At 71.9% G+C, this 461373-nt stretch carries 353 protein-coding genes, 2 tRNA genes, 3 rRNA genes, 4 pseudogenes and 1 riboswitch (2 of these 363 running past the window's edge); of the genes and pseudogenes, 139 read left to right on the top strand and 223 right to left on the bottom strand.

Translation table 11 applies throughout. From position 1 onward, the window contains the following. Window positions 1-762: the 5' portion of an ATP-binding cassette domain-containing protein gene (locus NRK68_RS26765; RefSeq protein ID WP_183068546.1), read on the bottom strand. 54 nt of this gene lie to the left of the window's left edge; 762 of the gene's 816 nt are visible here — the first part of the coding sequence; the start codon lies at window positions 760-762; its stop codon lies off the left edge, out of view. After that, the gene (locus NRK68_RS26760) at window positions 759-1433 is read right to left on the bottom strand and encodes an AIM24 family protein (RefSeq protein WP_030960459.1); all 675 of its coding nucleotides are present in this window, start codon (window positions 1431-1433) and stop codon (window positions 759-761) included. The genes NRK68_RS26765 and NRK68_RS26760 overlap by 4 nt, the downstream gene beginning before the upstream one ends. A gap of 71 nt (window positions 1434-1504) precedes the next feature. On the opposite strand from NRK68_RS26760, the gene NRK68_RS26755 reads away from it, so the two are divergent. The 4 genes from NRK68_RS26755 (at window position 1505) to NRK68_RS26740 (ending at window position 6823) form a co-directional block, all read left to right on the top strand. Continuing rightward, window positions 1505-2257, top strand: coding sequence for an aminoacyl-tRNA hydrolase (locus tag NRK68_RS26755; RefSeq protein ID WP_183068426.1), 753 nt, complete (start codon window positions 1505-1507; stop codon window positions 2255-2257). 165 nt (window positions 2258-2422) lie between these two features. Continuing rightward, window positions 2423-3919: an MbnB/TglH/ChrH family RiPP precursor modification enzyme gene (locus NRK68_RS26750; protein ID WP_257856979.1), complete on the top strand. Its 1497-nt coding sequence runs from the start codon at window positions 2423-2425 to the stop codon at window positions 3917-3919. Then, entirely contained in the window at window positions 3916-4980 is a 1065-nt protein-coding gene (locus NRK68_RS26745) for a TIGR04222 domain-containing membrane protein (protein WP_257856978.1), read from the top strand. The genes NRK68_RS26750 and NRK68_RS26745 overlap by 4 nt, the downstream gene beginning before the upstream one ends. A 103-nt stretch (window positions 4981-5083) precedes the next feature. Beyond that, window positions 5084-6823, top strand: coding sequence for an alpha/beta hydrolase (locus tag NRK68_RS26740; protein ID WP_257856977.1), 1740 nt, complete (start codon window positions 5084-5086; stop codon window positions 6821-6823). Window positions 6824-6936: 113 nt separating this feature from the next. On the opposite strand, the gene hemQ is transcribed toward NRK68_RS26740, so the two are convergent. After that, on the bottom strand, window positions 6937-7650 hold the full coding sequence (hemQ, locus tag NRK68_RS26735) for a hydrogen peroxide-dependent heme synthase (protein WP_030032685.1): 714 nt from the start codon (window positions 7648-7650) through the stop codon (window positions 6937-6939). Window positions 7651-7654: 4 nt separating this feature from the next. Beyond that, on the bottom strand, window positions 7655-9154 hold the full coding sequence (gene hemG, locus NRK68_RS26730) for a protoporphyrinogen oxidase (RefSeq protein ID WP_220819374.1): 1500 nt from the start codon (window positions 9152-9154) through the stop codon (window positions 7655-7657). Between the two features lie 138 nt (window positions 9155-9292). Here hemG and NRK68_RS26725 point away from each other — a divergent pair, with 138 nt between their 5' ends. Both NRK68_RS26725 and NRK68_RS26720 read left to right on the top strand, forming a co-directional pair. Then, entirely contained in the window at window positions 9293-10297 is a 1005-nt protein-coding gene (locus NRK68_RS26725) for a DUF4349 domain-containing protein (protein WP_257856976.1), read from the top strand. Between the two features lie 59 nt (window positions 10298-10356). Further along, complete coding sequence (locus tag NRK68_RS26720; RefSeq protein ID WP_183068420.1) at window positions 10357-11739, top strand: FAD-dependent oxidoreductase; 1383 nt, start codon at window positions 10357-10359, stop codon at window positions 11737-11739. A 64-nt stretch (window positions 11740-11803) separates the two neighbouring features. Here NRK68_RS26720 and hemE read toward each other — a convergent pair whose 3' ends face one another. Beyond that, window positions 11804-12868 (bottom strand): uroporphyrinogen decarboxylase, encoded by a 1065-nt coding sequence (gene hemE, locus NRK68_RS26715; protein ID WP_183068419.1) that lies wholly within the window; start codon window positions 12866-12868, stop codon window positions 11804-11806. A 91-nt stretch (window positions 12869-12959) separates the two neighbouring features. On the opposite strand from hemE, the gene NRK68_RS26710 reads away from it, so the two are divergent. The 3 genes from NRK68_RS26710 to NRK68_RS26700 all read left to right on the top strand — a co-directional run bounded on the left by NRK68_RS26710 (window position 12960) and on the right by NRK68_RS26700 (window position 16077). Next, complete coding sequence (locus tag NRK68_RS26710) at window positions 12960-13616, top strand: DUF3000 domain-containing protein (protein WP_183068418.1); 657 nt, start codon at window positions 12960-12962, stop codon at window positions 13614-13616. A 264-nt stretch (window positions 13617-13880) separates the two neighbouring features. Then, window positions 13881-14543 carry a helix-turn-helix transcriptional regulator gene (locus NRK68_RS26705; RefSeq protein WP_007267191.1) on the top strand — a complete coding sequence of 221 codons (663 nt, stop codon included), beginning with the start codon at window positions 13881-13883 and terminating at the stop codon, window positions 14541-14543. 250 nt (window positions 14544-14793) lie between these two features. After that, a complete protein-coding gene (locus tag NRK68_RS26700) occupies window positions 14794-16077 on the top strand; it encodes an HRDC domain-containing protein (RefSeq protein ID WP_183068417.1) in 1284 nt (427 codons plus the stop codon). Window positions 16078-16116: 39 nt separating this feature from the next. Here NRK68_RS26700 and NRK68_RS26695 read toward each other — a convergent pair whose 3' ends face one another. Beyond that, the gene (locus NRK68_RS26695; RefSeq protein ID WP_183068416.1) at window positions 16117-17310 is read right to left on the bottom strand and encodes an alpha/beta hydrolase; all 1194 of its coding nucleotides are present in this window, start codon (window positions 17308-17310) and stop codon (window positions 16117-16119) included. A gap of 331 nt (window positions 17311-17641) precedes the next feature. On the opposite strand from NRK68_RS26695, the gene NRK68_RS26690 reads away from it, so the two are divergent. The 3 genes from NRK68_RS26690 to NRK68_RS26680 all read left to right on the top strand — a co-directional run bounded on the left by NRK68_RS26690 (window position 17642) and on the right by NRK68_RS26680 (window position 22157). Then, window positions 17642-18868, top strand: a complete 1227-nt coding sequence (locus tag NRK68_RS26690) for a thiolase family protein (protein WP_183068415.1) — start codon at window positions 17642-17644, stop codon at window positions 18866-18868. Then, window positions 18865-20994 (top strand): 3-hydroxyacyl-CoA dehydrogenase NAD-binding domain-containing protein, encoded by a 2130-nt coding sequence (locus NRK68_RS26685; protein WP_183068414.1) that lies wholly within the window; start codon window positions 18865-18867, stop codon window positions 20992-20994. Before NRK68_RS26690 ends, NRK68_RS26685 begins: the two co-directional genes overlap by 4 nt. A gap of 92 nt (window positions 20995-21086) precedes the next feature. Next, window positions 21087-22157, top strand: a complete 1071-nt coding sequence (locus NRK68_RS26680) for an LCP family protein (RefSeq protein ID WP_183068413.1) — start codon at window positions 21087-21089, stop codon at window positions 22155-22157. 79 nt (window positions 22158-22236) lie between these two features. On the opposite strand, the gene NRK68_RS26675 is transcribed toward NRK68_RS26680, so the two are convergent. The 6 genes from NRK68_RS26675 to NRK68_RS26650 all read right to left on the bottom strand — a co-directional run bounded on the left by NRK68_RS26675 (window position 22237) and on the right by NRK68_RS26650 (window position 30738). After that, a complete protein-coding gene (locus NRK68_RS26675; RefSeq protein WP_183068545.1) occupies window positions 22237-23724 on the bottom strand; it encodes an amino acid permease in 1488 nt (495 codons plus the stop codon). Between the two features lie 130 nt (window positions 23725-23854). Further along, window positions 23855-25771, bottom strand: coding sequence for a 1-deoxy-D-xylulose-5-phosphate synthase (gene dxs, locus NRK68_RS26670; protein WP_183068412.1), 1917 nt, complete (start codon window positions 25769-25771; stop codon window positions 23855-23857). Window positions 25772-26034: 263 nt separating this feature from the next. After that, window positions 26035-27291: a sugar ABC transporter permease gene (locus NRK68_RS26665; protein ID WP_257857934.1), complete on the bottom strand. Its 1257-nt coding sequence runs from the start codon at window positions 27289-27291 to the stop codon at window positions 26035-26037. Between the two features lie 53 nt (window positions 27292-27344). After that, window positions 27345-28133 (bottom strand): ATP-binding cassette domain-containing protein, encoded by a 789-nt coding sequence (locus tag NRK68_RS26660; protein WP_030036503.1) that lies wholly within the window; start codon window positions 28131-28133, stop codon window positions 27345-27347. 160 nt (window positions 28134-28293) lie between these two features. Continuing rightward, entirely contained in the window at window positions 28294-29406 is a 1113-nt protein-coding gene (locus NRK68_RS26655) for a sugar ABC transporter substrate-binding protein (RefSeq protein WP_183068411.1), read from the bottom strand. A gap of 117 nt (window positions 29407-29523) precedes the next feature. Continuing rightward, on the bottom strand, window positions 29524-30738 hold the full coding sequence (locus tag NRK68_RS26650) for an ROK family transcriptional regulator (RefSeq protein ID WP_183068410.1): 1215 nt from the start codon (window positions 30736-30738) through the stop codon (window positions 29524-29526). 641 nt (window positions 30739-31379) lie between these two features. On the opposite strand from NRK68_RS26650, the gene mgtA reads away from it, so the two are divergent. Both mgtA and NRK68_RS26640 read left to right on the top strand, forming a co-directional pair. Then, window positions 31380-34154, top strand: coding sequence for a magnesium-translocating P-type ATPase (gene mgtA, locus NRK68_RS26645; protein ID WP_257856974.1), 2775 nt, complete (start codon window positions 31380-31382; stop codon window positions 34152-34154). A 109-nt stretch (window positions 34155-34263) separates the two neighbouring features. Beyond that, entirely contained in the window at window positions 34264-35127 is an 864-nt protein-coding gene (locus tag NRK68_RS26640) for a hypothetical protein (protein ID WP_257856973.1), read from the top strand. Between the two features lie 5 nt (window positions 35128-35132). Here NRK68_RS26640 and NRK68_RS26635 read toward each other — a convergent pair whose 3' ends face one another. The 4 genes from NRK68_RS26635 to acnA form a co-directional block, all read right to left on the bottom strand. Next, complete coding sequence (locus NRK68_RS26635; RefSeq protein WP_183068407.1) at window positions 35133-36059, bottom strand: carbohydrate ABC transporter permease; 927 nt, start codon at window positions 36057-36059, stop codon at window positions 35133-35135. Between the two features lie 13 nt (window positions 36060-36072). Then, window positions 36073-37017 (bottom strand): carbohydrate ABC transporter permease, encoded by a 945-nt coding sequence (locus tag NRK68_RS26630; protein ID WP_183068406.1) that lies wholly within the window; start codon window positions 37015-37017, stop codon window positions 36073-36075. A gap of 41 nt (window positions 37018-37058) precedes the next feature. Then, a complete protein-coding gene (gene ngcE / locus NRK68_RS26625; protein WP_373023710.1) occupies window positions 37059-38483 on the bottom strand; it encodes an N-acetylglucosamine/diacetylchitobiose ABC transporter substrate-binding protein in 1425 nt (474 codons plus the stop codon). Window positions 38484-38808: 325 nt separating this feature from the next. Next, window positions 38809-41526 carry an aconitate hydratase AcnA gene (gene acnA / locus NRK68_RS26620; RefSeq protein ID WP_308296294.1) on the bottom strand — a complete coding sequence of 906 codons (2718 nt, stop codon included), beginning with the start codon at window positions 41524-41526 and terminating at the stop codon, window positions 38809-38811. A gap of 373 nt (window positions 41527-41899) precedes the next feature. Here acnA and NRK68_RS26615 point away from each other — a divergent pair, with 373 nt between their 5' ends. Beyond that, entirely contained in the window at window positions 41900-42721 is an 822-nt protein-coding gene (locus tag NRK68_RS26615; RefSeq protein WP_257856971.1) for a transglutaminase domain-containing protein, read from the top strand. A gap of 118 nt (window positions 42722-42839) precedes the next feature. Here NRK68_RS26615 and NRK68_RS26610 read toward each other — a convergent pair whose 3' ends face one another. Further along, complete coding sequence (locus NRK68_RS26610; protein WP_257856970.1) at window positions 42840-43703, bottom strand: haloalkane dehalogenase; 864 nt, start codon at window positions 43701-43703, stop codon at window positions 42840-42842. A 97-nt stretch (window positions 43704-43800) separates the two neighbouring features. Between NRK68_RS26610 and NRK68_RS26605 the strand changes: the two genes are divergently transcribed. The 3 genes from NRK68_RS26605 to NRK68_RS26595 all read left to right on the top strand — a co-directional run bounded on the left by NRK68_RS26605 (window position 43801) and on the right by NRK68_RS26595 (window position 46090). Continuing rightward, the gene (locus tag NRK68_RS26605) at window positions 43801-44289 is read left to right on the top strand and encodes a MarR family winged helix-turn-helix transcriptional regulator (protein ID WP_183068401.1); all 489 of its coding nucleotides are present in this window, start codon (window positions 43801-43803) and stop codon (window positions 44287-44289) included. A gap of 102 nt (window positions 44290-44391) precedes the next feature. Continuing rightward, on the top strand, window positions 44392-45921 hold the full coding sequence (locus tag NRK68_RS26600) for a helix-turn-helix domain-containing protein (protein ID WP_257856968.1): 1530 nt from the start codon (window positions 44392-44394) through the stop codon (window positions 45919-45921). A 13-nt stretch (window positions 45922-45934) separates the two neighbouring features. Further along, the gene (locus NRK68_RS26595) at window positions 45935-46090 is read left to right on the top strand and encodes a DUF397 domain-containing protein (protein WP_257856967.1); all 156 of its coding nucleotides are present in this window, start codon (window positions 45935-45937) and stop codon (window positions 46088-46090) included. Between the two features lie 146 nt (window positions 46091-46236). Here the strand turns inward: NRK68_RS26595 and NRK68_RS26590 are convergent, their stop codons facing one another. Then, window positions 46237-46524, bottom strand: coding sequence for a ScoMcrA-related endonuclease (locus tag NRK68_RS26590; RefSeq protein WP_257856966.1), 288 nt, complete (start codon window positions 46522-46524; stop codon window positions 46237-46239). 285 nt (window positions 46525-46809) lie between these two features. On the opposite strand from NRK68_RS26590, the gene NRK68_RS26585 reads away from it, so the two are divergent. The 4 genes from NRK68_RS26585 (at window position 46810) to NRK68_RS26570 (ending at window position 49601) form a co-directional block, all read left to right on the top strand. Beyond that, window positions 46810-47769, top strand: a complete 960-nt coding sequence (locus tag NRK68_RS26585; RefSeq protein WP_257856965.1) for a hypothetical protein — start codon at window positions 46810-46812, stop codon at window positions 47767-47769. Beyond that, window positions 47762-48187 carry a hypothetical protein gene (locus NRK68_RS26580; RefSeq protein WP_183068397.1) on the top strand — a complete coding sequence of 142 codons (426 nt, stop codon included), beginning with the start codon at window positions 47762-47764 and terminating at the stop codon, window positions 48185-48187. The genes NRK68_RS26585 and NRK68_RS26580 overlap by 8 nt, the downstream gene beginning before the upstream one ends. A 409-nt stretch (window positions 48188-48596) precedes the next feature. Further along, a complete protein-coding gene (locus tag NRK68_RS26575) occupies window positions 48597-49274 on the top strand; it encodes a hypothetical protein (RefSeq protein ID WP_183068396.1) in 678 nt (225 codons plus the stop codon). Between the two features lie 165 nt (window positions 49275-49439). Then, entirely contained in the window at window positions 49440-49601 is a 162-nt protein-coding gene (locus NRK68_RS26570) for a hypothetical protein (RefSeq protein ID WP_183068395.1), read from the top strand. Between the two features lie 26 nt (window positions 49602-49627). Here the strand turns inward: NRK68_RS26570 and NRK68_RS26565 are convergent, their stop codons facing one another. The 3 genes from NRK68_RS26565 to NRK68_RS26555 all read right to left on the bottom strand — a co-directional run bounded on the left by NRK68_RS26565 (window position 49628) and on the right by NRK68_RS26555 (window position 53128). After that, entirely contained in the window at window positions 49628-50758 is a 1131-nt protein-coding gene (locus tag NRK68_RS26565) for a hypothetical protein (RefSeq protein WP_183068394.1), read from the bottom strand. Window positions 50759-51206: 448 nt separating this feature from the next. Further along, the gene (locus tag NRK68_RS26560; protein WP_183068393.1) at window positions 51207-51887 is read right to left on the bottom strand and encodes a hypothetical protein; all 681 of its coding nucleotides are present in this window, start codon (window positions 51885-51887) and stop codon (window positions 51207-51209) included. Window positions 51888-52078: 191 nt separating this feature from the next. After that, window positions 52079-53128, bottom strand: coding sequence for an IS630 family transposase (locus NRK68_RS26555; RefSeq protein ID WP_257856964.1), 1050 nt, complete (start codon window positions 53126-53128; stop codon window positions 52079-52081). Window positions 53129-53300: 172 nt separating this feature from the next. Between NRK68_RS26555 and NRK68_RS26550 the strand changes: the two genes are divergently transcribed. From NRK68_RS26550 to NRK68_RS26535, 4 genes are all read left to right on the top strand, one after another. Further along, the gene (locus NRK68_RS26550) at window positions 53301-53540 is read left to right on the top strand and encodes a hypothetical protein (protein ID WP_257856963.1); all 240 of its coding nucleotides are present in this window, start codon (window positions 53301-53303) and stop codon (window positions 53538-53540) included. 71 nt (window positions 53541-53611) lie between these two features. After that, a complete protein-coding gene (locus NRK68_RS26545) occupies window positions 53612-54481 on the top strand; it encodes an AraC family transcriptional regulator (protein WP_257856962.1) in 870 nt (289 codons plus the stop codon). Window positions 54482-54544: 63 nt separating this feature from the next. After that, window positions 54545-55066: a GNAT family N-acetyltransferase gene (locus NRK68_RS26540; RefSeq protein ID WP_257856961.1), complete on the top strand. Its 522-nt coding sequence runs from the start codon at window positions 54545-54547 to the stop codon at window positions 55064-55066. A 4-nt stretch (window positions 55067-55070) separates the two neighbouring features. Then, window positions 55071-55475, top strand: a complete 405-nt coding sequence (locus tag NRK68_RS26535) for an Imm7 family immunity protein (protein WP_257856960.1) — start codon at window positions 55071-55073, stop codon at window positions 55473-55475. A gap of 124 nt (window positions 55476-55599) precedes the next feature. On the opposite strand, the pseudogene NRK68_RS26530 reads toward NRK68_RS26535, so the two are convergent. Beyond that, window positions 55600-55920 (bottom strand): annotated as a pseudogene (locus NRK68_RS26530) (glycosyltransferase family 2 protein); the annotation flags it as partial. 92 nt (window positions 55921-56012) lie between these two features. Here NRK68_RS26530 and NRK68_RS26525 point away from each other — a divergent pair. Together NRK68_RS26525 and NRK68_RS26520 are read left to right on the top strand one after the other, a co-directional pair. Next, on the top strand, window positions 56013-57452 hold the full coding sequence (locus NRK68_RS26525; RefSeq protein WP_257856959.1) for a cytochrome P450: 1440 nt from the start codon (window positions 56013-56015) through the stop codon (window positions 57450-57452). A gap of 70 nt (window positions 57453-57522) precedes the next feature. Next, window positions 57523-58035 carry an FBP domain-containing protein gene (locus tag NRK68_RS26520; RefSeq protein ID WP_257856958.1) on the top strand — a complete coding sequence of 171 codons (513 nt, stop codon included), beginning with the start codon at window positions 57523-57525 and terminating at the stop codon, window positions 58033-58035. 26 nt (window positions 58036-58061) lie between these two features. On the opposite strand, the gene NRK68_RS26515 is transcribed toward NRK68_RS26520, so the two are convergent. Then, complete coding sequence (locus NRK68_RS26515; protein WP_183068386.1) at window positions 58062-59621, bottom strand: MFS transporter; 1560 nt, start codon at window positions 59619-59621, stop codon at window positions 58062-58064. An 83-nt stretch (window positions 59622-59704) separates the two neighbouring features. Here NRK68_RS26515 and NRK68_RS26510 point away from each other — a divergent pair, with 83 nt between their 5' ends. Next, window positions 59705-61768 (top strand): S9 family peptidase, encoded by a 2064-nt coding sequence (locus NRK68_RS26510; RefSeq protein ID WP_257856956.1) that lies wholly within the window; start codon window positions 59705-59707, stop codon window positions 61766-61768. A 43-nt stretch (window positions 61769-61811) separates the two neighbouring features. On the opposite strand, the gene NRK68_RS26505 is transcribed toward NRK68_RS26510, so the two are convergent. From NRK68_RS26505 to NRK68_RS26425, 17 genes are all read right to left on the bottom strand, one after another. Next, a complete protein-coding gene (locus NRK68_RS26505) occupies window positions 61812-62093 on the bottom strand; it encodes a hypothetical protein (protein ID WP_183068384.1) in 282 nt (93 codons plus the stop codon). A 43-nt stretch (window positions 62094-62136) separates the two neighbouring features. Beyond that, window positions 62137-63519: a hypothetical protein gene (locus tag NRK68_RS26500; RefSeq protein WP_257856955.1), complete on the bottom strand. Its 1383-nt coding sequence runs from the start codon at window positions 63517-63519 to the stop codon at window positions 62137-62139. 5 nt (window positions 63520-63524) lie between these two features. Continuing rightward, window positions 63525-63866, bottom strand: coding sequence for a hypothetical protein (locus NRK68_RS26495; protein WP_257856954.1), 342 nt, complete (start codon window positions 63864-63866; stop codon window positions 63525-63527). A 120-nt stretch (window positions 63867-63986) separates the two neighbouring features. Next, the gene (locus tag NRK68_RS26490; RefSeq protein ID WP_257856953.1) at window positions 63987-65015 is read right to left on the bottom strand and encodes an ABC transporter ATP-binding protein; all 1029 of its coding nucleotides are present in this window, start codon (window positions 65013-65015) and stop codon (window positions 63987-63989) included. Next, entirely contained in the window at window positions 65012-66019 is a 1008-nt protein-coding gene (locus tag NRK68_RS26485) for an ABC transporter ATP-binding protein (protein WP_257856952.1), read from the bottom strand. The genes NRK68_RS26490 and NRK68_RS26485 overlap by 4 nt, the downstream gene beginning before the upstream one ends. After that, a complete protein-coding gene (locus tag NRK68_RS26480) occupies window positions 66019-67005 on the bottom strand; it encodes an ABC transporter permease (RefSeq protein WP_257856951.1) in 987 nt (328 codons plus the stop codon). The genes NRK68_RS26485 and NRK68_RS26480 overlap by 1 nt, the downstream gene beginning before the upstream one ends. Further along, window positions 67002-68009: an ABC transporter permease gene (locus tag NRK68_RS26475; protein WP_257856950.1), complete on the bottom strand. Its 1008-nt coding sequence runs from the start codon at window positions 68007-68009 to the stop codon at window positions 67002-67004. The genes NRK68_RS26480 and NRK68_RS26475 overlap by 4 nt, the downstream gene beginning before the upstream one ends. Window positions 68010-68031: 22 nt before the next feature. Beyond that, on the bottom strand, window positions 68032-69774 hold the full coding sequence (locus tag NRK68_RS26470) for an ABC transporter substrate-binding protein (RefSeq protein ID WP_257856949.1): 1743 nt from the start codon (window positions 69772-69774) through the stop codon (window positions 68032-68034). Window positions 69775-70046: 272 nt separating this feature from the next. Continuing rightward, window positions 70047-70757, bottom strand: coding sequence for a GntR family transcriptional regulator (locus NRK68_RS26465; RefSeq protein WP_183068377.1), 711 nt, complete (start codon window positions 70755-70757; stop codon window positions 70047-70049). 70 nt (window positions 70758-70827) lie between these two features. Further along, complete coding sequence (locus NRK68_RS26460) at window positions 70828-71760, bottom strand: ornithine cyclodeaminase family protein (protein ID WP_183068541.1); 933 nt, start codon at window positions 71758-71760, stop codon at window positions 70828-70830. 5 nt (window positions 71761-71765) lie between these two features. Further along, complete coding sequence (locus tag NRK68_RS26455) at window positions 71766-72785, bottom strand: proline racemase family protein (protein ID WP_257856948.1); 1020 nt, start codon at window positions 72783-72785, stop codon at window positions 71766-71768. Further along, window positions 72782-73786 (bottom strand): proline racemase family protein, encoded by a 1005-nt coding sequence (locus NRK68_RS26450; protein WP_257856947.1) that lies wholly within the window; start codon window positions 73784-73786, stop codon window positions 72782-72784. Before NRK68_RS26450 ends, NRK68_RS26455 begins: the two co-directional genes overlap by 4 nt. Window positions 73787-73806: 20 nt before the next feature. Continuing rightward, window positions 73807-74721: a dihydrodipicolinate synthase family protein gene (locus NRK68_RS26445; protein WP_046779550.1), complete on the bottom strand. Its 915-nt coding sequence runs from the start codon at window positions 74719-74721 to the stop codon at window positions 73807-73809. A gap of 74 nt (window positions 74722-74795) precedes the next feature. Beyond that, a complete protein-coding gene (locus tag NRK68_RS26440) occupies window positions 74796-76346 on the bottom strand; it encodes an FAD/NAD(P)-dependent oxidoreductase (protein ID WP_257857933.1) in 1551 nt (516 codons plus the stop codon). A 274-nt stretch (window positions 76347-76620) separates the two neighbouring features. After that, the gene (locus NRK68_RS26435) at window positions 76621-76932 is read right to left on the bottom strand and encodes a (2Fe-2S)-binding protein (RefSeq protein ID WP_183068375.1); all 312 of its coding nucleotides are present in this window, start codon (window positions 76930-76932) and stop codon (window positions 76621-76623) included. An 82-nt stretch (window positions 76933-77014) separates the two neighbouring features. Then, a complete protein-coding gene (locus tag NRK68_RS26430; RefSeq protein ID WP_183068374.1) occupies window positions 77015-78184 on the bottom strand; it encodes an NAD(P)/FAD-dependent oxidoreductase in 1170 nt (389 codons plus the stop codon). 82 nt (window positions 78185-78266) lie between these two features. Beyond that, a complete protein-coding gene (locus NRK68_RS26425) occupies window positions 78267-80651 on the bottom strand; it encodes a collagenase (protein WP_257856945.1) in 2385 nt (794 codons plus the stop codon). A 186-nt stretch (window positions 80652-80837) separates the two neighbouring features. Between NRK68_RS26425 and NRK68_RS26420 the strand changes: the two genes are divergently transcribed. Genes NRK68_RS26420 through NRK68_RS26405 form a run of 4 tightly spaced genes read left to right on the top strand, consistent with a single transcriptional unit; the run spans window position 80838 to window position 84082 of the window. After that, window positions 80838-82214 carry an aminopeptidase P family protein gene (locus NRK68_RS26420; protein WP_183068372.1) on the top strand — a complete coding sequence of 459 codons (1377 nt, stop codon included), beginning with the start codon at window positions 80838-80840 and terminating at the stop codon, window positions 82212-82214. A 54-nt stretch (window positions 82215-82268) separates the two neighbouring features. Continuing rightward, window positions 82269-82880 (top strand): TetR/AcrR family transcriptional regulator, encoded by a 612-nt coding sequence (locus NRK68_RS26415; protein WP_257856943.1) that lies wholly within the window; start codon window positions 82269-82271, stop codon window positions 82878-82880. Then, window positions 82870-83487, top strand: a complete 618-nt coding sequence (locus tag NRK68_RS26410) for a hypothetical protein (RefSeq protein WP_257856942.1) — start codon at window positions 82870-82872, stop codon at window positions 83485-83487. The genes NRK68_RS26415 and NRK68_RS26410 overlap by 11 nt, the downstream gene beginning before the upstream one ends. Beyond that, the gene (locus tag NRK68_RS26405) at window positions 83480-84082 is read left to right on the top strand and encodes a GNAT family N-acetyltransferase (RefSeq protein WP_257856941.1); all 603 of its coding nucleotides are present in this window, start codon (window positions 83480-83482) and stop codon (window positions 84080-84082) included. Before NRK68_RS26410 ends, NRK68_RS26405 begins: the two co-directional genes overlap by 8 nt. A gap of 602 nt (window positions 84083-84684) precedes the next feature. Here the strand turns inward: NRK68_RS26405 and NRK68_RS26400 are convergent. The 3 genes from NRK68_RS26400 to NRK68_RS26390 all read right to left on the bottom strand — a co-directional run bounded on the left by NRK68_RS26400 (window position 84685) and on the right by NRK68_RS26390 (window position 87198). Next, entirely contained in the window at window positions 84685-85368 is a 684-nt protein-coding gene (locus NRK68_RS26400) for an alpha/beta fold hydrolase (protein WP_183069837.1), read from the bottom strand. 193 nt (window positions 85369-85561) lie between these two features. Next, a complete protein-coding gene (locus NRK68_RS26395; RefSeq protein ID WP_257856940.1) occupies window positions 85562-85960 on the bottom strand; it encodes a RidA family protein in 399 nt (132 codons plus the stop codon). Continuing rightward, the gene (locus tag NRK68_RS26390; RefSeq protein WP_257856939.1) at window positions 85957-87198 is read right to left on the bottom strand and encodes an acyl-CoA dehydrogenase family protein; all 1242 of its coding nucleotides are present in this window, start codon (window positions 87196-87198) and stop codon (window positions 85957-85959) included. Before NRK68_RS26390 ends, NRK68_RS26395 begins: the two co-directional genes overlap by 4 nt. A gap of 148 nt (window positions 87199-87346) precedes the next feature. Here NRK68_RS26390 and NRK68_RS26385 point away from each other — a divergent pair, with 148 nt between their 5' ends. Next, window positions 87347-89017, top strand: coding sequence for an AMP-binding protein (locus tag NRK68_RS26385; RefSeq protein WP_257856938.1), 1671 nt, complete (start codon window positions 87347-87349; stop codon window positions 89015-89017). 4 nt (window positions 89018-89021) lie between these two features. After that, a complete protein-coding gene (locus NRK68_RS26380) occupies window positions 89022-89822 on the top strand; it encodes a PaaX family transcriptional regulator (protein ID WP_046779562.1) in 801 nt (266 codons plus the stop codon). 617 nt (window positions 89823-90439) lie between these two features. Here NRK68_RS26380 and NRK68_RS26375 read toward each other — a convergent pair. Further along, on the bottom strand, window positions 90440-92695 hold the full coding sequence (locus tag NRK68_RS26375; protein ID WP_183068350.1) for a bifunctional salicylyl-CoA 5-hydroxylase/oxidoreductase: 2256 nt from the start codon (window positions 92693-92695) through the stop codon (window positions 90440-90442). A 4-nt stretch (window positions 92696-92699) separates the two neighbouring features. Next, complete coding sequence (locus NRK68_RS26370; protein WP_183068349.1) at window positions 92700-93527, bottom strand: enoyl-CoA hydratase family protein; 828 nt, start codon at window positions 93525-93527, stop codon at window positions 92700-92702. A gap of 87 nt (window positions 93528-93614) precedes the next feature. On the opposite strand from NRK68_RS26370, the gene NRK68_RS26365 reads away from it, so the two are divergent. Beyond that, on the top strand, window positions 93615-93809 hold the full coding sequence (locus tag NRK68_RS26365; RefSeq protein WP_373023689.1) for an ATP-binding protein: 195 nt from the start codon (window positions 93615-93617) through the stop codon (window positions 93807-93809). A 356-nt stretch (window positions 93810-94165) separates the two neighbouring features. On the opposite strand, the gene NRK68_RS26360 is transcribed toward NRK68_RS26365, so the two are convergent. The 3 genes from NRK68_RS26360 to NRK68_RS26350 form a co-directional block, all read right to left on the bottom strand. Continuing rightward, window positions 94166-98974, bottom strand: a complete 4809-nt coding sequence (locus NRK68_RS26360) for a tetratricopeptide repeat protein (RefSeq protein WP_183068347.1) — start codon at window positions 98972-98974, stop codon at window positions 94166-94168. Between the two features lies 1 nt (window position 98975). Further along, on the bottom strand, window positions 98976-99446 hold the full coding sequence (locus NRK68_RS26355) for a trypco2 family protein (RefSeq protein WP_183068346.1): 471 nt from the start codon (window positions 99444-99446) through the stop codon (window positions 98976-98978). Between the two features lie 275 nt (window positions 99447-99721). Continuing rightward, window positions 99722-99988 (bottom strand): hypothetical protein, encoded by a 267-nt coding sequence (locus NRK68_RS26350; protein WP_183068345.1) that lies wholly within the window; start codon window positions 99986-99988, stop codon window positions 99722-99724. A 137-nt stretch (window positions 99989-100125) separates the two neighbouring features. Between NRK68_RS26350 and NRK68_RS26345 the strand changes: the two genes are divergently transcribed. Next, window positions 100126-100452 carry a hypothetical protein gene (locus NRK68_RS26345; RefSeq protein WP_183068344.1) on the top strand — a complete coding sequence of 109 codons (327 nt, stop codon included), beginning with the start codon at window positions 100126-100128 and terminating at the stop codon, window positions 100450-100452. Window positions 100453-101611: 1159 nt separating this feature from the next. On the opposite strand, the gene argF is transcribed toward NRK68_RS26345, so the two are convergent. From argF to NRK68_RS26290, 11 genes are all read right to left on the bottom strand, one after another. Beyond that, window positions 101612-102631 (bottom strand): ornithine carbamoyltransferase, encoded by a 1020-nt coding sequence (argF, locus tag NRK68_RS26340; protein WP_183068343.1) that lies wholly within the window; start codon window positions 102629-102631, stop codon window positions 101612-101614. Window positions 102632-102744: 113 nt separating this feature from the next. Then, on the bottom strand, window positions 102745-103971 hold the full coding sequence (locus NRK68_RS26335) for an arginine deiminase (protein ID WP_183068342.1): 1227 nt from the start codon (window positions 103969-103971) through the stop codon (window positions 102745-102747). A 46-nt stretch (window positions 103972-104017) separates the two neighbouring features. Further along, complete coding sequence (locus NRK68_RS26330) at window positions 104018-104485, bottom strand: hypothetical protein (protein WP_257856937.1); 468 nt, start codon at window positions 104483-104485, stop codon at window positions 104018-104020. 220 nt (window positions 104486-104705) lie between these two features. Next, a complete protein-coding gene (locus tag NRK68_RS26325; RefSeq protein ID WP_257856936.1) occupies window positions 104706-107264 on the bottom strand; it encodes a polynucleotide kinase-phosphatase in 2559 nt (852 codons plus the stop codon). Beyond that, window positions 107261-108796, bottom strand: coding sequence for a 3' terminal RNA ribose 2'-O-methyltransferase Hen1 (locus NRK68_RS26320; protein ID WP_257856935.1), 1536 nt, complete (start codon window positions 108794-108796; stop codon window positions 107261-107263). The genes NRK68_RS26325 and NRK68_RS26320 overlap by 4 nt, the downstream gene beginning before the upstream one ends. Before the next feature lie 142 nt (window positions 108797-108938). Beyond that, the gene (gene mmuM, locus NRK68_RS26315; protein ID WP_257856934.1) at window positions 108939-109853 is read right to left on the bottom strand and encodes a homocysteine S-methyltransferase; all 915 of its coding nucleotides are present in this window, start codon (window positions 109851-109853) and stop codon (window positions 108939-108941) included. A 15-nt stretch (window positions 109854-109868) separates the two neighbouring features. Beyond that, entirely contained in the window at window positions 109869-110792 is a 924-nt protein-coding gene (locus NRK68_RS26310; RefSeq protein ID WP_257856933.1) for an LLM class F420-dependent oxidoreductase, read from the bottom strand. A 230-nt stretch (window positions 110793-111022) separates the two neighbouring features. Beyond that, window positions 111023-111508, bottom strand: a complete 486-nt coding sequence (locus tag NRK68_RS26305; protein ID WP_183068336.1) for a DUF6099 family protein — start codon at window positions 111506-111508, stop codon at window positions 111023-111025. A 123-nt stretch (window positions 111509-111631) separates the two neighbouring features. Beyond that, on the bottom strand, window positions 111632-111973 hold the full coding sequence (locus NRK68_RS26300; protein WP_257857932.1) for a nucleotide pyrophosphohydrolase: 342 nt from the start codon (window positions 111971-111973) through the stop codon (window positions 111632-111634). Between the two features lie 107 nt (window positions 111974-112080). Beyond that, window positions 112081-113511 carry an AAA family ATPase gene (locus NRK68_RS26295; protein ID WP_257856932.1) on the bottom strand — a complete coding sequence of 477 codons (1431 nt, stop codon included), beginning with the start codon at window positions 113509-113511 and terminating at the stop codon, window positions 112081-112083. A 67-nt stretch (window positions 113512-113578) separates the two neighbouring features. Then, entirely contained in the window at window positions 113579-113974 is a 396-nt protein-coding gene (locus NRK68_RS26290; protein ID WP_030651331.1) for a cell division protein SepF, read from the bottom strand. A 155-nt stretch (window positions 113975-114129) separates the two neighbouring features. On the opposite strand from NRK68_RS26290, the gene NRK68_RS26285 reads away from it, so the two are divergent. Then, window positions 114130-114861: a DUF2470 domain-containing protein gene (locus NRK68_RS26285; protein WP_183068334.1), complete on the top strand. Its 732-nt coding sequence runs from the start codon at window positions 114130-114132 to the stop codon at window positions 114859-114861. Between the two features lie 42 nt (window positions 114862-114903). Continuing rightward, window positions 114904-115824 (top strand): NADP-dependent oxidoreductase, encoded by a 921-nt coding sequence (locus tag NRK68_RS26280; RefSeq protein ID WP_183068333.1) that lies wholly within the window; start codon window positions 114904-114906, stop codon window positions 115822-115824. Window positions 115825-115967: 143 nt separating this feature from the next. On the opposite strand, the gene NRK68_RS26275 is transcribed toward NRK68_RS26280, so the two are convergent. The 6 genes from NRK68_RS26275 to NRK68_RS26250 form a co-directional block, all read right to left on the bottom strand. Continuing rightward, complete coding sequence (locus NRK68_RS26275) at window positions 115968-117311, bottom strand: LLM class flavin-dependent oxidoreductase (RefSeq protein WP_183068332.1); 1344 nt, start codon at window positions 117309-117311, stop codon at window positions 115968-115970. 236 nt (window positions 117312-117547) lie between these two features. Next, window positions 117548-118465 carry an ABC transporter permease gene (locus tag NRK68_RS26270; protein ID WP_257856931.1) on the bottom strand — a complete coding sequence of 306 codons (918 nt, stop codon included), beginning with the start codon at window positions 118463-118465 and terminating at the stop codon, window positions 117548-117550. Then, window positions 118462-119298 carry an ABC transporter ATP-binding protein gene (locus NRK68_RS26265; protein WP_183068331.1) on the bottom strand — a complete coding sequence of 279 codons (837 nt, stop codon included), beginning with the start codon at window positions 119296-119298 and terminating at the stop codon, window positions 118462-118464. The genes NRK68_RS26270 and NRK68_RS26265 overlap by 4 nt, the downstream gene beginning before the upstream one ends. Before the next feature lie 8 nt (window positions 119299-119306). Then, on the bottom strand, window positions 119307-120350 hold the full coding sequence (locus NRK68_RS26260) for an ABC transporter substrate-binding protein (RefSeq protein ID WP_257856930.1): 1044 nt from the start codon (window positions 120348-120350) through the stop codon (window positions 119307-119309). 46 nt (window positions 120351-120396) lie between these two features. Continuing rightward, on the bottom strand, window positions 120397-121017 hold the full coding sequence (gene ssuE, locus NRK68_RS26255) for an NADPH-dependent FMN reductase (protein WP_257856929.1): 621 nt from the start codon (window positions 121015-121017) through the stop codon (window positions 120397-120399). A 41-nt stretch (window positions 121018-121058) separates the two neighbouring features. Then, complete coding sequence (locus NRK68_RS26250) at window positions 121059-122021, bottom strand: TauD/TfdA dioxygenase family protein (RefSeq protein WP_183068329.1); 963 nt, start codon at window positions 122019-122021, stop codon at window positions 121059-121061. 1769 nt (window positions 122022-123790) lie between these two features. On the opposite strand from NRK68_RS26250, the gene mutA reads away from it, so the two are divergent. Genes mutA through meaB form a run of 3 tightly spaced genes read left to right on the top strand, consistent with a single transcriptional unit; the run spans window position 123791 to window position 128833 of the window. Beyond that, a complete protein-coding gene (gene mutA / locus NRK68_RS26245; protein ID WP_257856928.1) occupies window positions 123791-125656 on the top strand; it encodes a methylmalonyl-CoA mutase small subunit in 1866 nt (621 codons plus the stop codon). Then, window positions 125653-127839, top strand: coding sequence for a methylmalonyl-CoA mutase (scpA, locus tag NRK68_RS26240; protein ID WP_183068327.1), 2187 nt, complete (start codon window positions 125653-125655; stop codon window positions 127837-127839). Before mutA ends, scpA begins: the two co-directional genes overlap by 4 nt. 10 nt (window positions 127840-127849) lie before the next feature. After that, window positions 127850-128833 (top strand): methylmalonyl Co-A mutase-associated GTPase MeaB, encoded by a 984-nt coding sequence (meaB, locus tag NRK68_RS26235; protein ID WP_183068326.1) that lies wholly within the window; start codon window positions 127850-127852, stop codon window positions 128831-128833. Between the two features lie 202 nt (window positions 128834-129035). Here the strand turns inward: meaB and NRK68_RS26230 are convergent, their stop codons facing one another. Beyond that, window positions 129036-130037 carry an asparaginase gene (locus NRK68_RS26230; RefSeq protein ID WP_183068325.1) on the bottom strand — a complete coding sequence of 334 codons (1002 nt, stop codon included), beginning with the start codon at window positions 130035-130037 and terminating at the stop codon, window positions 129036-129038. A 122-nt stretch (window positions 130038-130159) separates the two neighbouring features. Between NRK68_RS26230 and NRK68_RS26225 the strand changes: the two genes are divergently transcribed. Further along, the gene (locus NRK68_RS26225; RefSeq protein WP_183068324.1) at window positions 130160-130615 is read left to right on the top strand and encodes an Lrp/AsnC family transcriptional regulator; all 456 of its coding nucleotides are present in this window, start codon (window positions 130160-130162) and stop codon (window positions 130613-130615) included. A gap of 155 nt (window positions 130616-130770) precedes the next feature. Here the strand turns inward: NRK68_RS26225 and ddaH are convergent, their stop codons facing one another. The 4 genes from ddaH to NRK68_RS26205 all read right to left on the bottom strand — a co-directional run bounded on the left by ddaH (window position 130771) and on the right by NRK68_RS26205 (window position 133559). Next, window positions 130771-131658: a dimethylargininase gene (gene ddaH, locus NRK68_RS26220; protein ID WP_183068323.1), complete on the bottom strand. Its 888-nt coding sequence runs from the start codon at window positions 131656-131658 to the stop codon at window positions 130771-130773. A gap of 120 nt (window positions 131659-131778) precedes the next feature. After that, window positions 131779-132279, bottom strand: coding sequence for a hypothetical protein (locus NRK68_RS26215; RefSeq protein ID WP_183068322.1), 501 nt, complete (start codon window positions 132277-132279; stop codon window positions 131779-131781). A 45-nt stretch (window positions 132280-132324) separates the two neighbouring features. Further along, window positions 132325-132828 (bottom strand): nuclear transport factor 2 family protein, encoded by a 504-nt coding sequence (locus NRK68_RS26210; protein ID WP_257856927.1) that lies wholly within the window; start codon window positions 132826-132828, stop codon window positions 132325-132327. Beyond that, the gene (locus NRK68_RS26205; RefSeq protein ID WP_257856926.1) at window positions 132825-133559 is read right to left on the bottom strand and encodes an SDR family oxidoreductase; all 735 of its coding nucleotides are present in this window, start codon (window positions 133557-133559) and stop codon (window positions 132825-132827) included. The genes NRK68_RS26210 and NRK68_RS26205 overlap by 4 nt, the downstream gene beginning before the upstream one ends. Before the next feature lie 135 nt (window positions 133560-133694). On the opposite strand from NRK68_RS26205, the gene NRK68_RS26195 reads away from it, so the two are divergent. After that, entirely contained in the window at window positions 133695-134570 is an 876-nt protein-coding gene (locus NRK68_RS26195) for a helix-turn-helix transcriptional regulator (protein WP_257856925.1), read from the top strand. Between the two features lie 21 nt (window positions 134571-134591). Here the strand turns inward: NRK68_RS26195 and NRK68_RS26190 are convergent, their stop codons facing one another. Both NRK68_RS26190 and NRK68_RS26185 read right to left on the bottom strand, forming a co-directional pair. After that, a complete protein-coding gene (locus NRK68_RS26190; protein ID WP_257856924.1) occupies window positions 134592-136169 on the bottom strand; it encodes an SPFH domain-containing protein in 1578 nt (525 codons plus the stop codon). Between the two features lie 288 nt (window positions 136170-136457). Further along, window positions 136458-136961 (bottom strand): NfeD C-terminal domain-containing protein, encoded by a 504-nt coding sequence (locus tag NRK68_RS26185; RefSeq protein WP_183068320.1) that lies wholly within the window; start codon window positions 136959-136961, stop codon window positions 136458-136460. Window positions 136962-137151: 190 nt separating this feature from the next. On the opposite strand from NRK68_RS26185, the gene NRK68_RS26180 reads away from it, so the two are divergent. Further along, a complete protein-coding gene (locus NRK68_RS26180; protein WP_183068319.1) occupies window positions 137152-137415 on the top strand; it encodes a hypothetical protein in 264 nt (87 codons plus the stop codon). Window positions 137416-137441: 26 nt separating this feature from the next. On the opposite strand, the gene NRK68_RS26175 is transcribed toward NRK68_RS26180, so the two are convergent. From NRK68_RS26175 to NRK68_RS26135, 8 genes and pseudogenes are all read right to left on the bottom strand, one after another. Next, window positions 137442-138458 carry a PucR family transcriptional regulator gene (locus NRK68_RS26175; RefSeq protein WP_257857931.1) on the bottom strand — a complete coding sequence of 339 codons (1017 nt, stop codon included), beginning with the start codon at window positions 138456-138458 and terminating at the stop codon, window positions 137442-137444. 160 nt (window positions 138459-138618) lie between these two features. Beyond that, on the bottom strand, window positions 138619-140598 hold the full coding sequence (locus NRK68_RS26170) for a UvrD-helicase domain-containing protein (protein ID WP_257856923.1): 1980 nt from the start codon (window positions 140596-140598) through the stop codon (window positions 138619-138621). A gap of 207 nt (window positions 140599-140805) precedes the next feature. Further along, window positions 140806-142623, bottom strand: coding sequence for a galactose oxidase early set domain-containing protein (locus NRK68_RS26165; RefSeq protein WP_183068317.1), 1818 nt, complete (start codon window positions 142621-142623; stop codon window positions 140806-140808). Window positions 142624-142885: 262 nt separating this feature from the next. Then, the gene (locus NRK68_RS26160; RefSeq protein WP_257856922.1) at window positions 142886-144175 is read right to left on the bottom strand and encodes a TIGR02679 family protein; all 1290 of its coding nucleotides are present in this window, start codon (window positions 144173-144175) and stop codon (window positions 142886-142888) included. Between the two features lie 11 nt (window positions 144176-144186). Continuing rightward, window positions 144187-148293, bottom strand: a complete 4107-nt coding sequence (locus NRK68_RS26155; protein WP_257856921.1) for a TIGR02680 family protein — start codon at window positions 148291-148293, stop codon at window positions 144187-144189. Continuing rightward, window positions 148290-149534 carry a TIGR02678 family protein gene (locus NRK68_RS26150; RefSeq protein ID WP_183068365.1) on the bottom strand — a complete coding sequence of 415 codons (1245 nt, stop codon included), beginning with the start codon at window positions 149532-149534 and terminating at the stop codon, window positions 148290-148292. The genes NRK68_RS26155 and NRK68_RS26150 overlap by 4 nt, the downstream gene beginning before the upstream one ends. Further along, a complete protein-coding gene (locus tag NRK68_RS26145) occupies window positions 149534-151102 on the bottom strand; it encodes a TIGR02677 family protein (RefSeq protein ID WP_183068314.1) in 1569 nt (522 codons plus the stop codon). The genes NRK68_RS26150 and NRK68_RS26145 overlap by 1 nt, the downstream gene beginning before the upstream one ends. Window positions 151103-151617: 515 nt before the next feature. Next, window positions 151618-151966: pseudogene (locus tag NRK68_RS26135) on the bottom strand (leucine zipper domain-containing protein); the annotation flags it as partial. A gap of 532 nt (window positions 151967-152498) precedes the next feature. On the opposite strand from NRK68_RS26135, the pseudogene NRK68_RS26130 reads away from it, so the two are divergent. From NRK68_RS26130 to NRK68_RS26120, 3 genes and pseudogenes are all read left to right on the top strand, one after another. Beyond that, window positions 152499-154271: pseudogene (locus tag NRK68_RS26130) on the top strand (DNRLRE domain-containing protein); the annotation flags it as partial. A gap of 150 nt (window positions 154272-154421) precedes the next feature. Continuing rightward, window positions 154422-156449 (top strand): amidase domain-containing protein, encoded by a 2028-nt coding sequence (locus NRK68_RS26125; RefSeq protein WP_308296343.1) that lies wholly within the window; start codon window positions 154422-154424, stop codon window positions 156447-156449. Then, window positions 156449-156979, top strand: coding sequence for a hypothetical protein (locus tag NRK68_RS26120; RefSeq protein WP_257856920.1), 531 nt, complete (start codon window positions 156449-156451; stop codon window positions 156977-156979). Before NRK68_RS26125 ends, NRK68_RS26120 begins: the two co-directional genes overlap by 1 nt. Before the next feature lie 15 nt (window positions 156980-156994). On the opposite strand, the gene NRK68_RS36960 is transcribed toward NRK68_RS26120, so the two are convergent. After that, window positions 156995-157255 carry a transposase domain-containing protein gene (locus NRK68_RS36960; RefSeq protein WP_373024527.1) on the bottom strand — a complete coding sequence of 87 codons (261 nt, stop codon included), beginning with the start codon at window positions 157253-157255 and terminating at the stop codon, window positions 156995-156997. 527 nt (window positions 157256-157782) lie between these two features. Here NRK68_RS36960 and NRK68_RS37095 point away from each other — a divergent pair. Next, complete coding sequence (locus NRK68_RS37095; RefSeq protein WP_494487897.1) at window positions 157783-158121, top strand: DUF8243 domain-containing protein; 339 nt, start codon at window positions 157783-157785, stop codon at window positions 158119-158121. A gap of 353 nt (window positions 158122-158474) precedes the next feature. Here the strand turns inward: NRK68_RS37095 and NRK68_RS26110 are convergent, their stop codons facing one another. Then, window positions 158475-159563 carry a hypothetical protein gene (locus NRK68_RS26110; RefSeq protein ID WP_257856919.1) on the bottom strand — a complete coding sequence of 363 codons (1089 nt, stop codon included), beginning with the start codon at window positions 159561-159563 and terminating at the stop codon, window positions 158475-158477. A 342-nt stretch (window positions 159564-159905) separates the two neighbouring features. On the opposite strand from NRK68_RS26110, the gene NRK68_RS26105 reads away from it, so the two are divergent. From NRK68_RS26105 to NRK68_RS26080, 6 genes are all read left to right on the top strand, one after another. Further along, window positions 159906-160832: an ABC transporter substrate-binding protein gene (locus tag NRK68_RS26105; protein ID WP_257856918.1), complete on the top strand. Its 927-nt coding sequence runs from the start codon at window positions 159906-159908 to the stop codon at window positions 160830-160832. Between the two features lie 2 nt (window positions 160833-160834). Further along, on the top strand, window positions 160835-161797 hold the full coding sequence (locus tag NRK68_RS26100) for an amino acid ABC transporter permease (protein ID WP_257856916.1): 963 nt from the start codon (window positions 160835-160837) through the stop codon (window positions 161795-161797). A gap of 8 nt (window positions 161798-161805) precedes the next feature. Beyond that, window positions 161806-162558: an amino acid ABC transporter ATP-binding protein gene (locus NRK68_RS26095; protein WP_183068363.1), complete on the top strand. Its 753-nt coding sequence runs from the start codon at window positions 161806-161808 to the stop codon at window positions 162556-162558. Then, the gene (locus NRK68_RS26090; protein WP_257856915.1) at window positions 162555-163769 is read left to right on the top strand and encodes a M20/M25/M40 family metallo-hydrolase; all 1215 of its coding nucleotides are present in this window, start codon (window positions 162555-162557) and stop codon (window positions 163767-163769) included. Before NRK68_RS26095 ends, NRK68_RS26090 begins: the two co-directional genes overlap by 4 nt. Window positions 163770-163941: 172 nt before the next feature. After that, the gene (locus NRK68_RS26085; protein WP_257856914.1) at window positions 163942-165234 is read left to right on the top strand and encodes a cyanophycinase; all 1293 of its coding nucleotides are present in this window, start codon (window positions 163942-163944) and stop codon (window positions 165232-165234) included. A 163-nt stretch (window positions 165235-165397) separates the two neighbouring features. Next, a complete protein-coding gene (locus NRK68_RS26080; protein ID WP_183068310.1) occupies window positions 165398-166270 on the top strand; it encodes a MurR/RpiR family transcriptional regulator in 873 nt (290 codons plus the stop codon). A gap of 246 nt (window positions 166271-166516) precedes the next feature. Here the strand turns inward: NRK68_RS26080 and NRK68_RS26075 are convergent, their stop codons facing one another. The 3 genes from NRK68_RS26075 to NRK68_RS26065 form a co-directional block, all read right to left on the bottom strand. Next, complete coding sequence (locus NRK68_RS26075) at window positions 166517-169141, bottom strand: RICIN domain-containing protein (protein ID WP_257856913.1); 2625 nt, start codon at window positions 169139-169141, stop codon at window positions 166517-166519. A gap of 37 nt (window positions 169142-169178) precedes the next feature. Continuing rightward, window positions 169179-171548 (bottom strand): non-reducing end alpha-L-arabinofuranosidase family hydrolase, encoded by a 2370-nt coding sequence (locus NRK68_RS26070; RefSeq protein WP_257856912.1) that lies wholly within the window; start codon window positions 171546-171548, stop codon window positions 169179-169181. 400 nt (window positions 171549-171948) lie between these two features. After that, window positions 171949-173529 (bottom strand): sigma-70 family RNA polymerase sigma factor, encoded by a 1581-nt coding sequence (locus NRK68_RS26065; RefSeq protein ID WP_257856911.1) that lies wholly within the window; start codon window positions 173527-173529, stop codon window positions 171949-171951. A gap of 704 nt (window positions 173530-174233) precedes the next feature. Between NRK68_RS26065 and NRK68_RS26060 the strand changes: the two genes are divergently transcribed. Beyond that, window positions 174234-175796, top strand: coding sequence for a DUF8426 domain-containing protein (locus NRK68_RS26060; protein WP_257856910.1), 1563 nt, complete (start codon window positions 174234-174236; stop codon window positions 175794-175796). Window positions 175797-176078: 282 nt separating this feature from the next. Here NRK68_RS26060 and NRK68_RS26055 read toward each other — a convergent pair whose 3' ends face one another. The 6 genes from NRK68_RS26055 to NRK68_RS26030 all read right to left on the bottom strand — a co-directional run bounded on the left by NRK68_RS26055 (window position 176079) and on the right by NRK68_RS26030 (window position 189342). Then, the gene (locus NRK68_RS26055; RefSeq protein WP_257856909.1) at window positions 176079-178373 is read right to left on the bottom strand and encodes a UvrD-helicase domain-containing protein; all 2295 of its coding nucleotides are present in this window, start codon (window positions 178371-178373) and stop codon (window positions 176079-176081) included. Next, entirely contained in the window at window positions 178370-185158 is a 6789-nt protein-coding gene (locus NRK68_RS26050; protein WP_257856908.1) for a DEAD/DEAH box helicase, read from the bottom strand. The genes NRK68_RS26055 and NRK68_RS26050 overlap by 4 nt, the downstream gene beginning before the upstream one ends. Before the next feature lie 98 nt (window positions 185159-185256). Next, window positions 185257-186210: a hypothetical protein gene (locus NRK68_RS26045; RefSeq protein WP_257856907.1), complete on the bottom strand. Its 954-nt coding sequence runs from the start codon at window positions 186208-186210 to the stop codon at window positions 185257-185259. A 53-nt stretch (window positions 186211-186263) separates the two neighbouring features. Continuing rightward, a complete protein-coding gene (locus tag NRK68_RS26040; protein ID WP_257856906.1) occupies window positions 186264-187442 on the bottom strand; it encodes an AAA family ATPase in 1179 nt (392 codons plus the stop codon). 8 nt (window positions 187443-187450) lie between these two features. After that, the gene (locus NRK68_RS26035; RefSeq protein ID WP_257856904.1) at window positions 187451-188749 is read right to left on the bottom strand and encodes a DUF262 domain-containing protein; all 1299 of its coding nucleotides are present in this window, start codon (window positions 188747-188749) and stop codon (window positions 187451-187453) included. Between the two features lie 134 nt (window positions 188750-188883). Beyond that, entirely contained in the window at window positions 188884-189342 is a 459-nt protein-coding gene (locus NRK68_RS26030) for an ATP-binding protein (RefSeq protein ID WP_257856903.1), read from the bottom strand. A 159-nt stretch (window positions 189343-189501) separates the two neighbouring features. On the opposite strand from NRK68_RS26030, the gene NRK68_RS26025 reads away from it, so the two are divergent. After that, window positions 189502-190359 carry a helix-turn-helix domain-containing protein gene (locus tag NRK68_RS26025; protein ID WP_257856902.1) on the top strand — a complete coding sequence of 286 codons (858 nt, stop codon included), beginning with the start codon at window positions 189502-189504 and terminating at the stop codon, window positions 190357-190359. After that, window positions 190356-190544 (top strand): DUF397 domain-containing protein, encoded by a 189-nt coding sequence (locus NRK68_RS26020; RefSeq protein WP_257856901.1) that lies wholly within the window; start codon window positions 190356-190358, stop codon window positions 190542-190544. Before NRK68_RS26025 ends, NRK68_RS26020 begins: the two co-directional genes overlap by 4 nt. Before the next feature lie 51 nt (window positions 190545-190595). On the opposite strand, the gene NRK68_RS26015 is transcribed toward NRK68_RS26020, so the two are convergent. The 4 genes from NRK68_RS26015 to NRK68_RS26000 form a co-directional block, all read right to left on the bottom strand. Then, window positions 190596-196169 (bottom strand): DNA methyltransferase family protein, encoded by a 5574-nt coding sequence (locus tag NRK68_RS26015; RefSeq protein WP_257856900.1) that lies wholly within the window; start codon window positions 196167-196169, stop codon window positions 190596-190598. A gap of 1 nt (window position 196170) precedes the next feature. Further along, the gene (locus NRK68_RS26010; RefSeq protein WP_257856899.1) at window positions 196171-199188 is read right to left on the bottom strand and encodes an SNF2-related protein; all 3018 of its coding nucleotides are present in this window, start codon (window positions 199186-199188) and stop codon (window positions 196171-196173) included. Window positions 199189-199289: 101 nt separating this feature from the next. Further along, window positions 199290-200492 (bottom strand): serine/threonine-protein kinase, encoded by a 1203-nt coding sequence (locus NRK68_RS26005; protein ID WP_257856898.1) that lies wholly within the window; start codon window positions 200490-200492, stop codon window positions 199290-199292. Window positions 200493-200631: 139 nt separating this feature from the next. Further along, on the bottom strand, window positions 200632-202311 hold the full coding sequence (locus tag NRK68_RS26000) for an SWIM zinc finger family protein (RefSeq protein WP_257856897.1): 1680 nt from the start codon (window positions 202309-202311) through the stop codon (window positions 200632-200634). 431 nt (window positions 202312-202742) lie between these two features. Between NRK68_RS26000 and NRK68_RS25995 the strand changes: the two genes are divergently transcribed. Further along, on the top strand, window positions 202743-203249 hold the full coding sequence (locus NRK68_RS25995; protein WP_257856896.1) for a hypothetical protein: 507 nt from the start codon (window positions 202743-202745) through the stop codon (window positions 203247-203249). A gap of 837 nt (window positions 203250-204086) precedes the next feature. On the opposite strand, the gene NRK68_RS25990 is transcribed toward NRK68_RS25995, so the two are convergent. Together NRK68_RS25990 and NRK68_RS25985 are read right to left on the bottom strand one after the other, a co-directional pair. Further along, window positions 204087-205418: a class I SAM-dependent RNA methyltransferase gene (locus NRK68_RS25990; protein ID WP_183068306.1), complete on the bottom strand. Its 1332-nt coding sequence runs from the start codon at window positions 205416-205418 to the stop codon at window positions 204087-204089. A gap of 113 nt (window positions 205419-205531) precedes the next feature. Continuing rightward, the gene (locus NRK68_RS25985; protein WP_183068305.1) at window positions 205532-207586 is read right to left on the bottom strand and encodes an APC family permease; all 2055 of its coding nucleotides are present in this window, start codon (window positions 207584-207586) and stop codon (window positions 205532-205534) included. A gap of 305 nt (window positions 207587-207891) precedes the next feature. Between NRK68_RS25985 and NRK68_RS25980 the strand changes: the two genes are divergently transcribed. Continuing rightward, a complete protein-coding gene (locus NRK68_RS25980; RefSeq protein WP_030838372.1) occupies window positions 207892-208560 on the top strand; it encodes a potassium channel family protein in 669 nt (222 codons plus the stop codon). Then, window positions 208557-209219: a potassium channel family protein gene (locus NRK68_RS25975; RefSeq protein ID WP_053625987.1), complete on the top strand. Its 663-nt coding sequence runs from the start codon at window positions 208557-208559 to the stop codon at window positions 209217-209219. Before NRK68_RS25980 ends, NRK68_RS25975 begins: the two co-directional genes overlap by 4 nt. 758 nt (window positions 209220-209977) lie before the next feature. Here NRK68_RS25975 and NRK68_RS25970 read toward each other — a convergent pair. From NRK68_RS25970 to NRK68_RS25940, 7 genes are all read right to left on the bottom strand, one after another. After that, the gene (locus NRK68_RS25970) at window positions 209978-210754 is read right to left on the bottom strand and encodes a DUF3159 domain-containing protein (protein WP_257856894.1); all 777 of its coding nucleotides are present in this window, start codon (window positions 210752-210754) and stop codon (window positions 209978-209980) included. A 6-nt stretch (window positions 210755-210760) separates the two neighbouring features. Next, window positions 210761-211180 carry an OB-fold nucleic acid binding domain-containing protein gene (locus NRK68_RS25965; protein WP_183068304.1) on the bottom strand — a complete coding sequence of 140 codons (420 nt, stop codon included), beginning with the start codon at window positions 211178-211180 and terminating at the stop codon, window positions 210761-210763. Between the two features lie 25 nt (window positions 211181-211205). Further along, window positions 211206-211892 (bottom strand): response regulator, encoded by a 687-nt coding sequence (locus NRK68_RS25960; RefSeq protein ID WP_183068303.1) that lies wholly within the window; start codon window positions 211890-211892, stop codon window positions 211206-211208. Next, on the bottom strand, window positions 211889-214522 hold the full coding sequence (locus tag NRK68_RS25955; protein WP_183068302.1) for a DUF4118 domain-containing protein: 2634 nt from the start codon (window positions 214520-214522) through the stop codon (window positions 211889-211891). Before NRK68_RS25955 ends, NRK68_RS25960 begins: the two co-directional genes overlap by 4 nt. A gap of 213 nt (window positions 214523-214735) precedes the next feature. Further along, window positions 214736-215521 carry a DUF3710 domain-containing protein gene (locus NRK68_RS25950; RefSeq protein ID WP_183068301.1) on the bottom strand — a complete coding sequence of 262 codons (786 nt, stop codon included), beginning with the start codon at window positions 215519-215521 and terminating at the stop codon, window positions 214736-214738. A gap of 1 nt (window position 215522) precedes the next feature. Next, complete coding sequence (dut, locus tag NRK68_RS25945; protein WP_046779605.1) at window positions 215523-216068, bottom strand: dUTP diphosphatase; 546 nt, start codon at window positions 216066-216068, stop codon at window positions 215523-215525. Then, window positions 216068-216652, bottom strand: a complete 585-nt coding sequence (locus NRK68_RS25940; RefSeq protein ID WP_183068300.1) for a PaaI family thioesterase — start codon at window positions 216650-216652, stop codon at window positions 216068-216070. The genes dut and NRK68_RS25940 overlap by 1 nt, the downstream gene beginning before the upstream one ends. A 58-nt stretch (window positions 216653-216710) precedes the next feature. Here NRK68_RS25940 and NRK68_RS25935 point away from each other — a divergent pair, with 58 nt between their 5' ends. Next, on the top strand, window positions 216711-217169 hold the full coding sequence (locus NRK68_RS25935) for a DUF3093 domain-containing protein (protein ID WP_257856893.1): 459 nt from the start codon (window positions 216711-216713) through the stop codon (window positions 217167-217169). A gap of 46 nt (window positions 217170-217215) precedes the next feature. Here the strand turns inward: NRK68_RS25935 and NRK68_RS25930 are convergent, their stop codons facing one another. From NRK68_RS25930 to NRK68_RS25915, 4 genes are all read right to left on the bottom strand, one after another. After that, entirely contained in the window at window positions 217216-218142 is a 927-nt protein-coding gene (locus tag NRK68_RS25930; RefSeq protein ID WP_257856891.1) for an EcsC family protein, read from the bottom strand. A 12-nt stretch (window positions 218143-218154) separates the two neighbouring features. After that, window positions 218155-218451 (bottom strand): DUF4193 domain-containing protein, encoded by a 297-nt coding sequence (locus NRK68_RS25925; RefSeq protein ID WP_030036261.1) that lies wholly within the window; start codon window positions 218449-218451, stop codon window positions 218155-218157. Window positions 218452-218834: 383 nt separating this feature from the next. Beyond that, window positions 218835-220079, bottom strand: coding sequence for a sensor histidine kinase (locus NRK68_RS25920; RefSeq protein ID WP_183068297.1), 1245 nt, complete (start codon window positions 220077-220079; stop codon window positions 218835-218837). A 4-nt stretch (window positions 220080-220083) separates the two neighbouring features. Beyond that, the gene (locus NRK68_RS25915; protein WP_030036265.1) at window positions 220084-220737 is read right to left on the bottom strand and encodes a response regulator transcription factor; all 654 of its coding nucleotides are present in this window, start codon (window positions 220735-220737) and stop codon (window positions 220084-220086) included. Between the two features lie 246 nt (window positions 220738-220983). On the opposite strand from NRK68_RS25915, the gene NRK68_RS25910 reads away from it, so the two are divergent. Next, a complete protein-coding gene (locus NRK68_RS25910) occupies window positions 220984-221163 on the top strand; it encodes a hypothetical protein (protein ID WP_183068296.1) in 180 nt (59 codons plus the stop codon). A gap of 97 nt (window positions 221164-221260) precedes the next feature. Here NRK68_RS25910 and NRK68_RS25905 read toward each other — a convergent pair whose 3' ends face one another. Continuing rightward, entirely contained in the window at window positions 221261-222022 is a 762-nt protein-coding gene (locus tag NRK68_RS25905) for an inositol monophosphatase family protein (RefSeq protein WP_220819365.1), read from the bottom strand. A 58-nt stretch (window positions 222023-222080) separates the two neighbouring features. Continuing rightward, on the bottom strand, window positions 222081-223235 hold the full coding sequence (locus NRK68_RS25900) for a ferrochelatase (protein WP_183068295.1): 1155 nt from the start codon (window positions 223233-223235) through the stop codon (window positions 222081-222083). Between the two features lie 172 nt (window positions 223236-223407). Here NRK68_RS25900 and NRK68_RS25895 point away from each other — a divergent pair, with 172 nt between their 5' ends. From NRK68_RS25895 to sepH, 3 genes are all read left to right on the top strand, one after another. Continuing rightward, window positions 223408-224661, top strand: coding sequence for an MFS transporter (locus tag NRK68_RS25895; protein WP_183068294.1), 1254 nt, complete (start codon window positions 223408-223410; stop codon window positions 224659-224661). Continuing rightward, a complete protein-coding gene (locus tag NRK68_RS25890) occupies window positions 224612-225940 on the top strand; it encodes a D-arabinono-1,4-lactone oxidase (protein WP_183068293.1) in 1329 nt (442 codons plus the stop codon). The genes NRK68_RS25895 and NRK68_RS25890 overlap by 50 nt, the downstream gene beginning before the upstream one ends. A 713-nt stretch (window positions 225941-226653) precedes the next feature. Then, entirely contained in the window at window positions 226654-227679 is a 1026-nt protein-coding gene (gene sepH / locus NRK68_RS25885; protein WP_183068292.1) for a septation protein SepH, read from the top strand. Window positions 227680-227712: 33 nt separating this feature from the next. Here the strand turns inward: sepH and NRK68_RS25880 are convergent, their stop codons facing one another. Next, window positions 227713-228558, bottom strand: coding sequence for a sulfurtransferase (locus tag NRK68_RS25880; RefSeq protein WP_257856890.1), 846 nt, complete (start codon window positions 228556-228558; stop codon window positions 227713-227715). A gap of 174 nt (window positions 228559-228732) precedes the next feature. On the opposite strand from NRK68_RS25880, the gene NRK68_RS25875 reads away from it, so the two are divergent. Beyond that, entirely contained in the window at window positions 228733-229524 is a 792-nt protein-coding gene (locus tag NRK68_RS25875; RefSeq protein WP_183068290.1) for a VOC family protein, read from the top strand. Here NRK68_RS25875 and NRK68_RS25870 read toward each other — a convergent pair. Further along, complete coding sequence (locus tag NRK68_RS25870) at window positions 229518-230828, bottom strand: MFS transporter (protein WP_257856889.1); 1311 nt, start codon at window positions 230826-230828, stop codon at window positions 229518-229520. The genes NRK68_RS25875 and NRK68_RS25870 overlap by 7 nt on opposite strands. Before the next feature lie 112 nt (window positions 230829-230940). Here NRK68_RS25870 and NRK68_RS25865 point away from each other — a divergent pair, with 112 nt between their 5' ends. From NRK68_RS25865 to NRK68_RS25840, 6 genes are read left to right on the top strand one after another with little or no spacing between them, the layout of a single operon-like run. Next, window positions 230941-231978 carry an ABC transporter substrate-binding protein gene (locus tag NRK68_RS25865; RefSeq protein ID WP_257856888.1) on the top strand — a complete coding sequence of 346 codons (1038 nt, stop codon included), beginning with the start codon at window positions 230941-230943 and terminating at the stop codon, window positions 231976-231978. Next, the gene (locus NRK68_RS25860; protein ID WP_373024523.1) at window positions 231959-233143 is read left to right on the top strand and encodes a FecCD family ABC transporter permease; all 1185 of its coding nucleotides are present in this window, start codon (window positions 231959-231961) and stop codon (window positions 233141-233143) included. The genes NRK68_RS25865 and NRK68_RS25860 overlap by 20 nt, the downstream gene beginning before the upstream one ends. Then, entirely contained in the window at window positions 233140-233955 is an 816-nt protein-coding gene (locus NRK68_RS25855) for an ABC transporter ATP-binding protein (protein WP_257856885.1), read from the top strand. The genes NRK68_RS25860 and NRK68_RS25855 overlap by 4 nt, the downstream gene beginning before the upstream one ends. 46 nt (window positions 233956-234001) lie before the next feature. Then, window positions 234002-234844 (top strand): Rossmann-like domain-containing protein, encoded by an 843-nt coding sequence (locus NRK68_RS25850; protein ID WP_183068285.1) that lies wholly within the window; start codon window positions 234002-234004, stop codon window positions 234842-234844. Beyond that, window positions 234841-235878 (top strand): GHMP family kinase ATP-binding protein, encoded by a 1038-nt coding sequence (locus NRK68_RS25845; protein ID WP_257856881.1) that lies wholly within the window; start codon window positions 234841-234843, stop codon window positions 235876-235878. The genes NRK68_RS25850 and NRK68_RS25845 overlap by 4 nt, the downstream gene beginning before the upstream one ends. Continuing rightward, window positions 235799-236797 (top strand): pyridoxal-phosphate dependent enzyme, encoded by a 999-nt coding sequence (locus NRK68_RS25840; protein ID WP_183068284.1) that lies wholly within the window; start codon window positions 235799-235801, stop codon window positions 236795-236797. Before NRK68_RS25845 ends, NRK68_RS25840 begins: the two co-directional genes overlap by 80 nt. Here NRK68_RS25840 and NRK68_RS25835 read toward each other — a convergent pair. Continuing rightward, a tRNA-Cys gene (locus tag NRK68_RS25835) sits at window positions 236798-236869 on the bottom strand. 237 nt (window positions 236870-237106) lie between these two features. Between NRK68_RS25835 and NRK68_RS25830 the strand changes: the two genes are divergently transcribed. The 12 genes from NRK68_RS25830 (at window position 237107) to NRK68_RS25770 (ending at window position 250975) form a co-directional block, all read left to right on the top strand. Next, the gene (locus tag NRK68_RS25830) at window positions 237107-237553 is read left to right on the top strand and encodes a DUF6325 family protein (RefSeq protein ID WP_183068283.1); all 447 of its coding nucleotides are present in this window, start codon (window positions 237107-237109) and stop codon (window positions 237551-237553) included. Window positions 237554-237676: 123 nt separating this feature from the next. Continuing rightward, entirely contained in the window at window positions 237677-237967 is a 291-nt protein-coding gene (locus tag NRK68_RS25825; protein WP_183068282.1) for an SHOCT domain-containing protein, read from the top strand. A 39-nt stretch (window positions 237968-238006) separates the two neighbouring features. After that, window positions 238007-239374 carry a chloride channel protein gene (locus NRK68_RS25820; protein WP_183068281.1) on the top strand — a complete coding sequence of 456 codons (1368 nt, stop codon included), beginning with the start codon at window positions 238007-238009 and terminating at the stop codon, window positions 239372-239374. Window positions 239375-239388: 14 nt separating this feature from the next. Next, on the top strand, window positions 239389-239829 hold the full coding sequence (locus NRK68_RS25815) for a DUF7144 family membrane protein (protein WP_183068280.1): 441 nt from the start codon (window positions 239389-239391) through the stop codon (window positions 239827-239829). Window positions 239830-239835: 6 nt separating this feature from the next. Beyond that, window positions 239836-241350, top strand: coding sequence for a gluconokinase, GntK/IdnK-type (locus NRK68_RS36790; protein WP_183068279.1), 1515 nt, complete (start codon window positions 239836-239838; stop codon window positions 241348-241350). A 41-nt stretch (window positions 241351-241391) separates the two neighbouring features. Continuing rightward, entirely contained in the window at window positions 241392-242309 is a 918-nt protein-coding gene (locus NRK68_RS25800; protein ID WP_183068278.1) for a cyclase family protein, read from the top strand. Between the two features lie 155 nt (window positions 242310-242464). Beyond that, window positions 242465-244054 carry a GMC oxidoreductase gene (locus NRK68_RS25795; RefSeq protein WP_373023650.1) on the top strand — a complete coding sequence of 530 codons (1590 nt, stop codon included), beginning with the start codon at window positions 242465-242467 and terminating at the stop codon, window positions 244052-244054. A 244-nt stretch (window positions 244055-244298) separates the two neighbouring features. Beyond that, window positions 244299-245093, top strand: coding sequence for an SDR family oxidoreductase (locus NRK68_RS25790; RefSeq protein ID WP_183068359.1), 795 nt, complete (start codon window positions 244299-244301; stop codon window positions 245091-245093). Window positions 245094-245132: 39 nt separating this feature from the next. Beyond that, window positions 245133-246584 carry a cytochrome ubiquinol oxidase subunit I gene (locus NRK68_RS25785; RefSeq protein WP_183068276.1) on the top strand — a complete coding sequence of 484 codons (1452 nt, stop codon included), beginning with the start codon at window positions 245133-245135 and terminating at the stop codon, window positions 246582-246584. Beyond that, window positions 246581-247642, top strand: a complete 1062-nt coding sequence (locus tag NRK68_RS25780; RefSeq protein WP_183068275.1) for a cytochrome d ubiquinol oxidase subunit II — start codon at window positions 246581-246583, stop codon at window positions 247640-247642. The genes NRK68_RS25785 and NRK68_RS25780 overlap by 4 nt, the downstream gene beginning before the upstream one ends. Before the next feature lie 63 nt (window positions 247643-247705). Beyond that, window positions 247706-249472 (top strand): cation:proton antiporter, encoded by a 1767-nt coding sequence (locus tag NRK68_RS25775; RefSeq protein ID WP_257856872.1) that lies wholly within the window; start codon window positions 247706-247708, stop codon window positions 249470-249472. Between the two features lie 201 nt (window positions 249473-249673). Continuing rightward, window positions 249674-250975, top strand: coding sequence for a DUF2254 domain-containing protein (locus tag NRK68_RS25770; RefSeq protein WP_183068273.1), 1302 nt, complete (start codon window positions 249674-249676; stop codon window positions 250973-250975). A gap of 4 nt (window positions 250976-250979) precedes the next feature. On the opposite strand, the gene NRK68_RS25765 is transcribed toward NRK68_RS25770, so the two are convergent. The 4 genes from NRK68_RS25765 to NRK68_RS25750 all read right to left on the bottom strand — a co-directional run bounded on the left by NRK68_RS25765 (window position 250980) and on the right by NRK68_RS25750 (window position 256335). Beyond that, window positions 250980-251630 carry a thymidine kinase gene (locus tag NRK68_RS25765; RefSeq protein ID WP_257856871.1) on the bottom strand — a complete coding sequence of 217 codons (651 nt, stop codon included), beginning with the start codon at window positions 251628-251630 and terminating at the stop codon, window positions 250980-250982. 63 nt (window positions 251631-251693) lie between these two features. Beyond that, complete coding sequence (locus NRK68_RS25760) at window positions 251694-252896, bottom strand: alkaline phosphatase family protein (protein WP_183068265.1); 1203 nt, start codon at window positions 252894-252896, stop codon at window positions 251694-251696. Next, window positions 252896-253495, bottom strand: a complete 600-nt coding sequence (locus NRK68_RS25755) for a DUF5998 family protein (protein ID WP_046779630.1) — start codon at window positions 253493-253495, stop codon at window positions 252896-252898. The genes NRK68_RS25760 and NRK68_RS25755 overlap by 1 nt, the downstream gene beginning before the upstream one ends. Window positions 253496-253545: 50 nt before the next feature. Continuing rightward, window positions 253546-256335: a bifunctional acetate--CoA ligase family protein/GNAT family N-acetyltransferase gene (locus NRK68_RS25750; RefSeq protein WP_373023649.1), complete on the bottom strand. Its 2790-nt coding sequence runs from the start codon at window positions 256333-256335 to the stop codon at window positions 253546-253548. A 178-nt stretch (window positions 256336-256513) separates the two neighbouring features. Here NRK68_RS25750 and NRK68_RS25745 point away from each other — a divergent pair, with 178 nt between their 5' ends. After that, window positions 256514-256795, top strand: coding sequence for an HPr family phosphocarrier protein (locus tag NRK68_RS25745; RefSeq protein WP_030026990.1), 282 nt, complete (start codon window positions 256514-256516; stop codon window positions 256793-256795). A gap of 204 nt (window positions 256796-256999) precedes the next feature. Here NRK68_RS25745 and NRK68_RS25740 read toward each other — a convergent pair whose 3' ends face one another. The 4 genes from NRK68_RS25740 to NRK68_RS25725 form a co-directional block, all read right to left on the bottom strand. Further along, window positions 257000-257677, bottom strand: a complete 678-nt coding sequence (locus NRK68_RS25740) for a GntR family transcriptional regulator (protein ID WP_183068263.1) — start codon at window positions 257675-257677, stop codon at window positions 257000-257002. 225 nt (window positions 257678-257902) lie between these two features. After that, entirely contained in the window at window positions 257903-258703 is an 801-nt protein-coding gene (locus tag NRK68_RS25735) for a M23 family metallopeptidase (protein WP_183068262.1), read from the bottom strand. 12 nt (window positions 258704-258715) lie between these two features. After that, window positions 258716-258875: riboswitch (cyclic di-AMP (ydaO/yuaA leader) on the bottom strand. A gap of 236 nt (window positions 258876-259111) precedes the next feature. Next, entirely contained in the window at window positions 259112-260479 is a 1368-nt protein-coding gene (locus NRK68_RS25730) for a M16 family metallopeptidase (protein WP_183068358.1), read from the bottom strand. Between the two features lie 20 nt (window positions 260480-260499). Further along, window positions 260500-261867 carry a M16 family metallopeptidase gene (locus NRK68_RS25725; RefSeq protein WP_183068261.1) on the bottom strand — a complete coding sequence of 456 codons (1368 nt, stop codon included), beginning with the start codon at window positions 261865-261867 and terminating at the stop codon, window positions 260500-260502. A gap of 240 nt (window positions 261868-262107) precedes the next feature. On the opposite strand from NRK68_RS25725, the gene NRK68_RS25720 reads away from it, so the two are divergent. Together NRK68_RS25720 and NRK68_RS25715 are read left to right on the top strand one after the other, a co-directional pair. Beyond that, window positions 262108-264564, top strand: coding sequence for a DNA gyrase/topoisomerase IV subunit A (locus NRK68_RS25720; RefSeq protein ID WP_257856866.1), 2457 nt, complete (start codon window positions 262108-262110; stop codon window positions 264562-264564). Between the two features lie 107 nt (window positions 264565-264671). Further along, on the top strand, window positions 264672-266762 hold the full coding sequence (locus tag NRK68_RS25715; RefSeq protein ID WP_257856864.1) for a restriction endonuclease: 2091 nt from the start codon (window positions 264672-264674) through the stop codon (window positions 266760-266762). Here the strand turns inward: NRK68_RS25715 and NRK68_RS25710 are convergent. Then, complete coding sequence (locus NRK68_RS25710) at window positions 266759-267880, bottom strand: CobW family GTP-binding protein (RefSeq protein ID WP_257856862.1); 1122 nt, start codon at window positions 267878-267880, stop codon at window positions 266759-266761. The two genes, NRK68_RS25715 and NRK68_RS25710, sit on opposite strands and share 4 nt — an antisense overlap. A 31-nt stretch (window positions 267881-267911) precedes the next feature. Then, window positions 267912-269072: a citrate synthase gene (locus tag NRK68_RS25705; protein ID WP_257856860.1), complete on the bottom strand. Its 1161-nt coding sequence runs from the start codon at window positions 269070-269072 to the stop codon at window positions 267912-267914. 81 nt (window positions 269073-269153) lie between these two features. Between NRK68_RS25705 and NRK68_RS25700 the strand changes: the two genes are divergently transcribed. The 3 genes from NRK68_RS25700 (at window position 269154) to NRK68_RS25690 (ending at window position 272822) form a co-directional block, all read left to right on the top strand. Beyond that, window positions 269154-270389 (top strand): citrate synthase, encoded by a 1236-nt coding sequence (locus NRK68_RS25700; protein WP_257856858.1) that lies wholly within the window; start codon window positions 269154-269156, stop codon window positions 270387-270389. Between the two features lie 133 nt (window positions 270390-270522). Then, window positions 270523-272124: a sensor histidine kinase gene (locus NRK68_RS25695; RefSeq protein ID WP_257856856.1), complete on the top strand. Its 1602-nt coding sequence runs from the start codon at window positions 270523-270525 to the stop codon at window positions 272122-272124. Next, window positions 272121-272822 carry a DUF7342 family protein gene (locus NRK68_RS25690; protein WP_183068254.1) on the top strand — a complete coding sequence of 234 codons (702 nt, stop codon included), beginning with the start codon at window positions 272121-272123 and terminating at the stop codon, window positions 272820-272822. The genes NRK68_RS25695 and NRK68_RS25690 overlap by 4 nt, the downstream gene beginning before the upstream one ends. A 65-nt stretch (window positions 272823-272887) precedes the next feature. Here NRK68_RS25690 and NRK68_RS25685 read toward each other — a convergent pair whose 3' ends face one another. From NRK68_RS25685 to NRK68_RS25675, 3 genes are all read right to left on the bottom strand, one after another. Beyond that, a complete protein-coding gene (locus tag NRK68_RS25685; RefSeq protein ID WP_183068253.1) occupies window positions 272888-274480 on the bottom strand; it encodes a monocarboxylic acid transporter in 1593 nt (530 codons plus the stop codon). Beyond that, the gene (locus NRK68_RS25680) at window positions 274477-274962 is read right to left on the bottom strand and encodes a DUF485 domain-containing protein (RefSeq protein ID WP_183068252.1); all 486 of its coding nucleotides are present in this window, start codon (window positions 274960-274962) and stop codon (window positions 274477-274479) included. The genes NRK68_RS25685 and NRK68_RS25680 overlap by 4 nt, the downstream gene beginning before the upstream one ends. 176 nt (window positions 274963-275138) lie before the next feature. Further along, on the bottom strand, window positions 275139-277259 hold the full coding sequence (locus NRK68_RS25675; RefSeq protein ID WP_183068251.1) for a DNA gyrase/topoisomerase IV subunit B: 2121 nt from the start codon (window positions 277257-277259) through the stop codon (window positions 275139-275141). A 447-nt stretch (window positions 277260-277706) separates the two neighbouring features. Here NRK68_RS25675 and NRK68_RS25670 point away from each other — a divergent pair, with 447 nt between their 5' ends. Further along, entirely contained in the window at window positions 277707-277940 is a 234-nt protein-coding gene (locus tag NRK68_RS25670) for a DUF7455 domain-containing protein (RefSeq protein WP_030028922.1), read from the top strand. Window positions 277941-278052: 112 nt separating this feature from the next. On the opposite strand, the gene NRK68_RS25665 is transcribed toward NRK68_RS25670, so the two are convergent. From NRK68_RS25665 to NRK68_RS25635, 7 genes are all read right to left on the bottom strand, one after another. Further along, window positions 278053-278979, bottom strand: coding sequence for a S1 family peptidase (locus tag NRK68_RS25665; protein ID WP_257856852.1), 927 nt, complete (start codon window positions 278977-278979; stop codon window positions 278053-278055). A gap of 132 nt (window positions 278980-279111) precedes the next feature. Beyond that, window positions 279112-280695 (bottom strand): RNA polymerase sigma factor, encoded by a 1584-nt coding sequence (locus tag NRK68_RS25660; RefSeq protein WP_257856850.1) that lies wholly within the window; start codon window positions 280693-280695, stop codon window positions 279112-279114. Window positions 280696-281075: 380 nt separating this feature from the next. Beyond that, on the bottom strand, window positions 281076-282017 hold the full coding sequence (locus tag NRK68_RS25655) for a FadR/GntR family transcriptional regulator (RefSeq protein ID WP_308296282.1): 942 nt from the start codon (window positions 282015-282017) through the stop codon (window positions 281076-281078). A gap of 137 nt (window positions 282018-282154) precedes the next feature. After that, window positions 282155-283945: an ATP-binding cassette domain-containing protein gene (locus NRK68_RS25650; protein WP_183068248.1), complete on the bottom strand. Its 1791-nt coding sequence runs from the start codon at window positions 283943-283945 to the stop codon at window positions 282155-282157. A 224-nt stretch (window positions 283946-284169) separates the two neighbouring features. After that, on the bottom strand, window positions 284170-284916 hold the full coding sequence (locus tag NRK68_RS25645; protein ID WP_046779647.1) for an NUDIX hydrolase: 747 nt from the start codon (window positions 284914-284916) through the stop codon (window positions 284170-284172). A 168-nt stretch (window positions 284917-285084) separates the two neighbouring features. After that, window positions 285085-287073: an amylo-alpha-1,6-glucosidase gene (locus NRK68_RS25640; protein ID WP_257856847.1), complete on the bottom strand. Its 1989-nt coding sequence runs from the start codon at window positions 287071-287073 to the stop codon at window positions 285085-285087. A 210-nt stretch (window positions 287074-287283) separates the two neighbouring features. Then, entirely contained in the window at window positions 287284-288549 is a 1266-nt protein-coding gene (locus tag NRK68_RS25635) for a DUF4192 domain-containing protein (RefSeq protein WP_257856845.1), read from the bottom strand. A gap of 122 nt (window positions 288550-288671) precedes the next feature. On the opposite strand from NRK68_RS25635, the gene NRK68_RS25630 reads away from it, so the two are divergent. Then, window positions 288672-290831: a RecQ family ATP-dependent DNA helicase gene (locus NRK68_RS25630; protein WP_257856843.1), complete on the top strand. Its 2160-nt coding sequence runs from the start codon at window positions 288672-288674 to the stop codon at window positions 290829-290831. A 215-nt stretch (window positions 290832-291046) separates the two neighbouring features. Beyond that, window positions 291047-291673: a hypothetical protein gene (locus tag NRK68_RS25625; protein WP_183068244.1), complete on the top strand. Its 627-nt coding sequence runs from the start codon at window positions 291047-291049 to the stop codon at window positions 291671-291673. A 251-nt stretch (window positions 291674-291924) separates the two neighbouring features. Here the strand turns inward: NRK68_RS25625 and NRK68_RS25620 are convergent, their stop codons facing one another. The 3 genes from NRK68_RS25620 to NRK68_RS25610 form a co-directional block, all read right to left on the bottom strand. After that, a complete protein-coding gene (locus tag NRK68_RS25620) occupies window positions 291925-292554 on the bottom strand; it encodes a hypothetical protein (RefSeq protein WP_257856842.1) in 630 nt (209 codons plus the stop codon). A 59-nt stretch (window positions 292555-292613) separates the two neighbouring features. Further along, the gene (rnhB, locus tag NRK68_RS25615) at window positions 292614-293324 is read right to left on the bottom strand and encodes a ribonuclease HII (RefSeq protein ID WP_257856835.1); all 711 of its coding nucleotides are present in this window, start codon (window positions 293322-293324) and stop codon (window positions 292614-292616) included. A 114-nt stretch (window positions 293325-293438) separates the two neighbouring features. Next, entirely contained in the window at window positions 293439-294041 is a 603-nt protein-coding gene (locus NRK68_RS25610) for a TetR/AcrR family transcriptional regulator (protein WP_183068241.1), read from the bottom strand. A gap of 142 nt (window positions 294042-294183) precedes the next feature. On the opposite strand from NRK68_RS25610, the gene NRK68_RS25605 reads away from it, so the two are divergent. Then, window positions 294184-295737 (top strand): MFS transporter, encoded by a 1554-nt coding sequence (locus NRK68_RS25605; protein WP_183068240.1) that lies wholly within the window; start codon window positions 294184-294186, stop codon window positions 295735-295737. A gap of 73 nt (window positions 295738-295810) precedes the next feature. Here NRK68_RS25605 and NRK68_RS25600 read toward each other — a convergent pair whose 3' ends face one another. The 5 genes from NRK68_RS25600 to NRK68_RS25580 form a co-directional block, all read right to left on the bottom strand. Next, the gene (locus NRK68_RS25600) at window positions 295811-297520 is read right to left on the bottom strand and encodes a DUF4153 domain-containing protein (protein ID WP_257856834.1); all 1710 of its coding nucleotides are present in this window, start codon (window positions 297518-297520) and stop codon (window positions 295811-295813) included. A 183-nt stretch (window positions 297521-297703) separates the two neighbouring features. Continuing rightward, entirely contained in the window at window positions 297704-298618 is a 915-nt protein-coding gene (locus tag NRK68_RS25595) for an ADP-ribosylglycohydrolase family protein (protein ID WP_183068238.1), read from the bottom strand. Between the two features lie 11 nt (window positions 298619-298629). Next, window positions 298630-299289, bottom strand: a complete 660-nt coding sequence (locus tag NRK68_RS25590; protein ID WP_183068237.1) for a histidine phosphatase family protein — start codon at window positions 299287-299289, stop codon at window positions 298630-298632. Between the two features lie 72 nt (window positions 299290-299361). Next, window positions 299362-299967 (bottom strand): YdbC family protein, encoded by a 606-nt coding sequence (locus tag NRK68_RS25585; protein ID WP_063838155.1) that lies wholly within the window; start codon window positions 299965-299967, stop codon window positions 299362-299364. Between the two features lie 32 nt (window positions 299968-299999). Then, window positions 300000-300848 (bottom strand): arylamine N-acetyltransferase family protein, encoded by an 849-nt coding sequence (locus NRK68_RS25580; protein WP_308296281.1) that lies wholly within the window; start codon window positions 300846-300848, stop codon window positions 300000-300002. Window positions 300849-300935: 87 nt separating this feature from the next. Here NRK68_RS25580 and NRK68_RS25575 point away from each other — a divergent pair, with 87 nt between their 5' ends. Further along, a complete protein-coding gene (locus NRK68_RS25575) occupies window positions 300936-301895 on the top strand; it encodes a DUF1152 domain-containing protein (RefSeq protein WP_257856831.1) in 960 nt (319 codons plus the stop codon). Window positions 301896-301982: 87 nt separating this feature from the next. On the opposite strand, the gene NRK68_RS25570 is transcribed toward NRK68_RS25575, so the two are convergent. Together NRK68_RS25570 and nrdR are read right to left on the bottom strand one after the other, a co-directional pair. Beyond that, window positions 301983-304868: a vitamin B12-dependent ribonucleotide reductase gene (locus NRK68_RS25570; RefSeq protein ID WP_183068235.1), complete on the bottom strand. Its 2886-nt coding sequence runs from the start codon at window positions 304866-304868 to the stop codon at window positions 301983-301985. Between the two features lie 145 nt (window positions 304869-305013). After that, window positions 305014-305526 (bottom strand): transcriptional regulator NrdR, encoded by a 513-nt coding sequence (gene nrdR / locus NRK68_RS25565; RefSeq protein ID WP_030961943.1) that lies wholly within the window; start codon window positions 305524-305526, stop codon window positions 305014-305016. 469 nt (window positions 305527-305995) lie between these two features. On the opposite strand from nrdR, the gene lexA reads away from it, so the two are divergent. Continuing rightward, window positions 305996-306793 (top strand): transcriptional repressor LexA, encoded by a 798-nt coding sequence (gene lexA, locus NRK68_RS25560; protein WP_030961945.1) that lies wholly within the window; start codon window positions 305996-305998, stop codon window positions 306791-306793. Between the two features lie 131 nt (window positions 306794-306924). On the opposite strand, the gene NRK68_RS25555 is transcribed toward lexA, so the two are convergent. From NRK68_RS25555 to NRK68_RS25535, 5 genes are all read right to left on the bottom strand, one after another. After that, on the bottom strand, window positions 306925-308895 hold the full coding sequence (locus tag NRK68_RS25555; protein ID WP_257856827.1) for an ATP-dependent DNA helicase: 1971 nt from the start codon (window positions 308893-308895) through the stop codon (window positions 306925-306927). 54 nt (window positions 308896-308949) lie between these two features. Continuing rightward, entirely contained in the window at window positions 308950-310845 is a 1896-nt protein-coding gene (locus NRK68_RS25550; protein ID WP_373023648.1) for an IucA/IucC family protein, read from the bottom strand. Between the two features lie 99 nt (window positions 310846-310944). Beyond that, window positions 310945-311661: a GNAT family N-acetyltransferase gene (locus NRK68_RS25545; protein ID WP_257856825.1), complete on the bottom strand. Its 717-nt coding sequence runs from the start codon at window positions 311659-311661 to the stop codon at window positions 310945-310947. A 33-nt stretch (window positions 311662-311694) separates the two neighbouring features. Further along, complete coding sequence (locus NRK68_RS25540; RefSeq protein ID WP_257856824.1) at window positions 311695-314073, bottom strand: IucA/IucC family protein; 2379 nt, start codon at window positions 314071-314073, stop codon at window positions 311695-311697. Between the two features lie 21 nt (window positions 314074-314094). Then, window positions 314095-315480, bottom strand: a complete 1386-nt coding sequence (locus NRK68_RS25535; RefSeq protein WP_373023647.1) for a diaminobutyrate--2-oxoglutarate transaminase family protein — start codon at window positions 315478-315480, stop codon at window positions 314095-314097. A 239-nt stretch (window positions 315481-315719) separates the two neighbouring features. On the opposite strand from NRK68_RS25535, the gene NRK68_RS25530 reads away from it, so the two are divergent. Then, a complete protein-coding gene (locus NRK68_RS25530; protein WP_183068230.1) occupies window positions 315720-316889 on the top strand; it encodes a trypsin-like serine peptidase in 1170 nt (389 codons plus the stop codon). Window positions 316890-317067: 178 nt separating this feature from the next. Here NRK68_RS25530 and hflX read toward each other — a convergent pair whose 3' ends face one another. The 6 genes from hflX to miaA form a co-directional block, all read right to left on the bottom strand. Next, on the bottom strand, window positions 317068-318573 hold the full coding sequence (gene hflX, locus NRK68_RS25525; RefSeq protein ID WP_046779664.1) for a GTPase HflX: 1506 nt from the start codon (window positions 318571-318573) through the stop codon (window positions 317068-317070). 133 nt (window positions 318574-318706) lie between these two features. Continuing rightward, window positions 318707-320176 (bottom strand): M1 family metallopeptidase, encoded by a 1470-nt coding sequence (locus tag NRK68_RS25520; RefSeq protein ID WP_183068229.1) that lies wholly within the window; start codon window positions 320174-320176, stop codon window positions 318707-318709. A gap of 85 nt (window positions 320177-320261) precedes the next feature. Then, window positions 320262-322343: a RelA/SpoT family protein gene (locus NRK68_RS25515; RefSeq protein WP_257856823.1), complete on the bottom strand. Its 2082-nt coding sequence runs from the start codon at window positions 322341-322343 to the stop codon at window positions 320262-320264. A gap of 140 nt (window positions 322344-322483) precedes the next feature. Then, on the bottom strand, window positions 322484-323359 hold the full coding sequence (gene dapF / locus NRK68_RS25510) for a diaminopimelate epimerase (protein WP_257856822.1): 876 nt from the start codon (window positions 323357-323359) through the stop codon (window positions 322484-322486). Between the two features lie 111 nt (window positions 323360-323470). Continuing rightward, a complete protein-coding gene (locus NRK68_RS25505; RefSeq protein WP_183068356.1) occupies window positions 323471-323983 on the bottom strand; it encodes a hypothetical protein in 513 nt (170 codons plus the stop codon). A gap of 132 nt (window positions 323984-324115) precedes the next feature. Further along, on the bottom strand, window positions 324116-325054 hold the full coding sequence (gene miaA / locus NRK68_RS25500) for a tRNA (adenosine(37)-N6)-dimethylallyltransferase MiaA (RefSeq protein WP_183068226.1): 939 nt from the start codon (window positions 325052-325054) through the stop codon (window positions 324116-324118). A gap of 227 nt (window positions 325055-325281) precedes the next feature. On the opposite strand from miaA, the gene NRK68_RS25495 reads away from it, so the two are divergent. Next, the gene (locus tag NRK68_RS25495; protein WP_257856821.1) at window positions 325282-325449 is read left to right on the top strand and encodes a gliding motility protein; all 168 of its coding nucleotides are present in this window, start codon (window positions 325282-325284) and stop codon (window positions 325447-325449) included. 23 nt (window positions 325450-325472) lie between these two features. Further along, window positions 325473-325718 carry an antitoxin gene (locus NRK68_RS25490; protein ID WP_257856820.1) on the top strand — a complete coding sequence of 82 codons (246 nt, stop codon included), beginning with the start codon at window positions 325473-325475 and terminating at the stop codon, window positions 325716-325718. Between the two features lie 116 nt (window positions 325719-325834). Here the strand turns inward: NRK68_RS25490 and NRK68_RS25485 are convergent, their stop codons facing one another. Together NRK68_RS25485 and miaB are read right to left on the bottom strand one after the other, a co-directional pair. Further along, window positions 325835-326557 carry a class III extradiol ring-cleavage dioxygenase family protein gene (locus NRK68_RS25485; RefSeq protein ID WP_257856819.1) on the bottom strand — a complete coding sequence of 241 codons (723 nt, stop codon included), beginning with the start codon at window positions 326555-326557 and terminating at the stop codon, window positions 325835-325837. 208 nt (window positions 326558-326765) lie between these two features. After that, window positions 326766-328289 (bottom strand): tRNA (N6-isopentenyl adenosine(37)-C2)-methylthiotransferase MiaB, encoded by a 1524-nt coding sequence (miaB, locus tag NRK68_RS25480; RefSeq protein WP_183068222.1) that lies wholly within the window; start codon window positions 328287-328289, stop codon window positions 326766-326768. 176 nt (window positions 328290-328465) lie between these two features. Here miaB and NRK68_RS25475 point away from each other — a divergent pair, with 176 nt between their 5' ends. Further along, window positions 328466-329461 carry a TAXI family TRAP transporter solute-binding subunit gene (locus NRK68_RS25475; RefSeq protein ID WP_183068221.1) on the top strand — a complete coding sequence of 332 codons (996 nt, stop codon included), beginning with the start codon at window positions 328466-328468 and terminating at the stop codon, window positions 329459-329461. A gap of 3 nt (window positions 329462-329464) precedes the next feature. Here the strand turns inward: NRK68_RS25475 and NRK68_RS25470 are convergent, their stop codons facing one another. Further along, window positions 329465-330505 (bottom strand): ROK family protein, encoded by a 1041-nt coding sequence (locus tag NRK68_RS25470; protein WP_183068355.1) that lies wholly within the window; start codon window positions 330503-330505, stop codon window positions 329465-329467. A gap of 83 nt (window positions 330506-330588) precedes the next feature. Next, on the bottom strand, window positions 330589-331707 hold the full coding sequence (locus NRK68_RS25465; protein WP_183068220.1) for a LacI family DNA-binding transcriptional regulator: 1119 nt from the start codon (window positions 331705-331707) through the stop codon (window positions 330589-330591). A gap of 426 nt (window positions 331708-332133) precedes the next feature. On the opposite strand from NRK68_RS25465, the gene NRK68_RS25460 reads away from it, so the two are divergent. Next, window positions 332134-333387, top strand: a complete 1254-nt coding sequence (locus NRK68_RS25460; RefSeq protein ID WP_183068219.1) for a glycoside hydrolase 5 family protein — start codon at window positions 332134-332136, stop codon at window positions 333385-333387. Window positions 333388-333438: 51 nt separating this feature from the next. Continuing rightward, the gene (locus NRK68_RS25455) at window positions 333439-335586 is read left to right on the top strand and encodes an endo-beta-N-acetylglucosaminidase (protein WP_257856817.1); all 2148 of its coding nucleotides are present in this window, start codon (window positions 333439-333441) and stop codon (window positions 335584-335586) included. A gap of 15 nt (window positions 335587-335601) precedes the next feature. On the opposite strand, the gene NRK68_RS25450 is transcribed toward NRK68_RS25455, so the two are convergent. Both NRK68_RS25450 and NRK68_RS25445 read right to left on the bottom strand, forming a co-directional pair. Then, the gene (locus NRK68_RS25450) at window positions 335602-337014 is read right to left on the bottom strand and encodes a sensor histidine kinase (RefSeq protein WP_183068217.1); all 1413 of its coding nucleotides are present in this window, start codon (window positions 337012-337014) and stop codon (window positions 335602-335604) included. A gap of 12 nt (window positions 337015-337026) precedes the next feature. Further along, on the bottom strand, window positions 337027-337725 hold the full coding sequence (locus NRK68_RS25445) for a response regulator transcription factor (protein ID WP_183068216.1): 699 nt from the start codon (window positions 337723-337725) through the stop codon (window positions 337027-337029). Window positions 337726-338076: 351 nt separating this feature from the next. Between NRK68_RS25445 and NRK68_RS25440 the strand changes: the two genes are divergently transcribed. From NRK68_RS25440 to NRK68_RS25410, 8 genes are all read left to right on the top strand, one after another. Beyond that, a complete protein-coding gene (locus NRK68_RS25440) occupies window positions 338077-338862 on the top strand; it encodes an amino acid ABC transporter ATP-binding protein (RefSeq protein ID WP_183068215.1) in 786 nt (261 codons plus the stop codon). Window positions 338863-338980: 118 nt separating this feature from the next. Continuing rightward, window positions 338981-339835 (top strand): glutamate ABC transporter substrate-binding protein, encoded by an 855-nt coding sequence (locus tag NRK68_RS25435; protein WP_183068214.1) that lies wholly within the window; start codon window positions 338981-338983, stop codon window positions 339833-339835. An 83-nt stretch (window positions 339836-339918) separates the two neighbouring features. Continuing rightward, entirely contained in the window at window positions 339919-340593 is a 675-nt protein-coding gene (locus tag NRK68_RS25430; protein ID WP_183068213.1) for an amino acid ABC transporter permease, read from the top strand. Further along, a complete protein-coding gene (locus NRK68_RS25425) occupies window positions 340590-341483 on the top strand; it encodes an amino acid ABC transporter permease (RefSeq protein WP_183068212.1) in 894 nt (297 codons plus the stop codon). The genes NRK68_RS25430 and NRK68_RS25425 overlap by 4 nt, the downstream gene beginning before the upstream one ends. Before the next feature lie 1560 nt (window positions 341484-343043). Continuing rightward, complete coding sequence (locus NRK68_RS25420; protein WP_257856813.1) at window positions 343044-344624, top strand: FAD-dependent monooxygenase; 1581 nt, start codon at window positions 343044-343046, stop codon at window positions 344622-344624. A gap of 32 nt (window positions 344625-344656) precedes the next feature. Further along, a complete protein-coding gene (locus NRK68_RS36955; protein WP_311318651.1) occupies window positions 344657-344743 on the top strand; it encodes a putative leader peptide in 87 nt (28 codons plus the stop codon). A 79-nt stretch (window positions 344744-344822) separates the two neighbouring features. Next, entirely contained in the window at window positions 344823-345362 is a 540-nt protein-coding gene (locus tag NRK68_RS25415) for a cupin domain-containing protein (protein WP_183068210.1), read from the top strand. Continuing rightward, window positions 345359-345796 (top strand): rhodanese-like domain-containing protein, encoded by a 438-nt coding sequence (locus NRK68_RS25410; RefSeq protein ID WP_257856812.1) that lies wholly within the window; start codon window positions 345359-345361, stop codon window positions 345794-345796. Before NRK68_RS25415 ends, NRK68_RS25410 begins: the two co-directional genes overlap by 4 nt. A 42-nt stretch (window positions 345797-345838) precedes the next feature. Here the strand turns inward: NRK68_RS25410 and NRK68_RS25405 are convergent, their stop codons facing one another. The 3 genes from NRK68_RS25405 to recA all read right to left on the bottom strand — a co-directional run bounded on the left by NRK68_RS25405 (window position 345839) and on the right by recA (window position 350164). Further along, window positions 345839-348388 carry an FtsX-like permease family protein gene (locus NRK68_RS25405; RefSeq protein ID WP_257856811.1) on the bottom strand — a complete coding sequence of 850 codons (2550 nt, stop codon included), beginning with the start codon at window positions 348386-348388 and terminating at the stop codon, window positions 345839-345841. A gap of 90 nt (window positions 348389-348478) precedes the next feature. Further along, window positions 348479-349045, bottom strand: coding sequence for a recombination regulator RecX (gene recX / locus NRK68_RS25400; protein WP_046776419.1), 567 nt, complete (start codon window positions 349043-349045; stop codon window positions 348479-348481). A 3-nt stretch (window positions 349046-349048) separates the two neighbouring features. Continuing rightward, window positions 349049-350164 carry a recombinase RecA gene (recA, locus tag NRK68_RS25395; RefSeq protein WP_183068208.1) on the bottom strand — a complete coding sequence of 372 codons (1116 nt, stop codon included), beginning with the start codon at window positions 350162-350164 and terminating at the stop codon, window positions 349049-349051. A 236-nt stretch (window positions 350165-350400) separates the two neighbouring features. Between recA and NRK68_RS25390 the strand changes: the two genes are divergently transcribed. Together NRK68_RS25390 and NRK68_RS25385 are read left to right on the top strand one after the other, a co-directional pair. Continuing rightward, window positions 350401-351462 (top strand): PP2C family protein-serine/threonine phosphatase, encoded by a 1062-nt coding sequence (locus tag NRK68_RS25390; protein WP_257856809.1) that lies wholly within the window; start codon window positions 350401-350403, stop codon window positions 351460-351462. A 31-nt stretch (window positions 351463-351493) separates the two neighbouring features. Beyond that, entirely contained in the window at window positions 351494-352537 is a 1044-nt protein-coding gene (locus tag NRK68_RS25385; RefSeq protein WP_183068206.1) for a S66 family peptidase, read from the top strand. Here NRK68_RS25385 and NRK68_RS25380 read toward each other — a convergent pair. Beyond that, window positions 352527-353177: a class I SAM-dependent methyltransferase gene (locus tag NRK68_RS25380; RefSeq protein WP_257856807.1), complete on the bottom strand. Its 651-nt coding sequence runs from the start codon at window positions 353175-353177 to the stop codon at window positions 352527-352529. The genes NRK68_RS25385 and NRK68_RS25380 overlap by 11 nt on opposite strands. Before the next feature lie 120 nt (window positions 353178-353297). On the opposite strand from NRK68_RS25380, the gene NRK68_RS25375 reads away from it, so the two are divergent. After that, window positions 353298-354053, top strand: a complete 756-nt coding sequence (locus tag NRK68_RS25375; protein WP_183068204.1) for a Clp protease N-terminal domain-containing protein — start codon at window positions 353298-353300, stop codon at window positions 354051-354053. On the opposite strand, the gene NRK68_RS25370 is transcribed toward NRK68_RS25375, so the two are convergent. Both NRK68_RS25370 and NRK68_RS25365 read right to left on the bottom strand, forming a co-directional pair. Next, window positions 354007-355095, bottom strand: a complete 1089-nt coding sequence (locus NRK68_RS25370; RefSeq protein ID WP_183068352.1) for an AI-2E family transporter — start codon at window positions 355093-355095, stop codon at window positions 354007-354009. The two genes, NRK68_RS25375 and NRK68_RS25370, sit on opposite strands and share 47 nt — an antisense overlap. A 290-nt stretch (window positions 355096-355385) precedes the next feature. Further along, window positions 355386-355580 (bottom strand): DUF3046 domain-containing protein, encoded by a 195-nt coding sequence (locus tag NRK68_RS25365; protein ID WP_046776413.1) that lies wholly within the window; start codon window positions 355578-355580, stop codon window positions 355386-355388. Window positions 355581-355662: 82 nt separating this feature from the next. On the opposite strand from NRK68_RS25365, the gene NRK68_RS25360 reads away from it, so the two are divergent. After that, entirely contained in the window at window positions 355663-356673 is a 1011-nt protein-coding gene (locus tag NRK68_RS25360; protein ID WP_257856805.1) for a hypothetical protein, read from the top strand. On the opposite strand, the gene NRK68_RS25355 is transcribed toward NRK68_RS25360, so the two are convergent. From NRK68_RS25355 to NRK68_RS25345, 3 genes are read right to left on the bottom strand one after another with little or no spacing between them, the layout of a single operon-like run. Next, window positions 356642-356950 carry an AzlD domain-containing protein gene (locus NRK68_RS25355; protein WP_183068202.1) on the bottom strand — a complete coding sequence of 103 codons (309 nt, stop codon included), beginning with the start codon at window positions 356948-356950 and terminating at the stop codon, window positions 356642-356644. The two genes, NRK68_RS25360 and NRK68_RS25355, sit on opposite strands and share 32 nt — an antisense overlap. Then, window positions 356947-357654 (bottom strand): AzlC family ABC transporter permease, encoded by a 708-nt coding sequence (locus NRK68_RS25350; RefSeq protein ID WP_257857926.1) that lies wholly within the window; start codon window positions 357652-357654, stop codon window positions 356947-356949. Before NRK68_RS25350 ends, NRK68_RS25355 begins: the two co-directional genes overlap by 4 nt. A 24-nt stretch (window positions 357655-357678) precedes the next feature. Next, on the bottom strand, window positions 357679-358563 hold the full coding sequence (locus NRK68_RS25345; protein WP_183068201.1) for an AraC family transcriptional regulator: 885 nt from the start codon (window positions 358561-358563) through the stop codon (window positions 357679-357681). Window positions 358564-358643: 80 nt separating this feature from the next. On the opposite strand from NRK68_RS25345, the pseudogene NRK68_RS25340 reads away from it, so the two are divergent. From NRK68_RS25340 to NRK68_RS25325, 4 genes and pseudogenes are all read left to right on the top strand, one after another. Then, window positions 358644-363235 (top strand): annotated as a pseudogene (locus tag NRK68_RS25340) (ATP-dependent helicase). A 169-nt stretch (window positions 363236-363404) separates the two neighbouring features. Continuing rightward, window positions 363405-364091, top strand: a complete 687-nt coding sequence (locus tag NRK68_RS25335; protein ID WP_183068199.1) for a PDZ domain-containing protein — start codon at window positions 363405-363407, stop codon at window positions 364089-364091. A gap of 219 nt (window positions 364092-364310) precedes the next feature. Continuing rightward, entirely contained in the window at window positions 364311-365105 is a 795-nt protein-coding gene (locus tag NRK68_RS25330; RefSeq protein WP_257856804.1) for an Fpg/Nei family DNA glycosylase, read from the top strand. Window positions 365106-365169: 64 nt separating this feature from the next. Next, window positions 365170-365952, top strand: a complete 783-nt coding sequence (locus tag NRK68_RS25325; RefSeq protein WP_183068197.1) for an SDR family NAD(P)-dependent oxidoreductase — start codon at window positions 365170-365172, stop codon at window positions 365950-365952. On the opposite strand, the gene NRK68_RS25320 is transcribed toward NRK68_RS25325, so the two are convergent. The 9 genes from NRK68_RS25320 to NRK68_RS25280 all read right to left on the bottom strand — a co-directional run bounded on the left by NRK68_RS25320 (window position 365900) and on the right by NRK68_RS25280 (window position 380286). Then, on the bottom strand, window positions 365900-366280 hold the full coding sequence (locus NRK68_RS25320) for a hypothetical protein (RefSeq protein ID WP_257856803.1): 381 nt from the start codon (window positions 366278-366280) through the stop codon (window positions 365900-365902). The two genes, NRK68_RS25325 and NRK68_RS25320, sit on opposite strands and share 53 nt — an antisense overlap. 142 nt (window positions 366281-366422) lie before the next feature. Continuing rightward, window positions 366423-366800 (bottom strand): helix-turn-helix domain-containing protein, encoded by a 378-nt coding sequence (locus tag NRK68_RS25315; RefSeq protein WP_046776407.1) that lies wholly within the window; start codon window positions 366798-366800, stop codon window positions 366423-366425. Window positions 366801-366909: 109 nt separating this feature from the next. Beyond that, window positions 366910-367389: a CinA family protein gene (locus tag NRK68_RS25310; RefSeq protein WP_257857925.1), complete on the bottom strand. Its 480-nt coding sequence runs from the start codon at window positions 367387-367389 to the stop codon at window positions 366910-366912. Between the two features lie 83 nt (window positions 367390-367472). Beyond that, window positions 367473-368129, bottom strand: a complete 657-nt coding sequence (pgsA, locus tag NRK68_RS25305; protein WP_030962010.1) for a CDP-diacylglycerol--glycerol-3-phosphate 3-phosphatidyltransferase — start codon at window positions 368127-368129, stop codon at window positions 367473-367475. Further along, window positions 368126-369631 (bottom strand): 30S ribosomal protein S12 methylthiotransferase RimO, encoded by a 1506-nt coding sequence (gene rimO, locus NRK68_RS25300; protein WP_183068194.1) that lies wholly within the window; start codon window positions 369629-369631, stop codon window positions 368126-368128. The genes pgsA and rimO overlap by 4 nt, the downstream gene beginning before the upstream one ends. A gap of 126 nt (window positions 369632-369757) precedes the next feature. Continuing rightward, entirely contained in the window at window positions 369758-370657 is a 900-nt protein-coding gene (locus NRK68_RS25295; RefSeq protein WP_257856800.1) for a helix-turn-helix domain-containing protein, read from the bottom strand. 220 nt (window positions 370658-370877) lie between these two features. Further along, window positions 370878-373685: an FtsK/SpoIIIE family DNA translocase gene (locus tag NRK68_RS25290; RefSeq protein ID WP_257856799.1), complete on the bottom strand. Its 2808-nt coding sequence runs from the start codon at window positions 373683-373685 to the stop codon at window positions 370878-370880. A 115-nt stretch (window positions 373686-373800) separates the two neighbouring features. Next, a complete protein-coding gene (locus NRK68_RS25285) occupies window positions 373801-374484 on the bottom strand; it encodes a response regulator (protein WP_183068191.1) in 684 nt (227 codons plus the stop codon). 276 nt (window positions 374485-374760) lie between these two features. After that, window positions 374761-380286 (bottom strand): HAMP domain-containing hybrid sensor histidine kinase/response regulator, encoded by a 5526-nt coding sequence (locus NRK68_RS25280; RefSeq protein WP_183068190.1) that lies wholly within the window; start codon window positions 380284-380286, stop codon window positions 374761-374763. A 168-nt stretch (window positions 380287-380454) separates the two neighbouring features. Here NRK68_RS25280 and NRK68_RS25275 point away from each other — a divergent pair, with 168 nt between their 5' ends. Together NRK68_RS25275 and NRK68_RS25270 are read left to right on the top strand one after the other, a co-directional pair. Then, on the top strand, window positions 380455-383040 hold the full coding sequence (locus tag NRK68_RS25275; RefSeq protein WP_257856798.1) for a SpoIIE family protein phosphatase: 2586 nt from the start codon (window positions 380455-380457) through the stop codon (window positions 383038-383040). A 42-nt stretch (window positions 383041-383082) separates the two neighbouring features. Then, window positions 383083-383595, top strand: a complete 513-nt coding sequence (locus NRK68_RS25270) for a DinB family protein (RefSeq protein ID WP_183068189.1) — start codon at window positions 383083-383085, stop codon at window positions 383593-383595. Window positions 383596-383641: 46 nt separating this feature from the next. Here the strand turns inward: NRK68_RS25270 and NRK68_RS25265 are convergent. The 7 genes from NRK68_RS25265 to thyX form a co-directional block, all read right to left on the bottom strand. After that, window positions 383642-383717: transfer RNA gene (locus NRK68_RS25265), tRNA-Thr, on the bottom strand. Between the two features lie 5 nt (window positions 383718-383722). Then, window positions 383723-383839, bottom strand: a 5S ribosomal RNA gene (gene rrf, locus NRK68_RS25260). 77 nt (window positions 383840-383916) lie between these two features. Beyond that, window positions 383917-387036: ribosomal RNA gene (locus NRK68_RS25255) — 23S ribosomal RNA — on the bottom strand. A gap of 282 nt (window positions 387037-387318) precedes the next feature. Continuing rightward, window positions 387319-388842 (bottom strand): 16S ribosomal RNA (locus tag NRK68_RS25250). Together the 16S, 23S and 5S rRNA genes with 1 tRNA gene alongside form the textbook arrangement of a ribosomal RNA operon. A gap of 616 nt (window positions 388843-389458) precedes the next feature. Continuing rightward, window positions 389459-391144 carry a ribonuclease J gene (locus NRK68_RS25245; protein ID WP_257856797.1) on the bottom strand — a complete coding sequence of 562 codons (1686 nt, stop codon included), beginning with the start codon at window positions 391142-391144 and terminating at the stop codon, window positions 389459-389461. Window positions 391145-391267: 123 nt separating this feature from the next. Beyond that, window positions 391268-392167, bottom strand: a complete 900-nt coding sequence (gene dapA, locus NRK68_RS25240) for a 4-hydroxy-tetrahydrodipicolinate synthase (protein ID WP_183068692.1) — start codon at window positions 392165-392167, stop codon at window positions 391268-391270. A 226-nt stretch (window positions 392168-392393) separates the two neighbouring features. Then, window positions 392394-393134 carry an FAD-dependent thymidylate synthase gene (gene thyX / locus NRK68_RS25235; RefSeq protein ID WP_183068691.1) on the bottom strand — a complete coding sequence of 247 codons (741 nt, stop codon included), beginning with the start codon at window positions 393132-393134 and terminating at the stop codon, window positions 392394-392396. A 213-nt stretch (window positions 393135-393347) separates the two neighbouring features. On the opposite strand from thyX, the gene NRK68_RS25230 reads away from it, so the two are divergent. Both NRK68_RS25230 and NRK68_RS25225 read left to right on the top strand, forming a co-directional pair. After that, a complete protein-coding gene (locus NRK68_RS25230; RefSeq protein ID WP_030958676.1) occupies window positions 393348-393587 on the top strand; it encodes a hypothetical protein in 240 nt (79 codons plus the stop codon). A 48-nt stretch (window positions 393588-393635) separates the two neighbouring features. Further along, complete coding sequence (locus NRK68_RS25225; RefSeq protein ID WP_183068690.1) at window positions 393636-394199, top strand: SCO5741 family PH domain-containing membrane protein; 564 nt, start codon at window positions 393636-393638, stop codon at window positions 394197-394199. Between the two features lie 51 nt (window positions 394200-394250). On the opposite strand, the gene NRK68_RS25220 is transcribed toward NRK68_RS25225, so the two are convergent. The 6 genes from NRK68_RS25220 to eccD form a co-directional block, all read right to left on the bottom strand. Further along, window positions 394251-394703 carry a tetratricopeptide repeat protein gene (locus NRK68_RS25220; protein WP_030651215.1) on the bottom strand — a complete coding sequence of 151 codons (453 nt, stop codon included), beginning with the start codon at window positions 394701-394703 and terminating at the stop codon, window positions 394251-394253. 15 nt (window positions 394704-394718) lie between these two features. Next, window positions 394719-395471, bottom strand: coding sequence for a 4-hydroxy-tetrahydrodipicolinate reductase (gene dapB, locus NRK68_RS25215; RefSeq protein WP_183068689.1), 753 nt, complete (start codon window positions 395469-395471; stop codon window positions 394719-394721). A 31-nt stretch (window positions 395472-395502) separates the two neighbouring features. Beyond that, window positions 395503-396882, bottom strand: a complete 1380-nt coding sequence (locus NRK68_RS25210) for a M16 family metallopeptidase (RefSeq protein WP_183068688.1) — start codon at window positions 396880-396882, stop codon at window positions 395503-395505. Further along, window positions 396879-399101, bottom strand: a complete 2223-nt coding sequence (locus tag NRK68_RS25205; RefSeq protein ID WP_046776395.1) for a polyribonucleotide nucleotidyltransferase — start codon at window positions 399099-399101, stop codon at window positions 396879-396881. Before NRK68_RS25205 ends, NRK68_RS25210 begins: the two co-directional genes overlap by 4 nt. Window positions 399102-399407: 306 nt before the next feature. Beyond that, on the bottom strand, window positions 399408-399695 hold the full coding sequence (rpsO, locus tag NRK68_RS25200; protein ID WP_030011220.1) for a 30S ribosomal protein S15: 288 nt from the start codon (window positions 399693-399695) through the stop codon (window positions 399408-399410). A 182-nt stretch (window positions 399696-399877) separates the two neighbouring features. Further along, window positions 399878-401380, bottom strand: a complete 1503-nt coding sequence (gene eccD, locus NRK68_RS25195; protein WP_257856792.1) for a type VII secretion integral membrane protein EccD — start codon at window positions 401378-401380, stop codon at window positions 399878-399880. A gap of 196 nt (window positions 401381-401576) precedes the next feature. Between eccD and eccCa the strand changes: the two genes are divergently transcribed. Together eccCa and NRK68_RS25185 are read left to right on the top strand one after the other, a co-directional pair. After that, a complete protein-coding gene (gene eccCa, locus NRK68_RS25190; protein ID WP_183068686.1) occupies window positions 401577-405533 on the top strand; it encodes a type VII secretion protein EccCa in 3957 nt (1318 codons plus the stop codon). A 143-nt stretch (window positions 405534-405676) separates the two neighbouring features. Next, complete coding sequence (locus tag NRK68_RS25185; protein WP_030844357.1) at window positions 405677-405922, top strand: DUF397 domain-containing protein; 246 nt, start codon at window positions 405677-405679, stop codon at window positions 405920-405922. Between the two features lie 87 nt (window positions 405923-406009). On the opposite strand, the gene NRK68_RS25180 is transcribed toward NRK68_RS25185, so the two are convergent. The 4 genes from NRK68_RS25180 to eccB form a co-directional block, all read right to left on the bottom strand. Beyond that, window positions 406010-406315 (bottom strand): WXG100 family type VII secretion target, encoded by a 306-nt coding sequence (locus NRK68_RS25180; RefSeq protein WP_030767308.1) that lies wholly within the window; start codon window positions 406313-406315, stop codon window positions 406010-406012. A 44-nt stretch (window positions 406316-406359) separates the two neighbouring features. Further along, a complete protein-coding gene (locus NRK68_RS25175) occupies window positions 406360-406707 on the bottom strand; it encodes a WXG100 family type VII secretion target (protein ID WP_183068685.1) in 348 nt (115 codons plus the stop codon). Window positions 406708-406920: 213 nt separating this feature from the next. Then, window positions 406921-408222, bottom strand: a complete 1302-nt coding sequence (mycP, locus tag NRK68_RS25170) for a type VII secretion-associated serine protease mycosin (RefSeq protein WP_373023646.1) — start codon at window positions 408220-408222, stop codon at window positions 406921-406923. A gap of 11 nt (window positions 408223-408233) precedes the next feature. Continuing rightward, window positions 408234-409811 (bottom strand): type VII secretion protein EccB, encoded by a 1578-nt coding sequence (gene eccB, locus NRK68_RS25165; protein ID WP_183068684.1) that lies wholly within the window; start codon window positions 409809-409811, stop codon window positions 408234-408236. A 258-nt stretch (window positions 409812-410069) separates the two neighbouring features. Here eccB and eccE point away from each other — a divergent pair, with 258 nt between their 5' ends. From eccE to NRK68_RS25150, 3 genes are all read left to right on the top strand, one after another. Then, window positions 410070-411344 carry a type VII secretion protein EccE gene (gene eccE, locus NRK68_RS25160; protein ID WP_220819434.1) on the top strand — a complete coding sequence of 425 codons (1275 nt, stop codon included), beginning with the start codon at window positions 410070-410072 and terminating at the stop codon, window positions 411342-411344. Beyond that, entirely contained in the window at window positions 411341-412039 is a 699-nt protein-coding gene (locus NRK68_RS25155; protein ID WP_183068682.1) for a hypothetical protein, read from the top strand. Before eccE ends, NRK68_RS25155 begins: the two co-directional genes overlap by 4 nt. A gap of 144 nt (window positions 412040-412183) precedes the next feature. After that, the gene (locus NRK68_RS25150; RefSeq protein ID WP_257856791.1) at window positions 412184-414748 is read left to right on the top strand and encodes an SCO5717 family growth-regulating ATPase; all 2565 of its coding nucleotides are present in this window, start codon (window positions 412184-412186) and stop codon (window positions 414746-414748) included. Between the two features lie 93 nt (window positions 414749-414841). On the opposite strand, the gene NRK68_RS25145 is transcribed toward NRK68_RS25150, so the two are convergent. The 8 genes from NRK68_RS25145 to rimP all read right to left on the bottom strand — a co-directional run bounded on the left by NRK68_RS25145 (window position 414842) and on the right by rimP (window position 423702). Next, window positions 414842-415798 (bottom strand): bifunctional riboflavin kinase/FAD synthetase, encoded by a 957-nt coding sequence (locus NRK68_RS25145; RefSeq protein ID WP_257856790.1) that lies wholly within the window; start codon window positions 415796-415798, stop codon window positions 414842-414844. An 822-nt stretch (window positions 415799-416620) separates the two neighbouring features. After that, window positions 416621-417529 (bottom strand): tRNA pseudouridine(55) synthase TruB, encoded by a 909-nt coding sequence (truB, locus tag NRK68_RS25140; RefSeq protein WP_257856789.1) that lies wholly within the window; start codon window positions 417527-417529, stop codon window positions 416621-416623. Then, the gene (gene rbfA, locus NRK68_RS25135; RefSeq protein WP_030030356.1) at window positions 417526-417975 is read right to left on the bottom strand and encodes a 30S ribosome-binding factor RbfA; all 450 of its coding nucleotides are present in this window, start codon (window positions 417973-417975) and stop codon (window positions 417526-417528) included. The genes truB and rbfA overlap by 4 nt, the downstream gene beginning before the upstream one ends. A gap of 34 nt (window positions 417976-418009) precedes the next feature. Continuing rightward, a complete protein-coding gene (locus NRK68_RS25130; RefSeq protein WP_030651158.1) occupies window positions 418010-418303 on the bottom strand; it encodes a DUF503 domain-containing protein in 294 nt (97 codons plus the stop codon). Window positions 418304-418500: 197 nt separating this feature from the next. Beyond that, window positions 418501-421593, bottom strand: a complete 3093-nt coding sequence (gene infB, locus NRK68_RS25125; RefSeq protein WP_257856787.1) for a translation initiation factor IF-2 — start codon at window positions 421591-421593, stop codon at window positions 418501-418503. 149 nt (window positions 421594-421742) lie between these two features. Beyond that, a complete protein-coding gene (locus tag NRK68_RS25120; protein WP_183068677.1) occupies window positions 421743-422030 on the bottom strand; it encodes a YlxR family protein in 288 nt (95 codons plus the stop codon). Between the two features lie 146 nt (window positions 422031-422176). Beyond that, window positions 422177-423187 (bottom strand): transcription termination factor NusA, encoded by a 1011-nt coding sequence (gene nusA / locus NRK68_RS25115; RefSeq protein WP_046776383.1) that lies wholly within the window; start codon window positions 423185-423187, stop codon window positions 422177-422179. A 2-nt stretch (window positions 423188-423189) separates the two neighbouring features. Next, entirely contained in the window at window positions 423190-423702 is a 513-nt protein-coding gene (gene rimP / locus NRK68_RS25110; RefSeq protein WP_030031619.1) for a ribosome maturation factor RimP, read from the bottom strand. A gap of 250 nt (window positions 423703-423952) precedes the next feature. On the opposite strand from rimP, the gene NRK68_RS25105 reads away from it, so the two are divergent. The 4 genes from NRK68_RS25105 to NRK68_RS25090 all read left to right on the top strand — a co-directional run bounded on the left by NRK68_RS25105 (window position 423953) and on the right by NRK68_RS25090 (window position 426829). Further along, window positions 423953-424435 (top strand): hypothetical protein, encoded by a 483-nt coding sequence (locus NRK68_RS25105; protein WP_257856786.1) that lies wholly within the window; start codon window positions 423953-423955, stop codon window positions 424433-424435. Continuing rightward, entirely contained in the window at window positions 424432-424890 is a 459-nt protein-coding gene (locus NRK68_RS25100; RefSeq protein WP_257856785.1) for a ferritin-like domain-containing protein, read from the top strand. Before NRK68_RS25105 ends, NRK68_RS25100 begins: the two co-directional genes overlap by 4 nt. A 16-nt stretch (window positions 424891-424906) precedes the next feature. After that, complete coding sequence (locus tag NRK68_RS25095; RefSeq protein ID WP_257856784.1) at window positions 424907-425809, top strand: aminoglycoside phosphotransferase family protein; 903 nt, start codon at window positions 424907-424909, stop codon at window positions 425807-425809. A 78-nt stretch (window positions 425810-425887) separates the two neighbouring features. Further along, window positions 425888-426829, top strand: a complete 942-nt coding sequence (locus NRK68_RS25090; RefSeq protein WP_257856783.1) for a slipin family protein — start codon at window positions 425888-425890, stop codon at window positions 426827-426829. 169 nt (window positions 426830-426998) lie between these two features. On the opposite strand, the gene NRK68_RS25085 is transcribed toward NRK68_RS25090, so the two are convergent. The 11 genes from NRK68_RS25085 to NRK68_RS25035 form a co-directional block, all read right to left on the bottom strand. Then, on the bottom strand, window positions 426999-428711 hold the full coding sequence (locus NRK68_RS25085) for a proline--tRNA ligase (protein WP_257856782.1): 1713 nt from the start codon (window positions 428709-428711) through the stop codon (window positions 426999-427001). A gap of 43 nt (window positions 428712-428754) precedes the next feature. Further along, window positions 428755-429297, bottom strand: coding sequence for a GNAT family N-acetyltransferase (locus tag NRK68_RS25080; protein WP_030958636.1), 543 nt, complete (start codon window positions 429295-429297; stop codon window positions 428755-428757). Between the two features lie 62 nt (window positions 429298-429359). Next, window positions 429360-430205, bottom strand: coding sequence for a GNAT family N-acetyltransferase (locus tag NRK68_RS25075; protein ID WP_183068673.1), 846 nt, complete (start codon window positions 430203-430205; stop codon window positions 429360-429362). Window positions 430206-430353: 148 nt separating this feature from the next. After that, complete coding sequence (gene ispG / locus NRK68_RS25070) at window positions 430354-431511, bottom strand: flavodoxin-dependent (E)-4-hydroxy-3-methylbut-2-enyl-diphosphate synthase (RefSeq protein WP_046776377.1); 1158 nt, start codon at window positions 431509-431511, stop codon at window positions 430354-430356. Window positions 431512-431686: 175 nt separating this feature from the next. Then, a complete protein-coding gene (locus tag NRK68_RS25065; RefSeq protein ID WP_183068672.1) occupies window positions 431687-432988 on the bottom strand; it encodes a M50 family metallopeptidase in 1302 nt (433 codons plus the stop codon). After that, on the bottom strand, window positions 432985-434238 hold the full coding sequence (gene dxr, locus NRK68_RS25060) for a 1-deoxy-D-xylulose-5-phosphate reductoisomerase (protein ID WP_183068671.1): 1254 nt from the start codon (window positions 434236-434238) through the stop codon (window positions 432985-432987). Before dxr ends, NRK68_RS25065 begins: the two co-directional genes overlap by 4 nt. A 20-nt stretch (window positions 434239-434258) precedes the next feature. Further along, the gene (locus NRK68_RS25055; RefSeq protein WP_257856781.1) at window positions 434259-435587 is read right to left on the bottom strand and encodes a hypothetical protein; all 1329 of its coding nucleotides are present in this window, start codon (window positions 435585-435587) and stop codon (window positions 434259-434261) included. A 97-nt stretch (window positions 435588-435684) separates the two neighbouring features. Then, on the bottom strand, window positions 435685-437643 hold the full coding sequence (locus tag NRK68_RS25050) for an acyl-CoA dehydrogenase family protein (RefSeq protein WP_257856780.1): 1959 nt from the start codon (window positions 437641-437643) through the stop codon (window positions 435685-435687). A gap of 234 nt (window positions 437644-437877) precedes the next feature. Further along, the gene (locus NRK68_RS25045) at window positions 437878-439323 is read right to left on the bottom strand and encodes an aldehyde dehydrogenase family protein (protein ID WP_183068668.1); all 1446 of its coding nucleotides are present in this window, start codon (window positions 439321-439323) and stop codon (window positions 437878-437880) included. A 227-nt stretch (window positions 439324-439550) separates the two neighbouring features. After that, window positions 439551-441134, bottom strand: a complete 1584-nt coding sequence (locus NRK68_RS25040; protein WP_183068667.1) for a PucR family transcriptional regulator — start codon at window positions 441132-441134, stop codon at window positions 439551-439553. Between the two features lie 139 nt (window positions 441135-441273). Beyond that, complete coding sequence (locus NRK68_RS25035) at window positions 441274-443655, bottom strand: ATP/GTP-binding protein (protein WP_257856779.1); 2382 nt, start codon at window positions 443653-443655, stop codon at window positions 441274-441276. Between the two features lie 248 nt (window positions 443656-443903). Here NRK68_RS25035 and gabT point away from each other — a divergent pair, with 248 nt between their 5' ends. After that, on the top strand, window positions 443904-445250 hold the full coding sequence (gene gabT, locus NRK68_RS25030) for a 4-aminobutyrate--2-oxoglutarate transaminase (RefSeq protein WP_183068665.1): 1347 nt from the start codon (window positions 443904-443906) through the stop codon (window positions 445248-445250). A 168-nt stretch (window positions 445251-445418) separates the two neighbouring features. Then, a complete protein-coding gene (locus tag NRK68_RS25025) occupies window positions 445419-446216 on the top strand; it encodes a phosphatase PAP2 family protein (RefSeq protein WP_257856778.1) in 798 nt (265 codons plus the stop codon). On the opposite strand, the gene NRK68_RS25020 is transcribed toward NRK68_RS25025, so the two are convergent. The 8 genes from NRK68_RS25020 to NRK68_RS24985 all read right to left on the bottom strand — a co-directional run bounded on the left by NRK68_RS25020 (window position 446176) and on the right by NRK68_RS24985 (window position 455910). Continuing rightward, window positions 446176-447990 (bottom strand): chitinase, encoded by a 1815-nt coding sequence (locus NRK68_RS25020; RefSeq protein WP_257856777.1) that lies wholly within the window; start codon window positions 447988-447990, stop codon window positions 446176-446178. The two genes, NRK68_RS25025 and NRK68_RS25020, sit on opposite strands and share 41 nt — an antisense overlap. A gap of 85 nt (window positions 447991-448075) precedes the next feature. After that, window positions 448076-448540 carry a hypothetical protein gene (locus NRK68_RS25015; protein WP_257856776.1) on the bottom strand — a complete coding sequence of 155 codons (465 nt, stop codon included), beginning with the start codon at window positions 448538-448540 and terminating at the stop codon, window positions 448076-448078. 147 nt (window positions 448541-448687) lie between these two features. Beyond that, window positions 448688-450106 (bottom strand): NAD(P)/FAD-dependent oxidoreductase, encoded by a 1419-nt coding sequence (locus NRK68_RS25010; RefSeq protein ID WP_183068661.1) that lies wholly within the window; start codon window positions 450104-450106, stop codon window positions 448688-448690. 30 nt (window positions 450107-450136) lie between these two features. Then, a complete protein-coding gene (locus tag NRK68_RS25005) occupies window positions 450137-450943 on the bottom strand; it encodes an ABC transporter permease (RefSeq protein WP_183068660.1) in 807 nt (268 codons plus the stop codon). Next, window positions 450943-451872: an ABC transporter permease gene (locus NRK68_RS25000; protein ID WP_183068659.1), complete on the bottom strand. Its 930-nt coding sequence runs from the start codon at window positions 451870-451872 to the stop codon at window positions 450943-450945. Before NRK68_RS25000 ends, NRK68_RS25005 begins: the two co-directional genes overlap by 1 nt. After that, entirely contained in the window at window positions 451869-453017 is a 1149-nt protein-coding gene (locus tag NRK68_RS24995) for an ABC transporter ATP-binding protein (protein ID WP_183068658.1), read from the bottom strand. Before NRK68_RS24995 ends, NRK68_RS25000 begins: the two co-directional genes overlap by 4 nt. 80 nt (window positions 453018-453097) lie before the next feature. Further along, entirely contained in the window at window positions 453098-454348 is a 1251-nt protein-coding gene (locus tag NRK68_RS24990) for a polyamine ABC transporter substrate-binding protein (RefSeq protein WP_183068657.1), read from the bottom strand. Between the two features lie 47 nt (window positions 454349-454395). Continuing rightward, window positions 454396-455910, bottom strand: coding sequence for a gamma-aminobutyraldehyde dehydrogenase (locus tag NRK68_RS24985; RefSeq protein ID WP_257857923.1), 1515 nt, complete (start codon window positions 455908-455910; stop codon window positions 454396-454398). A 194-nt stretch (window positions 455911-456104) separates the two neighbouring features. Between NRK68_RS24985 and ybiA the strand changes: the two genes are divergently transcribed. Further along, a complete protein-coding gene (gene ybiA / locus NRK68_RS24980) occupies window positions 456105-456692 on the top strand; it encodes a riboflavin biosynthesis intermediates N-glycosidase (protein ID WP_183068656.1) in 588 nt (195 codons plus the stop codon). A 456-nt stretch (window positions 456693-457148) separates the two neighbouring features. Then, window positions 457149-458750, top strand: coding sequence for a TROVE domain-containing protein (locus tag NRK68_RS24975; RefSeq protein WP_257856771.1), 1602 nt, complete (start codon window positions 457149-457151; stop codon window positions 458748-458750). On the opposite strand, the gene NRK68_RS24970 is transcribed toward NRK68_RS24975, so the two are convergent. Then, window positions 458735-459433: a DUF4190 domain-containing protein gene (locus NRK68_RS24970; RefSeq protein WP_183068654.1), complete on the bottom strand. Its 699-nt coding sequence runs from the start codon at window positions 459431-459433 to the stop codon at window positions 458735-458737. The genes NRK68_RS24975 and NRK68_RS24970 overlap by 16 nt on opposite strands. 107 nt (window positions 459434-459540) lie before the next feature. Here NRK68_RS24970 and NRK68_RS24965 point away from each other — a divergent pair, with 107 nt between their 5' ends. The 3 genes in view from NRK68_RS24965 to NRK68_RS24955 are tightly spaced (at most 21 nt apart) and all read left to right on the top strand, a layout consistent with a single transcriptional unit that may run on beyond the window. Then, window positions 459541-460566, top strand: a complete 1026-nt coding sequence (locus tag NRK68_RS24965; protein ID WP_183068653.1) for an adenosine deaminase — start codon at window positions 459541-459543, stop codon at window positions 460564-460566. Between the two features lie 21 nt (window positions 460567-460587). Next, on the top strand, window positions 460588-461277 hold the full coding sequence (locus NRK68_RS24960) for a glycerophosphodiester phosphodiesterase (RefSeq protein ID WP_183068652.1): 690 nt from the start codon (window positions 460588-460590) through the stop codon (window positions 461275-461277). Next, a protein-coding gene (locus tag NRK68_RS24955; protein WP_373023645.1) for a sensor histidine kinase crosses the window boundary here: on the top strand, window positions 461274-461373 show its start. Its footprint extends 1112 nt past the window's final position; only the first 100 of its 1212 coding nucleotides appear in the window; the start codon lies at window positions 461274-461276; its stop codon lies off the right edge, out of view. The genes NRK68_RS24960 and NRK68_RS24955 overlap by 4 nt, the downstream gene beginning before the upstream one ends.

Genomic DNA, 461373 nt, shown 5'->3' with positions numbered 1-461373 from the left:
GATCCGCAGCACCTCGTCGGAGCGGGCGGCGTCCACGGTCAGCACCACGACGCCGTCGGGGCCCGGACGGCCGGGCAGGCCGGGCGGCAGGACGCCCCCGGGCGCCGCGGCGGCCCGGATCCGTACCCGGGGTCCCGCCGGGCCCGAGGACGCCGCCGGTACGAGTGAGGTTCCTTCGAGCCGGTGGTGTGCGTCGGGCACGCCCGCGAGCCGCGCCGGGTCGTGGTCCACGAACACCACGGAGGCCCCGGCGGCGGTGCGTTCGGCCACGGCGAGGTCCAGCTCGCGCCGGGCCGCGGCGTCCAGTCCGGTCCAGGCCTCATCGAGGACGAGCAGCTCGGGACCGGCGAGCAGGGCCTGGGCCACGGCCACCTTCTGGCTCGTGCCCTTGGAGAGTTCGGCCATGGGGGTACGGGCGTGCCCGGCGGCCCCGAAGCGCTCCAGCCAGTGCGTCGCCCGGCGGACCGCCTCGGCCCGCCCGAGCCCGTGCACCCGTCCCAGGTGGGTCAGGTAGGACAGGGCCGTCAGCGGCAGCGCCACCGGGAAGCGCTCGGGTACGTAGGCGGTGCGCTTCGGCCGTCCCCCGACTCGTCCCTCGGTCGGCGCGTCGATCCCGGCGACGATCCGCAGGAGGGTGGACTTCCCGCCGCCGTTGCCGCCTTCGACCCGGACGAGAACGCCGGGCGGAAGCTCCAGGGACACTCCGCGCAGCACCCAGGGCCGGCGGCGGCCGTAGCGGCGGCCCACGCCGGTGAGGTTCAGTGCGCGGCCGCCGTCTCGGTGACCTCGCTCGGGCGGACGATGACGAAGCCCTCGCCTCGCAGCATCAGCTGGACGGCCTCGCCGGAGCCGCCGCGGATCATCGAGCCGACCGACTGGGAGCGGTGCAGCCCTGTCTCCAGCTGGGCGCTCCAGCCGACCACCGCGTCCGTGTCGACGTAGACGGGGGCCTGGGCGGTGACCGGGATGATGATGGGGTGTCCGTCGCAGACGACGGCGAGCTTGCCGGTGCCGGTGAAGACGCTGTTGAAGAGACCGCCGCCGGTCATGCCGGCGCCCTTCACCATCTTGATCTCGTAGGACAGCGTCGGGTCGAAGCACAGCACGTTGCGCCCGTTGACGGTGAGGGCGTCGCCGTGCTCGATGTCGATGATGAAGCAGTTGCCCGCCTGGTGGGCGAACCAGGCCTCGCCCCGGCCGCGTACGGACATCAGCGCCAGGCCCTCGCCGGTGACGGCGCGCTTGAGCATGCTGCCTATGCCCTGCCCCTTGCGCTCGAACTGCAGGTCGCCGCGGAAGGCGACCATCGACCCCTGACGGGCCAGCATCTCCCCGTTGACGTTGTACTTCACGGACTTGGCGTTCTGCAGGCTCATGCCGGGGGTCTCGGCGGCCCGCGCCAGGTTCTCGGACGCGAAAAGATCACTCTTCATGGCTCCGATCCTCGCCCGGGGCCGGCACCCGGGACATCCTCCTCAAGGCGGAGCCTGGCATCCTTGGCGGGATGAGCAGCCAGCACACGAACGACACCTCCGGCGTACCCGCGGTCGGGGCCGACAGTGCCTTCCGGCGGGAGCACGTACTGCGCGACGAGGCCCCGCAGTTCGTCCTGCCGCTGGTGGTGCGCATCGAGAAGGCGGAACCGCCCGCCCGCACCGACGCCCTGGAGACCGCGGCCCGGGCTGTGCTGGTGCTGCTCACCGACGAGCGGGCGCGGGGCGAGGGCGAGTGGGCGCAGGCCGTGCGGGACTGGCAGGACGCGCGGATCCGCAAGGTGGTCCGGCGGGCGCGCGGCGCGGAGTGGCGCAAGGCGGAGGCCCTGCCCGGCATCACCGTCCACGGTGACGCCGCGCAGGTCCGGGTCTTCCCCCCGGTGCCCCTCGACGGCTGGCCCAAGGAGCTGGCCAAGCTCCAGGTGTCGGGCACCGACCTCGACGACCCGGAGCCGGTCCCCGCGGCCGACGGCTCCGCCCTGCCGGTGCTGTGGCTCAACCCGGACCTCGGCATGTCGGCCGGCAAGGCGATGGCCCAGGCCGGGCACGCGGCGCAGCTGGCGTGGTGGGAGCTGACGCGTGCGGAGCGGGCAGCCTGGCAGGAGACGGGCTTCCGCCTGGCCGTACGGACCGCCGCGCGCGAGCGGTGGGCGGAGCTCGGCGGGAGCGGGCTGCCGGTGGTCCGCGACGCCGGGTTCACCGAGATCGCGCCCGGCAGCGCGACCGTCGTCGCCGACCATCCGGCGCTGCGGGCCCGGCTCTGACGGCCTCTCCGACAGCCGCTCCGACGGCCTCCCGGCGGCCGGGGCGGGCCCGCGCCGGGAGCCGGGAACCTCAAATGTTGCTCTGAACGTCCCCTCGTGCGGATTGGCGCTACTGCGTCGGGGCCATGACATCCGCACACGGCAGGAAGAGAGGGGGCGGGGGACATGAAGCCCATGGCACACCTGGGGGTGGGCATCGGCTGGCGGCCGGAGATCGCGGACGCGGTCGAGCGGCTGGACGGCCTGGACTGGGTCGAGGTGGTGGCCGAGAACATCTGCCCGGGCCACCTGCCCGAGGCGCTCGGGCGGCTGCGCGAGCGCGGCACGCGCATCGTGCCGCACGGGGTCTCGCTCGGCCTCGGCGGCGCCGACCGTCCGGATCCGGAGAAGCTGGCGGCGCTCGGGGAGCGGGCGGTGGCGCTGGGGGCGCCGCTCGTCACCGAGCACATCGCCTTCGTACGGACGTCATCGCCGCTGCTGGAGGCCGGGCACCTGCTGCCGGTGCCGCGCACCCGCGACGCGCTGGACGTGCTGTGCGAGAACGTGCGGATCGCGCAGGACGCGCTGCCGGTGCCGTTGGCGCTGGAGAACATCGCCGCGCTGTTCTCGTGGCCCGGCGAGGAGATGACGGAGGGGCAGTTCCTCACGGAGCTGGTCGAGCGGACCGGGGTCCGGCTGCTCATCGACGTGGCCAACCTGCACACCAACCGGGTCAACCGGGGCGAGGACCCGGCCGGCGTCCTGGACGCGATCCCGCTGGAGGCGCTGGCGTACGTGCACGTGGCGGGCGGTGTCGAACGTGGCGGCGTCTGGCACGACACCCACGCGCACCCCGTGCCGCCGGTGGTGCTCGACCTGCTGGCCGAACTGCGTTCCCGGGTGGCACCGGCGGGTGTCCTGCTGGAGCGGGACGACGACTTCCCGCCCGAGGCGGAACTCGCGGGCGAACTGACCGCGATCCGCGAGGTTCTGACGGCGACGGCACGTGACCTGCCGCAGGCGGCCGCGCCGGACATCGCGCGAGAAGCGGCGAGGAACCCGGCGGCCGGCGCAGAGCCCGAGGCCGGGGCGGAGACGGTACGCGGGCCGGAGCACGGAGCCGGGGCGGAGCACGGGGCCGGGAAGACCGGGCAGGTCGCGGCGCAGACCGCGGCCGGGGCGCCCGAGCCGGTGAGCGGCCCAGGGCCGGGATCCGCAGCGAAGCCCGAGGCCGGGGCGGAGCCGGTGCGCGGGCCGGAGCACGGGGCCGGGGAGGCGGCGCGGACTCGGGTGGGGCTCGCGCAGGCCGCCCTGCTCTCCGCGCTCGTGGCCGGGACGCCCGTGCCCGAGGGCTTCGACCGCGCGCGGATCCGGGTGCAGGTGCGGGCGCTGGCCGCCAAGCGGGCCGACGTCGTCGCCAAGGTGGCTCCGGAGCTGTCCGGGATCCTCGGCGGCCGTGCACCGTACCGGGAGGCCTTCCTCGCCTACGCGAAGGGCCGCCCGATGACCGCCGGATACCGCAGGGACGCGCTGGACTTCGCCGAGCACCTGCTGATCCAGGACCTCCCGGCCGACCCGGCGGCACGGCGCCGGCTCACCGCCTGGTGGCGGGAGCGGGCGGGTGCCAGGCCACCGCGCCGCATCGTGCGCTGGGCCCGGGCGCTCGCGGGGAGGGCGGCATGAACGTCCTCGCCGTAGCGATCTGGATCGCCGTCGTCGTCTCCTCCGTCCTGCTCGTACGCGGGCTGCGCCGGGCCCGGCCCGCCCCCGCGGCCCCGGCGGCCGGCCTCCACGACCTGTCCGAGGCCGCGTTCCTGGTGGGCGGCCCCGGCACCGTCGTGGACACCGCGCTCGTCTCGATGCTCGGGGACGGCCGACTGCTCGTCGGCGGTCCCGGCATCGTCCAGGTACGCCCCGGCGCGTGGGCCGGCGACCCCACCGAGCGCGCCGTGCTCCAGGCCCACGCCGGCGCTCCCTCGGGCTGGCTCTACCAGGTGCGGTACGCCGCCATGTGCGACCCGGCCGTCCAGGAGATCGGGGACGCCCTGGCCGCCCGCGGGCTGGTCGCCCCGCCCGGCACCGGCCGGGCCCCGCGCCGCTGGGGGCTGGTCCAGGCCGTCGTGTGCGGGGTGTGGCTGGTGGCTTCGGTCCCGCTGACCGTCGTGGAGTTCGCCCTCGATGCCGACCCCGGCGTGCCGTTCGTCGTGACGGTGGCGCCCGCACTGTTCGCGGGCCTCGTCCTCGGCCTGTTCTGCAGGGCCCGGGCCGGGAACCGGGTCACCCCGGCCGGGCTGCGTGCCCTGCTGGCCCTGCGGTCCGCGTACGGGCACGACCACAGCCCGCATGTGCAGACGGCGCTGTTCGGGCTGCGCGGCCTGCGCGACCCGTTCCTGCGCCGGCAGCTGGTGCCCGCCGTGCGCGGCACCCGGCTGGCGGCGGCCCAGTCGGGGGCACGCCCCCACCGCCGGCCCTCGTCGTCCTCCGACTCCTCGGCCGAGCTGCTGCCGGTGCTGTGGTGCGCGACGAGCGACGGGGGCGGCGGGAGCGGCGATTCGGGCTGCGGGTCCGGTTCCGGCTGCGGATCCTCGGGCTCGGGCTGTGGCTCCTCCGGCAGCGGCTGCGGGGGCGGCAGCGGTTCGAGCTGCGGCAGCAGCTCCTCCGGTTCCAGCTGTTCGAGTTCGAGCGGCTCCAGCTGTTCGAGTTCGAGCAGTTCCAGTTGCTCCAGCAGTTCCAGCAGTTCCTGATACGGCAATTCGGGGTCACGGCCGCCGACACCGGCCGGTGATCCTTTACAAGTGCGGCGCCCGGGCCTCTCATCGGTTCATCCGATGAGAGGCAGGGGCCGCCATGCCCACGAGAACCGCACGCCACGGGGCCGCCGTGGCCGCCCTCCTCCTCACGCTGGGCGCGCCCGACGTCGCCGCCGCACCGGCCCCACCGCCCCCGGAAGCCCCGACCACCGCCGGCACCGCCCGCACCCCCCGCACCGCCCGCACCCCCGACACCGGCGACGCCCCCGGCGCCCCCGACACCGCCGACGCCGAGAGCGCAGGGGCCGCGCTCGTCGCCCGCCGTGCCGCCCTCGCGGCCGCCTCCCGGGGCGGCGGCGCCGCCGGTCTCGACTTCCGCGCCTGTCCCGCCGTCGAGGACCTGCCCTCCCACCTCCGGTGCGCCACCCTGCGCGTACCCCTCGACTACGCCCGCCCCGACGGCCCGCAGATCTCCCTCACCGTCAGCCGGGCCATCGCCACCGGGGCCCGCGGCGCCGCCCGCCAGGGCGCGCTCGTCCAGAACCCCGGCGGCCCCGGGGCCTCCGGGATGTCCTTCCCGCTCGTCGCCGCTCTCCCCGGCTGGGAGCGGATCGCCGCCGCCTACGACCTCGTCGGCTACGCCCCGCGCGGTGTCGGGCGCTCGGCCCCGCTGTCCTGCCAGGACCCGGCGGCCCGCGCGAAGGGCCCCGTACAGGAGCCCGTCCGCCCCTCGCCCGCGTACAAGGCGGAACGACGCGCGCAGGCCCGGGAGTACGCGAACGGCTGCGCGCGCCGGGCCGGCGTGGCCCTGCCGTACTACACCACCGCGAACAACGCCCGTGACCTGCACGTGCTGCGCGCCGCGCTCGGCGAGGACAAGCTGACCTTCATGGGTGCCTCGTACGGCACGTACCTCGGTGCCGTCTACGCCACCCTGTACCCGCGCCACGTCCGCCGGATGGTCCTCGACTCACCGGTCGATCCCGATCCGCGCCGCGTCTGGTACCGCAACAACCTCGACCAGGCACGCGGGTTCGAGGGACGCTGGCGCGACTTCCGCGCCTGGGTGGCCCGCCACCACGCCGTGTACGGGCTCGGCACCACCCCGGAGGCCGTGCAGGCCGGCTACGAGCGGGTCCGGGACGCGGTGGCCCGCACCCCCGCGGGCGGGACCGTCGGGACCGGCGAGTTGCGGGCCGCCTACCTGCAGGCCGCGTACTACGACGACGTCTGGCCGGACCGGGCGGCGGCCCTGGCCGCGTTCCTGCGCGGCGATCCCTCGGTGCTGGCCGCCCAGGCCGCCCCCGACCCGGCGGTGGCGGCCGAGGCCGAGAACGCCACGGCCGTGTACACGACGGTGCTCTGCAACGACGCCCCCTGGCCCGCGGACTGGGGGACCTGGGACCGCGACCACACCGAACTGGCCCGCACCGCCCCCTTCGAGACCTGGGCCAACGCCTTCCTCAACCTGCCGTGCGCCTCCTGGCCGGTCCGCGCGGAGCGGTCGCCGGTGGCGGTCGGGGCCCAGCCCGAGCGGCTGCCGCGGACGCTGGTGGTCGCGGCGGAGCGGGACGGCGCGACCCCGTACGCGGGTGCGCCGGAGCTCCAGCGGCGGCTCGGCGCCGGGGCTTCGCTGGTGACGGAAACGGGGGCCGGCTCCCACGGTGTGGCCGGCGGGCGCAACGGCTGCGTGGACCGGCACGTGGAGCGGTATCTGCTGACGGGCGCCACCCCGGGGTGGCGCGTACGCTGCGCGCCGCATCCGGAGCCCGCACCGGTGTCGCTGGACGACCGGGCGGCGGGTGCCCGCAGGGCACTGGTGCCGCCTGTCGTCTGAACTTCCGGGCGGGATCTCCGGCTGCGTCGTTTCGGGGGCTGTGCCTCCCGATCCACCGGAGGCACTCACCTGACGGTGTGGTCGTCCTCCGGTCCTTCCCCCCAGGGGAGGTATCAGGCGAGCCCGGCCACCAGATCGGCGACGGACTTGCGGCGCCCGGTGTAGAAGGGCACCTCTTCACGGACGTGCATGCGGGCCTCGGAGGCACGCAGGTGACGCATGAGGTCGACGATGCGGTACAGCTCGTCCGCCTCGAAGGCCAGCAGCCACTCGTAGTCGCCGAGGGAGAAGGAGGCGACGGTGTTGGCGCGCACGTCCGGGTAGCCGCGGGCCATCTTGCCGTGGTCGGCGAGCATGCGGCGGCGGTCCTCGTCGGGCAGCAGGTACCAGTCGTAGCTGCGGACGAAGGGGTACACGCTGACGTAGTCGCGGGCGACCTCGTCGGCCAGGAAGGCCGGGATGTGCGACTTGTTGAACTCGGCCGGGCGGTGCAGGGCCATGTTCGACCACACCGGCTCCATCGCGCGGCCCAGCTTGGTACGGCGGAACAGGTTGTACGCGGTCTGCAGCTCGTCCGCGGTCTCCGCGTGCCACCAGATCATGATGTCGGCATCGGCACGCAGGCCGGAGACGTCATAGGTGCCGCGGACGGTGATGTCCTTGGCGGCCAGCTGGTCGAACAGCTCCTGGACCTCGTCGGCGAAACCGGCGCGGTCCTCCGGCAGGACGTCCTTCAGCTTGAAGACGGACCACAGGGTGTAGCGGATGACCTCGTTGAGGTCCTTCGCCTTCTTCCCCGCGTTGGGAATCTTCTCTGGTGCAGTCATGTGCCTATTGTCCCGTGTGCTGATCAGTGGTCGGAGCCAGGGGTGCCGTACGCGTACCGAGCGCGGCGATCACCGTGTCAGCGGCCCGGCCGGCGCTCGCGATGCAGGCCGGAATGCCCACTCCGTCGTAGAGCGCACCGCACACGGCGAGGCCGGGCAGGGCCTCGACGGCGCCGCGGATGCGGGCGACCCGGCCGAGGTGGCCGACGGGGTACTGGGGCAGTCCGCCGTCCCAGCGGGTGACGGTGGAGGCGACGGGACGGGCCGTCAGGCCCACGGCCTCGCCGAGGTCGGCGAGGGACACCTCGACGAGGTCGCCGTCCTCGCGCTGCAGGTCGCGCTCGTCGGCGTAGCGGCCCACCGAGGTGCGCAGGAGGAAGAGGCCGGGGTCGGTGCCGGCCCAGGCCCACTTGTTGCTGGAGAAGGTGGACGCCTTGATCGTCCGGCCGTCGACGGGCGGGACGAGGAAGCCGCTGGCGTCGCCGCCGGAGATGGCCGCGGGCAGGTCGCCGCGCCGGAAGGCCAGGGTGACCAGCGCCATCGAGGCGTACTCGACCTGGTCCAGCTCGGCCGCGGCGGCGGGCACGAGGGTGGCCAGCAGACGGGCGGCGGGCCCGGCCGGGACGGCCAGGACGACGCCGTCGGCCTCGACGGTCTCCGCGGCGGCCACGACCCGCCAGCCTTCAGCCGTACGAAGGACCTCGCGCACGGGGGCGCCGGTGACGATCCGCGCGCCTGCCGCACGGCAGGCCTCGGCCACGGCGAGCGGGAGGCGTCCGATGCCGCCGTCGATGCCGGCGAACACCGGGCCGGCCTGCTGGGGCCCGCTCTGCGCCCTGCGCTGCAGTTCCCGTACGCCGTCGCTCAGCAGGGCGTGCGTGCGGGCGGCCTCGAACAGCTGGGGCACCGCGGCCCGCATCGAGATGCGGTAGGCGTCGCCCGCGTAGACCCCGCCGAGGAGTGGTTCCACCAGCCGGTCGACGACCTCGCGGCCGAGGCGGGCGGCCACGTACTCCCCGACGGCGACGTCCTCGCCGATCTCGGTGGGCGGCAGGGTCCGCTCGGCCTCGATACGGGCCAGGCCCTCGGCGGAGAGGACCCCGGAGGCGGCGAGCGGCCCGAGGTCTCCGGGGACGCCCATGACGTGGCCGCGCGGCATCGGCCGCAGCGCGCCCCGGGTCCACAGGTGGGCGGTGGCGGTGGCGGGCGGCTGTACGGCGTCGGCCAGGCCCACGGCCTGGGCGAGGGCCACGGCCTCGGGGCGGCGGGCGAGCATGGACTCGGCGCCGAGGTCGACGGGGGCTCCGGCGAGTTCGCCCGAGTACAGCTTGCCGCCTAGCCTCGGTCCGGCCTCCAGCAGCGTGACGCGGGCGCCCTCGGCGAGCAGCCGGTGGGCCGCCGCGAGGCCCGCGATGCCGCCGCCGATGACGACGACGTGGCCCGGGGAGCCGTCGGGCCGGGTGGGGCTGTCCGGCCGGTCCGTACGCATGTCCGCTTCCTGCATGGACACATCGTCTCAGACCGATCACCGAGGCCGGACCGTGACCGCATCGGAACCGGCCCGGGACCTCGTGTGCGAAACCCGCGACGGGACCCTGTACGTCGAAACGGCAACACCAGCCGATCACCGGGGGTTCACAGCGTGCGCAGCATCAGCAGACACCGTTCCAGGGCGGCCCTGGCCGCCCTCTCCCTCACCGGGGTACTCGCGCTCACCGGCTGCGGGGCGGACGGGCAGGGTTCCGCGGGCGACAAGGCGGCGGTCGCGCCGCCGGCGGCCGACGGGAAGGCCCGGGAGGGCGCGGCGGGCGCCGCGGCGGCCCCGGCCCCGGCGGGGTCGGCGGGGTCGGCGGGGTCGTCCGCCGCGAAGGACGGGGCGCCGGTCGCGGTCCGGCCGAACGTCATCCGTACGGCGACGCTCGGCATCGAGACGACGGACGTCCAGAAGACCCTGGCGGCGGCACGCACCGCGGCCGACGGCGCGGGCGGCTACGTCGGCAACGAGTCGACCAAGCGCGGCGAGAACGGCCGGATGACCTCGACGGTGACCCTGCGGGTGCCCGGCGAGCGCTACGACTCCGTGCTCGCCGCCATGGAGGGCAGCGGGAAGCTGCTGCACCGCAAGGTCGACGCGCAGGACGTCACCGAGAAGGTCGCCGACATAGGCAGCCGCGTCTCCTCGCAGCAGGCCAGCGTGGCGCGGGTGCGGGAGATGATGGGGAAGGCCTCGGCGCTGAGCGAGGTGGTGATGCTGGAGGGCGAGCTGAGCCGGCGCCAGTCCGACCTGGAGTCGCTGCTGGCGCAGCAGACGGCGCTGAAGGACCAGACGTCGATGGGCACGATCACGCTGGAGGTCTCCGAGCCGGCCCCGGCGGAGGCGGAGGAGAAGGAGAAGGAGAAGGAGCCCACCTTCCTCGGTGCGCTGAGCAGTGGCTGGGAGGTCTTCACGAAGATCCTGCGCTACCTGATGGTGGCGGTGGGCGCGCTGCTGCCGTTCCTGCTGACGGCCTCGGTGGTGGCGCTGCTGGTCCGGGCGTACCGGCGGTGGCGGCCGGCGCGGCCGAAGACGGGGCTGACCCCGAAGCGGGTGGCGGTCCCCGCGCAGCGGGCGGTGGCTGCGGACACCGAGGCCGACGTGCAGGACTGAACGCGCGTTCGCACGTAGCGTGTTCACCATTCGGCGTCGGTGAAGGGGCGGTACGGGCGATGGCGACGGAACGACTGGTGGTGGTCGGGGGCGACGCGGCGGGGATGTCCGCCGCGTCGCAGGCCCGCAGGCTGAGGGGGCCGCAGGAGCTGGAGATCGTCGCCTTCGAGCGCGGCCGGTTCACCTCCTACTCGGCGTGCGGCATCCCGTACTGGGTGGGCGGTCTGGTCGCCGGGCGCGACGAGCTGATCGCCCGCACCCCCGAGGAGCACCGGGCGCGGGACATCGACCTGCGCACCCGCACGGAGGTGGTGGAGCTCGATCTGGCCGGGTCCCGGGTCCGCGCCCGCGATCTGGACGGCGGGTCCGAGGCCTGGACGCACTACGACAAGCTGGTCCTGGCCACGGGCGCCCGGCCGGTGCGTCCGCGCCTGCCCGGCATCGGGGCGCACGGGGTGCACGGCATCCAGACCCTGGACGACGGCCAGCGCCTCATGGACGCGCTGGAGCGGACGCGGGGCCGGCGGGCGGTCGTGGTCGGAGCGGGCTACATCGGCGTGGAGATGGCCGAGGCCCTGGTGCTGCGGGGCTTCGAGGTGACCGTCCTGCACCGGGGCGAGCAGCCGATGTCCACGCTGGATCCCGACATGGGCGGTCTGGTGCACCGTGCGATGAACCGGATGGGGATCGTCACGGTCTCGCGCGCCGAGGTGACGAAGATCCTCACCGACGAGGAGGGCCGGGCCCGCGCGGTGGCCACGGCGAGCGGCGAGGAGTACCCGGCGGACGTGGTCGTGCTCGGCATCGGTGTGGAGCCGCGCACGGCACTGGCCCGCGCCGCCGGCCTTCCGCTCGGCCCCTCGGGCGGGATCCTCACGGACCTGTCGATGCGGGTGCGGGGCCAGGGGAACGTCTGGGCGGGCGGCGACTGCGTGGAGGTCCTCGACCTGGTCGCGGGCCGGACCCGGCACATCCCGCTGGGCACCCACGCCAACAAGCACGGGCAGGTCATCGGCTCGGGCGTGGGCGGCGGCTACGCGACCTTCCCGGGGGTGGTCGGCACGGCGGTCAGCAAGGTCTGCGACCTGGAGATCGCCCGTACGGGGCTGCGCGAGCGCGACGCGCTGGAGGCGGGCCTGCGCTTCGTGACGGCCACCATCACCTCCACCAACACGGCGGGCTACTACCCGGGTGCGGTGGAGATGACGGTGAAGATGCTGGCGGAACGCCGTACGGGCCGGCTCCTCGGCGTACAGATCGTCGGCGGCGGAGGTTCCGCGAAGCGGGTGGACATCGCGGCGGTGGCCCTCACGGCGGGGATGACGGTGGAGCAGGTGGTCTCGCTCGACCTCGGCTACGCCCCGCCGTTCTCCCCGGTCTGGGACCCGGTCCTGGTAGCGGCCCGCAAAGCGGTCTCCGCAGTCCGCGCGGCAGGCGCCTGACCGCTGTTCCGCGCCGTGCGGTGCACGGCGCGGAGCCGGCGGTCGCGGTCCGGTACCCGGGGCCTCAGCGGGCCGTCTTGGTGTGGACGTAGTCCACCAGGCGGGTCAGGGCCTCGGGGTCGGTCGTCGGGAGGACGCCGTGGCCGAGGTTGAAGACGTGGCCCTCCAGGCCGGCGGCCGCCGCGAGGACCTCGTCCGTCCTGGCCTCGACCGCCTCCGTGGTGGAGAAGAGCACGGCCGGGTCCAGGTTGCCCTGGAGCGCCTTGCCGGGGCCGACCCGGCGGGCCGCCTCGTCGAGCGCGACGCGGTAGTCGACGCCCACGACGTCGGCGCCGGCCTCGCCCATCAGGCCGAGGAGCTCGCCCGTGCCCACGCCGAAGTGGATGCGGGGGACCCCGTAGGAGGCGACGGACTGCAGGACCTTGGCCGAGGCGGGCATGACGGAGCGGCGGTAGTCCGCCGGGGCGAGCGCGCCGACCCAGGAGTCGAAGAGCTGCACGGCGGAGGCGCCGGCTTCGATCTGGACCTTCAGGAAGGCGGAGGTGATCTCCGCGAGGCGGTCGAGCAGGTCGGCCCAGAGCTGCGGGTCCCCGTACATGAGGGCCTTGGTGTGCTCGTGGTTCTTCGACGGGCCGCCCTCGACGAGGTAGCTCGCGAGGGTGAAAGGCGCACCGGCGAAGCCGATCAACGGCGTGGAGCCCAGTTCACTCGTGAGCATGCCGATCGCCTCGGTGACGTACGAGACGTCCTCAGGGGTGAGGTCGCGCAGCTGTGCGAGGTCCTCGCGGCGGCGGATCGGCTGGGCGACGACCGGGCCCACGCCCGGCTTGATGTCCAGGTCGACGCCGATGGCCTTGAGCGGGACCACGATGTCGGAGAAGAAGATCGCCGCGTCGACGTTGTGGCGCCGCACCGGCTGCATGGTGATCTCGGTGACCAGGTCGGGCCGCATGCAGGACTCCAGCATCGCGGTGCCCTCGCGGACCTTGCGGTACTCGGGGAGGGAGCGCCCGGCCTGCCGCATGAACCACACCGGCGTGTGCGGTACCGGCTCGCGCCGGCACGCCTTCAGGAAGGCGGAATCGTACGTCTGGCTCGGCTGGCCCTTGGGGCGGTCGTTGGCGCTCACGACCCAAATCTTCGCACGTATGAAGAAGTGCCCGGCCCGGCGCGGGTGTCCCTGCGCCGTACGGCCGCACATACCGCCTAGTCTTCCCCGCATGGCTGCGGCTCAGGGACGATTTTCAGATGGCGCCGACGGTACGGACAGCGCGAAGGAGAGCTCGGTCCCCCTCCCGTTCCGCCGGGCGGTCGAAGGCTTGAAGAAGGCCCGGCTGCGTCCGGGGGTCGAGATCGATCCGACGAAGCCGCCCCAGCGGCTGGCCCCGTACGCCTACGCGCTGGAGGCCGCGGTGGTGGACGGGGAGGACGACCTGGCCGACGGCCGGCTCATCCTGCTCCACGATCCGGCCGGGCACGACGCCTGGCACGGGACCTTCCGTCTGGTGACGCTCGTACGGGCGGAACTGGAGCCCGAGATGGCCGCGGATCCGCTGCTGCCGGAGGTGTGCTGGTCCTGGCTGACGGGGGCCCTGGAGGCGCGCGGGCTGGCCTACGGCGAGGCGAGCGGGACGGTGACCATGGCGAGCTCGCACTACTTCGGCGGGCTCGCGGAGCGGCGGCCGGCGACGCAGATCGAGATCAGGGCCTCGTGGACGCCGCGCGAGGGTGTGGGCGGGGTCCCGGACACCTCCGCGCACCTGTCGGCGTGGTGCGAACTGATCTGCCAGATCGCGGGGCTGCCGCCGGTGGGTCCGACGGACACGGCGACGGGTGTGGTCTCCCTGCCACAGCGCCGCGGTCCGCACCACCCGTAGGCCCGGGGCCGTACGGCGGCCCCGTGAGGGGCATCTCCCGGTGGCAGCCGGGGGCGGAGTGTCACAACGCGGCCTCCGTTGTGGGCTTCTGATCACCCGATGATCGATCGTGCGTCCGAATTGCCCCAATTGTTACTCACCAAATCGTGATCATTCCCTAAAGCCGGGCGGGTGACGTGCCGAAGGAGTCAGTGACCATCCGCACGGTTCGCACCGGCTTCCTTCCCCGAGCCGGCCGTCCCGCCACTCCCCCAGGAGGCCTAGGTGTCCGTTCTTCTCGAGCAGCCCGCAAGCCTGGTCGCCTACCGCCCGAACAAGCCGACGGCCATGGTCGTCGTGGCCGACCCGCGCGTCCGTTCCACCGTGACCCGCCATCTGTGGGCCCTCGGAGTCCGCGACGTGATCGAGGCGTCGTCCATCGCGGAGGCCCGCCCCCGCGTCGGCAGCCCGCGCGACATCTGCGTGGCCGACGTACACCTGCCCGACGGTTCCGGTCTCACCCTGCTCTCCGAGACCCGTGCCGCGGGCTGGCCGAACGGCCTGGCCCTGTCCGCCGCCGACGACATCGGCGCCGTCCGCAACGCCCTCGCGGGCGGGGTGAAGGGCTACGTCGTCACCGGTACGCGCACCAACATCGGGCTCCCCACCCGGCCCGGCGCCGCCCCCATCGGTGCCGCCGCCGCCCGTATGCACCGCCGCCCCCCGGGTGCCCCGAGCCACCCGGGCGGCTACCGCGAGCTCTCCGGCCGCGAGGTCGAGGTCCTGCGCCTCGTCGCGGAGGGCCAGTCCAACAAGGCCATCGGCGTCTCGATGGGCCTGTCCGCCCTGACCGTCAAGTCCCACCTGGCCCGTATCGCCCGCAAGCTGGGCACCGGTGACCGCGCGGGAATGGTCGCCGTGGCGCTGCGCACCGGGATCATCCACTGAGCGCGGGCCGAAGCGCCCGGATAGACATCCGGAGCGCCCGGGCAGCCGCCCGCAACGCCCGGCCGGACACCGGGCCGGACCCCGGGCCGGACACCGGGCCGGACACCGGGCCGGACACCGGGCCGGACACCGGGCCGGACACCCGGACGAACGTCCGGGGCACCCCCGGAAAACACCCCGCGTACTGATCGCGCCCGTCGACGGAACGTTCCGGCGACGGGCGCGTCGTATACACGGATACCCTTGACCGGTGACCGACGCCCAAGAGACCGCAGCAGACCTGCGCACCACCACCGGGGGCGGCCCCCCGGACGACGTCGTTGTTCCGCCCGGTGGGCTGCCGATCCCCCTGCTGGAGCCCCGTGAGGGGATCCCTCCGGTGGTCGCCGACGCGGACGCCCTCGCCGAAGTGGTCGCGGCCTTCGCCGCGGGCACCGGCCCCGTGGCCGTCGACGCCGAACGCGCCTCCGGATACCGCTACGGCCAGCGCGCCTACCTCGTGCAGCTGCGCCGCGAGGGTGCCGGGTCCGCACTGATCGACCCGGTGGGCTGCCCCGACCTGTCCGCGCTGGGCGAGGCCCTCTCCGGCACCGAGTGGATCCTGCACGCCGCCACCCAGGACCTGCCGTGCCTGCGCGAAATAGGCATGGTCCCCACCTCGCTGTTCGACACCGAGCTCGCGGGCCGGCTCGCCGGCTTCCCCCGGGTCGGACTCGGCGCGATGGTCGAGAGCGTTCTCGGCTACGCGCTGGAGAAGGGCCACTCCGCCGTCGACTGGTCCACCCGCCCGCTTCCCGAGCCGTGGCTGCGCTACGCCGCCCTGGACGTGGAGCTGCTGGTGGACCTGCGGGACGCGCTGGAGAAGGAGCTGGACCGGCAGGGCAAGCTGGAGTGGGCCCGGCAGGAGTTCGACGCGATCGCCTCCGCGCCGCCGGCCCCGCCGCGCAAGGACCCGTGGCGCCGTACGTCCGGCATGCACAAGGTGCGCCGCCGCCGGCAGATGGCCGTCGTACGGGAGCTGTGGGAGTCCCGGGACCGGATCGCACAGCGGCGTGACGTGTCGCCGGGCAAGGTGCTGGGCGACGCCGCGATCGTCGAGGCCGCCCTGGCCCTGCCCACGAACGTGCACACCCTCTCGGCGCTGCCCGGCTACGGGCAGCGGATGGGCCGTCGCCAGCTCGACCAGTGGATGGCCGCGGTGGACCGCGCGAAGGCGCTGCCCGAGAGCGAGCTGCCGCAGCCGGGGGCGACCCCGTCCGGCCCGCCCCCGCCGCGTTCCTGGGCCGACAAGGACCCGGCTGCCGCGGCCCGGCTGGCCGCCGCCCGCACCGCCGTCTCGGCGCTGGCGGAGCAGCTGAACCTGCCCCAGGAGAACCTGATCACCCCGGACACCGTGCGCCGCCTGTGCTGGGAGCCCCCGCAGCGGCTCGACCCGGACGCGGTGGCCGGGACCCTGGCGCTGCACGGCGCCCGGCCCTGGCAGATCGAGCAGGTGACCCCGGTCCTGGTCACGGCCCTGGCCGCGACGGCCTGACCGGGCCGCGGCCGACGCCGAGCCGGACCGGCGGGGTCCTCACTCCTGCGAAGTGAGGACCCCGTCCTCGTCCCGGTAGAAGCTCCCGCCCTTCTCGCCGAACACCTTGCCGTTCTTGAGCCATTGCTCCGACATGGCGTGGAGGTGGGTCGCCGCCCGCTCCCAGACGATCTGGTGACCCGCGCAGGCGAGCCGGAACATCAGCTTCTTCTTCCCTGGGATCAACCGGTACAGCTCGGGCACCGAGAAGTACAGCAGCCCCAGGTCCGGCGCCGTGTTCACGATGGAGTCGTGCTCCCCGTACACGAGGCAGACGGGCACCGTCTGGCCGAGGACGTTGTGCAGCGGCACGGTCGTGGAGTTCCACCCCCACCAGTACGAGTTCCGCACCCTGACGAACCCTGTCGGTGCTCCGGGCGTCGGACCGCCCCACGTGGCACCGAGCGCGTCGACGTCCTGGATCGCCTTCCACACCTCGTCGAGCACACCGTTCTCACGCTGGTCCGGACACTTCAGGTCCCTGGCCCACGACGCCGCGAGCCCGTTCTTCGAGGTGACGGACATCGGGTAGCCGAAGGCCGCCGCCGGGGTGCCCACCGGCATGTCCACCGGCGCGCCGAAGTCGGTGTTCTCCTTGCTGGCCCTTCCGTTGGGCGGGAAGATCGGCGCCGCCAGAAAGAGGCTCTTGACCTTGTCGGCGTGCTGGATCGTGTACGGCCCGAGCTGCTGCGCGGCCGCGGACCAGCCGATCAGGTCGATCTTGGCCGTGGGCTCGCCGATCTCCTTGCGGATGTACTCGACGACCGTGTCGACCTCGTCCCAGTCGCTCTGGGAGTTGTTCAGCTGGTGGGGGTACTTCGCGGGGGTGTCCGGGGTCGGCAGGTCGGCCGGGGGGATCGGGTTGGGCGAGAGCAGCGGGCGCTGCACGGGGCTGACGTTGAGCGGTTCGTCCATCACCGCCGGATGGGCCGACAGGCCGGACCCCTGGAGCTCCATCACGAAGACGTCGTAGCCCGCCCTGGCGAGTTGCTCGGCCCAGCTGTAGTTCTTGTTCGGGGGGTCGAAGCCCGCCACGGCCGGGACGCTGCGGCCGTGCAGCATCAGGACGGGCTTGCGCGGGCCGGTCACGGGCCTGCGCTCCCGTACGAAGAGCTTGACGATCTGCCCGTCGTTGACCGGGATGCTGGACCTGTGGTCGACGTAATGGTCCTTGGAGGTTGTCTGGAACGCCATCGATGGCTCCGTTTTCGCCGGTGGGTCCCGGGCGGGCGCCCGGGCCGCCCCAGCGTTCGCCCGGGCCCGGGCCCGATGCCACCGACGTGACCGGGCCGGCGCGTCCGGCGACCCGTACGAGTGCGCCCCGCATGCCGATCGGCCGGGCGCACTACGGGGGCGCGAGGGGCTCACGGCATCGTCCGGCGGTGTGACCTTCGCCGCTCCTCGGGGAGGGGGTGTGCACATTGGTTACCCGCAAGTAGCATGGTCGGGTGAGCGGGCGCTCAGCAACGTATGCCGAATGCGCCCCCGCGCAGCAGTGCCATCCCGCACCTGGAGGAGAGCCAACGTGCCTCGTACCGTCAGGGACGTCGTCTTCGTCGACGGCGTCCGCACCCCGTTCGGCAAGGCGGGCCCGAAGGGCATCTACAACGAGACCCGCGCCGACGATCTCGTCGTGAAGGCGATCCGGGAGCTGCTGCGCCGCAACCCGGACCTGGACCCCAAGAAGATCGACGAGGTCGCCATCGCCGCGACCACGCAGATCGGCGACCAGGGCCTGACGCTGGGCCGCACGGCCGGCATTCTCGCGGGCCTCCCGCAGTCCGTCCCGGGCTACTCCATCGACCGCATGTGCGCCGGCGCGCTGACCGCCGTGACCGCCGTCGCGGGCGGTGTGGCCTTCGGTGCGTACGACGTCGCCCTCGCCGGCGGTGTCGAGCACATGGGCCGTCACCCCATGGGCGAGGGCGTGGACCCGAACCCGCGCTTCGTCTCCGAGAAGCTGGTCGACGAGTCCGCCCTGTTCATGGGCATGACCGCCGAGAACCTGCACGACCGGTACCCGACGATCACCAAGCTCCGCGCCGACGAGTACGCCGTGCGCTCGCAGGAGAAGGCCGCCAAGGCGTACGCCGACGGCAAGATCCAGCAGGACCTGGTCCCGATCTCGGTGCGCAACACCAACGAGGCCGCGGGCGAGACGGGCTGGGGCCTGGTCACCACCGACGAGCCGATGCGCCCGGGCACCACGCTGGAGAACCTGGCGAACCTGAAGACCCCGTTCCGTACGCACGGCCGGGTCACCGCGGGCAACGCCGCCGGTCTCAACGACGGTGCCACCGCCGCGATCATCGCGTCCGAGGACTTCGCCCGCGAGAACAACCTCCCGGTCAAGATGCGCCTCGTCTCGTACTCCTTCGCGGGTGTCGAGCCGGAGGTCATGGGCTACGGCCCGATCCCGGCCACCGAGAAGGCCCTGGCCCAGGCCGGTCTGACGATCGAGGACATCGGTCTCTTCGAGATCAACGAGGCCTTCGCGGTCCAGGTGCTCGCCTTCCTGGAGCACTACGGCATCGCCGACGACGACGCCCGGGTGAACCAGTACGGCGGCGCCATCGCCTTCGGTCACCCGCTGGCCTCCTCCGGCGTGCGTCTGATGACGCAGCTGGCCCGCCAGTTCGAGGAGCAGCCGCACGTCCGCTACGGCCTGACGACCATGTGCGTCGGTTTCGGCATGGGCGCCACGGTCATCTGGGAGAACCCGAACTTCAACGCCGAGGGAGACTCCAAGTGAGCACCACCGCTGAGCTCCTGAAGGGTGCGGCCGAGCTGTTCCCGGACGAGGTCGTCACGTCCGCGCACGTCCGCCACCTGGACCTGCCGTTCGGCGCCGGGCGCTTCGCGCTCATCACGCTGGACAACGGCTTCGACCACACCAAGCCGACCACCTTCGGCCCGCAGTCCCTCGCCAACCTGAACGCGGCGATCGACCAGGTCGAGCAGGAGGCCGCCGCCGGCACCATCGTCGGTGCGGGCATCACCGGCAAGCCGTTCATCTTCGCGGTCGGCGCCGACCTCAAGGGCGTCGAGCTGCTCAAGAAGCACGACGAGGCGCTCGCCATCGGCAAGGGCGGCCACGACGTCTTCAAGCGCCTGTCCGCGCTGGCCGTCCCCACCTTCGCGTACTACAACGGCGCGGCGATGGGCGGCGGCGTCGAGGTCGGTCTGCACTGCAGCTACCGCACCGTCTCGAAGGCCATCCCGGCCTTCTCGCTGCCCGAGGTCTTCCTCGGCCTGGTCCCCGGCTGGGGCGGCTGCGCCATCCTGCCGAACCTGATCGGCGCCGAGCGCGCGGTCTCGGTCATCATCGAGAACTCGCTGAACCAGAACCGGCAGCTGAAGGGCAAGCAGGTCTTCGAGCTCGGCATCGCCGACGCGATCTTCGAGGGCGCGGACTTCCTGGAGCAGTCGCTCCTGTGGACCGCGAACGTCCTGAACGGCACCACCGAGGTCGTCCGTCCGGAGATCGACCGCGGCGAGGCCTGGGACGCGGCCGTCGCCAAGGGCCGCTTCATCGCGGACTCCAAGGTGCACGGCGCCGCTCCGGCCGCCTACCGCGCGCTGGACATCATCGCCGCGGCCAAGGACGGCGACCTGCAGGCGGGCTTCGACGCCGAGGACACGGCCCTGGCCGACCTCATCATGGGCGGCGAACTGCGCTCCGGCATCTATGCCTTCAACCTGGTCCAGAAGCGCGCCAAGCGCCCGGCCGGGGCCCCGGACAAGTCCCTGGCCCGTCCGGTCACCAAGGTCGGCGTCGTCGGCGCGGGCCTGATGGCCTCGCAGCTGGCGCTGCTGTTCCTGCGCCGCCTGGAGGTGCCGGTGGTCCTCACCGACATCGACCAGGAGCGCGTGGACAAGGGTGTGGGCTACGTCCACGCCGAGATCCAGAAGCTGCTCGGCAAGGGCCGGATCAACCAGGACAAGGCCAACCGCCTGACCGCCCTGGTGACCGGTGTCCTGGACAAGGCCGAGGGCTTCGCGGACGCGGACTTCATCATCGAGGCCGTGTTCGAGGAGATGTCCGTCAAGCAGAAGGTGTTCGCGGAGGTCGAGGCGGTCGCCCCGGCGCACGCGATCCTCGCCACCAACACCTCCTCGCTGTCGGTGTCGGAGATGGCCTCCAAGCTCCAGCACCCGGAGCGCGTGGTCGGCTTCCACTTCTTCAACCCGGTCGCGATCCTCCCGCTGCTGGAGATCGTCCGCGGTGAGCAGACCGACGACGCCTCGCTGGCCACGGCCTTCGGTGTCGCCAAGAAGCTGAAGAAGACCGCGGTCCTCACCAAGGACGCCCCGGCGTTCGTCGTGAACCGCATCCTGACCCGCTTCATGGGCGAGATCCAGAACGTCATCGACGAGGGCACCCCGGTCGTCACGGCGGAGAAGGCCATCGAGCCGCTCGGCCTGCCGATGTCCCCGCTGGTGCTGCTGGAACTCGTGGGCCCGGCGATCGGCCTGCACGTCTCCGAGACCCTGAACCGCTCCTTCCCGGAGCGCTTCACCGTCTCCCCGAACCTCAAGCGCGTGGTCGAGGCGGGCAAGCGCGGCTTCTACGTCTATGACTCCGGCAAGCCGGAGCTGGACCCTGAGGTCGCCGCGCTGCTGGTCCAGGGCGACTCCGTCCTGACCGAGGAGCAGGTCCGGCTGCGCGTCCTGGACGCGGTGGCGCAGGAGATCGGTCTGATGCTGGAGGAGGGTGTCGTGGCCGAGGCCCAGGACATCGACCTCTGCCTCATCACCGGTGCCGGCTGGCCCTTCCACCTGGGCGGCATCACGCCGTACCTGGACCGTGAGGGCGTCTCGGAGCGAGTGAACGGCAAGAAGTTCCTCGCCCCCGGCATCGCGAGCGTCCCGGCCTAGATCCGGGTCGCCGACGGCTGTTCGAAGGCCGGGCCCGCCTCCCACGGGGGGCGGGCTTCGGCCGTTCGAATACCTGTCTAAGATTCACCCCCATGACGGAAACGCACGCGCCGGAAACGCACGCGACGGACACGCACGCGCGGCCCAGGCGCCGCCGACGCCGCATTCTGCGGATCACCCTGCTGCTGGTCGCCGTGCTGATCCTGGGCGCCGCCGGAGCCGGCTGGTGGACGTACAGCCACCTCAACGGCAACATCGACAGCGTCGACCTGGACCAGGCGATCGGTGACAACCGGCCGGCCAAGGTGGTCGCGAACGCGCAGAACATCCTGGTGCTCGGCTCCGACTCGCGGGCGGGGGCCAACGGCGACCTCGACCACGGCTCCGTCAGCGGCGCCCGCTCGGACACCGCGATGCTGGTGCACATACCCGAGGGCCGGGCCAGGGCCACCGCGGTGAGCATCCCCCGCGACACCCTGATCACCCGGCCCGAGTGCAAGGACCGCGACGGCAAGGCCGTGCCGTCCGCGAAGCGGGTCATGTTCAACTCCGTCTACTCGCTGGCCGGTCCGGCCTGCGTCGTCAACACGGTCGAGCAGATGTCCGGTGTCCGCGTGGACCACTTCGTCGAGGTGGATTTCGCGGGCTTCAAGGGCCTGGTGGACGCCCTGGGCGGGGTCACCGTCACTCTGGACAAGCCGATGAGCGGCGCCAAGGGCGGCCTGAAGCTCGACGCGGGCACGCACCGGCTCAACGGCGCCGACTCGCTCAAGTTCGTCCGTACCCGGTACGGCTACGGAGACGGCAGCGACCTCGGACGCATCGGCCTGCAGCAGCAGTTCATGCTGGCCATGCTGGCGGAGATCAAGAAGCAGGACGTCCTCGGCAACCCGGCGCGGCTCTACAAGCTCGCCGACGCCGGCACCAAGTCACTGACCACGGACTCCGATCTGGCCTCGCTCACCGCGCTGTCCGACTTCGCGCAGAGCATGAAGGGCGTGAACCCGGAGACGATGGAGACCATCATGCTGCCGGTCGCCTACGACAAGGTGGACCCGAACCGCGTGGTCGTGGCCGAGCCGCAGGCCACCCAGCTGTGGGACGCCCTGCGCAAGGACGAGAAGGTCCCCGCCTCCGCGAAGGACTCCCCCGCCAAGGGCTGACGGGGCACCGCGCACACGGAGCCGGCCGTACGGGTGTCCCCGTACGGCCGGCTCCGGCGTTCGCGCGGCCGGGGTCTTCTCAGTACTTGGCGTCCGCGCCGACCTGGCCGAGACGGCTGTTGCGGCGTCCGTAGACGAAGTAGACGATGACGCCGATGACCATCCAGATGCCGAAGCGCAGCCAGGTCTCGGCCGGCAGGTTGAGCATCAGCCAGAACGAGGCGGCGATCGACAGGATCGGGACGAACGGCACCCACGGGGTGCGGAAGGCCCGGTGCAGGTCGGGGCGGGTCTTGCGGAGGATGATGACACCGAGGGCGACCACCACGAAGGCGAACAGGGTGCCGATGTTGACCAGTTCCGCGAGGCTCTCCAGGCTGGTGAAGCCCGCGACGACCGCGATGATGACGCCGAGCAGGATCGTCGCCCGGTAGGGGGTGCGGTACTTCGGGTGGGTCACGGAGAACACCCGGGGCAGCAGTCCGTCGCGGCTCATGGCGAAGAACACGCGGGTCTGGCCGAGCAGCAGGATCATGCAGACGGTGATCAGGCCCACGGACGCGCCGAGGCTGATGGCGCCCGAGAAGAACGGCTGGTTCACCGATTTGAAGGCCTCGGCGAGGGGCGCGGTGGCCGACATCTCCGAGTACTTCTGCATGCCTGTGACCACGAGGGTCACCGCGACGTAGAGCACGGTGCAGATGAGCAGCGAGCCCAGGATGCCGCGCGGCATGTCCCGCTGGGGGTTCTTGGTCTCCTCGGCCGCCGTCGCCACGACGTCGAAGCCGATGAAGGCGAAGAAGATGAGCGAGGCCGCCGTGAAGATGCCCATCACACCGAAGTTGGTGGGCTCGTAGCCGAAGAGCACTTGCACCAGGGGCGAGTGCCAGCCGCTGACGCCCGCGGCCTGTGGCTCGGCCGGCGGGATGAACGGCGAGTAGTTGTCGGCCTTGATGAAGAACAGGCCCGCGATGATGACCAGCAGCACGACGGTCACCTTGATGGCGACGACGACCGCGGTGATCCGCGCGGAGAGCTTCGTCCCGACGACCAGGATCCACGTCAGCGCCAGGACCAGCAGGAAGGCCAGCAGGTCGAAGTGGCCGCCGGCATCGGGGCCGGACAGGGACGTCGGCAGGGTCCAGCCGAGGTTGGTGTCCATGAGGTGGCGCACGTAGCCGGACCAGCCGACCGCGACCACCGCGGTGCCGAGCGCGAACTCGAGCACCAGGTCCCAGCCGATGATCCAGGCGGGCAGCTCGCCGATGGAGGCGTAACTGAAGGTGTACGCCGATCCGGCCACCGGCACGGTGGACGCGAACTCGGCGTAGCAGAGCGCCGCGAGGGCGCAGACGATGCCCGCGGCCACGAAGGCGAGGGCGGTGGCGGGTCCGGCGTTGTTCCGGGCCGCGATGCCCGTGAGGACGAAGATGCCGGTGCCGATGATGACACCGACACCGAACACCGTCAGGTCCCAGGCGGAGAGCGACTTCCGGAGCGCGTGTTCCGGCTCCTCCGTGTCGCGGATGGACTGCTCCACCGTCTTGGTGCGGAAGGGGCTGTTCATATCCCTACTCACCGACGCACCTCCGAACAGGTGTCGACGCACGCGAACGGGCCGGGAGGCCCACTCCTCAAGAGTGATCTCCCGGCCCGTGACGTGCAACCGCGCGGCGATCTAGTACCCGCCGTCCGTGTCAGTCGACGGTGGCCGCCGGCTCGCTGTCGTAGCGGCCGTCCAGTTTGGCCACCAGGCCCGTGACCTGCCGGGCGATGTCCGGAGCGGTCAGCCCGATCTCGGCCATGACCTCCTTGCGGGAGGCGTGGTCGAGGAAGCGCTGCGGGATGCCGAAGTCGCGCAGGGGTACGTCCACCCCCGCGTCCCGCAGAGCCTGCGAGACGGCGGAGCCCACGCCGCCGGCGCGGCCGTTGTCCTCGACGGTGACGACCACGCGGTGCCGGTCCGCGAGCGGGGCCAGGGCCTCGTCCACGGGCTTGACCCAGCGCGGGTCGACGACGGTCGTGGAGATGCCCTGCTTGTCGAGCAGGTCGGCGATCTCCAGGCACATCGGGGCGAGCGCACCGACCGAGACGAGCAGGACGTCCGGCCGGGTGACCTCGGCGCCCGGGGCGCGCAGGACGTCCATGCCGCCGATCCGGCCGACGGCCGGGACGGCCGGGCCGACGACGCCCTTGGAGAAGCGGACCACGGTCGGGGCGTCCTTGACCTCGACGGCCTCGCGCAGCTGGGAGCGCAGCTGCTCGGCGTCGCGCGGTGCGGCGAGGCGCAGGCCCGGGACGACCTGGAGGATGGACATGTCCCACATGCCGTTGTGGGAGGCGCCGTCGTCTCCGGTGACACCGGCGCGGTCCAGGACGAAGGTGACCCCGCACTTGTGGAGGGCCACGTCCATCAGGACCTGGTCGAAGGCGCGGTTGAGGAAGGTCGCGTACACCGCGAAGACGGGGTGGACGCCGCCGGTGGCCAGGCCCGCCGCGGAGGTGGCGCCGTGCTGCTCGGCGATGCCCACGTCGTAGATGCGGTCCGGGAAGGCCTCGGCGAACTTGTTGAGGCCGACCGGGTGGAGCATGGCCGCGGTGATGCCGACGATGTCCTCGCGCTCGTGGCCGATCTTGACCATCTCGTCGGCGAAGACGGAGGTCCAGCTGGCGGCGGCGGTCTTGACCGGCAGGCCGGTGTCGGGGTGGATCACGCCGACCGCGTGGAAGCGGTCCGCCTCGTGCTCCAGGGCCGGGGTGTAGCCGCGGCCCTTCTGGGTGAGGCAGTGCACGATGACGGGCCCGCTGAAGCGCTTGGCGCGCTGCAGGGCGGACTCCAGTGCCTCGATGTCGTGGCCGTCGATGGGCCCGATGTACTTGAGCCCGAGGTCCTCGAACATGCCCTGCGGGGCGATGAAGTCCTTGAGGCCCTTCTTGGCGCCGTGCAGGGTCTCGAAGAGCGGCTTGCCGACGACCGGGGTGCGCTCCAGGATCTCCTTGCCGCGGGCGAGGAAGCGCTCGTAGCCGTCGGTGGTGCGCAGGGTGGCCAGGTGGTTGGCGAGGCCTCCGATGGTGGGGCCGTAGGAGCGCTCGTTGTCGTTGACGACGATGACCAGCGGGCGGTCCTTGGCGGCGGCGATGTTGTTCAGCGCCTCCCAGGCCATGCCGCCGGTCAGCGCGCCGTCGCCGATGACGGCGGCGACGTGGTGGTCCTCGCGGCCCAGCACCTCGTTGGCCTTGGCGAGGCCGTCGGCCCAGCCGAGCACGGTGGAGGCGTGCGAGTTCTCGATCACGTCGTGCTCGGACTCGGCGCGCGAGGGGTAGCCGGACAGGCCGGTCCTGGTGCGCAGCCCGGCGAAGTCCTGGCGGCCCGTGAGCAGCTTGTGGACGTAGGCCTGGTGGCCGGTGTCGAAGAGGACCTTGTCCTTGGGCGAGTCGAAGACCCGGTGCAGGGCGATCGTCAGTTCGACCACCCCGAGGTTGGGGCCGAGGTGCCCGCCGGTCTTGGAGACGGCGTCGACGAGGAAGGACCTGATCTCGGCCGCGAGCTGTTCGAGCTCCTCCTGGCTGAGCCGGTCCAGATCGCGCGGTCCCTTGATGCGGGGCAGCAGCACCCGTGCCTCCTTGCAGTTGCTTGCTGGTCTGTCGAGTCTAATGTTCCGTCTCCGCGCGCGGTCATCGGGCCGTCCCGGAGCGGTCACACCTTTGTCATACATGTACGCCCGACCGGGCGGCCACACCTCGCATACGGGCGTATACCCGCACACGAGTACCCCGCACATGGACGCACCGATGCCCGGCACCACGGAAAGTGGCGCCGGGCACTGTGACCGGTGTTACCGCCGGAGGCGGCTCCGGCGGGCCGTCGGACGCGCGGTCAGGCGCGTCCGGCCGACTTCTGGGTCTTGCGGGTGACCGAGTCGATCACCACGGTGGCCAGCAGCACCGCGCCGGTGATCATGTACTGGATCGGCGTCGCGATGCCTTCCAGGGCCAGACCGTACTGGATCGAGACGATGACCATGACGCCGAGGAGGGCGTTCCAGGTCCGGCCCCGGCCGCCGAAGAGGCTGGTGCCGCCGATGACGGCCGCCGCGATCACGTTCATCAGCAGGTCGCCGGCACCGGCGCTCTGGTTGGCCGCCGCGATCTTGGAGGCCCAGAACAGGCCGCCGATGGCGGCGAAGGTGCTGGAGATCGCGAAGACCGTGACCCGGATCCGGGTGACGTTGATGCCCGCACGGCGGGAGGCCTCGACGCTGCCACCCAGTGCGAAAACGTTTCGCCCGAAGGTCGTGCGGCGCAGCAGGAAGTCCGTGACGACCAGGGCCAACAGGAAGAGCACCACCGCGAGCGGCAGGCCCTTGTACTGGTTGAACAGCACGGCCGGGCCGAAGGTGCACAGGGCGAGCAGGCCGGTGCGCAGCAGGATCTCGGCGAGCGGCCGGGAGGGCATCCCGGCGGCCTCGCGGCGCCTCGCGTCGAAGAAGGCCGAGAGGAAGTAGCCGGCCACCGCGACCGCGGCCAGCCCGTAGGCGACGGCCACGTCCGAGAAGAAGTACGTGGTCAGCTGGCCGACCACGCCGTCGGAGTCGATGTTGATCGTGCCGTTGCTGCCGAGGATCTGCAGCATCGCGCCGAGCCAGAAGAGCAGGCCGGACAGGGTGACGGCGAAGGCCGGGGCGCCCACCTTGGCGAAGAAGAAGCCGTGGATGGAGCCGATCAGGGCGCCTCCGACGACGGCCGCGAGGATGGCCAGCCATTCGTTCACGCCGTGGGTGACGGCGAGGACGGCGACGATGGCGCCCGAGACACCGCTGACCGAGCCGACCGAGAGGTCGATCTCGCCGAGCAGCAGCACGAAGATGATGCCGATGGCGATCATGCCCGTGCCGGTCATGGTGATCGCGATGTTGGTGAGGTTCTCCGGGGTGAGGAAGTTCGAGTTCAGCCCCTGGAAGATGGACCAGATGACGATCAGGCCGATGACGACCGGGAGGGAGCCCAGATCGCCGGCCTTCATCTTGCGCTTGAACTCGCCCACGTAACCGGCGAGGCCCTCTTCCCTGACGAGCAGGCGGGGGTCCACGGCCGGGATCGCGTCGTGCGCGGCCGCCGGGTTGACCGGGTCGATGTGCTCCTGCTGGTCGACGGTGCCCTTGGGACCGGTGGCAGGGTTCGGGGTGCTCACTTGCCGGCCTCCGAGGTGCGGGCCGCCCGGCGGGTCACGGCGTTGTCCGTGGCACCGGTGATGGCGGAGATGATCTCTTCCTGCGAGGTGTCGGCGACGTTGAAGACACCGTTGTTGCGGCCCAGCCGCAGGACCGCCACCTTGTCGGCGACGGCCTTCACATCGGCCATGTTGTGGCTGATGAGGATGACGGCGTGGCCGCGCTCGCGCAGCCGCTCCACCAGGTCGAGCACCTGAGCGGTCTGCTCGACGCCGAGGGCGGCGGTGGGCTCGTCGAGGATGACGAGCTGGGGCTCGCCCAGCATGGAACGGGCGATCGCCACGGTCTGACGCTGACCGCCCGACAGCGAGGCGATGGGGATCCGGACACTGGGGATCCGGATGGACAGCGTGGTCAGGAGCTCGCGGGCGCGCCGCTCCATCTCCACCTCGTCGAGGACACCGAACTTCTTGAGCTCGCGGCCGAGGAACAGGTTGCCGACGACATCGATGTTGTCGCACAGCGCCAGGTCCTGGTAGACCGTCGCGATGCCCAGGTTCTGGGCGTCGTGGGGCTTGCCGATGGAAACCGGGCGCCCCTCCCACTCGATGACTCCGTCATCGATGGGGTGCACGCCGGCGATCGTCTTGACCAGCGTGGACTTGCCGGCACCGTTGTCGCCGACCAGGGCGACCACTTCACCGGAGTGGATCTCGAGTTCTACGTCGGTCAGAGCCTGAACGGCGCCGAACCGCTTCGAGACCCCTCGCAACGCCAGCACGGGCGCAGCGGACACATGAACCATCTCCTTCGCCGCCTGACCGGCGGGGATGTCGTGCAGAAGAGCAGGAGCGGGGCGAATGGGGGAACGTTTCTGCCCGGCGCCCCGCCGGGTGGCGGGGAGAGGAGGGGCGGGGCGCCGGTCAGGTACGTGGGGCCGCCTCGTGGGGAGGCGGCAGGGGCCGCTACTTCAGGCCGATGGCGGCGCAGGCGGCCGCGTACTTCTCGGTGCAGATCTCGTCGACCGTGTAGACGCCGTCCTTGACGACGGTGTCCTTGATGTTGGCCTTGGTCAGCGAGACGACCGGGATCAGGACGGCCGCGACGCCCTTGGTGGTGGGGCTGTCGACCGTGGAGGTGCTGCCTTCGGCCTTCCCGCCCTTGGCGAGGGCGACGGCCATCTTGGCGGCGGCCTCGGCCTCGGGGGCGTACGGCTTGTAGACGCTCATGAACTGCTCGCCCGCGACGATCCGCTGCACACCGGCGAGTTCGGCGTCCTGGCCGGTGACCGGCGGCAGGGGGGAGACGCCGGCGGCCTTGAGGGCGGTGATGATGCCGCCGGCCATGCCGTCGTTGGCGGAGTAGACGCCGATGACCTTGTCCTTGCCGAGCGCGGAGAGCGCGGCCGCCATGTTGGTGTTGGCGTTCTCCGGCTTCCACTCGACGGTGTCGTACTCCTTGCCGACGTTCACCTTGCCGTCGAGCTCGGAGTGCGCGCCGGACTTGAAGAGCTTGGCGTTCGGGTCGGTGACCGAACCGTTCATCATGACGATCTGGCCGTCCTTGGCCTTGTCGCCCAGCGCCTCCAGCAGCGCCTTGCCCTGGACCTTGCCGACCTCTTCGTTGTCGAAGGAGGTGTAGGCGTCGATCGGGCCCTCGGCCAGACGGTCGTAGGCCACGACCGGGATGCCGGCGTCCTTGGCCTTCTTGACCGAGCCGGCGATGGCCTTGGAGTCCACCGCGTCGATGATCAGGACGTCCACCTTGTTGGTGATCATCGTGTCGACCTGGGAGTTCTGCGTGGTCGCGTCCTGCTTGGCGTTGGCGTAGACGACCTCGCCCTTGCCGCCGGTGAGCTCGGCGACCTTCTTCTCGATGAGCGGCTTGTCGAACTTCTCGTAACGCGCGGTCTGGTTCTCCGGCAGGAGCAGACCGACCTTGATCGCGTCACCCTTGGCCGCGCCGGACGACTCCTTCGTCTTGTCGCCGGCCTCCTTGGCACTGCCACAGGCGGCGAGGGAAACGGCCATGGCGCCGGCGGCAACGGCTACGGCGGCTCTGCGCATACGCGTGTTCATTACTTGAACCTCCCTGACGAGGCCGCTACGCCGCGGCCGAGGTGGATGTGAGTCAACCCCGGCCGCGTTTTGCCGTCAAGGAGTGAATTCTTAACGAGATGACAACGGTGCCATTCGTTATCTACCTGAAGGCAAGACGGCTGGAGCTCGCACTCCACCTCCATGATCTGACAAAAGCGTCGAATCGCCCATCTCGCTCAGCACGAGCGCCAGTGCGCCCAGCACCTCGGCCCGTCCGCCCAGGGACCCCGTGAGCACCGACAACTGCCGGGCCGCGCTGGGGATCGCGTACCTCCCCACTGATTCACGGATGGGCGCCAGGACGAGTTCACCGGCCTCCGCCAGCGAGCCGCCCAGCACCACCCGGCTCGGGTTCAGCAGGTTGCACAGGCTGGCCACTCCGCTGCCGATGTGACGGCCGACGTCGGTGATCACCCGACGGCAGCCGGGGTCCCCGTCGCGGGCCAGTTCGACCACCCGCTCCATCGTCAACTCCGGCCCGTGCGTGCCCTGGAGCAGTGGCAGGACGTACCGGGCCGCGGCGAAGGTCTCCAGGCAGCCGCGGTTCCCGCAGCGGCAGACCGGGCCCGATTCGTCGAGCGTGATGTGCCCGATCTCGCCCGCCGTGCCGCCCGGGCCGCGGTAGATCTGGCCGTTGATCACCAGGCCGGCGCCGACGCCGCTGGCCACCTTGATGTAGGCCAGGTCCTTCACTCCCCGGCCACTCCCCCAAACGAGTTCACCGAGGGCGCCGAGGTTCGCGTCGTTGTCCACGTAGACGGGCACGCCGAGGCGCTGGGAGAGTTCCTGGCGCGGATTGATCCCCGCCCAGCCCGGCAGGATCGCGGTCGAGCCCAGGGTCCCGGACTCCACGTCGATCGGGCCGGGGACGCCGAGACCGACGCCGATCACCTTGTCCAGGCCGACTCCTATGCCCTCGATCAGGCGTCCGACCAGGGCTTCCGCCCGGTCGAAGCCGTCCGCCCAGGAGGCGTCGACGTCCAGCGGTTCGGTCTCCTCGGCGAGGACCTGGTGGGCGAGGTTGCCGACGGCCACCCGCAGGTGGGTGTGGCCGAAGTCGACGCCGATCACGATGCCCGCGTCACCGCTGAGCGACACGCTCCGCGCCCGCCGGCCGCCGGCCGAGGTGTCGGTGACCTCGACGGTCCCGCTTTCCTTCAGCTCCCGGACGATGTTGGAGACCGTGGCCGCCGACAGTCCGGTGGTACGGGCGATCTCCGCCTGGGTCAGCGACCCCGCGAGCCGCACCGCCCGTACGACCCGTTCGAGATTCGCGCGGTGCAGTGACGACTGCGATCCGGGAGTCTGCACGACTCATCCACTCCTGCCCATAAGCGACGGCCAGCCGTCGCCCCCCGGCCGGGACACCTCGCGGCTACGCGCTCCGAGACCCCGGCGTCTCTCCAACTTGTGAACCTTAAGTCGAGCCTTTGCGCATCCGCACGTCAAGAGGCTGACACGACACGAAACGGGCCTACCGGCCGAAAGGGGGAGGGAGCGGCCCAGTGGATCGTGTTACGGTCGCTGAGGCGCCGGTCCTCTGCGGCCCTTCCGGCCGGACCGGGCGCCTGCCATGTCAGCGCGACGCGAGGAGGTGTTCGGGATGAGTCCCGATCGAAGTCTTCGCAGCGCTCTCTCCGGCTGATCCGCCGAACGGCTGACCCGCCGACCTCTGCATGAGTGCGCACGGCAGCGGTCCGCCGCACGCCCGTGCGCGGCTGCGCTCCTTTCGCGTGCCTTGCGCGTGCGTTGCGCGTTCCTCTCGCGCTCCTCTCGCGTCTTCTCTCACCTTCCCTCCCTGCCGCATGACCGGGCGGCTCCGTCCGGCGTGCGTCATCCCTGTCCGTCGGCGTACGCGACGGCCCGCGCGGCCGCCGCACGCCGTCCCCCGATCACTCCGCGTGACCGTGCGGCTCCGTGCTGCCCGGGAACCGCGGAGGGAGGTATGTGCCATGACCATGCTCACCCCCCGTACCCCGGCCGAGCTCGCGCCGCCGGGCCGCTCCCGCCGCGAGCGCAGGGCCGCCGGGCTGGAGTCCCGTACCCGGCTCGTGGGCGAGCGCCTCGCCGGGCTCAGCGCCGCCCCGGGCGTCCGGGCGCTGCAGTCCGTGGACGCGTCCCCGGGCGGCCTCACCCGCGCCGAGGCCGCGCTGCGCCTGGAGCGCCACGGCCCGAACGCCGTCGCCCAGGAGCGTGCCCCGCGCTGGTACGTCCAGCTCGCGAAGGCCTTCCGGAATCCCTTCATCGCCGTCCTGGTCCTCCTGGCCGCCGTCATGTACTGGCAGGACCCCGCCGACCCCGGTGTGGTCATCCTCTCCGTGATGGTCGGGATCAGCGGGCTGCTGCGCTTCTGGCAGGAGTTCCGCTCGGGCCGCGCCGCCGACGCGCTGGCCCAGCTCGTCACCACGACCTGCGCGGTCCAGCGCCGGGCGGGCAGCGGTTCCCTTCCCACCACCCTCGAGGTGCCCATGGACCAGGTGGTCCCCGGCGACGTGGTCAAGCTGGCCGCCGGCGACCTGATCCCGGCCGACCTGCGGCTGCTCACGGCGAAGGACCTGATGATCAGCCAGGCCGCGCTCACCGGCGAGTCGCTGCCGGTGGCCAAGGCCGACACCCGTGTTCAGGACCTGGGCCAGCAGGTCACCACGGACCCGGTCGAGGCCGACAACCTGGCCCTGATGGGCACCTCGGTCACCTCCGGCACCGCCACCGGGGTCGTCGTCGCCACCGGCTCCGACACCTGGTTCGGCTCGATGGCCGGCGCCCTGGTCGGCGAGCGCCCGCAGACCAGCTTCGACGCCGGTGTGCGCAAGGTCAGCTTCCTGCTGATCCGCTTCATGCTGGTCATGGTCCCCGTCGTCTTCATGATCAACGGGCTGACCAAGGGCGACTGGGACGAGGCCTTCCTCTTCGGCATCGCCGTGGCCGTGGGCCTGACCCCCGAGATGCTCCCGATGGTGGTCTCGGCCAACCTCGCCCGCGGCGCGGTCGCCATGGCCAGGCGCAAGGTGGTCGTCAAGCGGCTGGACGCGATCCAGAACCTGGGCGCGATGGACGTTCTCTGCACGGACAAGACCGGCACCCTCACCGAGGACCGGATCGTCCTGGACCGCTACCTGGACGTGCACGGCAACGAGGACGGCGAGGTCCTGGAGTACGGCTACCTCAACGCCCACTTCCAGACCGGCCTGCGGAACCTGATGGACCGGGCGGTCATCGACCGCGTGGGCGAGGCCGAGGAGGTTGTCGTCGACACACGGTTCTCCATGGTCGACGAGATCCCCTTCGACTTCGCCCGGCGCCGGATGTCCGTGGTCCTGGCCCGCAACCCGCTCGTGGGCGGCTCCGGGGACGCCGGGCCCGTCGAACAGGCCGAACACGTCGAACACGTCGAACACAGCGAACACGTCGAACACGTCATGATCACCAAGGGTGCGGTGGAGGAGGTCCTGGCTCTCTGCACGCACATGACCGACCGCGGCGAGAGGGTGGAGCTGACCGAGCAGCTGCGGTGGCACGTCACCCGGATCGCCGAGGACAACAACCGGCGGGGTCTGCGGGTGCTCGCCGTCGCCACCCGCACGATCACCGACCCCCGCGACACCTACGGCGTCGCCGACGAGGACCGGCTGACCCTGGTCGGCTTCCTCGCCTTCCTCGACCCGCCGAAGGCCGACGCCGCCCGGGCCCTGGAGGCGCTCGCCGACAAGGGCATCACGGTGAAGGTCGTCACCGGTGACAACGAGCTCGTCGCCGCCCGGGTCTGCGCGGACGTCGGCATCGACGTGGGCACCGTGGTCCTCGGCCCCGCGACCGACGCCCTCGACGACGCAGAACTGCGCGCGCTGGCCGCCCGTACGACGGTCTTCGCCAAGGTCAACCCGGTCCAGAAGGCCAGGATCGTCCGGGCGCTGCGGGCCGACGGGCACACCGTCGGCTTCCTCGGCGACGGCATCAACGACGCGGCCGCGCTGCGCGACGCGGACGTCGGCATCTCCGTGGACACCGCCGTCGACATCGCAAGGGAGTCCGCTGACATCATCCTGCTGGAGAAGGACCTCACCGTCCTGGAGCAGGGCGTCCTCCAGGGCCGGACCACCTTCGGCAACACGATCAAGTACATCAAGATGACGGCGTCGTCGAACTTCGGCAACGTCTTCTCGGTGCTGGTCGCGAGCGCCTTCATCCCCTTCCAGCCGATGCTCGCGATCATGCTGCTGGTCCAGAACCTGGTCTACGACATCGCGCAGCTGGCGACCCCGTGGGACCGGATGGACGAGGAGTACCTGCGCAAGCCCCGCAACTGGGACGCCAAGGGCATCGGCCGCTTCATGGTCACCGTCGGCCCGATCAGCTCGATCTTCGACATCGCGATGTTCCTGATCATGTGGCACGTGTTCGCGGCCGACAGCACGGCGGACCAGTCCCTCTTCCAGTCCGGCTGGTTCGTCGAGGGCCTGCTCTCGCAGACCCTGATCGTCCACATGATCCGCACCCGGAAGATCCCCTTCCTCCAGTCCCGCGCCTCCTGGCCGGTGATGGTGACGACCGTCCTCGCGGTGCTGACCGGGCTCTGGCTGCCCTTCTCGCCGCTGGCCTCCTCGCTGGGCTTCGTCGCCCTGCCGGCGGGCTACTTCCCGTGGCTGATCGGCGTGCTGCTCGCCTACTGCACGCTCACCCAGCTCGTGAAGACCTGGTACATCCGCCGCTTCGGTACGTGGCTGTAGCCGGAGGCAGAATGAATTGAACACGTTCAGCCCGGCTGGCACTATGGATCCGTGACATCGCCGGCCGGGCGGACGTGTCCGTCCGCCCTGCCATCAAGGGGGGTTGAGCATGCGTCAGAAACGGTCGTACGGCCGCGTGCTGGTGGTCTCGACGCTGGTGGGATGTCTGGAGGTCGCGCTGACGGCGGTGGTGGTCCTCGTGTACGTGCGGACGCAGCCGCCGCCGGACACGCCCCCCGACTGGGCCGCCATCGGGGGGAGCCTGATCGCCCTCACGCCGCTCGTCGGCTTCGTCTCGTTCCTGCTGACGCTGGTCTTCGTGCTGCCGGCGGTCGCGCTCGTCGACCTCCTCTCCCGGGGGCTCGGCGGGCGTACGGCCTGGTGGGCGGCGCCGCCGGCGGTGGCGGCCCTGCTGGCGGCGCCCGTCCTGGTCTTCGCGACGTACAACGACGCCCGGACGGGGGACACGCTGGTCTTCTGGGCGTCTGCCACGGCCTCCCTCTCCCTCGGCGTGGTGTCCGCCCTCCCCCGGGGCGACGGGCTGCTGCGGCGGGTGGCGCTGTGGGGCACGGCGGTGGTGGCGGGGACGGGCGTGCTCGGCGCGCTCGGGCTCGCCGTCGGCCTGCTGCCCGCGTACGAGCCGCCGCGGATCGGGCCCGAGACCATGACCGGCAGCTGGTTCGACCACACGGGCAACACCCTGGTCTTCACCCCGGACGGCCGGGTCACCGCCTCCGGCGTCGGCGGGCGCAGCGCCGTCGATTATCCCGGCAATGCGGCGCCGAGCTGTTCGGGCTCCGGGACCTGGGTCTACGAGGGCGGCCGGGACGTCTGGACGCAGAAGGTCCACGTAGACATCCCGGGGTGCGCCTGGCCCGCCTGGAACGTCGGCGGCACCGCCGGGGAGCCCCGGCTCCAGCAGGAGATCGGCGGCCCCGGCTCCGGGCGGCTGTACAAGCTGAGGAAGGCCTAAGGGGGCTACTTCAGTGTCGCCGAGGTCAGGCCCGCCTGGATCTGGCGCTGGAAGGACAGGTAGACCACCAGCATGGGGATCATCGCGATGGTCACGCCGGCGAAGAGCACGGGCAGGTCGGTCTCGTAGCCCTGCTGCTGCTGGAGCTGGATCAGACCCTGGGTGAGCAGATAGCGCTCGGGGTCCGATCCGGTCTGGGGCTGCATCAGCACGGAGGGCAGGATGTACTGGTTCCACTGGCCCAGGACGTTGAAGATCCCGACGCTGATCAGGCCGGGCTTGGCCATCGGCACCATCACCTGGAAGAAGATCCGGGTGTCGGAGGCGCCGTCGATCACCGCCGCCTCGTGCACCGCCGTCGGCAGCGTGCGGAAGAACGAGTGCATGAAGAAGACGGTGAACGGCATCGAGTACGCCACGTACACGAGGATCAGCCCCTGGTACGTGTTCAGCATGTCGAACCGCTTGACCATGAAGAACAGCGGGACGAGCGCGAGGAACACGGGGAACATCGCCCCGCTGACGAAGAAGTAGTAGATGAAGCGGTTGCCCGGGAAGGGGTAGCGGGCCAGGACGTACGCCGCCATCGAGCCGAACAGCATCGTCAGCGGAACGGAGAACACCATCACGACGAGGGTGTTGGCGAAGTAGTCGCCGATGCCCTTGTCCCACGCCCGCCCGAACGCGTCGAAGTTCCAGTTGGCGGGCCAGCTGAGGGCCGAGCCGCCGATCTGCGCGTCGGTCTTGAAGGAGCCGAGCGCCAGCCAGATCAGCGGCAGCACGATCATCACGGCCCAGACGACGAGGAAGCCGTGGGAGAAGACGTTGAGGACCATGCCCTCGGAGCGTCCGCCGCTGCGCTGCCCGCCGGGTCCGGTTCCGCCGGAGCGCTCCGCCGCGGATTCGCCCGGAGCCTTGATCACTGTGGTCATGACGGTCTCCCGCTCAGAACTCGATGCGCTCGCGGCGGGTGGCGCGCAGCGTGATGACGGAAAGGATCATGGTGAGGACGAGCATGACCACGCCCATGGCGCAGGCGTAGCCGCTCTTGCCGAAGTAGAGGAAGTTCCGCATCAGGACCGTGGCCATGACCTCGCTGTGGTGGTCGGGGCCGCCGCCGAACTGGCCGGAGGTCATCGTCGACACCAGGACGAACATGTCCATCGCGGCGATGCCCAGATAGACCGCGGACGTCTGTACGGAGTCCCAGAGCAGGGGCAGGGTGACCCTGAAGAAGGTCTGCGCGCGTCCCGCCCCGTCGAGGAGGGCCGCCTCGTAGATGTCCTTGGGGATGGACTGCATGGCCGCGGAGAAGAGGACGAGGTAGAAGCCCACGCCGTGCCAGACCACCACGAGGAGCAGGCACCACAGGACGAGCCTCGGCTCGTTCAGCCATTCGATCGGATGCAGCCGGTCGACGACGCCGAGGCGGATGAGGACGCCGTTGAGCAGGCCGCCCTCGTCGGTGCGGTACACGGCGCCGAAGAGGACCGCGAGGATGGCGAGGGAGAGGACCTGCGGGAAGAAGTAGACGACCTTGTAGAGGCGTGAGCCCGCCACGCCCTGTACGCCGCCGGCCCCGCCCCGCCCGCCCGCGTTCACCATGAAGGCGAAGAAGAGGGCGAGCAGGATGGTGACCACCGGGACGAACACCAGGAGCAGCAGGTTGTTCCAGAGGGCTCCGCGGAAGACCTCGTCCTTCAGCAGGGCGGAGTAGTTGTCCATGCCGACGAAGTCGAACGTGGGCGACTGACCCGACCAGTTGGTGAAGGAGTAGCCGAACGTCTGTACGTACGGCCAGATGACGAAGGTCAGGTACAGCGCGAGGGGTGCGAGGAGGAAGCCGGCGATGAAGCCGGCCCGTCCCCGGCCCTGGACTACTTGGCTCATGGTGTCCGTCCCTGTGTGCCGGTGACCGGTGGGGCGTGCTGTCAGCTGCGACGGTTGTTCTTGGCGTTGGGATCCTGCGCCGCCTTGTTCACCGCCGCCTGGGCCCGCCTGATCCACTCCTTCGGCTGAATCCGCTTGGCCATCAGCTCGTTGGACGCGTCCTGGATCGCCGTGTCCATCTCGCTGTACCAGTCGGGATAAAGGTAGTTGAAGGTGTTCGATCCCGCCGCCTTGAGAGCGGCCACCGCCGACTGGGTGCCGGGACGCAGTTTCACGCCCGGGTCCACGCCGTCCTTGACCACGGTGAGTGAGTTGGCCTGCTGGGCGAAGATGGTCGACCATTCGCGGGACAGCATCGAACGGATGAACTCCAGACCGCCGGGCTTGTTGGCGGCCTTCTCCGGGACGATGAAGGGCTCGCCCGCGCCGGCCCGGATGGCCTCGAAGGGCAGCTTGCTGTCGGCGAGCACCGGGACCGGCAGGAACTGCATGTCGAAGTCGTCCGGCGTCTGCTTGAGCTGCTCGTTCTCCAGCCAGGAGCCGGACGGGATGAAGGCGGCCTTGTACTGGTTCCAGGAGGTCTGGGACTCGGTGTGGGTCAGGCCGTTCGTGCCGGGCAGCAGCAGGTCCTTCTCGACCACCTCGTAGACCGCCTCGACGGCGGCGAGGGCGGCCGCGCTGCCCTCGAAGGCGTTCGGCTCCAGGTTGTCGATGGCCTTCATGGCCTCCAGACCGCCCTTCTTGGCGATCAGGTCCATGATGACGACGTTGATGTAGTACGGGTACTTGCCCTGGTGGGCGAGGCCGCCGAGGCCGGCCTCCTTGGCCTTGGCGCAGACCGCGAGGAACTCGTCCCAGGTCTTGGGCGGCGTCCAGCCCTTCTCCTTGAAGAGCTTCCCGGAGTACCAGAAGCCGTAGACGGTGTAGACGTAGTTCAGCGAGACGAACTTGCCGCCCTGCGTACCCTGTTCGATGGTGCCCGCGATGAGCGTGTCGCGGACCTTCTTGGTCGGGTCGTCGAGGGAGGGCGCGTCCAGCACGGGGGTGAGGTCGGCGAGCTGGTTGCTCTTGAAGAGCACGTCCAGCTTGATCTTCTGGGCACCGGAGTTGTCGACGACGTCCGGCGGGTTGCCGCCGTTGAAGCGGGTCTGGAGCTTGCCGGTGATCTCCTGGGTGCCGAGGTGGGAGCTGGTGGTGCCCCACTTCTTGTCGAAGGCGGCCTCCCAGGCCTTCGCGTAGTCGTCGCCGAAGCCGCCCTTGAAGACGACGACGTCCATCTTGCCCCCCTTCGAGACGCCGAAGGGGTTCTCCTTGGAGACGGCCGCCTTGTCGGGGCCCTTCGTCGTGTCCCCACCGCCGGAGGCACAGGCGGACAGGAAGCTCATCGTCGGCACGCTGATCAGCCCGAGCGCTGCGGAACGCTTGATCAGATCACGGCGGCCGAGGCCCTCACCAGTGGATCCCATGCTCATGTCCTCGCCTTCGTCAGAAGTGTGAAGGAGGCCGGAAATCGCGGCAGTTACCGTGCATGCGGGCATCACCGCAGGTCCCCCGGCATCCCCCGGCCCGGGGCCGCTCGTCACACAGTGGCGGCCCGGACGGGCACAGGTATAGTCCACTTCCGCTCGACTGAGCAAGATCGTGCACAAGGATCGTTCCCGGCTTTTCCGAGTTGAGACCTGTCCGTCATCCGGGACCGCCGCCGCGGAAAGCGACAAGGGCCGCACCCCCTCGTCGGGGGTACGGCCCTATGGTGCCGACAGACGGCGGATCGCTCCGCCTGGCGCGCCCTTAGCCGCGGATGAGGTTCCGCAGGACGTACTGCATGATGCCGCCGTTGCGGTAGTAGTCGGCCTCACCCGGCGTGTCGATGCGGACGACCGCGTCGAACTCCACACCGGTGTCGGTGCTGACCTTGACGGTGCGCGGGGTGGTGCCGTTGTTCAGCTCCTCCACACCGGTGAAGGAGAAGGTCTCCTCGCCGGTGAGGCCCAGCGAGGCCGCGGTGGCGCCCTCGGGGAACTGCAGGGGCAGGACGCCCATGCCGATCAGGTTGGAGCGGTGGATGCGCTCGTAGGACTCGGCGATGACGGCCTTGACGCCGAGCAGCGCGGTGCCCTTGGCCGCCCAGTCGCGGGACGAGCCGGAGCCGTACTCCTTGCCGGCCAGGATGACCAGCGGAATGCCGGCGGCCTGGTAGTTCTGCGAGGCGTCGTAGATGAAGGAGACCGGGCCGCCCTCGACGGTGAAGTCGCGGGTGAAGCCGCCCTCGGTGCCCGGCGCGATCTGGTTGCGCAGACGGATGTTGGCGAAGGTACCGCGGATCATGACCTCGTGGTTGCCGCGGCGGGAACCGTAGGAGTTGAAGTCGCGGCGCTCGACGCCGTGCTCGGTGAGGTACTTGCCGGCCGGGGTGTCGGCCTTGATCGCACCGGCCGGGGAGATGTGGTCGGTGGTGACCGAGTCGCCCAGCTTCGCCAGCACGCGGGCGCCGGCGATGTCGGAGACCGGGGTGGTCTCCATGGTCATGCCCTCGAAGTAAGGGGGCTTGCGGACGTAGGTGGACTGCGGGTCCCACTCGAAGGTGTTGCCGGTCGGGATCGACAGCGCCTGCCACTGGGCGTCGCCCGCGAAGACGTCGCTGTAGGACTTGCTGAACATGTCCTCGCCGATGGCGTTCGCCACGACGTCGTTGACCTCGGCCTCGGAAGGCCAGATGTCCTTCAGGAAGACCGGGTTGCCCTCGGTGTCGGTGCCGATGGCGTCCTGGGTGATGTCCACCTTCATGGAGCCCGCGATGGCGTACGCGACGACCAGCGGCGGGGAGGCCAGGTAGTTCATCTTGACGTCGGGGTTGATCCGGCCCTCGAAGTTGCGGTTGCCGGAGAGCACCGAGGTGACCGCGAGGTCGTGCTCGTTGATCGCCTTCGAGATCTCCTCGTCCAGCGGACCGGAGTTGCCGATGCAGGTGGTGCATCCGTACCCGACGAGGTTGAAGCCCATCTTGTCGAGGTACGGGGTCAGGCCGGCCTTGTCGAAGTAGTCGGTGACGACCTTCGAGCCCGGGGCCAGGGTGGTCTTGACCCACGGCTTGCGGGTCAGGCCCTTCTCGACCGCCTTCTTCGCCACGAGCGCCGCGGCGACCATGACGTAGGGGTTCGAGGTGTTGGTGCAGGAGGTGATCGCGGCGACGGTGACGGCGCCGTGGTCGATCTCGAAGGAGGAGCCGTCGGCCAGGGTGACCAGGGTGGGCTTCGAGGGGCTGCCGTTCGGGTGGTTCGCCGGGGCGTCGGAGGCCGGGAAGGACTCCTTGCCCGCCTCGTCGACCTCGTCGACGTAGTTGCGGACGTCCTGGGCGAACTGCTCAGCGGCGTTCGCCAGGACGATACGGTCCTGCGGGCGCTTCGGGCCGGCGATGGAGGGGACGACCGTGGAGAGGTCGAGCTCCAGCTTCTCGGAGAAGTCCGGCTCGGCGGCCGGGTCCAGCCACAGGCCCTGCTCCTTGGCGTACGCCTCGACGAGCGCGACCTGCTGCTCGGAGCGGCCGGTGAGACGGAGGTACTTCAGCGTCTCGCCGTCGATCGGGAAGGTCGCGGCGGTGGAGCCGAACTCCGGCGACATGTTGCCGATGGTGGCGCGGTTCGCGAGGGAGGTGGCGGCGACGCCCTCACCGTAGAACTCGACGAACTTGCCGACGACACCGTGCTTGCGCAGCATCTCGGTGATGGTCAGCACCAGGTCGGTGGCGGTGGTGCCGGTGGGCAGCTCGCCGGTCAGCTTGAAGCCGACGACGCGCGGGATCAGCATGGAGACCGGCTGGCCGAGCATCGCGGCCTCGGCCTCGATGCCACCGACGCCCCAGCCCAGCACACCGAGGCCGTTGACCATGGTGGTGTGCGAGTCGGTGCCGACGAGGGTGTCGGGGTAGGCCTGGCCACCCCGGACCATGACCGTGCGGGCCAGGTGCTCGATGTTGACCTGGTGGACGATGCCGGTGCCCGGGGGGACGACCTTGAAGTCGTCGAAGGCGGTCTGGCCCCAGCGCAGGAACTGGTAGCGCTCCTTGTTGCGGCCGTACTCCAGCTCGACGTTCTGCGCGAAGGCGTCCTTCGTGCCGAACTTGTCGGCGATGACCGAGTGGTCGATGACCATCTCGGCGGGCGAGAGCGGGTTGATCTTCGCCGGGTCGCCGCCGAGGGCCTTCACGGCCTCACGCATCGTGGCGAGGTCCACGACGCAGGGGACGCCGGTGAAGTCCTGCATGATCACGCGGGCCGGCGTGAACTGGATCTCCTGGCTGGGCTGGGCCTGGGAGTCCCAGCCGCCGAGCGCCCGGATGTGGTCGGCGGTGATGTTCGCGCCGTCCTCGGTGCGGAGCAGGTTCTCCAGCAGCACCTTCAGGCTGTAGGGCAGGCGGGCGGAGCCCTCGACCTTGTCCAGCCGGAAGATCTCGTACGACTCGTCGCCCACCTGCAGCGTGCTGCGGGCGTCGAAGCTGTTCGCCGACACGACAGTCTCCTTCATGCATGAATTCGCGCGTTTACCGCATCCTGCCGCCACGCCCCTTGGCCAATCCGCTAAGGTAAGGCTAAGTTAGGTAGCCCTTACCAGCGGGGGCGGCTGCGGTACGCCTTCGGCAGATATCTCGATGTCGAGATAACTCTAGTACATGTCCGGCCGCGACGACGAGGCGCGCACCCGCGCCCGGAGGGGCGGCGGGCCGGGAGGGCGCTTCCGCATGCCCTGAACGCGCCGGCGGGAGCCCGCGGCCAGGGGGGTGCCGTGCGGCGCGGCGGGCGACGGCCAAGCGTTGAACGTGTTCAGATTTTCTGTCAGGATACGTCCGGCCCTCGGGGGGAGGGCTCGACGAAGGGACGCCTCCATGACGAGTTCACTGCTGTCCGGTGTGGCGTTCGGCGAGTCGTCCGGCGCATCGCCGGGGGAGTCGTCCGGCGGGGCGGTGCCGGAGGGGAGCACCGCCCCCACCCGGATCCTGGACTGGCGGGACCCGCGGGTCACCGCACTCGTGCGGGAGCTGGGCGCGGCGCCGGCCGCCGGGGATCCGGCGGACCCGGTGGGCCGGGTGGGCCCCGCGCGGCGGATCGAGGCCCTGCACCGGGCCCACACCTGGATCTCGGCGGCCGTCCGGCCGGTCTACTCCGTCCAGGACGGGCGGCCCGTGTCGGAGGTGCTGCGCCGCGGGCGGGGGTCGTGCAGTCAGCGGATGGCCGTGCTGGAGGCGGTGGCACGGGCGTACGGGGTGCCCACGCGGGTGCGCGGCCTGCTGGTGGACGGCACGTTCTGGTACCCGCGGTTCCCCCGGCTGCGCCGGATCGTCCCGGACCGGGTGCTGTTGGCCTGGCCGGAGTTCCGGATCGGGACCCCGGCCTCCTGGCTGACGGTGTCGGAACTCCTCGGCGGGCTGCGGCCCGTGGCCGCGGAGCGGGGCGGGGGTTTCACCAATGCCGGACCGGAGACCCTCTTCGAGGCGCTGTCCCGGACGGCGATCGACTGGGACGCGGCGCCGGCAGCCTGCCCGAGCGGCGGCGGAGCGGGCGCCGCGTGCGACCTGTCGGCGTACGTCGTGGCCGACCTCGGCCACTACACCTCGCGCGACGACCTCTTCGCCCGGCACGGCCAGACCCTGTGCGCACCGGCCAGGCTGATCGCGGACCCGGTCCTGGGCCGACGCGGCGCGGCGTAGGCGCGGGGCGGCGTAGGCGCGGGGGCGGCGTAGGCGCGGGGGCGGCGTAGGCGCGGGGGCGGCGTAGGCGCGGGCGCGGGCGCGGGCGGCACGGAACCCGGGGCTGCGTCGGCGCGGCTCACCCGGCGAGCGCGTGGCGGGCGGCCCAGGCGTTGACGGCGGCGGCGATCTCCTCGGGCCGGTCCTCCGGACAGAGGTGTGCCGCGGCCCCGCAGTACTCGCTCTCCAGCGCCGAAATGTTCCGCTCGCACCAGGCGGCCGCCTCCGCGCCGACCATCAGGGCGGGCGAGCCGTCGAAGGTGAGCAGGAGTTTGGGCACCTCGGGGCTGTCGGCCAGCCAGGCGTCGTACCGCTCGACGACGGCGACGACGTCGGCCGGCTCTCCTCCGATCGGCAGCGAGCGGGCCCACTGCAGCATGGGCAGGCGGCTCTCGCGGGTCGGGTACGGGGCGCCGTAGACCGCGCGGTCCTCCTCGGCCATCGGGGTGAGCACGGTCTGCAGGATGCTGTCCTCGATGAAGATGTTCCGGTCGAGGACCATCCCCTCCCCGACTCCGGGGGTGCGTATCGCCTCGAACCGGGCACGCGCGGCGGGCGGGTACTCCTCCCACCCCATCGGGCGCACGATCGTCTCCATGAAGGCGATCCCGCGCACCCGCCCGGGGTGGCGGGCGGCCCGGTCGAAGGCGAGCGCGCCGCCCCAGTCCTGACCGACCAGCACCACCTCGTCGAGCCCGAGTGCGTCGAACCACGCGTCCAGGTAGCGGGCGTGGTCGGCGAAGGTGTACTCCCCGCCCGGCTTGCCGGATCGGCCCATGCCGATGAGGTCGGGGGCCAGGACCCGTACCGGGCCCTCGATCCGGGGCAGCACGTGCCGCCAGAGATGGGAGGAGGTGGGATTGCCGTGCAGGAAGACGAAGGGCGTGCCCTCGCCCCGGTCCTCGTAGTACATCGTCGAGTCGAGTACGTCGATCGTGGCCATGGGAGACCCCTTCCATAATCGTTCGCGTGACTAACGTTGGTGGCGCGAACGAAGCTATATCGTTAGTGACACCAACGCAAGCACGTAACATCACCCCATGACCACGGGAGAGAACGGGGGCGCGGCCGTCCCCGCGCGGCTGCGTGAACTGCCCAGTCGGCTACTGGGACAGGCGTCCACCCACGCACAGCGCCTGGTGACCGAGGCCCTGGGCCGGGCAGATGCCCATAAATGGCACTATGCGGTTCTGGTCGCCCTGGAGGAGTCCGGTCCGGCGAGCCAGGCCGCACTGAGCGACCGCACCGGCATCCACCGCAGCGACCTGGTCGCCGTCATCAACGAACTCGCCGGGCGCGAACTGGTCGAGCGCGCCCCCGATCCCGAGGACCGCCGGCGCAACGTCATCACCCTCACCCCGCTCGGCCGGCGGCGGCTGCGGCGACTGGAGCAGCTCCTCGACGCGGCCCAGGGTGAACTCCTGACCCCCCTGTCGGCGGCGGAGCGCGAGCAGCTCACCCGCCTGCTGGGGCGGATCGTCGAGCATCACGCACACGGCGGCCCCGCCATGGGATCTGACGGTCAGTAACCCTCCAGGCGGCACCGGCCCACCCGCCCGACATGCCGGGCGACACACCCGTCTGCCACACCCGACGCGGGAGTCATCTCATATGTGAGATACGGTGCCCCCATGGCAGACGACTACCTCGTACGCATCGGCAAGCTCATCCGTGACGCCCGGCAACACCGGGGCTGGACACAGAGTCAGCTCGCCGAAGCCCTCGGCACCAGCCAGAGCGCAGTGAACCGGATCGAGCGCGGCAACCAGAACATCAGCCTTGAGATGATCGCCCGAATCGGTGAAGCTCTCGACAGCGAGATCGTCTCCCTCGGCTACGCCGGCCCGATGCACCTGCGCGTAGTCGGCGGCCGACGCCTTTCCGGCGCCATCGACGTCAAGACGAGCAAGAACGCGTGCGTCGCCCTGCTCTGCGCCTCGCTGCTCAACAAGGGCCGTACCGTGCTGCGCCGGGTGGCCCGCATCGAGGAGGTCTACCGTCTCCTGGAGGTCCTGAACTCCATCGGCGTCCGCAGCCGCTGGATCAACGACGGCGTGGACCTGGAGCTGGTCCCGCCGGCCCGCCTCGACATGGAGGCCATGGACGCGGACGCGGCCCGCCGGACCCGGAGCATCATCATGTTCCTGGGCCCCCTGCTGCACCGGATGGAGACCTTCCGTCTGCCGTACGCCGGCGGCTGCGACCTCGGCACCCGCACCATCGAGCCGCACATGATCGCCCTGCGCCGCTTCGGCCTGGACATCACCGCGACCGAGGGCATCTACCACGCGAAGGTCGCGACCGGGGTCTCCCCCGACCGCCCGATCGTGCTGACCGAGCGCGGGGACACCGTCACCGAAAACGCGCTGCTGGCGGCCGCCCGGCACGACGGCGTGACCGTCATCCGCAACGCCTCCTCCAACTACATGGTCCAGGACCTGTGCTTCTTCCTGGAGGCGCTGGGCGTCAAGGTCGAGGGCGTCGGCACCACCACGCTCACCGTCCACGGCGTCCCGAACATCGACATGGACGTCGACTACTCCCCCTCCGAGGACCCGGTCGAGGCCATGAGCCTGCTCGCCGCCGCGGTCGTCACGGAGTCGGAGCTGACGATCCGCCGGGTGCCGATCGAGTTCATGGAGATCGAGCTCGCGGTGCTGGAGGAGATGGGCCTCGACCACGACCGCTCGGCGGAGTACACGGCGGACAACGGCCGCACCCGGCTCGTCGACCTCACGGTCCGCCCCTCGAAGCTCGAGGCGCCGATCGACAAGATCCACCCGATGCCCTTCCCGGGGCTGAACATCGACAACGTCCCCTTCTTCGCGGCCATCGCCGCCGTCGCCCAGGGCCAGACCCTCATCCACGACTGGGTGTACGACAACCGCGCCATCTACCTGACGGACCTGAACCGCCTGGGCGGCCGCCTCCAGCTGCTGGACCCCCACCGCGTCCTGGTCGAGGGCCCCACCCGCTGGCGCGCGGCGGAGATGATGTGCCCGCCGGCCCTCCGCCCGGCGGTGGTCGTCCTCCTGGCGATGATGGCGGCCGAGGGCACCTCGGTGCTGCGCAACGTCTACGTCATCAACCGCGGCTACGAGGAACTGGCCGAGCGCCTCAACTCGGTGGGCGCCCAGATCGAGATCTTCCGGGACATCTGATCGGCGGGGTGTCGTGCCCTTTGGCGGCACGGGGCACGACACCTCAACATGCCGGCACCAGATCGCGATCCGCGACAGCAAGGCCCCGCAGGGAGCGGCGCTGCTCATCGCGCCGAGCTCGTTCGCGGTGATCGTCGAGGGCGTGCGCAGTGGACAGCTCGGCTCGTGAGACGGCGCATACCGGTTATGCAGGACCAGGTCTGAGCAGCTCATGACGCACATGGCTCTCCTCCCGTCCGGAGAGCCATGTGCGTCGTTCCCTCGTACTCCGTACTCGGTGGCCGACACCGACCCCCGGTGTCGGGCACCGGGACGTCAGACCGCGTCGCGAGCCACGACTTCGAAACCGAGGTCGCCCAACAGCTTGGCGGCGTGGTTCTTGCCGCCGGAGAACTCGTCACTCCCCAAAGGCTCGAGGCCGGGGAGGTGGCCGTGCGCCGCCCCCACGATGGCCTTGGAGTCGTACTCCTTGCCATCGATCATGAGCACGTAGCGGCGAGCGGGGCCGAACCGGTACTTCTCCAGGAACGCGTCCCGGCCCCGCCGGTCGTACTCCTCGACAGCCTGCAGAACCGCGGATCGGGTGATGTCATTCAGCGCCATGTCGCGCAATCTAGGCGAAGCCTCCGACAGTCGCCAGACACCGCCGCCCGGCGCCCTCAGCGGGGACGTCGCGGGTCGTGCTTCCGGTGAGCACGGCGAGCTCGGACTCGTGGTGCAGGGCGCCCGCAGGTGCGCCGGGCCTGGTCGGCCATGAGGCCTCCAGGCGGGGCATCCTTTCCGTTCTCCCGCAGGCCCGGCCCGATGACACTACGATTCGAGGGTTGCGAGCACCGTGATCCGATGGGGAGAAGTTCGATGGTCCTTCCTCTGGTTCCGCTTGTCCTGATGGGCGTCGGGGTCGTCAGCGGTGCGAGCGGTGCGGCCCTTGGACTCAAGGGTGGCTATGACATCAAGCAGGCCAACAGCCGTATCCGGAAGGCCGGAGAGCGCTACGATGCGGAACGTCACAAGCTCGAGGCGCACGAGCTGGTCACGAACGAGAAGCTGAAGGCCCTCGGCACCCGCCAGGAGCACGCCTTCCACGTGGTCGTCGAGCGCATGGCCGACTTCCTGCGGCGCCACGAGAAGCAGGTGTCGGAGAGCGAGAAGCTCTTGGTGGACGGACTCGACTCGACGACCGGACAGGTCAAGCTCGATCGGAGTCTTGGGCAGGACGCCGTCTCCTGGATGCGCGGGATCGTACGGGCGGCGGTGACGGGGGTCGGGATCAACACCGGGGTCACCGCCGCGGTCACCACGCTCGCCACCGCGAGTACCGGTACCGCCATCTCGAGCCTGTCCGGAGTGGCCATGACGAACGCGACTCTGGCTGCACTCGGTGGTGGCAGCCTTGCGTCGGGCGGCGGCGGAATGGCGGTCGGAGCCGCTGCCCTCAACTTCGTCACGGTAGGGCCCGCGATCCTCGTGAGCGGCCTCGTGGTCGCCGGGCAGGGCGAGAAGGCGAAGACCAAAGCTCGCGAGAACGAGGCCGAGGTCAGCGTCGCCATCGCCGAGATGCAGGCGACGAAGGTGAAGTTCGACGCGATCACCGTACGGGCCGAGGAACTGGAGATGGTGCTCGACCAGCTTGTCGTGCGAGCGACATCCGCCCTCGACCTGCTCGAGTCCGAGCCGTTCGACCCCGCGAACCACGCGGCTCCGTTCCGGCAGGCGCTGACGCTGACCATGGCCGTTCGCGACGTTGCGTCGACCCAAGTCGTCGACGAATCCGGAGACCTGAACCAGGAGACGGCCGGCTTCAAGATGAGGTACCGAACCCTGATCAAGGAGGCCGTGGATGTCTGACACGGTGCACACCGGCAAGGTCCTGCGATCGAAGTCCTCACCGATTCCCACCGCTGATGCGTTCGCCGCCCTCAACGAGATCGTGGCGGCCGCCCGCGAGTACGGCAGGATTCGGCAGCAGGAGCAGACGAAGCGCGCTGCCATCGCCGCGGCGGAGCATGTCCAGGTCGATCGCATCCACGCGGCCGAGAAGAGCTTGAAGCTCTACTTCAAGCGGGTCTTCGCGGAGCGCGCGCACACCAGTGAAGAGATGTTCATCCGCCTTGACCAGGCGATGGACTCAGGGGACCCGCAGATGGTTCACGCCGTTGTCCGAGGCATCGTCGATCTCGCCCAGTCTTCACCGCTCGCCGGCCTTGACGATTTCGGCAAGTTCTGGGCCGAACTCGGTACGGACGACAGCCCGGTCGAACTCTGACGCCTTGGGAGAGACATTTCGCTGCGGCGGGGTTGCCTGAGAGGGCTCCGAGCAGGAGTTCCACCCTGATGACGAGCACCAGTCCGTCCGCAGTCGACCCGGCGCCCATGCCGAAGCGCCGCACGTTCAGCCCGAGTACAAGCTGCAGATCGTCGCGGAGTACGAGGGCGAGAAGGGTGCGATCCTGCGCCGTGAGCGATGCCGCTGCCCGACCAGGCATGCCCCCGCACCGCTGCCCCCGCACCGACTACGGTGTGGGGGCTCTCCCGTCCCCGCAGCCGCGGAGCCCGGGCAGAGCCTTCCTCTGGGAAGAAATGCACAGAAACGCCGGATTCCGGCCAACCGGCATGGCTCGCCTATGGTTCCGAAGTCGATCATCAGACGGTGCGAGCAGCGAGGGGGCGCGGACGTGCGCGGTTGGAAGGGCGCGGTGGGGGCCGCCGGGCTGGTACTGCTGCTGGCGGGGTGCGGTGGTAACGCTTCGGATCCGAAGGCGGAGCCGAGGGTGGAGCCGAAGGCGGAGCCGAAGGCTGAGACGGAGCTGCTCGGCAAGGACACCGGGGTCCGGTACGAGAAGTCCCGGGTGCCGTCGGTCCGGAACATGACCTGCGACCGCAAGCGCGGCTCGACCCGGTACGGGCTCAGCGCCCGCGCGGACGATTCCCTGCCCGCGCACAAGGGAGAGAAGAACTCCGAGGACTACGTCTGCTACGGGCCGGACCGGATCAGCCTCGCCGTCGGCGGGCGGACGGTGGCGGCGCCGCACATCGCCGCCGAGTACGACCTCTACGGGGCCGTTCCCGACCCGCTCAAGACCGTCAGGACCGTGTACAGCACGTCCTTGGCGGAGGAGGACGAACGTACCCTGGTCGGCGAGCCGGAGACGGTCACCACCACGACGGCCGCGATCACCTGCCAGAAGAACGTCTTCGAGACCTTCCCCATGACCACCTGCCTGTGGGCGAACCACGGCGCGGTCGGCGCGGTCGACTTCTACCCGCCTGCGGGCCGGCACCCCGAGATAGCGGAAGCAGTCACCCGCACCAAGGAACTCATCGCGACCGGCCTGGTCGAATCCCCACGCTGACCCGAGCCGGGGACCGCACTCCACCCCCGCACCGTCCGAGCCGCCCGCTGCCTCGCGGGCCCCGGCGGTTCGCCGGGGCCCGACCGCTCCGCCACCTTGCCGTCCCGGCCGCCACCGCACCGCCCGCCATGAGCCGGCCGGAGAACAGCCGGTAGGGTCACCGGCATGGGGGACTTCGCAAGCAGGGGCCGTACGGTGCTGTGCAAATGGTGCAACCAGCCGATTCCGCAGGAACGGCGCTGGTTCCCGCGCCAGTACTGCAACCGCCGCCACAAGTGGCGGCACCGGATCACGGAAACGGTCGGGAGCATCCTCGACAGCTACTGAGGCTCGCCTTCCAAGGGAGCCTGAACCTATTTACGCAGCTCGGCAAAGACGCGGGAGAGCGCGAACACACCAGGTGCGAGCGCCAGGAGTGGCTTGAGACGACTTCTCAGCGGGTAACTCTGGGGAGCGAGGTGAAGATGCGTGCCGTAGGCCATCCAGTAAGCGGCGGATTCCACCTCCGTAGGGTCGGAAGCGTTCTCCAGTACACGCATCTTCTCCCGGTCGATGACACCCCTGTGGTTTTTCACCATGAATTTGATCAACATGCCCAGCGCAACCGCGCTGAAGAGTAGGGCCAGCACCCCGAGGACGAGAATCGCAAATTCGGGCCAGTTACCTCCGCGCTCACTTCCCATGACGTAGAACAGCACGGCGGAAGCGAATGCGAAGTTGACGAATCCGACGTACACGATGTTGATGATTTCGCCGACCGGCGCCCATCCGAAGTTTTCGTCCCGCAGCGCCGGAACGTACTGGAACTCCCAGTCGGTTTTCCGAATCTCTCTGACCAGATACAGGTAGAGCGCGCCCTGCTTCACCGCGTAATAGCCGCCGATCGCTCCGAGGAGGAGCCAGGCCGACGTGATGTAGCGGTGGTTTTCGAAGTTCATCCACCACGTGTTCTCGAAACTCTCCGCAGAGGTGTGACCGGACGTCTGCCGGGAAAGGCCGACGAACACCTGACTTCTGTCGTGCGTACGAATGTAGAAGAAGACCGAACCGAGGAGACAGACGAGCAGCAGGACGATCCGGAGGACCGGATGGCATTTCCATCGTAGAAGATGCCCTTCGAGCTCACTGCGCAGTTCACTCGTATCCACCACGAGTCCGGATGCGGTGAGTTTCTCACCGAGTCGCTGAAGTCTGGCGACAAGCACGAAGTGGACTGCGATGGAGAGGGCCGCGGTGATGGTCAGCGTGATGCTCGCCAGATCTCCCCAGAACGGCAGAGATTCACACTTACTGCCCTGTTCACCGATCTGCGGGATGGCGAGCTGAAGCATGGTCAAGGGGTCGCAATTCTTGGCGAATGCGGTTCCCGCACTCCAGCAGGCCAGGAAGAAGCCCGCCGTGACGACGATCGGAAAAATAATCATCACCGCGTCCTGGCGCGATTTGGACGCATTTCGCAAGAACTGCAACGGGGAACCGATCACCACTCCTCCAGGGAATCGGGTGAATCCAGGGAAGCCTTCCCGATTCACTTGCCCGCCGTGCAGCCGGACGGCAGATTCACCAGATTTCAGCAATCGACGGCCCGTCAAACCCACCTCGGACGGCCCTCTTCAGGTCGCCCGAGAAGGAACACAAGCGCATACTGACCGCTCGCAGGATTCGAGATGCGCTCTCGATCCGCCCGCCCGCCGGCAGACGGGGGCACTATTGATCAGAAACTCATGGGGTTCCCGTCGAGGACGTAGTGGACGTGGGGGCCGCTGTCGGCGGCCAGACCCGGCTGGGCCTCAGTGCGCGGTGGCACACGCCCTCTCGCCTTCGGGGTGAACGCTGTCTCCTGGGCTGCGACCGGTCCAGAAGGCGCGGGGATGCGAAAGAGGCCTTGGACGGACCGCCGGGTCCCTCCAGGGCCTGCGAATGGGGCGGGTGTCACTCCACGCGGTGGCGGTGGGCTTCGACCACGTACGGTCCGTGCCCGAAGGCCGTGCTCACGCGTTCGAGCCGACTGTAGACCTCAGCGGACACCGGGCAGTCGAACCGCGCGAGGGCATGCAGCAGGAACCGGAAGGCCAGCTCCGGACAGACCTCCCTTGCACACCGTTCAATGGCCGCGCGTGTGGCCACGAACGACTCGCCTTCCCTTGCGGCACGCGCCCCGTCCAGCAGACTCGTCAGGTCGAGAACCTCGGTCATCAGGCGTTGATGTCCGACTGCTGCCGGTCCTGTTCCGTCGGGCATGCACACAGTCAGCGCGGCCCACTGCGATTCCGAAGCACCCCGGGACAGGGCGAGCGGTGCAAGCGCTGCCAGCAGTTGGTCCAGCCAGGCCCGTTGGGCTCCGCCGAACGTGGGAGAGCCACCGAGCGGGTCCCCCGGAGCTTCCCACAGCAGGTCCAGTTCCGCAGGGGTGAGAGGGGAGCGATCCAGCCGTACAAGGTCCTCAAGGACCAGGATCAAGCCGGTGGGATCGCCGTCCGGGCCCCAGTACGCCAGGGCATGCTCAACCGGCCCCGGGGCGTCCAGCGGCCAATCATTGTGGTAAGAACCGCAAAGTCCCGTCACCCCGAAGTCGAAGGCCAGCCACTCGTGCTGGGCTTCTGGGTCGTGCATAGATGTCTCCTGATATGGGGTAGGCGTTATTGATCCGGAAGCCGGCGGGCTTGTACGACTTGTCGGCCACCAGGGTCACCTTGAGTTTGCTGCTGGTTGTCGCAGAGCAGCTCCCGTGGCGGTCGGCGCTGTCGCCCAGGGAGCCGGAGCCATACATACCACCAAACATACGTTCCTTCTTGATCAGAAACTTATGTGGTCTGGTCGAGGACGTAGCGGAGGTGGGGGCCGCCGAAGTAGCCGCGGACAATGTGTGGCTGACGCTGGCGTCTCCGAAAGAAGCGACGGGTCTCGGCGGCGAGTTCGGCCTGGTTACGGGCCCGGTTCTGCTTGGGCAGGCTGTACTGGAGATCGGCGTTGACCAGCTCGTCAGGGTTCAGCTCGGGCGAGTACGGGGGCAGAAAGTGCAGCTCGACGTCGTCGGGGTGGGCAGCGAGCCAGTCGCGGACCTTCTTGGAGCGGTGGGCGGAGTGCCCGTCGACCACGAGATGGACCTTGCGGTCGAAGTGGCCGGCGAGCCGGTCCAGGAAGCGGCACATCACCTCGGCGGTGAAGCTCTCGGCGAAGACCATGAAGTGCATCCGGCCCTTGGTGCTGATCGCCGACATCGCGTTCACCGAGAACCGGTTGCCAGTCCGCCGCACCACGGGGGTCCTGCCCTTCTCGCCCCAGGTGCGGCCGGTGACCTGGTCGGAGCGGATGCCGACCTGGTCGGCGAACAGGACCTCGCCGCCGTCCTTCTTCGTCTTTGCCTGGATCGCCGGCCAGGTCTCCTCGTGCCAGCGGCGCACGGCCTGCGGGTCCTGCTCCACGGCCCGCTTGTCCGGACGCTGGAAGGACAGCCCCCACCGCCTCAGGTACTTGCCCACCCCGGGCTCGGTCAGCCGCACCCGATACAACTTCGCGATCAGCTCGCCCACCAGCCGCCGCGTCCACAACTGCCCGCTCAGGCCCACGTCGCAGGGCCGGTGATCGAGGACCGCCTGCCGCACGGCTGCCTGCTCTACCCCGAGCACCTGGTGCACCCCGACCGGCTTGCCCCGCGGCTGCATGACGAGCGCCTCCCGGCCGCCGGCCTGCCACTTCGCCCACCAGCTGTCGACCGCCTTCAGCGACACCCCGAAGACCGCCGCTACGTCCTCAGGGTCCCGCCCCGCCACCAACGCGGCCACCGCCCGCAGCCGCAGGGCCTCCTGCGCCGACGGCGACAGATGCCGCGCGTCCCCCACCAGATCGCTCACACCCCTCCAACAAGCCAGAACCCAAACCGTTTCTGATCAATATGATTCGGACGATCAAGGTCACCTGACCGCAGGATCGAGACCTCTTCTCCCCTCCTCGTCGGCTGGCACACCGGCCGGCTCGCCGGGATCGGATGGGGCCTCCTCGGCTGCCTGTTCACCGCGGCGGAAGATGAGCGTGCACGCGGGCGTGTCCGCCGGGGGCGTCGCCGTCCTCGCCATGACCCACGGGCCCTGGGTGCTCCTCGCCTGTCCCGTGGTCGCCGTCGTCGGCTGGTCCCGCGTGGTGCTGCGCGACCACGCCCTCGCGCAGGTCCTGGCGGGCGCGTCGGGCGCGGTCGTGGCAGCCGCCACTTCGCGTCGCCGGCCCGCCGGGCGCTGTCGGCCGGTGCCCGTCACCCGGCCGACCTGATCGGATCGGTTCGCGGCGGTCGGGTGCGGTGGGGGCGGCCGCTGCGAGGGTTGCAGTCGAAAGGAGGCCCCGTGATCTCTGCGCTCAACCAGCTGGTCGATCTCGTCGAGGAGCACCTCGCCGAGGAGCCCGACGTCCAGGGACTGGCCGGGTCGCTCGGCACCACCGAGTACCACCTGCGCCGGATGTTCTCGTCCCTGGCCGGCATGCCGCTGTCCGAGTACGTGCGCCGGCGGCGCATGACCGTTGCCGCCGCCGACGTCGTCCGTGGCGAGACGGATCTGCTGAGCATCGCGGTCCGGCACGGATACGGCTCGAGCGAGGCGTTCGGACGCGCCTTCCGGGCGGTCCACGGAGCCGGGCCCGGTGACGTACGCCGGACCGGTGGCCCCTTGCGTACACAACCGCAGCTCAGGTTCCGCCTGACCGTCGAAGGGAGCGTCCCCATGGACACCCGCCTCGTCAACCGCCCCGCGTTCCGGCTCGTCGGACACGCCGCCCGGGTCCCGCTCGTCCACCAGGGCGTCAACCCGCACATCCAGGAGCACATCACCGCACTGCCGCCGGAGGAACACCTGCGGCTGAAGGCCCTGAGCGACACCGAACCGGGCGGCCTGCTGCAGGTCTCCGACGACCTCGACCCCGACGCCACGGAGGGCAGCGAACTGACCTACCTGCACGGAGTCGCCCTGGGCGGGGACACCCCGGCCCCGGACGGCCTCGACACCATCGAGGTGCCGGGCGGGATGTGGGCGGTCTTCCGTACCAGCGGACCGCATCCGCAGGCCCTGCAGACGACCTGGGCGGCGACCGCGACCGACTGGTTCCCCTCCAACCCGTGGCGCCTGCGGCCGGGTCCCTCGATCGTCGCCACCCTCGACCGCGCGGCGGACTTCAGCACCGCGACCTGCGAGCTGTGGCTGCCCGTCGAACCGGCGTAGCCCGTCTCAACCCCCGTCCGGTAATCGGTGGTTCGGCGCGCCGGGCGCGGTTACCTTGGCGCGATGGTGCATGTGCGCGTGCGTGAGATGGACGAGGCCGACATCGAGGCCGTCTCGGCGATCCGGGTCCGGGGCTGGCAGGCGGCGTACGCCGGCATCGTTCCCCGGTCCTACCTGGACGCGATGACGGTCGAGGAGGATGCCGACCGCCGCAGGCAGTGGTTCTCCCGCCCCGGGCGCGAGTCCAGGGACCTCGTGGCGGTCGGTGACCGCGGCCCGGTGGGGTGGGTCTGCTTCGGACCGCCCCGGAGTGGGATCCCCGGCGACGGCCGGGCGGGCGAGGTCTACGCCCTGTACGTGGCGCCGGACCTCATCGGCACCGGCGTCGGCCGCGGACTCCTCGACGAGGCCCACGCCGCGATGAAGGGCCAGGACTTCGAGACGTCGGCATTGTGGGTCCTCCAGGACAACCGACGGGCCCGGCGCTTCTACGAACGGGCCGGCTACCGGGCCGACGGCGGCACGCAGGACGACGTCTACGACGACGTCACCCTCTCCGAGCTCCGCTACCGGCGGGTGCTCTGACGACGTGTTCGAGTACCACGGCTGGATCAACGTCCAGGAGAGCGCCGACGAAGACAGCGAGGGCGGACTCGGCAACGACGGCCTCCGGCGGATCGCCGGGGCCGTCGCCGCCCGGATCGAGGAGGTCGCCGGTCCCGGTCTGCTCGACCTGAGGTGGATGAACGGGGAGCTGTTCGTCCACCTCGGCGGCTTCCGCAATCACCGTGACCCGGAGGTCCTGGCGTTCTTCGGCGAGGTCGGCCGCCTGGCGCCCGGTTCGTACGGGGTGATGCACGTGCGTGACGACGAGGACCCCGGTCGCGAGAACGAGGTCCGTGTCCTGCGGATGGTCCGGGGGCGGGTGCACGAGGACGTCGAGGCGGCGCTGTCGCCGTGCATCCCCGTACTGGAAGACCCCTACCGCGGATAGGGCGGGGCCCTCGCAGACCTCGTCGAAACGCGTCCTGGAGGAGGTCGAACCCGGCGTGGTCGGCCCGTAGGCAGGTCGGGCCCGATCAGGCCCGGCCGGGCCGGGCGCCTTTGCCGACACCCCCCTACACGACCGGCGGTCTGCCCAGGCCCGTCATGCGGGCGACCGTGCGCCAGCGCATCGGTCTGCGGGGGCCCGCATTCGTCCGCAGGCCTTCGGCGAAGCCGCCGAACCAGGCCCGCAGCCCGGACGCCGACCGCGTCCGGGCGACCGTCAGCACCGTCCAGACTCCGAGGTGGACGGGAACGAGCGGCGCCGGCAGGTGGCGCCTGGCGAGCCAGACCCTGTTGCGGGCAGTCATCCGGTAGTGGACGGCGTGCCGGGCGGGAGAGGTCCTCGGGTGCTGCAGCACGAGCTGCGGCTCGTAGCGGATGTCCCAGCCCGCCGCATCGGGTCCGCCGCGAGCGGGGTCTCGCCAGGACGTGGTCGCGGGCGGCAGAATCGGGCTCCGGCAGGGACGAGGGGACGGGCATCGGCATGGCATTGGGCAGGAACGCAGGCGTCGTCGACACGGGTTCGGAGGTTCCCCTGTTTCCCGGGGCGCCGCTCCTGGGGTCCCTCCAGGACCTGAAGTCGGACTCGCTCGGCACCTATCTGCGGGCGCAGCAGCAGCGCGGGGACGTCGTACGGGTCTCGGCCGGGCCGCCCGGGATGCGGGCCGAGCTGTACTGCGTGTTCTCCCCCGAGGGCGCGCAGCAGGTGCTCGCCTCCGAGGCGGCCAACTTCCGCAAGGACAACTCCTTCTACCAGGAGGTCCGGAACTCCATCGGCAACGGCCTGCTGACCAGTCAGGACGAGGACTACCTGCGCCAGCGCCGGCTCGTCCAGCCGCTGTTCACCCGGCGGCGGGTGGACGGGTACGCGGGGGCGGTCGCAGCCGAGACCGCGTCCGTCATCGCGGCCTGGGAGGAGGCCCTGGACGGCGTCGTCGACGTCTCCGACGAGATGACGCACCTCGCCCTGCGCGCCGTCACCCGGATCCTGTTCGGGACCGACGTGGAGGCCGCCGCCGATGTCGTGGCCCGCTGCTTCCCGGTCATCACGGAGTACGTGCTGCGCCGCGGGTACTCGCCCGCCAGCATCCCGCGCCACTGGCCCACCCCGGGCAACCGGCGGGCCGCCGCCGCGATCGACGAGCTGTACGAGGTCTGCGACCGGATCGTCGCACAGCGTCGGCGGCAGGCCGGCGCGAGCGGCCCCGCTGCCGGCGGCCCCGCTGGCGACGGCCCCGCTGGCGACGGCACCGGCGAGGACCTGCTGACGCTGCTGGCCGCCGCCCGGAGCGCGGACGACGGGGAGTTCGACGCCGACGAACTCCGCGACCAGGTGCTGGTCTTCCTGCTCGCCGGGCACGAGACGACCGCCACCTCCCTCTGCTTCGCCCTGCACCTGCTGGCCCGCCACCCCGAGCAGCAGGACCGGGTCCGCGAGGAGATCACCACCGTCCTGGGCGACCGCCCGCCGCAGGCCGGCGACCTGGACCGGCTCCCGTACCTCTCGCGGGTGGTCAAGGAGGCCATGCGGCTGTACCCGGCCGCGCCGGTCATCGGCCGCAAGGCCGTCGCCGCGACCCGGATCGGGGGGCGCACGATCCCCGCGGGCGCCGACGTGATCGTGGCCCCCTGGGTGACGCACCGCCACCCGGAGCACTGGCCGGACCCGGACCGCTTCGACCCGGACCGCTTCACACCGGAGGCGGAGGCCGGGCGGCCGCGCTACGCGTGGTTCCCCTTCGGCGGCGGCCCGCGCGCCTGCATCGGGCAGCACTTCTCGATGCTGGAGTCGGTGATCGCGCTGGCGATGATCCTGCGGACCTGTTCGTTCGAGGCGCTGGACGCGGAGGTCCCGGTCAGCGCCGGGATCACCCTGCGGACGACGGGACCGGCGCGCTGCCGGGTCCGTCGCCTGGACCGGTAGCGACCGCCCGGCAGCCCGCGCCCGATATTGGGGTGCGGGCCGGCCGGGGTGCGTCATAGGGTCGACGCCCGTGGAACCACTCAGCGAGAAACAGATCCGTGCGTCCTTCGTGAACTGCACCAAGGGCGAGGCGGCCCGCATGCGGCTGCCGCTCGACTTCGCCGACGCGCCCTGGGCGGACCTGGACTTCCTGGGCTGGGTGGACCCGGGTGCCCCGCTGCGGGCCCATCTCGTGCTGCCCCGGGCCGAGGGGCCGGTGGGGATCTCCCTGCGCGTGCCGCCCGTGGGCCGCACCAGCGCGGTGAAGTCCAGCCTGTGCCAGATCTGCCTGACGGGCCACGCCTCCTCCGGCGTCACCCTGCTCGCCGCGCCGCTGGCGGGCGCCCGCGGCCGCGAGGGCAACACGGTCGGCACGTACATCTGCGCGGACCTGGCCTGCTCCCTCTACGTACGCGGCAAGCGGCAGCCGAAGCTGCGCGCCGGCCGTCAGGAGGAGTCGCTGACCGTGGACGAGCGCCTCGCCCGCATGGAGGGGAATCTGAACGGCTTCGTGTCCCGTGTCACCGGGGTCCCGGTGGTCTGAGCCCGCACCCGCCGGCGGTCGGCGGCTCAGATGCGGTCGGCCGCCGGTTTGTGGTTGCCCTGGAGGCGTTCGAGGTCGGAGGGGCGGACCTGGATGGCGAAGAGCGCGATCACCGCCCCGACGAGGGTGAACAGGGCCGCCACGACGAAGGCGGTGCTGATGCCCGAGGTCAGCACCTGGTCGCCCCACGGCTTGGGAAGCTGTCCGGTGCGTTCGAAGAAGGCCCTCTGCACGGGGCCCGCCGTGGCGAGGAAGTCGGGCACCTGCTCCTTGGCCTCGTTGCGGCTGGCCGTGCCGTAGACGGTCACCAGGATCGACAGGCCGAGCGAGCCGCCCACCTGCTGCATGGTGTTGAGCAGCCCGGATGCCGCTCCCGACTCGCGGTCGGGGACGTTGGACAGGGCCATCAGCGTCAGCGAGACGAACTGCAGGCCCATGCCGAGGGCGAAGAACAGCATCGGGCCCAGGATGCTGCCGAGGTACGTGGAATGGACGTCGATCTGCGTCAGCCAGGCCAGGCCGACCGCCGAGGACAGCGCGCCGCACACCATGAACGGTTTCGGCCCGAACTTCGGCAGCAGTTTCGCCGTGAGGCCCGCGCCCACCGCGATCACCGCGCTGACCGGCAGGAAGGCGAGCCCGGCCTGGATCGGGCTGAAGCCGAGCACGATCTGCACGAAGAGGGTCAGGAAGAAGAACATGCCGAAGATCGCGCAGGCGAGCATCAGCATGATCCCGTACGTCCCGGCCCGGTTGCGGTCGGCGAACATGTGCAGCGGGGTGATGGGCTGCGGCGATCGCCGCTCGTTGAGGATGAACAGCGTCAGCAGGACCACGGCGGCGCCGAAGGAGCCGAGCGTCACCGGGTCGCGCCAGCCCTCCTGGGAGGCCCGGATGAATCCGTAGACGAGCGCGACCATGCCCAGGGTGGACAGCAGCGCACCGGCGAAGTCGAAGTGGCCGGGGTGGCGTTCGGACTCGCGCAGGACCTTCCGGGCCAGCACGGCGATCACCAGCGCGATGGGGACGTTGACGAAGAGGACCCAGCGCCAGTCGAGCCACTCGACGAGGATGCCGCCCGCGAGGAGCCCGATCGCGCCGCCGGCCGCCGAGACCCCGGCGAACACGCCGAACGCCCGGTTACGGGCCGGGCCTTCGCGGAAGGTGGTGGTGATCAGCGCGAGGGAGGTCGGTGAGGCGATGGCGCCGCCGACGCCCTGGAGGGCCCGGGCCGCCATCAACTGGCCCTCGTTCTGGGCGAGTCCGCCGAGGAGCGAGGCCAGGCCGAAGAGCAGGACGCCGAAGATGAAGACGCGTTTGCGGCCGAGGATGTCGCCGGTGCGGCCGCCGAGGAGCAGCAGGCCGCCGAAGGCGAGGGTGTAGGCGTTGACGACCCAGGAGAGGCTCTCGGTGGAGAAGTCCAGTGCGGTCTGGATGTGCGGCAGCGCGATGTTCACGATCGTGATGTCGAGAACCACCATGAGTTGGCAGGACGCGATCACGAACAGGGCGAGTCCGTTGCCGCTTCCTCGGACCGTGCCGTCGTTGCCGTCGGTCCGTCTGCTCGGCGTAGCGTTCGGGTCCACCCTCCCGACGCTAAGCCCGCGCCCTGGGGGTCACCACTCGAACGGCCTAGTGGCAGTGACATTTCACATGTCACACTACGGGCATGGATGACTTCCTCAGGCTCTCCGCGAGCACGGCCCGCTTCACCCACGGAGCCTCGCGGGCACTGTCCTTCGGGGACGACGGCCGGCTGCTCTGGTTCCTCCGGTCGACCGGACCCGCCGATGCCTTCGACAGCCTCTGGGTGCTCGATACCACCACCGGCGCAGAGATCCGGCTTGCCGATCCCCGCGAGCTGTGCCCCGAGCCCGGCCCCCTCCCCACCGCCGAGCGCCGGCTGCGCGAACGGACCCGGCTCGTGGCCTCCGGGATCGGCTCGTACGCCCTCTCCGGTGACGGGCGGCGCGCCGCCTTCGCGCTGTACGGACGGCTCTACGAGGTCACCGCCGGCGGCGCCGGAACCCTCCGGGAGATCCCCGCCGCCGGCCCCGCGTTCGACCCGCGGCCCAGCGCCGACGGCTCGCGCACCGCCTACGTCGCCGACGACGTCCTCTACGTCGCCCCGGGCGGCCGGGTCAGCCCCGACGACGGGGCCCGCTGGGGCCTGGCCGAATTCGCCGCCGCCGAGGAGCTCGGGCGCTCCCGCGGCCACTGGTGGTCCCCCGACGGAGTCACGCTGCTCGCCGCCCGCGTCGACGAATCCGCCCTCCAGCGCCGGTGGTCCGCCGACCCCGCCCACCCCGAGCTGCCGGCCGAGGACTTCGCCTACCCGGAGGCCGGCGGACCCAACGCCGACGTCCAGCTGTGGGTGCTCGGCCCTGACGGGACCCGGACCCGGATCGGCTGGGACGCCGAGGCCTTCCCCTACGTCTCCGACGCGGGCTGGGAGTCGGCCGGGGAGATCCTGCTCACCGTCCAGGACCGGCTCCAGCAGACCGTGTTGCTGCTCTCCGCCGACCCGGCCACCGGCCGCACCCGGGAGCTCTCCCGCACCACGCACCCGCAGTGGGTGGACCCCCTGGTCCCCGGCACCCCGGCCCGCCTGCCCGACGGGCGGATGCTGACCGCGGCCGACACCTCCGACGGGACCGCCCGCGGCCTCGCCGTGGACGGGGTCCCGCTCACCGGGACCGGCGTCCAGGTCCGCCGGGTGGCCGGGATCCACGAGGGCCGGCTGCTGATCGAGGCCGGACTGCGCGACCCGGCCGAGCAGCAGGTGCTGCTGCTGGACACCGCCACCGGGGAGACGACCCCGCTCGCGGACGGGCCGGGCGTCCACGGCGTGACCGCCTCGGCCGGCTTCCTGCTGCTGACCTCCGCCGACGCCGACGGCGTCCGGCGCACCGTACACACCCCCGACGGGCGGGAGTTGAGCCCCGCCGACCTGTCCCAGCCGCTGCCCTACCGGGTGACCCCGGTCCTGGAGCGGGTCACCGAGCACGCGGTCCCCACCGCGCTCGTACTGCCCCGCGGACACGTCCCCGGGCGGAAGCTGCCCGTCCTGATGGACAGCTACGGCGGCCCCGGCGCGCAGGACATCACCGCCGACCCGCGCCGCTGGCAGCACCGCCAGTGGTGGGCCGACCAGGGCTTCGCGGTGGTGACCGTCGACAACCGCGGCACCGCGTACGTCTCCCCCGCCCACACCCACGCCATGTACCGCGGTTTCTCCGAGGTCACCCTCGACGACCAGGTCGCGGCGCTGCACGCGCTGGCCGCCCGCCACGGCGACCTCGACCTGGGCCGGGTCGGCGTCCGCGGCTGGTCGTACGGCGGCTATCTGTCGGCGATGGCGGTGCTGCGCCGCCCCGACGTCTTCCACGCCGCGGCCGCCGGGGCCGCGCCCACCGACTTCCGGCACTACGACACCGCGTACACCGAGCGGTACCTGGGCCTGCCGCAGGAGCACCCGGAGGTCTACGAGCGGGACTCGCTGCTGCCCGACGCCCCGAAGCTGTCCCGGCCGCTGCTGCTGGTCACCGGCCTGGCCGACGACAACGTCCACCCCTCGCACAGCCTGCGGCTGTCGCAGGCCCTGACGGACGCGGGCCGCCCGCACCAGCTGCTGGCCCTGCCGGGTGTCACCCACATGACCCCGGGCGGCACCCGCGAGAAGATCATGGCGCTGGAGCTGGAGTTCTTCCGCCGCGAACTCGGCCTGGGCTAGCAGGCCTTTCGCCCGCCGTCCCTGACCGTCCGCCGGCGGGCGGTCAGGGCCGCGGGGCGAACACCATGCGCACCAGGGCGATGACCACCAGCGCCGCGACCGGCGCGTACCACCAGCGCCGCAGCCGACCCGTGTTGACACCGGCCGCCGTCCCCGCGAAGGCCATCAGCTCCACCGCCAGCCCGAGCCCCGCCATCAGTCGCGCGGTGCCCGTCACCGTGCTGTCCCAGGGCCCTTCGGACTCGGTGAGCAGCGCGCTCAGCACGAAGAACCCCGCCAGCACGTGCAGTCCCACCAGCACGGTCGCCCACGCGCCCGTGACCACGTGAGCGAGCGTGGCTGCCGGCCGTCCCGCCGCTGTCCGCCGCTCAGTCATTCAGGGCCCGCCTCGCGTTGTCGATGTTCGCTCCGAAGCCACGACCGTAGGCCTGTGCCTCGTCCGTGCGCCAGCCCGGTCCTCCGTTGTACCGGGCGGCGAGTTCCTGGTACTGGGCAGGGGTCATCTGCTCGGCGGGCACGTTCGCGAACGGACTCTCCGCCTTGAGCTGGGCCAGGTACTCGGCAGCGATGTAGATGTTGGTCGAAGGGTTCTGCGTCGCCCTCTGGATCTCGTCCCGCTGGTCCCGCGTGAGGTTCTCCGGGTCGTAGCCGAGCACCTCCGCGGAGCGGCGGAGCTGGATGGCGATCGGCCCCATCGACGTCTGGTCCGCCTCGCCCGACAGGCCGGCCTTGTCGGCCACCCACTGGAACTCCGGCCAGACCTCGTACTGGCTGCGCCGGTAGTTCACCGCGATGTTGTCGGCCCACTTCGGGTCGCCCTGCACCTCCTTCCAGGCGATTCCCGCGAGCATGTCGGCCGGCAGGCCCGTGTACGCGGCCGCGTCCCGGATGTGCGCGCGGTTGGCGCGGATCCACTCGCGCCGGTCCTCGTCCGAGTCCGACGGCAGCCACTCGTTCTGGTCCATGGCGGGCGGGAGTCCGGCCAGCCGGGACCGGATCTCCCGCAGCTTGGGGGACACCGTCTCGCCGCCCGGGTTCGCGGCGATGCCGTCGACGCGGGGGCCGCCGCCGGGCAGCACGGCGTTGGGGTCGTGCGCCGCCTCCCCCACCTCCTGTCGCAGGGCGGGCATCCCGGCGAGGAGCACCGACGGGTGGGGCAGGTCGCCGCGGAAGTCGGGCAGGTCCTTGCGGGCCTTGCCGAGTGCGGTCACGCACGTGGTGCGTGCCGCGCTTTCGATGCGGTCGGCGTCGCCGAAGGCGTTCTTCGCACTGTTGTAGTGCTGCTCCGCCTCCTCGCGGATCTCGTCGACGTCGACGGTGATCTCCGCCAGCCAGTCGAGGACTCCGGTGCGCTTGCGGAGGTCCTCCCACTGCCGCATCGGCTCGGCCCGCTGGGCGGTCTCGGTCACCGGGCTGGCCACCCGCGCCATGACCCGGGAGAGGGCGCGCTCGCTCGCCAGGCCGCTCTCGAAGCGTTCCTTCGCCCGGCCGACGGCCTCGGCGTAGTCGACGAGCGCCGCGTGGACGGTGCGGAAGGCGCCCGACAGGGCGGTGGCCAGCTTCTCCGCCTCGCCCAGCCGTTTGACGTAGAGCTCCTCGGCCTCGCTCACCCACTGGGTGCGCGTCGCCTTCAGGAAGGCGGGGTCCGCCGAGTCCAGGAGCAGGTGGAGCCTGCGGTACTCGTGGGCGGTGCGTTCGATCAGGGGAGGGCTGCACAGTTCGAGGAACTCGACCTCGGTGCGGTAGGTCATGCCGGTCACCTGTCCCCGGCCGGTATGAACCGGCCGTTGTCGAGCACCGAGCGGAAGGTCCCCTCCGTGGCCTGGTCGGTCTGCGCGTAGTCGCCGCCCGCCACCTTGAGCTTGGTGGCCAGCGCCGCCAGCAGCGAAACCGTGTCCAGGTACTGGTCGTTGCCGAACCGTGCGAAGGAGTCCAGGGCCGTGGACACCTCCTGGTGCGAACGGGGCACCCGGGCCATGACGGTCAGCTCGCCGTCCGGCCGCCCCGCGTACAGCAGGCCCGCGAGTTCCACGAGGAGATGGGAACTTCCGTTGATGGACGCGGCATTCGCCGTGAATCCACCACTACTCGATGTCATGTCCGCCCCTAGATCTTTTGTGGTGCGTGATGCTACGGGACACCAGGGGGAACATCCGGTAGCGCGAGGACCCGGGGCCGATCGTGTCGGCCCCGGGTCCCCTTCTTCCCGTGATCCCCGTCAGTCACCCGGGAAGTGACAGGCCACCTCGCGCGAGGCGGCAAGCCGCAGCAGCGGCCGCTCCGTTCGGCAGATCTCCTGCGCCTTGGGGCAGCGCGGATGGAAGGTGCAGCCCGGAGGTGGGGCGGCCGGGCTCGGCGGGTCACCGAGCAGCACGATCCGCTCCCGCCGCCGCTCCGCCGCCGGGTCGGGCAGCGGTACGGCGGACAACAGCGCCCGGGTGTAGGGGTGCTGGGGGTTCGCGTAGAGGGCCGCCTTGTCCCCGATCTCGACGATCCGGCCGAGGTACATCACGGCGACCCGGTCGCTGACCCGTTTGACCACCGACAGGTCGTGCGCGATGAAGACGTAGGCGAGGCCGAGTTCGGCGCGCAGCCGCTCCATCAGGTTGACGATCTGAGCCTGGACGGAGACGTCGAGGGCGGAGACCGGCTCGTCGGCGACGATCAGCCGGGGGCCGGTGGCCAGCGCGCGGGCGATGCCGATGCGCTGGGCCTGGCCGCCGGAGAACTCGTGCGGGTAGCGGTCGATGTGTTCCGGGATCAGACCGACGAGTTCCATGAGCTCGGCGGCCCGGCGGCGGGCGTCCCCCGCGCTGCGGCCCTGCACCAGCAGCGGTTCGGAGATGATCCGGGCCACCGTCTGGCGGGGGTTCAGCGAGGAGTGCGGGTCCTGGAAGACCATCTGGATGCTCCCCCGCAGCGGGCGCAGGGCGCCTTGGGAGAGCCGGCTGATGTCCTCGCCGTCGAGGACGACCCGGCCGGAGGTGGGCTGCAGCAGCCGTACGATCATCCGTCCGGTGGTGGACTTGCCGCAGCCCGACTCTCCGACCAGGCCGAGGGTGCGTCCGGCCGCCAGGTCGAAGGAGACCCCGTCGACGGCGCGCACGGGCGCCCCCCGGCGCCCGGTCGCGGATCGCCGGCCGGGGAAGGTCATGGTCAGGTCCCGTACGGACAGCAGCGGTGCGGGGGTGCCGGGCGCGGCCTCGGCGGTGGCCGCGGTGGTGGCCGGGGTGGTGGTCTCGGTCATCGGGCCGCCTCCTGGGCGGTGCGGGCCCCGGCGAAGTGGCAGGCCACGGTGCGGCCGGCGCGGTCCCCGTACGCCGCGAGGCCGGGCCGTACGTCGGTGCAGCGGTCGGCGGCCAGCGGGCAGCGCGGCGCGAAGGCGCAGCCCGGGGCGGGTGCGAGGAGGGACGGCGGGGAGCCGGGGATGAAGGGGAGCGGTTCGTCGTCGGCGGTGTCGAGGCGGGGCAGCGAGTCGAGCAGACCCCGGGTGTAGGGGTGGGCGGGGTCGGCGAACAGCTCGTCGACCGGGGCCTGTTCGGCGGCCCGGCCGCCGTACATGACCAGGACCTCGTGGGCGACGCGGGCGACCACGCCCAGGTCGTGGGTGATCATCACGACGCCGAGTCCGCGTTCCTGCTGGAGCCTCGCGATCAGTTCCAGGATCTGGGCCTGCACGGTGACGTCCAGGGCGGTGGTCGGCTCGTCGGCGATCAGCAGGTCGGGTTCGCACGCCAGGGCCATGGCGATCATCGCGCGCTGGCGCATGCCGCCGGAGAACTGGTGCGGGTACTCCCCCGCCCGGCGGGCCGGTTCGGGGATGCCGACCTCGCCGAGCATGTCGACGGCGCGTCTGCGGGCGGCTGCGCGGCCGGCCTTGAAGTGGACGCGGAAGTGCTCGGCGATCTGCTCGCCGACGGTGTAGTAGGGGTGCAGGCTGGAGAGCGGGTCCTGGAAGATCATGGCCATCCGGCGGCCGCGGACCTTACCCAGCTCGCGCTCGGTCAGGCCCGTCAGCTCCTGTCCGGCGAGCGCGACGGAGCCGGTGACCTCGACCGGGCCGCGGTGCAGGCCCATGACGGCGAGCGAGGTGACGGACTTGCCGGAGCCGGATTCACCGACGATGCCCAGGGTGCGGCCGGACTCGACGGTGAAGCCGACGGAGTCGACGGCCCGGACGGTCCCGCGGGGGGTGGTGAAGGTGACGCGCAGGTCGCGTACGTCGAGGAGCGGGGCGGTGGTGGTCGTCATCAGTACCTCACTCTCGGGTCGATGACGGCGTACAGGAGGTCGACGACGAGGTTGGCGACGACGATGAAGAAGGCCGCGAGGAGGGTGACGCCGAGGACCACGGGCTGGTCGGAGTTGACCAGGGCGCCGTAGAAGAGCCTGCCGATGCCGGGGAGGCCGAAGATCGACTCGGTGATGACGGCGCCTGCGAGGAGCCCGCCGAGGTCGATGCCGAAGATGGTCAGGATCGGCGTCATCCCGGAGCGCAGGCCGTGTTTGACGACGACGGTCCGCTCGGGCATGCCCTTGGCGCGGGCGGTGCGGATGTAGGGCTCGGCCATCGCCTCGATCATCGAGCCGCGGCTCTGGCGGGCGTACATGGCGGCGTAGAGCAGGGCGAGCGCGGTCCAGGGCAGCAGCAGGTTGGAGGCCCAGCCGAGCGGGTTGTCGGTGAAGGCCTGGTAGGTGGGGTAGGGCAGCAGTCCGGCGACGCGGATGATGCCGTAGATGAGCATGACCGAGGTGAAGTACACGGGCAGCGAGGCGGCGGCGACGGCGCCGACCATCAGGGCCTTGTCGGTGGCGGTGTCCTTGCGCAGGGCGGCGGTGACGCCGGCGCCGAGGCCGAGGAGCAGCCACAGCACGGCGGCGCCGAGGGCGAGGGAGGCGGAGACCGGGAGCCGGTCCATGAGCAGGTCCCACACGGGCAGGGAGCTCTCGTAGGAGTAGCCCAGGCAGGGGAAGTCGCAGGAGACGGCGTACTGGCCGGCGCCGAGGGTGCGGCCGGTGAAGATGCCGGTCAGGAAGTCGGCGAACTGCTTCCACAGGGGCTGGTCGAGGCCCAGGTGGACGCGTACGTCGGCCAGCCGTTCGGCGCTGCAGGTCTTGCCGCAGGCGGCCGCGGCCGGGTCGGCGGGCAGGACGTAGAAGATGAGGAAGGTGACGGCGGCGATGGCGAGGAGCACGCCGGCGAGGGCGAGCAGCCGGCGGGCGAGGTAGGCGATCATGTGCGGCCGCCCCTCGGGTCGAGGATGTCGCGCAGTGCGTCGCCGAGCAGGGTGAAGGCGAGCACGGCGAGGAAGAGGAAGACGCTGGGGATGACGAAGTACATGGGGTCGGTCTCGTAGTAGGCGACGGACTCGGCGATCATCTGGCCCCAGGAGGGGGTGGGCGGGCGGACGCCGACGCCGAGGTAGCTGAGGGCGGCCTCGGTGCTGATCATTCCGGGGATGAGCAGGGTGGTGTAGGCGATGACCGGGCCCGCGACGCCCGGGAGGATCTCGCGGGTCAGGATCCGCCAGGGGCCGGCGCCGCCCACGCGGGCGGCGTCGACGTACTCGCGGTGCTTGAGGGAGAGGGTCTGGCCGCGGACCACGCGGGCGATGCCGGGCCAGCCGAAGATCCCGATGACGGCGGTCATGAGGACGATCCGGTTGACGTCCTTGGCCACGGACAGCAGCGCGATCATGAAGATGAGGGAGGGGAAGGACATGGTCAGGTCCATCAGCCGGGACAGGACCGTGTCGGTGCGGCCGCCGAAGTAGCCGGCGGCGATCCCGGCGGCGGTGCCGGCGAGGACCACGATGGCGGTGGCCGCGAAAGCGATCAGGAGGGAGACCTGGGCGCCGTGGACGACACGGGCGTACAGGTCGCGGCCGGTGACGGGTTCGACGCCGAGCCAGTGCTCGGGGCTGATCCCGCCGAGGGCGCCGAGCGGCTGGCCCCCGAGGTACGGGTCCACGGCGCTCTTGTCGAACTCGTGCGGGGACCAGCCGCCGAGGGCGCCCAGCCAGGGGGCGCCGACGGCCATCAGGACGAAGAGCAGGACGATGCAGAGGCTGACGCGGACGGCGGGGCGGCGGCGCAGTTCGCGCCGGGCGAGCTGCCAGGGGCTGCTGCCGGGGGCCGCCGCGGACCGGTCCGCGACGGTGTCGGCGGCGGTGTCGGCGTCGGGATCGGCGTCGGGATCGGCGGCTGCGGCCGTGCCGGAGGCCGGTGCGGTGGAGGTCATGGTGTCGAGGGCTCCGGGTTCCTCAGCCCTGGCTCTTGGAGGGGTCCTTGAGGCCGACCGTCGCGTAGTCGATGGTGCCGGTCCACACGGGGTGGCCGAAGGCGCCCGCGATGTTGGTGCCGACGAGGAGCGGCTTGCGCTCCAGCAGGAGCGGGACGTTCGGGGACTTGGCCATCAGGGCCGCGTCGAGGTCGATCCAGGCCTGGTTGGCCTGCTTGGCGTCGGCCATGGCGTTGATCTCGTCGATCCGCTTCATGACCTCCTCGTCACGGAACTGGCTGTAGTTGCCCTGGTTGCCCTTCTCCTTGATGGTCCGTCCGTCGAAGACGAAGGGGATCCAGGTGGAGCCGGAGGGGTAGTCGGGGCACCAGCCGCTGAGGGTCATGTCGGGGGTGGTGGACAGGTCGCCGATCACGTCGTAGTAGGCGCCCGGGTCGACGGTGTCGATGACGACCTCGATGCCCGCGCGGGACAGGCCCTGCTGGATGGCCTCGGCCTTGCCCTTGTCGCCGGTGGAGACGGAGAGGGACACCTTCAGGGTCTCCTTGCCGGCGGCCTTGAGGAGTTCCTTGGCCTTGGCCGGGTCGCCCGCCGGGGGGATCTTCAGGGTGTCGGCCTGCTTGCCGCCGGAGAGGGCCGGGGGCAGGTAGGCGGTGGCGACCTCGTTGAGGGCCGGTCCGCCGCCCGCGGTGACGATGGCCTCCTTGTCGACGGCGTACTGCATGGCCTGGCGGACCTTGGGGTCGTTGAAGGGGGCGCGTGAGTTGTTCAGGTGGAGCATCTCCGTGCAGCCCTGGGACTCGGCGAGCAGCCGGGCCTTGACCTCGGGCTTGGGCAGCACCTTGGGGGCGCTCTCGGGGCGCATGTCGGAGTACTGGACGGTGGAGGCGTCGGCGCCCTCGCCGGCGATGATCCGGTCGTCGATCTGGCCGCCCTTGAGGCCCATGACGACCACGAACTTGTCGGGGTAGGCCTTGCGGACGGTGTCGGTGCCCGGGTCCCAGTGCTCGTTGCGGACGAGGACGAGCTTCTTGTCGCGGTCGTACGACTCGATCTTGTAGGGGCCGGAGGAGAACGGGCGTGCGTCGTACTGGGTGCCCTTCTCCTGGGACTGGGGCACCGGGGCGAAGGTGGGCAGGGTCGCGGTGGCGGAGAACTCGGCGACGGGGCGCCGCAGTTCGAAGACGATCGTGCGGTCGTCCGGGGTCTTCACGGAGTCGAGGTGCTGCCCCTGGAGCGGCCCCTTGTAGCCCTCGGTGCCGGCCAGGTACTGGGCGGCGTAGTCAGGGCCGCCGGTGAGGTCGGGGGCGAAGGAGCGCTCGACGTTGTACTTGACGTCCTGGGCCCTGACCGGGCTGCCGTCCTCGTACTTGACGCCTTCCTTGAGGGTGAAGGTCCAGGTGCGGCCGCCGTTGGAGGGGGTGCCGAGGTCGGTGGCGAGGTCGGGGACCAGCTCGCTGCCGGCCTTGCCGGGCTCGGCCTTGAAGGTGACGAGCGTGCGGTAGAGCAGCCGGGTGCCGAAGTCCATGGTCGGCATGGTCCAGTTGCGCGCGGGGTCGAGGTGCGCGAAGTCCTGGTTGGACAGGACGGTGAGGGTGCCGCCCTTGACCGGGGTACCGCCGAGGATCTTGCCGTCGTTGGCGGCGGCCGGGTTCGCGCCGCCGGCACCGTTCGAACCCTTCGTGGTGCCGGAGCAGCCCGAGGCACCGAGTGCGAGAGCGGCCACCAGGGCGGTGGCGAGGGCGAGTTGGGTGCGCTTGGTCATGGGTCACTCCAGGAAGGGGCACGCTCTACGGCCTGCGACTCTGCGATGTGACCGGTAACATAGTAATGTGAAATTGCACTGACAAGGGGTTGCGCTGCCCGTTACCCAGCCGTGTCCAAATCCCCTCGCCCTGGGCCCGGTTGAAACTCCCGGTCGGTTCGGCCGGGGCCACTCTGCGCCACGCACGGCGCCAGGTGATGCCGGGGCCACCTGGCGCCATGCCACGACGAAACGGCCGGGAGCGGCAGCGCTCCCGGCCGTGGTTCAGCCGCTCAGACCCCGGACCCCAGGCGGCCCGGGGTACGGCCGACCGGTTCGTCGCGGCCCTGGGCCCAGAGGGAGCGGACGTGGCCGAGGTGGCGCTGCATACAGGCCTCCGCGGCCTTGGCGTCGCCGCTGATCATCAGGTCCAGCAGCTCCAGGTGCTCCTCGGCGGACGAGACGAGCTTGCCCGCCTCGTCCAGCCCGGTCAGACCGTACAGGCGGGAGCGCTTGCGGAGGTCACCGACCGTCTCCACGAGCCGTTCGTTGCCCGCGAGGCCCAGCAGCGTGAGGTGGAAGCGGCGGTCGGCCTCCAGGTAGCCGATGAGGTTGTGCTCCCGGGCGCTGGTGACGATCTCCTGCGCGATGGGGCGCAGTTCCTCCAGCTGCTCGGCCGTGGCAGTCTTGGTGATCCGGCCGATGGTCGGCACCTCGATCATGGTGCGCAGCTCGGTGTACTGGTCGAGGTCGCGCTCGCTGACCTCGGTGATCCGGAAGCCCTTGTTGCGCACCGGCTCGACCAGGCCCTCCCGCGCGAGGTCGAGCATGGCCTCGCGCACCGGGGTGGCCGACACGCCGAGTTCGGCCGCGAGGCCGGGCGCGGAGTAGACGCTGCCGGGGCGCAGCTCACCCGCTATCAGGGCGGCTCGGAGGGCGTGCCCGACCTGGTCGCGGAGTCGTTCCTGGGCCTTGATGAGGCTGTGCTGCTTCAGGTCACCCATTGCGTTTCCTCCGAGACCCCTACGCCTGCCGATGAGCAGAGGACCAGCGTACAATGTCACGTTGCGCTGCTCACACTGCAGCGGCCTCGTACAGCGCGACCGCCACGGCAAGATCTTCCCAGGCCATGCCCACACTCTTGAAGAGCTGTGGACAACCCCGTTCGGCTCCCCCCGGCAGGCGTCCGGCGACCAGGTCCGCGAGCGTGCCCGTGATGTGGCCCGGCCCGATGGCCCCCTCCGCCTCCGGGACGAGCAGATCACCGGCCTCCCGCAGCGCCGCCGCCCGCGACTCCACGTACACCGCCGCGCGTCGCACGAGGGCGGTGTCGGTCTCGCGGGCGGTCGGCTCGTGCGATCCGACGGCCACGACCACCGCGCCCGGCCGCACCAGCCGCCCGTCGAAGAGCGGCTCGCGGGCCGTGGTGCAGCAGACGACCAGATCGGCGTCGGCCACGTCCTGCGGGGTGCCGGTCCGGGCGGGCAGCCGCAGGGCGCGGGCGTGCGCGACGAGGCGCTCGGCCCTCTCCCGGTGGCGGGCGACCACCACGACCTGCTCCAGCTCCCTTTCGGCGAGGATCGCCTCCAGGTGCCCGTACGCCTGCGGTCCGGAGCCGAAGAGCACCAGCCGCAGCGGCCGGCCGGCCGGCGCCAGATGGCGCAGCGCGAGGGCCGAGACGGCCGGGGTGCGCAGGGAGGTCAGGGCCGCACCGTCGAGCAGGGCCAGCGGGCGCAGGGTGGGCCCGTCCAGCAGGAGGTAGGAGCCGGTGATACGGGGCAGCCCGCGGGCCGGGTTGCCGGGCGCGACCCCGGCGATCTTCACCCCGGCGTACGCCCCCGACGCGGCCGGCATCAGCAGCACTTCCCCGCCGCCGGGCACGCCGATCGCCGAGCGCGGCGGGCAGCCCTCGGGGTCGAGGCCGCCGCGCAGGGCGGCGGCCAGGGCGTCGGCGGCCGCGGCCGGGCCGAGAGCCCGGGCCATCGCCTCGGCGCCGAGCCGGGCCATCCCCGTCACAGCAGGAATCCGGCGCCGAGGGCGTCGTACGGGTCCACGGCGAAGGCGTGTTCACCGGTGCGGTAGGCGGTGCCGGTGACCTCGGTGACCCCGCCCTCCAGCATCCGGCCGGTGAACACGGTGCCGGTGACGGACTCGTGCAGCAGGTCCTCGCCCGGGCCGAGCCGGCCGTCCTCGGCGAGCAGCGCGAGCCGCGCCGAGGTGCCGGAGCCGCAGGGTGAGCGGTCGATCTGCCCGTCGGCGAAGACGGTGACGTTGCGCTGGTGCGGCCCGAACGGGGTGTCGGGCAGCTCCTCGTGGAGGATCACCCCGTAGACCCCGGACAGGAGCGGGCCGTCGGGGTGCCAGGTGGCGGGATGGGTGGCGAGGGCGGCACGGATCTCCTGCCCGGCGCGCACCAGGTCGGGCAGTGCGGCGCGCGAGACCTCCAGGCCCAGGTCGCGGGCGCGGACGGAGGCGTAGCAGGCGCCGGCGTGCGCGATGTCGGCCTCGGCCAGCCCGAGCGAGGTGGCGACGGGGACCTTGCGGGCGCTCACCCGGGCCGGCACGTTGCGGAAGGTGACCCCGGTGGTGCGGCCGCCGCCGCGGTGGACGGTGGCGGTGACCCGCCCGGACGGTACGTCGATCCGCACCGGGACGTCCCCGTCGTCCGGGGCGGGGACCCGGCCGCTGTCCACGGCCCAGACCCCGAGGGCCATGGTGCCGTGCCCGCAGGCCGTGGAGTAGCCGTCCTTGTGCCAGAACAGCACCCCGAGATGGGCCCCGTCGTCGTCGGGCTCCACCACGAACCCGCCGTACATACCGGCGTGTCCGCGCGGCTCCTGCACGAGCGTCCGCCGTACGTCGTCCAGCGGGCCGCGGCGCGGCGCGGTCCCCGATCCGCCCGGGCCGATGGCGGTGGCACAGCGCTCGGCGACGGTGTCGCCGGGGACGGGCGGCATGCCCGCGGCGCCGGTGTCGACGATCCGGAAGGGCTCGCCGGCGGTGTGGTAGTCCACCGTTCGGACGGTGTTCACAGCAGGAAGCCTCCGGGGAAGGGGTCGGACGGGTCGAGGAAGTACTGCGCGGTGCCGGTGATCCAGGCCCGCCCGGTGACGGTGGGGACCACGGCGGGCAGTCCGCCGACGGTGGTCTCGGCGACCAGCCGGCCGGTGAACCCGGTCCCGATGAACGACTCGTTGACGAAGTCGGTGTCGAGGCCGAGGAGGCCGCGGGCGTGCAGTTGGGCCATCCGCGCGCTGGTCCCCGTACCGCAGGGCGAGCGGTCGAACCAGCCGGGGTGGATGGCCATGGCGTGCCGGGAGCGGCGGGCGTCGGAGCCGGGCGCGGCCAGGTAGACGTGCTTGAGTCCGGCGATGGAGGGCTTCTCGGGGTGGACCGGCCGGTCCGGTCCGGCGTTGACCGCGTCCATGATCGCCAGCCCGGCGGCGAGCAGGTCGTCCTTGCGGGCGCGGTCGAAGGGCAGCCCGAGGGCGTCGAGTTCGACGAAGGCGTAGAAGTTGCCGCCGTAGGCCAGGTCGTAGGCGACGGTGCCGAATCCGGGGACTTCGGTCTTGAGGCCGAGGCCGACGCTGAAGGAGGGGACGTTGGTGAGGGTGACGGCGGTGGCCGCCCCGTCCTCCACCCGCACGTCGACGCTCACGAGCCCTGCCGGGGTGTCGAGCCGGACGGTGGTGACCGGCTCGACGACGGGCACCATGCCGGTCTCGACCAGGACGGTGGCCACCCCGATCGTGCCGTGCCCGCACATGGGCAGCAGGCCCGACACCTCGATGTACAGCACGCCGTAGTCGGCGTCGGGGCGGGTCGGGGGCTGCAGGACGGCACCGCTCATCGCGGAGTGCCCGCGCGGCTCGTACATGAGCAGGGTCCGGACGTGGTCCATGTGCTCGATGAAATGGAGCCGCTTCTCGGCCATGGTGGCACCGGGGATCACCCCGACTCCCCCGGTGACGACCCGGGTCGGCATGCCCTCGGTGTGCGAGTCCACCGCGTGGTAGACGTGGCGCGTGCGCATCAGGCGTCCCCTCCAGCTGGTTAGTTGAGGCCCTCGGCCAGGGCCTTCTCGGTGGCGGCGCGGACGGCCGCCTCGGTCTCGCCGGTGAGCGGGAAGCGCGGCGGGCGGGTGGCGCCGCCGGGACGGCCCGCCAGGTCCATGGAGAGCTTGATGGCCTGGACGAACTCGGTCTTGGAGTCCCAGCGCAGCAGCGAGTGCAGGGACTTGTAGAGCGGCAGGGCGGTGTCGAGGTCACCGGCGACGGCGGCCCGGTAGAGGGTGGCGCAGGAGCGCGGCAGGGCGTTGGGGTACCCGGCGATCCAGCCGACGGCCCCGGCGAGGGCGAGTTCGAGGAGGACGTCGTCGGCGCCGATGAGCAGGTCGAGGCCGGGGGCGAGCTCGGCGATCTCGTAGGCGCGGCGCACGTCGCCGCTGAACTCCTTGACGGCGACGATGGATCCGTCTGCGTGCAGCCGGGCGAGCAGGGACGGGACCAGGTCCACCTTGGTGTCGATGGGGTTGTTGTACGCGACGACGGGCAGCCCGGCGCGGGCGACCTCGGCGTAGTGGGCGCGCACGGTCTCCTCGTCCGCGCGGAAGGCGTTGGGCGGCAGCAGGAGCACGGAGCCCGCGCCGGCCTCGGCGGCCTGGTCGGCCCAGCGGCGGGCCTCGGCGCTGCCGTAGGCGGCGACGCCGGGCATGACGCGGGCACCGTCCCCGGCGGCCTCGACGGCGGTACGCACGACGCGCGCCCGCTCCTCGTCGGTGAGGGTCTGGTACTCCCCGAGGGAGCCGTTGGGGACCACGCCGTCGCAGCCGTTGGCGATCAGCCAGGCCACGTGCTCGGCGTAGGCGTCGTGGTCGACGGTGAGGTCCTCGCGCAGGGGGAGCGCGGTGGCGACCATGATTCCGTGCCAGGGGCGGGTGCGGGGCGCGGGGATGTGCGCGTTGGTCATGTGAGGCTCCCTAGTGTGGTGTGTGACATTTTACTAGTGGGTGAGGTGCGGCCACAAGGGCCGGGCACCCCTGATCAGCGGTCGGTGGCGGGAAGTTCGGCGAGATGGCCCAGCGGGACCGGACAGGAGAAGGGCCGGCGGTCCACCGCGGGCTCCGCCCCGGACTCGGCCCCGGACTCGGCCCCGGATTCGGCCCCGGCGAGCGCGGCGACGGCCGGGCCGCACATCCGGCCCTGGCACCAGCCCATGCCGGCCCGGGTGAGCAGCTTGACGGTACGGGCGTCCCGCGCCCCGAGGTTCCGCGCCGCCTCGCGGATCCGGCCGGCCGGGACCTCCTCGCAGCGGCACACGACGGCGTCGTCCCGCAGCCAGCCGGTCCAGCCCTCGCCGGGGCGGTGGGCGGCGGCCATGGCGTCGGCGAAGGCGCGCAGCCGGGCGCGGCGGCGGGCGAGCCGTTCGGGGCGGCCGGCGCGGGGAGCGGCCGCCGCGGGCCGCAGCGCGGCCGCGACGGAGTACGCGGCCAGCTCGCCCTCCGTCAGCGCCAGTTGGGCCCCGCCGATGCCGCCGGTCTCCCCCGCGGACCAGACGCCGGGGACCGAGGTCCGCTGTTCGGCGTCCACCTCCAGGGCGACGGTGCCGTCGGGGGACGGCCGGGTGGCACAGCCGAGTCCGGTGGCGAGTTCGAGCTGGGGCACGAGCCCGTGGCCGACGGCGAGCGCGTCGCAGGGGATCCGGCGGGCGGTACCGGGCAGCGGACGCCAGTCGCGGTCGAGCCGGGCCACGGTCACGGCCTCGATCCGGCCGGTGCCGTGGGCCTCGGTGACGGCGTGCCGGGTGAGCAGCCGGACGTGGTGCCGGGCCAGCGCCCCGCCGTAGCCGGCGGCCTCGACGAGCTTGCCGGGGTTGCGCAGCAGGGTGGGCACCCGGCCCGCGTACGCGGTGTAGGCGGCGGCCTCCACCACGGCGGGCACGGTGGCTCCGGCGGCGGCGAGCGACCCGGCGACCGCGAGCAGCAGCGGACCGCTCCCGGCGACCACCACGCGTTTGCCGGGCAGCACCAGGCCGCCCTTGAGCATGGCCTGCGCGCCGCCGGCCCCGATCACTCCGGGCAGGGTCCAGCCGGGGAAGGGCAGTTGCCGCTCGTAGGCGCCGGTGGCGATGAGCACGGCGCGGGCGGCGACGGTCGCGGCCCGCTCGGCGGGGGCGTGGCCGGCGACGGCGTGCAGGGTCCACTCCGGGGCGGGCTCGGCGACACCCGTGCGGCCGGGCGCGGCGTGCCCGGCTCCTGCCCCGGCCGCCCCGGCCGGGACGACCGTCCACACGTGGTGGAGCGGGAGGTACGTGATCCGGCCGGCCGACTCGTGGGCGCGCAGGGCGGCTTCGCGGGTCGCGAACTCGGCCCAGCCGTGGTGCAGGGCCTCGGGGCGGTCCGCGCCCAGGCCCGGCGCGGGGTGGCGGTAGAACTGCCCGCCGGGGCGGTCGCCCGCGTCGAGGACGGCGACCCGCAGCCCGAGCCCGGCGGCGGTGACGGCCGCGGCCAGCCCGGCCGGCCCGGCCCCGACAACGGCAAGGTCGACCGGTCCCGCCGCACCGCCCGCAGCCGCCGCGGCCCGCCCGGCGGGCACGGCCCGTTCCGCAGGCACAGACGGCGCGTCCGCCCCCGGCTTCCCGACGGGCGCGTCCCGCTCGGCGGGCGCGGCCCGCCCTGCGGGCGCGGCCTCGACGGGCTCGGCCGGGTCGGCGGCAGCGGACTGCCCGGCCGGGTCGGCGAAGCCGGACCGCCCGGAGGGGCGGTCCGGCTCTGCACCCCGGCCCCGCACGGCGGGTACGGCCGGGGCGCCGTGGGCAAGCGGCGCAGCCGGTACGCCTGACACCGCCGGGGCGGCGGCGTCAGCCGGGTCAGACGGCGAGGTCGGCACGGCCGGTTCCCTCCTGGGTGGTGACGGCGTCCCCCGGCCGGGCCGGGACCAGGCAGGCGCGCTGGTTCGGCAGGCCGTTGACGGTGACGAGGCAGTCGTAGCAGCTGCCGATCCCGCAGAACGCACCGCGCGGCGCGCCGCCCTCGCGGGTGGTCCGCCAGGCGAGGATCCCGGCGGCCCAGAGCGCGGCGGCGATGCTCTGGCCCTCCAGGGCGGGCAGTTCCCGGCCGTCGAAGTCGACCGTGAAGCGGGCTTGCGGGCTGCCGCCCACCAGGGCGCGGGGGCTGCGCATCAGTTGCTCCTCCTCGGGTGGGTTGCTCCGCACCGCGGGCGATGGCGTGCAGGCCGGGCGGCGCGCCGGGCGGGCCCGGGCCTCATGCCGGCCCGCCTTCGGGGCCCGCCGGCCCGGCGCCGAAGCGGTCCGGGCGGAAGGGGTGCAGCGGGAGCGCCGGGGCCGCTCCGGTCAGGGCGGCGGCGATCAGCAGGCCCGTTGCGGGGGCCAGGCCGATGCCCGCGCCCTCGTGGCCGCAGGCGTGCAGCAGTCCGGGGCGGCGCGGGTCCGGGCCGATGGCCGGGAGATGGTCGGGCAGGTAGGGGCGGAAGCCGTGGTAGGTGCGCAGGACCCGTACGCCCCCCAGTACGGGGAAGAGGGCCGCGGCCTGGGAGGCCAGCCGGCGCAGGGCCTCCGTCGACAGGCTCCGGTCGAAGCCGACCCGCTCGCGGGTGGCGCCGATCAGGACCGGTCCGGCGGGGGTGCCCTCGACCACGGCCGAGGACTGCAGGGCGGCGGAGCCACTGGCCACGTCCGCGATGTAGTCGGCGGCGTAGACCTTGTGCCGGACCACGCTCGGCAGGGGTTCGGTGACCAGGACGAAGCCGCGGCGCGGCAGGACGGGCAGCTCGGTACCGGCCAGCCGGGCGATGTGACCGCCCCAGGTACCGGCCGCGTTCACCACGGCGGGGGCCAGGAGTTCGCGGCGCGGGGTGCGGATCCCCCGTACGGCGCCCCGGTCCCGCAGCACCTCCGTCACCTCCTCGCCGAGGTAGGTCTCCGCGCCCGAGGCGGCGAGCAGCCGGGCGGCCGCCTGGGCCGGCTGGACCTGGGCGTCCTGCGGGTAGTGGAATCCCCCCGCGAGGCCCGGGGCCAGGTGCGGCTCCAGGTCGTGCAGGGCGTGCGCCGGCACCTCGACCGCGTCGACCCCGGCGGCGCGCTGTCCCTCGGCGAAGGCGTGCAGGGCCTTCACGGTGGCCTCGTCCGGGGCGACGACGAGCCCGCCCTTGGGCTCGTACTCGATCTCCGGCGGGAGGACTTCGGCCAGTTCGGTCCACAGTCGGGTGGAGAGCAGGGCGAGGTCGAGCTCGGGGCCCGCCTCCTTGTCGGAGACGAGCAGGTTGCCTTCGCCGGCGCCGGTGGTGCCGCCCGCGACGGCGCCGCGGTCCACCACGGCCACGGAGAGTCCGGCGCGGGCCGCGTAGTAGGCGCAGGCCGCTCCGACGACGCCGGCGCCGATGATCACGGCGTCCAGGGAGTGTCTCTTGAGCACGGCAGTAATATGTCACATTCTTTAGTGCCTGCCCAGACCGGCCCCGCGCTCCTCCTCGGGCGCGGGACCGGTCCGGAGCCCGTCAGCTGCGCAGCGGCCCTTCACAGCTGTAACCCGAGGTCGCCGCGACCTTGTTGCTCCAGATCTCCAGCGGACCGAAGGAGCAGTTCATGTCGGCGAGGTTGTTGGAGGCGACGCCCGCCCGGTCGAGGATGAAGTAGTCGACCGTCTCCGACATGTCCTTGAAGTTCTGGTCGTCGTTGCGCCAGTTCTTCAGGTTCGCGGTGATCCGGCCCGTACAGGTGAAGCGGCGCTTGCCGGGGTCGCCGTTCTCCACGCAGTCCGGGGTGTTGTAGGTGGCGGCGGCGAAGGCCGACTTCACCGAGGCGAGCGCCGAGTCGCGCAGCTGGTCGTTGGGGGTGAAGGCGGTGTTCGGCACGAAGAGCTGGTCGACCTTGGCGATCTGCGCGTCCAGGAAACGGTCGTAGTCGCGCTGGAGGTAGGTGTCGGAGCCCAGCCGGTTGCGCCAGGCGTCGTAGGCCGCGACATCGTTGGCCCGCAGGTGGGTGTACATCTCGCGCAGCAGGGTGGGCTTCTCGGTCCACAGGAACTCGAAGAAGGTGCCGGCGTAGCTGTAGAAGCGGAATCCGTCGCCGTCGTAGGTGGCGTTCAGCAGCTGCTCGACGGTCATGCGCGGGCCGCCGCCGGCCGTGTCGCTGATGATGCTCTTCACGAGGGACTTGCGGACGGCTATGCCGTTGTCGCGGGTCGCGCCGTCGAAGAACTCGGCCGTGCCCTCGTCCATGGCGGTGGTGCGGTCGCCCTCGTACCAGGGGCCCTGGCCGAAGAAGCCGGGGACGGCGAAGCGGCCGTTGAGGTAGTGCGTGTACTCGTGGCGGAAGAGCTCCTCGAGGGTGAGGGAGGAGTCCTGCGGGACGCGGCGCTGGTAGGTGTAGAAGGTGGCGCCGTTCTCGATGTAGATGCCGCCGTTGTTGGTGTCGTAGCCGGTCAGGATGGGGTGGTAGTTCACATAGTCGGCGCGGGAGCCGTAGAGCACGATGTTCAGCGTGTCGTTCGGGTCGCCGGCGAGCGGCCGGTCGGTCCCGAGGACGCGGTGGTACTGGGCCTTGACCTGCTTGCTCGCGTAGTAGAGCTGGTCGACGGTGGCGCGGTCGAGGCCGGTACGGACCTTGATGGCGCCGTTGTCGTAGGTGTAGGTGTAGGGGAAGATCTGCTTCTCGATGTCCTCCTTGCACACCCCGTACGGCTTGCAGGCCTCGTAGAAGTTGAGCCAGGAGACGACCTTGGCCCACGGCTCGCTGCCGTCGCCGAAACCGGCCCGGACGGGGCCGAGCATCGCGCCGAGGTCGGCGACGACCTGGTCGCGCAGGCCCTGGACCTGGCCGAAGCGGGCGTACTCGCTGAGCGCGTCGCGCACCACCCAGGCGTTGGCCGTGCCCTTGAGGTGCGTGTAGCCGGCGAAGGCCTTGAAGGCGGCGCGGTAGGCGGGGTCCGCGGCCACGGCGGCGTGGAAGGCGGTGTCCTGGTTGCCCGGGTAGACGCCGAGGTAGTTGGTGGAGAGCGCGGCGAGCACGGCGCCCGCCCAGGCGGGGTCGAGGTGGGTGGCCGGGTGGGCCTGGTCCATGGTGGCCAGGACCTTCTTCACCAGGCCGAGCTGGTGCTGGCGCAGGCCGGGACCGGCGGCGTAGAGGGCCTCGCGCAGGGTGCGGGCGTTGGTGGGGGTGACGTCGAAGGTCCGGGCGGCGTTGCCGTAGTCGTCGATGGCCTTGCGTATCGCTGCGGTGGTCGGGGCGTCGGTGACGTCGATCTCGTCGCGTGAGAAGTCGTGGTAGGCGACGGCGTGCAGGTACGTGAACATCTCCTCCAGGTGCGAGGAGTTGCGGCCGTCGTGGGCCGCGGCCAGGGCGGATATCCGGCGGGACACGGCCTGGACGTGCGCGTCCGACATCACGGGGGCCAGCCGGGCGTCCCAGGTCCAGATCAGACCGCGCAGGCAGCCGTCGGCCAGTACGGCCTGGTCGGCGAGGAAGTCCGCGAACTGCTCGGGGGTGAGCCTCGTGATCCCGTCGAGGGTGCAGGGGACGCCCGCGGCGACGCTCTTCGCGGTGGGGGCCGACTTGGCCGCCCTGCCCCGCTTCTCCAGGTCCTGGGCGGGCGCACTGGCCGGGGCCGCGCCGGGGACCTGGCCGGAGATGTTCAGGCCGCCCGGGGCCGGGGCGGGCGCCGGGGCACTGTCCTTCGCGTCGGCGAAGCGGTCGACCTCGTCGAACGGGTTCCCTGTCGGGCCGTGGGCCGCGGTGGCGGGGGCGGCGGCCGGGGCGCCGGTGAACGCGGCGGGGGCCGCGGACTCGGCGGCCTGCGTGGTGCCCTGTGCCGCGGTGGCGAGAAGGGTCACCGCTACGGCGGAGGCGAGGAGGGAAGAGCGCACAGCTCTGTGCTTGAGCACCGAGAACTCCTGTTCGGAGAGTGTGAGGTGGGGGGTGGTGCGTGAACTGCCCTGCGTCACGCGGCGTTTGACGGGGATTAACGTGCCGCGGTGTGAGCTGTAACATAGTAATGTGAAATTGCACTGACAAGACCTGTGCACCCATCAGTTCGCGTTCTTTCGTGTCCTCCCGTGAAGGAGCCCCCCGTGACCGACACCCCCGCCCGCCTCAACACGGGCAGTCACGACCGTCCGGTGTCACCGGAGTTGTCCCGGTTCATGGCGGGTGGCTGGGCCGCCTCCCCGCTGCCCGCCTCCGCACGGGTCGCGGCCCACGACGTCACCCCGGCCCGCCGGGCACGGCTCTCGGCCCGCTTCCCGGGCGAGCGGCTGATCATCCCGGCCGGCGAGCTGAAGGTCCGTTCCAACGACTGCGACCACCGGTTCCGCCCGCACAGCGCGTACGCCTGGCTGACCGGCCTCACCGGCGAGGACCAGGCCGGCCATGTCCTGGTCCTGGAGCCGTCGGGCCCGCACGCGCACGAGGCCGTGCTGTACCTGAGGCCCCGCTCGCCGCGCGCGGACGGGGACGGGGAGTTCTACCGGGACCGCCGCTACGGAGAGTTCTGGGTGGGCCGCCGCCCGGACCTGGCGGAGGCGGAGCGCCTCACCGGCATCCGCTGCGCCCACCTGGACACCCTCGGCTCCCCGGCGGGCCGCGACGCCGCCGCCGACGCGGAACTCTCCGCGGCCCTCTCCGAGCTGCGCCTGGTGAAGGACGCCTGGGAGGTCGAGCAGCTCCAGCTGGCCGTCGACCACACGACCGCGGGCTTCGAGGACGTCGTACGGGCCCTGCCGCGCGCCCTGGCGCACCCGCGCGGGGAGCGCTGGATCGAGGGCGTCTTCGGCCTGCGCGCCCGGGCCGAGGGGAACGGCACCGGCTACGAGACGATCGCCGCGTCGGGCGCCCACGCCTGCACCCTGCACTGGATCCGCAACGACGGCCGGCTGAACGGCGACGAACTGCTCCTCCTGGACGCGGGCGTGGAGACGGACACCCTCTACACCGCGGACATCACCCGCACCCTCCCGCTGTCGGGCCGCTTCTCGCCCGTCCAGCGGCAGGTGTACGAACTGGTCCTGGCCGCCCAGGAGGCGGGCATCGCGGCCCTGCGTCCCGGAGCGAGCTTCGGGGACTTCCACCGTGCCGGTATGCGGGTGATCGCGGAGGGCCTGGCCGAGTGGGGCGTCCTGAAGGACGCGGAGGGCGACCTGCACCGCCGGTACACGCTGTGCAGCAGCGGGCACATGCTGGGGCTCGACGTGCACGACTGCGCGAAGGCGCGGGCGGAGACCTACCTGGACGGGGTCCTGGAGGAGGGCCAGGTCCTGACGGTGGAGCCCGGTCTGTACCTCCAGCCCGACGACGAGACCCTCCCGGCCGAACTGCGCGGCATCGGCGTCCGCATCGAGGACGACCTGGTCATCACGGCGGACGGCGCCCGCCTGATGTCGGGCGCACTGCCGCGGACGGTCGCGGGGATCGAGGACTGGATGGGCCGCCTCCTGGAGGCAGGCCACTGATGGGACCAGCGGGGTGTACTAGCGGTACACCCCGCTGGTGCGTACGATAGGTCCATGCCTCTTCCCCGTTTCGACCGGCTGCCCGCCGAACGCCGGGATCACATCCTGGGAGTCGCGCGCCGGCACTTCGCCGAACACGGCGCCGAGGGCGCCTCCTACAACAAGATCATCGAGGCGGCGGGGGTCTCCAAGACCGCCGCCTACCACTACTTCGACGGCCGGGAGGACCTGCTCACCGCCGTCCTCGACGGAGTCCAGGGCCGGCTGCTCGACGCCCTCGGGCCCTGGGAGCCGGCCCGCGACGCCGACGACTTCGGCGCCCGGTTCGCCGCCGGCTCCGCCGCCCTCGCCACCCATCTGGGCGGCCACCCCGAGGACCTGGCCCTCGCCGACGCCGCCATCGGCCGTACCCCCGGCGGGCCGTGGCTCGGCTGGTTCGGCGCCCTGGTCACCGACGGCCGGCGGATCGGGCTGATCCGCGACGACGTGGACCACGCACTGATGGTGTCCGCGACCGCGGCGGTCGTCCGTGCCGCCGACACCTGGGCCCTGGCCCTCCTGACGACCGCCCCCGGCACGGGCGATCCGGGGGCGCAGCTGTGGACCCTGCTGCGCGGCCTGTGGGGCGCGCCGGCCGCCGGACAGGAGCCGAACGATGCGCACTGACCTGCGGATCTCCTGGGACATACCGGCCACCCCACCCGGCCTCGCCGGCCGTCTGGAACGGTTCATGGGCCCGGGCAAGTCCCGTTCCGAGTCCGTGGTGGAAAACGTCGGCCTCCTCGGCTGCGCGGCGCTGCTGGCCGCCGGGGTGTGGCACTCGGGGGTGGCCCGCGACTGGTCCACCGCCCAACTCGTCGTGGTGGCCCTGGCCGGACTCGACCTGATCGGCGGGGTGCTGACCAACGCCACCAACGCCGCCAAGCGCTGGTACCACCGGGCCGACCCCGCGGCCCGGCGCGCCCGGCTGCTGTTCGTCTCCGCGCACCTGGTCCACCTCGCCGCTATGGGACTGTTCGTCCTCTCCGGCGACCTGGCATGGACCCTGGCCAACGCCGCGCTGCTGCTCGGCGGGGCGGTCACGGTGGAGTTCGCACCGGTCCACCTCCGACGGCCCGTGGCGATGGCCGCACTGATGGCGGCCGTCCTGATCAACTTCTTCTGGCTGCCGCTACCCCTGGCACTCGCCTGGTTCGCGCCACTGTTCTTCCTCAAGCTGCTCGTCTGCCACCTCGTACCCGAGGCTCCGCTGGCGGCAGGGCGCGATGACTGAGGCCCCGTGGCGGATCGAGACCGACCCCGATCGGGTCGCCTGCGCCGACCTGCTGGCCGCCGCGTTCGCCCGGGAGCCCGCCGTCACCTGGATCTGCGGCGGCTCGGCCTCCGCACGCACCCACTGGTTCCGCAACACCCTGCGCACCCATGCCGGCCTGGCCGGAGCCCGCCGCACCGCGCTCGTGGACGCCGACGGCCGCCTCCTGGCAGCAGCCGTCCTCACGCCGCCGGGCGCGACCCCGACCGCCGGCGCCCGCGCGCTCTGGGCGGCCCGCACCCTGCTGCGCCCGGGGCCGCGCGCCCTCGGCCGGACGCTGCGCTACCTGGACACCACCGAGGGCTGCGCGCCGACGGGCGCCTGGACCCTGGAGTTCATCGGGGTGAGCCCGGCCCGCACAGGCCGCGGCGTGGGCCGCGCCCTGCTGGACCACGTCCTCTCGGCTGTCCCCGCCGGGACGGGGACCTACCTGACGACGGCGGACCCGTCGAACGTCCCCCTGTACCACCACTTCGGCTTCACCACGCTGCACGAAGCCCGCCTGGGCCCCCTGCCGGTAACAGCCATGACCCGCGCCCCGACCCCCCTGCGGTAAGCCGCCCCCAGAAACCGGACCACAGCCGCCGGTGGAGCGGCGGCCGGCCGGGCCGGATTCCCGCCGACGGCCAGACCGGCGGGCCGAGCCACCGGGCGGGGATCCCAGCCGACGGCCAGACCGGCGGGCCGAAGTACGGGGACGGGATCGCGGCCGACGGCCGGGCCGGTCGGCGATCCACCGGAACGGAAGCCGCAGCGACGGGCCGACCGTGGGGTCCCTCCGGGAGGTCTCCTCGGCTCGCGCCAGACGACCGCGGTCCCGCCATACGGCCCCGGTTGCGCGCTCGTCCTGCGGGGACCTCCCTGCACGCCCCCACTCCCGATCCGGCAAGGCAGCGGCCGTCCGGGCAGGACACCACCGCAGGGGCGGGGACACGGCGGAGTGTCCCCGCAGGACGAGCGCGCAACCAGGCCCGCCTCAGCACGACAAACCCGCACGCGCCGAGCCGAGGAGACACTCCGCCGGGGCACCGCCCCACCACACACCCCCGCCCAGCAGACCAAACCGCACACACCGCCGGACCACCGCACACCCCCGCCCAGCCGGGCAAGCCGCACACGCCCGCCGAGCAACCCTGCAGGGGACCCGCAGGGGACCGGCTACAGCGATGCCGCCGCCGTGCGGATCAGGTCCAGGACTGCCTCCGGGCGGGACAGCATCGGGACGTGGGCCGAGGGGACCTCGACGGACGTGGCGCCCATGCGCTGGGCGGCGAACCGCTGGAGGTCCGGATTCACCGCCCGGTCCTGCGTGGTGACGAGGAACCAGCTCGGCTTCGACTTCCAGGCCGGGTCCTCGACCGTGGAGCCCAGCACCTCCGCGCGCGGAGCGCCCTGCGTCGCCCACACCACCCGCTGCTCCGCCTCCGGCAGGTCACCGACGAAGTCGGAGATGCCGTCACGTGAGATCCAGATGCGGCCCTCCTCGTTGTCGAGGTGGGAGAAGAGCGGCGGAGGCTCGAACTTGCCGATCAGGTCCTGTGGGGTCTCCCCCGCGTCCGGGGCGAGCGCGGCGATGTAGACGAGGCCGGCGACGCGCTCGTCGGTGCCGGCCGCGGTGATGACGTAGCCGCCCCAGGAGTGGCCGACGAGGAGCGTCGGTCCGCCGACCCGGCCGAGCGCGTGGTGGACCGCTTCGACGTCCCCGGCGAGCGAGTCGAGGGGGTTCTGCGCCGACACCACCTCGTGGCCCTCGCTCTGCAGGACCGGGATCAGCTTGCTGTAGCAGGACCCGTCGGCCCACAGGCCATGGGCGAAGACGATGCTCGGCTTGCTCGGCGACATCGGTACGTTCCTCCACTCGACAGCGCGGATCCGGTCACCGGACCCGCTCGGCCCTCCGAGTCCACACCAGCCCCCGCCGCCTCGCATCTCGTACCCCCGCCCCGCCGGCCTTCGAGGCGCGGGGTCCGGAGCGGAGGGCGGACGGCGGAGGGCGGAGGGCGGAGAGCGGAGCCAGGGCAACGAGCGGCCGGGGCTACGGGAGGACCGCCAGGCCGTCGAGTTCCACCAGGGCCTGGTCGTCCCAGAGGCGGACCACGCCGATGACGGCCATCGCCGGGTAGTCGCGGCCCGCCGCCCGCCGCCAGATCCGGCCCAGTTCGGCCGCATGCGTCCGGTACGCGGCCACGCCGACCGCGTAGACCGTCACCCGGGCCAGGTCCGCCGGCACGCCGCCCGCCGCGGCCAGGGCCGACAGGAGGTTCGCCAGGGCCGTCTCGAACTGCTCCGGCAGGGTCTCTCCCACCACCTTGCCCGCGCCGTCCAGCGCGGTCTGTCCCGCCAGGAACACCATCCGCGAGCCCGTGGCCACCACCGCGTGCGAGAAACCCGTCGCCGGGGACAGCTCCGCCGGGTTGATCCGGTCGAGGCTCATCGGCCCGTCACCTCCCCGACCGGGCAGGGCGCCGACACCGGCATCGACCCCGAGCCCGAGCCCGACCCCGACTCCGGCTCCGGCTCCGGCACCGGCACCGCGCCCGCCGCCGCGCCCAGCGCCCCGTACAGCTCCCTCGCGATGATCGTGCGCTGCACCTCACTCGCCCCCTCGTAGATCCGCGGCGCCCGCACCTCCCGGTAGAGGTGTTCCAGCAGGTGCCCGCGCCGCAGCGCGACCGCTCCGTGCAGCTGGACCGCGTGGTCCACCACGTACTGCGCGGTCTCCGTCGCCAGCAGCTTCGCCATCGCCGCCCGCCGCGGCACGTCCGTCGCGCCCCGGTCGTACGCCCCCGCCGCCGCGTATACCAGCAGCCGGGCCGCCTCCGTGCGGGTGGCCATCTCGGCCACCCGGTGCGCCACCGCCTGGAGGTCGCTCAGCGTGCCGCCGAACGCGGACCGCCCGGCCGTGTGAGCGAGTGTCGCGTCGAGCGCGGCCCGGGCCATGCCCACCGCGAACGCGCCGACGCTGGGCCGGAAGAGGTTCAGGGTGTCCATGGCGACGCGGAAGCCCCGCCCGGGCTCGCCGAGCAGGTCCTGCGGGCCGACCGGGACCCCGTCGAAGCGGAGCGAGCCGATGGGGTGCGGGGAGAGCATGTCCAGCGGCTCACCGGTGAGCCCGGTGCGGTCCGCGGGGACCAGGAAGGCCGACACCCCCTTCGCGCCCGGCCCTTCACCCGTCCGGGCGAACACGGTGTAGAAATCCGCCTCGGGTGCGTTGGAGATCCAGCACTTCTCCCCGCTGAGCCGCCAGCCGCCCCCGCCCGCCGGATCGGGGTCCGCGGCCAGTGCCAGCGCCGCCGCGTCCGAGCCCGCCCCCGGCTCGCTCAGCGCGAAGGCGGCCACCGCCCGCCCGGCCCTCACCTGCGGCAGCCACCGCTCCCGCTGCGCCTCGCTCCCCGCCCGCAGGACCGGGTACGCTCCCAGCCCCTGCAGGGCCAGCGCGGTCTCGGCCTCCGTGCACCCGTAGGCGAGGGACTCCCGCAGCAGACACAGTTCGAGCGCGCCCGATGCGAACACCCGTTCCAGCAGGCCCAGCTCGCCCAGGGCCGCGAGCAGCGGCCGGTTGACCCTGCCCGGCTCCCCCTTCTCCGCCAGCGGCCTCAGCCGCTGCGCCGCCAGTGCGCGCAACCGCCCGCACCACTCCTCCTGGTCCACCCCGAGCGCGAATCCGGTCATCCGAACATCCCCGCATCTATCGCGTCCTGTTGACTGCCGTCACCATCACGATACGCTCCAGTGAGTACCTCCCGGCGGTCGCCGGGAGAAACGACCGCACGGCCGGCTCCACCCCACTCCGGACCGCTGCAAGGGGGGCGAACCCGCCTTGGACCTCAAGCCTTCCGCTCACGTCGACACCTTCGCCCGCGACCACCTGCCACCCGCGGACGCCTGGCCGGAACTGCTCTTCGAGCTGCCCGAACTGGCCTATCCGGACCGGCTGAACTGCGGTGCCGAGCTGCTCGACGCCACCATCGCCCGGTTCGGCCCCGACGGCGCCGGCCGCCCGGCCTTCCGCGACGGCTCCGGCACGGTGTGGACGTACGGCGGTCTGCGCGACCGCGTGGATCGCCTCGCCCACGTACTCACCGCCGACCTCGGCGTCGTCCCCGGCAACCGGGTGCTCCTGCGCGGCCCCACCGGCCCCTGGCTCGCCGCCTGCTGGCTCGCCGTCATGAAGGCGGGCGCGGTGGCCGTCACCGTGCTGCCACAGCAACGCGCCCAGGAACTGGCGACGGTGTGCGCGATGGCCCGCGTGCAGCACGCCCTGTGCCATGCGGACGTGCTGGACGACCTGGTGAAGGCGGAGGTGCCGGGGCTGCGCATCACCCCGTACGGCGGAGGCACCCCCGACGACCTGCTCCGGCTTGCGGAAAAACACGCCGGGCGGCCCTTCGCGGCCGTCCCGACCTCCGCCGACGACGTCGCCCTGATCGCCTTCACCTCCGGGACCACCGGGCGGCCCAAAGGCTGCATGCACTTCCACCGCGACCTGCTCGCCGTCGCCGACACCTTCTCCCGCCACGTGCTGCGGCCCCGGCCCGACGACGTCTTCGCGGGCAGTCCGCCCCTCGGCTTCACCTTCGGCCTGGGCGGGCTCGTCGTCTTCCCGCTGCGCGCCGGCGCGTCCGCGCTGCTGCTGGAGGACGCGGTGCCGCGCCGGCTGCTGCCCGCGCTCGCGCAGCACCGGGCAACGGTGCTCTTCACCGCGCCGACCGCCTACCGGACGATGCTGGACGCCCTCGGCCCGTACGACGTGGGCATGTACGACCTGTCCGCGCTGCGCCGCTGCGTCTCGGCCGGGGAGAACCTGCCCGCCGCGACCTGGCGGGCCTGGTACGAGCGCACCGGCCTGCGCATCGTCAACGGCATCGGGGCGACCGAACTGCTGCACATCTTCATCTCCGCCGCCGACGAGGACATCCGGCCCGGTACCACCGGCCGGGTGGTCCCGGGCTGGGAGGCCCGTGTCGTGGACCGGGCCGGCCGGGCGGTCGCCGACGGCGAACCGGGGCTGCTGGCCGTGCGCGGCCCGGTGGGCTGCCGCTACCTGGCCGATCCCCGCCAGGCGGAGTACGTGCGAGACGGCTGGAACCTGACCGGCGACACCTACGTACGCGACGGCGAAGGCTACTTCCGCTACGTCGCCCGGGCCGACGACATGATCGTCTCGGCGGGCTACAACATCGCGGGCCCGGAGGTGGAGGAGGCCCTGTTGCGCCACCCGGACGTGATGGAGGCCGCGGTGGTGGGCCGCCCGGACGAGCGACGCGGGCAGATCGTCGTGGCGTACACCGTCCCCCGGGAGGGGGTGGTGCTGACGGAGGACGCCCTGCGCGCCTTCATGCGGGCGGAACTGGCCCCGCACAAGTGCCCGCGTTCGTTCGTCTTCCTGCCGGCGCTCCCGCGGACGGCCACGGGCAAGCTCCAGCGTTTCCGGCTCCGCGATCACGGAGCGGGGCCCGTCGGGCCCGGCGGGCCCGACGGCCTAGAGTGAAACCGTGGTCGAGCAGCACACTCCGCGATCCCTGATCGTCACGTTCTACGGAGCCTACGGGCGGGCCTTCGAGGGCCCGGTCCCGGTGTCCGCGCTGGTCCGCCTGCTGGGCGCGGCCGGCGTCGACGCGCCGTCGGTCCGCTCGTCGGTGTCCCGGCTGAAGCGGCGCGGCTTCCTGCTGCCGGCGCGCGCCGCGGACGGCTCGGCGGCGTACGAGCTCTCCGGCGAGGCGCGCCGGCTCCTGGACGACGGCGACCGCCGCATCTACGGCAGCCCCGAGCCGTCGGACGAATGGCTGGTGGCGGTGTTCTCCGTACCGGAGCAGGAACGGCACAAGAGGCACCTGCTGCGCTCGCGGCTGGCCGGGCTCGGCTTCGGATCGGTGGCGCCGGGCGTGTGGATCGCCCCGGCCCGGCTGGCCGAGGAGACGGCGCACACGCTGGAGCGGCTGCACCTGACGCCGTACGTGGAGCTGTTCCGCGGCGGACACCTGGGCTTCGCCCCGACCGCGGAGGCGGTGTCGCGGTGGTGGGACCTGGCCGCGCTGGCCAAGCAGCACGAGGAGTTCCTCGACCTGCACGAGCCGGCCCTGCGCGCGCTCCAGTCGGGCCCGCGGCCCACCCCGGAGGAGGCCTACCGCGGCTACCTCCTGGCGCTGGACAGCTGGCGCCGCCTGCCGTACGCCGACCCGGGCCTGCCGCGCGAACTGCTCCCGGCGGACTGGCCGGGCGACCGCGCGGCGGCCGTCTTCACCGAACTCCACACCCGCCTACGGGACACCGGGGCCGAGTTCGTGGACCTGTAACGGGTCCCCTGCGTGTCCCCTGCGGGGTTGCTCGGCGGAGTGTGCGGTTTGGACTGCTGGGCGGGGCTGTGCGGTGGTCCGGCGGTGTGGTCGGCTTGCCCGGCCGGGCGGTGGTGTGCGGTAGCTCGGCGGGTGTGTGCGGTTTGGACTGCTGGGCGGGGGTGTGCGGTGGTCCGGCGGTGTGTGCGGCTGGCCCGGCCGGGCGGGGGTGTGCGGTAGCTCGGCGGGTGTGTGCGGTTTGGACTGCTGGGCGGGGGTGTGTGGTGGGGCGGTGCCCCGGCGGAGTGTCTCCTCGGCTCGGCGCGTGCGGGTTTGTCGTGCTGAGGCGGGCCTGGTTGCGCGCTCGTCCTGCGGGGACACTCCGCCGTGTCCCCGCCCCTGCGGTGGTGTCCCGCCCGGAAGGCCGCCGCGTGGCCGGACCGGGAGTGGGGGCGTGCAGGGAGGTCCCCGCAGGACGAGCGCGCAACCGGGGCCGTACGGCAGGACCGCGGCTGTCCGGCGCGAGCCGAGGAGACCTCCCGGAGGGGCCCCACGGTCGGGCCCGTCGCTGCGGCTCCCGTTCCGGTGGATCGCCGACCGGCCTCGGTCGCGATCACGTTCCGGTACTCGCCGCCGGGTCAGGCTCGGCCTGTGGGGGGTTTGCGGCTGCCTGCGCGGTAGGGGGCGGGCCAGGGGGCGGCCGGGCCTTCGTAGGACTGGTCGGCGGCTGCGTGCAGGGTCCAGTGGGGGTCGTAGAGGTGGGGGCGGCCGAGGGCGCACAGGTCGGCGCGGCCGGCCAGCAGCAGGGAGTTGACGTCGTCCCAGGAGGAGATGGCCCCGACGGCGATGACGGGGACGCCGAGCGCGCTCCGGATCCGGTCGGCGTACGGGGTCTGGTACGAGCGCCCGTACTCGGGGGCCTCGTCCGCGACGACCTGGCCGGTGGAGACGTCGATGGCGTCCGCGCCGTGGGCGGCGAACGCGGCGGCGATCTCCACCGCCTCCTCGGGTGTGGTGCCGCCGGGCGCCCAGTCGGTGGCCGAGAGGCGGACCGTCATGGGGCGGTCCTCGGGCCAGACCGCGCGGACGGCGTCGAAGACCTCCAGCGGGAAGCGCAGCCGGTTCTCCAGGGAGCCGCCGTAGGCGTCGGTGCGGTGGTTGGTCAGCGGCGAGAGGAAGCCGGAGAGCAGGTAGCCGTGGGCGCAGTGCAGTTCGAGCAGGTCGAAACCGCTGTCGGCGGCGCGGACGGCGGCCGCCGCGAAGTCGGAGCGCAGTGCGGTGAGGTCCGCCGGGTCCAGGGCGCGCGGGAGGGCGGAGACGCCCGGCCGGTAGGGCAGGGCGGAGGCGGCCACCAGCGGCCAGTTGCCTTCGGGGAGCGGGTCGTCCATGCCCTCCCACATCAGCCGGGTCGAGCCCTTGCGGCCGGAGTGACCGAGCTGGACGCCGAGTGCGGTACCGGGCGCCGAGGTGTGGACGAAGTCGGTGATCCGCCGCCAGGCGTCGGCCTGTTCCTGCGTGTAGAGGCCGGTGCAGCCGGGGGTGATGCGCCCTTCGGGGCTGACGCAGACCATCTCCGTCATGACCAGTGCGGCGCCGCCCAGCGCCCGCGCGCCGAGATGGACGAGGTGGAAGTCGCCGGGCATGCCGTCCTGGGCCGAGTACATGTCCATGGGTGAGACGACAACCCGGTTGCGCAGGGTGAGGCCGCGCAGGGTGAGCGGGGTGAACATGGGCGGGGTGGTCTCGTCGGGGCAGCCGAAGTCGCGTTCCACGGCGCGGGTGAAGCGTTCGTCGCGCAGCCGCAGGTTGTCGTGGGTGACGCGGCGGCTGCGGGTGAGGAGGTTGAAGGCGAACTGCCGGGCGGGCTGGTCGAGGTATCCGGCGAGGTTCTCGAACCAGCGGCTGCTGGCGGCCGCGGCCCGCTGGGTGCTGGCGACCGCCGGGCGGCGGGCCGCCTCGTACGCGGTGAGGGCGGCCGGTACGTCCCCGTCGGTCGCGTCCAGGGCCTCGGCGAGGGCGAGGGCGTCTTCGACCGCCAGCTTGGTGCCGGAGCCGATGGAGAAGTGCGCGGTGTGCGCGGCGTCGCCGACGAGTGCCACGTTGCCGTGCGACCAGTGCTCGTTGACGACGGTACGGAACCGCGTCCAGGCGGAGCGGTTGCCGTGCAGGGGCCGTCCGCGCAGGGCCTCGCTGAAAATCTTGGCGCAGCGGGCCGCCGATTCGTCCTCGTCGCAGAGGTCGAGGCCGGCCGCCCGCCAGACCTCCTCGCGCATCTCGACGATGACGGTGGAGGCGTCTGCGGCGTACGGGTAGGCGTGCAGCTGCATGACGCCGTGCTCGGTCTCGGCGATCTCGAAGCGGAAGGCCTCGAAGGCGAAGTCGGCGGCGAGCCAGATGTAGCGGCAGCGGCCGGGGGTGAGGGTGGGCCGGTAGTGGGCGGCGTCCGCCTCGCGGATCGCGCTGTGCACGCCGTCGGCCGCGACGACCAGGTCGTGGGAGGCGCGCAGCTCGGTGAGGTCCGGGGCCTCGGTGCGGAAGCGGAGCCGGACGCCGAGGCCGGCGCAGCGCTCGTGCAGGATCTCCAGGAGCCGGCGTCGTCCGATGGCGGCGAAGCCGTGGCCGCCGGAGGTGAGCAGTCTTCCGCGGTGCACGATGTCGACGTCGTCCCAGCGGACGAATTCGGCGCTGAGGGCGGCGTGGACGACGGTGTCGGCGCGTTCGATGCCGCCGAGGGTCTCGTCGGAGAGGACGACGCCGAAGCCGAAGGTGTCGTCCGGGGCGTTGCGTTCCCACACCTCCACGGTGTGGCCGCGGCGGGCCAGCAGCGCGGCGGCGTACAGTCCTCCCGGTCCGCCGCCGACGACGGCGACCCGCAATGCGCTGCCGTGCGGCATGGCGCTACCTGCCCTTCCACTCCGGCGGCCGCTTCCCGGTGAAGGCGGCGTGGAACTCCGCGTAGTCCTGGCCGTTCATGAGCAGGGCCTGGGTGGCCGCGTCGAGCTCGACCGATGCGGCGAGCGGCATGTCGAGTTCGGCGGTGAGCAGCGCCTTGGTCTGTGCGTATGCGAGGGAGGGGCCGGCGGCGAGGCGGGCGGCGAGTTCGGCGGCCCGTACGTGGGCCTTGCCCTCCTCGGTGACCTCGCTGAGCAGGCCGATCCGTTCGGCCTCGGGGGCGTGGACGGGCTCGCCGAGCATCAGCAGGCGGGTGGCGTGGCCGAGGCCGACGACGCGGGGCAGCAGGTAGGCGGCGCCCATGTCGCCGCCGGAGAGGCCGACGCGGGTGAAGAGGAAGGCGAAGCGTGCGGTGGGGTCGGCGATGCGGAAGTCGGCGGCGAGCGCGAGGACGGCGCCGGCACCGGCGGCCACCCCGTGCACGGCGGCGATCACGGGGAAGGGGCACTCGCGGATCGCGCGGACCACCTGGCCGGTCATCCGGTTGAAGTCCAGGAGCTGGGCGGTGTCCATGGCGAGGGTGGCGCCGATGATCTCGTCGACGTCTCCGCCGGAGCAGAAGCCGCGGCCCTCGCCGCCGAGGACGAGGGCGCGTACGGAACGCTCGCGGGACAGTTCGGCGAGCAGATCGCGCAGGTCGGCGTAGGCGCCGAAGGTGAGCGCGTTGATCTTCTCGGGGCGGTCGAAGGTGACGGTGGCGACGCCGTCCTGCCGGGTGATCCGGAGGTGGTGCCACCGTTCGGTCGCTGGTGTGGAACCGGTGAAGGGGCTCACACGATCGACGTTATCACCAGATCGTGACCACCGTCAGAGAAACGCTACACAGCCGCCCGGAGCGGGCCGTTCCGGGGCCGGGGTTCGGTGACCGCGGAACCGGTCGTCAACGCCGTGCAGCACAGCCCGCCCTGCGCCCCGGTCGAGCGGGTCGTGGAACTCCTGGCCAGCGGCTGCCCGGTCGAGGTCCACGACGGCGGCCCGCAGCCGCCCGGGGGCCTCACGGCCCGGCCCGCTGGCGCCCATACCCCTGGCAGGGGCACGGCCGCGGCCTGCCGCTGATCCGGACCGTGAGCCCGGCCTGCGGTCACCACCGCACGCCGAATGCCAAGGACCCCAAGTACTGAAAGTTCTGGGAAACGGCCTCGGTGGAGAGTCCAGGCCGAACGCTGGCGGTGGCTATATATCGTCAGGCCGGGGGCCCTCCTTGGATCCGCGCACAGCTCGGACTTCCCAGCCACGAAAACGCAGACCTCTCGTCCGGGTAGCCTCCGGCAGTCAACGTAGGGCCAACTTCCTTCTGGCTCATCCCGGACGTGCCGTTCGAGTGCCCGGCTGGACGGCGAGCGGATAGCAGCGCCCCGGGCCCCTGGATGTCAGGCGCCCGGGGCGGCGTGCCGTCGTGGGTTGGTGGGCCGTCAGGCTTCGTCTGTGCCGGAGGGCCTCCGGGGACGCCCCCGTTCGCCCAGTACCGCTGCCAGTTCCACCCGTGCCATGGCGGTGTCCGGGTGTGCTGCCCCCAGAATGCGGGTCCGGTCCTCCACGACGGACGTCAACAGCCTGACGGCCGCGTCTGCGCGTCCTGCCTGCCGGTACGAGGAGCCGAGGTGGTGACGGGCGGTGAGGGTCTGGGGATGGTCGGAGCCCAGGGCCCGGTCACAGGCGGCCAGAGACTCCTCTCCGACGGTGATGGCCTCCTCGATGCGCCCGACGAGTCGGTAGGATACTCCGAGGCCGCCCAAGGCGGTGAGGGTCTGGGGGTGGTGGTTGCCCAGGATCCGGCGGCGCGCGGCCAGGACCTGCTCTCCGACGCTGACGGCCTCCTTGAGACGCCCCGCGAAGCGGTAGAAGGCAGCGAGATTTCCGTGGGAGACCAGCGTGTCCGGGTGGTCGTGGCCCAGGATCCGGCGGCGTGCAGCCAGGACCTGCTCTCCGATAGTGATGGCCTCGTCGTTGCGATCCGTGCTGTGACAAAGGAGGGAGAGGTTACTGAGGGAGGCCAGGGTGTCCGGATGATCCGGGCCCAGGATCCGTACTTTGTCGACAAGGACCCGATTTTCTACGATGACGGCTTCGTCTAAGCGCCCTGCGGCCCAATAACAGTTGACGAGGCTGCTGTGGGCCATGAGAGTGCTGGGGTGGTCGGGACCCAGGAGCCGCGCGCTGTCGGCCGCCACCTGTTCCAGCAGGACGGTGGCCTCGGCGATGCGCCCAGCCTGTTGGTAGGTCGTGGCCAGGTTGCCGCGGACGGTGAGGGTATCGGGGTGCTCGGGGCCCAGGACACGCGTTTTGTCGGCGAGGACCTCCTCCTGGATGGTGACGGCCTTTGCATTGTCCCCGGTTTGGTAGTAGACGGCGGCGAGGTTGCCACGGGTGGTGAGGGTGCTGGGGTGATCGGGACCCAGAAGCCGTATCTTGTCGGCGAAGATTTCTTCCATGAGGTCCACGGCATTGTCGAGACGTCCGGCCTGTTGGTAGGTCGTGGCGAGGTTGCTGCGGACGGTGAGGGTATCGGGGTGCTCGGGGCCCAGGACACGCGTGCTGTCGGCAAGGACGCGCTCGTACAGGCCGACGGCGCGGCCCAGGTCACCGGCGGCCGCGTAGGCGCCGGCGAGGTTGCCGCGGGTGGTGAGGGTGTCGGGGTGGTCGGAGCCCAGAAACCGTACACGGTCGGCGAGGGCCTCCTCCCCGAGGTCGATGGCCTCGGTGGTGCGTCCGACGCTCTCGTAGAGCGCGGCGAGGTTGCTACGTGCCGCAAGGGTGTCGAGGTGGTGCGCTCCCAGGACACGCGCGCTGTCGGCTGCCACCCGTTTCAACAGGACGGTGGCCTCAGCGATGCGCCCGGCCTCTTGGTAGGCGGCGGCAAGGTTGCTGTGGGTGGTGAGGGTGTCGGGGTGGTCGGCACCGAGAACGCGCGTATTGTCGGCCGCCACCTGTTCCAGCAGTAGGACGGCCTGGGCAATGTGCCCGCTGCGCAGATGGCAGATGGCGAGCTCACCATGCATGCTGACGGTTTCGGGGTGATCGGGACCCAGGGCGTGGGTGCTGTCCGTGGCGAGCCGCTCGAACAAGGCAAGGGCCTCCCCGATCCTTCCAGCGTGACGGTGGCAGGAAGCGAGGATGCCTTGCGCGGCGAGCGAGTCGGGGGCGTGGGCCAGCACTTGCCCCAGCAGGGAAGCGGCTTCGTCCGTGCGGCCCATGCGTACGAGCAGGGCTGCGAGATCGGTGCGGGCAGTCAGAGCCCTGGGATGGTCAGGGCCCAGGGCACTGACGTGGTCGGCAGCCACCGCGGTCAGGAGGTCGACGGCTTCGTCGCCTCGTCCGACCTGCCGGTAGGACCGGGCCAGGTTGCTGCGTGCGGTGAAGGTGTCCAGGTGGTTGGGGCCCAGGACGCGCGCGCTGTCGGCCACCAGCTCCTCTTCGAGACGGATGGCTTCATCCGTTCTCCCCGCCCGGAAGTACGAGAGGGCGAGGCCAGCCCGGGTTGTGAGGCTGTAGGGGTGGTCGAGGCCCAAGAGTCGTACGAGGTCGGCGAGAAGCTGCTCCTTGACGGCGGTGGACTGCTCGTTCAGTCCGGCCTCGTGGTACGTGCGCGCAAGGTTGCCGAGGGCGCTGAGAGTGTTGGGGTGGTCGGGACCGAGGATTCGCCGACAGTCGGCCACCACCTGTTCGAGCAGGTCAATGGCGTGGGCGGCGCGCCCGGCCTCCTGGCGGGCGACGGCAAGGTTGCCGCGCGCCGCGAGGGCCGTGGGGTGGTCCGGGCCGAGGATCCGCGTATTGTCGGCCGCTGCTCGTTCCAGCAGCGGCATGGCATGGGTGGTACGGCCAGCCCGCTGGTAGCAGAGCGCCAGGATGCCCAGCGCCGTAAGGGTGCTGGGATGGTCGGGGGTCAGAATGCGCTCGTAGCCCGCGAGGACCTGCTCCGCTGCGGCCACGGCGTCATCGTGACGTCCGGCCTCTTGGTACGCGAGGGCCAGATTGCCAAGAGTGGCCAAGGTATGAGGGTGGTCGGGGCCCAGGAGTCGATCGAGATCCGAAAGGGTCCGCTCCCCGGTGGATACCGCGTCGTCGGAACGTCCAGCCTGCCTGTACGCGATAGCGAGGTGGGCGCGGGAGTGAAGCGTGTCGGGGTGGTCGGGGCCGAGAAGGCGCTCGCCGTCGATGGCCAGTTGCTTCCAGTGCGCGGTGGCGGTCGTAACCGGGCCCGCGTCGATGAGGCTGTTGCCGTAGCGGAAGAGCAGGGGGTGGGCCCGGGGGTCGGAAGGGTCGGGATGCCAGAGAAATTCGCCGGAGCTTCCTTGCAAAGCTTCGGTGTTGGCCCTCAGGACGACGGCAAGGTCGCGATCCTCGTGCTCCTCCCCAGGCCACAGGGTGAGGAGTGCGTCGGCGGCCGTGTAGTGCGGGCGCTCGCCGGCGGGGGTGGTGTCGAGGGTGGCGCGGGCGGTGAGCGCGTGGATGGTGACCTGCCGGTTCGGTTCCTCGGTGAGGGCGAGGAGGCTGTAGTTGTGCAGGACGGCCAGGGCGTCGAGCGCTTCCTCCTCCCGCACCTGTAGCACGGCACTGCGCCCGTCCTCGACCGCGGCGCGCTCGCCTCCCACCGCTCCGGTACGGGCGCGGGCGAGCTGCTCCCGAACCGGCACGGTGGCCCACAGGGCCTCGGGATGGCCGGCAGGGTCGAGGAGCGAGGCCAGGACCAGCGCGTGCACGGTGAGCGGATCCTCCTGCCGAACGGCGTCGAGGGACAGCAGAAGGGCCACTGCGACGGACAGGTGATAGCCGTCGACGCCGTCGCGCCCCGGTAGGACCTCCTCCAAGGACCGGCCGCGCTCACGGAATGACTGGAGGTACTGGCTGCTGGTGCGCCGCCGCTGGATCATGTAGGCGGCCGCGTAGGCGAGCGCCAGGGGCAGGTGCCCGAGCGCCTCGGCGAGGTCGGCGCTCCCGGCATCCAGCAGGTGGGAGTAACGGGCGGCTTCGAGGCGCTCACGCAGGTAGGCGGCGGACTCGGAAGCCGAGTAGACGCCGACGTCCACGAGTGCGCGCCCGGCGTCGCTGGCCGTGGCCCCCCGCAGCCGACTGGTGGCGATCACCCGTCCGCGCCCGCCGCGGCTGGTGGCGGGCCACAGGTCGCCGAGGGCCTGGTCGGTGATGTTGTCGAGGACGACCAGCCAGGATTTCTCGGTGGTGGCGAGCCAGGCCAGGAACGCGGCCGCGTCCTGCTCGACGGTCTCCGGCTGTCCGCCGACCCCGGGCACCCGCACCTTCACCGCGGTGCGGGCGTACGCCTCCAGCACAGCGGCAGGCCGCGTGGCGTCCACCCACATCACCAGGTCGGTGCCCTCATTGATGGCCCGGCGGGCGTAGTGCGCCGCGAGCTGGGTCTTGCCGACCCCGCCCTGGCCGGCCAGCACCTGGGACAGGACGACGGTACCGGACCTCTCCCGCGCTTCGTCGATGACCTCGCACACCGCGGTCCGCGGTTGGAAAGCACTGGGCTCGGGCGGAAGCCTGCCCTCCAGGACCGGCCATTGAACCGGGCCCTTCCTGGCTTCGACCGACTCCAGGTCGGGCATGATCCGGCGATCCCCGTGCCGTGACAGGAGGTCGGCGAACCGCGGGATCCCGAACAAGGAGTGGACCGGCTGGGCGTGCAGGCGGCGCTGCCCGAGTGCCGGGTCGGCTTCGGTGACGACACCGACCAGCCGTCCCTCGCAGAAGACCGCGCTACCCGAAACCCCCGCCCACGGCGACGAGCCGTTGCGGCCCCTCCGGTGCTCGGGCCAGATCGGGGTGTCCAGGACCCACCCCCCGCCGATCCTGGAGGTGCCGGCCGGGGGCAGGTCGCCCCGCAGGTGCTCCACCTGCGGTTCACCGCCGTCGTCGGCGAACAACGGGAAGCCCAGGCCCTCGTACGACAACAACGCGGCCCCGGCCGGCCGGCCCCACCGTACGGGCGCGGAACCGCCCACATCGACCGGCTCGTCCAGCCACAGCAGCGCCACGTCCACCGTACCGGGAACGCGGTCGCGGGGGGTCGGCCAGCACACGCGAGCGCCGCGCCGGTACGGCTCCGGGCCCAGGACCGGATGCCCTACGCGCACGCTCAACCGCTGCCTGGGGTCGCGCACGACGTGAAGGCTCGTCAGGACCAGCTGGGGCCCGATCAGGTAGCCGGTGCCGTTCGGTGCGCCCCCAACGCGGATCAGTACCAGTCTCGTCGGATCCACTTCACTCGTCCCAGGGCTCGGGCTGCGGCGAATCGGACGGCTGAGCGCCATGGGCGGGGTCCGGCGCCTCGGTGTATGCACCGCCAGCCGAGGCACCGCGCTCGACCTGGAAGCGTCGACCAGGGCCGAGGGCCTCGTCCAGGACGTTCAAGGTGAGGGTGAGCCGTTCCCTCCGGACTGCCCCGCGCACCCCTCCGGCCTCGGCTTCACCCTTCGCGCCGAGCGCGCCGACGGACACCTTCACCTTGCCGTTGCCGTCCCGCCGGAACTCGACCTCCAGCTCCAGTTCCGCCTTCTCTACTTCGAACCTCAACTGCTGCCCCGCGCCGTCGGTCTGCGCCTGGTACAACTCCGACCGCAACTGCCACAACGCTTCGCTGAGACTGATCTGGTCCATCTGTGCCGTCCCCACCCATACGTGCCCGCCCCACACCATGGTGATCGCGGCGCACAATCGATCCAGCCCGCCCACGACGGGCTCAACAGGTCGATCCCTGATGGGAGACGAGCCCGCCGGTCCGTCGGTGCGTACCAGTCTGCTGGCGGACGGGGGTGCTCGTCCCGGGAATGGCCAACTGGCCACCCCCGCCGGTCCGGCGGCGCCGCCCTTGGTGCACCAAGGAGAAGCACAGCGCTCCCGCCTCCTTCCGCCGCAGTGAACTTTCCGTGCGGGCGGCGCGTCCTGGCCTGAGATGGCAGGGCGCTGCCGCGACGCTCTTCACCTTCACTGACTTCACCGGAAAGGGCTCACTCGGGGGCTCTCTGGGGCTTGTGCTGCTCGGAGGCGGCTGCTGACAGGCGCGGGCGGAGCCAGAGTGTTTCGCGGCCGAGTTGGAGGCCCAGGACTCCGGGTTCGTCGGGGTGGATGTGGACCTGGGCGGGGGTGAGGTCGACGATGCGGTCGGTGCTCTGGCCGTATTGCAGGACGAGGCAGCCGGCGACGCGGTCCGCGAGTGGCAGGCTCTCGTCGGTTTCAAGCCTGAGCGCGGGGAGCACTCGGTCGGTGTCGTTCATGATGGCGCGTTCGCCGTGCTTGCTGAAGGTGGCGATGGCGACGTCAGTGGGTGCGAGGCCGCAGGTCGCGGCCCAGAGGAGGAACGGCCGGGCGTAGTGCCGGAGGGTCGGGTTGACGATGAGCCACCGGGGATGAGGTGCTGGGTGATGCTGTCGAGCGTGCGGCCGCGGCTGTGGAGGTGGTCGAGGAGGAGTCGGGCGGCGTTCAGCTGACGACGGAGGTGCTCGCGTTGGAAGCGGGTGAAGCCGCTGCGGTTGACGTGCTGGTGCGCGAGGGGCATCAGGTGCCGGCGTGCGTATCGTGCGAGGAGCACCCGGCCCGTGAGGCTCTTGGAGCCGCTGCTGAGCGCGGTGTAGATCGCGGTGGTCGCGGCGTGCGAGTGACCGACCTGGTCGGTGACGAACCGGCCGTCGTAGCCAGCCTCGTCACGTACGTGTGCCGCATGCAGTGCGGGCCGAGCTGAGCGGGCAGTTTGCCCAGCTCACGCCAGTGCTGGAACCGCTGGTTCACCGCGCGTTCCGAGATCATCTCGTTCCGCTCGGTGGGGAACATGACGCCGTCGTCCCGGGCGGTCGCTGTAGAACAGCGGGCGCACGTTCTCCATGTACAGCTGCACGGTGCGAACCGCCCACGGCCATCCGAGACCACCCTCCGGCGCTTGGGAGGCTGTCCGGCCTTCCCCCATCGGACCGCCAGCCCCGCGTAGTCCCCGAACTCGGGCAGCTTCGCCTGACGCCGCCAGTGGGTTTCCAGCCGGGCCGTCTCCCTGCGGCGCAGGCCCCAGCCGTACATCGTCCTGAACATCGCCAGGTCCCGGGCCGCGGCGAGCGCTCCCTTGTGGCCCTGCTCGCGAAGCCGCTTGATCTCCGGGTCCATCTGCCCGAAGAAGGTCTTCACCTCTGCCCTGCTCAACGGCCGGTTGCCACTGGGCTGGCCGATGTACTCCTGCGCGTGCCGGACCGCGTTCAGGTCCCGCAGCGCGAAGCCGGTGAACATCCCGAACGCTCAGGCACACCTGCGGCCACTCGTAGGCCGGATCGCTCAGATAACTCAGGTAGAGCGCAAGGTCGTTCTGATACTTGCGCATCGTCGACGTTGCGACGGTGTCCGCGAGCATCGCCGACCACCGGTCGAACAGCCGCCTGTCCCAGCCGGTTCCCACGGATACCCGCCGGCCATCGCCTGGACCTGGCGCGCGATACGAGCTTCGGTGTTGACCGTGTCCCAGGACAGCCGGCGGGCCCGGTGGTGGTCTACGAAGCCCGACAGCGTCTTCTCGAAGACGGCCTCCTCGGGGCGGAGTATCGCCACACCCGACAGCACGTGCAGCGTCGCGACGCCCGGAACAGCTACCGAGCCCCCTGTGGAACTTCGGCCCATTCGTCACCCTCCTGTCCGGTGTAGGGCCCCATTTTCCACGCGGTGATGCGTAGCCCCCGCGTAGAACTGACGGATCGTGATACAACTCGACCCAGCCGGGCAACGCACGTTCTGCTGGCCGGGGGTAACACCGCCAGCCTCGTGGTGCGCTTGCCGCAACATTGCTCGAAGCACCCTGCCCGCGCGGCGGCTCCGTCCGGCCGACACCCGATCACGCCGGCCCTGAAGGGTTCCGCGTATGACTATGCGTCACCCGGGCCAGGTCGGCCGAGCGTGGCGACGAGTACGGCCTTGATGGTGTGCAGCCGGTTCTCGGCCTCGTCGAAGACGATGGAGTGCTCCGACTCGAACACCTCGTCCGTCACCTCCAGTGAGTCGAGCCCGTGCCGCTCGTGGATCTCCCGGGCCACCTTGGTGCCCAGGTCGTGGAAGGCCGGCAGGCAGTGCATGAACTTCACGTCCGGGTTTCCGGTGGCCCGCAGCACGTCCATGGTGACGGCGTACGGGGCCAGGGCCGCGATCCGCTCGTCCCAGACGTCCTTGGGTTCCCCCATGGACACCCAGACGTCGGTCACGACGAAGTCGGCCTGCGCGACCCCCTCCGCGACCTCCTCGGTCAGGGTGATCCGCGCGCCGCTGTCCGCCGCGAGCCGGCGCGCCTCGGCCACCACCTGGTCGGCGGGCCAGTACTCCTTGGGCGCGACGATCCGTACGTCCATGCCCAGCAGCGCACCGGTCACGAGGTACGAGTTGCCCATGTTGAAGCGGGCGTCGCCGAGGTAGGCGAAGGCGATACGGTTCAGCGGCTTGGTGTTGTGCTCGGTCATCGTGAGGACGTCGGCGAGCATCTGGGTGGGGTGCCAGTCGTCGGTCAGGCCGTTGAAGACGGGGACACCGGAGTGGGCGGCGAGTTCCTCGACGGCCTCCTGGCTGTCGCCGCGGTACTCGATCCCGTCGAACATGCGGCCCAGCACCCGGGCGGTGTCCCGGACCGACTCCTTGTGCCCCATCTGGGAGCCGGCCGGGTCGAGGTAGACGGTGTGGGCGCCCTGGTCGGCGGCGGCGACCTCGAAGGCGCAGCGGGTGCGCGTCGAGGTCTTCTCGAAGATCAGCGCGATGTTCCTGCCCCGGAGCAGCCGCTGCTCGACCCCGGCCCGCTTGGCCGCCTTCAGGTCGGCGGCGAGCTCGACCAGGCCGCGGAACTCGGCGGCCGTGAAGTCCAGCTCCTTGAGAAAACTGCGGCCTTTGAGGTCGGGGGCCATGGGGTCGCTCCAGCGTCACGGTGACAGGGGATGCTGGAAGTCTATACGACACACCGTATTGATATACAGAGCCGGTGGTGTGACCTCTCCCGCGCCCACCGCGAACCGCCGGCTCAGACGGCGTCCCGCTCCACCGGACAGCTCATGCAGCGCGGTCCGCCCCGGCCGCGCCCCAGCTCGCTGCCCGGGATCTCGATCACCTCGATGCCCTGCTTGCGCAGGTGCGTGTTGGTCGTCACGTTCCGTTCGTAGGCGACGACCACGCCCGGCTCGACGGCGAGCACGTTGCAGCCGTCGTCCCACTGCTCGCGCTGCGCCGAGTGCACGTCCTGGGTCGCGGTCAGCACCCGGATCGAGTCGAGCGAGAGCGCCGCCGCGATGGCCCGGTGCATGTGCTCCGCCGGGTGGTCGGTCACCTTCAGCTCGTTGGCCCCGTCGCCCGGCTCGATCGTGTAGGAGGGGAGCATGCCGAGCCCCGCGTACTGAGTGAACGTATCTCCGTCGACCATCGTCATCACCGTGTCCAGGTGCATGAAGGCCCGGTGCTTGGGCATGTCGAGGGCCACGATGGAGGTCGCGGAGCCCGCGGCGAACAGGCCCCGCGCCAGCATCTCCACCGCCTGCGGCGTGGTCCGCTCGCTCATTCCGATCAGCACAGCGCCGTTGCCGATGACGAGGACGTCACCGCCCTCGATCGTCGAGGGGTAGTCCACCTGGCCCTGCGACCAGTAGTGGAAGGCCCCGGAGGCGGTGAAGAGCGGGTGGTACCGGTAGATCGCCTCGAAGTGGACGGTCTCGCGCTGCCGGGCGGGCCAGCGCATCGCGTTGATGGACACCCCGTCGTAGATCCACGCGGAGGTGTCGCGGGTGAAGAGGTGGTTGGGCAGCGGCCCCAGCAGGAAGTCGTCGAGGTCCAGGGCGTGGAAGCGTACGGACACGGGCTCGGCGTGCCGCTCCAGGAACTCGCGCTTGGTCATGCCGCCGACCAGCGCCTGCGCCAGCGCCGCCGGGGTCAGCCCGTCGAAGACGGCCCGCAGATGGTCCGTGGCGAGCGGCCCGTACTCCTTCTCGTCGAAGACCCGGTCCAGGACGAGGCGCCTGGCCTCCGGCACCTCCAGGACCTCGCACAGCAGGTCCCCGAAGAGATGGACCTCCACGCCCCGGTCCCGCAGCACGTCCGCGAAGCCGTCGTGCTCCTGGCGCGCCCTGCGCACCCACAGCACGTCGTCGAAGAGGAGCGCGTCCTTGTTGCCCGGTGTGAGCCGCTTCAGCTCCAGGTCGGGCCGGTGGAGGATGACGCGGCGCAGCCGCCCGGTCTCGGAGTCGACGTGGAATCCCATGTCGTACACGTTCGCAGACCGGGCGGCCTTTTGAAGTGGGGTCGGCTCAGCGGGGCAGGCCGACACCGAGGAGCGCTTCCGGCGCACCCGTGATCTCGGGCGCGAGGAGACCCAGCTTGGGCGTGGTCAGGTTCGGCAGCCCGGAGTTGGACCCGTCAGGCATCGTGAGCGGGGAGCCGACGACCGCGCCCGGGGTGCGGGTGCGGACGGTGGTGGCGGGCGACTCCACGGAGCCCTCGCCGTCCGTCTCCGGGCGGCCCAGCAGGTTCGGCAGCGGGGAGGTGACCAGGGTGTCGCCGAGCTCGGTGGCGATCGGGACCGCCGGGAGCAGTGGCGTGGGAAGCATGTCCCCCTTGTGCATGCGGGGGGCCTCGGGTGCCCCGACGACCGGCAGCGGCACCGCGGTGGCGATCCGCGGCACGGCCAGGCCGGTCGTGGTCTCCACACCTTCGAGCGGGACGCCCACCGGCACCCCGTCGGCCACGGCCGGGGTGGCCACACCGGCCGCTGCCATACAGGTCAAGAGCGCCGCAATGCTTCCGCGCGCGGTCATCTTCATAGGTGGTGTTCCGTCCTTCCAGGGCTACGGTCGTTCCGCTGCCCTGGATGAACGATCCCGCCGGTGGTTTCCCCGGCGTTCTCCGCGAAAGTTCCCCCATACGACCTAATTCGGGGCCGTACGGGGGCTCCGCCTTTACGCCGCGGCCACGGCCGCGCGGCCGTGGCCGCCGCCGTCACAGCCGCGGGTCGACCGGCTCCGACTCCAGCGCGAGGACCGCGAAGACCGGCTCGTGGACCCGCCACAGCGGCTCCTCGGCCGCCAGCCGGTCCAGCGCCTCCAGGCCCAGCGCGTACTCCCGCAGGGCGAGCGAGCGCTTGTGCCCGAGGAACCGCTCGCGCAGTCGCTCCAGCTGGTCCGGACGCGTGTACTCCGGCCCGTAGATGATCCGCAGGTACTCCCGTCCGCGCACCTTGACCCCGGGCTGGACCAGCCGCCCCTTGCCGTCGCGGGCGTAGGCCCGGAGCGGCTTGACGACCATGCCCTCGCCGCCGGCGGCCGTCAGCTCCAGCCACCAGTCGGTGCCGGCCCGTACGGACGCCTCGTCCCCGGTGTCCACCAGGATCCGGGCGGTGCGGCGCAGCAGTCCGGTGCCGCCCGGGGTGCCCGGGTCGTCGGCCGCGACCAGCCGGTCGAGCCAGGCCAGCTGCTCGTCGTGGGGTACGGCGGCCAGCGACCGCCCGGCCGCGGCCAGCAGCTGGAACGGCGCGAACCGTACGCCGTCCAGCCCGTCGGTGGTCCAGCAGTAGCGGCGGTAGGCCTCGGTGAAGGCCGTCGCGTCCGCGGCCCGGGCACGCTGGCGCTCCAGCAGGGCGCCGGTGTCGACGCCGCGGGCGACCGCCGCCTCCAGGGCGGCGACGGCACCGGGGAAGACGGTCCTCGCCGCGGCGCCGACGGCGGCGTACTGGTTGCGCAGGAGGCCGCCCGACTTCAGGGACCAGGGCAGGAGTTCCCCGTCGAGCAGCAGCCAGTCCGTGCCCAGCTCCTCCCACAGCCCGGCGCCGGTGACCGCGGCGCGCAGCCGTGCCAGGATCTCCTCGGTGACCTCGGCGTCGTGGAAGAAGGGCCGTCCGGTGCGCGTGTACACGGATCCGGTCGGGCCGTCCACGCCGAACCGGTCGCGGGCGGCGACGGCGTCCTTGCAGAGCAGGACGGTGGCGCGGGAGCCCATGTGCTTCTCCTCGCACACCACCCGGTCGACGCCGTCGTGGCGGTACTGGGCGAAGGCCTCGGCCGGGTGCTCCAGGTAGCCGTCCTCGCGGGAGGTGGCGGTCGGCGCCATGGTCGGCGGCAGGTACGGGACCAGCCGCGGGTCCACGGCGAAGCGGCTCATGACTTCCAGGGCGGCGGCCGCGTTCTCCTCGCGGACGCCCACGTTCCCCAGGTGCCGGGTCTCCACGACCCGGCGCCCGTGCACGTCGGCCAGGTCGAGCGGCCTGCCGTCGTGCCCGCCCGGCACCTCGGTGACGAGCGGCTTGACCGGCTCGTACCAGACCTTCTCGGCCGGTACGTCGACCAGTTCGCGCTCGGGCCAGCGCAGGGCGGTCATCCGGCCGCCGAAGACGGCGCCGGTGTCGAGGCAGATGGTGTTGTTGATCCAGGCGGTGTTCGGGACGGGGGTGTGGCCGTAGACGACGGCGGCCTTGCCGCGGTAGTCCTCGGCCCACGGGTAGCGCACGGGCAGGCCGAACTCGTCGGTCTCGCCGGTGGTCTCCCCGTACAGGGCGTGCGAGCGGACCCGGCCGGAGGTGCGGCCGTGGTACTTCTCGGGCAGCCCGGCGTGGCAGACCACCAGCTTCCCGCCGTCGAGGACGTAGTGGCTGACGAGGCCGCGGATGAACTCCCGCACCTCCTCGACGAACTCCGGCGGCTCGTGGGAGAGCTGCTCGATCGTCTCGGCGAGGCCGTGGGTCTGCCGGACCTTGGATCCCTTGAGGTAACGGCCGAGCTTGTTCTCGTGGTTCCCGGGCACGCACAGGGCGTTGCCGGACTTGACCATGCCCATCACACGGCGCAGGACGCCCGGGCTGTCGGGGCCGCGGTCGACCAGGTCGCCGACGAAGACGGCCGTGCGGCCCTCGGGGTGGACGCCGTCCTCGTAGCCGAGCCGGGCGAGCAGGGTCTCCAGCTCGGAGGAACAGCCGTGGATGTCACCGACGATGTCGAAGGGGCCGGTGAGGTGGGTGAGGTCGTTGAAGCGCTTCTCCAGGACGACCTCGGCGGCCTCGGCCTCCTCGACGGAGCGCAGCACGTGCACCTTGCGGAAGCCCTCGCGCTCCAGGCCGCGCAGGGAGCGGCGCAGGTCGCGGCGGTGCCGCTGGATGACCGCGCGGGGCAGACCGGCCCGGTCGGGGCGGGCCGCGTTGCGCTCGGCGCAGACCTGCTCGGGCATGTCCAGGACGATGGCGATGGGCAGGACGTCGTGCTCGCGGGCGAGCGCGACGAGCTGGCGGCGGGCATCGGGCTGGACGCTGGTCGCGTCGACGACGGTCAGGCGGCCGGCGGCGAGGCGCTTGCCGGCGATGTAGTGCAGGACGTCGAAGGCGTCGCGGCTCGCGCTCTGGTCGTTCTCGTCGTCGCGGACCAGGCCGCGGCAGTAGTCGGAGGAGATGACCTCGGTGGGCTTGAAGTGCTTGCGGGCGAAGGTGGACTTGCCCGATCCGGTGGCCCCGATCAGGACGACGAGGGACAGGTCGGTGACGGGAAGTGTGCGCTTGTTCTCGGTGGTGGTCATGCTGCCTCGCCCTCCTTCGGGGAGTCGGTGGTGGTGCCTGTGGTGGCGTCGGCGGTGGTGCCGCCGGTGCCGGGCGGGGTGCCGGGGTGGGCGTCGTCCTGGGTGAAGACGGCCATCTGGGTCGGCGGCCCGACCTCGGGGTCGTCGTCGCCGACGGGGACGTACGCGACCGTGTAGCCGAAACGGTCGGCGACCTGGCCGGCCCAGGCGCGGAACTCCTCGCGGGTCCACTCGAAGCGGTGGTCGCCGTGCCGGACGTGCCCGGCCGGCAGGGTCTCCCAGCGGACGTTGTACTCGACGTTGGGGGTGGTGACGAGGACCGTGCGGGGGCGGGCCGACCCGAACACGGCGTACTCCAGCGCGGGCAGCCGCTCGAGGTCCAGGTGCTCGATGACCTCGCTGAGCACGGCCGCGTCGTAGCCGGCCAGCCGCTTGTCGGTGTAGGCGAGCGAGCCCTGGAGGAGGGTGACGCGCGAGCGCTGGCGCTCGCCCATCCGCTCCAGCCGCAGCCGCCGGGCGGCGATGGTCAGGGCCCGCACGGAGACGTCCATGCCCACGATCTCGGTGTACGCGGGATCCCCCAGCAGCGCCTGCACCAACTGGCCCTGTCCGCAGCCGAGGTCCAGCACACGCTGGGCACCGGCGGCGCGCAGGGCGGTGAGGATCGCCTCGCGCCGCCGCGCGGCGAGCGGTACGGGCCGCTCCTGCGTGTCGCGCGTCTCGTCGACGGCGTTGTCGAGTTCCTCGACCTCGCTGCCGTCGGACTCGGCGAGGCGGACCAGTTCCAGCCGCTCGATGGCGTCCTGGGTCAGCCGCTTGTGGCGGGCCAGGTAGCGGGAGCTGATCAGCGCGTTCTCGGGGTGCGCGGCGAGCCAGCCGTCCCCGGCGCGCAGCAGCTTGTCGACCTCGTCGGGGGCGATCCAGTAGTGCTTGGCGTCGTCGAGGACGGGCAGGAGCACGTAGAGCTGCCGCAGGGCGTCGGCGAGGCGCAGCTCGCCCTCCAGCACGAGGCGTACGTAGCGGGAGTCCCCCCACTCGGGGAACTGTTCGTCGAGCGGAACGGCCTCGGCCTGTACGAGGTCCCAGCCGAGCGGGTCGAAGAGCCGGTGCACCATCGCGGCGCCGCCGCGTGCGGGGAGCACGGGGATCTCGACGCGCAGCGGGCGCGCCCGGGCCGGGAGTTCGGGGCGCAGGACGCAACTGCCCTTCAGCGCGGTGCGGAACACCCCGCTGAGCGCGACGGCCAGCAGCGAGGAGGCGGCGTACGGACGGTCGTTGACGTACTGGGCGAGCGCGGCGTCGGGCGCTCCGCCCCGGCCCTTGCCCTTCCCGCGTCGGACGAGCGCGACGGGGTCGACCTCCAGCAGCAGGGCCGCCGTGCACCGCTCGGCCGTGGCCTCGGGGTAGAACACGTGGGCGGTGCCGTGGGACTGGTTCTCCACGCGTACCCGGTCCGGGTGCTTGTGCAGGAGAAATCCCAGGTCAGTCGCCGGATTGTCGGCGGTCCCGGTGGTGGTGATCGTAAGGAACATGCGGTTCAGCATGACGGCCGGATCATCCTTGGGCCAACGGATTTCGAGCGAAAACAAGTACGATCTTCAACCTTCTGGATAGGCTCGCGCGCTCCGCACCGTGTTCGGCCCCAGGAGCGCCACGCACCCTCCTGCCGCAACGTCACATGATCGGCCCGCCGTGCTCCCGGGCCAGTTCCGCGATCCGGTCCGGGCCGATGCGGCAGCAGCCGCCGACGAGGCGGGCTCCGGTGCGGTACCAGGCGTCCGTGGGCCAGGAGGGCAGCGAGCCGGGTGCCCGCCAGGTGCCGGTGGCGGGCTCCCAGACGGACCCGTCGTTGGGGTAGGCCAGCAGGGGCTTGGCGGTGACGGAAGCCGCCGCTTCCAGGGCCGGGAGGACGTCCGCGGGGTCGCAGCAGTTGACCCCGACCGCGATGACCTGGGGGGCTTGCGCGGCGAGCGCGAAAGCCCCGGGCAGCGGGTGTCCGGACCGGGTGCGGCCGCCGGCCACGGTGTAGCTCAGCCAGGCCGGGGCGTCCGTCTCGGCGAGGACGGTGAGCACCGCCTCGGCCTCGTCCGGATCGGGCAGGGTCTCCACGGCCAGTACGTCGGGCCCGGCGGCGAGCAGGGCCTCGATGCGCGGGCGGTGGAACGCGGCGAGTTCGCGCACGCTCAGGCCGTACCGGCCGCGGTACTCAGAGCCGTCCGCCAGCACCGCTCCGTACGGTCCGACCGAGGCGGCCACCCACACCTCGTGGTCGCAGGCCTCGGCGGCCCGGGCGGCGAGCGCGACGCTGCGGTGCAGCAGAGCGGTGGTCGCGTCGCGGTCGCGGCCGCGGGCGGCGAAGGCCTCGTAGCCGACCTGGTAGGCGGCGGTGATCAGAACCTCGGCGCCGGCCCGCGCGTACGCGGTGTGGGCGGCCTCGACCTGGACCGGCCGCTCGTCGAGCACACGGGCGGTCCAGAGGCCGCCGGTGAGGTCGCAGCCCTGGGCGGCGAGCTGGTTGCTGAGTCCGCCGTCCAGGACGACGGTCCGGTGGGCCAGGGCTTCGGCGAGCGGGCCCGTCGCGCGAGGCATCGCTTCTCCTCTCCACTAACGCAGCTGGGAGAGCACCTGGGCGGAGATCAGCTCCAGGTGGTCCAGGTCGTCGAGGTCGAGCAGCTGGAGGTAGACGCGGGAGGATCCGGCGGCGCCGTAGGCGCCGATCTTCTCCACGACCTCGGCCGGCGAGCCGGCCAGGCCGTTCGCCTTGAGCTCGTCCACGTCCCGGCCGATGGCGGCGGCCCGGCGGGCCACCTCGGCGTCGTCCTTGCCCACGCACACCACCAGGGCGTTGGAGTAGACGAGGTCGTCGGGCCTCCGGCCGGCGTGTTCGGCGGCCTCCCGGACCCGGCCGAACTGCCGCTTGCTGTCGGTGATCGACGCGAACGGCATGTTGAACTCGTCCGCGTACCGCGCGGCGAGGCGCGGTGTCCGCTTGGCCCCGTGGCCGCCGACGAGAACCGGGATTCTGGCCTGGACGGGCTTGGGGAGCGCGGGCGAGTTCTCCACGCGGTAGTGGTCGCCCGCGTAGTCGAAGGTGGCGCCGGGCGCGGTGGCCCACAGACCGGTGACGACGGCCAGCTGTTCCTCCAGCCGGGACATCCGGTCCGCGGGGAAGGGGATCCCGTAGGCCTTGTGCTCGTCCTCGAACCAGCCCGCGCCCAGGCCCAGCTCGATACGGCCCCCGGACATCTGGTCGACCTGGGCCACCTGGATGGCGAGGACTCCGGGCAGCCGGAAGGTGCCGGCCGTCATCAGGGTGCCGAGGCGGATCCGCCTGGTCTCGCGGGCCAGGCCCGCGAGGGTGATCCAGGCGTCGGTCGGGCCGGGCAGGCCGTCGGCCGCTCCCATCCGCAGATAGTGATCGGAGCGAAAAAACGCATCGAAGCCGAGGTCCTCGGTGGCCCTGGCGACGGTCAGGAGGGTGTCGTAGCTCGCCCCCTGCTGGGGCTCGGTGAAAATGCGAAGATCCATGCCTTCCATCCTGCCCCGCCCGGCCCCGCGCCGGCGGCTTCGCGCCGGTGCGTCCACCGCGCCCTTCCCCCGCGGGAAAGGGTCCGCGGACCGCACCGCCGGGAGGGAGCGCCCGGCCCACCGGTCCGCGTGACCGTGCGGGTCCCGTCGCCGCGGCGGCCCTGGCCGCCGCGCACGACGAAACCCGGCCCGTGCCGCTCTCCGCGCCGCCCGTACCGGGCGGGCCCGGCTCAGGCAACGCCCGAGGCGGACCCCCGTTCACGCACCGTCATGCGGCGCAGGAGTGCCCGTACCCGGTCGCTCGACTCGTCAGCCGCGTCGATCGACTCTATGCACTGCCAGTACAGGGTCTCGTCGTCCGTGCCGCAGGCCACCCCGACCAGGGCTATGCCCACTTCTCCCAGGAGCGCCTGGAGTCCGAGCAGTGCCTGCCGGAGATCCGCCACCCCGCTCAGCTGTGCGGCTCGCGGCGGGTACTCGGGCGCGCTGCCCTCGCCGCGCAGGGCCGCCCGGTCCAGTACCCCGCATCCTCTGCCTCCCGCTTCCCCCAGTCCCCGTGCCTCCGGTCTCAGCTCCGGCGGCCCGGTGACCGCCAGCCAGCTCCCTATCCCCTGCGCGAGCGCCTGGGCCTGCCAGGCCTCGCCCACGATTCCCCACGCAGCCCCGCTCTGTGCCAGCGCGTGCCGGCCGGCCGCGATGAGCCGTACCGCATCCATATGCCGTCCCCCGTCCGCACGACATCCCGCCGTCCTCACCACTACCCAGAGTGAGGGCAACGGGCCATTAAAGCCAGGGGTATTCGGAAAATGTGGACAGAAACGTGATTGTGGAGGAGTCCATCACTCCGAAGAGTGACGATTCGGTGTCGGACCACCCGTTACGGGGAAGCGCAGTTCATTCCGCTCGATCTTCGCGGCCAGCGCATCCAGCACATCCACCCCGAGAACCTCACAGAACTGCAGGAGATACGCGAGCACGTCGGCGACCTCATCGGCCACGCGGTGGGCGGATTCCGGTTCCTCCATGACCTTCGCCGACTGTTCCGGCGTCAGCCACTGGAAGATCTCCACCAGTTCGGCCGCCTCCACGCTCAGCGCCACGGCCAGGTTCTTGGGGGTGTGGTACGGCTCCCAGCCGCGCGCCGCCGCGAACTGCGCGAGCCTGCGCTGCAGCACGTCCAGCCGTTCCTCGGGCCGTCCGTCGGGCCGTCCGTCGGGCCGCACGTCCAGCCGCCGGTCGGGCCGTTCGTCGGACCGCCGCTCGGACGGCCGGGGCTCCTGCGTCTCGTTCATACCGACAGGTCTACCACCGACACGCCGTCCAGACGGCGGGCGGCGGCCGCGGTCCCCTCCCCCACGGCCGCCACCAGCCGGACGTGGCCGCGGCCGCAGGACAGCAGCGCCAGCCGCAGCAGCTCGGCGGCCTGGTTCCCGTCCAGTCCGCGGTCGAGGCCGTCGGCCAGCACCGTCAGCGCCTGCCGTGCGGAGAGCAGTTCGGCGGCGGGGTCCATGTCCAGCACCCCCGGCCCGGTGAGCAGGACCAGCGCCAGCGCGAGGAAACGCAGCTCGCCCGAACCGAGCCGGGCCAGTTCCGTGGCGGGGCGGCCGGGTCCGCGGTCCAGCACCGCGGCGACGCCGCCGCCCGCGGCGGCGCGTACGTCCAGCCCGGCGACGGGCCCCGCACAGCCGGTCCGCGCGGCCTCGGCCAGCAGCGCGTGGCGGGTCCCGCATTCGTGGCGGGTCCGGCGCAGGACGTCGGCGAGGTTGGCGCAGTCGGCCAGCAGCCGGCCCTCGCCCGGCGGGACGGCTGCGCGCATCCGGTCCGGACGGGGGTCGCAGGCGAACACCGAGCGCAGGGCCACGACCGCCTGCTCGGCGGCGGCGAGCACCTGCCGCTGGCCGGCCGTGGATCCGGCGACCCGCAGCGGGAGCAGCGCGGTGCCGAGCCGGTTGTCGGGCAGCGGGGCCCGGGTGACGCCGACAGCGCCGCCGGTCAGCCAGGAGGCCTGCACCGAGCGCCGGCCCGGGTCGCGCAGGGCGGTGGCGAACAGGATCTGCCCGTCCTGGGAGAGCCGTTCGCCGACGATCCGCAGGGCCGGCTCGGCCTGGACGGCGAGTTCGAGCCGGACGGGTCCGGCGGGGCCGTCGACCGTACAGCCGAGCCGGAAGCCGCGCCGCCGCTGGGTGTCGGGGAGGGCGCCGTCGGGGATGCGGGCGCCGGGGTCCGGGAAGACCGTTTCGAGGGTGGCGCCCGAGCCCAGCCCGGCCAGGGCCTCGTAGGCGGCCAGGACCTGGGACTTGCCGCTGCCGCTCGGTCCGGCGAAGAGGGTGACCGGCCCCAGCGGGAAGGCCGCGGACCGGTGCTGCCCGAAGGCGGACAGCCGTAACTCGGTGATCACGGGCCGCGCGTACGGCTGCCGCCGCGCGGGCTCGACGGGCCGGCCGGTGCCACGCCGGGCCCCCTGCGCCGGCACGACGGGATCCGCGCCCGCACCGGCTGCCGGTGCGGGAGATACGGACGGGCCCGGGACGCCGGCCGCAGCCGTGGCGGTGGGAGCGGCGGGCGCCGCCGCCGTGGCGACGGGCGCTGCCGGGCCGGCGGCGGGAGGGACGTGCCGGGCCGGCGGCGGCGGTTGGGCCGGGGAGGGCTCGCCGGACGGTCCGGCCTCGGGGGAATCGGTGCGGGTGTCGTCGCCCGGCGCGACGGCGGTGGCGTCCATGCGCCGGACGGTACGGGCCGCCGGGCCCCCCGCGGCCCCGGCGAACCGTTCCTTCGTACGGACCTTCCTACGATCGGGGGACGGCCGCGGCCGCGATCCCCTCGACCTCGGTCCCGACGGGCGCCAGCAGGAAGACGTTCCGGTCCACCCGGTGCATTCCGCTGCCCAGCCCGAAGACCACCCCGCTGCTGAAGTCCAGGATCCTCTTGGCCACTTCGCTGTCCGCGCCGGTGAGGTCGAGCAGCACCGGGATCTGCGCGATCAGGTACTCGGCCACCTCCCGCGCGTCCGCGAAGATCTGGACTCTGATCACCACGAAGCGCCGCTGCTCCGCCGCCGTCGCCCCGGGCGACTTGGGAATCGTGCGGTGGTCCACCCGGGAGGGCCATTCGTTGCGACTGCGCAGGGGTACCACCTGCGCGAGCCCCTCCCACTGTTCGTCGGTGACGTCGTACCTGCTCACCGGGCCGCCTCGGCCGCGTGCTTCATGTGCATCCCCCCATCCTCTCGTGTTTCACCCGTTCAGCCCAACAACGACACGAGCGGTGCCGGGTACTCTCAGGAACCAAGATGAGTTAGGTTAGGCATACCTAACTTACGAAGGATGGAGAGATCCGCATGCGCCTGTTCGGTGACCCCGCGCCCTCGGCCGCCCTGCCCACCGCCGCCGAGCGGATCCGGTCGGTCCTGGCCGCCGCCCACTCCATGACGGTGGTCACCGACGGCCTGCGCTCCGAAGTCCGCCACCTCGACGGCGGCGACCCCATGGGCCGGCTGCACCTGCACCCCGCCGAGCCCGGCGGACACGCGGAGCACCGGCCCGCGATCCGCCTGGAGTTCACCGACGTCGCTCCCACCCCCGTACGCGACCGGGTGCGCGCCCGCGTCACCGTGCTGGGCCGGCTGCTCACCCCCTACTCCGACCTGTCCGCCGGGTCCGGGGCCGGGTCCGGGGCCGAGTCCACCTGCATGGAGTTCGAGCGCGCCGAGCTCGAGACCGCCGAGGGCGTCGCGTACGTCGGACTGGAGGAGCTGGACGAGGCCGCCCCCGACCCGCTCGCCGCGTACGAGGCGGGCATGCTCACGCACCTCCTCGACGAGCACCACGATCTCGTCACACTGCTGCTGCGCCTGGTCCAGCCGCAGCCCACGGCCGCGGTCGTGCGCGCCCTGCCGCTCGCCATGGACCGCTACGGGATCACCCTGCGGCTGGAGGAGCGGCGCGGCCACCGCGACGTACGGCTGGCCTTCCCCTCGCCCCTCGACGACGTCGAGCAGTCGGGAGCGCAGATCCAGGCGCTCTTCAGCGCGGCGCGCAGGCGCTCCCACCGCAACACCCTGCCGGCCTGACGGTCCCGGAATAGCCTCAGCGCAGCCCGCGTTGGGGCGATCATGAAGGCCATCACATACAGCGAATACGGAACTCCCGCCTCTCTCACGGTCGTTGACGTCCCGAAGCCCAAGGTGGGGCCGGGTGAGGTGCTCGTCCGCGTCAAGGCCGCCGGGGTCAATCCGGTGGACTGGAAGCTCGCCGCCGGGTATCTCGACCCGATCCTCGAAGTCCGCCACCCGGTGATACCCGGCTGGGACGTGGCCGGTGTCGTCGAGGCGGTCGGCCCGGACACCTCCGACTTCGCCGTGGGCGACGAGGTGTACGGCTACGTCCGCAAGGAGTGGGTGGAGCTGGGTACCTATGCCGAGCTGGTCGCCGCCCCCGTCCGCACGCTCGCCCGCAAGCCGCGCGGGCTGACCTTCGAACAGGCCGCGGGCGTACCCCTGGCCGGCCTCACCGCGTACCAGTCGCTGACCCGCGTCGGTGTCCGGGCCGGCGAGAGCGTCCTCATCCACTCCGCGGCCGGTGGTACGGGCTCCTTCGGCGTGCAGATCGCGGTGGCCCTGGGCCTGCGGGTCATCGGCACCGCCGGCGCGCACAACCACGACTACCTGCGCTCGCTCGGCGCGGAGCCCGTGCTGTACGGGGAGGGGCTGGCGGACCGGGTCCGCGAGCTCGCGCCCGGCGGCGTGGACGCCGCTCTCGATTTCTACGGGGACGACGTCATCGAGACGCTCCAGTCACTGGTCGGACAGCGCGACCGGGTGGTGTCGATCGCCGACCAGGAGGCGGCGGCGAAGGGCGCCCACCAGCTGTGGGTGCGCCCGGACGCCGCCGACCTGGCCTTCCTCGCGGAGCTGGCGGACGCGGGGAAGCTCACGGTGAACGTGGAACACGCGCTGCCGCTGGCGGAGGCGGCCAAGGCCTGGGAACTGAGTGCGGCGGGCCGTACGCGCGGCAAGATCGTCCTGACGGTCTGACGCAATCACCCCGACGGGCGGGCGGTAGGCGGTCCGGTACGGCGGTACGGCGGTACGGCCCGCACCCGGGCGGGTGCGGGGCGCGTGCGGGCGGGTTGCCCGGCGGAGCGCCCCGGCCGCGACGGGCACCCGCCCGCTCCCGGTCAGGCGGAGACCGCCCGGGCGGCGGCCGTGTGGCGGTTGGCCGGGCGGGGCAGGCCGTAGTGCTCGCGCAGGGTGCGGCCGGTGTACTCGGTGCGGAAGAGTCCACGGCGCTGGAGGATCGGTACGACCTGGTCGACGAAGTCGGTCAGGCCGGTCGGCAGCACGGGCGCCATGATGTTGAAGCCGTCGGCGGCGCCCTGGGTGAACCACTGCTCCAGCTGGTCGGCGATCTGCTCGGGGGTGCCGGCGAAGACCCGGTGACCGCGGCCGGCGCCGAGGCGGGCGATCAGCTCGCGCAGGGTGAGGCCGTCGCGGCGGGCGAGTTCGGCGACGAGCGTGAAACGGCTCTTGTTGCCGTTGATGTCCCGCTCCTCCGGCAGGTCGGGCAGCGGGCCGTCGAGGGGCAGGCCGGTGAGGTCCACGCCCAGCATCCCGGAGAGCTGGGCGAGACCGTACTCCGGCACCTGGAGGTCGGTGAGCTCCTGTTCCAGGGCCTTCGCCTCGGCCTCGGTGGAGCCGATGACGGGGGCGATGCCGGGCAGCACGAGCAGGTCGTCCTCGGCGCGGCCGAACCGGGCGAGGCGGGACTTGAGGTCCTTGTAGAAGGTCTGGCCGTCGGCGAGGGTCTGCTGCGCGGTGAAGACGGCCTCGGCGTACTGCGCGGCGAACTCCTTCCCGGACTCGGAGGAGCCCGCCTGCACGAGCAGCGGGTAACCCTGCGGGGAGCGGGGCACGTTGAGCGGTCCGGCGACGCCGAAGTACTCCCCGCGGTGCGCGGCCGGGTGCAGCTTGTCGGTGTCGGCGTAGATGCCGGCCTCCTTGTCGAGGACGATCGCGTCGTCCTCCCAGCTGTCCCAGAGTTTGGTGGCGACGTCGAGGAACTCACGGGCCCGGTCGTAGCGCAGGCCGTGCTCCAGGTGCTCGTCCCGGTTGAAGTTGCGCGCCTCGTCGAGGGTGCCGGAGGTGACGATGTTCCAGCCGGCCCGGCCGCCGCTGATGTGGTCGAGGGAGGCGAACTTGCGGGCGAGGTTGAAGGGTTCGTTGAAGGTGGTGGAGACGGTGGCGATGAGCCCGATGTGCTCGGTGACGGCGGCGATGGCCGAGAGCAGGGTGAGCGGCTCGAATCCGCCGAGGGCGTTGTAGCGGGCCTTGCCCCACAGGGCGAGCCCGTCGGCGAAGAAGATCGAGTCGAGCCGGCCGCGTTCGGCGGTGCGGGCCAGTTCCTGGAAGTACGTCAGGTCGGTGACACGTTCGGGCGCGCCGGCGGGGTGCCGCCAGGCGGCGTCGTGGTGCCCGGCGTTCATGAGGAAGGCGTTGAGGTGCAGGGTCCGGGGAGCGGTCATGGCGGGTCCTCGTGGTTCTGGTGGTGGCGTGCGTGGCATGGGGCGGGCAGGCGCGTCCTCGGGCGGGGCAGGGAGGCGCCCCGGGCGGGGCGGGGAGGCGCCCCGGGCGGGGCGGGAAGGCCGGGCAGGGCGGGGCGGGGAGGCCGGGCAGGGCGGGGCGGGGAGGCCGGGCAGGGCGGGGCGGGGAGGCCGGGCAGGGCAGGGCCCTGGCGGGGCGGGCCTGACGGGGCCGGGTGTCAGGAGGGGACGCGCCAGGTGCTGAGGCGGCGTTCGATCGTGACCAGGAGCTGGTTGAAGGCCACGCCGATGGCGGAGATCGTGACGATGCCCGCGTACATCTGCGGGATCGCGAAGTTGAACTGCGAGGCGTTGATCAGGTAGCCCAGACCCGCCTTCGCGCCGATCATCTCGGCGGCCACGAGGACGAGGATGGAGACGGCTCCGGCGAGCCGGATCCCGGTGAACACGGCCGGTACGGAGGCCGGCAGGATCACCTTCTGGAAGAGCCTCGGGGTGGACAGGTCCATGGAGCGGGCGAGCCGGACGAGCGTGGGATCGGCGTTCCCGACGGCACTGATGGTGTTCAGCAGGATCGGCCAGACGCACGCGTAGACGACGATGGACACTTTCGAGGTCTCGCCGATGCCGAGCAGGAGCACGAAGACCGGCAGCAGGGCCAGCGCGGCCGTGTTGCGGAACACCTCCAGCAGCGGGCCGAGCAGGGCGGCGACCGGCCGGTACCAGCCGATCAGCAGACCCAGCGGGACGGCCACGAGGACGGCGATGCCGAAGCCGCCGAAGGAGCGGATCAGGCTGGCCCAGGTGTGCCGGCCGAGCTGGCCGTTGCCGAGGAGCTCCCACCAGGCGGCGGCCACCTCGCTGACCGGCGGCAGGAAGGTCGGATCGGCCAGTCCCAGGCGGGGTGCGGTCTCCCAGACGGCGAGGAGCGCCAGGATCGCCGCCGAGCGCACGGACAGGGCCCGAAGCCGGCGTCCCACTGCGCGCAGCGGCTGCCGGGCCGGTCGGCGTCCGGCGGTCCCGGCCCCGGGTGCCGCCGGACGCGGCGGGGGCGCGGATTCCCGTACCTCCACGGCGGGAACCGGGGCGGCGACGGGCAGTACGGCAGGGGCAGCGGTGTCGGTTCCGGTGGTCATACGGAGGCCTCCTCCTTCTCCAGTTGCTGGGCGCGGGCCACCTCGTCGTGGAGCAGGGTCCAGATCTCGTGGCGGCGGCGGGCGAACTCCGGGCTGGAGCGGAGTTCCTCGCCCTGCGGGCCCGTCGCGAGGGCGCTGCCGGTCGTGCCGGGGGCGGCGGTGCCGGGGCGTTCACCGAAGGCGACGGGGACGATCTCCTTGATCCGCCCGGGGCGGGAGGTCATGACGGCCACCCTCTGGCCGAGGTACACCGCCTCCTCGATGCCGTGCGTGATGAAGACGACGGTCTTCCCGGTGCGCTGCCAGATGCGGCGCAGCTCGTCCTGGAGGGACTCGCGGGTCTGCGCGTCGAGCGCGGCGAACGGCTCGTCCATCAGCAGCACGTCCGGGTCGTAGGCCAGCGAGCGGGCGATCGCCACGCGCTGGCGCATGCCGCCGGAGAGCTGGTGCGGATGGCGGTCCTCGAAGCCGGTCAGGCCGACGAGGTCCAGGAACTCCCGGGCCCGTTGCTTGCGTTCGCGGCGCGGTACGCCCGTCGCCTCCAGACCGAACTCGACGTTGCCGAGGGCCGTCCGCCAGGGCAGCAGCGCGTACTGCTGGAAGACGATGCCCCGGTCCAGGCCCGGCCCGGTGACCGGCTTGCCGTCGAGCAGGATCCGGCCGGCCGTCGGGGCGGACAGTCCGCCGAGGAGGTCCAGGAGGGTGGACTTGCCGCAGCCGCTGGGGCCGACGACCACGAGGAATTCGCCGCTGCGGATCTCCAGGTCGATGCCGTCGAGGGCCGTGAAGTCCCCGAAGGTCTTGCGGACCCCCTCGAACACGATCTTCGCCATGTCCGTCGTCACCCCTTCCTGTGTCCGTTGAACTCGTTGGTGTAGAGGTCGGTCGCCTTCAGCTGGCCCTTCTTGATGTCGCCGCGCTCGGCGAGCCAGTCCAGCCAGACCTGGAACTCCTTGTCGGAGATCCGGCCGCCGGTCTCGGCGACGCCGTACGAGCGCCAGTACTTGAGGGTGGCGGTGTCCTCGTTGCGGCCGCGCTTGGTGACGATGTCCGTCATCCGGGCGATGACCTGCTCGTGCGGGGTGGTGCGGGACCACTCGATGGCCTTGGCCACTCCGGTGACGAAGGTCCGTACGGTGTCGGGGTTCTCCTTGACGAAGCGCTTCGTCATCACGTAGCTGCCCGCGCTGAACGGGCCGAGCAGTTCGAAGTCGGTGAAGAGGGGGCGGATCCCGCCGGCGGCGAGGGCCTTGTCGCGCAGCACCCCGCCGAGCACGGCGACCTCGATCTGCTTCTGTCTGAGCACCTGTTCGGTGTTGACCGGGGGGACCACCAGGGACTCGACCTTGGCCGCGTCCGCCTTCGACACCCCGTTGCGCCCCAGGTAGATCTCCAGCATGGCCTGGGCGTGCGCGCCCAGGGTGTTCATGCCGACCTTCTTGCCGATCAGGTCGCGGGCGGTCCGGATGGGGCTGTCCTCCAGCACGTAGTAGCCGCTGTAGGAGTGCTGGTCGGAGCCGTAGTAGGAGATGACCGAGGTGATCGGGGCCTTGCTGCTGGCCAGTTTGACGATGGCGCCGTTGAAGGCGCCGCCGAAGTGGATCTGGCCGGTGGCGGCGGACTGGATGTCCTGCGGGCCGCTGATGGTGTTGCCGATCCACTCCAGCTTCACGTCGCCGAGGTAGCCGAGGTCGGCGGCGAGTTCGGGGAGCGTGACGCCTCCCACGCTGCCCTGGTACTTCAGGGTGGTGACCTGGCCGCCTGAACCGGAGCCGGAGCCGGATCCGGCGGTGGCCGTCCCGCAGCTCACCGCGGCCGCCGAGATGCCGAGCAGGGTGAGGAACTGGCGCCGGGAGGTGGTGGTCGAGGTGAGTGCTGCGGGCATGACGGTTCCTTGTCGTACGGGTGGTGGGCGAGGGGCGGGGACGGCCCTACGGGGCGGTGGCTATGGCGGTGGCGGTGGCGGTGGCGGTGAGCAGCGAGGGGGCGGCGGTCGGCACGGGTGCGGTCGGCACGGAGGCGGCACGCAGGGCGTCCGCGAACTCGTCGACGGCCTGGAGGAGGTCGAGTTCCGCCTCGGGCCGCAGCCGGTCGGGGCCGGAGCCGCGCTCGACGGTGGAGTCCAGGACGAACCGGCCGGCGGTGACGTGCCGGGCTCCGAGGGCGGTCAGCACGGGGCGCAGGGCGTAGTCGATGGTCAGGACGTGCGCGAGGCTGCCGCCGGTGGCGAGTGGCAGCACCGTCTTGCCGGCGAGGCCGTCCTGCGGGAGCAGGTCGAGGAAGGCCTTGAGCAGGCCGGTGTACGAGGCCTTGTAGACGGGGGTCGCGATGATCAGGCCGTCGGCCTCGGCGACGGCCTCGAGAGCGCGGCGGATCTCGGGCTCGCCGCGGCGGGCGGCCAGCAGGTCCGCGGCGGGGAGCTCGCGTACGGCCAGGGTGGCGGTCTCGAAGCCGACGTGGGCGTGCGTGAGGTGGCGCAGCGCGTGGTCGGCGACGACCGCGGTACGGGAGTGGGCGGAGGGGCTGCCGGTGAGGGCGAGCAGCTTGGGCACGGTGGCTCCTTGAGCGGCGTACGGACTCTGACGACGACAGGTCAGGCGGCGGAACCGGTGGAGGCGGAACCGGTGGAGGCGCCGGACGGGATCCCGAAGGAGGGGTCCGGGACGGTCTCCGGGCTGATCAAGCGGGACGGGACCCCGTCGGGGCCGACCGGGACGTCGCCGTCGACGGTGACGCGGCGCAGCGTGCGCTCGTGGTCGTCGGAGTCGTCCACGCCGTAGTGCTGGGTGGCTCGGTTGTCCCAGATCGCGACGTCACCGGCCTGCCACTGCCAGCGGACGGTGTTCTCGGGGCTCTCGATGTGGGCCTGGAAGAGGTCGAGCAGCGCGCGGCTGTCCCGGCCGGTCAGGCCCTGGATCCGCTGGACGAAGTTGCCGAGCAGCAGGGTGCGCTCGCCGGTCTCGGGGTGGACGCGGACCACGGGGTGCTCGGTGAGGAACGTGGTGGAGGTGAACACCTCGCGGTACTGGGCCAGGGCCTCGGGAAGGGCGTCGGGCCGCAGGGCGGCGTAGTCGTACTCGTTGGAGTGCACCGCGCGCAGGCCGTCGGCGAGGGCGCGGAGCGGCTCGGGGAGGCCGGCGTAGGCGGTGGCCGTGTTGGCCCAGAGCGTGTCACCGCCGTACGGGGGGATGGTGACGGCCCGGAGGATGGAGAAGGCGGGGTAGGCGGGGACGAAGGTGACGTCGGTGTGCCACTGGTTGGCGCGGGCACCGTGGTGGGAGTCGATGCCGAGGGCGTAACGGCCGTCCGCGGAGGGCACGGTGGGGTGCGCGACGGGCGCACCGAGCAGCTCGGCGAAGGCTTCGTGGGCGGCCTCGTCGAGGTGCCCCTGGCCGCGGAAGAAGACGACCTTGTGGGCGAGCAGGGCGGCCCGGATCCCGGCGACGTCGTCGTCGCTCAGACCCCCGCCGAGCCGGACCCCGCCGATCTCGGCGCCGATGCGCCCGCCGATCTTCGTGACGCTGAGGGCGGTGGCGGTGTGGGTGGCAGTGGCCATGATGACTCCTCGGTGAGGCTGCGGGGGCTGCTTCCGCAGCGGAAGAAACAGAGCGGGGTGCGGGGCTGTACGGATACGGCTCCGGAAGCCGTGCCGGCGTGGTGCGGGCCCGGTTCGATACGGGTGCGGCCACGACGGCGGGGCGCGGGTCCGGTACGGGTGCAGGTTCGGCGCGAGTGCGGCCACCGGGTCGGGGCCGGCCGACGCGGTGGTGGGGTGTGTGAGGGTGCGAGGGGGTGCCGCCGCGGGCTCGGTGCCCTGCGCCACGGACTGCGAGGGCAGGTTCGGTGCCGGGCGGGTTCGAAGCGGGCGCGGTGGGGGCAGTGCGGTACGGGTGATGCGTACGGGGCGGGGCCCGAAGGCGTCGGACCGAGGTCGCGGAGGGCCCTCCCTCCGACGAACGGGAGGGCCGCCGCCTCGGGCGGATCCGCCCGTCGGCCGGCGAGGCTCGCAGACCGCCGGGCTCGTGACCCGGCCGACCTGTCGGCCGTGAACGGCCGGACCACCGGCCTGCCGGCCGTCGGTCCGCCGAGATCGGCAGTTCGACCGGCCGACGCCCGCCGGTCATTCGACCCGGGGAGCTGGTGATCCCGGACCGGCCGTCCACCCAGGCGAACCCGCTGACCGCACCGGCCGGCCGCCGACTCTCCGATTCGCCCGGGCCCGCGGTGAGCGAACCGTCGGGACGGCCGGCCCGCCGGGCGGAAGCCTGGTCAGGATGTGGAACGCGGGGCTGCGGAAGCCCGGCGGTCCGTCCGGGTGGATCGCGGCCGCCGCGGCTGCGGAGATGTCAGGGGCGACAGGGGGCCGGACAGCGGCCCGGACACTGGCCCGGCGCGGTGCGAGGGCCGGGGGTGCGGAGCCGCGGGGCGAGGTGTTCGTTCGCGGTCATGTCCCGGAGCGTGTCAGTGCCCCGGACCCGGGTCAACCCACGTCCCCAGCCACCCCGCGCCTGCCTCGCCGGCCCCCGCGTCCACCTCGTACACCTGGCCCGACCTGGCCTTTCCCCCGTACGACGCCCCACTCGGCACCCCGCCCCGGCGGCCGAAAACCGTGGCCGGATTTCACGGTGCCGCAATGCGGCCGCCACGCGTTCGCCGGGATCGACACCTGCCGCCCGGCGCAGGGGCCGCCTACCGGACGAACCCGGCCCGGTACTGGCCCTCGCGGGTCCCACCCCCGAGCCACACACGCGCGGTCACATCGCCGGGCGGAACAGGCTCGGCCCGGCGGCCGTGTCGCGGCGGGCGACCGGGCTGCCGCGCGAGCTGCCCGGGCTCGGCGGCGGGGCCTGGATGCCTGCCGGCGACGGCCTCCGGCACAGGCTCGGCGCGGGGGCCGGGCACCGGGGCCGGGCCGGGGCGGCTCCGGCGCGGCAGCGGGCCGGGCACCTGCGCGGCAGCGGGCCGGGCGCATGCGTCCCGCCGCCCGTGACCCGCGCGCCGGTCGGCAGCTGTGCGAGCGGCGCCGGGCGGCGTCCGTTCTGTCGGATGTCTGCAATCCGGCGGGCTTGGTGGTGACCGGGTCGGCGGGCGTCCTGCGCGAGGGGCGCGCGGAGGGGATCCGGGGTGCCGCGCTGGAGCTCGTGCGCGTCCGCGACGGCCCCGCACGGATCGCGGTCCCGCGCGCGGGCGCGGCCGGGCTGCCGGGGGCCGCCGCAACCGTGCTGCTCAGCCGGGTGTTCCAGGACCCCGTCGGCACGCTCCGAGAGGGGGAGATCACACCCGCCGGTATGGTGCCACCTGAGCGCGCTCCCCTACATTCGAGCCATGACGGTCCTGCCTGACGACGGGCTCTCCCTGGCCGCCGAGTTCCCTGACGCGACGCATGAGCAGTGGCAGCGCCTTGTAGAAGGCGTACTGCGCAAGTCGGGCAAGGAAGCATCCGGCGAGGCCGCAGAAGATGCGCTGTCCACCCGACTCGAGGACGGGCTCACCACCCGCCCGCTGTACACCGCGCCGTCCGACGGGACGGTGCCCGACACCGGTTTTCCCGGCTTCGCCCCCTTCGTCCGCGGAGGCAGGCCGGAAGGCACCACCGCGAACGGCTGGGACGTGCGCCAGCGCCTCGCTGGCACCGATCCGCAGCGCCTGAACGAGGCGGCGCTCGCGGACCTGGAGAACGGGGTCACCTCCCTCTGGCTCACCGTGGGCCGCGGCGGCATCCCGGCCGACGGTCTCGCCCGGGCCCTGGACGGGGTCTACCTGGACCTCGCCCCGATCGCCCTGGACGCCGGAGCCGACTACGCGGGGGCAGCCCGCGCGCTGCTGGATCTGTTCGCCGAGCGTTCGGTGGCTCCGGAGGCCGTGCGGGCCTTTCTGGGTGCCGACCCGCTGGGCCACGAGGCCCGGACCGGCGAGGTACTGGACCCGGCCGCCGCAGTCGAGCTGGCCCGGGAGGCCGCCGCCGGCCTGCCGGGCGTGCGCGCCCTGGCCGTGGACGCCCTGCCGTACCACGAGGCCGGCGGCAGCGCCGCCGAGGAGCTGGGGCTCTCGCTGGCCACCGGCGTGGCCTACCTGCGCGCCCTCTCCGCAGGTGGGCTGAGCGTCGATGCCGCGCTCGGTCAGCTGGAGTTCCGCTACGCCGCGACCGCGGACCAGTTCCTCACCATCGCCAAGTTCCGTGCCGCTCGCCGGCTGTGGGCCCGGATCGCCGAGGCCTCGGGGGCCCCGGAGGCGGGTGCCCAGCGCCAGCACGCCGTGACCTCGCCGGTGATGATGACCCGCCGCGACCCGTGGGTGAACATGCTGCGCACCACCGTGGCCTGCATGGCCGCGGGCGTCGGCGGGGCCGACTCGGTCACCGTGCTCCCCTTCGACAGTGAACTGGGCCTGCCGGACGCCTTCGCGCGCCGCATCGCCCGCAACACCTCCACGATCCTGCTGGAGGAGTCGCACCTGGCCCGGGTGATCGACCCGGCCGGCGGTTCGTACTACGTCGAGCGCCTCACCGACGAACTCGCCCACGCCGCCTGGGAGTTCTTCCGGACGGTGGAGAAGGCCGGCGGCATGGCCGCCGCCCTGCGTTCCGGGCTGGTCGCCGAACGGCTCGCCGCCACCTGGGCGGAGCGTTCGAGGAAGCTGGCCAGGCGACGCGAACCGATCACCGGCGTCAGCGAGTTCCCGCTGCTGTCGGAGAAGCCGGTCGTCCGCGAGCCCGCGCCCGCGGCTCCCACGGGCGGCCTGCCGCGCGTACGGCGCGACGAGGCGTACGAGGCCCTGCGGGCCCGCAGCGACGCGCATCTGGCGGCGACCGGCGCCCGGCCGAGGATCTTCCTCGCCGCGCTGGGCCCGGCGGCCGCGCACACCGCGCGCGCCACCTTCGCCTCGAACCTGTTCCAGGCGGGCGGCGTCGAGTCCGTGCACGACCCGGTGTCGGTGGACGCGGAGACGGTGGGCGCCGCCTACGCCGCGAGCGGCGCCGACGGCATGGCCGTGCTCTGCTCCAGCGACGCGCTGTACGAGGAGCAGGCCGCGGCGGTGGCTGACGCCCTGCGTGCGGCGGGCGCCACGACCGTCTTCCTCGCCGGCCGGCCGGGCACCGCAGAGGCTTCCGTGGACGAGTACGTCTTCGCCGGCTGTGACGCCGTCGCCGTGCTGTCCTCCGTACTCGACCGGATGGGAGTGCCCGCATGAGCATCCCCGATTTCTCCGAGCTGGCGCTCGGTCCCACCGCCTCCGCCGGGGTCTCGGAGGAGCAGTGGCGCTCCTCGGTGAAGGAGTCCACCGGCACCGCTGCCGCCGACCTGCTGTGGGAGACGCCCGAGGGCATCGGCGTCAAGCCGCTCTACACCGGGCGGGACGTGGAGGGTCTGGACTTCCTGCACACGTACCCGGGCGTGGCCCCGTACCTGCGCGGCCCGTACCCGACGATGTACGTCAACCAGCCCTGGACGATCCGGCAGTACGCCGGCTTCTCCACGGCCGAGGAGTCGAACGCCTTCTACCGCCGCAACCTGGCGTCCGGTCAGAAGGGCCTGTCGGTCGCCTTCGACCTGCCCACGCACCGCGGCTACGACAGCGACCACCCGCGCGTGACCGGTGACGTCGGCATGGCGGGCGTGGCCATCGACTCGATCTACGACATGCGGCAGCTGTTCGACGGGATCCCGCTGGACAGGATGTCGGTGTCGATGACGATGAACGGCGCGGTGCTGCCCGTCCTCGCGCTGTACATCGTGGCGGCGGAGGAGCAGGGCGTCTCCCCCGACAAGCTCGCCGGGACCATCCAGAACGACATCCTCAAGGAGTTCATGGTCCGCAACACCTACATCTACCCGCCGAAGCCCTCGATGCGGATCATCTCCGACATCTTCGCGTTCACCTCGCAGAAGATGCCGCGGTACAACTCGATCTCCATCTCCGGCTACCACATCCAGGAGGCCGGTGCCACGGCCGACCTGGAGCTGGCGTACACCCTCGCGGACGGCGTGGAGTACCTGCGGGCCGGGCAGGCGGTGGGCCTGGACGTGGACGCGTTCGCGCCGCGCCTGTCCTTCTTCTGGGCGATCGGCATGAACTTCTTCATGGAGGTCGCGAAGCTGCGCGCGGCCCGCCTGCTCTGGGCGAAGCTGGTGAAGCAGTTCGACCCGAAGAACGCCAAGTCGCTGTCGCTGCGCACGCATTCGCAGACGTCCGGGTGGTCGCTGACGGCGCAGGACGTCTTCAACAACGTGACGCGCACGTGCATCGAGGCGATGGCGGCGACCCAGGGCCACACCCAGTCGCTGCACACCAACGCCCTCGACGAGGCGCTCGCGCTGCCGACGGACTTCTCGGCGCGCATCGCCCGCAACACCCAGCTGCTGCTCCAGCAGGAGTCGGGGACCTGCCGGTCGATCGACCCGTGGGGCGGCAGCGCGTACGTGGAGAAGCTGACGTACGACCTGGCGCGGCGGGCCTGGCAGCACATCGAGGAGGTGGAGGCGGCCGGCGGCATGGCGCAGGCCATCGACGCGGGCATCCCGAAGCTGCGGGTGGAGGAGGCCGCGGCGCGTACGCAGGCCCGGATCGACTCGGGCCGGCAGCCGGTGATCGGCGTCAACAAGTACCGCGTGGAGAACGACGAGGCGATCGACGTCCTCAAGGTCGACAACTCATCGGTGCGCGCCCAGCAGATCGCCAAGCTGCGGCGGCTGCGGGAGGAGCGCGACGAGGCGGTCACGCAGGACACGCTGCGGGCGCTGACGAACGCCGCCGAGCGCGGCGACGGCAACCTCCTCGCGCTGGCCGTGGACGCGGCGCGGGCCAAGGCGACCGTGGGTGAGATCTCGGACGCACTGGAGAAGGTGTACGGGCGGCACGCGAGCCAGATCCGTACGATCGCGGGCGTGTACCGCAACGAAGCAGGCGAGTCCCCGTCGGTGGAGCGCACCCGTGCGCTGGTGGACCGGTTCGAGGAGGCGGAGGGACGCCGTCCGCGCATCCTGGTGGCCAAGATGGGCCAGGACGGGCACGACCGCGGCCAGAAGGTGATCGCGACCGCCTTCGCCGACCTGGGCTTCGACGTGGACGTCGGCCCGCTGTTCCAGACCCCGGCGGAGGTGGCCCGCCAGGCCGTCGAGGCGGACGTCCACGTGGTGGGTGTGTCGTCACTGGCGGCCGGTCACCTGACCCTCGTACCGGCCCTGCGCGAGCAGCTGGCGGAGGAGGGCCGCGAGGACATCATGATCGTCGTGGGCGGGGTGATCCCGCCCGCCGATGTCCCGACGCTGCTGGAGATGGGCGCGACCGCGGTGTTCCCGCCCGGAACGGTCATCCCGGACGCGGCCCACGACCTGGTGACGCGGCTGGCCGCGGACCTGGGCCACGAGCTGTAGGCGGGCGCCGGTGCCGAGGATCGACATCGAGGCGTACGCGAAGGGGGTGCTCGACGGGAAGCGCGCGTTCATCGCGCGGGCGATCACCCTCGTCGAGTCCACCCTGCCCGCTCACCGGGCGCTCGCGCAGAGCCTGTTGACGGAGCTGCTGCCGCACGCGGGGCGGGCCCGCCGGATCGGCATCAGCGGGGTGCCGGGGGTGGGCAAGTCCACCTTCATCGACGCCTTCGGCACGATGCTGACGGGGCTCGGCCACCGGGTCGCGGTGCTCGCGGTGGACCCGTCGTCGACGCGTACGGGCGGCTCCATCCTGGGTGACAAGACCCGGATGGAGCGGCTGTCGGTGGACCCGGCGGCGTTCGTGCGGCCGTCGCCGTCGGCGGGCACGCTGGGCGGGGTCGCGAAGGCCACGCGCGAGTCGATGATCGTGATGGAGGCGGCGGGCTACGACGTGGTCCTCGTCGAGACGGTCGGCGTGGGCCAGTCGGAGACCACGGTCGCCGGCATGGTCGACTCCTTCCTGCTGCTGTCCCTGGCCCGTACGGGCGACCAGCTGCAGGGCATCAAGAAGGGTGTCCTGGAGCTGGCGGACGTGCTGGCGGTGAACAAGGCGGACGGCCCGCACGAGCGCGACGCGAAGGCCGCCGCCCGCGAACTGTCGGGCGCGCTGCGGCTGATGCACCCGGTGGACGCGGCCTGGACGCCGCCGGTCCTGACGTGCAGCGCCCGGGAGTCGACGGGCCTGGACGAGGTGTGGAACCGGCTGGAGCAGCACCGGACCCTGCTGGAGGCGGGCGGGCGGCTGGCGGCGAAGCGGGCGGCGCAGCAGGTGGAGTGGACCTGGTCGATGGTGCGCGACGAGCTGCTGGAGCGGCTGCGCGCGGACCCGGCCGTACGGGAACTCGCGCCGGACCTGGAGGCGGCGGTACGGGCCGGCTCGGTCACCCCGACCTCGGCGGCGGACCGCATCCTGTCGGCGTTCGGAGGCGCCTGAGCGCGGGCCGCGCGCCGACGGTGGGCGGCAGGAAGTCCATGGGGCCGTGCCCCTGGTCCCGGAGCGTTCCGGGACCAGGGGCACGGCCGTGTGTGCCGAGGCTCGGCGGGCCGGGCATGATCGGCCACCCGGCCTCAGGCCGCCAGGCCTCGAAGCCTCAGGCCGCCAGGCCTCAAAGCCTCGGCCGGCAGGCCTCCAGGCCTCAGGCCTCGACGAGTACCGGGCCGGCCGGGGTCAGGGACTCGCGGAGGATGCGGGCCTGCTCCGCCGTGTCGTCGGTGGCGAGGAGGGCGGAGAGGACCGCGATACGAGCCTGGCCGGCGCGGAGGGTGCCCGTGGGGACGGCGCCGGCCGCGACGAGGTCCACCGCGCCGCCGTGGGTGTAGATCTCGGTGACCGGTCCGGCCATGACGCGGGTGGTCAGGGCGACCAGCACCCCGCGGGCGACGGCCGCGCGGACCGCTTCCACGATCTCGGGGGTGGCGTTGCCCGCGCCGGTCCCGATGAGGACGATGCCGCGGGCGCCGGCCTCGACGGCGGCGTTCAGGAGCACCGGGTCGGCGTCGGCGTGGTGCATCACCACGTCGACGCGGGGCGGGAGTTCGGGCATCGCGGGAAGCGGAAGCGCGGCGGGGCGCCGGGGGCTGCGCAGGAGGGTGACCTTGCCGAAGCCGACCTTGCCGAGCAGTTCCCTGGACGGGTCCGCGAACGCGTCCAGGTCCACGGCCTGCGTCTTCACGGTGCCGCGGGCGGCGTGGACGCGTCCGGCGAAGGCGATCAGGACGCCGAGGCCGCGGGTGGTGGCGGCGGTGAGCAGTGCGTCGTAGAGGTTGCCCGGTCCGTCGCCGTCGGCGGTGCCCATGGGCCGCTGCGAGCCGGTGAAGACCACGGGGCGGGGGTCGTGGTGGTGGAGGTCGACAAGGAACGCCGACTCCTCCAGGGTGTCGGTGCCGTGGGTGACGACGATGCCGTCGACGCCGGGGTCGGCGAGCACCTCGTGCACGGTGCGCAGGAGGGTGAGCTGGTGGGCCGTGGTGAGCCGGGGGCTGTTCACGCTGAACAGGTCGACGACCTCGACGGTCATGTCCTCCGGCAGCGGCGCCGTGGCGATGACCTCGTTCCCGTCGGCGTCCGCGGCGAAGCCGGAGCCCTGCCAGCGGCTGGCTATCGTGCCGCCGGTGCTGATGACGACGATCCGTCCCATGCTGCGTGGCCGCCCTTCACTCGTACATATGCACTCAAAGCAGCAATGATAGAGCGATCTGTGCGCAATATGCTTGCGCCTTCCGCCCGGGCGACGGGGGAAGCGTGGGTGATAATTGCGCCATGGACGCCATTGACCGCGATATCTTGCGCGAGCTCCAGGCCGACGGGCGGCTGAGCAACCAGGAGCTGGCCCAGCGGGTGGGGCTGACGCCGTCGCCCTGTATGCGCCGGGTGCGCCAGCTGGAGCAGGACGGCGTGATCCAGGGCTACCGCGCCGTGATCGACCCGGAGGCCGTCGAGCGCGGCTTCGAGGTGCTGGTCTCGGTCGAGGTGCGCCGTGACCGGGACGCGGTCGAGGCCTTCGAGGCCGCCCTCCAGGACATCCCGGACGTGATCGAGGCGTACCGGCTCTTCGGGAGCCCGGGCTGCCTGCTGCGGATCGCCGTCGCGGACCTGCGTGCGTACGAGCGGCTGTGGATCGAGAAGCTGACCGCCCTCACCGGTATCACCGAGGTCAACTCACAGATCATCATGAAGCGCATCAAGGAGCCGACCGGCCTGCCGGTGAACCGCTGACCCGTACGGGGCGAAATGGGCGGCGGGAATTCAAAAACATCCGAGTGAACGCATAAGAATTCACATCCGTTGTGCGCGGCCCGCGATAAGGCTGTGGTGCGGCCCCCGTCGACCGGGACCGCACCACAGCCGTTTCACGCCTTACCCGAGGCCGATTACCGGGCGGACGCCGAATCGGAAAGCGGGCCCGGGCCGCCGACACGGCGGGAGGGTCGGACGGCCGGCGCCGGACGCAGTTCCAGCGTGCAGCACTTGGCGCTGCCGCCGGCCTTGAGCAGCTCGGACAGATCGACACCGATCGGCTCGAACCCGCGTTCCGCGAGCCGGCCGGCCAGCCCCCGCGCCTGCTCGGGCAGGACCACGTGCAGGCCGTCGGAGACGGCGTTCAGCCCGAACGCCACCGCGTCGGCCTCCTCGGCCAGGACCGCGCCCGGGAACCGGTCCGCGAGCACCTCACGGCTCTCCGGGGAGAACGCCGCCGGGTAGTACATGATCTCGTCGCGGTCGAGGACCGCCAGCGCGGTGTCGAGGTGGTAGAACCGCGGGTCGACCAGCGTCAGCCCGAGGACCGACCGCCCGAAGAACTCCTCCGCCTCCCGCTGCGCGCGCGGGTCGCTGCGGAACCCGCTGCCCGCCAGGAGCGTGTCGCCGGCGAGCAGGAAGTCACCCTCGCCCTCGTTGACGTACTCCGCCTGCCGGACCTCGCCCCAGCCCCGCTCCGCGAACCAGTCCAGGTAGGCCGGGGACTCCCCCGCCCGGTAGTCGTGCCGGAAGCGGGCGACGAGCACCCGCCCGTCCAGCACGGTCGCCCCGTTGGCCGCGAAGACCATGTCCGGCAGGTCGGGCACCGGCTCGATGAGGTCGATCCGGTGCCCGAGCTCGACGAACACGTCATGCAGCCGCTTCCACTGGGAAAGGCCGGTTTCCGTCACCGTGGGCTGCGTGGGGTCCATCCACGGATTGATCGAATACCGTACGTCGAAGTAATGCGGACGGCACATCAGATAATGCCGCGGCCTTGCCGTTCGCCCAGATCTGCTCATGGTTTCCCTCGATGCGGAGATGGTTCACGGATACCTCGCGCCACGATATCCAGGCCGTCGCCACACTCGACAGGAGCAGGTGAACAGGTGGCCAATTTCCGCTTTCAGGCACGACTTCTTTCAGGGCATGGCGTCCAGCACGGCGTCCAGAGTGAGCTTCCACATCGGCTCGGCTCCGGTCCCGAAGGCCGCGGCGAGCGCGTATCCGACGGCCGCGTCGTACGCCTCCGGCCGCCCGCCCTCCCACTCGGCGCTCACCCGCCCGTCCCCGGTCGACACGAACATCCCGAGTTCCACGCCGTCGCGGGACAGCCGGCTGCCGTCGAGCGAGACGGGCACGAACCGCAGGCTTCCGACGTCGACCCGGTAGGACGTACGGGTCAGGAACCCCTTGGCGGGCCGCAACTGCGTCTCCACGCCCCCGACGTGCATCACCAGGTGTCCGGGGTCCCTGGTCCCGATCGGCACCTGGCTGTCCACCTCCGCCCCGTCGGTGCGCCGCACCTCGACCCGCGGCACCCCGTCCCCGTCCACGACGAGGGTCCCCGCCTCGTGGTCGAGTTCGACGGTGACCGTCCCGAACTGGGGGTCCTCTGCGGGCGGGTACGCGTACGACTCCATCGGCTGATCCTTGCTCTCCTGTGCTGGGAAGACCATTGTCGGGGATCATCCGAGCCACAAGATCAACATCTCTCGGCGGAAGGCCTCCGGACCGGTGTCCTCCCCCGTGGTCCACCGGACGCCGAGCCGCTGGCGGGCCAGGCGCCAGCCGCCGTCCGCCGCCCTGCGGAACTCCCAGTCGTACGGGCCTCCCATCGCGTACGGGGTGCGGTCTGCCCCCTCGCCCGTGACGGCGACGAACCACATGTAGCCGATGCCGGTCGCCCGGTCCCCGTCCACCTCGAAGTGCGTGTTCAGAAGGTGGTGCTGCATGCTCGGGAAGGGCGCCTCGACCTCCTCCACCTTCGTCAGGATCGCCTCCCTGCCGTGTATCTCCCCCCACGGCCCGAACTCCAGCACCGCGTCCTCGGCCCAGCACTCGATCCAGGTCCGCCAGTCCTTGCGGTCCAGCGCCCGCCACCCCCGGACCAGCAGGCCGCGCAGCGCCTCCTTGTCCTCCAGCAGCCGCAGCCGGCGGGCCAGGCCGTCGCGGCCGTCCGGGGCGCTCACTGCGCGCTCGCGGCCGGACGGACGACGATCTCGTTGACGTCGACCTCCGGCGGCCGGGACACGGCGTAGGCGATGGCGTCCGCCACCGCCGCGGCCGGCAGCGCCACGGCCCGGTAGGCCCTCATCGCCTCCCGCGCCACGGGATCGCCGATGTGGTCGGCGAGTTCGGACTCGGTCACCCCCGGGGAGACGAGGGTGACCCGGATCCGGCCGTCGGACTCCTGCCGCAGCCCCTCGGAGATCGCCCGTACGGCGAACTTGGTGGCGCAGTACACCGCGGCCGTGGGCGAGACCTCGTAGGCGCCGACGGAGGCGATGTTCACGATGTGCCCGGCGCCCCGGGCCCGCATCACGGGCAGGGCGGCGGCGATCCCGTACAGCACGCCCCGGACGTTCACGTCGATCATCCGGTCCCACTCCTCGACCTCCAGCGCGGCCAGCGGCGAAAGGGGCATCACCCCAGCGTTGTTGACCAGCACGTCCACCCGCCCGTACCGCTCGTCCGCCGCGGCCACGAAGCCCCGTACGTCCCCGGCGTCCGTGACGTCGAGCCGCCGGAACGCCGCCGTCCCGCCCGCGGCACCGATCTCCGTGCTCAGGGCCTCCAACCGCCCGGTGCGCCGTGCGCCGAGGAAGACGCGGTGCCCGTCGGCGGCGAGCCGCCTCGCGGTGGCCTCCCCGATCCCGCTGCTCGCTCCGGTGATCGCCACGACCTTGGATTCGTCGCTCATGTCCGTCCGCCTGCCTCGTTCCTCGACCCTGCGCGCAGGTCCCTCCTGCCCGGCCGAGTCTTCGCGAGGCGCGTACGGTCAACCAGGACGCGGCACACCCAGGCAGGGCCCGGCCCCTCGGCCTAGCCTGTGGCCATGACCATGACCACGGCCGTGACCGCCTCCGACCGGGCCCTGGGCGAGTTCCTGCGGGCGCGCAGGGCGGCCCTGCGGCCACAGGACGTCGGCATCGCGAGCCACGGCGTGCGCCGGGTCGCGGGGCTGCGCCGCGAGGAGGTCGCCGTCCTGGCCGACATGAACGTCGACTACTACGCCCGCCTGGAACAGGGCCGCGAGCGCCACCCCTCGGCGCAGGTCCTCGAAGCGCTCGCGCGCGCCCTGCGCCTGCGTCCCGACGCCCAGGCCCACCTGCACCGCCTGGCCGGCTCGGCGCCCGTCGACCGCCCGGCCGACCGCCCGGCCACCGAGCTGGTCGGCCCTGCCCTGCGGGGTCTCCTCGACGGCTTCCCGGACCGTCCGGCATTCGTCGTCAGCACGGCGCTGGACATCCTGGCGGCCAACGCCTGCGCCCGGGCCCTGCACGCGCCGTTCTCGCCGGCGGACAACCTGGCCCGCATGGTCTTCCTCGACCCGGCGGGCCGCCGCTTCTACACGGACTGGGCCTCCACGTCCCGGGCCACGGCCGGCCACCTCCGCGAGGCCTGCGGCATCGCCCCCGACGACCCCCGCCTGCGCGACCTAGTCCGTACGCTCACCACCCGCAGCCCGGACTTCGCCCGCCTGTGGACCACGCACGACGTCCTGGCCAAGACCCAGGACGCCAAGCACCTCCACCACCCCGTGGCCGGGCCCCTGACCCTGACCTACCAGTCTTTCGACGTCCGTGCCGCCCCGGGCCAGCAGCTCATCGTCTACCAGGCCGCACCCGGCGGCCCAGGCGCCCGCGCCCTGTCCCTGCTCGGCGGCACCGCGCCCGGTGCGGAGCCTTCCCGCACCGGGCCCTGGGCGTGATCGCAGATCGCCGTACGGCGGTCAGTCCGTGATGGGAATCGCACCGTTCACCGGGAGCGGGGCCGGTACCGCACTCGCTTCGCCGGCCCTGTCGCCCGCCTGCCCGCCCGGCTGCCCGGCCGCCTTCCCGGCCCGGTCCGCGGCCAGAGCGCGGAGCCACTCGGCGAGGTCGATGCCGGTGGCGGAGCCCAGCAGTTCCACTCCCTGTGCCACGTTGTCCGTCACCGTGCGCGAGAGTTTGGAAGCGCCGTCGGTGGAGATGACCGTCATCCGGTCGATGGCGCCCAGCGGTTCGGCCGCCTTCGCGACGACCTGCGGCAGGGCCTCCACCATCATCTGCAGCACGGCCGCGTCCCCGTAGCGCTCGAAGGCGTCGGCCCGCTTCTGCATGGCCTCGGCCTCCGCCGCGCCCTTGGCGGCGATGGCGGCGGCCTCGGCGTCGCCCTCCAGCCGGACGGCCTCGGCGATGGCGGCGCGGCGCGCCCGCTCCGCCTCGCCCCGCTTGGCGCCCTCGATGGCTTCCGCCTCCGCGAGGGCCTGGCGGCGCTGCTTCTCGCCCTCACCGGTCAGGCGGGCTCGTTCGGCCTCCGCCTCGGCGGCCGCGATCCCGGCCTGCCGCTCGCCCTCCGCCTGCTTGACCCGGGCGATGCGCTGGGCCTCCGCCTGCTGTTCGGCCTCGTACCGCTTGGCGTCGGCGGGCTTGCGTACCTGCGTGTCCAGCTGACGGTCGGTCAGTGCGGCCTGCCGTTCGGCCACCTTCTCCTGCTCGGTGAGGATCTGCTGCTGCCGGTCGGCGTCGGCCAGCGGACCGGCCGCGCTCGCCCGGGCGGCCGCCGCGTCGGTCTCGGCCTTGATCTCCGCCTGGCGCAGGTAGAGCGTGCGCTGCGCGAGCGCGATCTCCTCCTCCGCCTTGAGCCGTGCCTGCTCCGCGGCCCGCCGGGCGTTGGCCTCCGCGATGTCGGCCTCCTGCCGGGCCCGGGCGGCCTCCGGCCGGCCCAGGTCCTCCAGGTAGGAGCCTTCGGTGGTGATGTCCTGGATCTGGAAGGCGTCCAGGACCAGGCCCTGCCCGGAGAGGCTGGCCTCCGCCTCCTCCGCGACCTGCCCGGCGAAGGCGGCCCGGTCGCGGATGACGTCCTCCACCGACATCCGGCCGACGATCGCCCGCAGCGCACCGGAGAGCACCTCCTGGGTGAAGCCGACGATCCCGTCCTGCTGCTGCAGGAACCGCTGGGCGGCGGCCCTGATGGCGTCCTCGGTGCCGCCGACCTTGACGATGGCCACCCCTTCGAGGTTGGCCTTGATACCGCGCAGGGTGACCGCGCCCCGCACCGCGACGGGGATGTGCCGGCTGGACAGGTCCAGGCTGTACCGCTGCTGGACGAACGGGACGACGAACACGCCGCCGCCGACCACGACCTTCTGGCCGCTGTTGTCGGTGAAGACCTGCCCGGTGGCCGGATCGGTGGCCTGTTTCCCGCGGCGGCCCGTGATGATGAACGCCTCGCTGGGGCCGGCCACCTTGTACCGGGTGACGACGACGAGGCCCAGCAGCACCAGGAGTACGACGACCCCGATGGCTGCGACCGCGACTGGACTCATGAGGATTCCCCCTGCCTCCCCGAAGGGGCAGATCGTTGATGGACATGAAGCGGACGGAGCGGACGGAGCGGCCGGAGACCCCCTGGGCCCTGTCGTCGAAGTCCCGCCCGGCCCGCGGTACCCGGCACCGCGGGCCGGGCACCGCGCCGCGTTGCCGGGCCGCCCGCGTACGTCCAGTACTTGTCGCGCCCCTCCGCCGTGCGACGCTTCCCCTCGGCCCTCCGGGCCCGGGCAGACCCCACGGCACCGGACACCGCGGGCTGACCGGGCCTGCGTCGACGACAGAACCTAGACGGCGCGGACGGCGACCGAGGTGTCCGACGGGGTCGCCGTCACCCAGATCTCGGCCCCGCGCTCCAGCGGGGCATCGGCGGTGGCGGCGTACTTGACCGGCTGACCCGCCGGCGACAGCAGCACCTCCCCGTAGCCGCCGTGCGGGATGGCGGTGACCACGCGTCCGGCGACGCCGACCAGGTCCGCGCGCTGCGGGGCGCGCCCGCTGCCGTCGCGGAGCAGGGCCCGGCCCAGGCGGTACGTCGCCCAGCCCGCCGCCGCTCCGGCCACGGCCCCCGCGGCGGCCGCCGCTCCGGGCCCGAGCCCCGTGGACCCGAGCACGATCGCCCCCGTGAAACCGAGCATCGAGACGAAGCCCGCGACCACCGGAAACGACAGCCACACGTCGAACAGTCCGCCCAGCGCGCCGTGGAACACGCCCTCCAGCACCCCGTCGAACACCAGCGCGGCGGCCAGCGCCACGATCCCCCCGATGCCGAGCCCCAGAAACCAGCCCATCGGACACCTCCCCCGTATGACCGCCGTTCCCGCCGGACACCGACAGAATGCCCGGGGGCCGCACCGGGGCACATTGCCTGCCGTCGGCAATCTTTACGCTTCTTTGACGCAGGCCGCTTCCACGGCCTGTACTGCTGGTAGGGCTTGTGCCGGCGGGCGCGGCCCGGCCGGAGACCGACAGGAGGACCGGGTGGAACCGACACTGCTCCTCGCCACCGTCGTCCTCGCCGCCCTGGTGATCCGGGCGGCGGTCGAAGAGCTGAGGGAACCGGGCCGGGGCCGGGCCCGGTGGGCGTTCCTCAAGGACCGGCGGGCCCTGGCGGCCGGTGCGGTCGTCACGGTCGCGCTCGGCTCCCTGGGCTGGCTGCTCGGCGGCGGCCAGGGCCTGGTCTGGGCCTGCCTGGCCGGCGTCCTGGCCGCGTACGCCACGAACTCGCGCGGGGGCGACACGTAGCGGGCGTCGTGCCGGTCAGGCCGGGCTCAGCCGGAGGAGCCCGCGGGCCAGCCGATCAGACGGGCCCCGATCGCCGCGGTCTGCAGGGTGTAGCGGTGCCGCGGGTCGGCCGGGTCGTGCCGGGTGAGGGTGTGGATGCGCTGGAGCCGGTACGTCAGCGCGCGCACGCTGAGCGACAGCAGCCGGGCGGCCTCGGTGGCCACGCAGCCGGTGTCGAAGTAGGCGTGGAGGGTGTCGAGCAGCGGTCCCGGCCCGCCGCGGGCCTGGCGCAGCGGGCCCAGCGTGCTCTCCACCAGGTCCTCCATGGCCTGCCGGTCGCGGCCCAGGACCGGGTAGACCAGCAGGTCCACCGCGTGCAGCACGGGGCCGTCCAGCGCCATCCGCCCGGCGAGTTCGAGGGCGCCCAGCGCCTCCTCGTAGCTGTGGACCACCCCGCCCGGTCCGGGATGGGGCCGGCCTATGCCGACCCGGCCGCCGTCGGTCGCCGCGTACGCCCGCTTCGCGAAGTAGGTCAGCACCTCCGGCTGGTCGCCGGACGCCACGCAGACCAGCCGGCCCTCCTTGGTGGCCACCAGGATGTGCCGGTTTCCGAAGCGTGCGAGCACCGCCTCCTCGATGCCCCGGGCGACCGGATACCCGTCGCCGTAGGGCTCCCGCCCCTCGGCCACGGCGACCGCGTGCGCCTGGGAAAGCCGCAGCCCGAAGCGTGCGGCGCGCTCGGCCAGCTTGCCGAGATCGCTGCGCCCGTACAGCAGGTCGTCGATGAACTCCCGCCGTGCGGCCTCCTCCTGGCGTACGGCGTTGCTCTGGGCCCGCTCGTAGCCCTCGACGAAGGCGTCCACCGCCCGTTCCACGACGGCGAACATGTGCGCGGCGACGGACGGGGGCGACTGCGTCTGCGTCTCGTGCGCCGCGGCGAGATGGGCCCGTATCAGCAGACGCAGCCGGACACCGGCCGCGGCCGCCCGCTCGCCCTCCCGGCGGCGGTCCTCCAGTTCGTCGCGCGTGAGACGACGGCCCGTCGTACAGGCGTCGGCGAGCATCCGCCGGTAGTCCGCCACGAACTCCTCGGCAGCCCGCAGGTCCGGCACCGTCCTCGTCCTCCCCCATCGTCTCCCCCGTTGCGTCGACAGGGCCAAGGGTGTCACGACCCGCAGGTCCTTCACGTCATGGGGCGACCGGGCAGGGGGTCCGGTCCCGGCCTCACCTCCGGGGGGCCGGCGGGCCGGTGACGCTGCCCAGCCACAGCAGGTCGCGGGCCCGGGTCATGGCCACGAAGAGCCGGCTGCGCATGAGTTCCGCGCGCTCCCGCGCCGTGTCGGTCTCCGGCGCCGTGTCCGTGAGCGCGGTGTCGTACCGGGGCAGGAAGACGTTCTTGAACTCCAGCCCCTTCGCCCGGGGATAGGTGCCCAGCTTGACGGCGTCGACGGGGTTGCCGTCGTACTGCTCCAGCGGGCGCGCCGGGATCTCGGCCCGTGCGAGCAGGCGCTGGTAGTGGCCGAGGGCCCGTTTGGAGGGGCACAGCAGGGCGGTGTCGGCGAGCGCGCCGTCGGGCAGCGCCCGCAGGGCGCCCACCAGCTCCCGGTCGTGGGCGTCGGCCGTGGGCTCGGCGACGCGTACGACGTCCCCGTCGTGGTAGGTGAGATCGACGTCGCGGCGGCCCGGCGTGGGTACCCCGTCGATGTCCTCGAACACGTCGTCGGCCACGACGGCGAGGGCCGCGTCCAGGATCTGCCTGCTGTTGCGGTAGTTGGTGCGCAGCACCTGCCCGCGGTCGCCGCGGATGTCGATGCCGGCGTCGGTGAGGCGGAAGCCGCCCGGGTACACGGTCTGCTGGCCGTCGCCGACGAGCAGCAGACCGTTGGGGGCGTCGCCGACGAGCGCGTGCAGGAGCCGCACCCCGACCAGCGTCAGGTCCTGGACCTCGTCCACGACGACGGCGGCGTACGGCACCGGGCCGCCCTCCTGCGACGCCTGCGCGAGGGCCATGGACAGCACGTCGTTGAAATCGTGCACGCCGCGCTCATGGCGCCGCGCCTCGTACTCCTCGTACAGCTCCCACACGGCCTGCCGCTGCGTACGGTGCAGGCCCGCCCTCCGCCGCCGCCTCGGGACGACCGCGTAGTCCTCGAACCGCGTCAGGCCGCGCCCCTTGATGACGTGGTCGATCTCCTCGTGCCAGTACCCCGGCCCCGGGTCGATCCGGGCCAGCAGGCTCTCCCGCCCGACGTGCGTCCAGGCGCGGCTGAAGGCGGTTTCGGCCTTGTCCCCGTTCAACCGCACCGGTACGCCCCGCTCCTGCAGGAACTCCTGGGCCCAGGAGTGCAGGCTGCGGAAGTCCACCCGGTCGGCGACGGCGGGGGCCATGGTCCGCAGGAAGGTGCTCTGCACGCGGGGCAGGTTGTTGGCGAAGGTGACGTACAGGATGCGGCCCGTGGTCCGCCTGGCCAGATGGGCCGCGCGGTGCAGCGCGACGACGGTCTTGCCGGTGCCCGCCGGACCGCTGATGCGTGCCGGTCCGGACCAGTTGCGGCGTACGAGCGCCACCTGGTCCGGGTGCAGAAACGTCATCCACTGCTCGATCGGCGCCCGCCGCGCCCCTTCCAGGGCCGCGTCCCGCAGCCCGTCCAGATCGAACAGCCCGTCGTGATCCCGCTGGTCCGGCGGCCGGGTCCGCTCCTCCAGCGCGACCGCCTCGCGGCCCGGCAGCGCCCGCTCCAGATGGTCGGCGATCGCCCGTACGGACTCCGCCCGCAGCCGGCGCGGCTGCGCCAGCAGCACCCGCCCGGCCTCCTGTTCGCCGAGCACCCGTATCCGCCCGTGCCCGTGGTCGAGGCCCTGGCCGGCCGCCACCATGACGGGCTGCACCGCCACCGGCGACATCCCGAGCGCCGCGACGGCACTCTCGGTGACCCTGGTCGCGGCGAGCAGACCGGCCGCGCCCCCGCCCCCGTCCCCCACCCCGACGACGAACACCCCGCCGGGCCCGACCAGCACCACGTCCCCGCGGCCGACGAGCAACCGCCACCCGCGGGCGGTCAGCACCAGCAACTGCGCGAGGACCCGCCGCTCCCCCTCCCCGGCCGTCCCTCGCCGCTCCCGCACCTGCCGCCGGGCGGCCTCCCACTGCTCGCGCAGCAACCGCTCCTGCCGTCGCGCCTCCTGCGACAACCCAGCCCCCATGCCAAGCCCCCCTCACACAAGGAGTGACGATCATAAAACGCAAAGCCACCACTCCGGCAGACCGCGTACCCACCCGCCCGGCGCCTCGGTACACGCCTCTCGGCGAGGCGTCGGCGCCTCGCGCCGCGCGACGGCCCGGCCTGGACTCCCGGGGAGCCGGAATCCAGAGCCGGGCCGTCGCTTCGGCTTCGCTGCCGTTCGGTTGGTTCAGCGCAGGGAGACGAACTTGGCCGTGCTCGGCACCCCCTTCTCGTCCAGCAGGAAGAGCATGTAGTGGCCGGGCGGGGCGTCGTTGGCGGAAGGCGGGGCCTGGAGCGCGAGCGTGTTGCCCTGCCGGTGGACGATCCGCAGTTCCAGATGACGCTGGCTGGTGTTGACGGCGTGGGTGGCGGTGGTCGGCGCCAGCAGGACGGCCTTCTTGACCTGCCCGGGGGTCGAGGTCGACACCTTGAACCGGGAGTCGAAGCCGATGGGGCCGCCGGGCACCTGGTCGAGCCTGGGCCTGGCGCCCTGGTGGAGGTAGGCGGGTTCGAAGATCTCGATGCTGCCGTTCATCTCGTCGTCGATCTTCGGGTCGTTGGCGAGCTGCTGGAGTTCGTCACCGGTGACCAGGACGCGGCCGTCGGGCAGGACGACCGAGTTGGCGTGGTAGCCGCGCGGCAGTCGCTGCACGGGCCCGAGCCGCCATTCCCCGAGCGCGTTGCGGGTCTCGATCTGGCGGTACTTGAGATCGGACTTGGGGTTGTAGTCGCCGTTTCCGTAGTCCCGGATCCCGTAGGCGCCGTTGACCGTCAGCAGGCTCGCGTCCGGGAGGAGGAGGGTGTTGTCCTGGGTCCGGCCGAAGGCGCGCGGGTGCTCCTTCTCCCAGCCCCCGCCCGAGAGCTTGTAGGTGTTGGGGTCGTCGCGGTCACCGCCGAGGATCAGTACGGAGTCCGGGCCCCGGAAGCCGGCGGGCAGCGGTACCGCCGAGCCGTAGCCGCGGTGGAGGCCGTCCGGGCGCGCGGGCAGGTCCGTGCGGGTCTCCGCGACCGGGTCGAAGGCCCACTGGCGCGCGGCGTGGCGGCCCAGGCCGTACACCTTGCCGTCGCGCAGCGTGAACAGGTGCGGGTAGTCGCTGTCCTCGCCGAACGGCGCGTCCACGCGAAGGGTGTCGGTGGGAAAGTCCCGCGGGGTCAGGGTCTTCTCGAACGGCACCGGGTGGCTCATGGCAGGGAACCGCTCGACGACCGAGGTGGAGGTGCCCCAGCCCTGTTCGGTGTGGCCGGACATGATGAGCAGGCGCCCGTCGGGAGCGGTGGCGACGGACGGGTACCAACGGCCCACCGTCATGTCCTTGTTGACCGCCCACGACTCGGTCCACGGGTCGAAGACGAGGGACAGCTTCGCTCCGGCACCTCCGCTGTGGCCCAGGTTCCCGCCGAAGACGCCGAGCATGCCGTTGGGCAGGAAGGCGTGCCCGGCGCAGAAGAACGGCGCCGGGCGTTTCACGTCCGTGCCGTCCGGCACCACCAGCTCGGGCGGGGTGACCTTGGTGAACGCGTCCGGTCCCGTCCCCTTCCCCGGATCCCACAGGAAGGCACGGCCGGCGTTCTCCGGCCCGAGCGTGTTGGTCGGCGCGGGCTCCTCCGTCGGGTCGGTCTCCACCCGCTCGAAGGAGAACAGCAGCACCTTGCCGGTGGGCAGCATGGCGATGTGGGCGGCGAAGTCGGGCGACTGGAAGTACTCCGCGAACTGCCCGTACGCCTTGGGGTGGAACTTCGAGTTCGCCAGCTCCTGGGACCTCGTCAGATCGTTGAGGCTCTCGATCCGCGCGAGCTGGGAGTACCCGCCCAGAGCCTGGGCCGCCGCGCGGATCTTGGCATGCTCCTGAGCATGCCCGGCCCCCAGAGTCGCAGCTTCGGCTGCTTCGTCGGGATGGCTTGCCCCGTCATGGGCGGCGGCCGGAACGGCGGCGACGAGCAGGGCGGTGGCCGCGAGCGCGGAGAGCGACGCCGCGATCCTTTGGGGACGGTGCCTGCGTGACATGTGAACCCTCACCTGTGAGCACGTGTGGACAGGCGGGCCGCCTGCCGTGGGTGACGATCACCCACAGCGACAGATGTATGACGTTATGCACGCATCCCGCTCGCCGGAGCCGAGCCCTCGACACAGGGCCGTCAGTGTCACGGACCAGCAGCGACCCGCCCGAACACCCCCGCCGAGCCACAGCCCGGTCCCCCGCACGGCCGTCACTCTTCGTAGACGAACACGCCGGGCAACGAACCTCCGGCCGACGCCGCCCGACCGTCTACGGATTCTCCGTACGGGCTGGTGCCGCCTTGAGCGTCGGACCGGCGTCACGACCGGGCGCATCTGCTCCCTGCCCAAGGTCCGCCAGCAGCAGATCGAGCACCGCCTCCTCCTCGATGCGCGTCCCGTGTTCGGCCAGAGCCGCTGCCAGATCCGGGTCCCACGGCGACGGAGCCGGATTCCCGGAGAGGGGTCGGGCAGCGGCCGAACCCGCGGCCACCCCTTCCCGGTAGTCGACTGCCGTGTAGCGCCAGGGCCGCCACGGCACGTGCCGCATCAGTGTCGCGGCGATGCGCAGACCGCCCCAGTCGAAGTCGCCGTGGTAGCGGAACGCCGCACCCGTCGCGCGCAGATGCTTCAACAGCGTGAGAGCAGCGGCCGACGGTTGGCCCTGGACACAGACCAGCGGTCGGCCATCCGGCCCGTGGACGTCCGCCGCGGCCGAAAGCACCGCAGGGTTCTCACAGATGTGCAGCACGGGCGGTGCCGTACACGGTGGACGGCGGGCGAGCTGCCGGAGGGTGAGGACGCACGGCTCGCCCGCATCGGCCATCCAGTCCAAGGCCGGATTCCCGCGGAGGTTGAGCGTCAGTACCGTCGAGGACACGTCATCCCGGAGCAGGCCTGCCGAAGCCCACGCAGCCCGCCGCCAGGCCGCTCCCGCTCCCTCGGGGTGGCCGGTCAGAGCGCGGGCGCCGGAAAGGGCGAGGGTGGCCACCGGCGTGCCGTCGTCGAGTGCGTGGGCACTGCCCAGCACATCAGCGGCGAACACCGACAGCGACCGTGCCGGCTCGACGGGCAGTTCCCGCAGCACTCGGACGGTCTGCTCCAGCAGCGGACGGGCTGCGGTGGGTGTGCGGGCGAGACGGCGCACGAGGCCGTCGTGACGGACACGAGCGGCCCAAGCCGCGTACCGGGGGAGGTCTTCGGCCAGCAAGGCGAGAGAGGCGTACACCTCCTCCCAAGCGTGCTCCTCGCTCCGGCGGACTTCGTCGAGTGGAACGACCCGACCGGTGAGCGCGGTCACCGCCGCCTCCAGGCCTTCCGGACTGACACCTGATCTGACCAGTACGGCGTCCACGGCATCGAGCCGGACCGTCAGCGCCCGGCCGGCACCCGGTGTCCGGCCCAGTAGTCTCTCGGCCGCCGCCCGCTCGGCCGGACTCGGCGCGGCCAGCGAGACCGCCCCGGTGAGTGACTGCCCTCGCTCCAGCCGCCGCCGTGCCCGCTCCACCAGCCAGGCCAGGTCGGTGCCGCCGAGCAGGCGGCGTAGGCGCGCTTCGTCCACCGAGAAACCCCTCACGCCCACAGAGCCTCCGGTTGTGCCGGACGCACGGGGTCCTCGCGGCGTGTGCGGGCTGTGCCGTCCCACTCCCAGCGGGTGACCAGGACGGCGGCCACCTCGTCGACGCGCGCGAGCTGGGCGATGGCGATGCCCGGCACCTGCGGGTAGCAGGCCCACTCCCGCTCGCTGGTCATGACCACATCCAGGTCGAAAGCGCGCAGAAGACCCAGGCACTTGGCGCGCGAATCGTCGTCGACCCCCGCGAATGCCTCGTCCAGGGTCACGAGGCGCGGCGCGTACGGGCTGCCCGCGCTCGCGTAGTGCGAGGAGGCGGCGGCGAACAGGGGAACGGACACGGCCAGGACGCGTTCGCCTCCGGAAGCGGGTCCCGTGGCGGGTACCCAGCGGCCGTGCTGCCGGCGTTCGACGGCGAACTCGTGCCAGGAGCGGTAGTCGAGGGCGGCGGTGAGGTGTTCCAGCCAGCTGCCCGCCGCGTCCTCGGTCTGCTGGCGGGCGATCTGCGTCTGCAGGAACTCGCCGACCGCGGCCCGGTCCTCGGCCGTCCAGGCGTCAGCGGTCTGGAGCAGGCGGCCGCGGGCCTGGGCCAGGCCGGCCGGGGCCTTGCGGGAGGGCCGCCACACCAGGCGCAGCCTCATGCCGGTGGACGTGGGCCGTTCCTCCAGCTCGGCGTTCATGGCCCGAACCTGCCGTTCGGCGGCCGCGATCAGTTCCTGGAGGGTGCCTGCCACCTCGGTGATGAGGTGGGTTTCGAGGATCTCACGCTCGTGTGCGGAAAGGATGCGGGTGAGTTCGCCGACCTCGACCGCCAGCGCCTCGGCGAGTTCGGGTACGGCTCGCTCACGGCCCTGGTAGACGATGTCCACGATCATCCCGTCCTCGACCATACGGGCCGAGGCGGTGTTGCCGTGCCGTGACAGTGCGTCCTGGAGGGCTTTGAACTCCTCGCCCAGACGCCGCTGTACGCGTTCCCATGCGCCGTCCGAGTCGTCCGTCGTCGACAGTTCCGATTCGAGGGCGCGGGCCAGGGCGATGGCCGGGGTGGGCGCCCACGGGCCGTCGTCCGCGGCCGGTACGGCGAGGTCGGGAAGCGCGACCGCGATCAGCCCTGTGGCAGTGAAGCGCTGGAGCGCGGCGATGGCCTCGGAACGCGCCGCGGCGGCTTCGGTGACGGCCTTCTCCAGCTCTTCGATGCGCCCCTCGGCCCGGCTGGCCCGCCGGTCTGCCGCAGTGTGCTGCTCCTGGGTGCGTTGCTGGTCGGCCGCACAGCCGCGCAGGGCCTCCGCGGTCTCGGCCAGCATCCGCTCCAGCTCTGCGACGGCGGCGCCGACGGTCGAACGCAGTGTGGCCAGTCGCTCGTCCGCCGCTGCCGCCTCACGGGCGGCTTCCTCCGCACGAACGGCCAGCTCGGCGGTGCGCTCCCCGGCCCGAACCGCCTCTTCACGTTCGTCGTCCGCCTGCCGGGACGCCTCGCTCCGCTCGCGGAGTGCGGGCCAGAGTCCGGCCAGGACGACGTCGAGTTCGGCGAGGGCCTGCCGTACGGCGGCCAGCGCCGGCCGGTCCGGGGGCAGCCTCAGATCGGCTGCCGTCTCCTTGAGGTCGGCCGTGGCCGACTCGGCCCGCTCGGCCGCATCCGCCGCCTCTGCGGCCCGCTCGTCGCGCCGGGTCCGGGCCCGGCGCACGGTGTCCGCGGCGGCTGCGGCGTCGGCATGGGCCCGGATCAGGGGCGCATCGTCGGGCACGGCGGCCAGCTCGATGTCGAGCCTGCGACGACGGGCCGCCACAGCCTGCGCCTGCGTGTGCACGGCGGCCGACTCCTTCTGGAGGCGGAGGAGTTCAGCCCGCAGGGCTGCGATCCGGGTCCGCCTCGCGGCTTCCCGGGCGCCCTCTCCGATGTACTCGGCCCCTGGTTTGGTCCAACGGCCGGTGAGGACGCCGACCCGGTGGCGTCCGTCCAGCGCGACCCAGGTGCCGTCCGTGACCCCGGAGTTCGCGCCCAGGCCGATCGCTTCCAGCAGCCTGGCCACCGCTTCCACGCCGACCTGCGCGGCGTGCGCGCCGCCGTGGTCCACGGCCGGGCGCAGCACGTCGGCGAGCGAGGCCCCCTCGACCGGTCCGGTGTTCGGGGCGAGAATCACGTCATGACCGTCTGCGGCGAGGGCCACTCCGTCGGGTCGCACCCACGCGTCCAGCAGCCCGGACGCTTCCAGGGCCGCCTCCAGCCCGGCGCGGTCGTGGGCCGTGACCTCTTCCCTGAAGTCGATCAGCCGCCACAGAGGGGCACCGGGCGCCTGCTCCCGCAGGCCGGGGGTCCGGGTGTACGGGGCCTGCGGCCCGCGCCGGCCGCCGGACTCGAGCCCGGCCAGTTCCTGCTCGGTTTCGCGGGTCCGGGCGGCCAGGCCGGCCTGGTGGTGGGCTGATTGTGCCGCCTGGTCGGCAAGTACCGCTGCGGTGGCGCTGTGCGCTTCCGTGGCCAGGCGGCGCGCCGGGTAGGGGCCGTCCTGGTGCCGGGTCCACTCCTGGAGCTCGTCCAGAAGTCCGGCCGGGTCGGCGTACGTCAGTTCCCCGCACCGGTCCGCGTACGCGCGAACGGCATCGACCAGCGCCCGTCCGGAAGCCTGCGCCGCGTCCTGGGCCGTGTCCAGCGCCTCGGCGGCGTGCGCCAGCTCCGTCTCCGTCTCGTCGAGCCGGAGTACGGCAGCCCGGCGCGCAGCCGCCGCCACCTCGGCCCGGTCGGCGAGCGCCTCCACATGCGTAAGGGTGCGGCGCCTGCGGTCGGTGGCTTCGGCCACCGCGGCCCGCAGGTCGGCAGGTTCCTGTCCTTCGTCGCCGGGGAGGTTCAGCCAGGCTGCCGCAGCGGCCTCCTGGGCCCTGAGCAGCGTGTCCCCGGACAGCTCCCGGGCGGCCCTGAGCCGGTTCTCCGCGGCACCGAGGCGGCCGAGCGCCTTGGTGTGCTGCAGTGAGGCCCTCTCCCGGTCGTCGCGTGTGCGAGCACGGTCGTTCTCCGCCCGGTCCAACGCCTGCGCGGCCCGCTCCAGTTCGTGGGCGCTGCGCATCTCCGGGCCCTCGCGCAAGGCTGCGTCGGCCGCCTCCAGTCTCGCCCGGGTCTCGACGAGAGTGGCGACGCGTTCCTCCGCAGCCGCCCGGTCCTGCTCCGCCGCGGCCTTGCCGGCCTGTGCCTCGGCGAGGTCGCGCAGCAACTGCTCGTACTTCGAGTGCTCGCTGCGCGGGAGGCGTGCGCGGCGGCGGGAGGCCGTGCGGGCGTAGCGCCGGTAGTGGTCGAGGAACACGGAGGCCGCGCGTTCGGCCGCCCCGGCTGCCCGCAGCTCCTCCTTCTCCTCGTCCAGCGAGCGGAACGCCTCGGCCACGTCCGTGATGACGGCCTGGTCCATCGGCGGAAGGGCCTCGGTGAGGGCGCGGGAGAGGGCGGCCTCGTTGGGACGCTTGGACAGCTGGGGCTGGCGCAGCTGGATGAGCAGGTCCACGAGGGCCGCGTAGCGCTGCTCCCCGAGGCCGAACAGCGCCTCGTCGACAGCCCGGCGGTAGGCCTTGGCCTGGTCGTGGACCATCCCCCGTCCGGCGACCGCCTCGACGAGCCGGTCCCGCGACAGGACGGTGCCGGTGGCGTCGAGCAGGCTCAGTGACCCGTCCGCGCGCACGTCGGCGGGGCCGTGGTCGATCCGCTGTCCGGTCACCGCCCACCAGTGGCGGGCGATACCGCGCCCGCTGACGGCCTTGAGTCCGCACAGGAGCGTGCGGAAGTGTTCCTCGCCGCTCACCTCGTCGCGACGGCCGAACTCCACCCAGGTGTAGCCGAGGCGTTCGGCGTGCGGGTGCTCACCGCCGAGCAGGAGATTCCACTCCATCCGCTTGCCGGCGTCCCCGTCCGGTTCCACCCTGCGGGCGCTGAGGTCCCCGTCCAGGAGGAAGGGCAGGGTCAGGGCCAGTACCTTGGACTTGCCGGTGCCGTTGTTCCCCCGCAGCAGCAGCCGGCCGTCTCGGAAGTGGAACTCCTCCACGTCGTAGTGGAAGAGGTCTACGAGCCCGATCCGCAGGGGCTGCCAGCGGGGGCGCGCGGGGGCGGGGGGTGCGGAACGGGTCAAGGCAGGTACGCCTTTCGCTGCGCCGGAACCTGCGTACCGGCTGTACGGGGTTCGAGGAGGACGGTCTCGCCGACCGCGTAGCGGGCGAGCGCCGGGCGCGGCACGACCCCGGCGGTGGTACGGGCGACCAGGCCGAGAGCGGCCAGCCGGGCGACGGCCTGTTCCGCCAGGTCACCCTCGGCACCCGGCTCGCGGGCCGATCTGGACCAGAATCCGCTGTGCTCGGCCGCCAGTTCGACGACGCGGCGCTCGAGGTCGGCCATGGGGACGACCGGACTCCCTACCGCTGTGAGGTACTCCGCGAGCAGGAGGGTGACGTGGCCGCGGGTCCCTGATTCCGGCATGCGGACGTCGGTGAGATCGTCCTCGGGGTCGACCATGGCGATGCCTTCGGCGCGCACTTCGGCGACCAGCCCGGTCAGTTCGTTGATGCGGGCGGTGAGGAAGCCGCGCTGGCGCGTGAGGTACCCGAGTTCGGCGTCGGTCAGCTCGTCGTAGTAGACGACGGGATCGTCGAGCAGCCGCCGGGTCAGCGAGCGGCGCATGGCGCGGAAGCGCAGTTCGTCGCTGTCCAGGGCCGTTTCCGCGGAGAGCTCGGCGAGCCGGGCATCCAGCGTTTCGGCCCGGACGGTGGAGGGGCCGCGGCGGGTGGAGAGGAGACCTGCGAGGACCCGCCGTTCGACGTCGTAGAGGACGTCGCCGGCTCCACTGACGTACGCGTCCTCGTCGCCGGCGACGCGCCGTAGGACTCCGAGGTGGAGCAGAAGCCGTACGACGGCGGCCAGGTCGAGCCGCTCGTCTCGGCGGTCCAGGGTGAACCGGATACCCGTCGCGGCCAGCTGGGGGTCCTTGGCGTCCAGCATGATCTGGCCGGCGAGGCGGCCCAGCGCGATCTGGGCCTCGCCGCGTTCGAGGGCGGCGAGAGCGAGGCAGAGCAGGACGTACCGGCGGCGGGTGAAGGGGGCGCCGCTGCGGGTGACCTCTCGCGCGGGGTGCGTGGCGTCGTCCGGAACGCCGGGGATCTTGCCCAGCCGGGCGGTCTCGGCGTCGACCTGGAGGGACCAGCCGGTGTTGCGGTCGAACCACTCGCGCAGCTCGGAGGCGTGCCGCCGAACGAGGCGGAACTCGTCGGCGTGGGCGCCGTGCGCGAGCAGCAGGGGCTGCTTGAGCAGGGCACGGGCGGCCTTGCGTCGCTCGGCGGCGTGCTGCCCCTCGAGTACTTCGGCGAGCGGGGTCGTCATCACGCTCCGCCCCTTCCTCGTGTTTCGGTGAGATCGACGATCTCGATGGTGTGGTCCGGGCCGCGGAAGATTCCGTCCGGTGTGCGGACCTGGGCCGTGGACCCGTCGGTCGGTGCGGTGAGCCGGATCTCCATGGAGCCGTCGCCGCTGGTGGCCGCGGTGTGCGTCATGCCGGGCCGCCAGGTGGCGAGCGCGTCGCCGAGGAGCTGGAGGAAGAGCCGGAAGCTGAGGGGGTCGAGCTCGCCGAGCCCGGACAGCCTCGTGCTCCCGTGCGTGACGAGCCGCGCCCGGGCCGCTGCGGTCTCGGCGGCCTGCTTCGCGGCTGTCTCGGCGAGCACGCGGCGCGCCTGCTGCCGGTCCTCGACCCTGCGGGGTTTGCCGCGCCGCTCGTAGCTTCCCGTGCGGCGCAGCTGCGGGCTGATCCGCAGTGGTGCGGCATCGGCCCACGCGGTCGCCGCGGGCTCGGGACGGGCGTGGCGGGCGGCCAGCGTCTCCGCGTCCACGGTGAGGTGCCGGGCCGGGTACAGCCCGAAGGCGGTGCGCCACAGCCGGTGTCGGGCGTCGTCGTCGGACGCTTCGGCGAACCAGCGCGCAAGGGTGCGGAAGTCGGCGGAGCGGTCCGAGCGCCCGGCCCGCCGCTCGTTCAGCGACCGTACGACGGCCAGCAGCTGGGGGATCGCGCCCAGTGCCCGGCCGCGCAGCAGCCGGGCCTGCGACTCCCGGCCGTCCCGGCTGAGGAACCAGGCCGCCAGCCCTGCCCACCGGCCGGCCCATCGCTCGTACGCGGCCTGCGCCGCGTACGCCGCCTCCTGCGGGGTGGCGTCCGCCGCTTCGCGGGAGGCCGCGGCCCGCAACAGCCGCTCGATGCTCCCGCCCTCCTCCAGCTCCAGGATCAGCCGGGCGATGCGCCCACCGAGGGTGATCAGGTCCTGGATGAACCGTTCCAGGTACTGGATGAGCTGGTCCTTGTAGGCGAGGAAGACCTCCTCCCCCACGTCGTGCAGGTCGATGGTCCGCTGGAGGGAGCCCATGAAGGCCCGCGCGTTGTCGGCGAGCGCACCGAATCGGCTCGCGAGCCCGTCCAACGCGAGATGCGTTTTGGCCGGATCGGGCTCCTCCTCGGCCGCCAGCACGAGCAGGGCCCTCAACTGCGTCACGATGTCGTGCAGAGCGACGGCCTGCAGCGCGCCCCGCCGCCCGAGCGCCTCGTCGTACGCGGACAGAGCCTCCTCCGCCGCCTCGCCCTCCCGGGTGAGCTGGTAGATGAACCGCTTCCGGTAGAAGTCCTCGACGGCGGTGACCCGACCGGTGTCCGGGTCGGCCCGCAGATTCCCCCACCCCACCAGGCTGTCGAGTGCCTTGACCACGGCGTCCAGCTCGGTCGGCCGGGCGCCGGAGGCCAGCCCCGCGTACACGTCCTCGGGCCGCAGATGCACGGCGAACCGCTCCTTGGCGACGAGGAAGGCCCTCATCACTGCGCGGTAGAGCAGCACGTTCGGGGCGGTGAGATGCGCGAAGGGCCCGTATCCGTCGGGCGGGTCCTCCGCCTGCGGAGAAGTCGTGTCCATCACCCGCCATCCTCCTGGAGCGCCATCCGTGATCGGCAGGGACTTGAGTACTTGGCTGATTCACATCGGTCCTGACCGAGTTGGCGCTGGTGGTCAGAAGCGTCTTCCGGTCGGCCACGGCCAGCTTCGCATGCGTCTCGCCCCCCGGGCTCCGTCCGCTGGCCCGGGGGCCAATACCACAGCCTCCCCAGTCGGCCGGGTAGGCCGCGAGGCGCAAGCAGGCGCCACCTCCGGCATCATCAATGCCACCGGCCGGCTCGCTGCCGCGCTCGGCGTGGCGGTCATCGGCAGCCTCTTCTTCGCGGCGCTCGCCGGCAACGCCGGGCCGCAGGCCGAACAGGTCGCCCCCACCGTGCAGTCGGTGTCGCCCCAGCAGGCCGCGGGCGGGACCGAGGCACTCGGCCAGGACGACCTGGCCAAGGTTCCGGCCACGTGCTCCAACCTGGTACAGGGCGCCGACGGCGATGCCCGGGAAACGATCAATAGCGCGCTCGGCAAGACCGGACGAAGACGTTCCAAGCGAGACGGTGCAGGCCGTGCCGGGTCAGGATCCGGTGCACGGTCGAGTCCGGCAGGCCCACGACGGGGCCGATCCGGGCGGGTCCGAGCTTGCGGGCCCGCCGCAGGTCACACACCCGGGCCTCGACCCGCGGCAGTTGTCTTGCGCGGGATCGTGTGTGTGCGGCTGGAGCGGTCGGCCAGGCCGGCCTCGCCCTCGGTCCGCCACCGGCGGACCCATTTGTGGGCGGTGGCCCGCGAGACACCCATCTCGGCGGCCACGTGGGCGACCGGGCCGCCCGATGCGACACGGTCGACCAGCAACCGCCTACCGAAGACGGTCAGGCGGGCATTACGGTGGGACACGAAGACCTCCGTGCGGTGAGTTCCTAGACAGCTCCCACCACACCGGAGGTCTTCGCCATGTTCAAGACCTGCCGAGTGTCAACAACGCTCGTGATCAATCCACCTAGCCCCATGGCGCTACCGACCGCGGGCGGGTCCGGCAGCCGTCACACGGCACCCTCGCCGGCCCGGTCGAGGATGCCGAAACGCGGCAGGTCCGGTGCAGCACGGCGAGGCCTACGGCACCTCACCGCCGACCAGGCTTCCCACCCCAGGACGGCTACGCGGTCCTGAGGACGCGCCGAGGCCGAGCCGAGTCCGCCGGCAATGACACATCACAAATGCGTCACTGTGGCGCGAATCATGCCCCCCATGCCCCTTTTCCGGAACGAACTGCCTGGTCAGGGCGTTACGTTGCTCCCCTCGTACCTAGATCATCGGGTACTCGCAGAAAGACCGAGGAAGTATGGCTACTCGCTTCTCCGCGGCAAGACGCCGCGGAAGAGGGCCCTGGGGGACCACCCACTGGATAGCGGGCGGAGCGGCACTCGTCGTGACCGCCACCCTGATCCAGAGCTCACACCCGGCCGACGCCGCTGCGGCTCCGGCCGCCACGGCCAAGTCCGCCACCGTGACCGAAGAACTCAACCTCGCGCGCGCCCGGGTGGCCGCGCGGACGGCGGGACACCGCGTGGAGGCGGTCTCGGAGCGGTCCGAGACGTCCACGACATGGGTGAATCCGAACGGCACCCTCACGACCGAGGTGGCAGCCGGACCGATCCGCTTCTACGACCAGCAGGCACGCGCCTGGCGCGGGGTCGACGTGACCCTGGGTCACGCCCCGGACGGGTCCGTGGCGTCCAAGGCCCACCCGCAGGGCCTGAAGCTGGCCGCGGGCAGCCTCCCCCGGATGGCAAAGGCCTCGCCCCAGGCCACACCCTCGGTCAACTACATCAGCACCGATCTCGTCACTCTGGGCGAGGGCGACCAGCAGATCACCCTGAAGTGGAAGGGCGCCCTGCCGTCTCCCAGGCTCGACGGGCCCCGCGCCGAGTACACCAACGCCGTCCCCGGCGGTGACGTCGTCATCGAGGCCACGCGCAGCGGCTTCGAGCAGTTCGTCGAACTGAAGCAGCGCCCTGCCGCAGGGACCTACTCGTACACCCTGCCGCTGGTGGCCAAGGGCCTGAAGGTGGAGCAGCAGGCCGACGGAAGCGTGCAGTTCACCGACCGCAAGAGCAAGAAGACCGCGGTCATGCCGGCGCCGGTGATGTGGGACTCCACCGTCGATCCTGTCTCCGGCGAGCACACCCGCAAGGTGCCCGTGGCGATGAAGGTCGTCCAGGGCAGGGGAACGGTCGACCTGGTCGTCACTCCGGACGCGAAGTTCCTCGCCGACCCGGCCACCAAGTACCCGGTGACCGTGGACCCCTCAACGTCCGCGCTGGGCAACGTGTTCGACACCTACGTACAGCAGGGCGAGACCGTCGACTGGTCCAACGACACCGAACTCGACCTCGGCAACCCGGGCACCAAGAACGCGAACGGCACCTTCCGCACCGCGCGTTCGTTCATCACGTGGAACACGGCGCCGATCGCGGACGCACTGGTCTCCGACGCCAAGCTGTCCCTGTGGAACTTCCACTCGGGCAACACCGACTGCGTCGCGCAGCCGTGGGAGGTGTGGGACTCGGGCACCCCGAGCACCGCATCGCGCTGGACGAACCAGCCCGCCATGGGCACCAAGTACGCCACCTCCAGCGAGACCCGCGGCAACCCCGGCTGCGGCTCGGCACCGGACGGCTGGATCAACGCCGACGTGACCACCCTCGTCCAGACGTGGGCGTCCGCTAAGGCCCCGCTGTCCAGCATGGGCCTGCGCGCGACGTCGGAGTCGGTCGTCGGGCAGTGGAAGCGCGTCAACTCCGCGAACGCCACCTCCAACCCGCCGAAGCTGACGGTGACGTACAACTACCGTCCGCAGACCGGCACCAAGCAGGAGGCCGGTCCCCCGTTCGTCCAGGACAAGACCCCCGCCTGGCGCGTCGAGACGACGACGCCGACCCTGCGCGACACGTTCGCGGACAAGAACGGCGACACGGTCAACGGCACCTTCCAGATCTTCGACGCCGCCACCAACACCCAAATCGGTGGCAACCTGGTGTCACCGTTCGTCCCACAAGGCACCCCCGCCTCCGTCGTCGTACCCGCGGGCGTGCTCCAGCACGGGCGCACGTACCGCTTCCGCACCTCGCCCTACGACGGCACGCACTACAGCAACAGCTGGTCCCCCTGGTCGAACTGGACCACCTTCACGGTCAGCCCCCTGCCCGACGCCCCACGCGACCTGCAGGCCGGCGCCCAGCAGACCCTGACGCCCATCCTCTCCGCCGTCGTCACCACTGCATCGCAGACCCGAATCAATGCCGAATTCTCGCTGAAGGACGCGGCCGGCAATCCCATCCCCAACCTTCCGATGCCCCCCGTGTCGGTGGAGAGCGGCAGCCGGGCCGCCCTGCAGATCCCCGAGGGCAAGCTCGCGGACGGAGCCACCTACCGCTGGTCCGTCCGCGCCTGCACCGGCGTCGGCTGCTCGCCCTGGTCTGCCGACCAGAGCATCACGGTACGGGTCCAGCCCCTGCCTCCCATGCCCGCGACCCAGTCCCTGGTCGTCGGCGACGCCTCGCTCGTGGGTGTGTCCACCGCTACCGACTGCGACACGGCAGGCTGCGCCACACCGCCGGCCGGCACGCTCCGCGTCGGTACAGCCGACGGACACACCTGGGCCACGCACCTGAAGGCCGACCTCGCCGCTCTGCCGAAGGGTGCGCGGGTCACTTCGGCCAAGCTGGTCCTGACCAGGTCGGACTGCACCACGCAGTGCGCGGTTCAACAGCCCGACGTGTACGAACTGTCCTCTCCGTGGACCTCCACGCAGAGCGGCAAGGAACTCCTCACGGCTGCTGGTGGCGAGACCTACTCTTCCAGCACGGCACTTAGCGACGTCGAGTTCGGCGTTCTGGTGCAGTCCTGGATCGACCGCGGCGGCAACGAGGGCATGGCACTGACCGTCCCCGGCACGGAAGCCGCTGCGGCCTACCACTCGGGGGCGGCTACCGACCCCGTCAAGCGGCCCAAGCTGACCATCGAGTACCTGCCGCCCACCGCCCCCGAAACGGCCACCGAAGTTGTCGCCACCGCCGGCGATACGGGACTGCTCGCAATGTGGAACGCACCGATGAACGGCGGCGCGAACAGCGAGATCACATATGTGGTGAAAGCCGAGAAGGCTGACGGAACGGTCGTCGGTACCTGGGAAGGTCCGGCAACTCGCGCCGTCTTCACCGGGCTGGACAACGCCACCTCCTACCGGGTGGCGGTGACGCCGAAGAACGCCGTCGGCAGCGGCCCCGTGACACGGACCGCTCTGGTCAAGGGCGCTGTCGTGGCAGGGGGTGAGGCCCGTTACAAGGACTACATCCAGGCGTACCTCAGCGCCCGCAACAAGGTCGTGACCGGGGTCAGCCCCACCACGGCCGACGCGGCCGCGGAAACCTCGTACGGGCCGGTCTTCAGCGAGGTCCTCGACACGCAGGAAGCCGCTATCGTGGCCAATGCCGAGGCCCTGGCAGCCAGAGGCCAGTCATACGTAGGTATCTCCTCGGCTCTGACAGACGCCATGACCGTCAACGGGTCGGCCGACCGGGTGCTCGTGCGGACCACTGTCATACAGACGGTCACCCTGCGGGTCGATGGGGTCGACCAGGTGTCGGAGGACCGGTTCGCCAAGCGGTTCGTGTTCGCCGTGTCGGGCGGGACCGTGAAACTTGAGTCCGAGTCCGACGACACGGAGGCAGGGCAAACCCTCTCCGCCACGGCCGCAGCGGGATCCCAGGTGGCCGCCGTCCCGGCCGACAGCACGGGCGCACCCGCCGACGACACCGGGTCCATCACGATGGGCGAGGACGGCTTCCCCGTTTCGGAAACACCGGAGGCAGGCGTCCGTACTGCGGCGTACGTCAACGGGTCGGGCACGGCAAGCTGGGCCTACAACAACGCCGGCAGGATCCACAAGGAGTACGGCACCAAGGACTGCACCAACTTCGTGTCCAAGGCGATGTACTACGGCGGCCGGATGAAGATGCGCACCGGGTGGTACAGCTCGGACAAGGTTTGGTGGAGGAATCCGACCTTCAGCTGGGTCCCGAAGAACAGCCACACCTGGTCGGCGGCGGAGAATCTGCGTAGGCACTTCGACTACCGTCAGAAGTACTACATCACCCAGACCTACAACCTGCGCGCGGGAGACATCTTGCTCTTCAGATGGCAGGGCGCCTCGCGGTACGACCACGCGGCGGTCGTGACCGGCAACAACCAGGGCGCCGTGAGGATCGCCCAGCACGGCTACAGCGCGCACGACACGCTGAGCTCGGTCATCTCCAGGAACCGGGCGGACCACACGCCGATCGCCAGCATCATCGCCATCCGGCCGGTGGGCGCGTAGTGAGACAGTCGCCGTCCCTCCGGGCCGTTCTCGCTGCCGCGCTGGCCTTGACCGTGCTGACCGGATGCTCCTCCGAGTACGACGCCGATGACGCACGGTACGCCACCGGATACGGCTCGCACGAGCCGCTGGCGGTGGTCGGGTACCCGACCACCGGATCGCTGGGGATCACCCAGGAAGTGGTGTGGCAGATCGCCGACGGAAACGCCGGCGAACTGGCGCGCCTCGCGGACGACCACGACAGGAGTTCCCCTGAAAAGACCGCCGCCAACTGGATCGCGGCGTTCGGCAAGGGAGCCCGTGGAAAGGTGACGGCGGAGTTCTACGACGAGGGGTCGGTCCGGCAGACCGTCGTGCTCTACTTCCACGGCACCGAACAGGTCAAACACATCAACGTCCGGGTCGTAGGCGGCGGCAACAAGGACGAGTGGCGCGTCGTCATGACCGAACCGGATCCCGCGGAAGCCCGCACCGTGCTTCCGTGGGTTCCAAGAAAGCCTGGCGAACTCGGTTCGAAAACTCCGCACTGAGCCGACTTGTCCTTGTCACGCTAAGAAGGGCGCCGCCCCGTGGGAAACCACGGGGCGGCGCCCCTTGACGCCACCACCGGCCACCTCTCTGAACAGGGTCTCCAGCACATCCTGACCTGGCCGGGACCGCGCTCGGCATAACGAGGACCGGTTCGCCCTGGCCAAGGCCCGGCTGCCCGGTGTCCCGCTGGTCAGCACGCGCAGCACCTCCTCGTACGACTCCCGGGCGAACAGGCACAGGGCCAGGACGAAGCGCCGCGTCGACCAGCTCGGCAGTGAATGCCTTCGTCAGGATTCCGATCCGCATTCGCTGCCCTGCTCCCCACCCCGTCACACCCGGGGCAACGCCCTCGGTGGCTCAAAAGCAACTGTGCTGGCCGACGAAGGCCCCTGGGGCCACCGGCCCCCGCCAACACAGTCCGTGGGGTCCGCAGAGGGTGAACCCTTTCCATCGCGCGACCACTTGACCGACAAACGTGCTGAGTGTGTTACTCCGTTGCGCCAGCAAGGCAGGATGCGCCGGTATCAAGTTCGGATCCCTTCCCGCCATTCCACGTTGAATGGTGGAACGTTCACCGGTCGAGCATCGTCGGTTACTTCGTGAGACGATCGATACGAACCTGAAGGGGTGAGCACGGTGTGGACTTATCCGCAGTCGGATCGGAGAGAAGGACTCGGAAGTGCAACCACAACTCACATTCGACGAGATTCTGGAATTCCTTGAGTGCAGGCCTGACGAGACTCGGACGTACCAGGTGCCGAGCGGGTCTATCTCCAGGCTCGCGTGCGACGAGGCAGCGGGTATGCGAGAGATGGACGAGGCCGAGACATTGAAGCTGGCCGAGTATCTCGAGGTACCCGCCCAGGATCTCAGAGGGCCTCTGAAGGTCGTTGACGTTCGGTGCCCATCGTGCACACGCCGCCTGTCCTTCCTCGACTTTGCAAAAACAGCGGTCGAATTGGGAGCGCACGGGAAGGAGGACCTACGTCATGTGCTAACCGGCAAGAGTGGTGAGTGGATCACCATTCGCGGCCGGGACGGAGGTCGCCCGGTGAACTGCGCCCAGTGCGGCCACGACGTTCCACGCCCGATGGCCGGCTGCTATTCGGAGTACTCGTCCTCCGACTACGCATACGCCTGACCTCTTCAGCACCCTGAAGCCACCCCAGGCGGTTTCGTTTGAATCACCTGGCAGACCAGAAGAAGATGCCGGCGATGTGCAGCCCGGCCTGCTACATGGTCGCGGTCTTCTCGTAGCGGGTGGCGATGCCCCGCCACTGCTTCAAGCGGTTGATGCAGTGTCGGCCAGGGGTGTCCGGCCTGGTGCGGGGCCGTCCTCGCCGTCGAGGAACGCGAAGGCGGGCCGTGACGTGTGTGAAGGCGGGTGCATCGCCGGCCTGTCCGGCGGTGAGCACGAAGCGGCGGGCTGACGCGCGACACGGACCGGTCCCGGAGGGGCCGTGCTGCGCGCCCCTGGGACCGGTCGCGCTCGTGTCAGCAGTTGGTGACGGGTGTGCCGTTGTACAGGTTGCTGTCGGTGACGCCGTCGGTGACGCTCCTGAGGTAGTAGCCGCAGGTGGGTCGGTTCTTGAAGTCGAAGGTGTGGCCGGAGGTCAGGCGCCAGATCTTGAAGTCGGAGAAGGTGAGGGGCTGTCCCGCGACGGCCTTCTCGGGGGTGTGGTCGCCGAGGACGACATAGGTGTCGGCACCTGAGAGGGTTGCCAGACCGTTCTTGTCGATGAAAAGGGAACCGCCCTCTTCGACACCCACGCCCCACGCCCTTCCGCCCGAGGTGAGTCCGTCCTTGAGCGCGCGGGCGACGAAGGCCATGGTGCGGCCCATGCGGTCGCGGGTGACGAAGTGGGAGTCGTTGATGGTGCTGGCGTAGTTCGGCCAGTCGAACATGCCCGTGGTGAACGTCGCGTACGGGTCATAGGGGTTGGCCAGAGCCTCGCTGGAGGTGATGCTCCCCTGACAGGCGTCGTACACGACGGAGCTGTTGATGTGGTGGCCGGCGCTGCCCCCGCCGGAGCCGCCACCCTTGGCGACGACCGACTGGACGGAGGCGCGGAGCGAGGTGGACTTCCAGGCCGCGTACTTGCACTGGTCGCCGCCGGCGAAGTAGACGAATTCCGCGTTGCGGATGTCGGTGTTGGCCTGCGCGTTGTTGCCGTCACTGGCCTTGGTGAGCGTCCACGTGGTGCAGGAGTTGACACCGCTGAGGCGCATGACCGCATCGCACTCGGGTGTTCTGCTGCCGGAACCGGGTGCCGACGCCGCCAGCACCACCACGTCGAGCGAACCGGTTCCGCCGCGGATGGCGTCGACGGCCTTGGCCGTGGAGGCGGAGACGATGCCCCCGGAGCCGTTCATGGTGAAGGCGGGGCCCGACCAGATGGCCCGGACGGCATCCGCGGAGCTGCCGAGGCGGATCCGGCCGGCGGCGGCCTCCGCGGGATCGGCCTGGACGAGCCCGCCGGCGATGACCGCGAGAGCGGCCACGAGACATGCGGCGATGCGGCGGGCGTGGTGGGTGGGGTGGGCGTGGTGGGCGTGGTGGGTGTGGTGGGGGAACGGACGCATGGGTCCTCCGTGAGCAGCGGTGAGGGGAACCGCAGCGAAGCGGCGAAGCAGCCACTGCGGCTTGCAGCAACGGAAAGTACAGGCCTCGCACCAACAGCGATAGATGTAACGCAGAATGTGGGCCGCCGAACCTCTGAAGCATCGATTGGGCAGATGAGAGCCCTGGGTGCGCGCGCTCGTCGACAGATCGCGGACCGTTACTGCTATGAAACCTGAGTTACATCTAGCCAACTACAGGCCATCCGTGTAATTTCCTGGCATGCCAGACGGTGACGCACGCAGTCGTCGCCGGCCGATCTTCCGAGAGGGTTACCTGTGATGCCAACCCCGTCCCTCCGTCGCGTGTCGACGGCCTCCGCCCTGTCCGTGGCGATCCTCATGACGGTCTCGGCCTGCGGGGACGACGCCTCTGGCGGTGCCGCCGAGGCGCCCGCCGCCACGGTGGCCGGAGTCACGATCGCCAAGGACGCGGCGCTCCACGCCGCCCTGCCCGAGGAGATCAGGGAGTCGGGTGTGGTGCGCGTGGCCACCGATGTCCCGTACGCGCCCTTCGAGATGTTCGTGACCGAAGGCAAGCCCGAGCTGACCGGTCTCGACTACGACCTGGGTCAGGCGCTCGGCGCGAAGCTGGGCGTGAAGTTCGCGTTCACGCCGCAGAAGTTCGACGGCATCGTGCCGGCCATCCAGGCCGGAAAGTTCGACGCGGCGATGTCGGCGATGACCGACAACAAGGAACGGCAGGCGGTCGTCGACTTCGTCGACTACTCCGTCTCCGGGTCCGGGATCATGGTCGTCAAGGGCAACCCCGAGAAGATCACGACCCTGGACGACCTGTGCGGCAGGAAGGCCGCGGTGCAGGCGGCGACCAACCAGCTGGACCTCCTCCAGGAACACCAGGCGAAGTGCAAGGCCGCGGGCAAGGCCGAGATCGACATCCAGACCTTCCCCAAGGACTCCGACGCCCAGCTCGCCCTGCGCTCCGACAAGGTCGTCGCCCAGGTGCAGACGAAGCCCGCCGCAGGCTGGACGGCCAAGACCGCCGACAGCGGTAATGCCTTCGAAGTCGTCGACGACCCGGCCGCCGCCGGCGGCTACGGGGCCTCGCCCAACGGGATCGCCGTGTCCAAGAAGCTGCCGCAGCTCAGCGACGCGATCCAGAAGGCGCTGCAGGCCCTGATCGACGACGGAACCGTCACCAAGATCTTCGACAAGTACGGTGTCGCGTCCATCGCCGTCAAGGAGGCCACCAAGAACGCGGCGGTGGACTAGACATGACCACCACCACGGCTCCCGCGGACCTCGACCGTGCGGCGCCCGAGCAGCTCACGGTCGTTCCGCTGCGCCACTACGGCCGCTGGATCGCGGCCCTCGCGGCGGTCGCCGCCCTGGTCGGCGTGGCCGGATCGCTGGCGAAGAACGGCAATCTCCACTGGGAGATCATCGGCCACTATCTCTTCGCCGACCTGATCTTCTCGGGACTGGCCACCACCCTCTGGCTCACCGTAGCGGCGATGGCCCTCGGGCTCGCCCTGGGCACATTGGTAGCGGTGATGCGCCTGTCGGCCAATCCGGTGCTGTACGGGATGTCCTCCCTCTTCGTCTGGTTCTTCCGGGGCACACCCCTGCTGGTCCAGATCATCTTCTGGGGGTACGCCGCCGCCCTCTACCAGTACGTGATGATCGGTATCCCGTTCACCGACATCACGTTCTTCCGGATCGAGACCAACACCCTGCTCACCCCGGCCGTCGCCGCGCTGCTGGCCCTGGGGCTCAACGAGGCCGCCTACGCCTCGGAGATCGTCCGGGCCGGCATCCAGTCGGTCGACACCGGCCAGACCGAGGCGGCCCATTCCCTCGGCATGCGGCCGGCACTGACGATGCGGCGGATCGTGCTGCCCCAGGCGATGCGGGTCATCATCCCGCCGATGGGTAACGAGACGATCAACATGCTCAAGATGACCGCCCTGGTGTCGATCATCTCGGCGCACGACCTCATGTCCAACATCCAGGCCGTGTACGCGCAGAACTACCAGGTCATCCCCATGCTCGTCGTCGCCAGCCTCTGGTACCTCGGGCTGGTCACCCTGCTCAGCATTCCGCAGGCCTGGCTGGAACGCCGGTACGGGCGCGGCACGGGGCGAGGCGGCCACGTCTCGCCGCTGCGCCGCATGCTCGCCGGAGCCCTCACCCGGCCCGCTGTTGCGAAGAAGGACACCGAGGAGGCGGTCCGGTGAACGTCCCCATGGTCCACGCCCAGGGCGTGCGCAAGCACTTCGGGAAGCTCGAAGTCCTCAAGGGCATCGACCTGACCGTCGAACGCGGGCAGGTGTGCTGTCTACTGGGGCCCTCCGGCTCGGGCAAATCCACCTTCCTGCGCTGCATCAACCACCTCGACAGGGTCGACGGCGGCAGACTCGCGGTCGACGGCGAGCTGGTCGGCTACCGCCAGAGCGGCCTCCGGCTCCATGAACTGCGGGAGAAGGAAGTCGCCGCGAGACGCCGTGACATCGGCATGGTCTTCCAGCGGTTCAACCTCTTCCCCCATATGACCGCTCTCGACAACGTCATGGAGGCCCCGGTCAACGTCTGCGGGGTCGACAGGACGCGGGCCAAGGCCGACGCCCAGGACCTGCTGGAGCGGGTGGGCCTCGGCGACCGGGCCGGCCACTACCCGGCACAGCTGTCCGGCGGGCAGCAGCAACGCGTCGCCATCGCCCGCGCCCTGGCCATGAAGCCCAAGCTCATGCTCTTCGACGAACCCACCTCGGCGCTCGACCCCGAGCTCGTCGGGGACGTGCTGGACGTGATGCGGCAGCTCGCCTCCGACGGCATGACGATGGTCGTCGTGACCCACGAGATCGGCTTCGCACGCGAGGTGGGTGACACCGCCGTCTTCATGGACGACGGAGTAGTCGTCGAATCCGGAGATCCCCGCCAGGTCCTCGTCGAGCCCCAGCAGGAGCGCACCCGCGCGTTCCTCTCCAAGGTCCTGTGACCGCCCCCTCACGGGAGCAGCCCCGCACCACCACGCTGCTCCCGTACGCCGAAGCGCGCCTTGAACGCTATCTGGCCGACCTGGCCCACCTGGTCGCCATCGACTCGGGCTCCTACAGCCCCGCCGGCGTGAACCGGATGGCCGACTGGACCCGGGACCGGCTGCTCGGGCTCGGATTCGACGTCGAGCGCATCACCCCGGCTCCCACCCATGGGCACCCGGTCGGCGACGTGGTCATCGCCCGCAAACGAGGCGAGCTGCCCGTCGCCGAAGGCGGCAGGCGCGTCCTGCTCGTCGCCCATCTGGACACCGTGTTCGAGGACGGCACCGCGGCGACACGGCCCTTCGCGCTCGACGACCGCATGGCGCGGGGGCCGGGCGTCAGCGACGACAAGGGCGGACTGCTCGCGGGACTCAGCGCTCTGGAGATCCTCGACCGGACCGGAGCCCGGCAATACGCCGAACTCGTCTTCCTCGCCACGCCGGACGAGGAGATCGGCTCACCCGCGAGTCGCCCGGTGACGGAGGCGGCGGCGTGCGGAGCCCATTTCGCTCTCGCCCTGGAATGCGCGCGGGAGAACGGCGACGTGGTCATCGCCCGCAAGGGCGTCGCCGACTTCCGGGTGACGGTCACCGGCCGTGCGGCGCACGCCGGCATCGAGCCGGAGCGCGGGGCGAACGCCGCCCTGGCGGCCGCCCACCTGGTCGTGGCCCTCCAGGCACTCAACGGCCACTGGGACGACGTCACGGTCAACGTAGGCGTCGTGCGCGCGGGGACCCGGGCGAACATCGTCTGCCCGGAGGCCGAACTGCGGGTCGAGGTGCGGTCGGCCACCGCCGCAGGCATCACAGCGGCCAGGTCCGCGATCCAAGCCGCCGCCGCACGGCCCGCCGTACCCGGCACCACCGCCAGGGTCGAGCAGCTGGACCTGTGCCCGCCCATGGAGGACACACCCGCCTCGCGCCGCATGTTCGACCGGGCCAGGAGGATCGCCGCGGACCTCGGAGTGCCGCTCGGCGGCGCGGCGACGGGCGGCGTGGGGGATGCCAACTTCATCGCGGGTATCGGCGTACCCACCCTGGACGGGCTCGGCCCGGTCGGCGGCGCCGACCACACCCCCGAGGAATGGCTGGACACCTCCACCGTCCCCGTCCGCGTCGCGCTCCTCGCATCCCTCGTCGCCGAACTCGGCGACGGCCGCGCCGGCTGACGCCCCCATTCACCCCGTACCGGTTTGACCGCGCCATTGCCCGGTACGGGGCCCGGCCCCGCCGGCCCGGTCCTCCACCACGCACCGGGCCGGCGGCCCGCGCCGGGACCGCGGCGGGCCGGCGCCGCCGCGGTCCCGGCCACTACCGACCCCCACCCACAGGAGGCATCCCATGCGCGTCCCGACCGGAGCCCGCCGCACCACCCTGGCGGGCGGCACCGCTCTCCTGCTCACGCTCGCCCTCGCCCCGTCGGCCGGTGCCGACAGCCCCCGCCGTGCCGACGGCCGGGGCTCCCTCGTCCTCGTCGGCGGCGGATTGAAGGCCGACAACACCCAGGTCTACGGCGAGATCATCAAACGGGCCGGAGGAGCCTCGGCGAGGATCGGAGTGATCACCGCCGCCTCCGTACCCGCCAGCCAGGACCCGCACGCCTCCGACCCTGACGCGTGCAGCAACTCGGAGTGCAACGGCGCTTACTACGCAAACCAGTTCGAGCGGCACGGCGCGGCCGACGCCCAGTGGATCCCCGTGGACCTCGACCACATCGCCAATTCCGACTCCGACGAGGTCGTCCGGCAGGTCAAGTCCATGACGGGCTTCTTCTTCGGTGGCGGCGACCAGTACCGCTACGTCACCACCCTGCTCCACGGCTCCGCCCACACCGACTCCAAGGTCCTCGCCGCGATCCGCGCCCAGCTCGCCGCCGGCGCGGTCGTATCCGGCTCCAGCGCCGGAGCGCAGATCGCCGCCGGAGCCGACATGGTGACGGGAGGCGACTCGTACGAGGGACTGCGCGACGGCAGCAGCCCGGGCTACTTCGACGACGCGACCCGGCTCGGCTACCTGCCTGCCGGCGGCTTCGGGTTCCTGCGCTCCGGACTGATCGACACCCACACCGGCGCCTACGGCCGCGAAGGCAGAGCCCTGCGCCTCGCCGCGGACACCGGAAACGACCGCGTGTACGCACTGGAGGAGAACACGGCCCTCATCGTGGAGGCTCCCCGCACGCCGCACGAGCGCCTGCGCGTTCTGGGTCCCCGAGGAGTCGCCGTCCTCGACCTCCGTCAGGCCCGCCCCGGGAGGACCTCCTCCGGAGGGTGGTCCCTCACCGGTGCCCGCTACAACTACCTCACCGACGGCGACGAGTACGACCCGAACCGGTGGCGCGTCCTGCCCGCCCCCGGCAAGCGGCCCCTGATACCGACCTCCACCTCACCCGTCCCCGCCAACCCCGACGTGTTCTGTTCCGCGGCCAACCCCGCGGGCGTCCCGTACTCCTTCCTGGGCACCGCGCGCGCCCTCGCGGCCAGCAGTACCCAGCGCACCGCGGCCGCGGCCACCTTCGAGAGCGGACCCAGGTTCACCGTCACCTTCAGCAAGCAACCCGGATTCACCGCCTGGACCGGTGACGGCGCCACCGCGCGCACCATCATCGGCCTGCGGACAGCCGTCGCTCCGCAATGACTCCGCCCTGACCTCACTCCGGGTGACCGGGCCGGCCGGACACCGGGAGGGGATCCGGCCGGCCCCACCCCCCGACCAGCGGCAGTAGGCTCGACCCGCCACCTGTCACTTGTCACTTGTCACTTGTCACCTCGATACCGACTCCCGAAGGGAGATCCCGCGCATGGCCCCTGGCACGCTCGCCGACGAGATCCGCCTCAAGCTGGGCGACGTCAGCCCCGCCGAACGCAAGGTCGCGCGCGTGCTGCTCGCCGGCTACCCGTCAGCGGGCTTCGAAACCATGGCCGTGCTCGCGGAGCGGGCGGCCGTCAGCGCCCCGACCGTCCTGCGGTTCGTCAACCGGCTCGGATACCGGGGCTTCCCCGACTTCCAGGCCGCGCTGCGGGCGGAGCTCGACGAGCGCAACGCCTCCCCGCTCTCCCTCTACGAGGCCACCGACTACGGGCGCAGCAAGGGCGGGCCGGGCGAGGACCTCTCGCTCCTCCAGCGGGGCAGCAACGTTTTCAGCGGCGCGGTGGCACAGACCCTCGCCGAGCTGCCCCCGCACGACCTCGAACACGCGATCAGACTGCTGTCCGACGGCAAACGCCGCATCACCCTGGCCGGCGGACGCTTCACCAACCTCTTCGCCCAGTACCTGGGCCTGCACCTCATGCAGCTGCGCGACGACGTACGGTTCCTGCCCGACCGCGATGTCGAACGCACCGCCGTGTTCGCGGCTCTCCACCGGCGTGACGTCCTCGTCGTCTTCGACTACCGGCGCTACGAGCAGGACAAGGTGGCGATGGCCGAACTCGTGCAGGCCCAGGGCGGAAAGGTCATCCTCTTCACCGACATGTGGCTCTCACCCGCGTCCACCCACGCCGAGGTGGTCCTGCCCAGCCAGGTCGCGGCCCCCTCCCCGTACGACAGCCTGGTCCCCACCCTCGCCGTCATCGAGACGGTCGTCGCCGGAGTGCTCACCGCTCTCGGCGAAGACGCCCACCAGAGGATGCGGCACGGTGAGGACACCGCCCGCCGCATGGGCCTGTACTGACGGAGACCTCACCTGCCGGCCCGTCGGTGTTCCTCGCCCGTGCGGGTGACAGGTTCCCGGTCCGCCGGTTTCCGGACCGGCGGTCGCCCGCTGGACGGACAGCGGGGGCACCGCCTACGAACCCGGACCGCCTGACAGCGGAAAGCCGCCCTCCGACCGAGATGTCGCATCGGTCAGGAGGGCGGCAGTCTGTCAGTGCTCACACGTCGGCTCAGGCGTCGAGCGTGAGTGCATCCGGTGTCCTGGTCAGGAGGGGTCGCCGTACTGGAGGCCGCGGCCGTTGGTGCCGATGTAGACGCGGCCGAAGACATCGGGGTCGCCGGTGATGACGCCGACGCCGCCGATGGCGCCCCACTGATGGGCGTCGTCGTTGACGCGGAGCCAGGTGGCGCCCTTGTCGGTGGAGCGGAAGACGCCGGTGACGTCCTTGACGGTGCCGAGCAGGTAGAGGGCCTGGTAGGAGGCGCCGGGTGCGGCCTTGCCGAAGCCGAGGGCGGAGGCGGACTTCACCGTGGTGAGCGCGGTGAAGGTGCGGCCGCCGTCGGTGGAGCGCAGCAGCCCCTGGCCGCCGTCGGCGATCCACAGGTCTCCGGCGATGCCGGGGACGGCCGTGAGCCGGCCGGCGGGCAAGCCGGTCGCCCGGGCGGTGAAGGTCGCCCCACCGTCGGTGCTGGCGTGCAGCGTGCCGCGGAACAGGGAGTAGAAGGTTCCGGCCGAGGAGCGGTCGGCGACGACGACGACGTCGGTGCCCAGTCCGCTGACCTTCGACCAGCTGGCCCCCTTGTCGGTCGAGCGGTACGGGACCTGGCCGGCCTGGGTCCAGACGATGGTCGAGCCGTCGGCCGCGAGCGCGACACGGCCGTCCTGGGCACCGGCCACGGGCTCGGCCTTGAAGCCGTTCCAGCTGGTGCCGCCGTCGGTGGAGTAGGCGCCGTCCTGCGCGCCGCCGCGGCCGACGCGGACCATCATCGAGGGCATGGACTGGGCGAAGTCGATGTCCGTGCTGTTGGTCATCATCGGATTGCCCAGCCGCCCGGCCGGGACCTTGTTCAGGTCGTCGTGGCGGAAACCGCCCTGGTCGCCCATGGCGGTGACGACGGCGGCACCGCCGGGCGGGGCGATCGCGTCCATCAGCGCGGTCTCCTCCAGCCCCCGCGCCCCCGCGGTCCAGTGGCTGGTGCCGCCGCTGTCGGTGGCGTGGGCGTCCTTGCTGCGCCAGATGCCGTTGCCGGTGCCGTACAGCACGTGCCCGGAGTCGAAGGGGTCGATGGCCAGAGCGGTCATCCAATGCCCGGTGTGGGTGCCGACGTAGGGAGCGCCGGAGGCGTTCCGCACCGACTTGTCCGCCAATGCCTTCCAGGTCGTGCCGCCGTCGGTGGTGCGGTAGATCTCGTCCTCGGGCCACCAGCGGTCGAGGGTGGTGACCATCACCGTGGACGGCTGGCGCGGGTCGACGGCCAGGCCGGAGAACCCGTAGCCGCCCTGGGACGGGGAGACGTTCTTCCACGTTCCGCCGGCCGGTGCGTACTTCCAGACCGATCCGGCCGTCACGCCGTTGGGCCCGAGGGCGTTGGTGTACGTCAGGTACAGCGAGCCGTCACCGGAGACCACGCCGTGTTGCGGCAACTGGCCCGTGGGCTGCCCGGGGACCGCCTGCCAGGTGCTGCCGCCGTCGGTGGAGCGGTACAGGGAGGTGGACGTGTCGGCGACGCCGGCGTAGACCGTATTGCTGCCTGCCGGGCCGTACGTCACGAAGGAGATGCCCGCACCGCTGCCCGCCCCGTCCTTGACGGGGAACGAGGAGACCTGCCGCCACGTCGCGCCGCTGTCCGTGCTGCGCCACAGGCCGTTCTTGCGGGTGCCGAGCAGCAGGATGCGGTTGTCGGAGGGGTCGACCACCAGCCGTTCGCCCGCTCCGCGGCCGTCCTCGTTGGCGCCCAGCTTGAAGGGGAGATCGGTGCGCTGAAAGGTACGGCCCCGGTCCGTGGAGCGCAGGATCGCGCCGTTGCCGGCCCAGTCGTTGGTGTAGGTGCCGGTCGCGAGGTAGAGCCGGCCGGGGTCGACGGGGTCGGTGGCCAGCGCGTCGATGCCCAGCAGGTTCCAGTCCTTCTCTCCGAGCCAGTCGGTCAGCGGGATCCACTGCTCGGCCGCGGCGTCCCAGCGGTAGGCGCCGCCCATGTCGGTACGCGCGTACAGCAGCCCCTTCTCCCGGGGGTTGAACACCAGTCCGGTGACATAACCGCCGCCCACCACCTGGGCGTTCTTCCACGCGTACGGTCCGGTCCCGGTGGCCGGCGCATCGGCCGTCTTCACCAGCTTCCACTGCTGGTTGGTTCTGCCATGGCCGCCGTACTGGATGACCGCCGCACCGTCGGCCGTGGAGGCTCCGGAGACGTCCAGGACCTGGCCGGTCCTGCGGGAGGTGAAGGTGACGGCGTCGGAACCGCTCACCTCGTCGATCCGCCACTCCTGGGAGGCGGAAGAGCTGTCGGTCTGCTGCTCGGCGGCAGCCGCCTGCGCGGTCGAATCGCCCGCTATGCCGAGCACTTTGCCGCTGTTGCGGTTCACCAGCTCGTAGTAGCCGTCGCCGGTGGACCGCAGCCGCCACTGCTGGTTGGCCGTGTTCTGGTCGGTCCACTGCTGGATACGGGTGCCGTCGGCGGTGGAGAAGGCGTTGACGTCCAGCACCTTGCCGCTGCGCACCGAGACCAGCTTGTAGTAGGCCCTGTCGTCGACCGTCGCGGCCTGCGAGTCGTCCTGCACGAACAGGAGGTACGGCACGACGGTGGCGGGCACACCGAGCAGCAGGGCGGTGGCGGTGCTGCGACGGCGGTGACGTCCGCGGCGCCCGGCGTTGGTGGGGTTGTTCATGGGGTGTTTCTCCTTGTGCAACCGTGGATCGGGCAGGTCAGCGCTGCAGGGTGAGGACGCCCGGCCGGTACGGCAGTTGGTCGTAGGGTCCGCCCGCGGTGGGGGACTTGCCCTGGTACAGGAACTGCAGGTTGCAGGGGTCGACGGTCATGGTCTGGTCGGGGTTGGTGCGGATCAGGTCACCGTGGCTGATGTCGTCGGTCCAGGTGGCGCCGCTGTTGGCCTTGCCCGCGAAGGGGTTGCTTTCGCTGTCAGCCTGCGGGGTCCACGCACCGCTCAGGCTGGAGGCCGTGAACGAGCGGAAGTAGCGCCGCTCGTTCGCACCCCGAGCCTCGACGATCATGAGGTACTGGTTCCGGCCCTGGACCTTGTAGACCTGGGGCGCCTCGAAGAGGTTCTTCTCCGTGTCACTCATGACCGCCGTGTACGACGAGCCGAAGTTGCCCGGGAAGTTCCCGATCGGCATGCTCGCTCGGTAGATCTTGCCGTTGTCACCGGCGAAGAACAGGTACATGTTCTTCTCGTCGGCGATCAGGGTCTGGTCGATCGGTCCGGTGCCGGATTCGGTGCGGGGGATGCTGCCGGTGAACAGCGGCTGCGGCGCGGACCAGCCGTTGGGGTCGGTGGGGTCGCTCGACGTGCGGTAGCTGAAGGGCGAGGCACCCCACTGGTACGCCAGCACCCAGATCTTCTTGGGCGCGAAGTAGAACAGGGTGGGCGCCACCGCGTTCTGGCTCATCCGGATCTGCCCGGCCGACGCCAGGTCCGACCAGTTCGTGAAGGGGCTGAACGCCATCGAGCCGTACGAGGTCCCCGACGCGCTCGACGCGTAGACCAGGTGCTGGCCGCCCAGCATCACGTGGGTGAAGTCCTTCACCGCGGCCCATCCGTTCGACGGCTGTGCGAGGGGACCCGTCGAGCTCCACTTGTACGTCGTCGGGAGATCGCACGTGCCGCTGCCCGTCCCGGACGACGCGGTCCAGGTCCACTTCTGGTTGTTGACGGCCGCGCAGGCGTACAGCTGGATCGTGGTGCCGTTCGCGGTGGCGGCGCCGACGGCGTCGAGGCACAGCCCGGACTGGACGCCGGTGATCGAGCCGTTGGTGTTGATCTTCCACTGCTGGTTGGCGCCGCCGTTGCAGTCCCAGACGATCACCGAGGTGCCGTTGGTGGTGCCCTTGCTCTTGGCGTCCAGGCACTTGTTGCCGTGCACCTTCAGTTGCTTGGCGGCGGTGTAGGTCCAGCGCTGGCCCGCCTGTCCGCCGCAGTCGTACAGGTGTGCCCGGGTGCCGTTGGCGGTGGCGGAGCCGGGGATGTCGACACAGCGGCCGGAGGCAACGCCCTTGATCTCCCCCGTACCGTCGGTCGGCTTGCCCGGGGTGGTACCGGAGCCGGAATGGAGAGCGCCCATGACGGCGGCGTACGCGGGCTTGGGCTTGCCACCGCTGTCGAACAGCAGCGGGCTCTCGCCGCCGCGCCATGAGTCGCTGTCACGGACACCCCACACCGTGATGCCGGTGCACCGGGCCACGGACAGGCAGGTGCTGACCGTGTTCGCGTAGTGGGCGGGTGCTGCCTGGGCGATGTCCAGCTCGGTGATCTGGACGTCGACGCCCAGGGCGGCGAAGCCGGCCAAAGTGGTCTTGAAGCTCGCCGGCGGGCCGCCCGCCCCGAAGTGGCTCTGGAACCCGACGCAGTCGATCGGCACGCCACGGGACTTGAAGTCCTTGACCATGCGGTAGACGCCCTGGGTCTTGGCGTCCGACCAGTTCTCGATGTTGTAGTCGTTGTAGCAGAGCTTGGCCGAGGAGTCGGCCGCGCGGGCGGTGCGGAACGCCTCCTCGATGAAGCCGTCGCCCAGCACCTCCTGGAAGACCGAGCTGCGGAGTCGTCCGCTGCCGCCGTCGGCGAACGCCTCGTTGACCACGTCCCAGGCGTAGATCTTGCCCTTGTAGTGGGTCATCTGGGTCGTGATGTGGTGGTTCATCACACCGCGCAGCGTCTGCGCGTCGCGGATGGAGCCGACCCAGGCGGGGAGCTGCGAGTGCCAGACCGTGGTGTGGCCGCGCACGCGCTGGCCGCGTGCCAGGGCACGATCGACGATCCGGTCCGCGGGGCCGAAGTTGAAACGGCCGCGGGACGGTTCGACGGTGTCCCACTTCATCTCGTTCTCCGGGGTGACCATGTTGAACTCCCGGTCCGCGATCGCGGTGTACGCGGAGTCGCCGAGCCTGCCGGCGGCCACCGCCGTGCCGAAGTACCTGCCCGAGGGACCGGCCTGGGTGCCCAGGCCCGCGGCTCCGGCGGAGCCGGGGAGGAGCGTCACGACGCCGGCCACCAGCGCCGTGGCCGACAGTCCTACCGCCCATGTCCGGCGACGCCGGCGGAGTCGGTGCAGGCCCTTCATGATTCTCCTCCGAGGTCCTGCGTACCGGCCGTTCCGGGTTCGTGGGTGTGTTGCGTCATGTGAGGGGCTTTCTTCAGGGGATACGTCGGTGAGGAGTCGGGACCCTGCCGCGTCGGCACGTCATGACGGCGGCGGGAAAGACACCCCTGAAGTGGAGGCTTGCGAGCACGCGGTCGCGTAACAGAAAAGTGGCGCCGCCCGCGGGATTGCCCCGTGATGCATCTCGCAGGCAGAAAGCGTTATGCCGGGCGCCGTGGGCTGGTCGCGCCCGCGGGAGAGGGGCGTTGCACCGATCCGCGGTGAACGCCGGCCACGGCGTGGTGCAACCGCGGGACATACTGCTGGAGGATCACCAGCTGGGACCCTGCGACCCGGTCGGGACCGACCCGAGGAGTGGTGCTCAGGCCCCGGGGGTGCGCACGATGAAGGAAGCCTGGCCGGCGAAGGCCCGCGTACCGTCGGAGCCGTCGAGCCAGATGCCACCGTCGCGGTGGCGGAGGACCGTTCCGGGATAGTTGTGCGATTGCAGGGTCACGGACCCGGCGACCGCCCCGGGACGCGGACAGAAGGTGGCGTCTTCACGGAACAGTGCGCTGCCGTCGTCGGTGCTCAGCCGCAGCCGCAGGTAGTGGTGCCGAAGATACCGGCCGTCCGCGGCGCGGAAGGTGACGCAGCGCGTGTCGGCCAGTCCCCCGACAACCGTGAAGGCGACCCGCTGTCGTGCCTGCGCGCCGCTGGACGCGGCGACGCTGCCGAGCGACGCGAAGTCGCCCGTATACGTGACGAACAGGCCGGGACTGTCCGCGGACTCCAGCGACTGTGCGCCCAGCGGAACGGTGCCCTCGACGGCGGACGGGCTGACCGGGGGCGGGCTCACCGGGGACGGACTCGCCGGGGACGGTCCGGCCGAGGTGGCGGTGCGCGAGGGAAGGGGCGTGGGAGTGCCGACCGTGGGAGCGGCGGTGGCGCCGGGCACTCGCGGCGCCGGTTCGGGCCAGGTCGCATAGGTGGCTGTCCCCGCGATGAGCACCGCGCCGGTCGCGAGGCTCACCAGCGGCTGAGCGGTCACCGCCTGGAGTTTGCCGATCAGAGCGCCGTGCAGACCGCCTCCCCCCGACGCCGTGCCGACGGCGACGGGGGCCGCGGCCAGCCCGGCGGCGCTCGCTGCCGTACCCGACAGCAGGCCCTTGGCGGCCAGCGCGGCGATCAGTGCGGCCGGAACGGCCAGCGTCGTGAGGCTGAGGGGCAGCAGTTCGGCCGGAACCCGTTCCGCCGACGCCTGTGTGCAGACCGGGCAGTCACGTGTGTGCCGCGCGATCCGCTTGCGCCACACCGATGCACGGTGACCGTCCCAGCCGACAACGGTCTCCCCCAGCTGCGGACAGCGCGGGTCGGTCTCCAGCGCGGCGACGATCGTCCGGCACAGTTCCAGCTGCTCCCGCATGCGTTGGAGGCGCACTCCGACGTGCGCGACCGTGAGCCCCGTCGCGGCAGCCATGTCCTCCCGGCTGAGCAGGCCGGCGCATTCCTGCCACCACAGCGACAGCAGCACCCGCTGGTCCGGGTCGAGCCACCGGCCGGCTTCGACGACCCGGCGCCGCTCGTCCGACACGTGCAGCCGCAGGATCGTCACGTCCACGGGCTCGGCGCCGGCGTCCGGTATGCGGCGTGCCTCGTCGATGACCGTGGTCCGGTCGGCGAGGGCGTGCTGCCGGTGCAGGTGGCTGTTGATCTGGCGGAGCGTGATCGACACCATCCAGGACCGAAAGCTCTCCGGGGCACGCAGGGCGGGCAGGTCACGCACCACACGCAGGAGGGTCTCCTGGACGACGTCGTCGACGTCGGCATGTCCGCTCAGCGCCCGCCCGACGATGTTGTACAGCAACGGCAGGTACGCGGCGATCAGCTCCTCGCGCGCCCGCTCGTCACCGGCCTGCGCCGCGACGACCAGCCCCGCGTGGTCTGCGTCCTTGAGCCCCATTCCCACCTTCTTCAGGGGAGCGATCCGCCGAGTACGGCGGCACACCCTAGCCTTGACGAAGGCATACGGCCAAAGCGTGCGCCTCGGGCGGACGGTCCGAGCCCGTGTCGCCAGGGAAGGCCCGGCCCGGGGTGCGCCCGTCCCACTCGGCCAACAGCTCAACAGCCGGCGCTCCGAACACCGCAGCACGCCTGAGAGCTGACAGCGGAGAGCTCCACTCGTTGGCCGCCAAGCCTGAATGACGGCCCATCAGACCTCGTGCCGTCCGTGCGTCAAACGCGCGTCACGTGCGTCGAACATGCGTCAAACAGACTCAAGATCAATGTGCATTGCGTGCGTTACGGGCACTACGGGCGGTTCTTGACGCACGTCGCAGCATCCCCAGGGGCTCCCAGGCCGGCCGCCGATGTGGCGGTAGCGGCACCGTGATCAAGGTCTTATGCTGCTGTAGCCGTCCCTCCGAAGCGCCGACGAGGGCTCGGAACCCGGCACAGGTACGGAGCCCACGCCCCGCGCGGAATCTCACAGCGCACCTTGTATGTCGCGCTCCCCTCGAGTCCGGGGCGCGAGTCGTGCCTTGCACAGACAGTCTCCCGGGGTCGAGTTCCCCTGCGGCATCGCCCGTCGGCAATGCCCTGGCCGGCTTGGAACGACGTCTGGCTGTGATCTCGCTTGTACCAAGTCCGCTGACCAGGAAAACTCGGGTGCGCATCTGGATGGTTGACGAGGGGGCGGGCATGGTGCGGGCATGGACGGTACGGGGCGGACAGTCAGGAGAACGGGAGCAGGCCGCACTCTCCGAGGGGCTGGCGATCGTGGGCTGGGAGGAGCTCGGCGACCTCAGCGACTGCTCTTCATCCGACGACATCGGTGATCTGCTGGCCAAGGCGTACCCCGGTGAGGCGGTTGGCACCATCGACAACTGGAAGCGCCAGCTCTGGCGCTTCATCGGGATGGAGATCGGCGACTACGTCGTCATGCCGCGCAAGCATCTGTCGGTCGTGGCCCTGGGCCTGCTGACCGGGCCGTACGAGTATCGGGCCACAGCGTCGCCTGGCTTCCGACACGTGCGGAGGACGGACTGGGTACGCCCGGCCCTGGAGCGAGCTGCTGTTCGGGGTGATCTGCGGGACAGCATGGGGGCCTTCCTCACGGTCAGCGAGTTGAGTCGGCGCGACGCCGCGGTACGCGTACAGGCTCTCGCAGAGACGGGTGCGGACCCGGGTTACGTGGGTGACGGCGAGCCACCCAACGGCCCGGAGGGCTTGGTGAGCGATGTCCGGGACAGCGGCACCAGGCAGTTGACCGCCCGTGACCTGATCGGCTTGTGGGGGTGGAAGCGGCGGACCTCTGATGTCATCGATCTGGTGGATCAGAACCTCGCGGAGCTCGGTCTCCGGGTAGATCCTCACTTCAACGACGTGCAGTTGGACGGCCTCGTCACCGTGTATGCGGCAGAACCCACTGGCCTTGGAGAAGGCATCCATGATCAGGTCCGAGCGGACGAGCAGCGGGCGCATGCGAAAGCCGATGGCCCGCGTGACCGTGACCTGACCTGGCGGATCGGCAACCTTCCCTTCGTTCGGGAGGTTGTGACGGTCCGGAGGGACGATGCACTGAGCCGGGCGATCACCCCGATGATCGAGAGCGACTTCTCCCAGCTTCCGGTCGTGGACCACAACAACGTGCTGCGTGGAGTCGTCACCTGGGAGGGAATCGCACGGGCGCAGCTCGGCGGCAGGACTGCCACCGTGGCGAACGCCCTGGATCCGCATCCCGAGACCGCCCGGGTGGAACATGCTCTTTTCGATCGGATGGACCGCATCCAGCGGAGTGGCTTCACGATCATCGTAGACGGCGAGAACACAGTGATCGGGATTCTGACCTCGACCGACCTCGCGGGACAACTGAAGCAGCGCATCGAGCCGTTCATTCTTCTGGAGGAGCTGGAACGGCGGCTGCGCCGCCTGATCAGGCACTTCTCCACCGATGAGCTGCCGAGGGAGATCCGCAGGACGATGGAGCGCGGTCAGCATCTCAGCCTCGGCCAGTACGTCTTCCTGGTGGAGGACACCCACTGCTGGAACAAGTTGGCGTGGCCCTTCGAGCAACAGGACATCAGCCGGCGGCTGGCCACCGTGCGGGACTACCGCAATGACCTCGCCCACTGGGCAGTGGACGCACCTGCCGAGGATGCCGCGGCTCTGGCCGCTACGGGCGGGTTGCTCAAACTCCTGAAGGTCGTGGATCACGACCCGGCCGTCTGACACCTTTCCCACCAGGCTCAGCCCCCGCGGGAAAAACGCATGGGGCCGCCAGTCCGCTCCTCGTCAGGCGAGTTGCGGCGGGGCACTTGCCGGCAACCGTGTCGGTGGCCTACACCAAGGTCATCTCACATGCGCGAGATCCACTCCCGCGAGGGGAAGCAGCAGCGCCTTCGAGGACCGGGCGGCGCGCCGTGCTCGAACCGCCCCGGTCACCCGCCCCTGATGCACTGCTTCGACACCGCCGCCGTGCCGAACCTGAAGCGAGACAGACGAGGCCTCTTCTCACCTCGGTGGGAGAAGAGGTGCGAGGAAGCGGCTCGGCTCACCGTGCCAGGTGATCGCGAGCGCGTCGCGGGCGCGGGTCGCCGCGACGAAGAGCAGCGACCGGGCTCGGTGCAGTTCGCGCCGGTGGCGGCTCGGATCCGTGTGTTTCCACGCATCGACAGAGGCCCGGGGTACGAGCCCCTCGGCCGCTCCGGCGATGATCAGGCAGCGGTATTCCAGCCCCTTGAAGCGGTACATGGTGCCGATGTGGACGCCCTGGTCGCCGCGCGGCCCGTCCTGGGTGATCTCCGAAGACGTGATCCCGCTGCGCGCGAGACGGTCGCCGAGCTGGGTGACCATGTCGTTGGTCGGGACGCAGATCGCCGTGGCCTCCCGGGGCACGTCGTGCCAGGCTCGCAACTGTTCGACAACGAGGTCCATCTCCTCGTCCCAGCTGCGTGCGCCGCGGCGCGACGGCTCCGTGCCGTGGAGGACCGACCGGTAGCCGGCGAGAGTGTCGGCGTCACCGTCGAGGTCGTCGTAGTCGGCGTCACCCAGAACCCGGACGGCGTCGCGAAGGATCTCCCGGGTCGTACGGTAGCTGAGGGTCAGCCGGGAGGACCTGCCTCGGATGTGGACGCCGAGGCTGCCGAGGGTGACCTGGTTGTCGTAGATCCGCTGGTGGGTGTCGCCGACGAGGAAGATGTCATCAGGCTCGGACGGCACCATGGCCCGCAGCATCTTCCAGTGGGCGGCGCTGAGGTCCTGCGCTTCGTCGACCACGATGTGCCGGTACCGGTAGCGCAGCCAGGCACCGGAGCCGGCCTCGACGTGGAGGTTGTGCAGGCCGCCCCGCTCCTCACGCTCCTCCGCACGCCGGTCGATGCGGGCCTTGCGGGCGATCTCCAACCTGGCGGCCCGCTCGGCGACTTGGCGGTGGGTCTCCAGTCCCTTGGTCTCCAGCCGCTGGGTGAAGCGCTCGGCCAGCTGCCAGATCCCGGCCCGTTCGGCGCGGGTGACGCTGCGACCGCGCCCCGCGCGGCGGGCCTGGAAGTAGTCGCTCCGGGAAGTCACGGCCTGGCCGAGGATGACCTGGTTCCACTCGTCGCTGAGGAACTCGGCGCTCCAGCGGGTCTCCCCCGTCTCCACCAGCAGTTCCCGCCACTCACGGAGGGCCGCCGTGTCGTCGATCCGCCGCTTCGTGCTGCCCGGATCGGCCTCGCTGACGATTCGGGTGGCGAGCTGGTCGACATGGGCGATGTCGACGCGCGCCAGGACGTCGGGGCCGCCCAGGGAGAGCAGCCGGGCCCGCAGGTCGACAGCGAGGTTCCGGTTGAAGGTGGTGAGGAGAATGGGCTTGGTGTGGCCTGGGGGAAGTTGGCTCACCAGATGGCGGACGCGGTGGAGGGCGACGATCGTCTTGCCTGTTCCGGGCCCACCGCCGACCCTGGCGGGACCGGAGTACCGCCGCCGGACGAGTTTTTCCTGGGTGGGGTGGAGGAAAATCTTCCAGCGGCCGAAATCGCGCTCCTCCAGGATGCTCTGCAGGGACTCGTCGTCGGTGATCACCACGGTCTGGGAGCGGTCGAGGGCCGCCTGCCAGTCGTCTGCGTCGAGGTTCTTTTCGGGCTCGGTCACCGCAACGGGCGCGGTCACCTGCTCCATGACCTCTTCGTACGGGATGCCGTCACGCAGCCGGAGGAGGACCTCCCCGGTGTGGCGGGGCGCGTACTCGGCCAGGCCGAGCAGTTCGTCGTCCGTGGTGAGCTTGCGGACGATGGGGATGAGTGGCTCGGTGACGCCGAGGTCGGAGAGCTGCCGGTCGGTGTAGGCACCGAAGAGCGGCTCCTCCGGCGGCTGCGGTCCGGCCGGTTCTGGGGCGGGAACAGAGGGCTGGGCCGGCACCGGCGCGGGCGCGGCGGGCGGTGTGAGGCCGCGGCGCAGCAGGCTCTCCTCGACGACCTGGAGGTCTACGTACTCGATGGCGCCGGTGATGTGGTTGATGCCGTAGTTGAACCGGTCCAGGTTCTTGTGGACATGCCCGCGGTGCTTGACCGAGACGAGCAGCCAGTCGTCACCGCCGAGGCGGATCATCAGCGCCCGCCACTCCCGGTTGACGCGCGCCGACCAGAGGCGGTCGTGGCCCTCCAGCTGCTTGAGGTCGAATCCGCCGGCGTCGGGATTGCGGCGGAAGTCGTGCTGGAACTTGTAGAACGCCCCGAGGACCGCGCGGTCCAGCTTGACGATCTCCTTGTCCGCCTTGTCGAGCAGGCGCAGGGTCACGCCCGTCCGCGGCGTGCTGGTGACCGTCATCGCTCGTTCTCCCCAGGGTCGTTCGTGGTTCCGGCCGCGTCGCCCCGCACCAGCGTGGCGAGTTCGTCGGCGTTCCATTCCGTGGCTGTGCGGACCTGCCAGCCCGCGTCGCGGTAGGCCGCGTCCCGTTGTTCCGCATCGATGTCCCGGCTGCTCCCGGGGTCCGGGCGATGGGCGAGGACGACGCCCACGCGCCGGGCGGGCCAGGCGAGTTCGGCGGGCCAGGCGGCCGCTCCGAGTTCGTAGCCGGCCGCGGGAGCGGGAACCCCCCGGTCGGCCAGAGCGCGGGCGAGCCCGTCGAGCCCCGGATCCTCGACGAGGAACTCGATGACCTCGTCCCAGCCGGGATCACGGGCGAGCGAGGCGGCAGCGGTCTCCTGCCGGTCCACCGTCGGCTCGGGGGCCTCCGGTGCCGGCATGTGCGCGCGCCGCTGGGAGGTGAGCCAACCGGCTCCGCCGGTGACCGCCAGTTCGGCCGGTTCGAATCCGGGCAGCATGCCGGTCGTGAGCTGGACCCCGTCCCCCTCCCCCGCGTCTAGGAACTGGATCAGGTTGCTCCAGTAGAGCCACGCCTGCCAGCGCCGGCGATGGGCGGTCTCGTCGGACGCGACCGTGTCGGGGCTGTCGTCGAGGACGGTCAGAGCCGTCCAGACCGCTCCGCTCTGCCCCCTCCTCAGGTCGAGCGCGATCGTGAGCGGGCATCCCGAGGCGTCCCGGGTCGCCATGACCTGGACGGCTCCCTGCCCGCCTGCCAGCCGTCGCCCGTGCAGGGCCTCGCTGATCCTGCGCCCGGTCTCCGCGCCGTCGGCCAGCGCCCGGCTGGTCGCCGAAACGGCCGCAAAACCGGCGAGGGAGCTCTGGACACGGCGCCGCCAGGCGTCGGGGTCCGGGTCGGTGAGGTATCCGATCAGCGTCTCGACCGGGTTGGCCCATACCAGGCGTGTCAGGTCGCGGGTGTCGCCCGCGTGCATGCGCCGGTGGACGTCCATGGCGGTCTTCTGCGCGGTGTTCGGGTACGGCTTCCACACCGGGTCGGCCTGTGTACCGGAGCGTCCCGTCCAGGCCTGTACGTCGTCCCACGTGAGCTGGAAGACCTGCCACCCGTTCGCGCGCAGCCGGGTGCGCTTCGCCGCGTCCTCCTCGGCGGTGAGGTGGACGGGGCTCGCGTGGTAGCGGTAGCCGTCGAGGTAGACGGCCACCTTGCGGTCGTCGTCCGTGCTGCGGAAGACCACGTCCGGCCGGGTGAAACCGAGCGGAGTCTGGGTCTCCATCTCCCAGCCGCGGACGGTCCCGTCGGGCGCGGTGAAGCGCAGGTTGGTGTCCCTGGTGCCGTCGGCGGTGAGCGCGGTGCGGACGCTGACGTCGTCCACGCGCTCGGCCCATTCCAGCAGCCCGCGCCGGAAGAGGGCCTCCAGTTCGCTCTCCACCTGGTGCACGAGGGTGATGTCCCCGGTGGTGGCCACGGGTTCGGTGCTCCAATGGTCGGCCGTGCGGCCGAACAGCTCGCCGAGCATGTCGAGGGCGTGCTCGCGGCTCACGAGTTCGTACTCGCCGTCGGTGACGTGGCGGAGCAGGCAGCGGTGACAGGCGGGCCGGCCCTGGCCTGCGCACACGCAGGTCTCGATCACCTGCCGTGCGTCCTCCAGGACGCCCCGCAGGCCGTCACGGCCGGCGAGGCGGTGCAGGTATCCGGTGCCGCCGGGCAGCGTGTCGTACAGGACGAGGAAGTGGCGGCGCAGCGGGCTCTCGCCGCCTTCCTCGGGCATGGAGTCGGTGACGACCGCGAGGTGGTCGGGGTCGCCGCCGTAGCTGCGGGCGATTCCTGCCAGCAGCAATGCCTTGAAGGACGCGAGCCGTTCCCTGGTGTGGGCGGTGACGGCGGGGATGAGGATGCGCAGGGCGTCGGTGCGCAGCTCGTGGGCGAGCAGCACCCGCTCTCCTCGGCGTGCGACGTCGGCTCCTGCTCGTCGCCGGGGGCACCAGGGTCGGTGGTAGCGAGCATGGGCCGTCGTGTCGGAGGCGTCGTGGGCGGTGGGGCCGCCGTCCGGGTCGGCGAAGCCGCACGCGTCGCAGACCCAGAACGGGTTGAGGCGGACTTCCTGCCCGGCGAAGGTCGAGTCGGTTCCCCCGTCCACGCGGGTGGCTCCGACGTTGATGTGCCGGACCAGGGCCTGACGGGTGAACTCCCATCCGAAGGTGGCGTGTTCGTGCTTCCATGCCTGTTCGATGTCGTGCGCGTCGATGTCGACGGCCGGGACGACGGTGTAGTGCCGTCTCTCGCGCTCGTCACTGTCGTCGCGTACGCGGACGTCGTCGCGTTCGTCGCGGGAGGTGACGCGGCGCGGTACGAGGACCTTGTGCAGGCAGCCGATGTCGCCGATGGCCGCGGACCGGCAACGGGGGCACGCGGAGGGGTCGTCTTCGGCGCGGTGGGTGCGGACGTGTCCGCAGTCGGGGCAGACGCGCCACCAGAGCCAGGCCGGGCGTCCGGGGCTGCCGATGTCGAGGCCGGTGACGCGGTGCTTGTACCCCTGGACGTAGTAGTGGTTGCCGGGGGCGAACTCGGCGAGGGCGAGGCGGGCGGGGCGGCTGTGCCGCAGCGTCTTGCTGTGGTTGGTGCGGCCGTCGTCGGCGGCCTTCTCCGTCCAGGTGAGCGTGGCCTCCAGTTCGGTGGTCGAGTCGATCAGGCTGTAGTTCGGCAGCAGGCCGAGGTCGACCAGGGCCCCATGGGCGGTGGTGCGGCTGATCTCCCGGGACACGCGTGCCACGTCCCGGCGCTCGGCCCGCAGCTCGCGTCCCTGCCGCTCGTGGTCGGGGTCGCCGGCGACGAGCAGCCCGTGGGCCCGGTCGATGGCCTCGATACGGCCCTGGAGTTCGCTACGGCGATCCTCCCAGCGCCTGCGTGCCGCGTCGAGGGCCGCGCCGAGTCCGTCCTCGCCGAAGTCGGTCGCGTAGGTGACGAGGGCGGCGCGGGCCTGGGGGCTGACTCCGGTGCCCCGGCTCTCGTCGTGGGGAGGGAACAGGTCCAGGAAGCCCTGCACGAGCTGTGGGCCGGCGGCGAGCGCGGCTTCGGCGAACTCGGCCTGCCACGCCGAGGCGCCGAAGAGTTCGGTGGCGCGTCCCGGCAGGGGCCGCAGGGGTGTCCCGTCGGGTGCGGTCAGCCGTCCGGCGCCGGCGAGGTCGAGGAGGTGGGCCAGGTACTGGCGTCGCAGGATCTCGGCGGCGGACAGGTAGCAGCCGGGCGGCAGGACCTCTCCGGCGATCATGAGCCGGGGGTCTTCGAGGTAGTAGCGGTCGCGCGGGCCGCGGTCGACCATCGTGAGCAGGTAGGCGTTGCCGGTGGAGCGCCCGGCGCGGCCCACCCGCTGGATGTAGTTGGCCGGTCCCTTCGGCAGCGAGGCGAGGACGACGGCCGACAGGTCGCCGATGTCGATGCCGAGTTCGAGGGTGGGGGTACAGGACAGCACCTGCGGGTTGGCGTAGTGGACGCGGGTGCCCTCGCGGAACGCCTTCTCCACCGCCTCCCGCTTGGCGCGGCTGAGGGTTCCGGTGTGCTCGGCGGTGTTGATGGTGAAGACGCCGGCCCCGCGGTACATACGGCGGTAGAAGTCGTCCGTGAAGTCCCGCTGCCGCAGTCCGCTGTCCAGGTCTCGGCCGGTGCCGAGGGTGCCGCCGCACCGGTAGCGGGGGCACGGCTGCCCGTGCCACTGGTCGGCGAGGTCGGGGTGGATGGTCTGTTCCCAGAAGCACCGGGGGCAGTGCGCGGTGGCGTCGGGCAGCGTGTCGTCGGCGAGGGCCCGGACCTGGATGTGACCGGGCTGGAGTCCGTACACGCGGGTGGCGCCGTCGAGCGCCGTGCGTGCGGAGACGACGCCCGTGTCGGCGAGCGCGGGCAGCAGCCGGGTCAGGAAGACGCCGGCCGCTTCGGGGCGCAGTCCGAGGGAGCGTACGGCCCAGTCCTGGTACCAGCCGAGCCGGCCAGTGAGGACGTCGAAGTCCTCGCTGCCCTGTTTGGGGGTGCCGAGCAGGAAGGCGGGGGCGGAAACGCCGCGGGGGAAGGCCGGCATCCCGGTATCCCGCCCGCCCCAGATAGCCCACCGGCGCACACCGGCCTGGTCCAGCCAAGGGTCCAGCCAGGCGTGCCGGACGGCTCCGCGGATCCGCATCCGCTCCAGCAGCCCCCGGACGAATCCGGTGTACTGGTCGGGTCCGGGCGCCGAGCCGTCGGGCAGCGCGATCTCTCCGGGGGTGGTGAGGAGGATCTCCCGTACGAGGTCGGCCACGGCGTCCGGGTCCTGGAGGGGCACGTCGGCGGCGACGGTGCGGGTGAGTTCCAGGGTGCGGCCCTGCCGGGAGCGGAGGCCGAACTCCATGACGGTGGCGAACGCAAGCCGCTGCGCGATCAGTTCCCAGGTGGCGCGGGACCCGCGGCTACGTCCGGAGAGCAGGGTGTCCACACCGCGGACGAGGTGGAGGTCCGGCGGGATGACGGCGGCCTGCACGGCCTTGCTGTCGACGACGTCCGCGATGAGGTCGGCGGCGAGGTCGTTCAGGCCGACCGGCTCGTCCTCGCCGATGCGGCTGGCGAGCAGGGCGCGCAGGGAGAAGGTGTACGAGCGGCTGGCGACGTATCCGGCACGGTGGGCGGCGTCCTGGACGGAGTCGTTGAAGAGGAGGGTCTTGTCCTCCCCCAGGTTCTTGTCCAGTTCACCGCCGGTGAAGAGCTGGGTGACGGCGGCGGCGGCGAGCGCGGCGAGGCCGGTGCCGAGGTAGCGGATGGAGTTGAAGGTGCGGCAGGCCGGGCACTGGTCGCGTTCGGCCGCCCGGTCACCGTCGAGGTCGGCGTGGACGAAGGCGGCGTTGTGCAGGGGCTTGGGCCTGCTCGGTCCCCCGCCGTCCTCCGGTGCGGTGAAGTCGGTCTCGGGCGCCAGCGGCCGGAGCTGTCCTGCCATGCCTTCCAGGACCATGACGGCGGGTCCGCCGCGCCGGCGGTCCGGTCCGGCGGCGAAGACGGCCTCGTGCACCTCCCGGGGGGTCGCGGCGATCATGTTGCGCACCCGGCGCTTGTCGCGGCCGACGGAGGCCCGGCGGATCTTCGTGGCGTTCAGGTCGAGGTGGGTGGGGTCGACTTCCGGCGAGTACGCGGCCCATCCGGAGCGTCCGCATTCGCGGCAGAACACGGCGGGCAGGAAGACCTGCGCCGGCGGCGGCGCGCTGTCGTCGGCCGGGGCGGGGGCCTGCCCGGCGGCGTCGAGCGGCACGGACGGGCCCTCCCCGTCGTACGGCGACGGCCTGGCCTCGGGGGTCCGGCCCGTACGGGCGAGCGCTCCGCCGGAGGTCACCCGTTCGTCGTCCCAGCGGAACTCGGCGCGTGCAGCGCTGATGCCGCGCAGCACACGGGAGACCGAGCGGACCCAGTGGTGGATCTCGATGGACAGCAGGGGCCGCCCGGGGTGCTTCGAGTCGCGGGCGTGCGACAGGAGGGCAAGGTAGCGGGCGAGTGCCCGGGCGGCGAGACCCGGCCGCCGCTGTACGTCCATGCCCCAGTGGTAGGCGTAGCGGGGCAGCACCTCGGTGATCTCGGCGAGGGTCCTGGGGGTGCCATCGAGGATCTCCAGGACGGCGGAGGTGAGCCGGTGGCGGCGCAGGACGTCCCCGAGCTCCTCGGGGGTGGGTCCGCTCAGACCGGTGAACGCGGCGACGAGGTCGTCCATGGCGCCCGGGTCGCGGGTGGGGTCGCCGAGGATGTCGACCTCCTGCGGCGAGGGGAACGGCAGGGAGAAGTCGCTCTCGCCGGTGAAGTCCTTCGCCGAGCGCCGGTCCTCGCCGACGACCGCGTCGGGCGGGAACGGCACGCCGAAGACCTGCTCGGCGACCTCCAGCATGCCGGGCCGCCCGGCTTCGCCCCTCCTGGCCGCCGCGGAACCGCTGTCGTCGGGACCGCTCTCGCCGAGGGTGGCGGAGGTGGCGACGGGGCAGACGGGCCCCAGGGGCCGGCCGGGTTCGGCCAGGCCGGTGACCGATCCGAGGCGGCGCAGCAGCATGGCGACGTCCGTGCCCTGGGCACCGTCGTAGGTGTGGAACTCGTCGAGCACGACGTACGCGAGCGGGGAGTCCTGCCACAGCCGCTGGTCCTCGGGCCGCTGGAGGAGCAGGTCGAGCATCTTGTAGTTGGTGATCAGGATGTCGGGCCGGGTGCGGCGGATCTCGTCCCGGTCGACGGCGACCGCAGGGTTGGCCTGCTTGAACTCCTGGGACGGCTTGTCGCCGATGTAGAGCGCGGCCCGCACGCCGGCGTCGCGCAGCCGGGTGTCCTTGCGGTCGTCGAGGCGCTTGCCGATCCGGTGGGCCTGGTCGGTGGCGAGGGCGTTCATGGGGTAGAGCAGGATCGCCTTGACGCCCTCCCGGCCGGCCGCGCGCTCCCGGAGGCAGTGGTCGAGGATCGGGACCAGGAACGACTCGGTCTTGCCCGATCCGGTTCCGGTGGTGACGAGGGTGGGCCGTGCCGGGCCGTGCAGGGTGGACAGCCGCTCCCAGGCGCGCTCCTGGTGGCGGTACGGGGTCAGGTCCGGGTGCCAGGTCAGGTGCCGCTTCCAGTCCTCGCCCTCGGCGGTCCTGAACGGCGTGCGGACGCGGAGGTAGGGGCCGCGGAAGATGCCGTCCTCGGCGTCGCTGAGGAAGCCCTCCAGGGCTCGGCGGGTGGACTCGTCGGCCAGCGCGTACGTCGTCGCGAGGTACTGGCTCAGACTGGCCCGTACCTGGTCGGCGGCGAGGGTGGGACGCACGCGCGGTTCCTCCTTGGTGCGGATGGTGCTGGTGGAGCCGGTGAGTGACCGGGCACTGCCCTACGTTAGCCGGGGCGGCGGGAGGGCTCCGGCACGGATCACTTGATGCCGAGTTTCCGCCCGACGTAGGCGATACGCAGGGTGCGCTCCTCGTGGACCAGGCGGAAGTGCATCCGGCCCGGCTTCGGCAGGAACTCGCAGTGCCAGTCGAAGAGCCGGCTCTCGCCGTCGGTGTCGGGGAACCAGCACAGTTTCCGGCGCATCTCGAACTCGGTGCGAACATCGGAACGCCACTGGGGCGCAATGGGATGCTGCGCGGGATCCCAGTCGCTGACGGCGTCCTGGAGCTCCCCGAGCCGCTCGCCTACCGGCCGCACCCACACCTCAGGCAGTTCGACGAAATGGCGCTCGGCGCCCGGCGTGAACTGGAGGAGCGGATAGAGCTCCGGCCACCGCTCCCACAGCTCACTACCGGATCGCAGGCCTTCGACGGCCTCCTGCCGGGCCGTGTTCGCGCCTCGCTCGATCCACTGCAGATGGGTGTCGACGTGCAGGGCGCGGGCCGCGTGCCGGACCTCCACCTCGGTGGAGACGGAATCGGTGTCCTCGTCGTCGTCCGTGAGCCGTTCCTGGACCAGCGTGATCCGGTCGGTGTTCCAGCGGGCTTCCAGCGGCAGGGAGATCCCGACACCGCCCAGCAGGTGTGCGTAACCCAGCCCTTCCACCGTCTCACCGTCGTACTGGTACCCGACGTCGGAGAACGTCTCCCCTTCGGGGAAGACCGTCCGGTACGGCGACCTGTCGTCGAGCCTCTTCAGTCGCAGCCTCAGGACCTCGTCGGTGCTCGGCGCTCCCATCCACTTGCCGATGGGGTGGCCCGGAGCGAGCTCCAAGGCCAGCAGACTGTCGGCCTGGGTGATCAGTGCCGTGCCCTGCCGGTCGACGGCGGCGACGGCGAGTACGGCCTCGACCATCTCGGTCATGGCGTGGTTGACCCGGTCCGGGTCCGCCGTCGTCTCACAGGACTTCTCGTTCAGGAACAGCTGCGGCACGTCTCCCCCTCCGCGATGATGTGTGCGCCTGTGTCCGGCCCCCCGGGCGGTTCTCAGGCGATGAGCTGGTCGAGCGTGTTCTCCAGCTCGTCGAAGAATCCGGTGGGCCACTGGTCGATCCGACCGTCCGCGTTGACCCGCGGGCTGACGACCTCCGCGCCCGTTCCGTTGCCGCGGAAGTAGTGGAGCACCACCTGTGCGGGGGTGACGCGGCCCTGCTTCACCGCGAGCCGTACTCCGTTGAGTACGTGGTCGCTGTGCGTCTCCATGATCACCTGGGCGCCCTGCGCGGCGGCCGATGCTGCGAGCGTGGCCATCCGGGTCTGCCCCTGCGGGTGCAGGTGCGCCTCCGGGTTCTCCAGGAGGATCAGAGCACCAGGGCGGGCGCTCAGGCAGGCGACGACGATGGGCAGGACGTAGGTGAGGCCGAAGCCGACGTTGCCGGGGCGGCGGCGCCGCGTGGGCCCCAGCGTGCCCTGGAAGCCGTACGAAAGACTCACAGCGTCCGCGCCCTTGATGGCCTCGGCCTGGATGTCCACCCCTGGGCAAAGGTCGCCCATCCATGCGGCGGCCTGGTCGATCAGGAGGTCCGAGGCAGCCTTCGGGTGGCGCAACGGGCCGGCCGGGACCGGGTCCTCGCGGTGATGGCGAAGGAAGTTGACGGCGTGTTCGCCCCTCACGCCGAGAAAGCCTCGGCCGACGGCCGCTTGATGGTCGCGCGGATAGAACTCGGCGGGCGAGATCCGGTCGGCGTGCAGATACTGGAAGGGGGCGGTGAGGAACGCCGGGGTCACCGCCTCGGGCCCGGTAGGCCGCTCCCGTCCGCCCTCGGAGGTATCGGGAAGCTCCACGTCGAGCAGCGGCAGGAGGTTTTGCTCTGCCTCGTACGCGGCGCTCCACCCGTAGTGGTACGGCCCCTCATCGACGGCAAAGCCGATCCGGGGCTCGTCCTCCGCGAAGTCCTCGTGGAAGACGTCCTCTCCGGTGCCGAGGCGCACGAGCTCGCCGTTGAGCAGGAAGCCCTGGTTCACGAGAGCATCGCGGAGTCCGAGGCGTTGCGCCTCGCGCAGCAGCTCGGCGGCCTTAAGGCCGCCCGCCTCGTAGGACTGGCGAAGCAGTGCGAGGGACTGAAGGACGCTGCTCTTGCCGGACGAGTTGAGCCCGGTGAGGAGAGTGAGGGGCCCGAGCGGGAGCTCCGCGTGCTGGAACGCCTTGAAATTGTGCAGCGTCAACCGGTCGATCACTGTTCGGCCACCCCTCGGAACAGTCGTGCCACTTCCTGGAATCGGGTGCGGATCTTCGCCGGGTCCCCCGTGCTCCCGGAGATCGACCGGTCGAAGTCCCAGTCGTCCATGAGCTCGAAGAAGCGGTCGTGCACCCTCGCCCGCGACGCTACCAGCCTGTTCCGCTCATGATCGTCGAGTAGCGCGAGATTGACGGAGATCGTCTCGAACAACGCCTTGTTGATGACGGAAGAGCTGCGCTTCCCTCCACGCCACTTACGGAAGGCGTGCTCGCCGAACAGGTCCCACGCGCACCTCATGGCCACCCGGAACTCCCGTGCCAGCTGCTCCAGCCGCTCCTCGGTGAGCGTGTTGATCCGGTACATGGCGTCGATGAGGAACTTGTCGAAGTCCTTCTCGGTGTGCGCGGCCGGGTTGGTCAGGCGGAAGGCGAGGAAGCGAAGCACCATCTCCCGGTCGGCCATCCGTTCGTTGGACACGCTCCGCCGGGTGGCCTCACCGAAGGCCGGGTCCTCGGCCAGGTCCGCGAGGAAGGTCCGCACGACCCCGCTCACCAGCGCGTGCCGCAGCTCCTGCGGCTTCAGCGGCATGCCACCGGTGTTGATCCGGGAGAAGACGTTGTACTTGACCGCCTCCGGAGTGCCCTGCTGCATGATGTGGACGGTGAGCTGGGTCTCGCGCAGCCGGATCTTCAGCCGTCCGCTGAGGTCCTGGTACGTCATGCCTTGGAGCTGCCACAGGTAGTCCATGCCCCGGAGCGCCAGTGGTCCCAGGCCGCCCGTGAGCTTGGGCTCCATGAACCGGGCGATGGCGGTGAGTCGCTGGACTCCGTCCACCACGGCCCACTTGTCCTCGTCGCCCTGCGCCATGTGGAAGTTGGAGATCGGGATGCGCAGCAGCAGCGACTCGATCAGCCGGCTCTGCGCGCGGTCGCTCCAGATGCCGGACCGGCGCTGGAAGTCCGGCGCGAGGTCGAGCATGCCCTCCCGCAGCCGGGACAGCAGCAGGTCCACCGTGGTGGTCTCGGTGCGGATGCTGATGCTCTCGGGCCGGAAGGGGGCGGAGAGGCCGTCCGCGTCCCGGTACTCGCCGAGCTCCTCGCCCTCCTCGTCGGCGGGGAGCTCCAGCTCGACACCGGTCGGCCGGCCGTCGGCACCGATCTCGATCGCCGGCCCCAGTGGCAGGAAGAGCGAGTCCAACTGGTCGACGTCCTCCGCCACGGCGTAGCCCCTGGGTTCCGCCGAACGGCTCCCTCCGGCGCCCCGGCCGTGTCCGTCGTCCTCGGCCTCCGCCATGCCGCCCGTCGCCCTCCGTCGCCTGCCACGGTCCGGTGCCGTGCCCGGATCAGCCTATAGACGGCGCGGGCGGCTGTCAGCGCGAGCACCCGAAGGTCGCCCGGGGTGTCCGACGTGTCCGGCCGTCGGTGCGGTCAGTGGGTCAGGTCCAGCTCGGCGACGACGGTCTTGCCGACGGGGAGGCGGTCGAGCACGTCCCACCGGTCGGCGAGCGCCTCGACCAGGATCAGGCCTCGGCCGTTCTCGGCGAGGGGGCGGGGGAAGGGGCGGGACGTTCCAGGGCCGGCGGGCCGCCGTTCACCCCGGGTGTCGGAGACCTCGACGCGCAGGGTCCGGCCGAGGAGCTTGACGGCGAGTTCGAAGTCTCGGCCGGGGACACGGCCGTGCGTGACGGCGTTGGCAGCGAGTTCGGCGATGAGCTGGGCGGCGGTGTCGGACGTCGGGCTGCCGTACGGCACACCCCAGGCGTCGAGCTGGTACACAGCAAGCCGGCGGGCGAGCCGGGCGCCGCGCGGGGTGGAGCTGAAACGCTGGGTGAACACACGTACGGTAACGGGTGCCGCGTGGGCGGTGGGGGTGGACGGTGCTGTCATATGCCCAAGGTGCCGCCGGGCACGGCGGGTTCACCAGGGTCGCCGCGCGTACGCTGGGTCAGCGTACGCGCACGTTCGGTGGACAGTACGCGTGACCGTACGTGACGATGGCCTGGGTCGAAGCGGTACGGCGGCGGGTGGCACGGGAGGTGTCCGGCGGTGGCCTACGAGAGCACGGACGGCGGTACGGGAGCAGCGGCGGGCGGCGCGGAACCGGGGGCGTCGGACAGTCTGCGCACCTTCGGCGCGGTCGTCCAGGCCTTACGCGAACACACGGGCCTGAACCGGGAGGAGTTCGGCGCCCTGATCGGCTACTCCAAGCACACGGTCGCCTCGGTCGAACAGGGCCGGCGCATGCCGGACCGCGACTTCGTGGAGCGCGCCGAACCGGTACTCGGTGACACGGGCGCACTCCGGAAGGCGGCGCCGCACCTGTCGAGGCAGGCGGGGCTGGCGAGTTGGTTCCGGCAGTGGGCGCGGCTGGAAACGCACGCGGTCACGTTGTGGACTTACGAGTGCCGGGTGGTTCCCGGTTTGCTCCAGACCGAACGGTACGCGCGGGCCGTGACCGAGAGCGTGCCGCCGGTGAAGGACGAGGAGCAGGTGGCCAAACAGGTAGCGGCTCGGTTGGACCGCCAGCAACTCTTCCAGCGCAGGCCACCGATCGCCTTCAGCTTCATCGTCGAGCAAGCGCTGCTTGAGCGCGGCACGGGTGGCCCGGAGGTGATGCGGGAGCTGCTTGACAGCCTCCTGGAGCGGTCGTCGCAGTTCAACGTGGAGCTGCAGGTAATGCCCCGACATCAGCCGGAACACGCGGGGTTCGACGGGCCATTGATGCTCCTGGAGTCTACCGACAACAAGTGGTCCGGATATGCGGAAGGCCAACGGGGCGGCATGCTGGTCCCGGACCCGAAGGAGGTCAGCATCATGCTCCAGCGGTATGCGAAACTGCGCTCGCAGGCTTTCAACTCCGAGGATTCCAGGAGCCTGCTGAAGCAACTTCGAGGAGCGCTATGAGCAGCACCGACGAACGGGCCTGGTTCAAGAGCAGCTACAGCGGTTCCGACGGTGACGCCTGCGTCGAGGTGGCCAGGGGCACGCAGGCGATCTACGTCCGGGACTCCAAAAACCAGCGGAGCCCCGAACTCGCCCTCTCCCCCACCGCGTGGAACGACTTCGTCACGTACGCCGCTCAGGTCTGACTCTCAGTTGAGTGCCCCACGCCGGACGAATCCGGCGTGGGGCACTGTCGTTCACGCCGCGGGAGGCGTCCACTTCCCCTTGTCGATGGCGTCCTGGAGCCGCGCGGTGAAGTATGCGTGCGCCGTGCGCATCTCCTCCTCACGGTTCGCCTTGTAGAAGGGCTCGGTGTAGCCCTCGGGGGGCTCGGGCCGCTCCTTCTTCAGGTAGGCCAGGAAGTGCTCGTAGTGCTCTTTGGTCTGGCCGAAGCCGTAGGTGTAGCGGTTCCCCGCGATCTTGCGTTCCTTGGCGTCGAACCAGGTCACGGCATCGAAGTCCTGCATGATCGGGAACCGGGCCTTGTACATCGCGACGAGGGCGTCGGCGCTCACACCAAGCCAGACCGCGACGAGAGCATCGATCTCCACCAGGGCTGCCCGTCGTGCCCGCTCGGTGCGCAGAGGGGTGTTTCGAGTCCACACCGGGGCGACAGCGTGCAGCGGTTGCAGCCCAGGCCAGTCACAGGCCCAAGGCTCGTAGGCGGGCCATTGGGTGTCGTACAGGTCCTCCCAGAGATCTGCGTACGCGCTGGTGAGGCAATTGAGGCGGAGGGTGCGCAAAAGCAGGGCCGCCTCAAGTGGATGATCTACCTGCGGCGCTGGCATTCGGCGGGCTGGCGCCTTCTTCAAGTGCCCCACACCAGTCGTTCGGAGCAAGTAATCGACAGGCAGCCCTGCCCAGAATCCCGCCGTCAGTGCAGAAAGGCGAGTGCTGCCGAGCACTGCGCTGTGCACGAGGTCAACGTGCGCAGCCCCTGGCGGAACAAGCGCCACATAGAGGCTGCGTTCCGTGTCGGGCGCGATCATCTCGCGCCACGCCACCCGATAGAACTCCGTATACGGCCGCCGCACCCGCCGCAGCAGCTCCGCCTCCACCTGCTCCTCGGTGACCTCCGCGGCCTCCACCCCGAAGCGTCCCGCAGCCGCGCTCCGCGCCCGCGTCACCTCGCGCTCGGACTGCTTGAGCTGTTCCAGCGTCCTGCCGTCGCTCCACACGTCCTGCGCCGCCCGGTACACCTCCGGCTTGGCGACGTACACGTACTCGGACTCAGGCACGGCGTCGTCCGCGAGGGTCATAGGGTTGAGACCCAGGACCTCGCCGCCCCCTTGACTCGGCTGCTTGAACATGGGGTTGGCCAGGCCGATCTGGGGGCCCTTGAGGATCACCTCGGCCCAGTCGGCCGGTCGCCGGACCACACCGGCCTCGTCCGGCGTGTTGTAGTCGATGAGGTCGGCCGCCTTGGCCCCGCTCTCGTCGTAACCACGTGCGATCTGCGGGTCGTACTCCGCCAGGCGCAACGAGTAGTCCGCCAGTGCCTCGATCGCCTGCGCCTCCGCCGTGCTCACCGGCGACAGCAGCCGGGCCTGGCGTACGGGCTGCGACTCGTCGCCGGTCAGCTTCTGCCAGCGGGCGAGCACCGCCTCGTCTACGTGCACGATCCGCTTGCGGTGCGGGCGTTCGTCCCAGCTGTCGCCGTAGCGGACGCCGGGGTCCGGCGCTGTACCGTCGTCATCCGCCGACAGGCGCAACGCGTCGACGGAGAAGAGCCAGGACAGGTGGTCGAAGCCGATCTCACCCGCCTGCCCGTAGATGTGCACGCCGAAGTGGCTGGACCGGCCAACAGGCGGCGGGAAGAAGCGGTTGCCTGCGTTGACGAAGTCGCCGTGCACCCGCAGCCGGGTGTACGCGGCCTCACGCAGGCGCCCTTCCTTGTCGCCGCTGAAGTGCGAGTCCGGATGGACGAGACCCACGGATCCTTCCCGTCCCGTGTGCCGCCAGGTCTGGCACATGAACGCCCGGTACAGGTCGGGCTGGGTCCCGGCGAGCAGGGGATACACCGGCCCGGAGCCGAGCATCTCGCTCATGCCGCTCGTCGATGCCAGCTCGGCGAGCAGGTAGGCGCGGGCTCGCGGCGACTTCAGCAGTTCGTCGCGCCGCCTTGTGCGTACCACCTTGGTCGGCTTCTCGGTGAGCATGAACCACGGCTCGTACTCGGCCAGGATGGGATTCTCCTCCCACCGCGGCCGCACCCACGGTGGATTCCCCACCTGCAGATCGAACCCGCCCTCCGGTCCCCGGAACACGTGCGCGAAGTGCAGCTCCCAGTGGAAGAAGCCGTGGCCGTCCTCCGCCTTTATGTCCTTCTCCGTCGTGCCCGCGATGTCCTCGACCGTGTTCAGCCACGGGTAGCGGAACGGCAGCTGTGTCGCCGGGCGCATGCCGAGGAAGCCCTCCAGGCGGTCCTCCACGTCGGCCAGGAGTTCCAGCGCCTCGTCGGGGCCGAGGTTCTCGATGCCCGAGAGCAGCGACTGCTCGGGCATGTCGGCCTTGCCCAGCAGGCCTTCCAGGAAGTCCAGCCAGTCGCCGAGGCTCTGGAGCGGAACCGTCGTCCGTTCCGGCTCACGGCGAACCGGCTTGCGGGCGGCGGCCGGGACGCTCCGCTGGGAGGCGTCGGGGCTCAGGCCCTCGCCCAGCTCCTCCTGCTCCCCGTCCGGGTCATCGAACAAGCCGGCCGTCTGCCACAGCAGGTCCCCGGGCGCCGGGCCGGACGGCGGCTCCACGGGCGCCGCCGACGCCACCGGGGCCGCGGGCTCCGTCGGCCCGCCGCGCAGCATTCCCGGCACCGACGACTCGTCGACGAGCGCGCCACCCGTCCCGTACACCAGGTCCGTACCGTCGAGTTCGCCGGTCTTGTCCAGCGGCCAGAACCACAGCGCGCACCAGGCGTCCATGACCGTCTTCAGCCGCCAGTACGGCGTGCCGTGGCGGGTCAGGTCGTCGAGGACCTTCTGCTTGTCCTCTGCCTCCGTGGACTGCTCCAGCCAGTCCGCACCCCACACGTCGACGCGGCGGGACACCGCCCGTTCGGAGAGTTCGAGGCGGGTCGCGACCAGCGACCACAGGAACTCGGCGCGCCGGGCCACGCCCTGGAGGCGGCCCAACTCGGTCTTGTCGGCCGCCTTGCGCCAGCGGTCGTAGCGCTTCTGCCGTGCCTCGTCGGTCTCGTCGCCGCGCTCCTGGAACGGCTTCGGTCCCTTCGGGGCCTTCTGGACGCCCTTGCGCCACTGGCCCAGCGCCTTGGCCTCGTCCTCGGCGAGCTTCTTCGCCTCCGGCTCTCCGGCGACCGCGCCCCAGCCGATCGCGGGCAGCAGGAACTGGTGCACCGCGCCCTCGGGCAGCGGCCCGTCCCGGAACGGCAGGTCCTTCGGCGGGAGGGTGTTCTTCTTGGCCAGCCATCCGCCGCCCGGCAGGACGTCCGCCGCGTACACCTTGCGGCCCGCGCCGATGAGCGAGTTGCCGCGTCGCAGGTGAAGGCCGAACCAGGGGGCCCGCATGCCCGGGTGCATGGAGTTGAGCCAGAGGGAGACCTCGGCGAGTTCCACCGCCGTCGCGTTGAGGTCCACCCCGTAGGCGTTGTGCAGGGCGATGTACGCCTTGGCCTTCTGGAGCTCGACCTGCCGCAGCTCGGGGTCGATCCGGCGGCCCAGCTCGCGTTCACGGCGCCTCAGGTACTCGGCGGCCACCTGGTCGATGGCCTCGTTGAGGAACGCGCCCGAGCCGAGGGCGGGTTCGCAGATCTTCCACTCCAGGAGCTCCCTCGCCGCAGTGGTGGTGCCGTCCTGGTCGAGGCGGTACCTGAGGGCGAGTTCGACGGTGACCTCGGTGAGGGACTTCGGGGTGTAGTAGGAGGCGGAGGTCTGGCGGTCGCGGCCCGCCAGGCGGTAGACGAACGAGCCCTTGGGGTGGGGCACCCGCTCCAGGCGGCCCGTCTCCTCGTTCGTCCGCTTCACAAAGAGGGCGTCGTCGTAGTCCCCCGTGCGGACACGGGACTCGGGAACCATCCAGCTGCCGCCCGACGGGTCGCCGCCCTTGGCGACCTCGTACAGCTCCTCCTCGGCGATGAAACCGGTGTAGGACATCAGGCCCTCGTACACCGCGCCGAGCTGGTTGATGCCGAGCTGGGCGTACGAGATGAAGCCGCCGCGCTCGCGCCCCTTGCCCTTGGTGAGCATCAGGCGGCGCAGCACCTTGTGCAGGGTCTCGTTGCGCAGCCGGGTGTCCAGGAAGGGGCGGCGCTTCTCGCCCTCCCCGCCCTCGTACGCCGGGTTCTCGATCTGGTCGTCCGAGATGAGCCGGACGGCGTCCTTGGTGAACAGCTCCGAGTGCAGGGCCTCGAAGCGCAGGCCGGCGCTCGTGCTGCGGGCTGCGGCGCGGCGGGCACGGTCGGCCTCGCGGACCCGTTCGGTGTACTCGGCCTGGGTGATCTCGCCGTCGGCGAGCAGCCTCGCCGCCTCGTTCTCGGCCTCCGTCGCCTCGCGGGCCGCCGCCTCCGCCACGAGGTCCTCGGGCTCGGTGCCGTAACGGCGGTGCCCCTTCTCGACCTTCTCGAAGAGCAGGTCGAGGGACTCGTACAGGTGGAAGCCCTTCCGGGAGCGCTCGCCGACGAGGTCGCGCAGGACGAGGTCGCCGAGGCGCTGGAGGCCGTAGCCCTGCTCGTACTCGGGGTAGTCGGAGGGCAGGATGCCGAGGGTGGGGCTGGCCTCCGCGTACAGGAGGAACAGGATGCGGTACAGGTAGCGCAGCGACTCGCGGCTGAGTTCCTTGGCGAGGCGGGCCGGGTCGTCCAGATCGGCCGGGGTGATGCCGTTCTCCGGTTCGCGCAGACGGTCCAGGACCTCGTTGGCGATCCACTCGACGCTCAGGCGCAGGCCCTCGCGGAGTTCGGTCGAGACGCCGACGGCGTGCTTGGAGGACCGGTCGAGGAAGGCGGCGAGCGGGGCGGTGCCGCCCTCGGCGGGGACGCGCAGCGCGTCGGCGCCGAACAGCGCCGCCAGGATGTCGAGTTCGCCACCGTGGCGGTCGTCGCGGCGGTGCAGGGCCGCATCGAGGTCGGCGGACAGATAGCGGCCCTCGGGCCAGGCCAGGCGGTCGGCGAGAACGATGACGCCGCCGACGAGCAGCAGGACGTGGCGCGGCGGTGCGTCGCAGGTGAAGAGGAAGTCGGTGAGGGCCTTCGCGTCCAAGAGGTCCGGCGCCGAGGTCTCCGTCTCCATCGGGTGGAGCAGGCGGCCGGCGCCGTCCGGGTCGAGGGCGGCGTCGGGTTCGGTGGTCCAGCCGCAGGCGACCGCGTACAGGCCGGGTTCGGCGTGGAGGACCCGGACGGCGTACTCGCGGTCGGCGCGGTGGACCGTCACGGTCTGCTCGTGGGCGTCGGCGTAGCCGAGGGCGCGCAGCGTGTCGAGGTGGCTTTCGGTGCAGCGCTTCCGCCACCCCTCGGGTTCGAGCCCGCCGGGGTCCGCGAGCACCGCCGCGTCCTCGGCGAGCGCGGCGCGGCCCGCGAAGTAGGGGCCGTACAGGGCGCGCAGTCCCTCGCGGGGAGTGCGGACGCGCGGCGGGACGGAGTCGGGGCCGAGGCCCTGGCGGGCTGCGTCGGCGACGGCGTCGGCGTGGCGGCGGCGTTCGGTCTCCTCGAAGGCCGCCCAGCGGGTGAGGAGACCGTCCTTCGCCTTGAGGTCCTTGGGGAGGACTTCGGCGAGATAGTGCGGCGAGAGGTAGTCGCCGTGGTTGATCAGCGAGTCGTACGTCACGTCAGTTCTCCGCCTGGGCGTCGGACGGGGGGGCGGCATCGGATGCGGCGGCCGGCTCCCGGGATCCTGAGGGGTCCAGGGCGCCGGGGCGGTCCAGGACGGCGAGGACCCGCAGCAACGGACGTCCGGTGGTGTGGAGTTGGTCGAGTAGCCGGGCCAGTTCGTCGGCGGTTCGCTCAACATCGCGCTCGGGACGGCTGGTGGCGCCGGGCAGCAGGGAGTCGGCACGCCACCGGGCCACATGCTGGCGGTATGCGGCGAGTGGCCCGCTGATCTGCTCCTCCCACGCGGCCCTGCCCTGGTCCAAGTGCTGCTGGGCGGCGGCGACGGCGGCCGGGACGAGCCTCTGGAGCCGGTCCAGGTCCTGCGGGTCTCCGGTACGGGCGAGCCTCGGGCCGACCTTCGCGTCGCGCAGCGCGTCGGCCATGGGGCGCACCTCGGGCGTCCCGGTGCCGTCGGGGCGGAGACCGGTCACGGCCATCCAGCGGACCACGGTCGGACGGCCGAGGGCGTTGGAGTGGATGCCCTGGACGAGGAAGACCGGGCCGTCGACGTGGGGCGTGGTGATGACCGGGGCCTCCTGGCGGCCGAACTCGACCAGGACCTTGTCCGTCAGCCACTCCACCACCGGATGGATGTCGGTCAGGAAGGAGACGTCCGGCCACATCGTCGTACTGCTGTCCCTGGCCTCGGTGAGCTTACGCTGTGCGAGGGCCCGGTCGAAGGTGACCAGCATCCGTTCGGCGACCGTCTGTTCCCTGAGGTAGGAGGGCGGCAGAGCCTTGAGGCGGTGCAGCAGGTCGGGGGCCAGGGCCGGGGAGAGGGAGAAGTAGGACCCGCCCTGGGCGTCGGTGCCGGACGACAGGGCGATCTGGTCCTCGGCGCGCTCCTCGTACACCTCGTCGAGGGCGGTGGCGACGAAGTCGGCGGTGTCGCCGTCGAAGAGCGAGATCAGCTCGGCGCGCGCGGGCAGCTCCTGCTCGGTGATCGTGTCCACCTGGCCGAACAGGTCGGCGAGTGCCGTGTCCTCGGCGGGGGCGGAGTCAAGGAACTCCTCGACCGTACCGCCCCTGACCAGTTCCTTGATGAGCCGGCGCTCTTCCTCCTCGGCCCGGTAGAGACCGGAGACGGCCTCGGCCGTGCCGTCCAGCTTGTGCGCCTCCTCCTCCCGCAGGAGCAGCTTCTCGGCGACCGTGCGGTCGTCCTTGGCGCCCGGGACGGCCGAGGTGAGGATCAGCGCGTGGAACCGGGGCTCGTGCTTCTGCCCGTACCGGTCGATACGGCCGTTGCGCTGCTCGATGCGGATCAGGGACCACGGGATGTCGTAGTGGACGAGGTGGTGGCACTGGCGGTGCAGGTTGACACCCTCGGAAGCCACGTCTCCGGTGAACAGCAGCCGGACGGGGGTGTCGGCGAGGCCGAACGCCTCAAGGACCTTGCCCTGCTCCTCGTCGCTGAGGCCGCCGTGCATCACGGCCACGGCCTTCGACGTGCCGTCCGCCCCGACCGGGAATCCCAGGCGGGCGGGCACGACCTCGGCCAGCCAGGTCAGGGTGCGGACGCGTTCGGAGAAGACCACGGCCCGCGTGGTGGACCGGGGGCCGACACCGATCTCCTTGAGCTGGGCGACGAGGGCGTCGAGCTTGGCGGAGTCACCGGGTGCGGTGCCGTCGCCCATGCCGGACACGATCTCCCGGAGCCGGGCGAGGGCAGCCTGCTCGGTGGCGATGGCGGGGTCGGGCCGCAGCCCCTTCTCCTCGGCCTTGCGGACCCGGTCCGCGAGGGAGGAGATGCGGTTCGCGACCGTCTCGCCCAGGGCGACGTGCGAGGACAGGAACGTCTTGAGCAGGTTGTAGGCGAAGACCGGCTCGACGGCGACCGAGACGGGGTCCTGACCCGCGGTGCCGAACTCCGTGCTCGTCGGCGGGGCGGGGATCCAGTGCTCGGCCAGTTCGGCGAAGACCCGCTCCTCCGCCTCGGTGGCCGCGCAGTGGAGGGAGACGGTGGGACCCCGGTCCGGCCACTCGGTGCCCATCTCGTCCCGTACCTCGGGGCTGATCTTGGTACGGCGGATGAAGAGGTGGCCGAGGTCCTCCGCCGGGTCGTAGTGGTCTCGGTCGGCGATGGCGGCCGGGTCGAGCAGGGAGATCAGGTCGGCGAAGGACCGCTTGTCGCCGTTGTGCGGGGTGGCACTGGCGAGCAACAGGGCGTCCGTGCGCGGAGCGAGGATCTCGGCGAGGGCGCGGCGCTGGCTGCCGGGGTTGATCAGGTTGTGGGACTCGTCGATGACGACGGCGTCCCAGCGGATCCGCTCCAGGTGGTGCCGGTACTGGCCGATGTTCTTGAGGGTGTCCACGGAGATGATCACGCGCTTGTAGTGCGTGAACGGGTTCCGCCCGGCCGGAAGCTCGCGCTGGACACGCTGGACGCCGAGCGAGTCGAGCCGTACGAGCGGGATGGAGAAACGCGTCCACAGCTCGTGCTGGAACTGCTCCAGGATGCTCTGCGGGGTCACGACCAGGATGCGCTCGCCACGGCCTCGCCGGATGAGCTCGGCGAGGGTCAGGCCGATCTCCAGGGTCTTTCCGAGACCGACGACGTCGGCGATGAGGACCCGGGGGCGGAGGTTGCGCATGGACAGGGCGAGCTCGGCCGGGCGCTGCTGGTAGACGAGCGGGTCCAGGAGGAAGCGGTCTGCGAGGGCGAGGCCCCGCTCCGACTGGGGCAGCGGCGTCTTACGCAGGACGGCTTCGAGGAACAGGCGGCTGCGCCGGAAGTACGAGGAGGTGTCGGGTACGAGGACGGTCTTCTCCGGGTCCAGGAGCTCCACCGTGTCGATGCCGCTGAAGAAGACGGCCTCCTCGTCCCGCACGAACTCGGAGACGCCGACCGCCTCGATCCTCTCCCCGTCGTGATCGGTCGTGGTGGTGTTGCGGACCAGCCACTCCTCGTCCCGTACGAGGATCTGCGCGCCCGGCGGGAACCGGGTCCCCTCCTGCGTCGCCCCCTGGTCGGTCACTCACGGCCCCTTCGTCTTGCGTGTGTCTTCGCTCTCGTCTCCGCAAGTCTGTCACGGGGAGGAAGCGGGACGTACGAGATCGGGCACGGGGCCGCGCCTGCTCAGAAGCGGGCCTCGCGGGCGTAGTCGGCACGGATCTGCTCGGCGATCCTCAAAGGCACGGAAGGCCGGACAGCGGTCGCCCTGCCTCGCGGGCGCGGGTGGGTTTCCGCCTGCGCGGGCGAGGACTCCAGGGGCGCGGAGGTGCCGTCGTCCGGATCATCCGCGTCGGGCTCTCCCTCCGAGGCGTGCTGTGGGGCCCCTGCGAAACCGGCCGGGCCCGCCTGCTCGTCGTCCTCGGCCGCCGCCTGGTCGATGACGGCGGGGGTGTAGGCGGGTGCGTCGGCTCCCGCGGGAGGCCCGGGGGCCGGCGCGGGAAGCTGGGGCACTCTGATCTCGGGCGTCAGAGCCGCAAGGCGGCGCTTGGCCTGGAGGGCGGTCAGACCCTGTTCACGGATAACGCGCACCAGCCGCTCGGTGACTTCGGGCAGTGCCGGCCTGGCATCCGGATCCAGTGCCAGCATGTCCGTGATCAGCGGCACGAGTTCCGGTGGGGCGTCCGTCAGATCGGGAGAGGTGGCCGGGTCCTCGATCTTCAGGGCGACGGCCTGCCACGTCGGCCCCTCGTACGGGTAGTGCCCGGTCGCGGCGAAGAGCAGCACCGCGCCCAGCGCGTACACGTCGGCGGACCGGTCCAGCCGTTGCTCGCCCCGGGCCTGCTCCGGAGGCATGCAGAGCACGCTGCCGACGACGAAGCCGGTGGCCGTCAGGGCGGTGCGGCGTTCCGCGAGCACGGCGAGACCGAAGTCGATCACCTTGGGGCCGTAGGGGGAGAGCAGGATGTTCTGCGGCTTCAGGTCGCGGTGGAGCAGCCCTGCCTCGTGGACGGTACCAAGGCCCTCGGCCAGCAGCGCTCCGAGGCTGGCGGTCTCGGCGAGCGGCAGGGGCCCCTGACCGGCGACCAGGGTGCGCAGATCCGGTCCGGGGACGTACTCGACTGCGAGCCATGGCTGATCGGCTGTCGCGTCGGCGCCGACGAAGGCTGCGACGAAAGGCCCGTAGACGGTGCGCAGGCTCTCCACCTCGGACAGGAAGCGCGCACGGGTGTCCTCGTCGAGCACGGAGGGCTTGATGACCTTCACCGCGGCCTGGTGGCCGGCCGCGGACTCGCCCAGGAACACCTGTCCCATGCCGCCGGAGCCGATCCGGCATACGAGGGCGAAACCCCCGATCTCCTTCGGGTCGTCATCCCTCAGTGGTTCCACGGTGTCGCGCCTCCCCCTTGCGGTCCGCACCCCGCGATTCCGCGCGGTGGACCTACTCGGACCGGGAGGCAGTCTATGCAGGTCCTCTGTCGTCCTGTACCGGCTTCCCCGGAGGCGCCCATCAGCGCGACGGTCGTCGTCACGAGCCTGACAGGCCGTGGTCGTCCATCAGCCTCATCAGATTCCGCTTCCGCTTCTGGGCGGCACGCAGGTCCGTGATGTACGCGGTGAAGTCGTCCAGTGTGCCGAGGCGGCGGTGACACTCGCGGATGCCCAGGAGCAGGCTGACGAGCTGTTCGTAGGCGCGGTTGCCGGTCTCGTGGGTGAGGAGGGTGACCAGGCGGATGTAGACGGCGAGGGCATCCGCGGGGCGGGTCGGGCGGGACCGGTCCGCAACGGTGAGCCACTGGCCGTCGTGGGCGCCGTACTCGCTGGCTGCCCGCCAGGCGGCATCGACGTCTCCTTCGTCCAGCAGGATGTCGACGAGGACCCGGCCACCGCACGCGTCCGCCCGTTCGGCATCGGCGCGGAGAAGTGCCAGTGCCTTCTCGCGCTCGGTCGGCCAGCACGCGGCGGCGATGGCCGCGGCACGCAGCTGCTGGTAGGTGAGCAGGGTGCGGCGGGCCGCGAAGTGGTCCCGGCGCAGGGTGACGGCGTCGGCGGGCTGGCCGGTCCAGGTGTAGCGGTCGGCGAGATGGTCGATCAGGGCGGTGTCGACGGTGGCGAGGTCCTCGGTCTCCCGGATGCCGCGCTCGGCCCATTCCAGGGCTTCGGCGGTACGGCCGACGGTGTCGAGCTCGCGGGCGATGAGCAGATGGGTGTGACCGTTCGGCGCGAGGTCGGCGGCGTGCACGGCGATCACCGTGTCGATGTCCCGCCCCGACTTCGCGAGGCGCTGCATCAGGTGCTTCTCGGCCCAGCCGGTGCGGTTCGCCTGCCACGCCTCGACCGCGTGCCGGCGGAGGGCGGCCATCCCCCGCTCGCCGAGCAGGTCCTCGTAGTCGAGCGGGTCGATGTCCGTCAGGTCGGCTGCGTCGTCCAGAGCGTGCGTCACCAGCCAGTGCGCGAGTTCCTCCGGGTCGGGGCCAGCCGCGCGGCAGGCCTCGTGGTGGGCGTCGGCCAGGCCGACGCCGATCTCCCCGAACCGGCCGTCGGAGTCATCGACGCTTTCGACCACAGCGGCCAGCATCCCGATCGCCTCCCGGGCCAGAGCGATCGAGTCGGCCGCCCGGCCGGAGGCCGTCACTGACCGGATCGCGTCGGCCGCCTGCAAGGCCTGGTCGGCATAGGCGTGAACGTCGGCGTACTCGACGTAGCCGTACTGGGCGAAAGGGCCGCTGTCGAGCAGCTCTCGGATACGGGAACGGATCCCGGCCACGTCGCCGCGGGCGCTCGCCGCCCGCAGTTCCAGACGTCTCCGCAGGTTCCGGTCCTCGGCCATCTCTTCCCGTACAAGAGCGAGCAGATCGGCATGTGACATGCCGGTCAGCCAGGCGTCGAGGCCTCGGGTCCGGTCCCGGGCAGCCTTCCGCCGACGGGGCAGGTCGGCTTCCTGGGCGATCACCGTCAGGCCGAGCGCGACCAGGTGCTTGCAGAAGTTGCCCTCCTGGCCGTACGGGCAATCGCACGTACCCGCCAGGTTCCTGCGCCCGCCCAGGAGCAGCAGCTCCACCTGGTACCGCTCCGTGCCGCGTACCGACGCCCTGATCCAGCCGTCACCGAACTCGACCCCGGACACTTCGTCGGCATAAGCGAGTCCACGCTCGAACGAACGCTCCCCCGCCAGCGCCCTCAGCTTCGCCTCCGTAAGACCGCCCACGACCCACCGCGCTCCGCTCCGGCTCGGACTCCCCAAACAGGCCCACAGTATCGGCCGCCCCAGCCGGCGGGCATTCTCGTGCCAGACCGTCAACAACCGATTACCTGCGGTGCTTCAGACCCACCTGTAGGGTCGTCGACCACCCCGGCTCCCCTGACGTTCATGGGATCTTGCCGCGGGCCGCCGTTCAGAGGGCGGCCAGCGAGGCCCGCGTGCCGATAGTGTCTGGAGCATTCTCGACGACGAGGAACCTCGCGTGTGCCTCCGATTGGACCGGGAGCACGCCTAGTTCACCGGAATGGAGATCTGCGAGTTCGGCCTGAGGCCGACCGTAGTGCTTGGCCTTGACCGGCCTTCAGAGTTGGGCTGGCTCGTCGGTGGGCACCGCTACTATCCGGGATGCCTCACGGGACAACGAACGGAGTCAGCGCATGGGAGAAGTGAACGAAGCAGCGGTTAAGCGGAAGTTGGGTATCCCGAACTGGCGGAACCTATCCAAGGACAAAGTGCTCAAGTTCGCGGCAGCGATGCCCGAGATGGCCACCGAGGTGCGGCTCAAGCTCATCGAGCAGTTCCCCGCCTTCAAGGACCTAGGCAAGGCCGACATCGATGCGGTCACAGAGGCCCACAAGTCCACTCTCGCAGCCAACGAGAACAGTCAGAACCACTTCTACCAGGCTTCGCAGGACCAGCGGGACGCCCTGCGGGCCGACCTCGATCGGGACGACCTCAGCTGGGCACAGCGGGAGGCCCTCCACGACCGCCTCGACCGAAACGTGCAGCAGGCATACGAGAAAGACAGTGAGAGCAAGCAGTTCCTGGGGACGGGAATGAAGGTGGTGGCAGCCGCCGGTGCAGCAGCCCTCGGGCTGGGCGTGGTATTCGTCGGCGGCAAGATCGCTGGAGCGAGCGAGGACGGTTCCGAGGAATCCCAGTAGGACTGTGCGGCTGGCGCTGGCGTCTGCGGAAGAAGCGGCGTGCCTCGGCGGCTAGTTCGACCTAGCCGTGGGCCTAGGGCAGCACGGCGCGGCCTGGCCACCTGCTACGAGAAAACCGCCACGGTCTACCGCGCCGGTCTCCTCATCGCGAGCATTTTCCCCGGCCTGAGGCATTCTCCCTGCGGGTCGAAGCAGACGAGTCCGTGCTCGCGGGCCAGTGCAGCGGCGCACTCGGATACTTCCTCAGCTTTGCTGTAGGACATAAGCAGGTGCACGATCGGGCCCGATGCCTCATCGATGACCGGAGGGCGACGCTCACACGACACTGCGGTCGACGTCGCCGGGTATCGCGCCACGAGAGCTTCCACGTACGCCCCGAAGCACGGCGCCGGAGGCACGACGACGTTGTCCGACTCCAGGTAGCGCTCGTAGAACTCGTCGCACATCGAGCTCGCAGCACGGTTGTCGAATGGACGGCCACCGTCCCACACAGCAGGGTCGTAGCTCACAGACGGATCGTCACAGGCAACAGTTCGTCGCCACCAGCAGGTCCTGCGATCTCTCTGCCAGCGATCCGCAAGACAGAACCTAGCGTCACGGAACGTCACTACCGAGAAGCGGATGAGGCAGAGGCAGCCAACAGCTCGGCAGCCAGCACCTCAACCACATCTAGGTGACTGCGACCACACAGCCGAGGGCTGCACTCGGCAGTAGCCAATTGCGCATGACCATCCACCAGAAACCGCGCCGTCCGTGCGTCACGTGCGCAGAACATGCGTCAAGACACCGCACCTGACGCACGGAACGCACATCCCGCACGCTCGGAGAAATACCAGGTCAGCGGCCCTTTTCAGCAGGCTCAAGGATCGCGACGCACTCGACATGATGCGTCATCGGGAAGAGGTCGAAGACGCGGAGGGTGCGGGGCTTGTAGCCGGCTTCCGCGAAATACGCCAGGTCGCGGGCCAGGGCTGCCGGGTCGCAGGCCACGTACGCGATGCGGCGGGCCGAGAGGCCGGCCACGTGGCGGACCGTCTGCTTGCCCGCGCCGGCGCGCGGGGGGTCAAGGACGACCAGGTCGCACTCCGTGATGCCGGTCTTCGGGAGGACCGTCTCGACCTTGCCCTGTTCGATGCGGACCCGGGGGAAGTCCGCCAGGTTGTGCCGGGCGTCCTCCACCGCGCGCTTCGTGGACTCGATGCCGAGCACCGCGCCCGTCTCCCCGAGGCGCTCGGCCAGGGCGCCCGCGAAGATGCCGACGCCGCAGTACAGGTCGAGGGCCATCTCGCCCTTGCGCGGCATCAGGCCCTGCATGACGGCCTTGATCAGGGTGTCCGCGGCCTGCGGGTGGACCTGCCAGAAGCCGCCCATGCCCACGCGGTACGTACGGCCGTCCGCGCGCTCCCGTACGAAGGGGCGGCCGTGGACGCGGTGGACCCCGCCGTCCTTCTCCTCCACGCGCAGGACGGAGACGGGCTTGTCGAGCTCGACGAGAGGGAGGCGGCCGCCGGGGCGCGGGGTGAGGACCACTTGGCGGTCCTGGGACCCGGTCGCGGCGATCGCCTCGACCGTGGCCATCTGGGGCCAGTCCTGCTTCTCGATGCCCAGCTCACTGACGCCCGGCGCCGCGATCATGCAGTGGTCGACCGGCTCGATCTCGTGCGAGCGGTGCTTGCGCAGGCCGACGGTGCCGTCCTCGTCCACGGCGTACTGGACGCGGGTGCGCCACTGCGGGACTTGGCCCGCCGGGAGCTTGTCGCCCTCCGCCGGCATGACGGTGCCGTCCCAGCCGGCCTCCTCCGCGGTGAGCCCCGCGAGCCGCTTCAGCTGCTCGGCGACGACCTCGCCCTTGAGCCGGCGCTGCGCGCCCGGCTTGGCGTGCTGCCAGTCGCAGCCGCCGCACCTGCCGGGGCCGGCGTACGGGCACGGGGCCGGAGTGCGGTCCTTGGAGGCGTCGAGCACGGTGATGGCGTCGGCGCGCAGGAAGCGGGAGTCGACGTCGCCCTCGGTGACCTTCGCGACGACCTTCTCGCCGGGCAGGGTGTGGCGGACGAACAGGACCCGGCCCTCGGCGGTACGGGCGATGCAGTGGCCGCCGTGCGCGACGGGCCCGACCTCGACCTCGTACTCCTCCCCGACCAGTGACTGCTTCTCGTTCTGCTGCGTCATGGCGGGGTGGCTCCAAGGATGAGAAGGATGAGAAAGACCGGAAAAAAAGCGGAACGGCCGGACGACCGACCCACCAGTTTACGTGGATCTCGTCCGGCCGTTCACCAACCCGTTCAGTCCTTGCCGGTCGGCGCCTTCGGCGGTCGCGGGGTGTCCACCGGGCCGCGGCGCACCGAGCCCGGGGCGTTCCAGTCCTGGCGCTTCTTCGCCCGCCGCTTGGCGAGCTCCGAGGACTCCAGCTGGTAGGGCACCGAGGTGACCATCACACCGGGGGTGAAGAGCAGCCGGCCCTTGAGGCGCAGGGCGCTCTGGTTGTGCAGCAGGTGCTCCCACCAGCGGCCGACGACGTACTCGGGGATGTAGACGCTGACCGCGTCGCGCGGGTTCTCGCTGCGCAGGCCCTTGACGTACTCGATCACCGGGCGGGTGATCTCGCGGTACGGGGAGTCGAGGATCTTGAGCGGGACGTTGATCCCGCGCCGGTCCCACTCCTCGCGCAGCGCCTTGGTCTCGGCCGTGTCGACGCTGATGCTGACCGCTTCCAGGGTGTCCGAGCGGGTGAGCTTGGCGAAGGCCAGGGCGCGCAGCGTGGGCTTGTGGACCTTGGAGACCAGGACGATCGAGTGGACCCGGGAGGGGCGCACGCTGTCGTCGCTGGGACCCTCGGCGGCGGCGATCTCGGCGGAGACCCGGTCGTAGTGCTTCCGGATCGCGGTCATCGTGCCGTAGAAGATCACCATGCCGAGCAGGGCGACCCAGGCGCCGTGGGTGAACTTGGTGGCCAGGACGACGACCAGCACCATGCCGGTGAAGAAGGCGCCGAAGGTGTTGATCGCCCGGGAGCGGTGCATGCGCCGGCGGGCGGCGACGTCGTGCTCCGTCTTCAGGTGCCGGTTCCAGTGCCGGACCATGCCGATCTGGCTCAGCGTGAAGGACACGAACACGCCGACGATGTAGAGCTGGATCAGCTTGGTGGAGTCCGCGTCGTAGATCCAGACCAGCAGTATGGCGGCGCCGGCGAGGAGCACGATGCCGTTGGAGAAGGCGAGGCGGTCGCCGCGGGTGTGCAGCTGGCGCGGCAGGTAGCGGTCCTGCGCGAGGATCGAGCCGAGCAGCGGGAAGCCGTTGTACGCGGTGTTCGCGGCCAGGAAGAGGACGAGCGCGGTGGCGGTGGCCAGCAGGAGGAACAGGATGCTGCCGCCGCCGAAGACGGCTTCGCCGACCTGGGAGATCACCGGGTCCTGGACGTACTCGGGGCCGACCGGGACCCCGTTGTGGAGCAAGTCCACGGCCGGGTTCTCGGCCATCCGCACATCGGTGGCCATGGCCAGGCCGATGATCCCGCAGAACATGGTGACCGCGAGCCCGCCCATCAGGGCGAGGGTGGACGCGGCGTTCTTGCTCTTGGGCTTGCGGAAGGCGGGGACGCCGTTGCTGATCGCCTCGACGCCGGTCAGTGCGGCACAGCCGGAGGAGAAGGCACGGAGCAGCAGGAAGACCATGGCGAAACCGGCTAGGCCCTTCTGCTCGGGTTCGATCTCGAAATCGGCTGTGGGCGCCGACATGGTCTCGCCGAGGACGATGCCCTTCCAGGCACCCCAGCCGATCATGGCGAAGACCGCGGCGACGAAGACATAGGTCGGGATCGCGAAGAGCTTGCCGGACTCCTTCACACCACGCAGATTCATCAGCGTGAGCAGAAGGATCATGACGATCGCCGAGAGCACCTTGTGCTCGATGACGAAATGCACTGCGGAGCCGAGATTCTCGACTCCGGAGGAAATCGAGACGGCGACGGTCAGGACGTAGTCGACGAGCAGGGCGCTCGCGACGGTCAGGCCGGCCTGCGGGCCGAGGTTGGTGTTGGCCACCTCGTAGTCGCCGCCGCCGCTGGGGTAGGCGTGGACGTTCTGCCGGTAGGAGGCGACCACCGTGAACATCAGCACGACGACCGCGAGGGCGATCCAGGGGCTGTACTGGTACGCGGAGACGCCCGCGATCGACAGGACCAGCAGGACCTCGCCCGGGGCGTACGCCACCGAGGAGAGAGGGTCGGACGCGAAGACAGGAAGGGCGATCCGCTTGGGAAGGAGGGTTTCCCCGAGGCGGTCGCTGCGCAGCGCCCGGCCGATCAGGATCCGTTTGGGCACGTCGGTCAGTTTGGACACGGAGAGGATCGTAAGCGTTCGAAATCATGCTGACGAACCCCCCACCCCCTCATACCGCAATCCCGTTGCATTTCCTCCCCGAGCGCACCACGACCGCACCACGAGTGCGCCCCGGATACACCCGGGATACACCGTGGATACCCCCCGGGCGTCCCTCATACCTCCCGGGCGGGTCCCGAGAAGCCCCAAGTGGCCACACCCGTGACCACCCGTGTGTAGCTTGGGCCATGGTCTGAGACCCTGTTAAACCAGAGCATGCAATGAGGCTGGGAACCAGCGCGTCGCTGACAGCCGGAAGGACGGCCGTGCACATCGTCATCATGGGTTGCGGAAGAGTGGGCTCCGCCCTCGCGCAAACCCTGGAACAGCAGGGTCATACGGTCGCAGTCGTCGACCAGGACCCCACCGCATTCCGCCGGCTCGGCGCCGGTTTCGGCGGCCGCCGCGTCACCGGGGTCGGCTTCGACCAGGACACCCTGCGGGAGGCGGGAATCGAGGACGCGGGCGCGTTCGCGGCCGTCAGCAGTGGTGACAATTCCAACATCATCGCCGCCCGGGTGGCCCGGGAGATGTTCGGCGTGGAGAACGTCGCGGCGCGCATCTACGACCCCAAGCGCGCCGAGGTCTACCAGCGCCTGGGCATCCCCACCGTCGCCACCGTGCGGTGGACCGCGGACCAGATGCTGCGCCGGCTGCTGCCCTCGGGCGCCGAGCCGCTGTGGCGGGACCCGAGCGGCGGCGTCCAGCTCGCCGAGGTGCACACCTCCCCCGCCTGGATCGGGCACAAGGTCAGCAAGATCCAGGACGAGACCGGCGTCCGTGTCGCGTTCCTCACCCGGCTGGGCGAGGCGATGCTGCCGACGTCGCAGACGGTGCTGCAGGAGGGCGACCTCGTCCACGTGATGATGCGCACGGACGAGATCGACAAGGTCGAGGCGGCCTTCGCCGAGGGTCCCGAGGAGGCACACGCATGAGGGTCGCTATCGCCGGGGCAGGCGCGGTGGGCCGCTCCATCGCGGGCGAGCTGCTGGAGAACGGCCACGAGGTGCTCCTGGTCGACAAGGCGCCGACGGCCATCTCGGTGGAGCGGGTGCCGCAGGCCGAGTGGCTGCTGGCCGACGCCTGCGAGATCACCTCGCTGGACGAGGCGGCGCTGCAGCGCTGCAACGTGGTCATCGCCGCGACCGGTGACGACAAGGTCAACCTGGTCGTCTCGCTGCTCGCGAAGACCGAGTACGGGGTGCCGCGCGTGGTGGCCCGCGTCAACAACCCGAAGAACGAGTGGCTCTTCAACGAGTCGTGGGGCGTGGACGTCGCGGTCTCCACGCCGCGTCTGATGTCGGCCCTGGTCGAGGAGGCCGTGAGCGTCGGCGACCTGGTACGGCTGCTGCGCTTCAGCCACGGCGACGCCAACCTGGTCGAGCTGACCCTGCCGGCCGACTCCTCGGTCGCGGGTACGCAGATCAGCGAGATCAACTGGCCCGAGGACACCTCGCTGGTCACGATCATCCGGGGCAACCGGGTGCTCACGCCGCACGGCGAGGAGACGCTGGAGCCGGGCGACGAGCTGCTGTTCGTGGCCGCGCAGGCCCGCGAGGAGCAGCTGGAGGACCTCCTCCAGGCCCGCCGGTAGCCCTGCGGGCCCGCCGGCCGCCCTTCGGGCTTCCCACCCGCCGGGCCCGTGGCCCGCACGCGCACCGGCGCCCCGGGGCTTCGGGCCGCCGGTCGCGGCGAGTGCCGTAGGGGCGGCGGCGGGCACCCCGCTCCGCGACCACCGCGGCCCCTACGGGCGGGCCAGGTACGGGCCCGGCCCACGGCGCGCGGGGTGCTTCTCGGGGGCCGTGGCGGGCCCGTGGGGCAGGGGTGGCCGGGCGTGGCCTCCCGGGCCGTGGTGTGCGGTGGGCGGGGTCCCGGCGGAATGTCTCCTCGGCTCGCGCCTGCGGGCAGGGCTTCGAGAGCCGGGCGGTGGTTGCGCGCTCGTCCTGCGGGGACACTCCGCCGTGCCCCCGCCCCGGCATCCGGTACGCCGGTACGCGCGGCCGTTGCCACACCTGCCCCACCCGTACGCAAAGGCCTCGTGCGCCACGGCCCCGAGGCCACGCCCGGCACCCCCGCCCTGGCATCCGGTACGCCGGTACGGGCGGCCGGTGCCAGACCTGCGTGGGAGGTGCCTGCCCCACCCATACGCCACGGCCCCGAGGCGCCGCCCGGCACTCCCGCCCAGCCGCGTACACCGCGGCCCGGGAGAGGCGGCGCCCAGCGCACATCACCGCCCCGGCGGACGCCCGCAGGGGTGGGAGGGCCGCCCGTCCCCGGACGGGCGCAGGGGCGGGATCCGGGCCGTTCGGCCGGGTCCCGCCCCTGCGGTCGTTCGTCGCGTACCGGGCCCCGTCAGGGCTTGCGGTGGGACGGCGCCTTGCGTGCCTCCTCGGCCGCCTCCCTGGCCTCCCACTCCGCGATCACATCGATCGGCGGCGGCGCCTTCGCCAGGAAGACCCAGGTGAAGTACACCGCGAGCACCATCGGCGGGAGCTTCAGCGCGATCAGCACCCAGCCCAGCTGCGTCGCGTCGCCCCACCAGTACAGCGGGAAGAGGATCGCGTACTTGGCCAGGAAGATCAGCCCCCAGGCCAGGCTGGCCTTGGTGTACGCCTTCTTGCGCCCCGGGTTGCGGGTGCGCCAGGAGAGGTTCTCCTTGAAGACCGGGCCGAGGATCACGCCCAGCAGCGGGAAGCCCACCAGCGCCGAGACCGTGAAGGCCACGCCCAGGCCGACGCCGTAGATCATGCCGGGCAGGTAGAAACCCTTCGCGCTGCCCGTGAAGAGGGCGAAGGCCACGCCCACGCCCACGCCGAAGACCCCGCTGAACGCGTGCTTCACCGTGTCCTTGCGCAGCAGCCGCACGATCACCAGGAGCACGGCGACCGCGCCCGCCGCGATGGCGGACATCTTCACGTCCTTGTTGATCGTGTAGATCATCACGAACAGCAGCCCGGGGAGCATCGTCTCCACGGTGCCCCGGACGCCTCCGAACGCGTCGAACAGCGCCGCCTGCGTCACGGCCTTCTGGTCCGCGGAGGCCTCGTGCGCCTCATGCGCCTCATGCGCCTCGTGCGCCACGGACGCCTCGGCGCCGGGCTCCGGGTTGGTCGGTTTGTCGAGTGACATCGCCGGTTACTGCTCCTGTCCGAGCGGTCGGAGTTCGTACTTCGGGTTGAACAGCACCCGACGGCCGTGGCTCAGCGAGATGCGCCCCGAGGCGATCATGCGTCGCCCGGGCTCGATTCCCACGATCGAGCGACGCCCGAGCCAGACCACGTCCAGCGCGCCGGAGCCGTCGAACAGCTCGGCCTCCAGGGCGGGGACGCCCGCTCTGGGCCGCAGGGTGACCGTACGCAGCGTGCCGGTCACCTTGACTATCTGGCGGTCGTCGCAGTCGCAGATCCGCGTACAGCCCGCGGCCTCTGCGTCCTCCTGCAGCTCCGCCGAATGCAGCTCCTCCTGCGAGGTCGACAGCCGCTCGATCATCCGGCGGAACCGGCCCGCCGGCCTGGCCGGCTTCGCGAGCTTCTCGGGACGCGGTTCAGCACTCATACAGGAAAGCCTACCGGCGCGCCCACTACCGCTCGAAGCGGTATCCCATGCCCGGTTCGGTGATGAAGTGCCGCGGACGTGAGGGGTCCGCTTCCAGCTTGCGCCGCAACTGGGCCATGTAGACCCGCAGATAGTTGGTCTCGGTGCCGTAGGACGGACCCCAGACCTCCTGGAGCAGCTGCTTCTGGCTGACCAGCTTGCCGCCGTTGCGGACCAGGACCTCCAGCAGGTGCCACTCGGTGGGCGTCAGCCGTACGTCGCGTCCCTCGCGCACCGCCTTCTTGGCGGCCAGGTCCACCGTGAAGCCCTCGGTCGCCACGACCACCTCGTCCTCGCCGGACCCGGCGGCCGGTTCGGCCCGGCGGACGGCGGCGCGCAGCCGGGCCAGCAGTTCGTCCATCCCGAAGGGCTTGGTCACGTAGTCGTCGGCGCCCGCGTCGAGGGCCTCGACCTTCTCGTCGGAGCTGTGCCGGGCGGAGAGGACCAGGATGGGTACGCGGGTCCAGCCGCGCAGCCCCTTGATCACCTCCACCCCGTCCATGTCCGGCAGGCCGAGGTCGAGGACGACCACGTCGGGGTGGCGTGCCGCCGCGAGTTCCAGCGCGCCGGCGCCGTCGGTCGCCGCGTCGACCTCGTACTTGCGTGCCTTGAGATTGATCACGAGGGCTCGGACGATCTGCGGCTCGTCGTCCACCACGAGCACCCGGGTCATTGAGGTCCTGCCTTCTGTCGCGTCCTCCGGTCACGGTCGTGACCGGTCTGCGGTGCGTCCGCACCAGGGGGGCCGTCCTCGCCGCCGCTTGCGTCGGCGTCCACCGTGCCACGGGCCGGCGCGGGGTGGTGGGGCACGGCGCGCAGGGTCAGCACCATGGTCAGCCCGCCGCCGGGGGTGTCCTCGGCTGCGAGGGTGCCGTCCATGGATTCCGTGAATCCCCGGGCGACGGCCAGCCCGAGGCCGACTCCGGCGCCGCGCGGCGCGTCCCCGTACCGCTGGAAGGGGGCGAAGATCCGGTCCTTGGCCTCGTCGGGGACGCCCGGGCCGCGGTCGACGACCCGCACCTCGACGCGGTCGCCGAGGCAGCTGGCCGCCACCAGCACCGGCTTTCCGGCCGGGCTGTACTTGACGGCGTTCTCCACGACGTTGGCCACGGCCCGCTCCAGCAGACCGGGGTCCACCGCCACCATGGGCAGCGACTCGGGTACGTCCAGCAGCACGCTGTCCTCCGGTACGCCGCCGAGCGCCATCGGGACCACCTCATCGAGGTCGATCTCCCGGATCAGCGGGGTGACGGTCCCGGTCTGCAGCCGGGACATGTCCAGCAGGTTGCCCACCAGGTGGTCGAGGCGGTCGGCCCCGTCCTCGATGCCCTCCAGGAGTTCGGTCCGGTCCTCGTCGGACCATTCCACGTCGTCGGAGCGCAGTGAGGTCACGGAGGCCTTGATGGAGGCCAGCGGGGTCCGCAGGTCATGGCTGACGGCGGCCAGCAGGGCGGTCCGGATCCGGTTGCCCTCGGCCAGCCGGCGGGCCTCCTCGGCCTCGCCGACCAGCCGCTGGCGGTCCAGGACCACGGCCGCCTGGGCGGCGAAGGCGCCGAGCACCCGGCGGTCCTCGGCGGGCAGGACCCGTCCGGAGAGGGCCAGTGCCATGTGGTCGCCGATGGGCATGTCCACGTCGGCGTCCTCGGGCCGGGCGACGGGATGGGGGCCGACGCTGCCGGCCGGTTTCCAGGGCTCCAGGTCGTTCTGCCGCTCCAGCAGGGCCACCGACTCCATGGCGAAGGTCTCGCGCACCCGTTCCAGCAGCGCGTCCAGGGTGGTCTCCCCCCGCAGCACGCTCCCGGCGAGGAAGGAGAGGATCTCGGACTCGGCGCGCAGCCGGGCGGCCTGGTGGGTGCGCCGGGCGGCGAGGTCCACCACCGAGGCCACCGAGACGGCCACGCCGAAGAAGACGGTGATGGCGACGATGTTCCTGGGGTCGGAGACGGTGAACCGGTGCAGCGGCGGCGCGAAGAAGTAGTTCAACAGCAGCGAGCCGAGGGCGGCGGAGGCGAGGGCCGGCCGGAGCCCGCCCAGCAGCGCGGCGGTCACCGTCAGCGCCAGGAACAGCAGCATGTCGTTGGCGAGCCCGAGGTCGGCCTCGATGTGCGTGAGCAGCAGGCACAGCAGCACGGGGAAGACCGTTCCGACCATCCAGCCGGCCAGCACCCGGTTGCGGCCGAGCTGGGCCGCGGAGCGGGCGACGGGCAGGCCGCGCCCCTTGGCGGCCTCCTCGTGCGTGACGATGTGGACGTCGAGGTCGGGTCCCGAGTCGCGGGCGACACTGGCGCCGACACCGGGACCGAAGAGGTACTGCCAGGAGCGGCGGCGGCTGGAGCCGAGCACGATCTGGGTGGCGTTGACTCCGCGCGCGAAGGCGAGCAGGGCGTCGGGGACGTTGTCGCCGATGACGTGGTGAAACGTTCCTCCGACGTCTTCGACCAGCGTCCGCTGGACCGCGAGCTCCTTCGGTGAGGCCGCGGTCAGGCCGTCGCTGCGGGCGATGTAGACGGCGAGGATCTCGCTGCCCGAGCCCTTGGCGGCCATCCGTGAGGCACGCCGGATGAGGGTGCGGCCCTCGGGCCCGCCGGTGAGGCCGACGACGATCCGCTCCCGCGCCTGCCAGGTGGAGCGGATGCCGTGCTCGCCCCGGTACTGCTGGAGGTACTCGTCCGCCCGGTCGGCCACCCACAGCAGCGCGAGCTCGCGCAGGGCGGTGAGGTTGCCGGGCCGGAAGTAGTTCGAGAGGGCCGCGTCCACCCTCTCGGGCTTGTATATGTTCCCGTGCGCCATGCGCCGGCGCAGCGCCTGCGGGGACATGTCGACCAGCTCGACCTGGTCGGCCCGGCGGACGACCTCGTCGGGCACGGTCTCCCGCTGCCGCACCCCGGTGATCGACTCGACCACGTCCCCGAGGGACTCCAGGTGCTGGATGTTGACGGTGGACACCACGTCGATGCCGGCCCGGAGCAGCTCCTCCACGTCCTGCCAGCGCTTGGCGTTGCGCGAGCCGGGAACGTTGGTGTGCGCGAGCTCGTCCACGAGCGCTATGGCCGGCCTGCGGGCGAGGAGCGCGTCCACGTCCATCTCGGTGAAGGAGGCACCGCGGTGGCGCAGGGTCCTGCGTTCGACCTGTTCGAGGCCGTGGAGCAGGACCTCGGTCCGCGGCCGCCCGTGGTGTTCGACGAAGCCGACGACGCAGTCCGTGCCGCGCTCCGCCCTGCGGTGCCCCTCGGAGAGCATCGCGTAGGTCTTGCCCACACCGGGTGCCGCGCCGAGGTAGATCCTGAGCTTGCCGCGTCCCATGGGCTCATTCTCGGGGACGTCCGGACCGCGCACGCACCGATCACGGGCCCCGGGCCGATCCCTGACGGATCCCTGACGCGGGGCGGGCGCCGCACCGCCGCGGCCGGGCAGCGGCATGCGAAAGCCGGTGGGCCCCACCCGAAGGAGTGGGGCCCACCGGCTGCGGAGCACGACGCACCCCCCTGTGCGCGGGGGCGGTCCGGTCGGCCGGCCTCAGCGGACCTCGGTGATCTCCGGGCCGCGCTCGAGCTGGCCCATGCCGCCGCCGAAGCGGGAGCCTTCCTGCTCCTCCGTCGTCTGCACGCCGTCCGGCACCATCTGGGCGTCGTTCGGCAGCTTCAGGACGATCGGGTCGCGCGGGGCCATCGGGCCGTCGCCGCGGACGACGACGGTGTCCCGGAAGATCTGCTCCAGCACGCCCGCCGACTCGGGGCGCACCGCGCCCTGGCCGGAGATGACGCCCCGCAGGAACCAGCGCGGGCCGTCGACGCCGACGAAGCGGACCAGCTGGGCGCCGGTCTGCCCGTCCGGCAGCGGTACGGGGACCTGCGCGCGCAGCTCCCAGCCCAGCGAGCCCTGGACCTCGTCGATGATGCCGCCCTGCTGGGTGATGCCCGCGGCGATCTCGTCGCGGACCTCGCCCCAGATGCCCTCCTTCTTGGGCGCGGCGAAGGCCTGCAGCTGCACGGCACTGTCGCCCAGGACCACCGTGGCGGCCACGATCGCGTCCCCGGCGACCTCGACGCGCAGTTCCATGCCGTCGACACCGGGTACGAAGATCCCGCCCAGGTCGACCCGGCCGTCGGCCGGGTTCCCGAGCACCTCGGAGACGTCCCACGGGCCGTCCGGCCGCGGGGCCGGGGGCAGGTTGATCCGGCGCGGGGCGGCCTCTTCCGGCTCGCCCGCGTCGTCCTGCTCAGAGGCGGCGACGCCGTCTACGACCTGCTCGGCCGCGCCGCCGTCCTTGGCGGAGTCGTTCTTCTTGCGACGTCCGAACACGTCACTGTCCTTCCCGGTCGGTTACGACCGAAGCGTAGCCATTCCCACCCTGCTGACCAGCCCCGGATCCGGCCACGGCCGCATGACCGCCGGTGGAGCCGAAACCCCCCTCGGCCCGGGCCGAGCCGGGAAGTTCCGCCACCTCGTGGAAGCGCACCTTCTCGACCCGCTGGACAACCAGCTGGGCAATGCGGTCGAAACGCTCGAACCGGACGCTCTCGCGAGGGTCGAGATTGACCACGATCACCTTGATCTCTCCACGGTACCCGGCATCCACCGTCCCCGGGGCATTCACGAGCGCGAGCCCGCAGCGCGCGGCCAGGCCCGACCGCGGGTGCACGAAGGCCGCGTACCCGTCGGGCAGGGCGATCGCCACCCCGGTGGGCAGTACCGCGCGCTCACCGGGCTCCAGTACGGCGGCCTCGGTCGTGACGAGGTCGCAGCCGGCGTCACCAGGGTGACCGTACGCCGGAATGGGGACCTCCGGGTCGACGCGGCGGATCAGGACGTCGACGTCGTGGCGGGATCCGTTGCTGTTCAGGGACATCAGGGGTTCACCTCGAAGGCGCGTGCGCGCCTGACCTGGTCCGGGTCGGCCATGGCCGCCCGGATCTCCTCGGGCCGTCCGTTGTCGATGAAGTGGTCGACCTTCACTTCGATGAAGAGCGCGTCGGCGCGGACCGCGACCTCGCCCTCCGGCCCGCCTATCCGGCCCACGGCCGTGCAGTAGATCTTGCGGCCGGCGACGGCGGTGACCTCGGCGTCCAGGTGCAGCAGGGTGCCCACGGGCACCGGCCGCACGAAGTCCGTCTCCAGCCGCCCGGTCACGGCGATCACGCGCAGCAGCCAGTTCAGCGAGCCCAGCGTCTCGTCGAGTGCGGTGGCGAGCACCCCGCCGTGGGCGAGCCCGGGCGCGCCCTGGTGGGCGGGCTTGACGGTGAACTCGGCGGTGACGCGCACGCCGTCGCCGGCCCGGGCCTCCAGGTGGAGTCCGTGCGGCTGGCCGCCGCCGCAGCCGAAGCAGTGCTCGTAGTGGGCACCCAGGAGCTCACCGGGTGCCGGCGCGTCGGGGTGCCGGACCGGTGCGGCGGCATCGGCCGGGGGCGTCAACGCTGTGTTTCGTCCACTCACAGCCGCAGACCTTACCCGCGCGGCTACCCACCGGTCGCCTCGTGGCAGGCTTGACGGCATGCAGCTCTCCACCGCGCACCACGACGAACGTCTGACCGCCCCCCGCTCCTGGTGGGGCATCGCCGTCATGACCGGCCTCGCGGGGGCGCTGATGCTGCTGCCCCTGGGCACGCTGCCGCTGCTGGCCGGTCTCGTCGGGGGCACCGCGCTGGCCGGGCTGCTGGTGAGTTCGTACGGATCCGCGCGCGTGCGCGTGGTGAACGGGGCGCTGGCCGTCGGCGACGCGCGGATCCCGGTGTCGGCGCTGGGCGAGCCGGAGATCCTGGACGCCGAGGAGGCGCGCGCCTGGCGCACGTACAAGGCGGACACCCGGGCTTTCATGCTGATGCGCAGCTACGTGCCGACGGCGGTCCGCATCGAGGTCACCGACCCCGCCGACCCGACCCCGTACGTCTACGTCTCCACCCGCGAGCCGCAGGCCCTGGTCGCGGCCCTGCGCGCGGCGGGGGCGGCCTGACGGCACCTGCCCGGAGCCGCCGCCGGACCGCTCGGGGCGGAGCGCGTCAGTCGCGCGTGAAGTACTCCGGACCCTCCAGGGCTGCCCTGGTGGCCTCGGGAAGGGGCTCCAGGGGCCGTTCCAGGGGCGGCAGGGAGCGCAGGGCCTCCCAGGCCACCGCCTGTCTGCGCAGGTCTCCACGGACCTTCTCGGCGAGTTTGCGGGTGTCGCGGCGGTTCATGACCGCTCCGACCGCAGCGCCGACCATGAACGGCATGAGGTTGGGCAGGCTGCGGATCATCCGCTTGAGGATCTGCTGGCGCAGTTCGCGCTTCATCTGCCCGCCGAGCGCGGCGTTCAGCGTGGTGGGCTTGGTCAGGTCGACCCCGCGCTCCTCGGTCCACGCCGTCAGGTAGGCGAACGTGCGCTCCTTGAGGTTGCCGTGCGGCCGCCGGCCGTAGACCTCGTGGAGTTCCGCGATGAGCTTCAGCTCGATCGCCGCGACGCCGGTGATCTCCGCCGCGAGTTCGGCGGGCATCGCGGGCGGCACGGGCAGCATGGCCGCCGCGCCGATGCTCGCCCCGACGGTCGCCGAGGCGGCGCAGGCACCCGAGATCAGCTTGTCGGCCAGCTGGTCGGGGCCGAGGCCGGGGAACTGCGCGCGCAGCGTCGCGAGGTCCCGGACGGGAACGCGCGGTGCGTTCTCGATGATCCTGTCGGTGACGTAGAGGGCGGCGCCGCGCACGCCTTCGCCGCCCTTGCGCACGCCGTTCCTGACGGCTTGCAGCCGACGGGCACCGGGGCCGCGCCGGGGCCCTTCGCCGGGCTCCGCGTCCGACGCCGCCGGGGCGGCGGCGGGAACGGCGAGTGCCGCACTGGCGGAGCCGCCGGGGGCTTCGGGACCCGTCTCCGGGTCCGTGGTCACCACCTGCGTCTCCGCCGGATCACCTTGCTTCCGGAAGAGGCCCTTCCGAAACGGTGTCGAGCCAGCCACGGCCGACGCCTCTCAGTCGCAGTCGCGACAGATCGGCTGGCCGTTCTTCTCGCGCGCCAGCTGGCTGCGGTGGTGCACCAGGAAGCAGCTCATGCAGGTGAACTCGTCGGCCTGCTTGGGCAGGACCCGAACGGCCAGCTCCTCGTTGGAGAGGTCCGCACCGGGAAGCTCCAGGCTCTCGGCCGAGTCGAATTCGTCCATGTCGACGGACGAGGACGACTTCTCATTGCGTCGAGCCTTGAGCTCTTCGATGCTGTCGTTGTCGACGTCGTCGTCGGTCTTGCGCGGGGTGTCGTAGTCCGTTGCCATTGTTCGCTCTCCCCCTCTGGGTGTTAGCGGTGTCTCAGCGCACGTAACGCACGAGAGGCCGGACTTGTGCCCGACCTGAGGCGGAGATTTTGCCTCACATCAAGGTCTGTTACTCAATCGACACCCAGCCGCCCGCCGGAAGGGGCGATCGGCTGGGATGACGACCGGGACCGTACACGGTCCGGGCGCCGTCTTGCACAAACGCCACCCCGTGTATTTCCCGCCATTCGGGGGGCCGGAAACCCGGACTTCCCGGGCGTTCCGGCCTCCCCCGAGTCACCGAACGCACAGGGCCGGACACCGGCCACTGTGATCGATCACACAGGGACGGATGCATTCAGAGGCCATGGATTCAGCCAAAAGCGAACACAGGGTGGAGGGTCTCACAAAGGCAGAGTGACACGCATCACGAGGCCACCGCCCTCCCGGGGCATCGCCTGGATCCTGCCGCCGTGTGCGCGCGCCACGGAGCGCGCGATCGACAGACCCAGCCCGACACCCTTGTCACTGCCCGTACGCTCCGTACGCAGCCGCCTGAACGGCTCGAAGAGGTTGTCCACCTCGTACGCGGGAACCACGGGACCCGTGTTCGACACCAGGAGCACCGCCTGGCCGTGCTGGGCCTCGGTGGTGACCTCCACCCAGCCACCCTCCGGCACGTTGTACCGGACGGCGTTCTGCACCAGGTTGAGGGCGATCCGCTCCAGCAGGACGCCGTTGCCCTGCACGACGGCCGGCGCGCGCTCACCGCGGATCTCCACACCCTTGGCCTCGGCCTCGCCGCGCACCTGGTCGACGGCGCGCGAGGCGACCTCCGCCAGGTCCACGGGCTTGCGCTCGACGATCTGGTTCTCGCTGCGGGCCAGCAGCAGCAGGCCCTCGACCAGCTGCTCGCTGCGCTCGTTGGTGGCGAGCAGGGTCTTGCCGAGCTGCTGGAGCTCCACCGGGGCGCCCGGATCCGACAGGTGCACCTCCAGCAGGGTCCGGTTGATCGCCAGCGGCGTCCGCAGCTCGTGCGAGGCGTTGGCGACGAACCGCTGCTGGGCCGTGAAGGCCCGCTCCAGCCGGTCGAGCATCTCGTCGAAGGTGTCGGCGAGCTCCTTGAGCTCGTCGTCCGGCCCGTCCAGCTCGATCCGCCGGGTCAGGTCGGAGCCGACCACCCGGCGGGCGGTACGGGTGATCTTGCCCAGCGGCGAGAGCACCCGGCCGGCCATCGCGTAGCCGAAGGCGAAGGCGATGATGCTCAGCCCCAGCAGAGCCATCAGCGAGCGGCTCAGCAGGTCGTCCAGGGCGTGCCTGCGCTGTTCGAGGATGCACTGGCCGATCGCCGCGTTGAACTGGTCGGGAGTGAGTTCGAGCCCCACCACTCCCGGACAGGAACTGCTGGTGACCTTCACCTGGCCGCCGACGATCTGGAACGGCAGGGCGTTGCCCTGCCGCAGGGCCTGCGCCGCCAGCAGATAGATGATCGACAGCAGCAGGATGCCCGCGATCAGGAACATCCCGCCGTAGAGCAGGGTGAGGCGTATCCGGATGGTCGGCCTCAGCCACGGGAAGGGACCCTCGGGCTGGCCGGGGTCCCAGGTCGGTTTCGGTGGCGCCGTCGGTGGCGCCGGAGTGGTCGCCACGCGGTCAGATCCGGTATCCGGAGCCGGGCACCGTCACGATGACGGGCGGCTCGCCCAGCTTGCGGCGCAGGGTCATCACCGTCACGCGCACCACGTTGGTGAACGGGTCGGTGTTCTCGTCCCAGGCCTTCTCCAGCAGCTGCTCGGCCGAGACCACGGTCCCCTCGCTGCGCATGAGGACCTCCAGGACCGCGAACTCCTTCGGGGCCAGCTGCACCTCGCGGCCCTCACGGAACACCTCGCGCCGGTTCGGGTCCAGCTTGATGCCGGCCCGCTCCAGTACGGGCGGCAGCGCGACGGTGGTGCGCCGGCCGAGCGCCCGCACCCGGGCGGTGAGCTCGGTGAAGGCGAAGGGCTTGGGCAGGTAGTCGTCCGCCCCGAGCTCCAGGCCCTCCACGCGGTCGCTCACGTCGCCGGAGGCGGTCAGCATCAGCACCCGGGTGGGCATGCCGAGCTCGACGATCTTCCGGCAGACGTCGTCACCGTGGACGAGCGGGAGGTCCCGGTCCAGCACGACCACGTCGTAGTCGTTCACGCCGACCCGCTCCAGGGCGGCGGCGCCGTCGTACACGACGTCCACGGCCATGGCCTCCCGGCGCAGGCCGGTGGCCACCGCATCGGCGAGCAGCTGCTCGTCCTCGACGACGAGTACGCGCACGTCGTTTCCTTCCTCCGAGCCCAGAAGGGCACACGTGTATTGCGTCGTACATCCTGCCCGTTTCGGCCGTAAACCGGCTGTAAGACGGGTCCTGCGGGGGCTCACGGGGCGGAAGTGAGGATTCCCTGGCCTTGAGAGGTTTCTGTGCCCGGAGTGCCGGGGAGGACGTGAGAACACCCCATCCACTCCCTGACGGCGGTATTGCCACGTGCCGCCGCCGACCCACGAAGAGGGGGCGAACCCATCATGGACGCATTCAGCGCGGGTCTCCTGCAGCGCATCAGGGCCACGCAGTCGGATCTCAGGCACGCCCGTGAGACGGGCGACGACTTCCTCGCGGAAGTGGAACAGGCGGAGCTGGAAGACCTCCAGCGCTTGGCCGCCGAGCACGGCGTCCCGGTCTCGGCCGCCGCTCCCGCCTGCTGACCGGTCTGCCGGACGGCTGCTGAGCGCCGGCTCCAGGACGTGCGTGGACCCCGGCCGCCCCCTCGGGCGGCCGGGGTCCACGCACGTCCGGCCGCGCTCAGTCGTGCCAGGCCCCGGCCTCCTCCAGCAGCGGCTGGAGCGAGGCGAAGACCGCCGGGGTGGCGGCCAGGGCCAGCTCGCCCGAGGCCGGCTCCCCCGGGCGGCCGCCGGTCACGGCACCCGCCTCGCGGGCGATCAGCTCCCCCGCGGCCAGGTCCCACGGGTTCAGGCCGCGCTCGTAGTAGCCGTCCAGGCGCCCCGCGGCCACGTCGCACAGGTCCAGCGCCGCCGAGCCGCCCCGCCTGATGTCCCGCACCAGCGGGATGATCCGCTGCGCCACGTCGGCCTGGTGCGCCCGCCGGGTCTGGACGTAGGCGAACCCGGTCCCGACCAGCGCCTGGTCCAGCGGGGCCGCCGGACGGCAGGCGAGGCGTGCCGGGCCCAGCCAGGCGCCGCCGCCGAGGACGGCGTGGTAGACCTCGCCGCGCATCGGCGCCGCCACGACGCCGACCACGGTTTCGCCCTCGTACTCGGCGGCGACGGACACGCCCCAGCTGGGAAGCCCGTAGAGGTAGTTCACGGTGCCGTCCAGCGGGTCGACGACCCACCGCACCCCGCTGGTCCCCGGGGTGTCCGCGCCCTCCTCGCCCAGCAGCCCGTCCGCGGGGCGCCGCTCGGCGAGGATGCCGGTGATCAGCTTCTCCGCCGCGATGTCCATCTCGGTCACCACGTCGATGGGGCTGGTTTTCGTCGCCGCCACCGCCAGATCGGCCGGCCGGCCGTCGCGCAGCAGGGCCCCGGCCTGCCGGGCGGCCTCCATGCCGACCGCCAGCAGTTCGGCCTTCAGTTCTTCGGAGATCACGGTTCCCCTCCCCTTCCTAGGCGTACGGGCTGTCCGCGCCCGCGGCGGCCGGCCGCGGCGCCCGCGCCGGGCAGCAGCCCACCGCGCACAGGTCGTGGCTCTGTCCGAGCGTGCCCACCCAGCACTCCTGCGCCGCCTCACCGCGCTCCCTGGCGGCCCGCTCCAGGACGAGCTCCCGTACGGCCTCGGCGAAGCGCGGGTCGGCGCCGACGGTCGCGGAGCGCGCGACGGGCAGACCCAGCTCGGCGGCCTTGGCGGTGGCCTCGGTGTCCAGGTCGTACAGGACTTCCATGTGGTCGGAGACGAAGCCGATGGGGACCATGACCACGGCGGGGGCGCCCTCGGCGTGCAGGGTCTCCAGGTGGTCGCAGATGTCCGGCTCCAGCCACGGGATGTGCGGGGCGCCGCTGCGGGACTGGTAGACGAGCCGCCAGGGGCGGGCGACGCCGGTGCGCACCGCGACCTCGTCGGCGATCACCCGGGCGACGTCGAGGTGCTGCTTGACGTACGCGCCGCCCTCACCGCCCTCGGTGTGGTCCGGGGCGGGGCCGGAGGTGTCGGCGGCGGCGGTCGGGATGGAGTGCGTGGTGAAGGCGAGGTGCGCGCCGGCGCGCACCTCCTCGGGGAGCGCGTCGAGCGAGGCCACCACGCCGTCGATCATGGGCTCCACGAAGCCGGGGTGGTTGAAGTAGTGGCGCAGCTTGTCGACGCGCGGCAGCTCGACGCCCTCCTGCTCCAGCGCGGCCAGCGCGTCGGCGAGGTTCTCGCGGTACTGCCGGCAGCCCGAGTACGAGGCGTAGGCGCTGGTGGCGAGGACCGCGATCCGGCGGCGGCCGTCGGCGGCCATCTCGCGCATCACGTCGGTCAGGTACGGGGCCCAGTTCCGGTTGCCCCAGTAGACCGGCAGGTCCAGCCCGTGACCGGCGAAATCCTTGCGCAGCGCGTCGAGCAGCTCGCGGTTCTGACGGTTGATCGGGCTGACCCCGCCGAAGCCGAAGTAGTGCTGCCCGACCTCCTTGAGCCGCTCGCGCGGGATGCCGCGCCCGCGGGTGACGTTCTCCAGGAACGGCACGACGTCGTCGGGTCCTTCGGGACCGCCGAAGGAGAGCAGCAGGAGTGCGTCGTACGGGGCGGCGGACTCGGCGCCGGGGGCACGGAACTGGTCTGACATGCCTCGAATCCTGCCACCCGGCCTCTCCCCCCGGTAACGGACCCGGGTCCGTCTCACACGTCGGATGGCAGGTAAGGTCACCCTAAGTTCCTGTCCGTCGCATTCCCCGTGCGAGCGCTTCACCGGCAGACGTAACCTGTGTGAGCCAATCCAGTCCCTTACGGAGGGCACCGTGCCCAGTCCCTACCGCGCGATATTCGCGACCCCCGGCACCAAGGGGTTCACAGCCGCCGGCCTCATAGGGCGGATGCCGCTGTCCATGGTGGGCATCGGTGTCCTCACGATGATCACCGAGCTGGGCGGCAGCTACGCCCTGGCCGGCGGGATCACCGCCACCATCGCCCTGTCCGCCGCCGCCGTGGGCCCCCAGGTCTCGCGACTGGTCGACCAGTACGGACAGCGCCGGGTGCTGCGCCCCGCCACCCTGGTCGCCGCCGCCTCGGTGACCGGCCTGCTGGTCGCGGCCGCGGGCGGCTGGCCGAGCTGGACCCTCTTCGTCTTCGCCGTCGTCGCCGGGTGCGTGCCCAGCGTCGGCTCGATGGTCCGGGCCCGCTGGACGGCCCTGTTCCGCGACACCCCCCAGCTGCACACGGCCTACTCCTTCGAGTCCATCCTCGACGAGGTCTGCTTCATCGTCGGCCCGCCCCTCGCCGCCACGCTCTCGGCCGGCTGGTTCCCCGAGGCCGGACCGGTGGTCGCCGTCGTCTTCCTCGTGACGGGCGTGTGGTGGCTGACGGCCCTGACGGCCACCGAGCCGAAGCCGCATCCGCGGCACGAGCACTCGGACCTCTCGTCCGCGCTGCGCTCCCCCGGCCTGCAGGTACTCGTGGCGACCTTCGTGGCGACCGGCGCGATCTTCGGCTCCGTGGACGTGGCCACCCTCGCCTTCGCCGAGGAGCACGGCAGCAAGTCCCTCGGCGGGATCTTCCTCGCCGTGTGGGCCTTCGGCTCCTGCCTCGCGGGGATCGTCTTCGGCCTGCTGCACTTCAAGGGCAAGGCCGAACCTCGCTGGGTGGTGGGCATCAGTGCGATGGCCGTGAGTATGATCCCCCTCCTACTGGCCGGGAACCTTCCGTTTCTGGCCGTGGCGCTCTTCGTCTCGGGCCTCGCCATCGCTCCCACGATGATCACCACGATGGCCCTGATCGAGGCGCACGTACCACACGCGAAGCTGACCGAGGGCATGACCTGGATCAGCACCGGCCTCGCGGTCGGTATCGCGCTCGGGTCCTCCGTGACCGGCTGGGTCGTCGACGCCGCCGGTGCGCGGACCGGGTACGTCGTCTCCCTCTCGGCGGGGGCGGCCGCGGCGGCGGTTGCGTTCGCGGGATACCGCCGGCTGACGAGGCCGGCGCAAGGGGAGGAGCCTGCAACCGATGGGGACGGCGACAGCACGGAACGGCAGCACGGCGACCGCGTGGCGTAACTGGGCGGGCAACGTCACCGCCACGCCCACCCGCGTGGTGACCCCGGCATCGGTCGGGGAGCTCCAGGAGGCGGTCCGCCGGGCCGCCGAGGACGGGCTGCGGGTGAAGGCGGTCGGCACCGGCCACTCCTTCACCGCGGCCGCCGCGACCGACGGGGTCCTCGTACGGCCCCAGGCGCTGGCGGGGATCCGCTCGGTCGACCGCGCCGCGGGCACCGTCACGGTGGCGGCGGGCACGGCCCTGAAGGACCTCAACCGGGCCCTCGCCGCCGAGGGCCTCTCGCTCACCAACATGGGCGACATCATGGAGCAGACGGTCTCCGGCGCCACGAGCACCGGCACCCACGGCACCGGCCGCGACTCGGCCTCCATCGCCGCCCAGATCCGCTCCCTGGAACTGGTCACCGCGGACGGCGAGCTGCTGGTCTGCTCCGAGAAGGAGAACCCCGAGGTCTTCGCGGCGGCCCGGGTGGGCATCGGCGCACTGGGCATCGTCACCGCGATCACCTTCGCCGTGGAGCCGCTCTTCTTCCTGACCGCCCGTGAGGAGCCCATGGGCTTCGACCGGGTGACCTCGGAGTTCGAGGAGCACTTCGCGGAGAACGAGCACTTCGAGTTCTACTGGTTCCCGCACACCGGCAACTGCAACACCAAGCGCAACAACCGCAGCCAGGGCCCCGCCGCCCCGCCCGGCCCGGTCAGCGGCTGGATCGAGGACGAGCTGCTCTCCAACGGCCTCTTCCAGGCCGTCAACTCACTGGGCCGTGCGGTCCCGGCGACCATTCCCTCCATCGCCCGTGTGGCCAGCCGCGCCCTGTCGGCGCGCACCTACACCGACATCCCGTACAAGGTGTTCACCAGCCCGCGCCGGGTGCGGTTCGTGGAGATGGAGTACGCCCTCCCGCGCGAGGCCGTGGTGGAGGCGCTGCGGGAGCTGCGGGCGATGGTCGACCGCTCCCGGCTGCGGATCAGCTTCCCGGTGGAGGTCCGGACGGCCCCGGCGGACGACATCGCGCTGTCGACGGCCTCGGGGCGCGACACGGCCTACATCGCGGTGCACATGTACCGGGGCACCCCGTACCAGGCGTACTTCACCGCGGCCGAGCAGATCTTCACCGCACACGGCGGGCGCCCGCACTGGGGCAAGGTGCACACCCGGGACGCCGAGTACTTCTCCCGGATCTACCCGCGCTTCGGCGAGTTCACCGCGCTGCGCGACCGCCTCGACCCGGACCGGGTCTTCGGCAACGACTACCTGCGGCGCGTCCTGGGAGCCTGAGGCAGGTCGGGGGGGACTCGTCCGCGGCGACGGCGTCGCGCCACCGGCGCTCGGCGCCGGCTCGCCGGAACGTGACGGTCCGTGGTCCGGGCCCGGGCTCCGGATCCCGTCCGGCCGGGAGGGGCTCGGAGGTGTCCGGCCCGGGGGTGCCGGCGCCGCCCCGCCGGGCGGGTTCCGCCCGGCCCGTCGCCCTCCCCTGTGTGTCCGAGCTCTCGTGATTCCGCTCTTCAGCAGTTACCGACAGCTGAGCGAAGGGGATAGTTCCGTTTCGGGCGATTCTGCGAAGCAGGACACCCGCGACAAGTCGGCACACAAGGGCGGGACCCGACAGCGGGCAGCCCAACTCCCGCCGTCCGAGGAAACTTCGGCGGCGCGGCGGTCCACCCAGGTGGCCCGAATGGAGTACTGTGGCGAGCCCTGGGTCTGTCCTTCCTTTCGGATGTCCGGACCCGGGAGAGGGGGCCGGCTGACGGAAAGCGGCACTCGAAGACCGGCGATGCCGCGGCATTGCACGGTTCCTGCTGCGCACAGTAACCACTTGGTCACTGTGCGTGCCCAACAGGTAACCGTGCCATAACGGCGATCAAGGGCGCATGCCCGACACGCCGGTTTAACTCGGCAAGGTTGTGGCAGGCTGCACCCGGGCAGGCCACACTCGACTAGCGGAAGCAGCGACGCACGTGACGTCGGCAGGCACCACCCGGGAGGTCCCCATGCCCGAACTGCGTGTCGTGGCCGTCTCCAATGACGGCACACGACTGGTGCTCAAGGCTGCGGACAGTACGGAGTACACGCTTCCGATCGACGAGCGGCTTCGGGCTGCGGTACGTAACGACCGCGCGCGCCTGAACCAGATCGAGATCGAGGTCGAGAGCCACCTCCGCCCCCGCGACATCCAGGCGCGCATACGAGCCGGTGCCTCCGCGGAGGAGGTCGCTCAGCTCGCCGGCATCCCCGTCGACCGCGTCCGCCGCTTCGAGGGCCCCGTGCTCGCCGAGCGCGCCTTCATGGCCGAACGCGCCCGCAAGACCCCGGTGCGCCGCCCCGGCGAGAACACCGGGCCGCAGCTGGGCGAGGCCGTGCAGGAACGCCTCACCCTGCGCGGAGCCGAGAAGGACTCCGTCCAGTGGGACTCGTGGCGCCGCGACGACGGCACCTGGGAGGTCCTCCTGGTCTACCGGGTCGCCGGTGAACCCCACGCGGCCAGCTGGACCTACGACCCGCCGCGCCGGCTGGTCGTGGCCGTGGACGACGAGGCGCGTTCGCTGATCGGCGAGTCGGAGGACCTGCCGGCGGCGCCGGAGCCGAGCTTCCCCTTCGTACCGAGGATCGCGCGCCTGCCGCGCGACCGGCCGCTGGACCGTGCCCTGGACCGGCAGCTGGAGCGGGTCGAGCCCCGGCCCGCGCCCGTACCGGAGCCGGAGGAGGAGCGGGACACGCTGACCAGCCTGCTGGAGGCGGTGCCGAGCTTCCGCGGCGACATGGTCGTCCCCGAGCGCACCGAGCCGACGGACACCGAACCGGAGGCGGAGGAGCCGCCGGCTCCCGCCGCGTCGGCGGGTGCGGGCGCCGCGTACGCGGACGTCCTGATGCCCCGTACGGTGGCGGGGCACCGCGACCGGCTGACGGGCACCACCGACCGGCAGGCCGAGGCCGACGGGGTCCGCCCCGGGCGCCGCGCGGCCGTCCCGAGCTGGGACGAGATCGTCTTCGGCACCCGCCGCAAGAAGCAGGAGTAGCCCCGGGGCCGGGCGGTGCCCGGCCCCGGGCAGCTACTGGGGGTCCGGACCCGTGGCCACCGGACGGGCCGGGTCCGCGCACCAGTGCGACCAGCTGCCCGCGTAGAGGTCGGACTCGATACCGGCCACCGCCAGGGCGAGCACCTCATGGGCTCCGGAGACCCCCGAGCCGCAGTACACGCCCACGGGCCTCCCCTCCGAGGCGCCGAGCGCCTCGAACCGGGCCCGCAGTGCGTCCGCCGGCAGGAAGCGGCCGTCGGGGCCCACGTTCTCGGTGGTCGGTGCCGACAGCGCGCCCGGGATGTGGCCGCCCACCGGGTCGATCGGCTCCACCTCACCGCGGTACCTCTCCCCCGCCCGGGCGTCCAGGAGGACGCCTTCGCGCGCCCGCAGCGCCGCCGCGTCGGCGTCGAGCAGCCCGCGAGCACCCGGGTTTGGCTTGAAATCGCCCTCAACCGGAATCACCCGTTCGGCCGTGAGTTCGCCTCCCGCCGCCGTCCACGCGGCCAGGCCGCCGTCCAGGACTCGCACGTTCGGGTGACCCGTCCAGCGCAGCAGCCACCACGCGCGGGCCGCCGCCCAGCCCTGGCCGCCGTCGTACACGACCACGGGCCCGTCCGCCGGGACCCCGGCCCTGCGCATCGCCGCGCCGAAGGCCTCCGCGTCCGGCAGCGGGTGGCGCCCACCCGACCCGGCCGGACCTGCCAGTTCTCGGTCGAGGTCGACGTACGCGGCGCCCGCCAGGTGTCCGGCCTCGTACGCGGGCCGCTGGTCGGGGCCGCCGAGCTGCCAGCGGACGTCGAGCAGGACCGGCGGCCGGGAGCCCGCCAGCTCGTTCCTCAGTTCGGCGGCGGAAAGGATCGCAGTGTTCGCAGTCATGTCGGCCATCTTCCTCCCCGCCCGGCACCCGCGTCACAGGGCCGTCATCAGCGGGGCACCTGTTCCGGTCAACTCCGTTCCGGACCACCGGAATGCGGCGCGGCCGGGGCGCGCCGCGTGCGCCGGAGTGGAACCATCAGCACCGGTGACGGCACGACGGAGGAGACGGCTGACATGACCGAGGCAGCGGAAGCGATCCGGCGCACCCCCGGCACCCCGTGCTGGGTGAGTCTCATGGTGCACGGCCTCGGGAGCACCGAGGACTTCTACGCCGACCTGTTCGGGTGGGAGTACGTGCCAGGGCCGGAGCAGCTCGGGCCGTACGTCCGTGCCGTGCTGGACGGCCACGAGGTGGCGGGGATCGGCGAGATGCCGCCCGACGGACATCTTCCGATGGCATGGACCACGTACCTGGCCACGGACGACGCCGACGCGACCGCCGAGTCGGTCCGGGCGTGCGGCGGCACGGTCGCGGTGGGACCGCTGGACGCCGGTGTCGCGGGGCGGGTGGCGATCTGCTCGGACCCGCTGGGAGCGGTCTTCGGGCTGTGGCAGGCGCAGGCCCGCCTGGGCGCCCGGCCGCACGGCGGGCCGGGCACCCCCGTCTGGCACGAGCTGATCACCCAGGACGCCTCGACGGTCGGCAAGTTCTACGAGCACGTATTCGGCCACGAGGCACAGACCCATGCCACCGCCCCGGACGATTTCGACCACCTCACCCTGAACCTGGCGGGCCGACCCGTCGCCGCCGTGCACGGCGTGGGCCGTTCGCTGCCGCACGACCGGGGTCCGCACTGGCTGGCCTACTTCGAGGTGGAGGACACCGACGCCGCCGCGAGCCGGGTCGAGGAGCTCGGCGGACGCGTCGTCGACCCGCCCCGGGAGGGCATGCGCGGACGGCAGGCCACGGTCGCGGACCCGGAGGGCGCGGTGTTCGCCCTCCTGCGGTCACGGCCTTCTCACTGAGTCTCCCGCGGCGCCGGCGGCCGGCCGAAGTGGCGGGCGGTGGGCGCCAGTGCGGCCGCCGCGGGGACGAGGAAGCAGGCCGCGGCGCACGCGCCGAGGACCGGGGTGACCCCGAAGGTGTCGATGGCCGGGGCGATCAGAGCCAGGCCCACCGGGGCGAGGCCGTAGGACACGAGGAAGTCCAGTGAGGAGACCCGGGCGAGCTTGTCCGGGGCGACCTCGCGCTGCGTGGCGGTGAACCAGGGCACGTTGAACAGTTCGATCCCGATACCGGCGACCGCGTAGGCACCGATCACCACGGCCGGGTGCACGGGGAACATCAGGCTCAGCGGCGCGAAGCCGTAGGCGGCCAGGCCCGCGAAGGCCGCCCAGCCCTGGGAGCGCGGCCGCAGGCGGGCGGTGACCAGGGCGCCGCCGAGCGCGCCCACGGTGTAGGCCGTCATGGCGGCGGCCAGGACCCACTCGGTGGCGTAGCGGTCACGGCTGATCAGGGGCAGGGCGACGCTGGTGGCGGAGTAGCCGAGCGCGATCACGGCGGTCAGGGCGCCCAGTCCCGCGAGGAACCAGGGGTGGCGGCGGGCCTCGCGTATCCCGTCGACGAACTCGGCGCGCAACGACGCCCGCCGCGGCCGGGGCGCATCGTCCGGCGCCGCGGCCGTGGCCCCCCGGCCCGGCAGGAGCGCGGCGACCAGCCAGAGCAGGCCGATCCCGAGCAGCAGGGTCGCGACGCCGGTGAAGGCCGCGAGCAGCGCGGTCAGGGCGGGCCCGGCCAGAGTGGAGGCGCGTACCGCCAGGGTCGTCGCGGCGTTGGCCTGCTGCCTGCGGTCGGCGTCGACGACCTCGGCCGTGAGCGCCTGGAAGGCGGGGCGGCAGGCCCCCTGGCCGGCGCCGGCCAGGGCGGCGGCGACGGTCATCAGCAGCAGCGAGCGGCCCAGTCCGACCGCGAGGAGAGGTGCGGCCGCCGCCGCCGCGAGGGCGGACCAGAGCACGACGGCCCGGCGGGAGTGACGGTCGGCCAGCACCCCGCCGACGGCCACCGCGACGAGAAAGCCGGCGGTGCGCGCCGCGAGCACGAGACCCAGGCCGGCCGCGCCCAGTTCCCGTTGCAGCACGGCGAGGCCCAGGACGAAGGGCAGGGCCCAGGTCGCGAGTCCGGAGGCGGTGGTGCCCGCCCACAGACGCAGGAAGGCGATGTCGCGCAGGACGGAACGTGCCTGCGGTGGACGGCTCTTGGACTCCGTGGGGGCAGGTGTGGTCGCCACGATGTGGTGCTCCTCATTTCTATTAATGAAAACGATAACCATTACAGTACTCTGTGAACGCGGCGCTCCTGCCCGGTGCACGACCACGTCCGCGTCCGCGTCCCGCCACACCCACGCCCACGTCCACATCCACGCCCTCCCCGACGGAGATCCCATGCGCCACCGCGCCCGAACCGGCCTCGCCCTGACCCTCGTTCTCGCCTCCGCGGCCGCCGCGGCCGGCTGCGCGACCACCCCCGACCGCGGCACGGACCGCACCGCGGCGGGTGCGGCCGCCGCCCGGACCGCCGTCACCAGCTGCGGCAGCCGGCTCTCCTTCGACGGACCTCCCGAACGCGCCGTCGCCCTGGACCAGACCTCCACCGAGACCCTGCTCGAACTGGGCCTGCAGGACCGGATGGCCGGGACGGCCAACCTCAAGACGAAGATCCCCGCGCAGTACCAGGAGGCCTACGCCAAGGTCCCGGTGATCGCCCCCAAGATCGCGACCGGCGAGCAACTGCGGGCCGCCACACCCGACTTCGTGGTGGCCGGCTCCACCGACCTCTACACGAAGGACCGGGCGGGCACCCGGGAGGAACTGGCGGCCCTGGAGGTCCCCGCCTTCGTCAGCGCGGTGGACTGCCCCCAGCACAACGACGCCGGGAAGTCCCCCTTCGAGCTGCTCTTCTCCGACTACGAAGCGCTGGGGAAGGTCTTCGGCGCCGAGGAGCGGGCCGCCGCGCTCGCCCGGGAGCAGCGCGCGGCCGTCGCCAAGGCCGGCGAGAGCGCCGCCGGCACGGCCCGGGACGGGAAGCAGCCCACCGTCGTCTACCTCTACTCCGTCTTCAACGGCATGCCGTACGTCGCGGGCCGGACCGGCCTGCCCAGCGAGATGAGCCGGATCGTCGGCGCCCGGAACGCCTTCGACGACGTGGAGGAGGACTGGCCGGAGGTGTCCTGGGAGGAAGTCGCCCGGCGGAACCCGGACTTCATCGTGATCGGCGACCTGTCCGAGCGCGGCCGGCCGGGCGACAGCGCCGCCGAGAAGCGCAGTGCGATGGCCGAGGACCCGGTGGTCTCCAAGCTGGCGGCGGTGCGCGACAACAGGATCGTCGAGGTACCCGGCATCGAACTGGACCCGTCCGTCCGGTCCGTGCACGCGCTGGGCCTGCTGGCGGCCGGGATGAAGGATCTCGGGTATGCCCGCTGACGCGGCCGGCCGGGCCGGGCCGGCGGCCCCGGCCACGGACCTCGCGCCGGACCCGGCACCGGCCGCGGCCACGGGCCCGTCCGTCGACCTGCTGCACCCCTCGGCCCGCACCCCGGGCCCGGCCGCCGCCGCGCCGTCCGCGCCGGCCTCCCGGTACGGTCCCGCGCGGGCCGGGCTGCTGATCGCCATGGCGGTCGTACTGGCCGCTTCGGTGGCGGCCGCCACCCGGGTCGGCACCGCCGACGTGGGATGGACCGACCTGGCCCGGGTGTTCGGGGCGCGGCTCGGGCTGGACACCGAACCGCTGCCGCCGCTGCTGGACTCGCTCGTCTGGGACCTGCGGCTGCCGCGGGTCCTGATGGCGGCCCTGGTCGGCGCCGCGCTCGCGGTCTGCGGCACGGTGCTCCAGGCCGTCACGCGCAACGCCCTCGCCGATCCTTACCTGCTCGGGGTCTCCTCGGGCGCCGGGGCGGGAGCGGTCGCGGTGGTCGTCCTCGGTGTCGGCGCCGGCACCCTCGGCGTCACCGGCGGGGCGCTCGCCGGGGCGCTGCTGGCGTTCGCTGGGCTGCTGCTCCTGCTGCGCCGCACGGGTCTGGACTCGGTCCGTATCGTGCTGACCGGTGTGGTCGTCGGTCAGCTCTTCACCGCCCTGACCTCGCTCGCCCTGATGGCCTCGGCGGACGCCGACACGACGCGTGCCGTCACCCACTGGCTCCTGGGCTCGATGGCCCCGGCCCGCTGGGACGCCGTGGTGGTCTGCGCGGTCGTCACCCCCCTGGGGCTGGGCGCCGCCTGGCTGTGCGCGAACGCCCTCGACGGGCTCGCCTTCGGCGCGGACACCGCCGCCTCCCTGGGGATCGGCGTACGGCGCACCCGGATGCTGCTGCTGGTGGTGACGGCCGTGCTGACCTCGGTCGCGGTGGCCACCGTCGGTGCCATCGGATTCGTCGGGCTGATCGTCCCGCACGGGGTGCGCTTCCTGGCCGGGCCGCTGCACCGGGTGCTGCTGCCCCACGCGGCGCTCGCGGGCGCGGTGTTCCTGGTGTGGACGGATGCCCTGGCGCGGGTGGTCTTCGCGCCCCGGGAGGTGCCCGTCGGCGTGGTCACCGCGCTGATCGGGGTCCCGCTGTTCCTCGTCGTCCTGCGCCGGAGGGGGGAGCTGTGAGGATCACCGCCGAAGGGCTGAGCTGGTCGGTCTCGGGCAGGCCCGTCGTCCGCCGGGTCGGCCTGGACATCGCACCGGGCGAGACCGTCGGGCTGCTCGGCCCCAACGGCTCGGGCAAGTCCTCGCTGCTGCGCTGCCTGGCCGGGTTGCGCGTGCCCGACGAGGGCACGGTGCGCTACGACGGCGTGCCCGTACGGGACTTGAGCGCCCGCGCGATCGCCCGCCGGGTCGCGTTCGTCGCGCAGGACTCCGGCCTCGACACCGACCTGCGCGTCGCCGACGTGGTCGGGCTGGGCCGAACCCCGTTCCGTGACCGCTGGCGCGGACCGGACGCCCACGACCGGGCCGTGGTCGCCGCCGCGCTCGAACGCGTGGAACTCACCGCGCTCGCCTGGCGCCCGTGGAAGTCCCTGTCGGGCGGGGAGCGCCAACGGGCCCACATCGCCCGGGCGTTCGCGCAGCAGCCGTACGTGCTGCTGCTGGACGAACCCACCAACCACCTCGATGTGAAACACCAGCTGGAGCTGATGGAGCTGCTGTCCGGAGCCGATCAGACGGTTCTGGTCGCGCTGCACGACCTGGGCCTGGCCGCCCGCCACTGCGACCGGCTGCTGCTCCTGTACGGCGGCCGACTGGTCGCCTCCGGCGCTCCCGCCGACGTCCTGACCCCGGAGAACCTCGCCCGGTTCTTCGAGGTGGACGCCGAACTGTCCGCCGACGCCCTGGGCCGGCCGGCGGTCACCTACCGCGGGCCGCTGCGCGGCGCCGCGCCCCGGGCCCCCTCCCGGTCCGCTGCCCCGTCCGCCCCCTGAATCCCCTCCCGGCCCCCTCCCGATCCGCGCTCCGACAAGGAAACCCATGACGAACCCCGCCCCCACGACGACCACCGCTCCCCCGGCCGGCGTCGACGCCCTGATCGAGGCCGTACTGGCCGGCGAGCACGGGCCACTGCCCTCCGGGCTGACGGCGACCAGCGTGTTCTGGATCCACCACGGCACCCGGCTGGCCGGCGGCGACACCACCTACCTCAACCAGTACGTCCTGGTCCGGCTCGGCGGAGCCTTCGGCGGCTGCGCCTTCGAGGCCGGTGAGATCGACCCGGCGATCTGCCGCGATTCCTCCGGCGCCCCGCTGGACGTCCTGCTGCGCGAGGCACCCCGCCCGCTGCGGATCGCCGCCCTCGACGCCTACCTGGCCTTCCGGCACCCGCACCGCGACTCCGGGGCCGAGCCGGTCACCCTCCCCGCCGGTACCCCCGAGGTGCGGGCGAGGGCCCGCGACGCTGCCATCGCCGGGCTGCTGGACATCGACCGCGGGGCCGCGGTCGGCCTCATCGGCGTGGTGAACCCGCTGGTCGCGGCAATCCGCGAGCGCGGCGGCGCACCGCTGCCCTGCGACTTCAACCTCCGTACCACCCAGTGGGGCGACCCCGTCACCACCGACATGCACGAGGTGCTGGAGCGCGCCGACGCCGTCGTCGCCACCGGCATGACCCTGAGCAACGGCTCCTTCGACACCATCCTCGACCGCTGCCGCACGCGGGGGATCCCGCTCGTCGTGTACGCGCAGAGCGGCAGCGCCGTGGCCCGTGCCTTCCTCGGCGCCGGGGTGACCGCCGTGTCCGCCGAGCCCTTCCCCTTCTCCCAGTTCAGCGCCGACCCGACCACCCTGTACCGCTACCGGACGGCGGCTCCGGCGTGATCGCGGCGACCCGCCGGAACTCCCCCGGCGCCGACCGCCGCGGCGCCGGGCACGCCTCCTGCCACCACGGCGAGATCCTCCAGGGCGTCTTCCTCGACGCCGCCGGGCGCCGGTGCGCCGGCCTGGTCACCCTGCCGATGAGCGGGCCGGGCAGCCGGGCCGAGTTCACCCGGCGGCCCGGCACCCCGCCGGAGCGGCTCACCGTACGGCCCGCGGACCGTACGAAAGCGGCGCGCGCGGCGGCCTTGGCCGTCGAGGAGTGCGCCCTGCGCTGCGGGGAGCCGCCGTGCGGCGGGGAGCTGCGGATCTCCGGCGACATCCCGGTGGGCCTGGGGATGGGCAGCTCCACCAGTGACGTCATCGCGGTGGTCCGGGCGGTCGCGGACTCCTACGGGATACGGCTCCCGGCCGCCGCCGTCGCCCGGCTCGCGGTCCGTGCCGAGCTGGCCTGCGACCCGCTGATGCTCGACGCCCGCCCGGTGCTCTTCGCCCAGCGCGAGGGGCGGGTGCTGGAGGTGCTCGGCCACCGCCTGCCGTCCCTCGTGGTCGTGGGCTGCGCCCTGGGCGGGGGCGCGCCCGTGGACACGCTCTCCCTCCCGGCCCGTGAGTACGACGACCACGACGTGCTCGCCTTCGAGCGGCTGCGCGTGCTGCTGCGGCGGTCGGTGACCACCGGTGACGCCGCGCTGCTCGGCCGGGTGGCGACGGCCAGTGCCCGGCGCGGGCAGCGGCTGCTGCGCCATCCGGAGTTCGACGCGCTCGTCGGCATCGCCCGGCGGCTCGGAGCAGTGGGCGTGCAGATCGCGCACAGCGGGGCGGTGGCCGGGCTGCTGCTGGACGCCGCCGCACCGGGGCTGCGCCACCGGGTCCGCGGCTGCCTGCGGGCCCTGGAGGGCGAGGGCATCCCCGCCACCCACACGTTCACGACCTTCCCGACGACCAAGGAGTCCCCGAGTGGACCAGCACATCGCGGAGGCCATCGGCCGACCGGACCTGATACGCCTCGACGACCGGCTCGTCTGTCTGCGCTTTGAGACGATGAAGGTGGTCTCCGCCCTCGCCGCGGTCCGCCACCTGCTCGACACGGGCGTGGTGCGGCGCGGCGACACCCTGCTGGACAGCTCCAGCGGGATCTACGCGTACGCCCTCGCACTGGCCTGTCACCGCTACGGCATGCGCTGCCACATCGTCGGCTCGACGACGGTCGACGACACGCTGCGCACCCAGCTCGCCGTGCTCGGCGCGACGCTGGAGCGGATGGAGCCCTGCAGCGACCTGAAGCTGGACCAGAAGCGGCGCGTCGAGCGGGTCCACGAGATCCTCGCCGAACACCCCGGGCACCACTGGATGCGCCAGTACCACGACGACGTCCACTACCTGGGCTACCGGGCGGTGGCCGACCTGATCCGCGGGGCCACGGACGGTGCGGAGCTCACCCTCGTCGGCGGGGTCGGCTCGGGCGCGTCCACCGGAGCCCTCGCCCACTACCTGCGCGAGGACGCGCCCGGCACCGAGCTGGTCGGCGTGCAGCCCTTCGGCAGTGTCACCTTCGGCGCGGAGCACGTCGCCGACCCGGAGATCATCATCGCCGGGATCGGCAGTTCCATCCCGTTCGGGAACGTCCGGCACGCGTCGTACGACACGCTTCACTGGATCTCCTTCGAGGCCGCCCTGTCCGGCAGCGTCGACCTGCTGCGCCGGCACGCGGTGTTCGCCGGGCTGTCCACCGGGGCCGGCTATCTGGCGGCGCGCTGGGAGCGGGCACGGTCGCCGCGGCGCACGGTCCTCTTCGTCGCCGCCGACACCGGCCACCGGTACGTGGACTCCGTGTACGCACGGCACCGCGAGGCTGTCCCCATCGGCTCGCTGGCCCCGCGGCAGGTGGCGGGCCGGGACGGGCTGGCCCTGCCCTGGTCCCGGATGGACTGGAACCGGGCGGACCCTCCGTCGTAGAGACCGTGGCGGGATTCGAACCCGCGTCACCGGATTTGCAATCCGGCCCCTGGGCCACTCGGGCACACGGTCGTGGTGGCGCTTCGGGTACGACCGTAGGCGCACCGCGCGGCGAGGTGAAGGGAACGCCGCGGCCCGACACACGACTGCCATACGCCGTTCACGGACCGCGCCGGGCGCGGCCGTCGGGGGCCGGTGGCCGGAGGTGCGAAGGCGTCGTGGGGGTGCTGCAATGAGCTGGTGGGCTGCCCCGCAGTGTGGCGGCTCACGGCGCGGTCACCCCCACCGCATCGCACATGAGGAGTGGTGATGAGCGACGAGATCAGCGAAGACATCGAAACGATGGGGCCGGTCGACTACCTGGTCGTCGAGTTCCCCGGCAACAGGATGACCGGCGAGGGCCTGCCCCTGCTCGTCGATCTCGTGGACCGCGGCATCATCCGCATCCTCGACCTGGTCTTCGTCCGCAAGGATGCCGATGGTTCGGTCGTCGCCCTGGAGCTGAAGGAGGCCGGCGGCGGCGAGATGGACCTGACCGTCTTCGAGGGTGCGGCTTCGGGCCTGCTCGGCCAGGACGACATCGACGAGGCCGGTGCCGCCCTGGAGGCCGGCAACTCCGCCGGGATCCTGGTGTACGAGAACGTCTGGGCGGCGCCGTTCGCCCGCGCCCTGCGCCGCGGCGGCGCGCAGCTGGTGGCCGGCGGCCGGATTCCCGTCCAGGCGCTGCTGGCCTCGCTCGACGCCATGGAGGCGTGAGCCCGGGCCGAGGGCGGCGGGCAGCGGGCAGCGGCCCGACCCGCGGCCTCCGACACCTGACGACCCGCGGACCGGACGCGCGCTGCGGCCGTCCGCCCCGAGGAACCAGGGAGATGACGCCCCATGCCAGGACTTCTTCGCGGCGTAGCCCGTACCGCCGTCGTGGCCGGAACCGCCACCGCGGTGTCCAACCGCGTCTCGCGGCGGCAGGCGGGCCGCTGGCAGCAGCAGGAATACGAACAGCAGCAGGCGTACCAACAGCAGCAGGCCCCTCCGCCCCCTCCCCCGGCCCCGCCCGCCGGCGACGACATGAGCAGCAAGCTCGACCAGTTGCAGAAGCTGGGTGAGCTGAAGGCCCAGGGACTGCTGACCGAGGAGGAGTTCGCCCAGCAGAAGAGCAGACTCCTCGGCTGAGGAGCCGGTCGGTCACGGGGGACGGGAAGGGATGACCCCATGACGGCACCGCGTACCCCGGCCCCGGCATCCGCCGAACCGCCCGCCGAGGGCGACCGGTTGCGGGACATGCTGCGCACACCGGGCTACCTGAAACTCCTCGTCCTGTGCGCCCTCGTCGGCATCCCCGTCTCCCTCGCGGCGTTCTGGTTCCTGGTCGGGCTCCACGAGCTGGAGCACCTGATGTGGACCGACCTCCCGCAGGCGTTCGGCTGGAGCGCCCCGCCCTGGTGGTGGCCGCTGCCGCTGCTGCTGGTGGCCGGTGTCCTGGTCGGGCTGGTGGTGACCCGGCTGCCCGGCGCGGGCGGGCACATCCCCGCCTCGGGACTGCACGCCGGAGGTGCCTCCTCCGCCGCGTTGCCGGGCGTGATCCTGGCGGCCGTGCTCAGCCTGCCGCTGGGTGCGACCCTCGGCCCGGAGGCCCCGCTGATCGCCCTCGGCGGGGGGCTCGCGCTGCTGTTCCGGGACCTGGCGCAGGCGCCAGCGACCCCGCAGAGCACGGCCATCCTGGGTGCGGCCGGCGCCGCGGCGGCCATCTCCGCGATCTTCGGCAATCCGCTGATCGGTGCCGTGCTGCTGATGGAGGTGGCCGGCGTCGGCGGACCGCAACTCTTCGCGATCATGCTGCCGGCCCTGCTGTCCAGCGGGGTCGGCGAACTCGTGTTCACCGGCTTCGGCCGCTGGACGGGCCTGGCGACGGGCAGCCTGACACTGGAGCTGGACGCGCCCTTCCCCCGCCTCGACGCCCCCGACGTGCTGTGGTCGCTGCTCCTGGCGGCCGTCCTGGGCGTCTTCATGCACATGGTGCTCGCCGGCGGCCGGTTCGCCTCCGTGTACGTGGCCCGGCGGCCGGTGGCCCACACGGCCGTCTGCGCCGTGGCGGCGGGTGCCTTCGGCGCCCTGTACGCGCTCGTCACCGGCAACTCCCCCGTCGACGTGGCGTCCTCGGGCCAGGCCGTGATGGGCAGCATGGCCGCCGATCCGCAGGCCTGGGGCATCGGGGCGCTGATCGCGGTCCTGCTGTGCAAGGGCGCGGCGTACGCGCTCTGTCTGGGCAGCCTGCGCGGCGGCCCGATCTTCCCCGCTCTGTTCCTGGGCGCGGCCGCGGGTGTGCTGTTCGCACCGCTGCCCGGGCTGGGCGTCATACCGGGCATGGCGGCCGGCATGGCGGCCGCGGCCACCTGTGCGCTGCGGCTGCCGGTCAGCAGCGTGGTGCTCGTCGTGCTGCTGCTCGGCAGCGGCGCGATGATCCCCGTGATCATCCTCGCGTCCGTGGTCGCCTTCGTGGTGACCGAACTGCTGCCGCCCGGGCCCGAGGTCCCCCCTGTGGGCAGGCCGGTCGCAGTGCCCGCGGCCGGGGCGAAGTGAGGAAGGAGCACGTCATGACGAGTCATGCGGGCGGAGCACGCCCGAACGGCGCGGCGTCGACCGCGCGGAAGGGCGGCTTCAGCGCCCGCAGCGGCTGGCTGCTCTTCGCCGGATTCCTGATGATCTTCGGCGGACTGATGATGGTGTTCTCGGGCATCTCCGCGCTCGCCAGGGACGACGTCTTCATCCCCACCCCGCACTACGCCTACGAGCTGGACCTCACGGGCTGGGGCTGGATCCACCTCATCCTGGGCGTCGTGATCTTCTTCGCCGGATTCGCCGTGATCAAGGGCGCCCTGTGGGCCCGCGTCGTCGGCCTGGCGCTGGCGGGCCTCAGCATGGTCGCCAGCTTCATGTGGCTCCCGTACACACCGTTCTGGGCGCTGGTCCTCCTGGCGGTCGACGGTCTGATCGTCTGGGCCCTGTGCACGGCACCCGGTCTCCTGGAGGACTGATCCCGGATGCCGGTGGAAGCCGCGCCGCCGACTCCGCTGGTGCTCGTCGTCGGGGTGTCCGGCTCGGGCAAGACCACGGTGGCCCGGCTGCTCGCGGAACGGCTCGGCTGGCCCCACCGGGACGCCGACGAGTTCCACTCCCCGGCCAACCGGGCCAAGATGGCCGCCGGGCACCCCCTCGACGACGTCGACCGGGCGCCCTGGCTCGCCGCCATCGGCGCCTGGATGGACGAAGAGGCCGCGGCGCACCGCCCGGCCGTGGTCACCTGCTCGGCGCTCAAGCGCTCCTACCGGGACCGGCTGCTGCGGGGCCGGCCCGGAGCGCGCCTGCTGTACCTGCACGGTACGCCGGAACTCCTCCGGGCCCGCCTGGGGGCCCGGCACGGCCACTTCTTCCCGCCGGCCCTGCTGGACAGCCAGTTCGCCGACCTGCAGGAACCGGGCCCCGACGAGCACCCCGTGGTCGTCGAGGTCGACCAGCCGCCGGAGGCCGTGGCGGCGGCGGCGCTCTCCCTGCTGGACCTCGCCGTCCCGTCCCCGCCGTCCGAGGAGACCCCCATGCCCGAGCAGACGCCCCGGTCCACGGGCCCCACGGGTGAGCAGTGGGAGCTGCGCCACGGCGGGCAGCGCGCGGTCGTCGTCGAACTCGGGGGCGCCCTGCGCCACTACGAGGCCGACGGAGTGCCCCTGCTGGACGGGTTCGCCGCCGACGAGCCGGTCACCTCGGGCCGCGGCCAGCTGCTCGTGCCCTGGCCCAACCGGGTGGGCGGCGGCCGCTACCGCTTCGACGGCGCGGACCTGCGGCTTGCGCTGAGCGAGCCGGAGCGGCACAACGCGATCCACGGACTGCTGCGCTGGACCCCGTGGCGGCTGCTCGCCCACTCCGGCGACGCGGTCCGGGTGGGCACCACCCTCCACCCGCAGCCCGGATACCCCTTCCTGCTGGAGGTGTTCGCCGAGTACCGGCTCGACGACGACGGCCTGGCGGTGCTGGTCCGCGCCGTCAACGCGGGCCCCACGAGGGCCCCGTACGGGGTGGGGCAGCACCCGTACCTGACGGTCGGCACCGGTCTCGTCGACACGGCGCTGCTCACCGTGCCCGCCCGCCGCCGGCTGACCACCGACGAGGAGGGCCTGCCGACGGGCGAGGAGCCCGTCGAGGGCACCGCGTACGACTTCCGCACCGCCCGGCCCATCGGCGCGCAGGCGTTGGACACCGCCTTCACCGGACTCGAACGCGACCCGGAGGGGCGGACCGTGGTGCGGCTGGCGCACCCGTCGGGGCGGCGCGGTAGCGACCTGTGGCTCGGCGAGGGCACCCGGTACGTGCAGATCTACACGGGCGACACCCTGGGAGAGCCCGGGCGGCGCCGGCGCGGTGTCGCCGTGGAGCCCATGTCCTGTCCGGCGGACGCCTTCCGGACCGGCAGCGGCCTCACCGTCCTGGAGCCGGGGGCCGGCCATGTGCTCCGCTGGGGGCTGCGCCCCTGGGGAAGCGCGGACCCGGACGGGACCCGATGACCCGGCCCCCCGGACCTCGCGGACCCACCGCGGCGCGGCCCATGAGCACGGAGGACTTCCGGACTCTGTACGAGCGGCTGCGCCGGGCGGCGCGGTCCGGCCCGGACGGCGGGCGGCGCGGGGCGCTGCGCCACCTGACCCCGGCCCGCGTCGCGGCGGCCGCGGCCGAGGTACGGCTCGGGCGCACGGTGTCCCTGGCCGCTCCGATCGAGACCCGGCCGGGCCCGGACAACCCCGAGCCGGCGAAACACCGGATGACCGGCCCCGCCCCCGGGGAGGCCGGGGCCGACGGGCTGCACTTCGCCCTCGACCGCTTCGCCATGAACGTCCACGGGGACGCGGACAGCCACCTCGACGCGCTGAACCACGTGCTGTACGACGGCGAGCTCCACGACGGGGTCCCGGCCGGCGACGCGACGGCCCCGGAGGTCCGTTCGCTCTCCGTGGACCTGGTCCGGGAGGGCATCGTCGGACGGGGTGTGCTGCTGGACGTGCCGCGGGTGCGCGGCGTGCCCTGGCTGGAGCCGGGGGACCACGTGACGGTGGAGGACCTGACGGCCGCCGAGGCCGCCGAGGGGGTCCGCGTCGGCCCCGGGGACCTGCTGCTGGTCCGGGTGGGGCACCGGCGCCGCCGCGGGGAGCTGGGGGCGTGGGAGGCGGCCCGGGCCAGGGCGGGCCTGCACCCGCGGGCCATGGCGTTCCTGGCCGAGCGGGAGGTCTCCGTCCTGGGCGGCGACGGCAACAACGACACCGCCCCCAGCGCGGTGGCGGACGTCGCCTTCCCCGTGCACGTCCTGGCGGTGCACGCGATGGGCGTGCACCTCATGGACTATCTGCAGTTCGAGGAAGTGGCCGGGGCCTGCGCACGGGCCGGCCGCTGGAGCTTTCTGTGCGTGGTCGCGCCGCTGCGCCTGCCGGGCGCCACCGGCTCCCCTGTGAACCCGATCGCCGTGCTGTGACGGCGGTCCGCGCCGGGATCCGCCCGGCCGGGTCGCCGTCCGGTGGCCGGGCGGCTAGCTTCGAATGGGTGGGCATGCTTGGTCGAATGCTTGGCCTCCGCACCGCGGAGTGACAGGTCCCCGGCCCGACGGGCGGGGCCACGAGCCCAAGGACGGTGGTCGACGTGGGCGGCTCTTCCCACTACGACGTCATCATCATCGGGACCGGCGCCGGGGGCGGCACCCTCGCCCACCGGCTGGCGCCCTCCGGCAAGCGTGTGCTCCTCCTCGAACGCGGCGGCTGGCTGCCGAGGGAGCGGGACAACTGGGAGTCCACGGCCGTGTTCGTCAGGGGCAAGTACCGGGCCCCGGAATTCTGGTTCGACCGGCACGGCAACGCGTTCCCGCCCGAGGTCAACTACTACGTCGGCGGCAACACCAAGTTCTACGGAGCCGCCCTCTTCCGGCTGCGCCCCGAGGACTTCGGCGAGATCCGCCACCACGGCGGCATCTCCCCCGCCTGGCCGCTGCGGTACGAGGACCTGGAGCCGTACTACACGCAGGCCGAGCACCTCTACCGCGTGCACGGGCGGCACGGGGAGGACCCGGGCGAGGGGCCGGCGAGCGCGCAGTACGCCTACCCGCCGGTCGAACACGAGCCGCGGATCCAGCAGTTGAGTGACGACCTGGAGAAGAAGGGGCTGCACCCCTTCCACCTGCCCATCGGGGTCGACCTGGTGCAGGACGGCGACGGGCGGGCCGTCCCCTCCAGCGTGTGCATCCGCTGCAACCGGGTGGACGGCTTCCCCTGCCTGGTACGCGGCAAGTCCGACGCCCAGGTGATCTGCGTGGAGCCCGCCCTCGAACACCCCGGCGTGGAACTGGTCACCGACACCCACGTGGTCCGGCTGGAGACCGATCCGGCCGGGCGCAGCGTCACCGCCGCCGTCGTCAGGCTGCCCGACGGTTCCGAGACCCGGTTCTCCGCGGATGTCGTGGTCGTCTCCTGCGGGGCGGTCAACTCCGCCGCGCTGCTGCTGGCCTCGGCCAGCGACCGTCACCCCCGCGGGCTGGCCAACAGCTCCGACGTGGTCGGCCGGCACTACATGCGGCACAACAACCTGGCCCTGATGGCGGTGTCGAAGGAGCCCAACCCCACGCAGTTCCAGAAGACTCTCGCGCTGCACGACTGGTACCTGGGCGCGGACGACTGGGACTTCCCGCTGGGCGGCATCCAGATGCTGGGCAAGTCGGACGCCGAGCAGATCCACGGCGAGGCGCCGCGCTGGGCCGGAGCGGTCACCCCGGACATGCCCTTCGAGGTGCTCGCGCACCACGCGGTCGACTTCTGGCTGTGCGGGGAGGACCTTCCGCAGCCCGGCAACCGGGTCACCCTGGACGGTGACGGCGCCATCCACCTCGCACTCGACGAGAAGAACAACACCGAGGGCCTGAAGCGGCTGCGGCACAAGCTCCAGAGCATGCTCGGACACCTGGGCATGCACGAGCACCACCTGCTGTCGCACAGCATCTACCTGCACAAGGGCATGCCGATCGGGGCGACCGCGCACCAGGCGGGCACCGTACGCTTCGGCACGGACCCGGCCTCCTCCGCGCTGGACCTCAACTGCAAGGCGCACGACCTCGACAACCTGTACGTGGTCGACACGAGCTTCTTTCCGAGCATCGGCGCGGTCAACCCGTCCCTGACCGCGATCGCCAACGCCCTGCGGGTCGGCGACCATCTCCTGGCCCGGCTGAACTGACCTCCGCCCCGGGCCTGCGTCACCGACCGGCGGGGAGCTGCGCCGGCCTGCGCCGACCGGAGGAAGATCCTCGGCCGAACGGCCCAACCGGGACCCGCCCGGCGGGCCCCCCGCCACGGCCGGTGATTACGTGGGCGGTCGGTCCGGCCGCCCGCGGCCCGGCCGCGCCGGGGCCCGCTCGTCGAGGAGGCAGCACAACGTGGATTCCACCGTGGACGCACCGCAGGGTGTGATTCCGGCCCACCTGCTGAAGGGCCAGAAGGCGCTGGTCACGGGCGCCAACTCCGGTATCGGGAAGGCGACCGCCATCGGGCTCGGCAGGGCCGGCGCCGACGTGGTGGTGAACTACGTGGCGGACCAGGAGTCCGCCGAGGCGGTGGTCCGGGAGATCACCTCCTTCGGGGTGCGCGCGGCGGCGTACGAGGCGGACGTGTCCCAGGAGGACCAGGTCGTCGCCATGGTGGACCGGATGGTCCGGGAGTTCGGGACGATCGACATCATGGTCGCCAATGCCGGCCTGCAACGCGACGCCCCGTTCACCGAGATGACTCTCGCCCAGTGGCAGAAGGTCCTGGACGTCAACCTGACGGGCCAGTTCCTGTGCGCCCGGGAGGCGACGAAGGAGTTCCTGCGGCGCGGCGTCGTGCCCGAGGTGTCCCGGGCGGCCGGGAAGATCATCTGCATGAGCTCGGTGCACCAGCTCATCCCGTGGGCGGGGCACGTCAACTACGCCTCCTCCAAGGGCGGCGTACAGATGATGATGGAAACCCTGGCCCAGGAGCTGGCGCCGCGAAAGATCCGGGTGAACGCGGTCGCCCCCGGAGCCATCAGGACGCCGATCAACCGCGGTGCCTGGGAGACCGAACAGGCCCGCGAGGACCTGCTGAAGCTGATCCCGTACGACCGGATCGGTGACCCCGACGACATCGCCAACGCGGTCGTCACCCTCTCCTCCGACCTCCTGGACTACGTGGTGGGGGCCACCCTCTACGTCGACGGCGGGATGACCCTCTTCCCCGGGTTCGCCACCGGCGGCTGACCGCCCCTCCTCCGCCAGGTCCTGGCAGCGAAGGCACGCATGCACACGATGTTCCAGCTGCTGGCGGCGGACGCGCCGGCCCAGTTGCTCCCGGCCCGACAGCTCATGGCCTTCACCCTCGCCTCGCACATCATCCTGGTACCGCTGGGCGTGGCCCTGCCCTTCATCACCCTGCTGATGCACTACCGCGGCATCCGCCACGACGACCCCACCGCCCTGCTGCTGGCACGGCGGTGGTCGGCGGTCATGGCGGTCCAGTTCGCCGTCGGCGTCGTCACCGGCACCGTCCTGTCCTTCGAGTTCGGGCTGCTCTGGCCGGGGCTCATGGGCAAGTGGGGCGACGTGTTCGGCATCGGCTTCGGTGTCGAGGCCTGGGCCTTCTTCCTCGAAGCGGTACTCATCGCGATCTACCTCTACGGCTGGCGCCGGCTGAAGCCCCGCACACACTTCCTGCTCGGCCTTCCGCTGCCGGCCGCCGCGCTGATGGGGGCGTTCGGCATCCTGGCCGCCAACTCGTGGATGAACACCCCTCGGGGCTTCACCCTCGACTCCGCGGGCAACCCGGTCGACGTGAACATCTGGAAGGCCGTCTTCACCCCGATGTTCGGGCCCCAGTACTGGCACTTCGTGGTGGCGATGGTACTGACCGCGGGGTACGTGGTGGCCGGGGTCTACGCCGTCGGCTGGCTGCGGGGCCGCCGGGACCACTACCACCGGCTCGGCTTCACCGTCCCGTTCACCGTCGCGGCCGTCGCCACCCCGATCCAGCTCTTCCTCGGCGACTCCATCGCCCGGCAGGTGTTCCACAAGCAGCCGGTGAAGTTCGCCGCCCTGGAAATCGTCTGGGAGACCGACACCCACGTCCCCGAGTACCTGTTCGGCCGGCTGCACCCGGACGGAACGGTCTCGGGCGGCATCAAGGTCCCCCAGCTCGACTCGATCCTGGCCGGCTTCAGCCCGGACACGAAGGTGATCGGGCTGTCCTCGGTGCCCGAGAGCGACCGGCCGAACGCCACCCAGGCGACCATCGCCCACTGGGCCTTCGACCTCATGGCCGTGATCGGGTCCGTGCTGGTGCTGCTCGCCCTCTGGTACGCCCTGGTCTGGTGGCGGCGCCGCAGGCTGCCGGAGTCCAAGTGGTTCTGGCGCGGCGCGGCCTGCGCGGGCGTCGCCTCCGTCGTGGCCGTGGAATGCGGCTGGGTCGCCACCGAGGTGGGGCGTCAGCCGTGGATCGTCTACCAGAACATGCGGGTCGCCGAGGCGGTCACCGCGACGCGCTCGACCACCTTGTGGATCATGTTCGGTCTGGTGATCGTGGTGTACGTGTTCGTCTTCGGCGCGTTCCTCGCCGTCCTGCTGAAGATGCGCACCCGGTGGCGGCTCGCCGACGCGCAGGAGGGGGCGGGGCCTCCGGCCGAGCCACCGGAGGCGGACACACCGTACGGACCGCGCTCCTCCGTGGCATCGGCATCCGGGGACGGCAGCCCGTGACCGCCGACGTCATCGCCTTCGTGCTGCTGCTCGCCGTGACCGCGTACACCTGCGCGGGCGGCACCGACTACGGGGCCGGCTTCTGGGACCTGACCGCGGGAGGGGCGGAGCGGGGCAAGCGGCCCCGGTGGCTCATCGACCACGCCATGGCCCCGGTGTGGGAGGTCAACAACGTCTGGCTGATCTTCATCTTCGTCATCATGTGGACGGGGTTCCCGGTCTTCTTCCAGACGGTGTTCTCCGCGATGTGGGTGCCGCTCGCCCTGGCCGCCGTCGGCATGGTCCTGCGCGGCGCCGGCTTCGCCTTCCGCAAGGCCTCGCAGCGGCTCGCCGGGCGGCGCCTGTTCGGGACCCTGTTCGCCGTGTCCTCGCTTCTGACGCCCTTCTTCCTCGGCGCGGCCGTCGGCGGGATCGCCTCCGGCCGGGTCGCGCTCGGTACGGAGGCCTCGGCGAAGGCCTGGTCCAACCCCACCTCCCTGATGTTCGGGCTGCTGGCCATCGCGACCACGGCCTTCCTCGGCGCCGTGTTCCTCTCCGGCGACGCCCGCCGCTTCGGCGTGCCCGATCTGGTCGACCACTTCCGGGGGCGGGCACTGGCCTCGCTGGCCGTGGTCGCCGTACTGGCCGTGGTGGCGCTGTTCGTCACCCGCACGGACGCCCCGCACATCTGGCACGGCCTCACCCACGGCGTGGGGCTCGTCTTCGCCCTCCTGGCCGCGGCGGCCACGTTCGCCACGGCGTGGCTGCTGCTGCGCCCGCCGGGGACCTGGGTACGCGTCACGGCCGTCGGGGTCGTCGCGGCGGCGGTCCTCGCCTGGGGCATGGCCCAGCGCCCCTACCTCATCCCCACCTCGCTGACCGTCGCCGACGCCGCGGGTGCCCCGTCGACCCTGACGTGGCTGGTGTTCGTCACCCTGGTCGCCCTGGTGATCGTCGCCCCGGCGGTCTTCCTCCTGTACTGGCTGGACACGCACGGCGAGCTGGAGTCGCTCACCGACGCCGACCTGCGGCGCGGCGGCGGCGCCGCCGGACCGGGCGCGGGCGCCGATGGGGCCTGAGGGGCGTCCGCGAGGGCCGGGCGGCCGTCCGCCGGGGCGGGGAGGCCGGAGAGGAACGCCGTCGTGAGCGAGGACCGGATCCTCCTCGGCATCGCGCTGACCGTGGGGCTGGCCGCCTCCTGCCAGATCCTCGCCGGGAAGCTGCGCGTACCGGCGCTGCTCCTGCTGCTGCCGGCCGGTTTCGTCGCGGGGGCACTGACCGACGTCATCCATCCGGACGACCTGCTCGGTGCGGAGTTCTCCGCCCTGGTCTCCCTGTCGGTGGCGGTGATCCTCTACGACGCCGGGCTCGGGCTCGACCTGAGCCGGCTCACCGGCCGCACCCGGGGGATCGTCGGCCGGCTGCTGGTGACCGGAGTCCTCGTCACCTTCCTGGCCGTCGGCGCCGTCGCCCCCGCCCTGTTCGGCATGTCCCTGGCCAGTGCCGCGATGGTGGGCGTGATCCTCGTGGTGTCGGGCCCGACGGTCGTGGGGCCCCTCCTCGAATACGTGCGGCCCACCGACACGCTGCGGCGCGTCCTGGTCTGGGAGGGGACGCTGATCGACCCGATCGGCGGCATCCTGGGGGCACTCGTCTTCCACGCCGTCTCCTCCTCGCAGGCCGACCTGGGCCGGGGCTACCAGCTGGGCCAGTTCGCGATCAGCATGGCCTTCGGCCTGGTCGGCGGCGTCGTGGGCGTCGCCCTGCTGTGGCTGACGCTGCGCGTGCTGCGGCTCGGAGAGACGCTCGGCACGATCGCCCAGCTGGCCGTGGTGATCGTGGTGGCGGCCGGATGCGACGTCGTCCGTGACGACACCGGGCTGATCGCCGCGACCGTCACCGGTCTGGCCGTCGCCAACCTCCCCGGTTTCGACATGCCCGCCCGGCGGCCCTTCTTCGAGACGCTGGTCCAGCTGATCATCGGCCTGCTGTTCGTCTCGATCTCCTCGACGGTCACCCCGGCCTCCCTGCGGCCCGTACTGCTCCCCTCGCTCGCCCTCGTCGTGTTCCTGGTCCTGGTCGTACGGCCGCTGGTCGCCTTCCTGTCCACGGGCAGGTCCGGGCTGACCCGCGGGGAACGGGGGTTCATCGGCTGGATGGCCCCGCGCGGGATCGTCGCCGCCTCCACGGCCTCCGCCTTCGCCACCACCCTGACCGACCAGGGTCTGGCCGGGGCCGGGAAGATCCTGCCCGTCACCTTCCTGGTGATCGTGGGAACCGTCCTGCTCTACGCCCTGACCGCCGCGCCCGTGGCCCGCAGGCTCGGTGTCGTCCGCCCGTCCCGCTCACGTCCCCTGCTGGTCGGCGGCGACCACTGGGTCGTCGACCTGGGCAGAGCCCTGCGGTCGGCCGGACTCGACGTCCTCATGTGGGCCGGCGACGAGGACGAACGGGAGCGGATCAAGGACGCCGGACTCGAACTGGCCCAGGGGGAGCTCCTGGCCACGGCCACCAATCCGCGCGCCCGGCTGGAGGGCGTCACCACCGTTTTCCTGCTCACGGACGACGACGACTTCAACGCCCTGGCCTCGGTCGTGGTGGAGGGCAACGTGGAGGGGCCCGTCTACCGGGTCGCTCCCCCGCACGAGGGCCATGGCGTCGTCGCCCCCTACACGGGCGGCGACGTCCTCTTCGGCGCCCGTCTGGTCCGGCACGTCCTGGCCGAGCGGTACCGGCGGGGCGCCCGGTACCTGGTGCAGCCGGCCTCCCGGCCCGTCCCGGCGGGCTCCGAGACGCTGTTCGTGGTCCGCGGCGACGGCAGGCTCCACCCGGTCACCGAGGACAGGACCGTCTCCCCGGCAGCGGACGACCTCCTCGTCCTGCTCGGTCCCGTACCGCGTCCGGGGTGACCGTGTCCGGAGTGACCGTGTCCGGGGTGACCGCCTCCCGCATCGTCTCGCCACGGCGGCATGCGGAGGGCGGGAGACGGCCTTACCGTGGGCCGAAAGCCGTCCCGAACCGCGAACCGGAGGTCGGAGGTCACCCGTGCCGTTGCCGCACAGGCGCACGAAGGCGCCCGCCGGGCCACCGGACGCCCGCTCCGGTCCCTGATGTCCTGGGCCTCCCGCTTCCGGCTGCTGCAGTACACGAAGGCCAGCCTCTGGATCGTGCCGCTGATCGGTCTGGTCCTCGGCGTACTGCTGGCGGAATGGGCCGTCTCCGTGGACGCCACGGAGTGGCTCCCGGCCGGCTGGCGGTACTCCGCCTCGACGGCCGGCGGCGTACTCACCGCCATCGTCGGCGCGATGATCGCCCTGCTCGGATTCGTCGTCACGATCGGCGTGCTCGTCGTCCAGCAGGCGACGGGCACCCTGTCCCCGCGCTACATGCGCCTGTGGTACCGCGACCGCCTGCAGAAGGCCGTGCTGGCCACCTTCACCGGGACCTTCTCCTTCTCCTTCGCCCTGCTGCGCAGCATCGAGTCCGACTCCGTGCCCGACCTCGGGGTCACCATGGCCGGGTCGGCCGTGTCCGTCAGCCTCTTGCTGCTGCTCGTCTACCTCAACCGGTTCACCCACAACCTCCGGCCCGTGGCCATCGCCGGCCTGGTCGGACGGATGGGCGAGGAGGTCCTGGTGCGCGGGGAGGCCGCGGTCCTCGGCGCCGCGCCGCGCGCGGGCGACCCCGTACCGCCTGCGGCCGGCGGTCCGATCACCTACGTCCGGTCCGAACGCGGCGGTGTGATCCAGGCGTTCCACCCGGAACGGCTGACGGCCCTGGCGGTGCGCCACGACTGCCTCCTCGTGGTCACCCGTCTGGTCGGCGACTACGTACCGCCGGGCGGCGTCGTCGTCGAGGTCCACGGCGGAAGCCCGGCTCCCGCGGCGCGGCGGGTGACCGGGCTGATCGCCTTCGGCTCCGAGCGGACCATCGAGCAGGACCCGGCGTTCGCGCTGCGGGTCCTCGTGGACATCGCCGTCCGGGCGCTCTCCCCCGCCGTGAACGACCCGACCACCGCGGTCCAAGTACTCAACCGGATCGAGGCGTTCCTCCACACGGTCGGCCGCACCGGCCTGCGCAACCGCTACGTGCTGGCCGACCGGGACGGCACTCCGCGGCTGGTGGTGCAGGGCCGGGACTGGGAGGACTACCTCCAGCTGGCCGTGACCGAGATCCGCGAGTACGGCACCTCGTCCGTCCAGATCTGCCGGCGGCTGCGCGCCCTGCTGGAGGGCCTGCTCAGCGCCCTGCCCCCGGGCCCCCTGCCGGCCGTCCGCACCGAACTGACCCTGCTGCGCGAGGCCGTCGAGCGCGAGTACCCCGACCCCGCCCGCCGCACCCGTGCCCGCACCCCCGACCCCCAGGGCATCGGCGCCCGCCCCCGCCCGGGCCCCGGCCCCGGCCCCGACTGACCGGTCAGGCGTGGTTGACCGGGAGGACGTCCGGGGATAGGGCGGCGGCGTGGGCCGTGGCGGAGGTCATGCGGCGGCGGTGGTGGCGGCGGCAGAGGACCTCGTAGCCGATCTCCTCCGACGGGCGGTTCACGTCGCCGACGACGACCTGTTCGCCCTCGACGACCATCACGCCGCCGACGGTGCGGGCATTGTGGGTGGCCCGGGCGCCGCACCAGCACAGGGCCTCGACCTGGAGCTGCTCTATCCGGTCGGCGAGTTCGATCAGGCGCTGCGAGCCCGGGAAGAGCTTCGTGCGGAAGTCCGTGGTGATGCCGAAGGCGAAGACGTCCTTGTCGAGGTCGTCCACGATGCGCGCCAGTTGATCGATCTGGTCGGGAGCCAGGAACTGTGCCTCGTCCACGATCACGTAGTCCGCCCTGCCGCCCTGGGACAGCTCGCCCACGAGGTAGGCATAGAGGTCCATGGCGTCGGCGACCTCGACCGCCTCGGTGACCAGGCCCAGACGCGAGGACAGCTTGCCCTCGCCGGCCCGGTCCTGGCGGGTGAAGATCACGCCCTGCAGGCCGCGGGCCGAGCGGTTGTGCGTGATCTGGAGCGCCAGAGTGCTCTTTCCGCAGTCCATCGTTCCGGAGAAGAACACCAGCTCGGGCATGGGAAGTAGGGGCCTTTCGGGGTCGTGGGCGGGTACGGGGGTGGCGACCGGGGACCGGACTGGTCAGGTGCGGACTTCGAGCAGCGGGACGAGCTGTTCCGCCGCGGTCATGGAACCGTGCATTCCGGTGAGTGCCGACTCGTTCGGCTCGTTGCGCGAAGCGGTGATCGCGACATCGGCCTGAGCCGCCGCGACCACATCGCCGATCCGGCCGAGCACACGCTCGTCGCACTCTCCCGGCGGGCCGAACCAGCCCAGTTCCAGGGCCTCTTCGCGGCTCGCGACCCAGAAGCGGTCGCCGAGCACCTCGCGCCACACGGTCAGCACGTCGGCCTCCGCCCCCGGCACCGCGTAGACGTGCCGGGCCCGGCCCTCGCCGCCCAGCAGGGCGACGCCGGCGCCCAGCTCCCAGTCCTCGTCGAAGTCGATCCGCGCGTCCTCGTCGAAGGGGATGTCGACCATGCCGTGGTCGGCGGTCACGTACAGCGCGGTGCGCGGCGGAAGCTGCTCGGCGAGCCGCTGGACGAGCCGGTCCACGTACATGAGCTGGCCGCGCCAGGCGTCCGAGTCCACGCCGTGGCGGTGTCCGGCCCCGTCGAGCTCGCTGTAGTAGGTGTAGACGAGCGAGCGGTCGCCGGCGGCGAGACGTTCGGCGGCCACGTCCATCCGCTCCTCGCCGGTCATCCGGCCGAGGAAGGTGCCGCCGCTCAGGGCGACCTTGGTGAGCGGGGTGGTCTGGAAGGCGGGCGAGGACACCTGTGCGGTCGCCACTCCGGCCTTGTCGGCCTCGTGGAAGACCGTCGGGTACGGCTGCCACGGCTTCGGCGGCGCCCACGGGTGCCAGCGGAGCTGGTTCATCAGCTCGCCGGTGGCCGGGTTGCGGACGGCGTAGCCGGGCAGTCCGTGGCGGGCGGGCGGCAGCCCGGTGCCGACGGAGGCCAGCGAGGTGGCGGTGGTCGCCGGGAAGCCCGCGGTGATCGGGCGCCCGGTCCCGCCGCGCGAGCTGCCGAGCAGGGAGGTGAGGTACGGGGCCTCGTCCGGGTGTGCCTTGATCTGCTCCCAGCCCATGCCGTCGACGAGGAAGACGCAGTTGCGGTCGGCCGGGGTCAGCTCCGTGATGGCGGCGGTGCAGCCGGGGACGCCCTGGCCCGCCGCGAGCGTCGGCAGCAGGTCGGCGAGCGAGCCGGCGCCGTACTCCGGGACGGGGGCGCCGGCCAGGTCCAGCAGCTCGGGCTCGGTCCAGTCCTGCGGTGCGGAGTACACCATCAGCGGGCGGAGGGGGTGGAGGTCGCCGCGGTCGCCTCGGAGAGGGCCTGCGCGAAGACCAGGGTCTGGCGCACCGCCTCCGGTCCGTCGCCGGCCTCGCTGACCCGCAGGCTGAGGTCGTCGGCGGTGGAGTTGCCGGTGTAGCCGTGGTCGGAGTCGCAGTTGGGGTCGCCGCAGGCGGCCGGCTCCAGGTCGATCCGGGAGACCGCGCCCCAGCCGATGGTCAGGACGACCTCGCGGGGCAGGGTGCCGGGGGTGTAGGACTCCGGGTTCGCGACGACGCGGCTCAGCACCACGGAGGAGATGCTGGAGAGCTTGACCGACTCGGTGGAGGTCGTCGCGTACGGGGACGGGGACCCGGCGTCGGCGGCCTGCTCGTCGGTGTGGCTGACGATGAAGCGGTTGCCGGTCAGGACGAGCACGGTGACGTGGCGGCGCACCTCGTTGGAGTCGAAGGTCGTCTCCTGGTGGACCAGGTACGACGAGATCGGCTCGCCGCCCACCGCGGCCTCCACCGCCTCGGCCACGAGGGCCGGGTAGTAGCCGCTGCGCTCGATCGCCGTGCGCAGCCCCTGGGTCGTCGTACCGGATTTCGCCATGGGGTCAATGGTAAGGCCCCTCGGGTGCCCTCCTACCGCGCCGTACCCGGTCAGTAACTGGGGAGGGTCCGCGGTCCGAGATCGCCGCGGGCGGGCGGATGGGCGACCCGGACGGTGGCGCTGAGCACGGAGGTCCCCTCGACGGCGACGACGACGGGCTCCAGGCAGACGCCGATCACCTCGGGATGGTCGTCGACGAGCCGGGACAGCCGCAGGAGCACCTCCTCCAGGGCGGGGGTGTCGACGGGGTCGCTGCCGCGCCAGCCGAAAAGGAGGGGAGCGGCGCGGATGGACCGGATCAGTCCGGCGGCGTCCCGGTCGGTGGCGGGGACCAGCCGGTGGGCGGTGTCGCCGAGCAGCTCGGAGGCGACCCCGGCGAGCCCGAAGGAGAGGACGGCGCCGGCGGCCGGGTCGATGACGGACCGGACGACGGTGTCGACACCGCGCGGCACCATGGCCTGGATCACGGGCTGGAGCTCGGCGGGCTTGCCGAGCGCGTCGGCGAGTTCCTCGTACGAGCGCCGCAGCTCGGCCTCGTTCGTGAGGTCGAGCCGTACGCCGCCCAGGTCCGCGCGGTGGCGCAGGTGCGGGGCGGTGGTCTTGAGGGCGACCGGGTAGCCCAGGATCCCGGCGGCCCGGACGGCGGCGTCGGCGCTGGGCGCGGGGAGCGTGGGCAGGACGCGGATCCCGTAGCGGGCGAGCAGCTCGCGGGCGTCCCAGTCCCTCAGGGTCAGTACGGCCCCGCCGTCGACGTCCGCGAGCAGCCCGGCGAGCTGGGCCGCGGCGCCGGCCTCGTCGATGTCCTCGTACTCGGGAACCTGCCCGGCGTCGGCGAGGGCCCGCCGCCACTGCCCGTAGCGCACGGCCTCCGCGACGGCTTTCACGGCGCGCTCGGCGGCGGGGTAGCTGGGGATCCGGTCCGGGTCGGCGGTGGCGGTGGCCGCGGGGGCGGCCGGGGTCCAGGGGCTGCCCGCGGCGGGGCGGTCCGGCTCCTCCGCGTCGGGTGCGCGGGTCGCGGAGAGGGCCTGCACCAGCTCGGCCAGTTCCACGTGTACGACCGCCACCGGCTTGCCGGGGGCCTCGGCGACGGCCTCGCGGAGCGCGTCGGCCAGGTCGTCGGCGAGGGCGTGCTCGCTGACCCACGGGATGGCGGTCACGACCACCGCGTCGCAGTCGTCGGAGGTGAGGGCGGCGGCCAGGGCGGTACGGAAGTCCTCCGGGGACGCCGCGGTCGTCAGGTCCAGGGGCGGCAGCGGCCGCAGGCCCTGGGTGAGGCAGGCGTCGTAGGTGAGGACGCCGAGGGACTCGGAGTTGCCGAGGATGGCGATCCGGGGTCCGGCGGGCAGTGGCTGCGAGGCCAGCAGCAGGCCGACGTCCACCAGCTCGGTGACCGTGTCGACCCGGATGACGCCGGCCTGTCGCAGCAGGGCGGAGACGGTGTCCTCCGACAGCCGGGTGCCGGGGACGACGTGTCCGGCGGGGGTGTGGCGGCCCCCCTTGGCGACGACCACGGGCTTGACGGCGGCGGTCCGGCGGGCGAGGCGGGTGAACTTCCGCGGGTTGCCGAGGGTTTCGAGGTAGAGCAGGGCGACGTCGGTCGCCTCGTCCTCGTACCAGTACTGGAGGATGTCGTTGCCGGAGACGTCGGCCCGGTTCCCGGCGGAGACAAAGGAGGACAGTCCTTCGCCGCGCCGGAGCAGCGCCGAGAGCAGGGCGATGCCGATCGCCCCGGACTGGGTGAACAGGCCGGTGCGGCCGCGCACCGGCATCGGAGCGGGGGTCAGGGAGGCGTTGAGCTCCACCTCCGGGGCAGTGTTGATCACCCCGTAGGCGTTGGGTCCGATGAGGCGCATCCCGTACGAGCGCACCTGCCGCAGCAGCTCGCGCTGGCGGGCGAGTCCCGCCGGGCCGCTGTCCCCGTACCCGGCGGAGAGGACGACGAGCCCCTGCACGCCGTGCTCGCCGCAGGCGGCCACCGCGTCGGGGACCCGGTCGGCCGGGACGGCGATCACCGCGAGGTCGACGGGGGCGTCGATGGCCGCGACGGTGCGGTAGGCGCGCACACCGTCGAGGAGGTCACGGGTGACGGCCTCGTTGACGGCGTAGAGGTGGCCGTGGAAGCCGCTGTCGCGCAGGTTGCGCAGTGCGGCCGCGCCCACGCCGGCGCCGGAACGGCTGACGCCGACGACCGCCACCGAACCGGGGGCCAGCAGGCGCTGTACGGAGCGGGCCTCGGCGCGCTGTTCCCGGGCGCGCTGCACGGCGAGGGACTCGGCGGTGGGTTCGAGGTCGAGGGTGAGGTGGACGGACCCGTCCTCGAAGCTTCGCTTCTGCTGGTAGCCGACGTCCGTGAACACCTTGATCATCTTGGTGTTGGCGGGCAGCACCTCGGCGGCGAACCGGCGGATGCCGCGCTCGCGGGCCACCGCGCCGATGTGTTCGAGGAGCGCGGAGGCGACCCCGCGGCCCTGGTGGGCGTCCTGGACGAGGAAGGCGACCTCCGCCTCGTCGGCGGGGGCGGAGGCGGGCCGGCCGTCGGGGCCGATGCGGTCGTAGCGGACGGTGCCGATGAACTCCTCGCCGACGGTCGCGGCGAGGCCCACCCGGTCCACGTAGTCGTGGTGCGTGAAGCGGTGCACGTCGCGGTCGGAGAGGCGGGGGTAGGGCGCGAAGAAGCGGTAGTACTTCGACTCGTCCGAGACCTGCTCGTAGAAGCTGACGAGCCGGCCCGCGTCCTCGGTGGTGATGGGCCTGATCCGCGCGGTGCCGCCGTCGCGGAGGACGACGTCGGCTTCCCAGTGGGCCGGGTAGGACGGGTCCGACTCTATGGTCATGCGCATACCTTACGGCCGGACCGGGGCGGACAGCGCTCGCGCGGCGCAGCGGGCAAGCCGGCACAGACCGGTGCAAGCTGGGGAAGTCGAAGAGCGGCGAAATTCAGGCCGAAGGTCGGTCGGAGCATTCAGGGTGCCGTGAGAGACTGGTCTAGACAACCGTAAGAACCTGAAGGGCATCACCATGGCAGAGCGCCGCGTCAACGTCGGTTGGGCCGAGGGCCTGCACGCTCGTCCCGCCTCGATCTTCGTCCGTGCGACGACCGCTTCCGGCGTCCCGGTGACCATCGCGAAGTCCGGCGGCGACCCCGTCAACGCCGCTTCCATGCTGGCGGTGCTGGGCCTGGGCGCGCAGGGTGGCGAGGAGATCGTCCTCGCCTCCGAGGCCGAAGGCGCGGAGGCCGCACTGGACCGCCTCGCGAAGCTGGTCGCCGAGGGTCTCGAAGAGCTCCCCGAGACCGTCTGACCCTTCGGGTTCACCCCGCGTCACGCGAACGGCGAAGCCGCGGCCCCGGACGGGGGTCGCGGCTGCGTCGTTCTCCGGTACGCGAGGCCGGGAAAGCGAACCCCGGGGAATTCGGCTCGGCGAAATAGAGCCGGCGCAGCGAATTACCGCACGTATCGAATTCTCGCGATTCGCACGATGCCCGTCCTTTGTATACGGCTCCTGTTAATGCCGGCCGCTCGACATGTTTACGGCAGGTTGCGAAGTGCTCACCGCCGGCCGTTTGCGCAGCCGGTGCGCGGCGGCCGCGCGATCGGCGTGGACCGCGGTCAGCGTCCGCGCCCGCTCGGCGTCCCCCCGGGCCACCGCGTCCACGATCGCGCCGTGCTCCGCCCAGGACTCCGCCGGCCGGGCCGGCGCCTCCACCACGTACATCCACGCCACCTTGTGCCGCATCTGCGTGAGCAGCGCGATCAGCCCCGGGCTGCCGGAGGCCTGCGCGAGCGTCTCGTGGAACCAGCCCCCGAGCGACCGCAGGTCCTCGCCCTGCCCCCGCCTGGCGCGTTCCTGACCCAGCCTGACCAGCCCCCGCAGCACCTTGAGGTGCGCGTCGGTGCGGCGCCGGGCGGCGCGGGCGGCCGCCAGCGGCTCCAGCAGCATCCGCAGCTCCAGGAGGTCCGCGGCCTCCTGCGCCGTCGGCTCGGCCACGCACGCCCCGGCGTGGCGCCGCGTGGTCACGAAGCCCTCGGACTCCAGGGTCCGCAGGGCCTCGCGGACCGGGACGCGCGAGACCCCGTACCGGCGGGCCAGCACCTCCTCGGTCAGCCGACCGCCCGGTTCGAACACCCCGGAGACGATGTCGTCGCGAATTGCCGTGCATACCGCGTGCGCAGGAATACGCAAGACCGAACCTCCGCCTATTTCCGATCGCCAGCCCCCATGCGCACACACGCGCACGCCACGACTCTATTGCAGCACAGCATAATTTCGAGAGCGGACGGAAATCCGAAACATTGCATCCGGACGCAAAAACACGAAGACCCCGGCTCGGGAGGCGGGGTCTTCGTGAAGCTGTGCGCGCTGTGTGCTGCGTGCTGTACGCGCGCCGCGGTGGGCGGCGCCGAGGGGTCAGAGGCTGACGCCGTGCGAGCGCAGGTAGGCGATCGGGTCGATGTCCGAGCCGTACTGCGAGCCGGTGCGGGCCTCGAAGTGCAGGTGCGGGCCGCTGGAGTTGCCGGTGGAGCCCGACAGGCCGATCTGCTGGCCCGGGGTGACCTGCTGGCCGACGGAGACGTTCAGCGAGGACAGGTGGCCGTACTGCGTGAAGGTGCCGTCGTTGTGCTTGATGACGACGTTGTTGCCGTACGCGCCGCCCCAGCCGGCCTCGACGACGGTACCGAAGCCCACGGCCTGCACCGAGGTGCCGGAGGCGGCGTGGAAGTCGATGCCGGTGTGGCTGCCGGAGGACCACATGCCGCCGCCCGCCTTGTACTGCGTGCTGACGTACGAGTCGTCCAGCGGCGAGACGAAGGTGTTGAGGCGCTTGCGCTCCTCCTCGCGGGCGGCGCGCTCGGCGGCCTCACGCTCGGCCTTCGCCTTGGCCTCGGCGAGGCGCTTGGCCTCGGCGGCCTTCTGCTTGGCGTCGGCCTCGGCCTGGGCCTTGGCGGCGGCGTGCTCGGCGGCGCGCTGCTGGGACTCGGCCTGGTCCTGGATGTCGCCCGCGAGGTCCTCGGCGACGACCACGGCACCCAGCCCGTTCTCCGGGGCGGAGCTGCTGTGGTTGTCCGCGGCGAAGGCCGGGGCGGCGAGGGAGCCGACCACACCCGTGGTGGCGATCGCGGCGATACCGGCGTAGCCGGCGGTCTTCTTGCTCAGGCGGCTGGAACCACGGTGCTTGCCGGTACCAGCGGGACGACTGCCAAACGCCATGAAGGGTTTGATCCTTTCCTTCCTTCTCGCCTACCGGGTTAGCTGACGGGTTCGGAGCAGGAAGGTCTCCTACGGACCTCCTCTTGCGAGGGAGTCCGATTCACCCCAGGGACTGATGTGGGTCCCCGGCTCCCCAGGCTCGCGCCTGACGGGGACTCGGCGATCGCTGCCCGGTGCCGCGGGTGCGGCGGGCACAACTGACGGACAGCACGGCCGACGCTAGGCGGATCATCAGTCAATCGCCAAACAGACGCGCCTTTTTGTTGCGTACGCCACATCACATACAAGCAACCTCATCACTAAACGGACAAAAGAGGCTCCGGCGGAAAACCGCCGGAGCCTCGTGCGAAGTGCGTCGGCCGCCCGTCATCCGGGCGCCCTTCAGGTCAGTTGACGACGACCACGACGTCAGTTGGTGACGACCGTGACCTCACCGATCCCGAGGGCCCGCACCGGCTCCTCGATCTGCGCGGCGTCGCCCACCAGAACCGTGACGAGCCGGTCCGCCGGGAACGCCTTCACGACCGCCGTGGTCGCCTCCACCGTGCCGGTTTCGGCCAACTGCGCGTACAGCTGCGCCTGGTAGTCGTCCGGCAGCTCCTGCTCGACCTGGTCGGCCAGGGTGCCGGCGACCGAGGCGGCCGTCTCGAACTTCAGCGGGGCCACGCCCACCAGGTTCTGCACGGCCACATCGCGCTCGGCGTCGGTCAGACCGCCCTCCGCGAGGGTGCGCAGCACCTTCCAGAGGTCCTCCAGCGCCGGACCGGTGTTGGGGGTGTCCACCGAGCCGCTGATGGCGAGCATGGAGGCGCCCTTGCCGTCGGCGGTGGAGCGCAGCACCTGGCCGAAGGCCCGCACGCCGTAGGTGTAGCCCTTCTCCTCGCGCAGGACCTTGTCCAGGCGGGAGGTGAGGGTGCCGCCGAGGCAGTACGTGCCGAGCACCTGGGCCGCCCAGACGCGGTCGTGGCGGTCCGGCCCGATGCGGCCGATCAGCAGCTGCGTCTGGACCGCGCCGGGGCGGTCGACGATGACCACGCGGCCGGTGTCGTCGGCGGTCACGGGAGGCACGGGGCGGGCCTCGGCGGTGTCGCCGGTCCAGGCGCCCAGGGTGTCCGCCAGTACGGCGTCCAGGTCGATGCCGGTCAGGTCGCCGACGACCACCGCGGTGGCGGTGGCGGGGCGTACATGGGCCTCGTAGAAGGCGCGTACGGCGGCGGAGTCGATCCGGGCGACCGTCTCCTCGGTGCCCTGGCGCGGCCGGGAGATCCGCAGGGAGGCCGGGAAGAGCTCCTTGGAGAGCTGCTTGGCGGCGCGGCGCTGCGGGTTGGCCAGCTCGTGCGGGATCTCGTCGAGCCGGTTGCGCACCAGCCGGTCCACCTCCGCGTCGGCGAAGGCGGGGGCGCGCAGCGCCTCGGCGAGCAGGCCCAGCGCCTTGGCCAGCCGGGAGGCCGGGACCTCCAGGGAGACCCGCAGGCCCGGGTGGTCGGCGTGCGCGTCGAGGGTGGCTCCGCAGCGCTCCAGCTCGGCGGCGAACTCCTCGGCGGAGTGCTTGTCGGTGCCCTCCGACAGGGCGCGCGCCATGATGGTCGCCACGCCGTCCAGGCCCTCGGGCTCGGCGTCGAGCGGCGCGGCGAGGTTGATCTCGACCGCGACGACCTGCTGGCCCGGGCGGTGGCAGCGCAGCAGGGTCAGCCCGTTGGGCAGCGTCCCGCGCTCGGGGGCCGGGAAGGCCCACGGCTGCGGCTCGCCGGCCTGCGGGCGCGGGTGGAAGGTCATCGTGACGGCTGCGGTGTCGCTCACTGCTCCGCCCCCTCGTTCTCGTCGCTGTCGGCGTTCTCTTCGCCCTCGTCGCCCTCGGCCCCGTCCGCCGCGAGCGGCTCGTAGACGAGTACCGCGCGGTTGTCCGGGCGCAGGCGGGCCGCGGCCACGGCCTGCACCTCCTCGGCGGTGATGTCGAGGACGCGCTGGACGGCGGTGAGGGCCAGCTGCGGGTCGCCGAACAGCACCGCGTACCGGCACAGTTCGTCGGCGCGGCCGGCCACCGTGCTCAGCCGGTCCAGCCATTCGCGCTCCAGCTGCGCCTGGGCGCGCTCCATCTCCTCGGCGGTCGGGCCCTCGGCGGCGAACCGCGCGAGCTCCTCGTCGACGGCCGCCTCGATGGCGGGGATCTCGACTCCGCTGGAGGTCTTGACGTCCAGCCAGCCAAGGGACGGCGCCCCGGCCAGGCGGAGCATGCCGAAGCCGGCGGCGACGGCCGTCTGGTCGCGGCGTACGAGGCGGTTGTGCAGCAGCGAGGACTCGCCGCCGCCCAGGATGGTCAGGGCCACGTCGGCGGCGTCGCACTCGCGGGTGCCGTCGTGCGGCAGCCGGTAGGCGGCCATCAGCGCGCGGGCCGGGACCTCCTCGACGATCTCCTCGCGCAGCTGCTCCCCGATGACGTCGGGCAGCGAGCCGTCGCGGGGCGGCTGCTTGCCGTCGTGGGAGGGGATGGTGCCGAAGTACTTCTCGATCCAGGCGAGCGTCTGCTCCGGGTCGATGTCCCCGACGACCGACAGCACCGCGTTGTTGGGCGCGTAGTACGTACGGAAGAAGGTGCGCGCGTCCTCCAGGGAGGCGGCGTCCAGATCGGCCATGGAACCGATCGGGGTGTGGTGGTACGGGTGGCCCTCGGGGTACGCCAGGGCGGTCAGCCGCTCGAAGGCGGTGCCGTAGGGGACGTTGTCGTAGCGCTGGCGGCGCTCGTTCTTGACGACGTCGCGCTGGTTCTCCATGGACTCGTCGTCCAGGGCGGCCAGCAGGGAGCCCATGCGGTCCGCCTCCAGCCAGAGCGCGAGCTCCAGCTGGTGGGTCGGCATCGTCTCGAAGTAGTTGGTGCGCTCGAAGCTCGTGGTGCCGTTCAGGGAACCGCCGGCGCCCTGGACGAGCTCGAAGTGGCCGTTGCCCGGTACGCTCGCCGAGCCCTGGAACATCAGGTGCTCGAAGAGGTGAGCCAGGCCGGTACGCCCCTTGACTTCGTGGCGCGAGCCGACGTCGTACCAGAGGCAGACCGCGGCGACCGGGGTCAGGTGGTCCTCGGACAGCACCACGCGCAGGCCGTTGGCCAGCCGGTGCTCGGTCGCTGTCAGGCCGCCGGAGCCGGCCTGGGCTGTGGCCGTGTGACCCATGGGCATGTGGTCCCTTCGATCGCGATGCAGAGATTTCCGTCAGACCTGTCACTGTATGCAAGCGCGTCGGCCACCGGATAAGTTCCCGGCCCAGACCTGGGTCGGAGTCGGCGTTGTCGGCGCCTCGGGCCACAATGGTCGGCGTCGTACCCCGCCGGACACCGGCAGGACCCAGCCAGACCCCGCCAGACCAGCCAGACACCCAGCACATCCCATTCTTGGTTAAGGAGCCGCGCAGCGATGGCCCGCCGCAGCACGAAGACCCCGCCGCCGGAGGATTTCGAGGAGAAGATCCTCGACATCGACGTCGTCGACGAAATGCAGGGCTCCTTCCTCGAGTACGCGTACTCGGTGATCTACTCCCGTGCCCTGCCCGACGCCCGGGACGGCATGAAGCCGGTGCACCGGCGCATCGTCTACCAGATGAACGAGATGGGGCTGCGTCCCGACCGCGGGTACGTGAAGTGCGCCCGCGTCGTCGGCGAGGTCATGGGCAAGCTCCACCCGCACGGCGACGCCTCGATCTACGACGCCCTCGTGCGCATGGCCCAGCCCTTCTCGATGCGTCTGCCGCTGGTCGACGGCCACGGCAACTTCGGTTCGCTCGGCAACGACGACCCGCCGGCCGCGATGCGTTACACCGAGTGCCGGATGGCCGACGCCACGTCACTGATGACGGAGTCGATCGACGAGGACACCGTCGACTTCACCGCCAACTACGACGGCCAGGAGCAGGAGCCGGTGGCACTGCCCGCCGCCTACCCGAACCTGCTGGTCAACGGCGCGTCCGGGATCGCGGTCGGCATGGCGACCAACATGCCCCCGCACAACCTCGGCGAGGTCATCGCCGCCGCCCGCCACCTGATCCGCCACCCGCACGCGGACCTGGAGGCGCTGATGCGCTTCGTCCCGGGTCCCGACCTGCCGACGGGCGGCCGGATCGTCGGGCTCTCGGGCATCAAGGACGCCTACGAGAACGGCCGCGGCTCCTTCAAGATCCGCGCGACGGTGGCCGTGGAGAACGTGACGGCCCGGCGCAAGGGTCTGGTCGTCACCGAACTGCCCTTCACGGTCGGCCCCGAGAAGGTCATCGCGAAGATCAAGGACCTGGTCGGCTCCAAGAAGCTGCAGGGCATCGCCGACGTCAAGGACCTCACCGACCGCGCCCACGGCCTGCGCCTGGTCATCGAGATCAAGAACGGCTTCCACCCGGAGGCCGTGCTGGAGCAGCTCTACAAGCTGACGCCGATGGAGGAGTCCTTCGGCATCAACAACGTGGCGCTGGTGGACGGGCAGCCGCTCACCCTCGGCCTCAAGGAGCTGCTGGAGGTCTACCTCGACCACCGCTTCGAGGTCGTCCGGCGGCGCAGCGAGTTCCGCCGCACCAAGCGCCGGGACCGGCTGCACCTCGTCGAGGGCCTGCTGGTGGCCCTCATCGACATCGACGAGGTCATCCGGCTCATCCGCGACAGCGAGAACTCCGCCCAGGCCAAGGCCCGGCTCATGGAGCGGTTCTCGCTGAGCGAGACCCAGACCCAGTACATCCTGGACACCCCGCTGCGCCGGCTCACCAAGTTCGACCGCCTGGAGCTGGAGTCCGAGCGCGACCGGCTGATGGGCGAGATCGACGAGCTGACCGGGATCCTGGAGTCCGACAACGAGCTGCGCAAGCTGGTCTCCGCGGAACTGGCCGCCGTCGCCAAGAAGTTCGGCACCGAGCGCCGTACGGTCCTGCTGGAGTCGGCGGGCACCGCGGTGGCGGCCGTCCCGCTGGAGGTCGCGGACGACCCGTGCCGGGTGCTGCTGTCCTCGACGGGCCTGCTGGCCCGTACGGCGAACGGCGAGCCGCTGCCGCAGGACGAGGGCGGCTCCCGGGCCAAGCACGACCTGATCGTCTCGCAGGTCGCCGCGACCGCACGGGCCGACGTGGGCGTGGTCACCTCAGCGGGCCGGCTGCTGCGGCTCTCGGTGATCGACCTGCCGCAGCTGCCGGACACGCACGCCGCGCCCAACCTCGCGGGCGGCGCGCCGGTCTCGGAGTTCCTCTCCGGGCTGGAGCCGGACGAGAAGGTCGTCTGCCTGACCTCGCTGGACGAGTCCTCGCAGGGGCTGGCGCTGGGCACCGAGCAGGGCGTGGTCAAGCGCGTCGTGCCGGACTACCCGGCCAACAAGGAGGAGCTGGAGGTCATCACCCTCAAGGACGGTGACCGGATCGTCGGCGCGGTCGAACTGCGCACCGGCGAGGAGGACCTTGTCTTCATCACCGACGACGCCCAGCTGCTGCGCTACCCGGCGGGCCAGGTGCGCCCGCAGGGCCGCCCCGCGGGCGGTATGGCGGGCATCAAGCTCTCCCAGAACGCCAAGGTGATCCACTTCTCGGCGGTCGACCCGGGCCGGGACGCCGTGGTGTTCACCGTGGCCGGCTCGCACGGGACCCTGGACGACTCGATGCTGTCGGGGAAGCTGACCCCCTTCGACCAGTACCCGCGCAAGGGCCGGGCCACCGGCGGCGTGCGCTGCCAGCGGTTCCTGAAGGGCGAGGACCTGCTGGTGCTGGCCTGGGCCGGCGGCGCGCCCGCCCGCGCGGCGGCGGCGAACGGCGCCCCGGCCGAGCTGCCGGCGACCGATCCGCGCCGGGACGGCTCGGGGGCACCGCTGCCGGCGGCGGTGGCGACGCTGGCAGGGCCCGCGCTGTAGGAGGTTGCAGACCATTCGGGTGGTACGTCCGGGGGACGTACCACCCGAATGGCGACTAGTGTTTTCCCTCTTGGCACTGTCGGGTGGGGCGGGAGAACACAGAGCTGATGAGTCGTCGGTCGGGCGGACTGATCGGGGACTGGGCCGAGGCCCAGCGCCGGATGCAGCAGACGCAGCAGATCCAGCACCGCGAGGCGGAACGCCGGCAGCGCGCGTACGAACGGGAGGCGGCCCGGGGGCAGCGCGAGCAGCAGGCCGCCTACCGGCAGCATCGCGAGGCCGAGGCACGACGGCGTACGGAGCGCATCGAGGCGGAGGTCTCCGCGCTCCAGGGGCTGCTGGCCGCGGGCTGCCGGGCACCGGCGTTCCGTACGGCCGCACTGGTCAGGCCGGAGCAGCTGGAGCCCTTCGCCCCGGGGAATCTCGCCCATCCTCTGCCCATGCCGCGCCTTGAGCAGTTCCAGCAGCAGAGCAGCGGCTGGGCCCTCGGCCCGAACCGCCGGGCGCAGGCGGAGCGCGAGGCCCACGCCCGCTACACCCAGGCTTGGCAGGCGGCGCATGCCGCCGAGATGCAGCGGCAGCAGCAACTGGCGGCGTACCGGCAGCAGTACGACCAGTGGGCGGCTCAGCAGCTCGCCGGGATCCGGGAGCACAACAACGGTCTCGCCGAGCTGGCCAGGGCGCTGCGCGCGGGTGACGCCGATGCCGCCGTGGAGTACTTCTCGGCCGCCCTCTACGCCTCCACCGCCTGGCCCGAGGCACTGCCCAGGCAGCTGGCCGCCGCCTATGATCCGGGCGCGCGCGAGCTGGTGCTGGACTGGCAGCTGCCGGGATTCCAGGTGGTTCCCGAGGCCAAATCGGTGCGGTACATGCCAAGTACGGACCAGGACAAGGAGACGGCTCGCCCCGCCACACAGCGGCGCGCGCTGTACCGGGACCTGCTGGCCCAGTGCCTGCTGCTGGTGGCGCGCGAGCTGTACGCCGCGGACGAGTTCGGCGCGCTCGAGTCCGTCGTGGTCAACGGCTTCGTGGACGACCACGATCCGGTGACGGGGCAGGAGGCGCAGATCGTGCTCGCTTCCGTGGCGGCGGCCCGCTCCGCCTTCGCGGGGCTCCGGCTGGAGCAGGTCAGCGCGGTGGACTGCCTGGTGGAGGGGTTGCGCGGGCAGCTGTCGGCGCGGCCCGACCAGCTGACGGCCGTACGCCCCGGGCGCAGGCCCGACGAGGTCGGCGGAGGAGTCGTCAGCCACGGCGGGCACACGTCCGGCGGCGAGGACGAGCCGGACCTGTTCGGGATGGACCCGATCGCCTTCGAGAACCTGGTGGCCGAGCTCTTCCGGGCGATGGGCATGGAGGCGGTGACCACGCAGCGGTCGGGTGACGGCGGTGTGGACATCGAGGCGAACGACCCGTCCCCGATCACGGGCGGCCGGATCGTGGTCCAGGTCAAGCGCTACCGGAACACCGTGCCGCCCACGGCGGTACGGGACTTGTACGGCACGGTCCAGGACAAGGGCGCGAACAAGGGGGTGCTGGTCACCACCTCGTCCTTCGGGCCGACGTCGTACACCTTCTCCAACGGCAAGCCGCTGGAGTTGGTTCCCGGGGAGAAGCTGGTGGAGCTCCTGCACCAGTACGGGCTGCGCGGGCGCCTCGGGGGCGGCCCGGGGGCGGCGGTCCCGCAGCGGCCCGCTCCCGATCCCGAGCCGCCGGCCGACCACAACGTGCTCGGCATGACCTGGTCCGGCCGGGTCGCGCTGGACGTGTGCGCCCTGGTCTGCGCCGGCAACCGGGTGCTCAGCGAAGACCACTTCGTGTTCTTCAACAACCCGCGCACACCGGACGGTTCGGTACGCGCCCGGGCGCACGCGGCGCCCGACAAGGCGGCGCTGGAGGTCTCCTTCGACGCGCTGCCGCGCGAGGCCGACCGGCTGGTGCTGGTCGCCGCCGTCGACCCGGAGGCCGATCCGCACGCCGACCTGGCCGGTTTCACCGATGCCCGGATCCGGCTGCTGGACGCGGCGGGCGCGGAGGCCGGGCAGCTGGAGGTCTCCGACGGCCGGGCCGGGGAGACCGCGCTGGTGCTCGGCTCGTTCCGGCGCCGGTCGAACGGCGACTGGGACTTCGTGATCGGCGGGAAAGGCTACCGGGGCGGCCTGGAGGACCTGCTGCGCGAGTACGGCGTCGAGGTCGCCTAGGCCCTGTCGTCCGGGTCGGGCACCCCTTCGGCCTCTATCTCGGCTTCGGCCTCGGCCTCGGCCTCGGGCGGGGCCGCGGGCCGGGGCCGGTCGACGTAGCGGAGCACGCCCCACATGCTCTCGGGGTTCGCGTCCTGCGGGGCATCCTCGCGGCAGGCCTCCAGCGCGCGCACCAGTGCCTCGCCGTCGGTGCCCGCGCCGATCAGGACCAGCTGTGTGAGGCGCGCTTCGCCCCGCCCCCAGGGCTGCGGGGCGAAGCGTAGGAAGCGGCCGACCGCCTGGATCTCGTAGCGCTCGTCGTGTCCGGGGACCCCGAACCACACGAAGCCCTTGATCCGGTAGAGCCCGGTCGGCCGCCGGTCGAGGAAGTCCATGAACCGGCGCGGGGAGAGGGCCAGCTCAGAGCGGAACTCCGTGCTCTCGTAGGCGGCGTGCTCGTGGGTGCAGTGGTCGTGGCCCCCGGCCTCCGCGAGCAGGTCCTCGAAGGACAGCTGTCCCCGGGTCTCGGTCCAGGGCCGGCGGTCGAAGAGCAGCTCCGGGTCGATACGGCCGTGGTCGGCGCCCACGACCGGGGTGCCCGGCGCACAGAGCGCGGCCAGTTCGGTCTCGATCCTGGCCCGTTCGCGCGCGTCGACGCGGTCGGTCTTGTTGAGCACCACCAGGTCCGCGACGGCGAGGTGGCGGTCGGTCTCCGGGTGCCGGGCCCTGGTCCCGTCGAACTCCGCCGCGTCCACGACCTGCACCATGCCGCCGTACCGGACGGCCGGGTTCTCGCTGGCCACCAGCATGCGGATCATCTCCTGGGGCTCGGCCAGGCCGCTCGCCTCGATGACGATCACGTCGATCCGGTGGACGGGCGCGGAGAGCTTCTCCAGGTAGGCGTCCAGCTCGCTGCCGTCGACGGCGCAGCACAGGCAGCCGCCCCCCAGGGAGACCATCGAGTCCCCGACCTGGCCGGCCACCGACATCGCGTCGATCTCGATGGAGCCGAAGTCGTTGACGACGACCCCGATGCGGGTGCCGCCGCGGCTCGCGAGGAGATGGTTCAGCACGGTGGTCTTCCCGGATCCGAGGAATCCGGCGAGGACGACGACGGGGATGGGCTGCCTGCTGTTCACCCGGTCGATCGTAGTCAGGCTCCGTGGCCGGTCAGTCCAGCAGCGGCACCGGCTGCGGCGGGGTGGGTCCCGTGTACCGGGCGGCAGGCCGGATGATCTTCGAATCGGTGGCCTGCTCCAGGATGTTCGCGCTCCAGCCGACGACCCGGGCGGCGCAGAAGGTCGGGGTGAACATCTCGCGCGGCAGTCCGCACAGCTCCATGACCACGCCCGCGTAGAACTCCACGTTGGTGTGCAGTTCCCGGCCCGGCTTCAGCTCGGCGAGGATCTCCTCCACCTGGCGTTCGACCTCCACGGCGAAGTCCACGAGGGGGCCGCCGAAGCCGAGTGCGATGTCGCGCAGCATGCGCGAGCGGGGGTCCTCGGTGCGGTAGACGGGGTGCCCGAAGCCCATGATCCGGTCGCCGGCGAGGACCCGTTCGCGGATCCACGGCCCGATCCGTTCCACGGTGCCGATCGCGTCGAGGGTGTCCAGGGCGCGGCTGGGGGCGCCGCCGTGCAGCGGCCCGGAGAGCGCGCCGATGGCCCCGGTCAGGCAGGCGGCGACGTCGGCGCCGGTGGAGGCGATCACGCGGGCGGTGAACGTCGACGCGTTGAAGCCGTGGTCGACGGTGGATATCAGGTACCGCTCGACCGCGCGGGCGCGGACCGGATCGGGCTCCTCGCCGGTCAGCATGTAGAGGTAGTTGGCGGCGTACGGGAGGTCTTCGCGCGGCTCGACCGGCTCCAGGCCCAAGCCCAGCCGGTGCAGCGCGGTCAGCAGGGTCGGCACCGCGGCGCAGGCGGCCAGGGCGTCCGCCGCGCGGCGCGCCGGGTCGAGGTCGTACACCGGGCGGAAGCCGGCGGACGCGCCGAGCAGCGAGAGCGCGGTGCGCAGCCCGGCGAGCGGTCCGGAGAGCCGGCCGGCGCGGGCGATGCCCGGCAGCGCCTCGCGCACCTCGGCGGGCAGTCGGCGCAGCCCGGCGGTCTCGGCGGCGAAGGCGGCCCGCTCGGCGGCGTCCGCCGGGAGCGTGCCGCGGAACATCAGGTGCCACACGTCCTCGAAACTGCGGCCGGCGGCGAGCTCCACGGCCGAGTACTGGCGGTAGTGGTAGAAGCCCTCGCGGCCCCGGACGTCGCCCAGCCCGGTTTCGGTGACCACGACTCCCGCGAGACCCCGCGGTCCTTCGATGGTGCTGTCGGTGGTGTTCATGCATCGACCATCCATGATGGATTCAATTCGTGTCAATGTTGATTCGATCAATACATTCGTTCCATCTGTAGGGTTGCCGGCATGAGTGATCAGACGGACAGCGGACGCAGGCTCAGCACCCAGGAGGCGGCGCGGGTGCTCGGCGTGAAGCCGGCGACGGTGTACGCCTATGTCAGCCGGGGCCAGCTGGCCAGCCGCCGCGACCCGGCCGGGCGGGGCAGCAGCTTCGACGCGGCCGAGGTGGAGGCACTGGCCCGGCGCAGCCGGCGCGAGGCGGCGGCTCCCACCGCCGGCGAACTCTCCGTCCGCACGGCCCTCACCCTCATCGAACCCGACCGGTTCTACTTCCGGGGCGTCGATGCCGTGGCCCTGGCCTCGCGGTACCGCTACGAGGAGGTCGCCGAGTGGCTCTGGACGGGAACGCTCACCCCCGGGACCCGGTTCACCGCTCCACCGGAGGTGCTGAAGGCGGCCCGCCGGGCGGTGGACGCCCTGCCGGCGCACAGCGGCCCGGTCGACCGGCTGCGGGTGGCGGTGGCCGCCGCCGCGGTTGCGGATCCGCTGCGCTTCGACCTGTCGGAGGAGGCCGTGCTCGGCTCCGCCCGCTGCCTGATCCCGACGCTGGTCGGCGCACTGCCCGCGGCGGGCACCGGGTGGGCCGGTGACGGCCGGATCGCCCGGCAGCTGTGGTCCCGGCTGACCCCGCGGGAGCCGGACCCGGACGCGCTCGCCGTGCTGGACCTGGCGCTGGCGCTGCTGGTCGACCACGACCTGGCCGCCTCCACACTGGCCGTACGGGTGGCGGCATCGGCGCGCGCGCATCCGTACGCGGCGGTGTCGGCCGGGCTCGGCGCGCTCGAAGGGCCGCTGCACGGCGCCGCCGGGAGGCTCGCGCACCGGATGCTGGTGGAAGTCCTCGAACAGGGCGGAGCCGCGCCGGTGATCGCCGAGTACCTGCGGGCCGGCCGCCGGGTCCCGGGCCTGGGCCACCGCCTCTACCAGGGCGAGGACCCCCGGGCGGGGGCGCTGTTCGCCCGCCTGGAAGGGCTGGACCAGGCCGGTCCGGCCCTGGCCGCGGCCCGCGAGGTGGCCTCGGTGATGGCCCGTCAGGGCGGGCTGCACGCCAACGTGGACCTGGCGCTGGCGGTCCTGACGGTGTCGTGCGGCATGGCCGCCGAGGCCGGGGAGACGGTCTTCGCGGTGGCCCGCACGGCTGGCTGGATCGCCCACGCGCTGGAGGAGTACCAGGAACGCCCCCTGCGCATGCGGCCGAGCGGCCAGTACCACGGGCCCCGCCCACCCCGGCCGATGCCCTGAACGACGTCCGCCGCCGCCCCACCGGCGGCGACCGGACCGCCCGGGACGTGAGTGGCGTATCCGACAAGCGGGGCGCAAACGTTCCGCTTACGCCGGGGCCGACCTACCGTTGCTGCCCATGCGGTTCCCCCACATGAGCGCTCGGCGCCTCGGGCTGCCCAGACGGGCGGTCTCGCAGATCCTCCTGACCCAGCTGGCCATCGCCGCCGGTGTCGTCGTCCTGGCCACCGGGCTGTTCCTCGCACCGCTCGGCGCCCAGCTCGACGACCAGGCCATGCGGCGCGCCCTGGCCATCGCGCAGAGCGCCGCCGCCGACCCCGCGATCGCCGCCGGCCTCCTGGACTCCGAGGCGTCGGCGGACAGCCCGGTGCAGGCCTCCGCCGAACGGATCCGCCGGGCGACCGGCGCCGAGTACGTGGTCGTCCTCGACCTGGACGGCATCCGCCGCTCACACCCCAGCCCCGACCGGATCGGGCTGCCCGTCTCCACCGACCCCGGCGACGCCCTGGCCGGCCGCGAGGTCATGGAGATCGACGAGGGCACCCTGGGACGCTCCGCACGCGGCAAGGTCCCGCTCCTCGCCGCCGACGGCGAGATCGTCGGCGCGGTCTCGGTCGGCATCGCCTACGACAGCGTCCGCGACCGCCTGCTCGGTGCCGTCCCGGGCCTGCTCGCCTACGCCGGCGGCGCCCTGGCCGCGGGCGCCCTCGCCGCCTACCTCCTCTCCCGCAGGATCCATCGGCAGACCCGTGACCTGGCCTTCTCCGACATAGCCGGCCTGCTCGCCGAACGCGAGGCCATGCTGCACTCCATCCGCGAAGGCGTGATCGCCCTCGCCCCGGACGGCCGCGTCCGGCTGGTCAACGACGAGGCCGCCCGCCTGCTGGGCCTCGCCCCGGACTCCCCCGGCGCCTTCGCCGGGCGCCCGCTGGACGACGTCCTCACCGCCGGCCGCACCGCCGACGTACTCTCCGGCCGCGTGACGGGCCGGGACCTGCTCACCGTCCAGGGCCCCCGCGTCCTGGTCGCCAACCGCATGCCCACCGCGGACGGGGGCGCCGTCGCCACCCTGCGCGACCGCACCGAGCTGGAACACCTGAGCCGCGAACTCGACTCCACCCGTGGTCTGATCGACGCCCTGCGCGCCCAGGACCACGAGCACGCCAACCGCCTCCACACCCTCCTCGGCCTGCTGGAGCTGGGCCTGCACGAGGAAGCGGTGGAATTCGTCACCGAAGTCGTCGGTGTGCACCGCACGACCGCGGAACAGGTCACCGAGAAGGTCCACGACCCGCTGCTCGCCGCCCTTCTCGTGGGCAAGGCCACGGTCGCCGCCGAACGCGGCATCCCCCTGCGGCTGGCTGCCGCCACCCTCCTTCCCGACCGCCTGGCCGACCCGGGCGGACTCGTCACGATCGTCGGCAACCTGGTGGACAACGCCCTGGACGCCGCCGCCGGCGGAGCGGCGCCCTGGGTAGAGGTGGAACTGCGCGCGGAGGGCCGCACCGCCGTCCTGCGGGTGCGCGACAGCGGCCCCGGGATCCCCGCCGGGCGCCGCGAGGAGATCTTCACCGAGGGCTGGTCGACCAAGCAGCCCAGGGCCCACCGCGAGCGCGGGCTGGGCCTCGCCCTCGTACGCCGCCTCGCGGAGCGGCAGGGCGGCAGCGCCCGGGCCGGTGAAGCAGCGGACGGAGGGGCGGAATTCTCCGTCGTACTCCCGGAGGCCCTGCGATGAACGAGACCCCGATCCACGTATTGGTCGTCGACGACGACATGCGTGTTGCCCTGATCAACGCGGCGTACGTGGCGAAGGTTCCCGGTTTCCGGGTGATGGCGCAGGCCCATTCGGCGGCGGAGGCACTGGACTTCCTCTCCGCCCACCCCGTGGACCTGGTCCTCCTGGACCACTACCTCCCCGACGGCAGCGGCCTGGACCTGGTCCGCCGCCTGCGCCAGCGCGGCGACGGCACCGATGTGATCATGGTCACCGCCGCCCGGGACCTCGCCACCGTGCAGGCAGCCATGCGCCTCGGGGCCCTCCAGTACCTGGTCAAACCCTTCACCTTCGCCGGGCTGCGCGCCCGGCTGGAGGCGTACGGCTCGCTGCGCCGCACCCTGGACACGGGCGGTGAGGCCGAACAGGCCGAGGTGGACCGGATCTTCGGCGCCCTCGCCGGTGCGAGCTCCGTGAACGAACTCCCCAAGGGCCACTCGCCCACCACGGCGGAACTGGTCCGTCAGGTCCTGCGCTCCGCCGAGGGCCCCCTGTCCACCCAGCAGATCGCCGACCGGGCGGGCATCAGCCGCCAGACCGCCCAGCGTTACCTGAAACTCCTCGAACGCTCCGGCCGCGTCTCGCTGGCCCTGCGCTACGGGGAGACCGGCCGCCCGGAGCACCGCTACACCTGGCTGCCGCCGCAGGGCCCGGCCTGACACCTCCGGCCGGGCCCGTCGCCCGGGCCCCCGCGGTTGCGGCGCCTCCGCTCGGGTGGCTGCGCTCAGACCGCTCCGGCGCCGGTCAGCGAACGGACCTCCGTCTCCGCGTGCTTCGCCTCGTCCGGTTCCTCGCCCGAGGTGACCGTGCCCAGCCAGCCGGCCAGGAAGCCCAGCGGGATCGAGACGATCCCCGGGTTCTGCAGCGGGAAGAGATGGAAGTCCACCCCTGGGAACAGCGACTCCGGGCTGCCCGACACCACGGGCGAGACCAGCACGAGCAGCACTGCCGGGACCAGGCCCCCGTACACCGACCAGACGGCTCCCCGTGTGGTGAAACCGCGCCAGAAGAGCGAGTACAGCAGCACCGGCAGGTTGGCCGAGGCGGCCACCGCGAAGGCCAGTCCCACCAGGAACGCCACGTTCAGGTCCTGGGCGAGCAGGCCGAGGGCGATGGCCACCGCCCCGATGCCGACGGCCGCGGCCCGGGCCACCGAGACCTCGCTGCGCTGCCTGGCGTGCCTGCGCTTGAGGGAGGCGTACAGGTCGTGTGCGACGGAGGCGGACGAGGCGAGGGTGATACCGGCCACCACGGCCAGGATGGTGGCGAAGGCGATGGCGGCGACGAAGGCGAACAGCACGGCGCCACCGGTGGTTTCGGCGCCTCCGCCGAGGTAGGCCGCGAGCAACGGCACGGCCGTGTTCCCCGACGCGTTGGAGGCCCGTACCTCGTCCGGACCGACCAGGGCCGCCGCTCCGAAGCCGAGCACGATGGTCATCAGGTAGAAACCGCCGATCAGCGCGATCGCCCACACCACCGAGCGGCGGGCCGCGCGGGCGGTGGGCACGGTGTAGAAGCGCGACAGGATGTGCGGCAGTCCGGCGGTCCCCAGGACCAGCGCGAGACCGAGGCTGATGAAGTCGAAGCGGGCGGTCCAGTCCCCGCCGTACTTGAGGCCGGGGCTCAGGAAGTCGAGCCCGTACCCGCTGCGTTCGGCGGCGGTGGTGAGCAGCCGGTCGAAGTCACCGTGGAAGCGCAGCAGCACGAGCACGGTCAGGGTGATCGCACCGCCCATCAGCAGCACGGCCTTCACGATCTGGATCCACGTGGTGGCCCGCATGCCGCCGAAGGTCACATAGACCACCATCAGGGCACCCACTCCGATCACGGTGAGGGTCCGCACCGCGGCGCTCGAGTTGCCCAGCAGCAGCCCGACCAGGCTGCCCGCTCCGACCATCTGCGCGACGAGGTAGAGGACCGAGACGACGACCGAGGAAGTACCGGCGGCGATCCGTACCGGGCGCTCGCTCATCCGGGCGGCGACCACGTCGGCGAGGGTGAAGCGCCCGCAGTTGCGGACCAGTTCGGCGACGAGGAACAGCACCACCAGCCAGGCGACGAGGAACCCCACCGAGTAGAGCAGGCCGTCGTAGCCGAAGAGGGCGATCAGGCCGGAGATGCCCAGGAACGAAGCGGCGGACATGTAGTCGCCCGCGATGGCGAAACCGTTCTCCATCGGCGAGAAGAGTCTCCCGCCGGCGTAGAACTCCTCGGCCGAGCCGCGCCGGTTGCGGCTGACCCAGGTGGTGATGCCCAGGGTCACCGCGATGAACAGGCTGAACAGCATCAGCGCCAGGGTCTGGTGCTCGGAGGTCACCGGCCCGCCCTCCTCGCCCGGTTGCGGTCCTGGCCGCGCTCCTGCTCGAACACCGTCCAGCGCAGGTCCAGCGCGGCCCGGTCCCGGCGGAGCCGGGCGTGCCGGGCGTAGGCCCAGGTGAGCAGGAAGGTGCTGAGGAACTGGCCGAGCCCAGCCAGCATGGCCACGTTGACCGCGCCCAGGACGGGCCGGGCCATCAGACCGGGTGCGGCCGTCGCGGCGACGACGTAGGCGACGTACCAGAGGAGGAACCCGGCGGTCGCGGGGACGACGAACCGGCGATATCGGCTGCGGACCTCCTGGAAGGCGGCGCTGCGCTGCACTTCCAGGTAGATGTCGGATGCGCCGGGCGCCGGAGGGCCGGCAACGGCCGGACGCGGCGGGGACGGCTCCTCGCCCTCGCCCCAGCCGACGGCCAGCGCGTCGTACCAGGGGTCGTCCAGCCGGATCGTTCCGGCATCACGACCGTCGTGCTTGTCCACCGAACTCTCCTTGTCCGCTGCCGCATTGGCCGCGTGCCCACAAGGATGTGCGGTATGGACGGTTTCCGGACTGGTGTACCGGCGCTCTTCACTCCAACAGGTGATGGGGCGAAGGGCACCGGTATGCCGTGGCGCCCGCCCGTGTCAGGCGTCGCGGGCCACCGGTGCCCTTCGGCTCAGGCGTCGATGCGCGAGCGGTCCAGCGTCGCCGCGGAGCTCGTGATGAACTCCTTGCGCGGCGCCACCTCATTGCCCATGAGCAGGTCGAAGACCTGCTCGGCCGAGTCCAGGTCGCCGATGTTGATCCGGCGCAGCGTACGGAAGCGGGGGTCCATGGTGGTCTCCGCCAGCTGGTCCGCGTCCATCTCGCCGAGGCCCTTGTAGCGCTGGATCGAGTCCTTGTACCGGATGTTCTTGCGCTGGTACTCCAGAAGGGTCTGGCGCAGCTCGTTGTCCGAATACGTGTAGACGTACTTGTCCTGGCCCCTCTTCGGCTGGACCAGCTCGATCCGGTGCAGCGGGGGCACGGCCGCGAAGACCCGGCCGGCCTCGACCATCGGCCGCATGTACCGCTGGAAGAGCGTGAGCAGCAGGCAGCGGATGTGCGCGCCGTCCACGTCGGCGTCGACGAGCAGCACGATCTTGCCGTAGCGGGCCGCGTCGATGTCGAAGGTCCGGCCCGAGCCGGCCCCTATGACCTGGATGATCGCCCCGCACTCGGCGTTCTTGAGCATGTCCGAGACGGAGGACTTCTGGACGTTGAGGATCTTGCCGCGGATCGGCAGGAGCGCCTGGAATTCGGAGTTCCGGGCGAGCTTCGCGGTGCCGAGCGCGGAGTCGCCCTCGACGATGAAGAGCTCGCTGCGGTCCACGTCGTCGCTGCGGCAGTCGGCCAGCTTGGCCGGGAGCGAAGAGGTCTCCAGCGCGGTCTTGCGGCGCTGCGCCTCCTTGTGCTGGCGGGCCGCGATCCGGGTCCGGGCGGCCGCGACGATCTTCTCCATCACGGCGCGGGCCTGCTGCTTGTCGTCGCGCTTCGTCGAGGTCAGGAAGGCCTTGAGCTCCTTGGCGACCACCGCGGCGACGACCCGGGTGGCGGCGGAGGTACCGAGCACCTCCTTGGTCTGGCCCTCGAACTGCGGCTCGGCGAGGCGGACGGTGACGACGGCCGTCATGCCCTCCATCGCGTCGTCCTTGACCACGTCGTCCTCGGCGACGCGCAGCAGCTTGGCCGAGCGCAGCACCTCGTTGACGGTCTTGGTCACGGAGCGTTCGAAGCCGGTGACGTGGGTGCCGCCCTTGGGGGTGGCGATGATGTTCACGAAGGACTTGAGGTTGGTCTCGTAGCCCGTGCCCCAGCGCAGCGCGATGTCCACGCCGAGCTCGCGGGTGACCTCGGTGGGGGTCATGTGGCCGCGGTCGTCGAGGACCGGGACGGTCTCCTTGAACGTGCCCGATCCCGTCAGCCGCAGCACGTCGCAGGCGGCCTTGTCCTGGGCGAGGTACTCGCAGAACTCGCTGATGCCGCCGTCGAAGCGGAAGGTCTCCTCGGTCTTGCCGGCCCCGTCGATGGCCCGCTCGTCGCGGACGACCAGGGTCAGGCCGGGGACGAGGAAGGCGGTCTGGCGGGCGCGCTGGTAGAGCGTCTCCAGGCTCAGACGGGCGTCCTTGAGGAAGATCTGGCGGTCGGCCCAGTACCGGACCCTGGTACCGGTCTTGCCCTTGGCGATGCGCTTGACCTTGCGGAGGCCGTTCGCCGGGTCGAAGGGGCTGTCGGGGCCCTGCTCGGTGAAGAGGCCGGGGACACCGCGGCGGAAGCTGATGGCGTGGGTGGAGCTGCCCCGGTCGACCTCGACGTCCAGACGGGCGGAGAGGGCGTTGACCACCGAGGCGCCGACGCCGTGCAGGCCGCCGGAGGCCGCGTAGGAGCCGCCGCCGAACTTTCCGCCGGCGTGCAGCTTGGTCATGACGACCTCGACGCCGGACAGGCCGGTCTTGGGCTCGACGTCCACGGGGATGCCGCGGCCGTTGTCCCTGACCTCGACCGAGGAGTCCTCGTGGAGGATCACTTCGATGTGGTCGCAGTACCCGCCCAGGGCCTCGTCGACGGAATTGTCGATGATCTCCCACAGGCAGTGCATGAGGCCCCGGCTGTCGGTCGAGCCGATATACATGCCGGGGCGCTTGCGGACGGCCTCAAGCCCTTCGAGGACGAGCAGGTGCCGCGCGGTGTAGTTGGAACCGTCCCGGTCTGCTCCGGACAGCAGCGCGCTGGAAGGCACGGACGTGTCGGCGGTCACGCAGTTCGCTCCTCGCTGAATTTCTTTTCTGGCCCGGTCGGGCGCAGGGGTGGCTCGGGTGCCCGTCGAAGGGTACCGAGGCCAGGTAGAGCCGATGCAACGCCACCCTCGCCCCATCTTCACCCTAGTCCAGATCCGCACGGCTGTTCGATCCCCCGGGCGGGTGAAGGAAACATCACGTTCCCTTCCGCGCATGAACCATTTAGGGTTCGGGCACGTCCTCATGAACAACCTGGCACTCACGCCGGGGAGGATGGAACTGCAACAAGCGCACGAGTGACAACGCGAAACCGTAAAGCAACGCAATACGGCTCCTTCGCCGCCAACCGGCAACAGCCGGCCAGCTTCGGAAGGAAGTTTCGAGGAAAAGCCGCGAGCGGGAACGTTTTCGGCCTGGTTGGATGTTGACCCTGGTACGACAGCTCGTCGAGCTAGAGAAGAGGCGACGTGACTACTGTTCTGACACCCGCGACCCCGCTGACGGCCGCTGACCGATGCGACCGTTGCGGCGCCCAGGCATATCTGCGCGTCGTCCTGCTGAGCGGCGGTGAACTGCTCTTCTGCGCCCACCACGGGCGCAAGTTCGAGCCGGAACTCAAGAAGATCGCCGCGGAAATACAGGATGAGACCGAGCGGCTCACGTCCGCTCCGGCTGCCCACGCCGAACCCGAGGACCGCTGACACACAGGCCGAACCTCGCATCCGACGAGCCAGGACCGGCCAGGCCGGTCGACGGGCGGCACCCCTGAGACCCAGGGGTGCCGCCCGTCCTCATGTCCACCACCGGTCGCCCCTAGTCGGCGCGATGCCCCTGTACGGACCCTGCCCGGGCCCCGGAGGTCCTCCCGGGTGCCCACCCGGCGTTCCGGACCCCGCGCGGCTGCGCGGCCCTCTCCGGGGCCGTCACGAAGCCGGCGAGGGGAGCGATACGCGTGTACACGCCCGGGCTGTCGGCGCGGCCGCAGCCCCGGCCCCACGAGACGAGGCCGATGAGCCTCCCCTGCGCGACCAGCGGTCCGCCGCTGTCGCCCTGGCAGGCGTCCTTGCCGCCCCCGCCGTCCCCCGCGCACACCATGGATTCGGCCCGGTACTGTCCGTCCGCGTCGCCGGGGTAGGCGCGCCCGCAGACCTCGTCCGCCAGCACGGTGACGCGCGCCGCACGCAGGGCGTACGCATAGTCACCGAAGCCACTGGTGTCGCCCCAGCCGTACACGTCCGCCGCGGTGCCCGCCTCGTACGCGGGGTGCCCTGCTTCCGCCATGGGGAGCACGTGGTCCGCCGGTACGGCCTCCGCCAGCTCCAGCACGGCGAGGTCCCCGGCGTTGCTCTGCGGGTCGTAGTCGGGGTTCACCCGCGCACCCCGCACCGCGATCTCCCGGCCGTCGGCCGCCCGAAGCTCCGTACGGCCGGCGATCACCCGGAAATCGGACACTGATTCGACCGGGCCGCCGAGCACCTGCCGGCCCAGGCAGTGCGCCGCGGTGACCACCTTGGTCGGGGCGACGACGACACCCCCGCAGAACTGCCCGTCCCGCGTACCCCCGAACCGGTCACGGCTGGCCAGGGCCACGACCCAGGGGCTGTCGGCCACCTTCACCGGCTTCCCGCCGATCACCACGCTGTCCGCGGCCGCCTGGGGCATCTGGGCGAGCGGCGCCGCGGCCGCTCCCGCCGCCAGGGTCAGCGCGCCCGCCAGGACACGGGCAAAGGGACGACGCATGAGGCCTCCTGACTCCGAGTGTGCATGACTCCACCCAGAGTGGGATGCCAAGTGGCCGAGCGCACCCGCGCGGCCACCGCCGCGGCAGCCGACCCCGGCCTCGGCGCCTTCGCCCGAGGCCCGGCGGCCCGCTCAGTCCAGGTAGTCGCGCAGCACCTGGGAGCGGGAGGGGTGGCGCAGCTTCGACATCGTCTTCGACTCGATCTGGCGGATCCGCTCACGCGTGACCCCGTAGACCTTGCCAATCTCGTCGAGGGTCTTGGGCTGGCCGTCCGTGAGACCGAAGCGCATCGAGACGACGCCGGCCTCGCGCTCGCTCAGGGTGTCGAGCACCGAGTGGAGCTGTTCCTGCAGGAGCGTGAAACTCACGGCGTCGGCAGGGACGACGGCCTCGGAGTCCTCGATGAGGTCACCGAACTCGCTGTCGCCGTCCTCGCCGAGGGGCGTGTGCAGGGAGATCGGCTCGCGGCCGTACTTCTGGACCTCGATGACCTTCTCGGGGGTCATGTCGAGTTCCTTGGCCAGCTCCTCCGGGGTGGGCTCGCGGCCCAGGTCCTGGAGCATCTGGCGCTGCACGCGGGCGAGCTTGTTGATGACCTCGACCATGTGGACGGGGATGCGGATGGTGCGGGCCTGGTCCGCCATGGCGCGGGTGATCGCCTGGCGGATCCACCACGTCGCGTAGGTCGAGAACTTGTAGCCCTTGGTGTAGTCGAACTTCTCGACCGCGCGGATGAGGCCCAGGTTGCCCTCCTGAATCAGGTCCAGGAAGAGCATGCCGCGGCCGGTGTAGCGCTTGGCGAGGGAGACCACGAGGCGGAGGTTGGCCTCCAGCAGGTGGTTCTTCGCGCGGCGGCCGTCCTCGGCAATGATCTCCAGCTCGCGCTTGAGCTTCGGTGCCAGCTTGTCGGAGTTCGCCAGCTTGTCCTCGGCGAACAGGCCCGCCTCGATCCGCTTGGCGAGTTCGACCTCCTGCTCGGCGTTGAGGAGGGGGACCTTGCCGATCTGCTTGAGGTAGTCCTTGACCGGGTCGGCGGTGGCACCGGCCACCACGACCTGCTGGGCCGGGGCGTCGTCCTCGTCGTCCGAGATGACGAAGCCCTTGTTCTCCCCGCCCTCGTCCTCTTCTTCGCTCTCGGCCTTGACCGCGTCGGGCCCCTCGTCCGGGTTCTCGTCCTCGCCGGCCTCGTCGGCGTCCTTCTTGGCCGCGGTCTTCTTCGCCGCCGTCTTCTTCGCTGCGGCCTTCTTGGCGGGCGCGGCCTTCTTCGCGGCCGTCTTCTTCGCCGCCGCCTTCTTGGCCACGGGCTCCGCCGCGGCCTCCTGGACGAGGTCGTCCGGCGTCTGCGGGTCCACCGCCCCGGCCGCCGGGACCGCGGGGGCCGCTGGCTGCGCCGCCGTCGTCCCGGCCGCCGTCTTCCTGACGGGCTCGGTGGCCGTCCGCTTGGCCGGGCTCTTCGCTGCGACGCTCTTGCGGGTGGCGCGCTTGGGCGACTCCGCGGCACTGACCATCAGCGTCACACCCTCTTCCTCGAGGATCTGGTTGAGGCTGCGCAGAACATTCTTCCACTGGGTCGCAGGAATCTGGTCAGCCTCGAAGGCCCGACGCACGTCATCGCCGGCGATCTGCCCCTCGGCCTTGCCCCGCTCGATGAGCGCCATCACAGACTCGGAATCGGCGATCTCCGGCGGGAGCGTACGGGATGTGCTGGCCGACACGAACAACCTCTCGGAACGATGGGAACGGCTTCCGACCCCGGGCCTGGTGGTGCTGGACCGGAGCCGACGACCACCGACCGGGGATGGGCCGGCGGCGCGGGCAGGGGCCGGGGAGCTGCACAGCACCCCCAAGGGCTGCTGTCTTCCCTCCGTCGGCCATCACCTCTTAAGTCATCGCGCGTCCTCGCGGAGCGTTACGCCCAATCTTCGTGGCCCGAGTCACACCCCGTATGCGCGAGCGCCGGTCATACGGTCACACCCGCACGGTCGCGGAGGGGCCGCGGCGGCTCCGGAGGGAGATCCGGAGGAGGCCCGTACGCCGGTGTCGCCGGGCCCGGCCGGGCCCGGCGACGTGTCGTACACCCCCGCGCGCCCGCCCGTCAGTGCTCGCGCGGGGCGGGAACCACGCGCTCGACCTCCGGATGAACCGTCAGAAGCTGGCGCATCGCGTTTTCGGCGCCCGTCGCGTCACCGGCGGCAAGGGCCTCGACCATCCGTGCGTGGTGCGCGACGCAGGTCTCGCTCGGGCGGTCGCACGAGGTCATCGGGCTGCCGGAGACCTGCAGGGCGGCCGAGACGATGCCGGAGAGGTGCTCCAGCATGCGGTTGCCGGCGACCTGGATGAGGAGTGCGTGGAACTCGTTGTCGGCGCGCGCGAAGGTGATCGAGTCCCCCTGGCCGAGGGCGTGCCCCATGATCTCGACCATGTCGGCCAGGCGCTGCTGGACGTCCGGGCGGCCGTGGCCGGCGGCGAGGCGGGCGGCGAGCGGTTCGATCGTCCAGCGCAGCTCGCCGAGCTCACGGCGCTGGTCGTCGCGCTGGGGCCCGAAGGCGCGCCACTCGATGATGTCGGGGTCGAGCAGGTTCCAGTCGGCGACGGGGCGGACCCGGGTGCCCACGTTGGGGCGGGCGCTGACGAGGCCCTTGGCCTCCAGGACCCGCAGCGATTCGCGGACGACCGTGCGGGAGACCTCGAAGCGCTGGCCGATCTCCTCGGGGACCAGCGGGCGGTCCGCACCGAGATCGCCGGAGACGATCATCTGGCCGAGCTGCTGGACGAGTTGGCCGTGCAGCCCACGGCCGCGGCTGCCTGCCGCGCGGCGGCCGACCCGGCTCAACTCGACGTCGGCGCCGTCCCAGTGGGGTGGTCCGACGCGGTCGGACCCGGGGGCCTCCGCGTAGGGGTAGCGGTCGAGTTCGCCCGCGCCGGCGAGGCCGGAGTCGGCATGGCGGGCGGCGGTCATCATGGTGTGCGCAAGGGTACTCACGAATCCTTTGTCGGTCGTGCCTCCATGACCCTTGAGGTCTTTGGTGAAAAGCACACGAAAGGGTGATCGGTGCCACCTACGCAATTGACGACTTATCGTAAAGAACCGGGCCTATTGCGGGGAGTTGCGGTCCGCTTGACGCGACATGGACGACAACGGTCCCGTCCGTGACCGCTCCGGCGTCGGAACGATCACCAACGGACCCTGCTGCGCAGTCCGGTGAACCCATAGGCGCACAACAGGACCATCAGCGACAACAGCAGGGCGGTCGCCACGGGTTGGGTCATCACCCGGAGGGCCCCCACCAGCAGCCGGTCCGCCTCCGGCGGCCACTGCACCCAGGACAGGCCCCGCAGCCGGGAGGCCAGTCCGGTCACCGGGTACGCGGATGAGCCCTCCAGCGCCTCGCGCACCAGCGGAACCACTCCCACGGGCACGGCGAGCACCGCCGCCAGTCCCGCGGTGGCGGACCGGAAGACGCCGGAGGCCAGTACGCCGGCCCAGGCGCAGCCGATCAGCAGGCCGGCCCAACTCGCCGCCGGGGAGAGCCACTCCGCCGGGGCCCGCAGGGGGCCGCTGTCGAAGACGAGAGCCAGGGCGGCGGCGTCGGCCGCGACCACCGCGACGCCCAGCAACAGAGCGAGGGCGGCGCAGACACCGAGCTTCGCGGTGAGCAGCCCCAGCCGGCGGGGCACAGTGCCCCGGTCGGCGGCGAGGGCGGGGTAGCGGTACTCCTCGCCGAAGGCCAGGGCGCCGAGCAGTCCCGCGCCCAGGGCGGCGGGGGGCAGCGGCAGCAGCTCGGGCCAGGCCGCGAGCAGCCTGGCCTGCGGCGTCTGTCCGGCCCGGGCCAGTACCAGGGCGGTGAGGACGGAGACCACGAGCACGAGGGCGGCGGTGAGTGCGGGGGTGGCGGTGCCGAACACGCGGAGCAGCTCGTAGCGCAGGGGCCGCAGCGGCCCGCCCACGCGCCGCACGGCCGAGACGGGGCCCTGGGAGCGGGCGCGCCGGGAACGGCCGCCGGAGTCACCGGAGGCTTCGGCACGCTCCGGCGCGGCGCCGGTCCCGGTGGCGGCCACGGCCCTGGCGTGCGGGACGGGCGAGGCCGGCGCGCCGGCGTCGCCGGTCTCGTCGGCGAGCTGGTGGACCAGTACGCCGTGGCGGAACGCGGCCTCGCCCACCTCGGCGCAGTTGCTTCCGTACACCGACAGGCGGCTGCCGCTCTCCTCGACGATCTCCACCGCGCGCTGGGCGGCGCGGGCTTCCCTGCCCAGTACGTCGGCCAGCCGGGCGGCGTGCGGGGTCCGCACGGCGACCCTGGGCCTCAGCCGGGTGCGCGCGAACTCCGCGGCCTCCTGGTCGGCCACGAGGCGGCCCGCCTCGATGCTGACGACGCGGTCGGCGCTCCGGGCCGCCTCCTTGGCGTCGGCGGTGGTGAAGAGCACGGCTCCGCCGAGGGAGGCGTGGCCGCGCAGGAGCCCGTACAGCCAGCCGCGTTCCCGCGGGGAGAGGCCCGCGGCGGGCTCGTCGAGGAGCAGGGTGCAGGGATCGCCGAGCAGGGCCGAGGCGAGGGCGACCCTGCGCTCCATGCCGAGCGACAGCGAGCCGAGGCGCTCGTCGCGCAGGCCTGCGATACCGACGACCTCGAGCATGGTGTCGGCCCGGGAGGCGGGCACCCCGGCGGCGGCGCAGAGCATCCGCAGCTGGTTGCGGACGGACCGCGCCGGGTTGCCGGGGACGTCTCCGAGCACCACTCCGACCTCACGGCCGGGGTGCGGGATCCGGTGCAGCGGACGGCCGCGGAAGTAGGTGACGCCGCGGCCCGGTTCGAGTTCGAGCATGAGCCGCAGGGCGGTCGTCTTGCCCGATCCCGGCTCGCCGAGCAGGGCGGTCACATGCCCCGGGCGGGCCTCGAAGGTGAGGTCGTCCACAAGGGGCGGGGCGTCGGAACGTGGTTTGCTGGTGAGTCCGATGGCCTGGAGCATCGCTTCTCTCGCGGGGGGTGAGACCGCTCAGCGGCAGAGTGAGTACCCCAAGCAAGATAACGCGATATGTCCGATTTTCGGCGCAACCGGTCCGACGGAATGCCGATCGTTGCGTCGGGTTCACCCTCACTCGGAAGCCCGCCCCCGGCCGGAGGCCCGCACTCGGGCAGGGGCCGGGTTCGGTCGTCCGCCGGTGCGGGACCGGCGGTGCGTGCGCCGCGGCGTCAGACCTCCGGGCGCAGCATCGGCGGGTTGAGCAGGGTCGCCCCGCCGGCCCGGAACAGCTGGGCCGGACGCCCGCCCTGACGGGTCGTCGTTCCGCCGGCCGGCACCAGGAAGCCGGGGGTGCCGGTGACCTTGCGGTGGAAGTTGCGCGGATCCAGGGCCACCCCCCACACGGCCTCGTACACCCTGCGCAGTTCCCCGACGGTGAACTCGGGCGGGCAGAAGGCCGTGGCCAGGGAGGAGTACTCGATTTTCGAGCGGGCCCGCTCCACCCCGTCGGCGAGGATCTGCGCGTGGTCGAAGGCGAGCCCTGCGGAGCCTTCGTCGCCGAGGGCCAGCAGCTCGTCGACGGGGGCCCAGCGCGCGCTGTTGGCATCGCCGCCGGCCCGGGGGGCCGGAAGGTCCGGAGCCAGCACCAGATGCGCCACGCTGACGACCCGCATGCGCGGATCCCGCTTCGGGTCACCGTAGGTGGCCAGCTGTTCGAGGTGCGCTCCGTTGCCCGCGCCCGGCATGGCGGGGTCGTGCGCGCACAGGCCGGTTTCCTCGGAGAGCTCCCGGGCGGCGGCGGCCGCGAGATCCTCCTCGTCGCGGACGAATCCGCCGGGCAGCGCCCAGCGCCCCTGGAACGGCTGCTCACCCCGCCGGACGACCAACGCGCAGAGCGCGTGGCGCCGCACGGTGAGCACGACCAGGTCGACGGTGACTGCGAAGGGCGGATAGGCCGACGGGTCGTAGGGCGACATGCCGCGATCATAGTCGTCTGCCTGACGATAAACAGCGCTTTGGCGCCCTTGGAGACAATGACCTGCAGGCCGACGGCTGTGCCGGGCCGGCGCGGCCCGCGATGTGCGCGGTCCGCGAGCCCCGGCCGGAACGTCACAGCTCGCACGGAGCCCGGCCCCGGCGCCCGCCTACCCACCCAGTTGGAGCGCATCCGCGGCCTCCTCCACCATGCCGAGGCCGAATCGGCTGACCCGGACGGCGAAGGGCTCCCCCGCCACCCGCAGACCCGCGAGCCGGATCGCGCCGAGGGGGGCGCCGGGCAGCGGTACGAGGGCGACGGTGCCCGCGGGGGCGTCCGGACGGATTCCGGCGAGGGCGGTCAGTGCGTGGATCCCCGCCGCCGCGGCCACGGCGGCCGGGCGGCAGGCCGCCGGGTGCGGGACGGGAACGCTGCCGGCGGTGCGCTGCTCGGCGGCGAACATCTCCGGCAGCCGGTACCCGAAGGCTTCCGCCGCGTCCAGGAGGCCTCTGAGCAGGCCTGCCGCCTCCCTCTCGAAACCCGCCGCGGCCAGGCCGGACACGGCTACGGCGCTCTCGTACGCCCGTACCGCGCCCGAGCGGTGGCCGAAGGGGTTGTGTCCGGGCTCCTTGAGGGCCATGCTCCGCAGTCCCCATCCGCAGTCCATGGCGGGGGCGCCGAACAGCCGGGCCAGTTGCTCGGTCCGGGGCCGGTCGAGGAGCCCGGGGGCGAGCCGGCCGCCGCCGATCAGCCCGGTGTCGAGCAGGTGGGAGGCGGCCCCGGTCAGTCGCGGCAGCGGCCGTCCGTCGGGGTGCAGGGCGGCAGCCGGACGGCCGCCGTCCGGGCCGTCGATCCAGAACCTCTCCCGGAATCGCTCGCGCAGCGCGGCCGCCCGCTCCCGCCACTCCTCGGCGCCGGGTCGTCCGCATCCGGCGAGAAGGTCCGCGCCGAGTACGGCGGCCCGGTGGGCGTGGGCCTGGGTCTCACAGCGCCGGGGACCGGGGTCGGGATCGGCCAGGAAGCCGTCCTTGCCGAAGGCGCCGCGCAGCCAGTCGAGGCACCGTTCGGCCGCCGGCAGCAGCCGGGCGACCTCCTCCTCCGCCATGCCCCACAGGCGGGCTTCGGCGAGCACCGCCGGAAAGGCGAGGGTCGCCTCGGTGCCGGTGCAGGCCGGCGGCAGCTGGGGGCCCGCTCCGCGCAGGGGCCCCGGGATCCTTCCGGCGTCGGCCCGGCGCCCCTCGGCCTGTGTCCGGGCGAGGATGCGCAGGGTGGCGGCGGCGAGCCCGGTCCCCAGTGGCATGGCCATACGGGCGGCCCAGAGCGACTCCGCCGGCGCCAGCCCGAGCCGCCAGGGCACCCCCGCCACCGCGAAGACGTCGCCGGGCTGCTCGGGGTCCCGCGAGAGGAGGGCGCCCAGGTCCTCGACGCTGGCGCGGAACCATGCCTCGGTCCTCGGGTCGTCCCCTTCGGCCCGGCCGTCGGCCAGCGGGTTCGCCACTTGGCCGACGGGGGCCCGCACCACCCGGTCCTGTGCGGTCCGCAGCTCGATGGTGCGGGATTCACCCGGGCCCAGTTCGAGTTGCCAGCGCAGCAGCCCGGCCGAGGCCACGGCGTCGTCGGGTGCGGGCTCCGCCGTGGTGACGGCCTGTGCTCCGCCGGTGCTCCAGCGCAGACCGGCGGCGTGCACCCCGGCGGGCAGCTCCGGCCCGGCGCGGCCGGCGGCCACCGCGGCCAGCTCCGCCAGGTCGGTGCCGAGCAGCACCTCCACGGGGAGGCGTACCGGCCGGGGCGAGAAGCTGCGCAGGGTGATCCGTTCGGTGCCGTCGGCGTGGCGGACCCGCTCCACGCCGATGTCCGGGTCGGGGCCGGGCTCGGCGCCGGTACGCACGGTCGCGGTGAAGGCGGCACGGTCCGCTCCGAGGCTGCGCCCCTGGAGGGCGACCGGTTCCCGGCCGCCGACACGCAGCACACAGCGGGAAAGGAGCCGGCGCCCGGAGCGGTAGAACCCGTCGATCCCCCGCCCGGTCAGCTGGCCGTGCTCCGGCGAGATGACCAGACAGGGAGCGGCGACGCAGACAACGGCGCCGTGCACGGGCGGCAGCTCGGGCCTGCGGGCCGCGGGCACGCCGGCTGGGCGGGGAGGTGCGGGGTGAGACATGTGTCGCCTTGTCTGCGCTCCGGTGGGTTCAGCTGGGCGGTGGCGCGGCCGGGGCGGCACCTCCCCCCCAGCTGAACGCCCCCGCCCGCGCCCGGGTCACGGGCCGTGGCTCCGACCGGGTGCCCTGAGGACGGTGCCCGTTGCACGGGGCCGGGCTCGGCGCGCCGCGGAGCAACCGCGCGGCTCGGCCGTTCGGCGGCCGGCGCGTGCTCACTGTCCGCTCCCCGCGGTGCGGCGGGATCCGCGGCGGGGTGCCGTCCGGCCCCGCCGGCCGGGCGGCCTGGTGACGGCGGCGGACCGGCTGCGCCTGGGCTCCCTGCGGCGCCGCTCCTCCCTCAGGCACTGCCGCAGTCCTTCGGGGTCGATCCCCTCGTTGCAGGCGTGGTGGAGCAGTTGGGCGAAGCGGTAATCGGCGTCGGCCCGCAGGGCCAGGCCCAGGGCGATCCGGGCAGTCGGTTCGTCGCCGGTGGACCAGGAGACCCAGCCGGCCAGGGTGAGGGGCGCCGCGGCGTGCTCGCCGTAGGCGCCGACGCAGCGGCGGGCCAGGGCCCGCCACAGGCGCAGGGCGGGGGCCGCCGCCTCCCCCTCCATCCACTCGGCCGCGATGTCCCGGACCTCACGGTCCTGGAGGCCGAGGATCAGTGAGGCGGCCTCGTCGTGGCCGAGCAGTGCGTCGTCCCAGTCGTCGCCCCGGGTGCCGCCCTCGACAGGTGGCGCCAGGGTCATGCGCCGCATCAGGTCCTGTGCCAGCGTGATGGTCTCGGCTCCGACCTCCTCCCGGGTGGCGCCGTGGAGGATCCTCGGCATCAGGGCGGCGGCGGCCCGGTCCAGAGCCCGCTCCGTCTCCTCGGCCAGGGCCCCGCGCAGGGGCGCCAGCCTGCCCTCGATCTCTTCGAGGGAGCCGCGGATGCGGAGCCCGGCGAAGGTGGCGGCGGCGGCCATCACCGAGGTGCCGACCGGCGCGAGCGGGCTGCCCTCGGCGGGGCAGCACCGTCCGTCGGGGCAGACGTAGGACCAGAAGCGGCCCGCTGACAGGCAGAGGGCTTCCAGCACCGGCACGTCCAGGGCGCCGCAGGCCAGCCTGATCCGCTGGGCGAACGGCCGCAGCCGCGTCATCACGCCCTGGCCGTCCTCCTCCCCGCGCGGCTCCTGGCAGAGGTAGACGACGATGCCGTCGGGCTTGCCCCCGCGTCGTTCGCTGCCCCGGACGAGGCAGTCCGCCACCTGTCGTGCGGTGTCCTCCCACTCGGCGGGAGCGGTGGGGATGCCGACGCGGAGCCGGCCGCCGAAACGCCCGCCTTCGCCGTGCACGGCAACCATGACAAGGGAGTCGGACGGGTGGAAGCCGAGCATGTAGGGCAGCGCGTCGGCCAGTTCTGCCGGGCTGCGCAGGGTGATCTGAGGTTCGTCGGTGGTTCCGGCCGGGCTGATGAAGGACCGGTCGGACGGACGGCGGGATTCGCTGTTGTTCGTCATGCCCCGAAGGTCCCGTGCGTGATCGGATCCCGAAAGCCCTGTGGATAAGTGTTGACGCTTCAACTTCCACAGCGCGCGAGCAGCATTGGCGCGATGTCGGAGGCATCGGGTTGCATGGGGGCATGAACGCAGACCTGAGGTCCTCCGCCGACTCCGTACTCGCCCGCCTCGTGGGGGACCCCACGGGTACCGCCCGGCTGCGCGAGGACCAGTGGCTCGCGATCGAGGCCCTCGTCGCGCACAAGCGGCGGGCGCTCGTGGTCCAGCGCACGGGCTGGGGCAAGTCCGCCGTGTACTTCGTCGCGACGTCGCTGCTGCGGGCGGCGGGTGCCGGACCGACCGTGATCGTCTCGCCGCTCCTCGCGCTGATGCGCAATCAGGTCGAGGCGGCGGCCCGGGCCGGGATCCGCGCCCACACCATCAACTCCGCCAATCCCGAAGAATGGGAAGGGATCCAGGCCGAGGTCGCGGCGGGCGAGGTCGACGTCCTGCTGGTGAGCCCGGAGCGGCTGAACAACCCGGACTTCCGCGACCAGGTACTCCCCAAGCTCTCGGCGGCCACCGGGCTGCTCGTGGTGGACGAGGCGCACTGCATCTCCGACTGGGGGCACGACTTCCGCCCCGACTACCGCCGGCTGCGCACCATGCTGGCGGACCTCCCGCTGGGCGTCCCGGTCCTCGCGACGACCGCCACGGCCAACGCCCGCGTGACCGCCGATGTCGCCGAGCAGCTGGGCACCGGCGCCGGCACGGACGCGCTGGTGCTGCGCGGCCCGCTGGACCGCGAGAGCCTCAGCCTGGCGGTCCTGACCCTGCCCGACGCGGCGCACCGGCTGGCCTGGCTCGCGGACCACCTCGCAGAGCTGCCCGGATCGGGGATCATCTACACACTGACGGTGGCGGCGGCCGAAGAGGTCACCGCGTACCTGCGCCACCGTGGGCACACCGTGTCCTCGTACACCGGCAAGACGGAGAACGCGGACCGCCAGCAGGCCGAGGACGACCTGCAGGCGAACCGGGTCAAGGCGCTGGTGGCCACCTCCGCCCTCGGGATGGGCTTCGACAAGCCCGACCTGGGATTCGTCGTGCACCTGGGGTCGCCCTCCTCGCCGATCGCCTACTACCAGCAGGTCGGCCGTGCGGGCCGTGGTGTGGAGCACGCGGAGGTGCTGCTGCTGCCCGGCCGGGAGGACGAGGCGATCTGGCAGTACTTCGCGTCGGTCGCCTTCCCGCCCGAGGAACAGGTGCGCCGCACCCTCGACGTCCTCGCTCATGCGGGGCGTCCGCTGTCGCTGCCCGCCCTGGAGCCACTGGTCGATCTGCGCCGCACGCGCCTGGAGACCATGCTCAAGGTCCTCGACGTCGACGGCGCCGTGCACCGCGTCAAGGGCGGCTGGACCTCGACGGGTGAGCCGTGGGTGTACGACGCCGAGCGCTACGCCTGGGTGGCCCGCCAGCGGGCCGCCGAGCAGCAGGCCATGCGCGACTACGCGGCGGCCACGGGCTGCCGGATGGAGTTCCTGCGCCGGCAGCTCGACGACGAGGAGGCCGCTCCCTGCGGCCGCTGCGACAACTGCGCGGGGGCGCGGTTCGCCGCCGAGGTGTCCACCACGGCTCTGGACACCGCGCGTGGTGAGCTCGGCCGCCCCGGTGTGGAGTTGGAGCCGCGCAAGATGTGGCCGACCGGGCTCGCCGCGGTCGGTGTAAACCTCAAGGGGCGTATCCCCGCCGGGGAACAGGCCTCGACGGGCCGGGCCCTGGGCCGGCTGTCCGACATCGGCTGGGGCAACCGGCTGCGCCCGATGCTCGCCCCCCAGGCTCCCGACCAAGCGGTTCCGGACGATGTGGCGCAGGCCGTGGTCGCGGTGCTCGCCGACTGGGCCCGGGGCCCGGGCGGTTGGGCCTCCGGAGCCCCGGACGCACCGGAACGTCCGGTGGGCGTGGTCGCGCTGCCGTCGCGCAGCCGCCCCCAGTTGGTCGGCTCGCTGGCCGCACGGATCGCCAAGGTGGGGCGGATGCCCCTGCTGGGTACGGTCGCCTACACCGATGAGGTACCCGAGTTCGGGCTGGCGTCGTCCAACAGCGCCCAACGGGTCCGAGGTCTCCACCACGCCCTGGCCGTTCCGCAGGAGCTGGCTGCGGCGCTGGAGCGGACTCCCGGGCCGGTACTGCTCGTGGACGACCGCGCGGAGAGCGGATGGACACTCGCCGTGGCCGCCCGGCTCCTGCGACGTGCAGGCGCAAAGGAGGTGTTCCCGCTGGTGCTGGCGCTCCAGGGGTGACCTGATGCGTCGTTCTCGGCGTGGCGGGGCAAGGATATGAACGGCATACCGGCGAATTCCGGTCGGCGTCATCAATTGCTCGTTGCCGCATGCTCGGAACCCACGCGAGAATTGGAGTGCTCCCGCTCGGCTCCTCGGCACCCTCCTGGGCCGCGCTGCGGCGCGCCCCGACTCCAGCCGTGCCCGTCCGCGGGCGTGTACCCGAAGGGAGGAACGTGACCTTCGGATTCACGCCGCCTTCGACTTCGTCTCTGGCGACTGCCACCGGCGCGAGCCGGCACGGCAGACTGCTGGAACCGTCCGAGTGGATGTCGGCGGGCATTCCCCTGCTGCGCAATCCGCGCGAGGTCGTCAGCGGGCTGCACTCCCGGCACAGCCCGGTTCCCTCGACCGCGGTGATCGCCGTCCTCGGCCCGGAGGAACAGCTCGTGGCGAGCGCTTCCTTCGTGCAGCGCTCCGCGTCGGCCGACGGCTGGGAGTACCGCAACGCCCTGCTGTCCCGGCTGCGCCGGGTCCTCCCGCACGACCTCCGGCGACGGACGCCGGTACGGACGGCGGTGCTGCTCTACTGCCGTGACGGCGACGAGCGGTGGACCCCGGAGGACGGGGCGTGGATGTGGGGGCTGCGGGACGCCTGCACGCTGCACGGGCTGCGCTGCGGTGCGTACATCACGCTGACCCGTGACGGCTGGCAGGTGCTGGGCGAAGGCCGGGGCGGCCGGCGGCCCAGCTCGGACTCGCACCCGCAGCGGCTCGGCGACACGGTGGCCAAGTTCGCCCCTCTCGCCCTGCACACCGGTGGCGGCTCGGTCGAGGCCCTGCGCCGGACCGCCGCGCGCTGAGTCCGTAGCGACACGCGGCCCCACGCGGCCTTCGACCTCGTTCGCGTTGGCACAGCCTGCTCGCGGGCAGGCCTCACGGCCGTACACCCGGACCGGGCGTACGGCGGATCAGGCGACCGGCATCCGCGCGGGCGCGAGCACGGGCGTCGGCTCAGGCCACGGCTCGCGCCTCGGCCCGGATCGCCGGGCGGGCTTCAGCGGGGCCGGCTCGACACCTGCCCCGCCCCTCGCCCGTGCCGGGGTACAGGGCGTCAGACGCCCGCACCCAGCACGGAGTTGATCTGCGTCGGGTCACCGCACACGATCAGCAGCGCACCCGCCCGGGTGAGCGCGACCGGGAGGGAGCCCGCGACGGATTCGACCGAGCCGCCGTTGGCCGCGAAGACCACGACGGGACGGCCGGCGGCACGCTCGACCTGCGCCGCGTCCGCGTAGAAGACGTCGTCCCCGGCGTCGTGCAGGGCCCAGTACGCGGCCTCGCCGAAGGACAGCTCGTGAGCGGCCCACGGGTGCGGGTCGCCGGTGGTGAGCACCAGGATGTCGCCGGGCGCGCGCCCGGTGTCGAGCAGCAGGTCCACGGCCTCTTCGGCCGCGTCCAGCGCACCCTCGGCGGACGCCGGGATCAGCTGGACCTGCGGCACCGCCGCGGAGACGGACGGTGCGGTGGGGGCTGCGGGAACGGGTCCGGGGGTGGCCTGCGCCGCACGCTGCGCGGGGGGTGCGGGCCGGGGACCGGGGCGGCCGGGCCGCGGGACGGCGGCGGGACGCGGACCAGGTACGGGGCGGGGGGTCTGCGCGGTGCGGCTCGCGGCCGGCGTGACGCGGGGACCCTGGGCACTCTCGTGAATCTGAGGCTCCTCGATGGCGGGGGTGAGAGGCATGAGTTGATGTCTATCAAACACCGGTACGAAACGTACCGGTCGGTGGCACATGGGTGCGATCAGAAATCGAAGCCGAGTTGGCCTCCGATTTCCAGCTCCATCGACTCCTCGCTGCGGCGCACCTTCTTCAGGTGGCGCCACCTGGGCAGCGCGTCGAGGTACGACCACGACAGCCGGTGGTAGGGGGTGGGCCCCCGCTCCTCCAGGGCCGCCCGGTGCACGGGCGAGGGGTATCCGGCGTTGGCGGCGAAGGCGAAGTCCTCGATTCCACCGCCCTGTTCGCCGAGTTCGGCCATCATGCGGTCGCGACGGACCTTGGCGATGACCGAAGCCGCGGCGACGGCGATGCAGGACTGATCGCCCTTGATCACCGTACGAACCCGCCAGGGCGGGCCGAGATAGTCGTGCTTGCCGTCGAGTATCACCGCGTCGGGCCGCACCGGCAGGGCCTCCAGTGCGCGCTCCGCCGCGAGCCTCAGCGCGGCCGTCATCCCCAGTTCGTCGATCTCCTCGGGCGTGGAGTGCCCGAGTGCGTACGCGGTGACCCAGCCCTCCAGGACATCGAGCAGGGCGTCACGCCGCTTGGGGGTGAGCAGTTTGGAGTCGGTGAGACCGGCGGGCGGCCGGCGCAGGCCCGTGATCGCCGCGCACACGGTCACGGGACCGGCCCAGGCCCCTCGTCCGACTTCGTCGACCCCGGCGATGATCTTGGCGCCGGTGGTTGCACGGAGGGAGCGCTCGACGGTGTGGGTGGGTGCTTCGTACGGCATGGCGCCAGCAAGGTTACGCCGCCCCGAGCCCACTGCACACCCCCGCCCCACCCCTACCGGCACGGGACAGGCCGCGGGCCCCGTCCCACCGGCCCCCGGCGGCACCTTCCCGTCTCACACCCTGAGCAGCGGCACCATCACCTCGTCGATCAACTCGGCGATATCCCCTTCCACCCATTCGCTACCGCACACCTTGGCCCGGTACATCAGCATCGCCGGAATGACATCCACGACAAACGGACCAGTGGCGTCCGGTCTCACATCCCCCCGCGCGATTCCGCGCAACACAAGCTCCCTGATCAGGCGCCGGGCAGGCTCCTGAAGCCCGGACCAGATGACCCCGTGGAACCGCTCCGCCGTCTTGTGATCGCATTCGTGAAGCACCGACCAGAGAGCCTGTCCGGCACGCGAGTGCATGGCGTCCCTCGCCCGCACGCACAGCAGGTGGAGGTCCTCACGGATCGAACCGGAGTCGGGAATCTCACCGATCCCGGGCAGGCCGGTCCGCAGCGCCTCGGCCACGAGGTCCGCCTTCGAGGGCCAGCGCCGGTAGAGGGCGGCCTTGCCGGTCTGCGCTCCGGCGGCGATGCCCTCCATGGTGAGCGCGTTCCATCCGACCGTACTCAGCTGCTCCAACGCCGCGTCGAGAATCGCCCGTTCGAGTTCGGGACCCCGCCTGCGCCCCGGCGATGCCGACGACCAGCGCGAACCCATCATCTCTCCGCCCTCCGACCGGCCCGAGAGGCCGCCGCATACGTTTTTCAGCCTTAGTGAACGCTTGTGTTCACTAACCCCGGCTCCTACCGTGGGCCCCGTAGTGAACGACAGCGTTCACTATTTCACTTTGGGGGGATCCTCAGTGACAAGCTCTCAACTCGCCGCGCCCCGGATACCGGGTGCGGCGCGCCGGGAGGGACGCCCCGGCGTGGCCCTCGCCGTGATCGCCGCCTGCCAGCTCATGGTCGTCCTCGACGCGACCATCGTGAACATCGCGCTCCCGCACATCCAGACCGCTCTCGACTTCAGCACCACCGACCTCTCCTGGGTGCTCAGCGCCTACACCCTCACCTTCGGCGGACTGCTGCTGCTCGGCGGCCGGGCCGGCGACATCCTCGGCAGGCGCCGGGTCTTCCTGGCCGGAATCCTTCTCTTCACCCTGGCCTCCCTCCTCGGCGGCTTCGCCCAGGAACCGTGGCAGCTGCTCGCCGCGCGGGCCCTGCAGGGGGTGGGCGGCGCGATCGCCTCCCCGACCTCCCTCGCCCTGATCACGACGACCTTCGCCGAAGGCCCCGAGCGGAACCGGGCGTTCGGGGTGTTCGCCGCCGTCTCCGCGGGCGGCGGCGCGATCGGCCTGCTGGCGGGCGGGATGCTGACCGAGTGGCTCGACTGGCGCTGGGTGCTCTTCGTCAACGTGCCGATCGGCGTGCTGATCGCGGTGCTCACCCCGCTCTACATCAGCGAGTCCGAGCGTCACCCGGGCCGTTTCGACATCGCCGGGGCCCTCACCTCCACCGGCGGCATGGCCTCGCTGGTCTACGGCTTCATCCGTGCCTCCGAGGAGGGCTGGCGCGACCGGCTCACCCTCGGCTCGTTCGCCGCGGCCCTGGTGCTGCTGGCGCTGTTCGTCGTCATCGAGTCCCAAGCCCGTGAACCGATCATCCCACTGCGCATGTTCGCCGACCGCAACCGCACCGGCACCTACGTGATCATGCTCGGTCTCGCCGCGGCCATGTTCGGCATGTTCTTCTTCATCGTGCAGTTCGTGCAGAACGTGCTGGGCTTCTCCCCCATCCAGTCGGGGCTCGGGTTCCTGCCGGTCACGGTTGCCATCGTCACCGCCGCCGGCCTCTCCCAGCGTTTCCTGCCGCGCCTCGGCCCCAAGCCCTTCATGGTCGTCGGGTCCGCGCTCACCGGCGCCGGACTGTCCTGGCTGACCCTGCTGCGAACCGACAGTTCGTACCTGTCCGGCGTGCTCGGACCGATGCTCCTGTTCGGCTTCGGCATGGGCCTCAACTTCGTGACGCTGACCCTCACCGCCGTCTCCGGGGTGGACCCGAAGGAGGCCGGTGCGGCCTCCGGGCTGCTGAACGCCAGCCAGCAGGTCGGCGGCTCCCTCGGCCTGTCCATCCTGGTCACCGTCTTCGGCACGGCCAGCCGTGAGGAGGCCACGCAGCAGGTCCCGGCCTTCCTGGCCCAGGCGGACCCCGCGGCCGCCGCCGCCTTCCAGGAGACCGGACGGCTGCCGGATCCCTGGGGAGACCTTGTCCTCGCCCAGGGCATCTCCACCTCGTTCATGGCGGCCGTGGCCATGGCCGGGCTCGCCCTGGCCACGGCGATGCTGGTGATCCGCGTACGCAAGAGCGACCTGGAAGCCCTGGCCGGAGCCGCCGCCAAGGCCGGTCCCGCCGCCTGACCGGCCCCGTACGCAAGGGCCGGGCGCGGGGATCTTCCCCGCGCCCGGCCCGGCACCCGCTGCCGGGCCGGCCTCAGTACTCGACGCGGCTGCCGAAGGTGCCCAGGCGGGAGCAGACCTCGTACGACACCGTCACCGGACGCTCGCGCAGGATCTGCCGAGCCCGGTACTCACCCATGCTCATCGCGTACCAGGGGACGTCACCGGCCCGGGACATGTCGTCGTTGATCCCGCGCAGGGCGCAGGACCGCTGGGGCTCGGGCAGCCGGTCCAGCGCGGGAACGGCGTCCGCCGACAGGGACTGGAAGTAGGCCAGGTCGATCTTCTGGTCCTTCTCGTAGCGGGCCACGTTCCGCTCGGCGACCATCCCGTCCGGGGACAGCAGGCCGAAGGCCAGGACCGCGGCGGCGGCACTGCCGGCGACCGCGCGGGGCAGCCAGCGCGCGCCGAACACCCCGGCCGCCATGATCAGTACGATGACCAGCCCGAGCCACAGCTCCATCGCGGCCACCGAGACGCGCAGCCTCGTCAGCCCGTACGCGTCCACGTAGAGGTCCATGCGGCGCAGCGCGGCGGCGACCACGACGAGGGTCAGCGCGCACAGGACGCCGAGGACGGCACGGACCAGGCGCCGGTCGCCCGCCCCGGAGCGCGGGGCCCAGCGCAGGGCGAGCGCGATCACCGCGAGGGTGAGCAGGGTGGCCCAGAGCAGCTGCCAGAATCCCTGACGGGCGTACTCGGCGTAGGTGAGGCCGGTGCTCTGCAGGACCTTGTCGTAGCCGCCGAACAGGACGGTCGCCTGGACGGCGTTGAAGCCGGCGAAGAGCAGGTTGAGCACGACGAGCGGAAGGGCCCATTCGATACGGGAGCGCGGCTTGCCAGGGGCCACCTGGATGCGGTCCCAGCGCAGTGGGGCGGCCGCGGTGCGGGCCGCCGCGATGGCGATCACCGCGCCGAGGACGAAGAGCATGAAGCGGATGGGCCCGTCCTCGACCGACACGTCGGGCACGAGGGCGCCGAGGAGGTCGGCGAAGGCCGCGTCCGCGGAGGCGAACAGCGCTCCGAAGAGCACGAGCAGCGCCACGGCCACGGCCGTCGCCTTGACGACGGGCAGCCAGCGGTCCTTGCCGATCCCTCCCCGCGAGCGCAGTCCCTTCAGGACCCAGGCGATGCCGGACACGGTGGAGTCGGCGAACCCGAGCGGGCTGAGGAAGACCCCGGGCCAGGTGCGGCTGCCGTGGAGGGCGAGCGCGCCCAGCAGCACGGCGGCCAGGATCGCCAGCGTGGACGGCCAGGCCGAGTCTCGCAGGGCGGGTACGGCGAGGAGCGCGAGGCAGCCGATCACCCAGGCGAGGGTCCAGGGCCGGGCGGTACGGCCGGCCACGCGGGCGGCGGCGTACGCGGCGACGACGGCGGGCACCACCGCCAGCAGCAGGCCGGGGCCCACGCCGTCGGCCAGGAGCAGCGCGGCCGCGAGCCCGGAGGCGAGCACGGCGACGAGGGTCACCGTCCGGATCGGGGCGGCCTCGGCCGGGCGCACCACCGTGGCCCAGGAGGGCTTGGCGGGCTGCCTCGGGTGCGGCGGTCCCCAGGGCTGCGGTTGCTGCGGGTGGTGCTGCGGCTGCCAGCCCGGCCGGCCGGTGTGCGCGCCCGGCCGGGGCCCGGTCGCCTCGGCGGTCGGGCTGCCGGCCGGAGCCGGGTGTGTGGGCGAAACCCCTGTCGCGGCCTCTGCGTCGGCCGCCTTCGGCTGGGCCTCGTCCGCCCCGCCGGTGTTCTCTGACATCGGGTCCCCTCCCCTGTCGGCCGCCCCGGCGTACAGATCGGGGCGGCGATGAGGACAGGTTAGGCAGCCGGCAGGTGGTTTTGAACAGGATCAAAAGCACGCTGTGGCAGGACCGTGACAATCGGAAGGCGGACTCCCGCCTTCACCGCGCCCAAGGCCCGGCCTCGATCCGCCGGGCAGCCTTTAGGCGGGCGTCGGTGGCACCCAGGCCGGAAGCGCCTCGGTGCGCGCCAGCCACTCGGCCGGCAGCACGGCGTCACCGCGCGCGCCCAGCACTCCGCCGACGATCGCGCAGGTCGTGTCGACGTCCCCGCCCACCTGGGCGGTGGTCCAGAACGCCCGCTCGTAGTCGTCCAGTGCCCGCGCCGCCGACCAGAGGGCGAAGGGCACGGTGTCGTGGGCGCTCGTGCGCCGCCCGCAGCCCAGCACGGCGGCGACGGTGGTCGCGTCACCGTAGTCCAGCATGTCCCGGGCACGCCGCAGCCCGGCGCCGACCGCGCTGCGGGGGACGAGCGCGATCACCCCGTCCAGCAGATCAGCTGCCTTCGGCGGGGCGTCCGTACCCGCGGCCAGCGCGGCCGCCGCGGCGACGGCCATCGCCCCGCAGACGGCCTCACGGTGCTGATGCGTCGTGTAGGCGGAGATCTCCGCCTGGTGCGTGGCCTGCTCCGGGTCGTCGGCGTACCAGGCGCCCAGCGGTGCGATCCGCATGGCGGCGCCGTTGCCCCACGAGCCCTGCCCGTTGAACAGTTCGGCGGCCAGCGTGCGCCAGTCCTCGCCCTCCCGCACCAGACGCAGCATCCGGTTCACGGCGGGGCCGTAGCCCCGGTCGAAGTCGTGGTGGTGGGCGAAGGAACTCGCGAGCGCGTCCTGGTCGATCCGCCCGTGCGAGGCCAGCACGGCCACCACCGAGCAGGCCATCTCGGTGTCGTCGGTCCACTGCCACGTCTCGCTGCCGGCGGGCAGCTCGCGCCGCTTGAGCAGCGGGTAGTTCACGGGGACGAAGTACTGGGAGCCGAGGGCATCACCCAGTGCCAGCCCTCGGAGGCTGGCCATGGCGCGTGCGTAGCGCCGTTCGGGAGTGGAATCAGGCGTCATCGCGGGTCACTCTAGCCGTCCAGGTCATAAGGCTCGGGTGTGGTCCACCGCTCAAACGGGCGGTCCAATCGGTACCGGCCATCGGGGCCCAGCAGGAGCATCCGGAAATCGCCGTTCCCCGGATTGGACAGGGCCTCGAACTCGGCCACCGACCAGTGGAACCAGCGCATGCAGAACAGCCGCATCGTCAGCCCGTGCGTCACCAGCAGCACGTTCTGGGGATGGTCCGGGGCCTCGAAACTGCGGTAGAGGCTCTCCAGGAAGGATCCGACCCGGTCGTACACGTCGGCCCCCGACTCGCCCTGCGCGAACCGGTAGAAGAAGTGCCCGTACGCGTCCCGGTACGCCTTCTGGAGTTGTACGTCCGCCCGGTCCTGCCAGTTGCCCCAGTCCTGCTCACGCAGCCGCGGCTCCTCGCGCATCCGGACCCGTGTGGGGTCGAGCCTGAGCTCGCGGAAGGTCTGGAGGGTCCGCCGGTAGGGGGAGACATACGCGCTGATGGTCTCGTTGCCGAAGATCTCGCGCAGCCGGACCCCGGACGCCGCGGCCTGCTCGCGGCCCTTCCGGGTCAGCCGCAGGGCGTGGTCGGGTTCCCTCTCGTACACCGTGTCGTCGGCGTTTCCCTCCGATTCCCCGTGTCGGACAAGGACGATGCGCCGTGGTCGGACCATCCCACGACCCTATTCGGCCATGGCCGGGCCCGCCGACCGGGCACGCCGGTCGGCCTGGCGCTTGTCGTACGGTCACACCGTCCAGGACGGTTCGAGGTCGACGACGTCACCGGTGAGAGCTTCGACGTCGGCCTGGATCTGGGCGCGCAGGGACAGCCGCTCGACCCGCTCCTGCCGGTACTTGCCGTGCTCGGCGGCGGCGTGCCACATGGAGAGGACCAGGAACTCGCGGCCCGGCGCCTCCCCGAAAAGGCCCCGGACCATCCCGGGCGAACCCGCCATGGCCGGGTTCCACACCTTCTCCTGCATGAGGGCGAAGTGGTCGACCCTGCCCTCCCGGACCCGGGTGTGCGCGACCCGGACGACATCGGCATCGGTGAAGCGCGGCTCGAAGCCGGTCTTCACGTCGAAGCGGTGGTCGAAGAGCGTGACGCGCAGGTCGGTATAGGTGCCGTGCTGCGCGGCGGCCAGTCTGTCGTGCGAGCGCGCCATGAAGGAGTCGTAGAAGGACCGGCTCTCCCAGAACGCGAAGACATGCGCGACCCCCTGCCGGCCTCTGCTCCAACCGCCGCCCTGCCCCCGGAATCCCGGCTCGCCCGGCAGCCCCGCCCATTTTCGCTGCCCCCGCTCGAACCCGCGTCGGTCCGTCACCGTGCAGCGAATCCACTTGACCAGCACTGCGCCATCGTACGGGCCGGGCGCGGCCCCGGTCAGTCCCCGGCGAGGTACATCCCCACCAGTTCTTCCGCTTCCCGATCAGGCAGCCGAAGACCGAACTCCCGGTCGAGCACGGTGAGGATCTCGTCCGGGCCGACGAGCCGCCGCTCAATCCTCCCGTCGGGGTGCAGCGAGGTCAGTTCCCGCCCGACGAGCGCCCGGCGGACGTCGTCGCCCGGGCGCTGGACGATGACCCGGCCGACGAAGGAGGAGTGGGGGTGACCGGAGCTGTAGTGGTTGAGCACGACGTAGTCGACGGGGTGGTACCGCTGCGGGGAGAAGGCGTACAGGTCCCGCCAGGTGTCTCCGCGCAGCAGGCACAGCGCGAGGACGCCGTCCTCCTCCTCCCGGATGCGGTACGTCCACTTCCCCTGTTCCACGTCGGCACCGGGGCGTCCCAGCGGAACCGGCTCGCGGGGTCCCTGGTGGCCGAAGCCGGCGTCGCACAGCCACTCCTCGCCGTCGACCGTGACGACGAGGACCGCATGGGTCACCGCGAGCAGGGAGTCCCCGCGGGTCCGGTTGCGGGCACCGCGCCCGGTGACCTCGAAGCCGATCCGCTCCAGGGCGGCGGCCAGCAGCGAGTTCTGCTCGTAGCAGTAGCCGCCTCGGCGGCCGTGCACGAGCTTCCCCTCGATCGACTTGACGTCCAGCGCGACGGGGCGGCCGAGCAGGACGTCCAGGCTCTCGAAGGTGATGGCGGCGGTATGGGCCCGGTGCACTGCGTACAACGTGGCGAGGTCCGCCCGGAGTTCCCCCGGAGCCAGGGGATTCTCCCGAAGGCCGATCCGCTCCAGATAGGCGTCCAGGTCCAGCTCGTCACCGCTCCACATGAGCCCCATCTCTCCTGTCCCCCCGGCTGCGTTCGCCCCGCGCGCGGCCCGGAAATCCCGGGCGGGGGCACGTCCGCGCCCCGCACAATGATCGCCATGACCGCCCTGCACACCAACCCGCTCTTCGCCCGTCTCGCAGGTGCCGAACGCATCCTCGTGGCGGGCGCGGGCGGCGGTTTCGACATCTACGCCGGCCTCCCCGTCGCCCTCTCCCTCCTGCACCAGGGCAAGGAGGTCCACCTGGCGAACCTCTCCTTCAGCCACCTCGCGGGACTGCCCCTGGAAGCCTGGGCGGCCCCCGACGTCGCCGCCGTCACCCCGCAGACCGCACCCCACCAGGCCTATTTCCCGGAGCGGACCCTGGCCCAGTGGCTGAGTGCGCACGGCTACCCCTCCACCGTCTACGCCTTCCCGCAGACCGGGGTGCAGCCGCTGCGCGCCGCCTACCGCGCCCTGGTCGACCTGCACCGCATCGACGCGATCGTCCTGGTCGACGGCGGCACCGACATCCTGATGCGGGGTGACGAAGCGGGCCTCGGCACCCCGGAGGAGGACATGACCAGCGTCGCGGCGCTGGCCGCGCTGGACGACGTACCGGAGCGCCTCGTCGTGTCGGTCGGCTTCGGCGTGGACGCCTACCACGGGGTCAGCCACGCGCTGGTGCTGGAGAACATCGCCGCGCTGGAGCGCGAGGGCGCCTACCTCGGCGCGTTCTCCCTACCGCGCGCCACCCGCGAGGGCGCGCTCTACCTCGACGCGGTGGCCCACGCGCAGGATCGCACCCCCGAGCGGCCCAGCATCGTCAACGGGTCGATCGCCGCGGCCGTCCGGGGGGCCTTCGGCGATGTCCGGTTCACCTCCCGCACCAGTGGCGGCGAACTCTTCGTGAACCCCCTGATGTCGCTGTGCTTCGCCTTCGACCTGCCGGGCCTCGCCGCGCGCTGCCTCTACCTGGACCGCATCGAGGACACCCATCTGATGCGCCAGGTCCACTCCCGGATCGCGGAGTTCCGTGAGGATCTGGTCACCCGCCCCGCCCGTCGCTTCCCCCACTGACGGCGCACGCGCGAAGGGGACCGGCCATGGGCCGGTCCCCTTCGTGAACCGTGGGTCAGCTACCCGTGCGGACTACTCCGCCCGGTGTCAGCTGCAGCCGCTGGTGGAGCCGCAGCCCTCGCAGATGTAGCAGGAGCCGGCGCGCTGCATCTTCGTACCGCAGGAGAAGCAGAGCGGGGCGTCCGCGGAGACACCGAGCTGCATCTCGACCAGTTCGGCGCTGCTGTGGGCCGTCTTCCGCTCCGGGACCGGGACGGCGACCGGGGCCGGCGCCGACGGCACCGCGGCGAGCGGGGCCGACTGGGCCAGCGCCTCGGTGTCCACCTCTTCCTCGAGCGGCTCGTAGGAGCCGGTCTCCAGGTGGCGCTGGCGCTCCTCGGCAGTGTGGATTCCGAGGGCCGAGCGGGTCTCGAAGGGCAGGAAGTCCAGTGCCAGGCGGCGGAAGATGTAGTCGACGATCGACTGCGCCATCCGCACGTCCGGGTCGTCCGTCATACCGGCCGGCTCGAAGCGCATGTTCGTGAACTTCGAGACGTAGGTCTCCAGCGGCACGCCGTACTGGAGGCCGACCGAGACGGCGATCGAGAAGGCGTCCATCATGCCCGCGAGGGTCGAGCCCTGCTTGGACATCTTCAGGAAGACCTCGCCCAGACCGTCGTCCGGGTAGGAGTTCGCGGTCATGTAGCCCTCGGCGCCGCCCACCGTGAAGGAGGTGGTGATGCCCGGGCGGCCCTTGGGGAGGCGCTTGCGGACGGGGCGGTACTCGATGACCTTCTCGACGGCGGCGCGGATGGTCTCCTCCGTCCTGGCGGTGACCTCCTCCTTCTCCTCCTCCTTCTTCTTGGCGGAGAGGGGCTGGCCTACCTTGCAGTTATCGCGGTAGATCGCGAGCGCCTTGACGCCGAGCTTCCACGCCTCGAAGTAGATCTCCTCGATCTCCTCGACGGTCGCCGACTCCGGCATGTTGACCGTCTTCGAGATCGCGCCGGAGATCCAGGGCTGGATCGCGGCCATCATCCGGACGTGGCCCATCGGGGAGATGGAGCGCTCGCCCATGGCGCAGTCGAAGACCTCGTAGTGCTCGGTCTTCAGACCGGGAGCGTCGACGACATTGCCGTGCTCGGCGATGTGGGCGACGATCGCCTCGATCTGCTCCTCCTGGTAGCCCAGGCGGCGCAGGGCCTGCGGGACGGTGCCGTTGACGATCTGCATCGAGCCGCCGCCGACGAGCTTCTTGAACTTGACCAGGGCCAGGTCCGGCTCGACACCGGTGGTGTCGCAGGACATCGCGAGACCGATGGTGCCGGTCGGCGCGAGGACGGAGGCCTGGGAGTTGCGGAAGCCGTTCTTCTCGCCGAGTCGCAGGACGTCCTGCCAGGCCTCGGTGGCCGCCGCCCAGATCGAGTTGTCCAGGTCGTCGGTGCGCGGGGCGACGGTGTTGGCGTCGGCGTGCTGCTTCATGACGCGCTTGTGCGCCTCGGCGTTGCGGGCGTAGCCGTCGTACGGGCCGACGATGGCGGCCAGCTCGGCGGAGCGCTTGTACGCGGTGCCGGTCATCAGCGAGGTGATCGAGGCGGCGAGGGTGCGGCCGCCGTCCGAGTCGTACGCGTGACCGGTGGCCATCAGCAGGGCGCCGAGGTTGGCGTAGCCGATGCCCAGCTGGCGGAAGGCGCGGGTGTTCTCGCCGATCTTCTGCGTGGGGAAGTCCGCGAAGCAGATGGAGATGTCCATCGCGGTGATGACGAGCTCGACGACCTTGGCGAAGCGTACGGCGTCGAAGGACTGGTTGCCCTTGCCGTCGTCGTTGAGGAACTTCATCAGGTTGAGCGAGGCGAGGTTGCAGGACGTGTTGTCCAGGTGCATGTACTCGCTGCACGGGTTGGACGCGGTGATGCGGCCGGACTCGGGGCAGGTGTGCCAGTTGTTGATCACACCGTCGTACTGGATGCCCGGGTCCGCGCAGGCCCACGCGGCCTCGGCGAGCTTGCGGAAGAGCGCCTTGGCGTCGACCTTCTCGATGACCTCACCGGTCATGCGGGCCCGCAGGCCGAACTCGGTGCCGTTCTCGACGGCCGTCATGAACTCGTCGTTCACGCGGACGGAGTTGTTGGCGTTCTGGTACTGGACGGACGTGATGTCGTCGCCGCCCAGGTCCATGTCGAAGCCCGCGTCACGCAGGGCGCGGATCTTCTCCTCCTCCTTCACCTTGGTCTCGATGAAGGCCTCGACGTCCGGGTGGTCCACGTCCAGGACGACCATCTTGGCCGCGCGGCGGGTGGCGCCGCCCGACTTGATCGTTCCCGCGGACGCGTCGGCGCCGCGCATGAAGGAGACCGGGCCGGAGGCGTTGCCGCCGGAGGAGAGGAGCTCCTTGGAGGAGCGGATGCGGGAGAGGTTCAGGCCGGCGCCGGAGCCGCCCTTGAAGATCATGCCCTCTTCCTTGTACCAGTCGAGGATCGACTCCATGGAGTCGTCGACGGCCAGGATGAAGCAGGCGGAGACCTGCTGCGGCTGGGGCGTGCCGACGTTGAACCACACCGGGGAGTTGAAGCTGAAGATCTGGTGCAGGAGGGCGTAGGTCAGCTCGTGTTCGAAGATCTCCACGTCGGCGGGCGACGAGAAGTAGTCGTGGTCCTCGCCGGCCTTCGTGTACGTCTTCACGATCCGGTCGATCAGCTGCTTCAGACCGGTCTCGCGCTGCGGGGTACCGACGGCGCCGCGGAAGTACTTGCTGGTGACGATGTTGACCGCGTTCACCGACCAGAAGTCGGGGAACTCGACGCCGCGCTGCTCGAAGTTGACCGAGCCGTCGCGCCAGTTGGTCATGACGACGTCACGGCGTTCCCAGTTCACCTCGTCGTAAGGGTGCACGCCGGGGGTGGTGTGGATGCGCTCGATACGCAGGCCGCCCTTGGCAGCCTTGGTTCCCTTGGCGCGGGAACCACGTGCCGAGCTGCTCGCCGTCTCTGTCATGCCGCTGCCTCCCATATGCGGGCAAAAACGCCCTAAAGTGCCAGCGATATTCCGCGGCACAGTGCTGTGTCTCTGTATCTACGTCTCTTCGCGCGGCCGACCGGCCGCGACCCGGTGCACGAGCACCGTGCCGCGGGCAGCCCGGTCAGTCGGCGGCGGAGGCGGGCACGGGGACCGAACCGGTCCCGCCGTGCTCGCACTCTTCAGGGCGAGGCCGCCGTTCGCGGAGTTCCGCGATGGCGGTCTCGAAGTCTTCGAGGGTGTCGAACGCTTTGTAGACGGACGCGAACCGCAGGTACGCGACCAGGTCGAGCTCCTGCAACGGGCCGAGTATGGCCAGACCCACGTCGTGGGTGGTCAGCTCGGCGCTCCCGGTGGCGCGCACCGCCTCCTCGACCCGCTGGCCGAGCTTGGCGAGGGCGTCCTCGGTGACCGGCCGCCCCTGGCACGCCTTGCGCACGCCGGAGATGACCTTGGTACGGCTGAAGGGTTCGGTCACCCCGCTGCGCTTGATCACCATCAGCGAGGCCGTCTCCACCGTCGTGAAGCGACGGGAGCAGTCGGGGCACTGACGGCGCCGGCGGATCGACGTGCCGTCGTCCGTGGTGCGGCTGTCGACGACGCGGCTGTCGGGGTGCCTGCAGAAGGGGCAGTGCATGGTTCCCTCACCCTCCCTCTTGGCACGACTGAATCACCCCACGGAGCCCCTGAACGACAGGGACGGACCCTGCCGGGGGCTCGCGGAGCAGCCACAAGCATATGCGATCCCGGAGGCCTCAGCGGACTCAGAGACCACAACTTCTGGGTGGCCGCGCTCATCCAACCACTAGATCTTGGGTTGCGGTGGATTTGGATGCCTCTGCGTGTCGCAGCGTCCGATAGCCGGATACGGGGCCTTCCGGTACCACACTGGGCACAGGGGCCGCACGGCCGGGACCCGACCGGGAAGGGTACCGTAAGCAGCGGAAGCCGGACCGAACCCGTGTTCGTCGATCCTTCGCCTATACACCCCGCGATATACCCACGCAGGGTGATCTGCGATTTTTCACTCGAACGTGTGTTTGGCGCAACCTTTCGAAAGCAACTACCGTTGTCCAGCTAGGGAGAACATTTCGAGAGGGGCCGACGTGACCACCACCGCAGACAGTGCCGCCGCCATCACTGCCCAGAACCGCTCCCAGAGCCGACTCGAGCCGGTGCATGCCATGAACGACGCAAACCTGAACCCGGATGCGGACGCCGCTGTGCGTCCCGCGCGCTCGCTGCCAGGTCGACCTCCAGGCATCCGCGCCGACAGCTCCGGACTCACGGACCGGCAGCGGAGGGTCATCGAGGTCATTCGCGACTCCGTGCAGCGCAGGGGTTACCCGCCGTCGATGCGCGAGATCGGCCAGGCGGTCGGCCTGTCCAGCACGTCGTCGGTGGCGCACCAGCTGATGGCCCTGGAGCGCAAGGGCTTCCTGCGTCGCGACCCGCACCGGCCCCGGGCCTACGAGGTGCGCGGCTCGGACCAGCCCAGCTCGCAGCCCACGGACACCACCGGCAAGCCCGCCGCCTCCTACGTTCCCCTCGTCGGCCGGATCGCGGCCGGCGGCCCGATCCTCGCCGAGGAGTCGGTCGAGGACGTCTTCCCGCTCCCCCGCCAGCTCGTCGGTGACGGTGAGCTCTTCGTCCTCAAGGTCGTCGGCGACTCGATGATCGAGGCCGCCATCTGTGACGGCGACTGGGTCACGGTCCGTCGCCAGCCCGTCGCGGAGAACGGCGACATCGTCGCCGCGATGCTGGACGGCGAGGCCACCGTCAAGCGCTTCAAGCGCGAGGACGGCCATGTCTGGCTCCTCCCGCACAACGCCGCCTACCAGCCGATCCCCGGTGACGAGGCGACCATCCTCGGCAAGGTCGTCGCGGTCCTGCGCCGCGTCTGACCCCGCCCCTCCCTAGCCAGCCCCCGGGACCCACTGCGCCGGTCCCGGGGGCTGTTCTGTTCCCGTCTGTTCCCGGCGGCCCGCCAAGCCTCTTCGGCTACTGCTTCTGCTTCTGCTTCCGCTTCCGCGAACTACTTGCCGTCCGCCTGAGCGGCGGCGTCGATCGCGGCCAGCGAGCGGCGGACCTGGTTGCGGTCGTTGGTGTACCAGAAGTCCGGCAGCGTGGCCCGCAGGAAGCTCCCGTACCGAGCCGTGGCCAGGCGGGGGTCCAGGACCGCGACGACACCCCGGTCACCCGAGGCCCGTACGAGCCGGCCCGCGCCCTGGGCCATCAGCAGGGCGGCATGCGTGGCGGCGACGGCCATGAACCCGTTGCCCCCGTGCTCCTCCACCGACTTCTGGCGGGCGCTCATCAACGGGTCGTCGGGGCGCGGGAAGGGGATCCGGTCCATGATCACCAGCTGGCAGCTGGGGCCGGGCACGTCCACGCCCTGCCACAGCGACAGCGTCCCGAACAGGCAGGTCTTCGGGTCGGCGGCAAAGTTCTTGATCAGCTCGCCGAGCGTCTCCTCGCCCTGGAGCAGGATCGGGTTGCCGAGCCGGCCGCGCAGCTCCTCGGCGGCCGCCTTGGCACCGCGCATGGAGGAGAACAGCCCGAGGGTGCGGCCGCCCGCTGCCTCGATCAGTTCGGCGAGCTCGTCCATCATGTCGCCGCGGGTGCCTTCCCGGCCGGGCGTGGCCAGGTGCTTGGCGACGTAGAGGATGCCCTGCTTCGGGTAGTTGAAGGGCGAGCCGACGTCCAGCCCCTTCCACAGGGGGACGTCGTCCCCTTCGACGCCCTCCGGGGACAGCCCCAGGGACGCGGCGACCCCGTTGAAGTCACCGCCGATCTTCAGGGTGGCGGAGGTGAGGACCACCGAGCGGTCCTCGAAGAGCTTCTCGCGCAGCAGCCCGGACACCGACAGCGGGGCGACCCGGAGAGTGGCGCCGAAGCGGTCGTGTCGCTCGTACCAGACGACGTCGTACTCGGAGCCGTTCGTGATCCGCTCCGCCACCGCGTGGATGGTCTCCACCGCCGCCAGGGCCTGCTTGCGGACCGCGTCCTCGTCGTGGACGGACTTGTCCCGGGTGGCACCGATCGCCGAGATCACATTGCGCGAGGCGTCCCGCAGGGACATCAGGGCATAACCGAGATCCTCGGGGATCTCCTCCAGGCGGCCCGGAAGCGCCAGCTCCATGACGCGTTCGAAAGTCTCGGACGCGGTCTGCAGCGCGTCCGCGATCTTCTCGTCGACCAGCTTGGCGGAGCGCTTCACGGCCCGGTTGACCTGGCCGGGGGTCAGTTCGCCGGTGGCGACCCCGGTCACCCTGGAGACCAGCTCGTGGGCCTCGTCCACGATCAGCACCTCGTGCTGCGGCAGAACGGGGGCGCCCTCGATGGCGTCGATGGCGAGCAGCGCGTGGTTGGTGACCACCACGTCCGCGAGCTTGGCCCGCTCGCGCGCCGCCTCGGCGAAGCATTCGGCTCCGTACGCGCACTTCGTCGCACCCAGGCACTCTCGGGAGGAGACCGAGATCTGGGACCAGGCCTTGTCGGACACGCCCGGTGTCAGGTCGTCGCGGTCGCCGGTCTCCGTCTCGTCGGCCCAGTCGCGCAGGCGCAGCAGGTCCTTGCCGAGCTTGCTCGTGGGGGTGGCCGCCTCGAACTGGTCGAAGAGGCCCTCCTCCTCGTCCTGCGGGGCACCCTCGTGCAGGCGGTGCAGGCACAGGTAGTTCGACCGGCCCTTGAGCATGGCGAACTGCGGCCGGCGGCGCAGCTGCGGGTGCAGGGCCTCCACCGTCCGGGGCAGGTCACGCTCGACGAGCTGCCGCTGGAGGGCGAGGGTCGCGGTGGCCACGACCACGCGCTCGCCATGGGCGAGGGCCGGCACCAGGTAGCCGAGGGACTTACCGGTGCCGGTTCCCGCCTGGATGAGCCGGTGGGAGTTGTCGTCGATCGCTTCGGCGACGGCTTCGGCCATGGCCACCTGGCCGGGGCGCTCCGTACCGCCGACGGCGGAGACGGCGGCGTGCAGCAGGTCGGGGAGGGAGGGCTTCGTCATAGCACTGCCAACCCTACGGGGCCCCGCTGACAGCGGGCGCACACCGACGGGGATTCATGGCCGGTGGAGAGGGTTGGGCACGGTCCCGTACTGCACGGCGTGCGGACGGTCGGGACGGTCGCGGTAGCCGTCCTCGTAGAGCCGGTTCCTGTTCAGACACAGCCTCGCGATGCGCTCGCCGAGCAGGTCGAAGAGCTCGTAGCGCTCCTTGAGCTCGGGGAAGCGCGCCTGGTGGCGCATGATCTCGGCCCTCACGAGCGACCAGAAATCGTCCTCCGGAACGTCGAGGCGGTCCTCGCACAGGGCGGACAGGTAGCGGAAGACTCCGATGAACAGTCCGGAGTGGATGAACTGCGGCAGGAAGTCGGCGGGCTCGGTGAGGAGGACGGCCCGGACCTCGTCGGGCACGGAGGCCAGCTCGGGCAGCGGCTCGTCACTGATGTTGACGTCGTCCACGAAGTCCTTGACCGCGAGCCGGACCGGGACGTCGCGCTCGTCGAAGATCACGACGGCGTTCTCGCCGTGCGGCGAGAAGACGGTGCCGTAGCGGTAGAGGAAGTGGAGCAGCGGGGGCAGGACGGCGGCGAAGAGCCGCTGGAGCCAGACGGCGGGTGTCAGGCCGGAGCGGGCGACCAGCTCGGCGGTGAAGGACCGGCCGCGGGGGTCGGTGTGGAGCAGTGAGGCGAGCGTGCGGGCGCGCTCGCCCGCCTCCAGGAGACCGGTGAGGGGCTCGCGCCAGATCGCTCCGAGGAGTTCCTTGTACTGGTACGGGACCTCGGGGAGCCGGTCGTACACGGGGTGGCGGACGGTGACGGAGGCGACCTCGCCGAGCAGGACGACCCGGCATTCGTCGCGCAGGAAGGCGTCGCCGTCGCGGAGGGAGTGGATCCAGGCGGTGACGGCGGGGGCCGCGAGGGCGAGGTCGGAGGGCAACCCGCGCCAGACCATGGTGTTGAAGACCGAGAGCGGGAGCTTGACGCTGTGCCGGTCCGGGCGGCTGAGGTTGAGGAAGGTACGGATCGACTGCTGGGGCAGCCGGACGTCGGGATCGGCGGGGAGCGGGACGAGGTCGCCCGCGGCGAGCGCCGGGGCGAAGAGGGGGACGACGACCTCGTCCCACTGCCAGGGGTGCATGGGGAAGTAGAGGTAGCGCTGCGGGTCGAGGCCGCGGTCGCGGAGGGTCCGGTCGAAGGCCGCGCGGGTGGCCGGGTCGAGCTCGGCGGAGTAGAGCCGGGCCGGGTCCTGCAGGCCGGCGGTGCCGCGGTAGGCGGCGAGCGAGGTGTGGGCGGCGAGCCAGGGCAGGCGCTGGCGGGTGCGGGCCTCGGGGGCCCAGGCGGTGGTGTCGGAGGCGGACAGTCCGATGCGGCCCTTGTTGAGGACGAGCCACGGGTGGCCGGTCTGGTGGCCTTCGAGGGCCGCGTAGTCAAGGTCGGCGAGGACGTCGGCGGTGAGGGCGGTGTGGTCGAGCCGGGCGTCGGCGGCGAGGGTGGCGCTGAGTTCGCGTACGAGGTGGCCGAGGGTGGCTCCGTCGAGGCCGAGGAGGGTGCGGGCGCGGACGAGGAAGGCGTACGGGTCCCCGAAGGAGGCCGGGGCGGCCGGTGCGGGTGGGGGCGGTGTGAGCGTGATGGTGTCCGGTGCGACGTGCCAGCTGCCGTACACGCGGCGGCGGGCCCGGAAGCCGAGGCTGCTGCCGTCGTCGAGGGTCAGCGTCCACGCGTCTCCGGCGGCGGCCGGGGCGGGGCCGGGGACGGCGGGGCCTGGAACGGGGCCGGGGACGGTGACGGGGCGGATGATCTCCTCGTAGGCGAATTCGGCGAGCATTTTGGCGAGGAGCCTGCGGGCGGCTAAGTGCCAGGTCGGGAGGGTGAGTTCGGGCGGCGTGGAGGGGTGCTGGGGCGACGGCGGCAGGACGGGCTCCGTCGGGTCGGGGGCTGCTGGGAAATTCGGCACGGGACTCCTCGAAGATCCGGGAACTTTGCTGCGCGGCGCAGAGTTTTCGAAGGGAGAGGTGCGAGCGACGACGACGGTCGGGGCGGGCGGGTACGGCGATCAGAGGAGATTGCGCAGGGCCCGCTCCCGGACCATCAGGGCGGCGCGCTTCTCGGGGAGGTCGATTTCCGCATGGCAGCGGAAACCTGAGCTGAGGAAGGCCGATACGGAGGGGGTGTTGCGGATGTCCGGTTCCGCGACGACGCGTGTGCAGCGGGGACGGTTGCCGAGGACGAGGTCGGTGACGGCGCGGAGCAGAGCCGTGCCCAGCCCGCGGCCGCGGTTCGTGCCGTCTCCGATGAGCAGGTGGATACCCGTGTCGTGGGGGCGCGCCGGGTAGTGCCGGGAGAGCGGGTCGAGGTCGGCCCGGTAGATCTCCCAGTAGCTCATCGGTGTGCCGTCGAGGAGGCCGAGGCAGGGGATGCTCTCGCCGTCGCCGTCGAGTTGGGACCGCAGGTGGGCCGCGGTGACCGCGGCGGGCCCGTCGAGTTCCCAGTAGGCGGCCACCTCGGGGTCGTTCATCCAGCGGGTGAGGAGTGGCAGGTCTCGGCCCGGCCGTACGGGTTCGAGGCGGAAGGCTCCGGCCCGGGTGGTGACGCTGCCCCAGGTGGCCGGTGAATCCAGCAGGTCGGCCTCGGCGAGCAGGGGCAACAGGCCGACGTCGAGACGTGTCGCGGCAGTGGGCTGCACCAGGCCGAGGACGTCGAACGCATCGACGTCGCGCGGGGCGTCGAGACGGGGTCCGGCTGAAACGGCGGCGGTGTCCGTGAGGCGCATCGGGGGATCTCCTCCGCGTCGGGCGCCGACGCGTCAATCGTGAAGGGGGTTGGTGATGGTGACGTAGACGGACTGGGTGTCGACGGGGCCGACCAGCTCGTCGAGGCCGCCCAGGCGGGTGAGCAGGTTCGCCTTGCAGCGCAGTGTGGGCGAGTCGAGGAGCCGGGTGGGAAGCGGGCCGAGGCCCGCGGCCTTGGCGAGGAAGCGGCGGAAGGCGGCCAGGAGGACGCGTTCGTCGGCGAGGCGCTGGGAGCCGAAGGCACCGATCAGGCCGAGCACGTTGTTGATGCCGAGGTAGTAGGCGAAGCGCTCGTCGGTGACGGAGTCGGACACGAAGGTGTCGCTGCGGCTGCCGATGCCGGGGAGCCTCTGCTCCAGTTCCGCGCGGCGGGATGCGCGGAAGTAGTAGCCCTGGTTGTCGCGGTAGCGGCCGCCGGCCGGCCAGCCGGCCGGGTCGAGGAGGACCAGCGTGTTCTGCTGGTGCGCTTCGAGGGCGATGCCGGCCAGGGCGTCGAAGGCGAGGACCGGAAGGACCACATGGTCGAGGTAGCGCAGGAACCACTCGGCGGCGACGGCTGAGGTGGTGTGTCCGGTGGCGGAGGCGAGACCGGTGACGATCTCGGCGAGTCGGGAGCTCATGGTGGTCCGGCCGGGCCATGGGCGGGGGGAGGTGAGCGCGGCGATGCAGACGGCGTCGTCGCCCGAGCGGAAGGGGTTGTGACGGAGCAGGGCGTCGAGGCCGGGGACGGGGGTGCCGTCCGGGGCGTCCACGGCCACCCAGGCCGGGTCGCGGACGATGTCGAAGCCGGGGTGGGCCGCCTGCCATTGCTCGGCGAGGCCGGTGCGGAGCAGCCGGTGCACCTCGACGCCGCGGTGGAGTTCCTTGCGGAGGTTCTCGCGGCGGGAGTTGGTGATGCGCAGGCCGAGGGAGAGCTTGAGCATCGCGGGGACGCCGGGCCGGTGGACGGTGCGGACGGAGGAGGTCGGGTACCAGGCCTCGCCGTGCGGGCCCAGGTCGTGCAGGAGTCCTGCGTCGCGGAGGGCGGTGACGGAGGGGCGTTGGAGGAGGTCTCGGGCCTGCCAGGGGTGCAGGGGAAGGGGGGCAGTGCCGTCGGGCAGTGGGAGTCCGGGGGCGAGCCGGCCGAGGAGTTGCGGTGCTGAGACGGGCCGGCCGCGCTCGGTCCAGGCGGATTCGGTGGCGAGCGCGGAGGGAGCGACCGCGAACCAGTGCAGGGGGAAGGAGCCGTGGAGTTCGGGTGAGTAGCGACGGGCTTCGGTCTCGGAGAGTCCTTCACGGCTCTTCGGGTCGGGTTGGAGGGGGTGGCCGAGCAGGAGCGACTGTTCGGCGGTGAGGAAGCGGTCCGCGGAGGCGGGGGCCGGGGCGGTGGGGCGCTCTCGCCGGTCGGCGATGAACTCGGTGGTACGGCGCACCGAGTCGGCGACCCGGCCGACGAGATCGGCGCTGCCGTGACCGTCGCCGGCTCCCTCGCGGGCGATGAGCGCGGCAAGGGTGACGGCGTCCAGGCAGGGCGCGGTGGGGGCCGTGCCTTCGAGGCGGGCGGGGCCGAAGCGGTGCCAGCCCGCGTGGGACCAGTGGCGTACGCCGACCAGCACGGCGGTGCCGGATGCGGGAAGGGGGATGCGCAGCGGGCTTCCGGCGGGGCCGTCGGGGCGGTGAAGTCCGGATTCGCGGACCCAGCACCGGAGCAGGTTCTCCACGGCCGCGGCGTCGGCGGCGCGGGCCGGGTCGGGGTCGTCCAGCGGGTCGGGGCCGGCGATCGGCTCCGGTCGGATGAAGCCCGGCAAACCGGTGCGCGCTCTGGGGGTGCCGTCCTTCTGGCGGGGCACGGTGGCGGTCGCCCCGGCGTCGGCCGCGCCGGGCTGCGGGGACGGTGTGCCGGGCGCGGCCTCCTGGCCCAGGAGGTTCCCGGTCGTGTGCCCGTCGGTGGGGGCGGCGGCATCGGAGCGGGGTACGGCGGCCGGTTCGGCCGAGGGGATGTGCGGGTCGGCCGGGCCGGGCTCCGGGGCCGCTGCCTGACCGTGCTCCGCGCCCCGGGACGTCGTGGGAGCCGGCGATGCCGGTGTGCCGGTGGCCGGGACGGGCCCGGGCGCCGGCCGCGGCGGAGCAGGGTCCCGTACGGGGCCGGCGGCGGACGCCGCGGGTTCGGGACCGGGACCGGGACCGGGGTCCGGTGACGGCTGCCCCGGGGCGGCGGCTGCGGGCTCGGGGTGCGGGAGAGCCGTGCGGACAGGGTCGGGCTGCGGCGGGGTTGGTGGCTGCGGGGGCGCCTGCCATTCGAGGGCGGCGGGCAGGGAGACGGCGGAAGCCGGGGTGACGGGAAGGGGGTTGGAGCGGATCGGTGTCGTCGGTGTGAGAGGAGTGGTCGGGGTGGACTGGTGCGGCTCGGGCATCGCGGGTCCTCGGGTGGCAGGTCAGCGGGTCCGGCGGGCGGCGGCCGGGATGGCGTCGGCCAGGCGGTCGAGGACCGCCGCGGCCTGCTCGTCGGTCAGGGTCAGCGGTGGGAGCAGGCGTACCACGGCGCCGTGGCGGCCGCCGAGTTCGACGATCAGGCCCCGCTCCAGGCACTCCTGGCGGACGGCCGCGGCGAGGGCCGGTGCGGCGGCCCCGGTGTCGGGATCGACGAGTTCGAGGCCGATCATCAGGCCCCGGCCCCGGACGTCCCCGATGCAGGGGTGGCCGGAGGCCAGACCGCGCAGGGCCGCCATCATCCGGTCGCCGAGGACGGCGGCGCGTTCGGCGAGCCGGTTCTCCCGGACGAAGGTGAGCGTGGCGGTGCCGGCGGCCATGGCGAGCTGGTTGCCGCGGAAGGTTCCGGCGTGGGCTCCGGGGGTCCAGACGTCCAGGCCCGACCGGTACACGATCACCGCGAGGGGCAGGCTGCCTCCGATCGCCTTGGACAGGACCATCACGTCGGGCACCACCCCGGCGCGGTCGACGCCCCAGAAGGCTCCGGTCCGGCCGACTCCCGTCTGCACCTCGTCGGCGATGAGGGGGATTCCCCTCGACGCGGTGATCTCGCGCATGCGGCGCAGCCAGGCGTCCGGGGCGGGGTTGACCCCGCCCTCGCCCTGCACGGGTTCGACGATCAGGCCCGCGGGGAGGGGGATACCGCCCTTGGGGTCGTCGAGCAGGTTCTCCGTCCAGCGCGCGGCGAGTTCGGCTCCCTCCGGGCCGCCGACGCCGAACGGGCAGCGGAAGTCCTGGGGATAGGGAAGCCGGGTCACCCGGGTCTCGGCAGCGCCTCCCGAGGCTTCCAGGGCTCCGGCGGTCATGCCGTGGTACGCCCCGGTGAAGGCGAGCAGTCCGGGTCGCCCGGTCGCGGTGCGGACCAGTTTCAGGGCGGCTTCCACGGCGTCCGTGCCGGCGGGCCCGCAGAACTGGATGCGCGCGTCGGCGGCCAGCTCCGGCGGCAGGTTGGCGAACAGTTCCGTGGTGAAGGCGTCCTTGACCGGTGTCGCGAGGTCCAGCACGTGGAGCGGCGCACCCGAGTCGAGGACACCGCGGACTGCCTCCAGCACCACGGGATGGTTGTGTCCGAGCGCGAGGGTGCCGGCGCCGGAGAGGCAGTCGAGGTAACGCCGGCCGTCGGCCCCCTCGATGGTCAGTCCGCGGGCCCGCACGGGGACGATGGGCAGGGACCGGGCATAGGTCCGGGCGGCGGACTCCCGCTGCGCCTGCCGGCGCAGGATGCCCTCGTGACCTGCTGCGCGGGCACCCTGCGGAGGCACTTGGGGCGTCGCTCGCGGCGGGCTCTGTGTCGCGGCCGTCGCCGCCCCGGCCGGCTCGGTGAAAGCCACGGGTGTCGCTCCTCCCACACTGACTGCGCTGACGGATTGCCCTTCGAACACCGACGCTCCCCTCCATCCCCCGTACGTACCAACGACGGTGAAGGCGACGGATCACGGGTGGAGGCAAGATCCTTGGTACTCAAGATGTGAGTAAAAGGAACCGCTGACCCGGGCTGTGTCGTCCAAGGCGGCAGCGGCATAGTGGGGGGCTCCACTCCAAGCCTCGAACCTCCAGGGGGACGAACGACATGCGACCGAACCGACCGGTCACCGCGACGCTGTGCGCGGCCGCCCTCGTGCTGACCGCCGCTGCCTGCGGCCCCGGCGACGGGGAGGCCGGCGGCGACGCCAAGCCGACCGTGGCGGCGAGCCTGCCGAACGCGGACGGGATAAAGATCCCGGACCAGCTGAAGGAAAAGCTCAAGGAGCGCGGCATAGACCTGGAGAAGTGGAAGGGGGGTGAGTGGAAGAACTGGAAGCAGGAGGACTGGCTCCGCGAGGCGGGGGACTACATCAACCCGGTCATCGAGGACCTCTGGAACCCGGACCGCATGCGCGACGCCGAGCAGCCGCAGCGTCCGTCGGTCGACCCGGACGCGGGCAAGGACCAGGGTGTCACCGACCCGACCCCGGTGCCGGTCGCGGCCAAGCCCGCCACCGCGCCCTACAACAAGAGCGTTCCGGAGTCCGGCAAGGTCTTCTTCGACGGCCCCGAGGGCTCGATGGTCTGCTCGGCGACCGTGGTCAAGGACCCCGCGCACCCCGGCAAGTCGAACCTGGTCTGGACGGCGGGCCACTGCGTGCACGCGGGCAAGGCGGGCGGCTGGTACCGCAACATCGCCTTCGTCCCCTCCTACAACAACGCCGGCAAGCCGTCGGCGCAGCTCAAGGGCGCGCCCCGCGAGCAGGTGGCTCCGTTCGGCGTGTGGTGGAGCGACTGGGCGCAGACGTCCGACCAGTGGATCGCTACCGGCGGTCCGACCGGCGGCGCGGGTGCTCCGTACGACTTCGCCGTGCTGCACGTGACCCCCGAGAAGGGCAGCAAGAAGTCTCTTGAGGAGACGGTCGGTTCGGCGCTGCCGGTGGAGTTCACCGCCCCCGCCGTGCCGAAGGTCGCGAGCCTGACGGCGACGGGCTACCCGGCGGCGGCCCCCTTCGACGGCCAGAAGGCCTACCAGTGCACGGACAAGCCGGGCCGGCTGACCCTGCGGGCGAACGAGCCGGTGATGTACCGCATCGGCTGCACGATGACCGGCGGCGCCTCCGGTGGCGGCTGGGTCGCGACGGGCTCCGACGGCAAGCCGGCGCTGGTGTCGAACACCTCGATCGGCCCGGCCAAGGCCGGATGGCTGGCCGGACCGCGGCTGGGTCCGGAGGCGAAGGGCATCTTCGACGCCGTCAGCCGCAAGTTCAAGTAGTTCCCGCCTCCGTACCGTCCCGACCCGTCCCGGAGCGGCACAAGGACGAGGGCGAGGACGAGGACGAGGACGAGGACGAGGACGAGAGTGAACGACCGAGGGCCCCCTGCACACCGCAGGGGGCCCTCGAACGTCACGCCGTCATACCCGCACCGTCAGGTGGTGGGCACCGGCCCGGCTACTGCTTCGCCAGCGCGTACGGTGCCAGGTCCGCCGCCAGTTCCTGGTGGACGCGCACCTTCAGCAGGGTGCCCTCCGCGGTGTGCTCCTCGGAGATCACCTCGCCCTCGGCATGCGCCTTGGCGACGAGCGAGCCGCGCGTGTACGGCACCAGGGCCTCCACCTCGACCTCGGGCCGCGGCAGTTCGGAGTCGATGAGCGCGAGGAGTTCCTCGATGCCCATGCCCGTACGCGCCGAGACGGCGATGGAGTGCCGCTCGATGCGCAGCAGCCGCTGCAGCACGAGCGGATCCGCGGCGTCGGCCTTGTTGACCACCACGATCTCGGGCACGTTGACCGCGCCGACCTCGCGGATGACCTCGCGGACCGCCGCCAGCTGCTCCTCCGGCGCCGGGTGCGAGCCGTCGACGATGTGCAGGATCAGGTCGGAGTCGCCGACCTCCTCCATCGTGGAGCGGAACGCCTCGACCAGGTGGTGGGGCAGGTGCCGGACGAATCCGACCGTGTCGGCCAGGGTGTAGACCCGGCCGCTCGGCGTCTCGGCCCGGCGCACGGTCGGGTCGAGGGTGGCGAACAGGGCGTTCTCCACCAGGACGCCCGCGCCCGTGAGGCGGTTGAGCAGCGAGGACTTGCCGGCGTTCGTGTAACCGGCGATGGCGACCGAGGGCACCTTGTTGCGGCGCCGTTCCTGCCGCTTGATGTCGCGGCCGGTCTTCATCTCCGCGATCTCCCGGCGCATCTTCGCCATCTTCTCGCGGATCCGTCGCCGGTCGGTCTCGATCTTGGTCTCACCGGGGCCTCGGGTGGCCATGCCGCCACCGCCGCCGCCACCCATCTGCCGGGACAGCGACTGACCCCAGCCACGCAGCCGCGGCAGCATGTACTGCATCTGCGCGAGCGCGACCTGCGCCTTGCCCTCTCGGGACTTGGCGTGCTGGGCGAAGATGTCGAGGATCAGGGCGGTCCGGTCGACCACCTTGACCTTGACGACGTCTTCGAGGGCGATGAGCTGACCGGGGCTGAGCTCTCCGTCGCAGACGACGGTGTCGGCGCCGCTCTCCATGACGATGTCACGCAGCTCGCGGGCCTTGCCCGAACCGATGAAGGTCGCCGGGTCCGGCTTGTCGCGGCGCTGGATGACGCCGTCCAGTACGAGAGCACCCGCCGTCTCGGCGAGGGCGGCGAGCTCCGCGAGGGAGTTCTCCGCGTCCTGCACCGTGCCGGAGGTCCAGACACCGACGAGGACGACGCGCTCCAGGCGGAGCTGTCGGTACTCGACCTCGGTGACGTCCTCGAGCTCGGTGGAGAGGCCGGCCACCCGGCGCAGGGCCGCGCGCTCGGAACGGTCGAACTGGTCGCCGTCCCGGTCTCCGTCGATCTCGTGGCTCCAGGCGACGTCCTCTTCCATCAGGGCGTCGGCCCGAAGGCTCTCGGTGAAGCTCTGCGAGTCACGCATCTCGGATGCGTCCCGCGCGTCCTGGGAAGGGGAAGAAGAGGAGGTCATTGGATCCTTACGTCGATTCGAATAGCAGTGTCACGTCCGGCGGGGACACGGTAGCTGTCTCGTCCAACGTGTCACACCGCCCGGGGATTCCCCGAACGGACCCGTCGATGGTGACATGCCCGTTCCTCGGTGGTCACACCCTTTTCCCGGCGGGCGCGGCCTTGTCCGCCGCCGGGGTGCTCCACTCCGGGTGTCCCGGCATCGGCGGGGTCTTGGCCCCGTACAGCCACGGCTGCAGGAAGGGCTCCAGGTCACGGCCCGCCTCCTGCGAGGCGAGGCGTACGAAGTCCGCCGTGCCCGCGATGCCGTCCCGGTACTGCTCGACCCAGCGCCGTTCGATCCGGTCGAAGGCGGCGGCGCCGATCTCCTGCCGCAGTGCGTAGAGGATCAGCGCGGAGCCGTCGTAGACCACGGGCCGGAACAGTCCGATCTTCTCGCCGGGCGCGGCCGCCTTCGGGGCGGCCGGGGGGCCGCCCGCCGCCCGCCACTGGTCGGAGCGCTGGTACGCCTCGCGCATGCGCCGCTCCAGGGAGTACTTGCCGAGCCCGTCCGCGTAGAGGGCCTCGTACCAGGTGGCGTGTCCTTCGTTGAGCCACAGGTCGGACCAGGTCCGGGGGCTGACGCTGTCACCGAACCACTGGTGGGCGAGCTCGTGGACCATGACCGCCTCGACGTACCACTCGGGGTAGCCCTCGCCGGAGAACAGGCTGCTCTCGAAGAGCGAGAGGGTCTGCGTCTCCAGCTCGAAGCCGGTCGTGGCCCGGGCGATCAGGATCCCGTAGTTCTCGAAGGGGTAGCGGCCGACCCGCTCCTCCATCCACGCGATGTGGCCGGCGGTCTTCTTCAGCCAGGGGTCGAGGCGCTGCCGGTCGGCGGCGGGCACCACGTCTCGCAGCGGCAGTCCGTGCGGGCCGGTCCCGTGCACGACGGCGGAGCGGCCCACGGAGACCTGGGCCAGCTCGGTGGCCATCGGGTGCCGGGTCCGGTACGTCCACGTCGTCGAGTCGCCCGTACGCCGGGCCGGTCCCGACGGGAGCCCGTTGGCGACGGCCGTGAGCCCGGCGGGGGCACTGATCCGGAAGGTGAAGAGGGCCTTGTCGGCGGGGTGGTCGTTGCAGGGGAACACCCGGTGGGCGGCGTCCGCCTGGTTGGCCATGGCCAGACCGTCCTCGGTGGGCACCCAGCCGCCGTCCCCGCGGCCGCGGGGATCGCTGGTGTGCCGGACGGTGATGCGCAGCGCGCCGCCGTCGGCGACCGCGCGCCGCGGGGTCAGCACGAGGTCCTCCCCCACGCTCTCGAACCGTGCGGGCTCCCCGTTGACCTCGGCGGACGCCACCTTGCCGTGGGTGAAGTCCAGGTTGATCCGCTCCAGCGGCTCCAGCGCCCGGGCGTCGATGACGGTGACCGCGTCGAGCGGCGTCCGGTTGTCCTTGTAGGAGAAGGACAGGTCGTACGAGAGCACGTCGTAGCCGGGGTTCCCGAGCTCGGGGAAGAGCCGGTCGCCGATGCCCAGGGGCTTCGGCGGGGGCAGTACCGCGGCGACGAGGGTGAGGGAGGCCGCGGCGAGCAGGGCGGCGCGCAGGCGGGGCGAGGAGAGCTGCATCCACCACCGCTTACCAGGGCCCGCCGCGGGGCCGTGCACGGCGCGCGACGGGTCCACCCGAACGGGATCTTCCGGCGGCCGCCCCCTACGCCCGGCTGACGTCGTACACGCCCGGCACGTCCCGCATGGCGCGCATCAGGGCGGAGAGTCCGGCCGCGTCGGGCAGCTGGAGGGTGTAGGTGTGCCGGACCCGTCCCTCGACGGGCGGTTCCACGGTCGCGGAGACCACCTCGACGCCCTCGCGGGCGATGGCCTCGGTCAGGTCGGCGAGCAGGTGGGGGCGGCCGAACGATTCAGCGAGCAGGGTGACCCGGCAGTCGGCCGTGGCCCGCCAGTGCACGGCGACGGAGGTACGGCCCACCGCGCGCATCTGTGCCACGGCCGCGCACTGGACGCGGTGCACGGTGACGGCTCCGCCGCGGACCAGGAAGCCGGCCACCGCGTCCGGTGGGACCGGGGTGCAGCACCCGGCCAGCCGTACGGTGGCGTCGGGCAGGTCGGCGACGGCGTTGGCCCCGCCGCCCCGGGCTCCGACGACCGACAGGGGCGCCCGCGCAGCCGTGGTGGTGGCCATGGCGCGGTCGGGGTGGGCATCGAGCCAGCTGCTGATGGCGATGCGGGCGGCGGGCGTCCTGGCGTGGTCCAGCCATTCGGCGGCCGGTCCGGAGGAGGTGTCCTGCGCGAGCAGCAGCTGGACGGTGTCCCCGTCGGACAGTGGTGAGGACAGGGAGGTGAGGCGCCCGTTGACGCGAGCGCCGATACAGCCGTGGGCCGCCTCGCCGTGCTGCGCGTAGGCGGCGTCGATACAGCTGGCCCCGGCCGGGAGGCCCAGCGTGCCCCCGTCGGCCCGGAAGACGGTGATCTCCCGGTCCTGTGCGAGCTCGGCGCGGAGCACGGTCCAGAAGGTGTCGGGGTCGGGGGCGGACTGCTGCCAGTCGAGCAGCCGTGAGAGCCAGCCGGGCCGGGTGGGGTCGGCCCGCTCCTCGTCCGGGTGGGCGGTGGCATCCGGGGTCGCGGTGGCGTACGGGTTGCCGAGCGCGACCACGCCGGCCTCGGCGACGCGGTGCATCTGCCGGGTGCGCACGATGACCTCGGCCACGTATCCCTCGGGGGTGGCCACGGCGGTGTGGAGCGACTGGTAGAGGTTGAACTTGGGGGTGGCGATGAAGTCCTTGAACTCGGAGACCACCGGGGTGAAGCAGGTGTGGAGCTCGCCCAGGACGGCGTAGCAGTCGGCGTTCTCGCCGACGAGGATGAGGATGCGGCCGAAGTCGGAACCGCGCAGCTCGCCGCGGGTGCGGGAGATCCGGTGCACGGATACGAAGTGCCGGGGCCTGACCTGTACTTCGGCGGCGATGCCGGCCTCGCGCAGGACGGTCCGCACGGAGTCGGCGATGCCGGGCAGCGGGTCGCTCTCGCCGGCGTGGGCGGCGATGAGGGCGCGGGTGCTCTCGTACTCCTCGGGGTGCAGGATCGCGAAGACGAGGTCTTCCAGTTCGGTCTTGAGGGCCTGTACGCCGAGCCGCTCGGCCAGCGGGATCAGGACGTCGCGCGTGACCTTGGCGATGCGTGCCTGTTTCTCGGGGCGCATCACGCCCAGGGTGCGCATGTTGTGCAGCCGGTCGGCGAGTTTGATGGACATCACGCGGACGTCGTTGCCGGTGGCGACGAGCATCTTGCGGAAGGTCTCCGGCTCGGCGGCGGCGCCGTAGTCGATCTTCTCGACCTTGGTGACGCCGTCGACGATGAAGCGGACCTCGTCGCCGAACTCGGCGCGGACCTGATCGAGGGTCACGTCGGTGTCCTCGACGGTGTCGTGCAGCAGAGAGGCCGTCAGGGTGGTTGTCTCGGCGCCCAGTTCGGCGAGGATCAGGGTAACGGCGAGCGGATGTGTGATGTACGGCTCACCACTTTTTCGCATCTGGCCGCGGTGGGAGCTCTCCGCGAGGAGATAGGCACGCCGCAGAATGGACATATCGGCGTCCGGGTGGTGGGCGCGATGGGCCTCGGCCACGTGGCCGATCGCGTCCGGGAGCCGGTCCCGGGACGTCGGCCCGAGCAGGGCCGCGCGCCCGAGCCGACGCAGATCGAGCCTGCTCCGGCCCCGTCTGCGGAGCTCAGGGCGCGCTTCGGGGTGTGCTTCGGGGTTCGTGGCCTCTGCACTCATGGGCACCTCCGGCGGCTTCGACCGGCGGTGGTGGGCATGGGGTGAGCCCTCAGGGCCGGTGCCTGATGTTACCGACCCCACCACGTGGCGCAGTCCACCTCTCGCGCAGCGTGAAACGGATCACCCATTAGAGGGAAGCTTCAGGAGAAAGCCGTTTCGGTGAGCCAGGCCTCGTCGAACGCGCCCGCGGCCACGATCACGGCCGGTCCGGTCATGTCGATCCGGCCGTCGGGGTGTTCGGTGATGACGAGCGTTCCGCCGGGGAGGTCGACGGTGTACGTGGCCGGTTCCCCGGTGGTGGCGGGGTCCACGCCGTCGCGGCGGATGGCGGCCACGGCGACGGCGCAGGCACCGGTGCCGCAGGAGCGGGTCTCGCCGGAGCCGCGCTCGTGGACGCGCATGGCGACGTGCCGGGGGCCGCGGTCGACGACGAATTCGACATTGACACCCGTCGGGTAGGCGGACGCCGGGCTGAACGGCGGGGCGGTGTACAGGTTCCCGGCGTCGTCGAGGCTGTCGACGAACGCGACCGCGTGCGGGTTCCCCATGTTCACGTTGCGGGCGGGCCAGCTGCGCGCTCCGACGCTGACGGTGACCTCGCCCTCGGGGAACTCGGCGCGGCCCATGGAGACGGTGACGTCGCCCGCCTTGTCGAGGTGCACGTGCTTGACGCCGCCCCGCGTGGCGACGGCGAGGTCACCCGGTTCGACGTGACCGGCGTACTGGAGGTAGCGGGCAAAGACGCGCACGCCGTTGCCGCACATCTCGGCGATGGAGCCGTCGCTGTTGCGGTAGTCCATGAACCACTCCGCCTCGTCGGCCAGGTGCGCCGCCTCGGGGTGCGCGGCGGACCGGACGACGTGGAGGACGCCGTCGCCGCCGATGCCGGCGCGCCGGTCGCAGAGCTTCGCGACGGCGGACGCGGGCAGCTCGATGGCGTTGTCCGGGTCCGGGACGATCACGAAGTCGTTCTCGGTGCCGTGGCCCTTGAGGAAGGGGAGGGTGGTCTGCGTCACCCGCCCATCGTACCGAGCACCTGCTCGGAGCCGCGGTGCGGCCCGTCGGCCATCACCGGCCCGGCGATCGGGCAGCGGGCCCGGCGATCGGTCGGCGGGCCCCGGTGGGGGTCAGCGGAGCCGGGCGACCCGGTACACGGCGAGGCCTACGACGACCAGCGCGACCACGGCGTACAGCGCGGCCATGCGCCAGTCGGCGCGGCGGCCGCTCCCCCGGGCCGGGAGGCCGGGCCAGGTGTAGCCGACCCGTCGGGCGGCCATCATCCCCCAGCCTCCGGCGCAGCAGCTGATGAGGAAGCCGAGCATGGCGACCACGGCTCCGCCGTCGCCGAACTCGAAGGCGAGGGGGAAGGCGAACATCAGCGAACCGGCCGCGGCGAGCATCACGATGGGGGCGATCTGCCAGACGCGCAGGCGGCGCTGCGGTCGCAGTTCGACCTCGTACTCGGGTCCGGCGGCCGCCTCGGCCTCGGCAGTGTCCGGGGCGTCCGGGCCGTCGGGGGTCAGCCGCGCGGGGTCGGCGGGCAGCCCGAGGCCCGCGGTCCCGTCAGTCCCGCCGAGAAGCATCGGATCCGCTTCCCGCCGGGTGTCGTCCCGCCCGGTGTCGCGAGGGCCGGCCTCCATCGCCACGCGCCCTCCCCACTCGGACTCAGTACGCCGCCATGCATCGCAGGTGATCGCACCCGCTGGAGTTTGATGATGGCACGCCCTCGGGCCCGCTACGGGCGCCCGGGGCTTCCCGATGCCATCACGTGATCAGGCTGTAACCGCTCGTTCGACCAACGACGTGGCAAGTCCGGGGAGTTCCCCCCGGTCCGCGGCGGCTCCGCTGAGCCAGTGCACCCGCGGATCACGGCGGAACCAGGAGTCCTGGCGGCGGGCGAACCGCTTGGTCGCCCGGACCGTCTCCGCCCGGGCCTCGTCCTCGGTGCACTCGCCGGCGAGCGCGGCCAGCACCTGCTGGTAGCCCAGCGCGCGGGAGGCGGTGATGCCGTCCCGGAGCCCGCGGGCCTCCAGCGCGCGGACCTCGTCCACCAGCCCGTCCTCCCACATCCGGTCGACGCGCAGCGCGATCCGCTCGTCCAGCTCGGGCCGGGCCACGTCGACGCCGATCTGGACGGTGTCGTAGACGGACTCGTGGCCGGGCAGGTTCGCGGTGAACGGCTTGCCGGTGATCTCGATGACCTCCAGCGCGCGGACGATGCGGCGGCCGTTGCTGGGCAGGATGGCCCGGGCGGCCTCGGGGTCGGCGGCGGCGAGGCGGGCGTGCAGGGCTCCGGGGCCGCGCAGGGTGACCTCTTCCTCCAGCCGGGCGCGGACCTCGGGGTCGGTGCCGGGGAACTCCATGACGTCGAGGGCGCCCCGGACGTACAGGCCGGATCCGCCGACGAGGACGGGGGTGCGGCCCTCGGCGAGCAGTTTGTCGATCTCCAGGCGGGCCAGCCGCTGGTACTCGGCCACGTTGGCGGTGTCGGTGACGTCCCAGATGTCGAGGAGGTGGTGCGGGACACCGCCGCGCTCCTCGGTCGTCAGCTTGGCGGTGCCGATGTCCATCCCCCGGTACAGCTGCATGGAGTCGGCGTTGACGACTTCGCCGTCGAACCGGCGTGCCAGGGCTACGCCCAGGTCTGACTTTCCTGCCGCGGTGGGACCGACGACGGCGATGACCCGCGGGGCGGGGGCTGCTTTCCTCACCGCCCCAGTCTCTCAGCCCCCGGTCAAGACACCTTCATGTACCCGATCGAGCTACGTGACGGGGCCGGAGGGGGGTCGTTGCCCTGGCGGGGTTCCGGCGGGGCGCACGCTGTGCGCACGCCCGGCGCAGACCGGTTCGGCCACCGCGGAACTTCACTCGCACGCGTAACGTTACGGGAGTAGACATGGGCGTTTTTGATCGGTTTTTTCGTCGTAAGGGCGAGGCCGTGACCGAGGAGGTCGCGGCCGCGGCTCCGGCGGCGGAGTCCGGTGCGGCCGACGAGGCCGGAGCTGCTGTCGAGGAGAGCGAGCCGGTGGAAGCCGTGGAGATTCCGAAGCAGCAGTCGGCCGAGGTGGCCGCGGACAGCGAGGCCGGCGAGGGCGCCCGGACGTAGCGAACGCCAACGGAAGGTGACCCATGGGCCTGCTGGACAATCTGAAGGCCAAGCTCGCTCCGGCGAAGGACAAGGTCGGTGACCTCGCGCACCAGCACGAGGGCAGGATCAGCGAGGGTCTGGACAAGGTCGCCAAGGCCGTGGACTCCAAGACCAAGGGCAAGTACAGCGGCCAGATCACGAGCGGGACGGGCAAGGCGAAGGACGCTCTGGGCAAGATCGCGCACAAGGACGCTCCCGGCGGGCCGACACCGCCGACGGCTTCCTGACGCGTTCACGGAAGGGGCGCGGAACCGGCATCGGCCGGTTCCGCGCCCCTTCGGCGTTCCCGTGCGCGGCACCTGCCGGCGCCGTCCCGGGCCCGTGCGGGGCGCCTGCCGGCGCCCTACGACCAGGCCGCGACGAAGTACCCCACGCCGTACGGGGCGTCCTCGTACAGCAGGCGTCCGGTGAGGTCCGCGCCCTCGGCGGCGCCGGCCAGCACCTGCCAGGGGGCCCGGCCGGCGGCCTGGAGGTCGGCCGCGAGGGCGGCGTCGATACCGGCGAGCGCGGCCACGTCGGCGGCGCCCAGCGCGCGGGCGGCGGCCGCGTCGAAGGCCGCGGCGCGTTCGTCCAGGTAGCCGGGGGCCTTGAGGGTGCGGCATGCGCTGCCGTCCCCGAGGACCAGCATGGCCACCCGGTCGGCGGAGCGGCCCAGGTCCGCGCCGAGCAGGCCGCAGCCGCTCGGGGCGAGGTCCTCGGCGACGGCCACTCCGGCGACCGGGGCGGCCGACCAGCGGGCCCGGCCGAGCAGCCAGCCGCCCACGGCGAGGGAGGCCGGGAGGGCGGTCCCCGTGGCCCGGCCGCTCGGCGGCTCACCGGGGTCCGGGCCCAGGGTGACGGTCAGGTCCACGCCGAACCCGGCGAAGCTGCCGGGCGTGCCCTGGTCGTACCCACCGCCCTCGGCGGCGGCCCCGACCACGACGAGCAGGTCGGGCCGGGAGGCGGCGAGCACCGCGAGCGCGTCGGAGCAGGCGGTGCGGGCGTCGCCGAGTTCGGCGGCGGCGCCCGCGGCGACCTCCGGTACGAGCAGCGGCGGGGCGGGACAGACGGCAGCGGCTACGAGCATGATCCGCAGCCTAGGCCCTGTCGTCGAAGTGGCGCCGGTCAGGCCCGCGGTGTCCGGTGCTGTACGTCGCAAGGCGGAGGGACGCGACGGGTACTGGACGTACGCGGGCGCCCCGGCGACGCAGCGAGGTGCGGTGCCGGGCGCCGCGGGCCGGGCGGGACGTCGACGACAGGGCCTGGCCCGGCCGCCGCCCCGCGGCTCCGGGACCTCAGGAGGAGGCCGGCACCGAGCAGCCGGAGGCGACGGCCGGAAGGGGCGCCGGGACGCCCAGCGTCGGGATGCCGAGCATGACGCCCGCAGGCTGGGCGGGGGCGGCGTTGCGCTTCTCCCAGGCGTCGCCGGCGCGGGTGCGGCGCACCGTCGGCGTCGGGCCCTCGGCCAGCAGGTGGTGCGGGGCGGCGTAGGTGATGTCCACGGTGACCACGTCACCGGGGCGGACCTCCTGCTCCGGCTTGGTGAAGTGCACCAGGCGGTTGTCGGGGGCGCGGCCGGACAGGCGGTGCGTGGCGCCGTCCTTGCGGCCCTCGCCCTCGGCGACCATGACCTCCAGCGTGCGGCCGACCTGCTTCTTGTTCTCCTCCCAGGAGATCTCCTCCTGGAGGGCGACCAGGCGCATGTAGCGGTCCTGCACGACCTCCTTGGGGATCTGCCCGTCCATGTCGGCGGCGGGGGTGCCGGGCCGCTTGGAGTACTGGAAGGTGAAGGCGTTGGCGAAGCGGGCCTCGCGCACCACGTGCATCGTCTGCTGGAAGTCCTCCTCCGTCTCGCCGGGGAAGCCCACGATGATGTCGGTGGAGATCGCGGCGTGCGGGATGGCGGCGCGGACCTTCTCGATGATGCCGAGGAAGCGCTCCTGGCGGTACGAGCGGCGCATCGCCTTCAGGATCGGGTCCGAGCCGGACTGCAGCGGCATGTGCAGCTGCGGCATCACGTTCGGCGTCTCGGCCATCGCGGCGATCACGTCGTCGGTGAAGTCGCGCGGGTGCGGGGAGGTGAAACGGACCCGCTCCAGGCCCTCGATCTGGCCGCAGGCACGCAGCAGCTTGCTGAAGGCCTCGCGGTCGCCCAGGTCGGAGCCGTAGGCGTTCACGTTCTGGCCGAGCAGGGTGATCTCCGAGACGCCCTCGGCGACCAGGGCCTCCACCTCGGCGAGGATGTCGCCGGGCCGGCGGTCCTCCTCCTTGCCGCGCAGCGCCGGGACGATGCAGAAGGTGCAGGTGTTGTTGCAGCCGACGGAGATCGAGACCCAGGCGGCGTACGCGGATTCGCGACGGGTCGGGAGCGTGGAGGGGAACGCCTCCAGCGACTCGGCGATCTCGACCTGCGCCTCCTCCTGGATGCGGGCGCGCTCCAGCAGCACCGGGAGCTTGCCGATGTTGTGCGTACCGAAGACGACGTCGACCCAGGGGGCCTTCTTGACGATCGTGTCGCGGTCCTTCTGGGCGAGGCAGCCGCCGACGGCGATCTGCATGCCGGGGCGCTTGGTCTTCATCGGGGCGAGCCGGCCGAGGTTGCCGTACAGCTTGTTGTCGGCGTTCTCACGGACCGCGCAGGTGTTGAAGACCACCACGTCGGCGTCGCCGTCGGAGCCCTCGGGCGCCCGGACGTATCCGGCGTCCTCCAGCAGGCCGGAGAGCCGCTCCGAGTCGTGGACGTTCATCTGGCACCCGTAGGTGCGCACCTCGTAGCTTCGCTTCTCGTCCACTGCCTGGCTCCGGTCGCTGCTGGTCATGCAACAAGGGTAGGCGGTGGACGGGAGCCCTCCGGCCGCCGTGCGCCCGGTCCCCCCGCGGGAGCCGGCCGAACCGGAAGCACCCCAGGTCAAGGGCGTGAGCGGCGGTCCCGGGCGGGGTCCGCGGACGGCCCGCGCCGTGACAGGAGGGCGGCCGGGGTGGCAGGATCTCGGCCATGCCTCTCGTACCGCCCCGGATCAGCAGGCGCCACGCCCTGCGGGTCCTGGTGGCCGTACTCGTCGTGCTCGGTGCCCTCACATGGTGGCTGAAGCCTTTCGGGCCGTCGGAGCCGGAGGGCGAGCTGACCTTCAGCACGGGCGCGCGGACCGGTGTCTACCACCGCTACGGGCAGCTCCTGCAGCAGGCGCTCGGGCAGGACATGCCCGGGGTGGACGTCACGCTGGTGACCAGCGAGGGCTCGCAGGAGAACCTGAAGCGGCTGGCCACCGGCGAGGCGGACTTCACCGTGGCGACGGCGGACGCGGTCGCCAAGTACCAGCACGACGGCAGGCCCGGAGCGGACCTCCTGCGCGGATGCGCGCGGCTCTACGACGACTACGTGCAGCTGGTGGTGCCGGCCGGGTCGTCCGTGCAGTCGGCCCGGGACCTGCGGGGCAAGCGGGTGGCGATCGGCCAGCCCGGTTCCGGGGTGCGGCTCGTCACGGAACGGCTGCTCACCGCGGCCGGCATCGACCCCGTCCTGGACATCACGCCGGTGTCCATCGGCATCGACACCATGCCGACCGAGCTGGAGGCGGGCCGGATCGACGCCTTCTTCTGGTCGGGCGGCCTGCCGACGAACGCGGTGAAGGAGCTGGCGGAGCGCTTCGACATCCGGCTCGTCCAGCTCGGCGACCTGGTGGAGCAGCTCCAGGGCGGCGGCAGCCCGGCGCGCTACTACCGGACGGCCGTCATGCCGCAGGACGCGTACACGCGGGCGCGCAACACCAGCTCGGTGACCACCCTGGCCGTGCCGAACCTGCTGGTGACCACGGCCAGGACCGACCCCGAGCTGACCGAGCGGCTGACCCGGACGGTGATCGGCAGCCGCGACCTGGTCGGACGCGAGGTGCACGCGGCCCAGCTGGTGGACCTGCGGACGGCGATCTACACCGACCCGCTGGAGCTCCACGAGGGCGCCGGCCGGTACTACCGGTCCGTCAAGCCCTGACGCTCACGCCTCGGGCGAGGTCGCGGACACGGATACGGGCGAGGGCTCCGACACGGACGCGGGTGCTGACACGGGCGCGGGCGGGGCCGAGAGCATCGTCGCCGCCGCGGCCGCGCCGATCAGGCCCGCATGGGTGCCCAGGGTCGCCGGCACCACCCGGAGCCCCTGGACGAAGGAGAGCGTGGCGTACTGCGCGAGGTGGGTGCGGATCGGGCCGAAGAGGGTGTCTCCGGCGGCGGCCACGCCCCCTCCGATGACCGCGATGTCCGTTTCCACAAACGTGGCGCTGGCCGCGATGGCCGCGGCCAGGGCGCGGCCGGCGCGGTCGAAGGCGGCCAGGGCGATCGGATCGCCCTGCGCGGCCGCCACCGCCACCCCGGCCGCCGTGGCGTCGCGCAAGGTGTTCGCGCCGCCCGCGGCGCCTGTGCCGGAGCCCGCCGACGGGGTCCAGCCCTGGTCGAGGGCCCAGCGGGCGATCGCCGTGCCGGAGGCGATCGACTCGACGCAGCCGCGGCCGCCGCAGGCGCACGGCTCGCCGTCGAAGGCGACGCTGATATGGCCGATGTGGCCCGCGTTGCCGGTGGGACCGGGGTGGAGCCGGTTGTCGAGGATCAGGCCACCGCCGACGCCCGTGGACACCACCATGCACAGGGCGTTCGCGTACCCGCGGGCCGCGCCCAGCCAGTGCTCGGCCGCGGTCATCGCCACCCCGTCGCCGGCCAGCACCGTCGGCAGGTCCGCGCCGCGCGCCGCGAGCTCGGCCGCGACCCGCTCCTGGACCGGGAACTCCCGCCACGCGCCGATGTTGACCGGGCTGACCGTGCCCCGCGAGGTGTCCACCGGGCCCGCGCTGCCGATCCCGCAGCGGACCGCGGACGCCCACAGCGGCGACGCGGACAGGTCTGCGACGACCTCGGCGACCGCCGCCATGACGCCTTCGGCGTCCGCTCCGCGCGGGGTGGCGCGGCGGGTGGTGGCCGTCATCGTCCCGTCGGGGTGCACCAGCGCCCCGGCGATCTTCGTGCCGCCGATGTCGATCGCCACCGTCGGTCCGGGGGCCGCCTCGGCGGCGGGCGGTGTGGGCGACGGGGCGGTGGGGGTGATCACGGGGCGGCTCCAGGAAGGGGTCAGGAATCAGTATGCGCCGGGGGCGGTGCCGTGCTGTCGCGGGGCTCCAGGCGCGGCCGCTCGCTTTCGCGCACCCGGGGCGGGCCGCCGGCGAGAACGGACAGGAGTTCCTCGGCGGCCAGCCGCCCGAAGCCGGCCGTGTCACGGACGAGGGCGGTGAGGCGGGGGTGGGTGACCCGGCACAGCGCGGAGTCGTCCCAGGCCACGATCGACAGCCGGTCCGGTACGGGGATGCCCAGCTCGGCGGCGACCGCGCTGCCGGCCACGGCCATCACGTCGTTGTCGTAGACGAGCGCGGTGGGGGGCTGCGGCTCGGCGAGGACCCGGCGGGTGGCGGCCGCGCCCTCCGCGTCGGAGTAGTCGGTGACCACGGAGCGCACGTGGTCCGGGCCCAGCCCGCGCCGCAGGGCCTCGGACCGGAGGGAGTCCATCCGGCGGACCGTGTGCGCGAGACCGGGGAGCCCCGCGATGTGGACGATCCGGCGGTGCCCCAGCCCGTGCAGGTGGTCCAGGACCTGCGCCATCGCCCCCGCGTCATCGGCCCGGACCGCGGAGACAGGCGCCGGCGCGGGGGTGCGCGGGGAGCCGGGGACGGGCACGGAGCCGGGTTCCGGCGCGGGTGCGGGGACCGTCACGGGCCCGGCCGGCGGGCCGGGCTCGCCGATGGTGACCGCGGGCAGGCCCAGTTCCGCCAGCAGCGCCGGGCGCGGGTCCCCCGTACGCGGGTCGACGACGAGTACGCCGTCGACCCGGCGTTCGGCCCACCAGCGGCGGTAGACCGCGCATTCGGCGTCCACGTCCTCGACGACCTGGAACAGCAGGGCGGTCCGGGCGGCGGAGAGGACCTCCTGGATGCCGGAGACGAGCTGCAGGAAGAACGACTCGACGCCCAGGGTGTGCGCGGGGCGGGCCAGGACGAGTCCGACGGCACCCGAGCGTTCGCCGGAGAGCGCGCGGGCGGCGCTGTTGGCCTGCCAGCCGAGTTCCTCGGCGACGCGGCGGATCCGGGCCCGGGTGTCCTGCGAGACGCCCGGCCGGTCGTTGAGGGCGAAGGAGACGGCGCTCTCGGACACTCCGGCCCGTCGGGCGATGTCCTTGATCGTGGGTCTGCGGGCCATGGCCTGTCTCGTTCCTCCTTCGGCCGGTCCGGAACCGGGCGGACGGCAATGGCCGGACCGTACGCGATCCGGCCGCGGCGGGCAGCCCGGACGGCCCCATGCCTGCCACCGGGCCGCGCCACAGGCCCCGTCGGCGGACGGCCCGTCAACCTCCGCCCCCGGCCCGGTTCCCGGTGCGCGGCGTCGGCCGGGACGGTGCCGGGACTGACCGGAAATCCCCTGCTCCTTTCCGCACACTTCCCTGACCGCCGACTGAACTAAACCGCATTAGTGTCCGGCCAGTTCACCGCATGCTCCCCTTGCGGGGTCTGGGCTGAAGCGCATAAGTCGCGCCGCCGGAGGCCCTGTTGACTTTCCGCATCGGCGGCGGCAGTTTGTGGCCCGTCCGGTGAATTCGTATGCACCCCCAGAACCCCAGGACTCCTCGTGCAGGATCACGCGCTCCGCTTCGGTGCCAACTACACGCCGGCCCAGGGCTGGTTCCACCACTGGCTCGACTTCGACCTCGACGCGGTCAGGGCCGATCTCGACGCGATCGCCGCGCTCGGACTGGACCACGTCCGCGTCTTCCCCCTGTGGCCGGTCTTCCAGCCGAACCGCACGCTGATCCGGCCGCGCGCCGTCGAGCAGCTCGTCGCGCTCGCCGACGCGGCCGCCGAACGCGGCCTCGACGTCAACGTGGACGGTCTGCAGGGGCACTTGTCGAGCTTCGACTTCCTGCCCTCCTGGACCACGACCTGGCACCGGCGCAACATCTTCACCGACCCCGACGTGGTCGCCGGGCAGGAGGAGTACCTGCGCACGCTGGCCGCGGCCCTCGCCGACCGGCCGAACTTCCTCGGCATGACCGTCGGCAACGAGATCAACCAGTTCTCCGGCGCCCCGCACCCCGACCCCGACCGCATCACCCCCGCACAGGCCGCCCACTGGCTGGAGCGGATGCTCGCCGCCTGCGAACGGGGTGCGCCCGGACGCCTCCACCTGCACGCCGAGTACGACGCCGTCTGGTACCGGGACGGCCACCCCTTCACCCCCGCCCAGGCCGCCGGGCTGGGCGGGGCGACCGCCGTCCACTCCTGGGTGTTCGACGGCACCGCTCAGCGCCACGGCGCGCGCGGGACGGCGACCGAGCACCACGCGGCGTACCTGATCGAGCTCTCCAAGGCCTGGGCCGCCGACCCGCACCGCCCGGTGTGGCTCCAGGAGGCCGGCGCCCCGGCGCCGCTGATCGGGCCGGAGCAGGCGGCGCGGTTCACCGAGGCCACCGTCGTGAACGCGCTGGACTGCCCGGACCTGTGGGGCGTGACCTGGTGGTGCTCGCACGACGTGTCCCGGGAGCTCGCCGACTTCCCGGAGCTGGAGTACGGCCTCGGCCTGCTGACCAACGACGGCGCGGCCAAGCCGGCCGGCGCCGCCCTCGCCCGGATCGCCCGGGAGTGGCGCGGACGCGCGCACCGGCCCCCTCCGCGCTCCACCGCGCTCGCGGTGGACGTGGGCGGGGCGGAGGCGGCCCCGGGCCGCTCCGTGTGCGCCCCCGGGGGCGCCTTCTTCGACGCCTGGACCCTGCTGACGGACCGGGGGTTGCGGCCCGCGGTGGTGCTGGCGGAGCGCGCCGAGGACCCGGCCCATCTGGCGGCGCGCGGCATCACCGAGGTGCTGCGCGTACGCGACGTGGTGTGACCCGGCCCGAGCCCCCGTGATCCGACCCGACCGCTCGTGAGGAGCCCCCGCATGTCCGAGACCGACCGCGGCGTCGATCCCCGTACGCCGCCCGTCCCGTTACGGCCGACCCGGCGCAGAGTGCTGGCCACCGGGGCCGGCGCCGCCGCACTGCTGGGCCTGGCCGGCCGGGCCCGGGCCGCGACCCCCACGGGCCCGACGGCCCCCGCACCGATACCCGGGGCCGAGCCGGCCGGCCTGGCTCCGTACGCCTCCTACTGGTTCCCGGACTCCCTCCCGGCGGGCACCCCGGGGCCCGGGATCGTGTGGCGCTCGCTCAGCCGGTGGACCCCCGAGGACGACCCCGATCTGGCCCACAACACAGCGACCGTGCCGCTCGCCGAGCGGTTCACGCCCGTCCCGGCCAACAGGACCGCCCGCGCCGGCCAGGCCCGGATCTCCTCCCTCGTCTCGTTCGCCCCGACCGCCGGGAACCCTTCGCAGGGCTCTCCCACCGCGGACTACTACGCGCTCACGCACTGGGCGTACATCGACGAGCTGGTCTTCTGGGGCGGTTCCGCGGGCGAGGGGATCATCCTGGCCCCGAACGCGCCCGTGGTCGACGCCGCGCACCGCAACGGGGTCCGGGTGCTGGGCAACGTGTTCCTGCCGCCCGTGGCGTACGGGGGCGACCTCCGGTGGACCCACGAACTGGTGCGGCGCGATCCCTCGGGCCGCTTCCCGATCGCGGAGCAGCTCGTCCGGGTGGCGCGCGCGTACGGCTTCGACGGCTGGTTCGTCAACGCCGAGACCGACGGCGGCGACAGCGCGCTGGCCACCCGGATGCGGGAGTTCCTGCGGGCCCTGCGGGCGGCGGGCGCGCCGCACGGTCTGCGGATCACCTGGTACGACGCCATGAACAGCACCGGCCGGGTCGGCTGGCAGGGCGCCCTGAACGCCCTCAACCAGGAGTTCTACGAGGACCGGGCCGGGAAGGTGGCGGACTCGGTGTTCGTGGACTTCCGCTGGACCCCGGACACGCTGGCCTCCTCGGGCGCGCTCGCCGACCGGCTGGGCCGCTCGCGGTACGAGCTGTGGGCTGCGGTGGACACGGAGTCCCGGGGCTGGGATTCGGCCGTCCGCTGGGACGCGATCGTGCCGCGGACGCGCGACCACGTCGTCGGCTACGGCTTCTACCGGCCGGAGTGGACCCGCAACCACCTCACGGACCGCTCCCCCGGCGCCTTCCACCACGCGGACGACCGCTTCTGGACGGGCGAGTCCCTGGACCCGGCCCGGCCCGCGCCGGAGAGGTCCTGGCGGGCTCCCGCGACGGTCGTCGCCGACCGGTCCACGGTCTCCGGGCTGCCCTTCGCCTGTTCCTTCAACACCGGTCACGGGCTGCGCTGGTACGAGGACGGCGAGGTCGTCGCGGACATGCCCTGGAACCACCTGGGGCTCCAGGACCGGCTGCCGGGCCGCCGCTGGGTGGTGGAGACCGCCGGGCCTCGTCCCTCGGTCACCCTGGACTTCGCGGACGCCTGGCGCGGCGGTTCCAGCCTGCTGGTGTCGGGCGCCCCGACGGCCCCGGTGACCGTCGGGCTGCACGCCACGCGGCTGCCGCTGACCCGCGGGAGCGTCGTGGAACTGGTGCACGCGACCGGGTCGGGTCCGGTCACGGTCGAGGTCGGCGTGGCCACCCGGGAGCCCTCCGTCCCCGGCGGCCGGGTCCCGTACGTCTGGCTGCGGGCCGGGGGCACGGGCGCGGGGCCGGGCTGGCGCACGGCGCGGGCCGCGCTCGCACCGCTGGCGGGCAGGACCGCGTACGCCTTGGCCGTACGGCTCACCGCACCCGGGGGCGGGCCGCTGGTGTGGCGGCTCGGCGCCCTGTCGGTGCACGACGGCTCCGGCGGCCGGCGCCCGGCCCCGCCCACCGCGGCGGCCGTGGACGCCGCCGCCCGGCAGGACGGCCTGGCCTGGCTCCGCCTGTCCTGGCGGGCGGCGGCCGGTGGGGGCGGACGGCCGCGCCACTACGAGGTGCACCGGGTGCTGCCCGACGGCGGCCGCCGCTTCCTCGGCGGGACCTGCGGAACGGCGCTCTACCTCCCCGGGGTCCCGCGCGCCGGGCAGGAGGGGGCGGCCGTCTTCGAGGTACGGGCCGTGGACGAGCTGTACGCGCTGTCCGCGCCGGCCCGCACGACCCTGTCCTGGGAGCCTTAGCCGGCCCGGCGGAAGTCAGGAGGGCTCGGGGCCGGTGCGCGGGACGGTCACGGTCACCCGCAGCCCGTGCGGCGGGTTCGTCTCGTAGGAGAGGGTCCCGCCGCCCCCGGCGAGCAGGGCCCGGGAGATCGACAGGCCGAGTCCGGAGCCCTTGATGTTCTGGTGGCGGCCGCTGCGCCAGAACCGGTCGCCGACGCGCTGCAGCTCCTCCTCGGTGAGGCCGGGGCCGCGGTCGGCGACGACGACGCGGACCGTGCGGCCCTCGGCGGCGACCGACACCACGACCTCCTCACCCGCGGGGGTGAACTTCAGGGCGTTGTCGATGACGGCGTCGAGCGCGCTGGACAGGGCGATGGGGTCGGCCCAGCCGGTGACGGCGGTCCGGCCCGTCTCGGTGAGCCGTACGCCCTTCTCCTCGGCGTACGGCCGCCAGGCGGCGATCCGTTCCGCGGCCAGCGCGCCGATGTCGATGAGGCTGATCTCGGCGGAGGCGTGCTCGGCCAGCGCCAGGTCCAGGAGGTCGTCCAGGACCTGGGTGAGGCGTTTGCCCTCGGTGCGTACGGAGGCGATCTCCTCGTTGCCCTCGGGCAGTTCGAGGGCGAGCAGCTCGATGCGCAGGAGCAGTGCGGCGAGCGGGTTGCGCAGCTGGTGCGAGGCGTCGGCGACGAACGCCCGCTGCTGTTCCAGTGCCTCTTCGACGTTGTCGGCCATCTCGTTGAACGAGTGCGCCAGGCGCTGGAGTTCCGGAGGGCCGCTGGCGGCCGCGACCCGGGAGTTCATCCGGCCGGTGGCGATGCCGTGGGCGGCGGCGTCCAGGGTCCGTACGGGCTTGAGCACCCAGCTGGTGAGGCGCAGGGCGGCGCCGAAGGCGACGAGCATGGCGGCGGCGAGGCCGCCGGCGATGAGCAGCCAGCCCTTCAGGATCCGGCCGCGCATGAGGTCGGTCGGCGATTCGGTGGCGACGACGGCGACCACGTCGCCGTCGAGGACGACCGGTGAGGCGACGAGCAGCTTTCCGTTGGTCTGCCAGGGCCAGACCTGGGGCGGGTCGTGGCTGCGGCGCCCGGCGAGCGCCTCGCTGAAGGCCTTGCGGCCCTCACCGGATTCCGGGAGCCGCCACCAGCCCGGGGAGCGGACCATGGCGTTGTCGTCGCGGTTGAAGATGCCGACGCGGATGCCGTACAGCTCGTGGTAGCGGCCGAGTTCGTGCTGGAGGGTCTCCTCGCGCTCGTCCGCCCCGGTGGAGCCGGAGCCGCGGGCGTCGATGACGAACTGGGCGAGGGCGGCGAAGCGGGCGCTGTCGTCGATGCGGTCGACGACCACCCGCTGCTGCTGCCCGGCGGCGAGGCTCACGGCGAGCGGGAAGCCGAGCGCGAGGAGCGTGCCCGCCATCAGGATGACGAGCAGGGGGAGCAGACGGGCGCGCACGGCAGGAGGTTCCTAGGAGGCCGGGGCGACGAGCCGGTAGCCCACCCCGCGGACGGTCTCGATGAGGGCGGGCATGCGCAGCTTGGAGCGCAGCGAGGCGACGTGCACCTCGAGGGTGCGCCCGGTCCCCTCCCAGCTGGTGCGCCAGACCTCGCTGATGATCTGTTCGCGGCGGAAGACGACGCCGGGCCGCTGCGCGAGCAGGGCCAGCAGGTCGAACTCCTTGCGCGTGAGGGGTACGTCGGTGCCGTCCACGCTGACCCGGCGGGTGGGCAGCTCGATGCTGACGGGGCCGAGGATGACGGTGGCGGGTGCGCCGCTTGCGGCGGCGGTCTCCTCGGAGGCTCCGGTGCGCCGGGCGACGGCGTGGATGCGGGCGAGGAGCTCGCCGGTGTCGTAGGGCTTGACGACGTAGTCGTCGGCGCCCATGTTCAGGCCGTGGATGCGGGAGCGTACGTCGGCCCGCGCGGTGACCATGATGACGGGCGTGGCGGTGCGCTTGCGGATCCTGCCGCACACCTCGTAGCCGTCCTGGTCGGGCAGGCCGAGGTCGAGCAGGACCACGCCGAAGGGCGGGGCGCCGGCGGGCAGCAGTGCCTGGAGGGCCTCTTCGCCGTTGCGGGCGTGGGTGACCTGGAAGCCGTGCCGGGCGAGGATCGCGGACAGGGCGGCGGCGACGTGATCGTCGTCCTCGACGAGCAGCAGTCTCATGTCGTCCCCCTCTCCTCTTCTCTGTCGGTCGGCCCGTGCCCGGTCACGGTCACGGGCCGGGGGCCCTTGCGGTCCCTCGGCTCTCGCGGCTGGTCGGTGCCGCACGTGCGGCCGCAGAAATGGCCACCCTGCATCCACGCCCATGCGGCGTCCCACGTCAAGAGGGTTCCGCCGCGGCGCGCCTTCCGTTATGCACCCGGTACGCGCGCAAGATCGGCCACGCCGGGCCGCGCACGGAGCGTATCCGGAAGAGGCCGGATCGTTATGCTCAATTCTCCCTCAGATGTGATGACGTTGTGCGCGGCTCGTCACTACTGTCCTCCCAACCGAGGAGGACGGAGCTAGAAGCCGATGAGCGGAGTATCAGTGACCAAGGACGTTCAGGACGCGGCCGGTACCGCGGACGACCTGGTCGTGCTGAGCAACGTCAACAAGCACTTCGGCGCGCTGCACGTGCTTCAGGACATCGATCTGAGCATTGCCCGCGGCGAGGTGGTCGTGGTGATCGGTCCTTCGGGATCGGGCAAGTCCACGCTGTGCCGGACCATCAACCGCCTGGAGACCATTGACTCGGGCACCATCACGCTCGACGGCAAGGAGCTGCCCTCCGAGGGCAAGGCGCTCGCCCGTCTGCGTGCCGACGTCGGCATGGTGTTCCAGTCGTTCAATCTCTTCGCGCACAAGACGGTGCTGGAGAACGTCATGCTGGGCCAGCTGAAGGTCCGCGGGACGGACCAGGCAACGGCCCGCGCGAAGGCGGTGTCCCTGCTGGAGCGGGTCGGCGTCGGCACTCAGGCCGACAAGTACCCGGCGCAGCTCTCCGGCGGTCAGCAGCAGCGCGTGGCGATCGCCCGGGCGCTGGCGATGGAGCCGAAGGTGATGCTCTTCGACGAGCCCACCTCGGCGCTGGACCCGGAGATGATCAACGAGGTGCTGGAGGTCATGCAGCAGCTCGCCCGTGAGGGGATGACCATGGTGGTCGTCACCCACGAGATGGGCTTCGCCCGCTCCGCGGCGAACCGGGTCGTCTTCATGGCCGACGGAAAGATCGTCGAAGAGGCCACCCCCGAGCAGTTCTTCAGCAACCCGCGCAGTGATCGGGCGAAGGACTTCCTGTCGAAGATCCTGCACCACTGAGGTTTACGTCTGGTAGTCATCCGTATGCGGATCACTCCCGGAACGGTTCCTGTCGGCCGTGCGTGCGCCGTAAGCGTCGCTCGTCGTTCAACAACGTCTCATCCGAGGGAAGTTCACCATGAAGATCTCCAAGGCCGCTGCGGCCGCGGCCGTCGCCGTAGCCCTGTCCCTGACCGCGACCGCGTGTGGTGGTGGCGCGAAGGACACCGCCAGTGACGGTGGCGCGTCCGGTGGCGCCAAGAAGGACAAGATCGTCATCGGCATCAAGTTCGACCAGCCCGGTCTGGGCCTGAAGACCCCGGACGGCAAGTTCACCGGCTTCGACGTCGACGTCGCGACCTACGTCGCCAAGGAGCTCGGCTACGCGCCCGACCAGATCGACTTCAAGCAGGCGGTCAGCGCCGAGCGCGAGAACCTGATCTCGAACGGCGACGTCAAGCTGGTCGTCGCGACGTACACCATCAACGACAAGCGCAAGGCGAAGGTCGACTTCGCGGGCCCGTACTTCCTGGCCCACCAGGACCTGCTGGTCCGCGCCGACGACACCTCGATCACCAAGGCCGAGGACCTCAACAAGAAGAAGCTCTGCTCGGTCACCGGCTCCACGTCCGCGCAGAACGTCAAGACCAAGCTGGCCCCCGAGGCCGACCTGCAGGAGTACCCGGGCTACTCCGAGTGCCTGACGGGTCTGGAGAACAAGGCCGTCGACGCGCTGACCACGGACGGCTCGATCCTGGCCGGCTACGCCGCGCAGGAGAAGAACAAGGGCAAGTTCAAGCTGGCCGGCCTGAAGCTCAGCGACGAGCCGTACGGCATCGGCCTGAAGAAGGGCGACAAGGACCTGCAGACCAAGGTCAACGCCGCGCTCAAGAAGATGGTCGAGGACGGCTCCTGGCAGAAGGCCGTGGACGCGAACCTCGGCCCCGCCGGCTACAAGGCCGAGCCTGCCCCGCAGATCACCGAAGGCAGCTGATTCATCGGTGAGGAGCGTCGCCGCCCGCCTGCCGCGGGCGGCGGCGTACCTCACCGGCCATCCTGGGGAGAGCGCAGGGCATCGTGTTCGATTTTCTTGATTCCGGGCAGTACGACGTGCTCGGAGCCTTCTGGGTGACGGTACAGCTCACCCTCTATTCGGCGGTCGGATCTCTGATCTGGGGCATTTTGCTGGCGGGCATGCGGGTCAGCCCGGTCCCGCTGATGCGGGCCTTCGGCACCGCGTACGTCAACACCGTGCGCAACACGCCGCTTACCTTGCTGGTCCTCGGCTGCTCGCTGGGCCTGTACCAGACCCTCGGCATCAACTTGGGCGGCGACACCTCCAAGGAAGCCGGCTTCCGGCTCGCGGTGCTCGGCCTGATCGCCTACACCGGCACCTTCGTGTGCGAGGCCCTGCGTTCCGGCATCAACACCGTGCCCGTCGGCCAGGCCGAGGCGGCCCGCGCACTGGGGCTGAGCTTCTTCCAGGTACTCCGCCTGATCGTGCTCCCCCAGGCCTTCCGGGCGGTTGTCGGACCGCTCGCCAACGTACTGATCGCCCTCACCAAGAACACCACCGTGGCGGCGACCATCGGCGTGGCCGAAGCGGCCTTGCTGATGAAGGAAATGCTGGAGAACGAGGCGGACGCGCTCTTCGCGGTGTTCGGGGTCTTCGCCCTCGGCTTCGTCCTACTGACCCTGCCCACCGGCCTGCTGCTGGGCTGGGTGGCCAAGCGAGTGGCGGTGAAGCGATGACCTCCGTTCTGTACGACACGCCCGGCCCCAAGGCCAAGGTCCGCAACTGGATCTACACCGGCGTCTTTCTCGTGCTCGTCGGGCTGGCCCTGTGGTGGGTCCTCGCCCGCATGGCGGAGAAGAACCAGCTCGACGCCGACAAGTGGACGCCGTTCGTCACCGACAGCCAGATCTGGACGACGTTCCTGCTGCCCGGCCTCGGCGAGACGCTCAAGGCCGGTCTGATCGCCATGGTGATCGCCCTGCCGCTGGGCGCGATCCTCGGCATCGCCCGGCTCTCGGACCACGCGTGGGTGCGCGTGCCGGTGGGCGCGGTCGTGGAGTTCTTCCGCGCCATCCCGGTGCTCATCCTGATGATCTTCAGCTCGGCGCTGTACGTGATGCTCGGGACCGTCAGTTCCGATCTGCGGCCGCTGTACGCCGTCGTGACGGGCCTCGTCCTGTACAACGCCTCGGTCATCGCCGAGATCGTCCGGGCCGGCATCCTGTCACTCCCCCGCGGCCAGTCCGACGCGGCCAAGGCGATCGGCATGCGCAAGGGCCAGACCATGCTGTACGTCCTGGTCCCGCAGGCCGTCACGGCCATGCTGCCCGCGCTGGTCAGCCAGCTCGTGGTGATCCTCAAGGACACGGCACTCGGCGGCGCCTTCCTGGGCTTCGCCGACCTCATGTCGATGAACCGGCAGATCTCCGCCAACTACAGCAACACCATCGCGACCATGTTCGTGATCGCCCTGATCTACATCGCGGTGAACTTCGCCCTCACCACCCTGGCCTCCTGGCTGGAGAAGCGGCTGCGGAAGTCGAAGAAGGGCACCGGCGCCGTCGTCGAGGGCGACGTGGCCGAGGTCGACGCGGGCGGCGCGGCCGGCGTGGGCAAGGCCCCCTGACGGGACGGAATGACCGGTAGGGGCCGCCGCTCACAGGCGGCGGCCCCTACCGTTCCTGACTCATATTCAACAGCATGGCACATGTGGTGCGGCGGATCTCATCCGCCGCACCACATGGCGTTTGCGGGCTCTGCACTCAGGACAAATACCGGAAACCTACAGCTGCACACGTCACGCACTGCGGCGCTTCGACAGGCCGACAAACGCCGCAGGCGGCATGTTGGCAGCAGTTGGGTCCGCCATTCGGTCGATCAGTACGACCTCGTCCAGACGCCGCCGCTCTTGACCACAGTGAGCGGCGGGCAGAAGACAAGGGACCTGCCACTGGTCACCCAAGCCCTGTCACGAGTGACATCGAGGCCACCGTGGAGAGGCACGCATGTCACTGAGGCCTTCCACCTGCCGCCATTGCCCTGACGACAATCGGCGTACCAGCCGTTGTCATTCTTGGCATCCTCACATCCGGTCGGCCAGCCTGCAGGAGCCGCAGTGGCCGTACCTTGGAGCCCCAGAACCGCCACCGCCATGGCAGCCGGCAACGCCGCGTAAAGCTTCCTCAATTCCTCTTTCCTTTCCCGATGGGAGCGGCTGTTATCAGCCGTTGTTGCGGACGGACGTCTGGATCCCTGCAGACTTGGCCTTGGACGAACCCATGCAGTACGCGATGGAGTCACCCCACTGCCGCCACGGGCCGAAAGAGTCCAGCACGGACCCGTCACCCTCCTCGCATAAGACGTAGGAGCGATAAGAACCGCCGTTGTGGCTTCCGCAACTCGCAGCCGCCCCCCACTTACCGGTGACCTCATAGCGGCAATTGGTAGGCCGAGCCGTGACACCGGACTCGGAAGCCGACGCAGTCGATCCGGCGGCGAGCGAGGAGAGGCCGATCAACAGCGCTCCCAGCACAGGCGCGACGACAGTCCGCCCAGCGCGACCACTCTTCAGCAAAATCTTCACCCATCTCTCTTTGCGAAATCATCGAGGCGTCGCCCGACGGGACGACAGGGCATGACTTTTACACGCCACACCACCCCCGCATACGAGGGACGCATTCCCACCCCCGCACAGTCACGACAATTCCATGCGCAACGAAGCCCAGCAAGCAAGATATCGAACATCTGAGGAACACTTGAGCATCGCGCCATCCAGGGGAGGGAATAGATGGGCAAACCATGATATAGAGGCGAGGCGAATCGCGATGCACAGAAACAAATCCCGGCCACCCTGGCCGGATGTAGGGAAATGGAAATTCAGCCACCTGCGGCCGAAATCGCGAACCGTGGAATTTCAGCCGCAATGCGCCTGGAATCCGCCGAGCCCCTGCGCCTGATCACGGCCGGGTCGGCGGCCAAGCCGACATCGCCGACCACGCAGGTGTCAGCACCTCGTCCTGACGCGCACGGCATGATCACCACTCCTGCGAGCCGGGGCAGCCGGGTGTCCGCGGCCAGGAGTCCGTATCGGTCCGTTACTGGATGGGGAACCGGTGTCACTTGACGCAGACACCTCCAATGGGTTGCATACTTCTGTGATCACATACCGGACATCGGGAGCCGCGCCATGGACCCGGTGATCGTCGTCGGCGCGGGGCCCGTCGGGCTGTCCCTGGCCCTGGCCCTCGCGGGTGCGGGCGTGCCCTCCGTCGTGCTCGACGAGCGGCCCGGCAAGGACGAGGTCCGGCCCGCCCGTACGGTCGTCCTGCACGCCGACACCGCGGCCATGGCGCACCGGCTGGGCTGTACGACGCTGCGCGACGAGGGGGCGTACTTCGCCGCCTGGCGCACGATGCGGCGCGGGCGTGACGCCCACCGGCTCACCTTCGAGGACCACCCGGCCCCCCTGCACGTCCCGCAGCACGCCCTGGCGCGCGGACTGCGCGACGCCGCCGCGACGCACCCCCTCGTCCAGCTGATCCGCGACAGCCGGCTGGACTCCCTGGAACAGGACGACCGCGGCGTCACCGCGCACACCCGGGGCGCCGAGACCACCTGGTGGCGCGGGAGTTACCTGGTCGGCTGCGACGGGGCCCGCTCCACCGTGCGCAAGCTGCTCGGCATCCGCTTCCCGGGCCGTACGGCCGTCGAGCGGCACGCCGTGGCGGCGCTGCGCACCGAACTGCCGTGGCCCGGCGAGGCCCTGCTGCAGCGCGGCGGAGGGCAGGAAGTCACCTCGCGGCCGCTGCCCGACGGGGTCTGGCGGCTGGACTGGCTGCTCCCGGCCCGCGGCGAGCTGGTGACCCCCGACGCGCTGGTCACCCTGATCCGCGACACGCTCGCCCAGTGGTGCGGCGGTACGACTCCCCCGTACGACCTGCTCGACACCGGCGTGCACACCCTGCACCACCGGCTGGCCCGGCGCTGGCGCGACGGACGGGCCTTCCTCGCCGGCGACGCCGCGCACCTGCTGGGCGCACTCGGCACCCAGGGCGTCGAGGAGGGCCTCCGGGACGCCGAGAACCTGGCGTGGAAGCTCTCCCTGGCCTGGCACCACGGTGCCTCCGAAGCCCTGCTCGACAGCTACGAGGGCGAACGGCGCACCGCGGTGGCCTCCCGGCTGCGCGCGGCCGACCAGGCCATGCCGGCCCTGCGGTCCGGGGGCGGCCTGCGCACCTACCTCCCCGGGGCCTCGCGTTCCGCAGAATCCCTCCTGACCGACGGTCACCTGGGGCGGGGGCCGCTGGGCGGGCAGCCGGCGTACGCCCCGCCGGTCGCCGTACGCGAGGTGCCGACCGACACGGAACCGGGCGGTCCGGTGGCGAACGTCCCGGTCACCGCGCCCGACGGGGCGACCGTGCCGCTGCGCGACCTGCTGGGTCAGGGCCGGCTGCTGGCGGTCCTGGTGGCCCCGGGCACCGGGGTCTGGGACCGGCGCCACTGGCTGGGCGCCGGGCTGATGCCCCGCCTGGCCGCGGCCGTCAGCGCCCTGCCCGTCCGCACCGACCTGCTGGTCGCGGACAGCTACCCGGGCGCGCCGGCGCACACCGTGCTGCTGGTGCGGCCGGACGGACACCTGGCGGCGACGTTCGCGGGGGTCCGCCCGGCGGAGCTGTACGAGGCGGCGGACGCGATCCGGGCCGGCGCTCCCGCGTCCCGGGTGCCCGCGCCGGTGCCCTCGCCGGCGCCGACCGTGGTGATCGATTGACCGTGTGCTGACCCGCGTGGTTCACTCGCGCAATGACCGGCAACGACGTACGCCTGTGGCGGAGGGTCCATATGGACCTGCTCCGCTACGCGGGCTGCGTGTGTCGCCCTTCCTGCTGATTCGCCCTTCCCTCCGCGCGCCCCGTGCCGTCCGCCGGCCTGCGCGCATTTTCCGCGAACCCAGGAACGGTCACCTTCCATGTCTGCACCCGCACCCGCGTACACCCCTGACTCCGTACGGGCCGGGGGCCCCTCGGCCACCGAACTCCTCGACTTCGCCCTCCGAACCGCCGCCGACCCCGACGTCGTGGCCTCGCTGCCGCTCGATCCCGAGGGCCGCACCTGGATCCGCCTCGAGGGGCCCGGCGGCAGCGAGGCCTGGCTGATCGGCTGGCCGCCGGGCACCGGCACCGGCTGGCACGACCACGCCGAATCGCTCGGCGCGTTCGCGACCGCCCGCGGCCGGCTCACCGAACGCTCGCTGGCCGTGCGCCTGCCCTCGGAGGGCTGGCGGTCGCTGGAGCTGGCCCCCGGCGTCGACCGCAGCCGCACGCTGGCGGCGGGCGGCGGCCGGGCCTTCGGCCGTCACCACGTGCACGAGGTCCTCAACGAGTCCCCGGACGAGCATGCGGTCTCGGTACATGCCTACTACCCGCCGCTCCCGCTGATCCGCCGGTACAGCCGCAGCGGGCCGGTGCTGCACCTGGAGCAGGTCGAGCGTCCGGCGGACTGGCAGTGAGCGCCCGTCGCGGACCAGTCACCCCGGTCGGCATCGACGAGCTGCTGGAGCGCGTCCGGGCGGGGTACACCCGGGTCGACGCGCAGGAGGCGTACGCGGCCTGGTCGGCCGGGGCGCTCCTGGTGGACATCCGCTACCAGGCCCTGCGGGAGCGGGACGGCCTGATCCCGGGAGCGCTGGTGGTCGAGCGCAACGAGCTGGAGTGGCGGCTGGATCCGACGGGCAGCCACCGCGCCGCCGAGGCCACCGGCCACGACCTGCGGGTGGTGGTGATCTGCAACGAGGGCTACGCGTCCAGTCTCGCGGCGGCCTCGCTGCACGCCCTGGGCCTGCACCGCGCGACCGACCTGACCGGTGGCTTCCAGGCCTGGAAGTCGGCGGGCCTGCCCGTCGTCCCGGGCAGCGAGCCCCCGACGGCGGCGCCGCGCCCGTGAGCGTGCCGGGGCCGCACCGCCGTCGCGGTGCGGCCCCGGGGCTCACCCCTTCGCCGTGGCGTGCTCCACCGGAGCCACCCGCAGCGCCACCCGGCCGGGGAGGGCGGTGGCCGCCAGGGCCAGCAGCCCGGCCAGGCCCACCACCGTCGCGTACCCGACCGGAAGCACCGCCGGGGCCGCGACGCCCGTCATGCCCACGCTGAACGCGGTCAGTACGGCCAGTGCGATCCCCGACCCCAGCACCGTGCCGATCAGGAGCACCGCCAGGGCCTCGGTCCGCAGCATCCGCAGGACCTGTCGCCGCTCGGCGCCGGCCAGCCGCAGCATCGCGAACTCCCGGAAGCGTTCGGCGGTCGACATCACGAGCGTGTTCACCACCGAGACGGCGGTGAAGGCCAGGACGAGTCCCATGGCGAGGAGGTTGATCTCGGCGCCGGCGTCCTGGCGCTCGGCCCGTGCCCCGTCGGCCTGTGCCGCGGACAGCACCACCGCTCCGGGGACGTCCCGGACCGCGGCGGCCAGCTGCTCCCGCCCCACGCCCGAACCGGGTTCGGCCGCCACGAGCACGCCGCTCGCGAGCGGATTGTCCATGTGTGCCGCCACCAGGTCGTGCGGCAGCGTCAGGTCGCCGAAGCCGAGGCCGCGCGCGTACACCGCCGCGACCGTGAGCGTGACCGGGGTGCCGTCGCCGAGCGTCAGCGTCAGCGGGCTTCCCGGCGCGAGCCCGAGCCGGGCGGCGGCGAGTTCGCTGACCGCCGCGGTGCCCTCCCCGAAGCCGGCCAAAGTGCCGCCGGTCACCCGGGGGTCCCACGTACGGGTCAGTCCGGCCGGGGTCACGCCTTGGGCGGCGTACTTCGCGAGCCCCACCCGTACGGAGGTGTGCACGGTCTCGGTGGCCGCCGCGACCCCCGGGGTGCGCCGGACCCGCTCGGCGGCCTCCCGGGTGACCCCGGGCCCCTGCGCGCTCAGTACCCAGTCGGCCCGGATGCCGTCACGGGCCTGGGTACGGGCGGCGTTCCCGAGGGTCGGGGTGACGAAGAGCACGGTGCAGGCCATGCCGATCAGCAGGGCGAGAGGGGTGACCGCCGAGGCCATCCTCGTGGCGTTGCCGCGCAGGTTGGCCGTGGCCAGGTGGCCGCCCGGCCCGGCCAGTCGCAGCGGACCGGCGAGCAGCGCGGTGGCGGACCGTACGAGCAGGGGTCCGAGCAGGGAGACCGCGCCGGCCAGGACCACCACGGCGAGGAAGGTGACGGGGGTCGACGCGGGTTCGGTGCGCAGCGAGCCCAGTACGACAACCAGCACCGCCCCGGCGGCCAGCAGCAGCGTCCCGGCGACAGCGCGGAGCCGGCCCGTCCGGCGCCGTTCGACGGCGGCTTCGCTCAGTGCCTCGGCCGGGCGGATCCGGGCGATGCGGCGCCCGGTGATCCGTGCGGCGGCCCAGGAGCCGAGCAGACCGGCCGCGACCGCCGCGCACATCGGGAGGACGCCGGTGGTGCGTTCCAGGGCGCCGGGGACGACCCCGCCGGCGACGAAGCAGCCGTGCAGCCAGGCGGCGAGCGGCAGTCCGGCCAGGGCGCCGGCGGTCCCGGCGGCCAGGCCGACGAGCAGGGCCTCCCGCCCGATCATCCGCCGCAGCTGGCCGGGGGTGGCGGCGATGGCCCTGAGCAGGGCGAGTTCACGGTGGCGCTGCTGGACGGAGAGCGCGAAGGTGCCGGTGACGACGAGGATCGCGACGAGCAGGGAGGTCCCGCCCATCGCGCCGCCCATGGAGACCAGCTTGGTCCGGGCTCCGGCGGCGTCCGGGAACTCCGCCGGTCCGCGGTCGTCCCCGGTGGCGACCTGTGCCGTCGTGCCCGCCAGGGCCCGCTCGACGCGGGCGGCGAGCTCGGTGGCGCCGATGCCGGGGGCGGGCAGCACGCCGATGGCGCTGACCTGTCCGCCGCGGGCGGAGAGCCGGCGGGCCTCGTCGTCGCTGAAGAAGAGCGCGCTCTGGTGGGTCAGGTCGCCGCGGGGCGTGTGCGCGATGCCGCTGACCCGGTAGGTCCGGGGCTCACCGGTGGACTGCACGGTGAGCTCGGAGCCGGGCCGCAGCCCGGCGCGGGCGGCCAGCGCGCGTTCGACGACGATCTCGTCGGCGTTCCGGGGCGGCTGCCCGTCGGCGATCGTGAAGGGGGTCAGGGGCGCGGAGCTCCAGGCATGCCCGTACGAGGGCCTGCGTGCGCCGGAGTCCCCGGTCAGGGGGACGGCCTGGAAGGTGAGCTCGGGCACGACCCGCTCGACGCCGGGGACGGCGCGCACCGTGTCGGCGGTGGCAGCGGGCAGCCAGGCCCGCTCGGCGACGGGCTTGGCCTTGTGCTTGGTCTTCGTCCCGCCCTTCTTCTCCTTGACCGTGGTCTCGCGGACCATCCGGTCGGCGGAGACGAGGACCGGGGCCGCCGCGTAACGCTCGGTGCGGATCGTGCCGCGGAGTCCCGTTTCGAGGAGGGTGCCGCAGGCGGTGATGAGAGCGGTCGCGCACAGCAGTGCGACGAAGGCTCCGAGGAATCCGGCCTTGCGGTGCCTGACGGTCTGAAGGGCGTAGCGCAGCATCATGGCGCCCACTCTGCTGCGCGGGGCTCCTGCGGGCACTGGAGTCGCCCGGCGTCCCGGCCCGGGGGCTGCCCCCACCCCGGGCCCTCGGGCTCACTCCCCCGCGTACCCGAGGTCGTCGGCGTCCTCGCCCTCCGCCTCCAGGGCTCGGCGGACCACGCGCAGGGCCATGCCTTCCGGGTACCCCTTGCGGGCCAGCATCCCGGCCAGGCGCCGGATCCGCTTGTCCCGCTCCAGGCCCCGGGTGGAGCGGAGCTTGCGCTCCACGAGCTCGCGGGCGGTCTGCTCCTCCTGGTCGGAGTCCAGCTGTCCCAGGGCCTCCTCCACGAGGGTGGCGTGCACCCCCTTGGTCCGGAGCTCCTGGGCGAGTGCCCGGCGGGCCAGGCCCCGGCCGCGGTGGCGGGACTCGACCCAGGCTCCGGCGAACGCGGCGTCGTCGATCAGGCCCACCTCCTCGTACCGGGAGAGGACCTCCTGCGACACCTCGTCGGGGATGCCCCGCTTGTGCAGGGCGTCCGCGAGCTGACGCCGGGTGCGCGGGCTCCCCGTGAGCAGGCGCAGGCAGATCGCCCGCGCCTGCTCCTCGGGGCTCTGGGGCGGCAGCTCCTGGCGGCCCTCACGGCCTCCTCGGCTCCCGCCGCCCCCTTCCTGCTCGCGCATGGATCAGCTCTTGGCCACGGCGGCCTTGGCCGTCGTCTTGGCCTTCGACGCGGGGGCGGGAACCGCCGCGGCGTCGGCGGGGGCGGCGGCAGCAGCGGCACCGGCCGCGTCGTCGCCGTCCTTGCGGGCGCCCACGCCCAGCTTCTCCTTGATCTTCCGCTCGATCTCGTTCGCGAGATCCGGGTTGTCCTTCAGGAAGTTGCGGGCGTTCTCCTTGCCCTGGCCGAGCTGGTCGCCCTCGTACGTGTACCAGGCACCGGCCTTGCGGATGAAGCCGTGCTCCACGCCCATGTCGATCAGGCCGCCCTCGCGGCTGATGCCCTGGCCGTAGAGGATGTCGAACTCGGCCTGCTTGAACGGCGGCGCGACCTTGTTCTTTACAACCTTGCAGCGGGTGCGGTTGCCGACCGCCTCCGTGCCGTCCTTCAGGGTCTCGATGCGGCGGATGTCGATGCGCACCGAGGCGTAGAACTTCAGCGCGCGGCCACCGGTCGTGGTCTCCGGCGAGCCGAACATCACGCCGATCTTCTCGCGGAGCTGGTTGATGAAGATGGCGGTGGTCTTGGACTGGTTCAGCGCACCGGTGATCTTCCGGAGCGCCTGGCTCATCAGGCGGGCCTGCAGACCCACGTGCGAGTCGCCCATCTCACCCTCGATCTCGGCGCGCGGCACGAGGGCCGCCACGGAGTCGATGACGATCAGGTCGAGGGCACCGGAGCGGACGAGCATGTCCACGATCTCCAGCGCCTGCTCACCGGTGTCCGGCTGCGACAGGATGAGGTTGTCGGTGTCGACGCCGAGGGCCTTCGCGTACTCGGGGTCGAGCGCGTGCTCGGCGTCCACGAAGGCGACGGTGCCGCCGGCCTTCTGCGCGTTGGCCACGGCGTGCAGGGTCAGGGTCGTCTTACCGGAGGATTCCGGCCCGTAGATCTCGACGACGCGGCCGCGCGGCAGACCGCCGACGCCCAGGGCGATGTCCAGCGCGGTCGACCCGGTGGAGATGACGTCGATGGGGTCGTTCGGCTTGTCGCCGAGGCGCATGACCGCGCCCTTGCCGAATTGCCGTTCAATCTGTGCGAGAGCGGCGTCGAGAGCCTTCTCGCGGTCGGTGCCTGCCATGGGTTCCACCCGGTTTGCTTGAGTCGATCGCTTCACGCCATTGACGCTAATGCCTGCCACTGACAATGCGCCTCCACGACCGGTTCGGCTGTGGATAACTCATCAGAATGGATGTTCGATTTCCCTGTCAAGCTCGCCACGCCAGAGCGCTATGCCCAGGTTGCGTAGATATCCTATGAAGTGTGATCGAGTCTGGACGGCCACGACTTCGTAGGCGCCCCGGCCCGGGAAGATTCGTGCGGCTGTCGCCGGTCATCCTGACCGTCGTCATCGCCAGCCTGGCATACAACACTCCGCCGGAGATGGCCTTCAGCCGCCTCCTGCCCGCGGCTCCGGCCCTCGCCGCCGCCATGTGGCCGGTGCTCCCCACCGTCCTGCTCGGGACCGTCTGCCTCATCCTGATGATCGGCCTGAGCTTCGTCTTCCCCGACCTGGGGACGTGGTGGACCGCCGCGGGCATCATCGCGGTCACCGTGGCCGCCGCGTACGGGAGCCATGTCCGGCTCCAGCGGGAGCGCACGCTCTTCCAGGTACGGCTCGTCGCCGACGCGGCGCAGCAGGTGGTCCTGAGCCCGATGCCGCGCCGCCTCGGCCGGCTCGAGATCGAATCGCTGTACCTCGCGGCCGCGGCGGAGGCCAGCATCGGCGGGGACTTCTACGAGGTGGCCGACACCCCGCACGGGGTCAGGCTGCTCATCGGTGACGTGCGCGGCAAGGGGCTGCCCGCCGTGGGGGCCGCCGCCGCGATCGTCAACGCCTTCCGGGAGGCCGCCTACGGCGAGACCGACATGGTCGAGGTCGCACGCCGGCTCGACGCCAGCAGCATGCGCTACAACGCCGCCTTCCCCCCGGAGGGGCCGATGGAGCGCTTCGCCACGGCTCTGCTCGTGGAGATCCCGCACGAGGGGAAACGCATCGACATCCTCAACTGCGGACATCCCCCGCCCATGCTCCTGACCCACGACGGGCTCCGCACCCTGGAGTCGGCCACCCCGTCGCCGCTGCTCAGCCTCGCGGACCTGATCGGCGACCGGTACAGCATCGACAGCTTCGACTTCGCCCCCGACGACCTGTTGCTGCTCTACACCGACGGGATCGCCGAGGCCCGTGCCCGCGACGGCGAGTTCTTCCCGCTGGCGGCCTGGATGGGCCGGCAGCCCCGGACACCGCCCCAGGAACTGCTCACGACCCTCCACCGCGACCTCCTCCACTACAGCAGGGGACGCCTCGACGACGACATCGCGGCCCTCGCCGTACGCCTGCGCGCACCCGCGCCGCAGGGCACGCAATCCCGGTGAACGGCCGGCGCCGGGAACCTACGATCGCCTCATGATCGAATTCCTGTATCCGCCCAAGCCCCGCCCCGGGGACCGGATCGCGGTCCTGTCCCCCTCGTCCGGGCTGCCCGGCCTCTTCCCGCTCCCCCACGAGCTGGGGCTGCGCAGGCTCCGTGACGACTTCGGGCTGGAGCCGGTGGAGTACCCGACGACGCGGAAGATGGGCGCGCCACCCGAGGAGCGGGCCGCGGACATCCACGCCGCCTTCGCCGACCCCGGCATCAAGGCGGTGATCGCCAGCATCGGCGGCGACGACCAGATCACCGTCCTCCCCCACCTCGACGGCGACCTCCTGCGCGCCCACCCCAAGCCGTTCTTCGGCTACAGCGACAACACCAACCTGCTGCTGTTCCTGCGGAACCTGGGCATCGTCGGCTACCACGGCGCCTCGGTGATGGTGGAGCTCGGCCGGCCCGGCGCGATGCACCCGGCCACCACCGCCTCCCTCCGGGCGGCGCTGTTCACTTCGGGCCCGTACGAGCTCAGCCGCTCCGGCGAGTACGGGGACCTCGACCGCCCCTGGGACGACCCGCGCACCTTCGACTCCGAGCCGCCGATGGAACGCTCCTACGGCTGGACCTGGCACAACGACGACCGGGTCGTCGAGGGGGCCGGCTGGGGCGGCAACCTGGAGATCCTCTCCTGGATGCTGGCGGCCGACCGCGCGGTGCTGCCCGCCGACGCGTACGCCGGCGACGTGCTCTTCCTGGAGACCTCCGAGGAGATGCCGCGCGCCGAGGAGGTCTACCGGATGCTCCGGAACATGGGCGAGCGCGGCCTGCTGCGGCAGTTCCCCGCGCTGCTGATGGGCAGGGCGAAGAGCTGGTCGTTCGAGAACCGCTTCGACGCCGGGCGGAAGGAGCGCTACCGCGAGGAGCAGCGCGAGGCCGTGCTGCGCGCGCTGCGGCAGTATGCCCCCGGCACCATGGCGGTCTTCGACGTGGACCTCGGGCACACCGACCCGCAGCTCGTGATCCCCGTGGGCGGGCGGATCCGGGTGGACGGACCGGCCCGGCGGATCACGGTCACCTACTGAGGCGCCTGCCGCCGGGCCCGGGCGAGAGCGCGACGCCGAGCGAGTCGGCGGCGAAGGGCTTCGGTGCGCCCTCCTGGTAGAAGACGTCGAGTTCCGTGACCGTGAAGCCGGCGGCGGTCAGCAGGCCGACGACCGGCCGGGTGAGGTGGCACCCGCCGCTGAGGCGCTTGTGCAGCGGTTCGATCCGGTACTGCCAGTGGCGCACCCGCCGGTCCTGCTCCGGCGCCAGGCCGTGTTCGACGAAGTGCAGGGCGCCGCCGGGCTTCAGGACGCGCCGCACCTCGCGCAGGACCACCAGGGGGTCCGGGATCGTGCACAGCGTCCACGTGGACAGGGCGGCGTCGAAGGTGCCGTCCTCGAAGGGCAGCGCCCGGCCGTCCGAGCCCGCCCGCCGTACCGGCACCCGCGAGGCCCGTACATGGTCGGCGGCGAGCCTCCACCCCAGGTCGGAGGGTTCGATCGCGGCCACGCCGGTGACGCCGGGCGGGTAGAAGGGGACGTTGTGGCCGCTGCCGAAACCGACCTCGACGACCTCCCCGGCCAGGCCGGCGCAGACGCGCCGCCTGAGCGGCCGGGTCGTCCGCACCCCGCACGCGGCATCGACGATCCGCGGCACGATCCGTTCGGCGTAGAACCCCATCGCAGCCTCCGTGTCCGTGCCTCCAGCTTGACACCGGCCCGGCGACGCCGGGAAGCGGGCGCCACGGGGGTGACAACCTGAGGTTGACACCCTCTCGACTGTCAACCTAGGGTTGCACCTATGACGAACCCTTCGGTGGAACCCGTTCGCATGACCAATCCGGTACGCCTCGACGACCTGATCGAGGCCATCAACAAGGTCCACACCGACCCCCTGGAGCAGCTCAGCGGCGCCGTCGTCGCCGCGGAGGCCCTCGGGGACGTCGCGGATCACCTCATCGGCCACTTCGTCGACCAGGCCCGCCGATCCGGCGCCTCCTGGACCGACATCGGCCGCAGCATGGGCGTCACCCGCCAGGCGGCCCAGAAGCGCTTCGTGCCCAAGGCCGACAAGGAGGGCTCCGACGCCCTCGACCCCAACGCGGGCTTCGGCCGCTTCACCCCCCGCGCCCGCAACGTGGTCGTGACCGCGCAGAACGAGGCCCGCGCCGCCGGCAACACCGAGATCCGCACCGAGCACCTGGTCCTGGGCCTGGTGGCCGAGGCGGACGGTCTCGCGGGGCTCGTCCTGCGCGCCCAGGAGGTCTCGCCCGAGGACGTACGGGCCGCCGCGACCGCGGCACTCCCGCCCGCCCAGGACGAGCTCCCCGCCCTCGTCCCCTTCGACGCCTCGGCGAAGAAGGCCCTGGAGCTGACCTTCCGTGAGGCCCTGCGCCTGGGCCACGACTTCGTCGGCACCGAGCACATCCTGCTCGCGCTCCTGGAGCTGGAGAACGGCGAGGGTGTCCTGAGCGGCCTCGGCCTGGACAAGGCCGGCGCCGAGGCGACCGTCAGCGAAGCCTTGGCAGCCGTACTCGGCGACGCGGACGGGAAGTAGAGGAGTCCGCGTCCCGCGTCAGCTCGTAGCGCTTGACGTAGGCGCCGAGGAAGGCCTGCAGCGTGGCGACGGCCGGGATCGCGATCAGCGCCCCGACCGCGCCCAGCAGGGCGGTGCCCGCGATGACCGATCCGAAGGCCACCGCGGGATGGATGTCGACGGTCTTCGAGGTCAGCTTCGGCTGGAGCACGTAGTTCTCGAACTGCTGGTAGACCACCACGAATCCGAGGACGTACAGCGCGTACCAGGGATCGACGCTGAAGGCGAGCAGGACCGGCAGCGCGCCCGCGAGATAGGTGCCGATGGTGGGGATGAACTGGGAGACCAGCCCCACCCACACGGCGAGCGCGGGCGCGTACGGCACCCCGAGCACCGCCAGCACGATGTAGGTCGCGACACCCGAGATCAGCGCCATCAGTCCGCGCGAGTAGAGGTAGCCGCCCGTCTTGGCGACGGCGATCTCCCAGGCGCGCAGCACCTCGGCCTGCTTCGCGGGCGGCAGTACGGAGCACAGCGCGCGCCGCAGCCGCGGTCCGTCGGCGGCGAAGTAGAAGGAGAACAGCCCGATCGTCAGCAGCTTGAAGAGACCGCCGAGCACGGTGGCGGACACGTCGAGCACGCCGGACGCGCTGTTCTGCACGTACTTGCGCAGCCAGTCGGAGCGCAGCACGCTCTCCTGGATCTCCAGCCGGGACAGATCGGTGCGGAAGGTGGAATTGATGAAGTTGATCACCGAGTCGAGGTAGCCCGGGAAGCCCTCCACCATGGCGACGATCTGCCCGGCGAGCAGCGAGCCGAGCAGCGCGAGGAATCCCACGCTCACGGCGAACACGGCGCTGAACATCAGGAAGGTGGCGAGCCCGCGGCGCATGCCGCCGGCCGCCATCCTCGCGACCGCGGGTTCGATCGCGAGCGCGAGGAAGAACGCGATCAGGATGTTGACGAGCAGCCCGATCAGCTGGTGGAAGGCCCAGCTGCCGAGCTGGAAGCAGGCGACGAGGCCCAGTACGAGGACCACCGCGCGCGGCAGCCAGCGCGGCATGCGCTCCCCTCCCCAGGCCGGCGGCGGCCCGCCGGGGCCCGCGGGGCCCCGCGGCGAGGCGGGATCGACGGGCGGCGCCGCCCCCCGCTCGGCACCCGGATCGGCACCCGGACCGTCGGCCGGATCCGCGCCGGAGGCGGCCGGTGCGCCGGGGGTGGCACCGGGATCGGCCGCCCGGGGCGGCGGCAGCGCGCCCTGGGCGGCTGCGGGCTGGTCGGTCGTCTCTTCGGTGGCTCCCACGCCGCCCAGTCTGTCCCACCGGCGGCCCGTGCCGCGAAAAGCGCCGGCCTTCAGCGCAGCGAGGCCGGCACGTCCATCGCCGAGCACACCGCGCGCCACACGTCCTTGGTCTCCCAGCCCGCCTCCAGCGCCTGGTGGACGGTCAGACCGCCCAGCTCCGTCATCACGTGGTCCCGCGCGAAGGAGTCGGCATAGCCGGCCCCGAAGTGCTCGGCCATCCGCTCCCAGAAAATCGTCAACCGCATGCCCCCAGTATCCCGCCCCCGGGAGAGTGCACCGGCGTCGTTCGCCCCGCGCCCCCGCGGCACCGCGCCCTACCTTGCACGCATGCCCGGAGACGAAGCTTCCCCACAGAGCCCGCCCGCCCCGCACCCCTCACAGAGCCCGCAGGCCCCCCACTCCTCGCGGCCCGACCTCGCCCGCGCCGAACGGTTCGTCTGGCTCACGGCCCGCGTGCTGGAACAGCGGCGGTTCGCGTTCCACTTCCTCGGCGGGGACGCCGACCCGGTGGACACCGCCCTCGGTTCGTACCTCAACCCCGACGGCGGCTACGGTCACGCGCTCGACCCGGATCTGCGCGGCCCGCTGAGCCAGCCCCTGCACACCGCGCACGCGCTGCGCGTGCTGGACAGTCTGGGCCGCTGCGCCGGGCAGCGGATCGAGCGGCTCTGCCGGCACCTGACGGGCGTCTCCACCCCGGAGGGCGCGCTCCCGGTCGTCTTCCCGTCCCCGCGCGACTACCCCGCGGCCCCCTACCACCCGGTGCACGACGACCCGCCGGGCGAGCTCCTGACCACCGGGCCGGTCGTCGGCCTGCTGCACCGTAACCGCGTCTGGCACGCCTGGCTCTTCCGGGCCACGGACTTCTGCTGGGACCGGGTCGAGAATCTGCGCCGCTCGCATCCGTACGAGGTCCAGAGCGCGGTGGCCTTCCTCGACGGCGTGCCCGACCGGGCCCGCGCGGCGACGGCCGCGGACCGGCTGGGACGGCTGGTGCGCGAGCAGCGGCTCGTGGTCCTCGATCCGCGGCGGCGGACGGATTTCCCTCCGGCGCCGGGCTACGCGCCGGGCGAGCAGCTGTTCCCGCACGACTTCGCGCGGCGGCCGGAGTCGCTGGCCCGCGGCTGGTTCACGGACGAGGAGATGCGCCGCTCGCTGGACTTCCTGGCCGGCGCACAGCAGCAGGACGGCGGCTGGCCGGTCCGCCGCGAGGCCTGGGCGCCGGGCAGTTCCCTGGAGCGGCGGCCGATCGCGACGCTGGAGGCGCTGCTGACCCTGCGGGCGTACGGCCGCCTGCCGGCGCAGGTCAGCCGCCCAGGGCCCGTACCCCCGCGGTGACGACGACGGCTGCCGCGACCACGAGCAGGAACGGCGCCCGCAGCAGCAGCGCGAGCCCGGCGGCTGCCAGCCCGGCGGCACGGGCGTCGACGACGAGCGCGGACCCGGTGCTGAAGGTCTGCTGGGCCGTGAGCGCTGCCAGCAGCGCGACCGGGAGCAGGGCGGCCAGCCGGCGCACCAGGGGCCGCTCCAGGGCCCCGGCCGGGACGAGCAGCCCCGCGTACTTCACGGCGTAGCAGCCGACGACGGTGAGCCCGATGGCGATCCAGACGTTCACGAGCGGCGTCCCTTCATCCACAGCACGACGGGGGCGGCCAGGGCCGCGATCAGCACGGGCACTCCGGCGGGCAGCACCGGCAGGAACCCCAGCCCGAGGACGAGCGCGAGCGCGGCGACGGCCCGCTCGGTGGCCGTCTTCAGCATCGGCGCGAGCAGGGCCAGGAACACCGCGGGTCCGGCGGCGTCCAGCCCCCAGGCCCTGGTGTCCCCGATGGCCTCGGCACCGAGCGCGCCGAGCAGGGTGGTGATGTTCCACAGCGCGTAGAGGGTGAGCCCGGTGACGGTGAAGCCGAGCCGGGCCGACTTCCGGTCGGGCTGGGCCAGCGCCACGGCGGTGGTCTCGTCGATCACCCAGTGCGCGGCGAGGGGCCGTACGGCGCGCGGCAGCCGGAGCAGCTGCGACAGGCGCAGCCCGTAGAAGGCGTTGCGGGTGCCGAGGAAGAAGGCCCCGGCGGCCGCGGTGAACGGATTGCCGCCCGCGGCCAGCGCCCCGACCAGGGCGAACTGCGAGGCCCCGGTGAAGACGAGCAGGCTCAGCACACAGGCCTGCAGGGTGCTGATGCCGGCTCCGGCCGCGGTCACGCCGAAGGCGAACCCGGACAGGCCGACGGCGACGCCGACCCCGAGCGCGTCCCGTACGACCGCGGCCCGCGGCCGCCCGCCGGACGCCGCTGTCTCTCGTATCTCTGGCTCGGTGACCAGCTGCTTCTCTCCCACGCCCCGAAACTACGCGGGCCCGGCCGAGTGGGTCTTGTACGTTCTTGCGCCCCGGCCGTCCAAGAGGGCCCGTTCGCGGCGGTAGGCGCCCGGGGGGACGCCCACGATACGGGTGAAGTGCCGGTTCAGGTGGGGCTGGTCGGTGAAGCCCACGGCGACCGCTGCCTCCGCCGGCGGGGTGCCCGCGTCGAGCAGCCGGCGCGCCCGCCGGACCCTGGCGTCGGTCAGCCAGGTGTGCGGCGGCATCCCGTAGCGGTCCCGGAAGGCCCGCAGCAGGGCGAAGGGGCTCGTGCCCAGCTCCGCCGCGAGCTGCTCCAGGGACGGCGGGTCGGCCAGGCGCTCCTCCAGCACGGCCCGGGCAGCCGCCGCTTCGGCGCCGCCGCTGCCGCGGACCGTACGGGTGGGCAGCGGTCCGGCGTGGCGGGTCAGCATCCGGGCGACCACGCCCCGCAGGAGGGTGTCGGCGGCCAGCGCGTTCCCGGCCTCGGCGGCCCGGTGCACCTCGGTGATCGTGCGCGAGGCCTGCGGGTCGGCGACGATGTCGGCGGTGAAGCCGGGAGTGCCGCGCAGCAGGCCGATCTCGGCCGCGACCTCGGCGATCAGGCCACTGGAGGGGTAGAGGGTGGCGTACGCCCAGCCCTCGGGCGCCCCGGCGCGCGCCGTGTGGGGCACCTCGGGGTTGATCAGGACCACGCTGCCCGGGCCGGCGCGCACGACATGGCCGGGCAGGCCGACCTCCTCGATGCCGCCGGTGACGGCCGCGATGACGTACCCGTCGTGCGCGTGGCGCGGGAAGGTGTGGCGTACGTAGTGGGCGCGCAGCAGGTCCAGCCCGGGCAGTTCCGGGTACCGCCAGTGCCGTGCCCACTCCCGGTGGCCGTCCTCCGTCCCCATCCCCCCATTCTGCGCCCCGCCGCCGACGCGCGTTTGCCCAGGTCCGGAGCGTTGTCAGTGGCCGGGTGCACGATGGGGGCATGGCAGGCGCTGCGCTCGACTCGTTCTCCCCCGCGACCCGCTCGTGGTTCACGGGGGCTTTCGTCACGCCCACGAGCGCGCAGGAGGGCGCCTGGCGGGCCATCGGGGAGGGTGCGGACGTGCTGGTGGTGGCGCCCACCGGCTCCGGCAAGACCCTGGCCGCGTTCCTGGCCGCTCTCGACCGGCTCGCCTCGACCCCGCCGCCCGCCGAGTCGCGGAAGCGCTGCCGGGTCCTGTACGTGTCGCCGCTGAAGGCCCTGGCCGTCGACGTCGAGCGCAATCTGCGCAGCCCGCTGACGGGGATCCGGCAGGAGTCCGTCCGCCTCGGGCTGCCGGAGCCGGACATCCGGGTGGGGATCCGCTCCGGCGACACCTCCGCGGCGGAGCGGCGCTCGCTGGCCACCCGGCCGCCGGACATCCTCATCACCACTCCCGAGTCGCTGTTCCTGATGCTGACCTCGGCCGCGCGGGAGGGGCTGACCGGGATCGAGACGGTGATCGTGGACGAGGTGCACGCGGTCGCCGGGACCAAACGCGGCGCGCACCTCGCCGTGTCCCTGGAGCGGCTGGACGAGCTGCTGCCGCGTCCGGCACGCCGGATCGGTCTGTCGGCGACGGTCCGGCCGGTGGACGAGGTCGCCCGGTATCTCGCGCCGCGCGGCAGGGTGGAGATCGTCCAGCCGCCGTCGGCCAAGGAGTTCGACCTGTCGGTGGTCGTCCCGGTGCAGGACATGGGCGAGGTCGGCGGCTCCCCCGCGACGGAGGGCCGGGAGGGCGGCGACCGGCCGTCGATCTGGCCGCATGTCGAGGAGCGGATCGCGGACCTGGTGCAGGCGCACCGCTCGACGATCGTGTTCGCCAACTCCCGCCGCCTCGCCGAGCGGCTGTGCAACCGGCTGAACGAGATCGCGTACGAACGGGCCGTCGGCGAGAAGCTGCCCGAGCACGCGTCACCGGCCGAGGTCATGGCCCAGTCGGGCTCGGCCCTGGGCGCCCCGCCGCTGCTGGCCCGGGCGCACCACGGCTCGGTCTCCAAGGAGCAGCGGGCGCTGGTGGAGGAGGACCTGAAGGCGGGCCGGCTGCCGGCCGTGGTCGCCACCTCCAGCCTGGAACTGGGCATCGACATGGGCGCGGTGGACCTGGTGGTGCAGGTGGAGTCACCGCCGTCGGTGGCGTCCGGGCTGCAGCGGGTGGGCCGGGCCGGGCACCAGGTGGGCGCGGTCTCCACCGGGGTGGTCTTCCCCAAGTACCGGGGTGACCTGGTCCAGGCGGCCGTGGTCACCGAGCGGATGCGGGCGGGGGCGATCGAGTCCCTGCGCATCCCCTCCAACCCCCTCGACGTCCTGGCGCAGCAGCTGGTCGCCATGGTCGCGATGGACACCTGGCAGCTGGACGACCTCCTGGCGCTGGTGCGCCGGGCGGCGCCGTTCGCGGCGCTCCCGGAGTCGGCGTTCACGGCGGTGCTCGACATGCTGGCCGGCCGCTATCCGTCGGACGCCTTCGCCGAACTGCGGCCGCGCGTGGTCTGGGACCGGGTCGCGGGTACGGTCACCGGCCGGCCCGGGGCTCAGCGGCTCGCGGTCACCTCCGGCGGCACCATCCCCGACCGCGGGCTCTTCGGGGTCTTCCTGGCCGGCTCGGACCCGAAGAAGGGCGGCGGACGGGTCGGCGAGCTCGACGAGGAAATGGTCTACGAGTCCCGTGTCGGTGACGTCTTCACGCTGGGCACCACCTCCTGGCGCATCGAGGACATCACCCGCGACCGGGTCCTGGTCACGCCCGCCCCCGGGGTGCCGGGCCGGCTGCCGTTCTGGAAGGGCGACCAGCTGGGCCGCCCGCTGGAACTGGGGCGCGCGGTCGGCGCGTTCCTGCGTGAGCTCGGCGCCCTCTCCGAGGAGGACGCCCGGCTGCGGCTGGTGGCGGCCGGGCTGGACGCCTGGGCCGCGGACAACGTACTGGCGTATCTCGCCGAGCAGCGCGAGGCCTGCGGCCACGTACCGGACGACCGGACCATCGTGGTGGAGCGGTTCCGCGACGAGCTGGGCGACTGGCGGGTCGTGGTCCATTCGCCGTTCGGCGCGCAGGTGCACGCCCCGTGGGCGCTGGCGCTGAGCTCCCGCCTCGCCGAGAAGTACGGCATGGACGCGCAGGTGATGCACGCCGACGACGGCATCGTGCTCCGCCTCCCCGACGCGGACCTGCTGTCCATGGACCTGCTGGACCACGACCCGGCGGGGCCGCCCGCCTTCGAGTTCGACGACGAACAGGCGCCGCTCGGCGCGGCCGACGTCGCCTTCGACCACGGCGACGTCAACCGGATCGTCACCGACCAGGTGGGTGGCTCCGCGCTGTTCGCCTCCCGCTTCCGCGAGTGCGCGGCCCGTGCCCTGCTGCTGCCGCGCCGCAGTCCGGGCCGCCGTACCCCGCTGTGGCAGCAGCGCCAGCGGGCCTCCCAACTGCTCCAGGTGGCATCGGAGTTCGGTTCCTTCCCGATCGTGCTCGAAGCCGTACGCGAATGCCTCCAGGACGTCTTCGACGTGCCCGGCCTGACCGAGCTGATGGGCGACATCGAGGCGCGCCGGGTCCGGCTGGTCGAGGTCACCACCCCGGAGCCGTCCCCCTTCGCGCGTTCCCTCCTCTTCGGCTATGTCGCGCAGTTCCTCTACGAGGGCGACTCCCCGCTGGCCGAGCGCAGGGCGGCCGCGCTGTCGCTGGACTCGCGGCTGCTGGCCGAGCTGCTGGGGCAGGCGGAGCTGCGCGAGCTCCTCGACGCGCAGGTGCTGGAGGAGCTGGAGCGGGAGCTCCAGTGGCTCACCGAGGACCGGCGGGCGAAGGACGCCGAGTCGGTCGCCGATCTGCTGCGCCTGCTGGGACCGCTGACGCAGGAGCAGCTGACGGCGCGCGGGGCGGATCCGGCCTGGGCGCAGGAGCTCGCCGCGCGGCGCGCCGCGCCATCCGGGTCCGGATCGGCGGCGCGGACCACTGGGCGGCGATCGAGGACGCGGGCCGGCTGCGGGACGCGCTGGGCACCGCGCTGCCCGTCGGTGTCCCGGAGGCGTTCACCGAGCCGGTCAAGGACCCGCTGGGTGACCTGCTGGCCCGGTACGCCCGCACCCACGGACCGTTCACCACGGCCGCCGTGGCCGCCGCCTTCGGCCTGGGCGCGGCGGTGACCGAGGGCGCCCTGCACCGTCTCGCGGCGGCGGGGCGGGTGGTGCAGGGCGAGTTCCACCCGGCCGGCATCGGCCAGGAGTGGTGCGACGCGACGGTGCTGCGCAGGCTCCGCCGCCGCTCCCTCGCCGCGCTCCGCCAGGAGCTGGAGCCGGTCCCGCCGACGTCGCTGGCCACCTTCCTGCCGCAGTGGCAGCACCTGGGCGGGGCGCTGCGCGGCCTCGACGGCTTGGCCCGGGCGGTCGAGCAGCTCCAGGGCGCCCCGGTGCCGGCGTCCGCGCTGGAGCGGCTGATCCTGCCGTCGCGGGTGGTGAACTACTCCCCCGGCCTGCTGGACGAGCTGACCACCACCGGTGAGGTGGTCTGGGCGGGGGCCGGAGCCCTCCCGGGCAAGGACGGCTGGGTGTCGCTCTATCTCGCGGACGCCGCCCCGCTGCTCCTGCCGCCGCCGCACCCGCTGGAGCCGAGCCCTGTGCAGCAGGCCGTCCTGACGGCCCTCTCGGGCGGCTACGGCCTGTTCTTCCGGCAGATCTCGCAGGCGGTGCGCGCCGAGTTCCCCGAGGTCTCGGACGTCGCCCTGTCCGAGGCGGTGTGGGATCTGGCCTGGTCGGGCCGGCTCACCAATGACACGCTCGCCCCGCTGCGCTCCTTCCTCGGCTCGGGCCGTACGGCGGGCTCCACGGCCCACCGGGCCCGGCGCACCGTTCCGCGCGGCCGGTACGGCACCCTGAGCGCGACCGTGTCCCGTACGGGCCCGCCCACGGTCTCCGGGCGCTGGTCGCTGCTGCCGTCCCCGGCGCCCGACCCGACCCACCGGGCCCACGCCCTGGCCCGCACCCTGCTGGACCGGCACGGGGTCGTGACGCGCGGCGCGGTCGCCGCGGAGGGGGTCGAGGGGGGCTTCAGTGCGGTCTACCGCGTTCTGTCGGCCTTCGAGGACAGCGGCCAGGCCCGCCGGGGCTATGTGGTCGAGGGGCTGGGCGCGGCCCAGTTCGCGATGGACGGCGCGGTGGACCGTCTCCGGGCCGCCGAGCGGACCCCGCCCCCGCTGGCGGCGGTGGTGCTGGCCGCCGCGGATCCGGCGAACGCGTACGGCGCGGCCCTGCCCTGGCCCGAGCCGCCGGACGGCTCCACCCACAAGCCGGGCCGCAAGGCGGGCTCCCTGGTGGTCCTGGTGGACGGGGAGCTCACCCTGTACGTGGAGCGCGGCGGCAAGACCCTGCTCTCCTGGCCCGGCCCTGAGGACCCGCGTCTGACGGCCGCGGTCGCCGCGCTGGCCGCCGGCTGCCGGGCGGGCACCCTGCCGGCGCTGACGGTGGAGCGGATCAATGCCGCGGCCGCGCTGACCTCCCCCATGGGCCGGGCCCTGGAGGCGGCCGGCTTCCATGCCACCCCGAGAGGTTTGCGCTTGCGTCCGTGAGCACCGCAAACGGTCCCGACTGTTCCGCCCGCGTCCTGGACATGTCACAGAACTGTCGCCGACCGCCTCTGAGCTGGCGCAGGCGCTTATTCATCCTTTATCAAGATGATCACAGGCATTGCACGAGCGATGCACAGTCATGGATGCACAGTCATGGGGGAGTAGAAGAGTGAGCACTACCAGCATGCGTACCACCACCCTCGGCGCGGTCGGCCTGGCGGTCGCCGGAACCCTGGCCCTGACGGGCTGCAAGAACGGCAACGAGGAGCTGGTCCCCGCGCCGCCGAGCGAGTCCGCCTCGGCCGGTGCCGCGTCCCCCTCGGCCACCGCCCCGTCCGAAGCGGGCAGCCCCAGCGCCACCACCGGCGGCAGCGAGGCCCCCGCCGGGGCGAACGGCACGGCGAAGTCCGGTCAGACCTTCAAGATCGGCGAGGCTGCGGAGATGCCGTTCAGCTACGGGAACAACAAGGGCGGCCAGATCGCCCTCACGGTCACCGCGATCGAGCAGGGCGACCCCGCCGATCTGGAGCCCCTCAAGCTCGGCGACAAGGTGAAGGGGATGATCCCCTACTACATCCGCTACTCGGTCAAGAACACCGGCACCACGGATCTGTCGTACTCCTCCGTCACCCAGATCAAGGGCCTGCTCGGGGACGGCACCGAAGCGCAGCGCGTGTCGGTCATCGGCAAGTTCGAGAAGTGCGCGAACGAGTCGCTGCCGAAGGGCTTCACCAACGGCCGGACGCAGACCAGCTGCGCGCTGGCCCTCGCCCCGTCGGCCCAGACGAAGGTCACCGCCGCCGAGTACTGGGGCAACCCCTACAACTACCCGAACAAGGGCCTCGTCTGGAAGTGACGAGGGGCCCCTCCGGCCCTTTTGGCCCCTCCGGCCCCTCGCCCCCCTTCCTGATCCACCGAGCCCCTGCGGCCGCACTCCGGCGCAGGGGCTCGCGCCTTTCCCCGGACGCCTTCCACCGCACTGCCCGCCCCGGCCACTCCCGGCCCGCGTCCCCTCCGCCCCCGCGGCCCGTGGGGGCGCCGCCCGCCGGGGGCGTCCCCGGGCCACAATGGGGGCATGCCCGAAGGCGACAGCATCCGGCGCGCGGCGACCCGCCTGCACGCGGTCCTGGCCGGCCGCGAACTGACCCGCAGCGACTTGCGCGTCCCCCGCTTCGCCACTGCGGACCTCACCGGCCGCGTCACCCTCGACGTCACCCCGCGCGGCAAGCACCTCCTCACCCGCTTCGAGGGCGGCCTCACCCTGCACAGCCACCTCCGCATGGACGGCGCCTGGCACGTCTTCACCGCCGGCCAGAAGTGGCGCGGCGGCCCGGACTACGAGGTCCGCGCCGTCCTCGGCACGGCCGGACACACGGCCGTCGGCTACCGCCTGCCCGTCCTGGAGCTGATCCGCACCGCCGAGGAGGACCGCGTCGTCGGCCACCTCGGCCCCGACATCCTCGGGCCGGACTGGGACCCCGCCCGCGCCGCCGCCAACCTCCTCGCCTCCCCCGAGCGACCCCTCGGCGAGGCCCTGCTCGACCAGCGCAACCTCGCCGGCATCGGCAATGTCTACATGTGCGAGCTCTGCTTCCTCGCCCAGGTCACGCCCTGGACGCCGGTCGGCGTCCTTCCCGAGCCCACGCTGCTGCGGCTGGCCGCCGCGTCCCACCGGCTGCTGTCGGCGAACATCGGCGACCGGCCGGGCCACCGCAACACCACCGGCATCCACCGGCCCGGCCAGGAGCTCTTCGTCTACGGCCGCCGCGACCGGCCCTGCCTGCGCTGCGGCACCCCCGTCCGCAAGGTCTCCCAGGACGACCGCCCCACCTACTGGTGCCCCCACTGCCAGCCCGGCCCCACCCCCTGAGGCTCCGGGGCAGGACCGGACACGGTGATTGACGATTCGTCAGATCGGGCCGTACCGTCCCGGCATGCCCACACCCACAGCCTCGTACGACCTCGTCGGCCGCACCGCCCTGGTCACCGGAGCCGCCGGCGGCATCGGCCGCGCCACCGCCGTCCTGCTCGCCGCGGCCGGCGCCCACGTGCACTGCGCGGACCGCGACGAACAGGGGCTGGCCGGGACGGCCGCCCTGGCCGCCGAGGCCGGTGGCGGCCGTGGCGGCGGCGTCACCGTCCACCCCCTCGACGTCACCGACCGGGCCGCGCTCCGGGCGGCCGTCACCGCGGCGGGCCCGCTCGACATCGCCGCCGCCATCGCCGGGATCATGCACACCAGCAGCGTCCTGGAGACGGCCGACGAGGACCTCGACCGGGTCCTGGATGTCAATTTCAAGGGAGTGCTGCGCACCTGCCAGGAGGCCGCCCGCGCCATGATCGCCGCGGGCCGCCCCGGATCGATCGTCACGATGGCCTCCGGCGCCGTGGACGCCGCCCAGCCCGGCCTGCTCTGCTACAGCGCCTCCAAGGCCGCCGTCGTCCAGCTGACCAGGACCCTCGCCACCGAGACCGGCCCGCACGGCATACGGGTCAACGCCGTCGCCCCCGGCTGGATCCGCACCCCGATGACTCACAAGCACAGTCCCGAGGTCCAGGCGCAGACCGAGGCGGCCATGGTCCGCATGTCCCCCCTGCGCCGGGTCGGCGAGCCGGAGGACATCGCGCAGGCGGTGCTCTACCTGGCCTCGGACGCCTCGTCGTTCATGACGGGCCAGATCCTGCGTCCGAACGGCGGGGTGTCGATGCCCTGGTAGCCGCGTCGGCAGGGCCGGGCGCCCCGGCCGCCCGCACCGCGCCGCCACCGGGCTCCGGGCCGTCCCCGGGCTCCGGGCCGCCCCCGCCCCCGCCCCCGTCCCCGGCTTCCCGGGCGTCCCGGCCGGCCCGCCGCCGGACCCCGCGCAGGGGCGCCGGTACGCAGTGCACGGGCAGCAGCCCCAGGCTCCAGCCGCCCACGGCCACCGCGCCCTCCACGACCCCCGACTCCTCGGGGGCCAGCACCAGCCGGAGCACGGCCCACCACCACAGGGCCCCCACCGTCAGCGCGAGGGCCGACACCGCGGGTATGCGCAGCGATGTCCGCACTGACACCTCCATGGGCCGGGACCCGGACGGCCCCATCGTCTCGCACGCCCCCCATGCCCGCACCCAGAACGGCCGGGAGCCCCGTCCGGTGCTCCACGCACCGGCCGGGGCTCCGGCCAAGCTCAAACACGCACGTGCTCGCTCACGCGGCTACTACATTCACCGCTTCCGCAGGCGCCTTGATGGTCACCCGTTCCGGACCGGCGACCGAAGCCATCGAGACCGAATTGAGCATCGGGCGGACCGGTACGCTCACCGGTTCGCTTGCCGCGGCCGACTGTGCCAGCTCAGCGAGCGACAGTTCATCACTGACTTCGCGCATCAGCTCGGACATCCGTACGTCCAACGCGTCGCAGATCGCGGAGAGCAGCTCGGAGGATGCCTCCTTCTGCCCCCGCTCCACCTCGGAGAGATAGCCGAGCGAAACTCGGGCCGACGAGGAGACTTCGCGCAGAGTACGGCCCTGGCGCTGGCGCTGCCGACGCAGCACGTCACCCAGCAGGCGACGGAGCAGAATCATCGGTGGCTCCCTCCTCTGACCGTGTAGCCGCATCCTTCACGCCCCACCGTACCGCCTCGCGCCGCGGCCGTGCGGGGAGCGATGTCGTGTTCACTCAGGGCTGCAAACATCAAATCCCCCCGTTCTGTTCCGTATCCTGCCCCCGCGCATTCTCTCGGAGTTCGTCCGCGAGAAGCTCGAGCACTGTGCGTGCACTCTCCCTACGAATTTCCGCCCGGGAGCCGTTCAACCTCAGCGGGACCGTTTTCCTGCCCTTCGGACCGTCCACGGCGACGAAAACGGTGCCCACAGGCTGCCCGTCCTGCGGCTCGGGACCGGCCACCCCGGTCGTCGCGATTCCCCACGAAGCGCCCATCACCCGGCGCACACCGGCCGCCATCTCAGCCGCCACCTGGGCGTTCACCGCACCCTCGGCGGCCAGCAGGGCGGCGTCCACGCCCAGGACCCGGTGCTTGATCTCCGTCGCGTACGCCGTGACCGAGCCGCGGAACGACCGGGAAGCCCCGGGAACGGCCGTGATCTCGGCCGCGACCATGCCGCCGGTCAGGGATTCCGCGACAGCGACGGTCTGGTCACTCTCCGCGAGCAGCTGGAGCGCGCACGCAGCGGCCGTGCGCCCCTCGCGCGCTCCGGCACGCCCCCGCGCCTCCGGAGAAACCCCCGCCCCTCCGGTCACCGCGCGGCCCGCTCCGCGGCGATACCCCGGCGACGCAGCACGATCGCCTGGCGGATGTAGTCCAAACCGGTGACGACGGTCAGCACGACCGCGATCGCCATCACCCAGAAGCGCATCGTCGCCAGCGCACCGGTCAGTGCGAGGACGTACATGCCCACGGCCGTGCCCTGGGCCAGCGTCTTCAGCTTGCCGCCGCGGCTGGCCGGAATCACGCCGTAGCGGATGACCCAGAAGCGCAGCAGCGTGATCCCGAGCTCGCGTCCGAGGATCACCCCGGTCACCCACCACGGGAGGTCACCCAGCCAGGAGAGACAGATCAGCGCCGACCCCATGATCGCCTTGTCGGCGATGGGGTCGGCGATCTTGCCGAAATCCGTGACCAGGTTGTACGTCCGGGCCAGGTGCCCGTCGAAAATGTCCGTGATCATGGCGACGGCGAACGCCGCCCAGGCCCAGGCCCGCCACGCCGGGTCGTACCCGCCGTCGGCGAGCAGCAGCAGGACGAATCCCGGCACCAGCACGAGCCGGATCATCGTCAGGATGTTGGCGATGTTCCACAGGCTGGCCTGATCGACCGCCGCGGCCCCCAGCTTCGCGCCGGGTACGGGCCGGCGGCCGGTCCCGCCCGCCGCAGATGCCGGGACACCGGTCATCCGGCCGCCTCCTCGAAGTCGAAGTCCAGGGGCTCGGCCACCAGGTCCACTCCCAGGGTGCCGACCACCTTCGCCGTGACGATACGCCCGGGGACCAGGCCCGTGCCGTCGGTGAAGACGACCTGGCCGTCGGTTTCGGGGGCCTGGTGCGCGGCGCGTCCGTAGGCTCCCTCGCCCTCCTCGGCCTCGTCGAAGGGGACGACCGTCTCCACGAGCACTTCCAGGGTCTCGCCGATCCGCTCTTCCGCACGCTGGGCGGTGAGCTCCTCGGCGAGCCGCTGCATGTGCGCGAGGCGCTCGGCGATCGTGTCCTCGTCCAGCTTGTTCTCGTAGGTGACGGCCTCGGTGCCGTCCTCGTCGGAGTAGCCGAAGACACCGATCGCGTCCAGGCGGGCGTGGGTGAGGAAACGCTCCAGCTCGGCGAAGTCGGCTTCCGTCTCGCCGGGGAAGCCGACGATGAAGTTCGAGCGGACGCCGGCCTGCGGGGCCTTGGAGCGGATGGTGTCCAGCAGCTCCAGGAAGCGGTCGGTGTCGCCGAAGCGGCGCATGGCGCGCAGCACGTCGGGGGCCGAGTGCTGGAAGGACAGGTCGAAGTACGGCACGACCTTGGGCGTGGAGGTCAGCACGTCGATCAGGCCCGGGCGCATCTCCGCGGGCTGGAGGTAGCTGACACGGACGCGCTCGATGCCGTCGACGGCGGCGAGCTCGGGCAGCAGGGTCTCCAGGAGCCGGATGTCGCCGAGGTCCTTGCCGTACGAGGTGTTGTTCTCGGAGACCAGCATGATCTCCTTGACGCCCTGCTCGGCGAGCCAGCGGGTCTCGCCCAGCACGTCGCCGGGGCGGCGGGAGATGAACGATCCGCGGAAGGACGGGATGGCGCAGAAGGAGCAGCGCCGGTCGCAGCCGGAGGCCAGCTTGACCGAGGCCACCGGGCTCTTGTCCAGGCGGCGGCGCAGCGGGGCGCGCGGGCCCGAGGCGGGTGCGACACCCTCCGGCAGGTCCGCGGGGGCCTCTGCGGGCTCCTCGGCGGGCGCCTGGGCGTGCCCGGGGAGGGCGACGTCCGCGGCCTGGCGGGCGGCGGGGCTGATGGGCAGCAGCTGGCGGCGGTCGCGCGGGGTGTGGGCTTCGACACTGCCACCGCTGAGGATGACCTGGAGGCGGTTGGAGATGTCGGCGTAGTCGTCGAAGCCGAGGACCCCGTCGGCCTCGGGAAGGGCCTCGGCGAGCTCCTTGCCGTAGCGCTCGGCCATGCAGCCGACGGCGACGACGGCCTGGGTCCTGCCGTGATCCTTGAGATCGTTGGCTTCCAGCAGGGCGTCTACGGAGTCCTTCTTGGCGGCTTCGACGAAGCCACAGGTGTTGACGACGGCTACGTCCGCGTCGGCGGCGTCCTCGACGAGCTCCCAGCCATCCGCCGCCAAGCGGCCTGCGAGCTCCTCCGAGTCCACCTCGTTACGGGCGCAGCCAAGAGTGACAAGGGCGACGGTACGGCGTTCGGGCATGGACTCAAGACTACTTCGTCCCGGCGCGGGCCCCGGCCGCGCGTCCCCGCACACCAAGATCCCCGGGGTGCTCGCAGCACCCCGGGGACCCCGGATCACGCCTTCCGCCTGGGGACGGCCCCTCGGTCAGCCCGCCTGCGGCTGATCACCGGAGGGGTCCTCCTTGGTGTATGTGAGACGTTCCACCTGACCCGGCTGGAAGTCGTCCTTGATCTCCTTGCCGTTCACGAACAGCTTCACGACTCCGGCGTCGCCGAGCACGAGGTCGACGGACTCCTTGTCCGTGAACGTCTTCGACTCGCCCTGCACGAGGGTGCCGTCGAAGAGCAGCCGGCCCGTGGAGTCCTTCGCGGAGATCCAGCTCTCGCCCGTGTCGGCCGTCAGGACGACCGTGACGAGGTCCTTGGGCGCGGCGGCGATGGCACTGTCCGAGGGCTCCGGCTTGGCGGCCTGCGGGGGTGCCTGCGAGGGCTGGGCGGACGGCTTGCCGGCCGTCTGCTTGGGTGCGGGCTTGGGGGAGGCGGAACCTTCCGCCACCGGGCGCTTTTCCTTCTCGTCGCCGCCGCTGAAGGCGGTGAAGGCCACGAAGCCGATCACGGCGACGATGGCGGCGACCATGGCGGCGGTCCAGTTGGGCCGCTGCCGTTCGGGGCGGATCCGCTCGGCCTCGAACATCGGCGCGGCGGGGGTGGGTGCCGGCCGGCCGCCGTGGGCCGCGTCGTAGCTGTCGACCAGGGGTGCCGGGTCGAGGTGGACGGCGCGGGCGAGCGTACGGATGTGACCGCGGGCGTAGACGTCGCCGCCGCACCGCGTGAAGTCGTCCTCTTCGATCGCGTGCACGATCGGGATGCGCACGCGGGTGAGGGAACTGACCTCGTCGACTGTGAGCCCGGCGGCGATCCGGGCCTTCTTGAGGGCCGTCCCGATGGACGGCTCTTCGACGGAACGTTCGACGAGACGGTCCTCGGACCGGTCGTCGGTCGAAGGCCGCTCTTCTTCGGGGGAGTTGGAGTTGCCGATGGACACAAGGGCGCCTTTCGAGCGTGTAGCCACCTGCTGGATGTCCAGTCTAGGGGGGGTACGAAAGGGTGGAGCAACCGGAGGGTGCTCTTCCTACGCCATCCGAATGGTGTGCGAAGGTCCCCTCCGGCGTGGCGGCCCGGCGCCGTACGCGATGTCGTGCGCGGTGCCGCCACTTCTCTTCAACTTGACGCGGGCCCAAGGGAAACGGTTGCCCGCCGAACGGCTACGAATCCGTCTCGCCGCGGATGACCGCGAGTACCCCGTCCAGCTCGTCCGCCTTGAGCAGGACGTCGCGTGCCTTCGAACCCTCGCTCGGGCCGACGATGCCGCGCGACTCCATGAGGTCCATGAGCCGCCCGGCCTTCGCGAAGCCCACCCGCAGCTTGCGCTGGAGCATCGAGGTGGAGCCGAACTGCGTGGTGACGACCAGCTCCGCCGCCTGGCACAGCAGGTCCAGGTCGTCGCCGATCTCCTCGTCGATCTCCTTCTTCTGCTTCTGCCCCACGGTGACGTCGTCCCGGAAGACCGGCGCCATCTGGTCCTTGCAGTGCTGGACGATCCCGGCGATCTCGTCCTCGGTGACGAAGGCGCCCTGGAGGCGGACGGGCTTGTTCGCGCCCATCGGGAGGAACAGCCCGTCGCCCTTGCCGATGAGCTTCTCGGCGCCGGGCTGGTCGAGGATGACCCGGCTGTCGGCGAGCGAGGACGTGGCGAACGCGAGCCGCGAGGGCACGTTCGCCTTGATCAGCCCGGTGACCACGTCCACCGAGGGCCGCTGGGTGGCGAGCACCAGGTGGATGCCGGCGGCGCGGGCCAGCTGGGTGATGCGGACGATGGAGTCCTCGACGTCGCGCGGGGCCACCATCATCAGGTCGGCCAGCTCGTCGACGATCACGAGCAGGTACGGGTAGGGGTTCAGCTCGCGCTCGCTGCCCGGCGGCAGTTTGATCTTCCCGTCCCGGATGGCCTGGTTGAAGTCGTCGATGTGCCGGTACCCGAAGGCGGCGAGGTCGTCGTAGCGCAGGTCCATCTCGCGCACGACCCACTGGAGCGCCTCGGCCGCCCGCTTGGGGTTGGTGATGATCGGCGTGATCAGGTGCGGGATGCCCTCGTACGCCGTCAGCTCGACCCGCTTGGGGTCGACGAGGACCATCCGGACGTCCTCCGGGGTGGCCCGGACCATGATCGAGGTGATCAGGCAGTTGATGCAGGAGGACTTGCCGGAGCCGGTGGCGCCGGCGACCAGTACGTGCGGCATCTTGGCGAGGTTGGCCATGACGTAGCCCCCCTCGACGTCCTTGCCGAGCGCGACCAGCATGGGATGGTCGTCCTCGGCCGCGTCCGCGAGGCGCAGGACGTCGCCCAGGTTGACCATCTCGCGGTCGGTGTTGGGGATCTCGATGCCGACGGCGGACTTGCCCGGGATCGGGCTGATGATCCGCACGTCGGGGCTGGCCACGGCGTAGGCGATGTTCTTGGTCAGGGCGGTGATCCGCTCGACCTTCACGGCCGCGCCGAGGGTCACCTCGTAGCGGGTGACCGTCGGGCCCCGGGTGAAGCCGGTGACGTCGGCGTCGACCTTGAACTCGGTGAACACGTTGCGCAGGGAGGCGACCACCGCGTCGTTGGCGGCGCTGCGGGTCTTGCCGGGCCCGCCCTTCTCCAGCAGGTCCAGCGAGGGCAGGGAGTACGTGATGTCCCCGCGCAGCTGGAGCTGCTCGGCGCGCGGCGGCAGCGGCTGGGCCTCCGGCGCGGCCTTCGTCAGGTCGGGCACCGCCAGCGTCCCGGAGGCCGCGGCGGTGGTGGCGTGCGGCTGCCCGGCGGGCTCCTCCGCGGGCGCGGCGGGCGCCGCGGGCGTGGCCGGCGCTGAGGGCGTGGCCGGCGCCGCGGTGCGCCCGCCTCGGGCGGCCGGCACCGGCGTGGTGTGCTCCGCGCCGTCCCGGTCGGGGGTGATCCCGTGGGTGAGGTCGGCGACGAGCGGGGAGGGCGGCATACCGCCGTAGACCACCCCGTCCAGCGCGGCGGCGGCCGCCGCGGCCACGTCGACGGCGTCCATCTCCCGGTCGATCGCCGGCCGGGCGGCGGTCCGGCGCGGCCGGCGCCGCCTGGCCAGGGCCTCCTCCTCGGCGGCGTCCGCGGGATCACCGGAGCCCGCACCGGCCCCGGAGCGGGCCCGCCACTGCTCCGGGTCGTGCCGGACGGAGCCGCCCGCGTCCTCCCCGTAGCCCTCGTCGTACTCGTTCGGGGCGATGATCCCGAGCCGGATGCCCAGCCGGCGCAGCCGCTGCGGGATCGCGTTGACCGGGGTGGCGGTGACCACGAGCAGCCCGAAGACGGTGAGCAGCACCAGCATGGGCACGGCCAGCGGCGCGCCCATGGTGAAGATCAGCGGCTTGGAGGCGCCCCAGCCGATGAGGCCGCCCGCGTTCTGCATGGCGGTGGTGCCCTCGTCGCGGCCGGGCGCCCCGCAGGCGATGTGGACCAGGCCGAGAACGCCGATGACGAGGGCGGACAGCCCGACGCCGATGCGGCCGTTGGCATCGGTCTGTTCGGGGTGGCGGATGAAACGTACCGCCATGACGCCGAGCAGTATCGGCACGAGCAGGTCCAGCCGCCCGAAGGCACCGGTGACCAGCATGGTGACCAGATCCCCGACGGGACCGCTCAGGTTCGACCAGGTGCCGGCGGCGACGATCAGCGCCAGGGCGAGGAGGAGCAGCGCGACGCCGTCCTTGCGGTGGGCGGGGTCGAGGTTCCTGGCGCCGTTGCCGATCCCGCGGAAGACCGCGCCGACCGCGTGCGCGCAGCCCAGCCACAGGGCCCGCACCAGTCGCAGCACGCCGCTCGTCGGGGACGGCACGGGCTTGGCCGCGGCCTTCTTGGCCGGGGCGCGCCTGGCGGCCGCGGCCTTCTTCGCCGGTGGCTTGCGTGCGGGGGCCGCCTTCTTGGCGGGCGCCGTCGTACGGCCGGTGCGGCCCTTCGCAGTGCCCGCGGTGCTCGGGGAACCCTTGCCGGACGTACTTGAGGCCATGGGGCCGAGGTTACCGGTGCGCGCGCCGGTGGACACGCGTGCCCACCCCTTCACCCGTTCGTGTCGTCGCCGGGGTCGGCACTTTGACGCTCCGCCAAGCCGGACGCGTGCGCGGTCAGTTCTGCGAGGGCAGCGCCGGAGCCCCTCCGGCGCTCCCGGGCTCCAGTGCGTCGAGTGCCCGCCGCAGTCCGGTGAGTTTGCGTTCCAGATGGGCCGCAGTCGCCACGACGCCGGCGTCGGCCGCGTCCTCGCCGAGCTGCTTGGTCAGCGCCTCGGCCTGCTCCTCGACCGCCGCGAGGCGCGCGGACAGCTCGGCCAGCAGGCCCGCCGTCTCCTTGCCGGCGTCCACGCCGTTCGTGCCGCCGCCCTCCAGCTGGAGCCGCAGCAGGGCCGCCTGCTCCCGCAGTTGGCAGTTCTTCGTATACAGCTCCACGAAGACGGAGACCTTCGCCCGCAGCACCCACGGGTCGAAGGGTTTGGAGATGTAGTCGACCGCGCCCGCCGCGTAACCGCGGAAGGTGTGGTGCGGACCGTGGTTGATCGCGGTGAGGAAGATGATCGGAATGTCCCGGGTCCGTTCCCGCCGCTTGATGTGCGCGGCAGTTTCGAATCCGTCCATTCCCGGCATCTGGACATCCAGCAGGATGACCGCGAAATCGTCCGTGAGCAGCGCTTTGAGCGCCTCCTCCCCCGACGACGCCCGGACCAGTGTCTGATCGAGCGCGGAGAGGATGGCCTCCAACGCCAGCAGATTCTCCGGCCGGTCGTCGACCAGGAGGATCTTGGCCTTCTGCACCATGCCCTGTCCTCCTCGCCCCGGCATGGGGCCTCCCCGGCTCCTGGCACCGGCCTGTGCGCCGGGCCCCGCCCCAGAGGACGACACCCGTGCGCCGTCCGTCCTTGTGCCGGTCATCGTAGCCCCAGTCCCGAGATCGCCACACCCTGTCACCAAGATGTCACTGTGCACGAAGCGGAAACGTGATGGGAGAGCAGAAGGTTCCCCGTTCACCGCTGTTCCACACGGCCGTGGGCACGGTGCGTCAGCGACCGGTTCCCTTCCGCCCTCCCTCCTGTCTCACTTGCCCCGCATCCACTGCTCCATCACCGACAGCAGGTAGTCCGGGTCGACCGGCTTGGTGACGTAGTCGGAAGCACCGGAGTCGATCGCCTTCTCCCGGTCCCCCTTCATCGCCTTCGCCGTCAGCGCGATGATCGGCAGGCCGGCGAACTGCGGCATCCGCCGGATCGCCGAGGTCGTGGCGTACCCGTCCATCTCGGGCATCATGATGTCCATCAGCACGACCTTCACGTCGTCGTGCTGCTCCAGGACCTCGATGCCCTCCCGGCCGTTCTCCGCGTACAGCACCGCCAGCCCGTGCTGTTCCAGCACGCTGGTCAGCGCGAAGACGTTGCGGACGTCGTCGTCCACGATGAGCACCCGCTCGCCGCGGAAGTCGTACGTCCGGGCCACCGTCGGCAGCTCCTCCTCCGCGGCGTCCCAGGCGTCCTCGGCTCCCTCCGCGTTCGGCTGCCCGGGCACCGCCGTACGCGGCTCCAGGTCGCTCAGCGCCTTGCGCCGGCGCCGGAACAGCCCGGTCCCGCCGCCCTGTCCGGCGGCCGCCGCCGGCGGTGCGGACCGCTCGGGCTGCGGCTGCGCCGCCGGAGCGGCCGCGGGCCCGGCCGGCAGCACCGGCAGTCCGGGCCGGGCCCCGTCCAGGGACCGGCGGTACAGCTCGCCGCGGGCCCCTCCCGGGGTGGGCGGCGCGTAGCCCTGCGGCGGCAGCTCGCTCGGGTGCAGCGGCAGGTACAGCGTGAAGGTGGAGCCGCGGCCGGGCTCGCTCGCCGCGTGGATCTCGCCGCCCAGCAGCCGGGCGATCTCCCGGCTGATGGACAGCCCCAGCCCGGTGCCGCCGTACTTGCGGCTGGTGGTCCCGTCCGCCTGCTTGAACGCCTCGAAGATCACCAGCATCTTGCTCGCCGCGATCCCGATGCCGGTGTCGGTGACCGAGAAGGCGATCAGGTCCGCGTCCGCCTCCCGCAGCGAACCGGCCTCCAGCAGCTGCTCGCGGATCTCGGCCGGCACATCGGCGCCGGCGGGCCGGATCACCAGCTCCACCGCGCCGGTGTCGGTGAACTTCACCGCGTTCGACAGCAGGTTGCGCAGCACCTGCAGCAGCCGCTGCTCATCGGTGTGCAGGGTGGCGGGCAGCTCCGGGGAGACCCGCACGGAGAAGTCGAGGCCCTTCTCCGCCGTCAGCGGCCGGAAGGTCGCCTCCACGTAGTCCACGAGCTGGACCAGCGCGATCCGGGTCGGTGAGACGTCCATCTTCCCGGCCTCGACCTTCGACAGGTCGAGGATGTCGTTGATCAGCTGGAGCAGGTCACTGCCGGCGCCGTGGATGGTCTCGGCGAACTCCACCTGCTTCGGCGACAGGTTCTCGTCGGCGTTGTCGGCGAGCAGCTTGGCCAGGATCAGCAGCGAGTTGAGCGGGGTGCGCAGCTCGTGCGACATGTTCGCCAGGAACTCGGACTTGTAGCGCATCGAGACCGCGAGCTGCTCGGCACGCTCCTCCAGGACCTGCCGGGCCTCCTCGATCTCGGTGTTCTTCACCTCGATGTCCCGGTTCTGCTGGGCCAGCAGTTCGGCCTTCTCCTCCAGCTCGGCGTTGGCGGCCTGCAGGGCCTTCTGCCGGTTCTCCAGCTCGTCGGAACGCTCGCGCAGCTGCTCGGTCATCTCCTGCGACTGCTTCAGCAGCATCTCCGTCTTGGAGTTGACGCTGATGGTGTTGACGCTCGTACCGATCATCTCGGCGATCTGGCTGAGGAAGTCCTTCTGGATCTGCGTGAAGCCCGTGAAGGAGGCCAGCTCGATGACGCCGAGCACCTTCCCCTCGAAGAGCACCGGCAGCACGATCACGTGCGCCGGCGGGGCCTCGCCGAGACCCGAGGAGATCTTCAGGTAGCCGGGCGGGGTGTTCTCGACGAGGATCGTCCGCTTCTCCTCGGCGACCGCCCCGATCAGCCCCTCCCCCGGCCGGAAGGAGATGGGCATCTGACCGCCGGCGTACGCGTAGCTCCCGCGCATCCGCAGCTCGTACGAGCCCTCCGCGCCCCCGTCCGTCCCGATCTCGGTGGTGCCGCCGGCCGGCACCGCCAGGAAGAAGGCACCGTGCTGAGCGGAGACCACCGGAGTCAGCTCGCTCATGATCAGCGAGGCGACGTCGTCGAGGTCGCGACGCCCCTGCATCAGTGCGGAGATCCGGGCCAGGTTGCCCTTGAGCCAGTCCTGCTCCTTGTTGGCCAGGGTGGTGTCGCGCAGGTTGACGATCATCGTGTTGATGTTGTCCTGCAGGACCTGGATCTCGCCCGCCGCGTCCACGTCGACCTTCAGGCTGAGGTCCCCGCGGGTCACCGCGGTCGCCACGGCCGCGATCGCCCGCACCTGCCGGGTGAGGTTGCCGGCCATCTCGTTCACGGACTCGGTCAGGTCCCGCCAGGTGCCGTCAACGTCCCGGACCCGGGCCTGGCCTCCGAGGATGCCCTCGGTGCCCACCTCGCGGGCCACCCGCGTCACCTGGTCGGCGAAGGAGGACAGCTGGTCGACCATCGTGTTGATGGTGGTCTTGAGCTCCAGGATCTCGCCGCGGGCGTCGATGTCGATCTTCTTGGTCATGTCGCCCTTGGCGATGGCGGTCGTGACCATGGCGATCTGCCGCACCTGACCGGTGAGGTTGGAGGCCATGAAGTTCACCGAGTCGGTGAGGTCCTTCCAGGTCCCCGACACCCCGGGCACGTGCGCCTGCCCGCCGAGGCGGCCCTCCGTACCCACCTCGCGGGCCACCCGCGTCACCTCGTCGGCGAACGACGACAGGGTCTTCACCATCGTGTTGACGGTGTCGGCGAGCTGCGCGACCTCGCCGCGCGCCTCGACGGTCACCTTCTTCGTCAGATCGCCGTTGGCGACGGCCGCCGAGACCTGGGCGATCCCGCGCACCTGGGCCGTCAGGTTCCCGGCCATCGTGTTGACGTTGTCGCTGAGGTCCTTCCAGATGCCGGTGACCCCGCGGACCCGGGCCTGGCCTCCGAGGATGCCCTCGGTGCCCACCTCGCGGGCCACCCGGGTCACCTGCTCGGCGAAGGAGGACAGCTGGTCCACCATCGTGTTGACGGTCGTGACGAGTTCGAGGATCTCGCCCTTGGCGTCGACGGTGATCTTCTTCGAGAGGTCCCCCATCGCGACCGCCGTCGTCACCTCGGCGATGTTGCGCACCTGCGAGGTCAAGTTGTTCGCCATGAAGTTGACGGACTGGGTGAGGTCCTTCCAGGTGCCGGAGACACCCTTGACCTCGGCCTGACCGCCGAGGATGCCCTCCGTGCCCACCTCCCGGGCCACCCGGGTCACCTGCTCGGCGAAGTTCGAGAGCTGGTCGACCATCGTGTTGAGGGTGTTCTTCAGCTCCAGGATCTCGCCCCGGGCGTCCACGTCGATCTTCTGCGACAGATCACCGCGCGCCACCGCCGTGGCGACCTGGGCGATGTTGCGGACCTGCGAGGTCAGGTTCCCGGCCATGCCGTTCACCGAGTCCGTCAGGTCGCGCCAGACACCGGCCACCCCGGGCACCTGCGCCTGGCCGCCGAGGCGGCCCTCCGTCCCCACGTCCCGCGCCACCCGGGTCACCTGCTCCGCGAAGGCGGAGAGCTGGTCGACCATCGTGTTGATGGTGTTCTTCAGCTCCAGGATCTCGCCCCGGGCGTCCACGTCGATCTTCTGCGACAGGTCACCGCGCGCCACCGCAGTGGTCACCTGGGCGATCTGGCGCACCTGCGAGGTCAGGTTCCCGGCCATGAAGTTGACGGAGTCGGTCAGCTCCTTCCAGGTACCGGAGACCCCCTCCACCCGGGCCTGGCCGCCGAGCCGGCCCTCCGTACCCACGTCCCGCGCCATCCGCGTGACCTGGTCGGCGAAGGACGACAGCTGGTCGACCATGGTGTTCACGGTGTTCTTCAGCTGGAGCATCTCGCCGGAGACGTCCACCGTGACCTTCTGCGACAGGTCGCCGTTGGCCACCGCCGTGGTCACCTGGGCGATGTTGCGGACCTGCCCGGTGAGGTTGCGGAAGGCCGTGTTCACCGAGTCGGTGAGGTCCTTCCAGGTACCGGCAGCCCCGGGCACCTGGGCCTGACCGCCCAGCTCACCCTCGACGCCGACCTCACGGGCCACCCGCGTCACTTCCGCACCGAAGGACTGGAGCTGGTCGACCATCGTGTTGACGGTGTTCTTCAGCTCCAGCATCTCGCCGGCCACGTCGACCGTGACCTTCTGCGACAGGTCGCCGTTGGCCACCGCCGTGGTCACCTGAGCGATGTCCCGCACCTGGGTGGTGAGGTTGCGGAAGACCGTGTTCACCGAGTCGGTGAGGTCCTTCCACGTCCCCGCCGCCCCCGGCACCTGCGCCTGCCCGCCGAGCAGGCCCTTGGCGCCGACCTCGCTCGCCACCCGCGTGACCTCGTCCGCGAAGGTCCGCAGCGTCTCGGTCATCTGGTTGATCGTTTCGGCCAGCTGCGCGACCTCGCCGCGCGCGCTGACCCGTACCTTCTGCGACAGGTCACCGTTGGCGACCGCCGTCGTCACCTGCGCGATCCCGCGCACCTGGGCCGTCAGGTTCCCGGCCATCGTGTTGACGGAATCGGTCAGGTCCTTCCACACACCCGCGACCCCGGGCACCTTGGCCTGGCCGCCCAGCTCGCCCTCCGTACCCACCTCGCGGGCGACCCTGGTCACCTCGGAGGAGAAGGACGAGAGCTGGTCCACCATCGTGTTCACGGTGTTCTTCAGCTGGAGCATCTCGCCGGCCACGTGCACGGTGACCTTGCGCGACAGGTCACCCTTCGCGACCGCCGTCGTGACGAGAGCGATGTCACGCACCTGCGCGGTGAGCCGGTACGCCATCGTGTTGACGGAGTCGGTCAGATCCTTCCAGGAACCGGACATCCCGCGCACCTGGGCCTGGCCGCCGAGCTTGCCCTCGGTACCCACCTCCAGCGCCACGCGCGTCACCTCGTCGGTGAACGCGGACAGCTGGTCGACCAGGTTGTTGACCGTACGCCCGACCTTCAGGAACTCGCCGCGCAGCGGATGCCCGACCCCGTCGGCCGCCTGCGTCCGCAGGTCCATCCGCTGGTCCAGGTCACCCTCGGCCACCGCCGACAGCACCCGTCCCACCTCGGACACCGGCCGGGCCAGATCGTCGACGAGCTGGTTCGAGGCGTCGATCGCGGCCGCCCAGGAGCCCTCACAGGCACCCGTTTCCAGCCGTTCGCTGAGCTTCCCCTCACGGCCCACCATCCGCCGGACCCGGGACAGTTCCCCGGTCAGGTGGAGGTTCCGGTCGGCGACCTCGTTGTAGACGGCGGCGATCTCCGCCATCACGCCCTCGCCGGACACCGTCAGCCGCTTGCGGAAGTTTCCGTCCCGCATCGACACCAGCGCCGTGAGCAGCCTGTTCAGCGCGGCGGTATCGACCTCTGTCGTGCCGCCGCGCCGGGACCGCCCGCCCTTCGGCCGCGTTCCCGTACGCCGCACCACTGCGCCAGACTCCACCGTGTCCCTCCCGAAAGGGTCGACCGCTGTTCCACCGGACACCTGACTCGTCACAAGCCGGCACTGCAAGCCTGCCCAGTGTTTCACCCTGGCCGAACCAGGCCATAACACTTCGGCACCATCGCACACCGGCCGTACCCTGCGAGTGGATTCCCGGACGACGGCACCATGCCGTCCGCGAAGGTAAGTAACCTGGCAACCGATGTCCAACCGCGTCGAAGGAGATTCGTGATCACGGCACGGGCGGCTGCCAGCTTCGACCCTCTCGGGCGCTCGGTCGCCGCCGCTCGCGCGTTCGTCCGCGACACCCTGCAGGGCTGGGGCTTCGCGGACATCGTCGACGACGCGGTGGTCCTCACCAGCGAGCTCGTCACCAATGCCGTGGTCCACGCCGGAACCAGGGCCGAGGTCCTCTGCCTGCGCACCGAGGACGGCGTACGGGTCGAGGTCGCCGACCGCTACCCGGAGCGCGAGCTGCCGCTGCGGCACCCGGGCGAGCGGCCGTACGCCGACCCCGACCGCGAGAACGGCCGCGGACTGATGCTCTGCGCCGCCCTGGCCACCCGCTGGGGCGTGGAGTACACCGCCACCCACAAACACGTGTGGTTCCGCCTCGACCTGCCAGACCGGCCGGTCGGTACCCGCTCCGCGGGCCCCGTCGTCCCCGACCGCCTGCTCCCCCTCGCCGACAGCCGGGTCCGCGTCGCCGTCCTCCAGGTCGACTCGGCCGACGCCGTCTCCGCCTGGAACGAGGACGCCGAGCACATCTTCGGCCACCCCGCCGAGAAGGCGGTGGGCCGCCCGCTCGCGGAGCTCGCCGCCTGGCCGCAGACCCCCGGCACCGGAACCGGCATCGCCGAGGCCCTGCGCCTGTCCCGCTGGGAGGGCAGCTACGGGGTCCGCGGCGCCGACGGCCGCGTCATCCCCGTCTACGCCTCCCACCTGCGGGTGCGCGACGCCCACGGCGAACCGTCCACCGTCTGCCTCCTCGTCCACGACGACGAGCGCGCCTTGTTGCAGACCCCCGTACGGGTGCCTTCCGCGGACGGCGGGCACTTCGCCGAGCCCCGCGCCGCCGACCCGTTCGAGGTCTTCATCGGCTCGCCCGCCCCCGACGACCTCGACGGCCTGCTCCAGCGCACCGTCGAGCGCGCCCGCGACCTCCTCGACGCCGACGCCGCCTTCCTGCTGCTCGCCACCGACGACGAGACCGAGCTGGAGGTCCGGGCCACCACCGGCCTGCCCTCCACCCGCCAGCGCTTCGCCCGCGTCCCCGTCGAGGCCGGTACCAACCGCTACGGCTCCGCCCGCATGCCCGCCGTCCACGACGACCTCGTCGCCGTCCCCGGGGCCGTTCCGCTGCTCGACTCCACCGGCATGCGCTCCGCGGTGACGGTCCCCCTCAAGGTCGAGGGCCGCCTCACGGGTTCCCTGGGCGTCGCCGCCGAGAGCCCCGGCCGCTACTCGAACGAGGAGGCGCTGCACCTGCAGTTCGCGGCCGACCGCATCGCACTGGCGGTGGAGTCCGCCCGCCTCGGCGAGCTGGAGCGGCTGCGCCGAGGGTCCCTGTCCTTCCTCGTCGAGGCGTCCGACCTGCTGGCGGGCACCCTGGACCGGGACCAGACCCTGGCCCTCATGGCCCAGATGACCGTCCCGACGCTCGCGACCTGGTGCGCCGTCTACACGATCGCCGACCAGTCCTCGGACCCGTACCTCAGTTACGTCCTGCACGAGGACGAGGACCGCATCGACGGCCTGAAGGCCCTGCTGTCCCGGGTCAGTCCGCCCGAGCCGGTCCGCGAGGCCGGCGCCCGGCCGTGGCCCGAGACCGCCCTCGCGGTCGGCGGCGAGACGGTGGTCCTGCCGCTCCTCGCCCGCAACCGCGTCATCGGCATGCTGACCCTCGGCAAGCCCCGGGAGGAGCACTTCCGCCAGGAGATCCTCGAACTGGCCGAGGACCTCTCCCGCCGTGCCGCCCTCGCCCTGGACAATGCCCGCCTCTACTCCGAGCGCACCGCGATCAGCCGCTCCCTGCAGCGCAGCCTGCTGCCGCCCGGCTCCCCCGCCATCCCGGGGATGGAGGTCGAGGTGATCTACCGCGCGGCCGGCGAGGGCAACGAGGTGGGCGGAGATTTCTACGACGTCTTCCCGATCCGCGACGGCGCGTACGGCTTCGCCATCGGCGACGTCTGCGGTACGGGCCCGGAGGCGGCCGCCGTGACCGGCCTGGCCCGGCACGCGCTGAGGCTGCTGGCCCGCGAGGGCCTCGGCGGCCCGGCCGTCCTGGAGCGACTCAACGCGGCCATCCTCGACGAGGGTGCCCGCAGCCGCTTCCTCACCCTCCTCTACGGCGAGCTCCACCCGCAGCCGGACGGCGGCGCCCTGATGAAGGTCGTCTGCGCGGGCCACCCGCTCCCGCTGCGCCTGCGTCCGAACGGCATGGTCGACGCGGCCGCGGAACCGCAGCCCCTGCTGGGTGTGATCGAGGACCTGGACCTGTACGAACAAACCGTCACCCTCGACCCGGGCGATGTCCTGCTGTGCGTCACGGACGGCGTGACCGAGCGACGCGAGGGCAGCCGGATGCTTGGTGACGACGGCCTCACGGAGGTCCTCACGACCTGCACGGGTCTGACCGCCGGCGCGGTCGCCTCCCGTGTCCTGCGGGCGGTGGAGCGCTTCGCGGCGGAGCCCGCCTCGGACGACATGGCGATCCTGGCGTTCCGCGTCCCGCACCCGCGGGCGGGCGATTAATCGCGGTGCGGGCGGGGACCCTCTGGGCTAGCCTCGGCGCCCATGCAGACTCCCCGCACACGCCCCGATTACACCGCCGACGAACGCACCCAGCTGCTGGGCTGGCTCGACATGCAGCGCTCGATCATCCGCTGGAAATGCGAAGGGCTCTCCGACGAGGACGCCCACCGCCCGGTCCTGCCGTCCTCTCCGCTGATGACGGCGGCGGGTCTCGTCTCCCACATGCGGTGGGTCGAGCACTGCTGGTTCGAGGTGATGCTGATGGACCGGCCCACCGACACCAATCCCCAGTTCGGGGACGTGGAGGACGCGGACATGCGGGCCGACGGCATCCCTCTCGACCGGCTCCTGGAGGAGTACGACCGCCAGTGTGCGGTGTCCAACGAGATCGTGGCTTCGCTCTCCCTGGACGACACCGGCCGCAACACGGAGTTCAAGGCAGGTGCCGCGTCGGTGCGCTGGGTCCTGCTCCACATGATCGAGGAGACCGCCCGTCACGCCGGCCACATGGACGCGATACGCGAGCTGGTGGACGGCGGGAAGGGCTACTACTGACCGGAACGCAAAAAAGGCCCCCGCCGAATGGCGGGGGCCTTTTCCTTGGAGCCCTTTAACGGAATCGAACCGTTGACCTTCTCCTTACCATGGAGACGCTCTACCGACTGAGCTAAAAGGGCGGGTTGTTCGGCGGCGTCCTACTCTCCCACAGGGTCCCCCCTGCAGTACCATCGGCGCTGAAAGGCTTAGCTTCCGGGTTCGGAATGTAACCGGGCGTTTCCCTAACGCTATGACCACCGAAACACTATGAAATTCGAACGCTGGCTGACATCACAGCTGTTCGTTATTTCAGAACTAACACAGTGGACGCGAGCAACTGAGGACAAGCCCTCGGCCTATTAGTACCAGTCAGCTTCACCCGTTACCGGGCTTCCACATCTGGCCTATCAACCCAGTCGTCTACTGGGAGCCTTACCCTCTCAAGGAGGTGGGAATACTCATCTTGAAGCAGGCTTCCCGCTTAGATGCTTTCAGCGGTTATCCCTCCCGAACGTAGCCAACCAGCCATGCCCTTGGCAGGACAACTGGCACACCAGAGGTTCGTCCGTCCCGGTCCTCTCGTACTAGGGACAGCCCTTCTCAATATTCCTACGCGCACAGCGGATAGGGACCGAACTGTCTCACGACGTTCTAAACCCAGCTCGCGTACCGCTTTAATGGGCGAACAGCCCAACCCTTGGGACCGACTCCAGCCCCAGGATGCGACGAGCCGACATCGAGGTGCCAAACCATCCCGTCGATATGGACTCTTGGGGAAGATCAGCCTGTTATCCCCGGGGTACCTTTTATCCGTTGAGCGACGGCGCTTCCACAAGCCACCGCCGGATCACTAGTCCCGACTTTCGTCCCTGCTCGACCCGTCGGTCTCACAGTCAAGCTCCCTTGTGCACTTACACTCAACACCTGATTGCCAACCAGGCTGAGGGAACCTTTGGGCGCCTCCGTTACCCTTTGGGAGGCAACCGCCCCAGTTAAACTACCCATCAGACACTGTCCCTGATCCGGATCACGGACCGAGGTTAGACATCCAGCACGACCAGAGTGGTATTTCAACGGCGACTCCACACCAACTGGCGTTGATGCTTCAAAGTCTCCCACCTATCCTACACAAGCCGAACCGAACACCAATATCAAACTGTAGTAAAGGTCCCGGGGTCTTTCCGTCCTGCTGCGCGAAACGAGCATCTTTACTCGTAGTGCAATTTCACCGGGCCTATGGTTGAGACAGTCGAGAAGTCGTTACGCCATTCGTGCAGGTCGGAACTTACCCGACAAGGAATTTCGCTACCTTAGGATGGTTATAGTTACCACCGCCGTTTACTGGCGCTTAAGTTCTCAGCTTCGCAACCCCGAAAGGTCACTAACCGGTCCCCTTAACGTTCCAGCACCGGGCAGGCGTCAGTCCGTATACATCGCCTTACGGCTTCGCACGGACCTGTGTTTTTAGTAAACAGTCGCTTCTCGCTGGTCTCTGCGGCCACCCCCAGCTCACCAAGCAAGTTGGATCACCAGTGATGGCCCCCCTTCTCCCGAAGTTACGGGGGCATTTTGCCGAGTTCCTTAACCATAGTTCACCCGAACGCCTCGGTATTCTCTACCTGACCACCTGAGTCGGTTTAGGGTACGGGCCGCCATGAAACTCGCTAGAGGCTTTTCTCGACAGCATAGGATCATCCACTTCACCACAATCGGCTCGGCATCAGGTCTCAGCCTTGTATGAGGGACGGATTTGCCTACCCCTCGGCCTACACCCTTACCCCGGGACAACCACCGCCCGGGCTGGACTACCTTCCTGCGTCACCCCATCGCTTACCTACTACAAGTCTGGTTCGTCGGCTCCACCACTTTCCTTTCCCCGAAGGGTCCGGAACGGCTTCACGGACTTAGCATCGCCTGATTCGATATTGGGCGTTTCAAAGCGGGTACCGGAATATCAACCGGTTGTCCATCGACTACGCCTGTCGGCCTCGCCTTAGGTCCCGACTTACCCTGGGCAGATCAGCTTGACCCAGGAACCCTTAGTCAATCGGCGCACACGTTTCTCACGTGTGTATCGCTACTCATGCCTGCATTCTCACTCGTGAACCGTCCACAACTAGCTTCCGCTGCTGCTTCACCCGGCACACGACGCTCCCCTACCCATCACAGCGGGCGTTGGCCCTATAGCTGCAATGACACGACTTCGGCGGTACGCTTGAGCCCCGCTACATTGTCGGCGCGGAATCACTTGACCAGTGAGCTATTACGCACTCTTTCAAGGGTGGCTGCTTCTAAGCCAACCTCCTGGTTGTCTCTGCGACTCCACATCCTTTCCCACTTAGCGTACGCTTAGGGGCCTTAGTCGATGCTCTGGGCTGTTTCCCTCTCGACCATGGAGCTTATCCCCCACAGTCTCACTGCCGTGCTCTCACTTACCGGCATTCGGAGTTTGGCTAAGGTCAGTAACCCGGTAGGGCCCATCGCCTATCCAGTGCTCTACCTCCGGCAAGAAACACACGACGCTGCACCTAAATGCATTTCGGGGAGAACCAGCTATCACGGAGTTTGATTGGCCTTTCACCCCTAACCACAGGTCATCCCCCAGGTTTTCAACCCTGGTGGGTTCGGTCCTCCACGAAGTCTTACCTCCGCTTCAACCTGCCCATGGCTAGATCACTCCGCTTCGGGTCTAGAGCGTGCAACTCAATCGCCCTGTTCGGACTCGCTTTCGCTACGGCTTCCCCACACGGGTTAACCTCGCTACACACCGCTAACTCGCAGGCTCATTCTTCAAAAGGCACGCAGTCACGAGATGCAGCAAGCTGCATCCGACGCTCCCACGGCTTGTAGGCACACGGTTTCAGGTACTATTTCACTCCGCTCCCGCGGTACTTTTCACCATTCCCTCACGGTACTATCCGCTATCGGTCACCAGGGAATATTTAGGCTTAGCGGGTGGTCCCGCCAGATTCACACGGGATTTCTCGGGCCCCGTGCTACTTGGGAAATGAGCAAGCAAGCCGTACAGATTTCAGCTACGGGGGTCTTACCCTCTACGCCGGACCTTTCGCATGTCCTTCGCCTATCCATACGGTTTCTGACTCGCCTCACAGCCGGCAGACCGTGAAAGCTCACTCCCACAACCCCGCATGCGCAACCCCTGCCGGGTATCACACGCATACGGTTTGGCCTCATCCGGTTTCGCTCGCCACTACTCCCGGAATCACGGTTGTTTTCTCTTCCTGAGGGTACTGAGATGTTTCACTTCCCCTCGTTCCCTCCACACTGCCTATGTGTTCAGCAGCGGGTGACAGCCCATGACGACTGCCGGGTTTCCCCATTCGGACACCCCCGGATCAAAGCTCAGTTGGCAGCTCCCCGGGGCCTATCGCGGCCTCTCACGTCCTTCATCGGTTCCTGGTGCCAAGGCATCCACCGTGCGCCCTTAAAAACTTGGCCACAGATGCTCGCGTCCACTGTGTAGTTCTCAAACAACGACCAGCCACCCATCACCCTGATCCACAAGGAATCAAGTTCACTGGGGCCGGCACTGAAGACATGACCAACGGCCGTACCTTCAGGACCCAACAACGTGCCAAGCACGATCCCGTCGACTTTCGCTGTGTTCCACGCCGAAGCAGTACTTACAGGAAGTGTCAGAAACCGTGCCAACTAATCAACGTTCCACCCATGAGCTGACCGTGCAGAACGTTTGTCTGCAATCGGTACTGTGCTCCTTAGAAAGGAGGTGATCCAGCCGCACCTTCCGGTACGGCTACCTTGTTACGACTTCGTCCCAATCGCCAGTCCCACCTTCGACAGCTCCCTCCACAAGGGTTGGGCCACCGGCTTCGGGTGTTACCGACTTTCGTGACGTGACGGGCGGTGTGTACAAGGCCCGGGAACGTATTCACCGCAGCAATGCTGATCTGCGATTACTAGCGACTCCGACTTCATGGGGTCGAGTTGCAGACCCCAATCCGAACTGAGACCGGCTTTTTGAGATTCGCTCCACCTCACGGTATCGCAGCTCATTGTACCGGCCATTGTAGCACGTGTGCAGCCCAAGACATAAGGGGCATGATGACTTGACGTCGTCCCCACCTTCCTCCGAGTTGACCCCGGCGGTCTCCTGTGAGTCCCCATCACCCCGAAGGGCATGCTGGCAACACAGGACAAGGGTTGCGCTCGTTGCGGGACTTAACCCAACATCTCACGACACGAGCTGACGACAGCCATGCACCACCTGTATACCGACCACAAGGGGGGCACTATCTCTAATGCTTTCCGGTATATGTCAAGCCTTGGTAAGGTTCTTCGCGTTGCGTCGAATTAAGCCACATGCTCCGCCGCTTGTGCGGGCCCCCGTCAATTCCTTTGAGTTTTAGCCTTGCGGCCGTACTCCCCAGGCGGGGAACTTAATGCGTTAGCTGCGGCACCGACGACGTGGAATGTCGCCAACACCTAGTTCCCAACGTTTACGGCGTGGACTACCAGGGTATCTAATCCTGTTCGCTCCCCACGCTTTCGCTCCTCAGCGTCAGTAATGGCCCAGAGATCCGCCTTCGCCACCGGTGTTCCTCCTGATATCTGCGCATTTCACCGCTACACCAGGAATTCCGATCTCCCCTACCACACTCTAGCTAGCCCGTATCGAATGCAGACCCGAGGTTAAGCCTCGGGCTTTCACATCCGACGTGACAAGCCGCCTACGAGCTCTTTACGCCCAATAATTCCGGACAACGCTTGCGCCCTACGTATTACCGCGGCTGCTGGCACGTAGTTAGCCGGCGCTTCTTCTGCAGGTACCGTCACTTTCGCTTCTTCCCTGCTGAAAGAGGTTTACAACCCGAAGGCCGTCATCCCTCACGCGGCGTCGCTGCATCAGGCTTTCGCCCATTGTGCAATATTCCCCACTGCTGCCTCCCGTAGGAGTCTGGGCCGTGTCTCAGTCCCAGTGTGGCCGGTCGCCCTCTCAGGCCGGCTACCCGTCGTCGCCTTGGTAGGCCATTACCCCACCAACAAGCTGATAGGCCGCGGGCTCATCCTTCACCGCCGGAGCTTTCCACCGCAGAAGATGCCTTCCGCAGTCGTATCCGGTATTAGACCCCGTTTCCAGGGCTTGTCCCAGAGTGAAGGGCAGATTGCCCACGTGTTACTCACCCGTTCGCCACTAATCCACCCCGAAGGGCTTCATCGTTCGACTTGCATGTGTTAAGCACGCCGCCAGCGTTCGTCCTGAGCCAGGATCAAACTCTCCATGAATGTTTACCCGTGATCGGGTGCACACGCACGAAAGAGCGGGCGCATCATGTCGGAATATGACCGACGCGCCACAACGTCCTCGCTGTGTTTGTCGCCTGCCAGTGCCCGAAGGCCCGACAGGTCTTTTTCAAAGGAACCTCATCCACCGGAGTGGACGGGGTATCAACTTCTGGCGTTGATTTTTGGCACGCTGTTGAGTTCTCAAGGAACGGACGCTTCCTTCGTACTCACCCTCGCGGGTTTTCCTCCGGGCTTTCGTTCTGCTGTCTTGCGTTTCCGACTCTATCAGACTCTTTCGTGTCCGATTTCCTCGGCGCTTTCCAGGTTTTCGCTTTCGCGTTTCCCTTTCCGGCGATTCCAACCTTACCAGACCATTTCCTTGCCGTTGTCGACTCGGATTTGAATTCGGTGGCCGTTGGAGGGCCTTTCCCTTTCGGGCGGATCAGACTTTATCAGGTCTCCCCGGCGTCTGATTCCCACCCGCCCGCACGACACGCCCGGACACACGTGTGTGCCGGGGTTTCTTGCGGGGTGGAGACGTAAACGTACTGGAGCGGGGCCCCGGACGCAAATCCGGTTGCCCCGCTCCGGTGACGGCGCTACGGCGAGGGCCCGATCAGACCTCGACGACGACCGGGAGGATCATCGGGCGCCGGCGGTAGCTGTCCGAGACCCACTTGCCCATCGTGCGGCGGATGAGCTGCTGGATCTGGTGCGGCTCGGCGACGCCGTCGGCCGCGGCGCGGGCGATGGCTTCCTCGATCTTCGCGACGACAGGGCCGAAGGCCCCGTCGTCGATGCCGGAGCCGCGGGCCTGGATGTTCGGGCCGCTGACCACCTTGCCGGTGGTGCTGTCCACGACGACGTAGACCGAGATGATGCCCTCGTCGCCGAGGATCCGGCGGTCCTTGAGCGAGGACTCGGTGACGTCGCCGACCGAGAGGCCGTCCACGTACACGTAGCCGGCCTGCACCTTTCCGGAGATCCGGGCCTTGCCGTCGATGAGGTCGACGACCACGCCGTCCTCGGCGATGACGATCCGGTCCTTGGGGACGCCCGTCATGGCACCGAGCTCGGCATTGGCCCGCAGGTGGCGCCATTCGCCGTGGACCGGCATCAGGTTCCGCGGCTTGCAGATGTTGTAGAAGTACAGCAGCTCGCCGGCCGAGGCGTGGCCCGAGACGTGCACCTTGGCGTTGCCCTTGTGTACGACGTTGGCGCCCCAGCGGGTCAGGCCGTTGATCACGCGGTACACCGCGTTCTCGTTGCCCGGGATGAGGGACGACGCCAGGATCACGGTGTCGCCGGGGACGATCCGGATCTGGTGGTCGCGGTTCGCCATCCGGGACAGGGCCGCCATCGGCTCGCCCTGGGAACCGGTGCAGACCAGGACGACCTCTTCGGGCGGCAGGTCGTCGAGCGTCTTGACGTCCACGACGAGGCCGGCCGGGACGCGGAGGTAGCCCAGGTCCCGGGCGATGCCCATGTTGCGGACCATCGAACGGCCGACGAAGGCCACCCGGCGGCCGTACTCGTGGGCGGCGTCGAGGATCTGCTGGATGCGGTGCACGTGGCTGGCGAAGCTGGCCACGATGATCCGGTGGTGGGCGTTGGCGAAGACGTTCCGCAGCACGGTGGAGATCTCGCGCTCCGGCGGCACGAAGCCCGGGACCTCGGCGTTCGTCGAGTCGGACAGCAGGAGGTCGATGCCCTCCTCGCTCAGCCGCGCGAAGGCATGCAGGTCTGTGAGGCGCTTGTCCAGCGGGAGCTGGTCCATCTTGAAGTCGCCGGTGGCGACGACCAGGCCCGCACCGGTGCGGATCGCCACGGCCAGGGCGTCCGGGATGGAGTGGTTGACCGCGATGAACTCGCAGTCGAAGGGGCCCAGGCTCTCGCGCTCCCCCTCCTTCACCTCGAGGGTGTAGGGGCGGATGCGGTGCTCCTGGAGCTTGGCCTCGATGAGGGCCAGCGTCAGCTTGGAGCCGATCAGCGGGATGTCGGGCTTCTCCCGCAGGAGGTACGGAACGGCGCCGATGTGGTCCTCGTGGCCGTGCGTGAGGACGATGCCCTCGATGTCGTCGAGACGATCCCGGATGGACGAGAAGTCCGGCAGGATCAGGTCGATGCCCGGCTGCTCCTCCTCGGGGAAGAGGACGCCGCAGTCGACGATCAGGAGGCGGCCGTCGTACTCGAAGACGGTCATGTTGCGGCCGATCTCGCCGAGACCACCCAGGGGGGTGACCCTGAGGCCGCCCTTGGGCAGCTTCGGCGGCGGACCGAGTTCCGGATGCGGATGGCTCAAAAGTGTCTCCTCACCACGCACGCCACGTACCCGGAAGGCACGTGGCGCGCATGTCATTCGTGCACTTGCTGTTGTCTGCTCTGTATTTGTCCGGTGGTGCTTATTCAGTTGTGAAGTCTGTTGTCAGAGCTGTACCCCGCCCGCGGCAAGATCGATCTTGAGCTGAGCCGTCTCTTCGTCGGTCAGTTCGATCAGCGGGAGCCGCAGCGGGCCGGCGGGCAGGCCCTGCAGGTTCAGCGCGCCCTTGGTGGTCATCACACCCTGGGTACGGAACATGCCGGTGTAGACGGGAAGCAGCTTCTGGTGGATCTCGGCCGCCTTCTGGACGTCCCCGGCGAGGTACGCCTCCAGCATGGCGCGCAGGTCGGGGGTGACCACGTGGCCGACGACGGAGACGAAGCCGACCGCGCCGACCGACAGGAGCGGTAGGTTCAGCATGTCGTCGCCGGAGTACCAGGCGAGGCCGCTCCGCGCGATCGCCCAGCCGGCACGGCCGAGGTCGCCCTTGGCGTCCTTGTTGGCCACGATACGGGGGTGCTCGGCCAGCCGGACCAGGGTTTCGGTCTCGATCGGGACGCCGCTGCGGCCGGGGATGTCGTAGAGCATGACCGGCAGCCCGGTCGCGTCGGCGATCGCCGTGAAGTGCCGGTAGAGGCCCTCCTGCGGCGGCTTGCTGTAGTACGGGGTGACGGCGAGCAGGCCGTGGGCGCCGGTGCGCTCGGCCTGGCGGGCCAGTTCGAGGGTGTGGCGGGTGTCGTTGGTACCGATGCCGGCGACCACGTGGGCGCGGTCACCGACGGCTTCGAGTACGGCTCGTACGAGGTCGTTTTTCTCCGCGTCGGTGGTGGTCGGCGACTCACCGGTGGTGCCGTTGATGATCAGGCCGTCGTTGCCTGCGTCCACCAGGTGGACGGCGAGCTGCTGCGCGCCGTCGAGGTCGAGTGCGCCATCCGCCGTGAACGGCGTGATCATGGCGGTGAGGACCCGCCCGAAGGGGGTCTGCGGAGTCGAGATCGGAGCCATGGGTAACACGCTACTCGCTGCCATGCTCGCGGTGTCCCCTCGGGGGACGTCAACCGGGGGATGGCTCCCGGTGGTGACCGGGAGTGTTGGACGCCGGCACTGCCTGCTCGGGGGTTCAAGCAGTGCCGGGTCCGTTTGATCAGCCTAGATGAAGTTTACGAAACGTCGCAATACGGACACTTCGGACTTGACTCCGTACATCTGTACGCCATGGGTGCAACAGCCCTTACGGGGCAACGCGCCCGTTGCTGTTGTACGCCGCGTACGTCAGCGGCATGAGCCGGGCCCAGTGCTGCTCCATCTTCTCGCCGACCATCTCGATTTCCCGCTGCGGGAAGGACGGCACGGTCGCGAGCTCGTGCTGCGTGCGCAGCCCGAGGAAGTGCATCAGCGAGCGTGCGTTGCAGGTGGCGTACATCGAGGAGAAAAGGCCGACCGGCAGGACCGAACGGGCCACCTCCCGGGCCACGCCCGCGGCGAGCATCTCCTGGTAGGCCTCGTACGCCTGTACGTAGGAGTCCTCCATGACGCGGGCGGTCAGCTCCTGCTGCGCCTGGGTGCCCTCCACGAAGACGTACTTGCCGGGGCGGCCCTCCTGGACGAGCTTGCGCTCCGCGTCGGGAACGTAGAAGACCGGTTCGAGCTCCCTGTAGCGGCCCGACTCCTCGTTGTAGGACCAGCCCACGCGGTGGCGCATGAACTCGCGGAACACGAAGATCGGGGCGCTGATGAAGAAGGTCATCGAGTTGTGCTCGAAGGGGCTGCCGTGGCGGTCCCGCATCAGGTAGTTGATGAGGCCCCTGGAACGCTCCGGGTCCTTCTGCAGCTCCTCCAGGGACTGCTCGCCTGCCGTGGAGACACGGGCCGCCCACAGCACGTCGGAGTCGGCGGCGGAGTGCTTCACCAGCTCCACCGTCACGTCGCTGCGGAAGCTGGGTTTCAGATCTGAAGCGGCGGTCTCGCTCACCGGGGGTCCTTCCAAACGTGCGTCCTGGGGCGCGCCCACTCTACGGCGCCCCTCACAGGTCCCCGCGCATGCTCACCCGTCACCAGGGCATCCGCACAGCTGACGCACAGCCATGAATTTTGGTGAATGTCCCGAAATCCGGCACCGATTGGGCGGCCCGTACGTCCTACAGAGCAGAACGCACCCGCATCGAGCCCGAGGAGATTCCCTCTCATGTTTCGCCGGCGCGAACCCGTTCCGTTCGCCTTCGTCGCCGAGGCCGACCGTTTCCGGAGCAACGTCACCCCACCGCCGCGCGAGCGGTTGGGCAAAGCCCAGTTGGCCGCCCGTAGTCTGGTCGGACTGACCGTGGTCGCGGGGCTCGCCGGCTCACTGCTGTTCGGCATACCGGCGCTCCAGCCGAACAAGGCACCGGAGAAGTCGCAGCAGTCGACCGCGGCCGAGGGGCGGTAGCCTCACGGGCACAGCCCTACCGAACGTGCATGTGAGTGAGGTCCAGCCGTGCCCCTGCCCTTCCTGACGGCCGACGGCGTGTCCGACGCGGACGACGACGGCGACGAGGTCCTGGCCCACGCCGACCACGACCGCTGGCGACGGCCCTACCGGCCCGGCCCCTGGCGCGTGGCCATCTCCGCGGTGCTGCTCCTGCTGTCCGCCTTCATGCTGCTGGCCACGATGATCGTCGCCTTCGCGGGCGGCGGCTGGGGCGGAGCGGGCGCCTGCCTGGTCGCCGCTCTCGCCGTCCTCGGATCCGCGCTGCAGATGCTGCGCGTCGGCGTGTGGGTCAGCCGTACGGGTCTGCGCAGGGTCGGCTTCTTCGTGACCCGCACGATCGCGTGGAACGAGGTCACCGAGATCCGTACGGTGCAGCAGCCGGTGCGCTGGCTGGGGCTGCCGAGGACCGTGCAGGGGCAGGCGCTGACGGTGTCCGCCCGGGGCGTCGCGGAGCCGCCGGTGCTGCTGACCGACCACAACGCCGACTTCCTGACGCGGGCCGAGGCCTTCGACCGGGCGGCGGACACGGTCGAGGCCTGGGCCGAGGAGTACCGGCCCGTGCCCGCCTGACACCCGGGTCCCGGGTGTGCCGGGACGCGCCGCGTGGAGCCCGTACAGGTGTCAGACCTGTACGGGCTTCTTGTCGTGCAGGGCGATCGCCCGCTGCATGGCCTTGCGCGCCCGCGGGGTGTCCCGGGCGTCGTGGTAGGCGACGGCGAGCCGGAACCAGCTGCGCCAGTCCCCCGGCGCGTCCTCGGTCTCGGCCTTGCGGCGTGCGAAGACCTCGTCGGCGGAGTCCCGCAGGATCCGGCCGTACTGGTCGCGCTCCAGCTCGTCCACGGGCAGGCCGCCCTCGGCCTCCAGCTCACCGGCGAGCTGGTTGGCCCTGGTGACGAACTGCGTGTTCTTCCAGAGGAACCAGATGCCGATGACGGGCAGGATCAGCACGGCCACCCCGAAGGTGACGGTGAGCAGGGTTCCCTGCTGGATCAGCAGCAGGCCCCGGCTGCCGACCAGGACGAAGTAGACGACCAGTACGGCGGCCGTGATGAAGTACGTGATCTTCGCGCGCATCGTGAATCAGTCCGGTCAGCCCAGGTCGAGGAAGTTTTCCAGGCCGAAGGTGAGGCCCGGGGTCTGCGTCACGCGGCGCGCGCCGAGCAGGATGCCCGGCATGAAGCTGCTGTGGTGCAGGGAGTCGTGACGGATGGTCAGGGTCTCGCCCTCGCCGCCGAGGAGGACCTCCTGGTGCGCGAGCAGGCCGCGCAGGCGGACGGCGTGGACCGGGACGCCGTCGACGTCCGCGCCGCGCGCGCCGTCCAGCGCGGTGGCGGTGGCGTCGGGCTGAGCGCCGAGGCCGGCCTCGGCGCGGGCGGCCGCGATGAGCTGCGCGGTACGGGTCGCGGTGCCGGAGGGGGCGTCGACCTTGTTGGGGTGGTGCAGTTCGACGACCTCGACGGACTCGAAGTACCGGGCGGCCTGGGCGGCGAACTTCATCGTGAGGACGGCGCCGATGGAGAAGTTCGGGGCGATGAGGACGCCGGTCTTCGGTGAGGCGGCGAGCCAGGTGTCGAGCTGCGCGAGGCGGTCCTCGGTCCAGCCGGTGGTGCCGACCACGCCGTGGATGCCGTGGCGGACGAGGAACTCGAGGTTTTCCATCACGGAGGCGGGGGTGGTCAGCTCGACCGCGACCTGGGCGCCGGCCTCGGTCAGCGCCTCCAGCCTGTCGCCGCGGCCGAGGGCGGCGACGAGCTCCATGTCCTCCGCGGCCTCGACCGCCTTGACGGCCTCGGCGCCGATACGGCCCCGGGCGCCGAGGACTGCCACGCGCAGCTTGCTCATAGTCTCTTCCTTACCTGCGTACCGTACGGATCTAGGCGACGACCTCGTCGAGGCGGGCGGCCTGCTTCTCCTTCAGCGGGCCGATCACCGCCAGCGAGGGCCGCTGGGCCAGTACATCCTGTGCGACCGAGCGGATGTCGTCCGGGGTCACCGCGGCGATCCGGGCGAGCATGTCGTCGACCGACATCTGGTCGCCCCAGCACAGCTCGCTCTTGCCGATGCGGTTCATGAGGGCGCCGGTGTCCTCCAGGCCGAGGACGGTCGAGCCGGAGAGCTGGCCGATGGCCCGCTTGATCTCGTCGTCGCCGAGGCCGTCGGTGGCGACCTTGTCGAGTTCGTCGCGGCAGATCCGCAGGACGTCGTGGACCTGGCTGGGCCGGCAGCCCGCGTACACGCCGAAGAGGCCGGTGTCGGCGAAGCCCGAGGTGTACGAGTACACGCTGTAGGCGAGACCGCGCTTCTCACGGACCTCCTGGAAGAGGCGGGAGGACATACCGCCGCCGAGGGCGGTGTTCAGCACGCCCAGCGCCCAGCGGCGCTCGTCGGTGCGGTGCAGGCCCGGCATGCCGAGGACCACGTGGGCCTGCTCGGTCTTGCGGCTCACCAGGTCGACGCGGCCGGCGGTGCGGATGCGCTTGGTGCCGCCGCGCGGTCCGATCGGCTCGGCGTCGGTGCGGGTGAGGGCGCCGGCCTGCTCGAAGGCGGCACGGACCTGGCGTACGACCTTGTTGTGGTCGACGTTGCCGGCGGCGGCCACGACCAGGTGGGTCGGGTCGTAGTGCTTCTTGTAGAAGCGGCGGATCCGGTCGGCGCCGAGGGCGTTGATCGTGTCGACGGTGCCGAGGACGGGGCGGCCCAGCGGGGTGTCCCCGTACATCGTCTGCGCGAACAGGTCGTGGACCATGTCGCCCGGGTCGTCCTCGGTCATCGCGATCTCTTCGAGGATGACCCCGCGCTCGGCGTCGACGTCCTCCTCGCGGATCAGCGAGCCGGTGAGCATGTCGCAGACCACGTCGATGGCGAGCGGCAGGTCGGTGTCGAGCACCCGTGCGTAGTAGCAGGTGTACTCCTTCGCCGTGAAGGCGTTCATCTCGCCGCCGACCGCGTCGATCGCGGAGGAGATGTCGAGGGCGCTGCGGCGTCGCGTGCCCTTGAAGAGGAGGTGCTCCAGGTAGTGCGTGGCGCCGTTCAGCGTGGGCGTCTCGTCGCGGGAGCCGACGTGTGCCCAGATGCCGAAGGTGGCGGAGCGGACGGAGGGCAGCGTCTCGGTGACGACGCGCAGTCCGCCGGGCAGGACGGTGCGTCGGACGGTGCCGATGCCGTTCTGCCCCTTGAGCAGGGTTTGGGTACGGGCGACGGCCCGCCCCTCCGAAGAGGGGCGGGCCGTCACACGGGAACTACGCGACGTCACTTGTCGGAGTCGTCCTTGTCAGCCTCGTCGGCGGCGTCCTCGCCCTCGATCACGGGGATCAGGGAGAGCTTGCCGCGCTGGTCGATCTCGGCGATCTCGACCTGGACCTTGGTGCCGACCGCGAGCACGTCCTCGACGTTCTCCACGCGCTTGCCACCGGCGAGCTTGCGGATCTGCGAGATGTGCAGGAGGCCGTCCTTGCCGGGGAGCAGGGAGACGAAGGCACCGAAGGTGGTGGTCTTGACGACCGTACCCAGGTAGCGCTCGCCGACCTCCGGCATGGTCGGGTTGGCGATGCCGTTGATCGTGGCGCGGGCGGCCTCGGCGGCCGGGCCGTCGGCGGCACCGATGTAGATGGTGCCGTCGTCCTCGATCGTGATCTCGGCGCCGGTGTCCTCCTGGATCTGGTTGATCATCTTGCCCTTGGGGCCGATGACCTCACCGATCTTGTCCACGGGGATCTTGACGGTGATGATCCGCGGGGCGTTCGGGGACATCTCGTCCGGCGTGTCGATCGCTTCCATCATCACGTCGAGGATGTGGAGGCGGGCGTCACGGGCCTGCTTGAGGGCGGCGGCCAGGACGGAGGCCGGGATGCCGTCGAGCTTGGTGTCCAGCTGGAGCGCGGTGACGAACTCCTTGGTGCCGGCGACCTTGAAGTCCATGTCGCCGAAGGCGTCCTCCGCACCGAGGATGTCGGTGAGGGCGACGTAGTGGGTCTTGCCGTCGATCTCCTGGGAGATCAGGCCCATGGCGATACCGGCGACGGGGGCCTTGAGGGGCACACCGGCGTTCAGCAGCGACATGGTGGAGGCGCAGACCGAGCCCATGGACGTCGAACCGTTGGAGCCGAGGGCCTCGGACACCTGGCGGATCGCGTAGGGGAACTCCTCGCGGGTCGGCAGGACCGGCACGATCGCGCGCTCGGCGAGCGCGCCGTGGCCGATCTCGCGGCGCTTCGGGGAGCCGACGCGGCCGGTCTCGCCGACGGAGTACGGCGGGAAGTTGTAGTTGTGCATGTAGCGCTTGCGGGTCACCGGGGAGAGGGTGTCCAGCTGCTGCTCCATGCGGAGCATGTTGAGGGTGGTGACGCCCAGGATCTGGGTCTCGCCACGCTCGAAGAGCGCCGAGCCGTGCACGCGCGGGATGGCCTCGACCTCGGCGGCGAGGGTACGGATGTCCGTGATCCCGCGGCCGTCGATGCGGACCTTGTCCTTGATGACGCGCTCGCGGACCAGGGCCTTGGTCAGGCTGCGGTACGCGGCGGAGATCTCCTTCTCCCGGCCTTCGAAGGCCGGGAGGAGCTTCTCGGCGGCGATCTCCTTGACGCGGTCCAGCTCGGCCTCGCGGTCCTGCTTGCCCGCGATGGTCAGCGCCTGGGAGAGCTCGCCCTTGACGGCGGCCGCGAGGGCCTCGTACACGTCGTCCTGGTAGTCCAGGAAGACCGGGAACTCACCCTCGGGCTTGGCGGCCTTGGCGGCCAGGTCGGCCTGGGCCTTGCAGAGGACCTTGATGAACGGCTTCGCGGCCTCGAGGCCCGCGGCGACGATCTCCTCGGTCGGCGCCTCGGCGCCGCCCTTGACGAGGGCGATGGTCTTCTCGGTGGCCTCGGCCTCGACCATCATGATCGCGACGTCGCCGTCCTCCAGGGTGCGGCCCGCGACGACCATGTCGAAGACGGCGTCCTCGAGCTCGGTGTGCGTCGGGAAGGCGACCCACTGGCCGCGGATCAGCGCGACGCGGACGCCGCCGATCGGGCCGGAGAAGGGCAGGCCGGCCAGCTGGGTGGACGCGGACGCGGCGTTGATCGCGATGACGTCGTACAGGTGGTCCGGGTTGAGCGCCATGACGGTGGCGACGACCTGGATCTCGTTGCGCAGGCCCTTCTTGAAGGACGGGCGCAGCGGGCGGTCGATGAGGCGGCAGGTGAGGATCGCGTCCTCGGAGGGCCGGCCCTCACGGCGGAAGAAGGAGCCGGGGATCTTGCCGGCCGCGTACTGCCGCTCCTCGACGTCCACCGTCAGGGGGAAGAAGTCGAGCTGGTCCTTGGGCTTCTTCGACGCGGTGGTGGCGGACAGCACCATCGTGTCGTCGTCCAGGTAGGCAACGGCGGAGCCGGCGGCCTGGCGGGCCAGACGGCCCGTCTCGAAGCGGATGGTGCGGGTGCCGAAGGAGCCGTTGTCAATGACGGCCTCGGCGTAGTGGGTCTCGTTCTCCACTAGCGTTTTCTCCATTTTCGTCGTCTCCGTCCGCCGCCCGTGTGGCGGAGGACGGTTGCGGAGAAGCGCTCCTGGCGTGCTGGCCGGTCTTCGATCGAAGCACCCGGTTCGTTGCCCGCGTGGGCATTCCGGGTGCCACTACCGAGGACCGGCGGCGTGGGAGGGCGCTCCTCCTCTTCAGTTGTGCACGTCTCGTCGTCGGACGTACACGTGCGTCCGTTCCAGACTACAAAGGGACCGGTCCGTACCGCACGTACAGCAAAGGGAGCGGCCCCCGGATGTGGGAACCGCTCCCTTCACGGCGTCTTACTTGGCGCCGGCCGCACCGCGGCGGATGCCGAGGCGCTCGACCAGCGTACGGAAGCGCTGGATGTCCTTCTTGGCCAGGTACTGCAGCAGGCGGCGACGCTGGCCGACCAGGATCAGCAGACCACGACGGGAGTGGTGGTCGTGCTTGTGGGTCTTGAGGTGCTCGGTCAGGTCCGAGATGCGGCGGGACAGCATCGCGACCTGGACCTCGGGGGAGCCGGTGTCGCCCTCCTTGGCACCGAACTCGGTGATGATCTGCTTCTTCGTAGCGGCGTCGAGCGGCACGCGTACTCCTCGTTTGGTCTTCGTTGCCACCGAGTGCCCCAGGTCTGAGTCTCTGGGGAGCTTCCGTTACTCGGGAGGCGGGGTCCGCTGGGCGCAGTCCACAGACCCCTTGGCAGGGATCCGGGGGACGCGTACACAAACGGCCGTCACACAGCGTACCAGGCTGCCGCTCGGCTCCTGTCTCAGCTGGTGAGAGAGCGGGCCCGGGCGTACACGTCCAGCACGGCCAGGGTCAGGGGCACCAGGCTGAGCAGGACCGCCGCCTCGGTGAGGTCGAGCAGCCTTCCCCAGAAGGGTGACAGGCCCTTGCGGGGGATGACAAGCGCAATTCCCGCGAGGAGGGCCGCGCCGGCGGCGACGGCCGCGGTGAGCCAGATCGTACGGAGGTCCAGGCCGCTGCGGTCGTGCTCCACGACGAGGGCTTCGAGCAGGGCCTGCGGGGGGTGCAGGGACAGGCCCAGGATCAGCAGCGCGACGGCGGCGAGGCCGGCGGTCAGGGCGCAGACCACCTGGGAGGTGTAGCGGAAGAGGCGGGCGCGCAGCAGCATGGCGAGGCCGGTGGCCAGGGCCAGGAGGCGGCCCCAGGTGTTGTCGGAGAAGCCGAGGACCGCGGCGGCGCCGACGGCGACGGCGGCGCAGCCGCCGACGAGGCCGAGGAGCATCTCGTGGCCGCGGCGGGCCTGGGCGGCGATCGCCTCGGCGTCGAGCGGGATGCCCTGCTCGTGCTGGTCGGCGTCCTGGTCGCCGTACGGGGCGGTCTCGTAGCGGTCCGGGGTCTCGTAATCCTCGGTGGCGCTCTGCGGGGCGGCGTAGCCGATGGGCAGGCGGGCGAAGCGGGCCGAGAGGCCGGGCAGGAAGGCGACGAGGCCGATGGCGACGGGCGCGCAGACGGCGGCGGTGTAGGTGGCGGAGGCCTCGGTGGCGATCGCGGCGAAGGTGGCGAGGGTGCCGGTGGCGGCGACGAAGGTGGCCGCGACGAAGGGGGCGTCGCCGCTGGGGGTGAGCGCGACCAGGGCGACGGAGGCGACCAGGACGCAGACGCAGCCGAGGAGGAACTGGAGCCGGCCGGGGCCCTGGCCGGCGGCGGGGCCGACGATCCCGGATCCGGCGATCAGCAGGTGCGGGAGGGCTCCGAGGCCCAGGGCCACGGCGGAGAGGCGGTCGCGGTAGACGCGGGCGCGCACCCCGGCCACGGCGGTGAGCAGGACGCCGACGGCGCCCGCGATGATCCCGGGCAGGCCGTGCATGTCGTGGCGGACGGGGTCGGCGTACCAGAGCACGAAGCCCAGCATGACGAGCAGGACGGCGGAGCCGGCGAGCCCCGCGCCGCGCAGCATGTCGTCGCTCCAGCGGTGCCGGTCGCGGACGACGGCGGAGGCGACGGCGTCGGAGACGTCGTCGAAGACGGCCGGCGGCAGAGACTCGGCGAAGGGGCGCAGGCTCAGCACCTCGCCGTCGAGGACCTGCTGGGCGGCGAGGGTACGGGCGCCGTCGAGGACGGTCCCGGAGCGGCGTACGAGGTGGAAGCCGGTCGGGGCGCCCACGGGCTGGGTCTGGCCGGTGAGGCGCAGCAGCTCGGGGTAGACGTCGGCGACGGCGATGTCCTCGGGGAGGGCGACGTCGATGCGGCTGTCGGGGGCCACGACGGTGACCCTGCAGAAACCCGTCGTCCCGGCCGTACTCACCTGCGTGACCCCCTTGGTTGGTGTCCGCGCCCGTGCTCGATTCGCGGATGCGCATGCTGCGCGCGACACCCTACCGGGCGTATGAGCGACAGTCGGCAAGTAGGATCACCGTCGCGCTGGGGATACCCCCTGCGCGCCCGGGACTTGGGGGCGCCGGTTGCGACGTCCCGTCCGTTTTCGAGGGATTGATGCTCCGGTGAGCCAGATCGTCGTCAAACGCCCGCCGCGGTCCCTGCCGCCCGAGGTTCCTTCGGAGGAGCTGCGGCTGGAGGCTCCTCCCGAACTTCCGCGTGGGCAGCAGGAGGGCATGCTGATGCAGCTCCTGCCGATGCTCGGCATGGGCTCCTCCGTCGTCTTCTTCTTCATGCCGGGCGCGGCGCCGTTCATGCGCATCATGGGCGTGCTGATGCTGGCGTCGACGGTGGCCATGGTCGTGGCGCAGCTGGTGCGCCACCGGCGGGGTACGCAGGGGCAAATGGCCGATGTGCGCCGGGACTACCTCAAGTACCTCGCGCAGACGCGCCGTCAGGTGCGGCGGACCGCGCGGGCGCAGCGCGACGCGCAGCTGTACCTGCACCCGTCGCCCGAGCAGTTGTGGTCGGTGGTGGCGGACGGTTCGCGGCTGTGGGAGCGCCGGGTGGGCGATCCGGACTTCGGCCAGGCCAGGCTGGGGCTGGGTGCGCAGCGTCTGTCGACGCCGCTGGTGGCGCCGGAGACGGCGCCGGTGGACGAGCTGGAGCCGCTGACGGCGGGCGCGATGCAGCGCTTCCTGAAGGTGCACTCCTCGCTGGACGGGCTGCCGATGGCGGTGTCGATGCGCGCCTTCTACCACGTGGCGGTGTCCGGGGAGCCGGAGTCGGCGCGCGGTGCGGCGCGGGCGATGGTCGCGCAGCTGGCGACGTTGCACTCCCCCGAGGACCTGATGGTGGCCGTGGTGGCCGCGCCGGGTGCGGTGCTCTCGTGGGACTGGACGAAGTGGCTGCCGCACACGCAGCTGCCGGGGCAGGTCGACGGGGCCGGTACGAAGCGGCTGTTCGGCGACGACCTCGCCGAGCTGGAGGGGATGCTGGCGTCCCGGCTGGAGGGGCGGCCGCGGTTCAGCCGGGACGTGTCGCCGGTCCTGGACCAGCCGCATCTGGTGGTCGTGCTGGACGGTGGGATGGTGCCGCCGGACTCGGTGTTCGCGGCGGCCGAGGGGCTGCAGGGCGTCACCATCATCGAGGTGGTCGCGGGCGAGCTGGACGAGCCGCGCGGCGGTCTGTCGGTCGTGGTGCGGCCGGGCCGGCTGCGCCTGGAGTCGGGCGGCGGGGTCGCGTACGAGGGTGTCCCGGACACCCTGTCGCTGCCCGCGGCGGAGGCCCTGGCGCGGCAGCTGGCGCCGCTGCGCACGGGTGGCGGGGACGACGACGAGCCGCTGCTGGCGAACCTGGACTTCACGGACCTGCTGAACCTGGGCGACGCGGCCGCGGTCGACGTGGCCCGGACCTGGCGGCCGCGGTCCGCCGGTGAGCGGCTGCGCGTGCCGATCGGTGTCGGCGAGGACGGCGCCCCGGTGATGCTGGACCTGAAGGAGGCCGCGCAGGAGGGCATGGGCCCGCACGGCCTGTGCGTGGGCGCGACCGGTTCCGGAAAGTCGGAGCTGCTGCGCACGCTGGTGCTGGGTCTGGCGGTCACGCACACGTCGGAGACGCTGAACTTCGTGCTCGCCGACTTCAAGGGCGGTGCGACCTTCACGGGCATGGGCCAGATGCCGCACGTCGCGGCGGTCATCACCAACCTGGCGGACGACCTGACGCTCGTGGACCGCATGGGCGACTCGATCCGCGGTGAGCTGCAGCGCCGTCAGGAGCTGCTGCGGTCGGCGGGCAACTACGCGAACATCCACGACTACGAGAAGGCCCGTGCGGCCGGTGCCCCGCTGGAGCCGCTGGCTTCGCTGGTGCTGGTCATCGACGAGTTCAGCGAGCTGCTGACGGCGAAGCCCGACTTCATCGACATGTTCATCCAGATCGGCCGCATCGGCCGGTCGCTGGGCGTGCACCTGCTGCTGGCCTCGCAGCGGCTGGAGGAGGGGAAGCTGCGCGGGCTGGACACGTACCTGTCGTACCGGATCGGTCTGCGGACCTTCTCGGCGGCGGAGTCGCGCACCGCGATCGGTGTGCCCGACGCCTACCACCTGCCGTCGGTGCCCGGTTCGGGCTATCTGAAGTTCGGTACGGACGAGATGGTGCGCTTCAAGGCGGCGTACGTGTCGGGCACCTACCGCTCGGGCGGGCCGGACCTCTCGGTGGGGCAGTTCCCGGTGGAGCGGCGCCCCGCGCTGTTCACGGCGGCGCCGGTGCCGGTGGTGTACGCGGCCCCGGACCCGGCGTACCTGGCGGCGCGGTCGGGGCGGGAGGACGACGCCCTCGCGGACACCGTGCTCGACGTGATCGTGAGCCGGCTGGAGGGCCAGGGCGTACCGGCGCACCAGGTGTGGCTGCCGCCTCTCGACCAGGCCCCGCCGCTGGACCAGCTGCTCCCGGCGCTGGCGCCGAGTGCGGAGCGCGGGCTGCACGCGGACGGCTACACGCGGCCCGGCGGGCTGATCGTGCCGCTCGGCCTCATCGACAAGCCGTTCGAGCAGCGGCGCGAGGTGCTGTACCGCGACTTCTCGGGTGCGGCGGGCCACCTGATGGTGGTGGGGGGTCCGCAGTCGGGCAAGTCGACGCTGATGCGGACGCTGGTGGCGTCCTTCGCGCTGACGCACACCCCGCGCGAGGTGCAGTTCTACGGGCTGGACTTCGGTGGCGGCAGCCTGTCGGCCATCGCCGACCTGCCGCACGTGGGCGGTGTCGCCTCGCGTCTGGACCCGGAGCGGGTGCGGCGCACGGTCGCGGAGGTCGGGGGCATCCTCAACCGCCGCGAGGAGTTCTTCCGCGCGAACAACATCGACTCGATCGGTACGTACCGGCGTCGGCGGGCGGCGGGCGACCTGCCGCACGAGCCGTGGGGCGACGTGTTCCTGATCGTCGACGGCTGGGGCAATTTCCGCGGCGAGTACGAGGTCCTGGAGCAGGTCGTCACGGACATCGCCGCCCGCGGTCTGGGCTACGGCATCCACGTGGTGATCACCGCGGCGCGGTACATGGAGGTGCGGGCCGCGCTCAAGGACCAGATGCTGGGCCGGCTGGAGCTGCGGCTCGGCGACACCATGGACTCCGAGTTCGACCGCAAGGTCGCCGCGAACGTCCCGCAGGGGATGCCGGGGCGCGGCCAGGTGCCGGAGAAGCTGCACTTCCTGGGCGCGCTGCCGCGGATCGACGGCTCGCACGAGGCCGCCGACCTGTCGGAGGCCACCTCGGCCTTCGTGGAGGCGGTCCGGCAGAACTGGACGGGGCCGGCGGCTCCGGGCGTACGGCTGCTGCCGCGGCTGCTCCACTCCGACCAGCTGCCCAAGGGCGGGGAGTTCCCCGGGCGCGGGATCGCGATCGGTATCGACGAGACCGATCTGGAGCCGGTGTTCGTCGACTTCGAGACCGACCCCTTCCTGCTGGTCTTCGGCGAGAGCGAGTCAGGCAAGACGAACCTGCTGCGGCTCATCGCCAAACAGATCGCGGAGCGGTACACGCCGGACCAGGCGCGCCTGGTCGTGGGCGACTACCGGCGGACCCTGCTCGGGTCGCTGCCGGAGGAGCACCTGCTGGAGTACGCGCCGATGGCGAGCTCCCTGCAGACGCACATGGAGGCGCTGGGCGGGGTGTTCTCGCGCCGGCAGCCTCCGGTGGACGTCACGCCGCAGCAGTTGCGCGACCGCAGCTGGTGGACGGGCCCGGACGTGTTCATCATCATCGACGACTTCGACCTGGTGGCCACGAGCCAGGGCAATCCGCTGGCGCCGCTGGTGGAGTACCTGCCCTTCGCCCGCGACACGGGCGTGCGCTTCATCATCGCGCGGAGCTCGGCGGGTGCCTCCCGCTCGATGTACGAGTCGTTCATGCAGCGGATCAAGGAGCTGGGCGCGCAGGGCATCGTCCTGTCCGGTGACCCGGCCGAGGGCGATCTGGTCGGCACGGTCCGGCCGCGTCCGATGCCGCCGGGCCGGGGCTACTTCGTCTCGCGCAAGCGGGGCACGTCGCTGGTCCAGCTCGGCCGGATGCCGGGCGGCATGTGAGCCGCCGCCCGGCGGCCGGCGCGGCGCGGGCCGGCCGCGGCGCGGGCCGGCCACCGGGCGGATCGGCGGGAAAACGGTCGCGGCCGGCGGTCCAGCCCCGATAATCGGCGGGGAAGACCGCACCACCGAGGGAGAGGCCGCTCATGGGCACCCAGCAGGAGAAGGACGAGCTGTACGCGCTCGACATCAGCGGTGTGGAGTGGGAAGGGCCGCCGGGGACCAGTCCGGAGGAGGAGCGGGTGGAGATCGCGCGGCTGCCCGAGGGGGCGGTGGCGATGCGGTCCTCGCTGGACCGGGAGACGGTGCTGCGCTACACGGCCGCCGAGTGGGAGGCCTTCGTACTCGGTGCCCGGGACGGCGAGTTCGACCTGGACCGCCAGGAGCCCTGAGGGGCGGCAGTACACGCCGAAGGGGCGCACCCGTCGCGGGCGCGCCCCTTCGGCGTCTCGGGACCCGGTGACCCAGGCCCGGCAGGCTCAGTAGGCCTCGGTGAAGAGGGTCGAGGCCCGCTTGTCGGTGGCCCGGTAGTCGTCCTTGCCCCGCTCGATGAGCTTGGCGACCTTCTCCAGCTCGGCGTGCATGGTGTCGGCCTTGGCCTTGTACTTCTTCTGGAGGGTGACGTACTCCCGGTGCGCCTCACCGTCCCAGGTGTCCGTGACGACCTTCACGGCCTGCTCCATCTCGGCCAGGTCCTTGAGGATGTTCCCGGAGACGATCCGGATGCGGTCCGCCATCTGCTGAACGGTCTCGTACCGGACCCGGGTCCCGTCGTTCGCCGTCATGTTCTTCTCCTTCTCACTGCGGACGAATGGATGAGGGGCGTTGCTCAGATGCCGTCGAGGCCCGAACGCGGGCCGGAGGCGGACGGCGGCTGGACGGCGTTCTTGAACGCGGCCCGCACCTCCTCGTCCTGCGCGTTGCTGAGGTTCTTCGTCTGCGCCACGGCGTTGTGCAGGACGCCGAGGAGCCGACGGATCTCGTCGTGGCTGTCGTTCAGCGTCGTCTGGGCCGTGATGAAGCCCGAGGCGCCCACACCGGTCCAGCCCGCGCTCACGGTGGCGATGATGTCGGCCAGCTCACGGGCCTGCTTGGAGACGGCGGTTCCCGTCTCCTGGATCTTGTTCTTCGCCTGGACGACCGGATCGTCCGCAAGTCCGAAGGTGTTCGTGCTCATCGAAGCTCCTCACTTCTCAATTCGCCGGCAGAACCGGCGGATTGCGCAGCGGGGCGGGCGTACCCGGCGCGGATGTCGGTCACGCGCTCCGGATCGTCCCCCTCCGCTTCACGCGATCCCCCGATCACACTCGTGAAGCCTGGTGCCACTCTAGTCAGTTCGTGGGGCAGTCCCAACACCGGTGGGCCGCTTCCGTGGACGAACTGTGACTGTTCACTGCAAACGACGTCGGCGGCTCCGGGCATCCCGGACGACCGTCGCCGTGCCCGCGATGACGGCGATCAGGACGGCGCCGATACCGAGAGCGTACGTGCCGTAGCGCTCCTGACGTTCCTGGGCCGTCTCGGTGAGCTGGAGGGCCGCCGCCTGCGGCGCTGTCGCCGGGGGCGGACCCGAGTCCGGTACGGGGGCCTTCGGGGCCTGCTGGTCCTGGCTGAGGGCGCGCACCGGGTCGACGACCCCCCAACCCACGTAGTCGTCACGGCCGTTGACGGCGCGCTCGGCGGTGTTCTGGATCTGCCACACGATCTGCTGCGCCGACCAGTCGCCGTGCTCGGCACGCAGCAGGGCGGCGACACCGGCGACGTAGGGCGCGGAGAAGCTGGTGCCGTTGTCGATGCACTGGCCGAAGCCGGGGACGGTGGAGACCATGTCGACGCCGGGCGCCGCGACCCCGATGAAGTCGCCGGGCTGGGAGAAGACGGCGCGCTCGTTGTTGCGGTCCGAGGCGCCCACGGCGAGGACCCCGGGGAAGGCGGCCGGATACGTCTTGCGCTTCTGGCCGCTCATGCCGTCGTTGCCCGCCGAGGCCACGACGACGATGTTGGCGGCCACGGCCTTCTGGACGGACTTGCCGAGCTCCGAGTCCGCGGACAGCTGGACGTCGGTGTCCTGCGAGATGTTGATGACCTGGGCGCCCTTGGCCACCGCGTGGTCGATCGCCTGGCTCAGGGAGAGGGCGTTGCCCTTGCCCTGGCCGTCGTTCTGCCGGATGGGGATGATCGTGGCGTCCGGGGCGAGGCCCACGAAGCCGGTGCCCTGCTGGGGGCGCGCCGCGATCAGCCCGGCGACCTTGGTGCCGTGGCCGATGGTGTCGGTGGTGCCGTCACCGCCCTTGGGGTCGACGAAGTCCTTGCCCGCGCCGACGTCGATGGCGCCGCTGAGCTGCGGGTTCGCCCGGTCGACACCGGTGTCGATGACGGCGACGCGGACGCTCGCGCCGCTCTTGTCCTTGCCCTTGGTCTGCGCCCAGAGCTCGTCGAGGAGCAGCCGCTGGAGGGCCCAGGGCCGGTCCTCGATCTGCTTCTTCATGGGGAAGGTGCACTCCCCCGCGCCGTCGAGGCGCAGGCCGTACGGGGGGTGCGGCGCGGCGGCCGGGGGGTGCGGCGCGGCGGCGGCCGGGGCGGCTCCGGCCGCGGTGGCGGCGACCGCCGTTCCCGTCGCGCCGCCGGCGGTCAGGGTGAGGGCGAAGGCGCCGGCGAGGAGCGCGCGCCGGGGCATGCGGATGTGGGGCATCGGCGGCTTCCTCACGAACCCTGCGGCTGACGGGCGGAGTTGGTGTCCAGTCGGGGGCCCTTGGAGAGGAACTCCGACCAGGCGATGGGCACCATGGCCGGGGTGACGCCGCCGTAGCCGAGCCTGACCTGTGCCTGGCTGGCCTCGGGACGGCCGTCCCCGCCCGCCTTGGTCTGGTCGGGGGCGCCGATCCCGGACTGCTCGGAGTCGCTGTCGCCGTTGGCCTGGACGGCGTACCGCAGGCCGGTGTCGGTCACCAGGAAGAGGGAGCCGCCGGCCGTGGTCTGCTTGCCCTGGACCTGGGTGTATAGCAGGCCGGAGCCGGGAGTGACGTACGCGCTCGTGCCGCTGGCGGTGATGTCGACGGGGTAGCCGGTGCCGGCCCAGGTGCTCAGCGTCTGGTTGCCCTGGCCGTCGACGGAGCGCAGGACGTTGCAGACGGTGTCGCGGTTGTCGGGACTGCTCGCCCGGGCACCGGCGGCCGGCGTCGTCCGGTTGATCCGCTCGGTCTTCTTCTGCGGCCACCTGACGTCGCCGGCGAACGGCGTGGCGTCCGGGTCGAGCGACTGGAGGTCGACCTCGCGGGCCTTGCCGTGCATGTTGAGCCCGTCGGTGGCCGGCGCCGAGATCAGCAGCCAGGCGACGAAGTCGGAAACCGGGGCGACCTTGCCGGGGAGGACCACGTAGTGCTGTGTCCCGGAGCCGGTCTGGGCCTTCAGCACCATGCCGACCTTGTTGTCGGCGGTGCTCAGGCCCTTGACGTCGGCGTTCGCCCCGGCCTTGCCGGGGATCGCCGGGAAGGCCAGGTCGTCACCGGAGTTGAGGGTCCCCAGCCATTCCGGACCGACCTGCTGCGGGGTGGCTCCGGTGCCGACCAGGGCGTTGGTCATCGTTCCGGCGGCCGGGGTGCCCTCGGGGAACTTGTACTTGGCGCCGGTGGCGTCGACGAGGTAGCGCTCCTTGCCCGGGCCGGTGCTCTCCACGTACAGCGCCTGGGTGTCGGTGAGCCGGCGGGCGTCGTCCGTCACGGACGCCTCGCGGTCCGCGAGGACGAAGGTGGCGGTCTGCACGCCGCGGCCGTTGCCGCCGGGCTGCTGGCAGACGGCCCACCGCTTGGCCTTGCCGGCCTCGGCCTTGGAGGGGAGCCGGTCGGGGGCGTACGGGATGCCGATGATGGGGCCGCGGGGCGGCTTGCCCGCGTCGAGCACCTTGTCCTCAACCTGCACCACTTTGAACTTCTGCGGATCCAGCAGGAGTCGGGCGGAGGCGAGGTTCAGCACCGGGTGCAGACGCGTCTGGTTCCTGCCGCCCACCTTCGTCGTCAGGACCACGTAGCGGGTCGTCGAGTCCTTGCCGACGATGACCCTGGTACCGGGCTCGTCCCAGCCCTTGGGGGCGGTCGGCTTGAACATGCCCCAGGCACCGAACCCGGCGAGCACGAGGGCTCCGACGATCACCCCGGGCAGGACGGCGCGCAGGGGGCGGGGCGCCCCCTCCTCGGTACCCGTGGCGGAGGGCTGGAGGAACGCGGCCACCGTCCGCCGCTTCGCAAAGGTGTACGCGTTGAGCTCATCACGTCGTGATGCCATGACCGTCTGCTTCTCCCCGCACGGCCCGGCCGGTGAGTACGGTCCCCGGGCCTCGATAGTCGGACCGGGCACCTACTATGCCTCTTGACGGACGGTATGCAGGGGCCGGGTAGGGTGAGGCGGCCCCTCAGGGCCTTCCACACCGGGGTAATCAGGGCTTGTTGGGGTGGATTGGGGAGATTCCGGGGCCCCGCGACGGGTGTCGCGCAGCGCCGGAACTCGTGAGGTCCTGCCCATGAGAGGGGAAGTGCGCGAGTGATGGCCACGGCGACGGAGCCGCAGACCGGCGCGCCCGCACCCGCACGCGGCGGGGTGACGCCGCACCCGAAGTCGAGCCCGGGCCGCTTCGGTCCGTTCCGACTGCAACAACTCGTGCTGCTCCAGGTCGCGGCGGCGGGGCTGCTCGTGGCCTGGGTGGTCGAGCCGCTGCTCCTGGCGCCCGTCGGCGTGCTCGCGCTCGTGCTGGTGGTGCTCGCGGTCGTACGCCGCCACCAGCGCTCCCTGCCCGAATGGATCGGCAGCGTGCTCGCGCTGCGCGCACGGCGCCGCCGGGCCGCGTCCTCCACCGTACCGGCGGGCACCGAACCGGGGCTGGCGCCGCTGGTCGAGGCCGATCCGGCGCTGCGCACCCTGACGTTCAGCGACCGGGACCGGCGCCCCGTGGGGATGGTCGGCGACGGAACCTTCCTGACCGCGGTCGTGCAGGTGGACACGGACGCCACCGCGCTGCGGCCCGACCGGGCGGCGCGGCCACTGCCGCTCGCCGTCGTACGGGACGTCCTCGAAGTGGACGGCATCCGGCTGGAGTCCGCGCAACTGGTGCAGCACACCCAGCCGGCGCCGGCCCCGCACCTGCCGGCCCGGTCGACGGCCACGCTCAACTACGCACCGCTGCAGGCCCGGACGGGCACCCCCGCGGTACGGCTGACCTGGATCGCGCTCAAGCTCGACCCGGAGCTGTGCCCCGAGGCGGTCACCGCCCGCGGCGGCGGACTGGCCGGCGCGCAGCGGTGCGTCGTGCGGGCCGCGGACCAGCTGGCGAGCCGGCTGGCCGGGGCCGGGTTCAGGGCCACCGTGCTGACCGAGCAGGAACTGACGGCGGCGCTGGCGACGTCCTCGTGCGCGAACCCGATGGCGATCACCCAGGCCGGCCGGTCGGCCAGCACCGGGCGGCGCACCGAGGAGACCTCGCGGACCTGGCGCTGCGACGACCGCAGGCACACGACGTACTGGATAGGCCGCTGGCCGCAGCTGGGCGGCTCCGGGGCGGCGGCGCTGCCGCAGTTCGTGGCGCTGCTGACCTCCCTGCCCACGCTCGCCACGAACTTCAGCCTGACGATGGCCCTGGCGGAGCGGCAGGGCGTGACCCTGACCGGACACGTACGGGTGACGGGACGCAGCGACGAGGAACTGGTCGCTGCACGGCGGGAGTTGGAGAGGACGGCGCGGGGCGTGAAGACCGGGCTGGTCCGGCTCGACCGCGAACAGGTGCCGGGACTGCTGGCTTCGCTGCCACTGGGAGGCGCGCGATGAGGGGTGGTTTCGGGCTGGTCGGCCCGCGGCGGGAGCGGCATGTGGTGCCCGCGACGGACCTGGACGCGCTGGCGGTGCCCGTCGGGGACGACGGCGTCGTCATCGGTGTGGACGCCGAGGGGCGGCCGGCGGTGCTCGGCATCAACCGGCCCACGCCGTACGAGGTGACGCTGATCGGCGGTCTGTGGACGGCGCAGGTGCTGGCGCTGCGCGCGGCGGCCACGGGTGCGCGCGTCGCGGTGGAGACCGGGCGCGGGCAGGTGTGGTCCGGGCTGGCCCAGGCGGCCGGTGGCGGGCAGCAGTGCGTGACCCTGCACGAGGTGGGACGGATCCCGCCGCAGGGCGCGTCCGCGGGCAGCCCGGTGCTGGTGATCCGCGACTGCGGGATGCGGCCGCCGCGCGGTCGCGTGGTGGCCGGGCCGTGGCAGTCGGTGCTGACCCTGCTGCCGTATCTGAGCCCGACGGCGCCGCGGTTGCTCCAGCAGGCGTCGCTGGTGGGCGTGCAGCGGGTGTCCCCGGACGAGGCGGAGCAGATCGGCCGCCTGATGCGGCTGCCGCGTCAGGCCGTGGCCTCCCTGCCGACCCTGGGCGACGGGGTGACCCTGTGGTGCACCCCGCGGGACCGGCAGTTCGTGATGACCCAGGGGACCGAGGCGGAGACCGGTCTGCTCGGTGCGGCGCGCCGCATCGACTGATGCGCGGCGCGCCCCGGTGGGCGGACCGCCCGCCCTCCCCGTGGAGCGGGGCACGGCGGACAGGGGCGACGTGCCCCGATTAGGCTGGACGCCGGCGCGGCGTGGGTGGGCGCCGGAGCAGTGTTCGACAGACCAGGAGGACCAGTGAGCGGCGATCGGAACGAGAGGCGCGGCGGGACGTGGGACGTCCCGACGGACGATCAGTCCGACGCGGAGCCCGAGATGACGGGCGAGTTCACCATCGACTACACACCGCCGGCCTGGTACACGCAGAGCGCGCCGCCGGCCGCGGCGGCGCAGGTGCCGGGGCTCCCCGAGGGCAGCGGCTTCGAGCCGCACCGTCCGTCGGACGTGGAGTCGCCCTCCACGATGCGGATCGCTCCGCCGGCGCCGCGGCCCCCGTCCGACGGCGCGGGGCCGGCCCGGCCGTTCGGGGCCGAGGCTCCGCCGCCGCACCCGGCGCCGGAGCCGATCTCGGCCCCGGAGCTGCCGTACGCGGCGCCCGAGCCGCCGTACGCGGGCGCCCCGGCCCCTGCCCCGGCGGCCGACGCACCCCTGCCCTCGGCTCCCGAGCCGATCGTGGCTCCCGACCTGCCGTTCGGGGCTGCGGCTCCGGCTCCGGTCGAGGCCGCACCGCCGGCACCCCCGGCTCCCGGTCCGGCTCCGGCTCCGGCTCCGGCTCCGGCTCCGGCTCCGGCTCCGGCTCCGGTGCAGCCTCCCGAGCTGCCGCACTCGGGTCCCGTCGCGGCCTCGGCCGACGGGGCGCCGCCGCACTCGGCTCCCGAGGCGATCGCGGCTCCCGACCTGCCGTTCGGGGCCCCGGCTCCGGCTCCGGTCGAGGCCGCACCGCCGGCACCCCCTGCTCCGGCGCCCGCGCCCGAGCTGCCGCACTCGGGTCCCGTCACGGCCTCGGCCGACGGGGCGCCGCCGCACTCGGCTCCCGAGGCGATCGCGGCTCCCGACCTGCCGTTCTCGGCCCCGGCTCCGGCTCCGGTCGAGGCCGTACCGCCGGCACCCCCGGCTCCGGCGGAGGAGGCCGGCGCGGAGCCGGCCGACGCCGTGCCCGCGCCGGTCGCGGACCTGCCGCCGGCCGGGGACGAGGCCGCCTCCGGAGGATGGGCCGGCCCGCGGGCCACCCCCGTCGAGGGGGTGCCCGTAGTGCCCCCGGCTGCCGGGGACAGCCCGTACGGGGCGCCTCAGGGTGAACTGCCGCCGCTGCCGCCCTCGTTCGCGACGCAGGGCTCCTACGGCTTCCCGCAGCCGACGCCCGCGCCCGGCCCGCAGGGCTCCTACGGCTTCCCGCAGCCGGCCCCCGCGCCCGCCCCACAGGCTCCCCAGCAGCCGCAGGCCCCTCAGCCGCAGCCCCAGCCCACCTACGACCCCCGCGCCTCCGGCCAGTGGCCCGTCGGCCCCGGTCAGCAGCCGCTGCAGCCCCAGCCCCACCCGCAGCCGCAGCCGCAGCCGCAGCCGCAGCCGCACGACCCGCGGTACGCCGCCGGCCCCACCGGTGGCGGCGCGCCGCTCGGCTACACCGCCGCCGTCGAGCTGTCCTCGGACCGGCTGCTGCGCAACAAGCAGAAGCCCAAGAGCAACAACAACGGCGGCGGGGGCGGCGGCGGCCTCTTCCGCTTCGGCGGCAAGGCGGCCGAGGCGGAGCGCCGCCGCAAGCTGGAGCTGATCCGCACCCCGGTCATGTCCTGCTACCGCATCGCCGTCATCAGCCTCAAGGGCGGCGTCGGCAAGACCACGACCACCACCGCGCTCGGCGCCACCCTCGCCACCGAGCGCCAGGACAAGATCCTGGCCATCGACGCGAACCCCGACGCCGGCACGCTCGGCCGCCGTGTCCGCCGCGAGACGGGCGCGACGATCCGGGACCTGGTCCAGGCGATCCCGTACCTGAACTCGTACATGGACATCCGCCGTTTCACCTCGCAGGCGCCCTCCGGTCTGGAGATCATCGCCAACGACGTGGACCCGGCGGTCTCCACGACCTTCAACGACGAGGACTACCGCCGCGTCATCGAGACGCTGGGCCGCCAGTACCCGATCATCCTCACCGACTCGGGCACCGGCCTCCTCTACTCCGCCATGCGCGGCGTCCTGGACCTGGCCGATCAGCTGATCATCATCTCGACCCCGTCCGTGGACGGCGCCAGCAGCGCCAGCACCACCCTCGACTGGCTCACCGCCCACGGGTACGCGGACCTCGTCTCCCGCTCGATCACCGTCATCTCGGGGGTCCGCGAGACCGCCAAGATGATCAAGATCGAGGACATCGTGCAGCACTTCGAGACCCGTTGCCGCGGTGTCGTCGTGGTGCCCTTCGACGAGCACCTCGCGGCCGGTGCCGAGGTCGACCTCGACATGATGCGGCCCAAGACCCGTGAGGCGTACTTCAACCTCTCCGCCCTCGTGGCCGAGGACTTCCTCCGGGCCCAGCAGCAGGCCCCGCAGAACCACTGGGGAGCGCCGCAGCCCCACCCGCACCAGCCCCAGCCCCACCCGCAGCAGCCGCAGCAGCCGCAGCAGCCGCAGCCGTACGGTCAGCCCCAGGGCCAGCCCCCGTACCAGCAGCCGCCGCAGCAGCCGGGGCCCTACGGCCACCCCTACCCACAGCAGCCGCAGCCCGGCCAGCCCTGGCAGCAGCCCCCCGCCGCCCCGCCCCAGCAGCCGCAGCAGCCGCCGCGCGATCCGCGTCTCGGCTGACCGGCCGCGCCGCACCCCGCACAACAGGAAGGGCCCGTACCACCCCAGATCCGGTCGGATCACGGGGCGGTACGGGCCCTCGCCCGTTCCGCGTCAGCGCTTCAGGTCGTACGCGTCGGTCAGTACCCGCGCCCGCTTCACGTCGTCGGCGATCGCCTCCAGCAGCCCGTCCAGCGACTCGAACTTCGCCATCCCCCGCACGTACGCGAGGAAGTCGACCGCCACGTGCTTGCCGTACAGGTCCAGTCCGACCCGGTCGATCGCGTACGCCTCGACCGTCCGCTCGGTCGCGTCGAACTGCACGTTCGTCCCCACCGAGATCGCCGCGGGCATCCGCTCGCCGTCCGCCGTCAGCCAGCCCGCGTAGACCCCGTCCGCCGGAATCGCGGTGTGCGGCCGCGTCTCCACGTTCGCCGTCGGGTAGCCCAGCTCACGACCGCGCTGCGCTCCGCGCACCACCACGCCCTCGACCCGGTGGGGGCGCCCCAGGACCTCGGCCGCGCCGTCCATGTCGCCCTCGGCGACCAGCCTGCGCGCCAGGGTCGAGGAGAACGGCACGCCGCCGCCCGCCTCGCCGCGCTCCACGAGGTCCACGACCTCGACCCGGTAGTCGTAGGTGGAACCCAGTTCGCGCAGGAAGTCGACGTTCCCCGCGGCACGGTGGCCGAAGCGGAAGTTCGGGCCCTCGATGACGGCCAGGGCGTGCAGCTTGTCGACGAGCACCTTCACGATGAAGTCGGCCGGGGACAGCTGCGAGAACTCCGCGGTGAAGGGGAGGATCAGCAGCGCGTCCACGCCCAGCCGGGCCATCAGCTCGGCCCGCCGGTCGTACGGGGCCAGGATCGGCGGGTGGCTGCCGGGGCGGACGACCTCGCTCGGGTGCGGGTCGAAGGTGACGACGACGGACGGCACGCCGAGCTCGCGCGCGGTGGCCACGGCCCGTCCGATGATCAGCTGATGTCCCCGGTGCACGCCGTCGTACGAGCCGATGGTGACGACGCTGCGTCCCCAGTCCTGGGGGATGTCCTCCAAGCCACGCCACCGCTGCACTGTGACCGCTCCTCGCCCGAACCCGGTTGGTCCTTGAACTGATTGCCGATTGCAGGTCTAAGACTGCCATGCCGGGGGCCGGTGCCACGCATCGGCGTCCGGGCCGGACGGGACCGGCGGGCCGGGGGCCGCAGAGCCGAGGCCGCGGAGCCGGGGGCCGGGTAGCCGCGGAGCCGGGGGGTCAGCGGGCCGAGGGGTCGGGGACCGCTGCGGATCCTCAGGTGACCATCCGCGGCGGCCCGGCCGAGCGTCTCCACCGTCCGCCGGGCGCCCGGCCCCGGCAGGGCCGCGCGGGGTGTCCAGGACGGGCCCGCCGCGGAGCCGGGGCACGGGCCCGGGTCGCATAGGCGGCGGGGGTCCGGTGGGGCCGGGCGCGCGCCGGGGCGTCTCCTCGGACGCCGAACGGTACTCGGGGCCGGAAAGCGCGGCAGCGGTGCGTTCGGCGCCCTGCGGGGATCGCCCCGGCACACACCCGGCCCCGGCCGAGCCGCCGAGACCCGGCACCCGGCACCCGGCACCCGGCACCCGGCACCCCGGGCAAGCGGACCGGTTCCGCCCCAGCCGGGAACCGTCTCGCTGTGCGCGCCCGGGCCACCGGCAGCGGCCGGATTCCCGAGGCCGTCCGTGCGGATCGAGTTCCACTCCCCGCAACGCCCCGTGAAAGCACACGCGGCGAACGCGCCCCCTTACGCTCCCTCCATTCACTCCGAGCGCCTGCTCGGACGGGTGAATAGCGGTGTCCGGGTGGATAGAGACCTACCCGAGGGGGGTCGTGGAGCGGTGAGCAGCACGGCATGTGCGCTCACCGCTCCACGTCAACGATCAGACGAAGACCGCGAGGGACTTCGCCTTTCCGTTCTTGCTCTCGACGAGCCCGAGGAGCTGGCCCTGCGGCCCGAAGACCGCGACGGTACGGCCGTCCCCGTACTCCTCCGGCATGTCGATCCGCACGCCGTTGGCGAGCAGCGAGGCCCGCCGGGCGTCGAGGTCCCAGCGCGGGAAGGCCGCGGCGGCCGCCTCGCCGATCGGCATGACGGTCAGCTCCTCCTGGAGCTGGTCCAGGGTCCGCGCGCGGTCGAGCTTGTACGGGCCCACCCGGGTGCGGCGCAGCGCGGTCAGGTGTCCGCCGACGCCGAGGTCGGCGCCGAGGTCGCGGGCGAGGGCGCGGATGTACGTACCGCTGGAGCAGACGACGGAGACGACGAGGTCGACGACCTTGGTGCCGTCCTCGGCCTCCGCCTCCCGCATGTCGTACACCTGGAACGACGAGATGGTGACCGGCCGGGCCGGGATCTCGAAGTCCTCGCCGTCGCGGGCTCGCTTGTAGGAGCGGACACCCTTGATCTTGATGGCGCTGACCTTGGACGGGACCTGCATGATGTCGCCCGACAGCTTGGCGACGCCCGCGTCCACGGCTTCCCGGGTGACCCCGGTGGCGTCCGTGGAGGTGGTGATCTCGCCTTCGGCGTCGTCCGTCAGGGTGTTCTGGCCCAGGCGGATCGTGCCGAGGTACTCCTTCTCCGTGAGCGCGAGGTGGCCGAGGAGCTTGGTGGCCTTCTCCACGCCGAGGACCAGCACGCCCGTCGCCATCGGGTCGAGGGTGCCGGCGTGGCCGACGCGGCGGGTTTTGGCGATCCCGCGCATCTTGGCGACCACGTCGTGCGAAGTGAAGCCGGACGGCTTGTCGACGATGACAAGGCCGTCCGGAGTCTTCCCTGCGTTGGTGCTCATTCCGCCGCTGCGTCCTCGTCGTCGTCGCCCGGCTTCTTGTACGGGTCGGCGTCGCCGGCGTACTGCGCGCCGGAGGAGACCTCGCGCACTTGGGCGTCGGAGGCGCGCGCCTTGTCGAGGAGGTCCTCGATGGTCTTGGCGTTCTCCGGGAGGGCGTCGGCGACGAAGGTCAGGGTGGGGGTGAACTTGGTCCCCGCCGCCCGGCCGACCGCGGAGCGCAGGACGCCCTTGGCGCTCTCCAGGCCGGCTGCCGCGCTGGCGCGGTCCTCGTCGTCGCCGTAGACCGTGTAGAAGACCGTGGCCTCCCGCAGGTCGCCGGTGACCCGGGTGTCCGTGATGGTCACGTGCGTACCGAGGCGGGGGTCCTTGACACCGCGCTGCAGCTTCTCCGCCACCACCTCCCGGATGAGGTCCGCCAGCTTCTTCGCCCGCGCATTGTCGGCCACTGGTCCGTCTCCTTCTTTTCTTGCAGACAAGCAATCAGTCTTCATCACCGTGGAGGCGCCGTCGTACGGACAGCAGCTCCACTTCCGGACGTGCCGCGACCAGCCGCTCGCAGCGGTCCAGTACGTCCGAGAGGAACCCCGCGTCCCCACTCACCAGCGCGACCCCTATGCGGGCCCTGCGGTGCAGATCCTGGTCGCCCACCTCTGCCGCGCTCACGGAGAACTTCCGCTGGAGCTCGGCGACGATGGGCCGGACGACGGAGCGTTTCTCCTTCAGCGAGTGGACGTCGCCGAGGAGCAGGTCGAAGGACAGAGTCCCCACGTACATGCAGTTCCGGATATCCCGCCGGTGCGGGTTCGGTGGCCTGCCGGGCCGTCGCCCGGCAGGATCCCCGGCGCTCGCGCGGCCGGGTCACCAGAACCGTACACGCAACGGCCGGGGCCGATCGACGGATATTCCGCCGACCGGCCCCGGCCCCCGCAGCGTCGCCGCCGGGTTACGACACGGTGCGAACCGCCTCGCGCTTACGCGCGGGGCTTCTCGCGCATCTCGTACGTCGCGATGACGTCGTCGATCTTGATGTCGTTGAAGGAACCGAGGTTGATACCACCCTCGAAGCCCTCGCGGATCTCGGTGACGTCGTCCTTGAAGCGGCGCAGACCGGAGATGGTGAGGTTCTCCGCGATGACCTTGCCATCGCGCAGCAGGCGCGCCTTGGTGTTGCGCTTGACCTCGCCGGACCGGATGAGGACACCGGCGATGTTGCCCAGCTTGGACGAGCGGAAGATCTCGCGGACCTCCGCCGTACCGAGCTCGACCTCTTCGTACTCCGGCTTGAGGAGACCCTTCAGGGCCGCCTCGATCTCCTCGATGGCCTGGTAGATCACCGAGTAGTAGCGGACGTCGACGCCCTCGCGGTCCGCCATCTGCGCGGCGCGGCCGGCAGCACGGACGTTGTAGCCGATGACGATGGCGTCGGAGCCCATCGCCAGGGCGATGTCGGACTCGGTGACCGCACCCACACCGCGGTGCAGGACCCGGATGTCGACCTCTTCACCGACGTCGAGCTGGAGCAGCGAGGACTCGAGAGCCTCGACCGCACCGGACGCGTCGCCCTTGATGATGAGGTTGAGTTCCTGGACCAGACCGGCCTTGAGCACGGAGTCGAGGTCCTCGAGGGACACGCGACGGACGCGCTTGGCGAAGTTGGCGTTGCGCTCGCGCGCAGCACGCTTCTCGGCGATCTGGCGGGCCGTGCGGTCCTCGTCGACGACGAGGAAGTTGTCGCCGGCGCCGGGGACGTTGGTGAGACCCAGGACCAGGACGGGGGTCGACGGACCCGCTTCCTCGACGTTGTTGCCCTTGTCGTCGAGCATGGCGCGCACGCGGCCGTAGGCGTCGCCCACGACCATCGTGTCGCCGACGCGGAGGGTACCGCGCTGGACGAGGACGGTGGCGACGGCACCGCGGCCGCGGTCGAGGTGGGACTCGATCGCAATACCCTGAGCGTCCTGCTCCGGGTTGGCGCGCAGGTCGAGCGAGGCGTCGGCGGTGAGGACGACGGCCTCGAGCAGGGAGTCGATGTGCAGACCCTGCTTGGCGGAGATGTCGACGAACATCGTGTCGCCGCCGTACTCCTCGGCGACCAGACCGAACTCGGTGAGCTGACCGCGGACCTTGGTCGGGTCGGCACCCTCGACGTCGATCTTGTTGACCGCGACGACGATCGGGACGCCGGCGGCCTTGGCGTGGTTGAGCGCCTCGATCGTCTGCGGCATGACGCCGTCGTTGGCCGCGACCACGAGGATCGCGATGTCGGTCGACTTCGCACCGCGGGCACGCATGGCGGTGAACGCCTCGTGACCCGGGGTGTCGATGAAGGTGATGCGACGCTCTTCGTCGTTGACCTCGGTGGAGACCTGGTACGCACCGATGTGCTGCGTGATGCCGCCGGCCTCGCCCGCGACGACGTTCGTCTTGCGGATGGCGTCGAGCAGTCGGGTCTTACCGTGGTCGACGTGACCCATGACGGTCACGACCGGCGGACGCGGCAGCAGGTACTCCTCGCCGCCCTCGTCCTCGCCGAACTCGATGTCGAAGGTCTCGAGGAGCTCGCGGTCCTCCTCCTCCGGGCTGACGATCTGAACTTCGTAGTTCATCTCGCCCGCGAGGAGCTGGAGGGTCTCGTCGGAGACGGACTGCGTGGCAGTGACCATCTCGCCGAGGTTCATCATGACCGCGACCAGCGACGCCGGGTTGGCGTTGATCTTCTCCGCGAAGTCGGTGAGGGACGCACCGCGCGACAGGCGAACGGTCTCGCCGTTGCCGCGGGGCAGCATCACGCCGCCCACGGACGGGGCCTGCATGGCCTCGTACTCCTGGCGCCTCTGACGCTTCGACTTGCGGCCGCGACGGGCCGGACCGCCGGGACGGCCGAAGGCACCCTGCGTACCGCCACGGGCACCGGGGCCGCCGGGACGACCACCGAAGCCGGGACGACCGCCGCCACCGGCGCCGGCCGGGCCGCCGCCGAAGCCGCCGCCACCCGGACGGGGACCGCCGAAGCCGCCGCCCGCGGGACGCGAGCCGGGACCGGCCGGACGGCCGGCGAAGCCGCCGCCGCCGGGACGACCGGCACCACCGGGACGGGGGCCGCCCGCACCGGGACCACGGCCACCGGGGCCGCCGCCGGGACGGGGACCGGGACCACCGGCAGCGGGACGCTGCGGCATCATGCCCGGGTTCGGACGGTTGCCGCCCGGAGCCGGACGCGGAGCGCCGCCCTGCGGACGGGGCATGCCGCCCGGGGTCGGACGGGCGCCGCCGGGACCCTGCGGACGCGGAGCGCCGCCGGGACCGCCCTGCGGACGGGGAGCACCCTGGCCGCCGGCGCCGGGGGCACCGGGACGCGGGGCGCCGGCCGGACGGGGCGCCTGCGGGCGCGCCATGCCGGTGGAGCCGCCGGAGGTGAACGGGTTGTTGCCCGGACGGGGACCGGCCGGACGGGCGCCCTGCGGGCGCGGTGCCTGGGCACCGGGGGTGCCGGCGGGACGCGCCGGGGCGCCGGGGGTGGCACCGGCCGGACGCGGGGCGCCGGGACGGGCACCGCCCTGGCCGGGGCCGGCCGGACGCTGCTGCGCCGGACGGGGGCCGGGGGCCGCGGCGGGACGCGCCGGGGCGGCCGGGGCCGCCGGAGGCGCGGAGAACTCGGTCGCCACGGGCGCCGCCGGAGCGGGCTTCGGGGCGGCCGGAGCCTTCGGGCCGGGACGCGGGCCGGGAGAGGCCGGCGTCACGGGGGCTGCGGCCGGGGCCTCGGCAGCGGCCGGCTTGGGGGCCGGTGCGCCGGGCTTCGGGGCAGCAGGACGTGCCGCAGCGGCCGGGGACGGCGCTGCGGGCTTGGCGGGCGCGGCCTTGCGGGGCGCGCCGGGCTTTGCAGCGGACTTGCCGGCGCTGCCGCCGGGCCCCTGCAGTGCGTCAGTCAACTTGCGTACAACCGGCGCCTCGATCGTCGAGGACGCCGAACGGACGAATTCACCGAGTTCTTGGAGCTTGGCCATGACGACCTTGCTCTCCACCCCGAACTCCTTGGCGAGTTCGTATACCCGGACCTTAGCCACTTCGCTCCTTTTAGGTCCGGGTTACGCCGGACCGTCGCTACTTCATGGGCGTACTCATCGCGTACTCATCGAGTGCTCATCGCAATCTCGACCTACTTCCAACTCGCGAGGTACCTGACCGCACGGGGTATCCGTGCCGTACTACTTCTTTATGCTGTGGTCCCGGCTTTCCCGGCCACGGCATTGCGCAGATCCGTCGTGTCGAGCGCTCCGGCGGACCGTAGGGCCCGGGGGAACGCCCGGCGGCGGACCGCCTGGTCGAGGCAGACCACGGCAGGGTGCACGTACGCACCCCGGCCGGGCAGCGTACCGCGAGGATCGGGGACGCATTCGTCCTCGATCGCCACGATCCGCAGCAGATCGCTCTTGGCCGCTCGCTCCCGACACCCCACACAGGTGCGTTCGGGGCATGCGCGGGCTTGCGTCCGGCCAGACACGCCTAAGTCTACCTCCCCGCACCGACCTCTCCCCCGACGAGTGCCGGGGGAAAAATCGAACGGCTGTCGTGTTGTCTTGATCCGCTGCCTGGACAGCGGCCGTGTGGAACCTGTCTACCGTCGGGGTAGCCCCGGCCGGTACCGGTTTATTCCCCGCCCCGGTCCCGGTCCGCGTCCGGGGACGCCTCCGTGTCGGGACGGATGTCGATGCGCCAGCCGGTGAGCCGCGCGGCGAGGCGGGCGTTCTGGCCCTCCTTGCCGATGGCCAGGGACAGCTGGTAGTCCGGCACGGTCACCCGGGCGGAGCGGGAGTCCCAGTCGACGACCTCGACCTTGCTCACCCGGGCGGGTGACAGCGCGTTCGCGACCATCTCCGCCGGGTCGTCCGACCAGTCGACGATGTCGATCTTCTCGCCGTGCAGTTCGGCCATCACGTTGCGCACGCGGCTGCCCATCGGGCCGATGCAGGCGCCCTTGGGGTTCAGGCCCGAACGGGTGGACCGGACGGCGATCTTGGTGCGGTGACCGGCCTCACGGGCGATGGCGGAGATCTCGACGCTGCCGTCGGCGATCTCCGGGACCTCCAGCGAGAACAGCTTCTTCACCAGGTTCGGGTGGGTGCGCGAAAGGGTCACGGACGGGCCGCGGACACCCTTCGCCACGCGCACGACATACGCCTTCAGGCGCAGGCCGTGCGGGTACTCCTCGCCGGGGACCTGCTCCTGCACCGGCAGGATGGCCTCCAGCTTGCCGATGTCGACGAGGACGTTCTTGGGGTCCTTGCCCTGCTGCACGACGCCGGTGATGACGTCGCCCTCACGGCCGGCGAACTCGCCGAAGGTCAGGTCGTCCTCGGCGTCGCGCAGACGCTGGAGGATCACCTGCTTGGCGGTCGTCGCGGCGATCCGGCCGAAGTCCGACGGCGTGTCGTCGAACTCCTTCGGCTCCTGGCCCTCTTCGAGATCCCTCGGGTCTTCCGTCGCCCACACGACCACGTGACCGTTGGTGCGGTCCAGCACGACGCGGGCGCGGCGGAAGCTCCCCTCGGTCCGGTGGTACGCGATGAGGAGGGCCGACTCGATCGCCTCGACGAGCAGGTCGAAGGAGATCTCCTTCTCCCGGACCAGACCCCGCAGGGCACTCATGTCGATGTCCACGGCTACGCCTCCTCTTCCTTCTTGTCCTTGCGGTTGAACTCGATCTCGACACGCGCCTTGGCGATGTCGGTGAAAGCAATGCGGCGGGCGGTCGCCTTGCGGCCCTTCACGCCCGGTACTTCGAGGTCCATGCCCTCGTCGTCGACGTCGAGGATGCGGGCGACCAGTTCCCCGGCACCCTTCGCGTCCTCGGCGGACAGCTGGAACTTCACGAGACGGCCGATGGCCCGCACGTAGTGGCGGTGCTCGGTAAGCGGGCGGTCCGCGCCCGGCGAACTCACCTCGAGGACGTACTCGTCCTCGCCCATCACGTCGGATTCGTCGAGCTTGTCGGAGACCTCACGGCTCAGCTCGGCACACGCGTCCAGTTCCACGCCCTCGTCGGAGTCCACGATGATCCGCAGCATCCGGCGCTTGCCCGCGCGGGACAGTTCGATCTCTTCGAGGTCCAGGCCCTTGGCGGCGACGAGCGGCTCCAGCAGTCCGCGCAGCCTGTCGCTCTGGGTGGTGCTCATCCGGGTGACTCCTCGGCCGCGTGTGCTGTTGTGGTTTCCGTCGTGTGTCAGGTCAAAGGGTATCCGGTGTCGGAGGGTGTTGCCGTCCGCCCTGCGAGGAGGGCCCCGGGTACCGTGATCAGGCCCTGCCCCGCTCACCAGCCCCGTCATCACCCCGGAGGTCGTCGCCGTGCCCTGGACCCTGCCTTCGAGACCTCCTAGACCTTCGCGGCCTTCGCGCAGGAGCCTGCTCGCCGGCGCGGCCGGTGCCGTGCTGCTGACCGGGTGCACCGACGGCCGCCCGAAGGCGGCCGATCCGGCGATTTCACTCGAACGGCGGATGCGGGAGGCGGCCGTTCGTGACAGCGCCCGGCTGCTGGAACGTTACGACAGCACCACCGCCGCCCATCCGGCCCTGGCCGGACGGCTCGCCCCGCTGCGCGCCGCCGTCGCCGCGCACGTGTCCGCGCTGTCCCCCGCCGCGCCGGGCGCGCCGTCCCCCTCGGGGTCGCCCTCGGCGTCGCCGTCCGGCGGTACCGGGGCCGCCGCGCCCTCGGCGAGCGCCGGGCCGGTGCCCGCGAAGGCCGAGGAGGCCCTGACCGCCCTCGCCGACGCCGAGCGCGGCCTGTCCGAGGCCCGGACCATCGACCTGGCCGGAGCGCCGGCGGAGCTGGCCCGGCTGCTGGCCTCGGTGGCCGCCTGCGGCGCCGTGCACGTGTACCTGCTGACCTCGACTCCCGGAGCCAAGCCGTGAAGCCCGAACCCTCCCCCGTCGGACGGGCCCTGGAGGCCGCCCAGGCGGCTCTCGCCGCAGAGCACGCGGCCGCGTACGGGTACGGGGTGATCGGCGCGCGGAGCACCGGCGCCCGCGCCACGGAGGCCCGGGAGGCGTACGGCGGCCACCTCGCGCGCCGGGACGCGCTGGCCCGGACCGTGCGGGAGCTGGGCGGTGCGCCCCGGCCCTCGGAGGCCGCCTACGCCCTGCCGTTCGAGGTGCGCACCCCGGCCGACGCCGAGCGGCTGGCCGCGGTGATCGAGGACCGGGTGGCCGGCGCGTACTCCGATCTGGTGCGGGCGGCGGAGGGCCCGCTGCGCCGCGAGGCTGCCGACGCGCTGAGCGCCGCGGCCGTGCGCGCGGCACGCTGGCGCGGTGTCGGCGTAGCCTTCCCTGGGCTCACGGAACGCGCACAGCGAGCCCTCACCAGCTGAAAGGGACCACGCACGCATGGCTTTCGAACCGCCGGAGCGGCTTGTACGGGCGCTCGGCGAGACGCCGGAGACGGCGCAGGACGCGGACTGGCTGGGGCGGTTGCCCGGCCTCACCGAGGCCGCGCTGTCCCGGCGGGGTCTGCGGGCCCGGCGGGTGCAGGCCCCGGGCGGCCGCAGCAGTCTGGTCGTCCTCGTCACCTACGCGGACGGCACCCCGGCCGCTCTGAAACTGGCGCCCCCGCACGCCCGGCCCGACCGGGAACTGGCCGCGCTGGCGCACTGGGGCGGTTTCGGCGCCGTACGGGTCCTCGACACACGGCACCACGAGGAGGACGGGGCGCTGCTGCTGGAACGGCTGCACCCGGAGGTGTCGCTGCGGTCCCTGCCTGAGGCGAAGGCGCTGCTGGAGGCGAGCGGCACGCTGCGCCGGCTGTGGGTGGCCCCGCCGGCCGGGCACGACTGGGAGACGGTGGCCGAGCGGACCGGGCGCCAGTCGGAGGCCCTGCGGGCGGCCCCGGCGGAGGGCCGGGCGCTGGCCGAGACCGCTCTGGCGCTGCGGGCGGAGCTGGTGACGGCCCCGCCGGAGGAGCTGCTGCTGCACGGAAACTTCCGGCAGGGCAAGGTGCTGGCGGGCGAGCGGGCGCCGTGGCTGACGGTGGGCCCCGATCCGCTGGTCGGCGAGCGGGCGTACGACCTGGCGCGGCTGGTCCGGGACCGGCTGGAGGACCAGGTGGCCTCCTCGGCGGGCGCGGCGGGCGCCCGGCGCCGGGTGAACAAGCTGGCGGACGCGCTGGACGTGGACCGGGAGCGGCTGCGGGGCTGGACGCTCTTCCGGGCGGTGGAGTCGGGCAACCGGGCCCTGGCCGCCGGGCGCCGCCGGGACGCGGAACTGCTCCTGGAGTTCGCGGCCTGGCTGTAGGGCGGCCCGCCCTGATCGACCGGGGTCGAAGCTGGGCATACCGTAGGAAAAGGAAGGTATGTCCGGCAGGGGGCCGTCATGGTCGAGGAACTGCTGACAGCGGTGGTCGCCGCGGGTGTGGGTGCCCTGGTGTACATGGGCGCCGCGGCCCGGGTGGTGAAGCAGTACGAGCGTGGCCTGGTCTTCCGCTTCGGCAGGCTGCGGGAGGAGATACGGCCTCCCGGCTTCACGGTGATCGTTCCCGTGATCGACCGGCTCCGCAAGGTGAACATGCAGATCGTGACGCTGCCGGTGCCCGCGCAGGAGGGCATCACCCGGGACAACGTCACCGTGCGGGTGGACGCGGTCGTCTACTTCAAGGTCGTCGACCCGGCGAGCGCGGTCGTGGCGGTGGAGGACTACCGCTTCGCCGTCTCGCAGATGGCGCAGACCTCGCTGAGGTCCATCATCGGCAAGTCCGACCTGGACGACCTGCTGTCCAACCGGGAGATGCTCAACCAGGGCCTGGAGCTGATGATCGACAGCCCGGCGGTGGGCTGGGGGGTGCAGATCGACCGGGTCGAGATCAAGGACGTGTCCCTGCCGGAGACGATGAAGCGGTCGATGGCCCGGCAGGCGGAGGCCGACCGAGAGCGCCGGGCCCGCGTGATCAACGCGGACGCGGAGCTGCAGGCCTCGCACAAGCTCGCCGAGGCGGCGGAGGTCATGTCGGAGCAGCCGGCGGCGCTCCAGCTGCGCCTGCTGCACACGGTCGTGGCGGTCGCCGCCGAGAAGAACTCCACGCTGGTGCTGCCGTTCCCGGTGGAGCTGCTGCGCTTCCTGGAGCGCGCCGCGCCACCGCCTCCGGCGGCGGCCGCGCGGGAGGACCCGGCCCCGGCCGGCCCGGCTTCCGAAGGCCCCGGGCCGGCCGAGGTCGGCACAGCGGCGGGGACCGACGCGCCGTCGGCTCTCGACGCGGCGGCGGAGGCGCCGGTTCTCGGACCGGGTCAGCCGCCGTTCCCGGACGAGTCCCCGCCGTAGCCGTCAGGGACCCGGCCTCGGCCGGCCCGGCTTCCGAAGGCCCCGGGCCGGCCGAGGTCGACACCGCTTCCGGCCCGGGGCCGGACGGCGTGCCGCTGAGCGGGGCGCGGAGCCTGCCCCCGCCCCGCCCTTCCACCGTTCCCCGGGACTCCGCCCCGGACCCCGCGCCTCAGGCGGTGGGAGCGGCTTCGGCCAGTCGGGTGAGGGCCTCGGGGAGGGGGAGTTCTTCGCGGGTGCCGGTGGCGCGGTTCTGGAGTTCGACCACGCCGTCCGCCGAGCGGCGGCCCGCGACCAGGATCCACGGGACGCCGATCAGCTCCGCGTCCGTGAGCTTCACGCCGGGGGACAGGCCCGGGCGGTCGTCGAGCAGGACCCGGAGGCCGGAGCCCGCCAGGGCCGCGGCCGCCTCCTCCGCCAGGGCCAGCGGTACCGCCTTGCCCGCCGCCACCACGTGAACGTCGGCCGGGGCCACCGCCGCCGGCCAGCACAGCCCGCGCTCGTCGGCGGTCTGCTCGGCCAGGGCCGCCACCGCGCGGGAGACGCCGATGCCGTAGGAGCCCATGGTGACCCGGACCGGCTTGCCCTCGCGGCCCAGCACGTCCAGCCCGAAGGCGTCCGCGTACTTGCGGCCGAGCTGGAAGATGTGGCCGATCTCGATGGCCCGGTCGAGCCGCAGGCCCGCGCCGCAGGAGGGGCAGGGGTCGCCCGGCTCCACGACCACCACGTCCAGGTACTGGTCCACCTCGAAGTCGCGCCCGCAGACCACGTTGCGGGCGTGCGTGTCGGCCTTGTTGGCCCCGGTCACCCAGGCGGTGCCCGGCGCGACCCGCGGGTCGGCCAGGTAGCGGACCTTCTCCAGGCCCTGCGGGCCCACGTAGCCGCGTACGAGGTCGGGCCGGTCCGTGAAGTCCTCGGCCGTGACCAGCTCGACGACCGCCGGGGCCAGGTGCTCGCCCAGCTTGCCGAGGTCCACCTCCCGGTCCCCCGGCACGCCCACGGCGACGATCTCGCCGTCGACCTTGACCAGGAGGTTCTTCAGCGTCGCCGAGGCGGGGACGCCGAGGTGCGCCGCCAGGGTCTCGATCGTCGGGGTGTCGGGGGTGTCGACCTCCTCCAGCGGCGGGTGCTCCGCGGACACGGGGGTCAGGGCGAAGGTCACGGCCTCCGTGTTGGCGGCGTAGTCGCAGGAGGGGCAGTCCACGAAGGTGTCCTCGCCCGCCTCCGCCGGCGCCAGGAACTCCTCGGACGCCGACCCGCCCATCGCCCCCGACACCGCGGAGACGATCCGGTGGTCCAGGCCCAGCCGCTCGAAGATGCGGACGTAGGCCTCGCGGTGGAGCCGGTAGGACTCCTCCAGCCCCTCGTCGGACACGTCGAAGGAGTAGGAGTCCTTCATCTGGAACTCGCGGCCGCGCAGCACGCCGGACCGGGGCCGGGCCTCGTCGCGGTACTTCGTCTGGATCTGGTAGAGCATGACCGGCAGGTCCTTGTACGAGGTGCACTGGTCCTTCACCACCAGGGTGAAGATCTCCTCGTGGGTGGGGCCCAGCAGGTAGTCCGCGCCCTTGCGGTCCCTGAGCCGGAAGAGCAGGTCGCCGTATTCCGACCAGCGTCCGCTGACCTCGTACGGCTCCTTCGGCAGCAGGGCCGGCAGCAGCACCTCCTGGGCGCCGATGGCGTCCATCTCCTCGCGGACGACACGGCTGACGTTGTCCAGGACCCGCTTGCCGAGCGGCAGCCATGTCCACACGCCGGCCGAGCTGCGCCGGACGTATCCGGCCCGGACCAGGAGCCGGTGGCTGAGGGTTTCGGCGTCGGCCGGGTCCTCGCGGAGGGTCTTGGCCATGAGGCGGGACATGCGCTGTACGTGATGTGTGGACATGCCCGGAGGTTACCGGGGCACCGTCGGCCCCCGGTAACCCGTTTCAGGGCCTGGTCAGCGGCAGCGGGGCGCCCATGACGGCGTACGGGAGGCTCGCGCTCGGGAAGTGCACCTGGCGGGCGAGGTCGACGTAGCCGAGGGCCCGGTAGAGGCCTCGGGCGGGGCTCTCGGTGTCGATGGCGGAGAGGATCGAGCGGGGCTCGGACGCAGCGTCGGTGAGGGTGGTGATCAGGGCGCGGCCGACGCCGTGGCCCTGGAAGCCGGGGTGGACGTGCAGTTCGGTGATGACGAAGGACCCGTCGAGCCAGTCCTCGTGCCCGCCGGCCCGCAGGTAGGGCTCGACGATGGTGGACCACCAGTGGGTGCGGTCGTTCGGCATTCCGTACACGAAGCCGGTGAGCGCGCCGTCCTCGGCGAACGCCCCGAGGGCGCGGGCGCCCTTGCAGGTCATGTGGCGCTGGACGATGTAGCGCCGGATGCCGACCTCCTCCTCGCTGAGGCCGAAGGCGACGGCCTGCACGCGCAGGGCCTCGTCCACGCGGCCGGCGAGGTCGAGGGGGCCGATACGGACTCCGGATGGCAGCATGCGCTGACCCTACTTCGCGGTAAGGGTGCGCCGGAATGCCGCAGCCCGAGTCTCCTGGTGGTTCAGAAGAGCACGCTCATGAACGCGCCGACCTCACGGAAGCCCACGCGCCGGTAGGCGGCCCGCGCCGCGGTGTTGAAGTCGTTGACGTAGAGGCTGACCACGGGCGCCACATCGCGCAGCGCGTACTCGACGACGGCGGCCATCCCGGTCTCGGAGTGCCCGCGGCCGCGGAACTCGGGGGCCACCCAGACGCCCTGGATCTGGCAGGCGCGGGAGGTGGCGGCGCCGATCTCCGCCTTGAAGACGATCTTGTCGTCCTCGACGCGGGCGAAGGAGCGGCCGCCGGCGACGAGCTCGGCGACGCGGGCCTGGTACAGCAGGCCGCCGTCGCCGGCCATCGGCGAGACGCCGACCTCCTCGGTGAACATGGCCACGCAGGCGGGCATGATCAGGTCCATCTCGTTCTTGCGGATCCGGCGGACCTGCGGGTCCGGCTCGACCGTGGTGGACGGACGGTCGATGACCATGAGGGGCTGGTGGGCGCGGACCTCGCGGGCGGGGCCCCAGCTGGGTTCGAGGAGCTGCCACAGCAGCCGGGTGGGCTCGGCCGGGCCGACGATGGAGGAGCAGCGGCGGCCGGTGCGGCGGGCCCGGTCGGCGAAGGCGCGTACGGCGTCGGGCTCGGCGCAGACGGGGACGAGGTTGGCTCCGGCGTAGCAGAGGGAGCGGAGCTCGCCGTCGGCGTACCAGCCCCACATCTCGCCGCCCAGGCGCCACGGGTCGAGTCCGGCGACCTGGACCCGGGAGGTGACGAAGGCGTTCTCGACCGGCTCGCGTCCGAGGATGTCGAGCGCGGCGTCGAGATCACTGGGCTCAAGGACCCGGGTGGTGGTCTGCGTCAACACTGGGGCCTCACCGTGCAAGTCTGCTGATCTCCGCACTGTACCCGGCAGCGCCCTGGGATGCCGCGTTCGCAGGTCACGAAAAGGCCCCGGCCCCGCTCCCGAACTGCGGGAACGGGGCCGGGGCCACGCGCGAGGCGAGCCCGAGGAATCAGACGCCGATGGCGACGGTCGGCTCGCCGCTGGTGATGCCGTCGGCCTCCATCTGGGCCGCGATCTTCATCGCCTCTTCGATGAGGGTCTCGACGATCTTCGACTCGGGGACGGTCTTGATGACCTCGCCCTTCACGAAGATCTGGCCCTTGCCGTTGCCGGAGGCGACGCCGAGGTCGGCCTCGCGGGCCTCGCCGGGGCCGTTGACGACGCAGCCCATGACGGCGACGCGCAGCGGGACCTCCATGCCCTCCAGGCCCGCGGTGACCTCCTCGGCCAGCTTGTAGACGTCGACCTGGGCGCGGCCGCAGGAGGGGCAGGAGACGATCTCCAGGCGGCGCGGCTTGAGGTTCAGCGACTCCAGGATCTGGATGCCGACCTTGACCTCCTCCGCCGGCGGGGCGGAGAGGGAGACGCGGATGGTGTCGCCGATGCCCTCGGAGAGCAGGGCGCCGAAGGCGACGGCGGACTTGATGGTGCCCTGGAAGGCCGGTCCGGCCTCGGTGACGCCCAGGTGCAGCGGGTAGTCGCAGGCGGCGGCGAGCTGGCGGTAGGCGTTGACCATGACGACCGGGTCGTTGTGCTTGACCGAGATCTTGATGTCGCCGAAGCCGTGCTCCTCGAAGAGGGAGGCCTCCCACAGCGCGGACTCGACCAGCGCCTCGGGGGTGGCCTTGCCGTACTTCTTCAGGAGGCGGGCGTCGAGGGATCCGGCGTTGACGCCGATGCGGATCGGGGTGCCCGCGTCGCTGGCCGCCTTCGCGATCTCCTTGACCTTGTCGTCGAACTGCTTGATGTTGCCCGGGTTCACGCGGACCGCGGCGCAGCCGGCGTCGATCGCGGCGAACACGTACTTCGGCTGGAAGTGGATGTCGGCGATGACCGGGATCTGCGACTTCTTGGCGATCACGGCGAGCGCGTCGGCGTCGTCCTGCGTCGGGCACGCCACGCGGACGATGTCGCAGCCGGAGGCGGTGAGCTCGGCGATCTGCTGGAGCGTCGCCCCGATGTCGGAGGTCCGGGTGGTGGTCATCGACTGGACGGAGATCTGCGAGTCGCCGCCGACGGCCACCTTGCCGACCTGGATCTTGCGGCTGACCCTGCGGTCGGCAAGCTTCGTCGGCACGGCCGGCATTCCGAGAGAGATGGCAGTCATCTGCTGTGCAACCCCAAGGTGTGGATCAAGGTCCCGAGATCGGCGGGCTCCAGGCTTCGAGATTACGCCAACCCAGGGGCGGGCCGTGCATCCGAGGGGGTGCGCCACCCGAACGTAGGGAGCCGGGCACGATCCGTGCCCGGCTCCGGTACGACCGGGGTACGCCCCCCGCGCGCTAGGTGATCTTGATCGGGTTCACCACGTCGGCGACCATCACCAGCAGGGTGAAGCAGATGAACAGGCCCGCGACCACGTACGCGACGGGCATCAGCTTGGCCACGTCGAACGGGCCGGGGTCGGGGCGGCGGAAGATTCGTGCCACGCCCCGCCGCAGCGACTCCCACAGGGCACCGGCGATGTGCCCGCCGTCGAGCGGGAGCAGCGGCAGCATGTTGAAGAGGAACAGCGAGAGGTTGAAGCCGGCCAGCAGGTTGAGGAAGAACACCAGCTGGTGCTGGGCGGGGATGTCGAGGGTGAAGATCTCACCGCTGACGCGTGCCGCGCCGACGACGCCCATCGGGCTGTCCTGCTTGCGCTCGGCCCCGTTGAAGGCCGCGTTCCACAGGTCCGGGACCTTCGACGGCAGGGCGACGAGCGACTGCACGCCGGCCTCCATCATCTCGCCCATGCGCTCGGCGGACTGGCCGAAGGACTGCGGTACGTAGCCGGAGGCGGGCGCGAAGCCGAGGAAGCCCGCGGTGACGTACTCGTCCTTGACGTACTTGCCGCTGCCGTCGGTCTTGGCGACCTTGTTCTCGATCAGGTTCGCCTTGAGGTCGAGGCGCTCGCCCGCGCGGACGACGGTGATCGTGGCGGGTCCGACGGTGGCGCGGATGTCCTTCTGGAGGGCGGACCAGTCGTCGACGGGGCGCCCGTTGAAGGCGACGATCTTGTCGCCCGCCTTGAGGCCGGCGGCCCTGGCGGGTGCGGCCGGGTCGCCGGGCCGGCACGTGTCGCGCTTCTCGCTCTGCTGGATGACGCAGTCCGAGACGGTGGCGACCGAGGTGGTCTGGGTGTTCAGCCCGAAGGTCATCAGGGTGGTGAGGAAGATCGCCACGGCCAGGACCAGGTTCATGAACGGGCCGGCGAACATCACGATCACGCGCTTCCACGGCTTGCGCGTGTAGAAGAGCCGGGTCTCGTCGCCGGGCCGGAGCTCCTCGTACGCCGCCGAGCGCGCGTCCTCGATCATCGACCGGAACGGCGAGGTGGACCGGGCGGTGACCTTGCCGTCCTCGCCGGGCGGGAACATCCCGATCATGCGGATGTAGCCGCCCATGGGGATGGCCTTGATCCCGTACTCGGTCTCGCCCTTCCTCCGCGACCAGATGGTCGGGCCGAAGCCCACCATGTACTGCGGCACGCGGATGCCGAACAGCTTGGCCGTGGAGAGGTGCCCCAGCTCGTGCCACGCGATGGAGACCAGCAGGCCGACCGCGAAGATCACGATTCCGAGCACCGTCATCAGAAGTGTCATGCGCGCGCCTCCGCGGCGGCCCGAGCCGCCATCTCCCGCGCCCGGGCCCGGGCCCAGGCCTCTGCTTCAAGGACGTCCTGGACGGTCAGGGAGGTTCCCGACTCCGGCGTCCCGTGCTCATCGACCACGGCAGAGACCGTATCCATGATTGCTGTGAACGGCAGCCGACCGGCCAGGAACGCCTCGACGCACTCCTCGTTCGCCGCGTTGAACACGGCCGGGGCGGTGCCGCCGAGGGCGCCCACGTGCCGGGCGATGCCCACGGCGGGGAAGGCCTCGGTGTCCAGCGGGAAGAACTCCCAGGTGGAGGCCTTGGTCCAGTCGAAGGCGGGGGCCGCGTCCGGGATCCGCCGGGGCCAGCCCAGGCCGACCGCGATGGGGCCGCGCATGTCCGGCGGAGTGGCCTGGGCGAGCGTGGAGCCGTCGGTGAACTCCACCATCGAGTGCACGTACGACTGCGGGTGGACCACGACCTCGATCTGCTCGAACGGGATGTCGTAGAGCAGGTGGGCCTCGATGACCTCCAGGCCCTTGTTGACCAGGGTCGCCGAGTTGACGGTGATCACCGGGCCCATGGCCCAGGTGGGGTGGGCGAGCGCGTCCTCGACGGTCACCTTCGAGAGCTCGGCGCGGGTGCGGCCGCGGAAGGGTCCGCCGGAGGCGGTCACCACGAGCTTGCGCACGTCGGCGCGGGTGCCGGCGGCCAGCGCCTGGAAGAGCGCGGCGTGCTCGGAGTCCACGGGGATGATCTGGCCGGGCTGTGCGAGGGCCTTGACCAGCGGGCCGCCGACGATCAGCGACTCCTTGTTGGCCAGGGCCAGGGTGCGGCCGGCCCGGAGGGCGGCGAGGGTCGGCGCGAGGCCGATGGAGCCGGTGATGCCGTTGAGGACGGTGTGGCACGGGGAGGCGGCGAGTTCGGTCGCGGCGTCCGGCCCGGCGAGGATCTCGGGCAGCGTCTCGCCCGGACCGTACTGGGCGCTCAGCGCCTCCTTCAGGGCCGGCACGACGTCCTCGCGGGCGACGGCCACCTTCTCCACGCGCAGCAGCCGGGCCTGTTCGGCCAGCAGCGCCACCCGGCCGCCGGCGGCGGACAGGGCGGTGACCCGGAACCGGTCCGGGTTGCGCAGCGCGAGGTCGATGGCCTGGGTGCCGATGGAGCCGGTGGACCCGAGGATCACGATGTCCCGGCGGCCGGCCGCGGCATCGAAGAGGAGGTGCGGGTCGGCGAGGGGGGCTGGACGGTCGCTCATGCCCCCATTGTTGCCGCAAGTCAGGGGCGGCCCGACACGGAGCCCCCTTCCGTGACCCGCAGCAGGAGGTGCGGGAGCGTTCCGGCGAAGTCGGGGAGCGTGCGGGCGGTGCGCCACCATGCCTCGGGGTCCTCTCCGAGGGCGACGGTGAGCAGCCGGTACGCCTCGGCGTGCGCGGCGAGCACGGCGTCCGGGTGGTCGTGCCGGTCGGGGTGGTCCACGTCGCCGAGCCATTGGTCCTCGTCGAGGGCCCAGCAGGCCGGCAGCTTGTGCCGGATCACGTCGACGCCGGTGATCAGGCCGCGGTCGAGGCAGTCGCGCACCCAGCGGATGTCCTCCTCGACGCTCTCCATGGGCACGGCGAGGCTCGCGAGGGCCAGTTCGCGCTCCACGTCCCCGGAGGGCTCGGCGGCGGTCGGGGCGAGCCGGCGCACGGCGCGGGCGAGCCCGGGGTCCGGCTCTGCCGCGCCGTCCGGTCGGGGCAGGGTCCCCTCGACGACGCCGGCCACCAGTGCGGGCAGCGATCCGGGGTGGCCGGGGGCGTGCCGCAGCAGTTCCGCCCACAGGCGCGGGTCGTCGCCCAGCGGACGCAGGGCCCGCATCACGGCGGTCTGCATGCCGGCCTGTTCGGGCAGGGTCCAGCGCAGGGATCGGCGTTCGGGGAGGTGGCCGAGGAGCAGGGTGTGGCGGGCGGGGGCGACGTGGGCGACGAGTTCCTCGTGCGTGAGGCGGCCCATCCGTACGGCGCGGACGGCGGGCCGGTGCCAGGTGCGGCCGTCGGCGGGCGCCGCGGCGGTGGCGAGCAGCCCGCGGACGGTCTCCCGGGGCAGGTCGGCGGCGAGCAGCAGGGCCTCGACGGAGCCGGCGGGCAGCGGACGGCGGGTGTGCTCGGCGAGCAGCAGCGCGGGATCCGCCGTGTGGGGCAGCGCCAGGACGTCCAGCGGGACGCGTGGTCCGCGGCGGCCGTGGCGGCGCAGCAGGGCGGTCAGTTCGGCGGTGGTGAGGGGTTCCGCCTCGGGGTCCCGGCCGAGCTCGGCGTGGAGCACGGGCAGCAGCTCGGGCGGGGTGCGGCGGCGGGCGTAGCGGGCGGGTCCGGGCAGGCCGGGCAGCGGCCGGCCCACGACGCGGGGGTTGCGGGCGATGTAGCCGCGGTCTGCCTCGGTCCCGTGGCGCAGCAGCAGGGTGACGGTCGAGGCCGCCAGCCATTCGTCGCGGCAGAGGTATTTGAGGGTCGGCCGGTCGAGCCGGCGGGTCGTGTCGATGACGACGTGGTCCGGTGCGTGGCGCAGCAGGTGCGCCACGCACCAGGCCAGCCGTCGGCTGGTGCGGTCCTGCTCGGCCGTCGGCATCGTTCTCGTCCGCCTCGCGCTGTGCTCGTCCGCGTGCCGGATCCGCACGCATGACTCATCCTCGTACGCCTGTCCGACGTGCGGCGATGATCGCAGGTCAGCGGAGGGGGCGGTGCACGTTTTTCCGGTTCGAGGGTCCGGGTGCGGCATCGGCGATCCAGGGGCCGTCGCCGGAGGGGTCGAGGACGCCCTCCTCCAGCCAGGCGTAGGTACCGGACAGGACTCCGGCGACCACCTTGCGGTCGAGGTCGTCGGTGTTGGACCAGAGCCGGCCGAACAGCTCCTCGACGCGCAGCCGGGACTGCTCGCAGAAGGCGTCGGCGAGCTGGTACGCCTCGCGGCCGTGCTCGCCGGAGGCGCGCAGGTGCTCGGCGCGGACGCAAGCCGCGCTCATCGCGAAGAGTTCGGCGCCGATGTCGACGATCCGGCCGAGGAAGCCCTGTTTGGTCTCCATGCGGCCCTGCCAGCGGGACATCGCGTAGAAGGTGGACCGGGCGAGTTTGCGGGCGCTGCGTTCCACATAGCGCAGGTGGACGGAGAGGTCGGGGTGGCCGCCCGGGTGGAAGGCCCGATAGGTGCCGGGGACCTGGCCGGGCCCGGTGGCCAGCTTGGGCAGCCAGCGGGCGTAGAACCCTGCGGCGCGGGCGCCGGCCCTGGCCTTGTCGCCGAGAGCCTTCTCGGGGTCGATGAGGTCGCCGGCCACCGACAGGTGGGCGTCGACGGCTTCGCGGGCGATCAGCAGGTGCATGATCTCCGTCGAGCCCTCGAAGATCCGGTTGATACGCAGGTCGCGCAGCATCTGCTCGGCGGGGACGGCGCGTTCGCCGCGGGCGGCCAGGGACTCGGCGGTCTCAAAGCCGCGCCCGCCGCGGATCTGGACCAGCTCGTCGGCCATCAGACAGGCCATCTCGGAGCCGTAGAGCTTGGCGAGGGCGGCTTCGATGCGGATGTCGTTGCGGTCCTCGTCGGCCATCTGGGAGGCGAGGTCGACGACCGCTTCGAGGGCGAAGGTGGTGGCGGCGATGAAGGAGATCTTGGCGCCGACGGCCTCGTGCTTCGCGACCGGCCGGCCCCACTGCTCGCGTACGCCGGACCACTCGCGGGCGATCTTCAGGCACCACTTGCCGGCGCCGACGCACATGGCGGGCAGGGAGAGCCGCCCGGTGTTGAGCGTGGTGAGGGCGATCTTCAGGCCGGCCCCCTCGGCGCCGATGCGCTGGTCGGCGGGGACGCGTACCCGGTGGAAGCGGGTGACGCCGTTCTCCAGGCCGCGCAGGCCCATGAAGGCGTTGCGGTGCTCGACGGTGATGCCGGGCGAGTCGGCCTCGACGACGAAGGCGGTGATCCCGCCGCGGTGGTTCTCCGACTTCGGGACCCGGGCCATGACCACGAGCAGGTCCGCGACGACCCCGTTGGTGGTCCACAGCTTCACGCCGTCGAGGACGTAGGCGTCGTCCCCGTCCGGGACCGCGGTGGTGGCCAGGCGCGCCGGGTCGGAGCCCACGTCGGGTTCGGTGAGCAGGAAGGCGCTGATGGCGGTGGTGGCGCAGCGCGGCAGGTAGGCGTCCTTCTGGGCCTGCGTGCCGAACATCTTGAGCGGCTGGGGCACGCCGATCGACTGGTGGGCGGAGAGCAGGGCCCCGATGGCCGGGCTGACCGAGCCGACGAGGGCGAGCGCCTTGTTGTAGTAGACCTGGGTGAGGCCGAGGCCGCCGTACTTGGGATCGATCTTCATGCCGAGGGCGCCGAGCTCCTTGAGGCCGCGCACGGTCTCGTCGGGGATCTTCGCCTCGCGCTCGATGAGGGCCCCGTCGATACGGGTCTCACAGAACTCGCGCAGCCGGGCGAGGAAGGCCTCGCCCCGGCGGACGTCCTCGTCGGCGGGGAGCGGGTGGGGATGGATCAGGTCGAGCCGGAACCGGCCCAGGAAGAGCTCCTTGGCGAAACTGGGTTTGCGCCAGTCCTGCTCCCGGGCCGCTTCCGCGACCTGTCGTGCCTCGCGCTCGGTCACCTTGGGCTGGGTGCCGCTGGGCTGTACGGGCTGTGTTGCGGACATGAGGGGGCTCACCTCGCCGCCGGAGTCGGTGCACCGGCCTACTGGCCGGTGCTACCTGTGAGTCGTACCCCGCCCGGCTCCGCGGGAAAAGCCGGGACGGACCAGTCGGGCGAATCGCCGGGCGCGGGGGCCGGTTCCGGGGCCGGTTCCGGGGCGGTTCCGGGGCCGGAAAAAGGGGACGGCCGGAGCCCCCGCACAGTGGGCTCCGGCCGTCGGCTCAAAGGCCGTACGAGATCAGATGTCGAGGCCGGTCAGGACCAGGACCCGCTCGTACGTGTAGTCGTCCATCGCGTACCGGACGCCCTCGCGGCCCACACCGGACTGCTTGACGCCGCCGTACGGCATCTGGTCGGCGCGGTAGGACGGCGCGTCGCCGATGATCACGCCGCCGACCTCGAGCTCCCGGTGGGCGCGGAACGCGGTCTGGACGTTGCGGGTGAAGACGCCGGTCTGCAGACCGAACTTGGAGTCGTTCACCGCGGCGAAGGCCTCGTCGGTGTTCTCGACCCGCAGCAGGGTCAGGACCGGGCCGAAGACCTCCTCGGTGGCGAGCTTGACGCCCTCGGGGACGTGCGCGAGGACGGTGGGCTCGTACGAGGCACCCTCGCGCTTGCCGCCGGTGAGCAGCTTGGCGCCGGCGGACACGGCCTCGTCGACCCAGGACTCGACGCGCTGGGCGGCGGCCTCGGAGACGAGCGGGCCGACGTCGGTGGCGTCGTCGTTCGGGTCGCCGGTGACTTGGGCCTGGACCTTCGCGACGACCTTCTCGACGAGGCGGTCGTAGACGGAGGCGTCGGCGATCACGCGCTGCACGGAGATGCAGGACTGGCCGGCCTGGTAGTTGGAGAAGGTCGCGATGCGGGTCGCGGCCCAGTCGAGGTCGGCGTCGGAGGACCAGTCGTCCAGGACCACGGCCGCGGCGTTGCCGCCGAGCTCCAGGGTGCAGTGCTTGTGGGGCACCGACTGCTGGATGGCGTAGCCGACGGTGTCGGAGCCGGTGAAGGAGATGACGGGCAGGCGCTCGTCCTTGACCAGGGCGGGCATCTTGTCGTTCGCGACCGGCAGGACCGACCAGGAGCCGGCCGGGAGGTCGGTCTCGGCGAGCAGCTCACCCAGGATCAGGCCGGACAGCGGCGTGGCCGGGGCCGGCTTGAGGATGATCGGCGCGCCGACGGCGATGGCCGGGGCCACCTTGTGGGCGCACAGGTTCAGCGGGAAGTTGAACGGCGCGATGCCGAGGACCGGGCCCTTGACGAAGCGGCGGGTCAGCGCGAGGCGGCCGACGCCGCCGGCGTCGGTGTCGAGGCGCTGGGCCTCGCCGCCGTTGAAGCGACGGGCCTCCTCCGCGGCGAAGCGGAACACGGACACCGCACGGCCGACCTCACCGCGGGCCCACTTGATGGGCTTGCCGTTCTCGGCGGAGATCAGCTGGGCGATCTCCTCGGTGCGCTCGACGAGCCGCTTGGACACGTGGTCCAGGGCCGCGGCCCGTACGTGGGCGGGGGTCGCGGAGAACTCCGCCGTCACGGCGTACGCCGCGGCCACGGCCTCTTCGACCTGCGCGTCGGTGGGCACGCTGACCGTGCCGACCAGTCGGCCGTCCCACGGGGAGTGGACGTCGAAGCTGTCCTCGCCGGTGGCCTGGCGGCCGGCGAGCCAGAAGGCGTGGGTGGAAGTCATGCGAATCCCGGCCCTTCGGAAGTGTGCGGTGGGTCCTGACCCCTCCACCGTAGGACTCCGCGGGGGATTCGGCGTTTATCCGGGGTGTAGTACGCGCCGTCGCAGTCGCGCCGCTTTGTCACTGTCGCCCGCGGGACACGTCCTGGCCGGGAGCGGACGCGCCCTGGCGTGGAGCGGCCGCGGCAGGCCGGGAGCGTCCGCTCGCGGCAGGCCGGGAGCGTCCGCGGCTAGCCGGGAGTGGTGGAGGTGGCCTTGAGGGCGAGCCACAGTTCCATGCGGACGTCCGGGTCCTCCAGGGAGCGGCCGAGGATCTCCTCGACCCGCTTCATCCGGTAGCGCAGGGTGTGCCGGTGCACGCCGAGGTCGGCCGCGGCCGCGTCCCACTGGCCGTGCCGGGAGAGCCAGGCCTGCAGCGAGGCCACCAGGTCCCCGCGTCCCGTCGCGTCGTGCTCCCGCAGCGCCCGCAGGGTGCCGTCCGCGAAGGCCCGTACCGCGTCGTCGGCCAGCAGCGGCAGGACCGAGCCCGCCGCCATGTCCTCGTGCTCCACCATCGGGCGCCCGCGCCGGCGGGCCACGGCGAGCGCCTGGTCGGCCTGCTTGAGGGCCGCGGCCACCCCGCCGGGGCCGGCGGGCGCGGACAGCCCGATGACCAGCTCGTCCGGTTCCGGGCCGGCCGCGTCCCGGCCGCGCCGGGCCTCCAGGGTCTCCGCGTGGTCCGTGCACGCCTGTACGGCCGCCCCGGCGTCGGAGGCGAGGACCACGAGCCGTCCCGGCTCCGGGACCACCAGCAGCGCCTCCCCGGTACGGGCCGCCGCCGACTCCACCGTGTCGGCGAGCAGCGCCAGCCCCTCGGGCTGCGCCGTGCCCGCCAGCGCCGGCTCGGCCACGACCAGCCGGAACGGCGCGTCCAGCAGGGACCCGTACAGGTCGCCGGCCACGGCCCGGGCGTGGTCCGGCTCGTCCGCCAGCAGCATTCGCAGCACCGCCGCCCCCAGCCGGGACTCGGCGTCGTGCAGCGACCGCGACCGCTCCGTGGTGAGCGTCAGCAGCGCCACCGCGGAGTGGACGGCGTACCGCTCGGCGGTGCCCAGCGGGGCGCCGGTGCCGACGGCGAGCGCTCCGCGCGCCCGTCGGCCGGTGCCCAGGGACTGGAGCTCGACGCGGTCCTCGGACCCCCCGACCACGGCGCTCGCCGGCGCGGGCCGCTCGCGCAGCCGCTCCACGTCGGGGGTCAGCCGGGCGGCGCGGCGCGCGGCCCAGTCGGGTGCGGCCGCCACGACCGCGCCCGAGGTGTCGTAGAGCGCGGCCCAGCCGTGCACGTGCGCCGCGAGCTTCGCCAGCAGTTCGGCGGGCCCGTCGGCGGAGAGCGCGGCGCGCGTCAGCTCGCGCTGGGCCTCGAAGCCGGCGGTGACCGCCCGGTACTGGTCCGCCGCGAGCGCCGCGGAGACGGCCTTGCTGATCGCGAGGAAGGGCGTCCGGCGCGGCACCTCCAGCAGCGGCATGTCCTCGGTCCGGGCCGCCTCGACCAGCGCCTCGGGGACCGCCTCGTAGTTGACGCCGATGGCGAAGCCGATGCCGACCACTCCGGCCGCGGCGAGGCGGCGTACGTAGGCCCGCATCTCCTGCGGGTCGTCGGCGTCCAGCTTCATCGCGGTGATCAGCAGCAGCTCCCCGCCCTCCATATAGGGGACGGGGTCGGCGAGCTCGCTGACGTGGGCCCAGCGCACGGGGGTGTCCAGGCGGCTCTCACCCGCCCGGACGCTGAGTTTGAGCGCCGAGTGCTGGACGAGTGAGGCGAGGGTCAGCGGCATCGGTTACCAGGGGCCTTCGGAGCGGGAGGGGACGGCGGGGACGCGGGAGGGAGCGGTGGAGGAGCCGCCGACGCTTTTCGCCGTGTCGTACGAACGACTCCCCTCGATTCTGCCACCTCGTACGGGTCGGGGGCGCGGTTCAGGCCGTTCCGGCCAGCCGGACCAGCAGCGGGGCCGCCCGCTCCCCCTTCACGGAGGTGAGCGAGAGCACGGCGTGCCCGGGAGGCACGGCGTGGGCCAGGTCCGAGGCGGACCACCGCTCCCGTTCCACCTGCCGCACGGTCACCGCGTCCGTGGTGACCGCCTTGCCGGTGACGAGCTTGCGGAAGGCGTGGATCGCGCGGGTCAGCGGCTGGTCGGCGAAGACGGTGCGCTGGGTGACGTCGCGCGCCTCCACCCACTCGGTTCCCCAGGCCTCGGCGAAGCGCTTGCCGTCCCAGGTGGTGACGCCGGAGAAGGCCATCCGGCAGCCGACCGCCCCGAGCAGCGGCGTGCGCAGCGCCTCCGGTACGTCGTCCAGCGTGCGCAGGGTGAGCAGGACGCCCGCGTGTGCCGAGCGCAGCCGCTGGACGCCGCGCACGGTCTGCGGGGTCAGCGTGTGCGAGGCGTCGTCCAAGGCGAGGAAGGCGAAGAGGGAGCGGTCGGCGCGGGCGGCCGCGGCGGCGTTGAACTGGGCGAGCAGCAGCCGGGCCAGCATCCGGGAGGCGTCGGCGTGCCCCCGCTCGGGGAGGTCGACGCGGACCCGGATCGGGTGCTCCAGGGCGCGCAGCGAGAAGGGCCGCCCCTGGCCGGTGGTGTCGAAGAAGCCGGCGAACGCGGGCCGGTCCAGCAGGGCGACCCGGTCGGCGAGGGCCGGTCCGGGGTCGCCGTGCGCGCCGTGCTGGCGGGTGCGGGCGTCGAGCTCGCGCAGCATCGTGTGGTGCGCGGCGCCGTCGGCGGCGAGCTCGCGGCGCAGGGCGTCGAAGGCGGCCGGGACCTGGTCGAGCAGCTCGCGCAGCTCGGGCACGGCGGGGAAGCGGCCGTACGCCGTCCGGAACGGCCCGAGGAGCTGGGCGAGGGCGGTCGCCGCCCGGCGGACGTCGAGGCCGGGGACGTCTCCGACGAAGGCCTCGGCGAGCAGGGTCGCGGCCTCGTCGGGGTCGGTGGCCCCGCCGTAGAGGTCGAGGTCGTAGACGGAGCCGGGGTCGCCGATGCGGACGACGACGTCGTAGGCGGCGTCGGGCCCGAGCTGGGCCCCGGCGGCGCCGACGGCGACGACGGCGGCCTGGCCGGCGAGGGCCTGGAGGGCGAGCGACTCCACGACGGGCCGGACCAGGCGCTGCGTCTTGCCGGTGCCGGACGGGCCGACGGCGAGCAGGGAGGTGCCGAGCACGTCGGGGTCGAGCGCGAGGTAGGTGCCGCGGCGGGCGTAGGGGTTGCGGACGCCGTCCTCGACGGTGCCGAGGAGCACCTGCCGGGCCAGCAGGTCGTGCCGGGCGGCCCGCACGGGCAGGTCCCGGTCCCCGGAGGGGTGCACGCAGGCCCCGGCGCCCTTGTCGCGGACGGCGTCGGCGAAGGCGCGCATGCGGGAGGGGTCGACGCGGACGGAGTCCCAGGCCCGCCGGATCCGGGCGTAGTCGACGTCGTTCATCCGCCCGCCCCCGGCCTCCCCCTCCAGCCGGTCGGCCACCTCCCCCAACCCGGCCCCCCGCAACTGCGGCCACCGCACAGGGTCTTCGACCCCGCCCGCCTCGGGGCTCGGCACGGGCGGCCGGTCGGTGGTGGCCGCTCCCTTCGCGCCGCCGGCACCCACCAGGCGGCGGACCAGGCCCACGACACCGCCGAGGAGGGCGAAGGCGAGGACGAGCACCACGTCGATCACGGTCCGGGTGGTGTCCACGAGGGCCCGGTTGGCCACCGGATCGCCGTCGAAGGTGAGGAACCCTTCCGCGAGCTGCCGCAGCGGCAGCTGGTAGTTGTGCACGAGGAGGATCGTCACCCAGGCCAGGGGAACGACCGCGAGGGCCTGGACGACGGGGCCCCGCGCGACGACCAGGCGCGCCCAGACGGTCCGCCAGTTGCCCAGCCTCCCGAAGCCGTAGAGGAGCGCCGCGACGAAGAGCAGCTCGTAGATCGGCTTGGCCTGCACGCCACCCGTCTTCGCGACGGGTTCGCCGTTCGCCGCCCACCAGCTGTCGGGGGTGAACAACTTCAGCGGTGTGTCCCAGAAGGGGATGTAGGTGTTGCGCATGAGGGACCACACGAGGACGCAGCCCAGGAAGGAGATGAGTGCGCCGCTCGCCAGGGCCCGGTCGGGTGTCCGCTCGGGCTCCGCCGCCGCCCGCGGGGTGTGTCCGTAGCGCCAGACGCCCGGCTCGGCGGCCGGGCGCGGGGTGCTGATCCAGGCAGCGAGGGGCGGCGGCTGTCCAGGGGCGCCTGCGGGCGCGTGAAGGGGTTTCGGAGGGTGTTCAGGCGATGTGGCAGGCCTTGGTACGTGACCCGCGCGGGTCGCCTGTCCGTCGTACGTTCCCTCGGTGTCCATGAACCCCTGCCCCCTGCCCATCCCTTGCCCTGCGGCGCTCAATCTAGTGCCCGGCCCGGGCCTCGGGGGCGCTCTGCGCCCGTACCCGGTCCTGATCCACGAGACACGCCCCGGGTCCTTCCTATGGCCGTCGCGGACAAGGACACGCTGAGATCACTACCGAACGGAGCATGCAGGACCCCCGCTCGCGGGCCTAGCCTGCGGACAAAGACACAAGTGCGTCCGAAAACACCCCCCAGGAGCCCTCTATGACTGCTGTCCCGCAGGAGCGCAAGATCGTCACCGCGATCCCCGGCCCCAAGTCGCAGGAGCTGCAGGCGCGCCGCCTGCAGACCGTGGCCGGTGGCGTGGGCTCCGTGCTGCCCGTCTTCACGGCCCGCGCAGGCGGCGGCATCATCGAGGACGTCGACGGCAACCAGCTGATCGACTTCGGCTCCGGCATCGCCGTGACCTCGGTCGGCGCCTCCGCCGAGGCCGTCGTGCGCCGCGCCTCCGCACAGCTCGCCGACTTCACCCACACCTGCTTCATGGTCACCCCGTACGAGGGCTACGTCGAGGTCTGCGAGGCCCTCGCCGAGCTGACCCCGGGCGACCACGCCAAGAAGTCGGCCCTGTTCAACTCCGGCGCCGAGGCCGTCGAGAACGCCGTCAAGATCGCCCGTTCGTACACCAAGCGCCAGGCCGTCGTCGTCTTCGACCACGGCTACCACGGCCGCACGAACCTCACCATGGCGCTGACCGCGAAGAACATGCCGTACAAGCACGGCTTCGGTCCGTTCGCCCCCGAGGTCTACCGCGTCCCGGTCGCCTACGGCTACCGCTGGCCCACCGGTGCCGAGAACTGCGGCCCCGAGGCCGCCGCCCAGGCGATCGACCAGATCACCAAGCAGATCGGCGCCGAGAACGTCGCCGCGATCATCATCGAGCCGGTCCTCGGCGAGGGCGGCTTCATCGAGCCGGCCAAGGGCTTCCTCCCGGCGATCGTGAAGTTCGCCAACGAGAACGGCATCGTCTTCGTCGCCGACGAGATCCAGTCCGGCTTCTGCCGCACCGGCCAGTGGTTCGCGTGTGAGGACGAGGGCATCGTCCCCGACCTGATCACCACCGCCAAGGGCATCGCGGGCGGTCTGCCGCTCGCCGCCGTGACCGGCCGCGCCGAGATCATGGACGCCGCCCACGCGGGCGGCCTGGGCGGCACCTACGGCGGCAACCCGGTGGCGTGCGCCGGCGCGCTCGGCTCCATCGAGACCATGAAGGAGCTCGACCTCAACGCCAAGGCGAAGAAGATCGAGTCCATCATGAAGGACCGCCTGTCGGCCATGCAGGAGAAGTACGACATCATCGGCGACATCCGCGGCCGCGGCGCCATGATCGCGATCGAGCTCGTCAAGGACCCGGAGTCCAAGACCCCGTTCCCGGAGGCGGCCGGCGCGCTCGCCAAGGCCTGCCACGCCGAGGGCCTTCTCGTCCTCACCTGCGGCACCTACGGCAACGTGCTCCGCTTCCTCCCGCCGATCGTCATCGGCGAGCACCTGCTGAACGAGGGCCTGGACCTGATCGAGGCCGCGTTCGCGGCCATCGGCACGGAGATCTGAGTCCCGGTCGATGCGACCGCCTGCTCGAACGTCTAGAACGTCCGAGCGCAGCGCACCGCCCACCTACCGACGGTAACGGGCGGGCACTGTGAAGAAGGTGTGGGGGGCCGATGGCGGGAGCGCGTTCCTGCTGTCGGTCCCCCTTCCACTGCCGTACGGTTTCTGCAGATGAGTGAGACAGCCCGCTCCCGGGAAACCGGGGGCGATACCGGTACCGGGCTTCCCCAGCGCCGTACCGGGCATGCGTTCGCGCACACTCCTCACCGATCGGACAGCCGGCCGCCCCAAACCCCCCGGGGCGTGCGGCAACCCGGTCCGGGCGGCCGTCCCGGAACCATCCCCCCTGTTCCGGGACGGCCGGCCACCCTTCTCGGCGCGCTCGCCGCCTCCGCGCTGTGCGCACTCCTCTTCGCCCTGATCACCTGGCAGGTCCTGGTGCGGGGCCCGCTGCTGTCCTGGGACGCCCGGCTGAGCGCCGCGCTCGTGCGCACCGTCCCCGACGCGGTCACCGAGTCCCTCTCCGATCTCGGGAACATCCCGGTCGCGCTGCCCGTGCTGCTCCTCGCCGCCGGGTACGCCGCCCTGCGCGGCGAGCGCCGCGGCGCGGCCGCCGCGGTGCTGGCCATGGCCCTGGTGCCGGCCCTCGTCGTCCCGCTGAAGGAGTGGACCGCCCGCCCCGGCCCCCTGGAGCCGTGGGCCGCCGGCTACTTCCCCTCGGGCCACACCGCGACGGCCTTCGTGGCGTACGCGGGCGCGGCCCTGCTCGTGCGGCCGCACCTGGGCCGGTGGTGGCCGGCGGCCGCCGCCCTCGTGCTCACGGGGGCGACGGCCGTCGGGCTGGTGCTGCGGGGCTTCCACTGGCCGCTGGACGTGCTGGCCAGCCTGCTGTTGTGTACGCCGCTGCTGCTGGCGGTCAGGCGGTCCTTCAGGCCGTCCTGCCGTAGTACGCGTCGAAGTTCCGGCTGAACTCCCGGCCCCCGAAGCGGTCCCAGTTGATCGACCAGGTCATCAGGCCGCGCAGGCCGGGCCAGGTGCCGTGGGTCCGGTACGTCCCGCAGTCGGTCTTCTTCGTCAGGCAGTTCAGGGCCTTGGTCACCTCGGCCGGCGAGGTGTGGCCGTTGCCCGCGTCGGTGGTGGCGGGCAGCCCGATCGCGACCTGGTCGGGGCGCAGCGCCGGGAAGACACGCGCGGTGTCACCGGCGACGGGGAAGCCGGTGAGCAGCATGTCGGTCATGGCGATGTGGAAGTCCGCGCCGCCCATGGAGTGGTACTGGTTGTCGAGGCCCATGATCGGGCCGGAGTTGTAGTCCTGGACGTGGAGCAGGGTGAGGTCGTCGCGCAGGGCGTGGATGACCGGGAGGTACGCGCCGGCGCGCGGGTCCTGTCCGCCCCAGGGGCCGGAGCCGTAGAACTGGTACCCCAGCTGGACGAAGAAGGTCTCCGGGGCCATGGTCAGGACGAAGCCGGGGCCGTAGCGGGCCTTCAGGGCCTTCACCGCGGAGATCAGGTGGACGATGCCCGGGGTGGTGGGGCTGCGGAAGTCGGTGTCGCCGGTGGCCAGGGAGAGGGAGTGGCCCTCGAAGTCGATGTCCAGGCCGTCGAGCCCGTACTCGTCGATGATCTTGGCGACGGAGGAGACGAAGGTGTCGCGGGCGGCCGGGGTCGGGAGCTGGACCTGGCCGTTCTGGCCGCCGATGGAGATCAGTACCTTCTTGCCGGCGGCCTGCTTGGCCCTGATGGCCGCCTTGAACTCGGCCGGCGATTCGACGTTGGGGCATTCCGCGACCGGGCAGAGGCGGAAGCGGATGTCGCCGGAGGTCACCGAGGTGGGTTCGCCGAAGGCGAGGTTGATGACGTCCCAGGAGGCGGGCACGTCGGCCATGCGGACGTAGCCGGAGCCGTTGGCGAAGCTCGTGTGCAGGTAGCCGACGAGGGCGTGCGCGGGGAGCCCGCCGCCCCCTCCGCCCCCTCCGCCGCTGGGCGTCGTCACGGAGACGGGGGCGCTCCGCGGGGACTCGCCCGCCGCGTTCACCGCGCTGACCCGGAAGGTGTACGCGGTGGAGGCGGCGAGGCCGGTCACCGTGGCCGAGGCGGAGGTGACCGGCAGGGGTGCGGCGCCGTCCCGGTGGACGGTGTACGAGGTGGCGCCGGGCACCGCCGCCCAGGAGAGCAGGACCGAGCTCGGCGAGGCCGCCGAGGCGGTCAGGCCGGTGGGGGCGGCCGGAAGCTGGGGCCCGCCGGGGCCGCCGGGGTCGGGGCCGACCAGGGTGACGTCGTCGGTGACGTGGGCGGGCTGGCCGTACCAGCCGTGCGTGTGGACGGTCACCGAGGTGGTGGACGGGCCGGTGCGGAAGGTGGCCGTCAGCTGCTTCCAGGCGCCCGGGCTCTGCGTCCAGGTGGACACGTCGGTGGTGCCGGTGCCGCTCGCGCCGAGGTAGACGTACGTGCCCTGCACCCAGGCGCCGAGCGTGTAGGTGGAGTCCGGCCGGACGGTGACGGTCTGGGAGCAGCGGGCGTTGTCCTGGCCGGCCGGGGTGGCCCGGAGGGCGGAGGTGCCGCCGTGGACGGGTGCGGTGACGGCCGCCGCGCTGCCGGCGGAGCAGCTCCAGCCGTCGAGTCCGGCTTCGAAGCCGCCGTTGCGGACGAGGTCGGCGTCCGCGGCCGCGGCGGGCGGGCCTGCGGCGAGGAATCCGGCCGCCGCGAGGGCGGCGGCGGTGAGGAGGGACCAGGCTCTGCGCACAACTGCCTCCGGAACATGGGGGGATGGAGCCAGGCGGGCGGTACGGGAACAGCGGCGCCCAACATGGTCCAGACCAATCCTCTTGTCAAGGGCTGCGGACCTTCCCCACCGCCGCGCGGGCGGCCGCCTCGTGCATCGCGAGCTCCAGCAGGACCGGGTCCGTCAGGGTCCCCTCGCCGTCCGGGAGCACCTCCCAGCGCACTCCCCGGGTCGCCCGGCCCGGGTACGGGACCACGATCCACGCCCCGCGCCCGGCCCCCCGTACGCCCGTGCCGATCCAGTGGGAGGCGGTGCCCGGGGGCACGAAGAAGCCCAGCCGCGACGCGCCGAAGCCGGCGAGCACCGGGCCGGTCCGGTCGGTGAGCGGATCCAGCACGTCGAGCGTGGCCCGCCCCAGCTCCCCCGGCAGGACCAGCACGTCCCAGAGCCGCCCCGCGGGCAGCAGGGCGACCCCGAGGGGGTCGCGCTCCCACTCCCGCCGGCAGGCACCGGGATCGGGCGCCGCCGATACCAGCCAGTCCACCGCGGCCTTTTCCCCCGGGGTCGTCATGCCCGGCCTCCGTTCCCTGTAGGTGAGGGGTTCTCACCACGCAGAGAGCGGGGCCGGGCACGGACATGACGCGGGTTTCCCCACCCCGTGTGGGTGAATCAGGTCACACGGGGAAGGGGGCGGTGCGCGCCGGGGCGCGCGGCCGGCTCAGCTGTCGAAGCCGAGACCGAACCGGTCCAGCGTCCTGAGCCACAGGTTCCGGTGCCCGCCCCGGGCGTCCGCGCGGGCCAGCGACCACTTGGTGAGCGCGATCCCGGTCCAGGCGAACGGCTCGGGCGGGAACGGCATCGGCTTGGACTTCACCATCTCCAGCCGGGTGCGCTCGGTGGAGAGCCCGTCGAGCAGGTCCAGCATCACGTCCGCGCCGAAGCGGGTGGCCCCCACGCCGAGGCCGGTGTACCCGGTCGCGTACGCCACCTTGCCGGAGTGCGCCGTGCCGAAGAAGGCGGAGAAGCGCGAGCAGGTGTCGATCGCGCCGCCCCACGCGTGGCTGAACTTCAGCCCCTCCAGCTGCGGGAAGGCGGTGAAGAAGTGCTCCGCGAGCCGGAGGTAGGTCTCGGGGCGGTGGTCGTACTCGGAGTCGAGCCTGCCGCGGTAGGGGTAGATCGCGTCGTAGCCGCCCCACAGGATGCGGTTGTCCCTGGTGATCCGGAAGTAGTGGAACTGGTTGGCGCTGTCGCCCAGGCCCTGCCGCCGCTTCCAGCCGATCGAGGCCAGCTGCGCCTCGTCCAGCGGCTCGCTCATCAGCGCGTAGTCGTAGACCGGGACGGTGAACGGCCGGATCCGCCGGACCAGCGACGGGAAGATGTTGGTGCCCAGGGCCACCCGGCGGGCGAGGATCGTGCCGTAGGGCGTCTGCACGGTCATCCCGCGCCCCGCCGGGGCGAGCTTCAGGCCGCGGGTGTTCTCATAGATCCGCACCCCGAGGTCCAGGCACGCCTGCTTCAGTCCCCAGGCAAGCTTCGCCGGATTGAGCATGGCGACGCCGTCGCGGTCCCAGAGGCCCGCGAGGAAGGTCGGGGAGTCGACCTCGGCGCGCACGGCGTCGCCGTCGAGCCATTCGGAGCCGCCGGCCAGGCCCAGGCGCCTGGCCTCCTCGTGGAGTTCGCGCAGCTCCTCGACCTGGTGCGGTTCGGTGGCGACGTCGATCTCGCCGGTCCGCTCGAAGTCGCAGTCGATGCCGTAGCGGGCGACGGCCTCCTCGATGGCGTCGAGGTTGCGGGCGCCCAGCTCCTCCAGCTTCGCCAGTTCGCCGGGCCAGCGGGCGAGCCCGTTGCTCAGGCCGTGGGTGAGGGAGGCCGCGCAGAAACCGCCGTTGCGGCCGGAGGCGGCCCAGCCCGCCTCCTTGCTCTCGATCAGTACGACATCCCGCTCGGGGTCGCGCTCCTTGGCGAGCAGCGCGGTCCACAGGCCGCTGTAGCCGGCGCCGATGACCAGCAGGTCGCAGCGCTCGTCCGAGGTGAGCGCCGGCTGCGGGGCGGGCTTGCCGGGGTCGTCCAGCCAGTACGAGACCGGCTTCGCTTCGGAAAGGGATTTCGCAACACTACGCATGGCGACTGGGGCCATGTCTTCCAACTCCCCACGGGAACTACGGAACTACTTCGGTTGTGCCTTCTTGCGGCGGTTGCCGACGAACTGGCCGGCGAGGACCACCAGCACCGCGATGACGAACATCGCCGTGCCGATGACGTTGATCTGCACGGGCGTACCGCGCTGGGCCGATCCCCACACGAACATGGGGAAGGTGACGGTGTTGCCCGAGTTGAAGTTGGTGATGATGAAGTCGTCGAACGAGAGCGCGAAGGAGAGCAGCGCACCCGCCGCGATACCCGGTGCCGCGATGGGCAGGGTCACCCGTACGAAGGTCTGCACCGGGCCCGCGTAGAGGTCCCGGGCGGCCTCCTCCAGCCGCGGGTCCATGGACAGGACGCGGGCCTTGACGGCGGCGACGACGAAGCTGAGGCAGAACATGATGTGGGCGATCAGGATCGTCCAGAAGCCCAGCTGGATGCCCATGTTGAGGAAGAGCGCGAGCAGCGAGGCCGCCATCACGATCTCCGGCATGGCCATGGGCAGGAAGATCAGCGAGTTGACCGCGCCGCGCGCCCTGAACCGGTAGCGCACCAGCGCGAAGGCTATGGCGGTGCCGAGGGCGGTCGCCGCGAGCGTGGACCACAGGGCGATCTGGAGCGAGAGCCCGAGGGACCCGCACAGGTCGGCGACGCCGCAGGGGTCCTGCCACGCGTCGAGTGAGAACTCCTGCCAGGCGTAGTTGAAGCGCCCGGAGGGGTTGTTGAAGGAGAAGACGGTGACGACGACGTTCGGCAGGATCATGTACGCGAGCGTGCCGAGGCCGGCGATCACGACCAGGTTGCGCCGCAGCCAGGTGAGGGGTGTGCGCATCAGACCAGGTCCTCCGTCCCCGCTCGGCGGATGTAGATGGTGACCATGATCAGCACGATGGCCATGAGAATGAAGGACAGCGCGGCCGCCGTCGGGTAGTCGAGGATCCGCAGGTACTGCGACTGGATGACGTTGCCGATCATCCGGGTGTCCGTGGAGCCGAGCAGCTCGGCGTTCACGTAGTCGCCGCTCGCCGGGATGAAGGTGAGCAGGGTCCCGGAGACCACGCCCGGCATGGAGAGCGGGAAGGTGACCTTCCGGAAGACCGTGGCGGGGCGGGCGTAGAGGTCCCCGGCCGCCTCGTGGAGGCGGGTGTCGATGCGCTCCAGCGAGGAGTACAGCGGCAGGATCATGAAGGGGAGGAAGTTGTACGTCAGGCCGCAGACGACCGCGAGCGGCGTGGCCAGTACCCGGTCGCCCTCGGTCATGCCGAGCCAGCTGGTGACGTCGAGGAAGCCGACCGCGTTGAGGGCGCCGACCACCGGGCCGCCGTCGGCCAGGATCGTCTTCCAGGCCAGCGTGCGGATCAGGAAGCTGGTGAAGAACGGCGCGATGACCAGGACCAGCAGCAGGTTGCGCCAGCGGCCCGCCTTGAAGGCGATCAGGTAGGCCAGCGGGTACCCGAGCAGCAGGCACAGCGCGGTGGCGGTGCCGGCGTAGAGCAGGGAGCGCAGGAACTGCGGCAGGTACTCGGTGAAGGCGTCCCAGTAGGTCCGGAAGTGCCAGGTGACCTCGAAGCCCTCTTCGAGGGAGCCGGTCTGCACCGAGGTGGAGGCCTGGTAGACCATCGGCAGCACGAAGAAGACCAGCAGCCACAGGATGCCGGGGAGCAGCAGCCAGTACGGGACCAGCCGCTTGCGCGTCGACGGCTTGTGGACCGGGGGTCCGGCGGGGGCGGGCGCCTGGGGCGGCGCGGCGGTGGCGGTCACGCGCTCTCCTCGACCGTCTCGATGCCCGCGTCGATGTCTTGATCGGCATCGAGCCCGAAGGTGTGCTCCGGGTTCCAGTGCAGGACCACCTCGGCGCCGGGGACCAGGCGGGCGTCGCGCTCGATGTTCTGGACGTAGACCTCCAGCTCGGGGCAGACCGGGCTGTCGACGACGAACTGGGTGGAGACCCCGATGAAGGAGGAGGCGGCTATCCGGCCGGTGATCCTGTTGCGGCCGGCCGCGACGGCCTGCTCCTCCTCGGCCGGGACCAGCGACACCTTCTCCGGGCGGACGCCGACGAGCAGCTTGCCGCCGGCCCGGGGCGTGGTCGAGCACCGGGCGGCGGGCAGCCGCAGGGTGGTGCCGGAGGCCGAGACGACGACCTCGGAGCCGGCGGACTCCACGGAGGCCTCGATGAGGTTGGAGGTGCCGAGGAAGTTCGCGACGAAGGTGGTCCGCGGGTTCTCGTACAGCTCGGCGGGGGCGCCCAGCTGCTCGACGCGGCCGCCGTTCATCACGGCGACCGTGTCGGCCATGGTCATGGCCTCCTCCTGGTCGTGCGTGACGTGCACGAAGGTGATGCCGACCTCCGTCTGGATCCGCTTGAGCTCCAGCTGCATCTGGCGGCGCAGCTTGAGGTCGAGGGCGCCGAGGGGCTCGTCGAGGAGCAGTACCTGAGGGTGGTTGATCAGGGCGCGGGCGACGGCGACGCGCTGCTGCTGGCCGCCGGAGAGCTGGTGCGGCTTGCGCTGGGCGAACTGGCCGAGCTGGACCAGCTCCAGCATCTCGTCGACCTGCTTCTTGACCGACTTGATGCCCCGGCGGCGCAGGCCGAAGGCGATGTTCTCGAAGATGCTCAGGTGCGGGAAGAGCGCGTAGCTCTGGAAGACCGTGTTGACCGGGCGCTTGTACGGCGGCAGGTGGGTGACCTCCCGGTCGCCGAGGTGGACCGTGCCGGTGGAGGGCTCCTCCAGGCCCGCGATCATGCGCAGGGTGGTGGTCTTGCCGCAGCCGGAGGCGCCGAGCAGGGCGAAGAAGGAGCCCTGGGGGACGGTGAGGTCCAGCGGGTGCACGGCGGTGAAGGTGCCGTAGTGCTTGCTGATCCCGGAGAGGCGGACGTCGCCGCCTTCGGTCTTGTCAGTCATGGAGAGGTCCCGGGGTTGGGTGGGCGAAGAGGTCAAGGGGGAGGCCGCCGCGGGGCGGCCGCCGGCGCACCGGGCCGGCGTCAGGCTCCGATGAGCTTGGCGAACTTCTCCTCGTACGCCGTCTCTTCCTCGCTGCTGAGGGAGCGGAAGGCGTGCGACTTGGCGGTCATCGCCTTGTCCGGGACGATCAGGGTGTTCTCCGCGAGCTCGGGATCGATCTTCGCGAGCTCTTCGCCCACGCCCTCGACGGGGCAGACGTAGCTGATGTAGGCGGCCAGCTGCGCGGCGACCGGGAGCTCGTAGTAGTAGTCGATGAGCCGTTCCGCGTTGGCCTTGTGCCGCGCCTTCGCGGGCACCAGCAGGTTGTCGCTGGAGGTGATGTAGCCGGCCGCGGGGATGGCGAACTTGATGTCCGGGTTGTCGGCCTGGAGCTGGATGACGTCGCCCGCCCAGGCGAGGCAGGCGGCGAGGTCGCCCTTGTCGAGGTCCGAGGTGTAGTCGTTGCCCGTGAAGCGCCGGATCTGGTTCTTGTCCACACCCTTCTGGAGCCGGCCGACCGCCTCGTCGAAGTCCGCGTCCGTGAAGGAGGCGGGGTTCTTGCCCTGGTCGAGCAGGGTCATGCCGACGCTGTCGCGCATCTCCGTCAGGAAGCCGACCCGGCCCTTGAGGGAGGGGTCGTCGAGCATCTGGGTGACGGAGTCGACCTTCCTGCCCTCCGTCGCCTTCTCGTTGTAGGCGATGACGGTGGATATGCCGGTCCAGGGGTAGCTGTACGCGCGGCCCGGGTCCCAGTCGGGGCTGCGGAACTGCGGGGAGAGGTTGGCGTAGGCGTGCGGCAGGTGCGCGGGGTCGAGCTTCTGGGCCCAGCCGAGGCGGATGATGCGCGCGGCGAGCCAGTCGGTGACGACGATCAGGTCGCGGCCGGTGTCCTGGCCTGCCGCGAGCTGCGGTTTGACCTTGCCGAAGAACTCGACGTTGTCGTTGATGTCCTCGGTGTACTCGACCTTGATCCCGGTCCGCTTGGTGAACTCCTCCAGCGTGGGACGGGACTTCTCGTCCTCACTGGTGTCCATGTACTCGGTCCAGTTGGAGAAGTTGATCTCCTTCTCCCGGTCCGAGTGGTCGTCGGAGGCCGCGGCCGTGCCGCCCTCCCGCTTGGCGGGAGGGATGCCGCACCCGGCGAGGGTGGACAGGCCTCCGAGGGTGAGCGCTCCGACTCCGGAGGCGCGCAGCAGCGAGCGGCGGGTGAGGGCGCCGCGCCCGCTGGTGAGGCTGCGCCGCATCGCGGCGAGTTGCGCCGCGGAGAGGCGGTCGGGCTCGAACTGCTCCATGCGCTGTGGCCTTTCGGGAGGTGTGCCGCTGGTCAGGCGGTGATCGGCTATCTGTCCCCGAAGATCGTGCGGTGCCAGTCCTTCGCGGCCACCGCGGTGTTGTCGTACATCACGTGCTTGATCTGCGTGTACTCCTCGAAGGAGTAGGCGGACATGTCCTTTCCGAAGCCGCTGGCCTTGTAGCCCCCGTGGGGCATCTCGCTGATGATCGGGATGTGGTCGTTGACCCACACGCAGCCCGCCTTGATCTCGCGGGTGGCACGGTTCGCCCGGTAGAGGCCGCGGCTCCAGGCGGAGGCGGCGAGCCCGTACGGGGTGTCGTTGGACAGCGCGATCCCCTCGTCGTCGCTGTCGAAGGGCAGCACCACGAGGACGGGGCCGAAGATCTCCGACTGGACCACCTCGCTGTCCTGGGCGGCCCCGGTGATGAGGGTGGGCCGGTAGTACGCCCCGTCGGCGAGCTCGCCGCCCGGGGTCTCGCCGCCGGTGACGACGGTGGCGTAGCGGCGGGCGCGCTCGACGAAGCCGGCGACGCGGTCGCGCTGGGCGTGCGAGACGAGCGGGCCGAGGTCGGTGCCGGGCGCGAAGGGGTCGCCCAGGCGGACGGTCTCCATCAGCTCGGCGACCCGGGCGACGAAGGCGTCGTGCAGGGGCCGCTGTACGTAGGCGCGGGTCGCCGCGGTGCAGTCCTGGCCGGTGTTGATCAGGGAGGCGGCGACGGCGCCGTGCGCGGCGGCCTCCAGGTCGGCGTCGTCGAAGACGAGGAAGGGTGCCTTGCCGCCGAGCTCCAGGTGCAGGCGCTTCACGGTGGCGGTGGCGATCTCCGCGACCCGCTTGCCGACGGCGGTGGAGCCGGTGAAGGAGGTCATCACCACGTCGGGGTGACCCACCAGGTGCTCTCCGGCGTCACGGCCGGCACCGGTGACGATGTTGATCACGCCGTCGGGCAGGCCCGCCTCCTTGGCCGCCTGCGCGAACATCAGGGAGGTCAGCGGGGTGAGCTCGGCGGGCTTGAGCACGATGGTGTTGCCCGCCGCGATCGCCGGGAGGATCTTCCAGGCGGCCATCTGCAGCGGGTAGTTCCAGGGGGCGATGGAGCCGACGACCCCGATGGCCTCGCGGCGCACGTACGAGGTGTGGTCGCCCGAGTACTCCGCGGCGGCCTGCCCCTGGAGGTGCCGTGCGGCGCCCGCGAAGAAGGCGGTGTTGTCGATGGTGCCCGGTACGTCGAACTCCGTGGACAGCTTGATCGGCTTGCCGCACTGGAGGGACTCGGCGTACGCGAAGTCCTCGGCCTGCTCGGCCAGTACGGCGGCCAGCCGGTGCAGGGCGTCCGAACGCTCCCCGGGGGTGGCAGCGGACCAGGCCGGGAAGGCGCGCCGGGCAGCCGCGACGGCCTCGTCGACGTCCGCGGTGCCCGCCAGCTCGTAGGTCAGGACCTCCTCGCCGGTGGCCGGGTCGACCACGGTGTGTGACCGTCCGGAGGTTCCGGCCCGGAGCTGCCCGTCGATGTACTGCGCGCCCTCTGCGAAGCGGTCCTTGACCTGGAAGCGGTTGCCCATCACGCTCTCACGCTCTCCGTAGCTACAGTTCGAGTTACAGCTCGAATTGAGTGCCGATCCTGACAGAGGCGATGCCCTCGGCCAAGTGATTCCGTTGTTGCCTTTTGATTACGCGACGGAATCGGTCGACCATGTGTCGAGGCACGCCGAAAATCCCGTACGAAGTGTCAGTGGCGGGTGTCAGACTCGCGTGCATGGAGATGATCGACGACCTGATCAAGCAGGTCAGCCGCGGTGAGCGGGTGAAGTACCTGCCGTTCTGGGGGCACCGGCCGCAGCCCGACGGCAGGCTCGGGCCGAGCTGCCTGAGCCAGTGGTGGCCCTCCGCCTTCACTGTCGGTGACGTCCGTTATGCGACGGCCGAGCACTGGATGATGGCCGGGAAGGCCCGGCTGTTCGCGGACCCCGAGGCCGAGCGCGCCGCGGTGGCGGCGAAGAGCCCGGCCGAGGCGAAGAAGATCGGCCGGCTCGTGCGCGGCTTCGACAACGCGACATGGGAGCGGGAGCGCTTCGCCCTGGTCGTGGAGGGCAGCGTGCACAAGTTCGGCTCGGACCCGGCGCTGCGGTCCTACCTGCTGGGCACCGGGGAGCGGGTGCTGGTGGAGGCGAGCCCGATGGACCGGATCTGGGGCATCGGGCTGGCGGCCGACGACGAGCGCGCCCTGGACCCGGCGCGTTGGCGCGGGCTGAACCTGCTGGGTTTCGCCCTGATGGAGGCCCGTTCGCGGCTGCGCGAAGGCGGCGAGGCCGCTGACGGCGGGGACGGTCCGGGCCGGGCGTAATTGGCTGGCGGAGCCGGAAGGGCGCCGCCTAACGTGTTCCTCGTCCAGGTGCGAAGGCGAGACCTACTTCGACTCCAGATCGGGTGGCCGCGGGTTCGAGTCCCGTCACCGGCTTCAGGCCGGTGTAGCTCAGTCGGTAGAGCACCATGTGGTTTCGCCGGCCTTGTTCTCTGGACACCTACGTCACGCACCTCCCGGTGCGCAGGCTGCGGCTCCTTCTTTTGCAGAGAAACCCAGGCCGCCGCCACCTTGATCTCGGGAGGCGCGTGGGGGATGCCCGGTGCGAAGGCGACGGTTACTTCTTCCCATCAGCGGGTCGCGGGTTCAAGTCCCGCCCGGCTCAGGCCGGTAGCTCAGAAGATGAGAGCAGCTGACACAAGTCCGCCGCCGACTCCCGATCTCGGGCATCCCCCACGCAACGCCTCCCCCGCTTCCATCGAATTCGGGGGGATTCTCATGGCTCGCTTCAACCTGCGCGCGCTCGTCAAGTCGGCGCCGACCGCGCCCACTTCTCCGGTGCGCTCCACCGCAAGGGCCCGCACCGCCGAGGGCGGCCCGGGCCGTCTGCGCGACCCACGCTCCGAACTGTTCCTGCTGGCCGTCGCCAACTTCGTGACGCAGCGAACCGCCTACGAGAGCGGCGAGGCGCGCGACGACCGCTTCGCCGCGCTCGTGCGCACCCTCGCCGTCGAGGATCCCGCGTGGACGGCCGGCCTGCTGGGCTGGCTGCGCCAGGACGCCAACATGCGCACCGCCTCCCTCGTCGGCGCCGCGGAGTACGTCAAGGCACGGCTCGACGCCGGCGTCACCGACGGCCCGTCGAACCGCCGGGTCGTGGACTCCGTGCTGCGGCGCGCCGACGAGCCCGGTGAGCTGCTGGCCTACTGGACGGCCACGTACGGGCGGAACGTGCCCAAGCCCGTCAAGCGCGGGATCGCCGACGCCGTGCGCCGGCTCTACTCCGGCACCTCGCTGCTGAAGTACGACACCGACTCCAGGGCCTACCGCTTCGGTGATGTCCTCAACCTCGTGCACGCCTCCCCCGACCCGGACAGGCCCTGGCAGGGCGAGCTGTTCCGCTACGCCCTGGACCGCAGGCACAACCCGCAGAGCGCGCAGGTCCCCGCGGGCAACCGCACCCTCGCGGCGCACCGGGCGCTGATGGAGCTGCCGGTCCCGGAGCGGCGCGGTGTGGTGCTCGCCCCGGACGGCGCGGAGCGGCTCGCCGCTGCGGGCATGACCTGGGAGGCGCTGGCCGGCTGGCTGCAGGGGCCGCTGGACGCGGCCGCCTGGGAGGCGGTCATCCCGTCCATGGGGACGATGGCGCTGCTGCGCAACCTGCGCAACTTCGACGAGGCCGGGGTCTCGGACGCGGTGGCCGCGCAGGTCGCGGCGAAGATCTCCGACCCGGAGGTCGTCGCCCGGTCCCGGCAGTTCCCCTTCCGCTACCTGGCCGCGTACCAGCACGCGCCCTCGCTGCGCTGGGCGTACCCGCTGGAGCAGGCGCTCGGCCACTCGCTGGCGAACGTACCGGCGCTGCCCGGCCGCACGCTGGTCCTCGTCGACCGCTCCGGTTCGATGTGGTCCCCGCTGTCGGACCGCTCCCGGCTCAACCGGGCCGATGCCGCGGCCGTCTTCGGGGCGGCGCTGGCGCTGCGGGCGGAGCGGGCCGACCTCGTGCAGTTCGGCACGACCAGCGAGGCGGTCCCCTGCAGCCGGGGCGAGTCCGTGCTGAAGGTGCTCGAACGGTTCGGGGACCTCGGGGGCACCTACACGGCCCAGGCCGTCAAGAAGCACTACCGGGACCACGACCGGGTGCTGATCGTGACGGACGAGCAGGCCGCGTCCTACGGCTACAGCGGGGATCCGGCGGAGCTCGTGCCGCCCGAGGTGCCCGTGTACACCTGGAACCTGGCCGGCTACCGGGTGGGGCACGCGCCCTCCGGCACCGCGAACCGGCACACCTTCGGCGGGCTCACGGACGCGGCGTTCCGGATGGTGTCGCTGATCGAGGCCGGCCGGAACGCCGACTGGCCGTGGCTTCAGACCCGTTCGTGAAGCCGTGAGTCCGAATACGGGCTCTCGTGGCGCGGGCGGTCGTCCCCGTCGGCGTCGAGGAACGGGGCGGCGAACATGGCGACCAGCATCAGCAGGCCCAGCACGATGCCGGTCGCGCCCAGGATGATGCCGGCCAGGGCCACCCCGCCGTTGTCGGCCTCGCCGCGGTTGGCCTTGCCCTTGCCCAGGGCGCCGAAGACGACGGCGCCGATCCCGAGGGCGACCGCTATGAAGCTGGTGATGCAGCCGACCACGGCGAGGATGCCGAGGACGAGCGAGGTGACGCCGAAGCCGTTGCTGGGCCGGCGCCCGTACGGCGGATACCCGCCGGGGAACGGATATCCCTGCTGGGCGGGGTACCCGGGATACCCGGGGTATCCGGCATCGCCCGGGTATCCGTAGCCGGGCTGCGCCGTCGGATAGCCGTACGCCGCCGAGGCCGGTCCGGCCGCGGGCGGCACGGGCGTCGGCGGCACGGGCGTGGCGGCGCCCGGCGCGGACCCTGTCGGCGCGGCGGGAGTCGCCTGGTCCCCCGGTGTCCCGGCGAGCGTCGGCTGGTCGTGCACGGACGCCGGACCCGACACGCCCGGCGTTCCCGGCGCCCCCTGCGTGGTGCCCAGGTGCACCGCCGGCCGCTCCGGCGGCGCCCACGGGTCCCGCGGCTCGGAACTGCTGTCGGTCATACGGAGCCCCCCTCTCGTACAGCCATGCTAAGCGCTGCCACCGACAGTCACGGCCGTGCCTACGATGAGGACGACCCGCCCGCACCCCGTCATCCGGAGGCACCCCCATGACCGACCTGCACCCCTTCATCGCGGGGCTGCCCAAGGCCGAACTCCACGTCCACCACGTCGGCTCCGCCTCCCCGCGCATCGTGGCCGAGCTCGCGGCCCGGCACCCCGACTCCAAGGTCCCCACCGACCCCGAGGCCCTCGCCGACTACTTCACCTTCACGGACTTCGCCCATTTCATCGAGGTCTACCTGTCGGTCGTCGACCTCGTCCGCACCCCCGAGGACGTTCGGCTGCTGACCTTCGAGGTCGCCCGTGACATGGCCCGGCAGAACATCCGCTACGCCGAGCTGACCATCACGCCGTACTCCTCCACCCGCCGCGGTATCGACGAGAAGGCCTTCATGGAGGCCATCGAGGACGCCCGCAAGGCCGCCGAGAAGGAACTCGGCGTCATCCTGCGCTGGTGCTTCGACATCCCCGGCGAGGCCGGCCTGGAGGCCGCTGCCGAGACCGCGCGGCTCGCCGTGGACCTGCGCCCCGAGGGCCTGGTCTCCTTCGGCCTGGGCGGGCCCGAGATCGGCGTCCCGCGCCCGCAGTTCAAGCCGTACTTCGACGCCGCCCGGGCCGCCGGCCTGCGCAGTGTCCCGCACGCGGGCGAGACCACGGGTCCGGAGACCGTCTGGGACGCCATCCGCGAGCTGGGCGCCGAGCGCATCGGCCACGGCACGAGCTCCGTCCAGGACCCGGAGCTGCTCGCGTACCTCGCCGAGCACCGCATCGCGCTGGAGGTCTGCCCGACCTCGAACATCGCCACCCGCGCGGTGACCGACCTCGACCGGCACCCGGTCAAGGAGATGGTCGCGGCGGGCGTGCTCGTCACCATCAACAGCGACGACCCGCCGATGTTCGGCTCCGACCTCAACAACGAGTACGCGGTGGCCGCCCGCCTCCTCGACCTCGACGAGCGCGGGCTCGCACAGCTCGCGAAGAACGCCGTCGAGGCCTCCTTCCTGGACCCGGACGGCAAGGCGAAGCTCAACGCGGAGATCGACACGTACACCGAGCAATGGCTCGCGCGCTGAACTCCCCCCGAGAATGGGGGCATGCGCACCCTGACAGCCGTCGGCCACCGCGGCGATCCCTACCGTGTCCGTGAGAACACCCTGCCCTCGATCCGCTCCGCCTTCGCCCGCGGGGCAGACGCGGTCGAGGTCGACGTGCGGCTGACCCGTGACGGGGTGCCGGTCCTCCTCCACGACGAGTCGCTGCAGCGGCTGTGGAACCACGACGTGCGGCTCGACGAGATTTCGGCCGCACAGCTGAAGGAGCTGACGCACGGCGCCGTTCCCACGTTGCGGGACGCGCTGATGGAGCCCGGGGACGGCCGGCTGATGCTCGACCTCCCGGGTGCCACGCCGGAGGCGGTCGGCACCGTCGTGGGCCTGGTCCGGGAGTGCGGCGCCCGCGAGCGTACGTTCTACTGCGCGGGACCGGGCTCGATGCTGGCGCTCCGCGCGGCCGATCCCGGCGCGGAGATCGCGCTGACCTGGACCACGCTGTCACCGCCCCGGCGGGTCCTGATCGACGCGGTGGCGCCCCGCTGGCTCAACTACCGCTTCGGGCTGGTGAGCCGGGAGCTGGTGGACGCGCTGCACCGGGACGGCCTGCTGGTGTCGGCGTGGACCGCCGACACCAGGCGGACGATGAAGGGGCTCATGGCGGCGGGGGTCGACGCGATCACCACGAACCGGGTCGACGCGCTGACGGCCGTACGGGCCGGGTTCGGCCGGTGATACCCGCGCTGGGCCGTCCGGTCCGGCGGCTGCGCGGGGCCCGTCCCTGGGTCGTGGACCTGGGGCTGACCGTGCTGGTGCAGCTGGCCGTCACGA

Source organism: Streptomyces yangpuensis (assembly GCF_024666385.1).
Taxonomy (GTDB): domain Bacteria; phylum Actinomycetota; class Actinomycetes; order Streptomycetales; family Streptomycetaceae; genus Streptomyces; species Streptomyces yangpuensis.
This window is presented reverse-complemented; position numbering and strand designations above follow the sequence as displayed.

What these genes read in the sequence shown, in the direction of transcription:
- NRK68_RS26760 (WP_030960459.1), bottom strand. Translation starts at nt 1,433, where the DNA reads ATGAAGAGTGATCTTTTCGCGTCCGAGAACCTGGCGCGGGCCGCCGAG.
- NRK68_RS26755 (WP_183068426.1), top strand. Translation starts at nt 1,505, where the DNA reads ATGAGCAGCCAGCACACGAACGACACCTCCGGCGTACCCGCGGTCGGG.
- NRK68_RS26750 (WP_257856979.1), top strand. Translation starts at nt 2,423, where the DNA reads ATGAAGCCCATGGCACACCTGGGGGTGGGCATCGGCTGGCGGCCGGAG.
- NRK68_RS26745 (WP_257856978.1), top strand. Translation starts at nt 3,916, where the DNA reads ATGAACGTCCTCGCCGTAGCGATCTGGATCGCCGTCGTCGTCTCCTCC.
- NRK68_RS26740 (WP_257856977.1), top strand. Translation starts at nt 5,084, where the DNA reads ATGCCCACGAGAACCGCACGCCACGGGGCCGCCGTGGCCGCCCTCCTC.
- hemQ (WP_030032685.1), bottom strand. Translation starts at nt 7,650, where the DNA reads ATGACTGCACCAGAGAAGATTCCCAACGCGGGGAAGAAGGCGAAGGAC.
- hemG (WP_220819374.1), bottom strand. Translation starts at nt 9,154, where the DNA reads ATGCAGGAAGCGGACATGCGTACGGACCGGCCGGACAGCCCCACCCGG.
- NRK68_RS26720 (WP_183068420.1), top strand. Translation starts at nt 10,357, where the DNA reads ATGGCGACGGAACGACTGGTGGTGGTCGGGGGCGACGCGGCGGGGATG.
- NRK68_RS26710 (WP_183068418.1), top strand. Translation starts at nt 12,960, where the DNA reads ATGGCTGCGGCTCAGGGACGATTTTCAGATGGCGCCGACGGTACGGAC.
- NRK68_RS26695 (WP_183068416.1), bottom strand. Translation starts at nt 17,310, where the DNA reads ATGGCGTTCCAGACAACCTCCAAGGACCATTACGTCGACCACAGGTCC.
- NRK68_RS26680 (WP_183068413.1), top strand. Translation starts at nt 21,087, where the DNA reads ATGACGGAAACGCACGCGCCGGAAACGCACGCGACGGACACGCACGCG.
- NRK68_RS26675 (WP_183068545.1), bottom strand. Translation starts at nt 23,724, where the DNA reads ATGAACAGCCCCTTCCGCACCAAGACGGTGGAGCAGTCCATCCGCGAC.
- NRK68_RS26660 (WP_030036503.1), bottom strand. Translation starts at nt 28,133, where the DNA reads ATGGTTCATGTGTCCGCTGCGCCCGTGCTGGCGTTGCGAGGGGTCTCG.
- NRK68_RS26655 (WP_183068411.1), bottom strand. Translation starts at nt 29,406, where the DNA reads ATGAACACGCGTATGCGCAGAGCCGCCGTAGCCGTTGCCGCCGGCGCC.
- mgtA (WP_257856974.1), top strand. Translation starts at nt 31,380, where the DNA reads ATGACCATGCTCACCCCCCGTACCCCGGCCGAGCTCGCGCCGCCGGGC.
- NRK68_RS26640 (WP_257856973.1), top strand. Translation starts at nt 34,264, where the DNA reads ATGCGTCAGAAACGGTCGTACGGCCGCGTGCTGGTGGTCTCGACGCTG.
- NRK68_RS26635 (WP_183068407.1), bottom strand. Translation starts at nt 36,059, where the DNA reads ATGACCACAGTGATCAAGGCTCCGGGCGAATCCGCGGCGGAGCGCTCC.
- NRK68_RS26630 (WP_183068406.1), bottom strand. Translation starts at nt 37,017, where the DNA reads ATGAGCCAAGTAGTCCAGGGCCGGGGACGGGCCGGCTTCATCGCCGGC.
- ngcE (WP_373023710.1), bottom strand. Translation starts at nt 38,483, where the DNA reads ATGGGATCCACTGGTGAGGGCCTCGGCCGCCGTGATCTGATCAAGCGT.
- NRK68_RS26615 (WP_257856971.1), top strand. Translation starts at nt 41,900, where the DNA reads ATGACGAGTTCACTGCTGTCCGGTGTGGCGTTCGGCGAGTCGTCCGGC.
- NRK68_RS26610 (WP_257856970.1), bottom strand. Translation starts at nt 43,703, where the DNA reads ATGGCCACGATCGACGTACTCGACTCGACGATGTACTACGAGGACCGG.
- NRK68_RS26605 (WP_183068401.1), top strand. Translation starts at nt 43,801, where the DNA reads ATGACCACGGGAGAGAACGGGGGCGCGGCCGTCCCCGCGCGGCTGCGT.
- NRK68_RS26600 (WP_257856968.1), top strand. Translation starts at nt 44,392, where the DNA reads ATGGCAGACGACTACCTCGTACGCATCGGCAAGCTCATCCGTGACGCC.
- NRK68_RS26590 (WP_257856966.1), bottom strand. Translation starts at nt 46,524, where the DNA reads ATGGCGCTGAATGACATCACCCGATCCGCGGTTCTGCAGGCTGTCGAG.
- NRK68_RS26585 (WP_257856965.1), top strand. Translation starts at nt 46,810, where the DNA reads ATGGGCGTCGGGGTCGTCAGCGGTGCGAGCGGTGCGGCCCTTGGACTC.
- NRK68_RS26580 (WP_183068397.1), top strand. Translation starts at nt 47,762, where the DNA reads ATGTCTGACACGGTGCACACCGGCAAGGTCCTGCGATCGAAGTCCTCA.
- NRK68_RS26570 (WP_183068395.1), top strand. Translation starts at nt 49,440, where the DNA reads ATGGGGGACTTCGCAAGCAGGGGCCGTACGGTGCTGTGCAAATGGTGC.
- NRK68_RS26560 (WP_183068393.1), bottom strand. Translation starts at nt 51,887, where the DNA reads ATGCACGACCCAGAAGCCCAGCACGAGTGGCTGGCCTTCGACTTCGGG.
- NRK68_RS26550 (WP_257856963.1), top strand. Translation starts at nt 53,301, where the DNA reads ATGAGCGTGCACGCGGGCGTGTCCGCCGGGGGCGTCGCCGTCCTCGCC.
- NRK68_RS26540 (WP_257856961.1), top strand. Translation starts at nt 54,545, where the DNA reads ATGGTGCATGTGCGCGTGCGTGAGATGGACGAGGCCGACATCGAGGCC.
- NRK68_RS26525 (WP_257856959.1), top strand. Translation starts at nt 56,013, where the DNA reads ATGGCATTGGGCAGGAACGCAGGCGTCGTCGACACGGGTTCGGAGGTT.
- NRK68_RS26510 (WP_257856956.1), top strand. Translation starts at nt 59,705, where the DNA reads ATGGATGACTTCCTCAGGCTCTCCGCGAGCACGGCCCGCTTCACCCAC.
- NRK68_RS26500 (WP_257856955.1), bottom strand. Translation starts at nt 63,519, where the DNA reads ATGACCTACCGCACCGAGGTCGAGTTCCTCGAACTGTGCAGCCCTCCC.
- NRK68_RS26495 (WP_257856954.1), bottom strand. Translation starts at nt 63,866, where the DNA reads ATGACATCGAGTAGTGGTGGATTCACGGCGAATGCCGCGTCCATCAAC.
- NRK68_RS26490 (WP_257856953.1), bottom strand. Translation starts at nt 65,015, where the DNA reads ATGACCGAGACCACCACCCCGGCCACCACCGCGGCCACCGCCGAGGCC.
- NRK68_RS26485 (WP_257856952.1), bottom strand. Translation starts at nt 66,019, where the DNA reads ATGACGACCACCACCGCCCCGCTCCTCGACGTACGCGACCTGCGCGTC.
- NRK68_RS26480 (WP_257856951.1), bottom strand. Translation starts at nt 67,005, where the DNA reads ATGATCGCCTACCTCGCCCGCCGGCTGCTCGCCCTCGCCGGCGTGCTC.
- NRK68_RS26475 (WP_257856950.1), bottom strand. Translation starts at nt 68,009, where the DNA reads ATGACCTCCACCGCACCGGCCTCCGGCACGGCCGCAGCCGCCGATCCC.
- NRK68_RS26470 (WP_257856949.1), bottom strand. Translation starts at nt 69,774, where the DNA reads ATGACCAAGCGCACCCAACTCGCCCTCGCCACCGCCCTGGTGGCCGCT.
- NRK68_RS26465 (WP_183068377.1), bottom strand. Translation starts at nt 70,757, where the DNA reads ATGGGTGACCTGAAGCAGCACAGCCTCATCAAGGCCCAGGAACGACTC.
- NRK68_RS26460 (WP_183068541.1), bottom strand. Translation starts at nt 71,760, where the DNA reads ATGGCCCGGCTCGGCGCCGAGGCGATGGCCCGGGCTCTCGGCCCGGCC.
- NRK68_RS26450 (WP_257856947.1), bottom strand. Translation starts at nt 73,786, where the DNA reads ATGCGCACGCGCCACGTCTACCACGCGGTGGACTCGCACACCGAGGGC.
- NRK68_RS26445 (WP_046779550.1), bottom strand. Translation starts at nt 74,721, where the DNA reads ATGACCAACGCGCACATCCCCGCGCCCCGCACCCGCCCCTGGCACGGA.
- NRK68_RS26435 (WP_183068375.1), bottom strand. Translation starts at nt 76,932, where the DNA reads ATGCGCAGCCCCCGCGCCCTGGTGGGCGGCAGCCCGCAAGCCCGCTTC.
- NRK68_RS26415 (WP_257856943.1), top strand. Translation starts at nt 82,269, where the DNA reads ATGCCTCTTCCCCGTTTCGACCGGCTGCCCGCCGAACGCCGGGATCAC.
- NRK68_RS26410 (WP_257856942.1), top strand. Translation starts at nt 82,870, where the DNA reads ATGCGCACTGACCTGCGGATCTCCTGGGACATACCGGCCACCCCACCC.
- NRK68_RS26405 (WP_257856941.1), top strand. Translation starts at nt 83,480, where the DNA reads ATGACTGAGGCCCCGTGGCGGATCGAGACCGACCCCGATCGGGTCGCC.
- NRK68_RS26400 (WP_183069837.1), bottom strand. Translation starts at nt 85,368, where the DNA reads ATGTCGCCGAGCAAGCCGAGCATCGTCTTCGCCCATGGCCTGTGGGCC.
- NRK68_RS26395 (WP_257856940.1), bottom strand. Translation starts at nt 85,960, where the DNA reads ATGAGCCTCGACCGGATCAACCCGGCGGAGCTGTCCCCGGCGACGGGT.
- NRK68_RS26390 (WP_257856939.1), bottom strand. Translation starts at nt 87,198, where the DNA reads ATGACCGGATTCGCGCTCGGGGTGGACCAGGAGGAGTGGTGCGGGCGG.
- NRK68_RS26375 (WP_183068350.1), bottom strand. Translation starts at nt 92,695, where the DNA reads ATGCCGCACGGCAGCGCATTGCGGGTCGCCGTCGTCGGCGGCGGACCG.
- NRK68_RS26350 (WP_183068345.1), bottom strand. Translation starts at nt 99,988, where the DNA reads ATGAACGACACCGACCGAGTGCTCCCCGCGCTCAGGCTTGAAACCGAC.
- argF (WP_183068343.1), bottom strand. Translation starts at nt 102,631, where the DNA reads ATGGCCCCCGACCTCAAAGGCCGCAGTTTTCTCAAGGAGCTGGACTTC.
- NRK68_RS26335 (WP_183068342.1), bottom strand. Translation starts at nt 103,971, where the DNA reads ATGGGATTCCACGTCGACTCCGAGACCGGGCGGCTGCGCCGCGTCATC.
- NRK68_RS26330 (WP_257856937.1), bottom strand. Translation starts at nt 104,485, where the DNA reads ATGGCAGCGGCCGGTGTGGCCACCCCGGCCGTGGCCGACGGGGTGCCG.
- NRK68_RS26325 (WP_257856936.1), bottom strand. Translation starts at nt 107,264, where the DNA reads ATGACCACCACCGAGAACAAGCGCACACTTCCCGTCACCGACCTGTCC.
- NRK68_RS26320 (WP_257856935.1), bottom strand. Translation starts at nt 108,796, where the DNA reads ATGTTCCTTACGATCACCACCACCGGGACCGCCGACAATCCGGCGACT.
- mmuM (WP_257856934.1), bottom strand. Translation starts at nt 109,853, where the DNA reads ATGCCTCGCGCGACGGGCCCGCTCGCCGAAGCCCTGGCCCACCGGACC.
- NRK68_RS26310 (WP_257856933.1), bottom strand. Translation starts at nt 110,792, where the DNA reads ATGGATCTTCGCATTTTCACCGAGCCCCAGCAGGGGGCGAGCTACGAC.
- NRK68_RS26305 (WP_183068336.1), bottom strand. Translation starts at nt 111,508, where the DNA reads ATGGATGCGGTACGGCTCATCGCGGCCGGCCGGCACGCGCTGGCACAG.
- NRK68_RS26295 (WP_257856932.1), bottom strand. Translation starts at nt 113,511, where the DNA reads ATGGACGCCACCGCCGTCGCGCCGGGCGACGACACCCGCACCGATTCC.
- NRK68_RS26285 (WP_183068334.1), top strand. Translation starts at nt 114,130, where the DNA reads ATGCGCCTGTTCGGTGACCCCGCGCCCTCGGCCGCCCTGCCCACCGCC.
- NRK68_RS26280 (WP_183068333.1), top strand. Translation starts at nt 114,904, where the DNA reads ATGAAGGCCATCACATACAGCGAATACGGAACTCCCGCCTCTCTCACG.
- NRK68_RS26275 (WP_183068332.1), bottom strand. Translation starts at nt 117,311, where the DNA reads ATGACCGCTCCCCGGACCCTGCACCTCAACGCCTTCCTCATGAACGCC.
- NRK68_RS26270 (WP_257856931.1), bottom strand. Translation starts at nt 118,465, where the DNA reads ATGACCACCGGAACCGACACCGCTGCCCCTGCCGTACTGCCCGTCGCC.
- NRK68_RS26265 (WP_183068331.1), bottom strand. Translation starts at nt 119,298, where the DNA reads ATGGCGAAGATCGTGTTCGAGGGGGTCCGCAAGACCTTCGGGGACTTC.
- NRK68_RS26260 (WP_257856930.1), bottom strand. Translation starts at nt 120,350, where the DNA reads ATGCCCGCAGCACTCACCTCGACCACCACCTCCCGGCGCCAGTTCCTC.
- NRK68_RS26250 (WP_183068329.1), bottom strand. Translation starts at nt 122,021, where the DNA reads ATGGCCACTGCCACCCACACCGCCACCGCCCTCAGCGTCACGAAGATC.
- mutA (WP_257856928.1), top strand. Translation starts at nt 123,791, where the DNA reads ATGACGGTCCTGCCTGACGACGGGCTCTCCCTGGCCGCCGAGTTCCCT.
- scpA (WP_183068327.1), top strand. Translation starts at nt 125,653, where the DNA reads ATGAGCATCCCCGATTTCTCCGAGCTGGCGCTCGGTCCCACCGCCTCC.
- NRK68_RS26230 (WP_183068325.1), bottom strand. Translation starts at nt 130,037, where the DNA reads ATGGGACGGATCGTCGTCATCAGCACCGGCGGCACGATAGCCAGCCGC.
- NRK68_RS26225 (WP_183068324.1), top strand. Translation starts at nt 130,160, where the DNA reads ATGGACGCCATTGACCGCGATATCTTGCGCGAGCTCCAGGCCGACGGG.
- ddaH (WP_183068323.1), bottom strand. Translation starts at nt 131,658, where the DNA reads ATGAGCAGATCTGGGCGAACGGCAAGGCCGCGGCATTATCTGATGTGC.
- NRK68_RS26215 (WP_183068322.1), bottom strand. Translation starts at nt 132,279, where the DNA reads ATGGAGTCGTACGCGTACCCGCCCGCAGAGGACCCCCAGTTCGGGACG.
- NRK68_RS26205 (WP_257856926.1), bottom strand. Translation starts at nt 133,559, where the DNA reads ATGAGCGACGAATCCAAGGTCGTGGCGATCACCGGAGCGAGCAGCGGG.
- NRK68_RS26195 (WP_257856925.1), top strand. Translation starts at nt 133,695, where the DNA reads ATGACCATGACCACGGCCGTGACCGCCTCCGACCGGGCCCTGGGCGAG.
- NRK68_RS26190 (WP_257856924.1), bottom strand. Translation starts at nt 136,169, where the DNA reads ATGAGTCCAGTCGCGGTCGCAGCCATCGGGGTCGTCGTACTCCTGGTG.
- NRK68_RS26185 (WP_183068320.1), bottom strand. Translation starts at nt 136,961, where the DNA reads ATGGGCTGGTTTCTGGGGCTCGGCATCGGGGGGATCGTGGCGCTGGCC.
- NRK68_RS26175 (WP_257857931.1), bottom strand. Translation starts at nt 138,458, where the DNA reads ATGCTCGCCGACGCCTGTACGACGGGCCGTCGTCTCACGCGCGACGAA.
- NRK68_RS26170 (WP_257856923.1), bottom strand. Translation starts at nt 140,598, where the DNA reads ATGGGGGCTGGGTTGTCGCAGGAGGCGCGACGGCAGGAGCGGTTGCTG.
- NRK68_RS26165 (WP_183068317.1), bottom strand. Translation starts at nt 142,623, where the DNA reads ATGTCACGCAGGCACCGTCCCCAAAGGATCGCGGCGTCGCTCTCCGCG.
- NRK68_RS26150 (WP_183068365.1), bottom strand. Translation starts at nt 149,534, where the DNA reads ATGACGACCCCGCTCGCCGAAGTACTCGAGGGGCAGCACGCCGCCGAG.
- NRK68_RS26145 (WP_183068314.1), bottom strand. Translation starts at nt 151,102, where the DNA reads ATGGACACGACTTCTCCGCAGGCGGAGGACCCGCCCGACGGATACGGG.
- NRK68_RS26125 (WP_308296343.1), top strand. Translation starts at nt 154,422, where the DNA reads ATGCCCCCCGTGTCGGTGGAGAGCGGCAGCCGGGCCGCCCTGCAGATC.
- NRK68_RS37095 (WP_494487897.1), top strand. Translation starts at nt 157,783, where the DNA reads ATGCGAGAGATGGACGAGGCCGAGACATTGAAGCTGGCCGAGTATCTC.
- NRK68_RS26110 (WP_257856919.1), bottom strand. Translation starts at nt 159,563, where the DNA reads ATGCGTCCGTTCCCCCACCACACCCACCACGCCCACCACGCCCACCCC.
- NRK68_RS26100 (WP_257856916.1), top strand. Translation starts at nt 160,835, where the DNA reads ATGACCACCACCACGGCTCCCGCGGACCTCGACCGTGCGGCGCCCGAG.
- NRK68_RS26095 (WP_183068363.1), top strand. Translation starts at nt 161,806, where the DNA reads ATGGTCCACGCCCAGGGCGTGCGCAAGCACTTCGGGAAGCTCGAAGTC.
- NRK68_RS26085 (WP_257856914.1), top strand. Translation starts at nt 163,942, where the DNA reads ATGCGCGTCCCGACCGGAGCCCGCCGCACCACCCTGGCGGGCGGCACC.
- NRK68_RS26080 (WP_183068310.1), top strand. Translation starts at nt 165,398, where the DNA reads ATGGCCCCTGGCACGCTCGCCGACGAGATCCGCCTCAAGCTGGGCGAC.
- NRK68_RS26075 (WP_257856913.1), bottom strand. Translation starts at nt 169,141, where the DNA reads ATGAACAACCCCACCAACGCCGGGCGCCGCGGACGTCACCGCCGTCGC.
- NRK68_RS26070 (WP_257856912.1), bottom strand. Translation starts at nt 171,548, where the DNA reads ATGAAGGGCCTGCACCGACTCCGCCGGCGTCGCCGGACATGGGCGGTA.
- NRK68_RS26065 (WP_257856911.1), bottom strand. Translation starts at nt 173,529, where the DNA reads ATGGGGCTCAAGGACGCAGACCACGCGGGGCTGGTCGTCGCGGCGCAG.
- NRK68_RS26055 (WP_257856909.1), bottom strand. Translation starts at nt 178,373, where the DNA reads ATGACGGTCACCAGCACGCCGCGGACGGGCGTGACCCTGCGCCTGCTC.
- NRK68_RS26035 (WP_257856904.1), bottom strand. Translation starts at nt 188,749, where the DNA reads ATGGCGGAGGCCGAGGACGACGGACACGGCCGGGGCGCCGGAGGGAGC.
- NRK68_RS26030 (WP_257856903.1), bottom strand. Translation starts at nt 189,342, where the DNA reads ATGACAGCACCGTCCACCCCCACCGCCCACGCGGCACCCGTTACCGTA.
- NRK68_RS26020 (WP_257856901.1), top strand. Translation starts at nt 190,356, where the DNA reads ATGAGCAGCACCGACGAACGGGCCTGGTTCAAGAGCAGCTACAGCGGT.
- NRK68_RS25995 (WP_257856896.1), top strand. Translation starts at nt 202,743, where the DNA reads ATGGGAGAAGTGAACGAAGCAGCGGTTAAGCGGAAGTTGGGTATCCCG.
- NRK68_RS25990 (WP_183068306.1), bottom strand. Translation starts at nt 205,418, where the DNA reads ATGACGCAGCAGAACGAGAAGCAGTCACTGGTCGGGGAGGAGTACGAG.
- NRK68_RS25975 (WP_053625987.1), top strand. Translation starts at nt 208,557, where the DNA reads ATGAGGGTCGCTATCGCCGGGGCAGGCGCGGTGGGCCGCTCCATCGCG.
- NRK68_RS25970 (WP_257856894.1), bottom strand. Translation starts at nt 210,754, where the DNA reads ATGTCACTCGACAAACCGACCAACCCGGAGCCCGGCGCCGAGGCGTCC.
- NRK68_RS25965 (WP_183068304.1), bottom strand. Translation starts at nt 211,180, where the DNA reads ATGAGTGCTGAACCGCGTCCCGAGAAGCTCGCGAAGCCGGCCAGGCCG.
- NRK68_RS25960 (WP_183068303.1), bottom strand. Translation starts at nt 211,892, where the DNA reads ATGACCCGGGTGCTCGTGGTGGACGACGAGCCGCAGATCGTCCGAGCC.
- NRK68_RS25955 (WP_183068302.1), bottom strand. Translation starts at nt 214,522, where the DNA reads ATGGGACGCGGCAAGCTCAGGATCTACCTCGGCGCGGCACCCGGTGTG.
- dut (WP_046779605.1), bottom strand. Translation starts at nt 216,068, where the DNA reads ATGTCCCTGAACAGCAACGGATCCCGCCACGACGTCGACGTCCTGATC.
- NRK68_RS25935 (WP_257856893.1), top strand. Translation starts at nt 216,711, where the DNA reads ATGCAGCTCTCCACCGCGCACCACGACGAACGTCTGACCGCCCCCCGC.
- NRK68_RS25925 (WP_030036261.1), bottom strand. Translation starts at nt 218,451, where the DNA reads ATGGCAACGGACTACGACACCCCGCGCAAGACCGACGACGACGTCGAC.
- NRK68_RS25910 (WP_183068296.1), top strand. Translation starts at nt 220,984, where the DNA reads ATGGACGCATTCAGCGCGGGTCTCCTGCAGCGCATCAGGGCCACGCAG.
- NRK68_RS25905 (WP_220819365.1), bottom strand. Translation starts at nt 222,022, where the DNA reads ATGGAGGCCGCCCGGCAGGCCGGGGCCCTGCTGCGCGACGGCCGGCCG.
- NRK68_RS25900 (WP_183068295.1), bottom strand. Translation starts at nt 223,235, where the DNA reads ATGTCAGACCAGTTCCGTGCCCCCGGCGCCGAGTCCGCCGCCCCGTAC.
- NRK68_RS25890 (WP_183068293.1), top strand. Translation starts at nt 224,612, where the DNA reads ATGGGGACGGCGACAGCACGGAACGGCAGCACGGCGACCGCGTGGCGT.
- sepH (WP_183068292.1), top strand. Translation starts at nt 226,654, where the DNA reads ATGCCCGAACTGCGTGTCGTGGCCGTCTCCAATGACGGCACACGACTG.
- NRK68_RS25880 (WP_257856890.1), bottom strand. Translation starts at nt 228,558, where the DNA reads ATGACTGCGAACACTGCGATCCTTTCCGCCGCCGAACTGAGGAACGAG.
- NRK68_RS25875 (WP_183068290.1), top strand. Translation starts at nt 228,733, where the DNA reads ATGACCGAGGCAGCGGAAGCGATCCGGCGCACCCCCGGCACCCCGTGC.
- NRK68_RS25870 (WP_257856889.1), bottom strand. Translation starts at nt 230,828, where the DNA reads ATGGTTATCGTTTTCATTAATAGAAATGAGGAGCACCACATCGTGGCG.
- NRK68_RS25865 (WP_257856888.1), top strand. Translation starts at nt 230,941, where the DNA reads ATGCGCCACCGCGCCCGAACCGGCCTCGCCCTGACCCTCGTTCTCGCC.
- NRK68_RS25850 (WP_183068285.1), top strand. Translation starts at nt 234,002, where the DNA reads ATGACGAACCCCGCCCCCACGACGACCACCGCTCCCCCGGCCGGCGTC.
- NRK68_RS25830 (WP_183068283.1), top strand. Translation starts at nt 237,107, where the DNA reads ATGAGCGACGAGATCAGCGAAGACATCGAAACGATGGGGCCGGTCGAC.
- NRK68_RS25825 (WP_183068282.1), top strand. Translation starts at nt 237,677, where the DNA reads ATGCCAGGACTTCTTCGCGGCGTAGCCCGTACCGCCGTCGTGGCCGGA.
- NRK68_RS25820 (WP_183068281.1), top strand. Translation starts at nt 238,007, where the DNA reads ATGACGGCACCGCGTACCCCGGCCCCGGCATCCGCCGAACCGCCCGCC.
- NRK68_RS25815 (WP_183068280.1), top strand. Translation starts at nt 239,389, where the DNA reads ATGACGAGTCATGCGGGCGGAGCACGCCCGAACGGCGCGGCGTCGACC.
- NRK68_RS36790 (WP_183068279.1), top strand. Translation starts at nt 239,836, where the DNA reads ATGCCGGTGGAAGCCGCGCCGCCGACTCCGCTGGTGCTCGTCGTCGGG.
- NRK68_RS25800 (WP_183068278.1), top strand. Translation starts at nt 241,392, where the DNA reads ATGAGCACGGAGGACTTCCGGACTCTGTACGAGCGGCTGCGCCGGGCG.
- NRK68_RS25785 (WP_183068276.1), top strand. Translation starts at nt 245,133, where the DNA reads ATGCACACGATGTTCCAGCTGCTGGCGGCGGACGCGCCGGCCCAGTTG.
- NRK68_RS25770 (WP_183068273.1), top strand. Translation starts at nt 249,674, where the DNA reads ATGTCCTGGGCCTCCCGCTTCCGGCTGCTGCAGTACACGAAGGCCAGC.
- NRK68_RS25765 (WP_257856871.1), bottom strand. Translation starts at nt 251,630, where the DNA reads ATGCCCGAGCTGGTGTTCTTCTCCGGAACGATGGACTGCGGAAAGAGC.
- NRK68_RS25760 (WP_183068265.1), bottom strand. Translation starts at nt 252,896, where the DNA reads ATGGTGTACTCCGCACCGCAGGACTGGACCGAGCCCGAGCTGCTGGAC.
- NRK68_RS25755 (WP_046779630.1), bottom strand. Translation starts at nt 253,495, where the DNA reads ATGGCGAAATCCGGTACGACGACCCAGGGGCTGCGCACGGCGATCGAG.
- NRK68_RS25750 (WP_373023649.1), bottom strand. Translation starts at nt 256,335, where the DNA reads ATGCGCATGACCATAGAGTCGGACCCGTCCTACCCGGCCCACTGGGAA.
- NRK68_RS25745 (WP_030026990.1), top strand. Translation starts at nt 256,514, where the DNA reads ATGGCAGAGCGCCGCGTCAACGTCGGTTGGGCCGAGGGCCTGCACGCT.
- NRK68_RS25735 (WP_183068262.1), bottom strand. Translation starts at nt 258,703, where the DNA reads ATGGCGTTTGGCAGTCGTCCCGCTGGTACCGGCAAGCACCGTGGTTCC.
- NRK68_RS25730 (WP_183068358.1), bottom strand. Translation starts at nt 260,479, where the DNA reads ATGACCTTCCACCCGCGCCCGCAGGCCGGCGAGCCGCAGCCGTGGGCC.
- NRK68_RS25725 (WP_183068261.1), bottom strand. Translation starts at nt 261,867, where the DNA reads ATGGGTCACACGGCCACAGCCCAGGCCGGCTCCGGCGGCCTGACAGCG.
- NRK68_RS25720 (WP_257856866.1), top strand. Translation starts at nt 262,108, where the DNA reads ATGGCCCGCCGCAGCACGAAGACCCCGCCGCCGGAGGATTTCGAGGAG.
- NRK68_RS25715 (WP_257856864.1), top strand. Translation starts at nt 264,672, where the DNA reads ATGAGTCGTCGGTCGGGCGGACTGATCGGGGACTGGGCCGAGGCCCAG.
- NRK68_RS25705 (WP_257856860.1), bottom strand. Translation starts at nt 269,072, where the DNA reads ATGAACACCACCGACAGCACCATCGAAGGACCGCGGGGTCTCGCGGGA.
- NRK68_RS25700 (WP_257856858.1), top strand. Translation starts at nt 269,154, where the DNA reads ATGAGTGATCAGACGGACAGCGGACGCAGGCTCAGCACCCAGGAGGCG.
- NRK68_RS25695 (WP_257856856.1), top strand. Translation starts at nt 270,523, where the DNA reads ATGAGCGCTCGGCGCCTCGGGCTGCCCAGACGGGCGGTCTCGCAGATC.
- NRK68_RS25690 (WP_183068254.1), top strand. Translation starts at nt 272,121, where the DNA reads ATGAACGAGACCCCGATCCACGTATTGGTCGTCGACGACGACATGCGT.
- NRK68_RS25665 (WP_257856852.1), bottom strand. Translation starts at nt 278,979, where the DNA reads ATGCGTCGTCCCTTTGCCCGTGTCCTGGCGGGCGCGCTGACCCTGGCG.
- NRK68_RS25650 (WP_183068248.1), bottom strand. Translation starts at nt 283,945, where the DNA reads ATGCTCCAGGCCATCGGACTCACCAGCAAACCACGTTCCGACGCCCCG.
- NRK68_RS25645 (WP_046779647.1), bottom strand. Translation starts at nt 284,916, where the DNA reads ATGTCGCCCTACGACCCGTCGGCCTATCCGCCCTTCGCAGTCACCGTC.
- NRK68_RS25640 (WP_257856847.1), bottom strand. Translation starts at nt 287,073, where the DNA reads ATGTCTCACCCCGCACCTCCCCGCCCAGCCGGCGTGCCCGCGGCCCGC.
- NRK68_RS25635 (WP_257856845.1), bottom strand. Translation starts at nt 288,549, where the DNA reads ATGACGAACAACAGCGAATCCCGCCGTCCGTCCGACCGGTCCTTCATC.
- NRK68_RS25630 (WP_257856843.1), top strand. Translation starts at nt 288,672, where the DNA reads ATGAACGCAGACCTGAGGTCCTCCGCCGACTCCGTACTCGCCCGCCTC.
- NRK68_RS25620 (WP_257856842.1), bottom strand. Translation starts at nt 292,554, where the DNA reads ATGCCTCTCACCCCCGCCATCGAGGAGCCTCAGATTCACGAGAGTGCC.
- rnhB (WP_257856835.1), bottom strand. Translation starts at nt 293,324, where the DNA reads ATGCCGTACGAAGCACCCACCCACACCGTCGAGCGCTCCCTCCGTGCA.
- NRK68_RS25610 (WP_183068241.1), bottom strand. Translation starts at nt 294,041, where the DNA reads ATGATGGGTTCGCGCTGGTCGTCGGCATCGCCGGGGCGCAGGCGGGGT.
- NRK68_RS25600 (WP_257856834.1), bottom strand. Translation starts at nt 297,520, where the DNA reads ATGTCAGAGAACACCGGCGGGGCGGACGAGGCCCAGCCGAAGGCGGCC.
- NRK68_RS25595 (WP_183068238.1), bottom strand. Translation starts at nt 298,618, where the DNA reads ATGACGCCTGATTCCACTCCCGAACGGCGCTACGCACGCGCCATGGCC.
- NRK68_RS25590 (WP_183068237.1), bottom strand. Translation starts at nt 299,289, where the DNA reads ATGGTCCGACCACGGCGCATCGTCCTTGTCCGACACGGGGAATCGGAG.
- NRK68_RS25580 (WP_308296281.1), bottom strand. Translation starts at nt 300,848, where the DNA reads ATGGGGCTCATGTGGAGCGGTGACGAGCTGGACCTGGACGCCTATCTG.
- NRK68_RS25575 (WP_257856831.1), top strand. Translation starts at nt 300,936, where the DNA reads ATGACCGCCCTGCACACCAACCCGCTCTTCGCCCGTCTCGCAGGTGCC.
- NRK68_RS25570 (WP_183068235.1), bottom strand. Translation starts at nt 304,868, where the DNA reads ATGACAGAGACGGCGAGCAGCTCGGCACGTGGTTCCCGCGCCAAGGGA.
- nrdR (WP_030961943.1), bottom strand. Translation starts at nt 305,526, where the DNA reads ATGCACTGCCCCTTCTGCAGGCACCCCGACAGCCGCGTCGTCGACAGC.
- NRK68_RS25555 (WP_257856827.1), bottom strand. Translation starts at nt 308,895, where the DNA reads ATGACGAAGCCCTCCCTCCCCGACCTGCTGCACGCCGCCGTCTCCGCC.
- NRK68_RS25545 (WP_257856825.1), bottom strand. Translation starts at nt 311,661, where the DNA reads ATGCGCCTCACGGACACCGCCGCCGTTTCAGCCGGACCCCGTCTCGAC.
- NRK68_RS25540 (WP_257856824.1), bottom strand. Translation starts at nt 314,073, where the DNA reads ATGCCCGAGCCGCACCAGTCCACCCCGACCACTCCTCTCACACCGACG.
- NRK68_RS25530 (WP_183068230.1), top strand. Translation starts at nt 315,720, where the DNA reads ATGCGACCGAACCGACCGGTCACCGCGACGCTGTGCGCGGCCGCCCTC.
- hflX (WP_046779664.1), bottom strand. Translation starts at nt 318,573, where the DNA reads ATGACCTCCTCTTCTTCCCCTTCCCAGGACGCGCGGGACGCATCCGAG.
- NRK68_RS25520 (WP_183068229.1), bottom strand. Translation starts at nt 320,176, where the DNA reads ATGCAGCTCTCCTCGCCCCGCCTGCGCGCCGCCCTGCTCGCCGCGGCC.
- NRK68_RS25515 (WP_257856823.1), bottom strand. Translation starts at nt 322,343, where the DNA reads ATGAGTGCAGAGGCCACGAACCCCGAAGCACACCCCGAAGCGCGCCCT.
- NRK68_RS25505 (WP_183068356.1), bottom strand. Translation starts at nt 323,983, where the DNA reads ATGGAGGCCGGCCCTCGCGACACCGGGCGGGACGACACCCGGCGGGAA.
- NRK68_RS25490 (WP_257856820.1), top strand. Translation starts at nt 325,473, where the DNA reads ATGGGCCTGCTGGACAATCTGAAGGCCAAGCTCGCTCCGGCGAAGGAC.
- NRK68_RS25485 (WP_257856819.1), bottom strand. Translation starts at nt 326,557, where the DNA reads ATGCTCGTAGCCGCTGCCGTCTGTCCCGCCCCGCCGCTGCTCGTACCG.
- miaB (WP_183068222.1), bottom strand. Translation starts at nt 328,289, where the DNA reads ATGACCAGCAGCGACCGGAGCCAGGCAGTGGACGAGAAGCGAAGCTAC.
- NRK68_RS25475 (WP_183068221.1), top strand. Translation starts at nt 328,466, where the DNA reads ATGCCTCTCGTACCGCCCCGGATCAGCAGGCGCCACGCCCTGCGGGTC.
- NRK68_RS25465 (WP_183068220.1), bottom strand. Translation starts at nt 331,707, where the DNA reads ATGGCCCGCAGACCCACGATCAAGGACATCGCCCGACGGGCCGGAGTG.
- NRK68_RS25455 (WP_257856817.1), top strand. Translation starts at nt 333,439, where the DNA reads ATGTCCGAGACCGACCGCGGCGTCGATCCCCGTACGCCGCCCGTCCCG.
- NRK68_RS25445 (WP_183068216.1), bottom strand. Translation starts at nt 337,725, where the DNA reads ATGAGACTGCTGCTCGTCGAGGACGACGATCACGTCGCCGCCGCCCTG.
- NRK68_RS25440 (WP_183068215.1), top strand. Translation starts at nt 338,077, where the DNA reads ATGAGCGGAGTATCAGTGACCAAGGACGTTCAGGACGCGGCCGGTACC.
- NRK68_RS25435 (WP_183068214.1), top strand. Translation starts at nt 338,981, where the DNA reads ATGAAGATCTCCAAGGCCGCTGCGGCCGCGGCCGTCGCCGTAGCCCTG.
- NRK68_RS25425 (WP_183068212.1), top strand. Translation starts at nt 340,590, where the DNA reads ATGACCTCCGTTCTGTACGACACGCCCGGCCCCAAGGCCAAGGTCCGC.
- NRK68_RS25420 (WP_257856813.1), top strand. Translation starts at nt 343,044, where the DNA reads ATGGACCCGGTGATCGTCGTCGGCGCGGGGCCCGTCGGGCTGTCCCTG.
- NRK68_RS36955 (WP_311318651.1), top strand. Translation starts at nt 344,657, where the DNA reads ATGACCGGCAACGACGTACGCCTGTGGCGGAGGGTCCATATGGACCTG.
- NRK68_RS25415 (WP_183068210.1), top strand. Translation starts at nt 344,823, where the DNA reads ATGTCTGCACCCGCACCCGCGTACACCCCTGACTCCGTACGGGCCGGG.
- NRK68_RS25405 (WP_257856811.1), bottom strand. Translation starts at nt 348,388, where the DNA reads ATGATGCTGCGCTACGCCCTTCAGACCGTCAGGCACCGCAAGGCCGGA.
- recX (WP_046776419.1), bottom strand. Translation starts at nt 349,045, where the DNA reads ATGCGCGAGCAGGAAGGGGGCGGCGGGAGCCGAGGAGGCCGTGAGGGC.
- recA (WP_183068208.1), bottom strand. Translation starts at nt 350,164, where the DNA reads ATGGCAGGCACCGACCGCGAGAAGGCTCTCGACGCCGCTCTCGCACAG.
- NRK68_RS25385 (WP_183068206.1), top strand. Translation starts at nt 351,494, where the DNA reads ATGATCGAATTCCTGTATCCGCCCAAGCCCCGCCCCGGGGACCGGATC.
- NRK68_RS25380 (WP_257856807.1), bottom strand. Translation starts at nt 353,177, where the DNA reads ATGGGGTTCTACGCCGAACGGATCGTGCCGCGGATCGTCGATGCCGCG.
- NRK68_RS25375 (WP_183068204.1), top strand. Translation starts at nt 353,298, where the DNA reads ATGACGAACCCTTCGGTGGAACCCGTTCGCATGACCAATCCGGTACGC.
- NRK68_RS25370 (WP_183068352.1), bottom strand. Translation starts at nt 355,095, where the DNA reads ATGCCGCGCTGGCTGCCGCGCGCGGTGGTCCTCGTACTGGGCCTCGTC.
- NRK68_RS25365 (WP_046776413.1), bottom strand. Translation starts at nt 355,580, where the DNA reads ATGCGGTTGACGATTTTCTGGGAGCGGATGGCCGAGCACTTCGGGGCC.
- NRK68_RS25360 (WP_257856805.1), top strand. Translation starts at nt 355,663, where the DNA reads ATGCCCGGAGACGAAGCTTCCCCACAGAGCCCGCCCGCCCCGCACCCC.
- NRK68_RS25345 (WP_183068201.1), bottom strand. Translation starts at nt 358,563, where the DNA reads ATGGGGACGGAGGACGGCCACCGGGAGTGGGCACGGCACTGGCGGTAC.
- NRK68_RS25330 (WP_257856804.1), top strand. Translation starts at nt 364,311, where the DNA reads ATGCCCGAAGGCGACAGCATCCGGCGCGCGGCGACCCGCCTGCACGCG.
- NRK68_RS25325 (WP_183068197.1), top strand. Translation starts at nt 365,170, where the DNA reads ATGCCCACACCCACAGCCTCGTACGACCTCGTCGGCCGCACCGCCCTG.
- NRK68_RS25315 (WP_046776407.1), bottom strand. Translation starts at nt 366,800, where the DNA reads ATGATTCTGCTCCGTCGCCTGCTGGGTGACGTGCTGCGTCGGCAGCGC.
- pgsA (WP_030962010.1), bottom strand. Translation starts at nt 368,129, where the DNA reads ATGACCGGTGTCCCGGCATCTGCGGCGGGCGGGACCGGCCGCCGGCCC.
- rimO (WP_183068194.1), bottom strand. Translation starts at nt 369,631, where the DNA reads ATGCCCGAACGCCGTACCGTCGCCCTTGTCACTCTTGGCTGCGCCCGT.
- NRK68_RS25290 (WP_257856799.1), bottom strand. Translation starts at nt 373,685, where the DNA reads ATGGCCTCAAGTACGTCCGGCAAGGGTTCCCCGAGCACCGCGGGCACT.
- NRK68_RS25285 (WP_183068191.1), bottom strand. Translation starts at nt 374,484, where the DNA reads ATGGTGCAGAAGGCCAAGATCCTCCTGGTCGACGACCGGCCGGAGAAT.
- NRK68_RS25275 (WP_257856798.1), top strand. Translation starts at nt 380,455, where the DNA reads ATGCCGTCCGCGAAGGTAAGTAACCTGGCAACCGATGTCCAACCGCGT.
- NRK68_RS25270 (WP_183068189.1), top strand. Translation starts at nt 383,083, where the DNA reads ATGCAGACTCCCCGCACACGCCCCGATTACACCGCCGACGAACGCACC.
- dapA (WP_183068692.1), bottom strand. Translation starts at nt 392,167, where the DNA reads ATGGCTCCGATCTCGACTCCGCAGACCCCCTTCGGGCGGGTCCTCACC.
- NRK68_RS25230 (WP_030958676.1), top strand. Translation starts at nt 393,348, where the DNA reads ATGTTTCGCCGGCGCGAACCCGTTCCGTTCGCCTTCGTCGCCGAGGCC.
- NRK68_RS25220 (WP_030651215.1), bottom strand. Translation starts at nt 394,703, where the DNA reads ATGCGCGCGAAGATCACGTACTTCATCACGGCCGCCGTACTGGTCGTC.
- dapB (WP_183068689.1), bottom strand. Translation starts at nt 395,471, where the DNA reads ATGAGCAAGCTGCGCGTGGCAGTCCTCGGCGCCCGGGGCCGTATCGGC.
- NRK68_RS25185 (WP_030844357.1), top strand. Translation starts at nt 405,677, where the DNA reads ATGGGCACCCAGCAGGAGAAGGACGAGCTGTACGCGCTCGACATCAGC.
- NRK68_RS25180 (WP_030767308.1), bottom strand. Translation starts at nt 406,315, where the DNA reads ATGACGGCGAACGACGGGACCCGGGTCCGGTACGAGACCGTTCAGCAG.
- NRK68_RS25175 (WP_183068685.1), bottom strand. Translation starts at nt 406,707, where the DNA reads ATGAGCACGAACACCTTCGGACTTGCGGACGATCCGGTCGTCCAGGCG.
- mycP (WP_373023646.1), bottom strand. Translation starts at nt 408,222, where the DNA reads ATGCCCCACATCCGCATGCCCCGGCGCGCGCTCCTCGCCGGCGCCTTC.
- eccB (WP_183068684.1), bottom strand. Translation starts at nt 409,811, where the DNA reads ATGGCATCACGACGTGATGAGCTCAACGCGTACACCTTTGCGAAGCGG.
- eccE (WP_220819434.1), top strand. Translation starts at nt 410,070, where the DNA reads ATGGCCACGGCGACGGAGCCGCAGACCGGCGCGCCCGCACCCGCACGC.
- NRK68_RS25155 (WP_183068682.1), top strand. Translation starts at nt 411,341, where the DNA reads ATGAGGGGTGGTTTCGGGCTGGTCGGCCCGCGGCGGGAGCGGCATGTG.
- truB (WP_257856789.1), bottom strand. Translation starts at nt 417,529, where the DNA reads ATGAGCACCAACGCAGGGAAGACTCCGGACGGCCTTGTCATCGTCGAC.
- NRK68_RS25130 (WP_030651158.1), bottom strand. Translation starts at nt 418,303, where the DNA reads ATGTACGTGGGGACTCTGTCCTTCGACCTGCTCCTCGGCGACGTCCAC.
- rimP (WP_030031619.1), bottom strand. Translation starts at nt 423,702, where the DNA reads ATGAGCACCACCCAGAGCGACAGGCTGCGCGGACTGCTGGAGCCGCTC.
- NRK68_RS25095 (WP_257856784.1), top strand. Translation starts at nt 424,907, where the DNA reads ATGGCTTTCGAACCGCCGGAGCGGCTTGTACGGGCGCTCGGCGAGACG.
- NRK68_RS25090 (WP_257856783.1), top strand. Translation starts at nt 425,888, where the DNA reads ATGGTCGAGGAACTGCTGACAGCGGTGGTCGCCGCGGGTGTGGGTGCC.
- NRK68_RS25085 (WP_257856782.1), bottom strand. Translation starts at nt 428,711, where the DNA reads ATGTCCACACATCACGTACAGCGCATGTCCCGCCTCATGGCCAAGACC.
- NRK68_RS25080 (WP_030958636.1), bottom strand. Translation starts at nt 429,297, where the DNA reads ATGCTGCCATCCGGAGTCCGTATCGGCCCCCTCGACCTCGCCGGCCGC.
- ispG (WP_046776377.1), bottom strand. Translation starts at nt 431,511, where the DNA reads ATGACTGCCATCTCTCTCGGAATGCCGGCCGTGCCGACGAAGCTTGCC.
- NRK68_RS25065 (WP_183068672.1), bottom strand. Translation starts at nt 432,988, where the DNA reads ATGACACTTCTGATGACGGTGCTCGGAATCGTGATCTTCGCGGTCGGC.
- dxr (WP_183068671.1), bottom strand. Translation starts at nt 434,238, where the DNA reads ATGAGCGACCGTCCAGCCCCCCTCGCCGACCCGCACCTCCTCTTCGAT.
- NRK68_RS25055 (WP_257856781.1), bottom strand. Translation starts at nt 435,587, where the DNA reads ATGCCGACGGCCGAGCAGGACCGCACCAGCCGACGGCTGGCCTGGTGC.
- NRK68_RS25050 (WP_257856780.1), bottom strand. Translation starts at nt 437,643, where the DNA reads ATGTCCGCAACACAGCCCGTACAGCCCAGCGGCACCCAGCCCAAGGTG.
- NRK68_RS25045 (WP_183068668.1), bottom strand. Translation starts at nt 439,323, where the DNA reads ATGACTTCCACCCACGCCTTCTGGCTCGCCGGCCGCCAGGCCACCGGC.
- NRK68_RS25040 (WP_183068667.1), bottom strand. Translation starts at nt 441,134, where the DNA reads ATGCCGCTGACCCTCGCCTCACTCGTCCAGCACTCGGCGCTCAAACTC.
- NRK68_RS25035 (WP_257856779.1), bottom strand. Translation starts at nt 443,655, where the DNA reads ATGGACACCGAGGGAACGTACGACGGACAGGCGACCCGCGCGGGTCAC.
- gabT (WP_183068665.1), top strand. Translation starts at nt 443,904, where the DNA reads ATGACTGCTGTCCCGCAGGAGCGCAAGATCGTCACCGCGATCCCCGGC.
- NRK68_RS25025 (WP_257856778.1), top strand. Translation starts at nt 445,419, where the DNA reads ATGAGTGAGACAGCCCGCTCCCGGGAAACCGGGGGCGATACCGGTACC.
- NRK68_RS25015 (WP_257856776.1), bottom strand. Translation starts at nt 448,540, where the DNA reads ATGACGACCCCGGGGGAAAAGGCCGCGGTGGACTGGCTGGTATCGGCG.
- NRK68_RS25010 (WP_183068661.1), bottom strand. Translation starts at nt 450,106, where the DNA reads ATGGCCCCAGTCGCCATGCGTAGTGTTGCGAAATCCCTTTCCGAAGCG.
- NRK68_RS25005 (WP_183068660.1), bottom strand. Translation starts at nt 450,943, where the DNA reads ATGCGCACACCCCTCACCTGGCTGCGGCGCAACCTGGTCGTGATCGCC.
- NRK68_RS24995 (WP_183068658.1), bottom strand. Translation starts at nt 453,017, where the DNA reads ATGACTGACAAGACCGAAGGCGGCGACGTCCGCCTCTCCGGGATCAGC.
- NRK68_RS24990 (WP_183068657.1), bottom strand. Translation starts at nt 454,348, where the DNA reads ATGGAGCAGTTCGAGCCCGACCGCCTCTCCGCGGCGCAACTCGCCGCG.
- NRK68_RS24985 (WP_257857923.1), bottom strand. Translation starts at nt 455,910, where the DNA reads ATGGGCAACCGCTTCCAGGTCAAGGACCGCTTCGCAGAGGGCGCGCAG.
- ybiA (WP_183068656.1), top strand. Translation starts at nt 456,105, where the DNA reads ATGGAGATGATCGACGACCTGATCAAGCAGGTCAGCCGCGGTGAGCGG.
- NRK68_RS24975 (WP_257856771.1), top strand. Translation starts at nt 457,149, where the DNA reads ATGGCTCGCTTCAACCTGCGCGCGCTCGTCAAGTCGGCGCCGACCGCG.
- NRK68_RS24970 (WP_183068654.1), bottom strand. Translation starts at nt 459,433, where the DNA reads ATGACCGACAGCAGTTCCGAGCCGCGGGACCCGTGGGCGCCGCCGGAG.
- NRK68_RS24965 (WP_183068653.1), top strand. Translation starts at nt 459,541, where the DNA reads ATGACCGACCTGCACCCCTTCATCGCGGGGCTGCCCAAGGCCGAACTC.
- NRK68_RS24960 (WP_183068652.1), top strand. Translation starts at nt 460,588, where the DNA reads ATGCGCACCCTGACAGCCGTCGGCCACCGCGGCGATCCCTACCGTGTC.